Below are 461373 nucleotides of genomic sequence, written 5' to 3' on the forward strand. Positions count from 1 at the left end.
ATAACGAATTCGCCGTTAATACGACCAACTGTTGCACCCGCGATCGGACCTTCAAATGGAATGTCTGAAATCGATAACGCTAATGAAGAACCAAGCATAGCTGCCATTTCAGAAGAACAATCTTGATCAACACTCATTACGATGCTGACAACTTGTACTTCGTTACGGAATCCATCTGCGAAAAGTGGACGAATTGGACGGTCGATTAAACGACTTGCCAAAATTGCTTTTTCACTTGGACGACCTTCACGTTTAATGAAACCGCCAGGAATTTTTCCGACTGCATATAAACGCTCTTCATAGTTTACTGTAAGTGGGAAGAAATCTACATTTTTTGCTTCTTTTGATGCAGTTGCTGTAGATAGAACCGCTGTATCGCCATATCTTACTAATACTGCTCCGTTCGCTTGCTTTGCAAGCTGACCTGTTTCAACTGTTAGCTGGCGACCAGCTAAATCTATCGAGAAGACTTGCTTTTCTTGACTCATTTAAGTACCCCTCTCAATTTAAAGTATTCAATTCTTCTATGTAAATGGATAGTATATCACAATATTCTACCTCTAGTATTACCGAAAATGAAGTAAGCTATAAAGAGTAGAAGATATATTTTTACCTAACAAAAAAGCGGGAATATTCCCGCTTCTTTGACTATCGACGTAAGCCAAGCTTTGTGATTAATTCACGGTAACGTGTGATATCGCTATTACGAAGGTAAGTTAGTAAGTTACGACGTTTACCAACCATCTTTAATAGACCACGACGTGAATGATGATCTTTCTTGTGAGTACGTAAGTGCTCGTTTAGAGTGTTAATTTGCTCCGTTAGGACAGCAATTTGAACCTCTGGAGAACCAGTATCAGTCTCATGAGTTCTAAATTGTGCAATGATTTCATTTTTACGCTCTTGTGTTAAAGCCATCCTATTTCACCTCCTATTAATTAAACCCCCGATTACCTAGCAAGCGTCGGTGAGTCGCAATGCCAAGCAATGGTTGTCATAAAGTACATAACATAGAATACTACTTTTCATTTGAAAAAGCAAGTATATTATTTTCGTTCGCAAAATATTCTTGTGCTGTTTTCTTATCTTTTGCGATTTGTTCAACTAACTCATCGATGCCATTGAATTTCTTCTCTTCTCTTATACGCATATGCCACTCTACTGTAACATTTTGATCATATATGTCTTTGTTAAATTCAAATAAGTGCACTTCAATAGATAGTTGGCGCTCATCTTCTTTAAAGGTTGGTTTATATCCAATATTACATACACCATCGTACCATTCATCGTGAACTTTTAATCTCACTGCATAAACACCTACAGGTGGTAATAGATACTCATCACTTAAACCTACATTAGCTGTTGGGAAACCAATTTGACGTCCACGTTTATCACCGTGTACAACCGTTCCTCCTACTGTATATGCTCTACCTAAAATAGATGGAATTTGCTCCATTTCGCCATTTCGAATTAACTTTCGTAATGCCGTAGAACTTACTTTCTCTTCTTGAAATTCAACTTTTTCAATCACAGTCTGTGTAAACTCCCCTCTTGCATGAAATGGTAAAGTCTCCATCTTTCCTTTTCCTAAACGTCCATATGAATAATCAAACCCTGCTACTACATGCTTTACATTTAAACCAATAATATAATCATCTACAAATTGTTGTGGCAATAAGCCTGCAAATGATTCATCGAATTTAACAACATATAATATATCGATTCCTAAACTCTCGACTATTTTTTCTTTATCACACATTGGTGTAATATACTCCGCATGCGCTTCCTTTTTACCTAAAACAACAGATGGATGCGGATAAAATGTCATCACTGCACTTTTATATCCCTTTTCATCCGCTATTTGTTTCGCAGTTCGAATCACACATTGATGTCCTAAATGAATGCCATCAAAAAATCCTAATGCCATTACAGTAGGTGGTAATTCTAATTTATTTTGTTCATGTGGATGAGTTAAATGAATAAGTTTCACGCTTGAATTCACCTTTTTCTGTAATAATCCTTCCAATAATTCATTATAGCTTTAGTTCTTGATTATTCACAAGTACTTTCATCGGCTTTAGCATACCAGGGTGTTTTGGATGGTGCTCATAAATTGCAAGGCAACGATCGTTTTTATCAAACACTGTTATAAACGGCGCCGTTATTTGCAATTCATTTTTTAAGAACATACCATTTTTTATTTTTTCTGCTTGCTTTTCATCTACAACCATTTTCGGGAACTTACTTAATGCTTCATCAATTGAAATGAAGATAGACTCTACTGTTCCATTTTGCACGTTTTCTTCAATTTCTTCAAATGATATGCAATCTTCTAATACAAATTCACCTGAAGCCGTTCTTACAAGGTGAGACATATGTGATGGAAAACCAAGTTTTTCACCAATCATTACCGCTAACGTTCTTACATATGTCCCTTTACTACACGTTACACGGAAACGGAATGAAATATTTTCTCCTTCAAACACTTCACGATCATCTAGTAATACAAATTCATGAATTGTAATTGTACGAACTGGACGTTCAACCTCTTGTCCTGCTCTTGCATATTCATATAATTTTTTTCCGTTAACTTTTACAGCCGAAAACATCGGAGGCATTTGCTCAATCGTACCTGTTAATGTCGCAAGAGCCTCTTCCACTTCTTTACGAGTAATAACACGGTCTACATGTTTCGTTTCCACAACTTCACCAGAAGCATCTTCAGTTGTTGTTGAAAACCCTAATGTCACTTCACCTTCATATGTTTTCGTCTCACTCGTTAAAAATTGTGCAATCTTTGTTGCTCGCCCAACACAAATCGGCAATACTCCTGTTACATCTGGATCTAATGTTCCTGTATGACCAATTCGTTTTTCACGCAATATCTTTCTTAATTTAAATACACAATCATGTGATGTCATGCCTTTTGGCTTATGTAATAATACTACACCTTCCATATATGCTCACCTCATCGTAATTCTTTCATAATACTTATTCAAAACTTATTTTACATTGAAAAAATGGATAGACAAATGTCTATCCATTATTCTTCACGTTTACCTTCTTTATTAATTTCATGTAAAAGTGTATCAATTCGATGACCATATCCGATAGATTCATCAAATTCAAAGGAAATTTCAGGTGTTTTACGAAGACGAATACGTTGGCCAATTTCTGAACGAATGAAGCCTTTTGCCTTCGCTAAACCTTTTAGTGTACTTTCTTTCTGTTCTTCATCACCTAAAACAGAAATATACACTGTAGCAATTTGTAAATCTCCACTCACTTGTACATCTGTTACAGTAACAAATCCGACACGTGGATCTTTAATTTTACGACTGATGATGTCGCCTAATTCTTTTTTCATTTGCTCGCCTACACGGTTTGCACGTAATTTCATAACTCTTCACCTCATTCAATACCATTCCAATTGTGTTATCGTACGTTCAATTTCAGGAAATGAATCGATATACTCAAGTACACGATTCATTTCTTTTTCACAAATAACACGATTTGAGGATACGGAAACAATCGCAATTTCTGTACGTTGCCATACATCTTGATGCCCTACTTCTGAAACAGCTACGTTATAACGCTGTTTCACACGAGTTAACACCCGTTGCAAAATTGCTCGTTTCTCTTTTAAAGAATGCACATCGTAAATCATACACTCAAATGAGAGAGAAGCGATAATCATCGCTTCACTTCTTCCATAATGTACGCTTCAATGATGTCCCCTTCTTTAAGATCGTTGTATTTCTCAATTGTAATACCACACTCATAGTTTTGAGCAACTTCTTTTACGTCGTCTTTGAAACGTTTTAACGTATCAAGTTGACCTTCATAGATTACCACACCATCACGGATAATACGCACGCCGCTATCACGTGTAATTTTACCATCTGTTACGTAACAACCTGCGATTGTTCCAACTTTTGTTACTTTAAACGTTTGACGTACTTCAGCTTGACCGATTACTTTTTCTTCAAATTCTGGATCTAGCATACCTTGCATCGCTGCTTCGATCTCTTCGATTACTTTATAAATAATGCGGTGTAAACGAATATCAACGTTCTCTAATTCAGCTGTACGCTTCGCATTTACATCTGGGCGTACGTTAAATCCAATTACAATTGCATTAGATGCAGAAGCTAAAATGATATCAGATTCTGTAATCGCACCTACGCCTGTATGGATAATTTTAACTTTAACACCTTCAACATCAATTTTACGAAGTGATGCTGCCATTGCTTCTACAGAACCTTGTACGTCCGCTTTCACAATTAAGTTAATTTCTTTTACATCGCCCTCTTGGATTTGTTGGAATAAATCTTCAAGGCTTAATTTAGATTTCTCACCACGTTGAGCAAGTAACGCTTCTTGTGCACGTGATTCACCGATTTGACGAGCTTTCTTCTCATCAGCGAATGCCATGAAACGATCTCCTGCTTGTGGTACTTCATTTAAACCTGTAATTTCAACAGGAGTTGATGGACCAGCAACTTTTACACGACGACCAATATCACTTACCATTGCACGAACACGACCGAATGTAGTTCCAACAACGATTGGATCTCCTACTCGAAGCGTACCGTTTTGAACAAGTAATGTCGCAATAGTTCCTTTACCTTTATCAAGCTGGGCTTCGATTACAGTACCAGTTGCATAGCGGTTTGGATTTGCTTTATACTCTTCTACTTCACTTACAAGAAGAATCATTTCTAGTAAGTTGTCAATTCCTTCGCCTTGAATCGCAGAAATTGGTACGAAAATTGTGTCTCCGCCCCATGCTTCTGGAACTAATTCATATTCTGTTAGTTCTTGCATTACGCGATCAGGGTTCGCAGCTGGTTTATCCATTTTATTCACAGCAACAATAATTGGTACTCCTGCTGCTTTCGCATGGTTAATTGCTTCAACTGTTTGTGGCATAACACCGTCATCAGCTGCAACAACAAGGATTGTAATATCCGTTACTTGTGCACCACGAGCACGCATCGTTGTAAACGCCGCGTGACCAGGTGTATCTAAGAATGTAATTTTCTTGTCATTTACTTCAACTTGGTATGCACCAATATGCTGAGTAATTCCACCCGCTTCACCAGCAGTTACTTTAGAGTTACGGATAGAGTCAAGCAATGTTGTTTTACCATGGTCAACGTGTCCCATGATTGTAACTACAGCTGGACGCTCTTTTAAGTTCTCTTCATCATCTTGCTCATCGATGAATGTTTCAAACTCAGTTTCGCTTACAATTACTTCTTCTTCTACTTCAATACCGTAGTCGTTAGCAATTAACTCAATTGTATCTTTATCTAAATCTTGGTTAATTGTTGCCATAATTCCAAGCATGAAGAGCTTTTTAATAATTTCAGATGGCTCTTTGCTTAATTTCTTAGCAAGATCACCTACTGTAAGACTTCCAGAGAAAGTAATTTTATCTGGTGTTTCTACAGTTTGTGTTTGTTGTCTTCCAGCAAAGTTCTCTTGACGCTTATCTTCATTTCCTTTGCCTTTTTTCTTTTTCTTATTGCTGTTCTTTTTACTACGAACAACTTTTTCTTCTACTTCAAACTCATCTGCAACAGAAGGTTTTTCAGCTTGATACTCATTATCTAATTTGTTTACTACTTCATCGTCTAACATTGTCATATGATTCGAAACCTCGATATTCATTTCTTTTAGTTTTGTCATAAGATCTTTACTTGAGATATTATGTTTTTTCGCATATTCATGCACTCGAATTTTACTCATACCTTCACCCCCGGTAATTTGTATCGAGCATGCTACGCAGCTTTTTCGCAAAGCCTTCATCTAACACAGCTACAACGACTCGCTCATCTCTCCCAATCGCATGCCCTAATTGTTGTCGATTTTCGACCTTTCTCATTGGTACGTTGTAGTACGTCGTTTTATCCGTGATACGCTTTGTAGTATTTACTGACGCATCCTCAGATAGCAACACAAGTTTTGCCTTGCCACTTCGTACTTCCTTTAAAACGAGTTCTTCACCCGAAATAATTTTTCGAGCCCGGTTTGCTAGTCCTAAAAACGATTTCCAATCGGACACTTATTTCGACTCCTTCTCAACAAGCTCAAGAAGTTCTTCATAAAGAGAACTGTCGATTTTCGCTTTTAGATGATGTTCCAAAACATTTTTCTTTTGAGCTTGAAGAATGCTTTCTTTATCTTTTGATAAATAAGCACCTCGTCCTGATTTCTTTCCAGTTAAATCAATAGACACTTCTCCCTCTTTGGAACGAACAATGCGAACGAGCTCTCGTTTTGATTTCATTTCTTGCGTTGCAACACATTTTCGTAACGGAACTTTTCGATTGCTCATACTCATCACCTCTATTCGATTTCGTCTTCAACAGAATCGAATCCGAATGCGACTACGCTATCTTCTTCTGTTACAATACCAAGTTGTTTCGCATCAGACTCACTCTTAATATCAATTTTCCAACCTGTTAATTTAGCTGCAAGACGTGCATTTTGTCCACGTTTACCGATAGCTAATGACAGTTGGTGGTCTGGAACAACAACTGTTGTTGCTTTTTCTTCTTCATCTACAAGTACTTTCACAACTTGTGATGGGCTTAAAGCATTGGCAACATATTCTACTGGATCATTTGACCAGCGAACGATGTCAATCTTTTCACCTTTTAGTTCGTCTACAATGCGTTGTACACGTTGTCCTTTCGGTCCTACACAAGAACCTACTGGATCCACATCAATGTTCTCTGCATGTACAGAGATTTTAGAACGATCTCCTGCCTCACGTGCTACAGAACGAATTTCAACCGTTCCATCATAGATTTCAGGAACTTCCATTTCGAATAAACGTTTTAAAAGACCAGGATGTGTACGTGATACGTAAATTTGTGGTCCTTTTGTTGTTTTTTCTACTTTCGTAATGAATACGCGAATACGATCATGTGGTTTGTATTGTTCGTTTGGCATTTGCTCACTTACAGGTAATAAAGCTTCTACTTTTCCTAAGCTTACATAGATGAAACGAGCATCTTGACGTTGTACGATACCAACCATGATATCTTCTTCACGGTCACTAAACTCAGAGTAAATAACACCACGCTCAGCTTCACGCACTCGTTGTGTTACAACTTGTTTTGCAGTTTGTGCTGCAATACGACCGAAATCTTTTGGTGTTACTTCAATTTCTAGTACGTCACCATCTTGATAGTTTGGATTAATTTGTCTTGCTTCTTCAACAGAAATTTCAAGACGTGGATCAAACACATTATCAACAACGTCTTTACGTGCTAAAACTTGGATTGTTCCCACTTGTGGGTTAAAGCTCACACGAACGTTTTGTGCTTGGTTAAAATTGCGTTTATAAGCAGAGATTAACGCTGCTTCAATCGCATCAATAATAATATCTTTGCTAATTCCTTTTTCTGACTCTAATACGAGCAAGGCATCTAACAACTCAGTGCTCATGAAGATCCCCCTTCTAACTAAAACGTAACAGCAAGTCGCGCATTTGCAACTTTGTCCATTGGAATTTGGATTTCTTTTTTACGTGTTTTAATTGTTAATAATAGTGTAATTGTAGTACCATCGTAGGAAAGCATTTTTCCTTCAAACATCTTTTCACCATCAATCGGCTCATATGTTTTAATTGCCACTTGTTTTCCTACCGCTTGCTGGAAGTCTTTCTCTTTCTTTAATGGACGTTCTGCTCCAGGAGATGACACATCCAAAAAGTAAAGATGAGGAATTGGATCCTCTTTATCTAAAGCTTCGCTTAAACGTTCACTCACCGCACCGCATTCTTCAATGTCGACTCCCTTTTCAGAATCGATGAATACGCGTAAGAACCAGTCTTGTCCTTCTTTCACATACTCTACATCTACAAGTTCAAGATTTAACTCTTCAACAATTGGCTGCGCAAATGCTTCTACAACTTCTGTGACTTTCTTATCCATAAACAGCCTCCTTCCTGCCGCCATGTACCATTCACAAGAAAAGACCCCGTCCATAGAACGGTCTATCTTATTCTTTCTCGTTAGCTAACAAAAGCCCCTGCCGTTAAGCAGGGAATATCTGTCTTAGTATTACCAAATTTAAGAAGTAAAACTTGTAACAAAATATGTATATACGACAGAAATTTCTTACCTCTCCACATCAATAAAATGTAGATAGTAACACGAAAGAGTGGGTTTCCCCACTCTTCTTTTCACACAATATACATGACATGGTTATCTCGGTTAATAGTATACCATACCAAATGTTGATTTGCAAAGACTTTTCCTACCTATCAGAACAGCGATAACTGGTTTTGATCCGGCAAATCACCTAAACAACCTTGACTATCTAAATACTCAATAATTGTTTTCGAAACCTTACTACGCTGCTGCAAGTCTTCTTTTGATAAGAATTCTCCATTTTTGCGTGCTTCCACAATACTTAAAGCTGCGTTTGTACCAAGACCAGGCACCGCATTAAATGGAGGGATTAATGAGTCTCCATCAATAATAAAGTCTGTTGCATGTGAGCGATATAAATCCACCTTTTGGAATGAGTATCCACGCTCACACATTTCAAGTGTCATTTCTAGTACAGTCAATAAACTCTTCTCTTTCGGTGCTGCATCTAAACCTTTTTGCGCAATTTCATCAATTCTTGCACGTATAGATGCTGAACCTTTTGCCATCGCTTCTACGTCAAAGTCATCTGCACGAACCGTAAAGTATGCCGCATAGAATAAAAGCGCGAAATGTACTTTAAAGTATGCGATACGCACAGCCATAAGTACGTAAGCAGCCGCATGGGCTTTCGGGAACATGTACTTAATCTTCTTACATGAATCAATATACCAACCTGGTACATTATTACTTTTCATGTCCTCTTCCCATTCTTCTGGTACACCTTTACCTTTACGTACTGACTCCATGATTTTGAAGGCTAATGATGGGTCTAAACCTTGATAGATTAAATATACCATGATGTCATCACGACAACCGATAACTTCACTCAGCGTACATGTACCGTTATAAATTAACTCGTTTGCATTACCAAGCCATACGTCCGTACCATGTGATAATCCAGAAATTTGGACTAACTCTGAGAACGTCGTCGGTTTCGTCTCTTCTAACATCTGTCTTACGAATTTCGTACCAAACTCTGGTATACCAAGTGTACCTGTTTTACAGTTAATTTGTTCTTCCGTTACGCCTAACGATTCTGGCCCTGAGAAAATTTTCATTACTTCTGGATCGTCCGTTGGGATTGTTTTTGGATCAATACCACTTAAATCTTGTAACATACGAATAACTGTCGGATCATCGTGTCCTAGTATATCAAGCTTCAGTAAATTATCATGAATAGAGTGGAAGTCAAAGTGTGTTGTTCTCCACTCAGCACCTATTGAATCTGCTGGATACTGTATTGGTGAGAAATCAAAAATGTCCATATAATCTGGCACAACGATAATACCACCTGGATGCTGCCCTGTTGTACGTTTTACACCGGTACATCCTGCTACTAAGCGGTCAATTTCTGCATTTCGAATTGTTAAGTTATGATCATTTGCATAACCTTTTACATATCCATAAGCAGTTTTTTCCGCAACTGTACCAATCGTTCCTGCACGATATACATAATCTTCACCGAATAGTACTTTCGTATAGTTATGGGCACGTGGTTGGTATTCCCCGGAGAAATTCAAATCGATATCGGGTACCTTATCTCCTTTAAATCCAAGGAACGTTTCGAACGGAATGTCATGTCCATCTTTTACATATGGAATATTACAAGTTGGACATTCTTTATCCGGTAAGTCAAAACCAGAACCTACAGAACCATCATTAAAGAATTCTGATTGCTTACATTTCGGACATACATAGTGTGGTGGTAATGGATTTACTTCTGTAATTTCCATCATCGTTGCAACGAATGATGAACCTACCGATCCACGCGAACCTACTAGATATCCGTCTACTAACGATTTTTTCACAAGCTTATGTGAAATTAAATAAATTACGGCGAATCCATGCCCGATGATACTTTTTAATTCTTTTTCTAAACGCGCTTCTACAATTTCAGGTAACTCTTCACCATAAATGCTACGCGCCATTTTATAACTCATATCACGCGTTTCATCATCTGCACCTTCAATTTTCGGTGTATATAGATCATCTTTTACTGGATGAACATCACCAATTAATGATGCAATCTTTTGTGTATTCGTTACGACTATTTCTTTCGCTACGTCTTCACCTAAAAATGAGAAACACTCTAACATTTCATCCGTTGTACGGAAATGTACAGGTGGTAATGAATGTCGGTTTAACGGATTCGCTCCACCCTGTGAACTTACTAAAATTTTACGATACATTGCATCTTCTGGATTTAAGTAATGCACGTTTCCTGTAGCCACAACTGGTTTATCTAACGTCTCACCTAGTTTTACTAAGTTAGAAATAATTGTTTTTAATTGTCCCTCATCTCGAACGAGTTCACGCTCTACTAAATGACGTAACACTTCTGGTGGCATTACTTCAATGTAATCGTAGAACTGCGCAATTTCTTCTACCTCTTCAGGAGCTTTTTGCATCATCGCCTCAAACACTTCACCTTTATCACAAGCCGTTCCTACTAAAATACCTTCACGATACTTTTTTAATAGTGATCTTGGTACTCGTGGTACACGGTAAAAGTAATTTAAATGAGAATATGAAACAAGTTTATATAAATTTTTCAATCCAACATCCGATGTAGCAAGTAATGTCATATGACTTGGACGCCCGCGCTTATATGCATCCCCTTGTCCCATACTATCGTTTAATTGATCGTGATATTCAAAACCTTTTTCAATTACATCTTTTAACATTTTCACTAGTAAGTATCCCGTTGCTTCTGTATCATAAATCGCACGGTGATGCTGAGTTAATTCAATGTCCATCTTTTTACACAACGTATTTAAACGGTGATTTTTCATTTCTGGGAATAAGAATCGTGCAAGCTCTAACGTATCTATTACTGGATTTTTTGTTTTTTCTAAACCAGCTTTTTTAAATCCTACGTTAATAAAGCCCATATCGAAGCTTGCGTTATGAGCAACAAGTGTATGGTCGCCCATCCATTCTTCAAACTTTTTAAACACTTCGTCCACTTCTGGTGCGTCGGTTAACATATCATCTGTAATACCTGTTAATTCAATGATCGTTGCCGATAATGGTTGGTGCGGATTTGCAAAAGATTCAAAGCGGTCAATAATTTCGCCGCCTTTTACTTTTACAGCAGCTAACTCAATAACTGTATCATATACAGCTGATAAACCTGTCGTCTCAACGTCGAAAACAACATACGTTTCCTCTGCAAGTAAACGATGCGCTTCGTTATACGCTATTGGTACACCGTCATTCACTAAGTTTGCTTCCACACCATATATAACTTTAATTCCGGCTTTTTTCCCAGCTGAATATGCTTCTGGGAATGACTGTGCAACAGCATGGTCTGTAATGGCAATAGCCTCATGCCCCCATTTACCAGCTTGAGCAACAAGCTTAGAAACTGGAGTAACAGCATCCATTTGACTCATTGGCGTGTGAAGATGGAGCTCTACTCGTTTTTCGCCTTCTGGTGCTTTATCTTTACGAGACGGTCCTGTTATTTCATTAATATCATTTGCAATCATTACTAAATCTCGAACAAATGTATCATTTTGAACAGAACCACGAGCCTTCACCCACATTCCTTTTTTCAAGGATTGTAGCATTGGAATATCTTCTTTATCACGTGAGAACATTTTGATCATAATCGAATCTGTATAATCCGTTATTTTTAAAGTTAATAACGTACGTCCACTACGAAGCTCTTTCGTTTCCACATGGAAGACATATCCTTGAACTGTTTTTCTTCTTTCTTCATCTTGAATTTCTCGCATTGGTGTAATCTCTTCATCTGGCTTAATAAGATACCCGAGTGTGATCGGCCCTTCATGCACAACGCTGCTTTCTTCAGCTTGCTTCTTCGCCATTTCTTCCATAGCTTGTATAACACGCTCGCGGTCTTCTTGCTGCGTTTGCTCACGAAACTTTTGCATTTCTTCTGTATTTTGCTGTATATGTGTGTCTAACTGGAAACGCGGGAATCCAAAAGCCTCGTATTGATCCCCTACTGGTTTCGCAACGTTTTTCTTTAAAGCAGTAGATTCCAGCTCATTATTCACATTTATAAGTAACTTCACTCCATTGACCTGCGGAAGCTGCTTCTTTAAATAAGCAAACATAGGTGAAAATGTAATTCGTTCCGTACAAAGTGGCCAATACGCCCTCACTTCTTCTTCAGTAAATTGTTTGTTCTCTGTTTCTAATGCAAATGTTGTTCTTGCAATATGAGAAAATGATTGCTTAAGCTTTGTTTCTAGCAATTCATATAATTCTGTAGGCAAAATACGTGGCACTTGTAAATTAAAATGCCAACTTTTATTCGCTTTATCGATAACGAGCCTTTCAATACCACCGCCTTGTAAATATTGATTTATAAGGTCGTCTGGTATTTGCAACTGCTGGAGCAAAATTTGAAATCGCTCTTTTTGTTCATTTGTTAAAGACATAAGCACTCTCCTTCCATTTGCTATTATAAATTGAAACGTACTACAAAGAAAGATTTCTCCCTTCTTCTTTTACAAAATACGTTTACAAAGAAAGAGAAGGTACCTCATTACGAGGTACCTCTTCCTATTTTAAAATATTAGCAATATATGTTTGAAGTTCTTCTACTTTTACTTCTTCAGACTCACCTGTAGCACGTACTTTCACTTCTACAATACCTTCGTCTGCTTTTTTACCAACTGTCACGCGAACTGGAAGGCCGAATAAATCAGCATCAGCAAATTTAACACCTGCACGTTCTGCACGATCATCTAGTAATACTTCATATCCTTGCTCTTGTAATGAGTTGTAGATGTTTTCACCCATTTCACGTTGTGCATCAGACTTCATATTCACTGGAATTACATGCACATGGAACGGTGCAACAGCTTTTGGCCAAACTAAACCGTTCTCATCATTAAACTGCTCTGCAATTGCTGCCACTGTACGAGACACACCAATGCCGTAACAACCCATAATAAGTGGTTGTGTTTTTCCGTTTTCATCTAGGAATGTTGCGTTCATTGCTTCACTATAACGAGTTCCTAATTTAAATACATGACCAACTTCAATTCCGCGTGCGAAAAGAATTGTTCCGTTTCCGTCTGGAGATTGGTCTCCTTCTTGAATGAATCGTAAATCCGTATATTGATTTACTTTAAAGTCACGTTCTGGATTTACATTTACATAATGGAATCCTTCTTCGTTCGCTCCTGAACATCCGTTGACAATTGATGCTACAGCGTGATCAGCAATAATTTCGATATCACCTGTTACACCAATTGGACCTAATGAACCAACTTCACAATTTAATAATTCTTTTACTTCTTCATGAGAGGCAAGCTCAACAACGGAAGCACCGTATACATTTTTCACTTTTACATCGTTTACTTCATGATCACCACGAACAAGTACCACTACTAATTTCTCATCTACTTTAAATACCATAGACTTAATGCACTTTTCAGCTTCGATGTTTAAGAATGCAGATACTTCTTCAATTGCTTTTTGGTCTGGTGTTGCTACTTTTTCAAGCTCTTTTTCTGCTTCGTCACTCTTCGTATACGTAGCTACAACAGGAGCCATTTCGATGTTCGCTGCATAATCAGATGTATCAGAGTATGCAATTGTATCTTCACCAACATCAGATAATACCATAAATTCATGTGTATCTTTTCCACCCATTGCTCCAGAATCAGCAATAACCGCACGGAAATTCAAGCCACAACGAGCAAAGATGTTAGAGTATGCTTTGTATAAGCGATCGTACACTTCATCTAAGCTCTCTTGCGTAGCATGGAAAGAGTATGCATCTTTCATTAGAAACTCTCTTCCACGTAATAAACCGAAACGAGGTCTTTGTTCATCACGGAATTTTGTTTGAATTTGATATAATGTTAACGGTAATTTTTTATACGATTTCACTTCATCACGTACAAGATCCGTAATTACTTCTTCATGTGTCGCTCCTAATGCAAATTCACGAGCGTTACGATCTTTCATACGCATTAATTCAGATCCGTAAGAATACCAACGACCTGACTCTTGCCATAATTCTGCAGCTTGCATCGCTGGCATTAATAATTCTACAGCACCTGCGCGCTCCATTTCTTCTCGAACGATACGTTCTACTTTGTGTAGTACTTTTAATCCAAATGGTAGAAAACTATAAATACCAGAAGCATTTTGACGCATAAAACCTGCACGAAGTAATAACTGATGACTCTTAATCTCCGCATCAGCTGGAACTTCACGTAATGTAGGACTGAATACCATACTTTGTTTCATTTATTCGCACCTCTTCATTTTACTCTTACACGCAGGAAAACCCCTCACCTCGAGTTAGGTGAGGGATTTTATTCTACGAGCTCTATTTCATTATAAGTTTCACTTTATTTTACAAGAAAAACTTACGAATGTCATTCCAAGTTACAACTAACATAAGTAACATTAATAATGCAAAACCAATAAAGTGAACCATTCCTTCTTTTTGGCGATCAATTGGTTTCCCACGCAATGCCTCAATTAAGAAGAAGAACAAACGTCCACCGTCTAAAGCAGGAACTGGTAGTAAATTAAATAAACCAAGGTTAATACTTAAAACGGCTGCTAAATTTAATACACGCGTAAATCCATAATCTACCACTTGATCTGTAAGATTATAAATTCCTACTGGACCTGACAACTCATTAATAGAGAATTGACCCGTTACTAATTTCACAAGAGATTCAAAAATTAGTTTCGTCCAATAATATGTTTGTTCAAAACCTGATTTAATCGAACCCATTACTGTTTTCTCTACTGGAGTGTAAACACCAATTCTACCAATTTCTTCTTTACCTTCTTTATCAAGCGTTGGCGTTACTTTCACATTAAACTGTTCACTATCACGCTTTACTTGTAACGTAAGTTCTTTATTCGGGTTTTCACGTACAATGGTAACAACATCTTTCCATGTACTTGTGTTTTTCCCATCAATAGCTTGAATTGTATCATTTTCTTTTAATCCAGCTTGCTCTGCTGCACTATTCTCCATCACTTTTCCGACCATTGGTTTGTCAACAGGAACACCTTGTACAAATCCAAGAATCACAAAAATAACAAATGCTAAAATGAAGTTCATTGCAGGACCCGCAAAGATCGTTAAAGCACGTTGACCTAATTTCTTAGAGCCAAACTGTCTATTATACGGAGCAATTTGAATTTCTTCACCGGCAGTAATAATACGAGCCTTCTCATTCACTCGGAATGTTTGAAGCTCTTCCTCGTACTCTTCATAACCCGAAATTGTTAAATTATGCTCTAAATCAGATTGTTCGACTTCAATAACGCGAACATTTGGATACTTTTCATATCCATCAAAAACTAATTTTACAACTTCGTCTTTTTCGTTTAATACAAGGCCAACCTTTTTCCCTGGCTTTAACTCAACTGTATCTGCATCCTCGCCAGCCATTCTTACATAGCCGCCAAGGGGCAGTAATCGAATCGTATACACCGTTTCATTCTTTTCAAATGAGAATATTTTCGGACCAAAACCAATCGCAAACTCACGGCATAAAATACCTGCTCGTTTTGCGAAATATAGATGCCCTAGCTCATGGAAAAATACGAGTGCACCGAAAATTAATATAAAGGCAATCGCTGTATTCAATTCCATACCACCTTTGCTAAATTTGTTCCATCACAAACCGTCTTGTGGCTGCATCAATTTCCAGAATTTCCTCTAAGCTTGGACGTGCAATGACATTGTGATGGTTCATTGCTTTTTCAATGAGGTCTTCCACTGTTAAGAAACCAATTCTCTTTTGTAAAAAAGCTTCAACAGCTACTTCATTCGCTGCATTCATTACAGCTGGCATACTTCCACCTGTTTTTCCAGCTTCATACGCAAAGCGCAAGCAACGGAAACGTTCTTGATTCATTTTCTCAAAATGCAATGTACCCATTTCCCATAAATTTAACTGCTTTGTGTCTGAAAGAGGCAATCGATCAGGATATGTAAGTGCGTATTGAATTGGCACTCGCATATCAGGTGAGCCAAGCTGTGCCATCACACTACGATCTTCAAATTCAACCATAGAATGAATAATACTTTCTTTATGTAAAACAACATCGATTTGCTCATAAGGGATACCGAAAAGCCAATGTGCTTCAATTACTTCTAGCCCCTTATTCATCATTGTAGCAGAATCAATTGTAATTTTCGAACCCATTGACCAGTTTGGATGTCGAAGCGCATCTTCTACGGTCACATGATGCAATTCATCTCTCGTTTTATCACGGAAACTTCCACCAGAAGCCGTTATAATTAGTCGAGAAATTCTTTTTTCATTTTCACCATTCAAGCATTGAAAAATAGCTGAATGTTCACTGTCTACTGGAAGTAACGAAACATTATGTTTTCGCGCTGCTTCCATTACAAGATGCCCTGCAGTTACTAACGTTTCTTTGTTTGCAATTCCAATTGTTTTTTTCGCCTCAATTGCACGAAGTGTCGGTAACAACCCTACGCTACCTACAACAGCATTTACTACTATCTCCGCATCTGGATGTAATGCTACTTCTAAAAGTCCTTCACTACCATATACAATTTTTGTATTACCAGAGACAGCTTGTAATTTTAAAACATCTTCCTCTCTTTGCACAGAGACAATTTGCGGAGAAAATTCTTGAATGACCTTTACTGCGTAGTCAATATTTTTCCCTACAGAAAAAGCAACGAGACGGAATTGGTCTGGGTGCGAGCGTAATACATCTAAAGTTTGTGTACCAATTGATCCGCTTGCACCTAATAAACTAATGTTTTTCATGACTCCAACCCCTCGTTCATTTATTAATTGTATTGTAATAAGAAGTAGAGAATTGGTAAAACGAATAACCAACTATCTGTTCGATCTAATATACCACCATGTCCAGGTAAAATTGTACCTGAATCTTTTACGCCATAATGACGTTTAAATGCAGATTGTACTAAATCACCAATTTGTCCAAAAATAGAAATGATAATTGTCAGCACAATTAAAATTACTACATTCGATTCCACTGGGAAGAACATGTTGTAAACAAGCGCCACAATAATTCCACAAACGATGCCGCCTAATGAACCTTCAATCGTTTTATTTGGACTAATTTCTGGCCATAATTTTCTTTTTCCTAATGCTTTTCCTACGAAATATGCACCTGAATCAGTAGCCCATATAACAAATAATGCGCAAAACACATATTTAATTCCTAAAATTCTCGTTTCATTCAAATATAAGAATCCCATTGCAACATATGTTGTCGCCATTAGTAAAAATGAAGCATTATCAAAAGTAAATGTATTCTTAGAAAGGACTGTATATGATAAAAGTAATAGAACAATCACAAATGTGATTTCTAATTTACCTAATCCAATCCAAGTAAACAGTTCTGATGCACTACTTGGAATTAAAATAATCCATAATAATACTGCAGCTAAAACTGTTGGTACTGAAATAAGCGTAAGCTTATTCATACGAATTAATTCATATAAACCTATAGAAGCAAGTGCATACACTAAAACCGTAAAAGGCACGCCACCGTAAATTACGATGGGAATGAATAGCGCGGCAGCAACCACTCCAGTAATAATTCTCTGTTTCACTACCAAACCCTCTCTTTCTACACGCCTCCGAATCTGCGCCCTCTATGCTGAAAGTCTGTAATCGCATTTAGCAAATGTTCCTCGGTAAAATCTGGCCAATACACATCTGTAAACCAAAATTCCGAATATGCAATTTGCCATAACATGAAATTACTAATACGTAGCTCTCCGCTCGTACGGATTAACAATTCTGGGTCAGGTAAAGAACTCGTCATTAGGTAGGAAGAAAGCATTTCTTCGCTTACATCTTCAACACGAACTTTTCCTTCCTCACTATCTTTCATCATATGTTGCACAGCAGAAACGATTTCATCTCGACTTCCATAGTTTAACGCGAAATTCAGAATTAATCCCGTATTCTCTTTCGTCTCTTCCATGGCCTTCTCCATCGCTCTGCGTGTATGCGTAGGAAGACGATCTTGTTGCCCTATTACACGGACTTGTACGTTCTCTTCAATCAATTCTGGTAAAAATGTACCTAAAAATTCTTCTGGAAGCTTCATTAAATAATCAACTTCCTTTTTTGGTCTTTTCCAGTTCTCAGTTGAAAAAGCATAAAGAGTTAATACTTTCACATTAAGTTTGCTTGCAAATTTTGTGATTTTCTTTACAACTTGCATGCCTTCATGATGTCCCGCAATACGAGGCATCGCTCTCCTCTTTGCCCACCTTCCATTACCATCCATAATAATGGCAATATGTTCTGGGATGTATCCTTTTTTCACTTCTTCAACGAGATGATCAAACGATGTGTCCTTTTTACCTTTAAAAAAAGGAAAGTTTTTAAACATCATTCATACCCTCCAACAAGCAGACGTATGCCTAAAAGTGTAAAAAGACCCCCTTAAGAAGAGGGTCATATTTGCGAAAGTATCGCTATTACACTTCCATGATTTCTTTTTCTTTGTTTTTTGCGATTTCGTCAACTTTTGCAATATATTTATCTGTTTCTTTTTGGATATCTTCAGTATATCCTCTTAAATCGTCTTCTGTAATCTCGCCAGCTTTTTCAAGCTTCTTAAGATCATCGTTACCGTCACGACGTACGTTACGAACAGCAACTTTTGCTTCTTCAGCATATTTTTTCACAACTTTTACAAGATCACGACGACGCTCTTCTGTTAATGCAGGGAATGCAATACGAATTACAGTTCCATCATTAGAAGGGTTTAAGCCTAAATCTGCTTTTAAAATTGCTTTTTCGATATCACCGATAGAAGTTTTATCATACGGTTGAATTACAAGTAAACGTGCTTCTGGAACTGTAATGTTCGCTAATTGCACAACTGGTGTTGGTGCACCATAGTAATCAACTTGTACTTTATCTAATACAGACGCGTTTGCACGACCAGCGCGAACTGTTGCTAATTCGCGTGAATAAGCAGCAACCGCTTTTTCCATTTTTTCATTTGCAGACTTCAATACTTGTTGTCCCATATTTATTTCCCCCTTACAACTGTTCCGATATTTTCGCCTAACACGGCACGTTTAATATTCCCTTTTTCCATAACTGAGAATACAATTAATGGAATATCATTATCCATACATAGAGAAGAAGCTGTAGAATCCATTACACCTAAACCTTCTTTTAATACATCTAAGTAAGTAAGTGTTTCGTATTTCGTAGCTGTTGGGTCAATAGATGGATCTGCATTATATACGCCATCCACATTGTTTTTCGCCATTAAAATTACGTCAGCTTCAATTTCCGCTGCACGTAATGCTGCCGTTGTATCTGTAGAGAAGTATGGGTTACCAGTACCTGCTGCAAAGATAACAACACGTTTTTTCTCTAAGTGACGAACTGCTTTACGACGAATGTAAGGCTCTGCCACTTGACGCATTTCAATTGAAGTTTGTACGCGAGTTTGAATTCCGATGTTCTCCAAGCTATCTTGAAGAGCTAATGAATTCATAACTGTCGCTAACATGCCCATGTAATCCGCTCCTGCACGATCCATGCCCATCTCACTTCCAATTTTTCCACGCCAAATGTTACCGCCGCCAACAACAACAGCAACCTCTACATCTAGTTCTGCAATTTCTTTCACTTGTTCCGCAACTGACTTAATAACAGCTGGGTTGATTCCAAATCCTTGCTCGCCAGCTAAAGCTTCTCCACTCAGCTTTAAAACGACACGATTATATTTCGGTTTACTCATAATGAACCTCCAATTGCTTACATCTTTATTTTAAAAAAGGGAACACAATGTGTTCCCTAATCTGTATTAGTTACTACCTTTTACTTGGTTCATTACTTCTTCAGCAAAGTTGTCTTCGCGTTTTTCGATACCTTCACCAACAGCGTAGCGAACGAATCCTTTTAATGTTGCGCCTTTAGACTCAACGAATTGACGAACTTTCATATCAGGGTTTTTAACGAATGCTTGGTCAAGTAAGCAAATCTCTTCGAAGAATTTGCCTAGACGGCCTTCAACCATTTTTGCAACGATTTTTTCAGGCTTGCCTTCGTTTAATGCTTGTTGTGTTAATACTTGACGCTCATGCTCAACTTCTTCAGCTGTTACAGCATCACGATCGATGTATTTTGGGTTAACTGCAGCGATGTGCATTGCTACGTCTTTAGCAGCCGCTTCATCAGTAGAACCTTCAAGAACTGTTAGAACACCAATGCGTCCACCCATGTGTAGGTAAGCACCGAATGCATCTGCATCAGTTTTTGATACGATTTCGAAACGACGAAGTGTAAGCTTTTCACCAATTTTAGCGATTGCTTCGTTGATGTGCTCTTCAACTTTTTTACCGTTTTCCATTGTTTGAGCCATAGCTTCTTCAACGTTAGCAGGCTTCTTAGCTAATAGGTGAGCAGCTAATTCTTTAATTAATGTTTGGAAACCTTCGTTTTTCGCAACGAAATCAGTTTCAGAGTTTAATTCTAAGATTAAACCGTCGTTACCGTTTGTTTCGATGAAAGTTAAACCTTCAGCAGCGATGCGGTCTGCTTTTTTAGCAGCTTTCGCGATACCTTTTTCACGTAAGAAGTCAATTGCCTTCTCCATGTCGCCGTTAGTTTCTGTTAAAGCTTTTTTGCAGTCCATCATACCTGCGCCAGTTTTTTCACGTAATTCTTTTACCATTTGTGCAGTGATTGCCATACTTTTCATCCTCCTAAAATATGTATTTATACCTTTTATAAAGGTGTTTATACCTTAAAAAAGGTGATAAAAGGCCGAACCCCTTATCACCTTTCCAACTTTGTTACGCAGTAACAGTTTCTTCACCTTGTTTTGCTTCAAGGATCGCGTCTGCCATTTTAGATGTAAGAAGTTTTACAGCACGAATTGCATCATCGTTCGCTGGGATAACGTGATCGATTTCGTCTGGATCACAGTTTGTATCAACGATACCGATGATTGGAATGTGTAATTTGCGTGCTTCAGCAACTGCAATACGCTCTTTACGAGGGTCTACTACGAATAATGCACTTGGAAGACCTTTCATATCTTTAATACCGCCTAAGAATTTCTCAAGACGCTCTAACTCTTTTTTAAGTTGAACAACTTCTTTCTTAGGTAGTACTTCGAAAGTACCATCTTCTTGCATTCTTTCGATGTCTTTAAGACGCTTGATACGCTTTTGGATTGTTTGGAAGTTAGTTAAAGTTCCACCTAACCAACGTTGGTTAACGAAGTACATACCAGCACGAGTTGCTTCTTCTTTAATAGCTTCTTGTGCTTGTTTTTTAGTACCTACGAATAAGATGTCTCCGCCTTCAGCAGCGATGTCACGCATAACTTTGAAAGCTTCCTCAACTTTTTTCACAGTTTTTTGTAAGTCGATGATGTAGATACCGTTACGCTCTGTGAAAATGTAACGCTTCATTTTTGGGTTCCAACGACGAGTTTGATGTCCGAAATGAACACCAGCTTCAAGCAATTGCTTCATAGAAATTACTGACATAATATAGTTCCTCCTAAATGGTTTTTGATATCCTCCGTTTACTTCATCTCTAAGCGAAACTACAAACGTAGCACCAACACTTAAATCAGTAAACGTGTGTACTTTGTACTGACACCACTGCTTACTATATCATACTGAAATATTACAATCAAGTCGAAAATGCGAACAATGTAAAACTTTCTTTGTTCATACTCGAATTCTAGTATTACCAACCTACATTTCTTTTAAGCAAAAAAAGTGAAATGCAATTCATGGCCTTTCAAAAAAATGCGATTATGACGCTATGTACGAACAACATCAATCTGTTATACAAAAAACTCTCCTCAAAAAATGAGAAGAGTTTTATAAATTAGTTTGTTTTTAATTTAGCAAGTTCATGTAAGAATTTGTCGTTTAGTACTTTAATGTATGTTCCTTTCATACCTAAAGAACGCGACTCAATTACACCAGCACTTTCTAATTTACGAAGTGCATTTACGATTACCGAACGAGTGATTCCTACGCGGTCAGCAATTTTACTTGCAACAAGTAAACCTTCTGTTCCGTTTAATTCTTCGAAGATGTGCTCGATTGCTTCTAACTCACTGTAAGATAATGAGCTGATCGCCATTTGAACAACAGCTTTGCTACGTGCTTCTTCTTCAATTTCTTCTGCTTTTTCACGTAAAATTTCCATACCTACAACAGTTGAGCTGTACTCAGCAAGAATTAAATCATCATCTAAGAACTCTTGACCAAGACGAGCTAAAACTAATGTACCTAGACGCTCACCGCCACCAACGATCGGTACGATTGTAGTTAAGCCTTGACCAAATAATTCTTTATTTTCTACTGGGAATGCTGTGTAAGCACTGTTTACATCTAAGTTTGAAGATGTTTCTGTAATGTTGAATAAGCTTTGTGTATACTCTTCTGGGAATTGACGCTCTGCAAGCATTTGTTTCATACGCTCATTCTCGATTTGTTGGTGAATTGCATAACCTAGTAATTTACCACGACGGCTTACTACGAATACGTTCGCTTCGATTACTTCACACATTGTGTCAGACATTTCTCTAAAGTTTACAGGCTTTCCTGCTGCGCTCTGTAATAACGCATTTAATTTTCTTGTTTTTGCTAATAATTCCATTTCAAAAGTTCCTCCTACATGTTACTCACATATTTTTTCATCACTTGGAAACTAGGGCGAGTCACCTGATGACACTATTACAAAATAAACTGGCTCACATCTTTATTTTTAGCAATCGTTGCTAATTTTTCCTCAACGTATTGAGGCGTTATCGTTATTTTCTCTAACGTAATTTCAGATGCTTCAAACGATAAATCTTCAAGGAGCTTCTCCATAATCGTATGAAGTCTTCTTGCTCCAATATTATCTGTATCCTGATTAACTTGATAAGCAATCTCAGCAATCTTACGAATAGCTTCGTCTGAAAATTCAATTTCTATACCTTCAGTCGCTAATAAAGCAATATATTGTTTAATTAACGCATTATCAGGCTCGATTAATATTTTAACAAAATCATCCGTCGATAATTTTGTTAATTCTACTCGAATCGGAAATCTCCCTTGTAATTCCGGAATCAAATCTGACGGTTTAGACATATGAAACGCTCCAGCTGCAACGAATAAAATATAATCCGTTTTTACTGATCCGTATTTTGTCGCAACATTTGATCCTTCTACAATTGGTAAAATGTCACGTTGCACACCTTCACGTGATACATCTACACTATTCGACTGCTTACCAGCAATTTTGTCAATTTCATCGATAAAAATAATCCCGAGCTGTTCAGCACGATAAACAGCCTCTTGTGTAACTTCATCCATATCAATTAAGCGCTGTGCTTCCTCATTTGTCAAGACTTTTCTTGCTTCTTTTACAGAAAGTTTACGTTTTTTTGTTTTTTTCGGCATAAAACTTCCTAATGCATCTTGAAAATTCATCCCCATTTGTTCCATGCCAGTTCCTTGCAGCATATCGAACATGGAAGACTGTTGTTCAGTCACTTCAATCGATACAATTTCATCTTCAAGAAGTCCTGCAGCAAGCTTTCTTTCCACATCTTGACGTTTCTTTTCGATTTCAACATCTTCCTGTGAATCTGTTGTTTGATTCGAATTTTGAGCGCCACCAAATAGCATTTCTAATGGGTTTTTAAATCCAGATTGCTTCTCCGGACTCGGCACTAAAATTTCAACAAGACGTTGGTTCGCTTGTTCTTCTGCTTTGTCTTGTACTTTTACTACCATTTCTTCTTTCACAATGCGAACTGACGTTTCCACAAGGTCACGTACCATCGATTCTACATCTCTACCTACATATCCAACTTCTGTAAATTTCGTGGCTTCAACCTTAATAAAAGGTGCTCCAACGAGTTTCGCCATTCGTCGTGCTACCTCTGTTTTACCAACACCTGTCGGTCCAATCATTAAAATATTTTTAGGTGCAATTTCATCACGTAGATTTTCAGCTAATTTACTTCGGCGGTATCGATTTCTTAAAGCTACAGCAACCGCTTTCTTCGCATCCTTTTGACCGATAATGTATTGATCTAATTTTTCCACAATTTGACGCGGAGTAAAATGTAAATGCATATAAAATGCCTCCCTTACGATTCTACAATTCTTCCACAATTATATTGTGGTTTGTATACACACAAATATCGCCTGCAATGTCTAAACTCGCTTTCGCAATTTGCTTCGCTGTTAAATGTTCACTTGCATATTGTTTTAAAGCACGACCTGCTGAAAGCGCATAATTTCCGCCAGATCCAATTGCTAAAATACCATCATCCGGTTCAATCACTTCTCCCGTACCTGAAACAAGGAGCATCGTTGTTTTATCCATGACAATGAGCATCGCTTCTAGCTGACGTAACATTTTGTCACCGCGCCATTGCTTCGCCATCTCAACAGCAGCACGCTGCAAGTTTCCATTATACTCTTCTAATTTCCCTTCAAACATTTCAAAAAGAGTAAATGCATCAGCAACTGAACCTGCAAAACCAGCTAAAACTTTCCCTTGAAAAAGTTTACGAACCTTACGAGCTGTATGTTTCATTACAACAGCATTTCCCATTGTCACCTGGCCATCTCCAGCCATTGCACATTCTCCATTATGATGAACTGCAAATATCGTTGTAGCGTGGAAATTTCCCATAGAAAAAACTCCTTTATATGTTTTTATAGCTTTAAAAGCAATTTATGCCCGTGGGTGATGCTTCATGTAGACAGAACGCAATCTTTCTTTAGAGACATGCGTATAAATTTGTGTCGTAGACAAATTTTCATGACCGAGTAGCTCCTGTACAGTACGTAAATCTGCCCCTTCATCTAACATATGTGTAGCAAATGTATGCCTTAACATATGAGGACTTATACGCATTGTCAGTGAAGCTTTCTTAATGAGTTCATTTAATACATAGCGTACTCCTCGACTTGTCAGCGGCGTGCCTTTCGCATTTAAAAATACCATATGAGATTGTTCTTCAGTTTTCTTGGCTAACTGTTTTCTCCCGTTCTCTATATAAGTAATTAAAGCATCTTGTGCATAGCTCCCGAACGGAATATACCTTTGTTTTTTTCCTTTTCCCATTACTAAAATTGTTCCCACCGCAAAGTCAATATCGGTAAGTTGTAAATTGACACATTCACTCACACGGATCCCGGTCGCATACATCAACTCTAATAAAGCTTGATTCCTTTGACCTAACGGGGTTTCCGTATCAGAAACTTCAAATAATTCCTCTAATTCTTCAGCATATAAAAACTTTGGGATTGACAATTCTTTTTTGGGGAGTGACGCAAGTGCAAACGGATTATCCTTCCGATAACCTTCACGCATCAAAAAACGATATAAACTTCGTAAGCTTGATACTTTTCTTGCGACAGATTTACGGGCTAACTTTTCATCGTGCAACGTCGTTAAGTACAAACGAACATCCGCGTATGTAATATCTAAAAAAGAGGATATGCCTTCTCGCTCCATAAATTGCACAAAATGTTCTAAATCATTTTGATAACTTGCAATTGTATATTTTGAATAATTTCTTTCAATTTGTAAATATCCAACGAATAATTGTAACAATTTCTTCACATTCACACAATTCACCTCAATAAAGGCTACTAAATCGTATCACAACTTAGTAGCCTTTGCAAGAAATTTAACTAAATATTTACAAAATTTCGAATCGTTTCTAAAGCGCGTGCTGCATAGGCTTCATTACGTTCTGCTTTTTTCTTAATTTTCTTCTCTAACGGTGCAAACAGACCGAAGTTTGCATTCATTGGCTGGAAGTTTTTCGCGTTTGTCGCAGTAATATAATTCGCCATACTTCCCATTGCAGTTACAGGTGGCAATACAACCGGCTCTTCACCTTTTACAAGTCGAGCAGCGTTGATACCTGCTAGCAATCCTGAAGCCGCCGATTCAACATACCCCTCTACTCCAGTCATTTGACCAGCGAAGAATAAATCATCACGTTGTTTATATTGGTATGTTGGACGAAGTAAGTTAGGTGAATTAATAAACGTATTACGATGCATTACACCATAACGTACAATCTCTGCGTTTTCCAGTCCCGGAATCAACTGTAACACTTCTTTTTGCGGTCCCCATTTTAAATGCGTTTGGAAACCTACGATATTGTATAACGTCCCCGCTGCATCATCTTGACGTAACTGAACAACAGCATATGGCGTTTTCCCTGTTTTTGGATCTTCTAATCCAACAGGTTTCATCGGTCCAAATACTAGTGTTTGTCTTCCTCTACTTGCCATAACTTCTACCGGCATACAACCTTCAAAGAAAATTTCTTTTTCAAATTCTTTTAAAGGTACTGTTTCAGCAGCGATTAAAGCCTCGTAAAAACGGTCAAATTCCTCTTCCGTCATTGGACAGTTTAAATATGCCGCTTCACCTTTATCGTAACGAGATTTTAAATACACTTTATTCATATCAATGCTGTCTTTCTCAACAATCGGTGCTGCTGCATCATAGAAATAAAAGTAGTCTTCACCCGTTAATTCTTTTAATTGCGCAGAAAGATCAGGCGACGTAAGTGGACCTGTCGCAATAACAGTAGGACCTTCTGGAATTTCAGTGATTTCTTCATTCACCACAGTTACGTTCGGATGATTTTTCACATATTCCGTTACTTTTGCTGCAAATTCATGACGATCTACCGCTAAAGCCCCTCCTGCTGGTACAGAACACTCATCAGCTGCACGAATAATAACAGAATCCATTAAACGCATTTCTTCTTTAATAACACCAACAGCATTTGTTAATGTGTTTGCGCGAAGCGAGTTACTACATACTAATTCTGCAAATTTATCTGTGTGATGAGCTGGCGTTTGCCTTACCGGTCTCATTTCGTATAATCTTACTTGGACACCACGTTTTGCAATTTGGTAAGCTGCTTCACTTCCTGCAAGACCTGCGCCAATGACGTTTACTACTTGTGTTGTCATATATTTATCACCTTTCCTTTTCTTCCCGAAAAAAATGTGAGCAGTTACGCTCACATTTGTTGTTCTTCTTCATAATCACACGAAATACATTGTACTTGTACGCCTTTTTTCAACTTCTTCTCTACTAGCATACCTTCACACTTCGGACATTTACGGCCAATCGGCTTATCCCAAGATACAAAGTCACACTCTGGATACGTACCGCACCCATAGAAAAGACGTTTCTTTTTATTACTACGACGTTCAATAATTTGACCTTTATCACATTTCGGACAAGTAACACCGATTTCTTTCACAATCGGTTTTGTATTACGACAATCTGGGAAATTCGAGCAAGCCATAAATTTCCCATATTTACCCATTTTAAAGACCATTGGGTGATTACATAATTCACAATCTTCCCCAGCTGGTTCATCTTTAATTTCCACTTCACGCATTTCTTTTTCCGCTTTTTCTAAACGCGGTTCAAATCCTACGTAGAAATCATCAACAATTTTTACCCAATTCGCATTTCCTTCTTCTACTTCATCGAGGCTTTGCTCCATGTTAGCAGTAAATTCAATGTTAATAATTTCTGGGAAAAACTCTAAAATAAGTTCAATTACTATTTCACCTAGTTCAGTTGGAACGAAGCGTTTATTATCCAAACCTACATATCCACGTTTTTGAATCGTTTCAAGTGTCGGTACGTAAGTCGACGGTCTTCCAATTCCAAGCTCTTCAAGTGTTCTTACTAAACGAGCCTCTGTATAGCGCGGCGGAGGTTGTGTAAAGTGTTGCTTCGGTTCTAAATCCTTCGAAAATACGGTTTCCCCTACTTCTAAAGGTGGCAACATCTTATCCTTTTCTTCAGCCCCATCATCTTTCGACTCTACATACACTTTCATAAATCCTGGGAACTTTACAACCGATCCACTTGAACGGAACTGAACATTATTATTAATGAGTCTCGCTGTCACAGTATCCATTATAGCAGACGCCATTTGACTTGCAACAAATCGCTCCCAAATCAATTTATACAATCGAAGTTGGTCACGACTTAAGAAACTCTTTAGTTCCTCTGGCTTTCTCATTACCGAAGTAGGACGAATTGCCTCATGCGCATCTTGTGCGTTCGACTTCTTCGTTTCTTTCTTCTTTTCTGTTCCTATGTATTCCGTACCAAACGCCTCAGTAATGTACGTACGTGCCTCTGTTTGAGCTGTTTCTGAGATACGTGTTGAATCAGTTCTCATATACGTAATAAGACCTACAGTTCCTTGTTTTCCAAGATCAATTCCTTCATACAATTGCTGCGCAAGCATCATCGTTTTCTTTGCTCGCATGTTTAACTTACGCGCCGCCTCTTGTTGCAAGGAAGATGTTGTAAATGGTAATGCTGGATTACGTTTTCGCTCTTTTCTCGTTACATTTTCAACTGAGAACGCATTATCTTTCAGCCGTTCAATTATTTCATTCACTTGTGTTTCATTCGTTAATTGAACTTTTTCACCATCTACACCGTAAAAGCTTGCTTCAAATGTGTCTTTCCCTTTCACAAATTCTGTCTTAATTGTCCAGAATTCTTCAGGCTCGAAACTTTGTATTTCTCTTTCACGTTCGATAATTAAACGAACTGCTACAGATTGTACGCGTCCTGCACTTAATCCTTTTTTTACTTTCTTCCATAATAAAGGACTAATATTGTAACCAACAAGACGATCTAGTATACGTCTTGCTTGTTGTGCATCTACTAAATTCATGTTAATCGCGCGAGGATGTTTGAATGATTCTTTTATTGCATCTTTTGTAATCTCATTAAACACAACTCGGCAATCTGATTCAACGTCCACATTTAACGTATTGGCTAAATGCCAAGCAATAGCTTCCCCTTCGCGGTCTGGATCGGCCGCGAGATAGACTTTCTTTGCTTTTTTTGCTGCTGATTTTAAGTCTTTTAAGACGGGACCTTTACCACGAATGGTAATATACTTCGGGGTGAAGTTGTTCTTTACTTCTATCCCCATTTGGCTTTTAGGTAAATCGCGAACGTGTCCCATAGACGCGACAACTTTGTATTTTTTCCCTAAATATTTCTCAATGGTCTTCGCCTTAGAAGGCGACTCCACGATTACGAGGTAATCTGACATGCTAGTGCCTCCTTAAGAGGTGGATTCAAGTCTTCATTAATCTTATTGATTTCTCTTGTTTTTGTCAATCAAGAATGAATATACCATACAGTGCCTATCTACCATTTGTCAATAATTGTTTAATAAAAACATAAAAATATAAGGTTAATTTAAAATCTCTTCCAGTATATCTTCTGCATTTCTTACTAGTTTCGCTCCTTGTTGAATGAGATGATTTGTTCCTGATGCACTATCTATAAATATAGGTCCAGGCAGTGCAAATACCTCTCTATTTTGCTCTAGAGCAAGGTCTGCGGTAATAAGTGTTCCACTTCTTGATTTCGCTTCTACAACTAAAACACCTTTACTTATGCCACTAATAATTCGATTCCTTTTTGGAAAATACCATTTTTTCGGTGCATAGTGCGGAGGATACTCTGTTAATAACAATATATATTCATTCCACACTTCATATAAATATCGATTCTCTCTTGGATATATATACGATAATCCATGTCCTAGTATCGCAATTGTTGGGCAATGCCGTCTTACTGTAATTTCATGAGACATCGCATCTATCCCTCTTGCAAATCCACTGACAATAAGCCATTCTTTTTCTAATAATGGATGTAAAATAAATTTCAAACTTTCATATCCATATAAAGTCGGCTCTCTCGTTCCAACAACCGCTAATTTATTCACTTTATCGAGAAAATCTTTTTCTCCTTTTCCATATAATACAAAGGGAGGATCTTGTATTTCACGTAATAATTTTGGATAATCTTCATCCCATATTGTCATATAAAAGAATCGATTTTTCTCTAAATAAGATATATATTGTGGGAGATTTGAACTTTGAAGAAAATTTACTAATTCTGAAGATTTTTTCGAGGATATTCCAGTGTAACATTCAATTTGTTTTGCATTAAAATTGTATATTTCCTTCAATTCTGGATCGACATGTAATAGCCTCTCTATCGCCTTCCAATGGTCTGCTAACAAGTAATGAAGATGTAATAATCTTTCTCTTTTCATCCCAATTCTCCTTACCCATAATTTTTATTATGTTAACAAGAAGTTTGTAAAAAGACACCTTCAAGCAAGAAGGTGTCTTTCAACAGATTAGTAGTTTTTACAAGTCTCAAATAGACCTTTTTCTTTTAAGACAGAGATTAGCGTTTCACCCATAACTGCTGGAGTTTCCGCTACTTTAATACCACAAGCTTCCATCGTTTTAATCTTTTCTGCAGCAGTTCCTTTACCGCCAGAAATGATTGCACCAGCATGACCCATACGTTTGCCAGCAGGCGCTGTTTGGCCGCCAATGAAGCCTACAACCGGTTTTGTCATATTAGCTTTCACCCATTCAGCTGCCTCTTCTTCCGCTGTACCACCGATTTCACCAATCATAATTACAGCATGTGTTTCTTCATCTTCATTAAATGCTTTTAACGCATCAATAAAGTCTGTACCGTTAACAGGGTCTCCGCCGATACCTACAGCCGTAGATTGACCAATACCTTCTTGTGTTAACTGATGTACAGCCTCATACGTTAATGTACCAGAGCGAGATACGATACCTACATGACCTTTTTTATGAATGTACCCTGGCATAATACCAATTTTACATTCATCAGGTGTGATAACACCTGGGCAGTTCGGTCCAAGTAAACGTGTATGTTTACCAGCCATATATCTCTTTACATTTACCATATCTAATACAGGAATTCCTTCAGTAATACATACTACTAAATCAATTTCTGCATCAACTGCTTCCATAATTGCATCAGCCGCAAAAGCGGGTGGAACGTATACAACTGAAGCGTTTGCGCCTGTTGCTTTCACTGCATCTTCTACAGTATCAAATACTGGTACACCTTCAATATCAGTGCCACCTTTACCTGGCGTTACACCACCGACAATTTTCGTACCGTATTCTATCATTTGCTTTGTGTGGAATAACCCTTGAGAACCTGTAATACCTTGAACAATAACTTTTGTATCTTTATTAACTAATACGCTCATTTTTCTCCCCCGCTTTCTATTAGCCCACTAGTGAAACAATTTTTTGTGCACCGTCTGCCATAGATTCTGCTGCAACAATATTTAAGCCAGACTCATTTAAAATTTTCTTACCTAACTCTACGTTTGTACCTTCAAGACGTACAACTAAAGGCAATTCAAGACCTACTTGTTTCGTTGCTTCAATAACACCTTCTGCAATAACATCACACTTCATAATGCCACCAAAAATGTTAACGAAGATACCTTTTACATTTTTGTCAGAAAGGATAATTTTGAATGCTTCTGTAACCTTTTCAGCTGTCGCACCGCCACCAACATCTAAAAAGTTAGCTGGATCGCCATGGTAATGTTTAATGATATCCATCGTAGCCATCGCTAAACCTGCACCATTAACCATACAACCGATATTTCCATCTAAAGGAATGTAGTTTAAGTCATATTTAGAAGCTTCGATTTCTTTTGCATCTTCTTCATCAAGGTCACGAAGTTCTAAAATATCCTTATGGCGATATAAAGCATTAGAATCAAAGTTTAATTTCGCATCTAATGCCATAACTTTACCATCACCTGTTGTAACAAGTGGGTTAATCTCTGCGATAGAGCAATCTTTTTCGATAAAAGCACGGTATAAGCCCATCATAAACTTCACAGCTTGTCCTACAAGCTCTTTTGGAATATTGATGTTAAATGCAATTCGGCGTGCTTGGAAGCCTTGTAAGCCTACTGCTGGATCAATATATTCTTTAAAGATTTTTTCAGGTGTTTTTTCTGCTACTTCTTCAATTTCTGTTCCGCCTTCTTCAGAAGCCATTAAAACAACTTGAGAAGTTGCACGGTCTAAAACAAGACCTACATAATATTCTTTTTTAATATCGCAACCTTCTTCGATAAGTAAGCGTTTTACTTCCTTACCTTCAGGACCTGTTTGATGTGTCACAAGTGTAGTTCCTAAAATGCTCTCTGCATATGTACGAACTTCATCTAAATTTTTTGCAACTTTTACTCCGCCAGCTTTGCCGCGTCCACCAGCGTGAATTTGTGCTTTCACTACACATACATCCGTTCCTAATTCTTTCGCCGCTTCTACAGCTTCTTCTACTGTAAATGCAACCTTCCCGTTCGGAACGCTAACCCCATAGCTTCTAAGGACTGCCTTACCTTGGTACTCATGGATATTCATGGTCCCATCCTCCCCTGTTTTCCTGTTTTACTCGAAAAGTTTTTTAATGTTTAAAAAACATTACATTGCCATTGTATAAGATGATTGGCACGCTGTCTACAATAAAGTGTCAGAAAACTGAAATCGCTTTATTCTTTTTGGAAAATAGTAATGTTTATATGTCAAAATACAAAATAAGCTGCGTTTTCGCAGCTTATTTTTGAATCATATCTTTAATTGGCGCAAACGATTTTCGATGTTCTTCTAATATGCCATGCGCTTCAATCGCTTCTAAATGTTGTTTTGTGCCATATCCCATATGTTGTTCAAATCCATATGCAGGATACTTTTCTCCAAGCTCTTTCATCATACGATCTCTCGTTACTTTCGCAATAATGGATGCAGCTGAAATAGAAATACTTTTTGCATCACCTTTAATAATAGATGTTTGCGGAATTGGTGTAGGGAGTTTCATCGCATCAATTAATAAATATTGTGGTGTACAAGATAAATTCGCAACAGCATCTAACATCGCTTGTTTCGTCGCTTGATAAATATTTATTTCATCAATAACTTGCGGTGATACAATTCCAACTCCAATTGCAATTGCTTGCGCTTTAATTTCATCATAAAAACGCTCACGTTTCGCTTCACTCAACTTTTTCGAGTCATTTAACCCCGGAATATAAAAATCCTTAGGAAGAACGACAGCTGCCGTCACAACAGGCCCAGCTAACGGTCCACGACCTACTTCATCTATACCTGCGATATATGTGAGACCTTTTTCACGTAATGCATTTTCATATTTAGACATTTCTAGAAATTTTTCTTTTTCCTTTTGTGCTAACTCTTTTTGTTTATACCACTTCGAAATGAGCTTTTGTACCCCTTTTCGCTCATCTTTCATTAATATCTGAAAGCGGTCGTCCTCTTCACTCATAATTTCTTGTAGTAAATGTTCCGCCTCTTGAATCGTCACTTTTTGCATTCATGCCACTCCCTTTATATACAAAAAAGAAAAGACGTACAAACGCACGTCTTATACTTCTTCTACTTTTTCTGCATCTTCTGTCTGCTCTGCAAACTCTTCTGGTGTTTCAAACGTCATTTTTCCAAGTTTGCCACCACGAAGCTCACGAAGTACAAGTTCAGATGTTTTATCATAATCAATCATTCCGCCGCCCATTAAACAGCCTCTATTTTTTCCAATCGCATCAAATAACTCCACGATATCTTCTGGAATGTCATTTAAATTATAGCGCTCTTTTAATCGCTCTGGGTAATGTTTCTCCATAAAACGTAGCGCATAAACAGCTACGTCTTGTAGATTTAAAATAGAATCTTTAATTGCACCAGTCGTAGCTAGACGTAATCCAACTAATTGGTCCTCAAATTTAGGCCATAGTATACCTGGTGTATCAAGTAATTCCATTTCCTTCCCAACTTTAATCCATTGCTGAGCTGTTGTCACACCAGGACGATCTCCTGTTTTAGCAATATTTTTCTTCGCTAACTTATTAATCAACGTAGATTTACCAACATTCGGTATCCCCACAATTAATGCACGAATCGCTCTCGGTCTAATACCTTTTGCAACCATTTTATCAAATTTCTCTTTCACTAACACTTTACAAGCCGCCGCAATTTCCTTCATGCCTTGTCCAGCCTGTGCGTTAATTGAAATTGCCATATGGCCTTTTTCTTTAAAATATGCGATCCATTGCTTTGTTAAACGATCATCTGCCATATCCGCTTTATTTAAAACAACAAGCCTCGGTTTATGTGTAATAATCTCATCGATCATCGGATTTCGAGAAGATAAAGGTAATCGAGCATCTACAAGCTCAATTACAACATCAATTAACTTTAATTTTTCTGTTACTTGGCGTCTAGCCTTTGCCATATGTCCCGGGAACCATTGAATTACCATGTTGCCACCTTCTTTTTCTTTTATTTCACAATACGAGCATCTTTTAACGGCCAATATAGTATATTTGCCTTTCCAATCACTTGGTCCATTGAAATTGTACCAATCGAACGGCTATCTTTACTAAAACGACGATTATCGCCTAAAACAAATAATTGACCTTCTGGAACAGTTTTCTTCCCTGTCATTTCTTCAAGAGTGAAATCATATGTAAGCGGTCCGTCAGCAATTTGTTTTTTCTGCTTGTCTAAATACGGCTCCTCATAAGCCTTTCCGTTAACATATAGTTTATCATTACGATACTCTATTTCATCGCCTGGCAGGCCGATAATACGCTTAATATAATCTTTATCTTCCGTTGCTCGGAATACAATAATATCAAATCGTTTCGGATCTCCTATGTGATAACCAATTTTATTAACAATCATTCGATCGCGATCATGTAATGTAGACGCCATCGATACTCCATCTACGAGAATTGGCGCAAAGAAAAACTGTCTAATAACACCTGCTAATACAACAGCTATCAAAATTGCCTTGATCCATTCCCAAAGTGAACTCTTTTCTTTCTTCATGCTTTTCCCCTCCACGATTATGTAAGCTGATCGTATTATATCAAAATTTTATATAGATTGGAAAAAGGGAGCTTGTGCATTTACAAGCTCCCATACATGTCTTATCGAATTTCTTTAATACGTGCTTTTTTACCGCGAAGGTTACGTAAGTAGTATAACTTAGCACGACGTACTTTACCACGGCGAAGTACTTCGATTTTCGCGATTCTTGGCGTGTGAACTGGGAATGTACGCTCTACACCTACACCGTAAGAAATCTTACGAACTGTGAATGTTTCACTGATTCCGCCACCACGACGTTTAATTACAACACCTTCGAAAAGCTGAATTCTTTCACGAGTTCCCTCAACTACTTTTACGTGTACACGTAAAGTGTCTCCAGGACGGAATGAAGGAAGGTCAGTTTTTAATTGGCCTTTTGTAATTTCTGCGATTAATTGTTGCATATTAAATTCTCTCCTTTAAACAGATGCTCTTATAAAGTCTAAATAAATTACAGCGGAACATCGTTAATACGGCTACTGATTTCAGCAGCACAAGTGTTATAATAGCATATTGCTAAGGCTGTTGCAATAGAAAATATATCAAGCACTTATTTGCCTTCTTTAATCTGTTCTAGCCACTTCTTTTCTTGCTTAGACAATTCTCGTTCTTCTAGTAAATCCGGTCTACGCGTGTACGTACGACGCAACGATTCTTTATGTCGCCATTCATCAATATTTTTATGATTTCCCGACATTAATACATCTGGCACTTTCATACCACGAAAATCAGCTGGACGTGTATAATGAGGATGCTCTAATAAACCTGTACTAAACGAATCCTCGACTTGTGAAGCATGATTTCCTAGTACTCCTGGAAGGAGACGTACGACACTATCAGTTATAACCATAGAGGCTAACTCTCCACCCGTTAATACATAGTCACCGATAGAAATCTCATCTGTTACGAGATGTTCACGAATTCGTTCGTCATATCCTTCATAATGCCCACATACAAAGATTAAATGTTCTTCCTCTGCAAGCTCTTCCGCTTTCTTCTGAGTAAACCTTTCACCTTGCGGACACATTAAGACAACTCGCGGCTTCCGCTCTGTCTCTTTCGTTAAATCTTCTACAGCATCAAAAATAGGCTGAGGAGTTAACACCATCCCAGCGCCGCCACCATACGGATAATCATCCACACTATTATGCTTACTCGTTGTATAATCGCGGAAATTGACAACACGAAGCTCTACCGCTTCTTTTTCTTGTGCTTTCTTTAAAATTGAAGATCCAAACACACCTGTAAACATATCTGGAAACAAAGTTAAAATGTCAATTTTCATTATAGTAGCCCTTCCATTACATGAATGGTTACTAATTTATTCTCAATGTTAACTTGAAGCACAACATCATCAATATAAGGAATTAACAAATCTTGACCTTTTGGACGTTTAATTACCCAAACATCATTTGCACCAGGAGATAGAACTTCTTTTATTGTCCCTAGCGCTTCTCCTTCTTCCGTTACAACGTTGCAACCAATAATTTCATGATAGTAGTATTCACCTTCAGCTAGTTCGCCTAATTGATCTTCAGGCACTTTTAAAAGAGAACCTTTAAACTGTTCTACTTCATTTACATTCCCATATCCTTCAAATGTCAATAAATCAAATGTTTTATGTTGACGATGAGAAGTAATCTTTACTGGGAAAGGCTCTCCACCTTTTTCATTCGATATGTATAACGTATTCCCTACTTTATATCGCTCTTCTGGAAAATCCGTACGAGAAACCACACGAATTTCTCCTTTTACGCCATGAGTATTTACAATTTTTCCTACGTTAAACCATTTTGTCATAAACAGTATGTCACCCCTGGTTTCTATATAAATTAAGCATCCCCATTTCACATATGGAACATGCAACTTCTCTTTAAATGTTAAAAAAGGGAGAGGAATAACTCCTCGCCCTTTTTACGTTTATTGAATTTCCAGTGTTACTTTTTCACTATTGTGATGTCCCACTGAATACAAGAGCATTCGAATTGCTTTCGCAACTTTCCCTTGTTTTCCAATGACTTTTCCAACATCCTCAGGATGTACAGTTAATCGATACTTTATCTCTCCGTTGTAAAGTTCCTGTGTAACTTTTACATCTTCAGGATAATCGACAAGAGGCTTGACAATCGTCTCGACTAACTTCTTCATAGTCATTGCCTCAATTACTTACCTTGTTTAGATAAGTGGAATTTCTCCATGATACCTTGGTTAGAGAATAAGTTACGAACTGTATCAGATGGTTTAGCACCATTTCCTAACCATTTTAATGCTGCTTCTTCGTTGATCTTAACTTCAGCTGGTTGAGCAACCGGATTGTAAGTACCGATTTCCTCAATGAAACGTCCGTCACGAGGAGAACGAGAATCTGCAACAACTACACGATAGAAAGGAGTTTTTTTAGCTCCCATACGTTTTAAACGAATTTTAACTGCCATTTATAAAGCACCTCCGAATTTATTTCACACAGATAATTATATTAGCAAAAAGACTATTGCTTTGTAAAGTATTTTTTCTTAACAGAGCCATCTTTTTTCCTTACATGAATGGAAACTTCAATCCACCTAGTCCTTTTTTCTTACCTTTTTGCATTCCAGTCATCGTTTTCATCATTTTTTTCATATCATCAAATTGCTTGATTAAACGATTGATTTCTTGTACCGTTGTACCGCTACCTTTGGCAATGCGTTTTTTGCGACTAGCATTGATTATTTCCGGTTGTTCTCGCTCTAATTTAGTCATAGAACGAATAATTGCCTCAATATGCCCAATTTGTTTTTCATCAACTTGTGCATTTTTCAGCCCTTTAATTTTATTTGCACCAGGAAGCATTCCTAACAATTCATCAAGCGGTCCAAGTTGACGCACTTGTCCAAGTTGTTCTAGGAAATCGTCAAGTGTAAACGAAAGCGTACGCATTTTTTGCTCAAGTTCTTTTGCTTTCTCTTCATCAACTGTAGCTTGCGCTTTTTCAATTAATGTTAAGACGTCTCCCATCCCTAAAATACGGGATGCCATACGTTCTGGATGGAACGCTTCAAGTGCATCTAGTTTTTCACCCATACCAGCAAATTTAATTGGCGTATTTGTAACAGCTTTAATAGACAATGCCGCACCACCGCGCGTATCACCATCCAGCTTCGTTAATACAACCCCTGTTAAACCTAGCTGTTCATGGAAACTTTGTGCAACATTAACCGCGTCTTGTCCTGTCATCGCATCGACAACAAGGAAAATTTCATCCGGTTTCGCAACTTCTTTCACTTTCGCTAATTCATCCATTAGTTCTTCATCAATATGCAGGCGACCTGCTGTATCAATTAAAACATAATCATGATGATCTTCTTTCGCTTTTGCAATCGCTTGTTTCGCAATTTCAACAGGACTTACTTGATCTCCTAAAGAGAATACAGGCATGTCCAATTGCTTCCCTAATGTTTCAAGCTGTTTAATCGCTGCAGGACGGTAAATATCCGCCGCAACAAGCATTGGTTTACGATTATGCTTTTTACGAAGCAAATTCGCAAGCTTACCTGTCGTCGTTGTTTTACCTGCACCTTGCAGACCAACCATCATAATAACAGTCGGTGGCTTATTAGCAACAGCAATTTTGCTTTGCTCTCCGCCCATAAGTTCTGTAAGTTCTTCCTGTACAACCTTAATTACTTGTTGTCCAGGTGTCAAACTTTTCATTACATCTTGTCCGACAGCACGTTCAGATACACGCTTTACAAAATCTTTTACTACTTTAAAGTTAACGTCCGCTTCTAAAAGAGCTAGACGAACTTCTCTCATCATTTCTTTCACATCGGCTTCAGAAACTTTTCCTTTGCCGCGGATTTTTTGCATCGTCTGTTGAAGTCGGTCGGCTAATCCTTCAAATGCCATATTGCCGCCCTCCTAATCTAATTTTTCGATAGCTTCAACAACTTGTTTCATTTCTTCATTCACATGCTCTTCTTCGCTGATTAGCTGTTTTAGCTTTGCAACAAGTCGCTGTCGCTCTTGAAACTTTTGAAGTAATACTAATTTTTCTTCATATTCTTCAAGCATCGCTTCAGTCCGTTTAATGTTATCATACACGGCTTGGCGACTTACATCAAATTCTTCCGCAATTTCACCAAGAGATAAATCATCTAGATAATAAAGCGACATATAACTTCTTTGTTTTTGCGTTAACAACGATTGATAAAAATCAAATAAATAGTTCATTCTCGTTGTTTTTTCGAGCATGTTGGATCATCCTTTGTTAAGTGATTTCCCTTTACATGAATTAGTTTACATGGAGTACAAAAGAGTGTCAAGTTTTTTTCTTAACATCTCATATTTTTATAGAAAAAGAAGCGGAAAATACCGCTTCTTTCACTTATACTTCTTCTGTTTCTACTAAGTTCGCAAATAAACCATATACATATTGTTCTGGATCGAACTGTTGCAGATCATCCATTTGCTCTCCTAATCCAACGAATTTCACCGGTACATCCATTTCGTTACGAATTGCTAATACAATACCACCTTTAGCAGTTCCATCTAACTTCGTTAAAACAATACCAGTCACATTCGTTGCTTCACGGAATGTTTTCGCTTGACTTAAACCGTTTTGTCCTGTTGTTGCATCAATAACAAGTAATACTTCATGAGGAGCTCCTGGTACTTCACGCTCAATTACACGCTTTACCTTCTCTAACTCTTTCATTAAGTTTACTTTATTTTGTAAACGTCCTGCTGTATCACATAGTAATACATCTACTTTACGTGCTTTTGCAGCTTGTACAGCGTCATACATAACCGCTGCTGGATCAGACCCTGATCCTTGTTTAATCACTTCTACCCCAACGCGATCGCCCCATACTTCTAATTGTTCAATCGCTCCAGCACGGAATGTATCTCCTGCTGCTAATAAAACAGACTTACCTTCTGATTTAAACTTATGAGCCATCTTACCAATTGTTGTCGTTTTACCTACACCATTCACACCAACAAATAAAACAACTGTCAAGCCATCCTTTTGCTCATTAATTTCATTAGTAAAATCACTGTCACCTTTATAAATCTCTATTAATTTTTCCGAAATAACAGCTTGTACTTCTTTTGGATCTTGAATATTACGACGTTGCACTTCTTCTTTCAGCTGGTCGATTAATTCCATCACTGTCGAAACGCCTACATCTGCACCGATTAAAATTTCTTCTAATTCTTCGAAGAAATCTTCATCTACTTTACGGTAACGAAAGACTAAATCATTTACTTTATCTGCAAACGAATTTCTCGTTTTTTCTAATCCTTGTTTAAACTTCTCTGTTACCGTATCTGTTTGTTTTGAAATTTTTTCTTTTAGTTTTTTAAAAAAGCTCATACTGTCCCATCCTTTCTATTTGCTTGCAACTAGTTCTTCTCCATCATCTAAACGAACCGAAACAAGTTTAGATACCCCTGACTCTTGCATTGTTACACCGTACAATACGTCAGACTCTTCCATTGTACCTTTTCTATGTGTAATTACAATAAACTGTGTCTCATCACTAAATTTCTTTAAATACTGAGCAAAACGGGCAACGTTTGCCTCATCAAGAGCAGCCTCTACCTCATCTAATACACAGAATGGGACTGGGCGTACTTTTAAAATACCAAATAGCAGCGCAATTGCCGTTAAAGCACGCTCTCCACCTGAAAGTAAACCTAAGTTTTGCAGTTTCTTCCCTGGCGGTTGCGCTACGATATCAATACCCGTATTTAATAAGTCCTCTGGATTCGTCATAACTAAATCCGCTCTACCGCCTCCAAATAATTCAGAGAACACCGATTGAAACTCCATTCGAATTCCTTCAAACGTAGTAGAAAAGCGTTTTTTCATTTCTTCATCCATTTCAGTAATAAGTTGGTGCAATGTCGTTTTTGCTTCTTCTAGATCATCTTTTTGCTCTAGTAAGAATGTATGACGCTCTGCCACACGCTCATACTCATCAATTGCTCCTAAGTTTACTGTACCTAGCTCTTCGATGGAGAGTTTAATTAGTTTCACCTTTTTACGTGCATCCTCAGCAGGCATCACCATTGTATACTTCAGTTTTGCCGCTTCAAATGAAATCGTATATGTTTCACGTAAATGTTGTAATCTATTTTCTAACTCTACATCAAGTCGGTTTATTTTTACCTCTTGATCTTTCAACATCTCAAGAATGTATTTATGTTTACCTGTTGTTTCTTTCAGGTTACGCTCTAACTGTTCTACTCTCTCTTGTAACGATACACGTTGTTCACGACGAGAGCGAATTAACTCTGAAGTTTGATTACGATCATATGCTTTCTTCTCAATCATATTCGTAATTTGTTCTTCACCACTTGAATTCGATGTCATTTCTTGTTTTAAGAATGCTAAATCCTCTTTCGTTTTGACAAGCGTTGCATCGGTTTCTTCTTTTTCCTTCGTCAATCGTTCTACTTTTTCTTTTTGATTAGATAAGCGTTGTTGCTTTTCAGCTGCTAACACTTTTAACTCAGTCATTTCTTTTTGAACTTTTTCTTTCGAAGAATGTTGCTCACTTTTTTGTTTTGTTAAAGCTGTGATTTTGCTATCTAATTCCGTAATCTCTGCCTGAAGAGTCGCTAAAATCTTTTCTAACTCTTCTTTACGGCCTTGCATTTTCACTTGGTCTTGCAAGAACCCTTCAATCTCTAAATCGTAAATAGATAACCGATCATTAATACGATGTTCTTCTAATTCTAAGCGACTAATTTCTTCTCTTAATTTCTGTTCATCTACACGCTCTGCTTCTACACTTTGCCTTAGTTCGCGTATTTGCACTTCTTTTTCTTGAATCTCTTGTTTTACTGCTTTAACAAAGTTTTCTAACTTCGTTGTTTTTTCTTCCATATCAGTTAACTTACTCGTCCACTCTTCTAGTTCACGTTGACGTCCTAATAAAGATGATTTCGCCTGTTTTACCGCTCCACCCGTCATAGAACCGCCAGGGTTTACTACATCACCTTCGATTGTTACAATGCGATAACGGTATTGCAATTGTTTCGCCAACTCATTCGCTCCGCGTAAATCTTTTGCAACAATAACAGTACCTAATAAATTTGAAACTACATTTTCATATTTATTGTTATATTGCACGAGTTCTGCTGCCACACCTACAAACGATGGGTGCTGATTTACAATACGTAATTGCTCAAATGATAACGATCTACCTTTAATAACAGCTTGCGGTAAAAACGTTGCTCGTCCATGTTTATTTTGTTTTAAAAACGCAATTGCATTACGAGCATGTTCTTCTTTTTGTACAACTATATGCTGCATCGCTGCACCTAGAGCAATTTCCATTGCAATTTCATATTCTTTCGGTACCGTTAGCAGTTCTGCAACAGCACCCTCAATACCTTGCAACCTATTTTCTCTAGCTTTCAATACTTCACGTACCCCTTGATAGAAACCAGAGTAGTCCTCTTGCATCTCTTCTAGCATTTCTTTTCGAGAACGTGCCTGTTGTACAAATTGATATGCTTGATACAGTTTTGTTTCGTTTTCACTATACTGCGCCTTGCATTTCCCAAGTGCCGCTTCTGTCTTTTGTATATTCGAAAGGATTCCAGCTACTTTTTCTTTTACTTGTTCATAACTTTCCACAAGTTTTGTCTTTTTCGCTGTAATTTCCATACGCATTTCTACATATTTCGCATTTTCTTCATCAAGGCGTTCATTTTTTGAGTTTTGTTGTTTAGATTGTTCTTCAATCATAGATAACTCATTACGATGACTAGCTTGTTGATTTAAAAGTTCAATATAGTCACCTTTTAAATTCTCAATTTGCTCTTCTAAATTGTCAGCAAACGTTGCAAGTAATTGCTCATTATCATGCAATTTCGTCTCCAACTCTTTTACATGATTTACAAATTGCATCAATACTTCTGTACTCGATTCAATTTCACCATCATAACTTGTAGCTTTCTCTGTTAATTCAACAATTAACTGTTCGAGTTGTGCACAATGCGTCGTTGCATTTTGCTTTCTCTCTTTTAATAGCTCACGCTGTCCTTCTAACTTTTCTAGTTCTTTACTAGAAAGCAAAAGTACTTCTTGCAGGGAATCTACAGACTCATCTACTGCTTGTAATTGGCCTCGTAATTCCTCTAGCTCTTCTTCACCTTTTTGTAAATGCGTTGACATTTTCGCTTCTTCGTTTTTATTATGCCCAAACTGATTTCGAAGCGCTTCCCATTTCTCATGTAATTCTTCAATTTCATGTACAATAAGCGCCGCTTCTACTTTCTCTAATTCTTCTTTTTTCTCGAGATAATCCTTTGCAATAGAAGCTTGTCTTTCTAAAGGTTCTACTTGACTACTTAATTCGTGAATTATATCTTGTACACGATTTAAGTTTTCTTGTGTGTCTGCTAATTTACCTTCAGCTTTCTTTTTACGAAGTTTGTATTTCAGCACTCCCGCCGCTTCTTCAAATACACCACGACGTTCTTCTGATTTACTACTTAAAATTTCTTCAACTTTCCCCTGGCTAATAATCGAAAAAGCTTCTCTTCCCATACCAGAGTCCATAAATAAATCGATAATATCTTTCAACCTGCATGATTGTTTATTAATATAAAAATCACTATCACCAGAACGAGATACACGACGCGTTACACACACCTCATTATATTCAATCGGTAAACGTTGATCTTCATTATTTAAAGTTAATGTTACTTCAGCAACATTAACCGCTCTTCTCGTATCACTACCTGCAAAAATAATATCTTCCATCTTTGCACCACGTAATGATTTTGCCGATTGTTCACCAAGTACCCAACGAATGGCATCAGTAATATTACTTTTCCCGCTTCCATTAGGTCCTACTACAGACGTTACACCTGGGACAAAATCGACAGATACACGCTCAGCAAAAGACTTAAATCCTGCTATTTCTAATCTTTTTAAAAACACGAAAGGCCTTCCTCCTATTCTCCGTTGCTATAAATGTTGTTTATACAAAAACAAACGATTATACGGATTTCATTTCCTTACATTTATAAACGAAAGGAAAGTTTCATTCTATGCACAAGGAATCCCCCTCATTCAAAGGGGGATTCCTTATAGTTGTTCTTTTAACTTTTTCAACGCTTCTGCAGCAGCTTGTTGCTCTGCTTCTTTTTTCGACTTGCCACTACCAAGACCTAAGGCCACGTTATTTAACGTAACACGTGACACAAATTCTCGATTGTGAGCCGGTCCTTTTTCTTGCAAAATTTGATACTCAATATTGCCACTACCATCACGCTGAATCAACTCTTGTAATTGACTCTTATAATCCATCACATGAGAAAAAGCACCTTCATTAATTTTAGGGTATACAATTTCTTTTAAGAAGCCCCATACTGTTTCTAACCCTTGATCAAGATAAAGGGCACCAATAAACGCTTCAAAGACATCCGCTAATAAAGCTGGTCGTTCACGTCCGCCTGTCATTTCCTCACCTTTTCCTAATAAAACTAGGCTACCAAATGACAACTCGTTTGCAAAACGAACAAGAGATGGTTCACATACAATAGCTGCACGTAGTTTTGTTAACTCTCCTTCGCTCATTGTCGGATATTTTTGAAACAGATACTGCGATACAGTAAGTTCCAATACTGCATCTCCAAGAAATTCGAGACGCTCATTGTCTTCATGCGGTTTTTTTCGATGCTCATTCACATACGATGAATGCGTAAATGCTTGAATCAATAATTTTTCATCTGTAAACGTAATACCTATTTTTTCTTGAAATACTTTAAACGCTTCACGATATTTTGTTTCGTATTTTTTTTCTCTATATTTACGGTACGGCATAGGTCCCTCCAGATATAAGCCGAGAAGCCCCGCTAAAAAACGGGACTTCATTCAAGCATTATAGATGACTCTCTATGTAAGTCACAGCATCGCCAACAGTAGCAATCTTTTCAGCATCTTCATCAGAAATTTCCATTTCGAATTCGTCTTCTAATTGCATTACAAGTTCTACTACATCTAGGGAGTCTGCTCCTAAATCTTCCTTGAAGCTTGCAGCTGGTACTACTTCTGTTTCTTCTACTCCTAAACGATCAACGATAATTTTTGTTACACGCTCTAAAACATCTGCCATTCCATTCACCTCCCCTCAAATATTATATTAAATATTGTCCAAAAAAACTAGCTGAAATCGATTCTTTTATTACATTACCATACCGCCATCAACATTTAACGTTTGACCTGTAATATATTTGCTTTGATCAGAAGCAAAAAACGTTACAGCATTTGCGATATCTTGCGCTTCACCAAACTGAGCTGCAGGAATTAATTTTAACATTTCAGCTTTTATATTTTCATCTAATACGTCTGTCATATCTGTCGCAATAAATCCAGGAGCAATTGCATTTACAGTAATATTGCGGCTTGCTAACTCTTTTGCTGATGTTTTTGTTAATCCGATTACACCTGCTTTAGCAGCAACATAGTTTGCTTGTCCTGGGTTTCCCGTTACTCCGACAACAGAAGCGATATTTACAATACGTCCATGACGTTGACGCATCATATATCGAGATACTGCCTTTGTACATAAAAATACACCTTTTAGGTTTGTATTAATAACTGTATCCCATTCTTCTTCTTTCATACGCATTAATAAATTATCTTTTGTTACACCTGCATTATTTACAAGAATATCAACTTGTCCAAATACATCTACAGTTTGTTTCACCATATTTGTAACGTCTTCAGCATTTGCAACATCTGCTCTTACTGCAATTGCATCCGAACCTAATTTCTTTATTTCATCAACTACTTCATTTGCCTTTTGCTCGTTACCAGCATAATTTACTACAACATTTGCCCCTTGTTTTGCTAAATCAATCGCAATTGCGCGACCAATTCCACGTGAAGCACCCGTTACTAATGCTACTTTCCCTTTTAACATCAGTTTTCTCCTCTCAAATTCGAAATGGTATCTTGTAATGTCTCTTCATCGTATATCGCGTATGCTTTCACTGATGAATCAATTGACTTCATAAGTCCAGCAAGTACTTTCCCAGGTCCAATCTCAATAAATGTATCTACCCCTTGACTCACCATATATTCAATGGATGGATACCATAAGACAGGCGAATAGAGCTGCTCGATTAGCTTTTCTTGAATATGTGCACCACTTGTAATAACGTCTGCTGTTACATTTGCGATTACCGGAATATTCGTATCTTGAATTGTAATTTCATTTAAGACACTTTGGAATTTCTCCGCCGCTGGCTTCATAAGCGCAGAGTGGAACGGTCCACTTACTTTAAGCGGAATTGCTCTCTTTGCACCATGTTCTTTCGCTCTTTGAGAAGCAATCTCGACTCCTTGCTTTGTTCCAGAAATCACAATTTGCTTCGTACTATTCATATTAGCAATTTGTACTGCATACCCTTCACTTGTTACTTCTTCTGTAACTTGTTTCAGCATATGTGGATCAGCACCTAAAATAGCCGCCATTGCACCTTCTCCGCCAGGAACAGCTTCTTCCATATATTCCCCACGTTTCCTTACAGCATATACTGCATCCTCAAAAGTTAATGCACCTGCTGCTACAAGAGCGCTATACTCACCTAAACTATGCCCTGCGACAAAGTCTGGTGTAATATCATACTCTTTTAAAGCTGTCAAAATAGCAAAACTCGTTGTTAATAAAGCAGGTTGCGCATTTGTTGTTAACGTAAGCTTTTCCTGCGGCCCTTCAAAAATCACTTCTGAAAGTGAGTCTTGCAACACCTCATCTGCTTTTGCAAATACATTTGCAACCTCTTTATTATTCTCTGCTAACTGTTTACCCATTCCAACTGCCTGTGAACCTTGGCCCGGAAAAAGAAATGCTAGTTTTCCCATTTCAAATCCTCCTCTTATTGGAGTGGCTCTTTCTCCATTACGCTTGAAATAGTAGGAATAACTTCTTTCGCTACCATTTCTCTCGTTTGACGAATCGCACTAAATATTGATTGGTCATTGGAAGAACCGTGAGCCTTAATGACAGGAGCTTTCAATCCAAATAACGCGGCTCCTCCATACTCCGAATAATCCATTTTATCTTTTAATACCATAAGTTTTGGTTTTAATACCGCCGCTGCTAATTTGCTCGTAAACGAACTCATTAACTGCTCTTTTAACATAGAGAATAATGCAAGTGCTGTTCCTTCTAATGATTTCAGTGCTACATTCCCTGTAAAACCGTCACATACAACAACATCTGCTACACCTTGCAATAAATCTCTTGATTCAACGTTCCCAACAAAATTAATTGGCGCATCTTTAAGCATTGCAAAGACTTGTTTTGAAAGCTCGTTACCTTTACCATCTTCTGTTCCAACGTTTAAAAGTCCAACGCGAGGATTTTTAATTCCTCTTACTTTCTCAGCGTATACAGATCCCATTACTGCATATTGATATAAATGAATTGGTTTTGCATCAACGTTCGCTCCAACATCTAACATAACAAAACCTTCTCCATCAACAGTTGGCATTGTAGGGGATAAAGCTGGTCGCTCAATTCCTTCCATACGACCTACAACAAACAATCCAGCCGCCATTAAAGCTCCTGTACTACCAGCTGATATACAAGCATCCGCTACACCGTCTTTCACTTGCTGCGCCGCAAGTACCATTGAAGCTTGTTTTTTTCGACGAACCGCTCTTACTGGTTCATCTGTCGATTCGATTTTTTCGTCTGTATGAAGTATAGTAATTCGTTCTTCACTCGTTAAGTATTGACGAATTTCCTCTTCTTTCCCCACTAACGTAATATGTAAATCAGAATATTCCTTAATAGCTTTCATTGCTCCTAGTACGACAGCCTTTGGAGCATGATCGCCGCCCATTGCATCTATTGCGATTTTCATAAGTTGTTACCTTCCTCACTATAATTACTAGATCGATACATTTCAAAAGTGCCTGTAAAAACAAGTTCTTCTCCAACGAAGCTACGCACTTTGACAACCGTCCGCCCTTTATCATTCTCTACATCTTCCACGCGCGCTTTTGCAACAACACGCTCTCCTAATTTTACAGGACGAATGTATCGAATGGTAGACTTTGCAGTTAAAGCTAATTCTTCATCAATAACCGCAACAGCTAGTGAGTTTGCTTGTGCAAACAAATGATGCCCACGGGCAATTTGATTTCTTTTAAATACGTGTTCTACCTTCACTTCAAAAATAGAAATCGCATGTCTATCTAATTCTATATCAATAATTTCTCCGACAACCTCTTCTAACGGTAAAGATTTCACATCTTCTTCATGTTGCTTTGTAGCTACATGTTTAATTCTTTCTCTTAATTCAGGAATAGATAATTCCATACGATCAAGACGTACAGTTTGTATACTCACTTGAAATTTTTCTGCTAAATCTTCATCCGTAATAAAAGGATTCGTTTCTATCGTTTGTTGTAATAATTCTTGTCTTTCTTTTTTACTTCTTCTTTTTTTCATACCGCACCATCCATTTTTATGACTAGGTACTAACAGTAGTATATAATCATTAAAAGTAGAATGCAACAAAAACTTTTGTTGCCTCCCTTTAATCGAGCTTCTCTCCCTGGAACACACCTGTCCCGTCAAGATACGTACGCAACGACGCATATTGATCATTATGCCAAAACGCTTCTGAATCTACTAGTAACGCCGCATCTTGTCTAGCTGTTTCTAGCGCCCGATAATCATGTACCATATCAGCAACCTTGAATTCTGGTAAACCACTTTGCTTACTCCCAAAGAAATCTCCAGGACCTCGTAATTCTAAATCTTTTTCTGACAATACAAATCCATCATTCGTTTCGGTCATAATACGCATTCGTTCTTTTCCCGTTTCCGATTTTGGATCCGCGATTAATAAACAATACGATTGTTCACTACCACGCCCAACACGGCCTCTTAGCTGATGAAGCTGTGATAAACCGAAACGCTCTGCATCATAAATAACCATTACAGTCGCATTCGGTACGTTCACACCCACCTCAACAACTGTTGTCGACACAAGAATTTGCACTTTATTTTCACTAAATTGCCCCATTATCTCTTCTTTTTCTTGAGATGATAATCTTCCATGCATTAATCCGACTTGACATTTCCCCTGATAATGATGAGTCAGCATACTATGTAAGTCGATTGCATTTTGTACATCAAGTTTCTCAGATTCTTCAATTAGAGGACAAATAACATATGCTTGTCTTCCTTTTTTTATCTCTTTCTCTACAAAACCGAGAACACGATCTAACATGTCATGTTTTGCCCAGTATGTTTCAATTACCTTTCTACCAGCCGGCATCTCATCGATTATAGAAACATCCATCTCTCCAAATGCAGTAATTGCTAACGTACGTGGAATTGGTGTTGCTGTCATAAATAATACATCTGGACTTTCACCTTTCTCACGTAAAACTCGTCGCTGCGCTACACCAAATCGATGTTGTTCATCAGTAATCACGAGACCTAACCTATGAAAAATAACTTCATCTTGAATTAAAGCATGCGTTCCAACAAGGATATCTATTTCTCCTTGTTCTAATTTTGCCAAAATCTCTCGGCGTTTCACACCTTTAACTGAACTTGTTAACAATTCAACCTTCATACCAAAGTGCGAGAACGTCTCTGCGAGCGATTGATAATGTTGTTCTGCTAAAATTTCTGTTGGAACCATTAAAGCACCTTGATAATGCGCTAATTTCGCTGCATAAAGACCAATTGCAGCGACCACCGTTTTACCAGAACCTACATCACCTTGCAACAGACGATTCATTCGATAAGGAGATGTCATATCTTTCATAATTTCATCTACAACTCGGCGTTGCGCACCAGTTAATGGAAACGGAAGTGCATCGATAAACTCTTGCAATTCTTCTGAAGGAATTTCTTTTTTCGTCCCTTTCGAATTTTCCCTCTCCATTTTTCGTAACGTTTGCATTTTTAACTGAAATAAGAAAAACTCCTCATATACAAAACGGCGACGCGCTTGCTTCAAATCTTCCTGACCTGTTGGAAAATGCAACGCCCGAAGCGCTTCATAACGCGGCAATAATTTATATCGACTTAGCAATCCATCAGGTAACACTTCAACTATAGAATCTCCATACTCTTTTAACGCTTGTGCAATAAAACGGCGCATCTGTTTTACTGTAAGTTTCCCTTTCACTGAGTACACAGGCTCTACTTCTTGTTGACGTACAACCGGTCCAAAATGAAGTTCTGATACCGCAATCGTTTGACGATGCTGATCCCATTTACCAGTAATCGTTACCGTTTCATCTAAATTTAACTTCTGCTTATAGTACGGCCTATTAAAACATACAGCTGTAATTAAATAACGACCTACGAGGACACGAACCGTAAGACGCGACTTCTTCTTCCCATAATATTGCAGTAAAGGAGCACTATGAACTTTTCCCTCTACTGTTACACGTTCATCATGCTTTACTTCAGCAAGATCTTTCATCGCATAGTCTTCATAACGGTACGGAAAATGTTCTAATAGATGAGAAACTGTATAAATTCCCATCTCGTGTAGTAATTCAGATGTTTCTCCTCCGATTCCCTTTACATCCGTAACAGGAACTTGTACAACTTCATTCAAGGTTCTCACGCTCCGTCACATTATTTTTTGATTCATTATCCATTAACATGATTGACATCTGTAATCGCTCTCTTTCACCCTATATATTCTATCATAGGCATTCTAAGAGAAACTACTCAAATCCCTCATAAACAACACGAAAGAAAAGAGCCTCACTATTAGCAGCAAGGCTCTTTTTTATCTTCAATATGCTAGCCTTTTGAATAAAAACTAGTAATAAACTTCATATTACTACTTATTATCCATTAGCAAGTAAGTAATCCATTTATTTTCAAAACGAATTTTTTCTTATTCTACAGAGAAGATGAAAGAATACACCGGTTGGTTTCCAGCATGTACTTCTACTTCTGCATCTTCAAAATTCTCTTCTACAAATTCAACTAATTCAGCTACCTCTTCATCAGTTGCATCTTCACCTTGTAGAATCGTTACGATTTCAGAATCTTCATCAATTAGTGCTTCTAGTAATTGCTTCGCAGCCCCTACTTTTTCAGCATTTGTTGATACGATTTTTCCATCTGCGATACACATGAAATCATCTTTTTGAATTGCCACACCATCAATTTCCGTATCACGTACAGCATACGTAATTTGACCTGTTTTCACATGAGATAAAGCTTCTTTCATGTTTTCTTCATTTTCCTCTAGCGTTCCAACTGGATTAAATGCTAACATTGCAGCCATACCTTGAGGAACTGTTTTTGAACGAACTACAATCACTTCTTGATCCACAACTGACGCTGCTTGTTCTGCTGCCATTACGATATTCCCGTTGTTCGGTAAAATAATGATTTTTTCAGCGTTTGCTTCTTCAATCGCCTTCACGATATCCTCAGTACTTGGATTCATCGTTTGGCCACCTTCGATAACTTTCGTCGCGCCAATGCTTTCAAATAAAGTTTTAATACCAGATCCCATAGCTACAGTTACGATACCGTACGGTTGTTTCTCTTTAGGCTGGCTAGTTGGCTCAGGCATCATAGCAGGCTCATCTAATAAAGCGGTATGCTGTTCACGCATATTCTCTACTTTAATCTTGATTAAACTACCGTAACGTTGTCCGTAGTTCATAGCGTCTCCAGGATGTTCTGCATGAATATGAACTTTTACAATTTCATCATCAGATACAACTAGTAGTGAATCACCATACACACTAATATCTTCACGGAATTTTTGTTCAGAGAAATTATGTTCTTTCACTTTATCAGCTTCTAATTTCACCATGAACTCCGTACAATATCCATACTTAATATCTTCTGTACTCAATTGGCTTTGTACACTACGGTGATGTTCTGCGCGCACCATTTCATTCATAGATGGTTGGGCAGGTGCATCAGAAGAAATCGTTTCTCCTTTTAAGTCAGCTAAAAACCCTTCGTAAACTACTACAAGACCTTTACCACCGCTATCTACAACGCCAACTTGTTTTAATACAGGTAATAAATCTGGCGTACGATTTAACGATGCATTTGCTTCTTTCACAACGTCTTCCATAAACAAAACAAAGTCGCGCTGTTTTTTCGCAACTGTTACTGCATATTTACCCGTTTCTCTTGCAACCGTTAAAATCGTTCCTTCAATCGGTTTCATAACCGCTTTGTAAGCCGCCTCTACTCCAGCTTCTAAAGCTGCAGCAAAATCAACTGTTGTTAATTCTTCTTTTTGTTCAATGGATTTCGAGAAACCACGGAACAACTGAGATAAAATAACTCCAGAGTTACCACGAGCTCCCATTAATAATCCTTTGGCTAAACTTACGCCGACTTTACCAGCATGTTGTGAAGGATTTGCTTTCACTTCACGTGCGCCTGAAGTCATAGATAAGTTCATGTTTGTACCGGTATCGCCATCTGGAACTGGAAATACGTTTAATGCATCAACAAGCTGAACATTATTCGTTAAATTATTCGCTCCTTGAATGATCATTTGTGATAAACGTTTTCCATCAATTTTTTGAATTGACACAGATTTTCCTCCTTAATGCACATTACAAGTTTATTACTTTAACTCCTTGTACGTAGATGTTTACAGAATCTACTGCTAGTCCTACAGTTTGATCTAATGTATATTTCACTTTCGTCTGCACGTTATGTGCTACTTCTGAAATTTTCGTACCATAGCTCACAATAATATACATATCAATATGTACTTCATCTTCATCTTTACGAACAATAACACCTCTAGTGAAATTTTCTTTTCGTAAAATGTCTGTTAATCCATCTTTTAACTGATTTTTTGATGCCATACCTACGATACCGTAGCAATCTACCGCGGCACCTCCAGCAATTGTTGCAATTACATCTGTACTAATATCAATTTGACCGTACTTCGTTTTAATTTCAATTGACATCTCGTTTTCCCCCTTCATAAATGGTGAAAGTGAGTTAGACTACTTTAGTTACTATCATATAATCTTTTTAAAGAAAATTCCATCGTTCTTTCTTTTTCACTCTCATATTTTATGTTGAAAACTACACTTTTTTATGATGAGCAAAATAGTCCATTGTTATTATACAACATGTATCACTATAATATGTCAAGCAATTTTTCTTGATTTCAACTTTTCTTCATTGACATATAGTGTCAAGTAATTTTTCTTGATTTCTTTTTTCTACAGTGTTGCATTCTCTTTTTAGTTGTGTTAAATTATAGTAGTGTTTTTAGCATCGCATAAAAGACTAACATTGAAAAATTACGTATGGTAAGGTATCAAGGGAGGGAAATATAAATGGCTCGTGTTTGTGCTATTACTGGAAGAAAAGCTCGTTCTGGTAACTCTCGTTCTCACGCAATGAACGCTACAAAACGTAAGTGGGGCGCTAACCTTCAAAAAGTTCGCGTACGCATCGACGGAAAAGTTCAACGTGTTTACGTTTCTGCTAGAGCATTAAAATCTGGCAAAATCGAACGTGTTTAATAATAAAAAAAAGAGCCGCTAGGCTCTTTTTTTACTATACCAATGGAAAAAGCACCGGTAATAGGTGCTTTTTTTAATCTTTTTTGAAGGTATTTAACATGGCACGAACAATTCCACCAAGAAATTTAGGTAACTTAATTGTATAAAATCTCATGGTTTCCCTCCTAATCCCCATTACTCCACTTGGTCACTATATGATGTAAGGAGCAAAATTGTTTCTTTAATCAGTGCTTCTTATCACCATTAATATGCCAGAAGTAAATGAAAAAGTACCTTTTTCCTCAACGAGTTCATTACTAATACAAAGTGTGGATCCCCACTCTATTTTTTTATTCGTTAGAGGATATTTAAAACCAAGTAATGTAATCCCTTCCACTATTTCAGTAACAGGCACAAAAGATACATAAGGGAAATTTTTATTTTCTTCAATTATATGTGTACCTACTCTTTTTACACTTATTTCATTTTGATTGTCTACAATACACATCTCTATTCCTACTTCTAATCCTTTTAAAAGCATTTGTATATTCGCTAAACCGTGATCAAGTCTTCCGCCAGTAGCACCAAAAATACGAATGAGTGCCGGCTTTTGTTCTAACGCCCAGTTAATCGCAATTTCTAAATCAGTTTGATCTTTTTCACGAGGAACAATATGTAAATCATTTGTTTGTTGCCCCATCCATGCTAATTCTTCTTCCGTAACCGAGTCATAATCTCCAAACGCAACAGCAGGAGTAATACCTCTTTTTAATAAACGATATACTCCTCTATCAACTGCCGCCCACACTACTTTCTCATTTTCATATGAAGAAAAATCTGCACAATATTCCGCGGGTCCTCCCGCTAAAATATGAATAATCATGTTTCCTTCCCCTTCTATTGTAAAAAGGCAATCTGCCATTCGGTAGATTGCCTTTTTATATATTTTTTCTCTACCCTTTATAAATAGTGAAAACTTACTACACTAGAAGATTCACTGGGATAAAGACTCGTTCATTCATTATCCACGAATGACACGAATTGCTTCACCGCGGTCTTTTTGATTGTATACTGCTGACCCAGCTACAAGTACATTTGCTCCTGCTTCTACACAAAGTCTTGCTGTTTCAGCGTTTACACCACCATCAACTTCAATTTCTACTTCTAGATTGCGCTCTTTAACCATTTCTGCAACTTGTTTAATTTTCGGTAATACAGAATGGATAAATTTCTGCCCACCAAATCCAGGGTTTACTGTCATAAGTAATACCATATCAATATCTTCTAATACATGCTCAATCACTGAAACTGGCGTATGCGGATTTAATACAACTCCTGCTTTAATGCCATGAGATTTAATTAACTGAATTGTACGATGCAAATGAGGGCACGCCTCTACATGAACAGTAATAATATCCGCTCCCGCTTTTGCGAAAGTCGGGATATAGTTATCAGGATTTTCAATCATTAAATGTACATCTAACGGTAACGATGTGATCGGACGAATTGCTTCTACAATTAATGGTCCAATCGTAATATTTGGTACGAAATGTCCATCCATTACATCGACGTGAATGTAATCCGCCCCGCCTTTTTCTACATCTTTAATCTCTTCCCCTAATTTTGAAAAATCTGCTGATAAGATCGATGGTGCAATTTTAATCATAACTAATACCTCGGCTTTCTCTCTCTAATTTCTTCTACAAATTGTTTGTAATTCTTATAACGATATTCTGTAATCTTCCCCTCTTCAACCGCAGCCTTCACAGCGCATTTCGGTTCAGAAAGATGTGTACACCCTCTAAATTTACAGTATTGGCTCGCTTCTTTCAACTCTGGAAAACAATATGTAAGATCTTCTACCTCTATATCTATGAAATCGAGTGAACTAAAACCAGGTGTATCTGCAACTAGTCCGCTTCCAATCGCAATTAATTCTACGTGTCTTGTCGTATGTTTCCCGCGTCCTAAATGTGAGGAAATATCATTCGTTTTCAGTTCTAATTCTGGACGTAAGACGTTAAGCATAGAAGATTTTCCAACACCAGATTGCCCCGCAACGACGGAAACACAACCTTCTAAGAATGGTTTTAAAATGTCAATACTTTCCGATGTATTTATAGAAGTAAATAATACATCATATCCCATCTCACGATAGTCATTTGCATAAGATTCAACAGTCTCTCTCATTTTTTCATCCACTAAATCCATCTTACTAATGCAAATAATCGGCTTAATGTTATGATATTCAATCAGCACTAAAAATCGATCTAACAGTCCCGGATTAAAATCTGGTTCTACTGCAGAAAATACGAGTATCGCTTGATCAACATTAGCAATAGGAGGCCTAACAAGTTCATTTTTTCGATCAAATACTTCAAGCACGTATCCTTCACTTGGATTATCAGCCTGAAAAACAACTTGGTCTCCTACCAATGGTGTAATTTTATTTTTTCTAAACACACCACGCCCGCGACATTGTGTAATCCCTTCTTCATGCTGCACATAATAAAATCCACTTAGAGCTTTTACAATTTTTCCTTCTGGCATATAATTCTCCTTTATTCTGTATAAAGTGAAGCTGTAATTCCTATTGAATGGATTATCATTCTTTAAATAAAGATTTCAAAACCCGTCATATATACAAGTTAATACGTTTAATCTACCATTAAATTTAAAATATTATTTATAACAGTATCACTTTTATAGCTTTTTGAACCATATATTTTTGCCTGTTATACGGTCCACTATATGTAGACAGCATAACAGGCAGGAGTAATACATTCCATTCCCTCTAGAAAGAAAATGGAATTCATTATTATTGAGTTGGATATGGTACTTCTTTGTCAATAATCGTTACACCATCTCGTACAATTTTATAGTGTCCTTTTGTACCTTCTTGAATTACAAATTCTAATGAAATAGTTGCCGACTCTGAAATTGTTCTAGTTTCAATTGGTCTATCCATTTTTTGTTGCATATCTTCTTTATAAATTTCTATCGTTTGCGGTTTTTTCTCACCTATTATAGAAGACTCATACGGAATAGAAATATTATCCACTTTCACTGTTTTCGTTACTTTCGGCTTAGGACCATCTGAAATAACAATCGTCACTTTATCTCCTTCTTTTAACGGCGTTCCTGGTTTTGGAGATTGCGAAATTACAAGTCCTTTATCAACAGTATCGGAATACTCTCGTTTTATATCTGGAGTTAGTTTCCTCTCATTCAAATAACCATTGACACTATTTTCAGTCCATCCTGAAAAGTCACCTGGTCTAATTTGATAAGGACCTTTACTTACCCAAATTTTCAGGTCTTGTTCCGCCTCTACTACCATTTGATCTGGCGTCGGAATTTGCTCAACGATTTCACCTTTTGGTCTATCATTTTCAATATAATTTATTGTAACTTGTTTATATTTTTCTTCTAATTCAGACCTTATGCTCTCAAAATCTTTCCCTGTAAGATCACTCATCTTACTTTTCTTTTTTCCACCTGATTGATAGATAGTAATTTTAGAGTTTTCTTTCACGACTCTTCCTGCCACAGGGTCTGTTTTTATGACATCACCAGTTTCAACATCATCTGTATATACAATATTAGGTTCCGTAACCTCAAAACCTTTTTCAACTAATGTATTTACTGCTGTCGTATATTTCATACCAGACACATCAGGGACTTTTACATCTTTTGGAATAAAGAATCCTGGAATAACAGTAAGCGCTAACGTTATTCCGATTGCTAAAAGTAAAAATATTGTAATTAAAATTTTGAGCCATTTATTACTTCGTTTTTTCTTCTTATTTAAATCCGTTTCTTCTTTTCTTGTCTGTTCATCCACTTTACTTCCTTTTAAAACAATTGTTTCATCAGTAACGTTTTCAAATAATTGTTCTTGTTGAATAATCGGAATCGCTTTTGTCGCTTCCATATCTTCCGGTATGTAAAATGGCTGCTCATTTATCCTCTCTGGATATAGCGCCGTTTCAATATCTCGTTTCATCGCATTGGCAGATTGATATCGATGAAACGGATCTTTCGCAGTTGCCTTTAATATAATATTTTCGACACTTTGCGGAATATTTTCATTCCATCTTTTTGGAGACGGAATTTCACTTTGTAAATGTTTTAAAGCTATAGCAACAGCAGATTCACCAGAAAACGGTTGTCTTCCTGTTAACAACTCAAACATAACAATCCCTAGGGAATAAATATCTGATTGTTTATTTGCTATCCCGCCACGTGCTTGTTCTGGTGATAAGTAATGCACCGAACCGAGTACTGAATTTGTATGTGTAATTGTTGTTGCACTTGTAGCTGTCGCAATTCCAAAATCTGTTACTTTTATTACTCCATCAGCTCGAATTAAAATATTGTGCGGTTTAATATCACGATGCACAATTTCAAAATGATGGGCGTGTGCCATGGCGGATGTTAACTGCTCCATAATATCAAGAGCTTCTCCTATCGATAACATTCCTCGCTCAATTATGTATTGCTTCAATGTTTGTCCTGGTACATACTCCATTACAAGATAATATATACCATCTTCTTCTCCGACATCATACATATTCACAATATTTGGATGCGACAACGTTGTAACAGACTGCGCTTCTCGATGGAAACGTTTAATAAACTCTTCGTTATTTGAATAGTCGAGTCGTAATATTTTTACCGCTACATCCCGGCCCAGTATATCATCATGAGCTAAATATACATTGGCCATTCCACCGCCACCAATCATTTTCAGCAGCTTATAACGGTCATTTAAGCGTTTTCCAATCAGCACGTTGCACTTCACCTACTTTCGTTTGTCGAACCCGCATAATCAATCAGAACAAGGGTAATATTATCTTCCCCACCACGATCATTCGCCAATTGAATGAGACGTTGCCCCTTAGTTTCTAGCTGTTCATTTAACTGTAAAATTTGTTGCATATCAGCAATAGAAACTTTGTTAGATAATCCATCAGAGCAAAGAAGTAACTGATCATCTTCCTCTAGCACCAACGTTTTAACATCTAATCCGACTTTCTCTTCTGTTCCTAATGCCCTTAATAAAACATTCTTTTTCGGGTGATATTCTGCGTCTTCTTTTGAAATTTCACCATGTCTCACAAGTTCATTTACAAGTGAGTGATCTTCCGTTACAAGCGAGATTTCTCCCTCTGATACCATATAACAACGACTATCCCCTATATGACCTATTGTCACAAAGCTCGGCGTACAAATTGCTATTATAAGTGTTGTTCCCATGCCATTACATTCTACATGTTGCTTAGAGTACTCATATATACGCTCATTAATAATCCCAACACTAGTATGTAACCACTCTTCTACTTTTTTTGGCTCATTCATATTATGCGTTTGCTTCCAATAATCATGGAATAATTGAATGGTCATCGAGCTAGCTACATCACCAGCTCGATGACCTCCCATTCCATCTGCTACTACCGCTAAAATATTTCCATCTAAATTATGAAAAACTCCTGCACTATCTTCATTATGTTGACGAACTTTTCCTTTATCTGATAGAAACACGGCTTTCATCTCGTCACCTCGTCTCTTCTTTGCGCTCCTTCGCACGCAACTGACCGCAGGCTGCATCAATATCATGACCTTGTTCACGGCGAATCGTTACATTTACTCCACGATCTTTTAACGTTTTTTCAAACAAGAAAATTTGTTCACGTGGCGTACGTACATAATCACGTTCAGGTACGTAGTTTACCGGAATTAAGTTCACATGACATTTTACACCTTTTAAGAGCGCAGCAAGTTCTTCAGCGTGCTCAACTTGGTCATTTTCTCCTCCAAATAGTCCATATTCAAAAGTAATACGACGCCCTGTTCTATTTACATAGTATTTAATAGCTTCCATCAAATCTGGTAGCTTATAAGCACGGTTAATCGGCATTAATTTTGAACGTAATTCTGAGTTTGGAGCATGCAGTGAAATCGCAAAATTAATTTGTAAGTCTTCTTCAGCGAACTTATAAATTTTCGGGATAATTCCACTTGTCGAAACTGTCATATGTCTCGCACCAATATGAAGTCCTTTTTCATGGTTAATGATGCGTAAGAATCCCATTAAATTATCGTAGTTATCAAATGGTTCTCCAATTCCCATAACGACAAGAGAACTTACACGTTCTTCTGATTCATCAAGTGCACGTTGCACTTCTACTACTTGCGCTACAATTTCTCCAGCTTCTAAGTTTCGCTTTAAACCGCCAAGCGTTGAAGCACAGAACGTACATCCAATACGACAACCTACTTGCGTTGTTACACAAATGGAATTTCCATATTCATGTCGCATTAATACCGTTTCAATAGAATATCCATCGTATAATTGGAATAAGAATTTAATTGTTCCATCCGAAGACGTTTGTTTTACTAACGTATTTAAAGTAGTAATATCAAAGGAATTCGACAATTTTTCACGCAATCCTTTAGAAAGGTTTGACATATCCTCATAATTTTTTACACGTTTTTTATATAACCAATCAAAAATTTGTCCAGCACGGAACTTTGGTTCTCCTTGCTCCTTTAACCAATCTTGCATTTCATGAAGTTGTAAAGAGTAAATTGATGGTTTTTTCGTTTCTAAATTTTTCTTTTGTTTTCTCACAGTCGTTTCCACGATGCTACACCTTCTTCCTTAAACAAGCAATATAAAAGCCATCTGTTGCAAAATAATGCGGTAAAATTTGTACTTGACCTTCATCAATATACGGACTTAACTTTTCTGGCATACGCTCTTTTATCGTAGTATCCCACTCAAACTCAGGATGCTCTTGTAAAAATCGTTCTATTACTTGTTCATTTTCTATTTTTTCAATTGTGCACGTACTATAAACAAGGCGACCACCTTGTTTTAATAACGGTGCGATTTTTTCTAGTATTGCAAGTTGGATCGTCGATAATCTTTCACTATCGCCTTTATCTTTACCTAACTTAATATCAGGCTTACGTCTAATTACACCAAATCCAGAACATGGGGCATCTACTAATATTTTATCAAACGTTTCATTTGCAAAATGTTCTTGCACTTTTCTAGCATCTAATGCCTTTGTTTCGACATTTCCTAGACCAAGTCGCTCTGCTTGTTGTTTAATTAAACGTACTTTGTGTGCATGTAAATCAAGGGACATGACTTGACCAGTTCCTTTTAATCGCTCTGCGATATGTGTTGTTTTTCCACCTGGAGCAGCACAACTATCAAGAACTACATCTCCCTCATCTGGTTCTAAGGCACGTGCTACCAGCATAGAACTTTCATCTTGAATAGAAAGAAAACCTTTTTTAAACGCATCTGTGTGCGCTACATTCCCTTTTTCAATTTGAATTGCATCATCTGATAAATCGCCACGCTTCGCTTCTATACCTTCACTAGCTAATAATGCAATTGCTTCTTCTACTGTTATTTTATCAACATTTACACGTGCTGTTGGTACAGGCGGTAACATGTTCACTTCACACATTTTCTCAGCAGTTTCTAAACCATATTCTGAAGTCCACTCTTGGACAAGCCAAATTGGATGACTTGTTGCAATTGCCAAACGTTCTACTGGATCTTTGATTTCATCTACAGAAGGTACACCTTCTCTTTGAATCGAACGTAATACACCGTTCACCATACCAGCAATTCCTTTATGCCCGCGACGCTTTGCAATCTCAACGGCTTCATGAATAGCCGCTCTTTCAGGCACTCGGTCTAAATAAATCATTTGATATAAAGATAAGCGAAGTAATACTCTTACCCACGCTTCAACTTTCTTTTTTAAAAAAGGCTGTAAATAATAATCTAATGTATCACGACGTTGGATTGTTCCATATACAATCTCAGTTAATAAACCAATATCTTTTCTATCAATTGTACTTTTTTCAATTAGATTATTTAAAAGTAAGTTACTGTATGCACCACTTTTTTCTACTTGAATTAAACCATCAAGAGCTAATTCACGAACATTTTGTCTCATGCATTTTCTCCTAACTTTGTTCCAATTTCAGGTTTTGTTCCACGTAAAAATTGTGAACAGCTCATACGCTTTTTACCAGAAGGTTGCAATTCTGTAATTTTAACACCCGTTTCATTACCAGTTGCTACAACGAAACCATCTTCTTCGATCGCAACAATCGTACCTGCTTCAGCTGATTTCGTTACAGGGACTTTTTCTCCCCACCATACTTTAACAACTTGTCCTGCTAAAGTTGTATAAGCAACTGGCCATGGATTCAATCCGCGAATGTGATTGTATACTTCTTCACCTGTTTTTGTCCAATCAATTTTCTCTTGCTCACGTTTTATATTATATGCAAACGTTACTTCTTCCTCGTTTTGTTTAATTGGTTCTAACTTACCTTGAATTAGTAAAGGTACTGTTTTAGATAGAAGATGTGCCCCTGCTTCACTTAACTTATCAAATAACGAACCTGTCGTTTCACGCTCTTCAATTTCCACTTCTACTTGCGTTAAAATATCACCAGCATCCAATTTTTCTACCATATACATAATTGTAATACCTGTTTTTTCTTTCCCTTCCATAATTGCATAATGGATTGGTGCACCGCCACGAAGTTCAGGAAGTAAAGAAGCGTGGACGTTAATACATCCATACTTCGGCGCTTCTAAAATTTCATTTGGTACAATTTGACCGAACGCAGCTGTTACAATTAAATCTGGCTCTAATGCCAATACTTTTTCATATTCGTCTTTTTCACGAATTCTTAACGGCTGTAACACCGGAATACCATGCTTTTCTGCTTCCACTTTAACAGGTGTAGGTGTTAATACTTTTTTTCTGCCTACCGGACGATCTGGTTGCGTAACAACACCTATTACATCATAGCCATCTTCAATAAGACGACGAAGCACCGGCACTGAAAAGTCCGGTGTTCCCATAAATACTACTTTTATCATTTAAAAACCGCTCCTTTTAATACCTATTCTAATTCATTTTCCTCATAATATCTTGTCACTTTCGATGTAAATAACACACCGTGTAAATGATCGATTTCATGTTGAATTGCACGCGCTAAAAACCCTTCTGCTTCTAGTAAAAATACTTTGCCTCGACGATTTTGCGCACGCACTTTAATATAATCCGCACGTTCCACTTCACCATAAAGTCCCGGGAAGCTTAAACAGCCTTCGGGACCTACTTGTTCACCACGTTTTTCTAATATCGATGGATTGATTAACTCAATTTTCCCAGTATCATCACCGATATCAACTACCGCCACTTGCAAGCTTACCCCTACTTGAGGCGCAGCTAAACCGACTCCGTCCGCAATTAACATTGTTTCATGCATATCTTTCAACAATTTCACTAACTTTTTATCAAAGTTAATTACTCTTTCACACGGTGTTTCTAACACTTCATTTGGATGCTTTACTATTTCTAAAACTGCCATATTTCCCTCCGCTACATTAACATTGTTGGATTAAAATCAATTGAGATTTGTAGCTCTTTTTGCATTTCTGCTTGATAATGTTCATTTACCATTTTGAGCACGTTCTTTAAGTTTGGTTCCCGTTTGTATTTTATCATGCATTGATAACGATATCTATCTTTTATCCTTGGAATTGCTGAAGCAACCGGTCCTAACACCATCGTTTGCTGCGAACAGTGCGTCCGTAAATGACCGACAATTTTTTCCGTCACTTGTACTGCTTTTAATAATTCCGGATGAGATACCGTCACAAGTACAACATAGTAATAAGGTGGGTATTGTCTCGTTCGCCTCATTTGCATTTCTTGATCAAAAAACACATCATATTGTTGGTTCTTTGCTAACTCTATACTATAATGTTCTGGCGTATACGTTTGAATTATAACTTCCCCTGGCAATTCATGTCGGCCTGCTCGTCCACTTACTTGCGTCAATAACTGATAAGTCTTTTCACTCGCCCGGAAATCAGGTAAATGAAGCATCGTATCAGCAGTTAAAACACCAACAAGCGTTACTTTCGGAAAATCTAACCCTTTTGCAATCATTTGTGTTCCAAGTAATATATCTGCTTTTTCTTCCCCGAACGCCTTTAATAATTTCTCATGCATCCCTTTACGACTCGTCGTATCTACATCCATTCGAATGACTCGTGCCTCTGGAAATAGTTTTGTAATTTCTTCTTCTACCTTTTGCGTACCTGTACCAAAGAAACGAATGTATGTACTTTGACAAGCAGGACACGCAGTCGGCATATTTTCTTCGTAACTGCAATAATGACATTTTAAACGATGATTCATTTTATGATATGTCAGCGAGATATCACAATGCGGACATTGTACAACGTACCCGCAATCACGGCACATAACAAATGTAGAATGACCTCTTCTATTTAAAAAGAGCACCATTTGTTCTTTCTTTTCTAACCGATCTGCTATTTTTTCATGCAGTGCCTTTGAAAACATGGAGCGATTCCCGTCACGAAGTTCTTCACGCATATCAACAATCTCTACTGCCGGTAAAGCTTGTTCGTTCATACGTTTTTCCATCGTCAGTAATTCATACACACCTTTTTTCGCTCTTGCAAACGATTCAAGCGTCGGTGTTGCACTACCAAGAACGATAGGGCATTTATGATATTGTCCTCTCCACACAGCTACATCCCTTGCATGATACCTCGGATTATCTTCTTGCTTGTAGCTCGATTCATGTTCCTCATCAATGATAATAATCCCTAAATTTTCAAAAGGAGCAAATACAGCTGAACGTGCACCAACTACGACTTTCACTTCTTTTCTTAAAATCTTACGCCATTCATCATATTTTTCTCCAACAGACAGCGCACTATGAAGAACTGCAACTTGTGAGCCAAATCTACCTTTAAAACGATCTACCATCTGAGGCGTTAGTGCAATTTCAGGAACAAGTACAATAGCTTCTTTTCCTTTCTCGAGCACCGCTGCTATAGATTGTAAATATACTTCTGTTTTTCCGCTTCCTGTAACACCATATAGTAAAAATGGATTGTAAGTTTCATTTGTAATTGATGATAAAATCGGTGTAATAACTTGCTTTTGTTCCTCAGTAAGTGGGAATGGTTTCGTTTGTTCAAAATCGTCATCGTCATACGGATTTCGGTACACTTCCACATACTTTTCTGAGAGTAGTCCCTTTTTAACAAGTGCTTTAATTGGAGCATCTGTTATTTGTAACTCTTCTGTTATTACTTTCAACGGTACACTTTTATAATTTTCCACAAAATAATAGAGGACATCTTGTTGTTTTTTACTTTTCAGTTCAAATGCTGCTAATTCTAATTTATCTTCTGGCAACTCCGGTTGAACGACTCTTTGTTTCTTCTTTTGTACCTTATCTTTTACTTGATAAACGACTTCAATCGTGCCATGTTTAATTTCTTGTTGAATCGTGCGGTATAGCTGTGGCTGCGTCTCAATCGCTTCCCAATCTATCGCTTCTTTGTCCTGAAATAAAAACAGTAGTTCAGGTGCTACTTCTTCTTGTTTACGAAGTTGTAGACGTTTTTTATATGTTGCTTTTATCGCCGTTGGAAGCATAACTTGAAAAGCTGAAATCATATAACATAACGTTTCACTTGTAAGCCAATACCCTAGCTTTAACAACTCTTCATTTAAAACGGGTGTTACATCTAAAATTTCATGAATTGTCTTTAACTTCTTACTTTCTACTTCAACCGAATCTTTAATCCCAATAATAAAACCTTGCAATTTCCTTGGGCCAAACGGAACTACTACACGCATGCCTGTCTGGACAATATCTTCCCATTTTTCAGGAATAATATAATCAAATGGTCGATCTGTCTGACGTGCAGGTACATCAACAATTACACTTGCAAATTTCATAGACGATCATCTTCTAACATTATTTCAATTTGCTTTAATATTTCACGAGCAACCTCTTTCTTCGTTAAAAGTGGCAACTCTATAACTTCTCCATCTTTTCTATACATTGTTACAATGTTCGTATCTGTACCAAATCCAGCTCCTTGCGCCTTTACATCGTTTGCAACAATCATATTCGCATTTTTCTCACGTAATTTTTTCGTTGCATATTCCTCTACGTTTGTCGTTTCAGCCGCAAAACCGATAAGTAACTGTTTGTCTTTCATCTCACCTAACGTTTTTAAAATATCTACTGTTCTCTCAAGTTCAATTACAGCATCGCCATTTTTCTTTTTCATTTTATTATCATGAACATATTTCGGACGATAATCTGCAACCGCTGCTGTTTTAATGACAACATCTACGTCTTCATAATGTTGAATAACCGCCTCTAACATATCTTGTGCAGATTCCACTTGCACCGTAGTTACATGTAATGGTGGATGTAATGCTGTCGGTCCCGAAACGAGTATAACATCAGCGCCTAAGTTCGCTGCCACTTCCGCAATCGCGTATCCCATTTTTCCAGAAGAAAAATTAGTCATAAAACGGACTGGATCAATCTTTTCACGAGTTGGGCCAGCAGTTATTAATATTCTTTTTCCTTGTAGTGGTTTTTGCTCTGAAAAAGCCTCTTCTAACCGTGCAATAATCGCTTCAGGTTCTTCTAATCTTCCCTTCGCTACATAACCACACGCTAAAAAACCTTCTCCAGGCTCAATAAATGTATATCCTAACGTTTTTAACGTCATCATATTTTTTTGAACAATTTTATTTTCATACATATGCACATTCATAGCAGGTGCAATCCACACTGGGGCTGTAGTAGCTAACAAAGTAGTTGTAATCATATCATCTGCAATACCGTTAGCTAACTTTCCAATACAATTGGCTGTAGCAGGTGCAACAAGTACAACATCTGCCCAATCTGCTAAATCGATATGAGCAATAACAGCTGAGTCTTTCTCATCGAATGTATCCGTATATACATCATGGCGAGAAAGCGCCTGGAATGTAAGAGGTGTAACAAACTTCATTGCCGACTCACTCATCATTACTTTTACAATAGCACCAGATTGTGTCAATTTACTCGTTAACGCAGCCGCTTTAAAGACCGCAATGCCTCCTGTTACACATAAAAGTATCTTTTTCCCTTTTAGCATATGGCTCGTCCTCTTTCTTTTTCAAACTTATAATACTGAAACAAGATTATCAGCTCATCAGTATCAATATTTCTTCCCTACCGTAAAAAAATAACAACCTACTTGTAAATAGGTTGTTACCGTTACATAGAAAATTATAAAGTCTATGTTTTAAATTGTCGAAGACAAAGTCTTATTCAGTTACTTTATCTTCACTTGGTACGTAGCTTAACGCTTCCATATCGATTTCTTCTAATGCTTTACCTACACATTTATGAGAAACTGGTTTTTCTACAACACAGTTATTAGCAAGTTGCATTTCGCGCGCACGTTTTGCAGCCACTGTTACAAGTGTATATTTAGAATCGATTTTTGTTAATAATGAATCAATTGATGGATTTAACATAATTATAGACCCTCCGTCATTTCTTTATAATATTTTGCTACTCTTTCGCGGCGGCAATGTTCGCCAACCACAATTGCTTTAATTCTTTCACAAGCTAGTTCAACTTGGTCGTTTTCTACAACGTAGTCGTAAGCGTCCATCATATCAATTTCTTCTTTCGCTACCGTTAAACGATTTTCAATAACATCTTCAGTTTCTGTACCACGACCGACAATTCGGTTCTTTAGTTCAGATAAACTTGGAGGTGCTAAGAAAATAAATACACCTTCTGGGAAAGCTTTCTTAACTTGAATTGCTCCTTGCACTTCAATTTCTAAGAATACATCTTTTCCTTCTTGTAATGTTTTTTCAACATAGTCAATTGGTGTTCCGTAATAATTACCTACGAACTCAGCCCACTCAAGTAATTTTTCATTACGAATCATTTCCTCAAATTCTTCTCTCTCTTTAAAGAAATAATCCACACCATCCACTTCACCTTCACGTGGCTTACGTGTCGTTACTGAAATGGAGTACTGAAAACGTGTATCCTCATGACTAAACAGCTCTTTTCGAACCGTTCCTTTACCAACCCCAGAAGGTCCTGAAAGAACGATGAGCAATCCTCTTCTACTTCTCATAAATATGTAAAACCTACCCTTCCTCACTTAACTCTTCTTTATTATTCAAACGATGTGCAATCGTCTCTGGCTGAATTGGACTTAATACAACATGCCCATCATCCATAACAATAACCGCCCTTGTTTTTCTCCCATACGTAGCATCAAGCAAAGCATTATGTTCGCGTGCTTCCTGTACTGTTCGTTTAATAGGAGCTGACTCCGGACTTACAATAGCAATAATTCGATGAGCAGATACAATATTTCCGTATCCAATATTTAAAAACCGCATGGCCATAGTTTGCGCCTCCTAGTAAGTCTATCCGATTTCTCCACCACGTATAACTTTATATATTTTTTGAAAGCTACTCAATATTTTGTACTTGTTCACGAATTTTTTCAAGGTTATTTTTCATTTCTACAACATATTTTGAAATTGTTAAGTCATTTGCCTTAGAACCAATCGTATTAATTTCTCTATGCATCTCTTGCACGATGAAATCCATTTTCCTTCCAACAGGCTCTTCAATCTGCAGTGTTTCACGGAATTGTTCTAAATGACTTTGCAAACGAACTAACTCTTCATGAATATCACAACGCTCAGCAAAAATTGCAACTTCTGTTAGCAATCTTTGTTCATCTAGATCTTGATTATGTAATTCCTTTAAGCGATTTTCTAATCGTTCACGATATTTTTGTGTAACAATTGGTGCATGCGGAATAATAGCATTTACACAATTATGAATCTCTTGTAAGCGATACGCTATATCTTTATGTAATCGTTCTCCTTCGCCATCTCTCATCGTTTTTAACATATGAGCAGCTTGGCGAACAGCCTCATATAAACTGTTCTCAAATTGTTCATTTACGTTTTCTACCTCTTCAATCGCTGTTACTTCTGGCATTGCCATTAATTGCTCGAGTGTAATAGAATCTTGTAATTGAAATTTTCCTTTTATATCTTCCATAATCGATTGGTACTGCTCAAGAAGCGACCAATTCACACTTAATTTTCTTTCAACAAGCCCTTCACCCGCTATACTAATAGACACTTCAATACGTCCACGGCGAACTTGCTGTGCAATTATTTTACGAATTTTGTCTTCAAATACCGTCATTTGCTTCGGTAGTCGAATACTCATCTCTAGAAAACGGTGGTTCACCGATTTCATTTCTACTGTAATTTGAAAAGTATCACTCTCTACTTTCGATCTTCCAAATCCTGTCATACTACAAATCATTTTTTATCACATCCAAGCCATGAAATAACTCAATGAAAAAGGTAATAGAGACAAGGCTCTACTACCTTCTGTAAATTATATCACATTTTCATATCATTGACTATTTCAAGTTTAATCCCTTCTTATATAATATTGGCTTTTCCTTCTTCCCCTTTTTCCCTGTTAATAAAGAGCCTACTAATAAGAAGGTCGGAATTGACGATAAACCTCCAATTAACAACCAATCTCTCGCTTGTATTGGCATCGTGCTAAAAATCGGTTGTAACGGTGGATAATATATAACGACTAGCATGAGTAGTAATGAAATGATAACCGCTCCTACTAAATACACATTTCCAAACGGGTTGCGGTGGAAAACAGAATGCTCACTTCGGCAATCAAATACATGAATCAGCTGAGCAAGTACCAATGTTGCAAACGCTACAGTTTGTGCATATTTCAGTTCATTTGGATGTTGATTATACGCAATAATAAATGCTACTAGCGTCACTGCCCCAATTAGAAAGCCACGACTTATAATTTTCCAGGCAAGCCCTCTAGCAAATACCCCTTCTTTCGGATGACGCGGTGTTCTTTTCATCACGTCTCCCTCGGCCTTATCCAAACCTAACGCCATCGCCGGTAAACCGTCAGTAACTAAATTCACCCATAAAATTTGAATTGGAACCATCGGCAGCGGTAGTGCAAGTAACATGGCAAATAACATGACCAAAATTTCTCCAACGTTCGATGCTAATAAATAACGAATAAACTTACGTATGTTCTCGTATATATTTCTACCTTCTTTAATTGCTGATTTTATCGTAGCGAAATTATCGTCCAGCAATACGAGAGATGAAGCTTCTTTTGCAACATCTGTCCCTGTAATTCCCATCGCTATCCCAATATCCGCAGTTTTTATAGCTGGAGCATCGTTTACTCCATCACCTGTCATCGCCACTATATGTCCTTTATTTTGCAACGCCTTAACAATTTTTAATTTATGTTCTGGTGATACACGAGCAAATACATACGTATCTTCTACAACATTTTCTAATTCTTCTACATCCATAGTTGCGAGTTCTATCCCTTCAACAACGCGTCCACCTGGTGGTAAAATGCTTAATTGTTCTGCAATCGCCATTGCAGTCACTTTATGATCCCCTGTAATCATCACTGTTCGAATACCAGCTTCTCTGCACTCTTTTACTGCCTGCTCTACTTCTGGTCTTGGCGGATCAATCATACCTTGTATCCCAACTAACATAAAATCCTTTTCAACGTCTCTTTCATGTTCGGTAGAATCAGTTACTTTTAATGGCTTAAATGCAACTGCAATTGTTCGCAGCGCTTGACTACCTAAACTATGAATAGCCGCCTGTACTTCTTTTCTATACAACTCACTTAATGGTTGCTGCTTATCTCCCCATAAAATCGTTTGACTCATTTGCAGAAGGACATCTGGTGCTCCCTTCGTAACGACAAACTTTTTCCCCTCTCGATCTCGTACAATAACACTCATCATTTTTCGAGTTGAATCAAACGGAAATTCACGAATAATTTCAAATTTCCCTTTCAGCGCCTCACGCGTTATCCCCGCTTTCATTGCTGCAGCTACAAGCGCCCCCTCAGTTGGATCTCCATCTAATACATACGCCTTTTTCTTTTGAATAATATTTGCGTTATTACATAGCGAACCAAATGTAAGTAGTTGATAAAGTGATTTCGTCTTAGCTGGATTAATTTCTTTTTCACCTTTCATAAAAGAGCCATTAGGTTCATACCCTTGGCCTGTCACTTTCCACAATTCTCCACCTGACCACATATGTGTTACCATCATTTTGTTTTGCGTCATCGTTCCTGTTTTATCAGAGCATATGACAGAAGCACAGCCTAACGTTTCTACTGCTGGTAACTTCCTTACAATTGCTCTCTTTTTTATCATACGCTGTACACCAAGCGATAAAGCTACTGTAACGATTGCTGGTAACCCTTCTGGAATAGCAGCAACAGCTAGCGACACGCCAGCTAAAAACATATGATATACTTCATTCCCTTGATACACACCAGCTAACACGACAAGCGCTGTCAAAATAAGAGCCACAATAATTAATATTTTTCCAAGTTGCTCTAATCTTCTTTGCAATGGTGTTTCCATTTGCTCTGCATTTTGCAACATATTTGCAATTTGGCCCATCGCTGTATTCATACCCGTTGCTACAACGACTCCTGTTCCAGACCCTCGTGTAATCATCGTACCCATAAAAGCCATATTTTTTTGATCACCAATTGAAACATCTTGCCCTTGCAACGCTTCTACTTTCTTCTGCACTGGAACTGACTCTCCTGTTAAAGCTGATTCTTCAATATATAAACTCGACGCCTCAACAAGACGTACATCAGCTCCAATACGATCGCCACTAGAAAATTTAATAACATCACCTAAAACGAGTGCTTTAGACGGTGCCTTTACCCACTTTCCATTTCGCAGTACAGTTACTTGCGGGGCGGCTAGCTCTTTTAAAGCTTCCAATGACTTTTCAGCCTTTCTTTCTTGAAAAAATCCGAGAATACCATTGATAATAACAATTGCCACAATCGCAATAGAATCAATGTATTCCCCTAAAAAAGCCGAAACGATTGTTGCACCAAACAAAACAAGCACCATAAAATCTTTAAATTGCGCCAAAAATACCATTAGTGCAGAAGGCCTCTTTGCTTCATCTAGTTCATTTGTACCAAATTTTTTAATTCGCCCTTCTGCTTCTTTCTCTGTAAGTCCAACCTTCACATTCGTATTCGTTCTTTCTTCCACTTCATGTGCACGCATTCCATACCAGTTCATCCTGCTATCGACCTCCTGATTCCAGACATACTCTATTGAAAGCTTATTCAGCCTCGTCCAAAAAAATGCTATAATTAACTTTTAGTTAGAAAGGAGTGTTCATTTATGGCATTCGATGGATTATTTACAAGAGCGATTACACATGAAATTGCAAATTCTCTTTACACGGGAAGAATTTCAAAAATATATCAACCTTCAAAATACGAGATTTTATTACATATTCGAGCAAACGGAAAAAATCAAAAACTGATTCTTTCCGCTCATCCGACATATGCACGTTTACACTTAACAAATCAAAATTATGATTCACCTGCACTTCCGCCAATGTTCTGTATGCTTCTTCGTAAGCATTTAGAAGGTGGATTCATTGAAAAAATTGAACAAATTGATTTAGAGCGTATTATTCAAATTACCGTTCGTAGCAGAAATGAAATTGGTGATGAATCGCTAAAAACATTAGTAATTGAAATTATGGGACGACATAGTAACATCATTTTAGTAGACACAAAAACAAACAATATTTTAGATAGCTTAAAACACGTTTCCTTAGCAGTAAACCGACATCGAACTGTATACGCTGGAGCTGAATATATTGCACCACCAGCACAACATAAAATTAACCCACTTCAGATCGAAACAAATGATGAATTTATTAGACCGCTGGACTTTCTATCTGGAAACATGGATAAACAGCTAGTCGGAACCTTTACCGGAATATCACCGTTATTCGCAAAAGAAGTAGTGAAAAAAGCAGGTATGGTAAATGAAAAAGCATTAGCTGACGCATTTTTCTCCATACAAAAACCATTATTAACTCATACATATTCACCAACAATGACTACTTCAAATGGGAAAGAATTCTTTTATCTTTTCCCTCTTGCACACTTAGCTGGAGAAGACAAGACATTCTCATCTGTTAGTGAATTGCTAGACCGTTTCTTTTTTGGAAAAGCAGAGCGTGACCGTGTAAAACAACAAGCTCATGATTTAGAGCGCTTTATGCAAAACGAAAAAAATAAAAATGAGAAAAAACTCATTAAACTAGAAAAAACATTACAAGATGCTGGAAAAGCAGATAAATATCAACTATTTGGAGAACTACTTACAGCCAATATGTACGCTTTGAAAAAAGGCGATAAAGATATTGAAGTCGTTAACTATTATGATGAAAATGGCGGAACTGTAAAGATCGCATTAGATCCTTTAAAAACGCCATCTGAAAATGCACAACGCTATTTCCAAAAGTACCAAAAAGCGAAAAATTCCGTTGTTGTTGTAGAAGAACAAATCGAAAAAACAAAGGAAGAAATTCTTTATTTTGATAGCTTACTTCAACAAATGGAAGCTGCTTCTTCAAAAGATATTGAAGAAATTCGTGAGGAATTAGCTGAAGAAGGTTATATGCGCAATCGTAAAACGAAAAACGGAAAGAAAAAGCCTACTAAACCAGTATTAGATAAATATGTAGCAAGTGATGGCACAGAGATTTTCGTCGGTAAAAACAATAAACAAAATGATTATTTAACAACGAAATTTGCCCGTCGTGATGAAATTTGGTTACATACGAAAGATATACCTGGTTCTCACGTTGTCATTCGTTCTTTAGAACCTGCTGAAGAAACTTTACTAGAAGCTGCCAAAATTGCTGCTTATTACAGTAAAGCAAAAGAGTCTAGTTCTGTACCTGTTGATTTCACCAAAATACGCCATGTGAAAAAACCGAGTGGTGCAAAACTTGGTTTTGTTACGTACGACAATCAGCAAACTGTTTATGTAACACCCGATGCTGATACTGTAATGAAATTAAAAGCTTAAATAAAAAAATGCGTTGCTTATAAGCAGCGCATTTTTTTATTCGTTCCAACTAGTTCATATACCCATTCACTAATTCATAACATCTTTCTTTTGTCATCTTGTATTTCTCTTCTGAAGCATCTATACGTCTCATCGTCCCGTTATTTGTATCAGTACCAATTGCTTTAACCTTACTTTCCTTTTCTTTAACCCACGCAATTTGTTTCGTTTTTAATGACTGAAATGCATCAGGGGACATCGTATTTTTTAATGTACTGTAAATTTCATTTAGTTTATTATCCCACAGTTCATAATTTCCTTCTATTTCATTTACTATGTCATTTGTTGACATGACATTTGTATGTTTTTCTTGGTTTTCTAGAGCCGCTAACTCATTTAAAACTTTAGTTTTACCTACTGCTGACGAAGTTTCTTTTTTAGTCTGCTTCTCTTCTTTAGAAATAGCATGCGTACTCATGCTATTTTCCTTAATGTTTTCGTGTTCTTGACTATTATTTTCTTTCGTTTCTTTTTCCTGCTTTTGCTCATCTAAATCATATGTAATAACCGATGTTTTTGCATCTACAGCAATTAATCTAGCATTTTCTTTAAAAATATATTTTTTGTCACCACTGTTCTCCTCTTTAACAAAATCGACATTCTTAAAGCCTCGAATTTTCAGAAACTCACTAGCTTCTTCCTTCGTAAGTTTTAAATCTCTCGGTGTATGCGATGACCATTTATCCATTAACCATTTTCCATCTTTATAAACGAAAATAAATTCCCATATCTCTGCTTCATTTCCCATATCATTTGAAGGTATAATCGTTTCAATCGTTAAATTTTTATCTTTCTGTGTATACGTTAATCTCATTTCTGGTTCAATATTAATAGGGAATGGCAACATATCTGTCTCTCTAGATCTATTAAATGTTTCAAGCGAATTAGGAAGCTGGTTCTCTACAAATTTTTCTGTAACCAATCCCTTAACTCCTTTTTTCGCTGTCGCCAAATCTCCTGGATTATTTCGACTCCATCCATTTTCTTTTTCCATCTCACTAAATGCATTTGCTATTGCATCTACACTCTTTCTTACAATCTTTTTCGCTTCTTTTTCTGTCACTTCTGGGGCTTCATCAAGCTGTTCAATCGTTTCATTTGCTTGAACTTTGATTTCACTTTTTTCACACCCTGTTACAACTAGCATACTAGCAGCGAAGCAAAATGACATGACTTTACTTAATTTCTTCATATACTCACATTCCTTATTCCTATTTATTCGTTACGCACCTTTATCTACAAGAAAACATAACGACCTCTTATTATACCAATTATCACCATTTATTTATACAAAAAATATAATATTAGAATTGAAAGATTATAATATGCAAGTTTACATTACTGTATAAATTTTTGACATCCTCATTTTATATTTGTCTAGTTTTTTTGACACAAAACTACCGCTTCTCTTTTATTGTCAATAAGTATATTGGCACAAGTTTTGCTTTATTAAATATAAAAAGGAGGCATTAAAATGAATATAAGAATAACTAATATCCAAAAACAACTACATAAGTACGGAATTGACGGGTTACTTATTACAAAAAAAGAAAACCGCCAATATGCAACAGGCTTTACAGGTAGTGCTGGCGTCGTCTTAATCTCTACCGATCGAGCTGTTTTTATAACAGATTTCCGCTATGTAGATCAAGCAAAATCACAAATAAAAGATGCTGAAATTATTATGCATAAAGGAAATTTAGAGGAAGAAGTTGCAAATCAAGTATCAAAATTAAACATTCAAAAACTCGGAATTGAAGAAAACAACATGACATTGCAACAATATAAAAACTTGCAAAAGTACGTACAGGCGGAAATGATTCAAGTGTGCGAAATTATCGAAAATATTCGTATCATTAAAGACACGCCTGAAATAGAAATAATGAAAATTGCAGCTAATATTGCGGACGAAGCATTTCACCACATTCTTACGTTTCTAAAACCAGGAATAAGTGAAAATACTGTACGAGATGAATTAGAGTTTTTCATGCGAAAAAAAGGTGCTGCATCTTCATCATTTCAAATTATTGTAGCTTCTGGTGTTCGTTCTTCCCTTCCACATGGAGTTGCATCAAATAAAATAATTGAACGAGGCGACATCGTTACATTAGATTTCGGTGCACTTTACGACGGATATTGTTCCGATATAACACGTACTGTAGTAATCGGGGAACCATCAGAAGAATTCAAAAAGATATACAATATTGTACTTGAAGCATTAAAACGCGGGACTGAAGCGATTAAACCTGGAGAAACTGCAAAACGTATCGATGATATAACGAGAAACTACATTACTGAACATGGATACGGTCAATATTTTGGACATTCTACTGGTCATGGTCTTGGATTAGAAATTCACGAACCTCTCCGCCTATCCCAAGAAAGTAAGGCTACTTTAGAAGAGGGTATGGTCGTTACAGTTGAACCAGGTATTTACATACCGAACTGGGGCGGTTGTAGAATTGAAGATGATATTGTCATTACAAAAGACGGATATGAAGTTATTACAAAATCAAATAGAGAACTAATTATAATCCCTTGTTAATATTTTGAAATTTTCAACTTGATTTTTTCTCTACACATAGAATTCCCTCTCTGGAGTATTCATTTAAAAAGGGGGAATTGTAATTGAACTTTGTAATCGATAAAATAGACGGTTTACATCCTGAATTTTCCAAATTAGTTTCCATGATGAATTACGCTCGCTATACAACAATGCAAGCAGTGGAAGATTTAACAATGGAAGAACTTGATTATTTATATGATGAGGAAGCAAATTCAATCGGCATGCTATTATATCACATGGCTGCTGTTGAATTTTACTACCAGATTCATACTTTTGAAGACCGCGAACCAACGGAGGCCGAACTAGAAAGATGGTTACCTGGCCTCGAGTTAGAAGCTCTTGGACGTGAGGAAATAAAAGGAAAATCTATAGAATTTTATATTGATACATTACAAGAAGTACGTTCCAAAACAATTGAAACATTCCAATCGTTACCTGATGAATGGCTGTTTAAAACGACAGACTTTTGGTATGACAAACAAGCAAATAACTATTTTAAGTGGTTTCACGTATTTGAAGATGAAATCAATCATCGCGGACAAATTCGTTTAATTAAGAAGATGCAAAAAGCTCATTCAATAAAGTAAGGAAGTGCCACCAGATAAGGTGGCACTTTCTTCTATTCATTAACGAATAGCTTTTCATTTACTGTTTTAGTGACTACCGCTACCAACATTAAAATGCAAATTAAATATAGCAATTTCGCAATAAATAACCACCCTTGAAACATTACAATTCCATCTATTATCTCATTTCCCTTCAGTAACAAAAACGGAATCGTACTAATTATCATGACAAACTCAATACTGAATACAATTTTCTTTTTTCGGCTATATGCTTTCCACTCATCCCAGCGATACATAGGAGCAAAAATCAATACTCCTATACATAATATAACTGGTACCCATTCACTTTTTAAAAATTGCCCTGAAATAACTGATAATAGTAAACAAACGAGCACACCATAATAACCTATTTTCTCTCTCATTCGTACTCCCCCATTCTACTTCTCCTTTAATATGTAACTTGCTATGCTTATAACAATTCTTAGAAAAATAACTACTACAATTACAATATAAAGACTTTTTGCAGACGACATCCATTCTTGAAAAATAGACATTTTCTCCATTTGTTTCTGACCCTCTATTAAAATAACTCCTACGAATAATGAACAAACAACGATGATACCTATCATAATTCCAATACTTTTCTTGCTATATTGTTTCATATCATCCCAGTTATATAAAAGTATAAGTACAAACCCAAAAACAGGTATAATACTGATCCATTCATTGCTTGTAAACAAATTTAAAATGATTAATAGACTACAAGAGAGAATAAAGCCCCAAAACCCAATTATTTTGCGCATAAGCCCTCCTTTAATTCCATTTTTAGGATTAATTGTATTTTAACATCCATTTATCATTCTTACCATTACAGTACATGAAATTTCACTTTTTCTTTTTCCTATACTCACATACTTACCCTACTTTCATACAATAAACTACACGAATGCCTAAAGGATGTGAATGTTATGGTAGTTGAATTAACGCTATTACACGCTCTCTATGTTATTTGTTTACTCACCATTATTACCTTTTTTATTTTCCGAAAGGATACGACGATTATTTGTATCGTTTTCATCTTTTTATTAGCATTAACTGCTACAAGTTCTATCCCTCTTGCCGTTAGCGGCATTTTTCAAAGTTTTATTTACGCTATTACTGAGCTATTACCAACTATATTAATCATTTCCATTATCGTATCCATGAGCAATTTACTCGTTCATACTGGCATAAATGATACAATGATTTCACCATTTACAAAGATGATTCGTACCCCTACCCTCGCCTACTGGATTATCGGTCTTTTGATGATGACAATTTCTTTCTTCTTTTGGCCTTCTCCAGCTGTTGCCTTAATGGGAGCTATTTTATTACCGGTTGCTGTACGTGTCGGCCTTCCGCCAATTGGAGTGGCAATTGCTATGAACTTATTCGGTCATGGGATTGCTTTATCCGGCGACTTCGTTATACAAGGCGCACCAAAATTAACCGCAGACGCTGCTGGTCTTCCTGTTTCTAGCGTTGTTTCTGCAAGTGTTCCACTCGTTATCGTTATGGGCATTGTGACAACTTCCGTCGCTTTTTTCTTCTTACGAAAAGAATTTCATACAGGCTTATCTATACAAGAGTCTATTTCATCAACTGCGTCTTCTAAAACGCTCACTTCATTATCTACTCGGACAAAAAAATGGCTCGCTATTTGTATTCCGATCGTATATGCCATCGATATCCTTTGCATGATTCAATTTAAACTACAAGGAAGCGACGCAACTGCACTTATCGGCGGAACAACTGTTATTATGATTATCATCATTTCTCTCATCGCCTACAAAGGTAATGGACTGAATAAAACGACCGATTACTTTATAGAAGGGCTCCAATTTGGCTTTAAAATTTTCGGACCAGTTATTCCTATCGCTGCACTCTTTTATTTAGGAGATAGTGGCTTTGTGAAAATTATCGGGGACTATTTACCGAAAGGTTCACACGGAATCATTAACGACTTAGGCATCGCTTTATCTCAAACTGTTCCTTTAAATCAATATGTATCGGCAGGGACATTAACTATCGTTGGTGTCATTACCGGCTTAGATGGATCAGGTTTTTCAGGTATATCACTTGCTGGTTCCATTGCCAATCTTTTCGGAACAGCACTTGGCCATGGAACAGCTACATTAACAGCACTCGGGCAAATTTCAGCTATATGGACCGGGGGCGGGACGTTAATTCCTTGGGCACTTATTCCTGCCGCTGCGATTTGTAAAGTCGATCCATTTGAACTTGCACGTCGAAACTTTTTACCAGTTATGATTGGCTTAATTGTCACCACGATCGTTGCGATGTTTATTCTATAGCGTAAGCAAGTGTTCTCTTGCTTACGTTTTTTGCTTGTAAAATTCATCATGAATGATCAGTTTTCAAGAGGGATTCGTTATTACTTAGCGAAATTATATTAGGAGAGTAATTATTTCAAAACGTTTATAAGAAACAGACTACTGCAATTAGAAAAGGGGACATACCTATGAATGAATTGATTTTCGTCTTATTAATTTGTCCGTTATTTATCTTTATCGTATCTGTTATTGGAACACGCAAAACGAAAACGTATTACGTAATGCCGATTGTAACGTTTGCTAGTTTTTTAATAATAGGTGTTATCGCCTTTACTCCAAAATTTTTCTTTTGGGTTGGCATGTACAGCATCTTCTCATTTATTGTTTCTTATATGACGCTATTATTTGTGAAAGGATATGAGGTTGCTGAAAACGCTAAATAGTTGTTAGCAAGGAGACAGGAATATGATTTTCTTTGATATTGATGGAACTTCACATGAAGTTTTAACAATAATATAAAAAAACGACTGCGTTCCCCCGCAGTCGTCTTTTTTCGTGTTACGCTGTGATCCAAGCTTCGTTAGCTGGATTTTTACGCCACTCTTGTAATTTTTTCGTTTCAGCTTGTCCGATCATACCTTTTTCTGCTGCAACTTCAGTTAATGCACTGTAATCACTTAAAGAATATGATGCTACGTTCGCTGCTTCTAACTTTTCTTTTCCTGCTTCTAGCTCGTATGTGAAGATTGATACGATTCCTAATACTTCACAGCCAGCTTCGCGAAGTGCTTCTACACATGTAATTGCACTGCCGCCAGTTGAAATTAAGTCTTCTACTACTACAACTTTTTGACCTTTTTCAGCTTTTCCTTCGATTTGATTCCCTTTACCGTGACCTTTTGCTTTACTACGTACGTAGCACATTGGTAAATCCATACGATCACTTACCCATGCAGCGTGCGCAATACCAGCAGTTGCTGTTCCTGCAATAACTTCTACAGTTGGGAAGTGCTCTTTAATTAACTCTTCTAATCCAGCTGCAATCGCTTGACGTACTTTCGGATAAGATAAAGTTAAACGGTTATCACAATAAATTGGTGATTTCATACCTGAAGACCATGTGAATGGATCATTCGGTTGTAAAAATACTGCTCCAATTTCTAATAAATGCGATGCGATTTCTTTTTTCATACTGTTACACCTTCCCACTGTTGTTTTACTGTTTTATACGCTTCAAGCGGATTTTCTGCTTTTGTAATACTACGTCCAACTACGATATAGCTTGAGCCAAGTTCCCTCGCACGTTTCGGTGTTGCTACGCGCACCTGGTCATTTACATCATCGCTTGCAAGACGAATCCCCGGTGTTACTGTTACAAATTCATTTCCGCATACTTCACGTAATTTTGGAACTTCAAGCGTTGAACAAACAACGCCATCCAGTCCACTTTCTTTCGTTAATTTTGCATAATGAGCAACCGCTTCTTCTAACGTTTTCTCAATGCCGATCTCTTTTTTCATCATAGCTTCCGAAGTGCTTGTTAGTTGTGTAACTGCAATACAAATCGGTCTCTCTTTTCCTTCTTGCTTACCTTCCTCTAATCCCTCAATCGCAGCTTTCATCATGCTGCTTCCCCCAGCAGCATGAACATTTACCATATCAACATCTAGACTAGCTAGGCTACGCATAGCGCTTTTTACCGTATTTGGAATATCATGAAGTTTTAAATCTAGAAAGATCTTATGCCCTTTTTCTTTTAAGTACGTAATAATCGCAGGGCCTTCTTTGTAAAATAACTCCATACCAACTTTGACAAATAACTCTTCCCCTTCAAAGTGGCGCAAGAATTGTTCTACATCTTGTTTCCCCGGAAAATCTAGTGCAACGATTAACGACTGTGACATGTTTGCTTCCAGCTCCTTCCTTGACATTCCGAAATGTGATCAAATCCTAATTCATCTAGTAATGCTGGTAACTCTTCAATAATTGTCGGACATACGAACGGATCGATAAAATTCGCTGTACCAACTGCAACTGCGCTTGCGCCAGCGTAGAAGAATTCAATTACATCTTCCGCTGTTTCAATACCACCCATTCCGATAATTGGAATGTTAACCGCTTGGCTTACTTCATGTACCATACGAATTGCTACTGGCTTAATCGCAGGACCTGATAATCCGCCTGTACGGTTTGCTAAAATTGGTTTAGCTGTTTTTAAATCTAGACGCATACCAAGCAATGTATTAATCATCGTTAAACCATCTGCACCTGCATTTTCAATCGCTTTTGCAATTTCCACAATGTTTGCCACGTTCGGTGACAACTTCACATATACAGGTACTTCAGAAACCTCTTTTACTCGCTTCGTTAAATCAGCAGCAATTTCAGGATTTGTACCAAAGGCGATACCACCTGTTTTTACGTTTGGACAAGAAATATTTAATTCCAGTGCATGGACATTAGGCGCTTTAGAAATTTCCTTTGCAACCGCTACGTAATCCTCAGCTTGTGAACCTGCAACGTTTGCAATGATTGGAAGGTCAAATTGTTCTAACCATGGTAATTCAGAATTCATTACTTTTTCTAATCCTGGGTTTTGAAGTCCGATTGCATTTAACATGCCACCCGGTGTTTCAGCAACACGAGGCGTCGGATTTCCATAGCGTGGTTGTTCTGTCGTCGCTTTGATCATGATTGATCCTAGTACACTTAAATCGTAAAACTGTGCATATTCACGACCAAATCCAAAGCATCCAGATGCCGGTATAATTGGATTTTTTAATGATAATCCTGGTAATTCAACTTGCAATCTGTTCATAGTACAACCTCCCCGATTGGAAATACTGGTCCGTCGCTACACACCTTCTTGTAAGAATGTCCACTTGGATCTTCTTGTAAGTGGCATACACATGCGAAACAAGCTCCAATACCACAGCCCATACGTTCTTCTAATGAAATATAGGCTTTTTTCTCTTTGTAACGTCCTTCTAATGCACGAAGCATCGCTAACGGACCACATGAATAAAGAATATCAAAGTCAATTCCGTAATGATCAATTACATCTGTGACAAATCCTTTTGTACCGTGTGTACCGTCTACTGTCGCAACGTACGTATCACCAAGTTCTGCAAATTTTTCTTCATAGAAAACAACATCTTTCGTTTGAAAACCTAAGATGTGAATTACGCGTACACCTTTTGCAACGAGGCGCTGTGATAATTCATAAAGTGGTGGTACACCAATCCCCCCACCTACTAGTAAAGCTGTTTGACCAGCTTCTGCTTCTTCTACAGGAAAACCGTGCCCTAATGGTCCTAGTACGTCTACCATTTCACCTTGTTTTTTAGTGGCTAATGTTTTTGTTCCTTGTCCTTCCGCACGATATAGCATTGTAAATTCGTTCTTCTCTTGATCTACATTACAAATACTAATTGGGCGGCGCAGAAGGGGCGCAATGCCCTCTGCTACCTTAATGTGTACAAACTGCCCTGGTTCGTTCATTTGCTGTACTAAAGTTCCTTGAAGCACTAATTCGTAAATGTTCTTTGCGATTTCTTTTTGATTAACGACGATCATATTTTGCTTTTGCATCATGCATGTACCACCTCGTGACGCTTTGTTTGCGTAATTTCTTTCATTGAATGAGCTGAGAATGTCATAGATTCTAATACTCGTAAGATTGCTCTCGTTGTATCAAGTGATGTTAAGCAAGCTACACCATTTTCTACTGATTCACGGCGAATGCGGAAACCATCACGCGCTGGTTGTTTGCCTTTTGTTAATGTATTGATTACAAACTGTGCTTTTCCTTGGCGGATAATATCTAGTAAGTTGTAGTCTTCAGAATCAATTTTGTTTACAACTTGTACTGGGATATTTTGCTCTGTTAACGATTTTGCTGTTCCAGCTGTTGCTAATAAGTTATAGCCGATTTCATGGAAACGTTTTGCAATTTCCATCGCCTCTTCTTTATCTTTATCCGCTACAGTAATGATTACTGATCCGTGCGTTGGGATGTTAATTCCAGAAGCAACTAAACCTTTGTATAATGCTTTTTCAAGCGTTAAATCTTTACCCATTACTTCCCCTGTTGATTTCATTTCAGGTCCTAATGTTGTATCCACTGAGCGTAATTTCGCGAATGAGAATACCGGAGCTTTTACATACACTTCTTTCTCTTCTGGGTGATAGCCCGTTCCGTATCCTTGCTCTACTAGGTCTTGCCCTAGAATAACTTTCGTTGCAACGTTTGCCATTGGTACACCTGTAATTTTACTTAAGAATGGTACTGTACGGCTCGCACGTGGATTTACTTCAATTACGTACACTTGATCTTCGAATACGACAAACTGGATATTTAGTAATCCAACAATGTTTAATCCTTTTCCAAGTGCAATTGTATGTTCAATAATTTGTTCTTTTAATTTTTCAGATAAGCTTTGTGGTGGATATACTCCAATTGAGTCACCAGAGTGAACTCCAGCGCGTTCAATATGTTCCATAATACCTGGAATGAATACATTCTCACCGTCTGAAATTGCATCTACTTCAATTTCTTTACCAACCATGTAACGGTCGATTAATACTGGGTGATCTGCGTGAACTTTAACTGCATTTTTCATGTAGTGCAGTAGTTCTTCTTGACGATATACGATTTCCATCGCACGTCCACCTAGTACGTAAGATGGTCTTACTAATACTGGGTAACCAATTTCTTCTGCGATTGCTACCGCTTGCTCTACAGTCGTTGCTGTTTTACCAACTGGTTGTGGGATACCAAGTTTTGTTAAAGCAGCTTCGAATTTATCACGATCTTCTGCACGGTCTAAGTCTTCAAGTGATGTTCCTAAAATCTTCACACCATGTTCTTCTAATTTTGCCGCTAAGTTAATTGCTGTTTGTCCACCGAACTGAACGATAACACCTTCTGGTTTTTCTAAATCGATGATGTGCATTACATCTTCAATCGTTAATGGTTCAAAGTATAATTTGTCAGAAATACTGAAGTCTGTTGAAACAGTTTCTGGGTTATTGTTAATGATAATTGCTTCATATCCAGCTTCTTTAATTGCCCATACTGAGTGAACTGTTGCATAGTCAAACTCAACACCTTGACCAATGCGGATTGGACCAGATCCTAGAACTACTACACTCTTACGATCTGTTACAATTGATTCGTTCTCATCAGCGTATGTGCTGTAGTAATACGGTGTTGCAGATTCAAACTCTGCCGCACAAGTATCTACCATTTTGAATACCGGCGTCATATTATTTTCTTTACGCATATCGTAAATTTCGCGCTCCGTTTTGTTCCAAGCTGCTGCAATGTAGTGATCGCTGAAGCCCATTTCTTTTGCAGTTTGTAGTACTTCCATATTTCCTACATTCGCTTTTACTTCGCGTTCCATATTTACGATATTTTCAACTTTTTGTAAGAAGAAGAAGTCCATTTCACACCATTCGTTAATCTCTTCTTTCGTTACACCTTGACGAATTGCTTCTGCTACGATAAACAGTCGCTCATCATCTGCTTTAATAATGCGTTTTTTCATTGTTTCTTTATCAAGTTCTTTTAAGTGGTCTAATTCTAAGTGATAAATACCAAGTTCTAAAGAACGAACCGCTTTTAATAATGATTCTTCTAAGTTACGTCCGATTGACATAACCTCACCAGTTGCTTTCATTTGCGTTCCAAGTGTTCTGTTCGCTGATTCAAACTTATCAAATGGCCAGCGTGGAATTTTTGAAACAACATAGTCTAATGCTGGCTCGAAGCAAGCGTAAGTTTTTTGTGTTACCGGGTTTACGATTTCATCTAACGTTAAGCCGACTGCAATTTTCGCTGCTAATTTCGCAATTGGATATCCAGTTGCTTTAGACGCTAGTGCAGATGAACGACTTACACGTGGATTTACTTCGATTACATAGTATTGGAAGCTATATGGATCTAGTGCAAGCTGAACGTTACATCCACCTTCAATTCCTAGTGCACGAATAATTCGTAATGACGTGTTACGTAACATTTGGTATTCACGGTCGCTTAGCGTTTGGCTCGGTGCTACAACGATAGAATCACCTGTATGAACACCAACTGGATCGATGTTTTCCATGTTACATACTACAATCGCGTTATCATTTGAATCACGCATTACTTCATATTCAATTTCTTTACAGCCAGCAATACTTTTCTCTAATAAACATTGTGTTACTGGGCTATGTTTTAAACCACTTGTTACGATTTCAATTAACTCTTCTTCGTTATGACAAATTCCGCCGCCCGTTCCGCCTAATGTGAATGCTGGACGAACGATTACTGGATAACCAATTTCGTTTACAAAGCCATATGCTTCATCAAGGTTATGAATAATTTCACTTGGTGGTGTTGGTTCATTTAAATCTTGCATTAATGTACGGAATAAATCACGATCTTCCGCTTGCTCGATTGCTGATAATTTTGTTCCTAAAATTTCAACTCCGCACTCTTCAAGTACGCCTGATTTTGCAAGTTCAACAGCCATGTTTAAACCTGTTTGACCGCCTAATGTTGGTAAGATTGCATCTGGACGTTCTTTACGAATGATTCGGCTTACGAATTCTAATGTTAAAGGCTCAATGTATACTTTATCTGCAGTTGCAGTATCTGTCATAATTGTCGCTGGGTTAGAGTTAACAAGGATTACTTTGTAACCTTCCTCTTTAAGAGATTGACAAGCTTGTGTTCCAGAGTAGTCAAACTCCGCTGCTTGCCCAATTACAATTGGTCCTGATCCGATTACTAAAATTGTGTTAATGTCTAGGCGTTTTGGCATAACTCTTCCCCTTCTTTCTTGAAGTTTTCAATCATTGTTAAGAAATCTTCGAATAAATCATTTGCATCTTCTGGTCCTGCTGAAGCTTCTGGATGGTATTGAACTGTAAATGCTGGGAACTTCTTATGACGAAGACCTTCTACTGTTCCATCATTTAAAGCAACATGTGTAATTTCAAGTTCTGTATTTTCAACTGATTCTTCTTCTACTGCGTAACCATGGTTTTGAGATGTAATTGCTACTTTTCCAGTTGCAAGATTTTTTACTGGATGGTTTAAACCACGGTGACCGAATTTTAACTTACTTGTATTCGCACCAGATGCTAAAGCAAATAGTTGGTGTCCTAGGCAAATTCCGAATAAAGGAACTTTACCGATAATGTCTTTTAACATTTCAATTGCTTCTGGTACATCTTTTGGATCCCCAGGTCCGTTACTTAACATAATTCCATCTGGGCTAAGGCGTAAAATTTCTTCAGCTGTCGTGTTGTAAGGAACTACAATTACATCACAATCACGTTTATTTAATTCTCTTAAAATACCATGTTTCATACCGAAGTCTACTAATACAACACGATGTCCGCGGCCTGGGCTTGGGTATGGATCTTTCGTTGATACGCGTTTTACATGGTCTGTAAATACTGTCGCTTTTAATTGACTTACGATGTATTCTACATCTGCATCCATGTTACAAAGGCGTCCGCGTAATGTACCGTATTGACGAATTTTTCTCGTTAATTTTCTCGTATCAATTCCTGCTAATCCTGGAATGTTTCTTTCTTTTAAGTAGTCATTTAACGAAATTTCATTACGGAAGTTTGATGGGTGATCACAAATTTCGTTTACGATTAAACCATTTACAGATGGGTGAATCGATTCAAAATCGTCACGGTTGATGCCGTAGTTTCCGATTAATGGGTACGTGAATGTTACAATTTGACCGCAATATGATGGATCAGATAATGTTTCTTGATATCCAGTCATTCCTGTTGTAAATACAACCTCACCTGACTTTTCGATTTCTCCTCCGAAACCTGTTCCAATTAATACTGTTCCATCTTCTAAGATAAGTTGTCTTTTCATACTAATGCACTCTCCTTTTGCCATGCGATCTTACCACCAACGATTGTCATTACCGGCCATCCTTGGCATTTCCAACCTGCGAATGGTGTATTTTTTCCTTTTGATAAGAATGTTGTTGGATCAATCTCTTCTTCTTGTTCTAAATCAATGATTGTAATATCAGCTGTTCTACCTTCTTTCAGGCGACCTGCTTCTAAGCCGAATGTATCAGCTGGCTTTTCTGTTAAGAATTGAATTAACTGTTCTAGTGTAATAATTCCTTTTTTCACAAGGTTTGTGTATAGAAGTGGGAATGCTGTTTCAAAACCAGTAATTCCGAACGGTGCTCTTTCAATTCCTTGCGCTTTCTCTTCCGCTGTATGCGGTGCATGATCAGTTGCAATCATATCGATTGTTCCATCTAATAAACCTTCAATTAATGCTGCATGATCCTCTTTTCCACGAAGCGGTGGGTTCATTTTAAAGTTAGGGTCAGCTGATGGGATATCATCTTCACATAACACTAAGTGATGGGGTGTTACTTCTGCTGTTACTTTAATTCCAGCGCGCTTTGCATCACGGATTACACGTACAGATCCTTTCGTACTTACGTGACATACGTGATAGTGACAATCTGCCGCTTCAGCAAGCAGTATATCCCTTGCAATATGTACAGATTCACATACTGATGGGATACCGTTTAATCCGTGTTTCTCAGAAAACTTCCCTTCATGTACACAACCTTTATTAATAAGAGTATTCTCTTCACAGTGCGCAACTACTGCCATATTCAGTTTTGCTGCACGCTTCATAGCAGCTAACATCATGCTAGCATCTTGTACGCCTACACCGTCATCAGTGAAAGCAAATGCTCCAAGCTCTTTTAATGTTTCGAAATCTGTCATTTCAGAACCCGCTTGACGTACTGTAATTGCTCCATATGGTAGTACGTTAACATGTGCTTTTTCTTTAATACGATTTTGTAAGTCTTCCATATGTTCTCTGCAATCTGGTACTGGGCGTGTATTTGGCATTGCGCAAATTGTTGTGAATCCACCTTTTGCCGCTGCTAGCGTACCTGTTTCAATTGTTTCTTTATGTTCACCACCTGGTTCACGAAGGTGTACGTGTACATCTACTAATCCAGGTGCGATTAACTTTCCGTTCACATCGATTACTTCAGCATTATCTGCCGTAATATTTTCTGCTACCTTAGCGATTTTACCGTCTTGTACGAGAAGATCCGTTGCTACGATTTTTCCTTCTTCATTCATATAACGACCATTTTTAAACAAATAATTCATGTTTCATTCCTCCTAATACATTTGGTAAGGCGCGTTTTAGTACAGCCATTCTTACGTAAACTCCATTTTCCATTTGTTTAAATATGCGTGAACGCTCACACTCAACAAGTTCACTTGCAATTTCAACATCTCGGTTTACAGGAGCTGGATGCATAATAATGCTTCCTTCTTTCATACGCTTTTCTCTTTCTACTGTTAATCCGTGTTTCTCATGATACTCTTTCATAATGTCTGTTTCATAATGATCATGACGCTCATGTTGTACACGAAGTAGCATCATTACATCCACTTCCGGAACAAGTTCATCTAATGGTTTGTATGTTCCAAATGTGTTGTCTTCATCTTTCCACTCTTCTGGACTTGCAAAGTAAATTGTTGCACCTAGCTTCGTTAATGCTTCTGCATTAGAACGTGCTACTCGGCTATGACGAACATCTCCTACTATCGCAATCTTCAAACCTTCAAATCTTCCAAACTCTTGTTTAATTGTAAGAAGGTCGAGTAGGCACTGCGTTGGGTGGTTTCCACATCCATCTCCAGCGTTTAAGATCGGGATATTCACCTGATCTTTTAGTTCATCGAAGTAGCGATCTTGCTCATGGCGGATGACCACTGCTTTTGTTCCGATTGATTCTAGTGTTCTTATCGTATCGTATAAAGTTTCTCCTTTTTGTACGCTAGATGCATCCGCTGAAAAGTTTAAAACATCAAGTCCTAATCTCTTCTCAGCAACTTCAAAGCTAAATCTCGTTCTCGTACTATTCTCAAAGAACAAGTTTGCAACAAAAGTTTGCTCTGTCGTTTTGCTCTCTTTTCCATTCGCAAAATCTTCTGCGTCTTTTAGGATTTCTGAAATTTCTACTTCCGATAATTCACTCATCGTTAACAAATGGCTCATCGTCATCCCTCATCTTTCTGATTTTTATGTTACCACTTTTGTATTTTTATAACAACCTTTGCATAAAAATACCCTAGTCATGTGAGACTAGGGTGCAAGAAAGAAGCCACCCTTTCCGGTCTCACAGGACTGAATTAAAAGGTTATTATTATGAAGCAATCTGCTTAGATTGTTTTATTTGTTTCGTTTCCGGTAGTAGTAGATTTAACAGTACACCTACAATTGCTGCTAGTGCCATTCCTTCTACTTGGAATGATTCTCCTACGTGAAGTACCGCTCCACCAATACCGATTACTAGTATTACTGATGCAATCATTAAGTTTCGTTTGTCACTTAAATCTGTTTTATCGTCTACCATCATGCGTAATCCGCTTGATGCGATTACACCGAATAGTAAGATTGATACACCACCCATAACTGGTGTGGGGATCGAATGAATCAGTGCAGAAATCTTACCGATAAATCCGAACATGATTGCGAATACCGCTGAACCGATGAATAAGTATACACTGTACGCTCTTGTAATTGCTAGCACACCGATGTTTTCACCATACGTTGTATTCGGTGGTCCACCGATTAGTGATGCGATTAATGTGGCTACTCCATCACCGAAGATTGAACGGTGTAAACCTGGTTTTTTAATTAAATCTCTTTTAATAACATTTCCTAATACAATTTGATGTCCGATATGTTCTGAAATTGTTACTAGTGCAACTGGTACCATCAAGAGTACAATCTTCCATGAAAACTCTGGTGTGTATGTTACAAATGGTACTGTGAAATCTGGTACAACAAACCATTTTGCCTCAGCTACCGGCTTTAAGTCTACTAACCCTTGGAAGTAAGCGAAGATATATCCGCCGATAATGCCAAGTAACACTGGTATGATACTGAAAAATCCTCTTCCGAATATTGAGCATATAATTGTAATTGCTAATGTTACTAATGCTACTGAAAAGTGTGTAAAGCTATATTTGCCATCCGCACCATTCATCGCCATGTTAACTGCTGTATGTGCTAAAGCTAGCCCGATTACCATTACTACTGGACCAACTACGATTGGTGGTAGTAATTTCATAATCCACTCTGATCCTGATTTCTTAATTCCGAGTGAGATTAAGATGTATACAAGTCCTGCTAGCAAACCACCAAGCATTGCTGCTCCAGGTCCCCCTGCCGTTTTCGCTGTTATAATCGGTGCGATAAAGGCGAATGATGACCCAAGATAGGCAGGTACTTGACCTTTCGTTATAAGAAGAAACGCTAACGTTCCTAATCCACTTGATATTAATGCTACTGACGGATTCAATCCTGTTAAAAACGGAACAAGCACTGTTGATCCAAACATCGCGAACAAATGTTGTATACTTAAAAATAACCATTTTCCCGGTTTCGGTACTTCATTAACGTCTAACACTGGCTTTTGTTCCATTGTTACATCCTCCTTCAGTTTAAATCTTTGCAATAAAAAAACTCTTTGTGCCTGTGCACAAAGAGTCCTACACTTTCGTATGCCAAATTTGACATATGAAAGCCAAGACCCTTTGGCAGCCTCACAGGACTACATTTAAAAGGGCTTTACTTATCGTATATGCTTACTCGATCTTGTTGATCTGTCTCTTGCAAATCAACTTCGATACGCTCTTCACTTGATGTTGGAATGTTCTTTCCTACATAATCAGCGCGAATTGGTAGTTCACGATGACCTCTATCAACAAGAACCGCTAGTTGGATTTGTGATGGTCTACCTAAATCCATAAGAGCATCCATTGCTGCTCGAACAGTTCTGCCTGTATATAATACATCATCCACAAGGATAACTTTTTTCTTCGTAATATCTACAGGGATATCAGAACCTTTTACAAGTGGTTCTTTATTTTTCGATTGTAGCGTTAAATCATCACGGTATAACGTAATGTCTAGCTCTCCAACCTCTATTTCTTTTCCTTCAATTTGACCAATTCGTTCTGCCAAACGTTGTGCAATAAAAATTCCACGAGTTTTAATTCCGACAAGAACACAATTATCGACACCTTTATTTCGTTCCACGATTTCATGACTAATTCGTGTTAAAGCGCGGCGAATCATTTGGTCATCTAAAACGACAGCTTTCTCTTGCATGCTCTACACCTCCAAGCTTTTTTCTTGCGTGAGAGTAATGGTATAAAAAAAGTCCTCTCAGCGTGTGCGAGAGGACTTTTGAAAAAGGGTATAGCATACCCTATGTATTTCAAACCGTTACCTTCTCAACCTCACGGGGCTGTGTTAAAGGATCATTATTTAACTGTTGTCAGTATCTCAGTTTTCTTATGATTTGTCAATACTATTTTCGCAAAATATTTAATGCTTCTTCAAACACTTCTGGAATCGGTGCCTCAAACTGAATATATTCACCAGTACGAGGATGATCAAAGCCTAAAATACCTGCATGAAGTGCTTGTCCGTTCATATCTAATGTTTTCTTTGGTCCATACTTTGGATCTCCTGCAAGTGGATAGCCAATATATTTCATATGAACACGAATTTGATGTGTACGCCCTGTTTCTAAGCGACATTCTACAAGTGTGAAATCTTTGAATCGCTCTAACACTTGGAAATGCGTAACAGCATGCTTACCATTTTCATCAACCGTCATACTTTGGCGTTCTTTCTTATCACGAGCAATCGGAGCATCAATCGTTCCCTTATCGTGCGGAATAACACCGTGTACAATCGCTTTGTAACGTCTCGTTACTGTTTTTGCTACAAGTTGATTTACAAGTGATTCGTGTGCCATATCATTTTTAGCAACCATTAATAGACCAGACGTATCTTTATCAATACGATGTACGATACCTGGACGCATCACCCCATTAATGCCTGATAAGTCTGTACAATGGTGCATAAGACCGTTCACAAGTGTACCACTTGTATGACCTGGTGCTGGATGCACAACCATACCACGCGGCTTATTAACAACAAGTACATCTGCATCTTCATAATAAATTTCTAAATTCATATCTTCTGGCTGAATATCTAACTCTTCTGGCTCAGGAATCGTCACTGTAATTTCATCATTTTCTCTAACTTTATAATTCCCTTTTACAGCTTTTCCATTAACTGTAACAACGTCATCTTTAATCCATTGTTGTACTTGTGTACGTGACCATTCATTATTTATTCCTGCAACGAATTTATCAATTCGCTCATTTTTTTGTTCTTCTGCAACTGTTACTTGTACTACTTCACTCATTCAATTACTCCTTCGTTTTCTTGCCTTCTAATAATGTTTGAATAATAATTAATACAACACCAATACATAATGCTGAATCAGCGATATTGAATACTGGATAGTTGTACGAGAAAATATACACGTGAATGAAATCCACTACTTCTTGTCTAAATACACGATCAATAAAATTACCAATTGCTCCGCCTAAAATTAGACCTAATGAAATTCCTAGAAGCTTGTCTGTTTTTGCATATTTTTTCATATAAAATACGATAAATGCTACAAAAACGACTGTAATAATGTAGAAAAACCACATTTTATTTTCTAAAATGCCCCAAGCAGCTCCTCTATTTCGATGTGATGTTATGTATAATACATTATCGATAATCGGAATACTCGTACCCAATTCCATGTTCTTTACAATTAGCCATTTCGATATTTGATCGATGGCAATGACAAATAACGCTATTACATAATATATCATTTTCATTTCCCCCACAAAGACAGTGTACCTCAAAATTTTAGCATAGCTGCAACCTTTTCACAATGAACCTTTATAGAAGAATAAAATAAATTAAAAAAAGGTAATATAATATCGTTGTGCACATTCATACATTTACTTTTTCATAGAAAAATTCATGAATGGTACGTGCAGTCGGCATCGTTTTCATTTGTTTTACCGACATTACTCTCCCTGTGTCTTCACAAATACCATACATATCTATTTCCATTTTAAATAATGCACGTTCTACATCTTTTAAATCCTCTTTTATATCATGTAATAAAAGTTTTTTCTTTATCTCTTCCTTAATTTCATACCCAAGCTCTTCGCTAAACTCTGTATTATATTTGTACATAACCTCTTTAGCTAGCCTCTCTTGTAACTCTTTTCGCATCAATTGCAATTCTTCTTTGATTTCCATATACATTTCATTCACGTGTACATTCCTCCCAGTTGCAATGTACGATTAGTGTGTCCGAAATTTATATGCTTACCTCTCACACATTTTTCCTTCATAGGAAAGAGAGTGAAAGTTATTTCAATATACTGTTAACCAAAAAAATGACTGCACTTTACGTGCAGTCACCCCTTATTATTTTACATAATTTTCTTTAACAACCGTTGCGCAACGCTCACATAATGTTTCATGTTCAGCATCTTTACCAATTGTTTCTGAAACTACCCAACAACGTTCACATGTTTCACCAGTTGCTTGAACAACAACAACCGCTGTATGTTCATACTTCGGTGCATCTGCTGGCGCCTCTTCCATCATACCACCAAGTTTGTACTCAGAAACGATGAATAATTGCTTTAAGTCTTCGTTAATAGACTCTAACATAGCTTTCATTTCTGCAGTTGGATATAGCGTAATGCTTGCATTTAATGACTTACCGATTACCTTTTCATTACGAGCTACTTCTAACGCTTTTAATACGTCATCACGCAATGTCATAAATGCATCCCATTTTGTTTTTAATGCTTCTGCACCATCTAATTGTACAGCTTCTGGCATATCAGTTAATTGTACACTTTCTTCTGTTACACCTGGAATGTATGGCCATACTTCATCAGCTGTATGCGGTAAGATTGGTGTTACAAGTTTCGTCAATGCAACAAGAACATCATATAATACAGTTTGAATTGCACGACGATCTTCATGGTTCGCACCTTCAATGTATAAAATGTCTTTTGCAAAGTCTAAGTAGAATGAACTTAAATCAATTGTACAGAAGTTATGAATTGCATGATATACAGCAGCGAAGTCGTATGTCTCATATGCTTCTTTTACTTTTGTAATTAAGTCATTTAATTTCACTAACATGTAACGATCTACTTCACGAAGTTCAGCTATAGCTACTGTATTTTCACTTGGCTTAAAGTCGTCTAAGTTTCCTAATAAGAAACGGAATGTGTTACGGATTTTACGATACACTTCTGCTACTTGTTTTAAAATATCATCCGAAATACGTACATCAGATTGATAGTCAACAGAAGATACCCATAATCGTAAAATATCTCCGCCTAATTGATCCATAATTTTCTTCGGTACGACGATGTTTCCAATCGACTTACTCATTTTACGTCCTTCACCATCTAATACGAAACCGTGGCTTAGTACGCCTTTATATGGCGCTTTTCCTGTTACAGCAACTGCTGTCGATAATGAAGAGTTAAACCAACCACGATATTGGTCAGATCCTTCTAAATATAAATCTGCTGGACGTTGTAAGTCATCGCGCTCTTCTAATACTGCTTGGTGAGAAGAACCTGAGTCGAACCATACATCCATGATGTCTGTTTCTTTACGGAATTCACCATTTGGGCTACCTGGATGTGTAAATCCTTCTGGTAATAGATCTTTCGCTTCACGCTCAAACCATACGTTAGAACCGTGTTCACGGAATAAATCAGCTACATGGTTAATTGTTTCATCCGTAATGATTGGATCACCATTCTCAGCATAGAATACAGGTATTGGCACACCCCATGCACGTTGACGAGAAATACACCAGTCACCACGGTCACGAACCATGTTATGAAGACGAGTTTCGCCCCATGCTGGTACCCATTTTGTTTCCGCAACAGCTTCTAATAACTCTTTACGGAATGCTTCAATAGATGCAAACCACTGTGCTGTCGCACGGAAAATAATAGGTTTTTTCGTTCTCCAATCATGTGGATATGAATGCGTAATGAATGTTAGCTTCAGTAATGCGCCTACTTCTTCTAATTTTTCTGTAATTGGCTTGTTAGCTTTATCATAGAATAAGCCTTCAAATCCAGGTGCTTCCTCTGTTAATACACCTTTATCATCAACTGGACAAAGTACTTCTAAGCCATACTTTTTACCAACAATAAAGTCATCTTCCCCGTGTCCTGGTGCTGTATGAACACAACCTGTACCTGCATCTGTTGTTACGTGATCTCCTAGCATAACTAATGAATCACGATCGTAGAATGGATGCTTTGCAACTGTATACTCAAGCTCGCTACCTTTTACTGTTTTCACAACTTCAGCGTTTTCCCACTCTAACGTTTTTGCAACTGTCTCAAATAGTTCAGAAGCAATAATATATTTTTCACCATTTACTTTTACAATAGCGTATTCAAGTTCTGGGTGAACAGAAATACCTAAGTTTGCAGGCAACGTCCAAGGCGTTGTTGTCCAGATAATGTATTTCTCATCACCTTCTAATACGTTCTTTCCATCTTTTACAGGAAATGCTACGTAAATAGATGCAGATTTTTTATCTTGGTATTCAATTTCAGCTTCTGCTAAAGCTGATTCACTCGTTGGTGACCAATAAACTGGCTTTTGCCCTTTATAGATATAACCTTTTTTCGCCATATCACCAAACACTTTAATTTGTTGTGCTTCATATGCTGGCTCTAAAGTAATGTATGGGTTATCCCAATCAGCACGTACACCTAAACGCTTAAATTGCTCACGCTGACGTTCTACTTGTTCATATGCATACTCTGCACATAACTTACGGAACTCAGCAACTGTCATTTCTTTACGCTTCACACCTTTATTTGTTAAAGCTTGTTCAATTGGTAAACCGTGTGTATCCCAACCTGGGACATATGGTGCACAGAAACCAGTCATTGATTTATAACGAACGATAAAGTCTTTTAATACTTTATTTAATGCATGTCCCATATGAATGTCACCATTCGCATATGGAGGTCCATCATGCAGTACAAATAAAGGACGACCTTTCGTATGTTCTTGTACCTTTTCATAAATATTCATTTCCGCCCACTTTTCTTGCATTGCAGGCTCACGTTTTGGTAAATTCCCACGCATCGGGAACTCTGTTTTTGGCATTAGTAATGTATTTTTGTACTCCATGCTCAATTCCTCCTTACATGTATAAAAGAAAGACCTAAAAAAACGGAATAAAAAAGAGACTTTCTCATCCCAAAAAGGGACGAGAAAGTCTCCCGCGGTACCACCCTAGTAGATTCTATACGTATGTATACAATCCTCTTTATATTCTTAACGCGAATATACGCCTACGCTTACTCTATTTGTTCAGCGCGGAACTCCAGGGTGATATTCCCATTATCTCCTTATCCTGAGCTTACACCATCCTCAGTTCGCTATATAAGGTATGAAAAAGGTACTTATCCCTATCTTCGTTTTTCTTAATAAATATGTTGTTTAAAATTATATGTAATAATGAGAAAAACGTCAAGCTTACACTGTTTCTTCTTTTTTCAACAGCTCGTCTACTTCGTCTTCTAACTCAATTAGTTTATCCCAATCATCGTTGTTTAACATTTCAAGCTGTGTTTCTAATAACATACGGAAACGAGTGCGGAATACTTTCGCTTGTTTCTTTAGCTCTTCAATATCAAAAGCAACTTTTCTTGATTTTACTAAAGCTTCGTTAATAATACGGTCTGCATTCTTTTCAGCTTCACGTACAATTAATTTCGCTTCTTTTTGGGCATTACGTTTTACTTCTTCCGCTGCTTCTTGTGCAACAACGATAGATTTGTTTAACGTATCTTCAATATTAGAGAAATGATCTAACTTCCCTTCTAATTGCGCAACTTGTTCTTCTAAAGCTTTTTTCTCACGAATGACTAATTCATAATCTTTGATAATTTGATCAAGAAACTCATTTACTTGATCCTCATCATAGCCACGGAATCCGCGACCAAATTCTTTGTTATGAATATCTAATGGTGTTAACGGCACAACGCCACCTCCAAGTAGTTATCTAAATTTCCTCTTTCAATTATATCTTTTCTTCGACAAAATAGGAGGATTTCCTTCTAAAAAACCAATCATTTTAGTATACCATACAAAATTCTCCATTTGTCGCGCTTTGTTCTACCTTCTACAGAAAACAATTTACTGCGTCCATATCCTCTCACTGAAAAAACATCTCCTGGATAACATTCATAAGAGGTTTGCTCCACTATTTTCCAATTCACTTTTACTAAACCATTTTTTATGAAAGGTTGTACTTTTTGCCTAGATATATGTAACATTTCAGCTAACATAACATCTAAACGAAGTGAAGAAACCGTTCCGGATTTCTCCCCCCACGTTTCTTGTATCTGTAGAATTTTTTCCCCTTGCACTGGTGATAAGGAGACTTTCACTTTTCCTATAGATTGTAAGTTCATCTCAATATAAGATACAACTTCTTTCGCGACTACAATTTGGGCACGATCTTCTTGAAGCAAAATATCACCACATTTTTCTCTCGTTAAACCAAGAGACATAAATGTACCTAATATTTGCCTATGCTCTAGCGTATAAAACTTGGAAGGATAGTCAATTTCCAATACTTCTACTTGAAATTCCTCTTCATTTATTACTAGATAGTCCGGATAAATGAGTGCTCTTTTGCGCTCTGCTTGAGACGTTGCACCATCAAATTGTACAGCAACATCCCCTTGGCCTATTACCATAGTAACAATTTGTTGTTGCCTTGGATCAAGGAAATCTGTTAATTTCACTTGATGGTACTCCGCTGCTCGCTTCCACTCTAACACTTTATCCACAAAGACCACTTCATCAGGTCTAAAATGCTCGTAGATGCTCATACATATAACCTCTTACTATAAGAAATAGCCGAATAAACTTATTAAACCATTTGTCGCAAGTCTTAAAGCAAAGATCGCAACGAGTGGCGAAATATCAATCATACCAAGCGGCGGAATAAATCTGCGAAATGGTTCTAAATATGGTTCACAAATACGCGCAAGAAACTCTCCGAAAGTTGATTCCTTTGCACCTGGGAACCATGATAGGAGAATGTAAATAATAAGTGCCCACGAGTAAATCTCGATAGCATAAACTAAAAGTCTTAAAACGGTTTCCATGGCGTATTACCACCTCTTTATATTTGTGTCTTCTTCTTCACCGAATAACTCTGAAATTGCACCAACAATATCTACATTTTCAGGCGTACACATAAATGTTTTCGGTCCTATTTTTTGAATGTCCCCGCCTATAGCGTATACAGTACCACTTAAAAAGTCAACGATACGTACAGCTTGATCCGTAGACATTCGTTGTAAATTAATTACAACAGCTCGTCTACCTTTTAAATGGTCCGCAATTCCTTGCGCTTCCGAATATGTGCGTGGTTCTAATAAAACAACTTTTGAGGATTGCTTCGCTGTTTCAATGCTCACAACATTTTGTTTCGTTTGCGCTTTTGGAAACGTAACATCTTGTTGTTCTGGCGGATCTTGCTGCTTCTTCATGTCCGTTTGCTCCTTTTCATAACTATATTGAGCTGCTTCTTTTTCTTCAGGTGTATCAAAAAAGAAGTATTTTACTTTTGACCAACTCATAATAAGATTCTCCTTCCTTTTACGCTTTTCCTACTAAAATCGTCCCCAAACGAATGTATGTAGCACCTTCTTCAATTGCAATGGTGTAATCATTAGACATTCCCATTGATAATTCTTTACATGGTGCATGTAATAATTCTAACTCCTGCACCTCTGTTTGTAGCATACGTAATGTCTTAAAACAGCGTCTAATTTCTTCCTCTTCTTCTGTAAACGGAGCCATTGTCATTAGTCCAACCACTTCAATCTTATCCAATTCTTGCAAACTTTGAATAAAAGAAACGGTTTCTTCTATTGCCAATCCTTGCTTTGATTCTTCAGATGATGTTTTCACTTGAATAAAACATTTCACTTTCTTATCCGCACGTTTTTGAATTTCTTTTGCAAGTGAAAGACGATCTAATGAATGTAAATAATCGATTTCATTAATGATTTCTTTTACTTTTCTCGTTTGTAATGATCCAATAAAATGCCAATTCACTTTTGAACCAAAATGTTCATACTTCTGTAAGAAACCTTCATTTCTATTTTCACCTAAATCGATAATTCCTGCTTCAATTACTTCGTTTGTTTTTTCAATTCCTACCGTTTTTGTAACTGCAACGAGTTTAATATCTTGCAAAGAACGTCCCGCTCGCGCGCAAGATTGTTTAATTGCTTCGTTTACAGTTGTTAAATTTGTTTGTACTGTCACTTGCTTTCATCCTCCTTAAAACCTATGAAACTCAACATTCTCCCTGTCTTACCTTGATCACGACGGTGAGAGAAAAACAGTTGTTCTTCACAGCTTGTACAAAGAGATGACATTACAATATTCTCTTCTTTTATGCCTGCTTGTACACATAATATACGATTAATTTCTTTTAAATCAATTGCGTACTGTCCGTCAGAAACTTTTTTATAAGGAACAGAACCGTTTACTACTTGCTCTGCTGCTGTTAACACTCGATCATCAACAACGTAACAACAAGATCCAATTGCCGGTCCAATCGCAACATGAATTTCATCACTCGAAATCCCTTCTGCATTCCATTTTTGAATCATTTCTTTTGCAATCTCTTTTACAGTCCCTTTCCATCCAGCATGCGCAAGTCCTATCATACCATGTGATGGTGCATAAAAATAGAGTGGAACACAATCAGCATAACAAGATGTTAAAAGAACATCATTATTAGTCGTATAAATGCCATCTGTTTTTGAAATGCCGTCTTCATATGAATAAACGCCACTTCCTTTTTCCTGTTGTCCTACTTTTTCAACATGATGATCATGAACTTGTTCAGAGCAAATCCAGTTTTCTAATGGTTTTTGTAACTTATTTGCTAAAATGCGTCTATTTTCATGAACGTTCTCGGCAATATCATTCACATGTAATCCTAAATTCATTGCATGAAAGGAGCCCGTACTTACCCCACCATCTTTTGTCGTAAATCCAGCAGTAATGTTTCCAAGTTCTTTCCACGCTTCTAAATACAGTATACCGTCCACATATTTAAATGGTTCTCTCATAACAGCGGCTCCTTTTAATTAAAATAACATAAAAAAGCATGGTACTTCCTGTCTATTTTACCATACTTTTATTTTTTCATAATCCTAACAGAAAAAAAAGAGGAATTTGTAATATTCTTTATGAAATTGTCGGTGTTTGTATTGATTCTGTTACAGAATTAACAGGATTTACTCTAACAAGTATGACATCTTCCCCAATTTTCACAATTTCTTTCCAAGGAATTACAATTTCTACGTCTTTCCCAAAAATCCCAAACATACGTGCCTGTTTAGAAATAATAATAGAATCGATCTTCCCTGTGTTCATATCAATTTCAATATCACCAATATTACCCAGCCTTTTTCCGTCTGAAACATTTATTATATCTTTCATCTGCAATTCCGAAATTTGTATCACTTTCATCCTCTCCCTTATATATGACGAATCGAAAAAACATTGTTTCTCAAATGAACAGGAAGCAACCTCTTACCCACTTCATATTATTTTCATTATATGAACACAGCTACCCTACTATGAGCGCAAACAAACTATATGATATATAAAAAGGTTTCACCATAAATGGTGAAACCTTATCCTTGAATTGTCTTATTCATTTGTTTAATAGCTGATTTCTCTAAACGTGACACTTGTGCTTGAGAAATCCCAATTTCTTCTGCAACTTCCATTTGTGTTTTCCCTTGGAAGAAACGTTTGCGAATAATCATTTTCTCACGATCATTTAAACGCTTCATTCCTTCTTTTAGTGCTAGCTCTTCAACCCACTGCTCGTCCTTTTGTTTTTCATCACTTAACTGATCCATAACAAAGATAGGATCTCCCCCATCGTTATAAATCGGCTCAAATAATGAAACTGGATCTTGAATTGCATCTAAAGCAAAAACGATTTCTTCATGAGTCACTTCAAGCACTTTTGCAATATCCATTGCTGTTGGTTCTTTTGAATTTTCTGCAATCAACTTTTCTCTTACTTGTAACGCTTTATACGCAATATCTCGTAATGAACGAGATACGCGAATCGGATTGTTATCACGCAAATATCTGCGTATTTCCCCAATAATCATCGGCACAGCATACGTTGAAAATTTTACATTTTGACCTAAATCAAAATTATCAATGGATTTCATAAGTCCGATGCAACCAACTTGAAATAAATCGTCAACATATTCTCCTCTGTTATTAAATCTTTGGATGACGCTCAGTACAAGACGTAAGTTTCCATTCACTAATTTCTCTCTTGCGCTTATCTCTCCACTTTGCATTTCACGAAATAATTTACGCATTTCATCATTTTTTAGTACGGGAAGTTTAGCTGTATCAACACCGCAAATTTCTACTTTGTTTCTCGTCAAAGTGTTCCCTCCTATCGGGAGTTGCTGTACAGTGTAAAGTATTTCCTTTGAAGGAGATTTTATGCATGCGGTTTTCTCTTCATTTTTCATTTTCGTTGTCCTTCCTCATACAACGAAAGAGAATAAGACCAGCCTACATAACGGCTGGTCTTATTCTTTACACCATTTTATTAAATTCTTTTCGTAATCTTTTTATGATTCTTTTTTCTAAACGCGAAATGTATGACTGTGAAATCCCAAGCATATCCGCTACATCTTTTTGCGTCTTTTCCTCTCCTCCAGCAAGCCCAAACCGAAGTTCCATAATTTGTTTTTCACGATCATTTAATTGATGTAATGCTTTCATTAGAAGATGACGATCAACAGTAGCTTCTAAATCTTTTGTAATAATATCATCGTCTGTCCCTAATACATCTGATAATAAAAGTTCATTCCCGTCCCAATCGATGTTAAGCGGTTCATCAAAAGAAACTTCTGAACGATTTTTATTATTCCGGCGCAAATGCATTAAAATTTCATTTTCTATACAACGTGATGCATATGTTGCTAATTTTATTTTCTTTTCTGGATTAAATGTATTTACCGCTTTAATAAGCCCAATTGTTCCAATGCTAATTAAATCTTCAATATTTATCCCTGTATTTTCAAACTTTCTTGCTATATATACAACTAGCCGTAAATTGCGTTCAATCAGTAACGACCTTGCTGCCTGATCTCCTTTTGGCAATTTATTCAAAAGAACTTCCTCTTCTTCTTTCGTTAACGGTGGTGGTAACGCTTCACTTCCACCAATGTAATAAATTTCATCGGTCTTAATTCCTAATTTCAACAATACTTTATACCAAAGGTATACTAAATAAAATTTTAATTTCATCATATTATCCCGCCTCCCATTATTAAGCAATTACCATTTTTTGCGAAATTAACATTTTCGGATGCACAATACATTGATACTCTCCATTGGTTGACAACTGTTGTGTATTTAATCCAATCAATACTTTATTGACGACAATAGAACTACCTTCATGATAAATTTGTACACTTTCTGGCTTAATTGCCCATAAAAATTGATTCTCCACTCCTACTGCTCGGAAAGGAATTAAGCGTAATTTTGTCGCCCACCCAGAATCATTTTCTGGTATTTGAGGAATCTCTGTTTTGGAATAAATTTGTTCTGTTAACCAAGCTGGTAAACAATGTTCTAACGATGAAATATGCATAATCATAACAGGTGTTTTCGTTAACGGGTCGTAAAGTTGATTCCCACTATCAATTAAACCTGCGAGTTCTAGTTCCTCTTCAGCTAATTGAATTTTCAATTTCACAATTTGATCATAGTGTATTTTTGTAACCTCTACGCTTTCAATACGCTTTTTAGAAAAATAATAAATGACTGGAAAACCAAAAATAACGAACAACCAACTAATTGGGTCACCATAAGAAATTGATTGAGATTGAACCAACCCATTTACCATTTCATTCGTTTGCAAAAAGAAATGAGTGCCCATTAATCCTCCGCCAACCATAAAGGTTACAAAGTAAAAAGTAAAAACAGTTTGTGCATAATTTCTAAATGTTGTAAACCCAAATGCTGTATACACAATAAGTAACGAGTACAGTAGTTTCATAATCGGATGTGTCATCATAGAAGCAAAAGGAGTAAAGGCAAAAATAACAATGGTTGAACCTATCAATGCCCCTAACACAAGCCTCCATCTTTTGATCTTCTTTTTTAACACGGTAGCCGTTAATAAAAGTAAAAGAAAATCAATGCAGGCGTTTAACAACCAAACAACGTCGGCGTAAACAACCAAACAATTCACCTCTTTTTTTAAGTTGAGACTAGTATAATGCATATCCAATAGGAAAGTGTGTCAATTTGCGGAGGTGTTTTTTTGTTATTTTGTGCTTTCTAGACATAATCTGTCGGTAAAAAATAAAAGTATATGTTTCATAGAATGCTATATACTTTTTACTTACATATAAAGTGAAACTTTAATCACCACGCACCAATCATGTTATCCGGCAAATAGCGAAATAGATTAAAATATATAAAATAAAAAAAGACCTGCTTAGGCAGATCTTTTCCCCGTATAAAACAAAAAAGGAGCATAAATGCTCCTTTTCTTTTATCGTCTACGACGATTACGTAAAAATGCTGGAATATCGATATCATCTGAATCTGAATGACGCTCATGTACAACTGGCTCTTCACGCTTCATTTCACGTTTTACTTCACGTTGTTTTGGTGGTTGAGCTACTGGCTGTTGCTGTTGTTGCGTGTGATTCACATTCGGACGGATAATTGGTTTTGGTGGTTGAGTTGCAATTGTATCATCAAAACCAGTTGCAATTACAGTTACAACGATATCATCTTTTAATCCTTCATTAATAACCGAACCGAAGATCATATTTACTTCTGGATCTGAAGCTGAAGCTACAATATCTGCCGCTTCTTGTACTTCATATAAGCTTAAGTTAGCTCCACCAGTAATATTCATGATAACACCTTGAGCTCCATCAATAGATGTTTCTAATAATGGACTAGAAATCGCTTTTTTCGCAGCTTCAGCAGCACGATTTTCTCCATTACCAGAACCAATACCCATTAAAGCAGAACCTCTATTAGACATAATTGTTTTTACGTCTGCGAAGTCTAAGTTAATTAAACCTGGTGTTGCAATTAAATCAGAAATACCTTGAACACCTTGACGTAATACGTTATCCGCTTCACGGAATGCCTCTAACATTGGCGTGTTTTTATCAACAATCTCTAATAAGCGATCGTTTGGAATTACAATAAGTGTATCTACATTTTCTTTAAATGCTGCAATACCAGATGCCGCTTGTGTTGCACGCTTACGTCCTTCAAATGTAAATGGACGTGTTACAACACCAACTGTTAATGCACCTAATTCTTTTGCCACTTGAGCAACAACTGGCGCTGCACCAGTTCCAGTTCCGCCGCCCATACCAGCAGTTACGAATACCATATCAGCACCACGAAGTGCTTCTTGGATCTGTTCTTTACTTTCTTCTGCAGCTTTTTTCCCTACTTCAGGGTTTGCACCTGCACCAAGTCCACGTGTTAATTTTCCACCAATTTGCATTTTTGTTTCAGCTTTTGATAGATTTAATGCTTGTGCATCAGTATTCACAGCGATAAAGTCTACACCTTGTACACCGTGTTCAATCATACGGTTTACAGCATTGTTTCCGCCACCGCCGACACCGATAACTTTTATATTCGCTAATTGATCTTGAGTAGTATCAAACTCTAACATGTCGAAATCCCCCTAGAACCTCATTTTTCGTGTCCAATTTTAATCCCATAAATAACGGAATACACGTTTTACTTTTGACATCATACGGTCATCATTTTGATTATTATTGTTTTGATTACGAGTTTTTTGTTTCGCAGGTTGCTGTTGTACCGGCGCTGGAGCTTGTGCTGGTACTGGTTCAAAATGCTCTTGCTTTTCCTGTACATTTTTCCCACGTAATTTAGCTTTTTGATAAGAATGTTTAATTAATCCTACTCCACTTGTATATTGTGGCTCACGCACACCAATATAATCAGGAGTTGCTATACGAACATTTTCATGTAAAATATCATATGCAAGATCAAGGACACCTGGCATAGAAGCAATTCCACCAGTTAGTACATAACCAGAAGCTACTTGCTTTACTCCTAACTTACGCACTTCATCTTGAACAAACATTAAAATTTCCTCTACACGAGCCTCTATTATATCCGATAATTCCAACTGAGAATATTGTTCTGTTTGATCGCTTCCCATAATAGGAACCGTAAACATCTCTTCTTCAGATGCTGTATCATAAAAAGCATGTCCATATTTCAACTTAATTTGATCTGCATTTTCTGTTGAAGTTTTCAACCCAATTGCAATATCCTTCGTTATATGGTCTCCACCTAATGGTAATACGCTCGTCGCTTGTAACTCTCCATCTTTAAAAATAGATAAAGTTGTAGATCCTCCCCCCATATCAACAAGGGCTACTCCTCTATTTTTTTCATCTGAAGATATAGCAACTGTTGCAGCCGCTAAAGGTTGAAGACAAATATCAACAATTTCAAGACCTGCTTTTTCTACACAACGAAGTAGGTTATGTAGTAAAGTTCTCGAGCCTGTAATAAGTGTACCTTCCATTTCTAATCTTACACCGATCATCCCGCGCGGATCGTTAATCTCGTCAAGACCGTCTACAATGAACTGTCGAGGTACCACATCAATAAACTCACGTTCTGGAGCAATTGACACAACTTGTGCTGCATCTAGAACGCGTAAGACATCTTCATTCCCGATTTCACGATCTTCATTTGAAACAGCGACTACTCCGTGACAAGGAAGTAGCTGTACCTGGTTTGCATTGACACCTACTACAACTTGCTCAATGTGGATTCCCACCATGCGCTCAGCTTGTTCAATTGCTTTTTTAATTGATCGAACAGTCTCGTCTATATCAACTATCGATCCCTTCTTTAAACCATTTGATTTTACATTTCCAACACCAATAATGTTTAAGCTGTCATTAACCATTTCACCAATGATGACTTTAACATTGGATGTACCGATGTCAAGACTAACATATATTTCATTGCTGTTCATTCTTTGGCACCTCCTTCTTTATTTATACCATACAACTCAATATATGGAACAACAATCGCAACTTTACTATTTATAAGAAAAATATTCAACGTCTTTATACGTTTCCCTTTTTTAACCCTATATTTTTCTTATTTTTATTTAACATTCATTTAAGAATATTGCAGTAAACTGTGAATAACTGCTTATCTTGAAATAATTCTATTTCAAGTGTAAAGATTACCGCCAAGTATAAGTCTACACTAAGATGTACTCATAGAAAAGTGAAACTTGTACCAATCCTAGTATGAATCTAAGAATTTTTACATATTTTTCATCAAATGAACCATTCTTGTAAATTCCTATGCACCAAGCAGAACATTCGTTTCGTTTTTTTCTACAATAACGTAGTGAAAACTATCATTCTATTCTTTTTTTTCTTCTGCTCCTAATTCTTTCGTATACGCCCCTACTTCTAAATCAATTAATACCTTTTTACCTGGCTCAATTGTTTTTAAGATAAGTGGATAAGCTTCCATACGTTTTGCAAAATTTTGAATCGTAGTGCTCACTTCATACCCTTCATTCATATATAAAGTAAGGTGGTCTTCATTCGCATTTGTCGGTGAATAACGAATTTCAGAAATAGACCTTAAAATAGTTGGTGTTAATTTTTCAAGCTCAGCAATTAACTCCTTCATTTTTTCCTCTTTAAAAGGTTCAAAAATTGGCGCTGCAACAGGAAGTTTTCCGTTCGGGAGTACATCAAGTGTTTTCCCGTTCTCTAATAACGGTTGTAATTTCCCATCTTTGTTTATATAACCAATCGTTAAATATTCTTCAATATGAACGTCAATTTTATTTGGAAAACGTTTCTTTACATTTACTGCTTTAATTTCTTTTCGTTTCGTTAAGTTTTCTTCTGCTTTATGTGCTGTCACTCGGAAATAACTTGTATCATATGTCACACCTGATTCCTTCATCACTTGTTCATCTGTCATATAATGATTTCCAAACACGCTTATCTTTTTTATATTGCTAAGTGGAGACCGAAAATAAATTAAAAAGAGAACTAATAGAAATAAAATTGATATGTATAAAATCAACCGATGATTAACATTTTTCTTCTTTTTTTTCTGTTGATTTTTTAACTTTGGTACACGATCCTGTAGTTTAATTACTTTACTATTTTTCATGTACGATCCCCCTACGTAACATAAAGAACGGCATGTTCCTCATGCCGTTCTTATCTTCTTATTATAACATAAATGATAATGAGCGGAACGAATAACCGTTATCTTCCAATGATTTCTACTTCTGTATGCATTTCTACGCCAAATCCATCCTTAATTGTTTGTTTTATTAATGCAATTAAAGATAAGACATCTTGCGCGCTGGCTCCCCCAGTATTAATAATAAAATTCCCATGCATTTCAGAAATTTGAGCTCCACCTATTTGATAACCACGAAGCCCCGCCTTTTCTATTAAATCTCCTGCAAAGTATGGAGTTGGATTCCGAAACACACTTCCTGCGCACGGATGATTCCATGGCTGTGTTTCACGACGGTAATCTTTATTCTTTTGCATAACACTTACAATTCTCTCACGCTCACCTATTTGTAATTGAAACTCAGCCTCCAAAACAATACCAGGACGTTTCGTTTGCAATACAGATGTACGATAGGAAAACTCCATTTCTCCATGCGTTAACCAGTCAATTGTTCCGTCTTCAAACAAAATAAGAGCTTTTGATAATATGTTTGATATATCCGAATTATGTGCTCCTGCATTCATATACACTGCACCGCCAACACTTCCTGGAATACCACTTGCGAACTCCAGACCGGCTAACCCTTGCCGACTAAGTAAAGTTGATAATTTAATTAGGGGATACCCACCACCAACTCTTACTCTATGTTTTTCGACTTCTAAGTGGTCTAATCCTTCTCCTAAACGAATAACGACACCTTCTATACCTAGATCAGATACAAGAAGGTTCGAACCGCGACCAATTACAGTCCACTTTGTTTTATATTTCTTTACTAACTGCAACGTTTTTTCAATACCGGCAACATGCTTTGGCACAATTAAAATATCAGCTGGTCCACCTATTTTCATAGTTGTATAACGTGCTAACGGTTCATCCACTAACACACGACCAACATTTGCTTCTATAAGCTCATTTACTAATTGCTCCATAAACAATCTCCCCCATACTAAGCATCCTTATTACAGTAGTATGCAGGGCGTTCACCTAACGTTATTTTTTTACAAGCTTATTCATTACTTCATACAACTTATTTGCTGCATCTGGAATACCTAATTGCCCAGCAGCAAGCTTCATATTTTGTAATGTTTGTGCATCTAATAAAATCTCGTCAATATCACGAATAAGTGTTTCAGCTGTTAAATCTTTTTCAAGCAACATTTTTGCTGCTCCTTTATCGACAACAGAACGTGCATTTTTTTCCTGATGGTTATTTGTTACATAAGGACTCGGAATTAACACACTTGGCTTACCTAACGCTGTTAATTCTGCAAGTGTTGTTGCTCCAGCTCTTGAGACAACAAGGTCTACACCTGTAAGTACTTCTGGCATATTATGAATGAAAGGTTTAATAATAACATTATTCGGGTTCCCTTTTTGCTTCACTGCGTCCATCACTTTGTCGTAATGAACTTCACCTGTTACATACAATATTTCGTAACTTTTATTTCCAAACTGTTCAATTGCCTCTACGAAAGCATCGTTAATTGGTCTAGCCCCACGGCTGCCACCAAAAATAAGCACGGATTTTTTAGGAAGAGATAAACCTACTGAACGTTTTCCTTTCATTCCATTTTGATCCATTACTTCTGACGCTCGTGGGTTTCCTGTCATGACCACTTTTGACTGCGGAAAATGTTCTGCAGCCGCTTCAAAACAAACTGCAACTTTATCAACATAGCGGCTTAAAAATTTATTCGTTACACCAGGTACACTATTTTGTTCATGTACAATAGTTGGAATACCTAATTTTGCCGCAGCATATACAACAGGTCCACATACATATCCACCTGTTCCAATTACAATATCTGGATTAAAACGACGAATATATCGTTTACTATCTTGTACACCTTTTAGAAAACGCATCACCGTTTTCACGTTATCTAACGATATTTTACGCTTAAATCCACTTATAACAATAGATTGAAACGGTATACCTGCTTTGGGCACGATTGTGCTCTCTAATCCATTCTCCGTACCAATATATAAAAACCTTGCTTCCGGATTTAATTTTTTTATTTCTCTTATTAAAGCAAGAGCCGGATAAATATGACCTCCAGTGCCCCCACCACTTACTAATACACGCACTACTAACTCCTCCGCTTCTCTTTTTCTTATTACAGTCGTATTTATTTCTATATACATATTGTTTCTTCGTACACATACGAAAAACCCTGTCTTATAAAACAGGGTTTAGTAGCGAGAATGGCGACTTATATTTAATAATACACCTACTGCCATTAACATTAATGTCAAACTTGATCCACCATAACTTAAAAACGGCAAAGTAATACCCGTAACAGGCATCAATCCTGTTACAACACCAACATTAATCATTACTTGAATCGCAATCATCGCCACAATACCTACTGCTAAAAACGTACCATATAAATCTGGCGCTCCTAAAGCTATACGAATCCCACGCCATAATAATAGACTAAATAATAATAACACAAATGAACCACCAATAAAACCTAATTCCTCGGATAAGATTGCAAATATAAAGTCTGTTTGCGGTTCAGGTAAATAAAGAAACTTTTGTCTACTTTGTCCAAGTCCAAGCCCGAATAATCCACCTGGTCCAATTGCGAGTAACGATTGAATAATTTGAAATCCACTTCCAAGCGGATCTGACCACGGGTCTAAATATGATGTAATACGTTTCATCCGATACGGTGCTGATGCAATTAGCCCTACAAATCCTGCTACACCAAGCAAACCAAACATTGCAAAGTGAAAGACTCTTGCTCCTGAGATAAATATCATAATGATACATGTCCCAACCATTACCGTCCCTGTACCAAGGTCGGGCTGTAACATAATCATTCCGAAAGCAAGAAATACAAAACCTAAAGCTGGTAGTAAACCACGTTTAAAAGAGGTAATTAATTTTTGTCGTTCCGCTAAAAATTTCGCTAAGAAAATAATCATCGCAAACTTCATAAATTCGGACGGTTGAATGGAAAATGCCCCGATTCCAATCCAACTTCGCGCTCCTCCTCGAACAAGACCTACTCCAGGAATAAGAACGAGAATAAGAAGAATGAAGCAAACTAGCAAAATTACTTTTGAATACGTACGCCACACCCAATAATCAATTTTCATAATAAAAAACATAGCCACTACACCAAGACCTGCGAATAGCAATTGCCTTTTTGCAAAAAAGAATGAGTCCCCCATTTTATAAGAGGCCCAAACCGCACTCGCACTATAAACCATAATCATTCCGATTGTTAACAACGCAAGTGTAACGATGATGAGAATAAAATCAGGCGTTTTCTTCATTACCCATAAACACCACCTCTTTAGGCAGAAACTTTTGCCCTATGTAACAAAACATCAGTAGGTGTTAGCCTACTGATGTTTTGATTTACTTTATATAAGTTTATGCACAGCTTGTATAAAAATGTCTCCTCTTTCTTCAAATGTTTTAAATTGATCCCAGCTTGCACATGCTGGAGAAAGAAGAATTACATCGCCATCTGTAGAATGAGCATAAGCTTTCACTACAGCTTCATCTAAAGTATCGACACTTTCAATTGTATCTAATCCCGCTTTTTCTGCAGCTCTTACTAATTTTGGAGCTGTTTGTCCAAATGTTACAATCGCTTTAACATTTTTGAAATACGGAATTAAATCATCGAATTCATTTCCACGATCTAGCCCACCTGCTAATAACACAGTCGGTTGTGTAAACGCAGATAAAGCTTTCTCTGTCGCTAACATATTCGTTGCTTTTGAGTCATTATAAAACTTACGGTTGTTTATAGTTGTTACGTATTCTAAACGATGTTTTACACCTGTAAAACGTTTTAAAACTGCCGTAATCGCTTCATTAGAAACACCCAATAATTTTGAGATACTCATCGCTGCTAAAATATTTTCTAAATTATGTTGACCAGGTAAAACGATATCGCCTACTTCAACAACTTTTTCACCTTTAAAATAAAGAGCATTATCTTTTATACACGCACCATCTTCAATTTCTTTCGTTGTTGAGAACAGTACTTTTTGACCTTTACTATAAGCAGATAAAGCCATCACATCTGCATCATCTGCATTTATTACACTATAATCATTTTCTGTTTGGTTTTTAAAAATATTCGCTTTTGCTAAACCATATTCTTTCTTCGTCCCATGATAATCTAAGTGGGCCTCAAATAAATTTAAAAACGCAGCAATTTTAGGTTGGAACAATTCTACTCCCATCAATTGGAACGATGAAAGTTCTGTAACTACAACTTCATTTTCTTTCGCATCCTGTGCAACTTCACACGCTACAGTTCCAATGTTCCCTGCAATTACGGGATGCTTTTGTCCTTCTTTTAGCATTTCAAATGTAAGCATTGTCGTCGTCGTTTTACCGTTAGACCCCGTAATCCCAACAAATGGTGCTTCTGAAATACGATATGCTAATTCAACTTCCGTAACAATTGGAATTTGCTTTTCTTTCGCAGCAACTAATATTGGATTAGAATACGGGATTCCTGGATTTTTTACTACAAGAGAAATATTTCTCTCTAATAATTCTAAAGGATGACCACCGCATACAACGTCCATTCCTTTTGCTTGTAATTCTGCAGCAAGTACATTCTCTGCTAAAGGCTTTCCGTCATTTACAATAACATTTGCCCCTAACTTTTGTAACAATGTAGCTGCTGCATAACCACTTTTTGCAATGCCTAATACAAGAATATTTTTATTTTGAAATTCAGTTACAGTTTTCAATTACATCCACACCCCGATATAAATTCCTAACACAGCTAATAAAAATCCTACAGACCAAAACGTCACAACGACACGCCACTCTGACCAACCACATAATTCATAATGATGGTGTAGTGGACTCATTTTAAAGACACGTTTTCCTGTTGTTTTAAATGAAATGACCTGAATAATAACCGATAAAGTTTCCATTACGAATACTCCGCCAATGATTACAAGTAGCAATTCTTGTTTTAATAAAATTGCTACAGCTGCAATGGCTCCACCTAAAGCTAATGAACCTGTATCTCCCATAAACACTTTTGCTGGATTCGCATTGAATACTAAAAATCCAAGTACAGCTCCTACAACTGCCATACAGAATATCGCTACTCCAAATTGCTCTTGTGCCACAGCAATAATACTAAATGCTCCAAATGCAATAGCAGCAGTTCCTGATAATAAACCATCTAAACCGTCAGTTAAGTTAACTGCATTTGATCCACCAATAAGCATAAATAGTACAAGTACAAAATACGCCCAACCTAATTCAAACTTAACATCCGTTCCCGGAATCATGATGTATGTGTGGAACGCTTGCCCTTTTCCAATTAAAAAGAACGCAATAGCAATAACAAGCTGACCTACTAATTTTTGTTTTGATGTTAAACCAAGATTTCTCTTCTTAACTACCTTTATGTAGTCATCTAAAAATCCAATCAATCCGTAACCAAATGTCACTAATAGTAATAACGATACCTCTGCACCTAAATGATTAAACTTAATCGCCATAATAAGTGAAGTTACCATCATAGATACGTATATGACGATACCACCCATTGTCGGTGTCCCTGATTTTTTTTGATGTGATTTTGGTCCCTCATCACGAATACTCTGTCCGAACTTTAATTTTCTTAAAAATGGAATAAACAATGGCGAAAGGGCAACAGAAATTAAGAATGCTACCCCAGCCGTTACTAATAAACCTTGCTCAAGCACATGTAGTCCTCCTCTCACGTTGTTACTCTTCGTTGTTTAAACGCTCTGTAATTGCTTCTTTAGCGATTTCACGATCATCAAAATGATGAACATCTTTACCAATAATTTGATATGTTTCATGACCCTTACCAGCAATAATGATAATATCTTCAGCTTTTGCGTTAGCAATTGCATGGTATATCGCTTCTTTTCTATCAATAATTACTTCATAATTATTTCCATTTGCACCATGTACCATATCATCTAAAATAGCTCCTGGCTCTTCACTTCTTGGATTATCTGAAGTGTAAATGGCGTGAGTTGCATATCGTGTTGCAACACTTGCCATGATTGGTCTCTTCGTTCTATCTCTATCACCGCCACAACCGACGATGCAATATACGTCACCTTTTGCAAACTGTTTTGCTGTTTTTAATACATTTTCTAAGCTATCTGGTGTATGTGCATAATCAACAATAACTGTATAATTTTGTCCACCATCAACTACTTCAAAACGTCCTGGAACTCCAGCTAGTTCCTTTATTACATCAATGATTGTTTCTAAACTTACACCAGAAACAAGTCCTGCCGCTGTCGCAGCTAGTACGTTATACACATTAAATTTCCCAATTAATTTCATCGTAACATTTACACTCTCATACGGTGTTACAAGCGTAAATGTAGTTCCACCACTTGTCATAACGATATCTTTTGCCATAACATCACTTGTTGTATCAATTCCATACGTTACAACAGTTGCTGCAGTACTTCTCATATATTCCGCTGTTACAGCATCATCGTTATTCAATACCGCGTATTTTTCACGATTATGATTATAACTATTGCCAAGTTGCGCAAATAGCAACCCTTTTGCATGTTTATATTCTTCCATCGTTTTATGATAGTCTAAATGATCTTGTGTTAAATTTGTAAACACTGCGACATCGTAATCACATCCGTGTACACGGCCAAGATCTAAAGCATGTGACGAAACTTCCATTACTGTGCTATCCACACCGTGTTCAACCATTTTTGCAAACGTCTGTTGAAGTGTTAGTGCATCTGGTGTTGTATTTTTCACCTCAAATGTTTCATCACCGATTTTCATATTAATCGTTCCAATTAGCCCGGTTTTATGACCATGTGCGCGCATAATCTCATCCATAATATGCGATGTTGTTGTCTTTCCATTTGTACCTGTAATACCGATTAAATGTAACTTGTGTGTTGGTTGACCATAAAAATAATCAGCTAAAACCGCTAACGAACGAAAAGTATTTTTCACAAGTACAACTGGAACGTCAACATCAATTGGTCTTTCCGCAACAATAGCAGCCGCTCCTTGTGCCGCTGCTTGCTTAGCAAAATCATGGCTATCAACCGTATATCCTTTCATACATACAAATAAGCTTCCTTCTTTCACTTTACGTGAATCAGCTTCTATAGATGTGATTTCTGGATTTTCTTTTGGAACAACTGGAAAATCATGCAAACATGATACAAGTGTATGCAACTTCATTTCACTAAACCCTCTCTACATTGTGTATTTATCTCTTTTATTAATAAGCAACACGTTACCTCCTAATTATGTAAAATAGGAGGTAAGTGCTACTGTGTCTAATAAATAGACCTATTTATAACCGAGACTCTTGCGGTCTCAAATTAAGTAACTCTTCTATAAAGAACTCACTTCCACCAATTGTACCATAAAACGTACTAGGTTACCTTTAATTCCCGAAGTAAATTCTAATTTTTGAGCCTTCTTTCACTTTAGCTCCTGCTTCTGGGGACTGTTTAATGACTTTCTCTCCATCTCCGCTTATATCAAGCTTCAAATCAACGAGTTGCGTCTGTAAGTCTTTCTTTTTCATACCAATTAAATTTGGAACTTCCACAGTTGGTGTATCGCCCCATTTATATTCTCTCTCAACTTGTTCTTTTCTCGGTTTCACTCCCATAACAGGAAGTGCATCCCGCAGAATATTTCCAACAATTGGAGCTGCTACTACTCCACCAAATTGCGTTACACCTTTCGGATTATCAACAGCAACATATACAACAATTTCCGGATCATCTGCTGGAGCAAAACCGATAAAAGATACGATATAATTATTCTCTAAATATTTACCATCTTTCACTTTTTGGGCTGTACCTGTTTTTCCGCCTACACGATACCCATCAATAAAAGCACCTTTACCAGATCCCTTTGCTACAACATTCTCTAATGCATACCGAACTTTTTCTGAAGTTTCCTTGGAAATAACTTTTCTTTTTTCCACAGGTGTCTTTTTACTTACAACTTGATTGTTTTTCGGATCAATAAATTCTTTAGCTATATACGGTTGATACAATGTTCCACCATTTACAGCTGCTGCTACCGCCGCCACTTGTTGAATTGGCGTAACAGAAACACCTTGACCGAATGAAGTTGTTGCTTGCTCGACTGGACCGACTTTGTCTAAATTAAATAAAATCCCACTACCTTCACCTTGCAGGTCAATTCCGGTTTTTTGTCCAAAGCCAAAATTACGAATGTATTTAAACAATCGATCTTTACCAAGACGATCACCCAGCTCGATAAATCCTGGGTTACAAGAGTTTTGAACTACTTCTAAAAACGTTTGGCTACCATGGCCTCCTGCTTTCCAGCATTTCAATCTTGCTCCACCAACTTCAGCTGCTCCATCATCATAAAACGTATCTTTCTCTAAGTCTACTAAATTTTCATTCAAAGCTGCGGCTAACGTAATGATTTTAAATGTTGAACCAGGTTCATACGTACTCCATACTGGTAAATTTCTATTGTACACTTCTGGAGAAACACTTTGAAAATCTGCCGGATCAAAACTCGGCCGACTCGACATACCTAAAATTTCACCATTTTTCGGATTCATCGCAATCGCAATCATACCATCTGGATTATATGTCGACTCTGCGATATTCATTTCTCTTTCCATAATTCTATTAATACGTGCATCAATTGTTAAGCCTAAATTCAAACCAGCTTCTGGTTTTTTGAAATCATCGCCAACATTAGGCATCCTTTGTCCTTTTGCATCTGCAAAAAAGCGCACATGACCTTCATCACCATTCAGTTCTTTATCATAATATTTTTCTAGTCCCATAAGACCTTGGTTATCACTACCTGCAAACCCTAATACATGTGATAAAAAGTTGCCAAATGGATAGTACCGGATAGAGTCTTCTGCGATATAAACACCTTTCAAACTTAATCCTCTTACCTCTTTCGCCTTATCATGTGATATTTTCCTTCCGCCTTTATCTAACCTTACAATTGATTCTTTTTTTGTAATCCTCTTATAAATCTCATCTTTTTCCACACCTAATACTGCAGCTAACTTCTCTGCAGTCTCTGCTGGTTTTTCAATTTGCCTCGGTACAACAAAGACAGTTGGAGCACTTTTATTCGTGGCAAGTTCCACACCATTTCGGTCTAAAATTTTTCCACGTTCAGGTTCAAAAGTAATATTACGACTCCATGAATCTTTCGCACGATCCGTTAACATATTCCCAAGAAAAAATTGCACATATCCAAGACGAATATCGATGATAGTGAAAATAAGTATACCTGATATGAGTATAAAAATAAGTCGTTTTCTAACTGTTACATTTGATACACGCATATTGGAACAAGCCTCCCTTACGCCTAGCTTGTTCCAATATATGCTTGTACTTATTTAATTAGAACTTCTTCTCTTTTACCATTACGGCTTTTCTGCTTCTTGTTGTGGTTCAAGTGGCGGTACAAGTGTTACACCTAACTCTGTACCAGGTTGCAACAATGTTCCTTCTGGTACACTTTGTTCGGTTACGTATCCTGTACCAGTAGGTTTTAGATTAAGCTTTAATGTTTTTGCTAAATTCATAACATCACGAAGTGCCCAGCCTTGTATATTTGGCATTGTAGGTTTATCTCCCACTAAGAAGACTCGATCACCCTTCAATGTTTGTTCAGTCGCTTTCGGTACTTGATGCTGTACTTTCCCTTCACCTAATACGATCGGACGAAGTTTTGCTTTATCAATAGCCTTTTTCGCTTCTTCCATCGTTTTTCCCGTTACATCTGGAACAGCAGTTTGTTGCTCTTTCACATATTTCTTCGGATCTTTCACTTCATTAGGCTTAATCTTTAAATACTCTAAACTATTCTTCGTTACATATTTAAAAATATCAGCTAAAGGTTGTGCGCCGCTCTCATCATCTTTCAATTTCGGCTTTTTAACAGCTACATACACAACAAGTTGCGGATCATCCATGGGTGCCATACCTAAGAATGAGAATATATAATTCTCTCTTCCTGTCATATAGCCTCCTTTTCCATCCGGAATTTGCGCTGTTCCTGTTTTACCACCAACTGAATAGCCATCGACTTTATAAGCAGTTCCTGTTCCTTTCGGAGATGTAACAACGCGTTCTAATAACTGTCTTACTTGCGCTGCTGTCTCTTTTGTAACAGGTTTTCCCACTTCTTCTGGTTTATGTTCTAATTTTACTTCCTCTGTTATCGGATCTACAATTTTATCAATTGTATAAGGTTTCATCATTTTCCCATCGTTCGCAATAGCAGTTGCAGCTTGTACAAGCTGAATTGGTGTTACAGTAGAACCTTGTCCAAAAGCTGTTGTTACTTGCTGTATTTGCTGATCGAATACAATGGTATTTGAACCTTCACCAGGTAAATCAATATTCGTTTTTTCATCCAATCCGAAAGCATGAATATACTTTCGGAAACGGTCTGGACCAAGTTTTTGATCCCCTAAAATAGCAAACGCTACATTGGAAGAACGCTCTACCCCTTCATCAAATGTGATAGAGCCCCATCCAGCGCCGCCGTTATGATCTTTTATTTTGCGGTTCCCGACTTGATATGTACCAGACTGATAATAATCTTGTCCCTTATACACACCTTCATTAATAGCTGCTGCTAGCGTGAAAATTTTCATTGTTGATCCAGGTTCAAATGCATTTGCAATTGCGTCATTGAAAAAATATTTAATTTGACGATCATTTGGATCATAACTAGGTTTAGTAGACATCGCTAATATTTTCCCTGTTTTTGGATCCGCAACGATTCCTATTAAGCTTTCTGGTTCATAATGTTTACTCGCTTCTTTCATTGCGTCTTCTAAATAACTTTGAATACGTTGGTCAAGCGTTAAATATACATTTTCTCCATTTTTAGGTGCCTTTACATTCACTTTCCCGCCATCAAGAGATACGCCTCTACGATCGCCTGTATAAGCTACTTCTCCGTTAGAAGCACTTAAATATTTATCTAAGCTTTGTTCTAAACCAAAATAACCTACTGAGGTTCCTTTATCATTTGGTTTTGCATGTCCTATGACGTAAGATGCAAAATCACCGTTTGGATACACCCTTGCATTTTCAGTAATAAATGATATACCTGGCAATTTCAATGCTTCGATTTGTTCCTTCTGTTCTTTTGTCAAATCTTTACCTAGCGTTCCAAATTCAACTTGACTTTTATCTTTTTTATTTAATGTAGCTAAAATCTTCTCTTCATCTTTTCCGAGCACTCCCGCAATTTTCTTTGCAGTATCCTCTTTATTCTCAACCGGATTCGCACCTTTTAATTCCGCTACAAGTTTATAAGAGTTTGCATCTTGTGCTAATACATGGCCGTTTTGATCATAAATCGTCCCGCGATTTGCTTCGAGAATTCCTGTTTTACTATGTTTTTGCTGAGCGAGTTTATCCAAATCCTGATTATGCACTGTTCCTGTCGCTTGTATGTAAAAAAATCGGGCTAATAACAGCAAAAAGAGCAGGAGGAATAAAATCATAAAATACCCTGCTCCCTTATTGGTATGAAATTTAGTCATATTTCTCTTCATTTTCCCTTCACACCTATTGCCTTATTTGAGGCCTTTCACATTATTCGCATTAATTTCTAGCCCGTGTTTTTTTGCAACTTCAGCGATTCGTTCATAACGACTTAACTTCTCTACTTCAGCCTGTAACTCTTGATTTTCTTTTTGCTGCTGTACAATTTTTTGTTCTATTGTCGCAGCTTCTACATTAACTTGATAAAGGCCTGCTTTATTTCCAATAAACGCTACACAGGCATACAATAAAAAGCCAATAAACGCTACATACAACAGTTTTTCGATTCTCGTAATCTTCGCTTTAGCTTTTGGTTGAACCATCTGCTGTGGGGGCGTTTGAATCTGAACCTCTTCTTGCGCTTGTTGCTTGTACTTTACAGCTAAGTTACTCATACCTCTCTCCCCTTTTTATCGTTTTTCAGCGATTCTCAATTTCGCAGAACGCGCTCGATTATTTTCTTCTAACTCTATCTCAGAAGGTAAAATCGGTTTTCTTGTAATAAGCTTTAATTTCGGCTTAAATTCATCAGGAATAATTGGTAATCCTGGTGGCAATTGTGGCGTTGTACTATTTCGCTTAAACGTCGTTTTACAAATACGGTCTTCTAAAGAATGGAATGTTATAACGCTAACTCTTCCGCCTGGCTTAACCATCTCAATTGCAGATTCCAACGCTTCTTCAAATACTTTCAATTCATCATTTACCGCAATACGGATCGCTTGGAACACTCGCTTCGCAGGATGTCCACCCGTTCTACGAGCAGGAGCTGGAATACCCTCTTTAATTAGTTCTACTAATTCCCCTGTCGTTTCAATAGCTTTATTCTCACGATACGCTTCAATTTTTCTTGCTATTTGTTTTGAAAATTTCTCTTCGCCATACTGGAAGAAAATTCTTACAAGTTGTTCATATGACCAACTATTTACAACATCATAGGCTGTTAATGGGGCATCTTGATCCATTCGCATATCTAACGGTGCATCATGATGGTAACTAAAGCCACGCTCTGGTGTATCTAATTGCGGGGATGAAACACCTAAATCAAATAAAATACCGTCTACTTCTGTTATACCTAATTCCTGTAGTTTTTCAGATAGGTAACGGAAATTACTCCGTACTGTTATGAACTGCTCACCGTATGAAGAGAATTTTTCTTTCGCATTTTGAATTGCTATCTCATCTTGATCAAACGCGATTAATCTTCCGCCTTCAGTTAATTGGGATAATAAATAAGAACTATGTCCTCCTCCCCCCAGTGTACAATCTACATATGTACCACCTGGCTTTATATCTAAGCCATCTACTGTTTCCTTCAAAAGCACTGTTACGTGATTAAACATTGTTGCACCTACTCTTTTTCCAATTAATTATGTTGAATGTATCTCCTCCTCTAAACGCATATTTCACGACTAGAGAACGAAATACTATGAAAGAACGACTCATTTAACTTGCCTACAAAGGCAGCATACTATACAAATCGCCATTTTCTTTTATTATATACTAAATTTTATCATCTTTTGCGGGAATTTAAATAAAAAACTGTCGAAAAAGATAATAATACGTTTACATTTTGTGCTATTTTGTCATATATTTAAGTATCCTGCATAATTACGATATTAGCTTTTTTAAAATTAATAATTCAGAAAAATTTCACTTCACAGTAAATTCAACGGAATAAAAATAAAATCCTGCTCCTAAGAGCAAGATTCTATAGTTTTATAACATGATGTTTTCCATCCCAAGAAAACGGTTTTTCCATTACACGATCAACGAAATCTAAACCGAACTGATTTAAATAGTAACATACATTCCACACACGCTCTTGTGGCGCTCCCAATGGACGGATTGCAAATTGTATACGACGGAATTTATTTAGTTCCACTTCATGTTTTTTCTCAACATTTCTTTTCAACATTCTTTCCAACAGTTCAATTTGTTCATTAATTTTGAACTCGTTTTTCCCTGCAAACGAACTTAATCCAGGATCTATTTTCTTTACAAACTGTTGTAATGACTTATGAATATCAATTATTTCTTTTTTCGCCTCTTCAAATCGTTCATCTATCGGTTCCTCTATTTGATTAGATAGCCAGTTTTCACGCAACTTATCTACGTTATTTAAAAACGGGTCACTCTCTTGCAATTGTAAATCGTGTAAATCTGTCGCTATATCCCTCTCAATATAAGTAATTGTAATACGAGGAACGACAGGCGGCATTCGGAAGCCGATAGTATGGAAGACTTGTTGTAATTCACTCCAGTAAGCTAATTCCCCTGGACCTCCAATAAACGCCAACGTAGGAAATACATACTCCTGCATAAGAGGGCGCGTTACAACATTATTACTAAAGCGCTCTGGGCTTCTTTCCATCTCTTCAATCAATTCCTCATATGAAAAGGAATACGTCCCATCTTTCCCAACAAACTTCCCTTGGTTGTCTTCAAGCAACACTCGCTCATTATCAATTTCCATAAATATATGTACTGCATTAGACTTTGTTTCAATAATTGGCTTATATCCTAATTCTTTAATTACTTCCTGTTGGTTATGAAGCCCCTCTTGCACTTCTTTATACTTACTTACAATTTGTTTAAAAAACGGCACTTCTAATTTTCTTAATTCAGGATGATGCGAATCGACAAGAATTAAACCAGAATTCATGAACATTTTCATAATAAGGTGACCAAAGAAATCTACATACGTATTCGATTTCCGTAAAGAATCATCAATAAATCGCAGTACATCCTTTGTAAAATTCGTTTCAGGGTATGTTTTAAAAATTTCTTCAATCCACTTTCTACAGTCTTCCAAAGAAAGCTCAGACTCTGAAGCACTCGCCTTTTTCGGATTACGATCATGAAAAATGGTCTTTTTTATTTTTTTATTCTTCGTTACAAAAGTATGATTAATTTCATCCATATCATGGTCTTCACCAGCAATCCAGAAAACAGGAACAACTTTAACGCCTAAACTTTCTTCCTTTTCCTTCGCAAGCTGTAAAACTGAAATAATTTTATGAATCGTATAAAGTGGCCCAGTTAATAACCCAGCTTGTTGTCCAGCTATAACAACATATGTATCTTCATCTTCAAGCGCTTTTACATTTTGAATGGTAGCTTCTCCCGCTTGTAATTTTGTATTATATTCTAATAAATGCGCTACTAAATCTTGGCGGAAAAACTTCCTCTCACGCAAATCTTGTACACGCTGTTTAAAAGCATCTTCTGTTAACATATAATCAAAACACGACTGTATCTCTTTTTTACCGTTCATATAGTCCGCTACAACACCTTGTTGCGGAACAGAGATTTCTTTTATCTCCATATAATTCTTCCTTTCGTATCCTGTTCTCTCACCAATCCACATTGTAGTCAATGTTTCACGTAAAAGCAAAGAATTACACTTATACTTTTACTTCTAACCCTTTTATTGCATCGAACAAAAATTGAAGTGTCGGAACGGATCGTTGCTGTTTCTTAGCTTCTTCTAATACATATCCAACAATCGCACCAATCTCTGTTTGTCTATTCGCCCTTACATCTGCCAGCATAGATGATGTATTATGAGATGTTCTTTCACATACATGACGTACCATTTCCCATACCATTTCTTTTTCTTCTTTAACGAGAAAAACGACTTCCTGGAATACTTGCTCCATCATCTGATAAAAAAACGGGTTCGTGATCAATTCTCCGTTCTTGACCTGTAATAATGCCGTCAATGGATTGATACATACATTCACTACTAATTTTTTGTGCATAACATCCTTCCAATTATCTTCTATTCGAATTGGAAAATGCGGAAAAGGAAAGCAATTAAATATTTTTTCAAAATGTATAGACCGACCGCGCACGATTCCAAACTTCGTTACACCTATCCCTGTATGATAAACGGTATGTCTTTCTTCTTTTTTCGCACCATGCTCTACAATTCCAACTGCAATATTTTCATTCTCTATTTTCTGCATAGCATGAAGGTGTGACATTCCGTTTTGCAAAAAGACTACTGAGGATTTCCCTCGCACAAAAGGTAGTATGTCAGTTATATGATATTGCTTAACAGCAATAAATATATAATCTAGCTGCTGGTCTAGCATGCTTTCTATTGGTAATACTGGCGGGAATACCGTTTCACGTTTCCCCTCCCTAATACAAGTTACACCCGTTATATTTAATTCGTCAGCCTGCTTAGCTGTCCTTGTAAACAACGTAACATCTTGATTACTTTTTTGTAAATAAAATGTATACAATAGACCAATAGCTCCTGGTCCCACAACTCCAATTTTCATTTTCACACAAGGAACTCATTTGAACACGATACATAAGTCCCTTTTTCCCCTCCTCTTTTATTCCGCGAACCCCCGATTCATACGGAATCATAATTAACTAAAGATGATCAAATGCCACCTCTTCTTTCAATATGTATATACTACTTATTACTATACTTCTACTCTTAGTTTAGCAAATCCTCAAAAAAATAATAAAAGAAATACACTATCATCTTCATAAAAATAAAAAAATGAGTTATAATATTATTATAAATATTTTCACTTTTCTGCATTCAATGAGACAAAAAGGATGTGATGTTATGGGATTCCCAAAAGTTGAGCGCTTGCTCATCAATTATAAAACATTAGACGAGTTTAAAAAATTTAAAGGCTGCGGAGCTCAAGAACTATCCATGTTAGAAGAATTACAAGCAAACATTATTGAAAACAATAGTGAATCTCCATTTTACGGTATTTATTACGGTGGATCACTCATTGCACGTATGAGTCTATACATGAAAAGGAACGGCGGGGAACCATTCGAAATTACAGGTACTTACCTAGAACTTTATAAACTTGAAGTATTACCAACTTTCCAAAAACAAGGATTCGGAGAAATGCTTGTAAATTATGCGAAGGGACTGCAGTTCCCAATTAAAACGATCGCACGTATCCATTCAGCTGGTTTTTGGGATAAATTAAATTTCCAACCTGTGTCAGTACCTGATGGTGATTTTTACGTTTGGCACCCAGAAACAAATTTGAATGCGGTTACAAATGAAGAGTCTGCATAAGAAATAAAAAAACAGCTACATAGCAGCTGTTTTTTTATTTCTTTAACTTCTCTAATTTCCCATTCGAACGAGCGCTATTTCTTTCCGCTACCATTACACTTCTTTTTTGATCGATATAATCAAGCAATGTTCTATATTCTTCCTCATATACTGATAATCGCTCCAACAGGCTCTCTTTCTCTGTTTGTAACGATTCAATTTGCTGTTGCAACACCACTAAAGAGTTTTCATCTTTATAATTTTGCAAGAAATCAATAACATCATTCAATGTAATTGACGTAGGTTCTAATACCTTCGTCTCTTTCACTTCATAATTTTCCACTTTACGCAGTTGCTTCGCTTCTTCAATACGTTCTTTGTATTGCTTTCTAACGTAAGAATTCCATCTAAAGCCACATGCTGCTGGTGTACGAGATAAATGTCTTCCCACTTCTTTAAAGGCAGATAATTGCGTTCCACCTTCTCGAATATGCCGGAGTACTACTTCTGCCAGAAGCAAATCTTCATCATCAGTCCAAGCATCTTGTCTTGTTGTCGCCATCTCTCTAGTCCTCCCTATGCATTTTTTATTAAACATATGCAGTTACTAGAAAAGATAGAATACAACAAATGAAGAATAAGACAAAAAAAATAAACGTAGAAGATATCTTCTACGTTTATTTTCCCGCAATTACTTGCTGATTACTTCTTTACCTTTGTAAGTACCGCATGCTTTACATACACGGTGAGCTAATTTCGCTTCACCACAGCTTGGGCACTCTACCATACCAGGTACTGATAATTTGAAATGCGTACGACGCTTTCTTTTTACTGTTTTAGAAGTTCTTCTAAAAGGTACAGCCATTCTTCCCACCTCCTTAAAAGAAATAGTTATTTTCATATGAAGGCCTGAACCAGTCTTCCGATTATTTGTCAAAAAACTTTGCAAGTCCTGCCAATCTTGGATCAACAGGCTTTTCTTTGTCTTCTTCCGAAATCACTTGCCAGTCTTGACCTTGCGTCGGTGCTCCACCAGAAACATCATCACTGAAAATTTGCATTGGAATCTCCAAAAGTATATTTTCCTTGATTACGGGCAGTAAGTCAAGTACTTCTCCTTCTAAACAATGAATTTCAGCTTCAGTTTCAAATTCTTCTTGTGAAGTTTGGAACACCTCAGTTGTTTTAATGTCAAATGGTAATGTCACATCTACTAAAGAGCGAGAACATGGTAAAACCATGCTTCCAGTTATATGTAGATGGAACGTAAACTTACCGGAGCCAAAATCAACTCTTCCTGTTACGTGAACAGGATTAATTTCACGAATATCTTTCTCGACCTCTTTTAGCTCACTTACATCTACCATCTCATCCAATGTCAATCCTTTATTTCTCAATTTATTCAATTGATGGATGGACCATTTCATATCATATCACCTCAAGGCAACAAACAAAATTATAGCTAGCCATTTTATATTTGTCAATGTTTTTTCTTTACACTATAATGAAGTCATCATAGTAAATAATATATAGAGTATCACGTTTTTCAAAAAGATGCTACATCGAAAGGAGAGATTACCATAAAAGCCAGTGGTATTGTTGTTGAATATAACCCTTTTCATAACGGTCATGCTTATCATGTGCAACAAACAAAAAAGTTAACACACTCTGATATTACAATCGCTGTTATGAGTGGCCCTTTTTTACAACGTGGTGAGCCAGCACTCGTATCCAAATGGTATCGTACCAAAATGGCCTTAGCATGCGGTGTAGACCTCGTTGTAGAGCTTCCTTATGCCTTTTCAACGCAAAAGGCCGAAACCTTTGCAAATGGCGCTATTTCTATTTTAAACGCCCTACACGTTTCTGAAATTTGTTTCGGCAGTGAAGATGGACAAATCGAAAATTTTTATAACACCATCTCTGTGCAGAAAAATGAAGAAGAGACTTTTAATCGTCTTGTAAAGCAATTTATGAACGCAGGTAATAGTTACGCAAAAGCTACATCTGAAGCTTTCCTACATATTTTATCTTCTGAAAAAAATATAGACATGTCACAACCAAATAACATTTTAGGCTTCCAATACATAAAAGCAATTCTAATGCAAAATAGTTCTATGCAAGCACAAACGATAAAAAGATTCGCATCTCATTATCATGATGAAACATTTAACGACCAACATATTGCAAGCGCAACAAGTATTCGCAAACAACTTTTTAGTGAAAATAGTTCCTTTACAGAAATTGAGCCTTTCATCCCAAAAGCGACTGCTTCTCTTTTAACGAGTTATAAACAAAACTACGGGACATTACATAATTGGGAACAATACTTTTCATTTTTTAAATACAAACTTATGACGATGTCTCCAGAAGACTTACGACATATATATGAAATTGAGGAAGGTTTAGAGCATCGTATTTTATCAAAAATACAAACCAGTTCCTCCTTCCATTCATTCATGGAAGCGTTAAAAACGAAACGTTATACGTGGACTAGATTACAAAGAGCTTGTACACATATTTTAACAAATACAACAAAAGAAGAAATACATTGCGCAAATATAGAGCAACATGCACCATACATTCGTCTATTAGGCATGTCACAAAAAGGACAAACGTACCTTTCAAAAAACAAGAAAAAAATAGAGCTTCCAATCCTTACCCATACAAAAACATTTGACCATCCTACTTTACACATAGATCGAAAAGCCAATTCTGTATATTTCTCCATCATACAAGAACCATTACGAACACAACTACTAAAACAAGATGCAACACATCACCCAATTCGTTACGATGAAACAACTGCAAAATTCCTATAAAAAAATCTCTCTGAAAAAGAGAGATTTTTTTATTCATTGCCCATTTTTTCCAAATACATTAATGCATCGTCCAACGTATCAACTGGCACAACTTTCATTTTCGTTTTAATATCTTTCGCAGCCTCAAGTGCATCTTTATAATTCGATTTCTCTGCACCTTTTTCATTTGGTGCAAAGAACACTTCAGCACCAGCATCACTTGCAGCAACCACTTTTTGCTGAATACCGCCAATCGGGCCAACTTCTCCCTTTTCATTGATCGTCCCTGTTCCAGCTATTTCATGCCCTCTTGTTAAATCATCTTCCACCAGTTGGTTATATATTTCTAATGTAAACATTAGGCCTGCCGATGGTCCGCCTATTTCATGAGAGTCAATTTTCACTTTCGGATCTACCACTAATTCTCTTTCCGTAACGATAGAAACACCTATACCAACACGTCCATTTCCATTCGGAATAGTCTTTACATTTAAATTTTCTTTTAACTGTTTCCCATCCCTCTTGTACTCAATATTTACTGTATCTCCTTCTTTTTTCCCTGTCATATATTCAATAAATTGTTCTGTCTTTTCAAATGTTTTTCCGTCGACGGCAATGATAACATCTCCAAGTTTAAGCTTTCCTTCTGAAGGCATCCCTTTCGCTACACCAGCAACCAACACACCTTTATTTTCAAAAGAAACAGTACGATTTGCACGTTTATAAGCATTATAAATCGCTGCATTTTGCGAATCTTTCATCGCATAATTTTGGCGAAATTGATATTCTTCATCACTTTCACCTTTTTGCAATATTTCTTCCGCTTTTGAAATATGTGTATATTTATTAAACTGTGCCGCTATTAAATTCACTACATTTGCCGGTCCCATTGAAACCGTAACAAGCATAAAATCACCTGATTCTTTTGTTCCCCCTTCAACTTGAACGTAAGGCTCTAATTTGGCAGCCATTCCTGGTTTCGTTACATAATACGGCAGACGTACATAAACAAGTAACATTGCCAATATAACCCCTATTAAAATTGCATATATAAACCGAAAACGCTTAAACATTATGTTTCTCCTTCCACTGCTCAATTAATAAATGAATATTTGCAACATGCTTTTCCGCTTCTACCTCTCCAACTCGAATAATGTCTTCAATGTTTGTAAAAGCCCGGGAACTAAATTGTTCTACAGCTGGTCGCATCATTAAATCAGATGCAATTTGCCGATTTATCACAAGCTCATGTTGCATAATTTCAATACTCTGCATAATTACATCATAAATAGACGTAACCTCTCCATTTACTTTAATCGGGGATACATCAACAGCAATGACAATATCGGCACCTAACTCTTTCACAACCGATACTGGGATGCGATCAATTACTCCGCCATCTACCAATAATCGTCCATCTATTTTCTCTGGCACAAACACTCCAGGTACAGAAATACTTGCTCTCACCGCCTCTGCAACTGGACCACTTGTAAAAACTACTTTTTCCCCCTTTAAGATATCAGTAGCCACAACAGCCGTCGGGATATCTAATTCTTCTAAATTTTTATTATATGTAAACATTTTAATCATATCTTTGACACGTTTTCCAGAAATAAATCCCATTTTCGGAACCGTAAAATCTAAATAATATTTCCTCTTAAAAACATTTGCCAGTTTATACAGTCTTTCAACGTTTGAACTAGCCGCATAAAATGTACCTACTAAAGCCCCCATACTACTTCCTGCAATCATATGAATCGGTATATCATTTTCCCTTAAAACCTTTATAACACCAATATGAGCAAAACCTTTTGCGCCCCCAGATCCAAGAGCTAAGCCAATTTTCGGTTCTTTCACTTTTCTCACCCTTTAATTTTTTTCGTTCCTTTTTCATACTTATGGTCTAAATTCACTACGTATCCACGTATACTGAAATGAACGTTTTTTGGGACAAAGGGGGATTTACTTACATGTATGAAAAATGGAAAACGGCTTTCCTTACCATATCAACACTTTTTTTAACCTTTTCTCTTGTACTCCACCCCCAAGCTGCTTTACAAGCTTCCATTCGAGGGTTAAATATATGGTGGGAAGTTGTATTCCCTTCACTTTTACCGTTTTTCATCATTGCCGAACTTCTCATTAGTATTGGTGTTGTAAAATTTATAGGCGTTATATTAGAACCACTTATGCGACCACTTTTCCGCGTTCCAGGAATAGGCGGATTTGTTTGGGCAATGGGAATGGCTTCAGGCTTTCCCGCTGGCGCCAAATTAAGCGCTAGACTGCGCAAAAGCAATCAACTAACACAAATTGAAGCAGAACGCCTCGTATCTTTTACAAACTCATCCAATCCACTTTTTATTTTCGGGGCTGTTTCTATCGGTTTTTTCAATAATCCGAAATTAGGAATCGTATTAGCTGCTGCACATTATGTAAGTAATTTTGTCGTCGGGTTACTGATGCGTTTTTACGGCAATAACAACAGTTCCACGCATGATAAACATGCTACTAAAAAACGCCCTTTTCAAAACCCTTTTTCAATTCTACACGAGACACGTATGCAAGAAAAAAGACCAATAGGAAAATTACTTGGGGACGCTATCGTTTCTTCTATCCAAACATTACTTATGATTGGTGGATTCATTATTTTATTCTCTGTTTTAAATAAAATGATTACTGTATTTCATATTACAGCAGCCCTCTCTTTTATTATGCAACATATTTTATCATTCTTCCAACTAACTACTGAATTTAGTATCCCAATATTATCTGGCATTTTTGAAATGACACTCGGAAGCCAAATGATTAGTCAAATAACTGAAACACCCCTCCTGCAGCAAGCTATGGTAACAAGCTTTATTTTAGCATTTAGTGGCCTTTCTATTCAGGCACAAGTCGCTAGCATATTAGCTGAAACAGACATTCGATTTAAGCCCTATTTTTTCGCAAGAATTATCCAAAGTATTCTTGCTCCTATTTTTACTTTTATATTTTGGAAACCGTTTTATGAAAAAGTAAGCTCTTTTTCACCTATGCAAAAAGATCTACCTGTCTTTTTATCGAATCATTCTTCTATACTGCATGACATTTGGACATCTTTTGTACACTACGGACCAATATTTACATTATTTTGTTTATATGTATATGTCATCTTATTATTTTTTCGGAGCAACAAAGAAAAACCCCGTTCACTTTAACGGGGTTTGAAACTTTTCTTTTAAAGCACGTTCTACAACAGGAGGGACAAGATCTACTACACTTCCTCCATATCTCGCAACTTCTTTCACAATGCTCGAGCTTAAAAATGAGTATTGATTGTTTGTCATAATAAAAAAGGTTTCAATGTTTTCATCTAACTTTCGATTCATAGAAGTAATTTGCATCTCATATTCAAAATCAGAAACTGCGCGTAATCCACGTAAAATCGCGTTCGCATTACGCATTTTTGCATACTCAACTAATAGTCCACTATGTGAATCTACTTTGACATTAGGAATATCCTTTGTTGCTTCTCGAATTAAATCTAAACGCTCTTCCACTGAAAAGAACGGTTTTTTTGACGAGTTGTTTAAAACTACTACGTATACCTCGTCAAATACTTTTGCTCCCCTTTTAATAATATCCAGATGCCCAAGGGTAATTGGATCAAAACTTCCCGAAGAAATAGCTATACTTGTCATTCCGTCCCCTCACCTTCATACTTATAAATCGATATCGCTGTAATGCCATAATTTTCAGCTCGCACTTTTACAAGTCTTCCTATAGCCTCAGGTAAAACTACATCATTACCATGCTCCGCCATAATTAAACCATCGTTATGTAGCAATCCATGTTGATCCATTACACTAATTAAAGATACAATTTTTTGATCTTTATATGGAGGATCAATTAATATAAGATCAAATGATATTTCACGTTTTATAAGTGCTTTTATCGCACGTTCTGCATCATTCCGATATACTTCAGCTTGTTCCTGTATTCTACAACTTTCTAAATTTTGATGGATTACCTTTATCGCTTTATTGTCTCGATCAACAAAAATCGCTTTATCAATCCCTCTACTTATAGCTTCGATTCCAAGACCACCGCTACCACCAAATAAATCAAGAGCGACACCCCCATCAAAATAAGGGCCTATCATATTAAAAATGGATTCTTTTACTTTATCAGTCGTTGGACGTGTTGTATTACCTGGCACCGCTTTAAGTGGGTGTCCTTTACATTTTCCTGAAACTACTCTCATCTGTTGTCACTACCTTTATTTCAATCTATAGAGCAATTATAGAAAGCCCTTCTCCATTCGGTAACCGCTACCAAACTTTACGATTCCATTCATCTTCCAACGAAGACTAGAAGAACTTAGCTTAAAATAACCGCTCTGCATTTTTATGTATTCATCTCACTATTCGCTAACACGAACTATTCGTTTCACTTTATCTTTTTTATCCTATCATAAAATAAAAAAAAGAAAAATAAAAAGCCCAACATAAAATTTAATTTCATCATGTATATCTTCATTTAGATTGGACATAAATAACTATAACAACATCACCTTCGATGTTGTTGCCAACCGCGGAGAAGACTTACGTTTCCCCATAAGTTCTTCCTCCGGTTTCTCCTCTCCCTTTGCCTTCTTACTAGTACATGCTAGTATAAGAAGGGCCCTGCTTTGCAGGGTTTTTTTTCTTTGTCTACTTTTCATTTAAAAAGTGAGATGGTACAGTAAAAGAAAGAGGAGGAAAAGATATGATTCAACGCTTTATAGAACTCGGAGAGGGCTACTCTGATTTATATGAATTACTTGAAATTGCCAAAGCAAATCAAGAACGTATAACACATATGTTACAATTTGAAACAATTAAAAACGAAAAAAAAGTGTGCTCACTTGTTGTAATATTAAAACCAACTACTACTGGTGATTTCCAACCATTATACATATGTCGTGAAGGCATTCCTGTACTTGAAAATAAAAAAAGTAAACGCGTCATTTTATTTGAAGAAACGGCAGAACAACTTGGAAAAAAAGTGACTACCTTTACGGTAAAACCATCCACAACTTTCCCAGAAAAAGAACTGTTTTTCAATCATTTAATTGGTATTTTACGAATGAATAATTTTATTCCTCCAATGAAATAATGTGTTATTTCAAATAAAAAATCCCCTGTTAAAATTAGCAGGGGATTTTTTCTATTAGCTATAATCGTATTCTTTTGCCCGATCAGGACGTGAATTTTCAAATTCCGTTTTTAAATACGGGCGGTACGACTGTTCTATCTTTTTCACAAAAGGAAGTTTGTTCAACTTTTGCATCATATGCTCAATTTGTTCCATATCACAATATACTACTGCATATTTTAAACGTTTTGATATGTAATGTATGTTACCATATTTTCTTAAAATCTTGGCATGTTTCAATGAATGTAAATAAACAATCATACTTTGTCGTTGCCCGAACATAATCTTCTCCATCTTCTCCTTTTAAAAACATATATTTTATATTTTATGAAAACCAATCAGAAATTTATGACATTACAGGACAAACTCTGTATACGTTTTCTTCTACCTTCTAAAAAACGGGGTGATTTACCCCGTTTTTTTACAACCGCAACCTCCGCCGGTACCACAACCGCCACCACAGCCACCAGCATCAAAAAATGGATTTCCTGTTGGAACTTTGATGGAAGAGGACACCTCAGAACCGATTGCTACACTAACTTCATCTAACAACTTTTGTAAAGCCGTTTCTACTCGTTTAAAAGCTGCAATCTTATCATGTAAATCTACAGAACGCTTCAATTCCCTCATTTTCGTCGAAACGAAAGTATAGTCAGGATGATATTTACCGAAACGTTGCACTTCCTCATATCGTTCTTTCATCGCTGTAAATTGCTGAATTAACGTCTGAACTTCCATATCTTCATGCAAGTCTTTATAACATTTACGGTAATCTTCTGCTATATCTGAACAGATGATCGCTTTTGCAAGCTGCTCTGCCTTATCTAATATTAATACGCTTTCTAGCGTCGCTACAATCATGAGAGACACCTCCGAGTATTTATCATACCACATTTAGAATAGAACTACTAATTGAAGTGTCTCACTAAACAGAAAGATATCATTCTAACTATTTTTTAATAATTTCAGTACACATTTATACATTAATATGTTCCGCGATGTTGTATTTAACAACATCCCACTTCCCACTATTTTCATTCACATAACTAATACATGCGTTTTTTAACGGTGTTTTAAACGAAATATCTTCCGGAGCAATTGCATGTAAAATTGCTTTTATCGCATGAGAATGGGCTACAATAATAATACGTTTGCCAGAATGAGTTTCTGCAACATCTTTTACCGCAGCAAAACAACGAGCTACAATTTCTTCATCTTGCTCCATACCTTCTACTTTACCTTCTGCAATTAATTCCCTAACAGTCGCAACTGGCTTCCCAGAAGCTTCACCAAAATTACGTTCAACAAATCGCTCATCTAATAAAATTGATTGTAATCCAGTTGCCTCTGCAATTTCCTTAGCTGTTTCTTGCGCTCTAATTAATGGGCTACTTATAATTATATCCCATGCCTCCGCTTGCAAAGCAGCTGCACTTTGACTCGCTTGCTTCTTCCCCACTTCATTAAGCGGAATATCTTCACGTCCCTGAATAATCTCTTGAAAATTCCAATCAGTTTGTCCATGTCGTACTAAACAAATTTCCGTCATGCTCATGCTGCAACTCCTTTTTAAATAATCCGCTTCTATTGTATCAAAAGTTCTGCATGACGGACATAGTTTTCCCTTCCAATTATGTTGCATTTTGCTGCTTCATATACTGAAACATATCAATCATAATGGAAGCAACTGCCAATTGATTTTGAAATTTCTCAACTTTATCTGGTATCGTTTTTTTGAAATGTTGCATAGCTGCTAACTCAAATGCCTCTTTTTCTTCAGGGTTTCGCGTTAGTTTTCTATACCAGTAAGGTTGCTCCCTAATATAGCGAGATAAATCCTCATCAGCCTTTATAAACTCCATAATTTCTGCTCTCATCCGCTTTCCTCCTAATCCTTCTGAAAGAAAAATGGATTATTTTCGGAAGTACTCTCTTCTTGCTGCGTGCGTTTTCCTTGAAATTGTTGAAAAACTTGTTGCACACTCCCAATAGCACTCGTCACATTGGCTAAATGATGTTGCATTTGTTCCACGTCTAACTTTTTAAAGAAAGAAAGCATTTGTCCCATCACATCAGCAGTTTTTTCCTCTTCAGTTCGAGTATCCTTTTCTTTTCCATTTTCTTTTTTCTTTTCTTTTACCGAAGAAAAAGCAGGCGCTCCATCCGGTCTAAAAGTTGCCCATATTGGATCTTCTTCACCAAGTAAGTACCATTCCTCATAAAACTGTTGCCAAGTTTTATGACCACTTCGAACTTCATGAAGCATTTTAGGGTGATGGTTTACAAACTCTTTAAACTGTTGAACCGATGGATGTAACGGTCCTTTTGTTGTCGGCATAATCCTCACCTCTTCATGTATATCTACTATATAATAAGAAAAAAAAGGCGCATGGTTCGCCTATTTTTAGACGATTCATGCACCTTTTTATCCTACTATTTGCATAGGGGAAGATTCCCATCCACAATTTACAGTTTCATTTTATTTCCGAATAAAGTTTTGTGTATAAAACTTATCGTATACGCCAACACCTAATCCTGTAAATTGTTCATTCAATAAATTTTTTCGATGTCCCTCACTATTTAACCAACCTTGCAATGCCGCAACCCCATCACTATGTTGCGCCGCTATGTTCTCACCGGCAAGTTGAAATCCTACTTTCCCGCGCTGTAAACGATCTCCTAACGTACCTAATGTAGGTGAATCGTGTGAAAAGTAATTATTATCCTTCATATCTTTACTATGACCGATTGCCACCTCTGCCGTTTGTTGGTCCCACGCTAATAACGGTAAATTATGACGACTTCGAATAATATTTGTTAAATCAAAAATTTGTTGCATATTCCCATTCTCTATTTGTTTCATTTTATCTGGAGTTAATGGTTGTTCTGCTAATAATTCACCCGAATAAACGAGCTGATACGGTCTTTGACGCAATAACGTTTCGTCATCCATATAACGAACACCGACAAGCTCATGCGTAAAATGATCAAAATATAATTGTGCCCAACCATCTTCTACTGGTACTAATGGTTGTTCCATCACTTCGGTATCAGATAACTCAAATTGATAACTATTCTTTCCTCTTTTTAACGAAATCTCATGAGAAAGTGGATTCTTTTTATACACATCTTCATACTTTTCATTTATATAATAAGGTGGCACCTTAACTTGCTCACCAGCGACATACGCCGTTACAATTTTACGTTCAGCAACCCCAAATTGAACATACTGAGCTAAATCTTGATTGTATACCCACCATTCATATCCGTAAGCAGATGGTTCTATTCGAGAAGGTTCGCCCCATTTTGCTAATAAATTTTCAGAGTCCCCACCAATCATATTTAAAACCGTATCAGAAGAGTCTTCATTTACTTGTTTTTTCTTTTTCACAATTTTATTTTCTTGCTTTGATTGAGATGGGGTTAATATATATTGTGAAACGAGTAATTTCCCGTATAAATCAACAGCTAAAATTAAAATTGTAATCATTACGATACGCAATAATTTCTTCAATCGATATACCTCCTGCAAAAAACATAAAATTGAGATATACACAAATCCTTTTCTTTCCTTTTTTTGTGTGTACCGTACTCTTTTCACTATATCATATTTTCGCAAAAAAAGTCTGGATTATCCCTTTTCTCTCAATATGAATTGCACTTTCTTATTATTCATACTATTATAAAAATAATGGTGTAACATTAAAAAAGGAGGTATTTTATGCAATTTACAAATACGAAATTTAATGGGGCAGTCGTTGATTTAACACTATTAACAGAGATTATGGAAAAGAACCATTTTGTACTTGCTGGACAGTGGGATTATGAACGAGTTACATACGATTATAAATTCGAAATATTAAACGATGTTTATTATTTACGTGTACAAGGTTTAGCTGTTGAAGGTGACATTGGCAGCAGACATGCTGAAATAAAGCTACTCTCTCCCTTATTAGGTAAACATTATTATCCTCACGGCGTTGAATATGGTGATGGTGAAACTTTCCCAACGAATGTAATTCAAAAAAGCGAACAACTCCTACAAAATATCGAAAAAGAGTTAAAAGAATTCCAAATCATTGAGTAAATAGAACAAGCGCATCAATATGATGCGCTTGTTCTATTTATCTTACTTAAGAATGAATCGTCTTTTTGACTGGATATCCATAAATAGTTCCATCCTTTACTTTAATCTCATCTTCCCAAGGAACCTTATATTTACCTTCAGCTAAATCTTTTACAAACGTATATGGGTTTTCTTTCACCCCACCAGGAGTCGCTACATATCCCCTTGAACCTAGATTATATATATTATTTTCGAGACCCCATCCTAATCTAGCTTGATCTGCTAGCTCTGGATATACTTCAGCAGTAACAATCTCCCAAGGATTTCGGTGTCCCTGCACTAAAGTAGTCCCATCAAAATTACATACTTGTCCTTCACCAAAATAATAAAATACACCATCATAACCGGCTAAGTTCACCGACAATGTATACATTAAATTTTGCCATGCATTCGAACGATTAGTTAACATCCATTGTTCACTAACTTGTGTGCTATATCCAGAAATACGAATCAAGACATTTGCACCTTTATAAGCTGCTTCACGAGCTACTTCAGGAAACATACCATCATGACAAATACAAACAGCTAATTTACTTCCTCCTGGCCCATCACAAACAGGTAAACCTAAATCTCCAGCCTTCCAAGGTTCAACTGGCACCCAAGGATTCAGCTTACGATACTTCAAAATCATTTCACCTTGTGGATCAATAATTATTGCTGTATTATACGGTTCTCCACCATCAGGATTTCTTTCCATTATAGAAAAAACACCATATACTTCAGACTCTTTACATGCCTCAGCAAACAAGTCTGTTTCTGGCCCAGGGACCGTACATAAAAACTCTTCTGTAGTCCATTTTTTTGTATTAAGCCCTTGCGTACTATATTCTGGAAATACTATCAATTCCAATCCAGGATACCCTGCTTTAGTTGAATGAATTGTTTTTATGATCTGTTTAATTTGTTTATCAATGTCTGCACGTGACTCTACTACCGGTACTGGATATTGTATTAATGCTGCTAAAAAACCACTAATTGGCTTTACCATACTTCCACTACTACCCATTTAAATTCCCCCTTAAAATAGTCCTTGTTTTATTAAAGATAACAATATAAATTTGTAACTCTCTAAAAAACTTGTACTACACATGGAATTATTATGCATTAAAGCTAGTAGTAAATCTTATATCCACTTTTAGTACATGCCTACACTAACTTAACATAAATAATTAGAAAATTCAATCTATTAAAGTTTAGTAAAACTAAAAAAGTGTATGGAAACCCATACACTTTTTTACTTCGTTTGTAAATACGGCGGCAATTGTTGTAACTGCTCTTTATCCTTTTCACGCTCTCGACGCGCCCATCGAAAGAACACATAACCAATAATTGTACCGTACACTATTTCCTGGACAATTTTCATAATGATGCCGCCTGTTTGTTGGTCTTGTACGATCGGCATCCAGTGTAAAAATTCTGGTCCAGTTATATTTAAATCAGATAAAGTTCCCGCCGGTACACATAGTTCCATCGCCTTCATCCAAGCAACCGGATCCGTATACGTTGCAAACAACGGCGCCGTTGCAAAAATAATTAACGCACAAGCTGGCGTTAATAATATACCGTTAGCAAACATATAACCAAGTTTCTTTATATCACTTAACGTTTGATATTCTGGTAATGGATTTAGCATCGGCCACCACATCATGATTGCCGTAAAGAACAATATAGCGAGACAGATAGGATGAGCAATTTGACTTTGTTTTACTGCATCAAAAACAACTGGTAAATGATAAAAAGAAAACAGGCCATTAAATACAAACAATGCAATAAGTGGCTTAGCAAATATCTTTAATATAATTTGAACGAACTTAAAAGAAGTAATATAACGATATAACCAAACTGGTATACCAAGCAACAACAAAGGCGGAACGGCAATATACATAACTGCCATTTCAAACATATGTGCACTAAATATAATATGACCAATTAAATCAATAGGCCCTCCCTTTACAAAATACAAAAGAACAATTCCAGTCGTAAAATAAAAAACTTGCTTCTTACTTACCTTTGTCGCATGTTCAAATCGCATTCTATACGGCCCAATAATTAAAAAATATCCAATGAGGATCGAAAGCATAAATAATAAAAAGATTGGACTCCATAGCGCTTGAAAACCAAATATCCACAAGTTACTCATTTTCACACCTACCTTCTTAAGGTTATCCGTTCACATAACATGAAGAGGGAGCTGTGTCAACACAAGCTCCCTTATTCTTCACTTTTCAAATCCACACAATTGTCATAAAAGCTAAAATTGTAATTAATCCGATCAACAGACCAGAATAAAGAAAGAAACTTGCCGCTTCATGTCCTTTATGACTCATATGCATAAAATAATACAATTGAAAAATTACTTGTACCACCGCTAATAGTAAAATAAATGGTACTGAAAAAGTCGGACTAAAAGTTTTCGGATATGCTACCGCTGCAAATGCAACTAATGTTAAAAAAATCATTAATGCAAATGTAATAACTTGATGCTTCATTTCCTCCGCACTTTTTCTTTTCCGATAAACAAGATCAACTTTAGGATTATTCGTTTGCTTTATCGCCATTGTTTATCCCACCATTCCCATTAAATATACTACAGTGAAAATAAACACCCAAACTACGTCAATAAAGTGCCAATAAATCGATGCAACATAAAACTTCGGTGCATTGTATAAATTTAGACCTCTCTTCGCATTCCTAAAGATTAATGTTAAAATCCAACACAATCCAAACAATACGTGGAGTCCATGTGTACCAACAAGAGCATAAAACGCGGAACCAAATGCGCTACTTCTCATAGTATGCTTAAATTCATGCGTATAATGATAAAACTCATATATCTCAAATCCTAAAAAGCCTAAACCTAGCAGCACTGTTACTAGTAGCCAAAGTTGCATTTTCTTAAAATTAAAGTTTTTCATATGATACATCGCATATACGCTCGTTAAGCTACTCGTTAATAAAAGCATCGTCATAATGAAAACGAGTGGCATTTGAAACATCTCTTGAGATGTTGGTCCGCCATTTGTAGAATTCTTTAACGCTAAATATGTGCCAAATAAGGAAGCGAACAATACTGTTTCGCCTCCAAGAAATAACCAAAAACCGACAAACTTATTTTTCCCCTCAAGGGTTGCTTTTTCAGGCTCTGCTGGAAATGTTTCATTCGTTAATTTTTCATCTACATGCATTACGCCTTGCCCCCCTTATCCTCTAAATCTTCTTTATGAATATGATACCCATGATCATCAATTACTGAACGTAGGAACATTGCGCCAAATGTAATGATTAAACCAATAATTGCTACTAATAACCAGAACTTATCTTTTCCGCCCTGCATATACATCGCACCAAATGCCGCTATAAACAATCCGAAAGAAATGACAAATGGTGAAAACGAAGGATTTGGCATATGAATATCACCAACTGGTTCCGCTGCTGTCATCTCTTTATTACCTTCACGTTTTTCAATCCAAAACGGATCTAATCCACGAACAAATGGTAATTGTTTAAAGTTATATTCTGGTGTCGGTGCTGGCATTGTCCATTCTAATGTACGTGCATCCCACGGATCACGACCAGCTTTTTCTTTTGATACTGTCGTTTTAATTACATTGAATAGAAGAACAATCGTTCCAAGAGCCATAAACACCGCTCCGATGGAACTAATCATATTCCCCATTTCCAACCCTTGCCCTTCAAGATATGTGTAGTAACGGCGTGGCATACCAATCAAGCCAAGGAAATGCTGAATAAAGAACGTTAAATGGAAGCCGATAAAGAATAGCCAGAACGTTATCTTTCCTAATGTTTCATTTAATACTTTATTAAACATCAGTGGCCAATAATAATGAGCTCCTGCAAGTAAACCAAATACAACACCGCCAACGATTACATAATGAAAATGCGCTACTACGAAATAGTTATCATGAAATTGATAATCAGCTGGTGCAGATGCTAGCATAACCCCTGTAACTCCACCCATTACGAATGATGGAATGAAAGCTACTGCCCACATCATTGGTGTCGTAAAACGAATACTTCCGCCCCACATTGTAAAGAGCCAGTTGAATATTTTGATACCAGTTGGAACCGCAATCGCCATTGTTGCGACCGAGAAAATAGCATTAGCAACTGGACCAAGTCCAACAGTAAACATATGGTGCGCCCATACCATAAATCCTAAAAATCCAATTAATACAGTCGCAAACACCATCGATGAATAACCAAACAATCGTTTTTTCGAAAATGTCGCGAAGATTTCTGAGAATATTCCGAAAGCTGGGAGTATAAGAATGTATACTTCTGGATGACCGAAAATCCAGAATAAATGCTCCCATATAATTGTATTCCCGCCCAATGCCGGATTAAAGAAACTTGTTCCAAATAAACGATCTAACATTAAAAGTCCTAATCCTACAGTTAACGGCGGAAAAGCGAATAATATAAGCGAAGATGTTACAAATGTCGTCCATGTAAACATCGGCATACGCATGTACGTCATTCCTGGCGCCCGCATATTAATAATGGTTACAAGGAAGTTAATACCTCCAATTAATGTACCAATACCTGAGATTTGCAAGCCGAGTACATAGAAATCAACACCATGACCTTTAGAGGCTAAAGCTAAAGATGCATAAGATGTCCATCCTGCATCAGGTGCTCCACCTAAAAACCAACTTAAATTTAAAAATACTCCACCAAAGAAAAATAACCAAAATCCGAGTGAATTCAAAAACGGGAACGCTACATCACGTGCACCAATTTGAAGTGGTACAGCGGCGTTCATAAATGCAAACACGAGTGGCATAGCTGCGAGGAAAATCATTGTTGTACCGTGCATAGTTAATACTTGATTATAAGCATCCCCAACAAGAAAAGCGTTGTTAGGAATCGCTAATTGAAGGCGAATAAATAGAGCTTCTATTCCGCCTATTATAAAAAACAATCCACCTGCAATTAAATAGAGAATGGCAATCTTTTTATGGTCTACTGTCGTTAAATAATCCCATATGACAGCACCCATCCCCTGTTTTTTTGCTACAGAACTCACGTTTTCAACCTCCCCTTCGCGAATAATCCCTCTTTACTTTTCAACTTTTAACGTTTGTAAGTATGCATTTAATGCATCAATTTGATCGTCTGTTAAGTTGCCATATTTACCAGTCATTTTATTTCCTGGTTTCATATTTTCAGGATCTTTCAGCCATTTTTTTAAGTTTTCTTCATTGTTTTCAGCAATGCCGGCAACTGTATCGCGATCCGCAAAGTTTGCTAAGTTTGGTGCGATACGAGCGGAAGGTGGTCTACTATCATTAGATCCAACTGCGTGACAACCAATACAGCTTTTATTAAATATTTCTTGGCCTTCTTGCGCCTTTGTTGAAGCTACTTCTTTCTTCCCATCAATTTTCTTCATATCAGCAAGCCACTTTTTGTACTCGCTTTCATCTAAAGCTTTCACTTTAAATTGCATTAAAGAATGTGATGGGCCGCAAAATTCTGTACAAAAACCATTATAAGTGCCCGATTTATCTGCCTTTAACCACATTTTGTTCACATTGTCTGTATTTGTATCCATTTTCCCTGCTAAAGATGGAACCCAAAATGAGTGTTTAATATCGGCACCCTTCAAATTTAAATACACTTTCTTACCTGTGGGGATGACCAAATCTTGCGAAGTTACTATCTTTTCTGATTTATAAGAAAATTCCCACCAATAAAGATTCGCTGTTACATCAACAACGATAGTATCTTTATCAATATTCTTTTTCTCCATCGCACTTACATCAGCAAGTTTGAATGTATATGTAACCGTCGGAACAGCTAAGATTAGCAAAAGAATAATCGGAATAACTGTCCATATAATTTCTAGTTTGTGATTCCCTTCAACTTGCTCCGGAATATAATCTTCCTGACCTTTCTTTTGTCGGAAACGCACAATTACATATAAGAAAATAATAGTAACTACTAGTACTACTCCTACCATGATTGCACTCGCCAGTAGAAGTAGATCATATTGCATTTTTGCTACTTCTCCTTGCGGAATTAAAGTAGATTGAAAGGCTTTACCGCATCCCCCTAACAGTAAAGCCAGCAGTGAAACGAACGAAAGCAGTCGCCACTGTTTCTTCATACAAACAACCCCCACTTTCCTTGTGAATTAGATTGTACTTTATAGTTAAGTAAAGTAAATCTCAACGTAAAGAAATCCAATTATGTCGTTGTCTTAGAAGAATGTAACTACAATCATTGATACAAATAAGATTGTTAAATAATTTAGGGAATAAACAAACATTTGCACAGACCATTTGATGTCATCTTTCTTACGGAAGCCATAAAAACCTAAAACGATCCATCCGATGTTAAGCAGTGTTGCAATTACCATAAATGTTATCCCTAGTCCACTCATATAAAATGGTAGTGGTAATAAACATACTGTCCAAATCATAATTTGGCGTTTCGTAATTTCAAATCCATGAACTACAGGAAGCATTGGAATTCCTGCGTTTCGATATTCATCAACACGTTTCATTGCTAATGCAAGGAAATGTGGGATTTGCCAAATAAACATAATTAAAAATAACATCCAAGCAATTGGATGGCCTAAAGATGGATCGATTGCTGCCCATCCAATTAAAGGTGGAACTGCACCAGATATACTACCTACAACAGTATTTAGTGTATACTTTCTCTTTGTCCATAAACTATATAGAACAACATATGTGAAAGCACCAATAAATCCCATTAAGACTGCCATTGGTGTTGTTAATAATAAAAATACAAAACCAAGAAGTAATATAACTAGTCCAAATGTAAGTGCAAATCCTGGTTTATACTTTCCAGTAACCGTTGGACGGGTCTTTGTTCTTTCCATTAATGGATCGATGTCTCGATCAATGTAGTTGTTTAAACAACATACCCCTGCCATAACTAATCCAGAACCAACGATTGTAAAGAATAACTTATCCAGATTGTCCATTACACTTAATCCATTAAAGTGTAATGCCAACCAAAATCCTGTAAATACAGTAAGTGTATTTGAGTTTACAATCCCCATTTTAACGAGCGCTTTTAAATCTTGTAACCGAGTTGTTTCCGGTACGCTTGTAACAGCAGACTCATCATGCAGCTCACTTGTTGCATGGTTCATCACTTTAACCCCCTCTTAAAACTTTCGTCTTTCTTTTTGCGCCTATTTCAAATTGAAATATTTCGCTTCTATATAGCAATATTATTACAGTAGAAACATTGTTAACCCATTCTACTACTAATCTACGCCCATACTCCAATATATTAAATCATATTTCCCGAACATTTTGTGAAGAAAACATGAACTTTTTGTGTCGAACATAAAAAACTTAATTGTTACTTATCCATATCATAACATGATGTTACCTTCTATAATAAACTTTTTTGTCATATTTAACACGTATTCTTCCCATTTCTTTTCAAAATAGCCTATTTTTCACCTAAAAATTTCCTTATAAACCTTATTTCCACACCCGTTTTCTCTTCCCTGTCTTCCCCCTCCATTTCTTTGCTATTTTATTATTTTTTATATATCATAGGAACTAGCGCGTTTTATTCTATACATAATGGAATGAAAATATTTCGCAATAACTTCATAGCAGAAAGATGGTGAAAGAGATTGCAACGCTTTATTAAATGGTTAGCAGTCATTACGAGTCTTGATTTATTAATAGTTTTATTAGGAGGCGCCTTAGTTACAAAAACAGGCTCTGGCCAAGGATGCGGTAAATCATGGCCACTTTGTAACGGTGAATTTGTTCCATCTAATTTATCAATGGAAACTATTATTGAACTAAGTCATCGCCTTACATCAGGATCAGCAGGAATTCTTGTCACTCTCCTTTGTATTTTGTCCTGGAAATATTATAAACATGTGCGCGAAACAAAAACGTTAGCAATTTTATCCTTCGTATTTTTAGTTGCACAAGCATTAATGGGAGCCGCAGCGGTTGTTTGGGGGCAAATGCCAGCTGTACTTGCTATCCATTTCGGTATTTCCTTAATTTCATTTGCTTCTGTCATTTTATTAACGTGTCTTATCTTTGAAATTGACCAAAAATTCGATGCACGTTCACTTATTATGGACAAAAAAATGAAGTTTCATATTTATGGTGTAACAATTTACAGTTATATTGTCGTCTACACAGGGGCTTTAGTACGTCACGAACGAGCTAGCTTAGCCTGTCCAGACTTTCCTTTATGCAGCAAAAATAGACCTATGCCAACTCAATTACATGAATGGGTTCAAATGGGACATAGAGTTGCAGCGATGTTAATTTTCGCTTGGATACTATACGCGATGATTCTCGCTATCCGCCATTACAAACAGCAGCCTGTCGTATACTGGGGATGGATCATCTCATTTATCCTTGTTACACTTCAAGCTATCGTAGGAATTTTAGTCGTATTTACAAATGCTAGTTTATCAATGGCATTATTACATTCCCTATTCATTTCTTGCTTGTTTGCTGTACTATGCTATTTAGTTATGTTAGGTACAAGAAGTAAAGTGAATGCAAAAGAAGCTGCATCAATTTCTAAACAAACAAAATAAATGAAAATACCTTGCCCGAATTGGCAAGGTATTTTTTTCGTAATAAAAAAGAGTTGTGTTTCCACAACTCTTTTTTATTTTAGTGATCTAATTCAATGAGTAAGTCACCCGTTTGAATTGCATCTCCATCGTTAACATATACTTTTTTCACTTTACCATTAAACGGCGCTTGAACTGTCGTTTCCATTTTCATCGCTTCTGTAATTGCCATAGAATCGCCTTTTTTCACTTCATCGCCTTCTTTTACAACTACTTTAATAACCGTTCCTGGCATTGTTGCGCTAATGTGGTTTGGATTTTCACGGTTTCCTTTCACACGTTGTGCAACTGTCGCTTTCACACTTTCGTCTTTCACAACAATCTCACGTGGTTGACCATTAAACTCCAAGTAAAGCACACGATTTCCATCCGGCTGAGGCTCTCCAATTGATACTAGTTTAACCATCAATGTTTTACCTTGTTCAATTTCCACATCGATTTCTTCACCAAGTCTCATACCATAGAAGAATGTCGGTGTATCGAGCACAGATACATTTCCATAAATCTCAGCAACTTTTTCGTAATCCATAAATACTTTTGGATATAATGCATATGCAACTACATCAAACATCGTCACTTCGCGTCCAAGTTTATGGAATAGCTCTTCTTTTAACGCGTCGAAATCTACTGGTTCTAATAATTCACCTGGTCTTACTGTTAATGGTTCTTTCCCTTTTAAAATAATTTCTTGTAACTTTTTCGGGAAACCACCATATGGTTGTCCTAAATCTCCAGAGAACATTTCAACAACAGATCCTGGGAAGTCCATAGAATTTCCACGCTCTAAAACATCTTGTTCTGTTAAGTGATTTTGAACCATGAATAATGCCATATCACCAACAACTTTAGATGATGGTGTTACTTTAACAATATCACCAAACATGTCATTCACACGGCGGTACATTACTTTCACTTCATCGAAACGATCGCCTAAGCCAACCGCTTTCGCTTGTTGTTGTAAATTACTATACTGTCCGCCTGGCATTTCGTGCATATATACCTCTGTATGAGGAGCATTCATACCACTTTCAAACGGTGCGTAGTATTTACGTACATCTTCCCAGTAATGAGATAATTTTTCTAATGAATCTATATTAACATCTGGCTGTCTTTCGTTTCCACCTAACGCATAGTATAGCGTGTTCGCACTTGGTTGTGACGTTTGACCAGCCATAGAACTTACTGCTACATCGACAATGTCAACACCTGCTTCAATTGCCTTCGTATACGTTAATATACCATTTCCACTCGTATCGTGTGTGTGCAGGTGAATCGGAATCGATACCGTCTCTTTTAATGCTGAAACTAAATCATATGCTGCATTTGGTTTTAGTAAGCCCGCCATATCTTTAATACCTAAAATGTGAGCTCCTGATGCTTCTAATTCTTTTGCTAAATTTTTATAGTAATTTAAATCATATTTACTACGCAGTGGATCATGAATATCCCCTGTGTAACACATCGTTGCTTCTGCAATTTTACCAGTATCTCGTACAGCATCAATCGCAACTCTCATACCTTCTACCCAGTTTAAGCTATCAAAAATACGGAACACATCAATTCCAGCTTGGGCAGAACACTCCACAAACTTTTGAATTAAATTATCCGGATAGTTTTTGTAACCAACCGCGTTTGAAGAACGAAGTAACATTTGGAATAAAACATTTGGCATTTTTTCACGAAGATCTAGTAATCGTTCCCACGGATCTTCTTTTAAGAAACGATATGCAACATCAAACGTTGCACCGCCCCACATTTCTGCTGAGAATAAGTTCGGTAACATTCTCGCTGTCGGCTCTGCAATTTGGTGTAAATCTTTTGTGCGAATACGCGTTGCAAGTAATGACTGATGCGCATCACGGAACGTTGTATCCGTTAAAAGTACACGTTTTTGATCTTGTACCCATTTTACTAATCCGTCTGCCCCACGCTCATCCAAAATTTGTTTCGTTCCATTTTGGATTGGCTCTGAGTGTAATACATTCGGTATACGAGCATCTGGGAAAATTGGTTTCTCTTTTTTCCCTACCCCCGGGAAGCCATTTACTGTTACTGTCCCGATGTAATTTAACATTTTCGTTCCGCGGTCTTTACGTTTCGGGAACAAGAATAGTTCAGGTGACGCATCAATAAATGAAGTGTCATATTCCCCTGATAAGAAGTTTTTATGTTTTACTACATTCTCTAGGAATGGAATATTCGTTTTAATACCACGGATACGGAATTCTTTTAAGTTACGTTCCATTTTTGCAGCAGCTTGTTCAAAAGTAAGCGCCCATGTTGTAACTTTTACGAGTAAAGAATCATAGTACGGTGTAATAACAGCACCTTGGAAACTATTACCTGTATCAAGACGAACCCCAAATCCACCACCTGATCGATATGCCATAATTTTTCCTGTATCCGGCATGAAATTATTTAGTGGATCCTCAGTCGTTACACGAGATTGTATTGCAAATCCATGTACAACAACTTCCTCTTGCTTTGGAACACCTACCATTTTACTATGTAATGCATGTCCATCAGCTATTAAAATTTGTGATTGAACAATATCGACTCCTGTAATCATTTCTGTAATTGTATGTTCTACTTGAACACGCGGATTCACTTCAATGAAATAGAAATTATCATCTTTTACAAGAAATTCAACTGTTCCTGCGTTTAAATAATTTACATTTTTCGTTAACTTTACAGCAGCATCACAAATACGCTGACGCAAATCATCTGAAAGCGACACACTAGGTGCAATTTCTACTACTTTTTGATGACGACGTTGTACAGAACAGTCTCGCTCGTATAAATGAACAACATTGCCCTCTTCATCTGCTAAAATTTGAACTTCTATATGTTTAGGTTTTTCAACGAATTTTTCTACGTATACTTCATCATTACCAAAGGCTGCTTTTGCTTCTGACTTTGCTCGATTATACGATTCTCTTAATTCTTCACTAGTACGTACAATACGCATACCACGACCGCCACCGCCAAGGGAAGCTTTAATAATAATCGGGTAATCATACTTTTCAGCAAATTTTTCGACTTCTTCTAATGAATCTACTGGCCCATCACTACCAGGAATAACTGGAATTTGTGCTAGCTGCGCTTGTGTTCTTGCTTTCACTTTATCTCCAAACATATCTAAATGCTTACTTTTTGGACCGATAAAGATAATCCCTTCTTCTTCACAACGTTTTGCGAATTGAATATTTTCTGACAAGAAACCATATCCAGGGTGAATTGCATCTACATGATTACTTTTCGCAATCTCAATAATGCCCTCAATATCTAGATAAGCATCAATTGGCTTTTTTCCTTCCCCAACTAAATAGGATTCATCGGCTTTATAACGATGATAAGAACCACTATCCTCTTTAGAATAGATTGCAACTGTTTTTAATCCCAGTTCCGAACAAGCTCGAAACACACGAATTGCAATCTCTCCACGGTTAGCTACCAATACTTTTTGAATACGTTGCAGCTTTGTCATGATTTTCCCCCTCTACTTTCCTACCACTCTAGAGATAAAATATATACACACCATAAAGAGCGTGAAGTTCTTCACTTTCCACATTATATTATACTTAGAAAGCTTCACTTTATTTTTATCCATCATACCTTATTTTTTAACAAATGATAAGTTTTCTGAGCAATTTGTCTCACAAAAATAGTATAGCATACCTCTTCCTTTTCTAACAACTTAATTGTATATCACTTTTTATTAATGTGATATACAATTTACCTGAAAGATAAATTAATACATCATATTTAAAACTACTTAAAAATAAAAAACACATCATGCTCTAAAGCACAATGTGTTTTATTTTACAACTACAAGATGTGGTCCACCTTGTTCTCTTTCTTTAACTGTCTCGTTCTGTTGCTTCTCTTGTCGTTTTACATGACTAGCAATATTGAGTAATATCCCCATCGCGAGTAGATTAGCTAATAAGGAACTCCCGCCATAACTAACAAACGGTAAAGGAACTCCTGTAAGTGGTATTAATCCAGACATACCACCAACATTAACAAATGTTTGGACTCCAAACAAACTTGCAATTCCGATAGCTATTAAACTTCCAAATGGATCTTTACACTTTTGTGCAACTCTAAAGGCCCGAATAATTATAAGTAATAAACAGATTAAAATAATAGCCACACCTATAAAACCAAGTTCTTCAGATATAATTGCCATTATAAAATCCGTTTGTGGTTCTGGTAAGTAACCATACTTTTGTACACTATTTCCTAATCCTCTACCATTTAGCCCTCCCGAAGCAATTCCAATAAACGAATTTATTAATTGAAATCCATCCTTTTGCGGATCGCTAAATGGATCAAGAAAAACAGAAAACCGTGCTTTTTGGTACTGACTTAATTTATAACTCCCAAGAAAATACAACGCCGGAGCCCATACTATAGATGTTAACAAGAATCTCTTTATCCATAAATTTACATTAACTCCTGAACAAAGAAACATAATTCCTACTGTTCCCGCAATTAACATATCGGTACCTAAGTCATTTTGCTTTAAAATTAAAAACATGATTAAACCAACACCTAAAAGTACTGGTCCTGATCCTTTAAAAACAGACGTATTCGTTTCTTGCCTTTTCGCAAAGAAATGGGCCAATACGAGAATAACTGTTATCTTAACAAATTCCGCAGGCTGTATTCCAAATATCCATCCATTTGCACCATTTACCGCTTTAGCAAAGAAGGCAGCTGCTGCTAATAATGCTACACTAATTCCATAACTCCCCAATAAAAAGATTCGTTTTCTCCACACTTTATATGGGATAATAACAAGAATTATTAATACTATTGTCCCAGCAGCTAAAGTAATTAATTGTCTTTTAAAAAAGAAATTTGCTGGTTTATCAAACCTCGAAATCGCAACAATGGAACTAGAACTATATACCATTATAACTCCCAGCACACATAAGATAACAAGAGGAAGTAATAATGAATAATCCATTGATTTCCATACTCTTTTCATTTCATTTCCTCTCTCTGTTTCAATTTAATTATTGTTGTATTCCATATGTACATTGATTCTTCCTGCTTTATTATACAAATAAAAAGCTCAAACTTTTTCAGTTTGAGCCCCCTTATTTGAACCCGTTATTGTTGTTTGTTTGTAAATGCTTCATGAAGTGCAGATAACTCACGTTCAAGCTCTCCTAACATTGCTTTCCCTTGTTCTTCTGCAATAAGACCAAGGCGAACTGCAAAATCGACTTCGCGGGATAGTCCAAACATTTGTGTGTCTAACACTTCTTCATATAATGGACATTGCGGCATTGTAAGATGGTCCATTTGCACCTTAATAAGTCTTAAAATCTTCTCCGCATCCGCTTGTAGAAGGGCTAGTGCCTTTTCCTGATGATTTGATACTGTCTCAGACGCCAAATTGATTCCCTCCGTTTCCGTCCTACTCTCTCCTATCTATTAATATTAGCGATAGTTTTAATAAATTGCAATAGAAACATTTTTTGTGACAATAGTGTCTAATACTATTATACTGAAAAGTGGGAGTATAACACAAATGGGGGAACAACAATGAGCGAAATTTTATTTATTAATGGAAAAGTTCGTTTTCCAATCACTATCGATCCAACCGTTTGGATCTTTGATGATCGAAAAGTAGATTTGACAACTTACTTTGATGAAACGAGAGAAAACACTTCAGAACTAGAAGCTTATTTAAAAAACACTTCGGAACATTGGGATCGCGAAATCCGTGATGGTGCTGCTTTCCCGCCGATACAACAAAGTGTAAAGAAATTTAAAAAAGAACAGCTAATTACTGGAACGTTCGGTATACCATTTCAACCTTTTCTTGCTAATGCCGAAATTTCAGATGACGCTACGCAAGTCGAGATCGAAACAGTAGATGATACAATAACGCTTCCATTAGAAACTGTCAAACATGCTATTCTTGGTTTTTCAAAAGAAGGAAAACCATTAAAAGAAGATGGACCTGTTCATTTATATTACAATGATGGATCTAATAGACAAAATCCAATCCGTAACATCCGCAAATTTACAATTATTTAAAGAAAAGGAGTGAGCTTTTGCTCACTCCTTTTTATAGTAAATCTGCGGCTAGTTGAGCTAAATTAGATCGCTCCCCTTTAACAAACTTTACATGACCACTAATACGTTGCTCTTTAAACTTCTCTACAACGTATGTTAAACCGTTATTATATTCATCCAAATACGGATGATCAATTTGCTGAGGATCTCCCATTAATACGATTTTACTTTTTTCTCCTACCCTCGTTAGTATCGTTTTCACTTCATGCTTCGTTAAATTTTGTGCTTCGTCAATTATAATGAATTGATCTGGAATACTTCTCCCGCGTATATACGTAAGAGCTTCTACTTCTATCGAACCCATTCCAGCTAAAATAGCATCTAACTCTCCTGGTTTTTTCGTATTAAATAAATACTCTAGATTATCAAAAATCGGTTGCATCCACGGTCTTAACTTTTCTTCTTTTTCTCCCGGTAAATAACCGATATCTTTCCCAACTGGAACAATTGGCCGTGCAACGAGTAGTTTTTTATATAACCCTAAATCTTCCGTTTGCATGAGCCCCGAAGCTAAAGCTAGTAATGTCTTTCCTGTACCAGCTTTCCCTGTTAGCGTAACTAGTGGAATATCTTCACGAAGCAACAATTCTAATCCCATAATTTGCTGCACATTTCGTGGTCGTATTCCCCATACTTGTTCATTTGGAAAAATAAGTTTCTTTACCTTCTTACCTAAATGATCCACAATGCCTAGTGCTGAACTAGATCCACCTAACGCATCTTTCATTACTACAAACTGATTTGGATAAAAAGGATGATTTGCAATTTCGGATAAAGGCAATTCGCCTTTTTCATAAAAATAATCCAATTGTTCTTTTGATATATATCCTTCTAAAAATCCTGAATATATATTTTCCACTTCAATAACCCGATCACTTAAATAATCTTCCGCCTTTAAACCTATTGCATCTGCTTTTACCCTTACGAGCACGTCTTTACTTACTAAAATAACAGACTTCCCGTCCTCTTTTTCTTGTTCTTCTAAAGATAGATTTTTTGCTACAGCTAAAATTCGATTATCATTTGTTTTTTCTACAAAAATATCTTGTAGTTGGACAAACGAACGATGATTTAATTCAATACGAAATGTACCGCCGTTTTCTAGCGGAATACTTTCATGCAGTTTTCCTATTTCACGAAATTTGTCTATTAACTTAGATACATAACGAGCGTTTCGTCCTACTTCATCCATATAACGTTTTTTCGAATCAACCTCTTCTAATACAACTGCTGGAATCACTACTTCATTGGTTTCAAATGAAAAAATAGATAAAGGATCCTGCAAAAGTACATTCGTATCTAACACATAAATTTTATCCAACCTGTTACCCCCTGACTCCACTTTTAAATTTGTAGAACAAGGGTTTCATCCATAAAATATGGACGAACCATTGTTATAATTATATGTACCGTATAAACGAGGTAGAATCGAAATTTATAGCCATTAAACCTTTTATTTATTTTTTATTCATTTCTATTCAATATATTACTTTTAATTATAATTATTAACATAAAATCACAATAAGCGATTACAAAAGTTAATAACTGACTTTCTTATTTATCACATTTATAATTCTTTCATTCCTGCTAACACTTGGTTATCGAGCTTTTTAGCTGCACGAAGATCATACGTTTTTTCATATGTTGGCTCAATTGCAAGTTTTGCACCATAAAACATAACATCACGTACTTCTTGTACATTTACTTCTATTACAGTTAATTTTAGAGGAATGCCTTCCATTCTATCAGTCAAAATTTCACCTGCACCACTTATGGAAAATACGGACTCATTCGCCATTATAGTCAATACCACTCCAGTACTATGTCTTATATTTTCCACAATACGTGAACGTTGATCTACTGCAAATCGAATACTAGTTTTACTCACTGCATACACCCAAGAAATAGCACTTACGTTAGGAACTTGTTTTTCAAAATCTGTTGTTGCTACCATAACAATACACTCTTTACGTAACGTTTGTACTAAATCATCTGTTAATGTGGGCTCTACTACATTCGCCATATTTCCACCTCCAAATATACTTCATATATCCTTATCATAACCTATTTTTTGAATTGCGAAAATATTATTTTTTCCCACTATTATTCAAAAACATTACACTTCCATGATATACTTATACTGATAGAATTCGTATTGAGGTGACGAAATGAGAGTCAAATGTATGATTTGTGATAAAAAAGATATGTTAGATGATGAAAATCCTATGGCAAAAAAGCTGCGTAATCGCCCTATTCATACATATATGTGCATGGAATGTTCGGAACGAATTGCTGAACGTACGATGGAACGTCATGCAAGTGGTAATTTCCGATTATATCGTGATAAAAAAGTCGAAGACGATTGGTAAAATATAAATAAGTCCTTTATCAATATGATAAAGGACTTATTTATATTTTTCAGGTTCACGATTCATTTGATCCAAAAAACAATCAATAGCTTCTAATGGAAACCTTGCAGATTTTCTTTCTCCATTTATTTCATATGTAACTAAATACATTTCCTCGTTCTTCTTAACTTCCACATTTCTCAATTTATGTTCTTCATATATCATATTTTGAAATAACAAATACGTTTCTTTTGCAGCACTATCATCCGGACGTGCTTCGGCAACTGTTTTAATTGTTAACCAATTATATAACGCATCTTGTACGGAACGCATAAAACTCCCCCTCATCCTGCTTTTTGTTGTCTTGCTTGACGTAATCGCAACCTATAAATCCCAAGTACAATTGCTGCTACAACAAGCCCCTCTCCAACAGGTAAAAAAACTGCAAAGAAAGTTAATACTGTACACCCAATCGCTAACGATATATATATCACTATATTTTTTATTATAGATAGTTTTCTTGCAAAACCTAAATTATACACAAGTGCACTTAATATAATAATGACGCCATACAGTAACCACATCCCTAGCTCTGGATTTTCATCGACTTTACATAACTTCGCAAAAAACGACATTCTTTCTAACACCATTTATCCCCCTTCCTCATAAATCAAACCATTTTTCTTTATGTACTTAATACAAGAGTAACCTGTGAAAAAAATACTGTCCACAAAAAGAGTAAATATTCTAAAAAATAAACATAAAAAAACAGCTACCTTAATTAAAGGTAGCTGTTTTACTATTTTACGCTTCTACAGATTTCTTTTTCTTAGCAGCTCTTTCACGTTCGCTCTTATCAAGAATCTTTTTACGTAAACGAATTGATTCTGGAGTTACTTCACAGAACTCGTCATCGTTTAAGTACTCTAATGATTCTTCTAAAGTCATTAAGCGTGGTTTTTTCATTGTTGAAGTTTGATCTTTCGTCGCAGAACGAATGTTAGTTTGTTGTTTCATTTTCACAACGTTAACTGTTAAGTCATTCTCACGAGTGTGTTCTCCGACAATCATACCAGCATATACTTCTGTACCTGGTTCAACGAAGATTACACCACGATCTTCAACTTGCATAATACCGTATTGTGATGCTTTTCCTGTTTCAAGTGAAACTAGAACACCTTGACGACGTCCACCAACTTGTCCAGCGTGTACTGGTTGGTAGCAATCGAATGTATGGTTTAAAATACCGTAACCACGAGTTAATGTTAAGAATTCTGTTGTGTAACCAATTAAACCACGTGCTGGAACCATGAAAGTAAGGCGAACTTGACCGTTTCCGTTATTCACCATATCTAACATTTCACCTTTACGAGCACCCATAGATTCCATAATAGAACCAGTGTATTCTTCAGGTACATCGATTTGTACACGCTCTACAGGCTCACATCTTACGCCATCAACTTCTTTAATAATTACTTCTGGCTTAGATACTTGTAGTTCATAACCTTCACGACGCATGTTTTCAATTAAGATAGATAAATGTAGTTCCCCACGTCCAGATACGATCCATGCATCAGGAGACTCTGTATTATCTACACGTAAACTTACATCTGTTTCTAATTGTGAACGAAGACGCTCTTCAATTTTACGAGATGTAATGTATTTACCTTCACGACCTGCAAATGGACTGTTATTTACAAGGAACGTCATTTGTAGTGTTGGCTCATCAATACGTAATAATGGTAACGCATCTTGATGTTCAACTGGACATACTGTTTCACCAACGTTAATGTCTTCCATACCAGAAACAGCTACTAAGTCTCCAGCTTTTGCTTCTTCAATTTCTTGACGTTTTAATCCCATGTAACCAAATAATTTTGTTACGCGGAATTGTTTTACGCTTCCGTCTACTTTCATTAAAGCAACTTGTTGTCCAACCTTCATTGTACCGCGGAATACGCGTCCAACTCCAATACGTCCAACATAGTCGTTGTAATCAAGAAGTGCTACTTGGAATTGAAGTGGCTCTTCGCTGTTATCAATTGGTGCAGGAATATGTTCAATAATTGTATCAAATAATGATTTCATATTCTCTTCTTGATTTGCTGGGTTTGAATCTAAGCTTGCTGTTCCGTTCATTGCTGATGCAAATACAACTGGGAACTCTAATTGATCTTCGTTTGCACCAAGTTCGATGAATAAGTCGATTACTTCATCAACTACTTCATCAGGGCGAGCGAAGTCACGGTCAATTTTATTTACTACTACGATTGGAGTTAAGTTTTGCTCAAGAGCTTTCTTTAAAACAAATCGTGTTTGTGGCATACAACCTTCATATGCATCAACAACAAGTAACACACCATCAACCATTTTCATAATACGTTCTACTTCTCCACCGAAGTCAGCGTGACCTGGTGTATCTAAAATGTTAATTCTTTTATCTTCATAGTGAATCGCAGTATTTTTCGCTAAAATTGTAATACCGCGCTCTCTTTCTAGATCATTTGAATCCATTGCGCGCTCTTCAACGTGTTCGTTCGCACGGAAAGTCCCCGCTTGACGTAATAACTGGTCAACAAGTGTTGTTTTACCATGGTCAACGTGGGCAATAATTGCTATATTACGTAAATCTTGTCGTTTTTTCAACATGTCCAACTCCTAATGTCTTTTTAATCCTTCTCTATTATAAGAGCGAAGGGGATACAATAGCAATTAAAATAAAATCAAGAATGAAAATATAGTTGTATTCTTACTTTTGTGAAAGTAAAATGAGATTGGAGGGTGAAGAAATGGAACACATTCAATATCGCTTTTTATTAACTGCAATTATCGGTGTTATTTTCTTAATTGGTATCGGCATTATGATTGCTGAAAATAGTCCAATCGGTATTATTATTTGCATTATCGGCACATTTGTTACAGTTGGATACGGTTTTGTAACAAAAAGAAAAATGCGTAAATCGCAATAACGTCAAAAAGTAAGAAGCCTGTATACAGCCTCTTACTTTTTTTGTTACTTGGATATAAAGTGAAACTTTAATCAGTGGTTTTTTTCTTCATCCCCCACTGATTATCAGCCCTCACCAATCGGGATAAACGATAACACTTCTTCATACACCCCTGGCTTCGCAACTAATACGCTACTCTTCTCTACGATAGAAAGTGGCGCTCCGGAGAATGTTGTTACCTTGCCTCCAACTTCCTCTACAATTATCTGTCCCCCACCAAAGTCCCATGGTGATAATCTAGGTGTTACATATGCATCGATTCTTCCAGTTGCAACGTATACCATCTCTAATGCTGCACAGCCATATGATCTCGTGCCTCTTGCTTTCTTAACAAGTGCCATCATACTTTCCATATTAAGCAATGGATTGTCGGTAAGCCATATCGCATTTAAAGCTACAATACCTTGCTCTACAGTACCTTTTTCTAATAAAGGTATCGGTACTTCATTACAAAATGCTCCAGCCCCTTTTAACGCATGATATAATTCATCATGAACTGGATCATAAATAAGTCCAATCTTTCCGATACCGTTCTCATAAATTCCAATTGAAATTGCAAAATTTCTTTTTTGGTGAACAAAGTTCATCGTGCCGTCAATTGGATCAATTAACCAAACAACCCCGTCAGAAGAAGTTACCTCGTCTCCATAGCCCTCTTCACCTAAAATATGATGATGTGGGAATGTTTCTTTAATTTTCCCAATTAAAAACTGTTCTATTTCTCGGTCCATATTTGTTACTAAATCAGCTGCATTTGATTTTGTTTCTATAATAAGTGCTTTTTTCATTGATGCCATTAAATGCTCTCCCGCATCCCGAATCCACTGTTTGGCGTGTGCATCGATGTCTTTCCATACTTCTTGCATGTTTAAACACTCCGATCTATACTGTTCACAGAAAAAACGAACCCTTTATAAGGTTCGCACCAACTAATTTTTTATACATATACTATTATTACGCTTCTAAACGAATCATTTCAAGTCTTAACACTTCTAACTTTTGTACACACTCTTCTTTTTTCTGTTTATCATCTTCCATCATCGCATCATATAAAGTTGCTAATTCATAATCTAGCTCCAAACGTAGCACCGGTATTCTCTTTTCAGCATCTGTTCTCTTTAACGCATTAATCACCTGTCTCATATTATTTGCCTCCTCCCAATATTCGTCTGCCCTCGGACTAGAATTAATTCAATTTTCTGATTTTTTGTTTTATACTATACTATGTTGGATAAATCATCTATGCAACAAAATTATATTTTTTATTTAAATTTTTTTGTGCTGTTTTTTTTATGAATAGTACAAGCTATGCTAAAATAAAAGCAAAATAGGAGTTGGAGGAACAATCATGACACTACAAACATTCAAATCAACTGATTTTGAGGTCTTTACAGTTGATGGTCTCGAAGAACGAATGAGTGCAATTAAAACGAACATTCATCCTAAGCTAGAAGCTTTAGGGGAACAGTTTGCAGCGTATTTATCCAAACAAACTGATGAGAACTTTTTTTATCATGTAGCAAAACACGCACGTCGCAAAGTCAATCCACCAAACGATACTTGGGTTGCTTTTTCAACAAATAAACGCGGATATAAAATGCTACCACATTTCCAAATTGGATTATGGGGTACTCATGCCTTCATATACTTTGGTTTAATCTATGAGTGTCCACAAAAAGTGGAGACGGCTCACGCCTTCTTAGAACATATAAATGATTTAAAAACAAATATTCCAAATGACTTCGTTTGGTCCATTGACCATACTAAACCAAGTGTAAAATTACATAAAACACTTGAAACAAATGATTTACAAAAGATGATTGAACGTCTAGCTACTGTAAAAAAAGCAGAATTATTAGTTGGTATTCATATATCACCAGAGGAGTTTTCAGCAATGACCAACGAACAATTCCTTGCTAAGATTGAATCTACGATGCAATCACTCCTTCCTTTATATGCACTTTGTAATCGATAGTAGAAAACGGACAATTTATATTGTCCGTTTTTAGTTGTTATCACATTATATCACTTCAGTTTTTATTTTTCAAAATATTTTTTACATTTTCACAAGCTTTTCTTCTTCAATTTCTTTAGCCTTCTGAATCGCACGGTATATAGAATATCCACTTACTTCTTGAAACTCTTTATCAATTTTCTTTTCTTCTGCTTTCGATGGAACAATCTCTTTAAAACGACGATATAAACCCATTAATTCTTCTCTTACAATTCCTTTTTCATATGCTTTCTCAATCGCTTCATAAAACTTCACAATTGTAACCATTTCCTCATTTGACCAATCATAATCTAACGGATATTGATATTCCATTTCGCACCTCATTTATCATTTCTTCTTATTTCAATACGCTATCTTAAAGTGATTTTTTCTACTTCACTATAGTCACTTTGCATTATACACTATTTATTCATTTTAATGGAATTGCCTTCCACTAGAAGTTAGTAGGCAGCTACTATTTAACATACTCACCGTAAAAATATTTTTTGCTATACATCTATAATTATTGGTGATATAATGCTTTTGTTTTATAGGAAATAAAGTGAAGCTCCCATCTCAAAAAAGCTTTTGTGAATGGCAGAAAAACAAGTCTCATTCTAAAAAAGAACTTAACTTTTTTAGAACAAGATTATATAAAACAAACTCTAATAAATATAAAAAAAAGAAGGGGTGTATAGATTGTCCCAATACGAAACACCATTGTTTACCGCTTTAGTTGAGCACAGTAAGCGAAATCCAATTCAATTCCATATTCCAGGTCATAAAAAAGGGCAAGGCATGGATCCTGAATTTCGCGAATTTATTGGGCATAATGCATTAGCAATTGATTTAATTAACATTGCGCCGCTCGATGATTTACATCATCCAAAAGGTATGATTAAAGAAGCACAAGATTTAGCAGCCGCTGCATTTGGTGCGGATCATACTTTCTTTTCTATTCAAGGTACAAGTGGCGCAATAATGACAATGGTGATGAGCGTTTGCGGTCCTGGTGACAAAATACTAGTGCCACGAAACGTGCATAAATCAGTAATGTCAGCTATTATTTTCTCAGGTGCAAAACCTATTTTCATGCATCCTGAAATCGATCCAAAACTTGGTATTTCACATGGAATCACAATCCAATCTGTCAAAAAAGCACTTGAAGAGCACTCAGATGCGAAAGGCTTACTTGTTATTAATCCAACATACTTTGGCTTTGCTGCGGACTTAGAACAGATTGTACAATTAGCACATTCTTACGATATCCCTGTACTCGTTGATGAGGCTCATGGTGTTCATATTCATTTTCACGATGAACTGCCGATGTCAGCGATGCAAGCCGGTGCAGATATGGCAGCAACGAGTGTTCACAAATTAGGTGGATCTTTAACGCAAAGTTCTATTCTTAATGTAAAAGAAGGCCTTGTGAACGTAAAACATGTTCAATCTATTATTAGCATGCTTACGACTACATCAACGTCTTACATCTTGTTAGCCTCCCTAGATGTTGCTAGAAAACGTCTTGCTACAGAAGGAAAGGCGCTCATAGAACAAACAATACAATTAGCGGAACAAGTTCGTAATGCTATAAATGATATTGAACATCTTTACTGTCCAGGGAAAGAAATGCTAGGTACGGATGCTACTTTTAACTATGATCCTACAAAGATAATTGTATCTGTAAAAGATTTAGGTATTACAGGCCATCAGGCTGAAGTATGGCTTAGAGAGCAATATAACATTGAAGTAGAACTCTCAGATTTATACAACATACTATGTCTTGTCACTTTTGGGGATACAGAAAGTGAAACGAATACACTTATTGCGGCATTACAAGATTTATCAGCAACATTTAAAAATAAAGCTGATAAAGGTGTTCAAGTGCAAGTAGAAATTCCAGAAATACCTGTGTTAGCACTTTCTCCTCGAGATGCTTTTTATTCGGAAACAGAAGTCATCCCATTTGAAAATGCAGCAGGTCGTATTATAGCTGATTTCGTTATGGTTTATCCGCCAGGGATTCCAATCTTTACTCCGGGGGAAATTATTACACAAGATAACTTAGATTATATTCGTAAAAACTTAGAAGCAGGTTTACCTGTACAAGGTCCTGAAGATATGACATTACAAACATTACGCGTGATTAAAGAGTACAAGCCTATCAGTTGATAGGCTTTTCTTTCACCCTTTTGGCCTTTTCTCATACGATATTATGTAATGTAACGTATAGGTGGGGATACTATTATGATTGTAATAGGCCGTTCTATTGTACATCCTTATATCACAAATGAATATGAGCCATTTGCAAATGAGAAACAACAAATTTTATCTATAATGGCAGGAAATCAAGAAATCTATTCCTTCCGAACATCTGGTGAACTCAGCTTTGATCTAAATTTGCGTGTTAATATTATTACTTCTGCATTAGAACTTTTTCAAAGTGGTTTTCAGTTTCGTACATTTCAACAATCTTTTTGTAACCCTCAGTATTGGAAAAGAACATCTCTTGGAGGATTCGAGCTCCTTCCAAACATACCCCCTTCCATTGCCATACAAGATATTTTCAAAAACGGAAAACTATATGGAACTGAATGTGCCACCGCTATGATCATTATTTTTTACAAAGCTTTACTAGCATTATATGAGGAAGAAACTTTCAACCGTCTCTTTGCAAACCTTTTACTTTATACGTGGGACTACGATCAAGATTTAAAGCTCATAACAAAGACAGGTGGTGATCTTGTCCCAGGTGATCTCGTTTACTTTAAAAATCCACAAGTGAATCCAGCTACAATCGAGTGGCAAGGAGAAAATACTATCTATCTAGGAAATTTCTTTTTTTATGGGCATGGCGTAGGTGTAAAAACAAAAGAAGAAATTATATACGCATTAAATGAGCGACGAGTCCCTTACGCTTTCATTTCCGCTTTCTTAACCGATACTATTACCCGTATTGATAGCCGTCTCATGAGCTACCATGCTTCTCCTAGCACACCACAGACATCCATAGGATTTATTCCGATTAGAGATGATGCAATTGTTGCAACAGTTGGCAACACAACTACAGTTTATTAAAAAAAGCACCTACATATGTAGGCGCTTTTTTTATTTAAGCTTTTGAATGTTCTTTATGGTCACAGTCGCAATGAGATCCACATTTCCCGTATAGTACTGTTGATTTTTCATCTTCAAAATGTCCGATTGTTCCTTCACATACTTGGCATACGATTGTTCCCATTTTTCATTTCCCCCTGAGTTTTAATAGTAATCTATTTATTTATCATTAAGCTTTCGCATTATCTCTACTAGCACAGTCACAATTTGTTCCGCATTTTCCGTAAAGCACTGTCGTTTTTTCATCTTCAAAATGTCCGATTGTTCCTTCACATACTTGGCATACGATTGTTCCCATTTTTCATTTCCCCCTAAGTTTATGGTCCTAAAAACTTTCAGCTGTCCATTTCCTATCAATTATTGGGCTTTTGTATGCTCTGTGTGATCACATCCGCAAGATCCACATTTCCCGTAAAGTACTGTTACTTTCTCATCCTCGAAGTGTGCAATTGTACCTTCACAATCTTGACATACGATTGTTCCCATTTTTCATTTCCCCCTAAGTTTATAATCCCAAAAACTTTTTGTAACCGCTTAACTTTCTGTCTTTATTTTAATATGTTATACTTTTTACGTCAATAGGTTTTTAGTATAACACATTAAATATTTTAAATTTAAATTAGTATGCGATATTCAAATAAAAAAACAGCCATATTTATACGTACGACTGTTTTACATTATTTATTCTTCGTATTCCGCATGCAAAGATGTAGATGGAACTAGAAATGAGAAAAACTGAGATAACTCAGCTGCTTCCTCTTCTGAGCCTAATTTGAAAACTTCCTGTAAATGTTGAACATTCTCTACATCATCTCGTCCAAGTAAAGTAGACCTTCCTGTTTGCATGCAAACAATAAGTGGCTTTCCAAAGAACATATTTGTATAAATAACACCAAAATCATAACGATTATCATGTGTCATAAACCCCAAAAATCGTACCTTCACACTTTCATGCTCATCATACAATTTTTCAAACATCGGTTTCCACCTTTCTACATCACCTTTCATTAGTATATTAAACAAAAAAAGGAATACTCCTTTTAATTGTCAAAAAATTCAGTAGGATGTAGAATGAGAGTATTCTACTAAGTTAGGAGGAACTTATATGCAACATGCCTTTATTACGCTTGTACCTAAATCCAATCAACAATCTGTTTCAATAGATGATATAAAACAACTTTTTCATTATTATAAAACAGTTACTTCCAAAACCGGTGTTCAAATTAATTACGCTTATACAAATACCGCTTTTCCGTATGAAATTTTAGATACATCAGCAACAACATTCAAACTACAATCTACTCACGATCGATATGACTCCATTTATGTTGGTGTCGGTATAGAAAAGGAACAAACTTATATTCAAGTTTCTTTACCACCTAATGCAACATTTGGTGATAAAGGAAAAGCAAATGAATTTTGCCGTTTTCTAGCGAAGAAATTAGAAGGAGAGTTAAAATTATTTAATGGAAGAACAATGTATTTCTATAAACGTTAATTTAAAAAATAGAAAATATAATTAAGAAAAGTATGCAATTTGAACACGTAAGGAATAATGCCTGCTTTCTAATTTGCAATACAAAATATGCGATCACATATGCTAAATAAAGAAATACAAAAAATAGAATAACTTTATAATGCAACTTATCACCATTTGACAATGATAATACAACGGAAAAACCACTCCATAATAAAAAATGATAAAATATAACATGTAATATTCTCATGGAACCTTCTCCTTTGACATGCTCTATTTTATTAATATATGGTATTAAGTTTGAATCAATTACATATTACACGAAAGCATATATATGGCTTTTGGATTTATATATGTTTTAACAATTCAATTAAATTATTATATATTCATTCGACAAGTACGTATAAAGACCTTGCAAGCCACTTTTATTATAAAATAAAAAATAGCCCATCTCTTTAAATAAGAGATGGGCTATTTTCATTACTTAAATTATTTTACAATGTGAATTGGCATTCCAAGAGCAACTTCAGCTGCTTCCATTGTGATTTCACCTAATGTTGGGTGAGCGTGGATTGTTTGAGCGATATCTTCTGCTGTCATTCCAGCTTCGATAGCTAAACCAATCTCAGAAATAATATCAGAAGCGCCTGCACCTGCAACTTGAGCACCTACAAGAAGACCATCTTCTTTACGTGTTACAAGTTGTAAGAAACCGTCAGTGCTGTTTAATGATAATGCACGACCGTTAGCAGCGAATGGGAACTTAGATACAGTTACAGTCATTCCAGCTTCTTCAGCTTGTTTCTTAGTGTAACCAACAGATGCTAATTCTGGATCAGTGAAGCATACTGCAGGAATTCCGATGTAATCGATAGCTGACGCATGGCCACTAATTGCTTCTACAGCTACTTTACCTTCGTAAGAAGCTTTGTGAGCTAATGGTGGTCCAGGAACGATATCACCGATTGCATAGATGTTTGGTACATTTGTACGACATTGCTCATCGATTTCGATGATGCCGCGGTCAGTCATTTTAACTCCAACTTGCTCAAGACCGATTTCTTGAGTGTTTGGACGACGACCTACAGTTACTAATACGTAATCTGCTTCTACAGTTTGGATTTCACCTTTAACTTCGAAGCTAACTTTTACGCCAGTTTCTGTTTCTTCAACGCCTTTAGCCATAGCTTTTGTATGGATTGTTACGTTACCTTTTTTCTGTAGAGCACGTTTAACAACAGAGCTCATAGCTTTTTCGAAACCAGCTAAGATTTCGTCGCCAGCTTCTACTACAGTAACTTCTGTACCGAAGTTAGCATATGCAGTACCTAATTCCATACCGATGTAACCGCCGCCGATTACAACAAGTTTTTTAGGAATTTCAGGTAAGCTTAAAGCACCTGTAGAGTTGATAACACGTTTAGAGTATTTGAATCCTGGAATTTCGATTGGTGTAGAACCAGTTGCAAGAACAGCATTTTTAAACGTATAAGTTTGAGCTGCATCTTCAGTCATTACGCGTAATGTGTTAGCATCTACGAAGTAAGCTTCACCGCGAATGATTTCAACTTTGTTACCTTTAAGAAGGCCTTCAACACCGCCAGTTAATTTCTTAACTACGCCGTTTTTCCATTCTTGAACTTTTGTAAAGTCAACTTTTACGTTCTCTGCAGTGATACCCATGTCATCAGAATGCATTGCATTCTCATAACGATGACCTGCATTGATTAACGCTTTTGAAGGAATACATCCAACGTTTAAGCATACGCCACCAAGGTTAGCTTTTTCAATAATCGCTACCTTTTGTCCTAATTGTGCTGCACGAATTGCCGCAACGTATCCACCAGGACCTGCACCAACAACGACTGTATCTAATTCAATTGGGAAATCTCCTACTACCATTGTTATTACGCCTCCATTACTAATAATTGTGGGTCATTCAATAGACGTTTAATTTGGTTTAATGCTTTTTGAGCAGTTGCGCCGTCAATTAAACGATGGTCAAAGCTTAGAGATAATGCTAATACTGGAGCTGCAACGATCTCACCGTTTTTCACAACTGGTTTCTCAGCGATACGGCCGATACCAAGGATTGCTACTTCTGGGTGGTTGATAACTGGAGTGAACCATTGTCCACCTGCAGAACCAATGTTTGTAATTGTGCAAGAAGCGCCTTTCATTTCAGCAGGAGCTAAACGACCTTCACGTGCTTTACCAGCAAGATCATTGATCTCGTTAGAAATTGTGAAGATAGACTTGCGATCTGTATCTTTAACAACTGGTACTAATAGACCTTTGTCTGTATCAGCTGCGATACCGATGTTGAAGTAATGTTTATGAACTACTTCTTGAGAAGCATCATCTAAAGAAGTGTTTAACATTGGGTATTCACGTAATGCAGATGTTAAAGCTTTAACAACGTATGGAAGGTAAGTTAATTTAATACCTTTGTCAGCTGCCACAGCTTTGAACTTCTTACGATGAGCAACAAGTTCAGTTACATCTACTTCATCCATTAATGTTACGTGAGGAGCTGTATGTTTAGAGTTAACCATTGCTTTCGCAATTGCTTTACGGATACCACTCATTTTCTCACGAGTTTCTGGATATTCACCAGCTGGGATTGGTTGTGCTTTTGGTGCTTCTTCTTTCGCTGCTGCTGGAGTAGCTTCTACTGCTGCTGGAGCCTCAGTTGCTGCTACTGCTTGTCCACCATTTGCAAATGCATCGATGTCAGCTTTTACGATACGACCGTTCTTACCAGAACCAGCTACTTTATGAATGTCTACGCCGTTTTCACGAGCATATTTACGAACAGATGGCATAGCGATTACGCGCTCATTTACTACTTCTGCAGTTGCTGCTGGAGTAGCTTCAGCTTTAGGAGCTTCTTCTTTTGCTTCTTCAGCTTTAGGAGCTTCGTCATGATCGTCGCCTTTAAATTTAAGGTTTTCGTATCCAGGAGCATCAAATTTAATTAATGTATCTCCAACTACTGCAACCGTACCTTCTTCTACAAGTACTTCAAGTACTTTACCTTTAACAGGAGAAGGAATTTCTACTACTGCTTTATCATTTTGTACTTCAAGAAGTACGTCGTCTTCGTTTACTTCGTCGCCTGGTTTAATAAACCATTTTACGATTTCACCTTCGTGGATACCTTCACCGATATCTGGTAGTTTAAATTCAAATGCCACGGAATTCAGCCCCCTGATTCATTTCTTTATTATGGAATATGGCAAAAGAAATCAGCATGTGCTGATTTCTTTTGCACATGAATAAGTAAAAATTAGAAGTTCATTACTTTGTTAACAGCTTCAACAATATCTTTATGGTTTGGTAACCATACGCTCTCAGCTTGAGAGAATGGGAATACTGTATCAGCAGCTGCAACACGTACAACTGGAGCTTCTAAGTTTAAAATTGCACGGTCGTTAATTTCCGCTACAACGTTAGCTGCAATACCAGCTTGTTTTTGAGCTTCTTGAACTACAACTACGCGGCCTGTTTTTTCAACAGAAGCGATGATTGTTTCGATATCTAATGGTTGAACTGTACGTAAGTCAACAACTTCTAAAGAGATACCTTCTTTTTCAAGTTCTTCAGCAGCTTTTAATGCAGCGTGAACCATAGCACCGTAAGCGATAACAGATACATCTGTACCTTCACGTTTGATGTCAGCTTTGCCTAAATCAATTGTGTATTCACCTTCTGGTACATCTTGACGGAATGAACGGTACAATTTCATATGCTCTAAGTAGATAACTGGATCGTTGTCACGAATCGCAGAGATTAAAAGACCTTTTGCATCGTATGGAGTAGATGGAATAACAACTTTTAGACCAGGTTGTTGAGCCACTAAACCTTCTAAGCTATCAGCATGTAGTTCAGGAGTATGAACACCACCACCGAATGGAGAACGAACTGTTACTGGAGCAGTCCAACGTCCACCAGAACGGTAACGCATACGAGCTAATTGACCAGAAATTGAATCCATTACTTCATAAACGAAACCGAAGAATTGGATTTCTGGAACTGGACGGAATCCTTCAAGTGCAAGTCCAACTGCAAGTCCACCAATACCAGACTCTGCAAGTGGAGTATCCATTACACGGTCTTCACCGAATTCAGCTTGTAAACCTTCAGTAGCACGGAATACACCGCCGTTTACACCAACGTCTTCACCAAACACAAGTACGTTAGGGTCATTTTTCATTTCAACGCGTAAAGCATCAGTGATTGCTTGAATCATTGTCATTTGAGCCATGGCTTACTTCGACTCCTTTTCTTTGTAAATTTCATATTGTTCAGCTAAGTTGTAAGGCATTTTTTCGTACATGATTTCCATTAAATCAGTAACTTTTTGTTTTGGAGCTTGGTCAGCCTTAGCAATTGCTTGTTTGATATCTTCTTTTGCTTCTTCGATTACTTTCTCTTCAACTTCTTGAGACCATAGGCCTTTGTTTTCTAAGAATGCACGGAAGCGTACGATTGGATCTTTTTGTTCCCATTCGTTCTCGATATCTTTTGTACGGTAACGAGTTGGGTCATCACCAGCCATTGTATGTGGACCGTAACGGAATGTTAAAGTCTCGATTAAAGTAGGACCTTCACCATTTACTGCACGCTCACGAGCGAAAGCAGTTGCTGCGTATACAGCTAATGGATCCATACCGTCTACTTGAATTCCGTAAATACCTGCTGCTACTGCTTTTTGTGCTACAGTTTTAGCTGCAGATTGCTTTTCTACTGGAGTAGAGATTGCATAACGGTTGTTTTGTACAACGAAGATTGCTGGAGCTTTGAATGCACCCGCAAAGTTCATACCTTCGTAGAAGTCACCTTGTGAAGCACCACCGTCACCAGTGTAAGTAATTGCAACAGATTTTTTACCACGTAATTTCATACCTAACGCAACACCAGCAGTTTGGATGATTTGCGCACCGATGATAATTTGTGGAGCAAGTGCATTTACGTTCTCAGGCATTTGGTTACCCATGAAATGTCCACGAGAGAATAAGAATGCTTGGTATAATGGTAAACCGTGCCATACTAATTGTGGCACATCACGATATCCTGGTAAGATGAAATCTTCTGCTTCAAGTGCGAAATGACTTGCTAATTGAGAAGCCTCTTGTCCAGCTGTTGGTGCGTAGAAACCTAAACGTCCTTGACGGTTTAAAGAAATAGAACGTTGATCTAGTACGCGAGTATACACCATACGGCGCATTAATTCTTTTAATTGATCATCAGATAATTCAGGCATAGCTGCTTCATTCACAACTTCGCCTTTTTCATTTAAAATTTGTAATGTTTCAAATTGAGCTGCGATAGCTTTCATTTGCTCATCAACATTAAATAGGGTCTTTTTTGTTTTAGTACCCATTCCGTTCACCTCTTCCTCTCTTGAACCATATTCTGAAACGCTTTCACTATCTATTAGCTAGATGGAAACCGCAACAATGTAAACCAACAAATTTATTTGTCGGTTGAGAATAATTTTGTGTACCTAACAATCTGTACTAATGTTTTTTCAGAAACATATTAATACAATCTTGATCACGTTTTTTAGTTTACAACTATTCTAATTACGATGTCAATTACTTTGAATACGTTTTTTTATAAATAATCTGCAGGTTTCTCCTACACAAACGTGTTTTTATTTTTCACATCTGTATTAGTAAGCATTAACCTACTGTTATATTATTCCCTTTTTAACTTGTTTTTTCTCTTAGAATAATATGTAAACGATTTAATTCCCTTTAGTTTTTCTCTCTTCTTAGCAAAAATATACAAACTCTTCTTCCTTTTATAGGTAATTACCCATACATTTCTACTCTTCCCTCCATACATTATAGTAACCGCAGTATTAGCGGGAAATGATAAAGGAGGTCATCTCATGTACGGATATTCATATTGCTATCCAACTTGTTCATATCCTTCCTACGGTTATGGCGGTTCTTGTGGTGGGTCTGGACGCGGCTTCGCCTTAATCGTTGTGTTGTTTATTCTTTTAATTATCGTTGGTGCTGCTTGCATTCGCTAATGTAAAATGAAACAACTATGGAAAGAAAGAGACGGCTCTGCCGTCTCTTTCTTTTTATTCCTACATAACCGATCTATCTTCCCCTTACTTGCCGATGACTTTTTCCATCTCCTTTGGTAGACTAAAAAGGAAAGGAGAGATTACATATGCTTACAATGAAAGATGTAATTCGCGAAGGAGATCCTATTTTGCGAAACGTTGCAGAAGAGGTAGTACTACCAGCGAGCGAAGAAGATACAAATACTCTTAAGGAAATGATTGAATTTGTAATAAATAGCCAAGATCCTGAAATGGCTGAAAAATATAGTTTACGCCCTGGAATCGGATTAGCGGCTCCGCAAATCGGTATTTCAAAAAGAATGATTGCGGTTCATGTAACAGATACGGACGGTACGTTATATAGTCATGCATTATTTAATCCAAAAATCATTAGCCATTCTGTTGAACGTACATATTTACAAAGTGGTGAAGGCTGTCTATCAGTAGACCGTGAAGTACCTGGTTATGTCCCTCGTTATACAAGAATTACAGTGAAAGCAACTTCTATTAACGGCGAAGAAGTAAAGTTACGTTTAAAAGGGTTACCAGCAATTGTATTTCAACATGAAATTGACCATTTAAATGGTGTTATGTTCTATGATCACATTAATAAAGAAAATCCATTTGCCGCTCCTGACGATTCAAAACCTCTAGAGCGATAGTAAAAAAGGCGGAATATACTCTTCCGCCTTTTTACTATATGAAATAGATTCCATATTCACTTATAGCAATCCAGCCCATTTTAAACCATGATATATACCGTCTTCACTAACATCCTTTGTCACATGATTTGCAAGTTTTTTCAAGTCTTCATGACCATTCCCCATCACAATACCTGTCCCAACTGCTTCAATCATTTCTAAATCATTTAAGCCATCCCCAAATGCATACACTTGTTCACGGTTAAATCCTAGCTTTTCAATGAATTTCTCAATCCCTTTTGCCTTAGAACCACCATTTGGAATAATATCCATTGAATACGCATGCCAGCGAATAAAATGAAAGTCTGGGTACTGATTTATAAACTTTTCTTCTTCATTTACTTCACAGAAAAGAAGTGTTTGATAAATATTACGCTTCTCATAAAAATCAGGTTCATATGCCGGATGCTCAAAATGTAAACTGCCAAACCCTTCTTTCACATAATCATGATATTCCACTGATGCTCTCATTTCTTGATGATCAAGATATACAAGTGGATATCCTTCTTGTTTTGCAAACTGAGTAAACTTATGTAGAGCAGCTGGATGTAATGGGTTATTAAATACTACCTCATCTTCAAATACAACGTACTGTCCATTAAAGCTAACATAATTGTGGATATTAAGTTCCTTACGAATATCTTCGAACATAAATGGCGCACGTCCTGTCGCAATTGCTACATGCACGCCTTTTTCTTGTAACTGCCTTACTGCGTCTCGCGTAGATTGCGGAATCTTCTTATCATGATCTAATAATGTTCCATCAATATCAAAAAAGACAATTTTATCATTCATTTGTCAAAATCCTTTCTGTTACTCTATATTCCTATTTTGATTATCGCTTTTCAAATACTAAAAAAAAGTATAACATATTAAACATCTGTGAAGAAAGCGTTCACTTTCTGACCTTATTTATGAAACCTGCATATATATATTAGTAAAAAATGTGGATACTTGTTCGTATGAATTTTCTTTTCTATTCTTTCTCATACTATAGCTATAACTAACGGCTACTAATCGTTACTATAGAATAACTTTCTCTGTATGAGAAAAGACAAGATTCAACATTCACTTTTGTCCTCTTTCTTATATCAGAGACGGCGTTTTCACTAGTAATATGCATGTTTAAAATAAGGAAAGGAAGGAGTAATCATGCTGAAGAAGCTGAAGAAAAAGCTGAAGCGTTATTTAAAAGATCTAGTCCGTAAAAAGACGATCGCTTAAATTATGCCCATTTCGGGCTTTTTCTTCATTCTCATTCGAAAAAACATGAAAATCGTGACTGTTTGCTTTATAATAAGTAACAGATAATGCAAAACATAGACAAGGAGAGGTTTTCCAAATGATTTTTAAAGTATTTTATCAAGAAAAAATGACTGAGGTTCCAGTACGTGAAAATACAAAAGTTTTATATTTAGAGGCTACGTCTGAGAAGGATGTTCGTACAAAATTAAATAAGTTCGCATATAATATCGAATTCGTTCAGTCTGTGACTGGCAATCATCTTGAATATGAAAAAGAAAACGCTGATTTAACATTAGCGGAAATCGTATAGTCATATGAAATTTCTAAAGAATGATCAAGCAGCCGTTTTTGCTTTAGGTGGTCTTGGTGAAATCGGTAAAAATACATATGCTGTTCAATTTCAAGATGAAATTATTATAATTGACGCTGGAATTAAGTTTCCAGAAGACGAACTCCTCGGAATCGATTATGTAATACCAGATTACACTTATTTTGTGCGAAACGAAGATAAAATTAAAGGGCTATTCATTACACATGGTCACGAAGATCATATCGGTGGAATTCCTTACTTATTACGTCAAGTGAACATTCCGATTTATGGCGGAAAATTAGCAATTGCACTAATCAAAAACAAATTAGAAGAGCACGGATTACTTCGTAAAGCAAAGCTTTATGAAATTCAAGAAGATGATGTTATTAAATTTAAAAAGACATCTGTTTCCTTCTTCCGTACAACTCACAGTATCCCAGATTCATACGGAGTTGTTGTGAAAACACCTCAAGGACAAGTGGTTCATACTGGAGATTTCAAATTTGACTTCACACCGGTTGGTGAACCAGCGGACTTAACAAAAATGGCTGAAATCGGAAAAGACGGTGTACTTTGTCTCTTATCTGACAGTACAAACAGTGAAGTTCCAAACTTTACAATGTCTGAGCGCCGTGTTGGTGATAGTATTCAAGATATTTTCCGCAAAGTAGAAGGTCGTATTATCTTCGCAACCTTTGCATCAAATATCCATCGCTTGCAACAAGTCGTTGAAGCGGCTGTTGAAAACAATCGTAAAGTGGCTGTATTTGGCCGAAGTATGGAGGCAGCGATTGAAATCGGACAAAACCTCGGTTATATTCGCTGTCCGAAAGATACATTCATAGATGCATCTCAATTAAATCGTCTACCGGCTAATAAAGTTGTTATTTTATGTACAGGTAGTCAAGGGGAGCCAATGGCAGCACTTTCACGTATTGCTAATGGTACCCATCGTCAAATTCAAATTATTCCTGGCGACACAGTTGTGTTCTCTTCTTCACCAATCCCTGGTAATACAATTAGTGTAAGCCGTACAATTAATATGTTGTACCGTGCTGGTGCTGATGTAATCCACGGAAAACTGTCAAACATTCATACGAGTGGACACGGCGGACAAGAAGAACAAAAACTAATGCTTCGTCTAATTAAACCGAAGTATTTCATGCCAATTCATGGTGAATATCGTATGCAACGTATGCATATGAAATTAGCAAATGATTGTGGTATTCCAGAAGAAAACTGTTTCATTATGGATAATGGTGATGTTCTTGCCTTACGTTCAGATGAAGCAAGTGTAGCTGGTAAAATACCATCTGGATCTGTTTATATTGACGGAAATGGTATTGGAGATATCGGTAATATCGTATTACGCGATCGTCGTATCCTTTCTGAAGAAGGACTTGTTATTGTCGTTGTAAGCATTGATATGAAAGAATTTAAAGTTGCAGCAGGGCCTGATATTATCTCACGTGGTTTCGTTTATATGCGCGAAAGTAGTGATTTAATTAATGATGCTCAAACATTAATTACAACTCATTTAGAAAAAGTAATGGAACGTAAAACAACGCAATGGTCTGAAATTAAAAATGAAATTACAGATACATTAGCACCATTCCTATATGAGAAAACGAAACGTCGCCCAATGATTTTACCAATCATTATGGAGATATAAGAAAAAGGACAATACCTTTATGGTATTGTCCTTTTCTCTTATCTTAAAAAGTGCTTGAAACGATCTACTTCATCGTCATGACCAATTACAATTAATATATCTCCCGCTTGAATGTTTTCCGTAGCTCGAGGAGATACAATAACTTCTTTACCACGTTTAATCGCTACAATATTCAATCCAAACTTCGCACGAATATCTAATTCGATTAAAGAATGACCATCGATTTTTTTATTTGCAATAATCTCTACAATACTATGCTCATCTGAAAGCTCAAGATAGTCTAATACATTACTTGATGCAATATTATTAGCAATCCTTTTTCCCATATCACGCTCTGGGTGCACAATGTGATCTGCTCCTATTTTACTTAATACTTTTTCATGGTAATCATTTTGAGCTTTTACAGTAATATTTTTTACACCTAACTCTTTCAGAATTAACGTTGTTAAAATACTTGAATTCAAATTGTCCCCAATCGCAACGACTACATGATCAAAATTACGAATACCAAGACTTTTTAATACCATCTCATCTGTTGAATCTGCAATTACAGCATGTGAAGCTATATTTGCAAACTCATTAATTTTATCCTCATCTGAGTCAATTGCCATTACTTCCATACCTAATTGAGCAAGTTCTCGACAAATACTTCCACCAAAACGCCCAAGCCCAATGACAGCAAATTCTTTCTCTTTTTCACCCACAGGAATTCCTCCAATAACATCGAATACTATGTATTTTTATTGTAACATACTTTAGATTTGCTACAAAAACCTGTATATCATTCTTTATTTTTGTTTTTGCATATAAAAATACTGTTGTAAATAAAATGCGATACTGAAAATTAACATACCAAATACAAATATGTTTCCAAATGAACTAAACGTTTCAAAAACGAATAATAACGTTTCTTGTCCGAAGAAAGCAAATAATAGTTGTGTAAATGCGAATAGCAATGCCAATATATAATGGTGTTGATGGAATAAATAATGCGTTGCACCTAAAAAAGCGATAAACGAAAGAATGAAAATCCACCAATTTTCTAAAAACAGTTGCCAATTCGTAAATTGATACCCATTTACTAATATCGCAATAATTGATATAACCGCCATCGTTGGCACACTCCATAACAATGCACGCCCTCTAAAGAAATGCGTACCTTTTACATCTCCCTTTTCATTTGCAATGTATGTTAGCACGACAGTACTTATATACAACACAGAGAGAATTGTTAAAACAATTATGAGCCAAAAATGCAACTGATAATATTCATGTTCTATATTCGTCACGATAGCAGCTAGCATACACGGTATTAGCATTCCCGTCCAACCATCTACTTTTCTCTCATTCCAAAATACCGTATTACCAATACGAATTCCTAATAGCATAAAAATAATGATACCTAGTACAAATAATGTAGTCTTATTTCCTACTAAGCTCGTTGAAAAAGCAATTAATCCAATAAATAAAAAAAGAACAAACCCATTCATAATTTCTAGTACAGGTGATAAATACCTTTTCACCCAGTTGTATGTCTCTTCATATTCATTATTATTCGCTAAACGGTAGGCATAAAAACTTATCCCAAAATAAACCGCCGCAATAATAACATATGTATATAAAACAAAACATAAAATCGCACTGCTAATCTGCACGTAATTCCCCACCCTTTTTTCTACGTTTCACCTTGATTTTACACACTTTCCACACGAATTGTAAACATATATAAGCTAGTTAACTAATCATCTTCTCAATAAGCGATAATGAATAATGAGCAGCGGCTCAAAACCACTGCTCATTATTTTATCCATTTGTATGCCGATGTGTATTCAAAACAAATATGAAAGATGTTTTCACCTTGGAACTAACGAATACCCACCAAGTTGGCGAGCAAATTTACTTTCTAGTTCCCTTCCATTTTACATATTGATCTAAAAATACGATAGCTTTCTCAATAGCCTCTTCATCTGGCTTTAATTTTGCATGATGTAAACCATATTCTGAATTTACCCCAAGCCAAAACATAAATCCAGGAATCTCTTGAAGCATATAACCAAAATCTTCACCTGTCATTGCCTCAGTACATGTAATTACTTTCATATCAGTTTGTTCACTTACAAATTGCATAAACTCTCTCGTTAATGCTTCATGATTGTATACTTGATGATACATCGCTCCGTAGTCAATAACGGCTTCACATTGGAAGGAAGCTTCTATACCTGCAACAATTGCCTCAATCCTACTTTTAACACGGCTCATCGATTCCACTGATAACGTTCGGATCGTTCCCTCTAATCGAGACTTTTCTGCTATGATATTTTGAACTGTACCGCCTGTTATTTTTCCGATTGTAATTACTGCACTATCAAGTGGGTTTACATTACGACTAATAACAGACTGAAGCTGTGTAACAAGGTGACTAGCTGCGACAATCATATCATTTGCAGTATGAGGATAAGCTGCATGTCCACCTTTCCCCTTTAAATCAACATATAACTCTGATGTATTTGCAAATAATAGCCCCTCTTTTGTAGCAATTGTCCCTACAGGGTATTCAGGTGCAATATGAAGGCCGAGAATAATATTTGGCTTCCATTCTTTTAACTCTTCACTCTCTAACATAGGAAGAGCCCCTCCAGGCCCTTCTTCAGCTGGTTGGAATAGAAATACAAGGTCATCATCTATTCTTTCTGTTACAGCTGCTGTTAGGAGGCCTAAACCGATTGTCGTATGTAAGTCATGTCCACATGCATGCATCATTCCTTCATGAACAGAAGCGAACTCATATCCAGTTTCCTCTGTAATTGGTAAACCGTCTATATCTGCGCGATAACCTATAACTTTTTCTGGATTCCTTCCCTTTACTTTAACAATAACACCTGTTCTCCACACTTTCACTTCCACATGTTCATTCGAAAGCGTTCCTATGTAATCTAAAATATACTGTTGTGTTTTCCACTCTTTAAATCCAATTTCCGGTATTTTATGTAAGTCTCTACGAATTTGAACGAATTTGCTTACTACCATTTTTGCACCTCTATCTATAAAAAGCGTAAGAGCCTGTTTATGCTCTTACGCTTTTTTGTTTTTATTTCTCTGGGTTTAATTGACGAAGTTCTTGTTTAATTTCAGTTTTTGCTTTTGTCTTCTCATCAATCTCTTTAATTACACGTGCTGGAGTACCTGCTACAACTGTATATGGAGGTACATCTTCTGTTACAACAGCTCCTGCTGCTACAACTGCACCTTTACCTACTGTAACTCCCTCTAACACAACTACGTTAGCACCAATAACAACATCGTCTTCAACGATAACTGGTTTTGCTGAAGGTGGCTCAATAACACCTGCAAGTACTGCGCCTGCACCTACGTGACAGTTCTTACCAACAGTTGCACGTCCACCAAGTACCGCGTTCATGTCGATCATAGACCCTTCACCAATTACAGCACCGATATTAATTGTTGCATTCATCATAATAACAGCGTTGTCGCCGATTTCAACGTGGTCACGAATAATCGCACCTGGCTCAATACGAGCTTTAATACCTTTTAAATCAAGCATTGGGATTGCAGAATTACGACGGTCATTTTCAACAACGTAATCAACAATGTACTTGCTATTTTCATCTAGAATTGTCTTAATTTCAGACCATTCTCCAAATAATACACCAGACTTTTTGTTTACAAATGCTTGTACCGTTTCAGGGAATGTTACTTCTTTTAAATCCCCTTTTATGTATACCTTTACAGGAGTTTTCTTTTCACTTTTTTGAATAAACGAAATAATTTCGTTAGCGTCCATCATTTTCATTCTTGTTGCCTCCTAAATCCATTTATAATGTTACTCTACCAAACGATAGGGCGAGTAGCAAGATAATAATCCTATTTTTCCATTTGAATTTCTTCTATAATTTCTAAAAATGCTTGTACTTGCTTCAATTGTCTAGCTGATTCACTCGTCAATAACCATGTTTCTCTCGTTAATTGGACAGGTGTTTTATACATATTTTCCTGTACTTCTTTTAGAACAGTAGAAGGTAAAAGAGCATAACCTATACCATTTAAAACGAGTTGTTTGCAAGTCTCAATTTGATCAACGACAATCGTTCTCTTAGGTGGATTAGAAAATAAACCATACCACCAATTTTGTATTTGTCCATAATAAGTCGAATCACTTTTAAATTGAATAAATGGTCTATTTGTTTCTTTTAACATCGAAATATCTTTTATTTCTTTATCCACTAAATAAAGTTCATCTTCAAATAATTGTTGCTTCTGGCCTTTATATTCTTGTGTTCCTCTCAATATAGCAACATGCACGTCTCCTTCATAAAATTGCTTTTGCACCTCACTACTCCAGCCAGTAAACAGCGATATTTTTACAGAAGGATATTTATGTACAAACTTCTTCAAAACAGGAGGAAGCCAATATTGACCAATAACTGATGCGACAGCTATTTTTAACGTCCCGTGAGTTTCTGTTCTAAAAACAGCTAGTTCACTTTTAATATCCTCTTCCCTTTGTAGCATTTCTTTTGCGTAATTTGCAACTTTTTCCCCTTCAGGTGTAATTGTCAATCCTTTTTGCGAGCGAATAAAAAACTTCATTCCCCATTGTTTCTCCATAGATTGTAATCGTTGACTAAGCGCAGGTTGTGAAACAAATAAACGTTCCGCCGCTTTTCTCATATTTGATTCCTGTGCTAACACAACCATCATTTGAAAATCATCAATTTGCAACTTTCTCCCTCTTTCCTTAGCTTCCATACACCTTATCTCAATAAGCTTTTCATCCGTAATTTAACTACATACGCTTATATTTTTTATCTTTTTAAATATAATACATACACAACTGATATGCACGAAAAAAAAGTGACTTCTTCGGTTCTATGAAGTCACTTTTCTCACATTATCGATTATGTTGCCTTACTTTTTTATTCAACAATTTTAAAATCGCTCGACGTGTTAAAATCCCCTCAAAATACCCATCTTCATTGACAGCGCAAATAAATGGATGATCAATAGTCATTTCTAATGCTTTTGCAAACGAATCTTCTAACTTAAGAACCGGAATATCTTTCTTCATTACTTGCTCTACTTTCATCTCTTCAAGTCTTTCAAACTCAATGCGTTCTAGCCCTAACATACCGTCTAAAATCATAGCAGTACTAATTAACCCGTGCAATTTGTACATCGGGTCCAAAACAGGTATCGCCGAATATCCAGATTTCACAAGTACGAGTAAAGCATGCTCTAAACCATTCCCTATTTGAACGTGTGCTACTTTTTCTGATGAAATCATTAAATCTTTTACAAAAATTTGTTGAAACTCGTCTTTTGGAATACTAATCATATTACATCCCCCATTTTCCCTTTTTCCTGCTTATAATCACCGGCTCTATTCACATTTTATGACAGCGTTTTCATATTATTATTTTGTCCTTACATTCTTTCAGTAAAAAACAAAATTACACAGCTATTTTAGCATATAACACAAAAAAAAGACTACCATTCCGGTAGCGCTTAATACCCTTTATTTTTTAATCTGTAAAATAACCTTGTGATTTTTTTATATTGCATCACGTCTGTCTTTTTTAAACCATTCTCGATATCTGTAAGTTCCACAGCTAAAATTTCACTCGCATAATTTTGCTGAAATAAAATATCTAGTAACAAACTTTCCTCTTCTTCCGTTAAAACAAAATCCCTTTTCATATACCCCTCTCCTTATACTCACATCGTTACCATTATTATATAAAATTTTCAGCCTATTTAATAGATGTAATATTCAGTTTTTAGTGGAAGAAATATATAAATTGTTTTTATTTCGTATATCGATTCGCATAACTAAACGCCGCATAAGCATCTGGCTTAATTTTTGCAGTTAATCCCATCGCTTGAATTTTCGCTGTCATATCTAGAATAAATTCTTTTGTTAAACCATCATTTCCGATATCTAAGTGAATCTCCATTATAAAACCAGCCCCATCTTGAGCATATGGATGCAATAAATCCCATATTGTTTGTATATGATTTGGAGTAAATAGGCATGCGATTTCTTGACTAAACTGCGTCTCTAAATATATTTTCTCACGTAAAGTTGCTGGCTTATCTTTTACTGATTGATGGTGTAAACACCCCCAGGCTCCTTTTCCAACGCGATGAATATGAATTGCTGTAATAAACCTCGTATCCTTTTGATGTGCTTGTGAGTCTGTCCCAATGGATAAACGATATAAATTTCGCGGATCCTTTTCAATGAAGTTACAAATACGGGTAAAGACCATATCAAAATTTAAATGCCTCTCTGAAACATTATAAAATTTATGTTCACCGGCCACATAGTCACGTCCTTTCAATTAGACAGACTTTTCGTATTCTCATTGTATGGGACAAAAACAAAAATTATAACTCCCTACCCTTTATTCGTTTCAATATTCCGAATTACATAATGGCAAACTTGGCACGTATAAATTACGTTTTGATTCGATTGAGCCGTTAGTACATGAATAATCTCAGCAGAATTGTGACAATTAGGACAAATCACAACTGGTAAACGTTCCATATAACACACCTCCTCACTATTTTCATCCCGCTATTTACTATCCGTCCTCAATTGGTGATGGATAATAAGCTGTATAGGACGAAGAAACCCTACTAATTACACTTTCACTTTATTACCATTGTAGGAAAAATGAAAAATCCTTATACATATATACTAAAAGTAATAGAACTAAAAAAGGTGTTGCCCCATGGCAACACCTTTTTTATATGTATCAAGAAATGATATCGTAAATCTCAATTGCAACCATGTCGATATTATCGAATTGATACACTTGAGGTTTTTCACCTTGTTGATACACTTCTAACTCATACATTTCACTTTTATCGAAAAATTTCACGCTACATTTGCGCTCACCGTTCACTTCAAAATAGCGTTGTGCTACTTCACCGCTTTCAGCTTGTTCTTGTAGACTAACAAGTCGAGTTAAAATTCCTTGGAGTAGAGACATGAAATCTCTCCTTTCTCTGATCTTCCTACCAATAGGTTTTACAGCTATACTCATTCTATCCGTCATAACAGAAAAAATGTTCCACACTCTAGGATAAAGGTTATTGGCCAGAAACTCAACTAAAAATTTGTCGAAATACGAAGGAAAAAACAGAAAGAACATCTTTTCCCTTCTTTATTGCGATTTTTATACTGGAAGAATATAATAAAAAAACAGTAAAAAGGAGGAATTGCAATGAAAAAAATTGAGGTTTACACACAACCTGATTGTCCGCCATGTGTTATTGTGAAAGAATTTTTAAAGCATAATAACGTTGTATACGAAGAGTTTGACGTAAAAAAAGACGCCGCTGCTCGCAATCGTCTTTTATATGACTATGATTCTTATTCAACTCCGACGGTTGTAATTGATGGAGAAGTTGTTGCTGGTTTTCAAATTGAAAAATTACAACAACTTCTGAATATAGAATAGGAATAGGTAAAGACCTATTCCTATTTTTATCCCGATATATTTTGGAAGTATGCATCTGATTGTGGCAAGTTCATATTAAACGGGATATGCCCCTGATTAAAGTTTCACTTTATAATTGTTGTAACCTTTTTATTTCAGTTAAAAGTTCTTGACTTTCATGATATCCAGCCAATTTCCACTTCCCTTGATCTCTTTGCAATGTTACAATTTGATATTGTCCACTTTTCGCCCGCTCATAAACATATAAAATTTTATGCTCTTCATCATATGACATTTTCGTTTCTGAATTAAAAGAAAATGGCGCTTCTTTTGCTGGAAGTAAATATTCACCACTTTGTTTATCACTTCTACTATTTTCATCTGTAAATACTTGAAGGAAATTCTCTGTAAAATATGGTGATAACGTTTCTATCATCTTATTCATCGGCAAACGCTTCCCACGAATTGAAAATTGGCTTTCATAGCCTTTTTGTATCGTTACAAACACTTCTTTCCGATCGACTTTCACTTCCTCTTTTCCTAAAACAGTTGTAACACTATAACCAACTAGAAAGGCAACGCATACAAATAGAACTAACCATATTCCATATTTTCTCATTTTTTCACCTTCCTTTTAAGAAAACTTGTCTTTGTAGTATTCATTGTAACAATGATTATGCAAAGAAAGGGCTGGTTTCGTTCGTAAAATCTTTACAACGATAGACAGCATTTTCGGCACCATTTTCACTATTACCAATTTATGATAAAAACAAACAAAAAATGCACGAATCTCTTCGTGCATTAAAATAAAACATCTTCTTCATATAAATATTCATACGATAAATCTATAAATAAAAAGTTTTCATCATCAATCGGGAAAGAAAATGTTCGTACCATCTCACCGGTTTCAATATCAGCATATAAATCTGAAAGTCTTGCCTTATTCTCAAAACGCATTTTCATAATATTCTCTAGAAAATACGGGCGCCAACTCCAGTTCTTCATATAATACTCAGGCATCACAATCCATTCCCCATCTTTTTTCATAACGTTTCCTGATTGTTGGAAACCATCTTCGTTACAAATAAATATACGAAAACTACATTGTGATACACTTTGGCTAAATTGTAATAACCAATCATTTATATCTTCATTCTTTTTCTGTTTGGCTAAAACATCGCCAATTCGATCACGTAACATTTCTGTTAAGTTATAAATCTTTTGTAGTTTTTTCTTCTCATGTTGAATAAATTGATGACACTCATTACCAAGTCGTTCTTTCAAAACGTTCGTTTCAATAAAATCAGGTAAGCATTCTTTCAAATAATTCCCTTGATAGTACCTACCACCGTTTTTCCATGCATATTGTAATTGATAAAAAGCATCTATTTCTTCATATAACAATGTCGCACCAATTCTTCTAGCAAGTAATGATAAAGAATATAAAATATCTTGATAAGATTGTAAAAGTGCAGTTTGCCTTAAATTTGTTAAATCTACTTTTAAAATATCAGGTGCTAACACGCTAATACGTTCTAAATTACTTGTACCTGTTCCGACTTTATTAATCGAAATTTGAATACCATATGTACGATAATACATAAGCAAATGATTAAATTGCTCTATATCTTCTTTACATTCATGTTCTGTAATCTCTAAAACAATGTTTTTCAAATTTAAACCTTGTTTTTCATACATCAATAAAAGTTGAAGCAAACTTTCATCATCATCGTTCATTAATACGTTAGCATTCCGATGTATAAATAATAATAGTTTTTGATCACTTTCTAAATAACGATTTAAAGCTTTTTCTACTATAATGTTATCCGCTTCTAGTTGAAACTCACTTGGAATAGAGTCATCATGAAAGAAAGAAGCTAAACTTTGTATGCCCTCTTCTGTTTGAATACGCCCTACTACTTCATATCCAATTACAGTATGTTCATCAGCACTAAAAATTGCTTGATAATAAGGAAGGACTTTATCCAAGTTACTCATTACATCTAATGCATCTATCAACGTGCTTCCCTCCCTTTACTTTTCAAAAATTATAACATGATATTTACGGAAAAATAATAAAAAATCCCTTCAGTTTTCCTGAAGGGATTAGAGGGGTAAAATGCTAAGGGGAATTAGCAATTCTACTATGAAGAAAAAAGAGGTCTTAAATATAACGTATATATGACCTCTTGTAAACACTTTTCTTTCATATGTCACAATTCCGTCACATTTAACCGTAAAAAAATGAATGAAACATTCATTTTTTATCCCTTTTAAAATGGATATTGATGCAAATGTTGTCCTCCATCCATTGTCATGCACGTTCCATTTATGTACGCAGCTTCATCTGAACATAAATAATAAGCTAGACCTGCAATTTCTTCTGGCGTACCCAGTCTTCCAAGCGGAACACTTTGTATCGTACGCTTAGCCATTTCTTCTGAAATCCATAATTTATCAGCACCGCCCGTACGTTCAATTGGTCCTGGCGCAATAGCGTTAACTCGGATTCCATATTTACGTCCCCACTCAACAGCGAGTGTTTTCGTCATTGCTAATACTCCAGCCTTCGCTGCAGCCGAATGAATAACTCCCGGACCTGCATCCCACGCATATGTTGCTACCATGTTAATGATATTTCCTTTTATACCTTTTTCAATCCAATATTTTCCGACAGCCTGGCTACAGTAAAATGTACCGTTTAACACAATATTAATAACCGAATTCCAGCCGTTCACGGATAAATCTTCTGCTGGACAAATAAAGTTTCCAGCTGCATTATTTATTAAAATATCAATTCGTCCAAACTTCTCATCAATCTGTTCAATCATTTTCTGAATATCATCCGTATTTCTTACATCCATTTGTACCGGTAATATTTGTCCTGGAAATTGTTCAATTTCCAATTTTGTTTCCTCTAGTTTTTCCTTTGTACGTCCTGTAATAACAACTCGTGCCCCTTCTTTTGCAAAACGAGTCGCCATTCCTTTTCCCATTCCACTCGATCCACCTGTTATAATAACTACTTTTTCTTTCATATATATCCCCTCCAAAAAATGAATACACATTCATTTTATCATTTTATTTAATAGAAATCTTTATATTTTTAAACTTTTCTGATATTTTAACGTAAAGAGATTTCTTTTCATTCGTTTTTTCGTAATCAATACTACTTTTTTATTATTTAAAATATATTTCAAATAAACTGAAAAGGAGGTTTGAGTAACCTGTAAATAGAGCGAACATATATGATATAAGTCAAATAGGTATACTCATATTTTTATGAAGAAAATTACAAGAAGAGATTTTTTAAAAACTGGAATGCGAACTTGTCTATATTCATTTATAACGACTAGCATCGGATACTATTACGCTAAATATATTGAGCCTCATCTACTCTCTTTTACAGAACATACACTGAAATCACAACTCATACCAAAAAGTTTTCATGGTATGAAGATTCTTCAATTCAGCGATTTACATCTCGGATACTATTTCTCTCTCCACCATTTATCTAAAATCGTTTCTAAAATTAATGCTGTAAAACCCGACATTGTTCTTTTTACTGGCGATCTCATTGATAATTATCAAACATATACTGACACTCCTTTCGTTGCATCCATTTTAAAAAATATACAAGCTCCCTTCGGTAAATTTTCTATTTATGGTAACCATGATCATGGCGGATATGGAACGGAGTACTACGAACACATCATGCGTGAATCTGGATTTGAACTATTACTAAATAGCGAAAAGAAAATCCGTCTGCTGGATAATAGTGAGATTTCCATTTTCGGTCTTGATGATATACTATTAGGCAAACCAAAAATAAAGGAGACACTACAGCGCGCTCGGAAAAACACTTATAACATTGTTCTTGTTCACGAACCAGATATTGCACCGCAAATCGCTAACTATCCAGTTAACTTACAGCTTTCTGGTCATAGTCATGGCGGACAAGTACAAATTCCTTTTTTGGGCGCTATTATTACCCCAGCACTTGCTAAAAACTATGTAGAAGGTTTCTATACGATCCAAGATTTAGCTCTCTATGTCAACCGAGGCCTCGGAAGAACTCGTGTCCCCTTCCGATTTATGTCAAAACCTGAAATTACGATTTTCACGCTCCAACATTCGTAATCATTCGCCTATTTTCTTACATATCCTTTCTTGTACGCGCTCATCCACGTTTCATTTACCATATGATAAAAGTGAGTCCAATAAAGGAGGTTTGTTCATGTATCCATATTATCAACCAATCCCAGTCCGTTCAGCACCTATTGGTCCAGTAGGCGACTCACGCTTCTTTCCATTTTTTGGAGTTCCATTTCTAGCTGGTATTGCTGGTGGACTGCTTGGCGGGGCATTAGCTTTCGGTCCTAGACCATATTACCCACCATATCCACCACCTTTTCCACCGCCAGCACCTTACCCTTGTTATGGTGGACCTTGTCAACAGCCATACTATTATTAATGTACCGCAACAATTCTACCAATGTTATTCCCTCTCTTAACCGATTCATAATCCATTAACATGCTTACAATAAAAACTATTCTCTCTACGCATGCTTCTATTTTGAGAACATACAATAAGTAGAGAACAAAGTAAAAACCTCTTTTTAAAAAGAGGTTTTTACTTTGTTCTCATTATTCGGCATCTGTGTTTTGATACGCCATCTTAAATAACTTCACTTGGCTATCAATCTCTTCTGCCCCATTATTAATAACATAATAATAGTCACCGTCTTTATTTTGTTCACGTGTTTTCACATTATCAGCTAAAGTAAGCTGTAAAATCGCCTTAATTCGTGCCTTCATTTCAATATCTAATATCGGGAAAGATATTTCTACACGTTTCTCCATATTTCTTGTCATCCAGTCAGCTGAAGATAAATATATTTTCTCTTCTCCATTATGATGGAAATAATAAATACGGCTATGTTCTAAATATCTCCCGACAACACTAACTACCCGAATATTTTCACTTACATTTGGAATACCAGGTCGTAGGCAGCATGTTCCTCGAACGATGAGCTCTACCTTTACTCCAGCTTGTGATGCTTCATACATTTTTTTAATGAGTGGTTTATCAGTTAACGAATTCATTTTAGCAATGATATATCCATTTCCATATTGCCTATGATAACGAATTTCTTCATCTATTAAATCGATAAATTGCTCTCTTATATCAAATGGCGCAACCGATAAATGATGAAAATGCGGTTTTGTTGTATAACCACTCAAATAATTAAAGAAATTTGTTGCATCGACCCCAAAGTCTTTTCGTGATGTAATATAGCCAAAATCGGTATATAGCTTTGCGGTTGCATCATTATAATTTCCGGTCCCAAGATGTACGAACCTTTCGATTTTTCCGTTTTTTCTTCTTACAACTAGTGTAATTTTACTATGTGTTTTCAAATGACTTACACCGTAAATAACATGACATCCCGCCTGTTCTAATTCTTTAGCCCAATGCACATTATTTTCTTCATCAAATCTTGCCTTTAATTCAACTAATACTGTCACTTGCTTCCCTTTTTCAGCTGCTACCTTTAGCGCCTGAATAATCGGCGAATCCCCACTTACTCGATATAATGTTTGTTTAATTGCAAGTACATTCGGATCGTCTGCCGCATCACGAACAAAATCAACTACTGGCTGAAACGATTCAAACGGATGATGTAATAAAATATCATGCTCAATTGCTTTTTCAAATACATCTTCCGCATCCCCTAAATCTTGAGGTCGTTGTGGAATAAGAGCCGGATATACTAAATGTTCATATAAAGGCGCTAGTTTTTTATATAAAGAAAATAGACATGTTAAATCTAACGGTCCATCCATTATATACACATCTTCATCCTTTACTTCCAACACCTCATATAATAATGCTAATACTCTTTCATCAATATGCTCTTTGCCAACTTCTAAACGTACAGCAGCTCCCCACTTACGCTTTTTTAATTCTTTTTCAATTACCTTTAATAAATCTCTCGCACCTTCTTCGTGAATTGTTAAATCCGCATTGCGTGTAATACGGAAACGAGTAACAGATGATACTTTATATCCTGTAAATAATTTATGAGTAAAACTACTAATTACGTCTTCTAATAAAATAAATTTATGCTTTTGTCCTTCACTCGGTAAAAATATGAAACGTTCCAGTAGTGAAGGAACTTGTACAATTCCTAACTTCGTGCGGTTTTCTTCTTCCACTTGTTTCTCATCATATAAAAGAGTAGCTAAATTTAAACTTTTATTTAATAACATCGGAAATGGACGATATGCATCGATAGCCACAGGTGTTAAGACTGGGAAAATTTGTTCATCAAAATACTCTTCTATAAATTCTCTCTGTTCTTTCGTCAAATCATGGAATGTTAAACGCTCAATCCCCTCTAACTCCAGCGCTGGCAACACATAATTTTTAAACGTACCATACTGTACGGTCATTAATTCATGTGCTTTTATCGCAATTTTATTTAGTTGCTTTTTTGGTGTTAAGCCGGCCTTATTTTCTGGTTGGTTAAAACCAGCACTCACTTGATCCTTCAATCCTGCCACGCGTACCATAAAGAATTCATCTAAATTTGAGCTAAAAATGCTAATAAACTTTAATCTTTCTAAGAGTGGATTCGTTTCATCTTGTGCTTCTTGTAGTACACGTTCATTAAATGCTAACCAACTTAACTCTCGATTGTTGTAATAAGCTGTATCATTTAAATTTACTATATTCCCCTTCGATAATTCCATTCTCTTCACACTTCCCCTTGAAACTTTTTTACTATAATTTAGTTACTTTCATTTTAGCAAATTACAATATTATAAAGTGTAAATTTTTTGTAAAGACATCCGTACAACTCAATGCTTTAATTTAAATAATAAGGTAATATTTGTTTTCAATACTCTTTCTAGCTGTTTCTTCTGCTTTTCAGCTTGCACTTTTTCCGCTAACGCCGATTGTTCACATACAATTTCAAATGTTAATCCTTCTTTACTTTCTGTTATAGATATTGATTCAACAAGCGATCTTTGTCTTATATTTAAAGCTGCTGAAAATTGTAAAACAGCCCCTAAAAGGCGAATTTTCTTTTGTTCATTTTTATCAAACCATCCTTCAAATGGTGACAAATGTTGTTTGAATAACATTTTTGATTTATAAGACGCAATAAGCGCTAATCTTACTCGCTCTTTGTGCATCATACCATCAATTGTTTTATTCGCTAATAAATAAAACGTATGTAAGCGGCTCGCTTCTTCGTCTATATATTTGCCTATATTAAATACTTTCGCTGCTTGATGGAATACTTCCCAGTCTTTTACTGACATAGAAATCAGCCCTGTTTGTTCAAGTTGTTGACAAATCAATCTTCCATGTTTAATAAGCTGCATTACAAATTCCATATCCATTTCATATTCATGTGATAATAAATACAAACTTTCTTCGACCACGTTCGGATAATATGAAATCCCCAAATCTTTTGTCAACTCTTCATAGAAAACACCTTCTCGTAATCCTTTTCTACTTAATACAAATGATGGCGCCTCTATAACATTAACAAGCGTATGAAATACTTCGACTGCTGGAACAATTGTATCTGCTCGATCTTTTGCCAATCCTTCCAATTTTTGAAGTTCTATGAACGACAATGCTTCTAATTCTTCTTTCACATTTTTAATATCTTCTTCTTTCATCTTATATAAATGTACCCCTGCTATAGGATAACAAATTAAATTTTGATGAATTTTCACTAAGTTCCTCGCACTACCACCAATTGCAATAAGAGGCAACTTCTTATCAATTAACCATGGTAATGTTCGAAATTGATATTCTAAGTACGTTCGAATCTTTTCCAACTCTTCTTCAGTAGGTATGTCCTCTTTAATAAACTGCTTTAAAGAAAGTGCTCCAAAAGGAAAGCTATGATACTCTAAAATCTCTCTATTTCGAAAGTATGTAACTTCCGTACTTCCTCCACCAATATCTACCGTAATTCCTTCAGAGAACGAAGTTGAATTCATAACTGCTAAATAGCCGTAACGTGCTTCTTCATATTCTGATAATACTCTAAGAGTAAAGTCTGTTTGTCCTTCAACAAGTTTCTTAATTGATTCTTGATTTTCAGCCTGTCTAATTGTTGCCGTTGCAACACAAAGTACATGGTGCAACTGATGGAATCGTGTACTTTCTTGAAATTGAAATAATGTTTGTAACAATACCTCTATTCCTTCTTCAATCAACACACCATCGACTAAGTAATTCCTTAACCTTGCAACCACTTTCGTATTTTCAATCTCTTTATAAAAACCTCCGTTTTGCTTTTCATAAATAACTAAACGCATTGTATTAGATCCAATATCTATAATGGCATATTGCTGTTTTAATATTTCTTTCAAACTTCTCACTCTTTCATTATCAAATTTCTAAAACACATTCTATTACTATTATACAAAATAGTTGTTTTTTGTAACAATATTGCTTTAATATTGAAAATATATACAATCACTTTTTGCATATAATAAAAATCGCTTTTACTTATGGTATAATAATGAAAAATTGAAAGGAGATTTAATATGAAACCTTCACAACCACAATCTCAATTACAAAACCAACATTCTATTAATCGACTAGCTCAATCTATTTTCGTTGTGAATCGTCATGCTAAAGCTGCAACTAATCCGAAGTATTTATACTGGTTAAAAAAGACAGCTTTAGAACGCTTAATTACTGAAAAAAAAGCTATTAAAGAAGGATTACATTTCTCTAGAAATCCACGTTTTAGCCAACAACAATCTGATGTTCTTATACGTTTAGGTGATTACTTTTTCCATATTCCTCCTACAAAAGAAGATTTTCGAATCCTACCACATCTCGGTCATCTTGAATCCTCCTATCGAAATCCGAAAACAACCTTATCTTTAACAGTAGCAAAAAAAACACTTCAAGATTATATTGGTCCTGAAGCGCTAAAACAAGAAAAGAAATTAAGTGAACCTGTCCCATGGTATAGTCGTACCTATACAAAAAAATAAAACAGTTTGGCCAATTGTAGGCCAAACTGTTTTATTTTTTCTCTTCTTTAATTTTAATATTTGCTTGTTTATAAAAAGCAATTTTTTCTGTATTATAAGACTTCGTAAATTCATTAAACTTGTCTTTTTCTGATTCAATATCTTTATAAGACTGATTTACTACTTTTACTTTTTCACTAATATCTTTTAATTTCGTACCTTTATCTTGTAACATTGTATATAATTCTTTTTCTTGTTTTAACGATTTATTATAGCTATCATACATTTTGTTAAATGAATCATGTCGTTTCTCATATGTGCTTTTCACTTTATCCGCTTGATCTTTCAATTTCTTATCTTCAATTTTCTTCACATATTTATCTGCCGATTTCACTTCTTCTTGTGCCTTATTTAAAGATTCTTTTTCTTTTTTAAGCACTTTTTCTCGTTCATCTGTATTTTTCACTGCTTGGTTTAGTTTTTCCTTAACAGTTTGATTATTATCTTTTCCTTCTTGAACAATCTGGTTATATAATTCTTGTCCCTCTTTCTCTAAAGTTTCAAGTTTTTTTGCATCTTCAAACATTGTTTTTTCTTGCTTTGCAGCATTTTCAAATGCAACATATAATTCCTCTTCTGGTTTCGGCCCGAAACAACCCGCTAGTAAAGTCATTGATAATGCAGTTACAATTGCTAATTTACTATATTTCAACATCTTTTTCCTCCTACTTATATACGATCATCGTGTAAAAAGCTATGAAATTATATAACCTTCTATAAACTCCACACTCGCACCTTTTTCACGAAAATCATTCATATTGTTTATAATGCTTGTACAAATTGTATTACTTGAAATTACATTTTCCGTTTTTGAACTAAATAGCAGTTCCATATCCATCTTTTACTTGGCACTTTTTAAAGCCTATTGATATTATGTATTACACAAAAGTACAACGGAATTCATCACAACCATAATAATTTGAAGAACAACAGTAATCATTCACCTGATAAAAGATGTTCGTTGTTCTCACACGTCTATCATTCTATCATTCCCTTTCCCGCTTTCTATCAAATAATCTCTTCGTTCATTTTACACAGTATAAATGCTATCTTGCAACAACTTACAATTATTCTTGCCATTCCCTAAAAAGGAAAAGTGTAGAGTATACTTTCCTCTACACTTTTAAAATGAAACACATTGTGCAAAATGCATTGACACATCCATCATAATTATATGCCTATTTCATATATTTTTAAAGACTTTTATTACAAAAAAAGTTCTTTTTGTAATAAAAGTCAAAAAAATGTTACAATAAAAACTTCTTCATATCATATTTCTTCAAATCAAAATTTCACTTATTTTTTTACAAATTTCTATGCTGGTACAATTGATTTTGTGCCTTTCTTAACAATTCTTCAAACGTTTTTCCTTCTATAGGATAACTAGCAGCCCCAAATAATAGAGTCATACTTACCAAACCATTTTCTATTTCACTTTCAATATTTTTCATTAATCGGTTTGTTATTGTCGACTTTTCATGTCCGTTATCAATCGCCACAATCACATACTTATTTTCATCCCACTTCGTAACGACATCGCCTTTACGAAGTGTCTTTACAATCGTGCTCTCCAATTTTTGTACTAACACCTCCAATTTTTTTTCTTGCACTGTTTCTTTTAGTCCTTTCCATTCTTTCACAGAAAGAATGTACACTGTAATATTATGAGAATCTCGTTCTGATAAAGCAGCTACTTTCTCAAAAAAATCAACTATAAAATCATTACTTGCCATTCCTCCTACTTCCGTATCCATACGCCCACTCGCTTTTTTATCATACCAATGTCCAAAATAATAGCTGAGTATCATTTGCAATATATAAATAATAAAGACGGTATAAAATGATCGCGAATCCAGTTTTGTAATTACATCCTGAAGCGCAATCCATTCTGTAACTGCCACTGTATTCCCAAGTAATAATCCACTAATTTTCCCTTTATGTTTCATACTTCACCTCCCTTCTATACCAATATATGTTTCTATAACAATTATGTTTTTCTACAAAATAAAAAATGTACATATTGAGTGTACATTTCCGCTTAAGCTTGTCTACCATTTCTATTCTATTTCATATATATGCCATGCATCATTTTAGAAATATGGTGACCTACATGCTACAAAAGAAAAATCTATCAGATATTATACGTTTACTATCGGGGTTTCTGTAGTCGCTAAAATTACTATTTAATTCTTTCGGAGTAAACTTCATTACATACAATCAAATCGACGCTATTGTAAATATGGATCGAACAAAAAAGGGAATCAAAAAGGAACCTTTCATACAGGTTCCTTTTTATCATTGTCGTACAACAACTTCATTTGTTTGCAACGGACCATATGATACTCCGTTATATTGAAATGTATATGTAGCCTGAAATAGTGTGTTTTTGAGTTCTTTATCTTTATTTGCTTTTATTTTACAAATTAATTCTACCTTCTCATTTGGTAATAAATTATCAATTCTCCACCTTACAAGCTGGAACAGAAACTCGCTCATCCCCTTATCAACCTTTAATGAATTTGGAATATAGGCAAAATAATCTCGAATCATATGACTTACTACAACTCGTGAAATCATTTCCATTCCTTTATTTTCAACTTCAATTCGAATAATAAGTATGTCGTTTACATCATAGGTCAGTTCATATGAAAATTTTTCTTTATACATACTACGGATTTGTAATGTAACTGCTACGTTAGGACATTCATTTTCCTTTTTTGAGCCATCAATCCATAATACCGGTTGTAGCGGTATTGAACGCCTTCCTTGATCCGGAATTCGTTTCCATATTTTCATAATAATATTCACCCCATTTCAGATGCATCATATCCATACGACCTTATTCTGCCTCTCTACACAATATTAATAAAGCTCGTTACAAACGATATATAGTTATTACTCTTCCTTTTATCCTATTCGACAAAGTAAAGAAAAAACCATTTTTCATCTGTTAACAGCAGGTATTCTTACTGAAATATTTTTTTACAATTTCCTTCATTGACTTTTTACCAATACTAAGTATTACTCACTCTTTCGCTGTCCATACAACAGAATATTTTGACGGAAGAAAAAGTTTGCCTTTTAGTCAAATTTGACTATAATATTCTTTATGGCTTTGTCAGTGCACTTGTGTAAATTGATTTTTAAAAATATATTTATAATTTTTATGCGCTGCACTCAAAACTTAATATAGTTTACTTATTATTAAAGGAGGGTTATCTTTGGAATCTCAATTATCAAAAAAAGACTCCAGCAAGACAAAATTTGTTGTTGCGGGTTTACTACTTGGTATTTTAATGGCGGCAATGGATAATACAATCGTTGCAACAGCAATGGCAACAATCGTTGGAGACCTAGGAGGATTTGACAAGTTCGTTTGGGTCACGTCTGCATATATGGTAGCAACAATGGCAGGAATGCCTATCTTCGGAAAACTTTCTGATATGTACGGACGGAAACGCTTTTATATTGGTGGCCTTATTCTTTTCTTGTTCGGTTCTGCACTTTGTGGAACAGCATCTAGTATTGAGCAATTAAGTATTTATAGAGCAATTCAAGGAATTGGTGGCGGAGCTCTTATGCCTATCGCCTTCACTATTATGTACGACATATTCCCACCAGAAAAGCGCGGAAAAATGACAGGGCTATTCGGTGCTGTTTTCGGAACATCTAGTGTATTCGGCCCTTTATTAGGTGCTTATATTACAGACTATATAAGTTGGCACTGGGTCTTCTATATTAATATTCCATTAGGACTTATCTCCTTCTTCTTCATTACGAAATATTATAGTGAATCTCTAGAATTTAGAAAACAAAAAATTGATTGGGCTGGCGCTATTACACTTGTTATTAGTATCGTTTGCTTAATGTTCGCATTAGAACTTGGTGGTAAAGAATACGCATGGGATTCCACTGTAATTATCGGCTTATTTACAACAGTTGTTATTATGCTTATTATTTTCTTCTTCGTAGAACGAAAAGCAACCGAGCCTATCATTTCTTTCCATCTATTTAAAAAACCTTTATTCGCAGCTAGCCAAGGTGTTGCCTTTTTCTATGGTGCCGCTTTTATCATCTGTACAGTTTATATCCCAATCTTCGTTCAAGGTGTTCTCGGTGGTTCAGCCTCAAATGCTGGATTAATTTTAACACCTATGATGATTGGCTCTGTAATTGGAAGTCAAACGGGTGGACAGTTAGCTTCTCGAACAAGTTATCGTAACATTATGATGGCATCTGGCGTTTTCTTTGTTCTCGGTATTTATTTACTAAGTACTTTAACAATGGACACACCACGCTTACTCGTAACGCTATTTATGGTTCTCGCTGGACTTGGAGTTGGTTTCTCATTCTCAGTTTTAAGTATGTCTTCGATTCACAAATTAGAAATGAGAGACCGTGGTTCTGCTACATCAACAAACTCATTTTTCCGTTCACTCGGTATGACTCTTGGTGTAACGATTTTCGGTACAATTCAAAATCATATTTTTACAGATAAACTAAACACTCTCTTCCCACCTGAACTAGCAAAATTAGCTCCAAAGGGTGGAGACACAAGTTTCTTATTATCACCAGGTGCTACCGATAAAATACCAACTGAAATATTAACTGGTATTAAAGAAGCTCTAGCTACATCTATTGCCAGTACATTCTTCTGGGCACTGATCCCGGCTGTACTAAGTATTATTTGCATTTTACTTATGGGAAATGAGCGTCTTTTTACAGGACCAAAAACGAAACAAAAACAGAAGAAGGTAAGTTAATATATAGAAAAGAAACGGCATATCCCTTTATGAAAACGGATATGCCGTTTATAATATGTATAAAGTTTTTATATATAGGAGTTGAAACAGCATGAGTATGAAATTAGTCATTCTCGGCTTACTACTCGAAGGAGATAAACATCCATATGAAGTGCAGCACATCATGAAAGAAAGACAAATGGACTGTTACATTAAATATGCAAAAGGATCACTTTACTATGCCTTTGAGCAATTAGAAAAACAAGGGGCAATTCGTGTTACAACTATTGTTCGAGATACAAATAGACCAGATAAAACAATTTTTCATATAACAGACGAAGGTAAGCGGTTATTTCACACATTACTATTAAAACAATTCGAGGCAAAAAATCAAATATATAAACCAATTTATTCGGCACTCTCTTTCGCTCATTTTGGTGATGACCAAGAGTTAGTTCCGATTTTAGAAAAAAAGAAAAATGACACCATTCAATATTTACATAATATGCAAACTGTATATGATAGTAGCAAAGGACACATCCCACGTGCACAGCGATATATTTTGCAAAGCGTTATTGAACATATTACAGTCGAATTGCAATGGTTAAACACCCTTCTTGCAGATGCTGTTGCCGGTCGACTTTCAGAAATTGATATTGATACGGATTAAACTTTTAAAATAGAAACTGTAAAATGACAATATAGTTATTTTATTTCAAAGTCTAAAACAAGTATAACCCCATTCTAATTTAGGTTGAGGTTATGCTTGTTTAATTTTCTATATAAGATAAACCAATTATTTAATAACATAACTGGCATCTTATGTATGTATAGGTACCCATTTCTTTATAAATTTAATTGCACTTTATTTCAATTCTCCTCATGTCTCTTCACTCTAAAAAATCAGAAAAATACAAATAATTAAAATAAAAAACTTTAGAATTTTCTTATTTCAAAACAGTAGACAAAATTCCAAAAATTGTGTTAGAATTTGTTTCAATATCATATCGCTTGTTAAATTCCTTTCAAAAGGAAAATGGGTACACGAACAGTTTGTTTCGTGTTTAAAAGGGAAGCTTGGTGAAACTCCAACACGGTCCCGCCACTGTAAATGCTGAGATTTCTTTTTAATGCCACTGTGAAAACGGGAAGGTGAAAGAAATCATATGAAGCATAAGTCAGGAGACCTGCCTGTTTTAACAACACTGATAGATTCACGGATGATGATGAGGTGTTAAAACAAAAAGGAAGGCTTATTTTCTATGCCTATATGCTTTTTGTTATAGGTATTTCCTAGTAAACGGAAATGCTTACTTTCAATTAGGGAGGAATTTGAAATGGCAATTCAAACAAGTAACTTAGGTTATCCACGTATCGGACTACAACGAGAGTGGAAAAAAACATTGGAAGCTTTTTGGTCTAATAAAATTGATGAAGAACAATTTTTAACAACAATGAAAGAAATTCGTCTTCAACACGTTAAAGCACAGCAAGAAAAAGGGATTGAACTTATTCCAATTGGCGACTTTACATATTACGATCACGTTTTGGATACTGCTTATATGCTAGGATTTATCCCATCACGTTTTTCTCAGTTTACATCTTACCTTGATGTATATTTCGCAATGGCGCGTGGCTCTAAAGATCACGTAGCTTCCGAAATGACAAAATGGTTTAACACAAACTATCATTATATCGTTCCAGAATATGAAGAGGGATTACAAATCTCTTTAAAAGATAATCGTCCACTTCGCTTATACGAAGAGGCAAAACAAGAATTAGGAGTAGATGGAAAACCTGTTATTTTAGGACCATATACTTTCTTGAAATTAGCTAAAGGCTATACACAAGAGCAATTTGCTACTATTTTAAAACAGTTAGTTGCACCTTACGTACAACTGCTTTCAGAACTACATGCAGCTGGTGCACAAATCATTCAAGTTGATGAACCGATTTTCGCTTCTTTAACGAAAGAAGAAGTTCAACAAGCAAAAGAAATTTATGAAGCTATTCGTAAAGAAGTTCCAAATGCGAATCTTCTTTTACAAACATATTTTGATAGTGTAGAAGAAAACTATGAAGAAATCATTACATTCCCAGTATCAAATATTGGATTAGATTTCATTCATGGTAAAGAAGGTAATCTACATGCTATTTCAAAATATGGATTCCCAGCTGATAAAACTTTAGCTGTTGGTTGTATAGATGGCCGTAACATTTGGAGAGCCGATCTTGATGAAGTTCTTACGTTATTTACAACGTTACAAAAACAAGTCCAAACGAAAAACTTCATCGTTCAGCCTTCTTGTAGCTTATTGCATACGCCAATCGATAAAACAGAAGAAACTCACTTATCGACTGAGCTATTTGACGCGTTGGCATTTGCAAATCAAAAATTAGAAGAGTTAGTTCTTATTCATTCCGCTCTAACTCAAGGTACAGAAAGCATTCGTAATGAGCTGGAAACATATCGAAATGTACATCATACAATTCGTTCATCTGCTGCACGTAACCGAGAAGATGTCAAAGCAGCACGAACAGCACTAAAAGAAGAAGATTTTTCACGACCTCTTCCATTTGAAAAACGATATGAATTGCAACAAGTTGCTTTGAAGTTACCGTTGTTACCAACAACAACTATCGGTAGCTTCCCGCAAACAACTGAAGTTCGCCAAACGCGAAAAGAATGGCGTAACGGTGTTATTTCAAATGAACAATATGAACAATTTATTGAAAAAGAGACAGAAAAATGGATTCGTTACCAAGAAGAAATTGGTCTTGATGTTCTTGTACATGGTGAGTTTGAAAGAACTGACATGGTCGAATATTTTGGTGAACGCCTTGCTGGTTTCTCATTCACTAAAAACGGTTGGGTGCAATCATACGGTTCCCGCTGCGTAAAACCACCTGTTATTTATGGTGATGTAGCCTTTATTAACGGAATGACTATTAAGGAAACTGTTTATGCACAAAGCTTAACAGAGAAAGTTGTAAAAGGCATGTTAACTGGACCTGTTACGATTTTAAATTGGTCCTTCGTTCGAAATGACATTCCAAGAAAAGAAGTTTCATATCAAATTGCATTAGCTCTTCGTCATGAAATTGAACTACTTGAATCTTCCGGAATTCGAGTAATTCAAGTCGATGAGCCAGCACTTCGTGAAGGAATGCCACTAAAAGAAAAAGATTGGGACGCTTATATTACATGGGCAGTACAATCCTTCCTTTTAGCCACTTCATCTGTAGCAAATGAAACACAAATTCATACTCATATGTGTTACAGTAACTTCGAAGATATCGTTGATGCGATTCGCGCATTAGATGCAGATGTGATTTCTATCGAAACATCAAGAAGTCACGGTGAATTTATTGATACATTAAAACATACAACATATGAAAAAGGCATCGGTCTAGGTGTATATGATATTCATAGCCCACGTGTACCAAGTAAAGATGAAATGTATAAAATCGTAGAACAATCTTTAAAAGTATGCGATCCTAAATATTTCTGGATTAATCCTGATTGTGGTTTAAAAACGAGAAGAACAGAAGAAGTTATTCCAGCTTTAGAGCACATGGTGCAAGCGGCAAAAGACGCTCGTTCCTTGCTAAAAACAAACGCATAATAAAAATGGGGTATCCTTTTTGAGGATACCCCATTCTTTATTCTTTACTTTCAAAAAAGAATTCATATTGTATTTTATATAATTCATCATCCGTTGGTTCTTCAAGGGGTGTTGCCTGTAATACAACCGTATACTCACCATTTGGAATAGGAATTTGAAATTTATTTGAAAGAATACTTGTTACAACGATACATTCATTTTCAACTGTAAAAGGAACTGTAACCGTTCTAATTACTTCTTCTTTCTCAATATGTTTCCCTGGGGTCACTTTTACTTCACAAGTATAATCAGAAAGTGCTTCAAAAATAACAGTTCCATCCGTCTTCGCATAACCTCTCTCAAAATCTTCATCCGTCCAGTCAACGTAAGGCTGATCACCGTCATAGTTCATCAACATTAATTGCGAATACGAAATTGTTAACTCCATCGTTTCCCTCCTCCTTCATTATGAAATATACAACTACTACTTTACGTCAAATTTTACACGCGTACCATCTGGGTATTTATCTAACTTATTTCCTACCCAAGAGCCTGCTCCGCGATTATCTGCTGGACTTATATATTCGATGTGCGCTCCTTTTCCGCCTTCTTTACACATCGCCATTGGCCATTCATCACGATCATACCCTTTTTTTGATGGGTATGGAGCTAACGATAATTTTCTTCTATCCGCAGCGCCACCACGGTCGATTGTACACACTTCTGAATGCCCTTCTTTTATAGCATCCGTAATATGTTTCCCTGTCTCTGGGTATCGATCTTTCGGAAATTCTAGAACTTGATCATACGCATTTGTTTTTTTAATACTTGTTTCCTCTGGAACAAGCACTTCATACACCGCTACTACAATAGAAAGAATTGCAATAATTGAAATGATAATACCTTTTAATTGCTTCATGTATACCTCCATGATTCTACCAGTTTCTTTTCCTCAGTTATTATAACAAACTTCTCCTGTATATGTTTTCAGACATTATTTTAGCTCTTCTTCGCCATTCCGCCAAAAACTCTCATTTTTCTTCATCTTTTCACTAATGCTGTAGAAAACTAATAACCTTCCGACATTCTTTTTCAAAGGAAGTCCTCATAAAAGATTGAAATGATATATACGATACTTTTTGGGGAGGAAATATTATGGAAGCTACCTATAAAACGAAAGATGTGACGAATAAAACAGGCATCCCAAAACATATAGTCCGCAAATATAGTCAACTGTTAGAAGAACATGGTTATATAATTTCCAAAACAGCTGATGCTCGTATTTATAAACTTGATGATTTAAAACTATTGAAATCTATACATGAAAGAGCTGCTACATTGCAGGAAGATATTTCAGAAACGATACCAATTATTTTAAAAGAAAAAGAGGCCCCACCTGTACCAGTTATACAAAATACGCAAGAAATACAACCGAAAGAAAAAGAAGATGGGCGCAACTTCGAGGAATTCATGTTAAAACTTGAAATGCTCGCTCAACTAAATGAAGCCATTATTCATCAAAATTCTACCCTTATTACCCAAAATCGTTTAAAAGATGAAAAGCTAGATGAGTTGATGCAACAAGTTTATGTAAAAGAAGGATCTCAGGAAAAAATGCTACAAGAGTTAGTGGATCATGCCGCTCAAACAGATGCTCTGCAAAAAGAAAAGATGGACTTATTAATGAATCATATGTATAAACGAGAATCTAAACAAGAAGAAAAAATGAATAAACTCGTAAATCAAATTTATAATAAAGATAGCAACCGTGATGCACAACTTATGCAAGTAATTCGCGAAATTCAAGAAACAAAAAGATTAGTCGCCGCTTCAAAAGAACAAAGCTTTTTCCAATCATTTAGAAGTTTATTTAGCCGAACAAAACAAGAAAAAACAACTGAATAGCATAATATATTTTTTCTAATATAAAATAAAAAGTTACCTTCTATCGGTAACTTTTATTCCTTATTTCTTACAGCTGGCAATATAATAATCGCTTCAGTTCCTTTCCCACTTTCACTTTTATATTCCAGCGTACCATTATGCGCTTGTAAAATACTAAATGTTACCATTAGTCCTAATCCTGTCCCTTTTTCTTTTAAAGAATAATACGGTTGTCCGAGCCTTGCTAATTGTTCTTTCGTCATTCCAACACCACTATCTTTAACTCTTATTACAATCGTTTCATCTTTTTGTATAGCCGTTACTTTTAAATATCCTTTATTTCCTTGAATTGCTTCAATACCATTTTTAACAACATTCATAATAGCTTGCTTCAATTTCGTTTTATCACCGATCGTATAAAGACTTTCAGAAATCTCAACTTGCAAATATACACCTTGCATCGCTGCAAATGATGACATAAGAGTCGTCATTTCTATTAATTGAGCTGATAAGCAAATATGTTCTTTTTTCTCAATTTGTGGCCTTGCTAAATTTAAATAATCTGAAATAATTTGTTCTGCCCGGTCCAATTCAGCTAATACGAGACGCATATAATCCTTGTTCTTCACATCTTCCGTACTTTCTAGCAATTGAATAAAACCACGAACAACAGTGAGCGGATTTCGAACCTCATGTGCAACACTTGCTGCTAACTCACTTACAATATTAAGTTTCTCTGACTTTTGCATCTCTGTACGTAGTATTGCATTTTCATTTAAATATTCTGTTAAGTACACCTGAAATACCATTGTCATAACCATAATAAGCGAAGCAAATATATATCCGCTATATAAGTGCGAAACATATGGTGTAAACCCCGTTTCTAACAGAACGTTAATCATACCAATCACTAAAGAAACAAGTACGTACAATGATGAAATCATAAATGCTAAAATTAGCTTCTTATCCCTTGAAAATAGAGACCATTTCTTTGATAAAAATAATGGAACTATCAATAGAAATATTACTTCTATGACTGGAAGAAGGTTTATGCCCTTTAGCGCCCATTCATAGATAACAAAAATAACGGCCGGGATTAAACCAACAATCCCACCATATAAAAAACCACTAACAATTGGGATTGGGTGAAAGTTATACCCGCAAACGTCCCCAAAACAAATAGAATATGTCATAGAGAGAACGAGTGTAATGCTAGATAAAAACATAATAAAGTAGCGGTTCGGCTTCGGAGGCATTTCTTGATAACGATTTAAACGAATCGCTTCGTATAAAAATAGTGGCAAAATAATGATTGCAATTTGGATCATTAAATCACGGATAAGCTCCATAGCCTCTCATCCCCTATATGTATTTTGATATGATTATATCATTTTACAGGTTTGTTTGTTTTAAAATTTTGATTTTTCTTAACATATTTGTTAATTCTTTGTTAACAACACATAATAATTGTTACAGATTTTCGAAATGAATGTAAACCCTGTACCAAATTTCTGCCCGACAGTATACAATGAATACGGATTACAAAGAAAATAAAAAATACTTCATAAGACGGACAACTATAGCAAAATACAGCATATAATCCATACTATCTATGTTTACAAATAAGTGATCATTATTTTAGTAGGAGGAAGATAAATATGGCGGGTACTACGCTTGTTTTAAAAGAAGAAAATTTGGTCGTTCTAGAAAACGTTGAAAAATCAGTGTATGAAGAGTTACAGCATAAAACAGGAGAAGAAAATTGCACATGCGCTGTGAATGAATCAGTTGTTCACCTTGGCAAAGTATCCTCTGTACTTTGGAATGAAGATGAAATAGATTGGGAATACGGATATTAAAAAGTCGCTTACAGCGGCTTTTTTTCTATTATTCCTCTCTTTCTACATACCATATACGCAAGCGAAATGATAGAAAATATGTTAAAATGAACTTAATTTTCAAACGGAAGAAAGGGAGATACAATGGAACAATTCATTAACCCTAGAGTAAAGGACATCCAAATTTCTGGAATCCGTCAATTCTCTAACATGATTCAAAACTATGATAATCTTATCTCTTTAACAATTGGACAACCTGATTTTCCTACACCTTCTCTCGTAAAAGAAGCGGCAAAACGGGCTATTACAGAAAATTATACAAGCTATACACATAACGCTGGTTTACTAGAGTTACGCAAGGCAGCTTGTAACTTTGTAAAAGATAACTATGATTTACATTATTCACCTGAAAACGAAACCATCGTTACAATCGGTGCTAGTGAAGCAATTGATGTTGCATTTCGAACGATTTTAGAGCCAGGAACAGAAGTCATTTTACCTGCCCCTATTTATCCAGGGTACGAACCGATTATTCGATTATGCGGCGCAACACCTATTTTTATCGATGTTCGTGAAACTGGCTTCCGTTTAACAGCCGAAGCACTGGAAAAGGCCATTACAGAAAAAACAAGATGCGTCGTACTGCCGTATCCTTCTAATCCAACTGGTGTAACTTTATCAAAAGAAGAACTACAGGATATTGTAGATGTTTTAAAAGATAAAAATATTTTCGTTCTTTCTGATGAAATTTATAGCGAACTTGTATATGAACAGACACATACATCGATCGCTCATTTCCCAGAAATGCGTGAAAAGACTATCGTCATTAACGGTTTATCAAAATCGCATTCTATGACTGGCTGGCGTATCGGTCTATTATTCGCACCAAACTATTTAGCTGGGCATATATTAAAAGTTCATCAATACAACGTAACGTGCGCTACTTCAATCGCTCAATATGCTGCAATTGAAGCTTTAACAGCTGCTAAAGATGCACCAAAAATGATGCGTCATCAATACAAAAAACGACGTGATTACGTATATAATAGACTTATTCAAATGGGCTTAACAGTTGAAAAGCCAACAGGTGCATTTTACTTATTCCCATATGTTGGCCATTTAACATCTTCATCATTTGATTTTGCACTTGATCTTGTGAAAGAAGCTGGACTTGCCGTCGTTCCTGGAACAGCATTCTCTGAATATGGTGAAGGCTACCTTCGCTTATCCTATGCATATAGTATTGAAACTTTAAAAGAAGGCTGTGACCGTTTAGAAGCCTTTCTACAACAAAAAGCTAAGAGTTAAACTCTTAGCTTTTTTTATGCATAATGATCGCAAGTTTGACGCTTCAGTAATTTATGCGGAATAATGATACACTTTGCAGTAGACTCCGCATTCTCTACTTTATCAACTAAAGCTTTTGCTGCCTCATATCCTAGCTGATATATATTCACGTCAACTGTTGAAAGCGGAGGACTCGCAATTTCTGATAATAAAGCATTATTAAAGCTTACAATTGAAACATCCTTCGGTACAACGAATCCTTTTTTAGAAAGTGCACTTAGCACACCAAGTCCAATCAAGTCATCCGTTGCCATAATTGCTGTCGGTGGTTGCTTTAGCCCCATTAATTCCTCCACGGCTTGTTGACCACTTTCTCTTGAAAAATCAAAATGTAAAATATACTCTTTCGGCAATACAATGTCTGCTAATTTTAAAGCATCACTCATACCAGCCAAACGATCTCTCGTCACAAGTAAATCTGATCCACCGCCGATGAACGCGATTTGTTTATGACCTAATGAAATCAAATATTCTGCTACTTCTCTTGCAGCTGTATAATTGTCATTATCTACATATGTAATTTCTTCTTTACGATCATATGGTTTCCCGATTAATACGAACGGGAAATTTTGTTTATGTAAATATTGAATAATCCGATCATTCTCTCTTGAATATAAAAGAATAATGCCACCAATTTGGCGCCCCTGCACCATCTTTACAACACCATTAAAAATTTCATCTTCCGTTTCACCTGTCGACATATAAAGCGCATACCCTTCCACATGTGCAAACGAACTAATTCCTCTTATAACTTCTGGGAAAAACGGATTTTGAAAAGCTTTACTTGCAGAACTTGGCATAACAAGGCCAAGTGTTTTTGTTGTTTGGTTAGCTAGGTTTCTTGCGTTTAAATTAGGATGATACCCTAGTTCACTCATTACTTTCCGAACACGACGCTTTGTTTTTTCACTTATACTTGGATTATCAGCAATTACACGAGAAACGGTAGATGGTGCTACATTCGCCTTCTTCGCCACATCTTTAATTGTAACTGTCATAAAAATCCCCCTCCTTTCACTTCTCTGCCATTTTATATATTTTCATCTTGCACCCGTTGCAAGTAATAGGGGAAGTCATAAACTTTCATTGATTCTATCTTGTAAAACCTATCATATTCTCCCTCTCCATGTATTGTAAGGGATAGAGCTCTTTTTTCCTATACTATAATATACTATTTATTTCACTTCTTTTCATCTCCCTATAAAATGTTTTATAGGAAGATGAAAAGAAAAATGGGACATAATGTCCCATTTTTCATCCTTTCGTACCTCCAGCAGTTAAACCAGAGATAAAGTATTTTTGTAGTGATAGGAATAAAATTGAAATTGGGATTGCAATCAATACGGAACCCGCTGCGAACGTTGTAAATTCATTCCCAAATTTCTTCGCCACCATTTCATATAATCCAACTGCTAACGTATAATTTTCTGGTGTGCGCAAAATAATACTCGCTAAAATAAAATCTGTAAATGGGCCGATGAAAGTAAATAACGCTACAACCGCTACGATTGGCTTTGCAAGTGGCATAATGATTTGCCAAAAAATACGAAAATGCCCTGCTCCATCCATACGAGCTGACTCATCCAATTCTTTCGGAATCGTATCAAAATACCCTTTCATAAGCCATGTGTTCATTGGAATTGCCCCGCCTACATAAATTAAAATTAATGCAAGGTGCGTATCAATTAATCCTGTTAACTGTGCTAATACGTATAAAGCGATTAACGCTGCAAAGTTTGGAATCATTTGCAAAATTAAAAATGTTAATAAACCATTTTTTCTTCCAACAAAACGGTATCTCGAAAATGCATAAGCAGTAAAACTAATTGCTAACACTGAAAAAATCATCGTTAAAACACTTACTTTTAATGTGTTTTTATACCATAGTAAATAATTACTATTCTCTAAATCTAATAACTTACGATAATGATCTAGTGTTGCATTTTGCGGAATAATACTTGATCCAGATAAACTATCACCCGGATTAAACGATGAGCCAATAATCCATAATAATGGATAGAAAATGATGGCACACATTACGAAAATAACGAGATAACTTAATGAGAGACGTAACATCTTTTGTCTTTTAATATTCATTTACATCATATCCTCTTCTTGGAATGATTTTGTTCTCTTAAATTGCCATAACGCAACTGTAATAACGATTAACGATAAGATCATTGTAAGAGCTGCTGCTTTTCCGTACTGCGCGGAAGTCATCGTTAACTTATAAATCCATGAAATTAAAATATCTGTTCCACCTGCGTCTTGTCCAGCTACAGCAGGACCTCCGCCGTTAAATAGATAGATGATACTAAAGTTATTAAAGTTAAACGTATATTGCGTAATTAATATTGGTGCTGTTGCATATAGAACAAGTGGCAATGTAATTTTACGAAACTGTTGCCAAGCTGTAGCTCCATCTACTGTAGCCGCTTCGTATAATTCTCCTGGAATCGATTGCAGTATACCTGTTGTCATTGCAAAGACGAACGGGAATCCAAGCCACGTTTGAATCATAATTAAAGCAATCTTCGCCCAAAATGGATCTGTCATCCAAGCAATCTTTTCAATTCCGAATAAAGCTAATACTTGATTGTTAATCGCTCCAAATGTTTCATTAAACATACCAGAGAAAACAAGAATAGATACGAATGCTGGGACCGCCCACGGTAAAATGAAGATTGTTCGAATAATCGCCTTCCCTTTAATACCAGGCTGATTTACGATAATCGCTAAGAAAATACCAAGTGCAACTTGTAATGTCGTTGCAACGAATGTCCAGATGACAGTCCAAGAAAATACACTTAAAAACGTTTCTCTCCACATCGGTAATGTAAAGATATCAATAAAGTTTTTAAATCCTACCCAATCTACTAATTTAGCTGGAGGAGAATGATATAAATCATAGTTCGTAAATCCAATTAAAATTACGAAAATGATTGGAAATACAACGACAAAGATAAGTAATAAAAACCCTGGTGAAACCATTAAATACGGAAAACCTTGGTCTAGTAAATTACGGTATTGCTCTTTTACAGAGTTTAACGGTGTTCCTATATCCCGTTTCTTTCCGTTTTGGTATGCATCATATAAATTAAATGCATATATTCCGAGTCCAAACACGATGACAATGAGTGCCAAGATTCCTTCTACTAATAGAAAGACAGAATGGTCACGTGGAACTTCTGTACCAAGCGTTACAATTCCCCATAATCCCATATTTAATAAATCAGCAAAGGCTACAATAAATGAACCTGTTAATACTAGAAAAATAAGACCTTTTACAAATTGTTTATTATACATTTGGCCCACGCCTGGAATGATTGATAACATGGTTGCCATTTTCCTATGTTTTGAACCGTTTAAGCCGTTTGCTGGTTCCATAGATGTTTGCATGTTCCTTCCCCCTTTTTTCTTGGGAGAGAATTCGTGCCCCTCATATTAGAGGCACGAATTTCACCTTATTTTTTCTTACTATGATTTGCCTCAATATTACCTTTAATTTGCTTCACTGCATTATCAAGTGCTGCTTTTGGTGCCTCTTTATCCGTAACAACTAATTGAAGCGCATCTCCAGCTGGTTTCCATACTTCTTGCATTTCTGGAATGTTTGGCATTGGAATTCCATTTTCAGATTGTGTTGCAACTGCTTTTGCAGCTTCGTTATCTTTAATAATTGGATCTTCCATTACTGCTTTTACTGGAGGAATTTCTTTCGTCTTCTCAAATCGAATTTTTGCGTTTTCTTCATTCGTTACCCATTCAGTGAACTTTGTAGCTAAATCATTTTGTTTAGAGAAACTTGTTACATGCCATCCTTTAACCCCAACAAACGTTTTCATTGGTTGACCATTTGGTAATTTCGGCATTGGAGCAACGCCATAATCAATTCCGTTCTTTTCCATTGCTTGGAACGCCCAAGGGCCGTTCATGATAGATGCTGCTTTTCCTTCATTAAATAGCCCATCAGCAGCAGGTCCACCAGATTCACCGATAATACCTTTCGGGAATAACTTTTCTTTGTACCATTTTTGAAGATACTCAGCACCTTGTACTGCTCCGCTATTATTTAATCCAACATCACTTGCATTTGGCTTTCCATCTTTTTCACCAAACACATAACCACCCATACCTGCCATGAATGCATTAGCAAAGTAGAAGTTATCTCCTAATGCTAAAAATCCGTACTTGCCATCTTTCGTAAATTCTTTTGAGAAGTTAAACAGCTCGTCCATCGTTTCTGGCGCTTTTGGCATTAGTTTTTTATTGTAAATAAAGACTGGTGTCTCAATTGCTTTTGGTAAACCATATAATTTTCCGTTATATGTCTGTGCTTCTATTGATGAATCAGTAAATTTACTCTTTACAGCATCATCAGCTTTCACTTCAGAAAGTAAACCTTCTGTTACTGCATTTCCGATTTGATCATGTGGCAATGTTACAACATCTGGTCCCGTCCCCGCTGGTCCATCAAGGCGTAACTTCTTCACTTGATCTGTCATTTGCATTTCAACAACTTTTACTTTTACTTTATATTTTTCCTCAAAGCTTTTCACTGCTGGTTCTAAACCAACACCTTTTTTATCATCTTCCCAAACGAGTAGATCGTAATCTTTCTTTGCTTTACTTTCTTCTTTTTTCCCTGAATCTTTCGGTCCACATGCAGATAACATACCAATTGATAATGCTGAAACCGTTAATAATGATAATGCTTTCTTCATCCCAAAAACCTCCCTGAATTGTATATGTACCTTACTAATTGAAAACGTTTGCATTGAATAGTTTAATAGAAGCGCAAACGATATCTCAATCTATGAAAACGTTTGCGCTATTTGTCTATCATTATACATTCTTTTATTCATTTTGCAAATATTAATTTTTAAAATATTATTACTACACTCTTTATAGATTGACTTTATATGAAATGAATACTACTCTTATAAGCAATATTAAAGCTATGCAAAAAGCAATCGTTTGCAACATATGCTTTATTATTATACTTAAGGGAACAATATGCATAGAGATAGTAAAGGGGGATTTTTTATATGCTTAAAGACGCCATCTATCATAGGCCAAAAGATAATTACGCATACGCTTACGATGAAAAAACGATTCATATCCGAATACGTACGAAAAGAGACGATGTTCAAAGCACCAATCTTATTTATGGTGATCCTTATGAATGGACAGACGGGAAGTGGATTTCTTCAAGTGCACCGATGAAAAAAACTGGTTCTACTGCATTATTTGATTATTGGTCCATTTCCATCGAGCCAAAATTTAAGCGCTTACGTTATGGATTTGAATTAAAAGCAGAGACAGAAACGCTTATTTATGCAGAACGCGGATTTTTTTCTAGCATTCCAAATGATGACGTTGGTAACTTTTTCTGTTTTCCATTTATTCATGCAAATGATGTATTCAAAGCACCTTCCTGGATTAAAGATACTGTTTGGTATCAAATTTTCCCAGAACGGTTCGCTAATGGAGATCATACGTTGAATCCAGAAAACACCCTTCCTTGGGGAAGCGCTGAACCAACTCCAACTAATTTTTTCGGCGGAGATTTTGCTGGTATTATGCAAAACCTCGATTACCTTGTTAAGCTTGGAATTTCGGGAATATATTTCACACCTATTTTCAAAGCACATTCAAACCATAAATATGACACAATTGACTACATGGAAATCGATCCGCAATTTGGCACAAAAGAAACATTCAAAGAACTCGTTGAGGCATGTCATACACACGGTATAAAAGTAATGCTCGATGCCGTATTCAATCACAGTGGATACTTTTTCGATAAATTTCAAGACGTACTAGAAAATGGTGAACAGTCAGCATATAAAGAATGGTTTCATATTCATGAGTTCCCAATTAGAACTGAGCCACTTCCGAATTATGATACTTTCGCGTTTACACCGTATATGCCGAAATTAAACACTGCACACCCGGATGTAAAAGAATACTTACTTGAAGTAGGGCGTTATTGGGTAAAAGAATTCAATATAGACGGTTGGCGCCTTGATGTAGCAAATGAAGTCGACCATAAATTTTGGAGAGAGTTCCGAAGTGAGATAAAAGCATTAAATTCTGAAGTATATATTTTAGGAGAAATTTGGCACGATGCACTTCCTTGGCTACAAGGAGATCAATTTGATGCTGTAATGAGCTACCCTGTTACAAACGCTCTACTGTCTTACTTTGCTAACAATTCCATTAAGGCAAATGAATTTATGAAACAAATTATAGAATCTCTACATTCCTACTCTATGAATGTAAATGAAGCAGCATTTCATTTATTAGACAGCCATGATACACCAAGAATATTGACAACATGTAACGGAGATAAAAATAAGTTAAAGTTACTTTATGTATTCCACCTTTCTTTCATCGGCTCTCCTTGTATTTATTATGGAGACGAAATTGGTATGGATGGCGGTATGGACCCTGATTGCCGCAAATGTATGGTTTGGGATACGAAAGAACAAGATCATCTATTATTTACACATGTACAAACATTAATTTCGTTACGAAAGCAATATAAAGCATTTGGAGGACATGGTACTTTCCAATTCATTGAAGCAAATGATGAACATAATTATATTTCTTATACAAAAACATATGAAGATGAAACTATCTTTTTCGTTTTAAATCCGACTAATAGTGATATTACAGCTTCACTGCCTCTCCATGTTACTGGAAAGAAAATCATTAATATTTATACAAACGAAGAATTTTCAGCGGAAGCAAGTGTATTACAAGTTACACTTCCTCCATATGGATTCTCCATATTAAAATGGTAACCAAAAAAATCCTTATACCAAAGTGGTATAAGGATTTTTCTTATTTCAATTTGAACACGATTGCTTCATACGGACGTAATGTCATGTTATCTATCGGTCCATTCTCTACGTCGTAATTGTGTATAAATAACTCTGCTTCACTATAACTAATGTCCTCAGGCAATTCAAATACACATTCTTCCGCAGTAAAGTTTGCAATAACAAGAAGTTTTTCTTCTCCATACGTTCTTACATATGCAAAAATAGATGGATTATTCTCCAATATTAAATCATATGATCCATACACAACTATTTCGTTATTTTTGCGTAACTCAATTAATTTTTTATAATAATAAAAAATTGAATCTTTATTTTGGATCGCTTGTTTCACATTGATTTCTTTATAGTTAGGGTTTACCGTAATCCAGGGCTCACCTGTTGTGAATCCAGCATGATCTTTATCATCCCACTGCATCGGTGTTCTAGCATTATCTCTGCCTTTTATATAAATAGACTGCATCACTTTATCTATATTTTCACCGCGCTCTATCACTTTTTCCTTATACATATTTAATGTTTCAATATCTCGATATTCATCAATCGATTCAAATCGAACATTTGTCATTCCGATTTCTTCGCCTTGATAAATATAAGGTGTTCCTTTCATCATATGAAGCACCGTCGCTAACATTTTCGCAGATTCAATGCGATACATTCCATCATTACCAAAACGCGATACAACACGAGGCTGATCATGGTTATTCCAATACAGACTATTCCAGCCTGTATGTTCTAATGCTTTTTGCCACTTCGTTAAATTCTCTTTTAAAGTAAGAAGTGAACATGGTTTTACATCCCATTTTCCGCCTTCTCCTGAGTCTAAATCCATATGTTCAAATTGGAATACCATCTGCAGTTCTTTTCGTTCTTCCCCGGTATACAATTTCGCTTCTTCTGTCGTTACACCAGGCATTTCACCAACCGTCATAATATCATAATGAGACAATACTTCTTCATTCATTTCATGTAAATATTTATGAATGTTTGGACCGTTCATAAAATACTTATGACCTGAAACATACCCCTCTTCTTCTGTTTCAACAGCTGGTAATCCCTCTTCTTTAGAAATAAAATTAATAACATCCATACGGAAGCCATCAATTCCTTTTTCTAACCAAAACTTCATCATTTCATAAACATCTTGTCTTACCTTTTCATTATCCCAATTTAAATCTGGCTGTTTTTTAGAAAACAGATGTAAATAATATTCATCTGTCATTTCATCATACTGCCATGCAGATCCGCTAAACGCTGCTCCCCAGTTATTCGGCTCTTTTCCTTCTTTTCCAGGGCGCCATATATAGTAATCTCTATATTTATTATCTTTTGATTTACGTGATTCAATAAACCAATTATGTTCATCAGAAGTATGATTAACAACTAAGTCCATCATAAGTTTCATATTACGTTCATGCATTTCATGTAATAGCTCATCCCAATCTTCCATTGTTCCGAACTCATTCATAATTTTACAATAATCACTTATATCATAACCATTATCATCATTTGGAGATTCATAGACTGGTGATAACCAAATTACATCAATCCCTAATTCTTTTAAGTAATCTAACTTTGAAATAATACCGCGAAGATCCCCGATGCCATCACCGTTGCTATCCATAAAGCTACGAGGATAAATTTGATATACTACGCTTTCTTTCCACCACTGTTTTTCCATTATGCTACCCCATTTCATTCATAATTCGATTTTCTCTTTTTCAAGGCGCAAACGTTTTCATTAATGAATGATAACAGATTCTATCTTAATTTAAAATAGCGCTTACAACTTTTATTCTTATTTTTCTAAGAAAACATACGAAATTTACTAATATTATTCCAATTCATGAAAACGTTTTATTTTTTTGTTTATTTTTTGAATCTATTCGTTTATAATGAACTCAAAGAAAACGTTTGCATAATTATTTCTAGGGGGAAATACCATGGCAGAACTGAAATTAGAAAACATTTATAAAATATATGATAATAATGTAACAGCTGTAACAGACTTCAATTTACACATTCAAGATAAAGAATTTATCGTATTTGTCGGTCCTTCTGGATGCGGAAAATCTACAACATTACGAATGGTTGCTGGACTAGAAGATATTTCAAAAGGAGAGTTTTCAATTGATGGTAAGCTAATGAATGATGTCCCTCCAAAAGATCGCGATATCGCAATGGTCTTCCAAAACTATGCCCTATATCCACATATGAGTGTATATGATAATATGGCATTTGGATTAAAACTTAGAAAAATACCAAAAGATGAAATTGATCGTCGTGTAAAAGATGCAGCAAAAATTTTAGGACTGGAACAATATTTAGATAGAAAACCGAAAGCATTATCTGGTGGACAACGTCAACGTGTTGCGTTAGGGAGAGCAATCGTTCGAGACGCGAAAGTGTTCTTAATGGATGAGCCATTATCTAACTTAGACGCTAAATTACGTGTTGCAATGCGCTCAGAAATTTCTAAGTTACACCACCGCCTTGGTACGACAACAATTTATGTAACGCATGATCAAACTGAAGCGATGACAATGGCTTCTCGTCTTGTTGTTATGAAAGACGGAAAAATTCAACAAATCGGTACTCCAAAAGAAGTATATGAAACACCTGAAAACATTTTTGTTGGTGGATTTATCGGCTCTCCAGCGATGAATTTCTTCCGTGGTAAATTAACTGAAACCGATTTCGTTATAGACAATGCTGCAAAAATTAAAGTAACTGAAGGAAAAATGAAGATATTACGTGAACAAGGCTATGTAAATAAAGACATTGTTTTAGGTATTCGTCCTGAGGACATTCATGATGAACTATTATTTTTAGAAGCTTCACAATCTACTGCCTTCACAACAAAAATTGAAGTTGCTGAGTTATTAGGTGCTGAATCTATTTTATATATGAAACTTGGAAATCAAGATTTTGCAGCACGTGTTGATGCAAGACATACATTTTCACCTGGTGACCAAATTAAACTAGCATTTGATATGAATAAAGCGCATTTCTTTGATAGTCAAAACGAACAACGCATTCGTTAAAAAATAATTTTCATACAAAAAAACCGTCCACATATATTGAGGGCGGTTTTCACTATTATACGAGGGCTTCTACTGTATGAAATGATTGTCCTTTCGTGCTAATAATACCGAAAATCGGTAAGTCACTTAGCACCACTTCTTCTTGCTGTTTCATAAAAGATGACGTTAATTGTTTTATCTCTATCCATACGTCATTAATACAAAGTACATTGGAATCGTTCTCTTGTTGGCGTGAAAATATAGAATCTATTTTATATAAACCAGCATTTTGAAAAAGCATATCAATGCGACTGAATGCATTCAAAGTAATGCTGATTACGCGTTGCCAATTCCCTTGTTTTTCCATATTATAGGATACAAAAAGTGCTTCTCCGCCTAGATTCGTAATTTCCTCCACTGTTGCTTGTCCACTTTCTTGATCAATGTCCGTCACAATTACTTTTGCGCCTTGTTTAGCCAACAAAAGAGCTGTATTACGTCCAATACCGATGCCACCGCCAGTTACGATAGCAACTTTTCCTGCAAGCTTCATTTTCATTACCCCTTCTATAAGTCTTACCGTCATTCAGTATACTCCTTTATGAGATTAGTCTGCAAGCAAGAAAAGTTGCTTATTCATTTGTAAACGGTTACTTTTTTACTCCTTCTTTTTTCTTACTATTACGCTGATCGAAAACTAAACCGATGAAAATTAAAATCCCCCAAAAGATTACGCTACCTCCAGTCACTTCAATTTCCCCCTTATTATATAAACATATTATTTTAATCATTATAACATTTTCTTAATTTTCAATCTATTAAATTCGAAAATGATATAGATTAACTTTTTCCCTATTATATATCCATTAAAATATATTTGTATAACAAAAAGAGACCTTTTTACATAAAAAGGTCTCTTTTTGTTATACAAGACTTATCACTTTCGTTTTTGTAATTAAGTCCTGAAAACCACAATTATCTTTGCGGAATAACATCATATATACGTTACATAATATCGGAATTCCAAGCAGTAATATGTTCGGTAATAACAATACAAAAAATCGAATCGTTAATGTTTGTAATGTTAACTTTTCACTCTTCAATGAAATTAATTTTATTCTCGTTACCTTTTTACCAAGTGTTACACCGTTCCAAATAAAGGGTAGCAAAATAAAATATATCGCCATTAATATAAAAACTACTGCAAGATCATATCTATAATCGCCAAAACTAATATTAAAGCGATTAAAAATAGCACTATAATTTCCAGTCATAACAGCTACTACTGCACCATACATAACCGAGATTAAAAACATGTCAATTAGGGAAGCACCTATGCGGTTCATTACAAGCGCTGGACGATGCATCTTTAACTTCATTTTTATGTCGACTCCTTCATATCCTTCTTTACCCGTCTCATCGTACCACTTCTAAAAAACATTGTAAACTAGCGTTTCTCTTACTTTTCTTGTACAATGTGTTACAACAGCATTGTAAAGGAGGTTCCCATATTGAAAAAATGGATAATCCTATTCGTCGCATTCCTATTAGCCGGTTGTGCTGGAAATACAAATCATATAACATATACGATTAACGATGAATACGAACTCATACGTACTTCTGGAAATGCATTTGAACTTTTCCCCACGCAAGATGCTGTATATGCCACACAATACATTCCTGCAAAAATTACAGACATAGCCTGGGATGATAAATACATTATTGCAAAACAAACTGAGGAAAAGTCAGATCCTAATAATCCTGACGCAGCAATTGCAAATAAAAAAAGCGAGCATTATTGGATTATTGACGTAAAGCATAATAAACGTTTTGGCCCCTATAATGAAAAACAATTTCATGAACAAAAAGATGCGTTTAAAATTAAGGTACCTTTTCAAAGTGTAGATTCATACATAGAAGAACAGAAAAAACAGTCCGCATAATAGTTTGAGCGCTGACTGTTTTTTCTTGCATATATTTAAAAACAACTTACTCAGAAAGTGAGATGTTAAAAGTTTGTGGCTCTTTTACAACATCTTGCGTTTCTGTATTTGCTGCGATTACATTATCTGTTGTAAATTTAATATCCTTTACCTTTTCTTTTCCATCATCAAGTATTAGGCCGATAATACCATCTCTTGTTTCACCTGGCTTATAGTCTTCCCTTGATACATTTTTTGTACCAACGAGCGTATCTTCATCATATAAAAAGTTTTGCGTTGCTACTTTAAAATGTTGTTTATCATTAATCGCAACATCATTCATAGAGAAAAATTGTATATTTTTATTCCCGCTATTTTCCACCTTATATGTAATTTCAACGTAACGAATCGTATCACTAATCTCTGTACCACTTAGCGATGCATATAACTCCGCATCTTCTTGACTGACTTTATCTCCTAATCTACGCTTTACTTCTTCAGGAGTTAATGCCGTATATACTTTTAATGTATTTTTTGCATCTTTACTCATCTGCGATAAAGAGATTACTTTCACATCTTGTACGTGAATTTTCATTGGTGCTACTTCAAATGTTTGATTCACAGAATGAATTTGTTCTAATTTAAAAGTACCCCATCCTGTTTCTTTCACTTTTTGTCCTACTTTTTTCAGCTCACGCCCACCATATTCTTTTGTTTCAGGAATAGATTCTTTCTTCTTCGGTTCAGCTTTCTTTTCTTCTTGATGGAAGCAACCACTTAACATAAGAAGAAAACTACATAAAACAAAAATACTTTTCCATGCTTTCATCATATAATTTCTCCTAACACTATCATTCATTAATATTAATTAGTCCTTTGCTTTGTAAACTATAGAAACAATGAGAAGTCCACAAAACGAACTTGTCAGTCCAGATACTATTATACCCCCTATTTGGAAAATATGAAAATAGGGATCTACGAACGCGTGCACGATAAATATAATAGTTGCCACAACAATTACCGAAATCCAATATTTTATTTTTTCCGAAGCTAAAATAAGGTCTTTACCCATTGCATTTCTACACTTCCATAAAACGTATACTAATAACAGAAAACCAATACATGTACTTCCATGTTGCATATATTTATAAACAGAGATACCGTACCATTCTCTTTGCAATAATGGTATTTTCATAACAAAATAGCCTGTCTTATGAGTGAATGCATCCCAAACAACATGCGTTAACATACCGAATAATGCTGAATAACAAAATACAAAGAAATCTTTCCTTGTGTAAAGCCCCCACCTCTCATCTACTGCATATGTATAGTAGCCAGCAAATGGTTTAGGTAAATGTGTTATAAACGGCTTTTTTAAAATGTAGTGATATATGTATGCTAATAAAAATACGAGTGGTAAATTAAAATATAAGAATCCAAGCCACGTATGCCCAATTACACCATACGGTCTAAAGTGTAGGAAATATTCAAAGTCAGGCGCCATACTACCTAATATAAGAGCCGTTACTGAAATATGTTGAGAATACTTTTTTGCAAAAGGAAGAACTGCTGCTGGATGTGCAAATGTAAACGGCATGTTTTAACTCCTTTTTATAATTACAATAGATTACATACTATCATAACGACATGAATAATCTCCATGCAATATTTATTTTCACATTGGAATATGATAGTTTAAATGATATAATCCACATAAAATATTCAGAAAATAAGGAGGGATTCACGTGTCATTAACACTTGTCTTTTTTCTTGTTCTGTTTACCTTGTTTTTAAGTACATACATTGGCTTCTATCTATGGAAGCACTACAAAATTATAAAATATATACCTGCTCTCGTTGGTTTTATAAGCATTCTTTTTATTTTCATATGGAAGAGAATGACTTTCGGCTGGGAAGGTCTTGGCTTTGGCGCACTTCAATATACAATACTATTTGCAAGTTGTCTTACCCTTGTATTTGCTGCTTTTTTAGAATCAAAATCCGTTATGAATTGAGGTTTCTATATTGATTGACGTACCCTTTTTACAAAATGTCACATTAAAAAAAGAAAATATCCCTAGTTTCTCCGCATATCCTTACTGTTTACCCGCTATTCGAACATTACAATCACTAGCTTTCCATCCAAATGTAACATTCATTATTGGAGAAAACGGAACGGGGAAGTCAACATTACTCGAAGCGATTGCAATTGCTTTAGGATTTAATGCAGAAGGTGGAACGAAAAACTTCCGTTTTAGTACAAACGATTCACATTCATCTTTACATGAACATCTTCGAATTTCCAAAAGTTTCAATACACCAAACGATGGTTTCTTTCTTCGTGCTGAATCGTTTTATAATGTTGCTTCTTATATTGATGAAATGGATGCCGATTCAGAAGCACGTGGAAATCCAATTATTGACTCATATGGTGGTACTTCACTACACGCCCAATCACACGGTGAGTCATTTTTCTCCTTATTTATGAATCGTTTTTCAGGACAAGGCTTATACATTTTAGATGAGCCCGAGGCCGCTCTATCACCAATGAGACAACTTTCTATGCTCATTCGAATGCATGAACTAGCGGAACAAGGTTCACAATTTGTTATCGCAACGCATTCTCCTATTTTAATGGCTTATCCTGAATCCACTATATATTCTTTAACACAAGAAGGGATTCATGAATCCACATTAGAAGAAACTGAGCATTACCAAACGACGAAACTTTTCTTTGAAAATCGTGATCGATTATTTCATCATTTATTTGAATCATAAAAAAAGAAGCAGCGATTGCTGCTTCTTTTTTATAGTGCTTCTATAAATAATGCTACTCCAATACCGCCGCCGACGCATAGAGAGGCAATTCCTTTTTCTAACCCGCGTCTTTTTAATTCATGAATTAAACTTACAGTAATACGAGCTCCTGTACAACCGATTGGATGTCCAAGTCCTACACCACTACCGTTTACATTCACTTTTTCACGATCTAAACCTAATTCTTTCTCTACAGCTAAGTATTGTGCAGCGAAAGCTTCATTAATTTCCAGTAAATCTGCATCTTCTAATGACCAATCTACTTTTTCTAACCCTTTACGAATTGCTGGTGCTGGTCCAATACCCATAATTTTAGGATCTACTCCAGCTACTGAATATCCAACAATTCTAGCTAACGGTTGTAAGCCTTTTTCTTTCGCTTTTTCTTCGCTCATTAATACTAGAACCGCACTTCCGTCATTCAGGCCAGATGCATTCCCTGCCGTTACAGATCCGTCTTTACGGAAAGCTGGTTTTAATCCTGCTAATTTTTCTGCTGTAATGTCAGCACGTGGATGTTCATCCTTTGAAAATACTACTTCTTTTCTACGTTCTTTTATTGTAATAGGAACAATTTGATCGTCAAAGTATCCAGACTCGATTGCCTTCAATGCCAATGTATGACTACGAAGCGCAACTTCATCTTGTTCCTCTCTTGTAATTTCATATTGTTCAACTAAATTTTCCGCTGTTTCCCCCATCATAATATGATGAATTGGATCTTCTAATACTTCCCACACCGTATCACGAATTTCTCCGTGTTGTAGGCGTTGTCCCCAGCGGTGTTGTTTTAATGCATAAGGGCTTGAACTCATTGCTTCTACTCCACCTGCAACGACAACTTCACTTACACCTAATTGAATTTGCATTGCAGCCGACATAATTGCTTGCATACCTGAAGAACATTGGCGTTGGATTGTATAACCTGTAACTGTGTCAGGAAATCCTGCCGCTAATGCAGCCGTTCTTGCCGTATTTGCTTCATCAGTTCTTTGAATACAATGACCTAAAATCACTTCATCAACTTCGTGTGGTTCTACCCCGCCTCGTTTTACAGCTTCCTGAAGTACAGGAACAGCTAATTCTACTGGCGTTACATTTTTTAGCGCTCCCCCAAAAGTTCCAATTGGCGAACGAACTGCAGCTGTAATAACAACATTATGCATTTTGCACTTGCCCCTCTCTTATGTACCCTAGTCAGTTTTTAGGTGAAATTCCATAAGATGTATGTCTACACCTATCATACTATAAACATACTAAAAAATCAAAATATTTAATATAATAAAAATAGAAGGAATTAACCTTCTATTCTGTTAATGCATATAGAAATTTTTGTAGAATTTTCTCAGTTGTTTTATTCAAATTCGGTAACTTATCTACAGGAAAATATTGAAGCTGTAATCCTTCATGGTCAAGCCTTAATTCCCCGCTCACATGATGCCCCTGATACAGATGAATGACATTAAAAATTTCATCTCCATTTGGATATTGGAAGTACACTTCTTTTCCCGAAAGAACCCCGATAAATTGCATAATTTTCGCATTTAGTCCCGTCTCTTCAAATAGTTCTCTACGAGCAGTTTCTTCTGTCGTTTCTCCTAGCTCCATCGCTCCACCAGGTACACCCCAATCATATGTATCTGAACGATATTGAAGCAATACTTCTTGATTATCATTTAAGATAATAATTGCTGATCCTACTAGAATAAGCGGCCTTGTACCAACGACTTTGCGTAACTCTTCAATATACCCCAATATGTAAACTCTCCTTTCCTCACCCTCCCTTATCATAACAAAATTTTTCTCCTTTTGTTGATGTAATTTTAAAGAAAAAAAGGAAGCTTTCGCTCCCTTTTTTCACCTTTATTTCTTAAAACTTTCATATTTTACAGCTTCAAAAGCTTCTTCTATTTCATCATTACGATAATGGACATATGTAAAACGCCCTAATTCTACTAATCTTGCTATTTCTTGTAACGCTTTATGTTGCTCATATGTTTCCTCAAGCTTAATATGTACATAAAATTTCATTAAAGGATGTTCATATAAAGGTTCTCCCACCTCTACATATACATCTTCCACCCCTTGTACAACTCTTACATAACTTGCAAATTGATACAGTGCTTCTCTGTCTGAAACGATTTTTAATGTATACATATATTCTCCCCCTTTCCTTTACTATATCAAAAAGACAGCCAAACCATGTTATAGAACTATGAAATTTTTTCGACTTGTAATAAACAAGGCGTTTATCCATACATAGGATCTTTTCCCAACATATATTATAGAAAGAATTTTTTCAGTTGAGGTGTTCCTTATGGATCCATACGTCAATATATGTATTTGCATTACGCCAGGCGCCGATATTTCTGATGACCGTATTGCAAAAGATTTAGCAGTTGCAGAATCAATTTGGCACCCCATTACATTTCAAATTCAAGAAGTAATTGTTTTAAATGAACTTTTTCGTTTTTCTGACCGTGAAATTAGTTATAAAGATTCTATTCAAAGTCAGGAAAAATTAGCATCCTTTTTTCAAACTTGTGTAAATGAAGCTCCTGAATGCGACCTTTACATTTGTTATATTGGCAGTGATTATTTCAAAGAAACAGCAGTAATTGCCTGTGCCTACTCTTTAGCAAAACAACAGCAACTTACAGGGTATATCGTTTTAACAAACTCGGCTGCTCCTATGAAAAATATATATACGCTCGCTCATGAAATTGGTCATATTTTATTTACAAGACGTGTTCACGGAAAACTTACTCACGCAGATCCTCATTCCCCAACTGGCTCGGAGCACCATCCTTCTCCAACAAATCTTATGTATCCGATCGTCCCTCGCCCTGAAAATGTCCATATTCAGTCTCTATTAACGAACGAACAAAAAGCTCTCTCTTTACAAAGCTCTTTATTGCAAAGAAAAAAACAGTAACGATTTTGTTACTGTTTAAAACAATAGATTCCAATCAATAAACCACATTCCGGCTGCAACGGATGCAAATATACAACTAAACATAAATACAATTACTCTAAAAATCCCTATATAATATTTCTTTGGAAATATTTTTTTGCATATCCAGAGCAGCCACTTTCCTATTAAACCGAAGAACAAAACATAACCTGATGTGTCATCTAATAAAGTATCGAAATAGTCATCGTGTACCTTTTTCGAAAAGGTAGTATATAGCCCAAAAATCGTTAAACCTAAAAATGTAATAGACAATATACCTAGAAATATACTTTGCATATTTGTTCTCCTCTTAATAAAAAATTCAGTTCGTTCGCTATTAATATAAAGCTAGCTTACAGTTTTTTTCTCCTCAATTTTCAAAGACCATCTCATTAATACATATAAACTTCCGTACAGAAGTAACGGCTCTAGCATTCCCCAATATGGGTTGTTCTTCCCTAATTCTTTAAATACAAACATAATGAATAGCGGGACAATAACAGTTAATATCCCAATCCAGCCAAGTATGTATGCTTCTCCAATTAACAGTACTAACAAGATAACTCCAGCTAGTATATAACTTTGTATAGTCGTTAATTGTAATACAGGTGTCCCATACCATTTATTCATAAACATTAATAATACTAGTAATAAAATCGGTAGCAATGCTGCTACATAAATAATGCTAAATTCTTTTATTTTACTCTTAAATGATGACATTTTAAAAGCAAATATAATTCCTACAATCGTAATCATTAAAACAATTGGGTATCCAATTAATTGTACATTCGTTAATGTAAATTCATGATTTGGGCTTTCAAATAAAATATTTGTAAGTAACCAATACCCGCCAATACCAATTATCATTCCTAAAATACTCTTTATACTCCCGCCTTTATCTTTCTCCATCTCTTTCGCTAATTCTTCCGCATACTCTTTTGGCGAATCACCAAATATATCACTTACCGTTTTCCCTTCTTTCTCACCTTCAATTAAATGAAGTTCTGCATCTTCTAAAAAAGCGTCAACATCTTCTTCTTTCATTCCTTTCGTTATTAAATACACTTTCGTATCAATTAAAAATTTTTCTCCTTCTTTAGAAATCTGCATGATACTCCCTCCCTTATTTAATCGCTTCTCTTCTATTCGTCTTCATCATAATTTCAAGGAAAATTAAAATAAACAAACTTCCGTATAAACATATAATTTGAAATAACATTGGAACAAGGTCTTCTGATGTAAATGTTTTAAACACTAACATAATAGAAAGCGGGATGATTAAATATAAGTTTTTAAACCATCCATTAAAATATATATTTATTGCTACTGTAATGATGAAAATACTACCAGCTAATATATAACTTTGCATTTGGGTGAATATAAACATTTTTGTAGGATAAATCACATCTAATATCGTTACAGCCCCTATTAGAAACATTGGTGTGATTATGACTAACGACCACATAGCAAACCATGTTTTTGTAAAACTTGTTACGAAAGTCATTTTGCGAAGTAGAAAATTAGGACCTATCACAACTAAAATTAATGACAAACTATATCCAACGCACTGAATAAGTGACATCTGTAATAGTCCGTTATTTACTATTAGAACAGAAGCAATAATCCAAAACGATACGATATTCATTACTGTAAAACCAATTTGCTTCCACGTTTCCTGTCTATCTCTTTCCATCACTTTTACAAGTTCATTTGCGTATTCTTTCGGTGAGCTTCCGAAAATTTCTTCTACGCTTTTTCCATTACTCTCACCTTCTATTAAATGAAGTTCTGCGTCTTCAATAAAGCTTTCAATATCGCTTTCTTTCACACTCTTTGCAGTCAAAAACAACCTCATATCTAATAAAAACTTTCGTGCTTCATTTGATAGCATTATTTTCTTCTCCCCTTCCCTTCAAGTAGACGTTCCACACTACTTTGCATCGCTTCCCAGCGATCCATAAATTCATCCAGTGCATCTTCGCCATCTTCTGTTAACGTGTAATACTTCCGTTTTGGACCAGATGGGGATTCCTTCATTACACTTTTTATGAATCCTTCTTTTTGCATTCGTATTAATAACGGATAAATACTTCCCTCACTCGCCATTGTAAAGCCATACTTTGCTAGCTTCTCACTCATTTCATAACCGTATATTTCACCTTCAGAAATAATAGCAAGTAAGCATCCTTCTAAAATCCCTTTCAGCATTTGACTTGTCGACATAATTCAAATCCTCCTACTATCTTGTTTTACAAGATAGATAAGCGTAAGTATCTTGCTTTACAAAATAGTATAGCAGAGACTATTTTGCAAAACAAGATAGCTAACAATATTTTTCCAAATCTTTGCAGGATTTTTCTTATCCACTCTCTAAATAGAGCAATATGAGAACTTTATTACGAAGGGATGTTTTTCATCATGGTTACAAATCGAGTTGTTTTTTTAACAGGTGCTGCAAGTGGTATTGGATATGAAATGGGAAACGCTTTTGCAAAAGAAGGGGCAAAAGTTGTTATTACCGATCGTCTTGAAGAACGTGCAAAAGAAGCTGCTGAACAACTACAAAAAGAGGGCTTTCAAGCTATCGGCTTAAAATGTGATGTTACATCCGAAGAAGAAATAGAAGCATCCATTTCTCAAACTGTTACTCATTTCGGTTCATTAGACATATTAATTAATAATGCAGGCATGCAACACGTTTCACCAATTGAAGATTTTCCAACCGAAAAATTCGAGCTACTAATTAAAATTATGCAAATCGCTCCTTTTATCGCCGTTAAGCATGCCTTTCCCATTATGAAAAAGCAAAAATATGGCCGAATTATTAATGTAGCTTCCATTAATGGCCTCGTTGGATTCGCTGGAAAAGCTGCTTATAATAGCGCAAAACATGGTGTAATTGGATTAACAAAAGTTGCCGCTTTAGAAGGGGCTACTCACGGAATTACTGTTAATGCGCTTTGTCCCGGTTATGTCGATACCCCTCTCGTACGGAATCAATTACAAGACTTGGCCACTACACGAAATGTACCACTTGAAAATGTTCTAGAGGATGTCATTTATCCACTTGTCCCACAAAAACGCTTATTACAAGTACAAGAGATTGCTGATTATGCGATGTTTTTAGCGAGCGAAAAAGCTAAAGGTATAACTGGACAAGCTGTCGTTATCGATGGTGGTTATACTGCTCAATAAAAAATAAAGTTTGCTCACGAAGAGCAAACTTTATTTTTTATCGCGAGGATCATCATACTGTAGTAATTGCCGTGGCAACTTCTCTATTGCAACAATTACCCCATCTAATTTACTTTCAATTCGATGAAGTAAATATAATGTTACAACAATTGGAAACCCTACATTACCTATCATCTTGATCCACTCTTCCATCTTTTTCTCCTCCTTTCATTATATAAATAAGAAAAAAGAACACATTTAGGCATAGAAAAACAAGCTATTATGTATTAGCTTGTTTTTTCGAACAATGATGCAATTTCTCGCTTATAATCTCCACGTATAATACCTTGCTCAGTAATAATACCTGTAATTAATTCATTCGGTGTTACATCAAATGCAGGATTATAAACAGTAGTTCCAACTGGCGTTACCTGTTTCCCAAAAATTTTCGTAACTTCTGTTTCATCTCTTTCTTCAATAACAATTTCTGCACCTGTTTGTTTCGTAATATCAAATGTAGATAGTGGAGCTGCAACGTAGAACGGGATATCGAAATACTTTGCTAATATAGCTAAATTCATCGTTCCGATTTTATTTGCTGTATCCCCATTTGCGACAATTCGGTCCGCTCCTACAATAATTGCGTTGATTTCTTTCGTTTGAATAGCATGAGCTGCCGTATTATCTGTAATAAGTGTTACATCAATACCTGCCTGTTTTAATTCCCAAGTCGTTAAGCGACCGCCTTGTAAAACTGGTCTCGTTTCACATGCATATGCATGTAAATGTACACCTTTTTCTTTCCCAATATAAAACGGTGCTAATGCAGTACCATATTTAGCAGTTGCAATACTGCCAGCGTTACAAATTGTTAAAATGTTATCACCGTCTTTAAAGCATGTTAATGCATGTTCTCCAATACTCCGGCATACCGCTTCATCTTCTTGCTGAATACGAAGCGCTTCTTCTTCTAATATTTTTTGCGCTTCTTTTATTGTAGTAATTTCTTGAATAGATTCTCTCATACGATCGATTGCCCAAAATAAATTGACTGCTGTCGGGCGTGACGTCCCTAAATAATTACAATCTCTATTAAACTTCTTTTGAAATTCTTCAATATGTAAAGTAGTATATTTTTTTGATGCAAGCGCCAAGCCAAATGCAGCTACAATTCCAATTGCAGGTGCTCCTCGTACTTCTAGCATGACAATACTTTTCCATACCTCTTCAATCGTCGTTAATGTTTTGTATTCTGTGCTATGCGGCAACTTTGTTTGATTTAATACTGCAATGGCATCACCTTTCCAACTGACAGACCTCGGAATCGTAACAACTGTACTCATGCTTTTACCCCTCCAGAAACTGTCTGTTGGAATAATGCTCGGAACAGTTGAATATCAGCGTTTTTAGATTCATATTTTATTAGTTCTCTACCTAAGGATAACGCTTGTTTCTTAGCTTGAATTCTCGTTTCTTTATTTGCTATTTCATCTAAATCAGCTACATGTGCTAAGCCAATTGTTCTTCGGATAAGCTCACATCCAGCAAATCCGACCACATCCGTAAAAATATTTTGCAAAATAATCGGCAACCATTGTTTCTCTTTCGTATATGCTTCTACACCTTCTCCAATCCATAACTTCGTAAAAGTGTCTACGAAATAGCTCCATGTTTTCTCAATATGGAAAAATAGCACACTTCTCTGTTCTTCCTCTCTAGATAGAGCATTTAATAATAGATTTGCAATAAATTGCCCGATGTCAAATCCAAATGGACCGTACGTTGCAAATTCTGGGTCAATCACTTTCGTTTCAGAAGGTGATGAAAAAATACTTCCAGTATGTAAATCTCCATGAATGAGTGCCTCTTTTCTCGTTAAAAATTTATACTTATACTGTGCAACTTTTAACTTTAAAGTTTTGTCACTCCACAGTTCATCAATCGTTAATTGTAACTCCGGTTCATAATCATTCGTATCGTAATGACCAAACGGGTCTGTAAATACTAAATCTTCTGTTATTTTACAAAGATCTGGGTTTACAAATGTACCTTCTAGTACCCTTTTTTCTTCTGACTGTAAACCAAAATCTGAAGTATAAAATAAAACATTCGCTAGAAAACGACCGATATGCTGGGATAGAAGTGGATACTCTTCTCCATCTATTAATCCTTTTCTTGTAATAGTTAATCTTGATAAGTCTTCTATGACTGTTACTGCTAACTCTTCATCATGACTGTACACTACCGGCACATATTCAGGTACATACTTCGCGAAAATTTGTAATGCTTTACTTTCAATCGTTGCTCTTTTTATAGACAATGGCCAGCTCTCACCAACTACTTTCGCATATGGTAGTGCTTGTTTTATTATAATAGACTTCTCTCCATCATCTAATTTGAACACGTAATTTAAATTTCCATCTCCAATTTCATGACAAACTACATTTGCTTTCTTTTCAAAATAGCCATGTTCTTTCGCATATTGTACAGCGGTTACTTCTGTTAATGAATAATATCCCATCGTCTTCTCCCCCTTTTTTTAATTCAGAGGTTTTTCTAACACAGAAAAACCTCTTTCCACTAAGAAAGAGGTTTGAAGTTTATCTTCTCCCCTCTTATCTGCCAGAAAGTTTTACTTTCTGCTGGAATTAGCACCGTGCCTTTTGGCGTCATAAACGCCCCATTTCACAATGGTATTACGGTCGGTTGCTGGGCTTCATCGGGCCAAATCCCTCCACCTGCTCTTGATAAGAGTTGTATAATTTTTTAGAATTTTTAACTTTATGTTGAAGACTATACCAAGAATAAAAATCACTTGTCAACATTTTATTTGTATAATTCTGGACGTCGATCCGCAAAAACTGGAATTCCTTTGCGTACTTCTTTAATTTTCTCGAATGTAAGCTCTCCAAATAGAATTGATTCTTCTTCATTTGCTTCTACAACAACTTCGCCCCAAGGATCGACAATTAAAGAATGGCCAGCAAACTCATTATTTGGATCCTTCCCTGCCCTATTACATGCTACAACATAACACTGATTTTCAACTGCTCTTGCTTGTAATAGTAAACGCCAATGCGCTAAACGAACTAATGGCCATTCAGCTACAACAAATAAAACTTTTGCACCTTTAGCAGTATGAACGCGCATCCACTCCGGAAAACGAATATCATAGCAAATGGTGCCGGCGCACTCTACATCATCTAACTTAAATTCACCAGTACGATTTCCAGCGATTAAATATTTATGTTCATCCATAAGCTGAAATAAATGCACTTTACTATATTCATTGACTAGTTCTCCTTTATTCGTTACAACATACATTGTATTTGTAACACCTTGTTCCGTTTGCTTTGCTATAGAACCACCAACAATATGTACACCATATTGTTTCGACCATTCTATCAACTTTTCTTTCGTTTCCAATCCATCCCTATCTGCAATTTCAGAGAGTCTCGTTAAATCATAACCTGTTGTCCATAGTTCTGGTAAAACAATAACATCTGGTCTTTCTTTCATCGCTTCACTTATTTTATTTTTAGCATTCTCAATATTTTTTTCTACATCTCCAAAGACAATATCCATTTGAATACATGCGACTTTCATTTTTTCAGCCCCATTCTTATTTTTTTCTTTACAAAATACTGGAAAGATTATATCATTTGTCACTAGAATTGTAACAACTTTCAAAAGAGGTGGAAAGTATGAAATCATTTCAACCTTCTGAGATAGTAACATCATTGCCAACACAATTTTTCGCTTCACTTGTTGCAAAAGTTAACAAAGTTGTAGCAGCTGGTCACGATGTTATTAATCTAGGTCAAGGTAATCCAGATCAACCAACACCGCAGCATATCGTAAAAGCTTTGCAAGATGCTGCAGAAAAGACCATTCATCATAAATATCCGCCATTTCGCGGACATGAAAGCTTAAAAGAAGCCGTGGCAACATTCTATCAACGTGAATATGATGTAGTAGTAAATCCGAAAACTGAAGTTGCTATATTGTTTGGTGGAAAGGCTGGATTAGTAGAATTACCAGTTTGCTTTACAAACCCTGGTGATACAATTCTCGTTCCCGATCCAGGCTATCCAGATTATTTATCAGGAGTTGCTTTAGCGAAAGCACAATTTGAAACAATGCCGCTTATTGCAGAAAATAAGTTTTTACCAGATTATACAAAAATTGACGACTCTATTGCCGAGCGTGCAAAATTAATGTTTTTAAACTATCCAAATAATCCGACCGGTGCTACTGCATCAAAAGATTTCTTTGATGAAACCATTCATTTTGCTAATAAACATAATATATTAGTCGTTCATGATTTTGCTTACGGTGCGATTGGATTCGATGGTCAAAAACCTGTTAGTTTCTTACAAGCAGATGGTGCCAAAGATACAGGAATCGAAATTTACACGTTATCGAAAACTTTCAATATGGCTGGCTGGCGCATCGCTTTTGCGGTAGGGAATGAAAGTGTCATTGAAACAATTAACTTATTACAAGATCATATGTATGTTAGTATTTTTGGTGCCATTCAAGATGCTGCCCGCGAAGCACTATTAAGTTCACAGTCTTGCGTAATAGACCTTGTAAATAGTTACGAATCTCGAAGAAACGCTCTTATTTCAGCTTGTCACTCAATTGGTTGGAATGTAGACATTCCAACAGGGTCATTTTTTGCATGGCTTCCTGTTCCAAAAGGATATACTTCTGAGCAATTTTCTAATATTTTACTAGAAAAAGCACATGTCGCAGTTGCTCCTGGTGTTGGATTTGGTGAGCATGGTGAAGGGTACGTCCGCGTTGGTCTCTTGCATACAGAAGATAGATTACGAGAAGCCATTAATCGAATCGATAAATTAAATTTTTTCAAAAAGTAATTGACAACATGAAAAATATCTGACAAAATTCAGTTATCTTAAAAATTTAAACATTTCTAAATACTTCTTATCAAGAGCAGGTGGAGGGACGAGCCCGACGAAACCCGGCAACCGATCTACAATTGTAGACACGGTGCTAATTCTCGCAGCATTACGCTGACAGATAAGGAGCTGGTTGTAAAAAAACCTCTCCTTAGCTGAGAGGTTTTTTTATTTAACTAGGAGGTTATAACAATGAGCGGAATTATAGCGACATATTTAATCCATGATGATTCACATAACTTAGAAAAAAAAGCTGAACAAATTGCACTCGGTTTAACAATTGGCTCTTGGACTCATTTGCCGCATTTATTGCAAGAACAATTAAAACAACATAAAGGCAACGTCATTCATGTTGAGGAATTAGCTGAACATGAACATACCAATTCGTATTTACGTAAAAAAGTAACACGCGGGATTATTAAAATTGAATATCCGTTATTAAATTTCAGTCCAGATTTACCAGCTATTTTAACAACTACATTCGGAAAGCTATCCCTTGATGGCGAAGTAAAATTAATTGACTTAACTTTTTCAGACGAGTTAAAAAAACATTTTCCTGGTCCAAAATTCGGGATAGATGGTATTCGAAATCTTTTACAAGTACATGATCGTCCCCTTTTAATGAGTATTTTTAAAGGAATGATTGGACGAAATATTGGGTATTTAAAAACGCAATTACGCGATCAAGCAATTGGTGGTGTAGATATCGTAAAAGATGATGAAATATTATTTGAAAATGCATTAACACCACTTACGAAACGCATCATATCTGGAAAAGAAGTTTTACAATCCGTATATGAAACGTACGGACATAAAACGTTATATGCCGTAAATTTAACAGGACGAACTTTTGATTTAAAAGAAAATGCGAAACGTGCAGTGCAAGCTGGAGCCGATATTCTATTATTTAACGTATTCTCTTACGGACTAGATGTACTACAATCACTTGCAGAAGATGATGAAATCCCAGTTCCTATTATGGCACATCCTGCTGTAAGTGGTGCTTATTCAGCATCCAAGTTATATGGAGTTTCATCACCATTATTACTTGGAAAGCTACTCCGTTATGCTGGGGCTGACTTTTCATTATTCCCATCTCCATACGGAAGTGTTGCGCTAGAAAAAGAGGAGGCTCTTGCTATCTCAAAATATTTAACTGAAGACGATGTATTTTTCAAGAAGAGCTTTTCTGTTCCGTCTGCTGGTATTCATCCTGGTTTCGTTCCCTTTATTGTACGAGATTTCGGTAAAGATGTTGTTATTAATGCTGGCGGCGGGATACATGGACATCCAAATGGGGCGCAGGGCGGCGGTAAAGCTTTCCGTGCTGCAATTGATGCTACTTTGCAAAATAAACCACTCCATGAAGTAGATGACATAAATTTGCATAGCGCACTACAAATATGGGGAAATCCCTCTCATGAGGTGAAATTATGAGTATTCAAGTATTTTGTGATTTCGATGGCACGATTACAAATAATGATAACATTATGTCCATTATGGAAAAATTCGCACCACCAGAAGCTGAAGAAGTAAAGAATAAAATTTTATCACAAGAGCTATCTATTCAAGAAGGTGTTTCTCAATTATTTCAATTCATACCTACTAATCTGCACGATGAAATTATTCAATTTTTAATAGAGACTGCTGAAATTCGTAACGGTTTTCATGAATTTATACAATTTGTAAATGAAAACAATATTTCCTTTTATGTTATATCAGGTGGAATGGATTTCTTCGTCTATCCACTCTTACAAGGACTCATTCCAAAAGAGCAAATTTACTGTAATGAAACAGATTTTTCAAATGAATACATTACGGTGAATTGGCCTCATCCTTGTGATCGTCTTTGTCAAAATCATTGCGGATTATGTAAATCATCACTCATCCGTAAATTGAGTGATACGAATGACTTCCATATTGTAATTGGAGATTCAATTACCGATTTACAAGCTGCGAAACAAGCGGATAAAGTGTTCGCTCGTGATTTCCTTATTACAAAATGCGAAGAAAATCATATTTCTTATACAGCATTTGAAACGTTTCACGATGTTCAAACTGAATTAAAACATTTGTTGGAGGTGAAATTATGAAACAACTTTTTCGTCAATGGTATGACTTAAGCGAGATAAAAAAAGAATTAACAACACGAAATTGGTTTCCAGCAACGAGTGGTAATATTTCTATAAAGGTTAGTCATGAACCACTCACTTTTCTCATTACAGCAAGCGGTAAAGATAAAACAAAAACGACTCCAGATGACTTTCTACTAGTAGATCATCTAGGGGTTCCCGTATTAGAGACTGAATTACGCCCTTCAGCAGAAACAATCTTGCATACACATATTTATAACAATACGAATGCTGGGTGTGTCCTTCATGTTCATACAACTGATAACAATGTTATCACAAATTTATATAGTGATGCAGTCACACTTCAAAATCAAGAAATTATTAAAGCTCTCGATATTTGGGAAGAAGATGCAACAATTCACATTCCTATTATCGAAAACCATGCTCATATCCCAACGCTTGGAGAAAACTTCCGCAAGCATATACAGGGAGATTCGGGGGCAGTATTAATCCGTAACCATGGTATTACCGTATGGGGCCGAGATAGCTTTGATGCAAAGAAAAGATTAGAAGCTTATGAGTTTTTATTCCAATTTCATATAAAACTATTATCAATTCAAGGAGGCGTTTCTAATGGCGCAAATTCGTATTCATGAAATAAATACTCGCATTGAAAATGAAGTGGAAGTATCAAAATTTCTACAAGAGGAAGGCGTTTTATATGAGAAATGGAATATTTCCAAACTTCCTACTCATTTAAAAGAAAATTACTCATTAACAGATGAAAACAAAGCTGAAATATTAGCTGTGTTTTCAAAAGAAATTGCTGATGTTTCAGCACGCCGAGGTTATAAAGCACATGATGTAATTTCACTTTCAAATAGCACACCTAACCTTGACGAATTATTAATTAATTTTCAAAAAGAACACCATCATACTGATGATGAAGTTCGCTTTATTGTTAGTGGTCATGGCATCTTTGCCATTGAAGGAAAAGATGGGACATTCTTTGACGTTGAACTTGAGCCAGGCGATCTCATATCTGTTCCTGAAAATGCAAGACATTATTTTACCTTGCAAGATGATCGTCAAGTTGTAGCTATTCGTATTTTTGTTACAACTGAAGGTTGGGTTCCAATCTATTAAGGTAGTTAGTTGAATAAAAGGTCTTGGACCCCCTTTTCCAACCTTTTATTCACTCTACATATATACATCCTCCTATGGAACAGGCTTATTTCATTTTGAAATAAGCCTGATTTTTTATGGTTCTAACCGTATTATTCCTTCTTTTCAGTACAATCTCTCCCTTCAATTTTTCAAGTATATTTATTAATACTTTTTGAACATTTATTGAACTTTTTTTGAATTTTTTCTGAAAATTCTGTTTTATATATGATATACTACAATTAACTAAGAAGGAAAAAATATCGCAAACAGAGGGGGATAATCATGAGTTTACTTATCGCACTTATACTAGGGGTTACGTGTGGAGCACTTCCTATTATTCTAGGAGCTATTATGGAAGAATTAGAAGTTGGTGTTTTAGGTTTTGTTGCATCTTGTGTAAGCGCTTTATTTTTCGGGTTGTTCGGTGCTATTCCTGTTTCAATTCTGTGTGCATTTTATATAATACGCCATGCTCGTACAAAACAATTTGGTCCTAATCACATCGCGCAAGTTATTCCATTCCCAATGGAACGATGCCGCCGGGCTTCTAGCTTATAATTACAAAATTAAAAATAAAAGTCCTCAAATGAGGACTTTTATTTTTTTTCTTCTAGAAATTGAAACAATTCTTGTAGGTGCAAAGCGTCTTCACTATAGCTAACAGATACATGATATATACCATCAATCTCCGCTTCCATGTAAAGGTCAACTCCATCTCGATCATATTTCAATGCCAAATAAAATTCCATTTCTTCTAGCATCTTTTTTGAAGTTCGAATAACGTAATGCCCTTTCTCATCTCTTCCATATTCGAAATTCGGTTCAAAATCATATTTTTGTTTAAAAGCTTCTTTTTGTTTTTCATTAATTTGTATACATGTTGCTCTTTGTACAGTATCAATCATCTCATCAAATTTTTGAAGATCCATCTCATTTACCCCCTTACATATTTTTTGTATAACACTTGTGTTCCGCTATTTTCTTCCCCATCTTTTATTAGCTCTTCATACAATTCCTTCGCCAAACTTAAACCTGGTACTGGTAATTGTAATCTTTCAGCCTCATCTAACGCGATCTTCATATCTTTCATAAAATGCTTTACATAAAAACCTGGTTCAAAATCTCCCTTTAACATTCGAGGAGCTAAATTACTTAATGACCAGCTACCTGCTGCTCCCGTTGAAATACTCTCCAATACTTTATCAGGATCTAATCCAGCCTTTTTTGCATAAGCAACAGCTTCACATACTCCAATCATATTAGAAGCAATCGCAATTTGATTGCACATTTTTGTATGTTGTCCACTTCCAGCAGGCCCTTGCAACTGAATATTTGTTCCTAGTTTTTCAAATAACGGTAAACATCTATCATATATTTCTTTCTCTCCACCGACCATAATTGCGAGTCTTGCTTCTTTCGCACCAACGTCTCCTCCAGATACAGGTGCATCTAACGTATATACATTCTTACTTTTACCGGCTTCATTAATACGTTTTGCCAATGTTGGTGTAGATGTCGTGAAATCAATTGCAATCGTACCTTCATTTGCATTCTCCAAAATTCCATCTATCCCAAAGTACACTTCTTCTACATCATGTGGATACCCAACCATTGTCATTACAACATCAACTTGCTTTACTAACTCTTTCGGTGTATCACACCAATTTGCACCATCTTGTACTAAAGAGTCTGTTTTCGATTTTGTTCTATTATATACATATACTGTATGACCGTCTTGCATGAAATGACGCACCATACTTTTTCCCATTACACCAATACCAATGAAACCAATTGATACATTTTTATGTTTCATTTTCTCATCCCCTTTGTTCTAATAAATCACTTACCATCTTTCGGAAATCTTTATTGAAGTCATCATCCATACTATTTTTCACATTTGAAAATAAAATAACAAAAGTCCCTTTTTCTTTATTAAAATTATTGAAAGTGTTCCAACCAGATAGTACACCATGATTATGAAAATAATCCGGATATATGTAAAAACTAAATGCATATTTTCGTTCTGGTGAAGGTGAAAACATCGCTTGTATACTTTGTTCAGAAAGAAGTTTTCCATTTATAATTGCTTCGTCTAATTTCTTCATATCTCCAACTGTCGTATACATCTCACCACAACCATATAGCCAATCTATGCCTACCTTCTGCGCTGGTACAAGCTCTTGATTTTTTTTCACATAACCCTTTGTAAAATTTTTATCTCCAGGTACCATATTTCCCATACCAGATTCATACATATCTGCTTTTGTAAATATATTTTCTTTTATATAATCTCCTAAAGGTTTTTTCGATATATGTTCTATTATATAGGCAAGCACCATATAATTATAATCTGTATATCTCCAACCTGTTCCTGCAGGAAATTCTAAATTTTGACGTCCAATCCAATTAATTAACTGTAAACGGGAAGCAGCATTAACATTGCCTTTTGCGTGTTCAGGTAAACCAGAGGTATGCGTTAATAAATGATATAACGTAATATTTTTATTCTCCGGAAATGAAGGAATATATTTATTTACATTATCTTGAATATTTAGCTTACCTTGATCCTGCAGTTGTAAAATAGATGTAGCCACAACTGTTTTCGTAATAGAACCGATACGATATTTTGTGTGAGGCGTATTTTCTATTTTATTTTGAACATCAGCATACCCATATCCTTTATTCAATATAACATGCTCTTTATCTGTTACCAAAACTGTTCCATTGAATTGCTTTCCGACTAAATATTGATCTAATTTTTGAGATATGCTAGCGTAATCAATTTGCTTTTCTTTTTCTTCTTCTATATTCTCTTGTACTTCTGATTCAACAGCAGGATTCACCTTAGTTGTTAATTCTTTATTTTCCTTTATATTAGAATTATAGAGAAAATAGTATACTCCTCCACAAACTAAAGCACATATTGAAACTATCATCATTATTTTTTTTATCATTTTGTTCCTCCATAATTCCTTCGTTCAAAATCCCCCCTACACTCTATTATCAAGTAATAAAAAAAAATCGCAACAATTTGTTGCGAAAAATCACTTTTTTTCTTTTCTATATACACACACTTGATTTTTCCCATTTTTTTTCGCTTCATATAATGCAATATCCGCTCGTTGCATTAATTCTTCTCTTGTAATCCCTTTTTCATATAATGCAACTCCAAAGCTCGCTGTTAATTTCGAAATCCCTGAGAATTGCTTTGTTTCAATGAAAAATCGTAATGATTCCGCAACTTGAAATGCTTCTTTTTCTACTGTATTCGTTACTAAAATAATAAATTCTTCTCCTCCCCACCTAGCAAATACATGTTGCTGCTCCACTTTAGATTTCATGAGCTCTGCAAGCTCAATTAATGCTAAGTCACCAAAATCATGGCCATACGTGTCATTTACTGCTTTAAAATTATCTATATCAAATAAAATAAGTGCTATGTTTTCATTATTACGCATCGCATTATCCCATTCTGCCTCGAGTATTTGTTGGAATTTCAAACGATTATAAATCTCTGTTAACGAATCTATCATAGCAAGTCTTTCTTGTTCTTGATAGATTTCATCTAATTCGGTAATCTCTGTACACTTCACAATAAATCTTGATAAATCTTCTGGCAATGGTGTCGCACGCAATAAAAAAGTTGACACTTCCCCTTCATAGTTGGACATCTTAATTCTTCTATCATATGATAATGTATCATCTAACCATGTTATATCATGAGTTGTTGAATAGTATCCATTTTCTCTAATAAGATGTTCAGCAAATACTAAATGTTGCTCACGATAAGCAAACAAATTTTCATATCCGAAAAACTCTAAAAAATTTGTATTACAATCAACAATCTCATCGTCTTCTACTATAAATAATAGATCATTTCGAAAATCAAACATCGTTTGAAGTAGTTCTTGTTGCAAACTTACTTGCCGCACTAAAGAAAGCTGATATAAACTTTTATTTACTTCCTCTAACACCATTTGCGGAGTCACAGGGGCTATCACAATATTACGTATTCCTAACGTAAGCACCTCTGCAAACTCGCTTGTTATTTGTTGATCCCAAATGACAATAAATGTACTCTGTGGATTATACATATTCTTTATATATTTTATTTGAGAAAAATCTGTTACATACATAATTACAATATGTGGTTTAGTCCTCTGAAATAATACTTCTCCTTCTTCAAAACTATTTGCTATAAACATACATTTTGGATGGATATTTTCTATCGTTTGTTGATGTGTGCATCCATTTTCTATATAAAGGACATTTAACTGAAGATCTTGTAATACATTTTGGAAAACCGTATTCTCTAATAAAAAATGTAGTATGTTCATCACTAGTCTTCACTCACTTCATATATCTTGTTCTACAGAATTCCTCACAAACATTTTATAAAAAACTGTTCTCTAAAAACTTTAATGAGTGAGGGATACATGTTAACAAGCTAATTGAGAATGTTATCTTTGCTTTTTCACTCTATAAATTCCTTTTTTAGTGTATGATTATAGGAATTGTATCGTTTGTATGAATGCCCTAGCTTCCGCTTGAAAACTTGACAATTAAAATAAAGATATTATATTCTTAAATTCGATAACTTACAAAATGTAAGTAGAATATATTACATGTATTTTTTTCATAATTTGATATGTAATTTGGAGGATATATAATGACAAATGAAAACTTTTTTAATGTTTTATATGAACGCACATCTACACGTGCATTCAACCCAGAGAAAGAAATTTCATCTACAGAGTTACACGAGATTTTAAAGGGAGCTGCTCAAGCACCTTCCGCTTGGAATTTACAGCATTGGAAATTCCTTGTATTTCAAGGTGAAGATGTACAGAAACGATTACATCCAATTGCTTATAACCAACAACAAATTCTTGATGCTTCTGCTGTAGTCGCTATTTTAGGTGATTTAGAAGCTTATAAAAACGTTGAACCCGTTTATGGTCCAATTGTAGAACAAGGATTTATGAAAGAAGAAGCAAAAGAACGCTTAGCTAAAAATATTGAGTCTGCATATGCCCGTGAGCAATTCCCAAGAGATGCAGCCTTTTCAAATGCATCTTTAGCAGCAATGCAACTTATGCTTGCAGCTAAAGCAACTGGCTGGGATACTTGTGCGATTGGTGGTTTCAACCCACAAGCACTTACAGAAGAATTCAATGTTTCATCTCGCTATGTACCAATTATGCTTATTACAATTGGGGAATCAACTTTAAAAGGCCATCCTGCACCACGAATGAGCGTAGAACAAGTGAGTGAATGGGCAAAATAATAAAGCGAAACTTGAATCAGTGTGAGGGTCTTACTGCCCTTTCATACGAATAAAAAAGAAACGAAGGTAATTTCATTACCTTCGTTTCTTTTTTATTCTGTCACACATCCGTAATACTAAAATGTATGATTCGACATCCACACATAAAAAACAGTAAATTTCATGCTATTCACATACATATAAATGACGTTTCGTGTCGAATTTTGTTAAAGCATCGAAATATAACCGTGTGTTTTTGTTACAATTATGATACAATGATAACAAATAGATAACAAGAGAGGGATTTTCATTGAGTTCATACGGAAGCTTTATTGCACTTTTATGTTACATAGTAACTGTACTGCTTCTATATTTTATTGGCGATGCTGCAAATATTTCAGTTTTACAATTTCCAAAAGAAGAAGCATTCCAATTAGAATCAGAAAAACATACTGCACGATCCATTGTACCGCTACTGTTAGCTCTTCCTGTATATATCATCGTTTTATATAAAAGCAAAAAAGTGTAAAGGCTACCTATTTCATTCATTTCGGTGGTCTTTACACTTTTTTGTGATATCTATCCTATTTTAAACATCATTCCGTAATAAACACCCAGCTAGTCTTTTAAAATGAGAAATTCCCCTAGAAAAAATTCCACTCTCTGTCCAGTCACTCACTACCGAACTTACATAGATTATAAGTGTGAAGGGGGTGATGAGGATTATGTTTGGATCATTTGGATGCTGTGATAACTTTAGAGACTGTCATCATCATGAAAGAGAGTGCAGACATCATGAGAAAGAGAAAGAGAAAGAAGTAGTTAGACCACAACAACCAGCTGTATGTAACGTACTTGCTAGCATTTCAGTTGGAACAGAGCTTTCTCTATTAAGCGTTAAAGGTGTTGGATCTTTCAACAATGTAATTTTTGAAGGTTTCTGTAACGGTGTTGCTCTTTTCTCTGCTTTAGCTCGTAATAACAATGACAAAGATAACAAAGATAACAATAAAGACGATAAGCACAATCAAAACCGAAATACTTTTACTGGTATTTTACGTGTATGCCCAGCTGATATCGTTGCTATCGCTATCTAATTTTGTTCCTTATCTTCAAAAGTAAGAAAATAAGTTTTACTTTTCTCATAGAAAAAACCTGAGACCGATTTCAAATCGACTCAGGTTTTTTTATTGATTATATACTTTTAACTAGTTCAACAACTTCTTCAGCAGTTGACATCATTAATGCTTTTTCTGCTAATGTTTCCATTTCTGCTTTTGACAACTTGCTTAGTTGTGTTCTTGCAGGAAGAATAGATGTTGCACTCATACTGAACTCATCTAAACCTAATCCTAATAATAATGGGATCGCAAGTGAATCTCCCGCCATCTCACCACACATACCAGCCCATTTGCCTTCTTTATGAGCAGCATCGATAACCATTTTTACAAGACGTAAAATAGATGGGTTATATGGTTGGTATAAGTAAGATACTTGTTCGTTCATACGGTCTGCAGCCATTGTGTATTGAATTAAGTCGTTTGTTCCGATAGAGAAGAAATCAACTTCTTTTGCAAATTGATCTGCTAATACTGCTGAAGCTGGGATTTCAACCATCATACCCACTTCAATAGAATCAGAAACAGTTGTACCCGCTTCTACAAGTTTCGCTTTTTCTTCTAATAGGATTGCTTTCGCTTGACGGAACTCATCAAGAGTTGCAATCATTGGGAACATAATTTTTAAGTTACCGTATACGCTAGCACGAAGTAATGCACGAAGTTGTGTACGGAACACATCTTGCTCATCAAGACATAAGCGAATTGCACGGTATCCTAAGAATGGGTTCATTTCTTTTGGTAAATGTAAGTATGGAAGCTCTTTATCTCCACCGATGTCAAGTGTACGAACAACAACAGGTTGACCTTCTTTTACACCTTCAAGAACTGCTTTATACGCTTCGAACTGCTCTTCTTCTGTTGGAAGATTATCACGGCCCATGTATAAGAATTCTGTACGGTATAAACCAACGCCTTCTCCGCCATTATCGATAATACCTTGTACATCATTTGGTGTTCCGATATTTGCAACAAGCTCAACGTGATGTCCATCACTTGTTACAGTAGCTTGATCTTTTAATTTTGCCCATTCAGCTTTTTGCTCTTCAAATTTCGCTTTCTTTTCTTCAAACGAGCGAAGAGTTTCTTCTGATGGATTAACAATTACTTCTCCATCTAAACCATCGATGATTACGATATCGCCGTTTTGGATTTTCTCCATAACAACTTTCGTACCAACAACAGCTGGAATTTCCATAGAGCGAGCCATAATTGCAGAGTGAGATGTACGTCCACCGATATCAGTTGTAAAACCTTTTGCATACTTACGGTTTAACTGAGCTGTATCAGATGGTGTTAAATCTTCAGCAATAATGATTACTTCTTCAGAAATTGTACCAGGATTTGAGAAGTTAATGCCTAGTAAATGTGCAAGAACACGTTTTGTTACGTCACGAATGTCCGCAGCACGTTCTTTCATATATTCGTTATCCATGTTTTCAAACATAGAAATAAACATTGATGCAACTTCATCCATTGCAAATTCAGCATTTACTTTTTCACTATTTACTTTATCTTTTACTGGGTTTACTAGTTCTGGATCATTTAACACTAATAAATGTGCTTCAAAGATCGCAGCTTTGTCAGCACCTAGCTCAGCAAAAGCGTGGTCTTTAATAGCTTCTAATTCAGTTTTTGCTTTCTCAAGCGCAGCTTCTAAGCGTGCAATTTCTGCAGCTTCGTTTGTAATTGATTTCTTTTCGATGTTAAATTCAGGATTTTCAAGTCTGAAAGCCTTTGCAATAGCAATCCCACTTGATGCAGCGATCCCTTGAATGTTAAGAGTCATTATTCTCCTAATCCTTCGTTTTTCATAGTTTCTTCGATAGCTGCTAGTGCTTGAGCTGCATCATCACCATTTGCAGTGATTTTAATTTCCGCGCCTTGTTGAATACCTAAAGACATAACGCCCATGATTGATTTTAAGTTAACGTTCTTTCCGTTATACTCTAAGTTAATGTCAGAACCAAATTTGCTTGCAGTGTTTACAAGTAGAGTTGCTGGACGAGCATGAATTCCTGAGTCGCTAGTTACTTTAAAGATTTTTTCCATGATAATTTATCTCCTTTAAATTACAGTATTTTTTAGTTGTATAGACGTGAGTACTACATCATCTATTGTATATAATAGGCGATGTTCGGTCAACCACATCACCTATTATAATTATAAACATTTTGCGTCAAATTCCTACTGAATGTCAATAATAGCGTTTTCGCCCTTCTTAACATTTCCATCTTTTTTCAATTCGACTTGCTGCCCTTGCTGTAAATTCGTAAATACAATTGGTGTAATGATAGATGGTGCATTTTCTTTTACAAATGCAAGATCTACTTTTAATAATGGTTGTCCTTGTTTCACTTTGTCACCTTGCGCTACAAGTGCTTCAAAACCTTCACCATTTAATTTTACAGTATCAATACCGAAGTGGATTAAAATTTCTTTTCCACCTTCAGATTGAATACCAATTGCATGCTTTGTAGGGAATACGTTGACAATTTCACCATTAACTGGAGAAACTACTGTTCCTTCTGTTGGCTCAATTGCAAATCCATCTCCCATCATTTTTCCTGAGAATACTTGATCCGGCACTTCTGTAATAGGTAGGATCTTCCCTTCAATTGGTGAAACGATTGTTTCGTTTTCATCAACTTTTTGAGGAGCTTCTTCTACTTTTACAGGCTCTGCTTTTTCAACATGAGGTGTACGACCTGACATAATATCATGAATTTGTGATTTTAATGTGTCAGATTTCGGTCCAAAAATAGCTTGAATGTTATTTCCAACTTCAAGTACACCAGCTGCTCCAAGTTCTTTCAAGCGATCTTTATTTACATTCTTTTGTTCGTTAACTTGAACACGTAAACGAGTAATACAAGCGTCTAAAGAAGCAATGTTTTCTTTACCACCAAGTGCTACTAATACTTCACGAGGAAGTTCACCAGCTTCTGCTTTTCCTGCACCTTCATTCGCATTTGCAACTTCACGGCCAGGTGTTTTTAAATCCCATTTACGGATTGCAAATCGGAATCCGAAGTAGTAAATAACCGCTAGTACAAGACCAACAATAATTACCCACCACCATGCCGTACGGCCTGGTAGTACACCGAATAATAGGAAGTCGATTAAACCACCAGAGAATGTCATACCAATTTTAACACCTAAAATTTGCATTGTCATAAATGATAGACCAGCGAATACAGCGTGAATTCCGAATAATACTGGTGCTACGAATAAGAATGAAAATTCAAGTGGCTCTGTAATACCTGTTAAGAAAGATGTTAATGCAGCAGAACCTAAAATACCAGCTGCTAATTTTTTATTTTCTGGACGTGCTTCATGGTACATTGCTAAAGCTGCCGCTGGAAGACCGAACATCATGAACGGATACTTACCAGTTGTAAATGTACCTGCTGTTAATTCTACACCGTCTTTTAACTGTGCCATAAAGATTTTTTGGTCACCACGAATTAATTCGCCAGCCGCATTTGTATACTGACCGAATTCGAACCAGAACGGTGAATAGAAAATGTGATGTAATCCAAATGGAATTAGTGAACGTTCAATTAAACCGAAAATAAATGCTGCTAACGTTCTATTTGCATCAATCATTTGATGTGAGAACGTGTTTAAGCCACCTTGAATGTATGGCCAAACGAAGCACATGATAATACCTACTATTAAAGAGAATGTTGCAGTTGCGATCGGTACGAAACGCTTACCTGCAAAGAAACCTAAGTATGATGGTAATTCAATGTTGAAGTATTTATTATAGCAATATGCCGCTACTATCCCGACGATAATACCACCAAACACTCCAGTTTGTAGCGTTGGAATTCCTAATACGTTTGCATACGCTGGATCTGCAAATCCAACTTTTACTGGGTCTGCTCCAGAACTTGTTACTTTCACTAGCTTATCTACTTCTAAGAACACACTCATCGTTTTGTTCATAATTAAGTAGCCAACGAATGCTGCTAAACCAGCTACTCCGTCTCCACCAGCTAAGCCAATTGCTACCCCAACTGCGAATAGTAATGCAAGGTTAGCGAAAATAATATCACCAGATTGTTCCATAATTTTTGCTACCATTACGAACCAATCTGCTTTTAAAGCAGGAATAACATTTGTTAACTGTGGATTTTGAAATGCATTACCAAATCCAAGTAAAATACCTGCTGCCGGTAAAATCGCTACTGGAAGCATAAGCGCTTTTCCGACTTTTTGAAGAACACCAAAGATCTTCTTAAACATGGAAACCCTTCCTCTCTTATCTATATTGATACCTTCCGACAAACGCCAAAAAGGCATGAGGAAAAAAAGATAGAACGATAGCTATACAAAGGGTAGTATATCCCTTTCTCTAGCTTACATTCCTTACTTTTCTCCACTCATGCCTGATCGAATCAGTAACACGTGTCAAAAATAGGTTTACGTATAAGTTCACTATAATTAAGGCAAACGTTTTCGTTTTATACCTTAATGTGTTTGTCGAAATTTGTATAACTTTGCAATAGTTATTATACATAACTATTGTAAGCGATTCAATGATTTTTTTTAACGTTTTCATTTTCGACAAAAATATATGTCATTTTATACATGCTCTGCCTTCACTAAGCGCTGCAGGTGCATCGTTAAATATATACTCTCTGCTTCATAAACAGGAAGTTGCAATTCTTTTTGCATAACCTTAACTAGCTTCCAAGCTAAATTATAACAGACAGGATATTCCGCCTTTAATAAATCAGCAAAACTTTGCGATTCCTCTACTTTTTCTCCTTTTTTCACCCTCTCAATAGCATATTGAAGATGACGAATAAGGCGTAAATAGTGAATACTTTCTTGGTCTAATGTAATTTGTAAGTTCGTCTCAATTAAAGATACAAGCTGTGCGATGAGACGGGAGTTTTGATTAACTGAAGATAAATCTGAATTTGTAAGTGAACTGTAAATATGCAGTGCAATAAACCCGATTTCTCCTTCTGGCAATGTAATTTGCAAACGAGAATTTAAAAGGTTTACAACACCTTCAGCAATTTTATATTCCTCTGGATAGAGCATTTTCGTTTCAACTAAAAAAGGATTATCAATTGTAAACCCTTGTTTTAAACGCTTAATTGCAAAAGAAATATGATCTGTTAAAGCGATATGAATATGTTCATTCAATGGGGATTTTGCTTTTTCTTGAATATAGAACATAATATCATTCATTAATTCAATTAATTTTTCACTCACATGTGGAACTAGCAGTTTGTATTGTTCACGATCACGTTCATTTTTTAGAACAAACATTTTTTCAATTTGTTCTTGCTCCAATACATCTTTCGCTTTTTTCCCAAATCCAATTCCTTTACCAATCACTACTACTTCCTCATGTTCAGGATGGCTAGCAATGATGACATTATTATTTAAAACTTTTTTAATTTCTAGATAATTACTCATATAACACCACCCTCGTACTTAAATAGCCTGCTTTTATGTTACAGAATATTCTTCTTTGTCGTCAATGTAAAACATCTACCATTTCATAAAAATTCATTTTTTAGACATGTTTATATATGATGCGTATAATGTAAGAGCAACTGTACATAGAAAGGAGATAACAACATGATTAAAATGTTTGTAAGTGATATCGACGGTACAATGATGCAACACGGAGGTTTAATTGACGAACAGGATATTGTAGCACTTCGTAGTCTTGCTGAACAAAATGTGATTCTTTGTTTCGCTTCTGGCCGACTTGATAATGAAATTGCAGACTTAATGAAAGCTGTAAATACAAATTTCCACCGCATTAGTGTTAATGGTGTTTTTGTATATACAAATGAAAATAAGCAGCTATTATCTGCAACTTTTGATTCCAGCATTCTTCCTGAATTGTTACACATGACGAATGAAGATCCTTATTTCCGTTATGTTAGTGATGAACATAATTACTACATTGAAGAAAAAACACCGTTTATTCACGAACTTGAGCAACAAGTAACGATGACTTCTGTCGAAGAACCAAATTTATTACAGAAAATAGATGATACAATTTTCCCGAATAAAATTTCTGTCGGTGGCACAAAGGAGAGCTTACAACTCCTTCAGAAAAAAATTGATGAAAAATTTCATGGAAAAGTTAGTACGTTCATTTCAGCAGAACAATGCTTAGATGTAATGCCACCTAATATTAGTAAAGGTTCTGCTATTTCTGTTTTATTAAAAGAGTTTCAATTACAACCAGAGGAAGTTGCTTGCATAGGGGATTCTTATAATGATATTCCAATGTTTGCTCTAACTCCTCACAGTTTTGCTATGGCTCAAGCAGATGACGCAGTAAAAGAACACGCTCACTATGTAGTAAATACAGTTAAAGAAGCTGTTAACCACGTAATTGCTCATAATAAAAATACGACTCACTCCTTGTAAGGATGAGTCGTATTTTTTCTTTACATGTTAAACAATTTGACATTTACTGTACTTCACAAACTGAAATATATTATTTGTTACGTGCGATGTTTGTAATAAACTTATAACGATCTCCACGATAAATACATTTCACATACTCTAACGGTACTTCACCTTCTGAATATGACCATTGACGCATGACAAGCACTGGCGCCTTTTTAGGAATATGCAGATGTTCCGCTTCATTATCCGTTGCAATTGAAGCTTCAATTGATTGAGTAGCGCTAACAAGTTTGAAGCCCAGTTTTTTCTCTAAATGTTCATATAAAGATTGTTGCAATATTTCTTCGTTAATATCTTTTACAAGAGCTGGCGACAAATATGTCGTCTCAAAAGCAATCGGTTCATCGTCAGCTAAGCGAATACGCCTCACTTCATAAACCGACTCTCCCTCCTGTATTCTCAGCCGGTCTGCTATTTTCACAGTAGCTGGAACTAGGCGGAAACTTAATAATTGACTACTTGGGTTCATCCCACGAGAAATCATATCTTCCGTGAATCCTGTCATTCCTTGCAGTTTTTGTTCCACTTTCGGAAGTTGGACAAACGTACCGATTCCACGTTTCCGATATAAATAACCTTGTTCCACTAAATTATTAATCGCCTGTCTGATTGTCATACGACTCACTTCGAACTTATCGCAAAGTTCATTCTCAGATGGGATTTTATCTCCCGGCTTCCATTCGCCGTCCTCAATTAGCTGTTTCACCCACTCTTGAATCTGATAATAGATCGGAAATGGTGAATACTTGTCGATGTTCATCAGCAATCGCCTCACTGCATAAAGATAGAGCTTCTTGATCAGCGATTACGGTTACATTCGGATGACGTTGTAAAACTGTAGCAGGACACGCTTCACTATATGCACCTTGCAATAATTCTTTAACAGCTTCTGCCTTTTTAGAACCCATAGCAACAAGTAGAATTTGTTTCGCTTTCATAATGCTTCCAATTCCCATTGTAATTGCATGAGTTGGCACATCTTCTTCTTTTTCGAAGAAGCGAAGGTTTGCTTGGCGTGTAGATTCTGTTAATTCAACAATGTTTGTTGGAGAATTAAACGGTGTTCCTGGTTCGTTAAATCCGATGTGACCGTTTTCACCGATTCCAAGAATCTGTAGGTCAACTGGGTTAGCAGCTAGAATGCCCTCGTAACGTTTGCACTCTTCCTCTAAATCACTTGCCATCCCGTTTGGTACATAAGTTTGTTTAAATGGAAGATGATCAAACAACTGTTCTTGCATGAAATAGTGATAGCTGTTTTTATCTTCATGTGGTAAATTTACGTACTCATCTAAGTTTACAGTGGTTACACGGCTTGTATCAAGTTTATTTTTTCGCATTTCTGCATAAATACCTAATGGAGAGCTTCCTGTAGCCATTCCTAATGTTGGATTTTCTTTTGTTTTTACAACTTCTTCAATTAATTTATAACCTGCTTCTGCTAGTTCTTCTGGAGTTTTTACAACAAGAATATTCATTTCATTACTTCCCTTCCTTCATATGAATTCCTAAACGAACCGTATCATATACATGTAAATCTTCATTCATCACAACAAAGTCTGCATCTTTTCCTACCGCTAATGCACCTTTATTATTTAATCCAAACTCTTCTGCTTGGTTCACTGATGTCATTAGTACTGCATCTTCGATTGAACAACCTGTAAATTCAATTACATTTCGGAAAGCTTGATCCATTTTTAGAATACTACCAGCTAACGTTCCATCTTCTAATCGAGCACTACCATCTTTTACATGTACTGGCTGTCCGCCAAGCTCATATAATCCATCTTCAAGACCTTTTGCACGCATTGCGTCAGTAATAACACTTACTTTTTTCGGTCCTTTTAATTTATATGCTAATTTCACCATATCTGGGTGAATGTGAATACCATCTGTAATTACTTCAACCATTACATCTGGATTTAATAACACATGACCAACAACTCCTGGTTCACGGTGATGTAATCCACGCATTTGATTGTATAAATGCGTTGCATGTGTAATGTTTCTATTTTTTAGTTGCGCATCAATTGCATCTGTATGCCCCATTGTGCCGACAACACCAGTTTCAGCAAGATACTGCTCAAACTCTAACGCTCCTTCTTCTTCAGGTGCGTATGTTACTAATTTAATTAAATTTCCGCTTGCTTCCTGCCATTGTTTAAATTGTTCAATATTCGCAGGAACAATATGTTCAAGTGGTTGTGCACCTGCACGTTTTTTTGAAACATACGGTCCTTCTAAGTGAATATATTCGAAATGCGCTCCTTTTTCTTTCGCTTCCTTCGCAGCATGTAGTGCTGCTTCAATTGCTTCTGGAGCTTGTGTCATTGTTGTTGGGAAGTAAGTTGTAACTCCTTCTTTTAACATTTCTTTCCCTAGAGTTACTAACCCATCGCTATTTGCATCCATCGCATCAATATCGTATCCACCATGAATATGAACATCAATCATACCTGGAATCACAATTTTCCCTGCCGCATCTAAAACAGTTTCATTTTCTTGTGATACATATTGAGCCATCAAACCAATTTCTTTAATTGTTTCTGCGTAACGAATAAATCCGTTTTCTACTACTTCTTGACCTGTATAAATTTTGGCATTGATGACAACTTGCGTTTTCATTTTCATCGATCCTTTCCCATGAAATACCTACTTGTTATTATTACCTTATTCGCCTAATTCCATCTTAATATATGCACGAGTAGTTGTCTATACATTCTAATGAAATTTCCTCTTTGCTTAACAAAAAGGAAGCTTAGTACGTCTCTCGCAATTATAATATATGTTATTCATTTTTTCCAAAAAGAAACTATATCATCTAACGTATGAATCACTTAAGTAATGGCATTAATCCGCTAGACCCTATTGTAATATGTTCGCCGTCTGTTTCCATTTCTACCGTACGTCTATTTGTTCCATACATCATTATACCACGCCGTTTTAATCGTCTCACTACACTTTGATGCGGATGCCCATACGGATTTTTGCTACCATAAGAAAGAATCGCGAACTGTGGTTCTACCTTCTTTATAAACCTTTCACTTGTTGAAGTATATGAGCCATGATGTCCCACCTTTAGCACATCTGCATGTACATCAAATTGCTTTAATATTTCAGTTTCCGTCCGCACATCAGCATCACCCATTAGTAAAAAATCTGCCTTACCATACCGAACCTTTAATACAATTGAAGATTCATTATTTTCATCTTTGGACTTCCCATTGTTTAATACTTGTATGGAAACATGCGGATCTAGCGGTATGTATTGGCCCTCTTTTACTGAAATGAAAGGGATTCCCCTTTTCTTTATATGATTTCGATACGTATGATAAGTAAGAGAACTATATGTTTTTCCACTATCTAATATAAGTGATACCGGCATTTGCTCTACAATCGGAATGAGCCCTCCAATATGATCCATATCAGGATGAGTACTGACGATAGCATCTAAATGGTTAATTCCTTTTTCAATTAGCTTTTGGATGATAACCTCACCAGCTTCATAAGGTCCTCCATCAATTAACATCGTTTGTCCATTTGGCAATATAATAAGTGTTGCATCACCTTGCCCAACTTTTAAGAAACTCACTTTCATTTTACCAAAATGTTGCCGCTGCATATGTAAAGGAGACGCGGTATGAATAGACATCATATACCTTTTTGCCGATGCACTATTTAAAGAAAAGCATAACAAAACAGAAACTAATAATAAAATACTTCGTATACCTCTCATAACTCGTCTCCTTTTTTCAATTAGTATGGCACGGTATATAATTGATATACAAAAAAAAGCTTAGCAAAATGCTAAGCTTTTATTTCGATATCTCTTGTAAAGAACCAAAGAATAAATCCGCTTCATTCATTTGTTCGTTTTCTTCAGAAAGCGGAGGTAAATCATCTAATGTTTTTAATCCAAATGTGTCTAAAAATTCTTTCGTCGTTCCATATAAAATCGGACGCCCAGGTCCTTCTGCTCTTCCCATTTCTTTTATAAGTAAGTGTGATACTAACGTTTGTAACGCCTTATCAGTTTTTACTCCTCTAATCTCTTCCATTTCTGTTCTTGTAATGGGTTGACGATATGCAACAATTGCTAACGTTTCTAGCGCAGCCTGAGAGAGTGAAGCAGCTGTTGGGATATCTATTAGTTTTTGATAGTACGACGCATGTTCTTTCTTTGTAGCAAAACGATATACTTTTGCATACTGTACAATTTGCAAACCTCGGTGTGCACCTTCACATTCTTTTTGCATTTCTTCTAAAATATCGATTACTTCGTTTCCTTCAATTTCAAGGACTTTTGCTATTTGTTCAGGAGAAATCCCTTCATCACCAGAAACAAATAAAAGCCCTTCAATGATTGATTTCTGTTCTGTTCTATCCATCTTACGAGCTCCTTCCTCCTATTTTCTCCATAAAAATACACATCAAAAAACCGAATCACAATCAATGCGTTCGGTTCAATATTTTTTCTCTTGTTCCAAACGATACATTCAAACCTAGCATGAGATATACTATTTCTATCCCATTTTCCATACTAACTCTATGCAGATTTAGTATAGCTTGATACGAAAATTTCATCAAAATTATGTTCTTGTTCAATTACGATTTGTTGATTTTTCATAAGCTCAAGAACCGCTAAAAATGTTACAACCATTATTTCCCGTTCATCATCAACAAACAAATCATAAAAACTTTGACGACCACCTTGTATTTCTAACAGCTTTAAAATATCCGTCATACGCTGTTCAATTGGTATTTCTTGACGAGTAATACGTGTTGTCACAGGTTTCTTTGCTTTTTTACGGCGCATTAATTTTTGAAATGCCGCTAGCATATCATATAACGTAACATCAAGAGGCAAGCTTGTCTCCTCTTCTTGTTGCAACGATGTAAAATCAATTGGCGGACGTGTATATAGCTGTGCTCTTTCTTGTTCTCTTTCTTTTAGTTCAGTAGCAACTTGCTTATATTTCTTATATTCAATTAACCTCTCCATCAATTCTTGACGAGGATCATCTATAAAGTCATCACCGTTATCAAGTACATCTTCTTCATGTTTCGGCAACAACATTTTACTTTTAATTTGTAATAACGTTGCAGCCATTACTAAATACTCACTTGCAACATCTAATTGTAGTTCTTTCATCGTATGAACATAAGATAAATATTGCTCTGTAATTTCCGCTACAGGAATATTATATATATCAATTTCATAACGATGTATTAAATGTAACAATAAATCTAAAGGCCCTTCAAAAGCCTCTACTTTAAAATTATACTGCACAAAGCATCCCACCACATTTTTTCTATAACAACATAAGTATAGAGCATACTCATGTTCTATCCAACCTTTTTAAGAAATTTAATTAAAAATAGACCTATGCCTATGGCATCATGCCCACCACTTCATATGATAACAGTGTAGTAAGAACAATGTAGGAGGTCAAAAAACTATGGGTCACGTTGATTGTGGTTTTAGCGGTGGGTTCGCATTACTTGTTGTATTGTTTATTTTACTCATTATTGTAGGGGCAGCTTGCTTCTGCTAATATGAACAATAACGACTAGGGAGAAATTCCCTAGTCGTTTATTGTTCATATTTCTATGATAAACTTATACTTATAACCGTTAGATAGGGGCGAAGAAAATGTATCCTACGGAATACATACAGTTTTTAATTCATTTTCACGGAGATTATGATTATTTTGAATGCCACGAAATACTGGAAGAATATTGGAAAACAAAACCGAGAGGAAATCGGGATCATTATTTAGTCGGCCTCATTCAAATTGCAGTTTCTTTATACCATCACAGACGCTCTAACTGGAATGGCGCAGAGAAGATGATGAAAAGCGCCATAACGATTTTAGAAAAAAACAGTGCACATTTACTTCGTTTAGGAATAAATGAGGCACAACTTCTGTTCTTACTCAAAGATAAATTGCAATCTATCCAGAAAAAAGAAAGTTTTACACCGTTATTTTTACCATTGTCGGATACAACATTAGAAAAGTACTGCATAGAATTATGTCAGAAACAAAACCTTCCTTGGAAAGACGTGAATGCTACTTCTAATGAATTTATAATACATAAGCACACATTACGTGATCGAACAGAAGTCATCGCTGAACGAAACGAACAATTACAAAAAAGAAAGCAGAGATAATAAACTACTTATCTCTGCTTTCACGAATGTATATTTTGTTCAAGCCCTTTACACTTTTTGCAAAAACTTGCTGTTTGCTCATTTCCGCAAATTGTAAATTCAAGAAATTTACTCTTTAACTCTTGAACCATCTTCGTCCCAATACCCATATGACGGTGAGATGGATTCACACTCAAATGCTGAATTTCCAAAACTTGATTCTCTTTTTTTACAATCCCCATTATCCCAACAAAATCTTCGTTTTGTTTCCACAAATACAATTGCCAATCATCCTTTGCTTCATAATCTTTCATAGTCAATTGTAATGTTTTCACATCTTTTTCAGTTGGCATAAATGAAAGAAGCCCCATTGCAATCTTTTCATAACTTTTTTTAAAACGAATTAACATAACCCTTATCCCTTCTTACAAAAGTTACAAACTATTAAATCCCCTCAATCACTCTTTTCATATCACATTCATTTTACAATATTTTCAACAGAGTGAGAAGAGCTTAAAACAACTTGATAATCATACAAAGCGAAAAGAAGAAAGTCAAATATACATTTCATTACTATTTTTGTTAAGTAGATAAAAGAAGAAACACTGTTATATGAAAGTGAAAAGAAACATCCACCGCTCATTATCACTTCACTATTCATCACCTTAGAGCAGATGAATTCTAGCAAAATGAATGTAATAAACAACTTTTATTGAAATCTGTAATCTAATGTATTCTATGTAATTTGTTAATATTTTGTTCTCATAAGCGACTTATTTTCACTACAATCACATTACTACTTGTATCATGTACCGTAAACGAAATACCCATTCCTATTAAAAAAAGAGAGCAATAGCTCTCTTTTCTCATTCACTTATTCTTCCCAAACTTTAACTTCTTTCATTACATCACCTTGACGCATGTTTAATACTGTTTCAATACCGCTTGTTACTTTACCGAATACAGTATGTACACCATCTAAGTGTGGCTGTGGCTCATGAACGATAAAGAATTGGCTACCGCCTGTGTTACGGCCAGCATGAGCCATAGAAAGTGATCCTACAAGGTGTCTATGAGGATTTCCATCAGTTTCACATGGGATAGAGTAACCTGGGCCACCCGCACCTGTTCCTGTTGGGTCTCCACCTTGGCTTACGAAGCCAGGAATAACGCGGTGGAATGTCACACCATCATAAAATCCTTGCTCTGCTAGTTTTTTAAAGTTTTCTACTGTTTTTGGTGCCTCTTCTGGGAAAAATTCCAAATCGATTTTTTCACCATTTTCCATTACTATGTATCCTAAAGTTTTCATACGTATATGTCTCCTTTCAACTATCTCAGCACTATATTACCACATTCATGACTAGAAACAAAAAGAATCCGACAATCTACATACTTCTTTTTTGAAATGTGGAAAAAGCTAGGTGACAAATAAGAAATATATACTATAATAACTGTGTTGCCCGAAAATTTTAGAAAGAGAAAGGGAGCGATTTTTCGTGAAAACGAAATTACTAGCTCTGCTATTAGCTGTAGCAGTATTTATTATGCCAACAGCTTCGTTTGCAGACATCATCGAAGGAGAATCAATTGTTACACTAGGAGAAAACTTGTCTGAACAACAAAAACAAGATCTGTTAAAAGAAATGAAAGCACCAAAAGATGCTACAATTATTACTGTGTCTAATGCGGAAGAACATAAATTTCTAGAAGGGATTGTTCCAAAAGCGCAAATTGGTACGAGAGCAATTTCCTCTTCTATGATCACATACACAAAGCCAGGTTCTGGTCTCATTGTACGTTCAAAAAACATTAATTCAATAACAGATGCAATGTACACAAACGCACTTATTACAGCAGGTGTGAAAGATGCAGAAATTCAAATTACTGCACCATTTAAAGTTTCTGGAACTGCTGCTTTAACTGGTTTAATGAAAGCCTATGAGACAACATCAAACAAAGCAATTCCTGAGGAAGTAAAAAAAGTAGCCAATGAAGAAATGGTGCAAACATCCCAGCTTGGCGATAAAATTGGTGAAGAAAAAGCAGTTCAACTTGTTGCGAAAATTAAAGAAGAAATTGCGAAAGAGCAGCCAAAAACGACTGAAGATTTACGTTCATTAATTAAAAAAATTGCGGATCAACTTGGTATTACATTAACGGATGAACAGTTAGATAACTTAGTTGCTCTATTTGATAAAATGAAAAATCTTAACATTGATTGGAATCAAGTTGGCAGTCAGTTAAATAAAGCAAAAGAACACGTTTCTGCCTTTTTAGGATCTGAAGAAGGGCAAAGTTTCCTAGATAAAGTGAAAGATTTCTTCTCAAGTATCATTGATTTTGTTAAATCGTTATTCAAGTAAAAAGAAGCTCGCTAGTAGCGAGCTTCTTTTTTATACAAGTAACGGCAATTTCATAATAGCTTCTTCAACCGAACGAACAATATGATTCGCTTTCTCCTTCACATATGGATGAGCATGGTGCAGAGTAAATGAATGCGGGGTTACTTCAAACATAGAAATATCATTGAAAGAATCTCCAATGCATGCAACTTCATTTGCTTCAATTTGCAAATGTTCCATTAGTCGTCTTAAAGCACTCCCTTTACTTACTCCCCTTGGCATAATGTCAACATAGCGTTTACCAGACATAAAAACTTCCGATTCATTCTGAAATGTATCTCGTAATTCTTGATCTAATGCTTCAATTGTCTCTTCTTCCCCAAAAACAAACAATTTCGCAGGATGTACAGTTTTACCAAATTCCTCTTCTAACGCTTCAATTTCAGCGATATGCACGCCCATATACGCTTCAAAATTATGGTGATGTTCATTCTTCCTTTTTGTATATCGCTGCTCATTTGCACAAACAATATCCGCTAGTCCTTTTTTATGTATATATCGATATATTTCCTGGGCAACCGTATTTTCAAAACTCGATTCATAAAACAAATTCCCATCCGGAAGTAACATTGTCGCTCCATTTAAGCCAGTTGTGTAATATGGGAATTCAAACCTATTTACGACTTCATCAATTCGATGAGTAAAGCGGCCTGAGGCAAAACAAATATTTGTCCCTTTTTCAGCTAACCAACAAATTGCACGTTCATCTTCTTTTTGCATATGATTTACATTGTAAACGAGCGTGTCGTCTAAATCACTTACAAATAATTTAATCATGTCCTCTTCCCCTTCCATACACAATATCTACTCTAAGTGTACACAAAAAATGTTTGATTTTTGTTAAAAAACAATAAATTTTTGCTAAAAAAATAAACGGGTGTATAATCCCGTTTATTTTTGTCTTTTTACATTTTGAGGTCTTACAATACTTGGTCGTACTTTTAAACTAGACATCGTCGGACGGAGTAGAATTTTTGTTAATGCGCCCCAATCAAATGGTAAAAACGGCCATAAATAAGGGGTTTGCAAACTTTTTATAGACGTTAAAAATAAAATCAATATCGTCATACCAATTACAAAGCCCATCTCATGGAAGAGACCTGTTAAAATAATAACAAATAATTTTCCAACCTTATTCCCTAGCCCTAATTCATAGCTCGGTGTTGCATAAGCACCGATCATAGAAACTGCTACATACAAAATAACTTCTGGTACAAACAAACCTACATCGATTGCTATTTGACCAATTAATATGGCAGAAATTAATCCTGCTGCTGACGATAACGGCGTTGGAGTATGAATGGCTGCCATCCTTAAAAATTCAAGTCCTACTTCTGCCATTATCACCTGTAATAAAATTGGTAAATGTGTCATCTTAGTCGGTCCAATAAAAGCAAGATTTTCTGGTAAAAGAGTTGGATCAAATACAAACACTAACCAAAACGGTAGTAAAAACAAGGAGAATAAAACACCTAAAAAGCGTACCCAACGTAAAAATGTTCCGACAGCTGGATTTTGTCTAAACTCTTCTGCATGCTGTAAATGATGAAAATATGTTGTTGGCGTAATCATAGCACTCGGTGATGTATCAACTAGTACTAGAACATGTCCTTCTAATAAATGATTTGCTGCTACATCCGGTCTTTCTGTATATCGAATAAGCGGGAATGGATTATAGCTTTGCTTTACAACAAATTCTTCCACTGTTTTATCCGCCATCGTAATGCCATCGACATCGATGTTATTTAATTCTTGTTTTATAATCTTTACTAAATCTGGATTTGCAACATCTTGTACATATGTAATACAAATATCCGTTTGCGATCGATCCCCTACTCGAATAATTTCATTTCGAAGACGTGGATCTCGAATTCTTCTACGAATTAACGCTGTATTTACAACGATATTTTCAACAAATCCATCCCTCGCACCGCGTACTACTTTTTCAGTATCTGGCTCTGTCGGTGTTCGTCCTGGATAGCTACGAACATCTATCACGAACGCTTCTGTTTCGCCTTCCACAAATATAACAATAAGCCCTGATAACGCTTGAAGCATTACTTCATCCATCGTTTTCACTTTACTTACTTGCTGATGAATTAAACGATTCTCTAAAAGCTTTACAGTATCTTCTTCAACATCCCTTATTTCATTCGTATCCACAGCTTCTTCTAAAATAGGAATAATATAATTTGTATCACAAAGTCCATTTACGAATAACACTGCAATTTCTTTATTCAAAATTTGAAATTTACGAATACCAACATCAAATGTGACGCCTAATCCAGCCGTTTGTTTTAAATAATTTTCATTGTCACTTATGAAAGTTGAAATCGGAATATCTATTTTTTTAGGCTTCGTCATAAAATCCACTCCTTTCCAAAATTAACTGAATTGCTTTTTTCGTAATTGGTGAGCCTCTCTCCCATTCATCGTTTCCACACATCTTACCAATATCACCAACACCAACAATGACGGGAACATTCAAATCATCTAAACAATAAATTGTATCTCCGCTAATTCTGCCAATTTCACCATCTGGAAGTCCAAATTTATCAACACCATATTCCGTTAAATTCCCGTTCCGATCTACACTTACATCTACACGTGCCCATTCCCAATGGTGTGTATTAGACGCTACTGCCAAAATCCCAAGTACATCAATTTGTTTATGCGTGGCTACATATTTTAAAGCTTTTTCACCAGATCCTTCTCCAATAAATCCACTGTCATCAAACATGACAAATACAGGGTCATATGGCGTTTGCATAATAAGCTCAACAACTTTCTTCCCTGTCAATTTGGTTGGATTACTTTGTGATGCTGAAATACACCTTCCCCCAAATTCCTTCGTTAAAAGCTCAATTGTTCGCTTTGCATATTCATCTCCATCTGTGACCAAAACAACCCTTCGTCTCATTTGATTTATCCTTTCGGTTTACATATAAGTGCTACAAAAAATGAAAATAATATTGCTGCTGAAATACCTGCAGACGTTAAACTAAACATACCCATACCAATCCCTATATATCCGTGTTTCTCTGCAGCATGCATTGCCCCGTGTAATAGGGAATGTCCAAAACTTGTAATAGGAACTGTCGCCCCAGCACCAGCAAACTTTATAAGCTTATCGTACAATCCGAATCCATCTAAAACTGCTCCTATCACTACAAAGGTAGCCATTAAATGGGCTGGTGTTAACTTTGCGAAATCTAACAATACTTGCCCAACTACACAAATAGCGCCTCCTACAAGAAATGCATATATATAATCCACAATTCACTCTCCCTTCACTCTCTCAAATACGACACCATGTGCAATTGTTGGAATTGTTTCTTTTTGCTGCATCATCATCGGGCTTAATAACGCACCAGTAGCAACGACAAAAATTCGTTGTAAATTCCCTTTTTGCATCTCGCTTAATAAATGACCATATGTGACAACAGCTGAACAAGCACAACCACTACCACCAGCAAATACTTCTTCTTGACCGGAATCATAAATCATTAATCCGCAATCGTTATATATATGCCCAATATCATAACCTTCTTCCAGTAACAGTTGTTTCGCAATTGGTGTCCCAATAGCTGATAAATCACCGGTAACAATCAAATCGTAATCGGCTGCACTTCTCTTCAAATCCTCAAAATGTTGCTGAATTGTATGAGCTGCAGCAGGTGCCATCGCCGATCCCATATCTAAAGGGTTCGCAATTCCTAAATCTTGCACTTTTCCAATCGTAGCCGCCTTGATTTTAATGGCACTTTTTTCTTTACTAATTAATATGGATCCCGCACCTGTAACAGTGGAATTTGCTGTTCCTGGTTTTTGTCCCCCATACTCTGTTGGATAACGAAACTGTCTTTCAGCTGTTGCATTATGACTACTTACCGTCGCTAAAACACGATTTGCGAATCCGCCATCTATAAAGGCTGATCCGACCGCTAAAGTCTCCATCGAGGTCGCACAAGCACTAAACATGCCTAAAAAGGGAATTCCCCACTTACGCGCAACGTAATTTGCTGTTACTGTTTGATTTAATAAGTCACCCGCTAAAAAGAAATCAATTTGTGATGTTTCTACATTTGCTTTTTGCATGACTTGTTGAATAGAATCTGACATTAATCTTCGTTCCGCAAGCTCCCAGTTTTCCTCTCCGCAATGTAAATCATCATATGAAATATCAAATTCCTTTCCAAGAGGGCCTTCAGCTTCTTTTGGACCGACGGCAGTACCGGTTGCATTCACATAAATATCATTTTGAAATACCCACGTTTGTTTTCCTGTCAACCTCATACTAGCCCCTCCTTTAAGACATAAAAATTTTAAAAGTATATCTTATTAACCCAATAATGTACGCACCGACAACACCAAAAACGATTACACTTCCCGCTAGCTTAAACATGTTTGTAGCAACCCCAAGTACAATTCCTTCACTCTTATGCTCTAGCGCAGCACTTGCCATAGAATTCGCAAATCCCGTAACAGGTACGGCCGAACCTGCTCCAGCAAATTGACCGATTTTATCATATACACCACAACCTGTTAAAATCGCCGATAATAGTACAAGAGTTGCGACTGTTGGATTCCCTGCCTCTTGTTCACTAAAATGAAAATAATGTATATAAAATTTCATCAATACTTCTCCGATTGTACAAATGAATCCACCTACAAAAAATGCCTTAACACAATTTATAAAATAATTTGGCTTCGGATGGTATTCCTTCACTTTATTTACGTAATCGTCCTTTAGTTTTCGCCCTGTCATTTATATATTGCCTCCTACTTTACGAAATAAATCCAGTGAAACAACGAGCCTATTACTTTTCCAAGTACAAGAGCAACGAGTAAAACAACAATCTTCCCCTCTACCCCTACTCGTTTCGCTAAAATAGGTAGAACATTTAACACTTCCGTTAATGCGGCAGCGAGCATTCCAATGAATGTACCACAAAATATTCCTAATATAACAAGCCAATATTGCGACGTTTGAAATGTAATGTTTTTCAAACTACACCAAGCTCCTGTTAACGTACCTGCAATAACTGCCCACTCAAAATATTGAATGTGCTTTCCACTTCTCGTTAATTGAGCTAGACGAGGGATTATACCAAGTACAGCTAAAAACGCAACATATCCGCTACCTACAGCAATTCCTCCTGCTAAAGCAATTAAAATAACGAATCCAGACTCAATCATCGGTAAGTTGTTTCATATTATCCTTGTTTTCATGAACAATTACATATTGGTCAAGTGATTGCTGGTATTGGAACATCTCCACTTCTAACGGACTCGGCTCTTCATTAATACGCTTTTGAAATACATGATTAAAAAATAAAACCATGCCTAGCCCAAGACCTAATGAATAAGGAATTTGAAATAAAAGTGGTTGCGCCTTAAATTCTCCCGTAATCATGTAATATAACCGTTGGTGCACTTGTTGCATGCTTACATCTTCATGAAAATATATGATGGCAAGAGCTGCTCCAATGAAAAGTAACAACCATACAAGTCCGAAAAAAATCGGATGTACTTTCTTTTTTTCATATATAATTTCAACAAGAGTTTGTCCAGAACCGAGTAAATTAATTTGTATATGAGCGGTTTTTCGCCTAATAATCTCAATTATTTTCATAACATCAATTACAACATGCGTTTTATCACGCGCTGTAATTTTATAAATTACCTCATCCTGTAACGACTGAACTACTGCAGCATCTCCGGCAAGTTGAGCAACATCTCCCAGCTTTACTTCATACGTAGGAGAAACTTTTAATCGATTACGCATTTTAATATAAATTGTTTGTTCCAATTTCCATTCACCTCTTCACTCTTCCTCGTAGTTGTAGTATGGTTATTCAATTTTTTTCTAATACAATTTTTTCATAAAAAAACATCTGTACCATTTCGGTACAGATGTTTTTTAGTTTATGCTTTTTTCTTAAATAAATTTGCAATGCTTAATGCGAGCCCTCCCCAAATGACTACTATTCCAATAACCATCATCATAATCGCTGATCCACTCATTATGAAACACCTCGATCTTTCCATTCTTTTTCAAGCTTAGCAGAATCTGAATGTATTTGTGCATTCCATTTCTTTAAACTAATGATTAGCGCAATGATAAGGAACGCTGCTGCAATTGACCAACCATATGTTACGACAAACTCCGTTGGGTAACCTCCATAGTTCTTTTTAATATTTTGGATTGTACCATCAATTAACATGTACCCTAACATAAGCGGAGTAATAACGAGTAAACTCACTCTCCAAAACGTCCCTAACTTAATATCAGATACGAAGTTTGCGTGATTTTGATAAACTGGTAAACGACGTAAAATGAGTCCTATCGTAACTACTTCCGCTAGAGCAATTGTAATTAATCCGAAGTTATTAGCGAAGTAATCCACAACATCTAGGAACATAAGCCCGCCACGTGTCGCAAAAACGAGAGAAACGAGTACGAGAAGCGTCCCCATAATTCCAATTGTTTTTTGGCGACTTAAGCTGAACTTTTCAGATACAGCAGCAAAACATACTTCCGCAAGCGAGATGAGGGATGTAATTCCGGCAACCGTTAATGATAAGAAAAATAATACGCCAAATAAAGGTGACATCGGTAATTCATTAATAATTTGCGGGAATACTACGAACGCAAGCCCTACACCAGCACTTGCCACTTTATCAACTGGTACTCCCATATTATTTGCCATAAATCCAAGAGCCGCAAAGACCCCAATCCCTGCTAATAATTCAAATCCTGAGTTTGCAAATCCAGTAATAAAGGCATTATTTGTTGTATCTGAGTTTTTCGGTAAATAACTAGAATACGTAATCATAATTCCAAATGCTAAAGATAAGCTAAAGAAGATTTGACCGTAAGCAGCAAGCCATACTTTTCCGTCAAAAATACGACTCCAATCTGGTTTAAAGAATGCATCTAATCCTTGCATTGCACCTTCCATCGTCACTGCACGAACTACGATAATAAGGAACATAACAACTAGTAAAGGGATGAAAATACGGTTCACAACTTCGATTCCTTTTTTAACTCCTTTAAAAGCAACACCAAGCACAATAATCCAAACGAGAGCTAGTGGAATTAATACTTCCGGTACGAGCCCTCCAAACTGTCCCGGTTTATCTGCAACATGTAAATACTCTTTAAATAAAAATGATTCCGTATCTTTCCCCCATGCGCCAGTAATTGCAAAATACGTATATGAAATAGACCAAGCAATAATTACTGCATAATATGTTGAAACGATAAATGTTACACACATTTGCCACCAACCGATAAATTCAGCACGCGGATGAATACGGAAGAACGTAAGTGGTGCTGAACCACGGTGACGGTGCCCAAGAGCAAATTCAAACGCCAATAATGAAATACCAGTCGTTAATAATGCGAATAAGTACGGTAAAAAGAATGCGCCTCCCCCATTTTCATACGCCGTATAAGGAAAACGCCATATGTTTCCTAATCCAACGGCAGAGCCGACCGCTGCAAAAATGAATCCAGCCCTCGTTCCCCATTGTTGCCTCGTTTCCATATTTCCTTCCCCCTTTGTGACAAGTTCATAATTGGATTATATTTTAAATTTACTAAATTATCAATAAATTCTGTTAATTTTTAAGAAAGTTTACAATCTCCTCCTATTAAAGTCATAAAAAAAGATCGAATAGATAACTATTCATCTATTCGATCTTTCATCTGTTTTAATATTTTCTTTTCAAGTCTTGAAACTTGCACTTGCGAAATACCTATTCGCTCTGCTACTTCTGATTGAGTTTGGTCTTTATAATAGCGTAAATATACAATTAAACGCTCTCTCTCATCTAATTCTCTAATTGCTTCTTTTAAAGCAATTTTATCAAACCATTTCGTTTCAGATTGATCTGCAATTTGATCTAAAATAGTAATTGGATCTCCGTCGTTTTCATACACCGTTTCATGTATGGATGAAGGGGCACGACTTGCTTCTTGCGCCAGAACCACTTCCTCTGGCGTTAGTTCTAACGCTTCAGCTACTTCATTAATCGTTGGAGCCCTTCCGAATTCTTTCGAAAGCTCATCTCTCATCTTTCGAATTTTGTTTCCTGTTTCTTTTAAAGACCTACTTACTTTCACTGATCCATCATCACGTAAAAATCGTTGTATTTCGCCAATAATCATGGGAACTGCATATGTTGAAAATTTCACGTCGAAAGATAAATCAAATTTATCTACCGATTTTAAGAGTCCAATACATCCAATTTGAAACAAATCGTCTGGTTCGTATCCGCGATTAAGAAAACGTTGCACAACCGACCATACGAGACGCATATTACTTTGAACAATTGTATCTCTTGCTTGTTGATCTCCATCTTGACTTTTTTGAATTAACGCTTTTAGCTCGTGGTCCTTTAACTGAGGTTTCTTCTTCTCATTTTTGACCTCTATGTCCATAGGCTATTCTCCTTAATTGCATAGAGCGTTACTATTTGATAAGTATTTTGTCAAATGGATTGTTGTCCCGAAAGATTCGTTTGAAATAACTTCTACTTCATCCATAAAATTTTCCATGATAGTAAATCCCATTCCGGAACGCTCTAATTCAGGTTTAGTTGTAAAAAGGGGTTGTCTCGCTTCATCTAAATTAAAGATGCCAATCCCTTCATCTCGAATCGTGAGTTTCACCATTGCTTCTTCCAAAATTACAGAAATATAAACAACACCTTCTGCATTTCCTTCGTACCCATGAATAATTGCATTCGTAACCGCTTCTGACACAACTGTTTTAATCTCTGTAAGTTCTTCCATCGTAGGATCTAGTTGTGCAATGAAAGCAGCTACTGTAACGCGAGCGAACGATTCATTTTGACTTAACGCTGAAAATTGAAGGTTCATTTCATTTCTCATTTATGCCACCCCCAACGTCGCGAGCGCATGCGCTTCACTTTCTTCTAAGCGAACAATTTTAAATAAGCCCGACATTTCAAATAAACGTTTAACAGGCGGTGAAATTGCACAAACAACCATTTCTCCACCTAATCCCTTTACATGCTTATATCGGCCTAATATAACACCTAAACCAGAACTATCCATAAACGATAAGTTCTCTAGGCTCAAAACAATATGATGAACACCATGTGTCTCAATCATATCTGTTACTTTCGTTCGCAACTCTTCAGCAGTATGATGATCTAATTCACCCGCTAGCCTCACACATAGGACGTCACGTTTTACTTCTAATTGCATGGAAAGACTCACACGATTTCCTCCTTATGCTCAAACTTTACTCATTTACATACATAAAGATTTTCGTGATACAACATAAGAATCCTTCCTACTGACAAAAGAAGAACTATTTCGCCATAAAGTGAAACCATTCAGCAATTATTTACTTACATACGAATAGAAAAGCGGCAAAATATTTGCCGCTATTTTGATGTTGAAAACATCCCAAAACTTCTTTTAAATAACTCCCACCAGCTCGCTGCAGCAACATCTTCTTTTGCTACAATTGTTTGTTTTAATAAAACATCTTGATCTTTTTTTATAACAAGTGTACCAAGCGCATCGCCCTTTTTAATCGGCGCTTTCACTTTCTTTTCAGCAATTACTTCTTGCTTTACCTTGTCCATATTTTCGCCCTTCTTCATAAGAAGAGATACATTATCTGACGCAACTAAATCTACTTTTTCTTTTTTCCCTTTTCCTACTTGGACAGTCTTAATTTTTTCGCCTCGTGTATACAATTTCTTTGTCATATATTGACCAAATGCGTAGTCAAGAAGCTTCGTTACTTGATTGTTCCGTTCTTTCGATGTAGGTGCTCCCATAACAACTGAAATAACACGCATCCCATTCTTTTCAGCCGATGCTGTTAAACAATATTTTGCTTCTGTCGTAAAGCCCGTTTTTACACCATCTACTCCAGGATAAAAACGCACTAACTTATTCGTATTAACGAGCCAAAACTTCTTATCCGTATCTTCACGTAAATAGTCTTCGTATTTTCCTGTGTATTTGCGAATAAGTGGGTACTTCATCAATTCTTTCGCCATTATAGCCATATCATTTGCTGTGGAATAATGATCTTTAGCCGGAAGACCTGTCGGATTTTGAAAATGAGTATTTTTCAGTCCTAAATCTTTCGCTTTTTTGTTCATCATATTTACAAAACCTTCTTCTGAACCAGCGATATGCTCTGCTACTGCAACAGACGCATCATTTCCAGATGCAATTGCAATACCCTTTAGCATTTCATTTACGGTCATCTCTTCTCCAGGCTCTAAAAAGATTTGTGATCCACCCATTGAAGCTGCATGCTCACTTGCTCTCACTTTATCGGTCAGTTTTAGTTTTCCTTTTTCAACTTGTTCCATAATTAATAGCATTGTCATAATCTTCGTCATACTAGCAGGCGGTAATTTCTCATTTGGATTTTTATCAAACAAAACTTTACCTGTATCTTGTTCAATTACGATTGCTGACGACGCTTGTTCTGCTAACTTCGGCGTTGTTTCTTCTGTTTTATCCTGCTTCGTCTTCTCAGATTGTGCGAAACTAACTGAAGTACCAGAAAGCAATAACATGAAACAAACAAGTATTCCAAAAACTCGCTTCATGACTAACCCTCCATTCTATATCAAACCTATTTTTTCCAATTCACTGTTTTTTAATACCATATTTTTCTAACATTTTCAGTTGACAAACACATTCATCACCTTTATTGTATTAAGTGTATTACTCGCAATAGTACACTTAATACAAGTTAGAAAGGAGACATTGCTCTTGCATATTCAACTTGATCCAAGAAGCAACACTCCGATATGGGAACAAATTGTTCAAAATATAAAAGAACTCGTATTAAAGAACATGTTAGCTCCAAGTGACAAACTACCTTCTGTACGAGAACTCGCTTCTTTACTCGTTATCAATCCAAATACAGTGAGTAAAGCGTATCAAGAGTTAGAGCGACAAGGGATTATTGAAACATTACGAGGAAAAGGAACATTTGTATCCCAATCGATTACCCCAACATTAGACGAAAGGAAAATCGCTATGGTTGAAAAGCAATTTCATCAATTACTATTAGAAGCCTCTTATCTTGGTGTTACGAAAGATAAAATTCATGATTGGATAGATTCATACTATAAAGAGATTGGAGGAAGTTCGGATGCTGAAAGTGACAAGCCTGAAGAAAATAATTGATAATCAAACAATTTTAGACGATGTTTCTTTCACATTACATAGAGGAAGTATCATCGGATTACTCGGAAGAAACGGCGCGGGGAAAACAACTTTATTACGAACGATGGTCGGCATTTTAGACCCTGATGCAGGGACTGTTACATATGAATATACAAACATTCATCAATGTCCTGAAATAAAGCAAAAAATCGTATATGTTCCGGATTCTACTAACATATTGAACGGATATACAATAAAAGAAATTGTAAAGTTTTATAAAGCAGTTTATACCGCATTTGATGAAGCATATTTCTATGAACTGTTAGAACGTTTTAACTTACCAAACAAACGAATTCGTAGCTATTCAAAAGGCATGAAAGCACTGCTTGCAATTATTTTAGCTGTTTCTACAAAAGCAGAATATATCATTTTAGATGAACCGACAAATGGACTTGATCCTATCGTGAAAAGGCAGATTTTACAGTTTCTCGTTGGAGAAGTTGCAGAAAAAGAAATTACCATTTTCATCTCCACTCACCATTTAGATGAAGTGGAACAAATTGCAGATACAATCATTATATTAAAAGGCCATACTATAGCTTCTATTACATCACTAGACGATGCAAAATCACGATTTGCCAAAATACAAGTTGCTTACGAACGTTCATTACCTCAAAAACTAGAAAACTTAAGCAATATTAAAATATTAAATCAAACAGGAAAAGTATATACAATCTTAATCGAGGGAAATGTAGCTACAACACTGGAAAAGTTTTATAAAGAACAACCACTGCTCATTGAAGAATTGACAATGTCGCTTGAAGATGTCTTCGTTACGACACTGGAGGAGGATGGGTATGTTTCATAAGGCGTTATGGATGTGGAATTGGAAGCGCGGAAAATATGCTGTGTTACTATTCTTCTTTAGTTCGTTTTACTTGTTACCTTTTGGCTACTATAGAAGTGCTCAGCAACAACTTGATGCGTATTATGAATTACAAGAAAAGGGGAAACAGTATTATTATTTTTATATTTTTTCTTCAGGAGAAAGTAATAGTTTTTGGTTAACTATTCTTATTATCGCTTTAGCCTGCTTATTGATAGGATGGGAACGCAGCTACCAATCTAATACACTACTTATGACATTGCCATTTAAAAGAAAAGATGTTTTCTTATCAAAATGGGCTTTCGGTTCATTTTGTATTGTGGGCTCATTACTTATCAATTGGGTTCTTATGTATGTTATTTATAGAACAACGATTCATTTTGATTATCAATCTTTTAGTCCGTTTCATCGATACTTTCTTTATGCGATAGTTTCTTATGTTGCAGTCTATACAGCTTCCTTATGTATCGGTACTTTTACTGGAAGCATCGTTTCGCAGATTATTTTTTGTGTTCCATGGTTACTAGCAGGGGTTACATTTATTACATTACTATACACTTTTACAACTAACCATTTATACGCTGCAAATATTAAAAATGAAAACTTATATCGACAACTTTATGAAATCAATCAAAAAACAAATACAGCTGCACCAATTAGTCATTTTTCTATCAATTATTACTATGATCCGGAATCCCGTAAGATCGAGAACAATCCAACTGCTTTAAGAGATCCAGCATCTCATATATATTATTCAGCAAAATCAATGTTAGTTCCGATTTTTTATACATTAGTTTACTTACTACTTGGAACATATTTATATACAAGATCACCAAATGAAAACACTCAGAAGATATTTATGTTCCAAAAGAGTTTACCGATATGGATATGGGGCTCAACCATTTACTTTGCATTACTAGGCGGCTATAAAATAAACCATTTTAATTTCCTACCTAGTTACTATATCGGTTTGTTTCTAACCGGAATCATTACTTATGTTATATTATCACGCCTAACAAATTATAAAGTTTTTTAAAGGAGAGATCCTATGTTTCAAAAAGCACTGTGGCTAAGAACGTATCAACAAAGTAAATATGTTGTATGGTTATTTTGGCTCGTCAGCTTCTATACTTTGTCATATCAATACTATATGACTTCTATTCAAGAGCAACAATTTCTAAATGACAATAAAAAGTGGAACTATGTATATCATTACCATTTTGATTTAACACTTCTAGATTCTGTTCTGCTGTTAGGTAGTGTACTTATCGTTCTAGCTTGTACGTTAATTGGATGGGAAAGACAAAATAACGCTAGCGACTTGTTATGGTCTATGCCCTTTAAACGTTCGCACCTTTATATAACAAAGTGGTTATTTGGAATCTGTAATATCGTCGCAGTTGTCATTTTAAACTGGGGGCTATTTGCTATTATGAAAAAGTTAACTTTTCATAATAAATATCAAGTATTCTCTCCCTTTCATAGTTATTTTATATACATGTTAATTGTATTAATCGCTATTTATACAATTACCTTATGTGTAGGTACAATTACAGGGAATATTATATCGCAAGGATTTCTCACTACAACTATATTAATCTTTCCAGCTTTACTTCCATCACTTATCTCCGGAGTCATTGCTGTTCACTCAAACACTGAATTTCATGAAGACAACAGCCTTATACATGATGTGATGGAAAACATACGTATCTCTAGCCCAGCAGAAGATTTTCGTATTTACTTTAATTATGATCCACAGAGCGCTTATACTGATCAAAATGGAGTACGTCATAACGAACCAAACTTTACAAAGATTCCACCGGCAAAAACATTGATTGGACCTATTGCACATATTATTCTTTTATTACCACTCGGTATATATTTATATGCCCGTTCAATCAATGAGCGAAATGGTAACTATCTATTATATCCAAAGTTACAAAAGTTAGTAATGGCATGCGCTATTTTCTTTGGTGGGATTGTTGGAGGTTTAATACTAAGTCGAGCGCACTCATTGTCCAGCTTTTACATCGGATTTTTAGTAACTAGTTTCATTACGTATTTCTTCCTACCTAAAATATTAAAATGGAAAGTCTCTTGGAATTTTAAATAAAATAGCCTCCTCTCGATGAGGAGGTTATTTCACATTTTCTCTTCTTTTCCCATACTCTTTTTCTTGTTTCGTTCCAAACCCGTCACCATTTGCGACAATTTGATCTGTTGGAGCAACTATACTTTCAGCAATTCTCCATTCTCCACCTTGTTGAATAAACACTTGCATAAAATAATTCATTCCATTTAATTGATACGGATTTTCTTTTTTTACTTCATAACGCGCTGCAACATAATACACTTGCACATTCTCAGCCTCAAACTTAGAAATATATTGTGATAATCTCGGGATGTACTGTGATGCTTTCTGAAGTGGAAGTTGTTTTACTTTTACAAGAGAAGATTTCGTTACATTGCTTATCGTATCTTCATGCCGAATGTTATCACTGTGATGAAATAAAATAGCATTCTGCATAGAGCGAATCCATAGTTTTGAATATAAAACAGGTTGCTTATTTGAAATATGTTGTAATTCTTTTTGAACGACTTGAAGAGGTGTTGCGGCATCCGCGAATTGATGAAAGCAGAAAAAACTTCCAATCATAATGAAAAGCGTACAAATACGTTTCATTATTTTTCACTCCGATTCTTTTTAATTAAAGTATTGGAGTTTCAAAATGTTTTTATTCAAAAGAAAAAGGATAGGAAAGCTGTCGCTCCCTATCCTCATTTATTATAATACGCGGCCAAATAGCTCTAACACCATTTCTATTTCTTGGTCGCTCCAACCTTTAAATCTCTCTTTATAATATTCTTTTCGTACAGCTTCTAGTTTTTCAGTTACTTCTCTTCCGTGTTCTGTAATTTCTAAGTACACGATACGACGATCTGAATTAGAACGTTTTCTTTCTACTAATCCTTTTCGTACAAGACGATCTGTAACAGCTGTAATATGACTGGAGGTTACGTTTACTTCACTCGCAATTTGCGAAGCCATCTGTGGACTGTTTAAAAATAACGCGCGTAATACAGAAAATTCATTATATGGCATATGTTCTGCAAAACGTGTATTAATATCATTTTGTAATAAACGTATCATCTTTCGAAATGATCCGGATAACTCTAAAATCAGTGTTTCTCTTTTTTCGTTCACTAGCCTCGTCCCTTTTTTATCATATTTACACATATTATAATCTATAAATACCCTCGTTGTATATGCTTTCTTTCTTTAACATTCCCATTTATGTAACTTTTTCATACAAATTTCTTTTTTATTCACACATATACATATAAAAAGGATGGTGATGGAAGATGCAAGGTGGAATGAATCCTTATTTACACAATGTACGCACAGCTAATACTGGTAAAGAAGCGACTATTACTGTACAAGGTGAGGGTATTGTCAAAGCGAAACCAAATGTCGTTATACTAACACTTGGCATTCGAACTGATAGTAAAAATGTGAAACAAGCGCAAGAAGAAAATGCAGTACAATCAAAACAATTGCTGGATGCACTTAAACAGCTTGGTATCGCTGATAAAGATATAGAAACGATTTCTTATACGATCACTCCTCAATACGAGTATGTAAATGATAAAGCATTACTACAAGGATATCGGGTGGAACATTTGTATGAAATTACCGTTTTAAATGTACAAAAAGCAGGGGAAGTATATGATATAGCCGTTTCAAATGGAGCAAACGTAGCAAAAGGTTTACGGTTTCGAATATCTCACCCAAATAAATATTATGAGCAAGCTCTCATTCAAGCCCTGCAACAAGCTGTAGAAAAAGCTCGTGCTATTGCGAGTACATACAATTTAAACATTAATCCCGTTCCACTCTCATTCGTTGAAGAATCTGCTCAATTACCAAGGGAAGTCGCGTCCTATGCTACTTTACATGCACAAGCAGCTCCTCCCATTCAATCGGGAGAATTAGAGATCATTTCTACAATACGGGCGATTTTTACGTATTTATAAATAATTTCATTTATAAGTAAACGTTATCATTTTCCTTGTTGTAAAAACATGATGTTCTGATATAATAAAGGACGGTGAGCTCTTACGAAAGAGATATCACGGGTGGGAGAGGGATATGAAAAAGAAGGTTTAACATGAAAGGAATACTTGAAAGAACATTTAAATTAGGTTTACACGAAACATCACCAAAACAAGAAGTTTTAGCTGGAGTTACGTCATTTTTTACGATCGTATATATTATGATTGTAAATGCATCCATTTTATCCGATGCTGGCATTCCTCTTGAAGCTGGAATTTTAGCAACTGTTTTCAGTTCATTTGTCGGATGTCTGCTCATGGCATTTTGGGCAAATGCACCTGCTATTCTTGTCCCTGGTATGGGTGTAAATGCATTCTTCACGTACACTGCTGTCCATACGCTCGGATTAACTTGGCAGGAAGCATTAGCAGCTGTCTTCATCTCTGGTATTATTTTTGCAATTGCTGCGTTTACACCAATCGCTCGCGTGCTTTCAGTATCGATTCCAAAGTCACTAAAGGAAGCTATCACTGTCGGCATCGGATTATTTTTAGCATTTATCGGATTGCAAAAAGGTGGTTTAGTCGTTTCGAATCCAAATACTGCTGTTGCAATGGGTAAATTAAGTAGCCCTGTCGTTCTTGCGACCGTGCTTACTCTTATCGTTGCACTCGTATTATTTATTCGTAACGTACGTGGAAACTTTTTATGGACGATTGCAATAGGAACTGGTATTGCATGGCTGTTTGGCCTTGTTGATACAAGTCAAATCGGAAATAGTTCATTCTCATTCGCTAATTACGGCGATGTGTTTGGGGCTATGTCATTTGGCAAACTTTCTTCCTTACCATTTTGGATTGCAACATTCTCCTTAAGCATGGTGCTTATTTTTGAGAACATGGGACTTCTGCACGGTTTATTAGAAGATGACCGTAAATTCCCACGTGCTTACCAAGCCAATGCAATTTCAGCAATGACATGTGGTCTATTTGGCACAAGCCCTACCGTATCAACAGTAGAGAGTGCCGCAGGTATTACTGCAGGCGGAAAGACAGGTCTGACGTCTATCGTTACAGGGTTGTTATTCTTTGCATCACTGTTTGCACTTCCGTTTGTCAAACTAATTCCTGATAGTGCCATTGCACCAATCTTAATTATTATTGGCGGCCTGATGATTACAAGCATTCAACAAATTCCTCTGAACGATTTTTCAGAAGGATTTCCAGCATTCTTAATTATCGTCATGATCCCGCTCACATATAGTATCGCTGATGGCATTGCGTTCGGATTTATTGCTTATCCTATCTTAAAAGTTGCTCTTGGAAAGCGTAAAGAAGTCGCACCGTCTATGTATATCATTACATGCTTATTCTTAGCCATGTTCGTATTACATGCTATTGGTTAAGTAAAAACACCGAGGAATTTTCCCTCGGTGTTTTTTACTTAAACCATCCTTTTTTATAAAACCAAGCCATCATGCCGCCACCAATTAGTGCCATAATAAGTAAACAAATAAAATAACTATATTGTCCACCGAGCTCTGGCATATGCGTAAAGTTCATTCCATATACTCCCGCAATAAATGTTAATGGCATGAAAATAGTCGAGAATACAGTTAATGTTTTCATAATGTTATTCATATGATGCGAGTTTAATGAAAAATAGCTATCTCGAATATCTGCTGTTAACTCCCGGCTTGCTTCAATCATTTCGGTCAATTTAAGCAAATGATCATGTATATCTTTAAAATAAATTTCATGATCACTTATACCGTAAAAACGAGTCGAATTTAAAATACGATACAATAAATCACGCATCGGAATAATTGTACGTCTTAACTTCGATAAATCTGCACGTATATCAAATACTTCTTCTAGTACACTTCCTGCCGTTTCACCCGTTAAATTATCATCAATTGCATTTAAATGATCCTCAATGTAATATACAGGCGCAAAATAGTCATCTACAATTTGATCGATAATTGTATGCGCTACGTGCAGGGGACTATTTTTAATACGCTTCTTTTCTCCAAGCGTTTTCCATACTCTTTCAATTGCATTGTTATGAGAAAAGTGGAAAGAAACAATATAACGATCACTAATAAATAAATCAATCTCGTGAGGTTCTAATCCATCCTCACCAAATGCATGAAGAACTAAAAAGTTATATCCATCATAAAAATCAACTTTTGGCCTCTGTACATATTCTATGCAGTCTTCAATTGCAAGGGGATGGAACTTAAAATGATCTTGCAAAATGTATGTATACTCTTCTTTCGTTGGCTTATATAAATCTAGCCAATACCATACAATATGGTCTTTCTTTGTTTCCTCTAGCGAAACATCATATAATACTTCATCTGTTTTTGTTATTGCACAAATTCTAATCATATTTTCACCCATTATTATTATAAACAAAAAATAGTAAAAAAAGCCAAGGAGAAACACTCCCTGGCCCTTCTTTATTATTCAGTAACGATGCCGTGCACTAATGTTGGTGCATCTACCTGCTCTTTAGAGATCTTCATGTTCTCATAAATTTTTGCTTTTACGTCTTCTACATTTTCACGGTTTGCGTAAATGGTAACAAGGGATTCACCTTTTTTCACGCTGTCCCCTACTTTTTTACGAAGCATTAAGCCAACTGCTAAATCAATTTCAGATTCCTTCGTCGCACGTCCTGCTCCTAAAAGCATTGCTGCTGTTCCGATTTCATCTGCAACGATTTCTGATACATAACCGTCTTCCTTCGCTTCCACTTCAATTTTAAATTGTGCTTGTGGTAATTTAGAAGGATCATCAACAACAGATGCATCGCCGCCTTGCGCTGATAAGAACGTTTTAAATGATTCTAGCGCCTTACCGTTGTTCATTACTTCAATTAATTTCTCACGTGCATCTTCTAGAGATGAAGCTTGTCCAGCAAGGTATACCATTTGACTTCCAAGCGTTAAACATAACTCTTCTAAATCTTTCGGTCCTTTACCTTGTAATGTATCAATTGCTTCTTGTACTTCAAGTGCGTTACCAATAGCCTCACCAAGTGGTTGACTCATATCAGAAATAACAGCCATCGTATTACGACCAACGTTATTACCAATGCGCACCATTGCTTCTGCTAAACGTTTTGCATCTTCATCTGTTTTCATAAATGCACCTGCTCCAGTTTTTACATCAAGAACAATTGCATCTGCACCAGCAGCAATTTTTTTACTCATAATTGAGCTTGCAATAAGCGGAATTGAGTTTACTGTTGCCGTGACATCACGAAGTGCATACAATTTTTTATCCGCAGGTGTTAAGTTTCCACTTTGACCAATAACTGCGATTTTATTTTCATTTACAAGACGCATGAATTCATCATTTTCGATTTCAACATGGAATCCTGGAACTGCTTCTAATTTATCAATTGTACCACCAGTATGTCCTAGACCACGTCCAGACATTTTTGCAACCGGTACACCTAAAGCGGCTACTAATGGACCTAATACAAGTGTTGTTGTATCACCAACGCCACCTGTCGAGTGCTTATCTACTTTTACTCCTTCAATAGCTGATAAGTCGATTGTATCACCGCTATTTACCATTGCCATCGTTAAATCTGCACGTTCTTGATCGTTCATATCTTGGAAGAAAATTGCCATTGCAAGTGAACTTACTTGATAATCAGGAATATCACCATTTGTATATCCTTCAACAATAAAGTTAATTTCTTCTGTCGTTAATGCATGTCCGTCACGTTTTTTTGCAATTAGGTCCACCATTCTCATTGTGAGGTCACCCCTTCATTTGTTTTACGATTGCTTTTACTAATGCTAAGAAGTTAGCTTTAACACGTTCTGTCGTTTCGATTACTTCATCGTGGTGAAGTGGCTGATCTAAAATACCAGCTGCCATATTTGAAATACAAGAAATACCAAGTACTTTCATACCAGCGTGACGCGCTACAATTACTTCAGGTACTGTTGACATACCAACTGCATCTCCACCAAGTGTGCGAAGCATACGAATTTCAGCAGGTGTTTCATATACAGGACCTGTCATTCCAACGTATACCCCTTCTTGTACTTTAATATTTAAGTCTGCTGCAACTTGTTTCGCCATTTCGCGAAGCTCTACTGTATATGATGTAGACATATCAGGGAAACGTACACCCATTTCAGAATCATTTGGTCCGATTAATGGATTTGTACCCATGAAGTTAATGTGATCTGAAATTAACATAAGATCGCCTGGTTCGAATGATGTATTTACACCACCAGCTGCATTTGTTACAACAACTGTTTCTACTCCTAGTTCTTTCATAACACGAACTGGGAATGTTACTTTTTGCATATCATATCCTTCATAGAAGTGGAAACGTCCTTGCATTGCTACTACTGTTACACCTTGAAGTGTACCGAATACTAGTTGACCTGCATGGCCTTCTACAGTGGAAACTGGGAATTCAGGGATTTCACTGTAAGGTACTGTTACTGCATTCTCGATTTCATCCGCTAATACACCTAGTCCAGATCCAAGGATTAGTCCTACTTGTGGTGTCTCTTGAAATTTCTCTTTTAAATATGAAGCTGATTTTGTAATAAGTTCACGATTCATTTGTTTATCCCCCTATTTCTTTAGCTCGTTTAAGAAGCTTGTTCCGTATTCTGGCATTTTCACACCGAAGTTTTCTGCTACAGTTGCACCAATATCAGCAAATGTTTGACGAAGTGGTAACTCTTTTCCGCCTTCTTTCATGCTTGGGCTATATGCTAATAACGGTACATATTCACGTGTATGATCAGTACCATGATGCACTGGGTCATTACCGTGGTCTGCTGTAATTAATAATAGATCATCTTCTTTTAGTTTTTCGAATACTTCTGGAAGACGTGCATCATATTCTTGCAGAGCTTCTCCGTATCCTTGTGGATCACGACGGTGACCGAATAATGCATCAAAGTCAACTAAGTTTAAGAAGCTAAGACCTGTAAAGTCCATATTTAATGTATCTACAAGCTTATCCATTCCATCCATGTTAGACTTCGTACGAAGTGATTCAGTTACCCCTTCACCATCATAGATGTCAGAGATTTTACCGATAGCAATCACATCATAATCACTATCTTTTAATTCATTCATTACTGTACGGCCGAATGGTTTTAATGCATAGTCATGACGGTTCGGTGTACGTGTAAAGTTTCCAGGCTCCCCAACGAATGGACGAGCAATAACACGGCCTACCATGTACTTCTCATCTAACGTTAATTCACGTGCAATTTTACAAATTTTATATAACTCATCAAGCGGCACTACTTCTTCGTGTGCTGCGATTTGTAGTACGCTATCAGCAGAAGTGTAAACAATTAAAGAGCCTGTTTCCATTTGTTCTTGACCAAGTTCATCAAGAATTTCAGTTCCAGAAGCTGGTTTATTACCGATGATTTTACGGCCTGTTTTTTCTTCTAATTCATCAAGTAATTCTTTTGGGAATCCTTCTGGGAACACTTGGAATGGTGTATCAATGTAAAGACCCATGATTTCCCAGTGGCCTGTCATTGTATCTTTACCAGTAGATTTTTCTTGCATTTTTGTATAATATCCAAGTGGTTTTTCTACTTTAGAGATGCCTTTCATTTCACGAATGTTACCAAGACCTAATTTCACCATGTTAGGCATTTGTAACCCATTCATATGTTCAGCAATGTGACCAATTGTGTCAGATCCTAAATCACCAAATTGTTCAGCATCTGGTGCTTCACCGATTCCAACAGAGTCCATTACGACTAGGAATATACGTTTATATTTATTCATAACTGCGACCTCCTATAAGTTCAGTTCTACTTCTTGTAGTATGTTCAAAACGCTATAAAGTGAAACTGTTCTCCATAAGAATTATCTTTCGTTCTCATTATCAAACAGTACTTCTTTAAATCATTCTCTAACCTATTTCGTTTACCTTGAAACGACTCAAAAACATTTCTAGTTTTTTCTAAGTCAGATGTCAGACATCTGATACTGATATCATAACATGTTTACGCTTTCTTTTTAATACATTTTCGTAGAATTTCTCATTTTCTTCACACTTCTATTGTAATCCATTATGCACAGAAGTGCTAATCATTTTATGATTTATTTCTTCATATAAAGTGAAATTTTAATCAGTAGCGGTTTTGTTCTTTCCCACTAATCATTTTCAGAATAAAAATAAAAAAAGCAGCTCTAAAGAGCTACCTTTTTATTTTACTTCTACTGTTTCTTCTTTATGTTCATGCAATTCGCCTTTTTTAACATGAACTTTCACTTTGTAAGAACCCTTTTCTTTGAAAGTATGTTTCGTTTCATACTCCCCTTTATTTCCTTCTTTTGCTGGAATGAATTCGTGTTTTTCCACACCATCTTTCCAAATTTCAAGTTGTACTTCAGCACCAGTTAAAGCTTCTTCTTTTTGTTTTAAATGAACTTTCATTGTTGATTCAGCATTTGCTTTTATGTCACCAGCCATAAGGTGAATCATTGTATCGCTTTTATGATCACCATGTCCTGCACCATGATCACTATTTTCTTTTTTCGCATCTTCTACTTTCGCATTTCCTACAGCCACTTTTACTTCTGGCATAACATGCATTTCACGCGCATTTGTGTGAGCGATAATATGGTATACGCCATCCGTCTCGAACGTTTTCTCTACAGCATAAACACCCTTTCCTTTATGCTTACCTTCTAGCATCTCGTGCTTTTCGTCGCCAGCTTTCCAAATTTCAAACTTTACATCATCAGCATCTGTTACCTTTTCTTTTCCTTGTGTAACAAGTGCTTGTACTTCTGTTTTTTCACCAGGTTTAATTTCTTTCGGATTTGTTTGAACTGCTACTTTTACAGCTTCTAGTTTCTGTTCTTTTTTCGGTTCTTCTTTGTTTGTATTACAGCCAGCCAATGCTAGCATCGCGATAAATAAAGTCATAATAAGTTTTTTCATCATCATTTCCTCCTTCATACTTTATTTAGTATAGAGGAAATACATTGTAATATTCTAGTCTTCTGCTGAAAACAATGTACGAAATGTTTGTGAAGTTTCTGTGAAGTGCTATAGCCTTTTGAATCTATGAAAAAAGAGCATAGTACCTATGCTCTCGGATGAAACTGTTTATATACATCTTTTAATCTAGTTTTTGAAACATGCGTATAAATTTGTGTCGTTGAAATATCTGCATGTCCAAGCATTTCTTGCACAGCACGTAAGTCTGCTCCATTTTCTAATAAATGCGTAGCAAAAGAATGACGCAATGTATGAGGTGTAAGCTCTTTTTCAATATTTGCTTCTTTCGCTAATCGTTTTAAAATTTTCCAAAATCCTTGTCTTGATAATCGATTGCCATGATGGTTTAAAAAGAGTGCATCTACTACTTTTTTCCCCATCAATTCTCTTCTTCCCTTTTCAATATACTTTTGAATCGCTTCCGTCGCTAAACTTCCTAGTGGAATAATTCTTTCTTTATTCCCTTTCCCTATGCATCGAACAAATCCCATCGTTAAATGTACATCTTCTAAATTTAATGCAATTAATTCTGAAACACGAAGTCCTGTTGCATACAATAACTCTAGCATCGCTTTATCACGAACCCCAAAAGCGCTCGTCATTTTTGGTGTCTGCAGTAACGCCTCTACTTCATCAACTGACAATACTTTCGGTAATTTCCGTTCTCCTTGCGGCGTTTCAATATGTACGGATGGATCGTGCTCTACCGCTCGTTCACGAAGTAAAAATTGGTGAAACGAACGAATCGATGCAATATGACGTGCTAATGTTTTCGAAGATTTTCCGTTTTCTTTTAAGTGCTGCAGAAAGTTAACAATGTGCAAGCGTGTCACTTCGTGAAAGCTTTTCGCTTGTTCTACATTTTGCAAATACTTTACATAACTTTTTAAATCACGTTCATAAGATACTACTGTATTTTTCGCTAGTCCTTTTTCAACAACCATATAATGAATAAAATCTTTTAATTGATCTTCCAATCTACACTACTCCCCATTTTCATAGAAAAACATCATTCTATTTACGAAAGCATCCTTTGCCGGCTCTTCATTCCCTGATACTTTTTCTACAGTCTCTTCTTTTGGCTTTTCATAACGATGATAGCTTTCATATTCTTCATTTATCCATAGTATAGCGAAATAAAACAAAATCGTACAACTTGTAAATAATAAAAATACTTTTATCCCATCAAAAGTTAATTTTAAAGCTCGGCGCATTGTAAATTCCTCCAAAATATAAGTTATTACAACATATGCCAAGCTTTCACCAATTTATACCTTATTCAAATAAAAAACCTCTTCCTAGTTAAATAGGAAAAGGTTATTTTTCATCCGTTTCATTTTCTTGACAATTTTTACAAATCCCATGGAATGTTAAACGATGATCCTTCACCTTAAAGCTCCAGTCATGTTCTACTTTCCTTTCCACTTCACCAAGTAAATCTTCTTGTATTTCTTGTACAGCACCACATTGTGTACAAATCAAATGATGGTGGAAACGCTGCGCACCTTCTTGGCGTAAGTCATAGCGTGAAACACCGTCTCCGAAGTTAATCTTATCGACAACTTTTAACTCAGATAATAGTTCTAAAGTTCGATAGACGGTTGCTAATCCGATCTCTGGCGACTTTTCTTTTACAAGGAGGTAAACATCTTCTGCGCTTAAATGATCTTCTTCATTTTCTAGCAGCACACGAACTGTTGCTTCACGTTGCGGTGTTAATTTGTAGCTCGCTGCATGTAATTGCTTCTTAATTCGTTCAATTCTTTCTTCCATTCGGTACTACTCCCTCCTCGCCACTCTTACACCATTATATCAGAAGAAGGGCTTCTGTCAAAAGAAAAACAATAAAAACAAATTGATAATTATTCTCATAAAGTATTTATTGTTTATTAATAGCCTCAACGACTTCTTTCATTAAAACTGGTGATGCATAAGCCTCTACACTGGAAGCAAGAGCTAACACCGCTCCAATTACAAGAAAGAAGCATGTATAACGGATCAATAATGGTAATAGCGGCTCAGTTATTTTTCGGATAAATTGATGCCTAATCATGCGTAAGGAAAAACTTGCGGCAATTGTTGTCATAACGAGAAATACTGGGATGATAATGAGATTTTGTGGCAATACAGAAACGAATGCTAATAATAATCCATTCCATCCATGCTGACTTACTAAGAAACCTACTGTAAATCCGACAACTACTCCTTTTGCAAATAATAAAATAAAAATGAGTGGCAATCCAATAATTGAAATCCCTAAAATCCAAATAAATCCAATGTATTTTAATTGTGAAAAGTAACTTTCTCGAAACATTTCGCCTGCAATAGCAAATTCTCCTTTAGAAACTTGTCCAAAAAAACGTTGCAAATAAAATGATAAATCTTGTTTTTGATTTAATTGTAAACTATTTACAAGAATTGCTCCAAATATTACTCCCATCAATAACAAAACAGCGTTAAATATATATAATGAAGAGTTTTCCTGTATGTGAGACATTACACGGTCTTGCCAAGTTTTTCTCCACATTTTTCTTCCCTCCGTTCACACTCTTACTAAAAATGTATGAAAGAAAGAAAAAAGTATGACGAATTAACATTGAAATTCCGCTCTACTTTGCTAAACTAAAAAGTAGAGAATAGGAGGGATTTCTCTTGAAACCATTATTATTAGATTTTCCAACATTATTTCAAACTGAACGCTTACAGGTTCGTAAGCCATTTCCAGGTGATGGTGCAGAAGTGTATGAAGCAATACAAGCTTCTCTAGAAGACTTAGTACCGTGGATGCCAATTAACGCTGAAACAGAAGAAAGTGCTGAAGAAATCGTTCGTAACGCTCACGGACAGTTTTTACTTCGTGAAACACTTGATTTTCACTTATACGATAAAGTATCTGGTACATTCATCGGAGCTATAACGCTCAAGCCTGAAAACTGGGATATTCCAAAGTTTTCACTTCACTTCTGGCTACATAGCGCTTATACAAAACAAGGCTATATGACCGAAGCTGTGAAAGGTGCCATTCAATTTGCCTTTGATAAGCTAAGCGCTCGAAGAATTGAAATTCGTATTGATGCAACAAATACAAATGCATGTAACTTAGCAGAACGTTTAGAATTTATTCTAGAAGGTACAATGGAAAATGATTTCATAGCACCAGATGGTAGCTTACGTGATGCACGCGTATATGCAAAAATTAATTAAAAACACTCGCCTTTGGCGAGTGTTTATTTTTGTAGTTGTAAATATTGTACTGCAAACATCGTCTTCGCATCGTGAATACGAAGATCTTTCATAAGAGTAGTTGCTTCTTCTAATGATACTTCCATTAATTCCACAAACTCGTCTTCATCTAACGCAGCTTTATTTTCTTTTTTCGTCAAACCTGTCGCTTTATATACATATAAAATTTCATCTGCAAATCCTGGAGATGTATAGAAAGAAGTAATAAGCTCCATATTTTCACATACATAACCTGTTTCCTCTTCTAATTCACGAACTGCTGTCACCTCAGGTTTTTCACCTGGTTCTAACTTGCCAGCCGGAATTTCTATAATCGCCTTTTCAAGCGCTTTACGATACTGCTCAACAAGCACAATTTTCCCCTCATCAGTAATAGCAATAATAGCAACTGCACCAGGGTGATTTACAATTTCACGTTTACTCATTGCTCCATTTGGTAATACTACATCATCAACACGAACTTTTATAACTCTACCATCAAAAATCGGCTCAGTTTTTACTGTTCTCTCTGCAAGATTACTCATACTACTTCATCTCCCTGTTCTATTTCCTATTCTTTCCTCATACATTTTACCACATTGAAAGGAGCGTGATAGAAATGAAAGTTTATATTTTACCAAATCGCGTCACTTTAGTCGGAAAAGCATGGCAAATTCGCCATAAGCTAAAACAATATGGCAAAGAGTATACAACTGTACAAGAGTGGATTACAGCAACTAAAAAGTAAACGTTTGTCAACCTCTTTTCCCTTGCGTACAATAAGGAGAAGGAGGTTGAACTATGAAAAAACGTCAATTAGGAAACTCAGATTTATTTGTGACAGAAATGGGACTTGGCTGTATGTCCCTCGGTACATCTGAAACAGAAGCCCTGCGTATTATCGATGAAGCAATCGATTTAGGAATCAATTTTTTTGATACAGCGGATTTATATGATTATGGATTAAACGAAGAATTTGTTGGAAAAGCCTTAAAAGGAAAACGAGACCAAATTATCCTTACAACGAAGGTTGGGAATCGATGGACAGAAGAAAAAAACGGCTGGTCTTGGGATCCTTCTAAAAATTACATAAAGGCTGAAGTGAAAGAAAGTTTACGTAGACTTCAAACTGATTATATTGATCTTTATCAACTTCACGGCGGGACGATTGAAGATCCTATAGATGAAGTAATTGAAGCCTTTGAAGAATTGAAAAAAGAAGGTATCATTCGCCATTACGGTATTTCTTCTATACGTCCAAATGTCATCCGTGAATATGCACAGCGTTCAAATATCGTTAGTGTTCTAATGGAATATAGCCTTTTGAATCGTCGCCCTGAAGAATGGTTCCAGCTTCTTAATGAACATCAAATTAGCGTCATTGCTCGCGGACCACTTGCAAAAGGAATATTAACTGATAACAATACAAGAAAGATAGAAAGAGTAAAAGAAAAAGATTACCTTTCTTATTCTTACGATGAATTATATGCGACGCTTGCGAATGTAAAAGAAATAATTGGAGAAAACTCCTTAACTGGAACAGCTATTCAATATTGCTTACATAACGAAACTGTTGCAGCTGTTATACCTGGTGCAAGCTCTATTGGGCAATTACGAGAAAATGTACAAGCTAGTAAACAAACAAAGTTAACAACAGCAGAATATACACAGCTTCAGCAAATTGTGAAATGTGATACGTACGCATTACACCGATAAAAAGACGCTACCATACTGGTAGCGTCTTTTTATAACGTATCATATTTATCAGGATTCGTTCCTACATGTAAATTACGATTTAACGTATTAATTTGAGTCATCTCTTCTTCTGTTAATGAAAAGTCAAAGATAGAAAAATTCTCCTGAATGCGAGATGGTGTAACAGACTTAGGAATCGTCACAATCCCGCTTTGAATATCCCACCTTAATATAACTTGCGCAGGTGTTTTTTCATATTTAGTAGCAATGGCCTGAATAATCGGGTGCTGAAATACTTCTCCGCCCCTCATTAATGGACTCCATGCTTCCATTTGAATTTGCTCACCTTGACAGAAATTACGCAATTCAAATTGTGTTAACATCGGATGAAGTTCCACTTGGTTTACCATCGGCTTTATTTTGCAATTTGGTAATAGCAGTTCTAAATGATGTTTATGGAAGTTAGAAACACCAATCGCGCGCACTTTACCTTCTTCATACAGTTTTTCTAATGCTCGGTACGTATCAACATACTTCCCTCTTATTGGCCAATGTATTAAATATAAATCTACATAGTCCATTTGTAATTTTTTTAAGCTTTTCTCAAACGCCTCAAGTGTTTCCTCGTATCCTTGATCATCGTTCCAAACTTTTGTTGTAATAAAGATGTCTTCTCTCGGAATTCCTGATTCACGAACCGCTTCTCCGACACCGCTTTCATTTTCATATACAGTTGCTGTATCAATCGAACGGTATCCAACTTCTAGCGCTGTTTTTACTGCTTGTTTTACTTCGTCGCCTTCTTTCGCTTTATAAACGCCTAAACCAATCATCGGCATTTTTACGCCATTATGAAGTGTAGTTGTTGGAATGTGCACAGTCGTCTCCCTTTCATCATTACATTTTTTTATAAGCCACCACTTTATTTGAACAAGATTCAACCAAAAAGTCAAAACATATGTACAGTTTACATAATAAACTTATATACTTTCTAAAATAATGCGAACTCATTCATTAACATTATTTTCCATCCATTTCTTCGCTTTTTCATCAACATTACGTACAAACTCAGTTTTCCCTTCCGAATATAACGCACCATCATATGTATACTTTTCAGCTAATTCTTTCTTTAAAGTTGCATATGCCTCAGCTTCTTCACAATGAGCCATCATATAATCACGAAATGCTAAATGCCTTACTATCTCAGGGTTTCCTTTTTCAAACACGTGTAAGTGATACGAGCGTTTTTCCTCCGTTCCATGAATAAAATAACGGCGTCTTGAAATACCATTCTCCCCTTTTACGATATAGCCAAGCTCTTCAAAACGTTCATTCCACCTATCTACTCTGTCGATACTCTCTACTTCCATAATCATATCTATAATTGGTTTCGCTGCCAGTCCTGGCACCGACGTACTTCCAATATGATGGACCTTCACCTTTTCTGGCATCGCCGCTTTTAATCTTTCAGCCTCCATTTGAAATTTTTCACCCCAATGATTTTCATGCGGAACAACTACAATTTTTCTCATTCTAACTCCCCTTTTCTTACAAGCTCGTCAAAAAAATGATCAGCGTTATTCACTGATCATTTTCGTTATTATTTAAAGTCTTTCCAAGTAAGGTTACTTTCACTTAACAGTTCTTCAAATGATTTATTCTTTTCACGTTCTTTTTGTTCTTGGCGCTTTCTTTCCTGTTCAGCTGCCACTTTTTCCTCTTCTCTCACTTGCAACTCTTTCTTCTTATTCTTTAATTGCTGCATGAGTGAATCATTTAATTGATCACCTAATGTAAGCGACTCTTTCTTTTGTTGATTCACTTGCGCTTGTCTTTGCATTTGTCTTTGTTTCTTTTTCTTCATACTACTCACCTTTTACTTTTTTCTCCATTATAGTAGATACACAATGAACTCGACAATAAAAAAGGTCCTTTACTCTATTATTCACTTTTTGTAAATATGTTAATTTTTCGAAAAAACTATTTTTTTGTATAGATATAATCCTATGAATCTATTAAAATTATGTCGTATGATGTCAGATTATAAAAAAAGGAGAATTAGATTATGTGGAAAAAAATCATTCCTGCTGTTGCCGTTTTAAGCACCATTACTTTTTCAACCGTATTTGCTGCTCCCCCATCCCAGACTCCAGCTGAACAAAACCGCTACATAGACGTACAAATGCTTGGTATTAATGATTTCCATGGACAACTAGATACTGTTAAAAAAATTAATAACAAAGAAGCTGGTGGCGCTGATTACTTAGCTACTTATTTAAAAGAACGTAAAAAGCAAAACCCGAATACACTTCTCGTACACGCTGGCGATATTGTCGGAGCTAGTCCACCAGTTTCAGCATTGTTACAAGATGAACCAACGATTGAATTTTTAAATGACTTAAAATTTGATGTTGGTACAATCGGTAACCACGAATTTGATGAAGGTATTGATGAAATGAAACGTCTCATTTACGGTGGCTATCACGAAAAAACAGGGAATTTCAAAGGTGCAAATTTCCCTTATGTCGCTGCAAACTTCTATAATAAATCCACTGGCCGCTTATTTTTACCGCCATTTACTGTAAAAATGGTAAATGGTGTGCCTGTAGGATTCATTGGCGTAGTTACAACTGATACACCAAATGTCGTGATGCCTACTATGCTTAAAAATGTAGAAATCACTGACGAAGTAGAAGCAATTAATAAATCAACGCAGCAATTAAAGCGTCTTGGCGTTAAATCCATTGTCGTCCTTGCTCATGTCGGTGGAACAACAGATGAGTCTGGTGTGACAAATGGAGACCTTACTCGAATTGCAAATGAAACAGATCCGGAAGTTGATGTTATTTTTGGTGGGCATAGTCACACGTATGTAAATGGTACTGTAAATAATAAACTAATCGTCCAAGCGAACTCTTACGGAATGGCTTTCTCAGATGTAGATGTAACAATTGATCGTAAAACAAAAGATATTGTAAAGAAAAAAGCTGAAGTTGTTACAACATACCATGAAGGTGTAGAACCTGATAAACAAGTAAAGAAAAAACTAGATCAATATAAAGAAAAAATTGCACCGCTTGTAAATGAAGTTGTCGGAAAATCTACAGCACCTATCGACCGTAAACAAAATGATGCTGGTGAGTCCACTCTTGGAAATTTAGTTGCCGATGCCCAGCGCCAAACGATGCAAACTCAAATCGCACTTATGAATCCGGGCGGCATTCGTAATGACTTAGATGCTGGCGATATTACATGGGGCGAATTATACGGCATTCAGCCTTTTGGAAACCAATTAATTAAAGTAGATTTAACAGGTCAAGATATTCGCGACATTTTAAATCAACAATGGCAAAAAGGAACGACGAGAATGCTTCAAATTTCAGGTATTCAATATACGTGGGATGCAAATAAACCAAACGGTGAAAAAGTTACAAATATACGTTTAACAAACGGTGAACAATTATCTCCATCTAAAACGTATAGCGTAGTGGCAAATGCCTTTTTAGCTTCTGGCGGTGATGGATTTGTATCATTTAAAAATGGTAAAAATCCAGAGACTGGTCCAAACGACTTTGAAGCGCTAGTCGATTACGTAAAACAATTAAAAGAACCTATTCAGCCAATTATCGATGGTAGAATTCAAAAAACAAATTAAGTACACTCATAATAAACAATCTTAATTTTTCATCGTAAAAGATACACATAAACCTTTTATCCGTCATATATGTGAAACCTAAAAAGGATACTCGTTCTTACAATGAACATAGTATCCTTTTCTTTATTTATCAATATGTGATGTGTTGTTAAAATCATATTGTTGTAAAAATTGTTGTAACGCCTCTTCTACAAGTTTAGATTTTTGAATTCCTTTCGATTCTGATATAACGTCTAGTTTTGCTAATATTTCTTTATTAATAGAAAAGGTACGTTTCTTTTTTTCTGTACTTATATTCAGCATGGGCGCAATTACTTCTTCTTTCTTTCTTAATAACTCATAAATACTTTGTAATTGTTCATAAATTAATAGTTGATAATCCGTTTTCGCATATTGAAGGGCTGTCGCTTCTTGGAGTTGTAAGTGACGCGGTTCTTCTCCATCTCCTACAAAAATACGCTTTTTCTGTTCTCCATCATATTCGTATCCAATCAATCTTAATTTCTTCGATAATGTATACGGGCTTATTTCAAGACGTTTTGCTATAATAGCGATGGATTCACGCCTATTTAAACAATCGATAATTTCTCCAATCGTCACAATTTCCCTCCTCCCATATTGAAATGACACTAGTATGGTATGTTACAATGATTTTCTAACAGTATATGCAAAACGAATAGCCTGTGCGATTCATACGATTTTAGAAAAGGAGGTTTTCAATATGCTTTTTCGTAGCAATACCCCGCAGTTCTATAATGAAAATAAAAAACTCATTCCCAATAGTATCGCTACGATGGAAAGCGTTATGATTAACAACCGAAAACAAACTCTCCTTATGCGCGGGCAAAACGTAGAGCAGCCTATTTTATTATGCTGTCACGGTGGACCAGGCATGGCACAAATCGGATTTATTCGTCATTTTCAAAAAGAATTGGAGAAACACTTCATCGTAATTAATTGGGATCAGCGCGGGGCAGGTAAATCCTTTTCAATGAAAGATTTCGGAGCAAATTTTACAATCGAACAATTCATTTCCGATGCAAAAGAAGTGATTCAATATGTACTTAAAAAGTTCAATAAACAGAAACTATTTCTCGCTGGTCATTCTTGGGGAAGTATTATCGGGCTTAACATAGCACACTATTATCCACAATATATCGAGGCTTATATCGGTATTGGGCAAATTGTACATATGAAACAAAACGAGGAATTACTATATCAGCATTTAATTCGTTCTGCAAAAAAATATAATCATAAAAAAGCATTAGCGTCCCTTTTAAAATTAGGAAAACCGCCATTTTTAGATACGAGACGCCTTATTATTCAAAGAAAATGGCTTGGCACATTCGGAGGTGCAATCCAAAACGGATCTTCCTTTTCTTTCATACGAAAAGGCTTCTTTTCTCCCGAATATACACTATTAGATTGGTTCAAGTTTCTCGCAGGAAATTTAAAATCTGGCGTTTTATGGGAAGAAATGTTGACAATCGATTTCTTTTCTTCTATTACGAGTTTATCTATTCCAGTTTATTTTTGTTCTGGTCGCTATGATTATCAAACTCCTTATGCACTCGTTCAGGAATATTGTGATGTAATAGAAGCACCGATAAAAAAGATGATTTGGTTCCCAAATTCAGCACATTCTCCCGATTTAGAAGAGCCAGAATTATTCGCTCGTTCTTTACAATCCATTAAACAAGAGCTAGCTTTTCACCATTAGTAACAAAAGGCTCTTTTACATTTCATAAGAAACAATTTATAATAATATGTCGCAACTATGTATAAATCTAGCAAGGTGATTCATATTTCCTTGCCTTAACACAATAAAATTTTGGGGAGATTACATTTATTATGAATGCTGTACTCATTGCAGTAGCAGTTATGCTATTGCTTAGTTTGTTACGTGTCCAGGTCATTGTCGCCATCATTGTTGGAGCTTTAACAGGCGGACTTATCGGTGGACTCGGTATTTCAGAAACGATTAACACTTTTACAACTGGTCTTGGAAACAGTGCTCCAATCGCTTTAAGTTATGCAATGCTTGGTGGTTTCGCTATTTCTCTTTCCAAAACCGGACTTCCAGATGCTATGATTCAAACTGCATTAAAGTGGATTGGCAATGAACAAGACACGAAAAAACAAGTTTACTCTAAAATACTTATTCTATTTATCATTTTAACGATGGCTTGTTTCTCACAAAATGTGATTCCTGTTCACATCGCTTTCATCCCCATCTTAATTCCAGCACTTTTAAAAGTATTAAATGAGCTGAAAGTGGATCGCAGACTTGTTACATGTATTATTACATTCGGATTGATTACTCCTTATATGTGGATTCCAGCAGGATTCGGAAAAATTTATCATGACGTATTACAAACAAATGCTGCGCAAAGCGGTCTTACATTTGATGTCGCACTTATTCCAAAAGCAATGACCATTCCAGCAATCGGTATGATTATCGGATTATGTGTGGCAGTATTTATTACGTACCGAAAACCTCGTACGTATGAAACAGAACAAATTCATACTACTGAAAATGAAATCGTTCCCTATACAAAACGAAGCATTACTTTCGGGCTAGTATCTATCTTAGCTACATTAACTGTTCAATTAGCAACAGAATCAATGATTTTCGGCGCTCTAGCGGGGATTATCGTTTTATCAGTTAGTGGTAGTCTACCTCTTAAAGAAGCTGATGCAATTTTAACAAGCGGAATGCGTATGATGTCCTTTATCGGATTTGTTATGATTTCTGCCGCTGGGTTCGGAGCTGTTCTTCGAAAAACAGGACATGTTGAATCTCTTGTACAAACGAGTGCACATATAATTGGGAATAACAAACCACTCGCTGCATTTCTTATGCTTGTAATTGGACTGCTCGTTACGATGGGGATTGGATCATCTTTTTCAACCATCCCTATTTTAACAACAATTTTTGTACCTCTTTGTATTCAGCTTGGATTTAGTCCAATGGCCACCATTGCAATTATCGGTACAGCCGGAGCGCTAGGAGACGCAGGATCTCCAGCATCAGATAGTACACTTGGACCAACATCCGGTTTAAATGCTGATGGTCAACACCATCATATATGGGATACGTGTGTACCAACTTTTTTACATTACAATATACCGTTACTTATATTCGGCTTTATTGCCGCAATTACATTATAAAAGGTGCGTTTTATACGCACCTTTTACTTTTTTATTTTTCCCTTTAATTGTTGCAATGCTATTTTCCCATTTTCTTCGATACAACTTTCCATTTGCATAAATGACGGACCTGCCCACTCACTGTCTATACTCCCGTTCAGTCCAATAATTTTCAATTTATCCGGTATACGGATATTTAATTTTTTTGCTGCTCGAATTAACTCAAAGGTAATCTTATCACTTGAAGTTACAATTCCATCTATATACGGATAAGTTTGCAATAATGTAACAAACTGTTTATTCGTATACCCTTGTACACATTCTTCTCGATAAGAGATTCCTTCCTCCCAAACAGCGTCTAAAAATCCTGATATGTACTCTTCCATTTCTTCACTATCTTCGCCCTCACCGAAATAAGCAAGAAAGTGACAACCTTTTTCTTTTAATAAAGAGACCGCTCTTTGGCCACTTTCATAATAATTTGCATGAGATTTTTTTTCATCAATCACAACAAACGGAAGTGGGATTTCTCCTATACTTTTAAAAACGGATCTTGTCAAAATAACACCTGCAACGTTATTTTCCTTCAACATATGTATGTATCTATCTTTATTCTCTATATTACAAACAATAATTTGATATCCTTCTTTATACGCTATTTCCTCAATACAATGTAGCAAAGTGATGTTTGATGGGTCATATAGATTATCTACAAGTAATGCAATTATCGTTGAATTCTCTTTAAATAGTGGCTTTGCTGCACTATTTGGCCTATAACGTAATTCCTCAATTGCTTCCTTTACTTGTTTTACTGTGTCCTCATGAACGTATCCTTTTTCATTTATAACTCGTGAAACGGTTGCGACTGAAACACCTGCCAATTTTGCAACATCACGTATAGTTGCCACATCGTCACCCCTTAATATGGTAATAGATTACAATTTTACGGTAACCTAAATTACAATATTCGTCAAGGTTAATAATTTATATTTCTGAAAATTGTTACATCATTACACTAAACTATATTCTAATTGAATTTCATGTAAAATCGGGATATTATCATACCCAATGCGCGGAATTTCTTTCTTTATTTTTCGTGCCTCTTCCACCGCATTTACATATAAATTCGTCATCAAAAAATTACGTTTTTGGTAAAAACGTAACGCATTCATATTATCATTTGTTGTTATAAGCCAAACCTTCCTGCACCGTTCTTCTTCTGCAACTCGTAATACACAATCCACAAGTTTTGTCCCTATTCCTTTTCTTTCTTCAAAGCTATCTAACGATACAATTTCGCACATATTTCCGATCAATTCATACGTTACAATTCCGATTATTCTGTCTTCTGAGAGCGCAACAAATCCTGGCAACTCTTCTAACTGATGTCCCTTACCACGTGAAACCATCAATGAACTCCCCCAGTTCTCACACATGAACATTCGGATTGTTTCTTTCATCGCTGGCGTAATTTTTTGTATATGCACCATTTCCTATTTCTCCCCTTTTCTATCCTTGTGATACAATATAAGTGTATCACATGTAACGGTATTTGGAGGATGAGGTAAAGTATGAAACGTTTTTTTGCAGCATTGTTTACTATACTAGGTGCGATAACTGCCCTTGGGATTTTCTTTACAAATAAGGTGATGTACTTAAAGAAAAAAACAGAGGAAGAAATACTCGAAAGAGAAACGAAAAAACATTTTCGTATAGAGGATTTTGAAGCTCTTCATAAAGAAGAAATTCATATTCCTTCGCAATTCGGATATGATCTTCACGGATATTACATTCCTGCTGGTCATTCCAATAAGTTTATGATTTTCTGTCACGGCGTAACTGTAAATAAAATGAACTCTGTAAAATATGCAAGGTTATTTTTAAACAGAGGATATAATGTCGTTATTTACGATCATCGTCGTCATGGTAAAACTGGCGGAAAAACAACAAGCTATGGATACTATGAAAAGCATGATTTAAAATCTGTAGTTGACTGGCTAAAAAGTCGTTTTGGAACAAATATAACACTCGGTATTCATGGTGAATCGATGGGAGCTGCAACACTTCTTCAGTACGCAGGACTTGTAGAAGATGGTGCTGATTTCTATATTGCAGATTGTCCTTTTTCTGATTTCTACGGACAATTACAACATCGTTTAAAGGTTGAATTCCATTTACCGAAATGGCCTTTATTACCTTTAGCAAATGCTTTCTTAAAAGTGCGTGACGGTTATACGATTCGTGAAGTTTCACCAATCGATTGTATAAAAAACATTAACAATCCCGTCCTCTTTATTCATAGTAAAGATGATGATTATATTTTAGCTGATATGACGAAAGCGCTCTATGAAGCGAAGGAAAACAATAAACAACTTTATATTGCAGAACACGGCGCACACGCTTGCTCTTATAACGAAAATAAAGAAGAGTATGAAGCAGCCGTTGATCAATTTTTAAACTCATATGTAAAAGAAACAAAAAACAGGCTTGCATAAGCCTGTTTTTTTATTGCGCTAAAACGTCTGTAACTTGTTCCATATTTTCAGAAATCCACTTTATTGCATCATCTAGCGTTGGAAATTCTGTCGTTTGAAATGTTACCTCATCTTGCAGTAACCAAACATCCTTTGACTCTTGTCCTACACCAGCAATGGACCAGTGTAACAAACTATATGGATGATTATCATTCAAAAATGAAGCCCACGTGCGCTCATTTGCAATATTTCGTAATGTACGTAATTGTTTATCCATCTTTCGTCACCTTACTCTAGTCAGTTATAAAAAACATTATAACACTCTCTTCTCTTCCAAAGAAAGTGCTCTTTTCATATTGTCAAGTACTTCTCTTGATTATATGATGAAATTAAGCGTTTGGGAAGGAGGGATAGCGTTGGCTAAAGTACAAATTAAAGTAAATGATAATGGCTCTTTTCGCGTTACAGGGGACGTGGAATTAGTTGATTCACAAGGGAATGTATTCCCAGCAAAACCGGCATTTTCTTTATGCCGTTGTGGTTTATCAAAAAATATGCCTTATTGCGATGCTTCGCATAAAGGTAAATTCGAATCTGTTGTTAGAGCACCAGAGGCAGAATAATTTTACATGTGACATGCACATTTTTTTGTGCATGTTTTTTCTTTTTAGCAACTCCGTTATATCCCTTCTCCTTACAACATTTCTAATACTTTTGTCTCCATCTCATCCTACATATATTTTCACACAATTCTTCACATTCGAATACTTTTTACTAGCCTTTTATTTTTTTTGTGCTATAATTTGAGCAAACAGCATCCTTCGGGGTCGGGTGAAATTCCCAACCGGCGGTGATGAAGTGCAAACTTCTAAGTCCGTGACCCGTTTTCAACTCGAAAACGGTGGATCTAGTGAAACTCTAGGGCCGACAGTATAGTCTGGATGGGAGAAGGATATGTTTTCTAGTAATTTTATATAGCGAATACACTTTTATTTCAGTATGCATATTTTTATAGATTCAATTCAAATCTATATATATGTTTTATTTTGTATACTTATCTTTCTATGCTGAAATAAAAAGATACGACTAGCGTTTGAAAAATTTGATATTTTTGCTAGGTTTCTTCCTTATGCCAAAATATCAATCATCGTTAGGTTTCTTTCCTATACTTTCGTATTCGAACTATATTTCTAGAAATCACGTCTCCCAAACCCCAAGGATATTAAAATCCTTGGGGTTTTTTGATTTTTTTTAGGAGAGGTGAAGAAAATGACAGATCAAGAATATATGAGGATTGCTCTGCAATTAGCAGAAGGAACATCTGGGCAAACAAGTCCAAATCCTATGGTTGGTGCTGTTGTTGTAAAAGACGGAAACATCGTCGGTATGGGAGCTCATTTACGTGCTGGTGAAGAACACGCAGAAGTTCATGCTCTTCATATGGCTGGTGACAAAGCAAAAGGAGCCACCGTGTATGTAACACTTGAACCGTGTAGCCATTTTGGAAAAACACCACCTTGCTGTGAATTGCTCATCAAAAAAGAAGTCAAACGGGTTGTAATTGCTACTCTTGATTGCAATCCCCTCGTTTCTGGTAATGGAAAAAAAAGATTAGAGGAAGCTGGCATCGAAGTAACTACCGGTGTTCTGGAAGCAGAAGCAGTTTTATTAAATCGCTACTTTTTTCACTACATGAAAACGAAACGTCCATTTGTAACAATAAAAACAGCGATGAGCTTAGACGGAAAAACAGCAACCGTAACCGGTGAAAGTAAGTGGATTACAAGTGAAGATGCACGAGCTGATGTTCATCAATATCGTCATACACACGATGCAATTCTTGTTGGAGTGAATACAGTTATAGCTGATAATCCGCATTTAACAACAAGAATTCCTAACGGAGGGCAAAATCCTATACGCGTTATTTTAGATACCCATTTACGAACGCCACCATCTTCTCATGTCATAACAGATGGTTTAGCACCGACATGGATTATAGTTGGTAAGGATGTAAATCCAGAGAAAATAGCTTCTTATGAATCTGAAAATATAGCTATATTCCAAATGAAAACGAAACAGATTGAAATACAGGATGTTTTACACCTACTCGGCGAAAAACAAATTCTTTCTCTTTTCGTCGAAGGTGGTCAAACAGTTCATGCAAGTTTCTTACAAACAAAGTATTTCAATGAAATTGTAACTTATATAAGTCCAAAATTAATTGGTGGAAAAAATGCCCCTACTTTATTTGGCGGCAATGGTTTTTCAACATTACAAGATGCACTTTCCTTGGAAATTCAAGAGATGAAACAAGTTGGCGATGATATAAAAATTGTTGCGCATGCCCGAAGTGAGGTGATGGAATGTTTACAGGAATTGTAGAAGAATTAGGAACGATTGCAAACATGCAACAAAGCGGCGAAGCGATGAAGTTAACGATTCATGCCAATAAAATTTTATCAGATGTTCACTTCGGTGATAGCATCGCGGTTAACGGTATTTGCTTGACTGTAACGAGTTTCACAACAACTTCATTCACAGTAGACGCAATGCCTGAAACGATGCAATCAACATCACTTCGCATGCTTAAACCGCAATGCAAAGTAAATTTAGAACGTGCAATGGCTGCAAACGGACGATTCGGTGGACATTTCGTTTCAGGACATATCGATGGCATCGGAACGATATTAAACAAAAAACAACACTATAATGCCGTCTATTACAAAATAGCTATTTCTGATGAATTGCTACGCTATTGTTTGCATAAAGGGTCCATTGCTGTTGATGGAACGAGTTTAACAATATTTGATATAGACGAATCTTCCATTACAATTTCACTCATCCCGCACACAGTAAGTGAATCTGTTATCGGAGAAAAGAATGCCGGTGACATCGTAAACATTGAGTGTGACATGATTGGTAAATATATCGAACGCTTTATTTCTAAACCAGTAAAACGAACAGGTTCAATGACCGAAAGCTTTTTACAAGAAAACGGATTTCTATAAGGGGGAAGCATTATGTTTCATCGTATTGAAGAAGCTCTAGAAGATTTAAAACAAGGAAAAGTCGTGATCGTATGTGATGATGAAAACCGTGAAAATGAAGGCGATTTTATCGCTTTAGCAGAGTATATTACGCCAGAAACAATTAACTTTATGATTACACATGGACGTGGTCTCGTTTGTGTACCAATTACAGAAGGGTACGCAGAACGTCTACAATTAGAACCAATGGTAGCTCATAATACAGATTCGCATCATACTGCATTTACAGTGAGCATTGATCATGTTTCTACAACAACTGGGATTAGTGCTCACGAACGTGCAACTACGATACGAGAAATGTTAAATCCTGCATCAAAAGGTGCTGATTTCAATCGTCCCGGACATATCTTTCCATTAATTGCGAAAGAAGGTGGTGTCTTGCGCCGGGCTGGTCATACAGAAGCTGCTGTCGATTTAGCACAGCTCTGCGGAGCAGAACCAGCTGGCGTCATTTGTGAAATTATTAATGAGGACGGTACGATGGCACGGGTACCTGATTTACTACAGTGCGCAAAACAATTTGATATAAAAATGATTACAATAGAAGATTTAATTGCTTATCGCCGCCACCATGAAACATTAGTGAAGCGAGAAGTGGAAATTACATTACCTACAGATTTCGGTACTTTCCATGCAATTGGCTATTCTAATTCCTTAGATTCGAAAGAGCATATTGCACTCGTAAAAGGTGATATTTCAACAGGAGATCCTGTACTTGTACGCGTTCATTCAGAGTGCTTAACAGGAGATGTATTTGGCTCGTGCCGATGTGATTGCGGACCACAACTCCATGCTGCACTTGCTCAAATTGAGCGTGAAGGAAAGGGCGTTCTTCTTTATATGAGACAAGAAGGACGAGGCATTGGGCTTCTGAATAAGCTTCGCGCTTATAAGTTACAAGAAGAAGGATTCGATACTGTAGAAGCAAATGAAAAGCTTGGCTTCCCTGCTGATTTGCGGGATTACGGTATTGGCGCTCAAATATTAAAAGATTTAGGTTTACAACATTTACGATTATTAACGAATAACCCAAGAAAAATTGCTGGCTTACAAGGTTACGATTTAGAAGTAATCGAGCGTGTACCGTTACAAATGCCAGCAAAAGAAGAGAATAAAACGTATTTACAAACGAAAGTAAACAAATTAGGACATTTACTAAACTTATAATTAAAGGAGAGATTTATTATGGTATTCGAAGGTCATTTAGTTGGTACAGGATTAAAAGTTGGGGTTGTTGTTGGACGTTTTAATGAATTTATTACAAGTAAATTACTTGGCGGCGCTTTAGACGGATTAAAGCGTCACGGTGTAGAAGAAGCTGATATCGATGTTGCTTGGGTTCCTGGTGCATTTGAAATTCCTTTAATCGCTAAAAAGATGGCGAATAGCGGGAAATATGATGCTGTTATTACGTTAGGCACTGTCATTCGTGGTGCTACAACACATTACGATTACGTTTGTAATGAAGTAGCAAAAGGTGTTGCATCTTTATCACTACAAACAGACATCCCCGTTATTTTCGGTGTATTGACGACTGAAACGATCGAGCAAGCGATTGAACGCGCGGGCACGAAAGCTGGTAATAAAGGCTATGAATCCGCCGTCGCTGCAATTGAAATGGCTCACTTATCAAAACAATGGGCATAAAAAAAGAGGCTGCGGCCTCTTTTTTTATTTCTTCACTTTTCTCCGTACATCTTTTATTAATTCATCCATTGTCTTTCCTTCTGTTTGTATACGAAGCGTCTGTGCTGTTTTCCATACATTCTCTCTTTTCTTCGCTTCTTCTATAATAGTAATTTCTTTTCGTACTTCCTTTAAATCTTTCCCTTCTGTTTTCAATCCAAAATGTTCAGCTTTCGTTCGAAAATGTTGTTCAATTCGTTGTTGCATCTCTTTTTGTTCAGGATTTTCGGCGGCCTTAACTGGATCAGCGCTTATCGCTTTTAGTAAAATGAGACAAGTCATAATCGCTAATATATATTTGTGCATGTAAAATCCTCCAACCCAATGTAAATTACATATTTACTATGTACAATTGGGGCTTGGAAAATTCGTCCACCAAAATTCTTTTTTTCGCTCAAAAGCCACTAGTATCAAGCATTCACAACTATTTATTACATTTTATTTACAAAAAAAGCAAACTCTTTTATAAGTTTGCTTTTTTCAATCTTATAATGCACATTCCTCAATCTCAAATCCTAAATCTTCAATCATACCCCAGTCTGCAGTCGGTTCTTGTCCAGCTGTCGTTAAGTAGTCTCCAACAAAAATAGAGTTTGCTGCAAATAAACCGATTGGCTGTACAGAACGTAAATTGATTTCACGCCCTCCTGAAATACGAATTTCTTTCGTTGGGTTTACAAAGCGCATCATCGCCAGTACTTTTAAACATTCTACTGGTGTTAACTCTTTTTGTCCTTCAAGCGGCGTACCCTTTACAGCAACAAGGAAATTACATGGAATTGAATCGGCATCTATACGTTGCAATTCGAATGCAATTTCAGCACGCTCTTCTATTGTCTCCCCCATTCCAAAGATCGCTCCTGAACATGGTGAAATACCCGCTTGTTTCGCTTTTTGAACTGTATCAACACGATCGTCATACGTATGAGTGGAGCAAATACTTTCGTAATTATTCGCATGTGTATTTAAGTTGTGGTTATAACGGTGTACACCCGCTTCCGCTAAACGTCCTGCTTGATCTTCGTTTAAAAAACCTAAACAACAACAAATCTTTAAATCTGTCGTTTCACGAATCTCTTTAACTGCTCCAATTACGTGATTTACCTCTTTATCAGTCGGACGACGACCAGATGCCACAATACAATACGTACCCGCTTTACGGCGAATTGCTTCGTGCGCTCCCTCTACAATCTTTTCCTGCGTTAGCCATGCATATTTATCAATCGGTGCTTCTGAAATAATAGACTGTGAACAATATCCGCAATCTTCAGGGCATAATCCAGACTTCGTATTAATAATCATATTTAATTTTACTTTCTTACCAAAGTGATGGTGGCGAATGATATACGCAGCATTCATAATTTCTAAAATCTCTGTATCGTCAGCCTCTAATATCGCTATTGCATCTTCTTTCGTAATCACTTTCTCTCCTACTACGTCGTATGCAAGTTTTTTCCAATCCCTCTTTGTTTGTACTTGTTTCATTTCATCTCTTCCCCTCTTTTGTTATATGCACAAATAAAGCATGATACGTTGCCATTATCCCTTCATTTCCCGTGAAGTCTCTTTCGTATATGCGAAGCATCGCACGAAAGAGTGAGGGACTTTGACAATATGATTCTTCATTACTATTGGTCGCTCCTACTTTACGAATAGAATGTAGAAACTCCCTAACTTCTGTAAATCTCTCTATGTAACACGTTTCAGAAACATGTACATCCCCTGTTTCCATCTCACATATATGGCGCAACTGATTTTCCGAATAAAAACGTTGCCCAATCGATGTTTCATTTTGTATATTTTTTTCTTCTTTCGCCCGCTGGAACGAAGCATGCAATTCTTGAAATGTTTCCTGTCCAAATGTTGAAAAGAGTAATATCCCCTCTATAGATAAATGACGAAATAAATTTCTTATCACTTGTTTTAAATCATTTAGCCATTGAAATGTGGCATTTGAAATAATGACATCATACGTTTCTTCTAGTCGTAATCTTTCGATATCCTCACAATAAAATGTTACATTGTTTATATTTTGTCTAGTTCTCGCAACTGCAATCATACTTTCGGCAAAATCAATAGCTGTAATTTGTGCTTTCGGAAATAAGTTTGATAATTGCTCTGTAACATATCCTGTCCCGCATCCAAGTTCTAAAATACGTATCGATGAATTTGCACTATATCGCCGATTCAATGTAGAAAGTAATGAATGCGCCATCTTTTTTTGTACATTTGCATATTGATCGTAGGATACAGCTGCCACGTTAAATCGTTTTTGTAGTAACGTTTTGTTAATCATGTCGTATCCCCTCTACAAATTGAATGATTTCATTTGCGCAATATTCGAAATTCGTTACGCATAATGCATGTCCAGCCTCACTTACTACCTTGAGTGTGGCAGTTTCATTCTCAGCCATACTACATGCTGCAGACAATGGGCATATTACATCCCTCTCTCCGTGAATAAGTAGTATAGGGACGTTAATTTCTTTCAATGCTGCTCTCATATCTGTTTCTATTAAATAATCCAAACCGAATTGTAAAGACTGCATAGAATCACCTTTAAAATGTTTTACGATGTCTTCAAAACTTTTATTCTCTTTCAACTCATCTTTCGTAAACATATTTTCATAGAACCGCTTGAGCGTATCTTCTTTCCTTCTCTCCAAATTTCTTTTCAGCCGTTCTACATGCAAAGTATTCCATCCACTACTATAGTCACTTGTATTTGTAAATTTAGCAGTACCACCAATTAGCACGATACCCTTTGCCTTAATTTTTTTATAAGCTTGAATTGCCGCTAATGCTCCTAGTGACCATCCAACTAAAATTACATTTTCATCCTGTGCTACATCTATAATCCTGTTCGCAAACTCACTTTGTTCTTTCACGTTACGCCAATTAATGCATTGAACAGGATATCCTTTAAAATGGGGAAGTACTAAATCCCAAATATTTTCTTCCATTCCCCATCCAGGGATAAAAATAATCTTCAGCTCTTTCATACGAAAAGCTCCTCTTCTTTCGCAATGTGAGTAATTCGGTCAATAGCCCATTTTAAATCAGCTATTGTATGTTGCGATGTAACTGCAAAGCGAATTCGAGAACTATTAATCGGTACAGTTGGCGGACGAATTGCAATAGCTGCAATACCTACCTCTAGTAACCTTTTGCTAAACCGTAAAGCATTTTCATTTGAACCGACTACAATCGGTATAATATGAGTTGAACTATTCCCTATATCAAATCCAGCTTCTCGTAATTTGCTCCTGAAGTATTCTCCATTTGCTATAAGATTCTCTCTTCTCTTATGATCTTCTTGTACAATTTCAATTGCTTTTTGCACTGCTCCTAACGTACTTGGCGGTAAAGCTGTAGTAAAAATAAAGCTTCTCATCATATTTTGTAAATAATCTATATAAATTGCATCACCTGTCAAATACGCACCATAACACCCTAAAGCCTTGCTAAACGTCCCCATATGTATATCAATTTTTTGAGAAAGATCTTTTTCTATATGAGACAACCCTGCTCCATCAATTCCATATATTCCACTCGCATGCGCTTCATCCACTAAAATAATTGCCCCGTATTTCTCTTTCAGCTCTACTAACTCCCTCAAATACGCAGTATCACCATCCATACTAAAAACAGTATCTGTTACGATTAATTTCCGCTTTTCAGGTGACGCTGTTTTCAATAACTTCTCTAAATGATCCAAATCATTATGACGATACCTTTTATGCTCTGCCCCACTTAATATAATTCCATCAACAATGCTTGCGTGATTTAATTTGTCACTAAACACAATATCGTGACGACTCACTAATGAAGAGATCACTCCAATATTTGCGGTATATCCACTATTCACAACTAAGGCTTTTTCAGTGCCTTTCCAATCGCATATACTTCTCTCAACCTCTTCATACAGTGAATAGTTTCCTACCACGAACCTTGATGCTGTCGCCCCAGTTCCATATTTTCTTGTACATGCGATAGCAGCTTCTTTTAACCTTTCATCTCCAGCTAACCCTAAATAATTATTTGACGCTAAATTTAGCATCCTTTTCTCATCTCGAATAAGCCATGTCTCTTCTGCTTGTTCTGTTACATGCAAATTACGATACTGCTCTCGCTCATGTAATTGTTGCAATTTAGATTGAAGATGTGTGCGCCATGTTTGATTCATTTCGGATAAGCTCCTCTAATTTTGAAATCATTATATATTCTTTAGCAGATTCCAAGACTTCTTCTCTTGTAAACTCACCTGCAAAGAATGGTAATAAACCTAAAACCGGTACCCCACTTAGCTCTTCAATCATTTCTTTATTTTCTTGCACTCTTTCCATTTCGCATTCTTTGCAGCCAGATAAAATGACACCTGCTACTGTTAAACCATATGCCTTTGCGTAAGCGATCGTTAAAACTGTATGATTTACTGTTCCTAATGTAGGGCGTGCTACTACAATAAGTGGAAGTTGTAATTCTTTTGCGAAATCAATTACTAAAGCATCCTCTGTATATGGAACAGCTAATCCACCTGCTCCTTCTACAAGTAGACTATTAAAATCTTTCAATCGTTCATTATAGTGATGAATAATGTCTTTTAACGTTACTGTCCTTCCAGCTCTTTTCATGGCAAGTCTCGGGGCAAGCGGCTCTTCAATAGAGTAAGGGCAAATTTCATCTTCTTTTGTCGGTACACCTGATAATGCCTTTAGCCTTGCTGCATCTCCTTCTGGATTTGATGCAACATGCCCACTTTGTAACGGTTTATATACCCCGATGTTATATCCCAGTTCTCTAAATACACCTGCTAATGCACCGGCGACTACAGTTTTCCCCACTTCAGTATCCGTTGCTGTTATAAAAAAGCCACTCATTATTCTCCCTCCGTAACATCCGAGATTGCTTTATACAAAATACGTAACATATCATCAATCTCATCAATTGTAGAAGCAAGAGGGGGCATAAACACAATCGTATTACCGAGCGGGCGCAAAATCATACCTAGTTCTCTTGAGCGTTTACATACTTGAACACCGACTCTCTCTGTCCATTCAAACGCTTCTTTCGTTTCCTTATTCTTCACAAGTTCAATTCCAACCATTAACCCGCATTGACGAATGTCCCCTACATGTTTATATGCAAAGAGGTCTTCTAATTGCGTCGCCACATATTCTGTTTTACGTGCCACCTCTTCTATTAAATTTGTTTTCTCGTATAGTTCTAGATTTGCAATTGCTACCGCACACCCTAACGGATTCCCTGTATAACTATGTCCGTGGAAAAATGTTTTTTGTTCTTCATAGCCTCCTAAAAAGGCATTATAAATTTCATCTGTCGTTACAGTAATTGCAACTGGTAAATATCCGCCTGTTAAACCTTTTCCGGCTGTCAAAATATCCGGTGTTACATTTTCATGTTCACATGCAAACATTTTTCCAGTACGCCCAAATCCAGTCGCTACCTCGTCTGTAATAAATAGAACATTATATTTTGTACATAAATTACGTAGCCCTTTTAAGTATCCTTTTGGCATTGTAATCATACCGCCAGCACCTTGCATTAAAGGTTCTACAATAATCGCCGCAATCTCTTCATGTTTATCTTTCAGCAGCTCTTCCATTTCTTCTAAATGTTTTTTTACAATTTCCTCCTTATTATTTCCATAAGGAGAACGATATGTATATGGATAAGGCATTTTAATTGCTTCAAATAAAAGCGAACTATACACTTGGTGAAACAAGTCTATTGCTCCCACTGAAACAGCTCCAATTGTGTCACCATGATACGCTTCTTTTAATGTAACAAATCTTTGTTTCTTCGGTTTTCCTTTATGCTGCCAATATTGAAAGGCCATCTTAATTGCAATTTCAACAGCGCTAGAACCGGAGTCTGAATAAAACACTTTCTTCAAACCTTCTGGTACAACTTCAATTATTTTTTCGGCTAATAAAATAGATGGAACGTTAGCAAGCCCTAACATAGTAGAATGGGAAATTTTATTTAATTGCTCACGAATTGCCTCATCTAGTTCTGGCACTTGATGTCCATGAACATTTAACCAAATAGACGAAACACCGTCCCAATATTCATTTCCATTTACATCGTATAGCTTTCTTCCCTCTCCCCGTTCAATAATGACAGGATCTTCTTCTAAATAATCCTTCATTTGTGTAAATGGATGCCATACATAGGCTTTATTTTTCTCCGATAACTCTTCATATGTATATGATGGTTTGTCAGTCGTACTCTTACTAAAAGTCACAATTGTCACCCCTAATGTTAACTAGTTTATAAATATAGTTAACATTAAATCTAAATGACTGTCAATTATTTTTAAATCAAGTAGTTCTTAAAAAAGAACAACTTATCATAAGATAAGTTGTTCTACTTTCCATGTTGTATCTTTCCGATTTCTAAAATAATCTCTTCGTCTTTTTTTCCTTCTGTTTCAATTCCAAGTTGTTTTGCATGTTCAATCAATAGATCATGGCGCTTCTCAAATCTTGCGGTATTTACTTCTTTCGCAACCTCTTCTTTTGTTTTTCCTTCCGTAGAAACCCCTAGTTTATCAGCTGCTTTTTCCATCGACTTCTTCTCTTCAGCTTCTTTCGCTTTCTTCACTTCTAACTGCTGTATTTGCTTTCGCTTCGCCTGCTCTGATTCAGCTGCAAAAGCTGTGTAAATGCCAGCACTTCCGCCAATGACTAGTAAAGTGGTAAAAAGAATTATTTTTTTCTTCACTCTTTCCTCCCCTTTCAAATTCATTATAACGCACATTTTCATAGGATTAAAATCGTTCTCCTTTATTTCCCTAAAAAATCATTGAATATTTTTATTGACATGTGAGACGAATATATGATAAAAATTTAACTAACATCATATGAATCGGCATTGATAGGATTTAGTAGTATTTCGATTTCTGCTTTCAGAGAGCTGGTGGTCGGTGCGAACCAGTACAGAGCGAATTATGAATTACCCCCTGGAGCTTCTTTTGCGAAACGTAAGGAGTAGTGAAAGACGGTTATAGACCGTTATATCTAAAGAGTGGTGAAACGACACTGTTTCACAATTTAGGGTGGTACCGCGAACTTTTCGTCCCTGCATATGTTGCAGGGGCGTTTTTATTTTATGAGCGCATATCATACGACCCTTTATTTTGTGATACATTCATTTCACAAGCTAGGGTGGTACCGCGATTTCTTCGTCCCTGCATAATTATATGCAGGGACGTTTTTTTATCCATTCATTTCCGTATCATATTAAAGAAACAACAATTACCGGTAATTTGTCACAAAATTCTAAAATTTAGAAGGAAATAAACAATATTGGCGAATTTTATATAAAAAAGAGCTATTTTAGATTACTTAGGAGGGGAAAACAATGGTTTCAAAAATTGAATCTGTTCTTTTAACAGTATTTATCTTTTTCTGCATTGGCTTTAGTGTTATTCAATTAGAAGTTTCACCACACATCCCAATTTTATTTGGTATCGTTTTTTTATTAGCATTTGGATTTATGAAAAAAATTGATTGGTCTACGATGGAAAAAGGAATGATAAGTAGTATTTCAGCTGGTATTCCATCTATTTTTATATTCTTACTTGTAGGCGTATTAATTAGTGTTTGGATCGCTGCTGGAACAATTCCAACTTTAATGGTATACGGCTTCCAGCTTGTATCCCCAAAAATTTTCATTCCAACTGTTTTTGTTGTTTGTGCAATTGTTGGAACAAGTATCGGTAGTGCCTTTACAACTGCCGCAACTGTAGGACTTGCCTTTATGGGCATGGGTAGTGCTCTCGGATACGATCCTGCTCTAATCGCTGGTGCAATTATTTCTGGTGCATTCTTTGGAGATAAAATGTCTCCTTTATCTGATACAACAAATTTAGCGCCAGCTGTAACGGGTGTAGATTTATTTGAGCATATTCGTAACATGCTTTGGACAACAGTTCCAGCTTTCATTATTGCTTTTATCGCATTTTTCATTTTAGGAAGCGGTACTAGTGGAGACGTTGACTTCACAAACTTCATTAGCACATTAGAGAAAAATGCAACGATTTCTATCTTTACACTTATTCCAATTTTATTACTGTTCCTATTCGCATTTAAAAAAGTTCCAGCAGTTCCAACCTTACTTGCTGGAATTATAGTAGGGATCATTATCCTATTTATATTTAAACCTAGTACTTCTTTAACTGATTTAATGAAAATTATGCAAGACGGTTACGTTTCTAAAACGGGTATGAAAGATATTGATAGCTTATTATCTCGCGGTGGCCTGCAAAGTATGATGATGTCAATCGCTCTTATTTTCCTAGCTCTTTGTATGGGAGGATTATTACAAGGAATGGGTATTATTACGCAGCTAATGAATATCATCTCTAGCTTCGTAAAAACTAGCACACGTTTAATTATTTCTACTGCTTCAACTGCAATCGGTGTGAACTTCTTACTTGGTGAGCAGTACTTATCTATCGTTTTAACAGGACAAGCATTCGCTAATAAATATGATGAAGTCGGTTTAGAACGTCGTAATTTATCACGTGTATTAGAAGATGCAGGTACAGTTATTAACCCGCTCGTACCATGGGGAGTAAGTGGCGTATTCTTATCGAACGTCCTTGGCGTTCCAACTTTTGATTACGTTCCATTCGCAATCTTCTGCTTAGCTTGTCCAGTTGTAACAATTATCGTCGGCTTTACTGGATTTGGCCTTTCATGGAAGAAGGAAAAAGCTGTAACACTTTCATAATATATCAAAAAGGATTACCTGAATCGGTAATCCTTTTTATATTTCTCCACTATCTATTTGCTTTCTTTCTTCTAAATAACAGAAGGAATCCTGCTCCAACAAACGCCAAACCTGCTCCAATTGTAGAAACAACACTTGTACCTGTTTTCGGTAAATCACGTTCTTCTTTCTTTTCACTTACAGTTGTTTTTTCTTTTACGTTTTGATTATCCGTTGTAGTTTGTCCAGATCCTGTATTATTACCTTCATCTGTTGGTGGTGTCGTTGGATTTTCTCCATTATTTCCTTCACCTGTTGGTGGTGTCGTTGGATTTTCTCCATTATTTCCTTCACTTGTTGGTGGTGTCGTTGGATTTTCTCCATTATTTCCTTCACCTGTTGGCGGTGTTGTTGGATTCTCTCCACCAGTTTCCTTATCATCATCGTTCTTCTTCGTTATATCAATTGCATATTTAGCGAATTCATTTTCAGATGGTCCAACATATGATATGTTCCCATCTTTCTTTATATACTTTTGTGCATTTGGTGAAGAATCGAATGTTGTATGTAATTTATCGGCAACAATCGGTTTAAACGTCCAATTTTTATCTGCTGCTGGATCAATAACTGGCGTTTCTTGCATATACTTCACAATGATTTGACGCGTTTCATCTTGTGATTGGTATACAACCTCCCCTTTGCTTACACCCGGGAACGTTTGGCTACTTCCACGATAGTTATTTGTAGCGACGATAAACTCTTGATTGTCAGCTACTGGCTTACCTTCATATGTCATATTTATAATACGATTCGTATTAGCATTTATAACTTTTCCATCTTTATCGTATTTTGCTGGTTGTGTTACATCAATTTCGTATTTTAAGCCATCTAAAATATCAAAGTTATATGTAGGGTATCCGATATTTACTAATGGCTGTTCTTCTGTTTTCTTTGGATCAATTTGATTAAACTGACCTGCAGACATTTCAAGCCATTCTTTTACTTGTGCCCCATTTACTTTTACAGCATATAACGTATTTGGATATACATATAAATCTGCCACGTTTTTAATCGCTAACGTTCCAGCTGGAATATCCGTATAATATGTAGCACCGTTTCGGCCACCCGCTTTAAATGGTGCTCCTGCAGATAAAACTGGAATTCCTTTATATTTGCTGTACTGTCCATTTTCAGCAAATAACTTTTCTACATACCATTTTTGTGCATTTGTCACAAGTTGTACAGAAGGATCATCTTGTACTAATGAGAAATAACTATTAATTGGCGCTGTCGTTTTTCCTACAGCAGTATTCACATAATCAATTGTCGCTTGGTGATCATCTTTAATTTCATTAACTAAATTTTGATCAGATTGTACGAGTGGGTTTCCTTTACTATCAGCAATCGGACGAAGTTGCGGCTTCGATTGCTCTTTTTGTACTTCCCATTTTCCATTTACTTTTTTCAATTGCATATCTATAATACCTAAGTTACTTCCAAAGACACCAGGCATTACAACTGGAACACCATTAAATACGTCCTTCACTTCAGTATGTGAATGTCCCATTAATACCGCATCTACACCAGGAACTTCTGTTAAATAATACGATGCGTTTTCCATGCCAACGTTGTAACCACTCTTATCAACACCTGAATGCGCTAGTGCAACGATAACATCGGCACCTTCTGCTTTCATTTTTGGCACCATTTTTTTCGCTGTTTCAACTATATCTTTTGCTTTCACTTTTCCTTCTAGATTTGCTTTATCCCAGTTCATAACTTGAGGTGGAACAAATCCCATTACGCCAATTTTCACTTTTTGTTTTTGACCTGATTCATCTTCTACTTCTTTTTCAAAAACATGATATGGTTTAAAGTAATTTTGATCATTCTCTTCATTATTATCTTTATCATCTTTATAGACGTTCGAGTTAATAACCGGGAATTCTGTTTTACTAATTACTTTGTTTAAATAATCTAAACCGTAGTTAAATTCATGATTCCCAAGAGAGATGACGTCATACTTCATTAAATTCATTAAACGATATAATGGGTGCGTATAACTAGGATCCACAGGCTTCTTCGGATCATTTATTTTATTCGCTACATAATCTCCAAGCGGTGTCCCTTGTAATGCATCCCCATCATCAAACAGGACAGAGTTCTTCGCTTCTTCACGCGCTTTATTCACAAGTGTTGCAGTTTGCACGAGACCTACTTTATTATCGGTTTTCGTTTGATAATAATCGTAATTCATTAAGTTAACGTGAATATCTGATGTTTCTAGAATTCGTAAGTTAACCGTACTCTCCCCAGTTTGCTCATCCGCATGAGCTGTTGCTGGCAATACTTGCGGCGCTATAACACCAATAGCAAGAGTTGCTCCAGCTAGCATTTTTTTTGACTTTTTCACAAAAAATCCCCCTTATACAATTACCAAAGAATAATGAAATGAATTTCTAGCATTCTCTAACCACATACCTTTTTTCTTCTAGTAGATACACGATTTTCATTTCACCCTACGCTAACGAGTAGTCTCCTTAAACGATCCATTAATGGAGACTAGCAATTAACGGGAGATAAAGCTCCCACTATGTAGAATTTCACCTTATCTGACATTATCATATATAATGTACTTTCATATCGTCAATATTTTTTGACATACTTCTACAAATTTTCTGTAAAGTTATTGTAAACTTTTCATAAACATATAATATGCCCTTACATTGTTAATACTGCTGAATATGATACAATTACCAATTACAAGGAGGATGAATTATGAAAAAAGTCATCTTAACAATTGTTTGTCTCCTCCTTCTAATCATTTCTTATTCTTATTTTGAAAAGAACGATGAGACAAAACAAAATGAACCCGAAGAAAAAACAGAAAAAACATCTACTCCAAGTTGGATTGATAAGCAAACAAACGATTCCTTTTATCATCTCGTACTAGGTGATTCGCTCGCCAAAGGATATGGATCGACACAAGGTGGATTTGCTGAATTAGCCTCTAAACAAATAGAAGCACAAATTCATAAACCAATTACTGTAGAAAACCTTGGGATAAACGGTCTTACAACAGATCGTCTCGCTAAAAAGGTTGAATCAGAAGATGTAAAGCAAAAAATTAGAGCAGCCAATATTATTACAATTAACATTGGGGGAAATAATTTATTTCGCTTAAATCGTGATGTCGGTGTTATAGACGGTATTAAAATGTTAAATAAAGAAAAAGCTCATTTTGAAGCGGATGTAAAAAATATTGTAAAGACAGTCCGAGATCAAAATCCGGATGCTTTACTCATTCTTTCTGAACTCTATAACCCGTTACAACTCGATGACTCCATCGCAAGTTATGCAGATATGTTTTTAGACGGATGGAATGAATCCGTTTATTCCATTGCAAAAGCAAATCAACCATCTATCGTTTTACCAATTCGCAAATTAATATCGAATGATAAGAAAGATTTACTCTTTGACCAAGTACACCCAAATGATAAAGGCTATTCGATTATTGCCGATTCCTTTACAAAAAAAGTGTTGGCCTACAAATATTAAAATTCGCATGAAACAATTCTATTTTTATAACATGTCTTTTTTGTTACAATGAGAGTGGAAGGGGGCCTTTATATGGAATCACGCGAGTGGGAACGTATTGTTGATCATCTTCTTTCGCTAGTGCCTCTTTTTTATCGCAAATTTATGCTTCCTGGAGAATTTTCTTCTCAAAGACATATGCCGCCATCACATACACAAGTATTACTGCTTCTGCATGAAAATGGCACATTAGCAGTTTCCGAAATCGGCAAGCGGCTAGCGATTTCACGGCCTAACATGACACCTCTATTAAACAAACTGATCCAAGAAGAACTAATAGAGCGTCATTATAGCGAAAAAGATCGACGGGTCATTTTAATTTCCCTGACAGCTGAAGGGAAATTGTTAGTAAATCAGTATCAACAATTCATTTTAGACAAATTAAAAGAAAATTTCCAAACGTTATCTGAGGAAGAACGTGAAAAACTCATTCACTCTCTTCAAACCATTCAAAATTTAATTTTGAAAACAAACGTATAAAGCTGCTTCTAAATAGAAGCAGCTTTATGATTCGTAATAATTGCCATAGTATACATTTGAATATGGCCATGTCGTTAAATATGGTTTTTGATCTTGCGTAGGTTGTTGCGATGGTATTTGCGGTAGTTGTTGTTGTCGATATAATTCATATTGCCTACTCGTATCATAAACCGGATAATAATTTACATATGGATATACTTGCGGTACGTAATAATAATACATTCATTCTCTCCTCCTTTTTCTTAAACATATTCAAAGGAGAAAATGAGTGTGACACTCTTTATATTTGCATGAGTGGTTCTCTCACTCTTTTCTTTCTGTTCTTCAAACGTAACTTACGGTTCTTTTCATATAAATAATGCACAACGAAATATGAAACTACACCAAACACAACCCCTAAAATCGTCATTCCAATTAATACATACACTTCACTCTGTAATAAGCTCTTTAATATCGTAAAAATGTGACTTGAAAACAAGTCCGATATTGTAAAGGGTTCATGATGTATTTTTTGCACATGAAATGGATAAATCATTTTCCCTAGCGCATACGCAAGCGGAAATAAAACTACTGGGAGAAACGATATTTTTCCAATAATATTGCCAATCACCGCGGCAGGAAAAGATCCCTTTGCTAACCTGACGATTGGATAAAATATTAAATAGACGAGCGATGCTGTATATATAACCAACATCTCTAAACCAAAACCAATCGCAAAACCTAACGATACTTTCTTCGCTCCTTCTGGTGATCGAAGCAACTTATAATATTGAAACTTTAATATTCTCCACATCCGCTGAAAAAACGAATATGTTTTCTTAGTTGTTTTCACTCTCATCATCTCTTTAACTATATTTTTATACCTAGTATGCCCTTACACACCCCGAAAAACAAATTTCATTTCCTCTTTTATTATAGATGATATCGAAATAGTTAACTAAATATACATATGACATTTCACTGTCAACCACCCCTACTGAGATAAAACCTTTCAGTGGGGGCTTGAGTTCGAACGCTAGGTCTTTTCGTCTATCGCTAGACAGTTTGACGCTCTAGCATTCATGCTACCCTAAGGTAACACCCCAAGTATGTTTTTGGTTGGTACTGACAACGAACGATTGTTTTCCCACTTGCACCACCCTTTCGAAAAAGAGCCGTTCTCCCTTATGGAAGAAGCCACCACTGGGATGAATCCAGCGTGTGCTACAAGCCCCGACAAGTCGCGTACACATGGATGGTTGACGCACCCACTAGGCTATGCGCGAAGCAATAGCCTTACGTTTTTGCACTTCTAATAGAATCGGCGTTTTCACTTTCAGATTGTCATCCAGTTCTACAATTTTTGATTTTTTCAATGTATTCAGCGCACCATTAATATCAGCATGGATACATGTTCCTGCTTTACTTTGGTACAAACCACGCGTAATTCGTTTGCCACTAAAGCGATACTGCGTCTTATCATCCTTAGACCAAACTGGAACCGGATCCTTATCAAGAAAACTAGCTTTTGAAGTATAGCTTTCTTCTTGTTTGAAAAAGCGGATGCCTTCTTTTATGCATTTATTCTCAATTGCTGCCATCAATTTCTCAAATGGGATTTGAACAAATGTTTGATTATTCTTTTTCCCCATATGAGATTTTTGTTTCCAACCAGCGTTATACCCTACAACAATCGTATCTATATCGAATTCTTTCACTTTTTTGAACAATAGGCCTACTGTTTGTGCAATGTAACCGTTTATTTGTCTTTCTCGTTTATGCCAAAGTGCAGCAATTTTATTCGTTACAAGACGTTTAGAAAGCCCGTTTTCCATATTTTTCAGTTGTAGATTACGTATCGTTTTGTTGAAGTACTGGTTAATGGATTTTAGTTTTTTTCCATCAATTAAGAAGGCATAACCTGTATTGGTTACGCAACTTACTAATCTATCTACACCTAAATCGCAACTCAAAGCGTTACTCGTAGTCGTGGGTTGTTTCTTCACTTGAGAGACGTGCATTTCATATGTATAATGCACCTCAAAGAACCGACCTTTTTGCTTTGGTACAATCTCAATGTAGGAGATGTTTTTATTTCTTAAGTTTTTTGGCATACGTATTTTAATGGAACCGAATTTTTTTCTAAATGCAACATTCATCGGAACCATCCAATATCCGTTCTCATCCACTTTTGGCACTTGATAGATTTCAATGATTCGTTTGTCAGTGGAACGAGAATAATTCGGAAACTTCGGACGACCTGTGAACTTATCAGGATGTTTCTTCCACTGTTCCAACGCTTTAAAAAAGCTCTTCATTTCTGTAAATAAGGCTCTACGAATCGCTTGAACAGAGTTTGATTGAACGCCCGAGTAGTTCATATCAGCCTGCATGGCATTGTCCACTTCTTTTACAGTAGCCATTTTATTATCGTTCAAATAACTTTGTTTTATCGTGTACAACCCAACATTTCGCAGTGCTTTTGAACTATGCGCCATGCGCTGAAGTAAACGAAATTCTTTTGCAGTAAGGCAAGCTCGTCCGATATTCTGTTTCTGCGTGAACCGTTGCATGGTTTCTCTTTTCTTTTGTTTCCGTAATACTTTCACTACCTTCTTTCTAGCCATTGTTTTCACCACCTTTCTTAGAAAGTTCATTAAGCGTATTCATTACTTTTGGCTTAAGTAGCTGAATGATAATCATTATCTAATTTCGTTGCCTTACAATCTATTCCCTTCTTATCTACATAATATTGTAGGACAAAAAGAAACAAACATTCGCCCTCAAAAATTGTTATGAACGAAACAAAAGCGTTCAGCCTACCTACTGACGGCAATTCATCTCCACCTGAATTGTTGGGTTTCACCCGTAACACAAATCAGATGGAGTCTTCTTGCCGGAAGAGATAAAAAAGTGCACCTCAAATTGTTATTCGTGTCTAACAATTGCGGTACAGTTCAAGTTGAGCAGCTTTGTTCTTATTTATTCTCCTAATGTTTGTCCCATTTCATTTATTTTTATATCAAGACGAAAAAAGCACTTGTTGCCTTTAATCGACAATCAAGTACTTTCAGTTCATATTGTTTTTAAGTTGCACTAGATTTTATCTTAACCTTAAAACTTGTATATCTTAACAATTAATATCCATTTTCTTTTCTGTTCACTTCAAATATATTTTGCTTTTGCTTTAGCTGTATTAGTATTTATGTTTTTATAGCTGTACAGTAACAGACACTTAAAAAACATGACTGTATAAACTACCCCTTTAAAGCTAATATCTCTTCTCTATTATAGTCGATCATTGCTAAAAAGTACTCGTCAAAATTCTCAAATCTATCTATTTCTTCACCCGCAAACCAAATTATCTCTCCTGGTCTAGAAGAATTAGGTAAACATAAAACAAATAAATCCCTATCAAATTCCGAAACTGCTATTGGTAATAGCTCCGGCCTTAAAACACCGCTTTCTTCTAAAACAACATCATCTATAGCTTCTAATAGTACCTGAGCATAATCCATTATAGCTGATTCCTTTAATTGCTCCGTACCAAATAAATCCACCGTTTGATAAAAACCTGCCCATCCATTGGCATATTGAAGAAATTCTCTATACATTAAATCAAGTTTATATCCCAATTCTTGTTCAATAATGCGAATAGATTTTTCATTTGCTCCCACCTCCGGAAAATGGTTTGGCCATATTTTTTCTACATCTTGTTTCATTAGCTCCTGCTTCACTAAAATCATTGTGGCTATCTTATCTTTCCAATTATTCATCGTCTACTCCTCCTCTACAAACTTAAATTTTGTAGGTTTATAACCAATTGAACATATTTTTATATTCTACACCCACTATAATATTTTCTGCATATAAAGGCTTAATCATTTAATTCGTTATCCTCTCTTACTTAATAAGTTTAGAGTTTTTTAATAATATACCAACTATCGACTAATGGGGGGAGGTAATTCTTATGCAACACCTTGAAATACATATTTCCCAATGCATTGTCGTCATATTTGAATATTAATTTAAAATCATAAGTTTTTATGTGAAACTTTTTAGATTACTAAAAAACCTTGAAAGACATATAGCCAATCAAGGTTTCAATAGAATTTTACCCAATTCCATAGTATAGATTATTGATTCTTTTATTTTCTTAAAATATATACTTATATGCATAAAGTTTTATGCTAGTAGATATATAGCTGTACTAATCACTAAAATACCTTCTTAAAAATCTACTTTTTCTCCCGAATCAGTATAAACAAAATACTTTTTATTATTTTCATTTAGTAAAGTAATATCTGTGCCAATTGGCATATTAAAAATATTCATTACCGCTGGTTCTATTTCAATAATAGTTCCCCAATCACAAACTGACATATTTGATGCATCAGCAAGATATTCATCTGTATCTATTTCCGACAAAAATCTCCATCCATTATCGATAGCATTAACTGGTTGTTCTTTAATACACCATTTCACATTCCCTTTATTTTGTAAAATATTCTTAGATACAACGCTACCACCTAATCCACTACTCTTTTTCAAACAATCATCTCCAAAACTTTTTTCATATCATCTGTTCCACGTTCTTCAATTAAATCTCTTAATGAATATCCATATTTATTTTCATCATTAATATTCGGTCGTTTTCCCAAACATTTTACTATTAAATCATTTCCCTCCTTTGTTCTTTTTTTTAATACTTCTTGACATAAAGACCATATTGCAGAATTACCAAATTTTTTATCTTTTAAATTCAAATCTACCCCCATATCAACCAGCCTACAAGCTACTTCAACCGCACCTTGACAATTAATATTTGCTGCTAAATAGTGAAACTCATTACAGTCATCATTAGAAATTATATTAACCTTTGCACCATTATCCAATAGAAAGTTTGCTATATCAAACTTTCTACTAATTAATGATTTTTCAAGTAAACTAATACCATTTTTATCAATTGAATCTACAATCTCTTCAATACAGTTTCCCTCAATTTTTAGCTTCTCTAAAAATAATTTAAGATTCCCGAATTTTATAATAGTCCCATAATCAGCTTTATTAATATCCATTTATACTATCACCCTCTCATTCATACTTATGACTTCGGTTAGTACTTGGCAATTCCGGTCGATAGTTTTCAGGGTTTCTATACCACTTTAAGAACTCTTCTTTTGTAATAATCTCATTCATATACAATTCATGCATATCAGAATATTTCTCTCCTGGTATATGCCCCATATCCCATTGACCACTTCTTGTTTTAGATTTATCCCAAATTATTTCTACACCTGATGGATCATAAACTTTCCCATCGATAGAATCTTTCGCATTTTCCCACACTTCTTCAACCTGACCTTTTCCATAACTAGGCCTGCTTTTACTATATGGTTTTTTAGTAACGATACTATCCTCTGTAGCTTTTACAGTATCCTTAACTCCATTGACTTTCTCCACAGGTACTTTTTTAGCTTTATTCACAGCCTCAGCAGCCTTAGCAGTCATTTTAACTCCTTTACCTACTTTAGCTATCTTTCCAAAGGGTGTAAGCCCTGCTACTGCCATTCCTCCAGCAAATACTCTATCCAAAGTAGATAGTTTTTCGCCAGTAGATGGATCAATCCCATCCCAAGCACGACGAATATCATACTCACCACTTATTTCACCTACTATATCCCTAGCAAGTTTTTCACCATCAAAATCCTCTTTTTCTGACGATAGTGGTCCACACATCGCTCCTTGTTCCATTGTAACATTTTGATTATCTGTATTGCGGAATTTTTCAGCAATTCTTTTCAAATCTTCCTCTACTTTTACAAGTGAATGAATAGATGCAAAAGCTTTTGGTCTCGCATCATTGAACAGTTGAATGAACTGTTGATTAGAGGCACCAATCCACTGAAAACACAACTGATCTATTTCATTACATAAATTATTATGTATAGATTCTAATGCGATTCGGGTATTACTTGCACGATTCGCAACTTCTTCTAGCATTTCAGGTGTTACTTTAATTTGAACCATTTTTTCCCTCCCTCTCCCCATTAAAATTATGAGACAAAAAGAAAAAAATGTAAATATAGAAATTTCAGAATATCTAAAAATCTTCATGTTACATAAAACCTGCTTAACGGCAAACGAAGTGTATGTGAAGTAAAAGGCCTTCCTGGTAAACTAGGCACAAATGGTTATACAAAAAATTTAGTAGCTGTTTCTCTAATAGATATCCTCCCTCTATCCATATAATTAAGTACATTCAGTATATACTCAAAGTAATATCTTTTTACCGTATTTACTTTCTCTTCTAAAAAGAATTTAACCATAAAAAACACCCCAGTTTTTATTCGTATCTAGCAACTGGGGTATACATCCTTTAGGAAAGCTCTTCTACATTTTTAAATAAACTTACTAATAATGCTTTTTGCGCATGCAATCGATTACCAGCTTGCTCAAATACGATAGACTGTGATCCATCTATAATCTCGCCTGTTACTTCTTCTTCACGATGGGCAGGTAAACAGTGTAAGAAGCGATATGTTTGCTTCGCATGCTTAACAAGTTCGTTATTAATTTGGTATGGTTGAAACAACGTATATTTCTCTTCTTCGCCCTCTTGCCCCATGCTCATCCAAACGTCAGTATAAATGAAATCTGCTTCATTCACCGCTAGTTCAGGGTTATGCAAAATTTCAATTTCAGCTCCTGTTTCCTTGGCAATCGCTAACGCTTTTTTTACAATCTCTTCATTCGGTTCATACCCTATAGGTGTTGCAACAGTCATATGCATTCCAACTTTTGCACTCGCTAACAACAATGAATGACATACATTATTTCCGTCACCTACGTAAGCCAATTTTATTCCTTTAAATGTATTTGTTTCTTCATATATTGTCATTAGGTCTGCCAATGCTTGACAAGGATGATGGTCATCCGTTAATCCGTTAATAACAGGTATGCTCGATTCTTTTGCAAGCTCTTCTACATCCGCATGTGAGAATGTACGTATCATAATCCCGTCAATATACTGTGATAATACTTTCGCAGTATCTGAAACGGTTTCTCCTCTTCCCATTTGCATCTCTTTTCCACTTAAAAACATACCATGTCCCCCGAGCTGTACCATTCCTGCTTCAAAAGATACACGAGTACGAGTTGAATGTTTATCAAAGATAAGACCTAATATTTTGCCTTGCAGTAAAGGCTCTTGCTTATTCTTTTTTAAATATATTGCGAACTCAATTAAAGAAATAATTTCTTCTTTCGTTAATTCTTCTAGTGTTAAAAGGTCTTTCGTATTTAATTTCGGTACTTGTACAGTTGACATGAAAATTCCCCCTTATATAATTGATACGTTTTTTGTACAAACTACTTTTTTTATCATATATACTGCCTGTTTTAACTCTTCATTCGTTACAATGAGTGGCGGTAATAGTCTTATAACATTAGGTCCTGCTTGTAATACGAGAAGTCCCTGTTTTTCTAGTTGTTCTATAAAACTTGCAACTTCATGCGTACATTCAATTCCAATCATAAGCCCTTTACCACGTATATTTTGGATACATTCGACATGTCGTAATTCCTCTTGCAACTTCTGTAATACGTACTCGCCCTTTTCCTTTACTTCTTTTAAAAACGATGGTTTCTTAGTTATTTGCAATACTTCTTTCGCCGCAGCCATTGCAACATAATTTCCACCAAACGTTGAACCATGTGACCCTGCAGGAAACGATATTCCAAGTTCTTTCCGGCCAATCATTGCTCCAACAGGAATCCCGTTTCCAAGCGCCTTAGCGGTAGTAACGATATGAGGATTTATTCCCATTTGTTCGTAAGCAAATAATGTCCCTGTTCTTCCGATTCCTGTTTGGACTTCGTCTATAATAAATAAGGAACCGAACTTATTGCATAATGTTTCAATCGCTTTCAAAAAAGATAGATCAGCAGGTATGACTCCTCCTTCTCCTTGAACAACTTCTATCATTACTGCCGCAACTTCTTCATTCATTACTTCCTCTAATGCCTTTATATCGTTAAATGGTGTATGTAAAAAAGAGGGAAGGAGCGGACCAAATCCTTCTTTCACTTTATTTTGTCCCGTCGCACTCATCGTTCCGAATGTTCTACCGTGAAAAGATTGCTCGCATGTTACGACGAGAGATTTTTCAGTATGCTTACGGGCTAGCTTCAAAGCAGCTTCATTCGCCTCTGCCCCGCTATTACAGAAGAACACATAATCTAATGCTATGTTTTCTGTTAATAATGACGCGACTTCTTCTTGTAAGCTGTTTGTAAACAGGTTAGATATATGCCATATTTCATGCAGTTGCTCTTGTACAGCTTTCATAACAGTAGAATGACAATGTCCTAAATTACATACACCGATTCCTGATGTGAAATCTAAATATTGCTTACTGTTATTATCAATGACTTTCGTTCCTTTTCCCTTTACAAACTCAATCTTTCTTCTCCCATACGTTTGAAAAAGATGACTTGTCATGCAATACTCACGCCCCTCGTTACCGTCGTTCCGATACACTCACCTGTAACCTCGGTAAAATCCTTCATCCCATTTACGATACTAACCTTTTGCACTCCCATTTTTAATGATGCTAGTGCTGCCTGTACTTTCGGAATCATCCCACCGGTAATAACACCGTTTTCTATAAAATTAACAATCTCAAATTCGTCGGTTTTCTTTACTAACTTTCCTTCATGCAATACCCCATCTACATCTGTAATAAAAATGAGTTCTTTTGCAGATAACGCGGCTGCAATTCCAGCTGCGGCGGTATCTGCATTTATGTTATAAATCTCATTATCATTTATGCCGACTGGAGCAATAACAGGAATATAATTCATATTTATTAATCCTTTTAGTAAGGCCGTTTCGACATACCTTACTTCTCCCACATATCCTATCTCCTCACTAACAGGTTGAACTTGAAGTAGATTGCCGTCACATCCTGAACAACCTACCGCTCGTAAATTATGCTTTTGTAAATTCATTACGAGTTTTTTATTCGTACTTCCACATAACACCATTTGAACAACATCCATAACTTCTTTTGGTGTTACCCGTAATCCATCTCTTTTTTCTACGTTGATGTTACAATCTTTTAATTGGGCATCAATTTCTGGGCCACCACCATGAACAATCACTACTTTATACTTCTGTTGTAATTTCTTTATGCAATCAAAAAACACATCATTTAATTGATCCAACATACTACCGCCGCATTTCACTACAATATAATCGCTCATCTTCCCTCTCCTTATGTACGATAACAAGCGTTTATTTTCACATATTCATAACTTAAGTCACAGCCCCAAGCTGATCCGGTTTCTTCACCTAAATGTAAATACACATCAATGACTATTTCATCTTCTTGTAATCTCTCTTTCATTTCCTCTTCAGAAAACATTTGAGGTTCACTATTTTTCAGCACAACGATAGATTGAAGAGTAATATCAATTGTATTTGGATTAATCGCTACTTCACCTTGTCCAATGCTGCTAATAATTCGCCCCCAGTTTGGGTCTTCACCATGTATTGCTGTTTTCACAAGACTCGAACCGACTATTTGTTTTGCGATTTTCTTTGCCTCTTCATTCGTTTGAGCTCCTAGCACATTTACTTCTATTAACTTCGTAGCGCCTTCACCATCTTGTGCAATTTTTTTTGCTAAATCTTCACATACCTTCTGTAAGGCAAATATGAAAGTTTCCCAATCTGCATGTTCCATATCGATTGGTTTCGTTTCTGATAATCCACTTGCCATAGCGATGACCATATCATTCGTAGAAGTATCGCCATCCACCGTAATTTGATTAAATGTATGATTCGTTATTTGTGATAATGCGGTTTGCAATACGTCATGCTCTATATGAGCGTCTGTCGTAATAAAACTTAGCATCGTTGCCATATTTGGATGAATCATCCCTGAACCTTTCGCAACACCAGCAATCATCACTTTCTTTCCATCAATCATCATCTCATAGCAAGTTTCTTTCGTTATAAGATCCGTCGTTAAGATTGCTTCAGAAAAAGAATGAGCTTCATTTTCTTCCTTCGCCGGGATAAGAGTTGCAATTCCCTTTCGGATTATATCCATCGGCAACGGAACACCAATTACACCTGTTGAAGCTACTGCAACATAATTTTCTTTCACTCCAAAATGTTCCGCCCCTAATGCACGCATCTCGTATGCATCTTGTAATCCTTTCATCCCTGTACAAGCATTTGCATTTCCACTATTGACGATAATAGCTTGTAATTTCCCCTCAGTCGTTATACTATCCTTCGTTACTTGCAAGGGGGCTGCTTGTATTTGATTTGTTGTATAAACAGCAGCACATGATGCCGGTACATCACAAATGATTGCCCCTAAATCCTTCTTCTCCTTTTTCAAACCAATTGCAGTGCCAATTGCCGAGAAACCTTTTGGTGTTACAATCGAACCATTTTCTAATTTTGTAATAGACGCTACTTTAACCATCATGTCCCCCTTATAAATAAAGCGGCATATATTGTAAACCTGTTGTTTCTTCTAGTCCCGCTATTATATTTGCATTTTGAATCGCTTGCCCAGCCGCACCTTTCATCATATTGTCTATAACAGAAACGACTGTCACGCTTCCTGTTCTTTCATCGTAAGCTATCCCCATATCACAATAATTTGAGCCCCTCACTTCTTTCGGACTTGGAAACTCTCCTTGCATGCGAATTCGAACAAAAGCTGATTGTTCATACGTCTCTTCATATAATTTTTGAAGTTGTTCTATTTCCATTTCTCGCTTTACTTTCGCATAAAGTGTAACCATAATCCCACGTGATATCGGTATTAAATGTGTACTAAATGTGATTGGCTTCGTTTTTCTATTCCATTCCGCGAGCATTTGCTCAATCTCAGGAACGTGTTGATGCTCATTTACTTTATAAATACGCAAGTTATCGTATAACTCAGGAAAGTGAGTCATCGTTGTTGGCGTTTTTCCTGCTCCAGATACTCCTGATTTCGCATCAATGATAATGGAATCTTCTTCAATTATGCCGCTACGAACTAACGGTAATATCGCTAATAATGCAGCTGTAGCAAAACATCCTGGATTTGCAATTAAATTTGCCTTTTGAATTTCGGACCTTTTCCATTCACTTAACCCATATACAGCTTCCCTAAGGACTCCTTCTTTTGCAGCTGCCCTTTTATACCACTGTTCATATATGAAAGGATCTTTCATACGAAAGTCTCCAGATAGGTCAATTACTTTTAAGCCTACTGCTAATAATTTTGGAGTTAACTCTGCTGATACTCCTGCTGGGGTTGCTAAAAATACAATTTCTGCTTCCTTCTCTATTTCCTCCACATCAATTTCTTGTAACGTATGAACAAGAACATTTTGAAAATGCGGATATACATTTGTTATACACTCACCAACTTGTGAAAAAGAATGGAGAGATACTATCGAAAAATATGGATGTTGCTCTAATAACCGAATTAATTCAATACCTCCATACCCAGTTGCTCCAATAATCGCGACCTTCATATGCTCCTCCTCATATCGATTCTTTAAATTAAGTATGATTATAATATTGTATATTTATAGAGTCAATTAAATATTTATAAATTTTATAATCTTAAAAAACTTAATTTTACTAGAAAAATAATATGCACAACCGAATTTTTATACAAAAATAGTGCATAGTAGTTTTTTTATTTCACTTCAAGTACAATAAAACAATACATACGTACATACAGGCGGGGAAAACATGAATGAAAAATTAATTGAGAAAATGATTATAAAAAGTTTTCAGCAATATCAATGTAGTCCTATGTCAAATGAGGATCAGGAAATGCTTGTTAAACATATTCAAGCAATAATTCATTCAAATACTAAAATTGATGTATACGAGGCAGTTGAGGATATCGTTTACGATTATGTGACTGGAAAATAAAGTGAAACTTTAATCAGTGGGGGTTTTCTTCATCCCCCACTGATTATTAGTTGAACCAATCGGACTTTTATGGGCAGTTGATCCCCCACCTAACTTCTTTGCTTTCGCTGAATTTTGAGGGGGATCTTACTGCCCATTAAAGCGGGATAAAAAAATAAGAGATTTCCATATGGAAATCTCCTATTTTTTACTTAATGATTTACCTGCAACACGCTCAAATAAACCTGGGAATAATGCATAAAGTTTCGGACCAATGCCCATCCATTTCGGTAAATTTACTTCACGCTTTTTCGTTTGCATTGATTTTACAATTTGCTCTGCTACATATGTTGGTTTTAACATGTATCGTCCCATATTTTTCACATATGTACCGGATTGATCAGCTATTTCAAAAAAGTTTGTATCTATCGGACCTGGATTAATCGCTGTTACGAAAACATTCGTACTGGATAACTCCATGCGTAAACTATTGGTAAATCCTAATACTGCATGTTTCGTCGCTGCATACGCACTTGATTTCGGCGTTGCAATTTTCCCAGCAAGTGAAGCAATATTAATAATATGCCCTTCGTTTCTTTTCACCATATAAGGTAGAACTGCTTTCGTACAAGCTACTAATCCAAATACATTTACTTGGAACATATCTTTCACTTCATCCATTGACGCATCTTCAAACGTTTTAAAAATACCAAATCCCGCATTGTTTACTAATATATCAATACGTCCCACTTCTTGTAATACCTTTGAAAAAACAGATTTTATCCCCGTCTCTTCACTTACATCTAATACATAATAATAGCAAGGCGTATTATAAGTTTCTTTAATTTTGTCTGCTAGCGCTTTTAATTTCTCTTCTGTTCTAGCCATTAATACTGGAGTCGCTCCCTGCTCTGCAACTTGCATTGCAACTTGCTCTCCAATTCCACTAGAAGCACCTGTAATGACGATTACTTTATTTTGTAAACGTCCCGTCATTGCTGTCACCTACTTTGCATAATAAATCAATTGTTGCGAAGATTCATCAATCATCACTTGTTGATTATATGCTAAAAAGTCTAATTGTCCAACCGTTTCTGAAATAGTAAGTGGCAATTGTTCCTTATATAATACCGGAAATAGTTTTACACATACTTCAAATGCTGTCATTGGTTTTTCCTTTAATAACTCAAGCACTTTAAATGCACGTGTTTCTTGCTTTTGTAATCTCGTTTCAATAAGTTGTTTCACATTTAGAACATCTTCTCCATGTCCTGATAAAATGCGCGAAATATTCATTTCACTTAAACGCTTTAACGTTTGATTGTATTGTAATAATGGACGTGCCCTTTCTGTTTGTCCTTCATATGGTGGTTCTAATATTGGATTCGAAGAAATATGACTAATGAGAGCATCTCCGCCAATTAGTATTCCATCAGATTCTCTATATAATGAAATATGAGTGGAAGCATGACCCGGTGTTTCAATTACTGTAAAACCAGGCATTGAATCAATACGATCTCCCTCTCTCACAGTATGCGTTAACGATCTATTACAAGAATATTTCAGTGTCCTTGTCGTCAATAACGCCTCGTCTTTCAAAAATGCTGCTGGAACACCAAATTGTAAAGCCGTCTCTCTAAAAAAATCATGATATCGCTTTAAAAAAGCTGGATTTTGTGTGATCCACGGCTCATTCCAAGGGTGTCCAATAATGTTCGTCTTCTCAGAAAATATATTTAAAAGCCCACAATGATCCGCATGATGATGCGTAATAACTACTGTTTTAATATCTTCTATCGTATATCCTAATGTACCTAACTGACTTTCTAACGCATTTCTTGCCTCTTCTGTATTCGTCCCTGTATCAATTAATGTTAATGTCTCCCCCTCAACTAAAAACACATTCACAGTTTCAACTGCAAATGGCACAGGAATCTCCATTCGGTGAATCGCCGTCATGCTTAGCCCCCCTGTCTCTTTCCGGTTCAAAAATGAATACTTCTTCAGTTTACAACTTCCTTATATATTTGTCATTATTTTCAGATAAAAAGAGGTGTTTCCTAGAAAAAAACGAATGTATGTACATTTATAAGAATTTCTAACCAAAATTAAAGGAGGAACATCATGTCTATTCAAAACATTTCCTTTCTCGGTGCGGGCTCTATTGCTGAAGCGATTATTGGTGGCTTGTTACATGCAAATGTTGTGAAAGGCGAACAAATTACTGTAAGTAATCGTTCTAATGAGACAAGGTTACAGGAGCTACATAACAAATACGGTGTCAAAGGTACACATAATAAAAAAGAACTACTTACTAATACAAATATTCTTTTTCTAGCAATGAAGCCAAAAGATGTTGCAGAAGCGCTTACCCCTTTTAAAGAAGACATACATAATAACCTGCTTATTATTTCGTTATTAGCAGGTGTTTCTACTCATTCAATTAGAAATCTACTTCAAAAAGACGTTCCGATTATTCGTGCCATGCCAAATACATCTGCAGCTATTTTAAAATCAGCTACTGCTATCTCATCTTCAAAACATGCAACAAAGGAACATATTCAAACTGCCATAGCTTTATTTGAAACGATCGGTCTCGTCTCTGTTGTAGAGGAAGAAGAGATGCATGCTGTCACTGCATTATCCGGAAGCGGGCCTGCTTATATTTATTACGTAGTAGAAGCGATGGAAGAAGCTGCAAAAAAAATCGGTTTAAAAGAAGATGTTGCAAAGTCACTTATTCTCCAAACGATGATTGGTGCTGCTGAAATGCTAAAAGCAAGTGAAAAACACCCGTCTATTTTGCGAAAGGAAATTACCTCTCCTGGTGGAACGACCGAAGCGGGCATTGAAGTATTACAAGAACACCAATTTCAACAAGCGCTTATTTCCTGTATTACACAGGCAGCGCAACGATCACATAACCTTGGGAAAACGTTAGAACAATTAACAAAAGAAAAATAAAAAATGGAGCTCAATCTTACTTGAGCTCCATTTTTTATAAACATATATTTTTAGTTATTCGTCTTCCCAAAAATCTCTTCTTGTAGACGACGACCAGTCGGTGTTGCTGCAAGTCCACCTTCTGCTGTTTCACGAAGTGCTACTGGCATCGTTTGTCCGATTCTAAACATTGCCTCAATTACTTCATCACATGGAATGGTACTCGTTACACCAGCTAATGCTAAATCAGCTGAAATCATCGCATTTGCAGCTCCTGCTGCATTACGTTTTACGCAAGGTACTTCTACAAGTCCTGCAACAGGATCGCATACTAAACCAAGCATGTTCTTTAATGAAATTGCCATCGCTGTAGCTGCTTGGTCTTGTGTTCCACCAGCCATTTCAACTGCAGCTGCAGCTGCCATTCCACTTGCTGAACCAACTTCAGCTTGGCATCCTCCCGCTGCACCAGAAATACAAGCGTTATTCGCAACAACCATACCGAAAGCTCCCGCTGTAAATAAGAATTCAATCATTTCTTCACGTGTAGGCTGCAATTTTTCTCTTAGTGCAAATAGTACACCTGGCACTGTTCCAGCAGACCCTGCTGTTGGTGTTGCACAAATAATTCCCATCGCTGCGTTTACTTCATTTGTTGCAACAGCTTTACTCACTGCGTCCAAAATCGTATCTCCAGATAAGCCTTTTCCACTCTTCATATACGCCTGAACTTTTACAGCATCTCCACCAGTTAAACCAGTTGGTGATTTCACTCCGCGAATACCACGTTCTACCGCTTGCTCCATCACGACTAAGTTCTTTTCCATACCAGCAATTACTTCTTCACGTGAAATACTTCTTGTTTCCATTTCACATTGAATCATAATTTCTGCGATTTTTACATTTTGTTCTTTAGCTTGCGCCACTAGTTCCGCTGCGTTCCGAAACATGGTGTGTCCCCCCTGCAATTATTCCATAATAGTTACTTGACAAATATTTTGTTGCGCTTTTATTTCTTCAATCACTTCATCTGCTAATATTTCATCTGTTTCGATGACCATAAGCGCTCTTCTTCCTTTTTCCTTACGAGAAACACTCATTGTACTAATGTTAATCTCGTGTTTCGCAAGGATTGAAGCTACTGCTGCAATAGCACCGAAGCGATCGTTATTTACAATAAGTAGTGCTGGACTCGTGCCTGATAATTGAAGATCGAATCCGTTTAATTCTACAACTTCAATTTTACCGCCACCAATTGAGCAAGCAACAACTTCAATTTCTTCTTCACCTTTATACAAACGAATTCTCGCTGTATTTGGGTGAGGTGCATTGGCATCCTCTTCAATAAATTCCACTTCAATTTCGCGCTCTTTTGCTATCTCTAGCGCCTCTGGAATACGTAAGTCATCTGTTTCAAACCCTAATATCCCACCTATTAGCGCTACATCTGTACCATGCCCACGATACGTCTTTGCAAATGATCCATATAATGAAATGCTTACTCTTTCTGGTTCATGACGAAACAGCTGGCGAGCAACTTGCCCCATTCTTGCTGCGCCTGCTGTATGTGAACTTGATGGACCAATCATAACTGGACCGATAATATCAAATACTGAGCGATACTTCATCATAACTCCCCCTAAACCTCTATGAAAAAATTTTTTACTATTCTATTAAGCTACCAAATCGGTTGCTTTTCCAGTTGTACTACGAATTTGTTCCGCTATACGAATTGGATCGTTTTTGAATAACAGTGAAGCGATATATCCTGAAATAATACCAGTTATAATATGAAATAAGAAACTTAGCATTACCTTCATTTACACATAATATAAGATAATCTACAGTAAAGTCTTGTAGCAATCCAAAGTTTAACACAGAACCCCTTACAAGCATAGCATAAACAAGTGAAACGCCCATTGCTTTCATACCTTTTGATGCCTTAAAGCTAAAAAGTGAAAAAGGCTTCATACAAATAATAGTAATGTCCTTCCTATTATAATTTCCATGTTGCCCTCTCACAATTTATTCAACTTCACTTGTTATGATAAACGTCTCAAACACATGTAGCCTACAGTAAATTATAATCTGTCCTCATTATAGCTTGTTTTTAATAAAACGCTTACTTTTAATGAATTTTAAAAGTTCTGAATAACAATCCATTTTTGCTATTTGTACTACTTGTATGTCGTCCGACTTATATAACAGTTTTTCTAAACAATCGATACTATGTTGTTTCATCTTATATCTTTACATCATTAAAACTTTCTGTTTCATCCTATATAAGCATAAAATGATAACAGTTTTATTTTTATTTTTTTTTAGAAATAAAAAAATGGCAACCTTTCGTCACCATTTTTTCACAACATTATTATCTGTCCACTGGAAATGATTTTAAATCTGTAGCTATTTCTGTATTAGAAAATAGCTCTCTTGCCTCTTTCAATAATTCCTTATATGTATCCCCTTGATAACGAGAACTAATATGAGTTAATATTAATCGTTTTGCATTTGCCTGAAGTGCAATACTCGCAGCTTGCTTAGATGTGGAATGAAAATAATCATAAGCTTGTTGTTCATCTTCTGCTGCAAAAGTTGCTTCATGAACAAGTACGTCAGCGTCTTTTGCTAGCTCTCTACTCGCTTCACAATATCTCGTATCACCTAAAATGGTAATAATTCTTCCCTTTTGAGGTGGGCCGATAAAATCTTTTCCGTTTAGTATCGTACCATTTTCCAATTCAACCACTTCTCCATCTTTTAAACGTTTAAAGAGTGGACCTGGTTTCACGCCCATCTCCAGCAATTTATCGACTAAAAGGGCGCCTTGTATATCTTTCTCTATAATACGATACCCAAAACATTCAATACCGTGTGACAATCTTTTCGTTTCCACATGAAATTCATTATCTTCAAACACAGTACCTTCTTCTGTTATCTCAACAATTTCAAGCGGGTATTTTACATGTGTCGTACTTACTGATAATGCGACTTCAATAAATTGTTTAATTCCTTTTGGTCCATACACTGTTAGAGGTGTAGTCCCTCCTTGGAACGAACGGCTTCCTAATAAACCAGGCAATCCAAAAATATGATCACCATGTAAATGCGTAATAAATATTTTTTCAATGCGGCGTGGACGTACTGATGTATGTAATATTTGATGTTGCGTCGCCTCGCCACAATCAAATAACCAAGTCTGTCCTCGTTCTTCTAACAATTGCAAAGCAATTGCTGAAACGTTCCTTCCTTTCGAAGGAACACCTGCACCAGTTCCTAAAAATACAAATTCCACTTTCTTTCCTCCAGCTCTTTATATAATCTACCTTTCATCTTACGGAATGTTATTTCAAATGGCAAATCGAATTTACATAACCAATCATCTAGACAACTATATATCACGAACGTTATACTCAAAAAACTTAGCAATCGTTCGTATTTTATGTTAAAATGATTATACTACATTTTAAGGGAGCGTTTTATTATGAAAGAAGCATTTCGTTTACAAACTGATTTTTCATCTTCATTTGATCGCTGGGTAAGTTCTTTCGTGTCTGATCACCCAGCACAATTAGAATGGACGACTTTGAAAGAATTAATCCATGAATATACAACAACACATACAAATGACTCGTTACCAACATATATTTCTTCAGCTTTAACATATTATGCACAACGTGTTTCAACAACAAATCGTTCAGAAATTGTTATTTTTGAAAATGCTACAATCTCATAATCTATAAAAAAAGCACTGTAATCAGTGCTTTTTTTATGTTTATTACGGTATTTATTTTCCAAACTTATTTCCAAAAACCCCCTCTTATTTCCTACTATATAGCCAAGGTGAATCTATTTGAGTTTTCAAAAAAATATATTGACACTACAAAATTTCAGTGCTAACATTCAACGTGTAATTGAATATGGTCTCTGTTAGGTGAGGCTCCTGTATAGAGAAACGCTGCTGCCCAAAAATGTCGAGAGACGCCAATGGGTCAACAGGAAAGGTCGGAATGAAGGCCTTTTTTAACGTAGCTGGTTTCAGTACCTATGCTATACAGTGCTAAAACTCAACGAGGGAGAGGTGCGTATATTTTGTCATACACAAAACTGTTTTAATCTATATTTACTAACAGTCTTTGTCGTGGACTCTTTTAACTACGAATTCAGACCTTTACTCGTTTTGAGTAAAGGTCTTTTTACGTATATATGCACCTTACTATGAAACAAACATAGCATATTCAGAAACTACTAAATTGTACGGAGGTGAGGAACAGTTGGCAATTGATGATTCGGCCCAGATACCCATATGTTTTACGTTAATATTTCATCATGTAGGTAGGAAAGAAACTGTTCCTCCTAATTTTAAATAGTCGAGTAACAGCTTGTTTCCTCCTTCATGAAAAAGGAGGAACTACCGATGTTAAATTTACAAAAACAAGAAACGAAACATTCATACAATCAAGATTGTATGAAAACAAATCACAAATTATTAGTGGAAGTCGCAACGCAGGATGCAAACAAAGCGTTACGACTTTTAGAAACAACAGAAAATGGACTCTCTAAAGAAGAAGTGTCTCGTAGACTTTCTTTATATGGCCTTAATGAAATAGCTCATAATAAAACATCACCGTGGTACATTCAATTTCTGCTGGCTTTTAAAAATCCATTTATTTTTGTTTTATTAGCTCTCGGCGCACTTTCTTTTTTCACAGATGACATACAAGGAACGATTGTCGTATCTGTAATGGTAATGCTAAGTGCAACGATTCGCTTTTTACAAGAATTTCGTTCTCAAAAAGCTGCAGATCAGTTAAAGGCTATGGTTCGAACAACGGCGAGTGTCTTTAGAATAGATGGATTTGTACACGAAACAAAAAATGTAAAAAATTTAAAGCAAACTGATACAACGGAAATTCCAATTGAGGAACTTGTACCTGGCGATATTATTTCACTTTCAGCCGGAGACATTGTTCCAGCTGATGTGCGTATTTTATCGGCTAAAGATTTATTTGTGAACCAATCTTCTTTAACAGGAGAAGCACTTCCTGTAGAAAAATACGAAAACTGCTACCATACAGAAAATAAACATCTATTACCGAAAAGCACGAAAAAAAATTACAATCCACTTGATATGGAAAATCTTTGCTTCATGGGGACAAATATTGTAAGTGGTAGCGCAAGAGCGGTTGTCATCTCCACAAGTACCGATACGTATTTTGGCTCTTTAGCAAATAAAGTAAGCGGTAAGCGCGTAGAAACAAGCTTTGATAAAGGTGTAAACAAAGTAAGCTGGCTTTTAATTACATTCATGCTTATTATGGCACCTATCGTTCTTCTCATTAACGGATTCACAAAAGGGGATTGGCAAGAAGCTTTCTTCTTCGCTATTGCAATCGCAGTTGGTCTAACACCTGAAATGTTACCAATGATTGTGACTGCTAATTTAGCTAAAGGTGCCGTTAACATGTCTAAACAGAAAGTAATTGTAAAACAGCTGAATTCTATTCAAAACTTAGGTGCTATGAACATTCTTTGTACCGATAAAACAGGAACTTTAACAGAAGATAAAGTTGTACTTGTTCGCCACTTAGATCCTAATGGTAATACATGTAATCGTGTATTACACTTTGCCTATTTAAATAGCTTCTATCAAACAGGATTGAAAAATTTAATAGATAAAGCCGTTATAAAACATACAGAAGAAAATCAAAAATTTGATCCATCTGTTTTTCAAAAGCTAGATGAAATTCCATTTGACTTTGCTCGTCGGCGTATGTCCGTCATTGTAAAAAACAATTCAGGTGAACATACAATGGTCTGTAAAGGGGCTGTAGAAGAAATTTTATCTATTTGCAACTACACTGAAATATATGGCAAAATTGCTTCTCTTACCGATGACATGCGCTTACATGTAAAACAACTAAGTGAAACTTTGAATAGTGAAGGTATGCGCGTTATTGCTGTAGCTTATAAAAAAAATAGACCAACAAATAATAAAGAGTACGCCGTACAAGATGAAAATGATATGATTCTCGCTGGATATATTGGCTTTTTAGATCCGCCGAAACCATCTGCCGCTACTGCCATTCAAGCATTACAAAAACATGGTGTACAAGTAAAAATTTTAACTGGTGATAACGAAATCGTGACAAAAAAGGTATGTAAAGAAGTTGGATTAAATATTGGCGAGCCTATCCTTGGTTACGAAATCGATGCTTTACCTGATAAAGCATTAGCAAAGCTAGTCGAAGAAACAACTGTTTTTGCTAAACTAAATCCAATGCAAAAATCCCGCATTATACGAGTATTACAAGGAAACGGACACACTGTAGGTTATATGGGAGATGGCATTAACGACGCCGTAGCGTTACGGGAAGCTGACGTTGGCATATGTGTTGATACTGCAACTGATATTGCAAAAGAGTCTTCCGATATTATTCTACTTGAAAAAAGTTTAATGATATTAGAAGCAGGTATTTTAGAAGGACGCACTACATTCGGTAATATTTTGAAATACATTAAAATGACAGCAAGCTCTAACTTCGGAAATGTATTTAGTGTGTTAGTAGCAAGTGCCTTCATTCCTTTCTTGCCGATGCTTGCCATTCACCTTTTAATTCAAAACTTACTTTATGATATTTCACAACTGTCTATCCCATGGGACAAAATGGATAAAGAGTTTTTAGAAAAACCAAGAAAATGGGATACTGCAAATTTACGGAACTTCATTATTTGCATCGGTCCCATTAGTTCCATATTTGATATCATCACCTATGTGGTCATGTGGAACGTCTTCAGTGCAAATACAGCTAGCGAACAATCATTATTCCAATCTGGTTGGTTTGTCGTTGGATTGCTAACACAAACTTTAATTGTTCACATGATAAGAACACAGAAGATTCCATTTATTCAAAGTACCGCATCAGTACCGGTTCTTTTATTAACCGCTTGTATTATGATAATCGGAATTTATATTCCATTCTCGCCACTTGGAGCAGCCGTTGGATTACAAGCATTACCACTTAGCTATTTCCCTTGGTTAGTAGGGATACTATTAGGCTATGCTTTCTTAACACAATTCCTGAAAAATCTTTATATTAAAAAGTTTCATAGCTGGTTATAAAAATGAGAATGAGCGGGTGCTTCCCGCTCATTCTCAAAAACATAACTTGAACTTATATGTATGGAGGTGACCATGATGGTATGGTATGACATTGTACTAAGATTATTTATTGCAATTATTGTAGGTGCTTGCATCGGAATGGAACGACAATGGAGACATAGGATGGCTGGGCTACGGACAAATGCTCTCGTATCACTTGGTGCCTGTATATTTGTTTTATTATCCGTCATGATTGATCACGATGCTAGCCCTTCACGTATTGCCTCTCAAGTCGTCAGTGGGATTGGTTTTTTAGGAGGCGGCGTTATTATCCGCGATGGTTTTAGTATTAGAGGGCTTAATACTGCGGCTACCCTATGGTGCGCAGCTGCTGTTGGTACTCTTACAGGCGCTGGTTTCCTCATTGCAGCTATATTAGGTGCAGCTGGTGTTTTACTAGCAAACATACTACTTCGCCCAATCGCTCTCTTTATGAATCAGAAATCAAAAGAAGAATCACCTGAACAAACGAACTACTTACTTTCTCTCACTTGTTCAGAAGAACATGAAGCCCATATTCGTTTTTTACTTATGCATATGGTAAGTTCTGAAGGCATTGGTTTAAAAGAATTGTATAGTGAAGACGTAGATTCTAATCAAAAAGTATGTATACAAGCGACATTACACTGCAACACAAATACAGCAGTCTTAATTGAAAAAATAGTGAGCAGAATGCTATTAGAATCTGGCGTTACTGCAGCTGGTTGGAAAACTTCATTAGATTTAGAAGCAAGTTGAACATAAAAGGTGTCATGATATTTACAGCTTCATGACACCTTCTACATAAACTTATTTTCTAATTTTTGCTGAAAAGACTTTTCTTGCTTACGTAATAATTGACTACCTCGTTGTAAAAGCGGCATTCCATATTTATCATTAATTTGATCAATAACAGCAAGTAGCGGCTCTTCTTTTGCATCTTCTTCAAATGAAAATAAATCTAATTGCTTCACCGATTCAGTCTTCCACTCTATTTCAGTAGCTGTAACACCTAATAAACGAACGGAATCACCGTCCCAATGTTGCTTCCATAAACGAGAGGCTGCTTGAAAAATATCTCGTTCTTCCCAAATGGCATTTTTCAATTGCTTACTCCTCGTTACTGTCCGCCTATCATGATATTTAATCATAATTTGAATATTATAGCTGACAAGAGTTCGCTTTTGTAATCTTTTACTCACTGATTTTGATAGCCTTTCTAACATATCAAGTAATTCTTTTTCTTCATCCATATCCTTTGAAAAAGTCATCGAATTACCAACGCTTTTATGTTGTCCCATTTGACTCGGATCAACTTCTCTATCATCCACACCTTTTGCCCTTCTTTGTAAATCAACACCATGCTTTCCAATTTTAGCGCGAATGATATGTTCATTTCCTTTTGCTAACTGTTCAATTGTTTGTATATGAATATCTTTTAATTTCTCAGCTGTTTTTTCTCCAATTCCATGCATCGCTCCAACCGGAAGTGGCCAAATCATTTCTGGAATATCTCGTTTTCGGAGCACGGTAATACCGAGAGGCTTTTTCATATCAGAAGCTGTTTTTGCTAAGAAAAGGTTCGGAGCAATCCCGATGCTACACGGAAGCTGCAATTCTGTTAATAACGCCTGCTGAATCATCTTTGCTATTTCAAGAGGTGAACCGAGTGCGTAACAGTCTGTAATATCTAAATACCCCTCATCTATTGAGACTGGTTGTATTTTTTCCGTAAAACGGGAAAGAATTTGAAACATTTGAAATGAAGCTTCGCGATATAATGTAAAATTAGGGCGCCTTACAATTAATTGCGGACATAACCTTTTCGCTTCCCAAAGTGGCATCGTTGTACGTATTCCATATTCTCTCGCCTCATAACTACATGTTATGATAATTCCTTTTCTTTCTTTTTCATTTCCAGCAACCGCTAACGGCTTCCCTTGTAACGATGAGTCATGAGCAATTTCAACAGATGCGAAAAAACAGTTCATATCTACATGTAAAATAACACGACCTTTTTTTGGATACATTTCTCGCATAGTACTCACCCCCTAATCAGAACGTTCGTTCTTTTATTATAGCAAATTTTGCACAATAATTATAATTATTACTTGTTCTTTCCCATCATATTTATTGCTATAATTTAAATGAAGTGGATATTTTTGTAATTAGGGGTGATTATTATGAAATCAACTGATAAACTCAATTATACGTTTCTCATAATTATACTAATCGTCGCAATCAATTATTTACTTCTTCCTATATTTGATATAAACATAGCTGGTTTCTTTCCTCGTCTAGTCCATGTAGTAACAACTTACATACTGCCATGGATTTTCTTGTATTGGCTTATCCGCCTTGTAAAAGCAATCGAATCAAAGTAAAAAGCGTGTAAATCACAATTGATTTACACGCTTTTTTGTTATATTATTTCGCTACTTCCTCTATGATTGCAACAACTAATTCTGCTGTTTTCGCTAATTCTTCAACAGGAATCTTTTCGTTTGTTGTATGAATTTCTTCATAACCAACTGCTAAGTTAACTGTTGGAATTCCGTGTCCAGCAATTACGTTTGCATCACTTCCGCCACCACTTTGGTGAAGAGAAGGTGTACGACCAATTTTTTCAGCTGCGCGTTTTGCAACTTCTACAACATGATCGCCATCAGCAAATTTAAATCCTGGATACATAACCTTTACTTCAACATCTGCTTGGCCGCCCATTTCTTTTGCAGTTGTTTCAAATGCTTCTTTCATTTTCGCAACTTGTACTTCCATTTTTTCATTGATTAAAGAACGCGCTTCTGCAAAGATTTGTACATGATCGCAAACGATATTCGTTTGTGTACCACCTTCAAAACGTCCAATATTTGCAGTTGTTTCAGAATCAATACGACCAAGTGGCATTTTCGCAATTGCTTTCGCTGCGATAGTAATTGCAGATACACCTTTTTCTGGTGCTACACCAGCATGAGCTGTTTTCCCGCGAATAATCGCGTTCACTTTCGCTTGTGTTGGAGCTGCAACAACGATTTCGCCAACCTTCCCATCGCTATCTAACGCGTAACCATATTTCGCTGTAATGCGCTCACGATCTAATGCTTTTGCACCAACAAGACCAGATTCTTCTCCAACTGTAATAATAAATTCAATTGTACCATGAGGGATATTTTTTTCTTTTAAAACACGGATTGCTTCGAACATGGATGCTAATCCCGCTTTATCATCCGCCCCTAAAATCGTAGTACCATCTGATACGATATATCCATCTTTAATAGAAGGCTTAATTCCATTACCAGGAACTACTGTATCCATATGAGAAGTAAAGTAAATTGTATCAACACCATCTTTTGTTGCTGGTAATGTACAAATTAAGTTACCTGCACCATGCCCAGTAACAGCCATTGTATCATCTTCAAATACTTCTACACCTAAATCTGTAAATTTCTTTGTTAATACTTTGCAAATTTCTGCTTCAAATTTCGTTTCAGAATCTACTTGTACTAACTCCATAAATTCATTTACTAAACGTTCTTGATTAATCATAAGACTGCGCCTCCTGCACTACCATTATGTATGTAACACTATTAATTATAACAGAATTTCGCAAAAGTTTCGAAATACAAGACAAAAAACAGACGGTTTATATGTCTAGATAACCATCTGCTTTCTATTACTCATTTAACAATACCCAGCGCATATGATCTTCCCACACTCCATTAACCATTAACATCTTCCTAGACACGCCCTCATACTGAAAACCTATCTTCGTTACGACTTGTATAGATGCTAAATTTCGTGGCATAATCGGTGCTTCTATACGATGTAATTGAAATTCCTCAAAAGCAACTTGAATCGCTTTTCTAAGCGCTTCTGTCGTATAACCTTTGTTTAACTCTTCCTTATCTAATTTATAGCCGAGTACACAAGATTGGTAAATTCCACGAACAATTAAATTAAATGAAATACATCCAATTATTTTCGTATCATCACCTTTTTTAAAAATCCAAAGTCTGATGATTTTACCTTCTGCGATCTCTTTTCTATCCTTTTGTAACTTTTTCTTTTGATAATCTAACGAAAAAAAATCATCTGGTCTATACTCTTCCCAGGCTTTTAAAAATTCACGATTTCTGTCGTAATATTGAAGAACTTTTTCAGCATACGACTCATCAATTTCCCTTAAATGTAAACGATTTGTTTCATATATTTTCATCATCGTATCTCCATTCTTCAGCTTGCATAACAAAAAACTTATACCCTATCATTCTTATATATTCTCTACGTACATACAAATTTCCTGTTATACTTTACACACACTTCTCGAATTTTGTCATTTCTCTCCCCCTTGTCCACAATATCATTTCTCGTTACAATGATATTGTACTGATTTGCAAGGAGGTTTAACGATGCATAAAAAAGCTCAAAAAGTTATGATTTATGTAATGCTAATTTCTATGCTTGTAACAACATTACTTGCTGGCGCAAGTATGTTTTGGTAAAAAGGACGATCTGTTCGTCCTTTTTTTACTTTTTACACATAATAAAATAAACCATCTCGAAATCGAGATGGTTTATTTTATGTAAAGCACAATCGCTACAATACTAAAGAAAAATGACATTACAAGTGCTATCACAAAACTTGTATATTGTTTCTGCTGAAATGCCCCAATAACAAAAGTAAGATTAAGTAATGCCATACATACAATCGCTACAAGATAAGAACATATATTAAAAGTTGCCAATATGAATGTAATAATAAATAGAAATCCCATAAAAAACTGCATATACGAAAGTTTTGGATTCAAGTACATATGAGCAACCCCTTTATCTCATTTTATCTTTCTATACTCTCATTAACGCATGGTTATGTACACATGTCAAGACAACTTATTACAATAGAAAAAGCCAACTTTTCCGTTGACTTTTTCATATGCAATGGCTCCTTTTTCTTTTGCCAATTGCTGAAATGACTTTTTCGATTTTACAATCCATACTTTCGTTCCAATTGGAATGCGATCAAATAAATATTCCACATCATTTTTCTTCATTCTTATACATCCTTGTGAAATATACTTTCCAATTGAACTCGGTTGGTTTGTTCCATGTATTCCATATTTACTCCCATCAGTTCCTCTTGCATTAAATCCCATCCACCTAGATCCAAGTGGATTTTTCGGTGATCCCCCAGGAATATTCTTCGCAATATAATATGGGTCCTTTGCTTTCATTACAATATCAAAAGTTCCCTCTGGGGTTAATTCATTTGTTTTTCCTGTCGCGACTGGAAAAACCTTTTGAATCTTTCCATCGTCAATATAAGCTAGTTTATTCGTCGCTTTATTTACAATAATGAAAGGATCACCGGCACGCGGATTATCACCAAGAGGCCAAATAGGCGATAAAGAAAGACATAATAGGAAAGAGATAAGATACGGCATAGATAATTCCTACCTTCTATATAAGTTCTTTTATATTATCCTTTCCTTTAAAGCGACTTTTAATGAGTAAATATTGTTCCATTTCGTATACAAGTTGAACAAGTTTCGCACGTATCTCAAATTCTTCACGTGTAGCCGGCAATGGCATATCTCTAAATAATTCTCGCATTTCTTGAAGCTGCCTTAAAGAAATAACCCCGGTACTCTGAGGGCTAATAGCATTTCCAATGTTTTCAACCACATCCGCAATCATGTCCGCTTGTTCATATGTCCATGATAAAGAAGCTGCTAACGGAATCATTCGCTCTAAAATTTCGAATTGTTGCATACGCATATTGAAATAGCGATAGTAATAGTCATCTTCTCGCATAAATGCATTCTCAAGTTTCTTAAACGATAAATCTCTAGCTTCATTTAGCATCTGTTCAGTTTCAATAAGTTCTGCCCCGCTCCAACTACTTTCTCGGTTTCGTAAATATACAACCATTTCAAACAAAATCGTTTTAAAATTATTTTCTATTTTACCTTGATACTCTTTTAGCTTATTTTCACTACTTGGCATATACATATTTACTAATAGAGCCACGCTAATCCCTATCGTTAATATCGCAATTTCATTCCCAACAATAAGCCATGTAATTTGTTTCAATGAATATAGATGCATCACAATAACTGAACTCGTAACAATACCTTCTTGAATTTTAAACATGACTGCAGTCGGAATAAATGTAAGTAATAGTACGCTAATTGCTAGTGGTGTATATCCAATTGTTTCAAAAATACAAAATGCGAACACCATTGATAATACACAGGCTAAAAAACGGTGTAACGACACTTGAAGTGATTTACGTTTCGTATTTTGTACGCATAATATAACTAAAATACCCGCTGAACTATAAAATTCCAACCCTAATAACTGTGCAATAAAAACGGCTGCGCCTGTCCCTATTGCTGTTTTTACTGTACGGTATCCAATTTTGAACATAGCATTGCTCCTATATGTATAAACGTATTTACAGTTAGTATAAAAAAAGGATGACACAATGTCATCCTTTTCTACTTATTATTCACGTAACCTTTACATATTACAATATCTTTTGTAAAAATTGTTGCGCACGCTCACTTTTCGGTGCTGCAAAAAATTCTGCTGGCGCACTATCTTCTACAAGCTTTCCACCATCTAAAAAGAGAACACGATCTGCTACTTCTTTTGCAAATCCCATTTCATGTGTAACAATCGCCATTGTCATTCCTGTCGTAACTAATGATTTCATAACTTCTAACACTTCTTTTACCATCTCTGGATCTAGTGCTGATGTCGGTTCATCAAATAACATTACTTCTGGTTCCATTGCTAACGCTCTTGCAATTGCTACACGTTGCTTTTGTCCTCCCGAAAGACGATTTGGATACGTATCTTTTTTATCTAATAAGCCGACCTTTTCTAACAGTTTTTCGGCTTTCTTTTCAGCTTCTTGTTTCGTTACTCCTTTTACATTGATAGGAGCATACGTAATATTTTCTAATACAGTCATATGAGGAAATAGGTGAAAATGCTGAAATACCATTCCGACATTTTCACGAACGTGCATAATATTCGTTTTTGGATTCGTTACTTCTTCCGTTCCAATCCAAATGTGACCATTTGTCGGTGCTTCTAACACATTCATACAACGTAAAAATGTTGATTTCCCTGATCCAGACGGTCCAATAATTGCTACTACTTCCCCTTTTTCAATCGTTGTTGTAATTCCTTTTAATACTTCGTTTTTTCCAAATGATTTATGAAGGTTTTCAATTTTAATCACTTTTCTTCATTCTCCCTTCAATTGCCTTCCCGACTAATGTAAGAATAATGACTAGCATATAATAAATGAGTCCAACAAAAAGTAATGGTTCAAGGTATTTAAAAGTCTCCCCGCCTACGATATAAGCACGACGCATTAAATCCGTTGCTCCTATTACTGTTACTACAGCCGATTCTTTCGTAAGTGTCGCAAACTCGTTTACAAGTGCCGGTAATATATTTTTTAAAGCTTGAGGAAAAATGATATTTCGCATCATTTTTCCGTATGGAATTCCTAAAGCCATCGCTGCTTCTGTTTGTCCTTTATCAACCGCTTGAATGCCGGCACGGATTACTTCTGACATATATGCACCTGAATTTAAGCTAAATGCAAGTACAGCTGCTAAGAATGCCGGTATTTCATAACCAATTATTTGCGGGACACCGAAATAAATTATCATTAATTGCAATACAAGTGGTGTACCACGGAAAATTGATGTATAAAGATCTGCTGCTATATTTAATGCTCGTATTCTAGCAATTTTGCAAAGTGCTAATAACGTCCCTAAAAGAAACCCAGCTAAAGCTGATACTGCTACAATTTTCAAAGTAACTTCTAGACCTTTTAATATATACGGTATCGAAGGCGTAATCGCCGAAAAATCTAAGTTCATTCTTTTCATTCCCCTCACAGAAAAGTGAAAGGCAGCTTATTTTTCGCTGCCAAACCATTTCTTCACTAATTTATCCATTTCTCCATTTTCTTGCATTTTTTTAATTACTTTATTAAATTCAGCTGTTTTATCACTGTTTTTCGGAAGGGCAATTGCTGCTCCAACTTCTTCTGGAGCTTCTTTAATTTCAATTCCTTGTAACTCTTTCATTTTCTCTAAATAATTTTTAGCAACTGTGTCTTCTATAATTGCAGCATCAAAACGACCAGCTTTAATTTCTTGTACGATTTCTGGTATACGGTCACGTCCCTCAACTTTGAAATCTACTTGTTTTTTTAATTCTGCTGCTTTCTCTTCTTGAATAGATCCTGTTTGTACCCCTACTTTTTTCCCTTTTAAATCCTCTACAGATTGAATGTTAGAGTCCTTTTTAGAAACGACCATGTTTTTCGCAACAAAGTAAATATCTGTGAAATCAACATTATTTTTACGCTCTGCAGTTGGCGTCATACCTGCCATTACGAAATCAACTTTTCCTGAGCTAAGAGATGCTAATAGACCACCAAAATCCATATCTTTCACTTTCACTTCATAACCAAGTTCTTTTCCGATATATTTAGCAACATCAACATCAAAGCCGATAATTTCATCACTCTTTGAAGCTTCTACGTATTCATATGGTTTATAATCTGCTGAAGTCCCCATAACGAGTACTTTTTTATTTTTTCCAGTAGCCTTTTCTTCCCCATTACTACAAGCACTGAACATACTTACAATTAAAATAAGTGCAAACGATATTGATAATAACTTCTTCATCTTTCTTCCCCCTAATAATGTATATTTAAAAGTTTAATAGAATATTTATTCGATGTTTGTATTGTATCAGCACTTTTATTTTTATGCAATATATAAAATAAAAATAAATATAAAACGAGTTAAAATACAGTTATCCGTGTATAAAAAGATGCATAAAATAACAAAACTATGCATATCCCAAAAATTTTAATACGAAATAAAAAAAGGCGGTACATCCACTTGAGTGTGGACGTACCGCCTTTTCATTTATTTTTATAAGGACTTATAATCAGTTGGGATGAACCACCTCCACTGATTATAGTTCTTCGCAATTCTCTTCGAAATACGATTGTAGTTTTGCAATAACTTGCATCGGTTCATGACCTTCAATTTCATGACGCTCTACCATCGTTACAATTTTTCCATCTTTTAATAAAGCAAATGATGGAGAAGATGGTGGATACCCTTCGAAATATTCACGAGCTCTTGCTGTCGCTTCTTTATCTTGACCTGCAAACACCGTTACAAGGTGGTTAGGACGTTTATCATAATGTACAGAATGCGCAGCAGCAGGACGAGCAATACCGCCTGCACAACCACATACAGAGTTTACCATTACAAGTGTTGTTCCATTTCTTTTAAACGCTTCGTCTACTGCTTCTGGCGTCGTCAATTCTGTATATCCAGCAGAGACAATCTCTTCACGCGCTTGGCGGACAACATCATTCATAAAAAAGTTAAAATTAATCAATCTTTTCCCTCCTCTAAAACTACCTATTTGTATCTTACCAGTTAATGTTTATGAAATACAAGTAAGTTTACTTGTATTTGGATATAGAAAAGGTGTTAGAACCCTGTTCTAACACCTTTTTGTCACTTTTCCATAATCTTCATATATTCAGCAATCATTTTTTTATGCGACCCAACAATATAGTCAGGTAGTTCTGTTAGTGGGAAGAATTTAAGCTGAACCGCTTCTTCTTTGTTCATAACAAAATCTCCATCGTATTCGTCCGTATAATAAGCGGTCGTTACAGATTGAAATTCATCACCGTTTGCTAATTTTGTAAAATAGTTCGCTCCAGAAAACACATTGATTAATCGTAGGTTCTTCACCTTTATTCCTGTTTCTTCGTATACTTCACGAAAAGCAGTTTCTTCTGGTGATTCACTAAGCTCCATTAATCCGCCAGGCAGCCCCCATTTTCCGTAAGGCTCTGTTCTTTGTTGTAATAATACATATCTATTTTCATTTATAACGAGTACAACAGCACCAACTAAAATTAAAGGGCGATGACCAACTATTTTCCGTAATTCTTCTACATATCCCATCGTATCCCTCCTTTTTCGTTGTCCACACTATTGTATCATATGTATGAAACGACAAAATGCGTATATTTTTCATTTTTTTAACAAAATATTTATTTTATGTGTTTCATCTACTGTAGCTAACAAAATGGATTCAACTTCTGCGTTTTTCTCTAGAAATTCTCTCGCCCATTCTTCTGTTTTCCCTAATAAAGCAAGAACATCTTGCTGAATGCTCCCATCCTTTACTAATACAAAAGAAACTGGAGATTTTTTTCCCGCCACTTTTAGATCAAGTCGGGAAACTGCCTCATATTCTGGATACCGAAATATAGAAACGACACCGTTCGCTTCCCATAATGCTAATTTGATTGTTTGAATATCGCTCACATTTCGCATACGAAGTTCTGAAAATAAATATTCCACGGTAATTCTCGCTTTTTTCAAATTGCTAAAATCAATGGAGCCGTTGTGTATAAGAATGATAGGTGCTGGCTCTAAAAAGCGTCTCCATCTATCCCATTTCAACATTAAAACTGAACTTATAATATGAAGTACAACGAGTATAAACGTTGTAATCATCGAGCCCATTAATCCTACTTTTTCATCAGACAATGCGTTAGAAATATTCCCGCCAAGCAATAACACCAATACAACATCTAAAAAGCGAAGTTGTGCGATGGACCTTTGCCCCATCGCTTTCGCAACTAATATTAAAAATATGTATGCTATAATAGCCCGAATAACCCATTCACTATTAGAAAGATGCCGTGCTCCCTCAAAAATATGCATATGCATCACTTTGCACTCCTTACATCCTAAACTGCTAGTCTGTTTTAGTTTGCAACGTTTATGAGTATATATGTAAAAAAGCTGGTTCGTTTAAAAACGAACCAGCTTTTTTTACTTAACGGAAAACATATACTTTTTATACGTTTTTCGTACCGATAATATGAGACCCATCATAATCATATTCGAGAACAAGGAACTTCCCCCATACGATAAGAAAGGTAATGCAATCCCTTTTACAGGCATTAATCCAACAATCATACCGATATTTTGGAATATTTGAACCGTTAATATCCCAATTGACCCAGCACATAATAATGTACCGAATAAATTATCAGCAGAATAACCGATAATAATTGTTCTATATAGTAGTAATAAGAACAAGAATACAACTAACGCTGCTACGATAAATCCACCTTCTTCGGCAATTGTAGCGAAAATAAAGTCTGTATGCTTCTCAGGGATATAAACATTCCCTTCGCCAAACCCTTTCCCTTCCATACCGCCACTACCTACAGCTAAAATTGATTGCTGTGTTTGATAACCTTGATCTGTATGTTCAAATGGATCTAACCAACCTAAAATACGTGATTGTTGGTGCGGTTTTAGTAGCGTAACTAACTTATTAAAGAAGAAATCCTCATACCTTACGTAAATAAATATTAACGTGGATAGTATGGTGACTGGAATAACTGTACATAACGCTATCAATTTCTTCTGAATACCTGACATAAATAAAATACATGCAATGGCAGCAGCGTATAAGAACACCATCCCCGTATCCGGTTGGCTATATACAACAGCCATAGGCGGGAGGGATACTAGCATAATTTTACCTACTAATTTTAAGTCCGTTTGAAATGTCCTTGCCATATACTGCGCATTATGTTTCACTGCTATACTTGCTACTACGAGAAGCAATGAAATTTTGAAAAACTCAGATGGCTGAATTTGTCCAACTAACGGAAATACAAACCATCTTTTTGCACCTAATTTTTCAGGTGTGAAATTGGAAACCGGTAGTATTTTCAAAAGAATAAGTGAAGCAAATCCAACGATATAAAGTGGCCAAGACAATTTTTGTAATTGATCTAAGTCGATGCTTGCAACAAGCAATAACAATACAACCCCAATTATGTAGTTCAAACCTTGTTTCATCGCAAAGTTTGCCTCTCCATATTGGCCAGTTTGCTGACTGCTATATATAGCAGCTATACTTGTAACACATAATGCTAACAAAATTAAAATTAATTTTACATCTAAACTTTTTAGAAACTCGGTACTTCTTTTCATGACATCCTCCTGAAACATTGTTACAGCAAAATAAAAAACCAGGAGTCAACATTCTTCATGTTTTGACGACTGATTACACATTATCTATAAACACTTATATAGAATAACTCTCTTTTTCATACAATACAATATATTATACTACAGTTTCGTCAGTAAGATTTGCCAAAAAAATTATTCTTTTCTTATTTTATATCCATATACCATATATCAGCAATGTATTTTCATAAATTCCTAATACATAATGGTTCATTGTAAGATTACTGGGAAAGGTATTATACATATAGTAGGATGTAGATGAAGAAATAAGATGATAAAAAGCTCGCATAAGCGAGCTTTTTATTTAATATACAGATGTATTATTTTCTGACGTATTTTCTAAAATTTCTTTTACACGTCCTAAGAACTTACCACAAATTAAACCATCTAGTACACGGTGATCAAGTGATAAACATAAGTTAACCATGTCGCGAGCACCGAACATACCATTTTCCATAATTACTGGACGTTTTACAATTGATTCAACTTGTAAAATAGCCGCTTGTGGGTAATTAATAATACCCATAGATTGAACAGAACCGAATGATCCTGTGTTATTAATTGTAAATGTTCCGCCTTGCATTTCGTCCGCTTTTAACGATTTCGTACGTACTTTTCCTGCAAGTTCTGTAATTTCACGAGCGATACCTTTAATTGTCTTCTCGTCCGCGTGTTTAATTACTGGTACAAATAGTTCGTCCTCTGTCGCAACAGCGATAGAAAGGTTAATATCTTTCTTCTGAACGATTTTATCGCCAGCCCACATTGAATTAATTTGAGGATACTCTTTTAACGCTTGTGCTACTGCTTTTACGAAGAAAGCAAAGAACGTTAAGTTAAAGCCTTCGCGTTTTTTGAAATCACCTTTAATTGAATTACGGTATGACACAAGGTTTGTCACATCTACTTCAATCATCATCCAAGCGTGTGGCGCTTCGTGTTTACTACGTAACATGTTCGCTGCGATTGCTTTACGTACACCTGTTACTGGAATTTCGATATCGCCAGGCATTGTTGGTACAGAAACTGGTTTCGCAGCTTCTACTTTTTGTGCTACTGGCGCTGCTTTTGGTGCTTCCGGACGCGCTTCTACTACTGCCGCTACCGCTTCCTCTTTCTTCGCCGCACCTGCTTGCGGAATATTTCCTGATTCCACTAGCTTTAAAATATCTTTACGAGTGATACGGCCGTTTGCTCCCGTACCTTCTACTAGATCTAAATCAACGTTATGTTCACCTGCAAGTTTTAACACAGCTGGTGAAAAACGAGGTTTTCCATCAGTTGGTTGTTTTGCTTTCGGTGCTTTTTCAGGCGTAGCTACTTCTGCCTTTGGTTCTTCTTTTGTTTTTTCCTCAACAGCTGTTGCTGCTACTTCATCTGCGCCTTCTACTTGAATCACACAAACTACTTCACCTACAGCTAACGTATCACCTTCACCAGCGATCAACTCTTTCACAATACCAGTGAAAGAAGATGGTACTTCAGCATTTACTTTATCAGTCATTACTTCTGCAAGCGGATCATATTTGTTTACGTGATCGCCAACATTAACGAGCCATTTACTAATTGTACCCTCTGTAACGCTCTCCCCGAGCTGAGGCATTGTAATATTTTCTACAGCCATGTATAGTCCCCCCGATTAAAATTCCGCAAGTTCACGCATTGCTTTTTCAACTTTATCTGGATTTACCATAAAGAATTTTTCCATTGTTGGTGCATATGGCATTGCTGGAACGTCTGGACCTGCAAGACGCGCAATTGGTGCATCTAAATCAAATAGACAGTTTTCAGCGATAATTGCTGCCACTTCACTCATAATACTTCCTTCTTTATTGTCTTCTGTTACAAGAAGAACTTTACCTGTTTTAGAAGCTGCTTCAATGATTGCTTCTTTATCTAATGGATATACAGTACGTAAATCAAGAATATGTGCAGAGATGCCATCTTGCGCTAACTTTTCAGCTGCTTGAAGAGCAAAATGAACACATAATCCGTATGTGATAACAGTAATATCATCACCTTCACGTTTTACATCTGCTTTTCCGATTGGTAATACATAATCATCTTCTGGCACTTCACCTTTAATTAAGCGATATGCACGTTTATGCTCAAAGAATAATACTGGATCTTCATCACGAATTGCAGCTTTTAGTAAGCCTTTTGCATCATATGGTGTAGAAGGGATAACGATTTTTAAACCAGGTTGGTTTGCAAACATCGCTTCTACAGATTGCGAATGATACAATGCACCGTGAACACCGCCGCCAAATGGCGCACGAACTGTGATTGGACAAGTCCAATCATTATTAGAACGGTAACGAATTTTTGCTGCCTCAGAAACAATTTGGTTTACTGCTGGCATGATGAAATCCGCAAACTGCATTTCAGCGATTGGACGCATTCCATACATTGCTGCACCAATTGCAACCCCAGCGATTGCAGATTCTGCAAGTGGTGTATCTAGCGCACGATCTTCACCAAATTGATCATATAATCCGTGTGTCGCTTTAAATACGCCACCTTTTTTACCAACATCTTCACCTAAAACGAATACTTTCTCATCGCGTTCCATTTCCTCGCGCATTGCTAATGTAATAGCATCAATATAAGACATTACAGCCATGAAACGTTCCCCCCTATTCTGCGTATACGTGCTTCAATGCATCTTCAGGTGCTGCATACGGAGCATTTTCTGCATATTCTGTTGCTTCGTTTACGATATGCATAATTTCGTCTAACATTTGTTTTTCTGATTCCTCAGTTAACACGCCAACCTCTTTTAAATAAGCAGCAAATGTTACAATTGAATCATTTTTCTTCGCTTCTTCTACTTCTTCTTTATCACGATAAACGCGATCATCATCGTCACTTGAATGTGCTGTTAAACGATATGATACTGTTTCAATTAAAGTTGGACCTTCACCACGGCGGCCACGGTCTGCTGCTTCTTTTACAGCTTTATATACTGCAAGCGGATCGTTTCCGTCTACTGTATATCCAGGCATACCGTATCCAATTGCACGGTCTGATACATTTTTACATGCTAATTGTTTTTCAACTGGAATAGAGATTGCGTATTTATTATTTTCACACATAAAAATAACAGGTAACTTGTGTACGCCAGCAAAGTTTGCACCTTCATGGAAATCACCTTGGTTGGAAGAACCTTCACCGAATGTAACAAACGTTACTAAATCTTTCTTTTCCATTTTTCCAGCTAATGCAATACCAACTGCATGTGGTACTTGCGTTGTTACTGGAGATGAACCTGTCACAATACGATTTTTCTTTTGACCGAAGTGACCAGGCATTTGACGACCACCAGAGTTTGGATCTCCAGCTTTCGCGAAACCAGATAGCATCAGTTCTTTCGCTGTCATACCAAACGCTAGTACAACACCCATATCACGGTAGTATGGTAATGCATAATCTTTCTCTCTATCAAGAGCAAATGCTGCTCCAACTTGTGCTGCCTCTTGTCCTTGACAAGAAATTACGAATGGAATTTTACCAGCACGGTTTAATAACCACATACGTTCGTCGATTTTACGTGCAAGTAACATCGTACGGAACATTTCTAATACTTGCTCATCACTTAAGCCAAGCTCTTCATGGCGCTTTTCTTTTACTTCTGCCATTTTTCATAACCTCCTAAATCCACATTTTTATGCGTGTAACGCTTTTCCATCTACAGCTAATGCTGCTTCACCAATCGCCTCAGATAATGATGGATGCGGATGAATTGTATGTGCTACTTCCCAAGGTGTTGCATCAAGTACTCTTGCAAGACCCGCTTCAGAAATCATATCTGTTACATGCGGTCCAATCATATGAACACCGAGAATATCATTTGTTTCTTCATCAACTACAAGTTTTACGAAACCATCTGATTCGCCGTATACAAGCGCTTTTCCGATTGCACGGAATGAGAACTTACCTACTTTTAGCTTATAGCCTTTTTCTTTCGCTTCTTGTTCTGTTAAACCGACAGAAGCAACTTCCGGACTGCTATATACGCATTTTGATACCATAGAATAATCAATTGGTGTAACTTCTTTACCAGCAATATGTTCTACTGCAACAATTCCTTCATGAGAAGCAACGTGAGCAAGCTGTAAGCCACCAATTACATCACCGATTGCGTAAATATGAGATTCTTTCGTTTGATAAAACTCATTTGTTTGAATGTATCCTTTTTCCACAACGATATCCGTATTCTCTAAACCAATATTTTGCGTATTGGCTTGTCGTCCTACAGATACAAGCATTTTTTCTGCTTTAAATTCTTTATTCTCACCGTTATGTTCAGCTTGAATTGTTACTCCATTATCTTTTACCAATGTTTCTGGTAATACTTTTGCACCAGTTACCACTTTAATACCTTTTTTCTTGAATAGACGTTGCATTTCTTTTGAAACGTCTTGGTCTTCTAGTGGTAGTATCGTTTTCGCATACTCTAATACTGTAACTTCTACACCGAAGTCAGCAAGCATAGATGCCCACTCAATACCAATTACACCGCCACCAACGATAATAATCGAGCTAGGAAGCGTTTCCATTTTTAGGGCATGATCGGAAGACATTACATACTCTCCGTCTAATTCTAAACCTGGTAATGAATTCGGACGAGAACCTGTTGCAATAAGTACATTTTTTGGAATTAACATTTCATTCTCTTCTCCACTTGCAAGTTCAACTGAAATTGTCCCTGGCATCGGAGAGAAAATAGATGGGCCAAGAATACGGCCAATACCTTCAAACACATCAATTTTACCTTGTTTCATTAAGTGCTGAACACCTTTATGAAGTTGCGTTACAATCTTCTCTTTACGCTCTTGTACTTTCGCAAAGTTTAGTTCTACATTACTTGCAATAACTCCGAACTCTTCGCTTTTTTTAGCAGTTGCGTATACTTCCGCACTACGTAAAAGGGCTTTACTAGGAATACATCCTTTGTGTAAACAAGTACCACCAAGATTTTCTTTTTCAACAAGTGCAGTTTTTAACCCTAGTTGTGATGCACGAATTGCAGCAACATATCCACCAGTACCGCCGCCAACGATGACTAAATCATATTCTTTTGCCATTATCTCAACCCCTAGCTACCGTTTCTTTTTCACGTACAATATATTCTTTTGGAGCTTCTTCTTCACGTAGTACACGAAGTGCCCCTTCTGCTAATGCTTGTAATTCATCTTCTCCTGGATGTACGATAACATCTGCAATCCAGTCTACTCGTTCTTTTATTTCATCAACAAGGATTTTACTGTAAGCAAGTCCACCAGTTAATACGATTGCATCGATTTTCCCGTGAAGTACAGCGCTAGCTCCGCCAATCTCTTTTGCAACTTGATATGCCATAGCTTTATAAATAAGAGTTGCTTCAGGATCACCTTTTTCAACCATTTGTTCTACTTTAATCGCATCATTTGTACCGATAAGACTTACAAGTCCACCTTGTCCGACAAGTTTTTTTATCATTTCATCTCGGTAATACTCACCAGAGAAACACATTTCTACTAGTTGCCCTACTGGTACTGTACCAGCGCGCTCTGGACTAAATGGGCCTTCTCCGTTTAAACCGTTATTTACATCGATTACTCTTCCTTTTTTATGAGCACCAACTGTAATACCTCCGCCCATATGTGTAACTAATAAATTTAAATCCTCATATTTGTGATTTAACTGTTCAGCTACTTTACGAGCAACTGCTTTTTGATTTAATGCATGGAAAATACTTTTGCGTTCCATACCAGCAATACCACTTATACGAGCAATAGGCTCCATTTCATCTACAACGACAGGGTCTACAATGAATGCCGGAATATTTAATCCAGAAGCTATTTCATATGCTAAAATGCCCCCAAGGTTTGAAGCGTGATGACCGCTAAAACCATTTTTTAAATCTTCTAACATCGCATCGTTTACTGTGTATGTTCCACCTTCGATTGGACGAAGTAATCCCCCACGGCCACAAACTGCGTTTAATTTTGAAATGTTAATACCGTGAGAATGTAGAACTTCTAAGATCGTTTCTTTACGAAACTCATATTGGTCGATAATTCGCTTATATTTTCCAATCTGTTCTTCGTCATGACGAATAGTTTCTTCTAAAACGGGTCTTTCATTATCAAAAACACCAATTTTTGTGGATGTACTACCCGGATTAATAACAAGAATTCGATTTACAGACACTGTTGCTACCTCCACTAATAAATTCAAAAGGAAGTGGAAACCTCATAAGAGGTAACCACACCTTTTGTAAAAGTAATATATGAATGATTAGCGACGGCTAATAATGTCGTGACCGTTGCGTAAGTATGTGCTACGAGAGTTTTTCAAGCTTGCAATGCGCTCTTCAGCTAGACGATCAGCTGCTACATAAGTTGCAATGCCATCGCGTTTTGAAATTTCGATTACTTTTGCAATTGTGTCATAAATTGATTCTACGCGTTTTAATGCGCGTTCTCTATTGTATCCATATAACTCGTCTGCTACGTTAATTACGCCACCTGCATTAATTACATAGTCTGGTGCGTATACAATACCCATTTCATGAATGATGTCGCCGTGACGATCTTCTTTTAATTGGTTATTTGCAGAACCTGCAATTACTTTTGCTTTAAGTTGTGGAATAGTTTCGTCATTAACTGTTGCGCCTAATGCACATGGTGCGTAAATATCACATTCAACACCGTAAATTTCATTTGGCTCAACTGCTGTTGCACCGAATTCTTCTACTGCACGTTGTACAGCTTCTTTATTAATATCTGTAACGATTAGTTTTGCGCCTTCAGCGTGTAAATGTTTGCATAGGTGATATGCTACGTTACCAACACCTTGAACAGCAATTACTTTTCCTTCTAAATTATCAGTACCGAAAGCCTCTTTCGCAGCAGCTTTCATACCACGATAAACACCGTATGCAGTTACTGGAGATGGGTTACCAGAAGAACCGAATGATGGTGAAATACCTGTTACAAAGTCAGTTTCTTCGTGGATAATATCCATATCATCTACTGTTGTACCAACATCTTCAGCTGTAATGTAACGTCCGTTTAGTCCTTGAATATAACGACCTAATGCACGGAACATTGCTTCGCTCTTATCTTTACGTGGATCACCGATAATTACTGTTTTCGCACCACCTAAGTTTAAACCAGCTGCTGCGTTTTTGTATGTCATCCCTTTTGCAAGACGCAATGCATCTTCAATCGCCGCTTCTTCAGAATCATATGTCCACATTCTTGTTCCACCAAGAGCAGGTCCAAGTGTTGTATCATGAATTGCAATGATTGCTTTTAAACCTGATTCTTTATCTTGACAAAATACTACTTGCTCATAATCATATTTTTCTAAGTATTCGAAGATTTCTAATGCCATTGTCGTTTCCCCCTAATGTTTTACCCTATTTGGTTTATTTTGAAGCAGTGGCAACTGCCAATGCTAATGAATATACTTTTGTTTCTGCTGAATCAGCACGAGATGTTAAAACAATCGGTGCTTTTGCGCCAGCAATCATTGCTCCTACTTTTGCATCCGCAAAGTATACGAGTGATTTATATAGTACATTTCCAGCTTCAATTGTTGGGACGAGTAAAATGTCTGCCTTACCTGCTACATCACTTACTATGCCTTTATGTTCTGCTGCAATTTGTGATACTGCATTATCTAAAGCAAGTGGTCCATCAACGACACAATTTTTAATTTGTCCGCGGCGATTCATTTGAGTTAACATCGCTGCATCAATTGTCGCTTGCATCGCAGGATTCACAACCTCTACCGCTGCAATTGGTGCTACCTTCGGCAAATCAATTCCTATTGCCCGGGCAACTTCTACAGTATTTTGTATAATAGCAGCTTTTTGTGTTACATCAGGTGCAATGTTCATCGCTGCATCTGTAACAAAAATGAGACGATTGTAGTTTGGAACTTCAAATGCTGCAACGTGTGAAAGTACGCTACCTTTACGAAGTCCCCACTCTTTATTTAATACAGCCTTCAAAATATTTGCTGTTGGGATGTTCCCCTTCATAAGCACATCTGCTTCGCCATTTCTTACAGCTTTAACAGAAAGTTCTGCAGCCTCAGCACTTGACTGTGTTGCAATCACTTCAATATGTTCTGAAGTTTGTAAACTATGTTCTTGTAGCATCCCCATTATTTTTTCTTGATTTCCATATAGACGAAATTGAGCTAGCTGTAATGTAATTGCTTTCGCTACAGCTTCAATTACTTCATGATCTTCAGCTACTGCTACAGCCACAGTTTTTTTAGGCTGGCCTGCCGCTTGATCAATTAAGTGTTCTAACTTCATATTTTGTAATCAACCCTTTCCGTCGTCCCTCGTCTTTTTATTAAGCAAATACCGTGCCAACTTTCAAAAGTGGTCTTACCAATAATGAAAACGCATTCAAAACACAGTAAAATCAATACTTTGGAAAATAACAAAAGATTCTGTCTTATTTTGTCGCTTTTTGTATACCATGCAATAAATTGCACGGTACGCAATTTATTGCATGCTATTTTTTGCACACTCATACTTTTCTAGCTTGTAATATAAATTTCGAACCGAAATTCCTAACGCTCTTGCTGTTTGTGTTTTATTTCCACCAAATCTCTCTAAATATTCATGAATGATATTCCCTTCAAACTCCGTCACTAAATGCTCAAGTGGCTTTTCTTCTAACTCAGGCAATAAATGAGCTTGTTTTGACTCCACTTGCTCTTCGTTATGTAATGGCGGTAAATGTTGTACATCAATATAGGTCTCGTTATAATTCATAAAGATAATAGCTCTCCCCAAAATATTTTCAAGTTCCCTCACATTCCCTGGCCATTCATATGATTGTAAATATGAAATAGCAGAATTAGTGAGCCCCTCTATATTTCGGCCATAATCTTGGTTGATTTTTTGAATTAATCTGTCTGCGATTGCCGGTATATCCTCTTTACGCTGACGAAGAGATGGGATTTGAATTGGAATTTTATTTAATCGATAATATAAATCCTCCCTAAACTTCCCTTCTAGAATGGCTTTTTCTAAATTCACGTGCGTCGCTGCAATTACTCTGACATTGATAGGGATCGCTTTCGTTCCACCAACTTTTACAATTTCTTTCTCTTGCAAAACGCGAAGGAGTTTCGCTTGCGTATTTGCAGATAGTTCCCCTATTTCATCTAAAAAGATGCTGCCGTTATTCGCTTCCTCAAAGAATCCACGTTTTCCCCCTCTTTTCGCGCCAGAAAACGCCCCTTCCTCATAACCAAACAATTCACTTTCTAACAACGTCTCCGAAATAGCTGCACAATTTACACGAACAAACTTATTATATTTCCGATTACTTCCATTATGGATAGCATGCGCAAACAATTCTTTACCTGTCCCTGACTCCCCGCGTAACAACACTGTTGCTGGTGTATTCGCCCCCAGTTTCGCCTGTTCAATAGCAGCCGTTGTTTCATCTGAATTTCCGACAATGTCATCAAATGAATATTTCGCTTCTAACGTTCGAATAATTTGCCTTGCTCTATTCAGTTCATTTGTTAATTTTTGAATTTCTGATACGTCGCGAATTACACCGACGCTCCCTTTCAATATTCCATCCACAATAACTGGTGCTACGTTTACAATTACATCTCGCTTTTTTTGTCCGATTTTCATATGTATGCCTCGTACCGCCCTACGCGTTCGAAGTACTTTCATATGCATACTTTCACCTTCTACAATATCAGTTGTAGCCGGCTTTCCAATAATGTCCTCTTCTGTTAAACCTGTTAATTTCGTATATGCAGGGTTAATTACTAACCCTCGACCTTTTTCATCCACGACCGAAATGGCTTCCTCAGACGAGTTAATAATCGCCTCAAGTAACGTTTGAATCTCCTTTAAATCTGTAACTTCTTCCGCAAGATCTACAACCTCTGTTATATCTTTAAAAATCGCAAATGCCCCTTGCACTTCTCCTCCCTCTTTTAATATTGGAATACGGGTTGTAATAATTTTCTTTCCATTCTCAAGCGTCAGTTCATAATTTACTTCTATTTGTTTCGTACGTATAATACGAAGCAACTTACTAGTCGGAATAACTTCTAAAATATATTTCCCTACCGCATCTTCTTTTTTATATCCGATAATACGTTCTGCACTTTTATTGAATAGGCGAACTTGTCCTTCTTGATCAATCACTATCATACCGTCATGCGTAGAGTTTAAAATTAAATCACCTTGCTGCGTTTGCTCTTCTAACTTTCCAATTAAATTTTCCTTCTCATGTGCTAATCTCGTAACAATTTTTGCAATATCACCTGGTATAAGAAGAGTATCTTTATGCTTTTTCTTTAATAAATCTTTATGTAAATCATCGTCACCTGTCATATCAAACATTACATCAATGTGCATAGAAAGAAACGGAGTCACACTCTCTCCAATTGCAATCCCGTATTCCTTTGCCATCTGTAACCCTTTTGCTATCGGATTTATATCAATAATCCCTATAATTTGAAATATATTCGAACTCTGTAACAGACGCAGCAGTGTACTACCACCTTCACCTGCACCAACAATTAAAACTTTTTGTTTCATATATTACACTTCCTCTCGGAGTATCTCTGCAAAATTTTTCACACCCTTATCTTACTCGTTCAGCCCCCTCTTGACAAACCCCCTTTTCATATAACATCATTAAAATAAACAAAATAATCTGAAAAGGAGCGTTTATATGCAGCGTTACCTTGCTCTATTATTAGCACTCATCCCTATTTCATTAGCTGTGTTTGGCATTAAGTTAATGAGAGATACCGTATTCGGGATTTTATTTCCTCCACTCTCTATACTATGGTTACAATTTTTAATCGGGGCTCTCTGCTTCGCGCTCGGATTTTATATCTTTGGTGGTTTCGTCTTACACCGAGATCGTAAACGAAATAAAGTACAAGCTCGCTTTCGAAGATAGGAAAGCCCTACTATTTACAAATAAAAAAATGAGACCGTTACAAGCGGTCTCATTTTTTTATTGGCAATAATGTTCTTGCCGTTTCAGGATAATCCGTAATAATCGCCGAAATATTCATATCAAAATATTTACGCATAAGTGTTTCTTCATTAATTGTATAGGGCCGAACCTCTACATCACTTTCCATCGTTAGTTCGGCAACAGCATCTTGAAGATAACGATAATTAGGATGCACTGCTGTAGCCCCCATTTTTTTTGCATATGCCCACGGACTATGCAAACCTTCGCGATATAAAATCGCTGTTTGAATATCTGGAGCCATCATATGACACCTTTTCATACTGTAATGATTAAATGAAGAAAATATAACACGATTTTCTAGATTAAATTTCCGTACAAGCGTTATAACTTCTTCTTCTAAACCTCTGTATGGAATTTTATTATTTTTAAGTTCAATATTAAGTAACAACTCTGTTTTTTCAATCCATTTTAACACCTCTTCTAAAAGAGGTATTTTACAAAATCCTACTTTATCACCAAATTTATAACTCGCATCTAATTTACATAAATCCTCATATACATAATTTCGAACCGCACCTTTTCCATTCGTTGTCCGATTCACTGTTTCATCATGAATGACGACAACCTTTCCGTCTTTCGTTAATTGAACATCCAGCTCAATTCCATCTGTCTTAAAAGATTCAGCTGCTTCAAATGAAATCATCGTATTTTCTGGGTACGTTCCCGCTGCACCACGATGCGCAAATATAAGAGTCATCCTCACTCCCCCAATCTTATGCTATACTATACGAAAAAGGAGGTACTTCTATGAGACCATTACAAATTTCTCCAGACACTGCAGTCCGCCTATCAAAAGCACTAGGTGTTCCACTTGAACAACTTATGCATATGCCGCAGCACATTTTAATTCAAAAGTTAGTTGAATTGGAAAAACAAAATAAAGACGAAGAATAATACAGTCCTGTTTCGCAGGACTTTTTATTATTTTCTATTATATCATGGATGGCTTCCTTGCTAAAATCCCTCATTGGATATACCATGATTCAATTTAACCTTCACTTCGAACATGTACAATAAAATGACCAACGAATTCTAACATTCATTGGTCATTAATTAAAAAGTTCATTGGTTTTAAATTTACTATCGAGTATACATTTCAAGAATTATTAAGCTTTATTAAAACTTAAATCCCTTACTTCTTCTATTCTCAGCTAGCCTTATGTTCAAGTCTCAACTTATCCGCAACCATTGCGATGAACTCAGAGTTCGTAGGTTTTGCTTTTGACATAGATACTGTATAACCGAATAAGGACGAAATAGAATCGATATTCCCACGACTCCATGCTACTTCAATTGCGTGACGGATTGCACGCTCGACACGGCTTGCTGTTGTATTATATTTCTTCGCGATATCTGGATACAATACTTTCGTAATAGATCCCAGTAATTCGATGTCATTGTACACCATAGAAATTGCTTCCCTTAAGTACATGTACCCTTTAATATGAGCAGGCACACCAATTTCATGAATGATACTCGTAATGCTTGCATCTAAGTTTTTCGGTTTTCCATCTACTGTTGTTGCTGATCGGAAAGATGGCAGTGGACGTTTAATAGTAGCGTTCGCTTTACCGCTCACTTGACGAATATGACTCGTTAAATTCTCCATATCAAATGGTTTTAATATGAAATATGACGCACCTAAGTCAACTGCTTTTTTCGTCACATCTTCTTGTCCAAACGCTGTCAACATAATTACGCTAGGCTGTCTTAACCTTTCAATATGGCGCATTTTCTCTAGTACAGCTAACCCATCTAAATGTGGCATAATAATATCTAATACAAGTACATCCGGCTGCTTATCTTTTAATAAATTTAAACACTCTTGACCATTATAAGCAGTACCAATTACTTCCATATCCTCTTGAGCAGCTACATAACTCTCTAGCATTGATACTAATTCTTTATTATCATCCACAAGACATACTTTAATTTTCTCCACAGCTTTTCCTCCCTTACCGAATCGATTCTCCGACATGTGTATCCTTCTAGGCTACATGAATTGTTCGACAATTGTGTGAAAATTCCCTTTTAAAGTTTGTTACTTTCCGATAAAATCACAAAAAAATATGTTTATCGTTTAATTATTCCTTTTCGCAACACATTCCATCATAGAAAAACAACGAAACGTTCAACCCTTTCCTTTTATTTTACAACAAAAAACACCTCTTGCGGAGCTTTTACAAAATTTCAACGAATTTTTCAATAGAAAAACGAGCTAATTATTAATTAGCTCGCTTTTCTTTCTTGATCATAAATGTTAATTCCAGCCTCATGTAACATCCATTCAATATGAACACCATATCCTGATGTTGGATCATTTACAAATACATGTGTAACAGCGCCAATTACCTTTCCATTTTGTACAATTGGACTTCCGCTCATCCCCTGTACGATACCACCTGTTTTCGCTAATAAACGTTTATCTGTTACTTTTATTACCATGCCTTTTGTTGCCGGAAACTTTTGCGGTACTGTACTCACAACTTCAATATCAAACGCTTCCACTTTATCTTGATCAATAACCGTTAATATTTTTGCTGGTCCTTCTTTTACTTGATGAGATAGTGCAATAGGCATTGCTTTATCCATTACGCCATTTGTCATATTTGTATTCAATTTGCCAAAAATACCAAATGGACTATTTATTGTAATATTGCCAATCACTTCACGATCAGGTGAGAACCTCGCTAATTTCTCCCCTGGATTCCCATGACTACCTCTTTCAATTGATGTAACTGTCGAACGCATAATTTGTCCATCTTCGACTTGAATCGGCTTTTTCGTATCATTATCAGAAATAACATGACCAAGTGCCCCATATTTCATAGAATCAGGATGAACAAATGTCATTGTTCCGATTCCAGCTGCCGAATCACGAATATATAAACCAATGCGATAAGACGATTCTCCACTGTCTTTTTGTGGTGTTAATTTAGTGCGGATATGCTTTCCATCCCTTAGCAAAACGAGATTAAGCGGTTCGCCTGTTTCCCCACTATTATGAATAAATGGTGCTACATCACTCATTCTTTCAATTGTTTTACCATTAATTTCAGTAATCATATCTCCAATTTGCACACCAGCTGTTTCACCAGGAGATACTTTCCCTTTTTCAGTTTGAATTAAATGATGGCCTACAACAAGTACCCCTTTTGTGTTTAACTTTACACCAATTGATTGTCCACCTGGAATAACTTTGAAATCTTTTAATACTCTCACATTTACTTTTTTCACTGGAAAACCAGCAAGCTGAAACACCATATCTGCTTCACCATTTTGATGAGAATTTACCATAAGTCCTTGTTTTTGTTCATTTGAACTTACTGTAAACACATGACGATCTGTAGATGAAGCTTTAAATACTGGTAATGAAGCTATTTCTGATTGTTGTCCTTCAAAAACAACAAGTTGCTTCGGAGATGAAATAAACGTCCGAAGCGGTTTAAAACACCCAATAAAAACTAAAGAAACAAGGAGAAAAATACCTATTATTTTGCGAAATCTTTCTAATTTCAATTTGTTCACTCTCCTCGCTCCTACCCCACATTCAGCCTTTTGGCTTCACTTTTTAATCTCTCCTTGCAATGCTTTATTTATAACCGGAAGAATTAAGAAATCATCATTTGAGAAAAAAAGCTATCCATTACTGGATAGCCTCTGCTGTCTGTTTAAAATGATGCGCTTGCGTAAGTAATTCTTTCGCATGTTCTGTCGTTAAATCTGTAATTTCCACACCAGAAATCATTCGAGCTATTTCTGTTACTTTATCCTCCATAGTTAAAACGGTAACTGATGTAATTGTTCGATCATTTGCTACTTGTTTTCGAATAAATAAATGCGAATCCGCCATTGAAGCTACTTGAGGTAAGTGCGTAATACAAAGTACTTGTGAGTTTACTGATACTCGATAAATCTTTTCCGCAATAGCCTGTGCGACCCGGCCACTTACACCAGTATCCACTTCATCAAAAATAACAGATGCAACACCTTGATGCTTAGAAAAAATGCTTTTTAAAGCTAAAATAATACGGGATAACTCTCCGCCAGAAGCAACCTTTGAAAGTGGTTTTAGCGGCTCACCCGGATTTGTTGAAATATAAAATTCCACATGATCGTAACCATCCGCTGTAAGTCTTACCGGTGCTCCCTCCACGAGAGGCTCTTCTGCATTTCCTTCTCGCTTCATAATTCTCACTTCAAATTTTGTTTTTTCCATATATAATTCTTTTAATTCCTGATGAATGGCATTTGTAAGATGTTCTGCAAGTTCATGACGCATATTACTTAACAACGTTGCTTCTTTCAGAATAACACTTTCTAATTCCTTCAACTGTTTCTTCGTCGTTTCAATATGAACGTCTTTATTTTCAATCGTAAAAATTTCTTGTTCAATTTTATCAGCATACGCTAAAATCTCTTCTACAGTATTTCCATATTTTCTCTTTAGCATACGAATTTCATTTAAACGCGTTTCAATTTCATCTAAGCGATTCGGATCATATTCCATCATATCGAGCTTTTCTCTTAGTTGATAGGCAACTTCTTCTAATAAATAATAACTATTGGCAATGGAATCATGATTTTCTTGATACACTTCATCTAAATGTGTAATACTCTCCATTTGTCCCATTGCGCTTCGTACATTATCTAACCCTTGTCCGTCAGCACTTAACGAGCGATACGCATCCCCTAATGCTTTGTAAATTTTTTCGAAATTAGAAATTTGCAATCGTTCTTCAGTTAAGTCATTTTCTTCATCTATCTTTAAATCCGCTTTACGGATTTCTTCATGCTGAAATTGAATTAAATCTAAACGATGTGCCATTTGTTGTTCATTTTCACTTAACGATTTCAACTGTTTTTTTAATTTCTCATAGTCAGCATATACGTTTTGGTATATATCTAATTGTTTAACGATACGCTCTCCATCAAAATGATCGAGCATAAATAGATGACGTTCTTCATTCATTAAGTCTTGCGTTTCGTGTTGTCCATGAATATCAACAAGTGTTTTTCCAATTTCTTTTAATACACTAAGGGTAACTAGTTTTCCATTTACACGACATACACTTTTTCCGTTTGCAGCGATATCACGCTTCAAAATAATCATGCCGTCTTCTATTTCTATATCCAACTCTTCTGCTTTTTCAATACATGGATGCTTATCATCTTCCACATAAAATAGCCCCTCTATCTCAGCTTTTTCTGTTCCGTATCGAACAAATTCTGCTGAACCACGGCCACCTACAAGTAAACTAATCGCATCAATAATAATCGATTTTCCGGCCCCTGTTTCACCACTTAAAACCGTTAATCCTTTTTGAAAAGAAATATTTAATGCCTCAATAATAGCAAAGTTTCTAATCGATAATTCCGATAACAATGCCCCATTCACCTCGTTATAAACTAATCCCCTATGAAGGGCTTTTCTCAGTTCTTTATTCAAATAGTCATACTATATGTTTGTATGTATAAATTACTTTTCTAACCGCTCCATTGTACCAAACATTTGTTTTACGGGTCAATCCACCTATTTCCTAATTTTATTCAAAGAAAATATTATATTACAATTAAGAATTCACGTTTTTAACCAATAAAAATATCCTGTTCGCTTTCCACTTTACAGAGGAAAGCAAACAAGATTTTTTGTTACAGCATATTTAAGAAACGATCAGAGACAACACCTGTATCTTCAGGTGTACGGCAAATAATTAAGCAAGTATCATCACCACAAATGGTTCCGATAATCTCATCCCACTCTAAATGATCAATAAGTGCCCCAAGTGAATGAGCGTTACCAGGCAATGTTTTTAGCACAAGCATATGTCCTGCCGTGTCTAATTTTACAAATGAATCCACTAGATTGCGTTTTAATTTTTGTAACGGGTTAAATCGTTGATCTGCTGGCAAGCTATATTTATAGCGACCATCATGTAATGGCACTTTCACTAAGTGCAATTCTTTAATATCGCGCGATACTGTCGCTTGCGTTACATTAAATCCCTCATTACGTAGAATATCAACTAATTCATCTTGTGTTTCAATTTCTTTGTTCGCAATAATTTCCCTGATTTTAATATGGCGCTGACCTTTATTCATACATTTGCACCTCACACTATCTCTTACCATAGTTTAAACATTGGTATACTTCACTTATTTATGTTAACTTATAATTCGTTACTTGTACACAATTGTTTTACAATCATTATACAATTACAACAAAAAGAGGAACAACATATGTTATTCCCCTTTCCCTTTTTGTTTTAGGACATCATGTGCCTCTGTAACTACTTGCTCAACAGAAACTGGAGAATGATTTTCGCCATTCTCACGTTCACCATGCCATTTCAGATGAATTAAAAATTCAATATTACCATCCCCGCCCGTAATTGGTGAGAATGTTAAGCCTTCTACGTCGTATCCTTCTTTTATAGCAAAGTCGACAATCATTTCTACGACAGCCTCATGTACTTTTCGATCGCGAACGATACCCTTTTTACCAACTTGCTCTCTTCCAGCTTCAAACTGCGGTTTAATTAACGCTGCTACATCCCCATTCGGCATAAGCATTGTTTTTAAAACTGGCAATATAAGTTTTAATGATATAAACGAAACATCGATACTAGCAAATTGCGGTAAACCACGTTCTAAGTCTGCTGGTGTTACGTAACGGAAGTTCGTTCGTTCCATTACGACAACACGCTCATCTTGACGCAATTTCCAAGCAAGTTGATTGTACCCTACATCTAATGCATAAGATAATTTCGCTCCATTTTGAAGCGCGCAATCGGTAAAGCCACCAGTTGATGAACCAATATCTATCATAACTTTATCTTGTAAATCAAGATGAAATGTCTCTAATGCCTTTTCAAGTTTATAACCACCACGGCTTACATACGGCATAACTTGCCCCTTCACCGTAATCTCTGTATCTTGTGGGATTTTCTCCCCTGGCTTATCCAATCTCATCTCATTCGCATATACAAGGCCGGCCATAATGGCGCGTTTTGCTTTCTCACGTGTTTCTATAAGCCCTCGCTCTACTAATAGTACATCTACTCTTTCTTTTTTCGCACTCATTTGTTACGCCCTTTTTTGTTTTGATGGAATCATTGTATGAATACGGTCTACAACAGCATCTGTCGTTAAACCGATTTCTTCTAATAATTTTGTTACACTACCGTGTTCTATGAAACGATCTGGAATACCCATTCGTTCAACTAACGCACTATGGTACCCGTTCTCAGACGCAAATTCAACTACTCCTGTTCCAAAACCACCAATTAAGCAAGCTTCTTCAATCGTTAAAATTGGTATATTTTTTCCTAAGAGATCATGTAAATATGCTTCATCCATTGGTTTAATGAAGCGAGCGTTCACTACTTTCACTGAAATACCAGCCTTTTCAAGACGCTCAGCCGCTTCCATTGCCATTGGTATTGTCGTACCAAATGTTAAAATAGCTGCTTGTGTACCTTCTTTTAACGTTTCCCATGAACCGATTGGAATCGCCTTTAATTCTTCATCCATATGAACGCCAAGTCCATTACCTCGCGCATAACGTAATGCGATTGGTCCATCTTCATATTGCATCGCCGTGTATACTAAATGTTGCCCTTCATTTTCATCTTTTGGCATCATAAGTACCATATTCGGCAAGTGGCGTAAGAATGAGATATCAAATACACCTTGATGCGTTTCACCATCTGCTCCTACTAAACCAGAGCGATCAATTCCGATGAAAACATTTAAATTTTGGCGGCATATATCATGAACAACTTGGTCATAAGCTCTTTGTAAAAATGTTGAATAAATCGCTAAGAATGGTTTCATACCTTGCGTTGCCATACCCGCTGCCATTGTTGTAGCATGCTGTTCTGCAATACCTACATCAATCATACGATCTGGGAATTCTTTTTGGAATTTCTCAAGTTTCGATCCAACAGGCATTGCAGGTGTAATTGCAACGATACGCTCATCCGTTCTCGCTAACTTAAGTACTGTTTCACTAACAACAGCACTCCATGCTGGTGCAACTTCTTTCGGTTTAACGAAGTCACCTGATTCAATTTTATAAGGTCCTGTTCCATGCCAAGTGCCAATAACATCACTCTCAGCTGGTTTGTAACCTTTTCCTTTTTTCGTAATAACATGAACAAGCACTGGGCCTTTGGTTTTCTTTGCATATTGCAACGTTTCGAATAACTTTTCATAATCATGTCCATCGACTGGACCTAAATATGTAAAGCCTAACTCTTCGAAAAAGACACCAGATACTAGTAAATATTTAAGACTATCTTTTATTTTCTCTGCTGTCGCAGCAACTTTCCCACCGACAGCTGGGATTTTCTTCAAAATATACTCTAGCTCATCTTTTACCCAATGGTATTTTCCTGCGGTACGTAGACGTCCAAGCACATTATGAAGCGCACCAACGTTTGGCGCAATTGACATTTCATTATCATTCAAAATAACAATCATGTCTGTTTTTTCATGTCCAATATGGTTCAATGCCTCTAAAGCCATTCCGCCCGTTAAAGCGCCATCACCAATGATTGGTATAACATATTCTTTCGTTTTCTTTAAATCACGTGCTAGAGCCATTCCCATTGCAGCAGATAATGATGTCGAGCTATGGCCAGTTTCCCATACATCGTGCTCACTCTCACAACGTTTTGGGAAACCACATAGACCTTGATATTGCCTTAATGTGCCGAATTCTTTTGCACGTCCAGTTAAAATTTTATGTACATAGGATTGATGTCCTACATCCCATAAAAATTTATCTTTCGGACTATCAAATAATTTATGCAGAGCAATTGTGAGTTCTACTACACCTAAATTAGGCGCAATATGTCCACCTGTTTGAGAGAGCTCTTCAATTAAAAACTTACGAATATCCTCACTCAATCCCTCTAGTTCACTGATAGACATCTCTTTCAAAAAACTAGGGTTTTGAATTTGCGTTAGATCCACATGGATCACTCACTTTCATTTCATAATCTGTCAACATGTCAAATATTATAAAAAACATTTACACAAAACAAGAAATTCTCTTTTTTTATTTTTCACCTTGTCCTGCTATTAACCAGTCTATTGCGCCCTAATCTTATTATAAACCATATTTCTTTAGGCGATGAAAAAAATAGCCGCTAACACGAAGTGATAACGGCAATGTAATCTACATATATTTTTGCCAATAACAAGAAAAGAAAAACCTTTTCCTACATTTATATCATAAAATGATGAATGACTCAACAAATGAAAACGCTGTTATATTAGTTATTACGTTTTGCAATCAAATCGCAAATAGATAGTAAATATTCATCTTGTAATTGCAAGGAACTAATAGCATCTTTTGCTTTTGCAATCGTTTCTTCTAAAATATTCTTTGCTCTATCTACAGTAAATAACGTCGTATATGTGCTCTTTTCGTTAGAAACATCACTACCAATCGGTTTTCCAATCTCTTCTTCGGTTCCTTCCACATCTAAAATATCATCTCGGATTTGGAAAGCTAGGCCGATATATTTCGCAAACTCAAGTAATTTTTCTTCCTGTTCTTCTGTCGCATCAGACAGTATCGACCCTGCAAGTACAGCGAATTCAAGTAGTTTTCCAGTCTTATGCTTATGAATATACTCTAGCTCATCGATTGTAAGCTGTTTCCCTTCCGCTTCCATATCTGCCACTTGTCCGCCAACCATTCCTTCTGGCCCTGCCGCTTTTGCAAGCTCAAGTACAAGTCTTACTTTTTTCTCAGCAGAGATTTCCTTTTGTTCATATGCCATAATAACTTGAAAAGCATATGTCAACAAACCATCTCCTGCTAAAACTGCCATCGCTTCACCAAATACTTTATGATTTGTGGGCTTCCCTCTTCTTAAATCATCATCATCCATACAAGGTAAATCATCATGAACTAACGAGTATGTATGTATCATTTCAAGAGCACAAGCTGCACCTACACCAAGATTTTTTTCTTTACCAAACGCTTGTAATGTTGCAAATAAAAGTAACGGGCGGAGACGCTTTCCACCCGCTTCCAAAGAATATGCCATCGCTTCACGAAGTACATTTGGACATTGTAATTCATTTGCATAGCTTACAAGCTTCTCTTCTACGAAAGTTTTACTTTCTTTCAAAAAAGTATCAAAAGCAATTGTCACTATGCTTCATCTCCTAAAGCAGTAAACGGTTCAAGCTCTCCATCTTCCCCAAGAATAACTGCCATTTGTTCTTGTACGTTCTTCAACTTCTCATCACAAAGCTTAGATAATTCCATACCCTCTTTAAAATAAGAAATTGCTTCTTCTAAAGGTACGTCACCTTGCTCTAATTTAGAAACGAGGTGCTCAAGTTGCGAAATTGCCTCTTCAAAGCTTAATTTATTTTCCATTATTCAATTCACGCTCCTCTATTCCTGATACGCTACAATCTAATATTCCATCTTGTAATTGAACTGAAACAGCATCTCCAAGGCTAACATCTTTCACACTTTTTAACACTTGCTTCTCTTCATCATATACAAGCCCGTACCCTCTCATCATTACTTTAAGCGGACTTAGCGCTTCAAGTTTTTGAGCAGCTCTTACAAAGGCAAATTCTTTCGTTTGGAGTAACGTTTGCATTTCACGTTGCAATTGCTTTTGCAATGTTTCAACTGCTACCTTTGTTTGCATAATTTTTTGAGATGGGTGGTGCTTCTCTAAATAAAATGAAAGCTGTTTTAACTGATTTACCTTTTTATCAATATAGCGCTCTTTCGCTAACACAAGCTGTTCTAACGCTCTATCCAATTGCTCTTCTTTTTGCTCATATACTTGTCTTGGATAACGGAACGCATAAGATTTTTGCAATACTTGTAGTTTTTCTTCTTTTTTATGTACTAACTCTCTCATTGCTCTTTGCAACCTTAGAGTTCTTTGTAATACCTTTTCTTGTAACTCGATAATATTAGGCGCTGCCAGCTCAGCCGCTGCAGTTGGTGTTGGTGCTCTTAAATCGGCAACAAAATCCGCAATTGTAAAGTCTGTTTCATGGCCTACTGCTGAAATAATAGGAATCTCACTCTTGAAAATAGCTCTTGCAACCATTTCTTCGTTAAACGCCCACAATTCCTCAATAGAACCTCCACCGCGCCCAACGATTAGGACATCTATCCCTTCCATTTCATTCGCTGTACGGATCGCTTGTACAATTGAGGGAGCTGCTGACTCCCCCTGTACAAGTACTGGAAACACAATAACATTTCCAATTGGATAACGACGTTTAATCGTTGTTATAATATCACGAATCGCTGCTCCTGTTGGTGACGTAATCACACCTATTGTTTTCGCATAAGGAGGGATTGTTTTTTTATAAACTTGAGAAAACAATCCTTCTTCCTCTAAACGAACCTTTAATTGTTCGTAAGCTAAATGCAGGTTTCCGACTCCGTCAGGCTGCATGTCTTGAATATAAATTTGATAAGAACCACTCGCCTCGTAAACAGAGATTTTCCCTTTCACGAGTACCTTCATCCCATTTTCAGGTCTGAATTTAATATTACGATTATGACCCGCAAACATAACCGCTGCGATTCTTGCATTTTCATCTTTCAATGTAAAATACATGTGGCCACGGCTATGATTTTTAAAGTTGGAAATTTCACCTTTTAACCAAACAGACTGTAAATGCGGATCATATTCTATTTTTGTTTTTATATAGCGTGTTAACGCTGTAACGGTTAAATATTGTTTCTCCATTTCTCTCTCCTCATAGCCGACTCAAATTATTTACAAACGACACCTGCACGCTTAGCCGATTCAACAGTATTATGAAGAAGCATTGTGATCGTCATTGGACCAACACCCTTTGGCACAGGTGTAATGTAACCTGCAACATCTAGCACGTTGTCAAAGTCAACATCACCACAAAGTTTCCCTGTTTCTAAACGGTTTACACCAACGTCGATTACAACTGCTCCTTCTTTTATATAATCAGCTGTTACCATTTTAGGTCGTCCTACTGCTACGATTAAAATATCAGCTAATTTCGTTAACTCTTTCATATTTTGCGTCTTAGAATGACAGTATGTGACAGTTGCATTTTCATTTAAGAACAATTGTCCCACTGGCTTGCCGACAATATTACTTCTTCCAATTACTACAACATGTTTTCCTGAGATATCAAGATTTGTTTCTTTTACTAACTCTACAATACCATGCGGTGTACATGGAAGGAATGTATCTTGTCCCGTCATCATACGTCCTACGCTGATTGGGTGAAATCCATCTACATCTTTTTCTGGTGAAATTCTTTCAATGATAGCTTTTTCTTCAATATGTTTTGGTAAAGGTAATTGCACTAATATGCCATTAATGCGGTCATCGCCATTTAAGCGATCGATTTCAGCAAGCAAACGCTCCTCCGTAATTGTTTCAGGAAATTCAATTAGCTCTGAATAGATTCCTACTTGTTCACAGCCCTTTTCTTTTCCTTTTACATAAGAACGAGATGCTGGATCTTCTCCAACTAAAATAACTGCTAATCCTGGTACAATCCCTTGCTCTTTCAACTTCACAACTTCTTCTGTTAATTGTGCTCGTTTTTTCTCCGCAACTTCATTTCCTTTGATGATTACTGCTACCATTTTAAGATTCCCCCTTAAAGAAATTACAGTGTATCTTTTATATTAGATAAAACGCCGTTAATAAAACGACGAGATTCCTCATCCCCAAATGTTTTAGCAATTTCAATTGCCTCGTTAATTGTTACGTTGTGTGGAATTTCTTCCATGTATTTCATTTCATACACAGCTACACGTAAAATACTGCGATCAACAATACTAATACGCTCAAGCTTCCACTTTTTTAAATTTTGACGAATCGCTTCATCAATTACTTCTTTATTTTCTACAAAACCTACAACAAGTGATTCTAGAAACTCATTTGTTTCTTCACCTTCATCTAGCGTGTTTTCCACTGCTACTTTCGGTTCTAATTCACCTGTAATATCCATTTGATATAATGCTTGCATAGCTCTTTCTCTAGCCGTCCTACGTTTCATTGTAACTCTCCTTTATGCTTCAAGTCTTTCCTTATGCTTTGTTATATTATTATAATTTATAAGCCGTCAATTCACTTACTCTTACAGTTTTCATTGATTTTCCAACCTTATAATACAATGATAATAACACAATTTATCGTTTCACACACGGGTTACAAGGCTGAAAAATAATAAAAAGATTAACTTCAAGTTCCATATCTTATCACAATGTACGTTTTTTGGTAAAACGAAACATTTTCTTTTTTATTTCTCATTTTTTGAAATAGTATAATAATTAGAGGGTTGTAATTTGTGAAGAAATGAAACGATAAAAAAGATGCCTATGTTACTAGGCACCTTTTTCATTCTTACACTGGTTCGATTTCTGTTTTTTGTGTTTCGAATGTTACGCCAACGATGTGAACATTCACTTCTTTTGGCTCAAGCCCTGTCATTGTAAAGAGTGCTTGGCGAATGTTGTCTTGAATCTTTTGTGCAACAACTGGAATTGCTACGCCAAAATACATTACAACATAAAGGTCAACGATAATATCTTCGTTTGCTAATTCAACCTTTACACCTTTACCATGATTTTTCTTACCTAACTTCTCAACAACATCTGTAGCAAAATTACCACGCATTGCCGCTACGCCTTCTACCTCAGCAGCTGCAATACCTGCGATTACTTCAATTACTTCTGGTGCAATTTCTACTTTACCAAGAGTTGTATCTTGACCCATATCTAACATATGTTCAGCCATGAAAAAAACCTCCTTTAATGTATCACTGCGTCACAAGTTCATGCTCTTCCAAAAATTTCGTATTAAACTCACCTTTTACAAAATCAGGATGATCTAACAATTGCAAATGGAACGGGATTGTTGTATGTACGCCTTCAACGACAAACTCACTGAGTGCACGCTTCATTTTTGCAATTGCCTCTTCACGTGTTTTTCCGTGAACAATTAATTTAGCAACCATCGAATCATAGAAAGGTGGGATTGAATATCCCGGATATACAGCTGAATCGACGCGAATACCAAATCCGCCTGGTGGCAAGTACATTTCTACTTTACCTGGAGATGGCATAAATTTTTTGGCAGGGTTTTCCGCATTAATTCGGCATTCAATTGCCCAACCATTAAATTGTACTTCTTCTTGCTGTAACGATAACTTTTCTCCAGAAGCAACAAGAATTTGTTCTTTAATTAAGTCTACCCCTGTTACCATTTCAGTAACTGGATGCTCAACTTGGATTCTCGTATTCATCTCCATGAAATAAAAGCTTTTCGTTTTATATTCATAAATAAACTCAACCGTACCAGCACCTGTATAATCAACCGCTACCGCCGCTTTAACTGCCGCCTCACCCATCTGCTTACGCACATTTTCATCAAGTGCTGGTGATGGACTTTCTTCTAGTAGTTTTTGCAAGCGGCGCTGAATCGTACAATCACGCTCTCCTAAATGAATGGCATTTCCGTGTGTATCTGCCATTATTTGAATCTCAACATGGCGGAAATCTTCAACGTACTTTTCTAAGTATACACCAGGGTTCCCAAAAGCGGTACTAGCTTCTTGCTGTGTAATTTGAATTCCTTTTACAAGCTCCTCTTCATGACGCGCAACACGAATACCTTTTCCGCCGCCACCTGCAGTCGCTTTAATAATAACAGGATATCCAATTTGATTCGCAAGTTCGATCGCTTCTTCGGTATTTTTAATAATTCCTTGTGAACCTGGTACAATCGGAACCCCTGCTTCTTTCATTGTATCACGAGCAACGTCTTTTGTGCCCATCTTTGAAATAGCTTCTGGACTTGGACCGATAAAAATTAAGTTACACTCACGGCATAACTCTGCAAAATCTGCATTCTCTGCTAAAAATCCGTATCCCGGATGAATTGCATCGCAGCCTGTTAACTTCGCAACACTAATAATGTTCGTCAAATTTAAATAGCTTTCTTTCGAAATCGTTGGTCCTACACAATACGCCTCATCAGCAATTTGTACGTGAAGTGACTCTTTATCTGCTTCTGAATAAATTGCGACTGTTTCAATATCCATTTCTTTACAAGCACGAATAATTCGTACAGCAATTTCCCCACGATTGGCTATTAATACTTTTTTTATCATCACAAAGACTCCCTTATTACGCTTTTACAAGAAATAGCGGTTGTCCATACTCAACAAGCTGTCCGTTATTAACAAGAATCTCAACAATTTCTCCATCTATATCTGCATCGATTTCGTTAAATAACTTCATAGCCTCGACAATACATACGATAGAATCTTTCGATACTCTATCCCCAACACTTACATATGGAGGCGTATCAGGAGAAGAAGAAGAATAGAATGTACCTACCATTGGTGATGTAATTTTATGTAGGTTTTCATTCTGAACAGCTTTTTTCTCTTCTTGTTTTGGCACTTCCACTTGTGCTGCCGCTACTGTCGTTTCAACTTCAACAGGTGCTACTGGTTGCACGGCTTGTTTTGCTACAGGCGCTTGCACCGCAACAACTTCATTGCCACGCTTTTTCATTTTGATTGTCGTACCATCTTTTTTGTATTCAAATTCATCAATATTAGAGCTATCAATTAATTTAATTAATTCACGAACTTCTTGAATTTTAAACATGTAAAATCCACTCCCATACTCTTGTTTGTCCCGTTTTTACAGATTTCTCTTCACTAAAACTAGATTGACTGTAAAAATACGATGTACTCTATTAGAAAATGTATTTCATTTACTAATAGAAATAGTTACTATTTCCATCTTACGATAAATTTTTTAAACATTCCAATTTATATTTCTTTATAATAAATCGAAACTCCTGTAAAAATATTATTCCAATAAAAATTTATTACCTAGTAATAATACCAAGTTTCACACAAAATTGGCAAGACCACTTCCGAAAAAACATTCCTTACTTTTCAAAATACTATAAAGTAAACCTACCATTACCGCTTTACTCGTCACCTCATCTATAGTCAATAACGTATTTTTACCAAATATTATTTTTTTGTTTACACGTCGTTCATTATTCCTTCATATAAGAATAGTATGTTCAAAGTGTAGAAAATATATCGTATCGAGGTGTGGACATATGATATGGCTCATTCTCTTCTTACCTGCCGTAATGGTCTGGGCATTCGTTCTCTTCATCCACGTCAAATCCGGAAAAAGTAATCATCACTACCATGAACCGCTAATCTTTTACTCACAACGTATTTCTCCGTTCCGAGTTGAACATAGTAAAAACAAAGACGAAACAGAAAAAAGCTATCGAAAATGATAGCTTTTTTCTATTATTATTTTTATCTAACTATTTTCAAACAATCCGATTACTAAAAACGAATAATCCGCGGAGGAATTCCCCGCGGATTATTCGTTTTATTTTGTTGGTGGATCAAATTTTACACCTACATCTTTTGATCCGCCTTCACTTCTTACAAGTTGTATAATTTTATTCGCTTCTTTTTGTGAATGTTTTGCTGCTTTTACAGTTACTTTAATGTCAGTTCCATCAGCTCTTACAAGGGCATCTTTATATCCACCTTGAGATTTAATTACTGTCTCAAGTAATTCTTGCTTCGTTTCCATTGTAGTAATTGCATCAAAATTTTCTTTCGCTTTATTCTTTTCTGTTGCTGAAGCTTTTGTTGAACTCATCACTTCTTGTAATTTTGCTTTTTGTTCACTTCGCTGATCTTCCATTTGCATACGTAATGCTGTGAAATTTTCATCACTTGATTGAACTGTTACGTTAGCTTCTTTTTTGCTTGTTTCTTTTGTAGCACTCTCTTTTTTATCTGTTTCTTTGTTTGTTTCTTTATTTGATGTTTCCTTGTTTGTATTTTCTTTTTTAGGCGTTTCTTTAGGTGCTTCGTTTGTTACTGCTTTATCAGTACCTTGTTTTTCTTGTCCAATCTTTTCACCTGTTGCCGGCGATGCTGTATTCATTTTGTCTGGAGTTGTTACGTAATACACAGATAGTACAACAACTAAACTTAACATCGTTAATAGCCAAACCGTTTGTTTTTTTAACACTTTATTTCCTCCCTATCAATTTTTCGGTGAAACTGAAACGCGATGGGCTGGTACATCTAGTAGCCGTATGACAGCTTCTTTTACCATCGCTTTAACTTGTATATTATCCACTCCCTTTGCTACGACAAGAACACCTCGCACTTTCGGTTTCTCTGTTCGTAAAACAACGGGAGTTTCTTTATCCCCTTCACGTATAATGACTGTCTTTTCATCAAGAGACTCATCTTCTACTTCCCTCTTGCCGCCTGTTTTATCTGTTTCACCTGTTGTTTGTGAACGTTTCACTGTATTTTTTTCTAATATTTTTTCCTCTGATGAGTCTAAATTTACATTAATCGTTACATCTTTTACTCCTGCTATTTCTTCTAAGGCTGCTTTTAATTCTTGTTCATACGCTTTTTCATATTTTTCTACATTTGACATATTATCATTATTTTTTTGTCCAAAAGTTGGTACGTCTTTTTCTTGGTTTTGAGTTTTTTGTTCTTTAAATACAGGTACTTCTTCTTTTTTACTTGAAAAGAAACTACTAGAAAACATAAGCAACATTCCAAGTATGAGTAGGACAAGTAAGAACTTAGGTGTTACCTTTTTTCCCTTCTCATTACTTTCTTTTTCATCTCCATTCAATAAGTTTCGAAAAAATGAGAACTTCGAATTTTTATCTTTATTGTCCATTTACTCTACCTGTCCTCCCTTCCATTTGAACTTGGATTTGTTTATTCTCTAGTTGCCACCTGCTTGAAAAGAAGTCTTTCATTTCTCCATTCGTTTCCTCTACTTTTTTCGGTGGTTCTTTCGTATTAATTTCAACTGGTTTTACTGTTTCGATTGCATCATTTTTACTACGTTCTTTTTCTTTCAACGTCACAACAACAGATTGAATATCTTTCGCTGACTTTACTTCCGCTGTGCTTTCCGCTGCGACTATTTGTATTTCAGAGACTGACATACCATACTGTTTCTCAAACTCTTTTCCTACTTCTTTTTTCATTTTGGTAGCCATCTCTTCTAAACTATATGCACGTGTTAGAGCTTGTATTTCTTTTTTCTTCGAATCTATTGAATTTTTTACAGATCCTTCTGCTACGTACTTCTCTTCATTAAAATTTGCGATTACTTCATTTACATCTGTTTGCAATAGTTTAAAAAGGGGCGTTAAAATTAAAACAACTAATAATAGACTTACAACGAATTTAACGTACTTTTGCAAATTGGAATTTGGAAGAATAAGATGAAGCATTGTCGCTAAGAGTAAAAAAACGATAATATTTCTAATCCACTCTGTAACAAATTGCATACCCTTCACCTCCTACCGCATCATAAGTGTAATGTTCCCCGCAGCAATAATAATTGTGATACTTAAAAAGAACATAAACGATACGATAGCTAAGCAAGCAAATACATAAATGATGCTCCGTCCAATGATATCTAAACATTGAATGATTGCTCCGCCGCCAACTGGTTGCAATACTGCCGCTGCGAACTTATAAATAAATGCGATGCAAAAAATTTGAATCGCTGGAAAAGCGACAATTAAACATAGAATGACGAGTCCGATAATTCCGACTGTGTTTTTTAATAATCCCGACGCACTAATAACTGTATCCGCCGCCTCTGTAAACATTCTTCCTACTACGGGAATAAAGTTTCCTGTTACAAATTTAGCTGTTTTCACAGCGATTCCATCCGCAACAGCTGTCGCTGTTCCTTGTACAGATAATACGCCTAAAAAAATCGTTAAAAAGATACCGATAATCCCGACGCTAACGTTTTGCAGAAGCTTGGACAATTTCGTAACTTTATATTGATCACTCATCGTACTTACAATACTTAATATCGTTGCAAGTAATAAAAGTGGTAGAACGATATAATTCATCAAAAGCCCACTCGTATTCATTAAGAAGATGATAATCGGATGAAAAAACGATACGGATACAACGCCACCACCTGTCGCTATGAGTGCAAGCAAGATAGGTAATAACGCTAATATGAAATCTACCATTGTTTGTATCGTTTCTCTTGCATATGTCATAACGACATAAAAGCTATTTAAAGCGAAAATAATTAGCACCATATATACAACTGCATCGGCTATTTTACTTACGCTACTCTTTGAAAATGCAGATTGCAGTGATTGCAACAATGCACTAAAAATTGTGAGCATAATGAGCGTTCCGAGTAGTTTCCCATTTGCAACAAGTTCGTGAAATAAGTACTTTAATAAACCTAGCATCCACTCTTTTATAGAGATTTCTTTTTCTCCCTTTACAAACTCCATAAAGCTACCTTTTTGACTCTCTGGTAAGTAACCTCCATATTTTGTAACAAGCCCGTCCCAAAATTGCTTCACATCTTCAATTCCGAGCTTATCCAATTGTTGATCAACGACGTTTGTCTCTACAGGAGAAGCTTGTACAACAACCGGTAAAGAAAAGAAAAGGAAGCAAGCAAATAGCAGCTTAGCTCCAAACCCCCTCAACATTCACTCCCCCTTATCCCGTCGGTAAAAATCCGAGAATAGTTTCAATTACAACCGTCAAAATAGGGATCGCCATAACGAGAATTAAAATCTTTCCAGCTAATTCAATTTTCGAAGCGATTGCCCCCTGTCCTGCATCCTTTGTAATTTGCGCTCCAAACTCAGCGATATAAGCAATCCCAATAATTTTTAGCAACGTTTCTACATATACGTTGCTAACTTTCGCTTCACTCGCTACTCTCTCAATCATTTGTAAAATAGCGTGAATTTGATCGATTAAAAGAAGGAACATTACGCTACCTACGAACACAATAAATAATGACGTAATGCTAGATTTATGCTGATTCAATACAGCCGCTAAAAACGTAGCAACGAGGCCTAATCCGACAATTTGTATAATTTCGATTCGAACCGCCCCCTTTACTGGAAGAGAAAGACACTTTTAATCTTGTCGAATAGTGTATTAATTAAAAATGCGACATGAAATAAAATAACGACAAAACCGACGAGGATAACCCAATTTGCAATATCCTCACGCTTTAATTCTTTTAGTACAGTATGAATGAAAGCTAAAACAATGCCGATTCCGGCGATTTGAAATATTAATCCAACATCAATGGACATCGCCTTTCTCCCCCCTATAGCAGTAAAATTACAATAAGTAGCCCCGCTAGTACTCCTAAGCTCTTAATCATCTTTTCATATTGCAGCTGTAATACTTTCGCTTCTTCTTCTTCTCTCTCTAAATGTGTAATACATAACCGAATATGTTTTTGTTGTGATTCACGATCATGTTGTCCGAGCGTTTCACCAAATTGCTGCAAAATCTCATACTCAGTTTGTTGAAATGCTGTTAGCTTCCAATTTTCTTTCAAACTATCTATCCAAGCTTCTCTAACTGTTTGTTCTCCACTTTCTAGCCTGCTAGCGAAACTTTGAAATATCCAATTTAACGGCTTCGGCATTTGTTTCACTAATCGCTCAGCAGCTTCAGACAACGGTGTATGCCCATACATAATTTCTGCCTCTAATGATTGCAGTGCCGCTTTTAATAATCTAAGTTGCCTCGGTCTCTCACTATATCTTTTGGCGTATGAAAACCCGAAAAAGGTGCTGACCGCAACGATTAACACTGCACCAAATATTTTCACCATACGCCCTCAGCCTTTCTATGAGGTAATACCGATTTTCCATTCTTATCTTTCACTTGCATAACTGTTCCTGGCCCTCTTGCTTTTGACAATTCCACAAACCTATCAAAAATGCCGAGCTCTAGCACTGCCTTTAATGATGGGCGTTTCACAACATCATCATAGGAAAATCCATGTGCACTTATAAAAAGCTGAACCCCTGCATGTACAGCCTCCATAATTGCTTCACTATCTTCTTTACGACCAATTTCATCCACAATTAATATATCTGGGCTCATAGAACGGATCATCATCATCATTCCTTCAGCTTTTGGACATGCATCTAACACATCTACTCGTGTGCCAAAGTCATATTGCGGGATACCTTTCACACAGCCAGCAATTTCTGACCGTTCATCAACAATCCCGACTTTACAAGAAGGAATTTTCGAAGTACTTACACCTTGACTCATGCAACGCGCTACATCTCTTAAAAGTGTTGTTTTTCCCGTTTGTGGCGGGCCAATTACCATCGTGTTTAACCATCGTGATTCATACAAATACGGTAAAAGTGGTTCAGCAATGCCTATTTTTTGACGAGCAATACGAATATTAAAAGAAGAGACATCTCGAATCATTTTCACTGTGCTTTTTTCTGTAATAACTTTTCCTGCTAAGCCTATTCTATGCCCACCTCGGAGTGTCACATACCCACGCTTTAATTCTTCTTCCATTGTATAAATTGAGAAGTGGCTTAACTTATTCAATAAGTAAATAGCATCCTCTGCTGTAACGATATAGTCATAAAAAAACACTTCACCTTGAGCAATACACTCTAGCGGTCTTCCAATTCGAACACGGATTTCCTCTAGAGCATCGTACTGCTTACAATTTTCCACTAACTGCTTCATCGTTTTTGGTAAAACTTCTAATACTTCTTTCATCAGCTTCGCCCCACTATACTCGACTTACTTATTTCAACAACGCGATAAAAATGCAGCCAATTCCAAGCGCTAGAAAAAAGAGTTTCAAGAAAGAGATCTCACTTGCCACACTCGCTATGCCTATTGTCATTGTTAAAATTAATACGGTCGGTCCAACAAACGCCAACATACCATTTATAAACAATGCTTTCTTCGCATCATTCACATAAAGCATAAGCAAAGCGGCGAATATTTCCGCGCTACCTGAAAACAACCGAAGTAGCCCCATTACAAGCACAGATGTTTCCATTGCCGCTAGCCACTGTTTCATTCTCCCACCTTCTCCCATAACGGTTACTAGTGCATGTGCTAAAAAAGAATATATTTGTACAACCATATGCAGAGGTTGTCTATTTCAGAATTAAAAACATAATTTTTATCTACCGCCTATAATAATTTGAATATTCTTAATAATAATGGTATTTTATGGTATATTTATTGAAAAGGAGGGAAAATGATGCAACGAGTTACTTTACTACCACTCGATTTCCGTTATGCAAATGCGATTTTCAAGCTATCAAGTGATCCACATGTAAAAAACGCATTAGGAATAAAAGTAGAAACAATCGAAGACACGAAAGCATTCCTTCTTTTCGCCATAGAAGAAGAACACCAAAAGAAGTCTTTATCGAGAGTGATTGTAAATGCAGAGAATGAAATAATTGGTCTCACCACACTTAAACATATTAATTATGAGAAGAAACAATCTCACATTGGCAGCTGGCTCGGCTATCCATACTGGGGAAAAGGATATAATGAGGCTGCAAAAAAAGAAATTTTTAAGATTGCTTTTTTAGACTTACAACTTTCCTATGTATTTGCTGGTGCTAAAACGAATAATATTCGCTCTTTAAAAGCACAAGAAAAACTACCTTATATTTCATTGCATGTGGAAAACAAATTTCCAGACGAACACGCTGCACTAGAGAAAGAAGTAAGGTCACCTTGCTCTCTGCACGTCGTGTCACGTGAAAAATTTTTAAACTGGTTGGAATTACAGAATGAGGAGGAAAAATATGAAGAGATTAAAAATTAGTTTAACAATCGTAGTAGAAGTAACTCTTATTTATCTTTTTTCATCATTGGTCGGCTGGTCATTCATGGAAGCCTTTTTCCTTGGTAGTTTAGCGATATTCGGGGCAATTTGGCTCGTTGCTTTAAATATAAGCCAAAATAACAACATTGATCACACTATATATAAAACAGGTACAGTAAAACCTTTTCAAATGACATGGGGTCCTTACACAACAGGTGCTGCTAGTCTTACAGCTTTCAGTTTTATAATAACTACTATTTATTATTTGCCCTATTTTCTATAAAAAAAGCACTCGTGATAATCACGAGTGCTTTTCTACTATGCACGAGAAACGTATTTACCTTCACCAGTGTTGATGATAAGTGTTTCGCCTTCGTTAATGAAGATTGGTACTTGTACAACAAGGCCAGTTTCTAATGTAGCTGGTTTTGTTACGTTAGAAGCAGTATCACCTTTAATACCTGGCTCTGTTTCTGTAACTTGTAATTCAACTGTGTTTGGAAGTTCAACACCAAGTACTTCGCCTTGGTAAGTCATAATAGATACTTCCATGTTTTCTTTTAGGAATTTAAGCTCGCGCTCGATTTGTTTTTCACCAAGTTCGATTTGCTCATAAGTTCCGTTATCCATAAATACGTGAGACTCACCGCTTGCGTATAAGTATTGCATACGACGGTTTTCGATGTGTGCTTTTTCTACTTTCTCACCAGCACGGAATGTTTTCTCTTGAACAGAACCTGTGCGAAGGTTACGTAGTTTAGAACGAACGAATGCAGCACCTTTACCTGGCTTTACGTGTTGGAAATCAAGTACTTGCCAAAGGCCATTATCCACTGCAATTGTTAAACCTGTACGAAAATCGTTTACTGAAATCATGTAAAAAAATCCTCCTGTGTATTACAAAATAATAAGTTCTTTTGGTGATTTCGTAATTACTTCATTACCTTCACTTGTCACAATGATATCATCTTCAATACGTACGCCGCCAATACCTGGAATATAAATACCTGGCTCTACTGTTACAGCCATACCTGGTTCAAGTACTGTATCAGAACGGAATGCTAAACCTGGTGCTTCATGGATTTCAAGACCGATTCCATGACCAGTAGAATGTCCGAAGTATTCACCGTATCCTTTTTCCGTTATGTAATCACGCGTTAACGCATCCGCTTCACGGCCAGTTAAACCAGCTTTAATACCGTTCACACCACGTAATTGTGCTTCTAAAACGATATTATAAATTTCTTTCAATTTATCAGATGGTTCACCAACTGCAATCGTACGAGTAATATCAGAGCAATATCCTTTGTAATAAGCGCCGAAGTCTAATGTAACGAAATCTCCTGTTTCTATCACTTTTTCAGATGCCACGCCGTGCGGTAATGCCGAACGAAGACCTGAAGCAACGATAATATCAAACGAAGAAGATGTTGCTCCTTGTTTTCTCATGAAAAATTCAAGTTCATTTGACACTTCAATTTCAGATACTCCCGGGCGAATGAATGATAGAATATGTTCAAAGGCAGCATCTGCAATCTGTGCAGCTTCCTTTAATATCTTAATCTCTGAATCAGTCTTTATCAAGCGTAACTTTTCTACAAGCCCAGAAGTTGGGATAAATTCAGCATCGATCGCTTCTTTATGAGCTGAATAAGAACTATATGTAAGAGTATCTTGCTCAAAGCCAAGCTTTTGAATTCCTAATTCTTTCACTTGCTTTGCAACTTCATCGATAATTAATCCCGCATGCTGTACAATCTCGTATCCAACCGCTTGTTTAGTAGCTTGCTCTACGTAACGGAAATCTGTAATAAATTGAGCGCGGTTTTTCGAAATGAGTACAACACCAGCTGTTCCTGTGAAGTTAGCCATATATCTACGACTATGTTCATTTGTTAATAAAATACCGTCAATACCAACCTCATCAAATGCACTTCTTAATCTTTCGATTTTCTCCATTACTTTATGCCTCCCTCAATTTCTCCATTAATGCAAATAACGCTAACTTATAGCCATAAAAACCAAATCCAACAATTTGTCCCGCACAAACAGCTGCCGTCACAGATTCGTGACGGAACGACTCACGCTGATGAATGTTAGAAATATGTACTTCAATAACAGGAATCGAAATGCTTGCAATTGCATCTCGAATCGCATAGCTATAATGCGTAAATGCTCCAGGATTTAAAATGATCCCTTCATATATATCTTCTGCCTCATGAATACGATCGATAATCGCACCTTCATGATTCGATTGGAAACATTCTAACTCCACTCCCATTGTTTCTGCTTCTTGCTTCATATCTGCTTCAAGTGTCGCTAGCGTGCCCTTTCCATATACATTTACCTCTCTGACACCGAGGCGATTTAGGTTAGGACCGTTTACGAGGAGTACCTTTTTCATATGCTTAAAACCCCTTAATATTAAATGTCTATATAACATTTTAACATAGGAGTTACTTGTTTGAATAGTTTGTCTTCTCTTCCCCTTCTCGCTCGGCCTTATTGGTATTTACTGCGTAAGAAACAGAGTATGCTATAAATACACCATACAATATAAAAATGCATATCGTCGTCACAATTGTTTCTTTCGGTAAATGGAGTGCACTTTTAATAGCAGGCGCTATTAACCCCACTCCGAAAAATAGTAACGCCCACCAAAATAGACCATAAATAATCCCTGGCAGAATTCCTTCAAACTTTGCCAAAAACGCTTTATACAAAAAAGCAATTAAAATCGAAAGTAGTCCCATACAAACAATTCCTGACACATTTCCCCATACCCCTTCTTTCCAACTTCCAAAGGCAAATGGTAGAAGTAAATAGTTCGGTCCCGCTTCTGTAAATGAAAATATATGAAGGAAATACCATATTCCTCCCCAAAAGAGTCCACCAAATAAACCAATTTGCACAAAATTTCTTGTTCCTATATGTTCTTGACTCACATCAACACCTCCGCTCAATAGTATGCCCGAAACTATTTTGAACCATGTTTAAATACTGCGAAATTTGTCTATAAAAAGAATAAGAAATGTCCGACTCTCGTAACATTTTTCCTTGTCATCTACTTGTATTTGTCGATAAAATAAAGGAAACTCGGTGATTGTCTTATTTCAAAACGACAGAACCCAGTATGACAATTGCCTCTTTTTCTACATAAGAGAGAAACAAATACAGGTTGGTGTTAACATGGCAGAAGAGTCAAAACAAATATATGGCGGGCAAGCAGTCATAGAAGGAGTTATGTTTGGCGGTAGAGAATATACTGTTACAGCGGTTCGTCGTAAAGATAAATCGATTGAATTTTATCGATTACCACGCGTTCGTAATAAAGCATTATCTATCCTGAAAAAAATCCCATTTTTACGAGGGATTGCCGCTATTGTGGATGCAAGCGCGAACGGGGCAAAACATTTAAACTTTGCTTCAGAACGATTTGATGTTCACCCAGAAGAAGATGAACAAATTGCAAATAAAAAAGAAGAACAATCGAAGTTAACGATGGTATTAGGAGTTGCAGCAGTTGGCGTTTTATCTTTCATATTCGGTAAAGTCATTTTCACAGCAGTTCCTGCATTACTAGCTGAATTAACGAGACCGATTTTCCCATCTCATACAGGGCAAATCATTGTCGAAAGTGTCATTAAGCTCATGTTATTATTGAGCTATATATACTTTATTTCTTTAACGCCACTCATTAAGCGGGTATTTCAGTACCATGGTGCGGAGCATAAAGTAATTAATGCCTATGAGAATAATCTTTCATTGACTGTAGAAAATGTTCAAAAACAAACTCGCCTTCATTATCGTTGTGGCAGTAGCTTCATTATATTTACAGTCATTATTGGAATGTTTGTTTATTTCCTTGTCCCTACAGATCCACTTTGGGCCAGAGTGTTAAACCGAATTTTATTAATTCCAGTCGTTCTCGGTATTTCTTTTGAAGTGTTACAATTTACGAATCGATTACGCGATATTCCAGTATTACGCATACTTGGATATCCCGGATTATGGCTACAACTATTAACAACGAAAGAACCAACAGATGATCAAGTGGAAGTAGCCATTGCATCGTTTGAAGAATTATTACGTTTAGAAAACAAACAATAATTATTTAAAAATGGTGTTCAACTCCTTTCCTCATCGTTAATATACTAATTTTAATATATGTTTTTAGGAGGTGTTCCTTATGAACGGTCGTTCGTTTACTTTCGCTATATTTGTGCTTATTATCGGATTAGCAATATTCGGCCTTGTTTCATCTGTCATTACAGATCCAATGGGAGTGTTAAGAAATATTGGTATCATGTTGGCTGTCGTTGGTATCTTTTATTTACTCTACAAAATGTTTACAAACTCTAGCGGTTCAGCAAATTCGCAAAGCTCATATAAGCGCGCTGCAAAACAATCGAGCCGCAAGCATGGGAAACAAAATGTAGCACCCCTAAGCAATTCTTTCTTTAAATCAAACGCTTCTAATGACAAAGGGAAAAAAGGGAATCTTTCTTCTTTAAAGCGAAAAAGAAAACAATCTCATTTAACTGTCATTGAAGGTAAAAAAAACAAAAAGAAAGACCGTGCTTCCTTTTAGGAAATACGGTCTTTCTTTATATTTTGCAGTACTTCTTTCAAGCTTTTATCTTTCATACTTTCAATTCGAAGATGATGATTTTCAAAGGGTAAATTCCGTGTTACATCATTCGGTACAACAACGCACGTTAACCCTGCCGCAATTGCTGCTTTCAATCCGTTTAACGAGTCTTCAAATACAACGGCTTCAGACGAATCTATCCCTAAACCTTCTATTGCCACTCGGTAAAGTGCTGGATCTGGTTTTACCTTCTCAACATCTTCTCTCGTTTTAATGACTTCAAAATAATCTCGAATTTGTAGCTCTTCCAAAAAAGGAATAACCCATTCTCTAGATGAACTGGAAGCTAATGCGATTTTTAATCCCATTTCTTTCGCTTCTTGTAAGTATTCTTTTACCCCGTCACGAGCTTCTGTTATTTTCATTTTCTCTTTATGTAAAGTTTTCACTTTTTCTTTTAATGCATGCTTGTTAAACTTCTCTTTTAATTGATCATTTAAATATGCATACAGTACATCATCTGTCGTTCCAATACACTTTGCAAATTCCTCTAAAGGTAAATCTCCACCATACTCACGAACGGCGTCTCTGAAAGAGTGAAACCATATTGTTTCTGTGTCCACAATTAATCCATCAAAATCAAAAATAATTGCTTTCATAATTCTCCCATCCTTTTCGATTGAAATAAAAAAGGAAACGACATACGTTCCCCTTAATTACTTTTCTCTTCATTTGCTTTTTGAACGCCACGAAGTGTTTCCACTCGAACCTCATCTTGTTCAAAGTATTGCACTAAATCACCAATGCGATCAATTGCTTCCCAGCTTAAATGATGTTCAATTCCTTCTACATCATTGTAAATCTTACTTTCATCCACACCGATAATACGCATAAATTGCTCTAGCAAGTCATGACGGTATACGAGACGTTCTCCAATTTTTTTACCTTTTGATGTTAATACAAGCCCTCTATATTTTTCATAAATTAGATATTCATCTTTGTCTAATTTTTGCACCATTTTTGTTACAGAGGATGGATGTACACTAAGCGCTTCAGCAATATCAGATACGCGGGCATAACCCTTTTCATCAATCAACAAATAAATTTGTTCAATATAATCTTCCATACTAGGGGTAGGCATCGGTTTCCTCCATCCAATTTCATTTTGCTCATTCCGTACGAAGCAATCAATAAAATGATACACCAGAAAGAATAACGTGACAAGTTGAAAACAAGCCTAAATATATAAAACAAAAAAGAATCTGTATTTGTATACAGACTCCTCTTAAGTAAAGTATTGTATTTCTGCATCAGGAAAAAACTCATATATATAGCCTCTTATTGTTTCTTCCAATACTTCCGCATCATCTTTTTTATATACGTATTTCCCGATGCCGTACCGTCCCCATTTATATTTACGCTTCTCTTCATCCATTTCAAGCTTCGTACTCGGATAACGCTCCTGAATGACCTTTTTTGCTGGTTTTGTAAAGCGATGTTGAATTAATTCAAATGTTAAATTCGGTATGGACAAATCTTTTAGTGCATTGTACAGTCTTTCAAATAATTCACGGTATCCTTCTTCCCATCCTTCATGCATATAAAGTGGCGCAACTATAAAACCAAGTGGATAATCAGCGCCTGCTACTTTACGTGCTGCTTCAATACGCTCTTCAAAGGGTGACGTCCCCGGCTCAAAATTTTTAATTACATACCGTGAATTAATACTAAACCTAAAACGAGTTTTCCCATTATGTTTTGCATCTAACAAATGATCAACGTGCGAATATTTCGTAACGAAACGTAAACGCCCATGCTCACTTTCTCCAATGAATTCAATCGCCCGCTTTAATGCATGTGTTAAATGATCGATCCCAACGATATCTGATGTACAAGCAGCTTCAAACCTTGTTATTTCAGGTGCTCTTTCATCCATATATTGCTGTGCCTTCTCAAATATTTCATCAAGATTCACATACACGCGAACGTAAGGCTTACTCCCAAGTGTCGTTTGCAAGTAACAATAATGACAATGTCCCATACATCCTGTTGCAAGCGGAATTGCATATTCAGCTGACGGTTTTGACGTATCAAACTTTAATGTCTTCCTCACCCCAACGACAAGCGTCGCTTTTGCATTACGATACTTTTGCAAATCATTTTCACCCGGCAAATTTCGAATTTGATTATGGGATGTCGTTTCACGAATCTCTAATCCCATCTTCGTAAACTTCTCATACAGCTCTTTTCCAAGTGGATATTCAAGTGCCTTCGGTTCAAAGTAAACGAGTTTTGGCATAAACGGTTTCATATACTTCCCTCCTCTCGTTAGTATGGGGAACGCGGAAAAATTAAAACGCATTAAAGTTTTCCACCTCGGTAACTTGCGTTGCAAGTTACCGAATGTTACAATTTGGATAACAGCTACCTTGCACAGCAAGTTACCTGAGTAAAAGGTGGTGAAATCATGCACAGCCAAATGTTAAAAGGTGTACTCGAAGGTTGCATCCTATACATCATTTCACAAGAAGAAGTGTACGGATATGAACTGAGTACAAAATTAAATAAACACGGATTTACATTCGTAAGTGAAGGAAGCATATATCCGTTATTGTTACGTATGCAAAAAGAAAAATTGATTGAAGGAACATTAAAAGCCTCCTCACTTGGGCCAAAGAGAAAATATTATCACGTAACGGATAAAGGATTAGAACAGCTTGAAGAATTTAAACAAAGCTGGGGAATGGTTTCAACAACGGTGAACAATTTATTACAGGGGGAGTGATGGGGATGGAAGCGAAAGATTTAATCGAACTAAATAACGAAAAGCGTAAATTATTAACTACAGAAAATGAAAACGCCTATAGCGACATGTTAATATACATCCGCTTAGCTAAAGTGCCAGAATACCATGCGGAAGAATTGCTAATTGAAATTCTAGATCACCTTATTGAAGGGCAGCAAGAAGAAAAAAATGCTTATGATATGTTCGGCGATGACTTACAGGCATACTGCGATGAACTAATTGCTGCCCTACCTAAGCCAAGTTTATGGGAACAATTATCGATTCCTTTATTTATAACTAGTTATTTATTAGCAATATTTTTTGCTGTTTCTTCCGTAATTGCATTGGTATTTCCCTTATTTTCAAATGAAGCACGTTTTAAATTTGTACACATCGATTTCATTTATCTGCTTGCATTTATATTGTCCGTACATCTTATGATACGTTTTGTTTTCGATTTTATAAATACTGATTTATTTAAAAATAAAACAACTATTTGGAGGCATATTGGAGGATTTTTCATACGCCATAGCCTATGGATACTATTAATCGGTATTTCCTTTTTATTTATTAAACAGCCCTATACTACATTACAAATCTCACCTTGGATTGGCGCTTTACTGGCTATCTCTTGCTATGCACTATACAAAATCTTCTTCAAAAGAGAATATTTAGACTTTAAAAAGGAGTAACGATACGATGACCGAAAAAGAAATGGTTCAGTTAAACAATGAAAAAAGAAAGTTATTAACAGCTGAAAACGAAGCTGCTTATGGTGATATGCTTATTTATTTACGCCTTATTAGCGTTCCACAAAAACAAATGGAAGAATTACTTTTAGAAATATTGGATCATCTTTTAGAAGCGCAAGAAGACGGTAAAACTGCACATGACATTTTCGGAGAAGATTTAAAAGCGTACTGCGATGAATTAATTAAGTCTTCGGAACATCAAAATTCTTTCCAACAAGCTGCCGTTATTGGGTTTGCAGTTAGTTTATTATTATCTGTTCAAATTGGATACGATACATTCACTACTCTTATGCAAAAATTATTTTCAAATACAAACACTTCAGGAATCCCATTTAGTATTCCTGGAACAATATTATCTGCTATTGTTTTAGCAATTGGCGCTTTCATAACTTTTTCTTTATTTAGACGTTTTTCTTTTACAATAATGGTTTCCTGGAAACAAAAAGTACTCCTCTTATTATCAGTATTTATACCTTTTATCTTATCAGTTTTTTCAAACGTATTTTTCAAAACACGTCCATACTTATTTTATAATTTGTCTATTTTGCAAGGTGCCCTTGTTACACTTTCTTTTTATATTTTATACAAATTTTTATATAAAACATCTAAATTTTAACAGCCCTTCAAAAGGCTGTTTTTCTTCTGTCTAATTTTACAAATTGAAAAATTTCATAAAGAAAATAAGAAAAATGCAAAATAATTAAAGTTAATTGTTGACGTGATGCTTTTATTATCGGTATCATAAATCTTCGTGAGCAATTATTTTTCGTTATACGATTTTTTTATTATTACTGAATTTTTGAGAGGAGAAATTAGATGTCAGTTAAGAAGAAAACGCAAGTACGCACCGGCAAAATGGTACGTGAACTAATGTTAGCAGACGAAGATGTAAATGCTTCGCTAATTATGGTATATAGTGAAAACGGTGTAAACGCAGAAATTAAAATCGAGGGCTTAACGCCGAAATGTAACGAAGAATTATTTTTGAGCGGAAACGTGGATTGGAACAAGAGTGTTATTTATAAAATTGTTGATTTCACTGGAAACGCTGAAGTTGGTAAAGTTACATTAACAGCGATGAACAAAAATAATGTTTCTCTAGAAATAGAACGCGTTATGTGGAGTAAAGAAAATAAAGAGGCTGCTGAACAAGAAGAAACAGTTGTAGAAGCTACTCCGAAAAAAGAAGTAGTTGTAGAAGCTCCAAAAGCAGTTACACCTGCTCCAAAGCCTGTTACACGTGTAGAAACACCTGCTACAGCACCAACACCGAAGCCTACTCCGGCATCGAAGCCAGTAAGTGTAGAAGCAGCTGTGGAATTATCTACTCCAGCACCTGTGAAACGAGAAGTACCAACTCCGGTTACAAAGCAAGAGACAGCACCGGTCGCGCCTGCAAAACCGAAGCAACCTGCTTTGACTGAAACAAATTCAAAACTACAAGAAAATTATGTGAAACTCGTGAAAAAGACAATTGAAGTTTGTCAAGATTACGAGCTTGGCATCGACATAGATGATTCTATTGAAGGCTTAAAAGAAGAACTACAAAGCCAAGGTATTAGCGTTACATTTGACAAAGAAATTATGGACGTTGTCAATCGCCTTCGTTCTTTACAAGATAAAGGAATCAAAGTAGAAAAAGTACTTAATTTACTATAAAAAATAAGAGGCGGCAATTGCCACCTCTTATTTTTTATAATTCCATTCTTTACTTTCATACTTTTCTTTTGCTAACGTTTGCACTTCATGTAATTGTTCTTCTGTTAATTCATACGGAACAAGCTCTACATCTAATCCTTTTTCAAACCCAACCTCAAACGCTTTAATTAACTGCTCGATTGTAAACGTACGGTCTGTTAATTCATTAATTGCTACCGCTTTAGATGAGAACATACTCTTCATACGTTCTTTCACACGTTCATTCGGGAATAAAAACAGATCATATAACTCATCTAAATCTATTTCTAATGGAATCGACCCGTGCTGTAAAATAACGCCTTTTTGACGTGTTTGCGCACTACCTGCGATTTTTCTTCCTTCTACTACAATTTCATACCAAGACGGCGCATCAAAACATACGCCTGAACGTGGATTTTTTAAATTTTCACGATCTGCTTCTGTTTTTGGAACTGCATAATACGCTTCTAACCCTAATGCTTTAAAACCATCTAATAAACCTTGCGAAATAACACGATACGCTTCTGTAACTGTTTTTGGCATATTTGGATGATCTTCAGACACAATAACACTGTACGTTAATTCTTTATCATGTAGTACACCCCTGCCGCCTGTTTGACGACGAACGAATCCATATTTCTTTTCGTTAACTACATCCATATTAATATCTTTTTCAACACGCTGGAAATATCCGACTGTTAATGTTGGTACTTCCCATTCATAAAAGCGAATAGTTGGTGGCATTTTCTTTTCACTTTGCCAATTTAATAAACATTCATCTAACGCCATATTAAATGCCGGTGAACATTGACCAGAGTTAATATAACACCATTTTTCTTTTCCCATCCTGCACCTCATATAACCAATTATTTTTCACATTCTCTAGTCTACCAAATTCGACAAAATTTGTGAAAGAATACGAAATTTCTTCTTATATACAAATGAATCTGTTGCATAAATACATACGGGCATTATAATATTGAAAGTAGGATAAGAAAAAAGGGAGCGATAGAATCGTGTCAACAACTTGGATTATTTTATTAGCCGTAATCGTAGCGTTCATCGGTTACACTGTATGGATGTATTTCTATCAGAAGAAATTAATTACAACACTTTCAGAAGAAGAGTTTCGCGCTGGCTACCGTAAAGCACAGCTTATCGATATTCGCGAAGCAGACGAATATACTGCAGGGCATATTTTAGGCGCACGTAACATTCCGTTATCACAAATTCGCCTTCGTCATAAAGAACTTCGTAAAGATCAACCAGTTTACTTATACTGTCAAAGTGGATTCCGTACCGGTCGTGCGGCTCAATACTTAAAGAAACAAGGCTACAAAGATTTCTACCAATTACAAGGTGGATTTAAAACGTGGACTGGAAAAATTAAAAAGAAATAATAACATACAAAAACTAGCTGAATAATTCAGCTAGTTTTTTCATTTGAAAACTTTCCACGTTATTCTCACACATTTTGACAAAAATTCTTTTATAGACGCAAGAAAGACCCCTATCATTCTCACGCCCAAATAAAAAGGTTACGCGAATAACAGAAGTCATATTTATAACATAGTTTGTGAAAAGCTTTTCAGGTCAAGATTTTTTTCATTCTTATTATTTTCCCTTTATAATAAGAGGAAGAGGTGATACATATGGCCAATATAAAACAAATTGCAAAAACCGCTGGTGTATCCATATCAACTGTTTCTCGCGTCCTGAATAATCACCCTTACGTAAAAGAAGAAAAACGTAAGCGTGTTCTAGATGCTGTTGAAGAATTGAACTATGCCAAAAATATAAATGCTATTCATTTAATAAAAGGAAAAACATATACGATCGGTGTTATGCTCCCTTTCATTAACCTTCCATACTTCAGTACCATTATTGAAGGAATCGGTAACGAAGCGTTAGCAGCTGGATATCACATTAATTTATGTCAAACGAATTACGATAGTATCGAAGAAATTCGTGTTCTGGAAATGATGAAAATGAAACAATTCGACGGGATGATTATTTGCTCTCGAACGAGTTCATGGGAACAAATTGAAACTTTCGCAAAATTCGCTCCTATTATTTCATGCGAAAAAATGCACCACCCCCTCATTTCATCTGTCTACGTAGATCATTATGAAGGCTTCCGTCTCGGCACCGCCTATTTACTCAATAAAGGTCATGAAAAAATCGGGATTTGTTTAGCAAGAAAAACAAGTGTAAATTCTATGGAACGTGAAAAAGCGTTTGCTGATACACTTCGTAACGAAGGCAAAACGTTACATCCCGAATGGATTTTTCACCAATGCTATACAATGCAAGACGGTGCACAAATACTCCATCGTATTGTAAACATGAAAAATCGTCCAACCGCTATTTTTACAGCGAACGATCAAGTTGCAGCTGGTCTATTAACAGAGGCTCGAAAGCAAGGTCTTCGAGTACCCGAAGATCTTGCTATCCTCGGATTTGATAATCATGAAATTTCAAAGGCGTTAGAAATTTCAACAATTGAACATCCCGGTCTCGAAATGGGCTCACATGCGTTTTCTTTATTCCATAAACAAATCCAAAGCGAGCAAATTATCGGGAACGCAAAAGAGCTTTCATTCCATTTAATCGAACGAGATACTGTCTAATAAGAGCGTTATCTATAGCGCTCTTTTTCAGCTCTTCACCTATTGACTTTATATTTTTACTCGCATACAATAAACCTAACGAACGGTAGGTAGGGGATGAAAATGACAGCAAACCGCATTAAAGCTGTAGCACTTTCTCATTTCGCACGCTACGGCTACGAAGGAACTTCATTAGCAAATATTGCTCAAGAAGTCGGGATTAAAAAACCATCAATTTACGCACACTTTAAAGGAAAAGAAGAGCTATATTTTACATGCTTAGAATCCGCTCTTCAAAAAGATTTACAGAGCTTCACAGGCGATATCGAAAAGTTTTCCAATTCGTCTACTGAAGAATTGCTCTTACAGCTACTAAAGGGCTATGCAAAACGATTTGGTGAAAGTGAAGAATCAATGTTTTGGTTACGAACTTCTTATTTTCCGCCTGATGCATTTCGCGAACAAATTATTAATAAAGCAAATGTACACATTGAAAACGTCGGAAAACTTTTATTCCCTGTATTTAAAAGAGCAAGCGAACGAGATGAGTTGCATAACATTGAAGTAAAAGACGCCTTAGAGGCTTTTCTATGCTTACTTGACGGTCTTATGGTTGAACTACTATACGCAGGTTTAAATCGTTTTGAGACACGTTTAGACGCTTCTTGGAAAGTATTTTGGCGTGGACTTTCAAACTGACGGATTGCTCCTTTGCAATGCGTCGTTTTTAAGCCCTTTACCTAACGACTGGTAGGAAGGAGAAATGACATATGGCATGGATTTATGTAATCTTAGCTGGTATTATTGAAATCTTTTGGGTAATTGGATTAAAACACGCGGAGGCTCCACTTGAATGGGCTGGTGTTGCGTTATTAATTACAATTAGTTTCGTCTTATTATTTAGAGCTTATAAAGATTTACCTGTTGGTACTGTATACGCAGTCTTCACTGGAATTGGAGCTGGTGGAATCGTTCTTACAGAAATTTTCGTTTTCGGAGAGCCATTCTCTATCGTAAAAGTATTATTAATTGGTTTAATCTTCTTTGGCGTAATTGGTTTAAAGCGAGTAACAGAAGAAAAAGAAGCGAAGGAGGCCGCATAAAATGGCTTGGGTATTTTTAATTCTAGCTGGTATTTGTGAAATTATTGGTGTACTCTTTATGAAAGTAGCCACTGAAAAGAAAGGCTGGGCACCAAAAGTTATTTTAATCGCTAACTTCGGCGTAAGCTTCTTCTTCTTATCCCTTGCGATGAACACATTACCGATGGGAACTGCTTACGCGATTTGGACTGGAATCGGAACTGCCGGAAGTGCACTTCTAGGCATCCTTATTTTCCGCGAATCAGCGGATTGGCGTCGTCTTGCTTTCTTAAGCTGCATTCTATGCGGCGCTGTTGGCTTAAAACTATTAAGCTAACGTGAGGTGAATGTCATGTGGAAAGAAAAAGGGAAGCAACTGTTAGCATGGATCACACTTGGTATCGTCATTCTATTACAAATAAGTTTTCACATAATAGAATGGTTGTTTCATAAAGTAGTATCCATTCTCACATTCCTTCCTAACATGACACTTGAAATGATATCAATCGTTTGGTCCATTATTGCCTCCATTGCAATCGTCATTATATGGAGTATCGCCAAGCTATGGAATAAGTTATTTAAAAAGGACAGTTCTTCTGAAAAAGAGTAACTGTCCTTTTTTATATTCATTCAGACTTTCTGTAGAAGTTTGATGTGATAAGACAAAACAGACCGACTATGGTAATACTTATACCAACCCCTTTATGCAAACTTGGAAATAGCGGTGGTATATCTGAATAAGCATTTGCTAATATGAGACCAATTGAAAATAAAAATAACCCTATTCTATATAACCATTTTCTTTTGCTCATCATTCTCCCCTCCTAAAATTCTTCATACACTCCTTTCTTTTGGACATACTACCTAAAAAAGGAGTGGATAATATGCAAAATTCTATACATAAGCAAATCCTATTTTTATTTTTCCTCTTTCTTATTCTCGTTATCGTTTTCAGCTTTATATTACATACTCCAAAAGATGTTGTACCGAGTAACCTCTCTGTTTATAAAGTGAAACTTTAATCAGTGGGGGTTTTGTTCATCCCCACTGATTATTAGTTGAACCAATCGGACTTTTACGGACAGTTGATCCCCCACCTAACTTCTTTGCTTCCACTGAATTTTGAGGTGGGGGTCTTACTGCCCGTTAAAGCGGGATAAACTTTTACTTTCCTATTGTCGCTATTGAAGAAGGTGCCTTACATAAGGCACCTTTTAAAATTCTCTCTTCTCATACAATTTCACTGAAACGAAGACAGATGTTATGAACATACATATTGAACCAATGAATAACAAGCTGTTATATAATTGAATTTGTTCTAGGTTGATTCCAAAGAAAATAGAAGAAACGGCCATAGGTGCTATTAGTATAAAAATCGCAATAAAAATAGTTTTTTTATAGGCCAACCAAAACGATATCGGTAAAACAAAGCTTAAATACACTAAAATAAAGCTAATACTAGCAACCATTGTCGTTTCAATAAATTCAAATAGGTTAACCCCATTCTTCATTCCCATCGTAAAACAACCGACCATTACACTTATAAAAAGAATAATAATTGCTACTATATATTTCGCATACACGATTTGTTTTTTTAATATTGGTAAACTATTTACTATAACTTCACTCTCATTTTTACTATCTGCTTCAAATGTTTTTACTGTTGCTCCAATTGTAATAATTACGGACATAATTATGAACAGATTTTCCGTATCTGTTAAGGCCATATAAAAGAAAACAGGATACAGTATGTACCAAATTAAAAACTTCCATTGAATGATGAAATCTTTTAAAATTAGTTGCTTCACAATCGCTCCCTCCTTATAAATCACGCTCATTGTACAAATGAATTGAGAAAAACATAGACATAACATATAAAAGAAGCAATCCTGCTATAAAACAAATATTTACGACTAGACTCGTGTTCCAAGCATTTTCTACATCTAACCAAACGTTACTTACAATCAATCCACTCAAATATCCCAATGCAAGTCTGGCGAACGGAGCAATTTGTTTGGCACTGCTATACCCTACTGAGAATTCAATCGGAAGTACAATTATGCTACAAACAAACCCACCTGTTATACCTCCGAGAATTTCTCCCCACAGCATAAATCCAGTCATATGCTCATTTTGCAACTGTATGAAACCAATCACTAGTGAGAAACATCCACCTAGAGCAACTAAAGTACTTACAAATATGTATTTCCCTATGACAAGATCTTTACGGTCAAACGGTAAACTATTTACTATCAGTTCACTTTTATTTTTCCCCTCATAACTCATTGACAGTATCATGCCAAGAGCAGGTACAAACATACTAAATGTCATCAAAAAACTATCACTACTAAAATCAACAATGAGCAGAAACAAAAAACATATAAGATAAACAAACCCTAACTTTCTTTGCATCATCATATCTTTTAAAACTAACTGCTTGATCATGTATTGCACCTCCTAATATGAAAATGTCCCTTCTATAACTCTGCCTGCTGAAACATTTTCATTGAGAGGAACATTGATATGAATATACTCACTAATACTCCAATACCAAGAACACTCATTGCTTGTGTAGCCTCTTGAGAGTGAAGTACTTTTAACATAATTGTTTTATCACCAAAAATATTGCACATAAGACCAATCATACCCATTAAAGGAAACAGCATAATCAAATTCAAGACTGTAATAACTTTATATCCCCCAATGTAATTAGTCGGTATCGTTACTACACAATAAATCAAAGTTGCTACTATTGCTGAAAACACTGCATATCCAGGCATGACTATATCCCTGCCCAATAAAATATTTCCTAATATTACGACTATAAAAGTTACACTCAAACCAACCATAATAAATAATGTGCTTGAAATATATTTAGCTATAACTATTTCTTTTCTCGTTATAGGCAAACTCACTAATACTTTTTCTGCTTTACTTTTCTCTTCATAATAAAAAGAAATATATATAATCGTACTACATGTTATAAATAATCCTATTGCAATCCCCATTGGTTCGACGGAATCCTTAAAAATAGATAAAATGGGTATTAAAAAATAGAAAGGAAACATCTTCTTCTGTAAGAAAAACTCCTTCAAAATCAACTGTTGCATATGAATTCTCCTCTCTATAAATCACGTGTTTCATAAATTTTAATTGTAAGGAACATAGAAACGATATAAATACTAACTAATGTAATAAATCCAGCTATAAATACAACAACATGCATAGGATTCATAATCCATTCAACGAATGAAAGCGCTGTTTCATTTAGCCTATCACTAATAAATATCCAAAGTATCCCTCCCACTCCTATTGAGGCTGCTGATACTATACTTCTTACTACCTTCGATTTTGTACCATAATAACTAGGAAAGAATGTTACAACAAAAAATATGGCGTAAACAGCTCCATTTATTACTTCATACCACGGAATTTCAATGTATAAATTAGGATGATATACACCGATATCACCAATAACCGCGATGCCCCTTATAAGAAAAACAACTAACATCGTAGAGAGCATGCCACCAATAATAAATATTGCACAGGAAATATATCTAGCAATTATGATATCCTTTCGACTTACCGGCAAACTATTTATAATAATGTCACTTTTATTCCTTTCATCCATAAAGGTTAACGTCATAACGGAAGAAAGGGTTATAAATAGACAACTCATCGAAAATAACAATTCAACACTTGGGTCTAACATAAATAATACAAACGGCATAATTAAATACACTAACCACATCACCCGAAAAAAGAACAAATCTTTATAAATGAGCTGACGCATAGGCACCCCTCCCTTTCGCAGTGTAAACGATAATATCATCTAATGTAGGCTTTTCTAGTACAACCTCATTTCCAAACCAGTCAATAATTGCTTGTTTATCCTTCGCTAAACCTTCAAAACCAAATTTATTTTTTCGTAATCCAACAAATAGTTCTTTTCCTTCTCGATCTAATAAATCATTACTTCCTTTTACGATTACGTAGTTCTCCATCAAGTCTTCTTTTTCACCAGTAAATATAATTTCTCCATCGTTGATAAACGTAATATAATCTGCAATGCGCTCTAAATCTGTTGTAATGTGCGTTGAGAATAATACCGATACTTCATCTTCCATTACAATTTCTTGCAACATATCAAGTAATTCACTTCGAACAACTGGATCTAATCCTGCTGTTGGTTCATCCATGATGATAAATTCTGCGTGGTGCGAGAGCGCGATGGCAATCGCAAATTTCATTTTCATTCCTTTTGATAATTTTTTAATTTTTTTATACTTCGGAACTTGCAATCTATGCATATACGATTGATACTGCTCTTCATCCCACTTTTTATATAACGGTGCAATAATACGCTTCATTTGCTCACACGTTAAATCTTCGTAATAATGATTTTCATCATATACAAAGCCGATATTTTGCTTTATTTCCTTTTCGGCTTTCTTGTTGTCCTTGCCAAAAATTTTTATATCGCCGCTATCTTTTCTAATTAAATTCATAATCATTTTGATCGTCGTACTTTTCCCGGCCCCGTTCGGTCCGACAAATCCCATAATATATCCGCGTGGTAATGTAAAACTTATATTTTTTACTGCAAAATCTTCATAGCTTTTACATACGTTTTTTAACTCTAACATCTCTTATTCCCCCTCATATAAACACGCAATCATCTGCTGTAATTCTTCAAGTGAAAGCTGTAACGCTTTACTTTCATTTACAATCTCTTCCGCTTTACTTTCCAATAGACGAAGCCTTTGTTCTTTTAATAGTTCATTATTTTTACGTGAAACATAAGTCCCCTTCCCAGCAACAGTTTCTATATATCCTTCTTTCTCAAGCTCCTCGTACGCACGCTTCGTAGTAATTACACTAATTTGTAATTCCTTTGCTAAGCTACGAATAGACGGTAATTGGTCTCCACCCTTTAAACCACCATTTAAAATAAGCTGGCTTAATTGTTTTCTTATCTGTACATAAATAGGGTCTTGGGAAGAATTCGAAATAATAATATTCATGTTTTCCTCCAGTGTGTATATACTGTATATACCTTATATATACAGTATATACACACCATCCTATTTTTGGCAAGAAAAAAAGACCAACATTTTCCTGTTGGTCTTTCGTATATGTATCACTTTTCAAAGCGATCTAACATCTCATCTCTCATTCCGAAACTCACTACCGCAATTCCTACATACATAAACAGAAGGAACGCCGGATGAACTGTGTTGTACCAAGTGCTATCAACAATTAAATAAATCGTTAATGCCACAACAAGAACAAACGCTAAGATAAACATATAAAAGTGTCTTGTACTACCCATGATAAACTCCTCTCTTCTCACTTCACCATTCAACAGTATATTTTATCGAATAATTCGATATGACTCAAGGTTAACTTTCTGTTATGTAATCAAGTTCCACCTTTACAATGTCCTCACATGCTATTGAAATGATCGTTCCTTGCTTATCAATTGCCGTCACTTCTCTATTATCCATTACACGATGCGCTACTCTTTCTAGTACTTTTCCTTGATCTCGGTAACAAAATTCTTTTACATCTTTAATTGTTTCTCCATTTTCTAAATGGTATACCATCCTATAACATCGATATCCCACACTTTCACCCCCGTCTTGCTCGTTTTTTCACATATACATAAAAATGAGTAATTTTTGCCTCATCACATCTTCTTAATTTCAATAAAATTCTAACAAAAATAAATACTTTTATCAAACTGACTTTTTCAACAAAATCACCTATAAAACTGCCTCTTTACACCATTATGAAACAAAAAATATAAATTTTTAACATTTTCTTCACCACTTCTGCATAAAGTGAAACTTTAATCAGTGGGTGTTTTTGTTCCTCTCTACTGATTACCAGGCCACAAATTGCGGAACAAATTCTCCATACAAAAAAGAACTCGCATATAGCGAGTTCTTCCTTTGTTATTCTAATCAAACTTGTACAGGAGCTGGCTTTTCATAACGTAAAACTGGTTTACGTGCAGCCATCGTTTCATCTAAACGTTTAATGACTGTTGTATGCGGTGCTTCTTGTACAACTTCTGGATTTTCTTCTACTTCTTTAGCAATTTGAATCATCTTATCAATGAAACCGTCTAAAGTTTCTTTTGATTCTGTTTCCGTCGGCTCAATCATAATACATTCTTCCACATTTAACGGGAAGTAAATTGTTGGTGGATGGTAACCGAAATCAAGCAGGCGTTTTGCGATATCTAATGTACGTACACCAAGTTTCTTTTGACGACGACCTGATAATACAAACTCATGCTTACAATGTCTATCGAATGGAAGATCATAGAATGGTGCTAATCTTCTCATCATATAGTTCGCATTTAATACCGCATACTCCGTTACTGCACGCAAGCCATCTGGACCCATAGAACGAATGTATGTGTATGCACGAACGTTAATTCCGAAGTTACCGTAGAATGGTTTTACGCGCCCAATTGCTTCTGGACGATCATAGTTAAAGTGATAGCCATTTTCCGTTTTCTCTAAAATTGGTTTTGGTAAGTACGGAATTAAATCAGCTTTCACACCTACTGGACCAGAACCTGGGCCACCGCCGCCGTGAGGACCTGTAAATGTTTTATGAAGGTTTAAATGCACAACGTCAAATCCCATATCTCCTGGGCGCGCTTGGCTTAATACTGCATTTAAGTTTGCACCATCATAGTATAATTTACCGCCTGCATTATGGACGATTTCTGCCATTTCTAAAATATTTTCTTCAAATAAACCTAATGTATTAGGATTTGTTAACATAAGTGCTGCTGTTTCTTCATTTACAACACGTTTTAAATCTTCTAAGTCAACAAGACCATGTTCATTTGATTTTACTGTAATTGTTTCAAAACCAGCTACAGTTGCAGATGCTGGATTCGTTCCGTGAGCAGAGTCAGGAACAATTACTTTCGTACGGTTAAAGTCACCATTTGCTTCATGGTATGCACGAATTAACATTAAGCCTGTCCATTCTCCGTGTGCACCAGCTGCTGGTTGTAATGTAACAGTATCCATACCTGTAATTTCAATTAAATGCTCTTGTAAATCGTACATTAATTCCATTGCACCTTGTACTGTCTTTTCATCTTGCAACGGATGAATATTTGCAAATCCTGCGAAACGAGCTACACTCTCATTAATTTTCGGATTATATTTCATCGTACAAGATCCAAGTGGATAGAAACCAGAATCAACACCGTGGTTACGGTTTGAAAGTGCTGTATAGTGGCGCATAATATCAAGTTCAGATACTTCTGGTAGCTCTGCATCTTCTACTCGAATATAATCGCTCTCAAATACATCTTCTAGTTTCACTTCTTCTACATCTAATTTTGGTAAGCTATATCCTATGCGTCCTTCTTTACTCACTTCAAAGATAAGTGCTTGGTCTTGATTCTTCATTGGATAGCCCCCATTTCGTTTACAAGTGTGTCAATTTCATCTTTTGTACGAAGCTCAGTTACTGCTACAAGCATATGGTTCTCATGCTCTTTATAATCACGGCCTAGGTCGTAACCGCCGATAATATTCTTTTGTAATAATGCATCGTTTACTTCTTTCACTGGGCGCTTGCAATCTACAACGAACTCATTGAAGAATGGTCCAGCAAATGTAACTGTGAAGCCTTTCGCTTCAAATTGACGTTTTGCATATTGTGCTTTAGAAATGTTTTGACGTGCCATTTCTTTCACACCTTGTTTACCAAGTGCTGTCATTGCAACTGATGCTGCTAATGCATTTAACGCTTGGTTTGAACAAATGTTAGACGTCGCTTTGTCACGGCGAATATGCTGTTCACGTGCTTGTAACGTTAATACAAATCCACGTTTACCATCTGAATCTACAGTTTGTCCGACAAGACGCCCTGGAATTTTACGCATGAATGCTTTTGTTGTTGCAAAGTAACCACAGTGTGGTCCACCAAACTGCGTTGGGATACCAAATGGTTGTGCATCACCGATGACAATATCAGCACCAAATTTTCCTGGTGGTGTTAATGCGCCTAATGATAATGGATTTGAAGAAACGATAAATAATGATTTTTGTTGATGAACGATTTTTTCAATATCAGCTAATTTTTCAACTTGTCCGAAGAAGTTTGGATATTGAACGATTACACAAGCAACTGTATCATCTACTTCACTTTGTAATACGTCTAAATCTGTTACACCATCTTTATGATTAATTTCAACAACTTCAAGATGTTGACCTTTTGCATATGTTTCAAGTACAGCTCTTGATTCTGGATGAACTGCGCTAGATACAAGAATTTTCTTTTTACGAGTATGGCCAGCTGCTAGCATTGCCGCTTCAGCTAAAGCTGTACCTCCGTCGTACATAGAAGAGTTTGCTACATCCATTCCTGTTAACTCACAAATCATTGTTTGGAATTCAAAAATTGCTTGTAATTCCCCTTGTGAAATTTCCGGTTGGTATGGCGTGTAAGCTGTATAAAATTCTGAGCGAGAGATAACATGATCTACAATTACTGGAGCATAATGATCGTATATGCCTGCTCCTAGGAAAGAAGCGTATTCTTTTAAGTTCGCATTTTTACTAGCCATTTGAGATAACTCTTTTAAAAGCTCTGGCTCTGATTTTGCTTCTTTAATTTTTAAATCCCCTTTAAAACGAACACTCTCTGGAATATCAGAGAATAACTCATCGATCGTTTGAACGCCGATCGTTTGTAACATTTCTTTTTTGTCTTCTTCTGTCATTGGAAGATAACGATGCAACATGAAATCTACCCCTCTCCCCGTTACTTTGAACGTTTATAAAATGGTGTTGGAACAACTACTGCTTTGACGCGTTTATTACGAATTTCAATTTCTACTTCTGTATCAACTGCTGCGTATTTTACATCAATTAGTGCTAAACCAATGCTTTTCTTTAACGTTGGAGATTGTGTACCACTCGTTACTTCCCCAATTTTTTCTTCTCCAATAAATACAGGGTAATGCGTACGAGGAATTCCACGTTCAATTACTTCGATGCCGACTAACTTACGAGGTGCACCGTTTTCTTTTTGCTCTTTTAACGTTGCTTTTCCAAAGAAGTCTGCTTCTTTATTTGGTTTTACCGCAAAGCCAATTCCAGCTTCAATCGGTGTAATATCTTTTGATAATTCTTGACCGTAAAGTGGTAATGTTGCTTCGAAGCGAAGTGTATCACGAGCACCTAAGCCACATGGTTTTAAGCCTTCTTCTGCTCCAACTTCAAGAAGTTTCTCCCAAAGTTTTGCAGCATCCTCACTCTTACAGTAAATTTCAAATCCATCTTCACCTGTATAACCTGTACGAGATACAAGTGCTGGAATTCCATCTACAAGAATATCGTTTTTAAATTTAAAGAACTTAATTTCTTTCAAATCTTCTGACACAACTTTTTGTAAAATGCCTTCTGCTTTTGGTCCTTGAATTGCAAGCTGTGCAACTTCACTAGAAACATTGACTACTGTCGCATCGCCAATTACGTGGCTAGCTAACCATTCGTAATCTTTCTCGATATTTGATGCGTTGATAACTAATAAATAGTCTTCTTCACCACGTTTGTAGATTAATAAATCATCTACTGTACCACCATTTTCGTAGCACATTGCTGTATATTGTGCGCCCCCTACCTTTAAGGTAGATACGTCATTTGTAACAACACGTTGTAAAAATGCTAAACTATCTACACCTTTTACCTCAACTTCTCCCATGTGAGACACATCGAACAAACCTGCCGCTGTACGTACAGCTTCATGTTCTTCTTTAATGCTTGAAAATTGAACTGGTAACTCCCAACCACCGAAGTCGATTGTTTTCCCACCATACTTCGCGTATACATCAAATAACGGTGTACGTTGTAATGTAATCATGATCTCTCCCCCTTATGCTCTGACAAATCAATAAAAGTTGTTACTCATTTCTAAACATTTTCATTCTAAAAAGATAGGATATACGGAATCTCATTATATTTTTTTATGAAAGCGTAAATAAAAAATCACTTTCTTGGATAAAATACGAAAGATTCCACACATTTCACACCATTATCCTAACATTATTCGCTATATTTCATCAATATTCTAGCATAAAAAATAATTTAGAATTTTTTACGCTTAATCTTATTACATACAGTTTTTAAGATTTAGTCCTTTATCTTTACTTATTGTTTACCTTTCAGTAAGTGTAATAGCGCCTTATTACAAGGCTTATATATTAAAGATTTTTTCATAATTACTTTAGTTTATAAAAGGTGGGAGAGTCGTAATGAATGTCGATATTTCCATAGATCGAACGTGGCAAAACAATTTTTTAAATAGAATTGATGAAGATGGTCCTTGGACAAACTGGGATTTATATCATTTAGCTTATGAAACAGAAAAATCATTACTTGTTCCTACTTTTGATGGATTACAAGCACCGAAACATTTATCCCATTTCACACCACTTCCTCATCAATTAGAAGTCGCTCAAAATGTTATTGAACAAATGAATGGTAAAGCGATTCTAGCAGATGAAGTAGGACTTGGAAAAACGATTGAAGCTGGACTTATTTTAAAAGAATATATGGTCCGCGGCCTTGTGAAAAAAGTACTTATACTCGTTCCAGCCTCTCTCGTATCACAATGGGCATACGAATTAAATACAAAGTTTTTCATTCCAGCTGTAGCTCAAAAGAAAAGCTACTCGTGGGAACAAGCCGATGTGATTGTATCATCAATTGATACTGCAAAACGTTCCCCACATCGTGATATCGTTTTGAACTTAGAATATGACCTTATTATTATCGATGAAGCACATAAACTTAAAAATAATAAAACAAAAAACTATGAATTTGCACAGCGATTAAAAAAGAAATTTTGTTTATTATTAACCGCTACTCCTGTTCAAAATAAGATTGATGAAATCTTCAACCTTGTTTCTTTATTAAAACCAGGACACTTAGGCAATCAATCCAATTTTGAAGAATATTACGCTTCAAAAAATCGTTCAGCCGAATCTGATGAAGATTTAAAAGCTCTTATTAACAAAGTGATGGTCCGAAATCGGCGCCATAATACTGGGATTGATTGGCCAAAGAGACATGTACGTACAATTTTTGTTGAGTTTAATAAAGAAGAGCAAGATTTATATAACAATATTGAAAATTGGCGAGGACAAGATGCATTCACATCAGCTTTCTCATCGTTAACTTTAAAACGGGAAGCGTGTAGTAGTCGCGAGGCCGTTTACTATTCATTAAAAAAACATGTAGAAAAACGACAGAAGGAAAATGAACATTACGTAAAAGATCCGCATATTGATGTGCTAATGGACAAAATTAACCGTATTCCTTTTAACTCAAAAGCAAATAAAGCGCTAGAGCTTATAAAAGAAATTGACGATAAAGTCGTCATTTTCACAGAATACCGAGCGTCACAAATGTACTTACAATGGTTTTTACAACAGCACGGTATTTCTTCTGTCCCATTCCGCGGCGGATTTAAACGGGGAAAGAAAGATTGGATGAAGGAACTTTTCCAAAATCATGCGCAAGTGCTAATCGCAACGGAAGCTGGTGGTGAAGGAATTAACTTACAATTTTGTAACCATATGATCAATTACGATTTACCATGGAACCCAATGCGCCTTGAACAAAGAATCGGACGTATTCACCGCCTTGGTCAAAAGAATGATGTTCATATTTATAACTTAGCTACAAAACACACTGTGGAAGAACATATTTTGAAACTGTTATATGAAAAAATTAATTTATTTGAGCGTGTGATCGGTGAACTTGATGAAATTTTAACGAGAATTAATATGAAAAACATCGACGCACACATTCAAGAAATATTTGCGCAATCAAAAAGCGAAGGAGAAATCCGAATTAAGATGGAAAACTTAACATCTATTATCGACTTTGCGAAGCGAAATGAAGCTGAGGTGCAAGGCTATGCAGCAACATGAAATTCATAATTACTTATACAATTTTTTTGAGGCGAATAACTGTGAAATTTTAGAACGTTCTCCTCATCTATTGGATGTGCAATTAACAATTGAGATGGATAAATTATTAATGAACCGTCCTTTTTATTGGCACTATCTTGAGAAGACAGGAGGCGTACCGAATCCGATGCGCCTTACTCTTATTACAAATCCAGAAAATGAAGAAAACGATGGTGAACTTATTCACTACGGTTCACCACGTCTTCATCAAATTTTTCAAACGACAAAAGAATTAGGCTCTTACATACGCTTATATGAGGAAGTACGGCATAGCGGAGCAACGCATACACCGCTCCATCCGTGGCTCGGTGTAAATATAAAAGTTTCCTATCAATGTGATCGAAAAAAAGATATCCTCCACTCGATTGGCATTCATCTTATTTCTGGCACAATGATTGCAAACTTTCATGAAACATTAACTAAAATTAAACTTACACCGAAAATACCTGACTTTTGTTTTACGCTCTCGCCTATTATTAAACCGCAAAGCGGTTTACAACGTATAGAGGATGCTTTAAAAAATATTATTGCAGAAGATGACCATACGTGGGCGAAAGAAGCAAGAGTGCGCTGGAATCACGATTTGGACCTTTTAAATCGTTTTTATGAAGAAAGTGATGAACTTCCTGAAAGCTATGAAATTGAAAAACAAGCACTGCAAGAACAATATGAACCCCGCATTACAGTACAAATTATTAACGGTGGACTCTTTTATGTTACCGCGAATCATTTTCTAACTTAAAAAGCCCCTTCATTTTTGAAGTGGCCCCCGAAAACGGAACATATATCAAAATACCTAAACCATCTATTCCCTAAATTCTTTAGAGGATAGGTGGTGTAATTTTTCTTTAATTCGCACACAATTGTAGTAATAAATTTATTCTAGCACACTCTTTCGCACAGTTATATTGGATACTTTTATTATCTCTTGCGAGTAGAAACTTCACTTTTCAAATGACCAAAGAAGCTTTACATGACGGCATTATCATGACAATTTCCTCTCCGGGACATGCTGGTGATAATGTCGTTTTCTTTGGTATACGCTTGAAATTTTTTCGCTGTATAAATAGGACATCTTTTACTTTTCGGCCTCTCATTGCTTATTTTAATGTCTTTATCACTAATATCAGTGTTTATGATTCGCTGATGACATAACTAATGATTTCATGATTAAAGGCATCCATGATTGTTCATAAATACAAGGTACGCTCTCCGAGTTAAGAAATTTAAAGAAATAACTAAAAATAAAATAACAATATATATTTCTCATAGGATGGCTTCAACAAAAATTGCAGACCGAATTATAGTTTTTAAACAAGCAGAGATCATTGAAACAGGTACCCGTGATGAACTCATGATCTTAGAAAAGGAATATTATCGATTATATACAATGCAGTCTGATTAGTATAATTCAAAGAAAAATGAAAAATCATTGGTGTAGAAACATTCCTACATCAATGATTTTTCGATTTAACCAGATGAGTTTCTTTTTAATTCTTTATATTTAAAATGTATATCATCCTTAACAAAGTCATCTACATGTCCTTTTATCCCTTTGTATGTACGTGTATTAAGCTTTCCAGTTTTCCATTGTTGGTGTAATTGCTTTAATACTTCCTTTTTCAAAAAAACAATCAATTCTTTTTCATGAATCCCTTGTTCTACGGCAATTTCACCTAATGACTTGCCATTCTGTATAGACTTACTATATTCTTCTTTAGGGATATTTAGGAACTTGTATAATTTTTTATAATTATGTTTATATCGAAAAGTACTATTATCCTCATGTAAAGTCATGTTACTTTTAGCCTCTACAAATACTACGGAAGAAAAGTTCAAACCTAAAAATGCCAAAATTATAATAAAACTTCTTAACATTATATTACCCCTTCCTATTTTTTAGTTCCGCTTATTATTTAACAAATTTTAACAATTTATATCTTTCAAAATACACCCTTATTTTCAGCTATAGACACCATCCTTATACAAAAAAAATAAGAGTAGCCAATGGCTACTCTTACTCACTCACATATTTTTGAAACATATCATGGATGCCTTTATTTACTAGGTTCGAGATCTGCTCGTCAGATTTATTCGGATAACGATCACGCAATCTGATAGATGCCTTCACCATTAAATTTTCTAATACAGAACGGCCGCCTTCTCCATAAATAATTTCAGCATATTCAACAAGCCTTCCATCCTCTACTGTCGCTGGATTATGATTGAAGAAAAATTTACTCATTGCCTCCACCTCTCTCTTTTGATAACGTTTACATTTATATAAATTATTTATGTTATTTATTTCACAATATTGTATGCATGTATATTTAATTAGTTTCATTATAAAGCAACATATCGATAGTAAATATGTGATTTTCCGTCTATTTTGTGAACAAACTAAAAATGAAAGCGTTTCCTTTATTGTATACTAAAAAAACTTACTACGCTAGGGGTATTTTTTTCAATCTACTAAACATATACTTTTTCTTTTTCTTTTTCCACTAAACCTTATACAATTTTCAGAAATTATATTATAAAATATATGTATGACTTAAGGAGGCTGTATATGAATCAAAATAAAAAAGCTATATTAGATCTTGTCTTTTATCTCGTAATCCCATTCCTCATTTGGAAATTTGCAAAACCTTATATCGATCCTTATTACGCAATGTTACTTTCCTCTGTTCCGGGGATTATTTATACACTGTATACCTTTAAAAAAGAAAAACAGTTTAACGTAACAGGGTTCTTTATTTTAATTACACTCATTTCTAATACAACGGTAGATCTATTATCTGGATCAGCTGAACGAATGTTGTGGAACGATGCGTATTATCACATCGTACTCGGTATTATCGTTATATGCACAATTTTTATAAAAAAACCACTTATGTTATATTTCGCAGCAGATATTGCTGCACTGCAAGGCCATGACCGTGATAAAAGTCGTGAACTGTATCGTGATAGTCGTATCTATCCAGCATTGCAATATTTAACGCTCTTTTTCGGTCTACAATTCATATTAAAAAGCTTCTTAAAAATTTATTTCATCTCTGTTTTCGGTGTAGATGGCTACGGTGAAATGAGAGCAATTATGACCGCTGTTGGATGGGGCATTTCCATTTGTATCGGAATTGGATTTGTCTGGGTGAACAATAAAATACATGCCGTTACAGAAGAAAAAGAGTCTATGCAGTAAATGAAAATCCCCTAGTAGTACGATGCTACTAGGGGATTTTCATTTTGCTACACATATTACGAAATCTTTAACTTGATTTTTTTCTTTTATTTTTTACGTTTTGATAAAACAAAGCAGCACTTAGCGGCATAACACCAAACCACTTATTCATAAATGGCTCTTTTTCAGCACGACGTTGTTCTTTCTTTTGTTTACGATCTTCTTTTGGAGCATCCATATACGACACAAACTGCTGTGTCACAAAGCGAACATAATCATTAGTAGACATATTATCATCACCTCTACTTGATTAGTATGTCCACTTTTTTATTCATTAATCTTTTCTTTTAATTCATCCATAATTTGCTTTACAGACTTATTCGTCGTATCGATATGAATATGAGCCTCTTCATAATAAGCTCGGCGCGATTCGAATTTCGTTACAAATGCATCTATATCTTTCTTCTGAAATAGTGGCCGTGTCGTATCTTCACGAAGCCTTTCTGCAATTACATGTGGATCACAATATAAATACACGACAGTTCCATTTTCCTTCATCCACTTGCGGTTTTCCTCTCGCTCAATGATTCCGCCGCCAGTTGTAATGATTACATTTTCAACAGGTAGTGAACGTAACATCTCACTTTCATATTCCCGAAAAGCCATTTCACCTTCTTCGGCAAAAATATCACGAATCTCCTTCTCTTGCTTCTCTTCAATTTTTTGATCTGTATCTATAACATCCATATGAAGTTCTTTACTTAATGCTTTTCCAATTGTTGTTTTCCCAGCTCCCATATAGCCGGTTATGTATATAGATTTCATTTTCGTTCCTCTCAATCGTCATGTATTACTTGTTATTATAACGAAAGATGCTACTTTATTTAATAAAAAAACGTTTTGTTCTTCTTATACACTGAAGAACAAAACGTAACATACTCGCTTTATCTATAAGTACCTCTTCTCACCCACTGTGTTGCAATCCATTTCTCACCTTTCGTTACAGGTGCCCCTCCGTGTAACGTAAGCTCATTTAGTGATTGATCTTGATAGAAATACTCAAAGTATACTGCCATTCCCTTTCTAGGGTGCACAGAAAGATTTAATTTCGGAAAGAAAGTTTCTCCGCCTTCTTCTACATCATTTAAGTACATGACAAGCGTACTAATACGATTATTAGCAGCGGATCTACTATGTTCGGCAAAATAATCATAGTGTGCTTTATATTGTTGATCCACTTCATAATTTAAAATGTGTAATCCTTCTCCATGCGAAACAGGAACATTCATGATAGATGAAATTCGTTTTTCAATCTTCGCAGTAAGTTTATTATCATCTAAAAATGCACCACTACTCGTTCGAATATCATTTACATCACGTGATGAACCAACTTTAGAACGTGCTAATTTATTTTTAGACAATTCAATTAATTCATCACACTCTTCATCACTTAATACATTTCCTAACACGACAATAAGAGGTTCTTCGAATTTTGAAATAATTTGTATTTCCCTATCTTCTGTCATAATTGCATTTCCTTTATGATCAAAAATAGTTTGTTCCTTATTTTCACCTATTTGATTGTTGTTTGTCATTTCCCTATTCTCCCTAAAAATAATGATTGGATAGCATGAATATATCATATTCTTTCTACCTTTCTCTTTTTTGAGAAAATTTAAACTTTTAATTGTTTTATTTATCCATTTCCTTTTAAAAAACAGCCTATTTTCAAATGATAAATCATGGTTTTTTATCCATATATTTCACATACTATCCTTCTATCCAATCGAATATTTTCTCATCTTTTTTTCTATACCGAAAGCTTACTTTATAGAAAACTTCCTGTTTTATTTTGCACTGCAATGAAACGAGAATAACGTCGTTTTCAAATACGTAATTTCCACTCGCTTCGCCCTTTTCATATGAAAAGAAAAAAGTATCTTCCTTTTCTTTTTGCCGTAAGTCTTTTTTTATATTTGTAATAGATTGATTTAGTATTTCCTCCAGTACAAACTTTTGCTCTATTTCAATATAAAATTTTTTATCTATAAGCAACATATTCGTTTCGTATATAAAGAACGAAGTGAATAATATAAGAAAAATGATTGTTCCTGGCATCGTAAATCCATCTTGTTTTATCATACATGTATTCCCATTTCGCTATACCTTATAGCTACACCTTCATATTTTTTCCCGCTCCTATCTTTCACATTGATAAAGAGCAAATGAGGTGTTACTTCATACGAAACCATTTCAACATTTTGTAATATAACTTCTCTTCCGCGCATGTTCACTTTTCTTATAAGGTGATTATTCAATTTTTCATACGTCACTTCATCTCCAGTGCGAAGACGGAAGCGCAACATACTCTCTCTATTTTCAGGAACTATTTTTTCCACAAATGATACTTCACGAAACTCTAACTGTACTTGTCCTACAAACACATCCCATTCCCAATTATTTAACCCTTTTGATTGCTTGTTTTCTATTCCAATAAAGCTTAAACGTGGTAAGAGTAAAAAGAAAAGTGATAACAGAAAAAAACATACGATCATTTCAATTAATGTAAATCCAACTTCTAATTCATTTTTTCTCCCGCATAAAAGCATTGTTCCATCATTTTTCCTTTCACATCTTTCCACATCGCACAAACTTCATTTCCTCCCCAATATGTGTAATATACATTTCCATTTATAACTTTTTCTTTCTGTTGTTTTGCCTCATTCTCATACATATATAAAGCTGCTTCTTTTTTTAATAATACAAATGCCTTATAACGAATTTGTATGTTTTTTCGTTCTTGCATAATCAATACTGTTTGCGGAAGTAGTAAAGATACCATCATCATTACTATACTTAATGCTACAAGCATTTCAGCCATCACTGACCCTTTTTGACATTTCACGATACGTAAATCTCCCTCTTCCAAGCTGGAATACAATCTCATATTTATAACTTCGATACGAAAGTAAAATCGTGCCACCTCTATTAATATTCCCACTCGGATTATATGTCATCGGATTTGGAAAAGTATTCAAATCCAATTGTATATCGCTATCATATTCTCTTTTAATGATAGAATGATCCGTACTCGATTCCCCTATATAATACATATGTCTATCTTTATGCCATCGTAATGTATAGTGTTTTTGACGATTTATGGCTAATTGTTGCATATACAAAATATCATTTGAAAACTGTCTTAAAAATTGTTCAATTTTTTGTTTTTCATATAATGAATGTACATGAAAATACGTGACCACACTTAGTACAGAAATGGCAAATAAAACGAGTAGCATTTCTAAAAGTGTAAAACCTTTTTGCTTCACTGTTTCCCACTTGTTACTGTGCCATCATTGGAAATATGAATCGCTTCACCATTCGGACACTTATCAGCTGTAATATATTTATCATCACTTAACTCTTTTAGTGTAGGAATTTTATTATGTTGTAGTTGGTATACTTGTACTTGTGCTTCTATAGATTTCACATAGGCTTTACATCCTTTTCCTTCAACGGATGAACGCTGCGTAACTACATTAGGAATAATTAATAGTAATAATACAGTTATGACGACCATAACTAATAACATTTCTAAAAGGGTAAACCCTTCCTCATTCTGCATGTAAATGCCTCCTATATAGAATTCATCATTTGAAACATTGGCATAATCATCGCTAAATACATAAGAACGACTATTCCTCCAATACACGTAAATAAAATCGGTTGAATAATCACTAACATACGGTTAATTTTTTGCTCCATCTTTTCCATAATCAGATCACTATAATCACCTAATTCAATCGCCAAATTACCGTTTGCTTGGCCATGTGTAATAATATAAGAAAGTTCTTCCTCATAATATCCACTTTTAGCAATAATAGATTGCAACGATTCTCCTGCAATTAATTGGCGTTCAATTCGACCCGCTTCATATCGAAAAAACGGATGGTATTTTTGTTCCATCATTATTGTTAGAGCCTCAAGTACTGATAGCCCACCGTGTAATAAACCGCTCAATTGAGTAGCGAAATAATGTGAATGCTTTAAAATAAGAAATGTTTTTACGAGGGGGATACGAAGCATAATTTTTACCTGCTTCATATGTGGGAGTTTCCGAAAGTAAAATATATATAAACTACAGCCAATTGTAACGATAAAAATAGTGCTAAAAATAAGATAAGGTAGTAGCTTAATTGCACTTAAAATTTGCTCTGTAAATAACGGTGCTGTAGAACCAAATGAACTATATACCATGTCAACTTGTGGTAATAAAATGCGGTTAAAAATCAAAATCATGATTATTAAAAAGAACGCCAAAAACATAGGATACTGCATTATTTTCATCATATCTTTCCTATACTTATCCTTTTTATAAAGAAGTGCACTCCCTTGTTGCAACGCAAAAGAAATATCACCATGTTGCTCGGCATAAAATAAATAGCTTAACATCTCCTGATGAAACTTTAATTGATGAAAAGAATCGTGTAGACTTTTTCCATTTTTTAATCCATCAATCATGCGCTGCAATTGTACTTTCTTTTCTAAAGGTAATTGAAACCGTAAAAATTCTAATGCCTGCAAAAGAGAGTATCCTTTTTCTAATAGTTCTCCTAATCGTTTCAGTAATATTACTTGATCACTTAAACTCCATATTTTCTTAAACATAAACATCCTCTTCTAAAAATCCTAAAGCGTATCCTTTTCGCAACGAAGACTCTAATGTCTCATGCTTGTACGTGACACATTCCCCGTTTGCTTCTTTAATCGCTTGTTTTAACTCATATCCATATAACAACTCATAAATACTCGCTTGCCTTACTTGCCTCATTGATTTACATACAGTTGAGCACTTTCTTTTACAAAACGGACACTTCAATTCAACAAGTCGCTGTGCAGCTATAGCCAATAAAGATTGTTCAATCTCTTGCCTTGTTATGCCAAAGTCCATAAACCGAAGTATTGCTCCTTTCGCATCATTCGTATGCAGTGTCGTCATTACTAAATGGCCAGTCAAACTTGCTCTTATAGCGATTTTTGCTGTTTCTTCATCACGAATTTCACCCACTAAAATAACATCTGGATCATGACGCAAAATAGCCTTTAGTCCCGCCTCATATGTGATACCTGCTTTTTCATTTATTTGAATTTGTAATACATCGTCATTTCTTTTTTCAACTGGATCTTCCAGTGTAACGATGCGGCGTGTTTTCTTTTTTCTAATTACCTCTAATAATGCATACATTGTTGTTGTCTTCCCCGATCCAGTCGGTCCAGTAAATACGAGTAACCCATGGGAATAATGTAAAAAAGAAAGTAGTTTCTTCGCTGTACTTGGAAATAACGAAAGATGAGATAACGGCTGAATAGATGCTTGTAAATGAAGACGAATAACGAGACTTTCTTGATATACAGTTGGAAGCGTGGAAAGACGTAAATACACTTCCTGTCCATCCATTTGTAAATACAGTGAACCATTTTGTGGCTTCCGCCTCTCCCCTATATCCATGGATGCTAAAAATTTAAAGTGTGAAACAAGTTTTTCTCCAAATTCCTTTTCAATGTATTGTTTCGTCATTAAATCTTTCCCTATGCGCAGTTGAATCACTACATCCTTCTTCCGGGGCACAATATGTAAATCCGAAGCTTGTACCCTACACGCCTCTTTCAAAATCGTATTCGCAAAGCTTTCAATTCCATTCATCATTTTTCCCTCCCCACTATGTATATAGCATGAAGAAATCCATCTGAAAAATCGGTATTTTTGCATTTTCACTAGATAAAAAAGGAAAAATATGTTTGTGAAATTATGAACAATTTCCGAATTATTGTCTAAAATTACCTATACCCATGTTTATCTGTATTATAATGTTATTATCTTGGATAAAGTGATAAAGGTGGAGATCCTCATGGAACAAGCTTTAAAAATTACAGGTGTTTTAGCTGACCCAACTCGTTATTACATTTATAAATATATTTCTCAAAAACATAGTTACGTAACTGTACAAGAAATTGCTGATGAGTTTGACATTCATCCAAACGTAGCGCGTTTACATTTATCTAAATTAGAAGATGTTCATATGCTGAAATCTGAAACGAAGAAAACTGGAAAAGGCGGACGACCAAGCAGATTATATGTATTATCTGAAGATGTTATCCAATTACAATTCCCATTCCGTGATTATCAATTATTAGCAAAAATAGCGTTTAATTCTTTACTTAGCCTTGGAGCTGCTGGTGAAAAAGCGCTATACGAAACAGGGAAACAATTCGGAGCCGAATTAATGCAACAACATATGCAGCGCTTAAATGTGAGCGAAGATGCTTTAACAGTGGAGCAAAAAGTTCAAATTGCAAAGGAAGCCTTTTCAACAGCTGGCTTATCACCTGCATTTGAATTAAGTGCAGATGGAACAAAAATTTTCTATGATGTACACAATTGTCCATTTAAAGAAGTTGCTGTCCATCACCCAACTGAAATTTGTAATATGCACGGAGATATGATGAAAGGGATTTTTGAAATCCTATTCCCTAACACGGAATTAACACGAAATGATAGTTTACTAGATGGATGTAAATCTTGTAATTATAAACTAACAATTTGATTTCTCATATAAAAAGAAGCCAATTATAATTGGCTTCTTTTTATATGAACGAATATTTACAATAGTAAGAAAAATAAACTATAATGAAGTGAGGTTTACTTTTTTTAGAAAAGGAGGGAGATGGCATGGAGCGCATGTTTCGCGTTCTCGGCTTTTGGACTGGAATTTTCTCGGTTATGTTTTACGTAGGGGATATGCATTCGACTGCACTACTATTTTTAGGACAAACAGGATTCTTCGTACTTTTAAGCTATTTAAATTTAACAGAGCGTATGTATATATACGTATTCGGGGCATATTTAACTGTTTTCTTCATAGGATTTACATACTACACGACATTTTTACTTGTCCCTGGGGCTGGACATTAAAAGATGGCATTTTGCCATCTTTTTTTTAATTCCGGAATTCCCTAGTTGACTTATAGGTTTTATTGATTTATATTCTATATAACAGATTGGAATTAGGGGGAATCATCATGAATACACTGCTTGTCGGAATTAACGTTGCAGTCATGCTCATTTTAGTTGGCGTATTATATTATATGCAACGTAAGCATGTATCTTTTAATAAACGTGTATTTACCGCTTTAGGAGTCGGAATTATCTTCGGTCTTATATTACAATTTATTTATGAGCCAACTTCTAAAGTAATTATTGAATCAAATACTTGGTTTGGCTTAATCGGTAACGGTTATGTGAAGTTACTTCAAATGATCGTTATGCCACTTATTTTAGTATCTATTATTTCAGCATTTACAAAATTACAGTTAACGAAAAACCTTGGTAAAATTAGTGGTCTTATTATCGGAATTTTAATTCTGACTACAGGAATTGCTGCAGCTGTCGGTATCGCTGCAAGTGCAGGATTTGATGTTTCTGCAACTGGTCTGCAACAAGGTGATGCAGAATCTGCTCGTCTGAAGCTAGTTGAAGAAAGATTTACTTCTATTGAAAAAACAACAATTCCAGATAAATTATTAGAGCTGTTACCTACAAATCCATTTCTTGATTTAACAGGTGCTCGTCCAACTTCAACAATTTCTGTTGTAATATTTGCAGCATTTATCGGTATCGCCTTTATAGGTGTAAAACGAAAATATCCAGAACAAGCAGAGCTATTTAAGAAAATGCTTGATGCTGTATATGCAATTGTAATGCGTATGGTAACCTTAATTTTACGTCTTACTCCATACGGCGTATTAGCTCTTATGGCAAAAACAGTTGCTGGTAGCGACATAAATGCTATTTTAAAACTTGGTAACTTCGTGTTAGCGTCTTACGTGGCACTTATCGTAATGTTCGTTATCCACTTATTATTAATTGCTCTATCTGGTTTAAATCCAATTCAATATTTGAAAAAGGTGTTCCCTGTATTAACATTTGCATTCACATCTCGCTCTAGTGCTGGTGCAATGCCATTAAATATTGAAGCTCAAAAAGAAAAACTTGGTATTTCTGAAGGGATTGCAAACTTCGCAGCCTCATTTGGAGTATCTATCGGACAAAACGGTTGCGCAGGTATTTATCCAGCAATGCTTGCAATGATGGTCGCTCCAACTGTAGGAATTGATCCATTACAACCACAATTTATTTTAACTTTAATCGCTGTCGTTGCGATTAGCTCATTCGGTGTTGCCGGCGTTGGTGGCGGTGCAACATTCGCAGCGTTAATCGTACTATCTACAATGAACTTACCAATCGGTATTGTCGCTCTTGTTATCTCAGTTGAACCATTAATCGATATGGGGCGTACAGCTCTTAACGTAAGTGGTTCTATGACAGCAGGTCTTATTTCTAGTAAATGGCTTGGTGAATTAGATCAAGATACGTACAATCAAGATGATACAAAAACTGGTGAAATTGCTTCATAATGAAAAGGACGCTAACAAAACGGTTAGCGTCCTTTTTTAGTTCTTTTCATCTTCCTCTTTATCTTTTATACATAAGGCATAACATATTGTTTCAAACACTATGTACAGATATAAAGAAATTACACCGTTTTTCATTTTTTTAATAACTATTAATTATAAACTACAGATTAACTATTATTCCTCACCCGCAAACTGTAAAAATTCTTCCAACCGCTCCTTTAACTCCTCCTCTATCTCACAATAAGATTCATCAACAAGTTCACCACTTAACTTACTTCCCCAAAACCTTATTGGAAGCGGTACTCCTAAAAAATAACTACAACATTCCCAGATAGGAACTGTATAAAATTCAACCATCTTTCCTTCTTCATCTAATACAGCTATCGAAATTGATGAAGAATATCCTGTTTCAAAAGGATTTTCTTTATCTCTGATGAGTTCTATAAATAATTCCATGTTTTTTTCTATGTACAAATGTGAATAATCTTTAAAAAGTTTAAATGCTATTCTCTCTATTTCCTTCTCCATGCATTGAATGTTCTCTTTTAACTCCAATGTAAAATCTCGTTCTGTATACTTCATCTCCGTCTCCTTACACATAGAAAAAGAGAATACAATAACATATTCTCTTTCCTCACATATACTTCATTATCTCACAGCCCGTCCTTTTCACAAATAACCATTTTGTTCGCACCATTTATGAAATTGTCCTACGTCTACTCCAACTAACACGATATCCTTTAGCTCTACCTCAATGATTTGTTCTCCAATTACAATAGCAAACTGCGATTCTAATTTTGTCTCGTTTTTCTTTACAATTCCAATTCGGTTCCGATGCGGTCCATCTTTTATATATGCTTTTTGTCCTACAATATCAAAGTTCAAGATCTTCACCTCTTTTACTGCGCTCAAATTGGAAATACGATCTCCACCTCGGAAAATTTCCTTTCATTGCACTATTTCTCTATATATATGACGAAACAATAAAAGAGTCCTTCCTTCTTTACAATTATTTTTTCTTTGTTTCATTTTTGTGATTGAAACGTAAAGTTTATAATAAAATACACTTGGAAGCGCTTTCTATGTAATTTTTTATGTTATAATGTATAAGTAGAACTTCGTAAAGAGGGTTAAAAAAAATGAATACAAAAATGATAAAAAAAGTAATTGAAGCATTAAAAGTATATGGCTTTCAGAATGTATCATTCTGTGACAAAACGAAGCAATTTTTATTTCATAACGAAACAGATATTATGAGCGGCTATGCAGAAATAACATATAGTAGTCAATTTGAAAAATTCAACGTACAAATTCATCCTATTGAAACGCATCACCAAGCAGAGTTACAAGAGGTTGAAAGACATATACAAGCCTGTATAAGAAAAGTGGAATATTTAAACGCACTTCTTAGCGGACAAACGAAACTAGATGATAAAATTATTATAATGTAAAAAAAGAACGTGATAGTCTCACGTTCTTTTTTTACATTATACATTCATCTTTTCTTTCAGTTGTAATCCTGTAATAGACTCTAATACATCCATTGCTTCTCCAAATGTCATGTCAAAAATTGTTTTATCTTCTATGTATGGAAATTGTCTGAAACGCTTTTCTAACATTTTCACAGCATCCGACGTAAAGTGTGCACTATCGATGCCAAATTCTGTTTCAAGAAGAACGATCCAATCTAACACATGAAAACCTAATCCATTTACGAATGAAATAAGTTTTTCTTCTGACTGTGAAGATAAGAATACGTGTCGTTCCATCTCACTAAAAAGTTCTTCTCCTAAAATATGAGCTAATTCATCATCATGTTCGCGGTCAATGATTTCTTCATAACCATAATCATCTACAAGCTCCTCAACTTCTTCACTATCTGCAAAAAGTAATTGGCTAAGAAGTGCCTCTTTCTTAAATTCGCTATTTTGTACGACTTCTAAAAAGCTCGTTTCCCATCCATTTTCTAATTTCATATTATGTACTCCTTTATATATGTTTCTTATCATCACTGTACCCAAAAGATCACTTTTATAACCTTTTAGATAGTTACTATTATTTCACATGATTCATAACATAAGATGCAAATTCTGCTGCATCTCCTTCAAAAAAAATCCCCATCTTTAAAACTTATTTGCGTTTAAATGATGGGATGCCTCATGGTCTTCTTTTATTTTTTGTTTTTTATAACTTTCATCAGCTAACATTTCTAGTTCTGCTGTTATTTCTGATTTTTCAAGCTCTCTTTCTTGCGAAAACTTCCTTGAAATATAAACAATAACACTACCAACGTACAACACAAAGCATATAATAAGTGCAGTATTTTCATAGAGACTTAGCTCCAACACAGTCACTCCTAATCCATTCGTATTTTCACGCTTCATTAATTGGAATTTCCCTACTAATCCATTTGCTACCCCGCATTAACGGGCAGTAAGACCCCCACCTCAAAATTCAGCGAACACAAAGAAGTTAGGTGGGGGATTAACTGCCCGTAAAAGCCCGATTGGTTCAACTAATAATCAGTGGGGGTGAACCTCCCACTGATTAAAGTTTCACTTTATTGTAACATAAAAACACCGTTTCTTGGAATCTTTCATCCTACTAAAAGAGGCATGATTGTTTCATCATGCCTCTGAAATATGTTGAATGATTGTTTGAATTGCTTCTTTTCCATTATATTTTTTTAGAGCTGTTTTATACATTTCATTATTTTGATTTAATTCTTCGACATGCCCTATAAGAGATTTCACAGTCACATCTTCTTCATACAATACGGAAGCATATCCTTGTCTCTCAAAAGACTCTGCATTTAGTATTTGATCTCCACGACTTGCAAATTTCGATAGTGGAATTAAAACCATCGGCTTTTGCAATGTTAAAAACTCAAAAATGGCATTAGAGCCCGCACGTGAAATAACAAAATCTGTTATGGCTAATATATCTGGCAGTTCTCCGTGTACATACTCAAATTGTCTATATCCTTCTTTATTTTGTAACCTATCATCAAGATTACCTTTTCCACAAAGGTGAACAATTTGATATTTTTTCAGAAGTTCTGGTAACGCTTCTCGAACCGTTTCATTAATTTTTTTTGCGCCCAAACTTCCTCCCATGATTGTAATAACTGGCTTTTTACGTGAAAAACCTAAAAATGCTAAACCTTTTTCACGATTTCCCTTTAGTACTTCTTCACGTACAGGAGATCCTGTATAAATTACTTTTTCTTTCGGTAAATGTTTCGCAGCTTCTTCAAATGTAACAAATATTTTTGAAGCGAAACGGAGCGCAATTTTGTTTGCTAGTCCTGGCGTCATATCAGATTCATGTAACAAAACTGGTACCCTGTTTAACCATCCTCCAATTACGACTGGTACAGATACGAAACCACCTTTTGAAAAAATTACATCTGGTTTTAGTTTTCGAATCCTTACATACGCTTCCATAACACCCTTCATCACAAGAAAAGGATCTTTTATATTTTTTAAATCAAAATAACGGCGTAGCTTTCCGCTCGCAATACTATAGTACGGAATGCCTTCCTTTTCTATAATCGTTTTCTCAATTCCTTGATGAGAACCAATATAAGAAATATCCCAATTTTGTTCTTGTAAATGTGGAATGATGGCTAAATTAGGTGTTACATGCCCTGCCGAACCGCCACCTGTAAAGACTATTTTTTTCATACGTCTCCCCCTTCTAGACTATAATACACTAAAATATCTTGCCTCGGGGTGAGAAAATACCATAGCCGTTACAGACGCTTCTGGCTCCATCATAAATCCTTCCGTTAATGAAATACCTATTTCCTCTGGATGAATTAAGCGAAATAACTTTTCTTGATCTGCGAGTTCTGGACATGCTGGATAACCGAAGGACACTCGTATCCCTCTATATTTCGTACGGAAGCGTTCTTCCATCGTCAATTCTGGCGAATCTGGAATCCCCCAGCGATCGCGAATGAGCATATGTGTTTTTTCAGCAAGTCCTTCTGCTAGTTCAAGCGCTAACGATTGAATAGCATGACTGCGTAAATAATCACCTTTCGCCTTCCACTCTTCAGCAATGTCACGAACACCTTCTCCAACCGTAACAGATAGGAAAGCAACATAGTCCATCTCATCTCCAACTGGGCGTAAATAGTCACCTAAAGTACGATATGGTGCTTTTCCTTGTCTTGGGAATGTGAAACGCTCTATAACACGCGTATGATCTTCTGGATCATATATTACAATATTCTGTCCGTCGCTTTGCGCTGGGAAAAATTGATACACTGCTTTCGGTTTTAACCAAGATTGTCCTTCCTGCAATAATTCATCTATTAAATCATTTAATTCATGCGCTCTTTTATCTCCCTCTCGCAAAAGTTTCTTCACACTTCCCTTTAGGCCAAGGTGATGTCCAAGCAGCATTTGTCTATTTAGAAATGGCGCGAGATGTGAAACAGGAACATCTCTTAATACAATTCGTTTTGTTGAATCCGGTACGATAACCTCAGCCTTCGGTAATGGCTCAATTACTGCTGGAATTTCTACTTTCTTCTCTTCTTTTGTTACGATATGAAGATGACGTTCTTTTTTATCCTGCTTCATCTTCTCACGCTCTTCTTCTTTTTGAAGCTTATTAATAATATCCAGCCCCGTCATCGCATCACTCGCATAACATACGAGCCCTTTATAAGATGGCGAAATGCGATTATCTGTAAACTTTCTCGTTAACGCTGCCCCGCCTACAACAATTGGAATATCAATATCCGCCGCTTTTAAATCTTCAGCAGTCGTTACCATTTGTTGAGCCGATTTTACTAATAAACCAGAAAGACCTATAATATCAGGCTTCTTTTCTTGTACTTCTTGCACAATTCGATCCGAGCGAACATTGATTCCTAAATTAATAATCTCATATCCGTTATTTGCTAAAATAATTTCAACGAGATTTTTCCCAATATCATGCACATCACCTTTTACAGTTGCTAATAATACTTTCCCTTTTTTCGCACTATCGCTAGATTCCATATGTGGCTCTAAATAACTTACAGCAGCTTTCATACTTTCAGCACTTTGCAATACTTCAGCAACGATAAGCTCATTATTATTAAATAATCTTCCTACCTCATCCATTCCTGTCATAAGTGGGCCATTAATAATATCCAAAGGTTTTCTTCCTTCTGTAAGTGCGAGACTTAAATCTTCGTGTAAACCTTGTTTCGTACCTTCTACAATGTAATTTGCGAGCCTTTCATCAAGTGTTAATGTTTCTTGGACAACAACATCTTTCTTTTTTGCCACGCGATAGAAGTTTGTAAATTTCTCCAACGTCTCTTGCGTCGTTTCAAAAAGCAATGCATCTGCAAGGCGTTTTTCTTCATCAGGAATTGACGCATAGCGCTCTAATTTTTCCGTATTTACAATCGCGTAATCTAACCCTGCTTTCGTTGCATGATATAAAAAGACGGAATTTAACACTTCGCGACCAGCTGGTGGTAAACCAAATGATATGTTACTTACACCTAAAATCGTTAAACACTCTGGTAATGCTTCTTTAATAAGGCGAATCCCTTCTATCGTCGCAGCCGCCGAGCCAATATACTCTTCATCACCTGTCCCTACAGGAAATACAAGTGCATCAAAAATAATATCTGATGGGCGTATACCATATTTCGTCGTCAATAACTCATAACTTCTTTTCGCAATTTCTAGTTTTCTTTCCGCACTTACTGCCATTCCATCTTCATCGATTGTTCCAACTACAATTGCAGCACCATATTTACGAAGAAGCGGTGTCACTTTTTTAAATCGCTCTTCTCCATCTTCTAAATTAATTGAATTAATAACAGCTTTCCCTTGAATATAAGTAAGAGCTCGCTCCATCACATGTTCATCTGTTGAGTCAATCATAATCGGTACTTTTAACACTTTCGTAACTTCTGCCAAGAAGTTTTCCATATCTTCTATTTCATCGCGGTCCGGGTCTGCCATACAAATATCAATAATATGAGCATTTTTCTTCACTTGCGCTCTAGCGATTTCAGCAGCCTCTTCAAATTTCCCTTCTGCTACTAATCTTTTAAATTTACGTGATCCAATAACATTTGTTCTTTCACCAACAAATAACGGTCTCATAGAGTCATCATATTGCAGTGCCTCTAATCCACTAACCCCATGTCCCGCTCTCTCTTGCTGTTCACGAGGTTTAAGAGACGTTAATGCGGATTTCATTGCTTTTATATGTTCTGGTGTTGTACCACAACAACCACCGATAATATTAACCCATCCTTCTTCTGCAAATCGCTTCACTTTCTCGGCAAGCGAGGATGGAGATTCATGATAATGTCCATCTTCATCAGGAAGACCTGCATTTGGATAACAAGAAATGTAACACTCCGATAAATCAGATAGAGAACGAATATGGTCTCTCATAAACTCCGGACCAGTCGCACAGTTTAATCCAACAGATAATGGCTTCATATGTTCTACCGATAAGTAAAAAGCCTCAATTGTTTGCCCAGCTAGAGTCGTTCCCATCGGTTCAATCGTTCCCGAAATCATGATAGGTACAACTGTATTTAGTTCATCAAAAGCCGCTTGAATTCCAATATAAGCAGCCTTCACGTTACGCATATCTTGACTCGTCTCAACGAGTAATACATCCACTTCTCCTTTCAACAATCCTCTTGCCTGCCGCGTATAAGCTTCAATTAATTCTTCAAACGTTACACCACCAGTAACACTAATCGCTTTCGTTGTCGGTCCCATTGCTCCCGCAACATATACTTCCTTCCCGCTTTCTTCGACTGCTTGCTTCGCTAAACGCGCTGCCTTCTCATTTAGCTCCTCGTCTAAATGAGATAACTCATAATCACTTAGTACAATATTGGTTGCCCCAAATGTATTTGTTTCAATAATATCCGCTCCAGCTTCAATATAGGCTTTATGAATCTTTAAAATAACATCTGGTCTTGTTTCTACTAAATACTCATTACACCCTTCGTACTCCTCTCCTCCGAAATCTTCCGCAGTTAAATCCTCTTGCTGGATCATCGTTCCCATTGCACCATCTAATAGTAAGATGTTATTTTGTAATTTTTCTTCTATACATTTCATCAATTAATACCTTCTTTCACTTCTTGCTTTTCTCTCACATATTTAACAAGATGTTCTGTAATTTCATATTTTAAAAATGGTGTAATAAGATAAATGCCGTTAAAGTATTTCATCGCCGCATCGATTAATTCTTGAGAAATACGAATCCCTTCCTCAATTGCTGCCTCTTTCGTTTCATGTCCATCCATTCTCTCTCTTACTGCTTCAGGTAAAGTAATACCGGGCACCTCAAAATGAAGAAAATCTGCATTCCGTTTACTTATTAATGGCATAATTCCAATAAAAATAGGTTGTTCTAAATGCTTTGTCGCTTCATACACTTCTTCAATTAACGCGATATCATAGATTGGCTGCGTTAAGAAATATTCTGCTCCAGCATCTATTTTCCGTTCCATTCGCTTAACCGCTGCTTTTAAATGTCTTACATGCGGGTTAAATGCACCGCCCACAGAAAACCTTGTTGCCGGTCCAATGGATTTCCCTAAAACGGAACGCCCATCGTTCATTTCTTTAATCATTTTAATGAGCTCGATAGAGGACAAATCATATACAGAAGTGGCACCTGGAAAATCACCAACGCGCGCTGGATCTCCAGTTAAAGCTAACACTTCTTCCATGCCTAACGCTGATAATCCTAGTAAATGAGATTGTAGTCCGATGACGTTATGGTCTCTACATGTTAAGTGCGTCAATACCGGAATATCATGCTTCGTTAATAATGCTCCCATTGCCATATTCGAGATACGGGGCGATGCTAATGAATTATCTGCTAGAGTAATAGCATCTGCTCCAGCTCTTTTCAATGCTCTTGCGCCTTCAAAAAACCGCTGCGTATCTAACGTTTTTGGTGGATCTAATTCCACTACTACGGTCGTTTGTTTTTTTGCTTTCTCTGCTAAAGTGACATGAGCTTTTGAACGTTTCTCATGTGTATGAACTACTTTCGGTCTTTGAACCGTATCCTTTTCTATTACAGGCGTAACATTTAGAGTAGCACGTTTCATACTTTCAATATGTTCTGGAGTCGTGCCACAACAACCGCCCAATAACCGAATACCTTGCTCAATAAATTTCGGTGTCATCGCTTCAAAATAAGCTGGACTTCCCTCATATACGTATCGTCCCTCTACATAATTTGGGAGACCTGCATTTGGATATGCTGACAAGTAACCATTTTTCGGAATCGATATCATTTTAAAAGCTTCCGTCATATGAAGTGGCCCTAGTTGGCAGTTCAATCCAACAACATTTGCACCGTAATCTAAAAGTTGTTTTAATATTTCATTTACATCATTTCCATTTTGAGTCGTACCCGCCTCATGTAACGCCAATTGCGCTACAATTGGAATATTTGTTTCTTTTCGTAACACCTGGACAGCATGAAGTAATTCAAACTCATCATAAAAAGTCTCTAATAGCAGTCCATCAACCTGTTCTTCTAATAATGCACTTGCCTGTTCCAGTAACATAAATTCTCGCTCCATATCAGTTGTCGTAACCGCCCCGATATGTTTCATACCACCAATTGTGCCTAAAATTGCATTTCTGTCTGTAACAGATGCTTTCGCCAGTTTTACTGCCGCTCTATTAATTTCAGTAACTTGATTTTCTAATCCATACATACGTAATTTCGCTTCATTTGCTCCATACGTATTTGTTTGAATCACATCTGCCCCAGCCGCTACATATTGCTTATGAATCGATATAATTAAATCTGGATCAGATATATTCAATTCTTCAAAACTACTTTGCAAACCATGTGAATGTAATAACGTCCCAACCGCACCATCACCTATTACAATTCCTTTTGATAATAAATCTAGTAATTTCACAAATCTCCCTCATTTCTATCAATATAAAAACCCCCTCTTCACTTTGAAGAGGGGGACATAATCGATCCTCCTCTTATTATGCAAAACATTCGTTTTGCAGGTATTAGCACCGTTTCAAACATTTCGTTTGAAGGTTGCCGGGTTTCACAGGGCCTTTCCCTCCACCGCTCTCAATAAGAGTTTGTCTTTATTATTTTATTTATGTAGCTAAAAGGAAATGCGTTCCCCTTTTAACAATGTTTGTTAATTTTTTTATAAATTTAGCACGCACAAATACAAAAGTCAATGACACTTGCGGAAAAATAAAAATTATTTAAAATAAAGTTGCAATTCAATTATCTTTTGTTGTAAAGTTAAAAACATAATAAAATTTCATACGAACATTCTTATCTAGAGAGGTAGAGGGACTGGCCCTATGACGCCTCAGCAACCATTAACATTTGTTAATAAGGTGCTAATTCCAGCAAATTGTGAAAGATTTGACAGATGAGAAGAAGACTCTATTCAAACCGAAAGCCTTCTTCTTAGAAGGCTTTTTTATTTTATATTCAACTAATGGTTCAATTTAAAAAGGAGGAATTTTCACATGTCAACTATCGAAACAAAATTAGCGCAAATCGGAAACCGGAGTGAAACTACAACAGGAACTGTTAATCCACCTGTTTATTTTTCAACTGCTTATCGTCACGAAGGAATTGGTAAATCTACTGGATTTGATTATTCACGAACTGGAAATCCAACGCGCGGCCTATTAGAACAGGCAATCGCAGACTTAGAATGCGGTGAACAAGGTTATGCCTGTAGTTCAGGGATGGCAGCCGTTCTTCTTGTCCTTTCCCTATTCCGCTCTGGAGACGAACTTATTGTTTCTGAAGATTTATACGGTGGCACTTATCGATTATTTTCTGAGCACGAAAAAAAGTGGAACGTTCGATGTAGATACGTAAATACACAATCTATTAAACAAATTGAGCAAGCCATCACAACGAAAACGAAGGCTATTTTCATAGAAACTCCAACTAATCCATTAATGCAAGTTACCGATATTGCCGCTGTTGCAACTGTAGCGAAAAGACACGGACTACTTCTTATTGTAGACAACACATTCTACACACCTTATATACAGCAGCCATTAACAGAAGGTGCCGATATTGTACTTCATAGCGCAACGAAATATTTAGGTGGTCATAACGATGTACTAAGCGGACTTGTCGTTGCAAAAGGAAAGGAACTTTGTGAGGAAATCGCTCATTATCATAACGCCTCTGGTGCGGTCTTAAGTCCATTTGACTCATGGCTATTAATCCGTGGTATGAAAACGTTAGCGCTTCGCATGAGACAACATGAAGAAAATGCAAAAGCAGTTGTTGCTTATTTAAATGATGAGGATGGGGTGACAGATGTATTTTATCCTGGAAGAGGCGGCATGATCTCGTTTCGTCTGAAAGATGAAACATGGATTAATCCATTCTTACAATCTTTATCCTTAATTACATTTGCCGAAAGTCTCGGTGGTGTTGAAAGTTTAATGACATATCCAGCAACACAAACACACGCTGATATTCCTGAAGAAATTAGAACAGCAAACGGTGTATGTAATCGTCTTCTTCGATTTTCCGTTGGTATTGAAAATAGTAACGATTTAATTCAAGACTTAAAGCAAGCCATTAAACTTGTAAAAGAAGGTGTAAGAATATGAGTTATTCTATAGATACACTCTTACTGCACAACCAATATAAACATGACTCGCAAACAGGAGCTGTTAACGTTCCTATCTATAACACATCAACATTTCACCAATTTGATGTAGATACGTTCGGGAAATATGACTATAGCAGGTCAGGCAATCCAACTCGTGAAGCTCTTGAAGACATCATTGCTTTATTAGAAGGCGGAACAAAAGGATTTGCCTTCGCATCAGGAATTGCAGCGATTTCTACTGCATTCCTCCTCCTTTCACAAGGTGATCACGTACTCATTTCAGAAGACGTATACGGAGGAACTTATCGAATGATAACTGAAGTTCTCTCCCGTTACGGTGTTTCACATACATTTGTTGATATGACCAATTTAGAAGAAATAAAGCAAAACATTAAGCCAAATACAAAACTCTTTTATGTAGAAACACCTTCCAATCCACTTTTAAAAGTGACAGATATTCGTGCTGTTTCTAAACTTGCAAAATCTATTGGCGCCCTTACTTTTGTTGATAATACATTTTTGACACCACTATTCCAGAAACCACTTGACCTTGGCGCTGATGTCGTTCTTCATAGTGCCACAAAATTCATTGCCGGTCATAGTGATGTTACTGCCGGATTAGCAGTTGTAAAAGATACCGATCTCGCTCAAAAACTTGGCTTTTTACAAAATTCATTCGGCGCTATTCTAGGCCCGCAAGATTGTTCTCTCGTACTTCGTGGTCTAAAAACATTGCATGTACGTCTTGAGCATTCAGCTGCTAATGCCAATAAAATTGCACACTATTTACAAGAGCACGCTAAAGTTCAAAATGTCTACTATCCAGGATTACAAACACATCTTGGATTTAACATTCAACAATCTCAAGCTACATCAGCAGGAGCTGTCCTATCTTTCACTTTACAATCAGAAGACGCACTTCGCCAATTTTTATCAAAAGTAAAATTACCTGTCTTTGCGGTTAGTTTAGGGGCTGTCGAATCGATCCTTTCCTACCCAGCTAAAATGTCACATGCAGCACTATCGCAAGAAGCTCGTGATGAAAGAGGGATTTCAAATTCATTACTTCGGCTATCCGTCGGTCTTGAAAATGTTGACGATTTAATATCCGATTTTGAAAATGCCCTTTCTTATGTAGAAGAGCCTGTAAATGCATAGAGCGAAAAGAAGATATGAAATTAAATTTTCATATCTTCTTTTTATGTTTTCGATTATACTTTTTACTTTTCGTATAGTTCATAAAAAAAGAAAGAGTACACCCATTTCCAAGTAATGAATTAATTGATATATTAAGAAGTAAAAAAGGGGCAAAAATAATGGATACTTGTGCAGATATTTTAATCGTTATCGATCTACAAAATGGAGTATGTTATAGCGAAGAACATTTATTTGACTTACAAAATTTACTTACAAAAGTAAATAAAAGAATTTCTTCATACAGAAAATCAAATAAACCAATTCTTTTCGTTCAACATTGTGATGATGATTTAGTACCTGAAAAAGAACTTTGGGCTATTCATTCAGATTTAGATGTTCAAAAACAAGATTTTTTTGTAAGAAAAACACATGCCAATTCTTTTTATAACACAAACTTGAAAGAGATTTTAGATCAATTATCTGTACATCGTATTGAATTTTGTGGTGCCCAAACAGAGTACTGTATGGATACCACGATTAAATTTGCCCATGGACTAGGGTACGAAAACTTCATGTTCCAGAAAGCAACCTCTACGTTAAATAATCCATTTATGTCCGCAAAAGAGACAATTGATTTTTATGAAAATATATGGAACCACAGATTTTTAAAATTGATGAAAGATGAAATCTAGAATACATAACTAACATCTTGGTAATTCTAAGATTTATCAGCTATATTCAAACATTTCATTTTCACCATAAAGAAGCTGACTACATTCGGCTTCTTTTCTTTTAACCTGTTTTATATTCTATATATAACATTATAATTCCTTTGTCATATTATTTTAAAAATTTCGTATATTCATTTGAAAGAATAAGAAAATCATGATAAAATTGTGTTACAAATATATCTATATCTTTCAATTTTTAAAACGCATCGAAATTTTCACCCAAAAATGTCATTTTACAAAACCGTGCTAAATTATCTACTTTATTTACATCAGGGTCTCTTTTCTTACAATTTCTTTACTTTAGGAATGTTTTTCTGCAACAACTGTTTTCTTTTCTTTAATTTTTTGGTATGTATAGTATGGTATAACAGCTCACACGGAGGTGGAAAAGAACATGTTAGAAACCTTTCAAAAAGAAATAGAACTATATGAAAGCAATGCAGAATTATTGAAAGTACTTGCTCATCCTGTTCGCTTATGTATTGTAAAAGGATTAATTGAACGCGGTCCAAGCAACGTTTCTACAATGTACACTGGCTTAAACATGCCACAATCTACAATTTCACAGCATTTAGCAAAGTTAAAAAGTGCTAAAATCGTTTCAAGTGAAAGAAAAGGATTGGAAATTTATTACAAAGTAGAAAACGAGACAATTATTCAACTCGTTCGCGTATTATTGGGTTAGGGACTCATAGACAGAAAAAAAGGATGTATTTTATATTTTTCATCTCATATCTTTAATATAAATATATATCATGAGAGGAAATATATGATGCTACATAAGTCGTATTAAAAAACAAGACACAGAACTATGCTGTGTCTTGTTTTTTATATTTTCAAATACCGATCCAAGTGTAACTGTTGCATATGTTTCGTATGTATAACAACATCACATGCACTCCCCAATCCTCCGCTCAAAATCATAGAATGAACTGCACGATTTTGTTTTTGAATTTCAGAAAAAGGATCCCGATCTTGATGATTCGTAAGCAGCTCTAGTATTCCTGCTGCTAACAAAAACTCAGATTGTTTCTTATGCCATACCATATTCATACCTTGCAGGCTAAACATTTCTTTCAGTTCGTCCCAATGAATATGAGTAGTAAGATCCATTTCACCTGGATACGCTAAAGGATTACGAATTAATTTATGCTCGTAATATCCTCGTAAACTACCTTCTTGATGTGCAGGATGCATCCATTCTTCTTTTGTATATCCATAATCAACTGTAATACATACACCTCGTTGAAACCATTTCGCAATTTCTTTTATATATTCTTCCATCGCAATTGGCACTTCAAAACGCTGGCCTTCAGCGAGATGAATATTATATTTCAATAAGTATCGACCAATTCTTTTATGTAACGGCCTACATACTTCTGCAAGTTTCCCTTCCTCTGTGTACGTAACACGTACTTCATACAATATTCCATTTCTCTTCTCAATTACTTCAACAGGAAATGCATCAAATAACTCATTCGAAAAAAGAATCCCCTCGAACGATTCTCCCATTTCACTATGCGACGTATAATATGACACATTAGAAAACGAACAAAGAGTCTTTTGCTGCAATTTTCTATGAAAAGGGCTCATTTCAATTATCGAATAGTTTAAATCAATAAAGGTTTCCGGTGATAATTGCTTCCATTCTTGTAAAACATCATAGGCAAACCTTCCTGTCCCCCCACCAATCTCACAAATATGTGGAGCAACTTCACCATTTTCAACAAGACGAATAAAAAACTTAGCAAAAGTTTTTGCAAACACAGAGGATACGTTGCTACTTGTAAAAAAATCCCCTTGTCTTCCTATTTTTTCACGTTCTTTCATATAATATCCATGTTCCTCTGCATATAATGCGAGGTTCATATATGTACTGTATGAAATTGAATAATCCTTTTCTTTTTCCATCCATTCTTTTAAAATGAGCTCCATCCCCATACTAGCTCCTTACTGTAAAAATGGATTATTTTCTTTTTCAAAACCAATGCTTGTTTCTGGACCATGTCCACATAACACCGCTGTTTCATCAGGTAATACAAATAATTTCTCTTCAATACTTCCAATCAACTCTGCAAAACTTCCACCAGGTAAATCTGTTCTTCCAATACTCATTTGGAATAATACATCTCCAGAAAATACAGCATTCGCCTCTTTACAGTAATAAGAAATACTGCCTGGAGAATGTCCTGGTGTCTCAAAAATTTCAAAGTTAAATGAACCAATTGCTAATGCACCTTCTGCATCAATAATATGATCTGCTGGTTTTGCTGTAATGCTGCGATTCATCATAAAGATTTGAGAACCATTTACAGTTGCATCGCCTAACCAATCTGCTTCTTCTTTATGTACGTACACAGGAATATGAAAAGCGTCTCTTACCGCATCAACAGCACCAATATGATCAAAGTGAGCATGTGTTAATAAAACAGCCAGTGGCTTTAATTGTTCTTCTTGTAAATATGTAACGAGCTTCTCTCCTTCGTGACCAGGATCAAAGATAATACACTCATTTTGCTCATTCGTTAAAATATAAGCATTTGTTTGTAATGGGCCTAACGGCATTTGTATCCATTTCATATGAAAATCTCCTCCAATTATTAAACTTACTTTCAATGATACAACATTTTTTTCTCTTAGGAAAAGAAAGGATGCTATCTCGACAATCATTTTTAAAACATGTACAATATAAAAGAGTAAATATTCCAAAAACTCATATTAAGGAATGGGTAGACAGAGGAGGATATTGTATGGGCCTTGTTATTATTTTTACGCTTGTCACTCTGTTAGCTGTATTTGCTACGCTTAGAACACTTCGCGAAAAGAATTTTCTCGCGGGCGGCTTTGCAATTGCAACCGTACTCGTTTTCGGATGGTTTACAATCATGACTGTTCTATATAACGGGTACCCACCAGCAGCTTAATTCATTTACATGCTCGTCTTCATCAAGATTTCGCACAAAAAGAGGAAGGGTTTCCCCTTCCTCTTTTCATACTTCACAACTTATACCATCTTCGCTTCGTATTTGTGCTTTTTTACAAGCCAAGCTCCTCCGATAACACCTGCATCATTACCAAGTGTTGCAATAGCTAACTTCGTGCTCTTTACAGCACGTGAGAAAGCATATTGCTCAAAATAGCGTTGAATTGGTTCTAAAAGTGCATCTCCAGCTTTAGAAACGCCTCCGCCAATAACGATTTTCTCTGGGTTCAACGTGCTAGAAAGGTTCGCTACAGCTAATCCTAAATAAGAAGCTACCTTTTCTACTACTTCGCCTGCTAGTTCATCACCTTGTCCATGTGCTTCAAATACGTCTTTTGATGTGATACGTCCTTCTTCTGCTAACATAGAACGTAGAATACTTTCTTTATCAGTCTCTTGTATTTTTTGCATAGCAACACGCACAATACCTGTTGCAGATGCTACAGTTTCTAGGCAACCAGACTTCCCGCAATTACATGGGAAAGCATTCTCTGTAACGACTGTAATGTGTCCGATTTCACCAGCAGCACCGCTTACGCCGTGTACAATCTCTCCATTGGCAATTACACCGCCGCCAACACCAGTGCCAAGCGTCATACAAATTAAATCTTTTGCTCCTTCACCAGCACCTTTCCACATTTCACCAAGCGCTGCTAAGTTCGCATCATTATCAATCACAACAGGTAATCCTGTTTCTACTTCTAATAAATCTTTTAACGGATAGTTCTTCCATCCTAAGTTAACCGCTTCATAAATCATTCCAGACGCCACGTGTACAGGGCCAGGAGCTCCCATACCAATACCGATTAACTTACTTTTTAATTCGCCTAACTCCTCTAACTTTTTATCAATAGCTTTCGCTACATCAAGTGTAATATGTTTTCCTTGCTCATTTGTATTCGTAGGGATTTCCCACTTATGTAAAATTTCACCGTATACATTAATAAATGCTAATTTAATCGTTGTACCACCAAGGTCAACACCAACTAACCATTTCTCTTCCATGTTACTTACCTACCTTTATCTAATTCTTATTTAGCTCTTTTTGAATTTCTTGCTTCAATAAAAATAAAGCTGTTTGATAGTCTTGTGAATCGATTAGCTGTGATTGATTTAATTCACGCAATTCATCTTGCATTAATTGTAAATCTGCAATTCGATCTCCCGTATAAATAATCGTACCAAATTTCTTTAGCAATTGCTGAATATCATATATAGATAACATTTCATCACCCTCTATGCTCACTTACTATAAAAAATTATAATAAGAAAACGTTCACATATTTTATTATAATCAAGAAGAAAAAGTCTCGTCAATTTTTATTTGTCTATACAAGCCCATTTTTAACCATTGTTCCTTTTTCTGTAATAATTTTTTCTACATTTTTATCAAACGGCTCTATTGGAATATGGTCTACCATTTGAAAACTATAAGCTAATGATAGCGTTTTCCCTTTATAATGCATGAGATAACGATCATAATAGCCACCACCATATCCAATCCGTTCTCCTCGCTCTGTATAAGCTACACCTGGTACAATTTGAAGGTCAATTTCATCTGCATTCACTTCTTCCGTAAGCGCTGGAATTGGCTCACGTAAATTCATATACACTGTTTCCAATTGATCAAAATTACTAATTTGCCTAAAGGACATTGTTCTTGTTTCTTTATTACACTTCGGAACAACAACTTTCTTTCCTTCTTCCCAAGCTTTTTCGATAATAGGATATGTATTCACTTCATTTTCCATTGAAAGAGTGATTCCAATTGTTTTAGCTTCAGTCCACTCTTTTTGTGCATACAACGAAAATGCAATTTGCTCTGATAAAGTTGTATACCGTTCTTTTGATAAAGAATTCATGTGCTCTATTATTTGTTTACGTAAACGTAGTTTCTCTTCTCTCACACATTTTCCCCCTCACAGTGATACTTTGCTCTACGATGATAGTGTATCACTTTTAAGAGAGGAATCGAATAAAAAAAGAAACAGTAGGAAAATATTCCTACTGCTTACTTTGTTTCACGGTGTAACGTAGACTTCTTGTCACGCTTGCAATACTTTTTAAGCTCGATACGCTCAGCGTTGTTACGTTTGTTTTTCTTTGAGATATAGTTACGATCTCCGCATTCTGTACATGCTAGAGTAATATTCACACGCATTCTTATTTCCCTCCAGTACTAATAACTTAAATCAGACTATACTATAATACCACTTTTAAAATAAAAATTCTACACCTTTTGATATTGTCTAATTTTTTCTATAAGATTTTTCATGTTTTCCCTTGCTATTACTGGGTTTCTAGCATGTGAATACACTAAAAATTTCGGTTGTTTTGTGTCAGAAACGATATAAGACCACTCTTTTTCGGTATATTTGAACTGTACTCCTTCAAATATGCCTTCTTCCTTCCTTTCGATATCAGCCAATAATTTCCTCATCACCTTCCCTTTTTCATTCCACGAACATACAACTTCATCACAAAGTAAATAAAGCGGTGGGGATTGCTCTACTATGCTGAGAAAGGTTTTTCCCTGCAATGCTATTAACTCGAATAATTTTCCAATTCGATATAAAATATCTCGCTTCCATCTCGCTTGAAACGATTTTTTTTCATCCTGCGTATAAAATAGAAGATAACATTCTCCTAATTTCAAAGACATTGGGTAAATATTTCCTGCCGATTCCAGTAATAAATCTGGAATATCAATCTCTTCAAAATCCGTCCCTTGGTAAATATTACTATGATTATCATATAACTCGAAATAATTTCCTTGCTCTGAAAACATAAGCGCCATATTTGCTTTACTTGATTTCATTAAAGCTTTCACATGATCCTTTTGTTCACCAGCATAAATCCACGTAACTGTGCATCCGAGTCTTTGCAAAAAGAGCATAAGCAAATGTTGTAACATATCATTTCTCTTATTAATAAGAAGATGGAACTTCTGTTTTTTTATTTTCTCAATATCAATACGCTCTAATACAGCCTCTATATAATTATGTAAAGAAACGTGTACTAGCTTATTCCGCCCCATTTCCTTCTCACATACGTAATAAAACGACTCAGACATATACACTTGTTCTATCGCTTTTTGCTGCTTATACGTTAACTGTGCCCCATCCTTACCATACAACTTTATAACAATCTCTTTTTCTTTTTCCGCTTGAATGAAAACCCCGCCCGCACATTGCAAATCTTGAATGCTGTACTGAAAAAGTGATTCGTTCATTTCTTTGCATTCCATCGTATGAATCCCAATACCATGAATTGCATGAAGAAAAAGATTTTTATAAGAAGTCGTTTCTATATGTTCTTGACTCCCGATTAATATACTTTCCCCTTTTGTAAAAAGAGATCCGTACGCCATCGCAACCTTTACAATAAATTGAGGCGTAATCTCCACATTACCTCTTCCTACAATGCGGCTTTTTTGCAACCATCCTGCACTCTTCTCACTTTCTTGAACACCAGCCGATCCTACTACCGAATGACTATCAATCGCCTTATATGGCCATAGTTTTCCCTTTTGCTTAATTACCGTACTTTTCCCTATATGACAATGGTCCGCTACAATGCTTTTTTGAAACAATGTAACATCATCTTCCACCATTGTATGTTCTCCTATTGTCGTTTCTAGTAACTCACAATATTTCCCAATGTGCACATTTGCAAAAACAATACTCTTTTGAAGATGAGAATAACTTGAAACAACACTATTTTTCCCGATAATAGAGTATGGCTCAATTACAGATCCAGCACCAATTCTTACTCCTTCACCAATAAAAGAAGGACCGTGAATTTTCGTTCCTTTTCCAATCGTTACCCCTTCTCCCATCCATACCATCGGTAATACTTCCGTATACGGGATAGGTACTTGCAATTTTTTCGTTAACAAATCAAATTGTGCTTGTCGATATTGATCAAATGTACCGATATCTAACCAGTAACCTTCTGACAAATATGCAAATAATGCGTTCTTATTTGCCAATAACGGAAACACATCTTGACTAAAATCAAAAAATTCTCGGGGCGGTATGTAAGAAAAAATTTCTGGCTCCATAATATATATACCTGTATTCACAATATTAGAGACTACTTCATTCCAACTCGGTTTTTCTATGTATCGTGTAACCTCTTGTTCTTTGTTCATTACAACTAAACCAAATGAGAGTGGATTTTCTACTTCCTTTACAAACATAGTTACCATTCTTTTCTTTTGTTTATGAAACGTAATTCCTTCTGATAATTGAAAATCAGTTAACGCATCCCCACTTATGACAACAAACGGTTCATCCAAAAATTTTTCCGCTTGTTTAATACTCCCTGCAGTTCCAAGCGGTGGAGAGTCTTCAAAGTAGTACAAGTTAACGCCCCATTTGCTACCGTCACCAAAATATTGCTTAATAGCTGTACTCATATACTGAACAGTAATTGCAATCTCACGTATACCATGCTGACGCAATAATTCAATGTTGTATTCTAAAACTGGCTTTTCTAATAATGGCAACATCGGCTTTGGAGTATTACATGTTAATGGTCTAAGGCGTCGTCCTTTTCCTCCAGCTAAAATAACCCCCTTCATATACTTCAGCCTCCACTTATATAATGTTCAGTAACTTCATATACGATATGTATATTATCTACCCAGCATTAACTAGCAGTATAAAATAAAGTGAAACTTTAATCAGTGGAGATTTTCTTCATCCCCTACTGATTATTAGCCTTGACCAATCGGGCCGACAGGCAGTAAAGTTCCCCTTATATACATTCACCTTTCAACAACTGAAGAAAGCGCTTACTATTAACTTTTAAAATATTACTTAATAAGCGAATAACATATACGCCCTATTTTTTCCATTATATTATGATACATCTTATCATCATAAACTAAAGGAAACAACGAGCTTTTTTTGTCATGTTTTGACTAAAAAAAGCAGGTGATGCTTCACCTGCTTTTTTCTTTATTCATTTAATAAGTAATGCTTTCCCTTTACTAAATAAAAAACATTTTCAGCAATATTTGTAATATGGTCTGCTACACGTTCGATATATCTCGCTACAAAGGATAATTGTGTAATTTGTGTAATTGCTTCTGGTTGTTCTGGAACTGAAGATATAAATTCACGAATCGCTTTCCCATATATTTCATCAACAGAATCATCCATTTCGGCAATTTGCTTCGCAAAAGTTAAATTTTCTTGCTCATATGCATCTAGCGCTAACTGTAACATCTTATTTGCAATCGCAAACATCTCATCAAGATTGTGCAAACTAACAGACACGTCTTTTTCCCCGAGACGAATGGTTGATTTCGCAATATTAACAGCATGATCTGCAATCCGTTCTAAATCTGTCGCTGTTTTAATTGAAATGAAAATCCTTCTTAAATCACTTGCTACAGGTTGCTGCTTCGTAATGAGCATAAGCGCAAGATCATTTATTTCCTCTTCTAAATTATCCATACGATAATCACCATCTATTACCTCTAACGCTTTCTCTACATCCTTTTTATGGAGCCCTTCCATAGCAAGCAATAAAGCTTCTCTCGCTAGTTCACCAAGCTCAATCACCTTTTGCTGTAACGTTTTTAAATCACATTGAAATTGTTCTCGTACCATTGTTTCTTCCCCCTTAATATTATGTGCCACTATATATAACTCTCCTACCTAGCCTACTTATAATAAACCTTAAGATAGGAGAAGTATTACTTCTCCTATCTTAAATAAGGTAAAAATAAGAAATACCCTCTGTTAAGAGGGTATTTGCTCTTAGCCTTGCTAGCGACATCAACCGAATCGGCCTGTAATATAATCTTCTGTACGCTTATCTGAAGGTGTCGTAAATAATTTATTTGTATCTGTATACTCCACAACTTCTCCACTTAAGAAGAAAGCAGTTTTATCTGAAATACGCGCAGCTTGTTGCATGTTATGCGTTACGATAACGATACTAAAATCTTTCTTTAACTCTTGAATTAATTCTTCTACTTTTAATGTTGAAATTGGATCTAGTGCTGATGTTGGCTCATCCATTAAAATAACGTCTGGTTCAATCGCTAAACAACGTGCAATACATAGACGCTGTTGCTGTCCACCAGATAAACCGTATGCATTATCATGCAAACGATCTTTTAACTCATCCCAAATCGCTGCTCCACGTAAACTTTTTTCAACAATTTCATCTAACGTTTTCTTGTCGCTAATCCCATGAATTTTCGGGCCATATGCTACATTTTCATAAATAGATTTTGGAAATGGATTTGGTTTTTGGAACACCATTCCTACATGTGTTCGTAATTCTTCAACTGGATATGATTTATCAAATATATTGCGCTCTCTATATTCAATTACGCCTGTAGTTCGCACGATTGGTACTAACTCTACCATACGATTTAATGTTTTTAAGTACGTTGATTTACCACAACCACTTGGCCCGATAATTGCTGTAACTTCATTCTCATGAATACTTAAGTTAATATCTTTTAAAGCATGGTCTTCTCCATACCATAAATTTAAATTTTTCGTATCAAATACTACTTTCTTTGGCGCAGTCTCGATTTTCTCCTCGTTTTTCACCTGTACATTTACTACTGTTGCTACCATTTGAATTCCCCTTTCATCCATTTCCAACTTATTTTCGATTTCGTAACCATAGGACAACTATATTGATCAAGAGCAACAAACCTAACAAAACAATCATCCCAGCAGCTGCTACATACTGAAATTCTTCCTGTGGTCTACTCATCCAATTAAAAATTTGAATTGGTAAAACTGTAAATCTATCAAACATACTAAACGGAACATAATTTGCAAATGCAAGTGCCCCGATAACTAATAACGGTGCCGCTTCTCCAATCGCTCTTGATATCGCTAACGTACAACCTGTTATAATTCCTGGGAACGCATATGGCAATACAACTTGATACATCGTTTGCCACTTCGTAGCACCTAACCCGTAAGAAGCTTCTAATAATGACCTCGGTACAGATCGTATCGCTTCTTGACTCGCTACAACAACTGTCGGTAAGACGAGTAAGCTCATCGTCAGTGCCGCTGCAATAATACTCTCACCTAAGTGAAGAGCGTATACAAAAATGGTTAAGCCGAGTAATCCAAATACGACGGAAGGTACTCCCGCTAACGTTTGATTATTAATTTCTATTACCTTTTTAAATATAGATTCCTTCGCATATTGCTCTAAATAAAGAGCAGTTCCGACCCCAAATATAAAGGAGAGTGGTATAACAATACTCATAAATAATATTGTTCCTGACAAAGCTGCAGCAATCCCAGCTTCTTTCGGATTACGCGAAGCGAAGTTTGTAAAGAAATCTAACGAAAGGTAACTGACACCTTTTTCAAAAATTTGAAAAAGCAAAATAAGCAGGATTACTATTGAAAACAAAATTGCCATATAAAATAACAATTTGTAAATTCGATCTTTAAAAAAACGTGATGCCATATTTTCTTGTATTTTTTTATGATTCAACATGCGCATATTATGTCACCCTCCTAAAGCGGCGCATAATAAACTGCGAAATGATGTTCATTATAAAAGTAAACAAGAATAACGTTGCGCCTACAGCGTACATGCTGTAATAAGTAATTGTTCCATGCGGAGCATCACCTAAACTCACTTGCACAATATAAGCTGTTAACGTTTGAATAGAGTGTGTCGGATCGAGAGATACGTTCGGTGTGGACCCTGCTGCAATTACAACGATCATCGTTTCACCGATTGCTCTTGAAGCAGCTAATATAATCGCTGCCATAATCCCTGCGAAAGCTGAAGGAAACACGACTTGTTTTACCATCTCAAACCGAGTTGCTCCAAGTGCCAACGAAGCTTCTTTCGTTCCTTTTGCTACAGCTCTCATTGCATCTTCAGACAGAGATGCAATTGTAGGTATCATCATAAAGCCAATAACAATACCTGGACTAATCGCATTAAAAAACTGTAAATCAGGTATAATCCGTTGTAAAAGCGGTGTAACAACTGTTAATGCAAAAAAGCCATATACAATTGTCGGGATACCTGCTAATAGTTCTAACATCGGTTTTAATACTTTTCTTACACTGTTTGAAGCATATTCACTTAAAAATACGGCACACGCTAAACCGATAGGAACTGCTACGCACATAGCGATTGCTGTTACAAGTACCGTTCCACATATAAGTGGTAATATACCGAATTTAGGATTTTCAAAAAAAGGTAACCATTCTTTCTCTGTCAAAAAGGAGAGCAATGATATTTTTTTAAAAAACATTATTGTTTCATTAGAAAGCGTAAAAATAATTCCAAGTGTCGTCGCAATAGACACACTAGCAATTATTTTTAGTAATAATGGAACGATTCGATTGATTCGCTGCGTTTTTTTTCTATGTTTTGTATTTCTTTCAATCAAATGTTGTACAGAAAATGTAATTTGACTTTTGTCATTATAAGCCAAAGATGAAAACCCCTTTCCACCCTGACATTACCTTTTTATTTCTGTTAACATCCGCAGCTGTTCATTGTATTTTTCTTTTGGTAATTTTACATATCCAACCTCTTCAGCAAGATTACCAACATGCTGAATCATAAACTCAATATAATTTGCTACATTCATTTTATTTCGGATAGATGCATGATTCACATAAGCAAATAGCGACCTAGATAACGGCTTATACTCACCTGATTGGATGGTATCTTTCGTCGGAAGTACACCATTCACTTTTATTGCTCTCACCTTATCTCGATTGGCCATATAATAAGCATATCCTACAAAACCAATGGCATTTTTATCATTCATTACCCCTTGCATAATAACTTGATCATCTTCAGACAAAGAGACTTTTTTTACAATGCGACTTTTTTGTAAGATGACATTTTGAAAATAATCATACGTACCAGAGTCTACACCTGGCGCATAAAACTTTACCTGTTCACGTGGCCATGATGAATGAATTTGTGACCATCGCTTTTCACTTTCATCTTCACTCCATAATAGACGTAACTCGTCTACCGTCATATTATCTACCCAAGTATTTTGACGGTTCACAACGATCGTAAGGCCGTCATAAGCGACTTCAAACGGTGTAAACTGAATGGAGTTTTTCTTCATTTCATTTTCTTCCACTTGTTTCATTACTCTCGAAGCATTATTTATATCTACTTCTCCTTTACTGAAACGATTAAATCCTCCTCCTGTCCCAGAAACACTGATGGAAATTTTCACGTTTGGATGCACCTTTGTATATTCCTCCGCTACTGCTTCTATAATAGGAAAAACCGTTGAGGATCCATCAACTCTCACTTCTCCCATTTCATTCACAGCAAATGCAGTAGACGTGCCAACATAAAAGAAACATGTCGACAGTATGAAAACTTTAATTGATGCACTTATCCATTTCACGTGTTCTTCCTCCTAGAAGTAACCGGAAATAACAGGATTACAGATATAAGAATACTGCTAAACTATTAATTCGGTTTTAATTGTTTGTAAAAGTTTTGTAAAGTTCCACAAGAATCAACATTAGGTAAATTATTAATCCGTAGCCACTGTTCATCTTCACTGAGGATTGGTCCATAACTTCCATAGTGAATGCATACGTATTATTTGCGAGGTCCCTTAAAATTCCGATATGATCTGCTTGTCCACTTTATTAAAACGTATGCATGAATCAAAAAAAAAAGCACACTATCTTTTCAGATAGTGTGCTTTTTTTACAACTTTTTTATTCATCATCTTGCTTTTTATTTTTCTTATCTATTTCCTCTTGTGTAGCTTCGCCATTTTCTACCTTTTTCAAATCAAAGTACGCGTCCATAATGTCACGACTAATATATCCGTTAATACCTGATTTATCATCTACCCAAGGTACAACAACAGAAAATGCTACTTCAGGGTCTTCAAGTGGCGCATAACCTACTAATGTTAAGTTATATGTTTCTTTACGCTCACCGTTTGCTTTTCTACCAATCTCTTTATCTCCGCCATACACAGTTTGAGCTGTACCTGTTTTACCAGCAGCTTTATATGATGCGCCTGTAAAGTATTTCGCAGCTGTACCACCAGACTCATTAAATACTTGTCTAAATCCTTCCTGAACACGTTTAATTTGTGATTCAGGCATATCAATACGGTTTAGTACTTTTGGTTCCATTGAGTGAACGACTTTTCCAACTTCGCCTTGTTTCGCTTCCGGTTGACGAATTTCTTTTACAACTTGCGGCTGCATACGGTAACCACCATTTGCAATTGTTGAAACATACTGTGCTAATTGAAGTGGTGTATATGTGTCATACTGTCCAATTGATAAATCTAATAAGAAACCAGGCTGATTTCCTCTACCTATTTGACCCGCAGATTCGTTTGGTAAATCGATACCTGTTTTTACACCAAGTCCAAACTGTCCGAAATAATAGCGCATCGTATCAAATGCTTTTTTTGGTACATCTAACGTACCACCTCTCACATATTGAACACCTGCGATATTCATCGCTGTTTTAAACATATATACGTTAGAAGACATTTTTAATGCTGTCAGATCATTAATAGACCCCATCGTCTTCCAAGAAGATTTTTTCGGCGTTCCTTTCAATACGATTGGTTCATCCAGTTGGTAGGAACCCGGTTGAATCGCTTTTGTTTGATATCCTGTAAGTACTGTCGCACCTTTTACAGTTGATCCCATCGGATAAGAACTTGTCATCGTTCCTAATGCGAAATCTTGCACTTTCGTTTCGCCATTTTCTTCCACTAACTGTTTCCCTGCCATAGATAAAACTTCACCATTTTTTGGATTCATCATTACAACGAATGCGCGATCTAAAAGAGGTTGTCCCCCTTTATATCTCAATAAATTTTTCGTGATAATTTCTTCTACACGCTTTTGTAATTCCATATCAATTGTTAAATTCAGATTGTTACCACTTTGCCCTTTTGATACATTAATCGTTTCTAAAATATTACCGTTTTTATCCGTAATATTTCTCACTTCCGCTTTATTACCGTGCAAACTATCTTCATATTGCTGCTCAAGATAACTTTTCCCTACGCGGTCATTTCGATTATAATCACGAACAAGATAGTAATCTAGTCTTTCTCTAGGTAAACCTTCATCAGACGTTGACACGCCGCCAAGTACACTTCGGAATAAATCATCATAAATATACTTTCGATCCCAATCAACATTCGTATCTACACCTGGTAATGTTGCTAGATTTTCACTAATAATCGCATATTCTTGTTCTGTAGCATCCTTTTTAATGACTTGTGGCGTCATCGCATATCCGCCGTCCATTTTGCTTTTAATCGCTAGCACTTCTAAATCTTTTGCGGATAATTGATTCACTTCTTCTTCTGTCACGCGATTTCGTTGACGCTCATCTAATTCTTTATCGTCAATTTTTTTATCTTTAAACTCTTGACGATCTTTTTTCGTAATTTTTTCTTGCGCTTCTTCTTTATGAATAGCAAGCCAATAATCTTTTTTATCGCGATCTGTTAATTTATCTGTCGGTACTTCAATCAAATCTGCTAATCTTTTCGCTGTTTCTAAGCGAGCCTCTGCAGTTGATCCTTTCATTTTTGTAAATGTAATCGTACGTACAGCTGCATTATCTACTACAGCTCGCCCATAACGGTCAAATATTTTCCCACGTGGTACAGGATTACTTATCGTCGAGTTTTCTTTCCTCTCCACTTCATTCTTATATTCCTCACCGCGAACAATTTGTACATAACCAAGCCTTACAATAACCGCGGAGAACATTAAAAACACGCAGAAAAACAGCACGTTTAACCGAAAAGGAACGTGAGTCTTTTTCTTTTGTTGTTTCTGCTTCTTGCCCATACAAACCCCCTCTACCAACAGCTATGTAATTTGAAAGGGACACCTTCATACAGGTGTCCTCACTGCTGTCTTACATCTTTTTCTATTCTAGCATAAAACAAACGATAAGTTAACCTTCTGGTTCTGTTTGATTCTGCGTGGTTCCTTGCGCTACGACACTTGTGTTCCCTGCATTTCCTTCATCATATTTGACATTTTTAACTGCAAAATAAATAAGAAAATGTCCAGCACCTAAAATACATAGTAAGACAGGTAAACTCTTTTCAGGCGGAAAGAATAATACAGCACATAAAAAACTTAAAACTGAACAAATTCTCCCGGCATTTAACCATAATTCTCGGACAACAACATACTCTACACGCCACTCTCTCGCATTTTTCGCTCTACCAATTACATCATATGTCATCGATCCATATGGAACGAGTAAAATAGGGTATGCAATCGCAATGCATGCTGCATAAATAAGTAATTTTGTGTATGTAACATTGAATATAACTAAAAATACAACAGCATATAAAATAATGCCTCCAAGTAAAATTGCTTTTTTTCGCCACTCTTTCTTTAACATACGGGCGACTAAATAGTAACATACAAATGATACAGCAGAATTTACTAAGCTATATTTCCCTAATGCAAGCTCACTATCGGTTGCTAAGTACACATATACTGAAATAACAAAAATGAATGTCCCCTCTCTCAATCCTTGGAAAAAATGAGCGCGTGTAATTCTCCCCCAATTTTTATCAATCCGTCGCTCTTTCAAAACTTGTGTAACCTCATAACGACCTTCACATTCTCTCTTAGATACAAAAAAGCTTAAAACGACAGCAATTGCAAATAACAATAACGAGAGAAAGAATATGACCGTATAACCACTCCACTTCTCCATACGTGAAATTGTGTATCCAGCTGCTATCGGTCCAATCATGCCAGAGAAGGATGTAAGAAGCCCAAGAAACCCATTAAAGAAATCTCTTGTTTCTGGTTCTGTAATCTCAAATGTTAATAAGTTAAACGCGAGCCAGTAAAAACCATATCCGACTCCTAAAAGAGCCCCCATTAATAAAATATAGTGAGAAGCGCTTTTCCCCGCTACTAAAACAACGATAAAAAAAATCGCTAACGTGCCTACGCCTATTCGTAACAAGATCGAGCGATCAATACGCTTCGCTAATTTCCCACCTATAAGAAATGTGAGGGGCTGCAATACAACGCTGGCCAAATTATACAAGCCGAGATTCACATAATTTTGTGTTTGTTTCCATAAATAAATGTTAACAAACGTATTCGATAAAGAAATTGCGAGCGTGTATAAACCTCCAATGAGGAGTAATAACACTAAATCCCGATTCACTTCAACGTCACCAATTATATGTTTCCACTTCATACACAACTCTCCTTTACTTCATGTTCTAGTCTTCCAAAGACAAGCTCAATTATGTAAAAGGAAAGCATAGAAAAAAGCTAGGAGCATTCTCCTAGCTTTTTCTATCGTTATTACAATTATTTTGCTTCTTGGTAACGTTTTTCAGCAGCGTTCCAATCTACAACGTTCCAGAATGCACCGATGTAGTCTGGACGACGGTTTTGATAATTTAAGTAGTAAGCATGTTCCCAAACATCTAAACCGATAACTGGAGTTTTACCTTCAGTTAGAGGAGAATCTTGGTTTGGCGTGCTTGTTACTTCTAACTCACCATTATTTACTACTAACCAAGCCCAACCAGAACCGAAGCGAGTTGCGCCAGCTTTTGCGAATTCTTCTTTGAATGCATCGAAGCTACCGAATTTCGCTTCAATTGCAGTTGCAAGTTCGCCTACTGGTTGTCCGCCGCCGTTTGGAGATAAGATTGTCCAGAAGAATGTGTGGTTAGCATGTCCGCCACCATTGTTACGTACTGCTGTACGGATTGCTTCTGGTACTTCGTTTAAGTTTGCAACTAATTCTTCTACGCTTTTGTCAGCTAATTCTGCATGACCTTCTAAAGCAGCGTTTAAGTTTGTGATGTACGTGTTATGGTGCTTTGTATGATGGATGTTCATTGTTTCTTTGTCAAAGTGAGGCTCTAAAGCATCATACGCATAAGGTAAATTTGGTAATTCGTGTTTTGCCATTGTTATATTCCTCCCAGTTTATGTATTGCCACTTAAGTGACATACAACTACATTCTACCCTAATTGCCATAGGGTGCAAACAAATAAATCACATTGTCTTGCTATCATTAAAGTAGCAAAATTCCCACTTCTTTTCAATTAAAATGCTCATATATTTCATAAAAAAAGCTCCCTTCTACAAGGAAGCTTCCTACTGACATAATAAACATGTGAAATGGATATGGACCCTGTAGGACTCGAACCTACGACCGGACGGTTATGAGCCGTCTGCTCTAACCAGCTGAGCTAAGGGTCCACAATTATGTATGTAATAATACATCAAATAAAGGAATTCCTATCGGATATACCCTTTAAGAAATGTAAGATAAATTTACCATATAGAAAAGAAAACTGTCAATTGTATTTTTTTCATTTAAAAGAAGAAAATTAATAAAAAGAAATTTAGTTATCGCTACTATATGTAAATATAATATATCTTGAGATTCCCTAGATTCCTACGTTACAATGATTTTATACATACATAAAGGAAGTGAATCTATGTCCATATTTACCCAATTAGTCAAAAGCGTATATTCGCCTAAAGATATGGCGCTATTCCGTTTTCAAAAAATCGGAAAAACCATTTTGTATATTATGCTACTTTGTCTAATCACTACTATTCCAAGAACATTCTTTTACGGTAGCTTTATCCAAGATAGTGTTACTATGGTAAATCAAGCAATTGAAAAAGATTTACCTGATTTTAAAATCGAAAATGGTGAACTAAAAGCTGATATTGAACAACCTATTCAAAAAGAAGAGGGAGATGCTCTTTTCGTATTTGATCCAAATACAACAGATATCGAAAAGTATCAAAATAAAACTGGTTTATTTATTTTAAAAGATAAAGTAGTTTCTATAGGAAATGGCCAGACGCAAACATACTCCTACAATGATTTATTAGGGACATCTCTTGAGAAAAAAGATTTGCAAGATTTCATTTCTGTATTTGATAGTATTTATCCAATTTTATTAGCTGTTATCGGAGTGTTAGTATATCTATTCCAATTGTTCATTACTTTCTTAGGAATTACTTTACTTGCGTTTATCGGTTCTGCTATGAGTGGTCAACGTAAATTATCTTATAAGCAAGTATGGACGTTAACTGCCTACAGCTACACAATTCCAACCATCTTCTTTATGATTATGGATTTATTCAAAATCGTTGTACCTGGCTCAACATTCATTTATATCGCAGTTGTTTTAATTGTCCTATACTTAACAATTAAAGAAGTTCCAAAACCGAACGAAAAAAATGCCTAAATAGGCATTTTTTTTTTGGACAAGCATATATTCCTAGCAAAGGAGTGAAGAATATGAAGAGATTAGGTATATTCTTATTCGTGCTTGTTCTTGGTTATATATTTTATTACGATATAAAAATCGGCACTTTACCGATGTTAAGTTCATATAAAAAGACAAATGCGGCCGAAACGATAAAACAAGAAAGTACAAATACAAAACAAAAGAAAGAAAACAAAGCGGAAAAAGAAACAGATGTCACTTATAAAACAATTGAAGTCAAAACAGGTGATACGGTTCTTTCCATTACAGAAGCGATTAATAAGAAGAAAATTCCTTCTATCGAAAAAGTAATTGATGATTTTAAACAATTAAATAAAAATACACCTGCTACAAAAATACAACTTGGAAAGTCTTATAAATTCCCGTTATATCAATAAGCAATCACTTAATCCTTGTCAATTACATAAAGGCGCTGATACAATAGTAAAAGTGAAACCGAGCACTTCGGTTTCTATAGCCCTGTATCACGTATACTATCATTGATATAAGGGACTAAATAAGAAACTTCTTTTATAAGGAGAGCGATCTATTCGTGAATGAAATGACTCATCGTACAAAAACACGTCCAGTTAAAGTCGGTAATTTAACAATTGGCGGTAATAATGAATTAATTATACAAAGTATGACAACAACAAAAACACATGATGTTGAAGCAACAGTTGCTGAAATTAAACGTTTAGAAGAAGCTGGCTGCCAAGTCGTGCGTGTTGCTGTTCCAGACGAACGCGCAGCAAATGCTATTGCTGATATTAAAAAACAAATCAACATTCCACTTGTTGCTGATATTCATTTTGATTATCGTCTTGCTTTAAAAGCAATTGAAGGCGGCATTGATAAAGTACGTATCAATCCAGGTAACATTGGTCGTCGCCATAAAGTAGAAGCTGTTGTAAATGCAGCAAAAGAGCGTGGTATTCCAATCCGTATCGGTGTAAACGCAGGTTCATTAGAGCGTCACATTTTAGAAAAGTACGGATACCCAACTGCAGATGGTATGGTTGAGAGCGCCCTGCATCACATTAAAATTTTAGAGGACTTAGATTTCCATGATATTATCGTATCTATGAAAGCCTCTGATGTTAACTTGGCAATTGAAGCATACGAAAAAGCTGCACGTGCTTTTGATTATCCACTACATTTAGGTATCACAGAATCTGGAACGTTATTTGCCGGAACTGTAAAAAGTGCCGCTGGTCTTGGAGCAATCTTAAGTAAAGGCATCGGAAATACACTACGTATTTCATTAAGTGCTGACCCAGTTGAAGAAGTAAAAGTTGCGCGTGAACTATTAAAGTCATTCGGCCTTGCATCTAATGCAGCAACACTTATTTCTTGTCCAACTTGCGGTCGTATTGAAATTGATTTAATTAGCATCGCTAACGAAGTGGAAGAGTACATTTCTACACTACAAGTACCAATTAAGGTTGCAGTACTTGGCTGCGCCGTAAATGGTCCTGGGGAAGCTCGTGAAGCTGATATCGGTATTGCCGGCGCGCGCGGAGAAGGACTATTATTCCGCAAAGGGCAAGTCGTTCGTAAAGTACCAGAAGAAATAATGGTAGAAGAACTGAAAAAAGAAATCGACGTAATTGCTGCTGAAATGGCTGCTGAACGAGAAAAAGAAAAAGAAACACAAGAACAATAAAAAGAAGGTTGCCCACAACATTTGTGAGCAACCTTCTTTTCTACGTAAAAAAGCTCGTCAGTTATAGAACTAACGAGCTTTTACTTTGCACATTTTGGACAACGTCCGTATATTTCAAACTTATGACCTGTTACTTCATAACCATTAAAATCTTTATTCATAAAATCCATCGGGCAAGAAGTAATCTCTTTCGTCCCTCCGCAATCTAAACAAATAAAATGATGATGATGTTCCATAATAGAACATGTAAAACGAAAATGTTTTTCACCGTTTAATTCCGTTTGTTCTAAAACACCGATTTCAGCAAACACCGTTAAGTTACGATAAATCGTGTCAAAGCTAAGACCTGGATAATCATCCTTCATATGCTCTAAAACGTCCTTCGCTGTTAAATAACGATTGTGAGCTGCAAATAACCTGAGCATTTCTTCCCTTTTCCCAGTATGTTTGTATCCTTTATCTTTCATTAGGCGTAAAGCTTCTGTTAGATTCATATCTATCCCTACTTTATGCAGTTTTTTTCTTTTTCCATAAAATCGCACCAATTAAAATAAGAACCGCTATCATAACAATTGTACCACCTGGTGCTAAATCAAGTTGATACGAAGCAAACATTCCACCAATTACTGCAATTTCACCAAATAAAATGGAGAAGAAAATTGTTTGTTTAAATCCATTCGCAATACGAATACTTGCTGCAACTGGTAACGTCATTAATGATGATACGAGAAGAACCCCCACTACACGCATTGATACCGCAATGACAAGCGCAACCAATATAATGAAAATAAAGTGAATCCACTTTGCACTCAAACCGGTTGATACAGCGTATTCTTCATCAAACGATAGTAAAAATAACTCTTTGTATAATAAAGTAATCGTTACAATAACAACAATTGCTACAATGCCGATAATTATTAAATCCGTACTTGTTACAGCACTTACACTACCAAATAAATAACTAAATAAATCTGTGTTAAACCCATTTGCAAGTGAAATAAAAATAACGCCAATCCCCATTCCTGCTGAAAGAATAATTGGAATTGCTAATTCTTGATAATGTTTATATACAGTACGTAGTTTTTCAATAAGTAACGCCCCACCAATAGAAAAAATCATCCCCATATATAACGGATTTAAAAATCCCCCTGTGAAAATTGTTTTTTCTAGTAGTAAACTTGCAGCAATACCCGATAATGTCACGTGGCTTAATGCATCCGCAATAAGCGACATGCGGCGAATGACAACAAATACACCGATAAGCGGCGCAACAAGTCCTATTAAAATTCCTGCATATAAAGAGTTACGTAAAAAGTCATATTGTAAAAAATCTTGTATCATTATATCCTCCCGTGATGCTCATGCTCGTGTTCTAAACGATGAACATGGTGTCCATATAAGACGGACATTTCTGCATCTTCTAACTCTCGGAACTTTTCTACATTTCCATGGAAATGTAAATGTTTGTTTAAGCATGCAACATGTGTTACTTTCTCGGTAACAGCTCCCATATCATGCGTAACGAGAATTAATGTGATTCCTAGCCTTTTGTTTAAATCCTCTAATATCTCATAAAAACTTTCTACATTCTTCACATCAATTCCAACAGTGGGCTCGTCCAAAATAAGTAATTCAGGATCACTAACGAGCGCACGAGCAATAAATACGCGCTGTTGTTGTCCACCAGAAAGTTCTCCAATATTACGCCCTTGAAACTCACTCATTCCTACATCAGCAATCGCTTTTTCTACCTTTTTCTTATCGTTTTTCGTAAAAAAGCGAAACAGCCCTTTTTTCGAAACGAGTCCCATTGACACAACTTCAAACACAGTTGCCGGAAAACCAGAATTAAAGCTATTTGCCTTTTGCGACACATAACCAACTTTGTTCCATTCTTTAAACTTCTTACTATCAACACCAAACAAACGAATGCTTCCCTGTTTTGGCTTTAAAACGCCTAATAAACATTTTAGCAAAGTGGATTTCCCTGAACCATTTGGCCCAACTAAACCTAAAAAAGCTCCCTTCGGAACTTGCAAATTTATATCTTCTAACACATTTCGATCTTCATATCGAAATGACAATCCTTCTATTTCTAATATATTGTTCATAGCATCTCACCTATTTTAATTCAGAATGATTCCGATTTATATCTATTTGAATTATAGTACAGCTTATTATAGTTGTAAACCAATCTGCCTAAAATATATCTACTTTTTCAAGAAACCTTACTATTATAACAAAAAGCAGAGAAAAATTCTCTGCTTTCAAAAGATATTATAATTAATTTTTTAGTGAATAGCCGATTTAAACTTACCACCATTTGTCTCTTGTGTACTCATAATCGTAACAAACGCATTCGCATCAATTTCATACACAATTGATTTTAACTTTGTCACTTCTAGACGTGTTACCACTGCATAAATAACTTCTTTTTCTTTATCCGTGTAACCGCCTTTCGCTACAAGCTTTGTAGTCCCACGACCAAGACGATGCAAAATCGCATTTGATACTTCCTCATATTGATCTGATACAATTAAAACAGCTTTCGTTTCATCTAAACCTTGAATGACTGTATCAATTGTTTTGAATGCAATGTAGTACGTCATAACAGAATACATCGCTTGTTCCACACCAAATACAAATGCTGCCCATGCAAAAATGAATAAGTTCACAAACATTACAAATTCGCCTACGGAGAAAGGTAATTTTTTCGTTAATAAAATACCCATAATTTCTGTTCCGTCCATTGATCCACCATGACGAATAACAAGCCCTACACCAAGCCCTAAAATAAGACCACCAAACACTGTCGCTAAAATTGGCTCTGTTGTAAATGGCGGAACAGCATGTAACGTTGATTCAATAAACGCTAAAGCTACAATACCGAACGCCGAAGATAACATGAACGTTTTTCCAATTTGCTTATAACCCGAATACATAAATGGGATATTGAGAATAACGACTAAAGTAGAGAAACTTAACCACCAAATATTAGGAGTAAGATAATCTAATATAAGAGAAATACCAATAATTCCACCATCAATAATTTTATTTGGCATTAAAAATAATTCAATCGCTACCGCTGCGCATGCTGCTCCAAAAATAATCATAACTAAACGATACATAAGATGGATAACACTTTCTTTTCGATGTTGCTTCTGCTCCATAAGTCCTCCCTTATACTCTTTTTCTATAGTTTTGTCCTTATATTATAACATACGCTTCTTTTTCTCATGAAAAAAGAAGCTCTATATGAATATGTACAAGCTACGTACTCATATATTTCGATAGAAGAACGTGTGAAGGAGGATAACTCGATGAACCTCATTAAACAACTTGTAAATAAAAAATTAAATCATATTTCTACAAAGGAATTATTGAAATATAGTAAAGAATATGATGTTCCAATTACGACTGCACAAGCTGATCAAATTGTTGGACTTATGAAAGGAAAGAATATTAACATTTACGATAATGACGAACGACTAGCGCTCTTAAAACAAATAGCTCAAGTAACCTCGCCCGCTACTGCCCAACAAGTAAATACTTTATTTCAACAACTACTAAAATAAGGAGGGGATATTCCCCTCCTTATTGCTTATTGCGCTTTAATTTTCTCAAGAAGCCCTTCATCAAAAGTACCATTTTTCAGCATTTCGATTTCCAATTTATATGGCGGCTTCTTGTCCTTTTTATCTTCACCTACATATGGTGTTTCCAGAATTTTTGGTACGTGCATTAATTGCGGATGATGCACAATATGATGCAATGCTTTATAACCGATATGACCGAAACCGATATTTTCATGACGGTCCTTTCCTGCGCCGCGTACATTTTTACTATCATTAATATGAAGTACTTGTAAACGATCGATACCAACAATCTTATCAAATTCGTTTAATACACCGTCAAAGTCATTTACAATGTCATATCCTGCATCGTGCGTATGACACGTGTCAAAGCATACCGATAGTTTTTCATTATATGTTACACCATCAATAATTTTTGCAATTTCTTCAAAGCTACGGCCGCATTCTGTTCCTTTTCCTGCCATCGTTTCTAACGCAATGTTCACCGTCTGATCTGGCGTTAATACTTCATTCAGTCCTTTAATAATTTGTTGAATGCCAGCGTCTGCCCCTGCACCAACGTGCGCACCTGGGTGAAGAACGATTTGTTTTGCCACACCTAATGCTGATGTTCTTTCAATTTCCATACGAAGGAAATCTACACCTAATTGGAATGTTTCTGGCTTCGTCGTATTTCCAACATTAATAATATATGGCGCATGTACGATAATCTCTTCGATACCGTTTTGTTCCATATGTTTTCTTCCTGCTTCTATATTCAATTCTTCAATTGGTTTTCTTCTCGTATTTTGCGGTGCACCTGTATAAATCATAAACGTCGTTGCACCGTATGAAACAGCCTCTTCACTTGCTGCTAATAACATTTTCTTACCACTCATAGAAACATGAGATCCAATCTTTAACATACAATCACCTCTTCAATATACAATAGATATAATGATAGCATAATTTGTAGAAATATGTAGTGAATTGTTTGTTCACAAAAAACGCACTACATAAATTTATACGACTATTTAAACAGACTATACTCTTCATTTACATTATCTAGATGAAGCGAAACTTTAATCAATATTTTCTATCCATATTGATTACGGCTCTCACAAATAGCTGGATAAAAAAAGATAAGGGAAATCCCTTATCTTTTTTTATTGCTATATTTTCTTTTCACTTTGTCACGTTCTGTTGCAAGTTTACGTTTATAGTTTGGTTTTACTTTTTTCGGTTTTTTAACAACTTTCGTTGCCATAACATCAAGTTCATCATTCGGTTTTTTACGGCTCTTACGACGACGACGTTCACCTAAATCTGCCCACTCATCTCCGCGTAAATCTACATGTTTAAACTCGATATGACGTTGTTTTTCTAAACTATCTAACGCTTCTTCGTTTGCTGGATCATAAATCGTCACTGCAATACCTGAATAGCCTGCACGTGCTGTTCTTCCCACTCGGTGAACGAAGAAATCTAAATCTGATGGAAGTTCGTAGTTAATAACATGACTAATTCCTTCAATATCAATACCACGAGCTGCTAAATCAGTTGCAACAATATATTGGAATTCAAGGTCACGAATTTGTTTCATCATTTTTTTACGATCACGAGGTGATAAATCTCCGTGAATTCGTCCAACTTTTAAGCCGCGTTCCGTTAATCCGTCAGCAACTTGATCTGCCATTTTCTTCGTATTCGTGAAAACAACTGCTAAATACGGCTTAAATTGTAGCAACATTCTTTTCACTAAATCAATTTTGTTACGATGTTTAGAAGGCACTAAATAATGCTCGATATTTCCAGCCGCAACTTGTTTTGGATTGATATGAATATGCTCTGGATTCTCCATGTATTTCTTCAGAAACGGTTTTAGTTTTTGAGGAATTGTTGCAGAGAAAACTAACATTTGCAAGTTTTTAGGCATGCGTGCTGCAATCTTATCTACATCATGAATGAATCCCATATCAAGCATTAAGTCTGCTTCATCGACAATAATTGTATTTGCTTTATGAACAAACAGTGCTTGTTCTTCTACTAAGTCTTTAATACGTCCTGGTGTTCCAACTACAATATGAGGTTGTTTTTTCAACTTTTCAATTGATCGTTGTTTATCAGTTCCACCAATTAAACAACGTGCTGTAATCATTTGATCTTCCGCACAGAACTTTGTTAATTTCACGATTTCTTCGTAAATTTGTTGTGCTAACTCACGAGTAGGCGCTGTAATAACAAGTTGTACTTCTTCACGACCTGGGTTAATTCTGTTCAATGTAGGAAGTAAGTATGCATGTGTTTTCCCAGAACCTGTTTGGGATTGTCCAATTACACTTACACCTTTTTTCACGACCGGGAAAATTTTCTGTTGAATTCCTGTCGGCTCTGTAAAGCGTAGTTCACGAACTGCATCTATTAAAAATGGTTTAAAATCATACTGTGTAAAAGTTTGTTGTGTCATAAGTTCCACCTTCTTTCTAAATTTCTACTGCGCGCACAAATCAGTCAAGTCTACATTATATCGAAATCTACAAGTAAAATCCATCTTTAGTTTAGGTTTTTACTTCAAAAACTAACCTTCTTCCCTCTTATTGCATATTGTATGTGTATATACCTAACTGAAGAAAGGAGGATTTCTCACATGTTTCCAAAATCCCCCATGAGGCAAATGTATCCGAATCCAGGGCAGCAACCTTATACACCATATCCAATTCCACAACTACCACCGATGGCACAAAAAAAGAAAGGATTTCTTGCTAAACTCTTTAAAAAACACGATCCAACCGAAGCTTTCATGCAAATGGTTCCGCCTTATCGACAAATGGAAGGACCGCCAATGATGCACCAGCAACCGCCACCTCAATATCGACAGCAATATCAGCAACAATACCAACACCAATACCCGCAACAATATCAACAGCAATATCAACCATACATGCAGCAGCATCCCGAGCAAATGATCCCTCCTCAAATGTATGAATCAAACGACACGCGCGGCGGTGCAGCAACTACAGACACATCAAGTAGCGGCATCGGTAGTTTTTTTTCGAATTTAATTTCGAATCCAACTAATATGATAAATAATATCGAAAAAGTATCACAAGTCGTTCAATCTGTAAGCCCTGTCGTCGAACAGTACGGTCCCATTATGCGTAACCTACCAAGCATTGTTAAAATTCTAACCTCTGGAAAAAGTACGGAAGAAAATCCAACCGAAGATCAAACTGAAGACGTAACAGAAAAGGTTGAGGTAGTAACTCCACATCCTCCATCCAAAAAAAGAAAAAGAAAAAAAATGGTGATTGAGCCAGTCATAGAAAAAGAAGTACGAGAGGAGCCTGTTCAAAAAATAGCAACAAAACCAAAACTATATGTGTAACAATCCTTTGTTTTCTATCCACTCCTCCTTTATAATGTAAAAGACTATGCACAAAAGTATCCCTTGTTTAGAAGGAGAGGATTACTCGTATGAAAATTGTTAAAATTTCCCCTCGTGGTTATTGCTACGGTGTTGTGGACGCGATGGTTATTGCACGTAACGCCGCATTAGATACATCATTACCAAGACCTATTTATATTTTAGGTATGATTGTTCACAACAAACATGTAACAGATGCGTTCGAAGAAGATGGCATCATCACACTAGATGGTCCAAGTCGATTAGACATTTTAGATAAAATCGATTCTGGTACTGTTATTTTCACTGCACACGGTGTTTCTCCAGAAGTTAAACAACGTGCAAAAGAAAAAGGTTTAACAACAATCGATGCCACTTGCCCAGATGTTACAAAAACACATGACCTTATTGAAGCAAAGAAAGCTGAAGGTTACCATGTCATTTATATTGGCAAAAAAAATCATCCAGAACCAGAAGGCGCAGTTGGTATCGCACCTGACATCGTTCATCTTATCGAAAGAGCCGATGATTTAAAAACATTAGAAATTCCAACGGATAAAATTTTAGTTACAAATCAAACAACGATGAGTCAATGGGATGTTCAACATTTAATGGAGGACATTCAGAAGAAATTCCCAACAGCAGAGTTCCATAAGGAAATTTGTTTAGCAACTCAAGTTCGCCAAGAAGCGGTTGCCAAACAAGCTGATGTTGCAGACTTAACAATTGTTGTTGGTGACCCGAAAAGTAATAACTCAAACCGTTTAGCACAAGTATCGCAAGAAATCGCTGGTACGAAAGCATACCGCGTTGCGGACGTAAGTGAAATCAAATTAGAATGGCTACAAGGTGTCGAGAACGTAGCTGTTACAGCAGGCGCTTCTACTCCAACACCAATTACAAAAGAGGTTATCGCTTTCTTAGAGCAATATGACCCAATGAATCCTGCTACATGGGAAAGAGTTCGAAAAGTACCGTTACAAAAAATATTACCTCGTGTAAAAGTGAAAAAAGAACAATAATAAAAACCGTTGCCTATATGAGCAACGGTTTTTTATTTTTCTTATACAAATGTAAATGGATCTGTATGTAACTGCGAAGCATGAATATGTACATTCAGTTTCTTTGCATCTGCTTTTTCTTGTAATTGCTTTTGTACACCTTGCTTCATTACCTTTTCAACGTTATGTCCTGGGTCGACGATATTTAAACCGAGCATCATCGCATCATGGGCAACATGATAATACATGTCACCTGTTACATATACATCCGCACCTTTAAATTTAGCTTGATTGATGTATTTGTTACCATCGCCACCAAGTACAGCTACTTTGCGCACTTTATCCTCTAATTTCCCAACAACTCGCGCACCCTTTACATCTAACGATTGCTTTACATGTTCCGCAAACTGTCCAAGTGTCATTTCTTCTTGTAAATACCCTATTTTTCCAAGCCCTAACGTTTCACCTTTGTTATCAAGTGGATACACATCATAGGCTACTTCTTCATATGGATGTGCTGTTACCATTGCTTTAATCACTTTTCGTTGTAGTGAAGCTGGAATAATCGTTTCGATCCGCACTTCTTCTACGCGCTCTAACTGTCCAGTTTCCCCGATATAAGGATTTGTCCCCTCTTGAGGTACAAACGTACCTGTACCCTCGCTATTAAACGTACAGTGACTATAATTGCCGATATGACCAGCACCTGCGTCTCCTAATGCTTTTCGTACTTCTTCTGCATGAGTTTCAGGCACAAACACAACAATTTTTTTCATTTCTTCTGCATATGTCGGTGCCAAAACTTCTGTATTTTGCAATCCTAACGCCTCAGCAAGTAAATCATTTACCCCGCCCTTAGCAACATCCACATTTGTATGTGCGGCATAGATTGCAATATCATTTTTAATACACTTTTCAATAATTTTCCCATATGCCTTATCTGTATGAATCGCTTTTAGCGGGTTAAAAATTAAAGGATGATGCGCAATAATGACATTCGCTCCTAATTGAATTGCTTCATCCACAACTTCTTCCGTTACATCTAACGCAATTAATACGTGCTGCACGGGTCTATTAAGCGCTCCAATCTGCAAGCCAATCTTATCTCCTTCCATCGCCAAATGCTTCGGATACATACTTTCAAATAACGAAATAATTTCATGGCCATTTGGAATTTTACTCATGATAAAACCTCCCCTATCATTTTCATTTTCGCTTCTACTTCCGCACGCTTCGCTTTTGTTTCTTCAGAATCAGCCGCACGTTCTAACTGCTTTAAAATATTTTGGAAGTTTTTTAATTCTCCTTCCCACTTTTCAACGAAAGCTTCACTTTTTTCTTTCATTAAAAATGGTCCCATAAATAATTCAGCCTGTTTATTTTCAGAGTAAGGAACCGTGATATTTCCTCGCTCCCCTACTAAAATCTCGTAAATTTTCCCATCTTCTTTTACGATTTTTTCATGGATAAGCTCCCATCCATTCGCAATAAACCATTCACGAATGTGATGCGCTGCAATATTCGGCTGTAAGATTAAACGTGTTACACCTTCTAATTTTTCTTTACCACTTTCTAAAATATCACGAATTAACGCTCCGCCCATTCCGGCAACCGTAATTACATCTACTTCTCCTGGCGCGATAACAGCTAATCCATTCCCTTTACGCACATCTACTTTATCTTGTAAGCCACTTTCAGCTACAGTTGCCTGCGCAGAGCGAAATGGTCCATCTACAACCTCTCCAGCAACTGCTTTAGTAGCAATATTATTTATAATTGTATAACACGGTAAATACGCATGATCCGATCCAATATCGGCAACTGTAGATCCTACTGGTATTTCACGCACAACTTCTTCTAATCGTTTTGAAAGCTTTACTTCATTCATGTATTTCCATTACTCCTTCTCTTGTCAGTCTGTCTCCATGATAATGAATTTATAGTAGTTGTTGCAAGCCTATAACAACAATTCACTTCTCTATCATTCATCGTATTTTAGAAAATATAGAAAAACAAGCCTTTTGCTTAAGCAAAAGGCTTGTCATACGGAACTTTATTTTTTCTTCGATAACCAATCAGCTACTTTAGCGGCTTGATCAGCTGGAACTATATTCGGTGGCATATTTCCTTTTCCTTTCGAAAGAATTTCTTTAATTTCATCCTTTGAAAGTTTCCCACCAATTTTTTGTAAATTAGGTCCTACCGCCCCTTGTAACTGATCACCGTGGCAGCTCGTACAGCTTTGCTTCACAATATCCTCTGGCTTGGATGCTGTTTGTGCTGGCTTCCCGCCATTTTTTGCATCAGCTAACTCTTTAGATTTATTTAGCCCCTGAAATGAAAATACAAACATAACGATAATACCCAATGCTGCAATAAGAGCGAACGGAATCAGCGGATTACGTTTCATATCTCTTCTCCCCCCTCTATACCCCTAAATAGTTAGATGATTCAGTCATTTCCATTGTACTTGAAAACGCTCTATCAGAAAAGAGTAAACTACTAATCGTTAAAAATATTCCATAAATTCAGTTTATTGTTTTTTATTATTATATCGCTTATTATTTCGATAATTATTAACGTTTCTCATCATATTTTTCACTTTTCTACATATATTTTTGTATAGAATAAACAAAATTAATCGAAAAATCGAAAAATGAGCATTTGCAAATCAAAAGACAATTCTGTAAAATAAATTACAAGAAATTGTAATCGTTGCTGACAGCTAAAGTTTAACAAAAATTAACAAAATAAAAAAGTTTACTTCACAAAAGTGAAGTAAACTTAAAGGTAGCCTATTCTAAGAAATCCTTAAGACGCTTACTACGGCTTGGATGTCTCAATTTACGAAGTGCTTTTGCTTCAATTTGACGGATACGTTCTCTCGTTACGCCAAATACTTTCCCAACTTCTTCAAGCGTACGAGTTCGTCCATCATCTAAACCAAAACGAAGACGTAGAACATTTTCTTCACGATCTGTTAGTGTATCTAACACATCTTCTAATTGTTCTTTTAGCAATTCATACGCTGCATGGTCCGCAGGCGATGTTGCTTCTTGGTCTTCAATGAAATCACCTAAATGGGAGTCATCTTCTTCACCAATCGGTGTTTCAAGAGAAACTGGCTCCTGTGCAATTTTCAAGATTTCACGTACTTTTTCTGGAGCAAGATCCATTTCTTCACCAATCTCTTCAGGAGATGGTTCACGTCCTAAATCTTGTAATAATTGACGTTGTACACGAATTAACTTATTAATCGTTTCAACCATATGAACTGGGATACGAATTGTTCTTGCTTGGTCTGCAATCGCACGTGTAATTGCTTGGCGAATCCACCAAGTTGCATACGTACTAAATTTGAAACCTTTACGATAATCGAACTTTTCAACCGCTTTAATTAGACCCATATTCCCTTCTTGGATTAAGTCTAAGAAAAGCATACCACGGCCCACGTAGCGCTTTGCAATACTTACTACAAGACGTAAGTTTGCTTCTGCAAGACGACGTTTCGCTTCTTCATCGCCTTCTTCAATACGCGTTGCAAGTCGAATTTCTTCTTCTGCAGATAGTAAATCTACACGACCAATTTCTTTTAAATACATACGAACAGGATCGTTGATTTTAACCCCTGGTGGTACACTTAAATCATTGAGGTCGAATTCTTCTTCCGATTTTGCTATTTGGCGATTATTAGGGCCTTCGTCGTTGTCATTGTCGCCAACTAAGTCAATCCCTTGTTCACCTAAATATTCATAGTATTCATCCATTTGATCGGATTCAATTTCAAATCCATTCATGCGTTCTGCAATCTCTTCATATGTAAGAACGCCACGTTTTTTTCCGAGCTCAGTGAGTTGTTCTTTCACTTGCTCAAGGGTCATTTCAGTTTCAATTTGTTTAGAACGAGCTGGTTTGTCAGCCATCTGTTCCCCTCCTTACGCGAGATACAAACATTCATTATACTAAAAATTTATCAAAAAAGCTATTTTCTCGCTTTTTGATTTTGTAAATATGCTACATAATATTTAGCAGCCTCTACAGGATCTGTTTTTTCCATTTGTTTTATCTTGAAGATGATTTCCATCTTTTCAAGTTTTTCTTGATGACGTCTAAGCGTCTCCAAATGGCCTTGTAACACTTCTTCTGTGTATTCTGGATTAATAAATTCATCCGTCGAAATATCAGTAATAATATTTTTCAACTTTTCATCAGAGAGCCAACTTAAAAATGTTCCGACTGAAGGTTCATTTCCCTTTTCATAATATGCGTATAGTTCATATAAAATCCCTTTATGTTCTTCTGTATGAAAATCTTCTATGTGGGATTCCATACGAACGGCCACTTCTGGACTTTGCAACATATGGTAAATAATTTCTCTTTCTGCCCTTTCAAAACCTGTTAACTTCGGTTTTGTTTGAACAATTTGAGACGGCTTAGAAACCTGCTTTACTTGTTTTTGCTGTACCTTTTGTTCTTTGCGATATTGGTGCAATTGATTCAAAAGTGTTTCCATTGAATACGAAAATTCTTGCGATAATGACTTCAAATATGATTCTGCCTGCATCGCATCCTGTAACAACGATAACTCTTTTAAAACACTTTTCACATACTCTTCTTTGCCCGACTCATCTTGCAAATTTTTCCCTAAACGCAAATAATTTATTTTAAAACCAACAAAACTTATACTTGATTTCACAAGATTTTCAAAAGCAGTTGTCCCATATTGTTGCACATATTCATCAGGATCAAGCTTATCTGGCAAGGATGTAACTTTCACTTGGCAACCAACTTGCAACAATAATTGCCCTGCTTTCATCGTCGCTTCTCGCCCTGCTTTATCACCATCATAGCAAAGAACAACAGTTTCAACGTTACGTCGCAGAAGTTTTGCTTGTTCTTCAGTTAAAGCTGTTCCCATTGTCGCAACAGCTTCTTCCACACCACTTTTTACCGCAGCTAGTACGTCAGCATACCCTTCAAAAAGGACCACTTGCCCACGTTTTCTAATAAACGGCCTCGCTTGGTGGAAGTTATACAACAATTTACTTTTGTGAAAAATTGGTGTTTCTGGGCTATTTAAATATTTCGGAGTGTCATCTCCTAATGCCCTTCCACTAAACGCTATCACTTTACCTTGTAACGTATAGATTGGAAACATAACTCTTCCACGGAAGCGATCATAATGACTACCATCCTTCTCGCTTCTTATGAGAAGACCAGCTTGTTCCATACTTGATAGCGATAAACCTCTTTTTTGTAAGATTTTCGTTGCTGCATCCCAAGCAGGTGACGCATAACCAATTTCAAACTTCTCAATCATCTCTTTTGTAATACCACGTTTTAACAAATACGAAAGTGCTTCATTTCCTTCTTCTGTATTTACTAATAAATGATGATAATACTTTTTCAAAAGTTCATGAGCCTGTTGCATGATGACAGTGTCATCAGATATGTCTTCTTGTTGTCCTTGCCCTGATGTATACTCTGCAACCGCAATTCCATTTCTTTCACCTAGCTTTTGAACAGCTTCGGTAAAAGCCAGTCCTTCCATTTTCATTAGAAAGGAAAATACATTTCCACCTTCTCCACATCCGAAGCAATGAAAAATTTGCTTGTCAGATGAAACAGAGAATGAAGGAGAATTCTCACCATGAAACGGACAAAGGCCGAAATAGTTACGTCCCTGTTTTCTAAGTTGAACGTATTCACCAATCACTTCGACAATATCGGATGATGTCCGAATTTGTTCAACAACTTCTTCAGGAATTCTGTTCCCCATAACTCCATCTCCGTGTCGTATTTTGTATTCGATATAAATTAAAAAATTCCTTTATAATTCGACAATATTTTTTCTAAACTTATTAGAAAATGTTGTCGATCACGTTATCAAGCGATTTTGCAGACCCTTTTCTGCGTAACTTCGCAGATACGTACCTACTATATAAAATTGTATCCATTTGCTCATCTATTACAAATGTACCTCATGGAGACAATACATATGCACTTTTTCATAAGAAGACTAGCAAGCATCATATCCTATGTGATCACGAGATCTGTTTTTTGCATGTTGATACATATAAAGAAATCAACTTTTGCTTATTCAGCATCTACATAGATCCAAATTCCCTCGCTGCTTCCTTAAACGATGAGCATACGATGTGACAAACAAAATTTTGACATGAAATTTCGTTCCAGCTCGCACAATTGTCAGCCTTCACAGTATATGCATCTGCATCAACTCATACCATATTGATGTTTTGCATATTTCTGTATTCTACATCCCTTCTGCGAATCCTTCCATAATGTGCGTTTTCTTGTATAGATTTTGTCGATTTAACGTAATTACATGTCATTTCTTAAATCCTATCCCTAGTTTATTCTGAAAAATTAAAGTCTAAACGTAAAATATAGGTTTTTATCACAATTTTTTATTATAATATATTTTCTTCAACTACGCTACATATCCCTTTATTTTTTCATCTTCTATTTCAGGATAGCGAAACCCTACCTTTAGCATAATAAAAAGACCGAAAAATATAAGCATAACCACTTCGCTATCATCTATTACGAAATCAGCAGGCACTGTGTTTCTCACGAGCGAAAAAAGCACATTCACCTTTGGTAAATGTGCTAAAACATTTTTTGGTTTTGCACTGCATTCACAATAATGTTAGCTGTTTCTTCAATCGCTTTGTTCGATACATCAATTACTTGACAATTTATTTTACTAACTACATTCTCAAAGTGATCAATCTCTTCTTTAATACGATTAATATTGGCATATGTTGCTCCATCACTTAGTCCAAGTGATTTCAATCGCTCTTTTCGAATATGATTTAACTTCTCTGGCGTAATTTTCAAACCGAAGCATTTTTCTTTAGCCACTTGATATAATTCTTCAGGCGGATCTACTTCTGGTACTAGTGGTACGTTGGCAACTTTCAAACGTTTGTTATGAGCTAAATATTGAGAAAGTGGTGTTTTTGATGTGCGCGAAATCCCAATTAACACGATATCTGCTTTTAAAATACCACGTGCATCTCTACCATCATCATACTTCACAGCAAACTCAATCGCTTCAATCTTTTTAAAGTATTCTTCATCTAACCTACGAACAACACCAGGCTCATATCTAGGCACTTGCCCAGTAATTTCTTCAATTTGATCGATTAGAGGACCAATAATATCATATGCCTCTACACCTTCTTTTGCAGCCTCTGTCACTAAATATTGGCGCATGTCAGGCTTTACTAACGTAAAACAAATAAGTGCTTGATTGCTCTTAGCAATCGAAATCACTTCTTTTAATGTCCCTGTATCTTCTACATACGGCACACGTCTAATATCAGGAGCAAATGGGAATTGCCCCATTGCTGCTCGAACAACCAAATCAGCCGTTTCTCCTACAGAGTCAGATACGACATATACGATTTTATTATCCATTACATTACCTCACTTTAAACAAATTACACTTATTCGTTATTTACTAAGTTTACAAACGCACGTGTAATATTTGTTTTTGTAATTCGTCCAACCACTTCTAAACCTTGTTTCGTATCTTTTACAACTGGCATCGCATCAATCTGTCTTTCTATTAATTCCATCGCAATATCATATAAAGAATCTTCTCTACGACACATCGCAATGTTTGGCATCCTTGTCATGATAATATTAACCGGAAGTGAGGTTAAATCCTGCTTCCCTAAGCTAGCTCGTAATAAATCTTTACGAGATACAACGCCTACTAATAGAGTCGATTGATCTACAACGAATAATGTACCTACATCCTCTAAAAACATAGTACAAATCGCATCGTATACCGATACATTTTTATCAATTACAACCGGTCTAGATTGATAATCTTGTACTTTAATTTTCTTAACAGCTTCAGATAATAACTGCCCCCCAGTTTTACCCGTATAAAAATAACCTACGCGTGGACGTGCTTCTAAATAACCAGCCATCGTTAAAATTGCTAAGTCTGGTCTTAGCGTTGCACGTGTTAATCCCAATTGCGCAGCAATTGACTCCCCTGTAATAGGACCGTGATCTTTTACAATCTGAATGATATGTTCTTGCCGTTTATTCAGCTCTATGATAATCACCACCTTTAATGCACAACGAAAAAAGTTATACTATCTCTTAAATATTATATACTAAATATGCTATTCGAAAAAGAAAGGATGTAAAAAGG

501 protein-coding genes, 1 tRNA gene, 2 pseudogenes, 7 riboswitches and 2 other annotated features (1 of these 513 running past the window's edge) are annotated in these 461373 nt (G+C 36.0%); of the genes and pseudogenes, 118 read left to right on the forward strand and 386 right to left on the reverse strand.

Features of this window, described 5'->3' with window-relative positions; all coding sequences use genetic code 11:
- From pnp to PDQ40_RS10095, 51 genes are all read right to left on the reverse strand, one after another.
- On the reverse strand, positions 1-488 hold the start of the coding sequence (pnp, locus tag PDQ40_RS09845; RefSeq protein ID WP_000076746.1) for a polyribonucleotide nucleotidyltransferase. Its footprint begins 1651 nt before the window's first position; only the first 488 of its 2139 coding nucleotides appear in the window; it begins with the start codon at positions 486-488; its stop codon lies beyond the left edge, outside the window.
- A 160-nt stretch (positions 489-648) separates the two neighbouring features.
- Positions 649-918, reverse strand: a complete 270-nt coding sequence (gene rpsO, locus PDQ40_RS09850; protein WP_001229392.1) for a 30S ribosomal protein S15 — start codon at positions 916-918, stop codon at positions 649-651.
- Between the two features lie 100 nt (positions 919-1018).
- Positions 1019-1990, reverse strand: a complete 972-nt coding sequence (ribF, locus tag PDQ40_RS09855; protein ID WP_000766710.1) for a bifunctional riboflavin kinase/FAD synthetase — start codon at positions 1988-1990, stop codon at positions 1019-1021.
- Between the two features lie 43 nt (positions 1991-2033).
- Positions 2034-2957, reverse strand: a complete 924-nt coding sequence (gene truB, locus PDQ40_RS09860) for a tRNA pseudouridine(55) synthase TruB (protein ID WP_000399338.1) — start codon at positions 2955-2957, stop codon at positions 2034-2036.
- 86 nt (positions 2958-3043) lie between these two features.
- Positions 3044-3400 carry a 30S ribosome-binding factor RbfA gene (gene rbfA, locus PDQ40_RS09865; RefSeq protein WP_000776443.1) on the reverse strand — a complete coding sequence of 119 codons (357 nt, stop codon included), beginning with the start codon at positions 3398-3400 and terminating at the stop codon, positions 3044-3046.
- Between the two features lie 15 nt (positions 3401-3415).
- Complete coding sequence (locus PDQ40_RS09870) at positions 3416-3697, reverse strand: DUF503 domain-containing protein (RefSeq protein WP_000582364.1); 282 nt, start codon at positions 3695-3697, stop codon at positions 3416-3418.
- Complete coding sequence (infB, locus tag PDQ40_RS09875; RefSeq protein WP_000036342.1) at positions 3694-5754, reverse strand: translation initiation factor IF-2; 2061 nt, start codon at positions 5752-5754, stop codon at positions 3694-3696. Before infB ends, PDQ40_RS09870 begins: the two co-directional genes overlap by 4 nt.
- Positions 5755-5758: 4 nt before the next feature.
- Entirely contained in the window at positions 5759-6070 is a 312-nt protein-coding gene (locus PDQ40_RS09880; protein WP_001286523.1) for a YlxQ family RNA-binding protein, read from the reverse strand.
- Positions 6071-6343 (reverse strand): RNase P modulator RnpM, encoded by a 273-nt coding sequence (rnpM, locus tag PDQ40_RS09885; RefSeq protein ID WP_000071128.1) that lies wholly within the window; start codon positions 6341-6343, stop codon positions 6071-6073.
- Positions 6344-6354: 11 nt separating this feature from the next.
- Complete coding sequence (nusA, locus tag PDQ40_RS09890; RefSeq protein ID WP_000102609.1) at positions 6355-7461, reverse strand: transcription termination factor NusA; 1107 nt, start codon at positions 7459-7461, stop codon at positions 6355-6357.
- Between the two features lie 17 nt (positions 7462-7478).
- Complete coding sequence (gene rimP / locus PDQ40_RS09895; RefSeq protein WP_000359097.1) at positions 7479-7949, reverse strand: ribosome maturation factor RimP; 471 nt, start codon at positions 7947-7949, stop codon at positions 7479-7481.
- 332 nt (positions 7950-8281) lie between these two features.
- Positions 8282-12583, reverse strand: coding sequence for a PolC-type DNA polymerase III (locus PDQ40_RS09900; RefSeq protein WP_000059980.1), 4302 nt, complete (start codon positions 12581-12583; stop codon positions 8282-8284).
- A gap of 124 nt (positions 12584-12707) precedes the next feature.
- Positions 12708-14408, reverse strand: a complete 1701-nt coding sequence (locus PDQ40_RS09905) for a proline--tRNA ligase (RefSeq protein WP_257810552.1) — start codon at positions 14406-14408, stop codon at positions 12708-12710.
- A gap of 109 nt (positions 14409-14517) precedes the next feature.
- Positions 14518-15774: an RIP metalloprotease RseP gene (gene rseP, locus PDQ40_RS09910; protein ID WP_001090249.1), complete on the reverse strand. Its 1257-nt coding sequence runs from the start codon at positions 15772-15774 to the stop codon at positions 14518-14520.
- Positions 15775-15790: 16 nt separating this feature from the next.
- The gene (gene dxr, locus PDQ40_RS09915; protein WP_000790362.1) at positions 15791-16933 is read right to left on the reverse strand and encodes a 1-deoxy-D-xylulose-5-phosphate reductoisomerase; all 1143 of its coding nucleotides are present in this window, start codon (positions 16931-16933) and stop codon (positions 15791-15793) included.
- A gap of 23 nt (positions 16934-16956) precedes the next feature.
- Positions 16957-17748 (reverse strand): phosphatidate cytidylyltransferase, encoded by a 792-nt coding sequence (gene cdsA, locus PDQ40_RS09920; protein WP_000813584.1) that lies wholly within the window; start codon positions 17746-17748, stop codon positions 16957-16959.
- A gap of 17 nt (positions 17749-17765) precedes the next feature.
- Positions 17766-18542, reverse strand: coding sequence for an isoprenyl transferase (uppS, locus tag PDQ40_RS09925; protein WP_000971301.1), 777 nt, complete (start codon positions 18540-18542; stop codon positions 17766-17768).
- Between the two features lie 85 nt (positions 18543-18627).
- Entirely contained in the window at positions 18628-19185 is a 558-nt protein-coding gene (gene frr, locus PDQ40_RS09930) for a ribosome recycling factor (RefSeq protein WP_000531500.1), read from the reverse strand.
- Positions 19186-19187: 2 nt separating this feature from the next.
- The gene (gene pyrH, locus PDQ40_RS09935; protein ID WP_000042663.1) at positions 19188-19910 is read right to left on the reverse strand and encodes a UMP kinase; all 723 of its coding nucleotides are present in this window, start codon (positions 19908-19910) and stop codon (positions 19188-19190) included.
- A gap of 66 nt (positions 19911-19976) precedes the next feature.
- Positions 19977-20864: a translation elongation factor Ts gene (tsf, locus tag PDQ40_RS09940; protein ID WP_001018580.1), complete on the reverse strand. Its 888-nt coding sequence runs from the start codon at positions 20862-20864 to the stop codon at positions 19977-19979.
- 103 nt (positions 20865-20967) lie between these two features.
- On the reverse strand, positions 20968-21669 hold the full coding sequence (gene rpsB / locus PDQ40_RS09945; protein WP_000111483.1) for a 30S ribosomal protein S2: 702 nt from the start codon (positions 21667-21669) through the stop codon (positions 20968-20970).
- 349 nt (positions 21670-22018) lie between these two features.
- Positions 22019-22798, reverse strand: a complete 780-nt coding sequence (gene codY, locus PDQ40_RS09950; RefSeq protein ID WP_000421288.1) for a GTP-sensing pleiotropic transcriptional regulator CodY — start codon at positions 22796-22798, stop codon at positions 22019-22021.
- A gap of 77 nt (positions 22799-22875) precedes the next feature.
- Positions 22876-24267: an ATP-dependent protease ATPase subunit HslU gene (gene hslU, locus PDQ40_RS09955; RefSeq protein ID WP_000550081.1), complete on the reverse strand. Its 1392-nt coding sequence runs from the start codon at positions 24265-24267 to the stop codon at positions 22876-22878.
- 22 nt (positions 24268-24289) lie between these two features.
- Positions 24290-24832: an ATP-dependent protease proteolytic subunit HslV gene (gene hslV, locus PDQ40_RS09960; RefSeq protein ID WP_000526271.1), complete on the reverse strand. Its 543-nt coding sequence runs from the start codon at positions 24830-24832 to the stop codon at positions 24290-24292.
- A 42-nt stretch (positions 24833-24874) separates the two neighbouring features.
- Positions 24875-25774 (reverse strand): tyrosine recombinase XerC, encoded by a 900-nt coding sequence (gene xerC, locus PDQ40_RS09965; protein WP_001101228.1) that lies wholly within the window; start codon positions 25772-25774, stop codon positions 24875-24877.
- A gap of 65 nt (positions 25775-25839) precedes the next feature.
- A complete protein-coding gene (gene trmFO / locus PDQ40_RS09970; RefSeq protein WP_001998091.1) occupies positions 25840-27144 on the reverse strand; it encodes an FADH(2)-oxidizing methylenetetrahydrofolate--tRNA-(uracil(54)-C(5))-methyltransferase TrmFO in 1305 nt (434 codons plus the stop codon).
- A gap of 50 nt (positions 27145-27194) precedes the next feature.
- On the reverse strand, positions 27195-29273 hold the full coding sequence (gene topA, locus PDQ40_RS09975; protein ID WP_001286973.1) for a type I DNA topoisomerase: 2079 nt from the start codon (positions 29271-29273) through the stop codon (positions 27195-27197).
- A gap of 144 nt (positions 29274-29417) precedes the next feature.
- On the reverse strand, positions 29418-30287 hold the full coding sequence (dprA, locus tag PDQ40_RS09980) for a DNA-processing protein DprA (RefSeq protein WP_000818026.1): 870 nt from the start codon (positions 30285-30287) through the stop codon (positions 29418-29420).
- 87 nt (positions 30288-30374) lie between these two features.
- Positions 30375-31277 (reverse strand): succinate--CoA ligase subunit alpha, encoded by a 903-nt coding sequence (sucD, locus tag PDQ40_RS09985; protein ID WP_000115178.1) that lies wholly within the window; start codon positions 31275-31277, stop codon positions 30375-30377.
- A 19-nt stretch (positions 31278-31296) separates the two neighbouring features.
- Positions 31297-32457 (reverse strand): ADP-forming succinate--CoA ligase subunit beta, encoded by a 1161-nt coding sequence (gene sucC, locus PDQ40_RS09990; RefSeq protein ID WP_001020785.1) that lies wholly within the window; start codon positions 32455-32457, stop codon positions 31297-31299.
- Positions 32458-32650: 193 nt separating this feature from the next.
- Positions 32651-33424 (reverse strand): ribonuclease HII, encoded by a 774-nt coding sequence (rnhB, locus tag PDQ40_RS09995; RefSeq protein ID WP_001174725.1) that lies wholly within the window; start codon positions 33422-33424, stop codon positions 32651-32653.
- A gap of 51 nt (positions 33425-33475) precedes the next feature.
- A complete protein-coding gene (gene ylqF, locus PDQ40_RS10000) occupies positions 33476-34366 on the reverse strand; it encodes a ribosome biogenesis GTPase YlqF (protein ID WP_000236700.1) in 891 nt (296 codons plus the stop codon).
- Positions 34367-34386: 20 nt separating this feature from the next.
- Complete coding sequence (lepB, locus tag PDQ40_RS10005; RefSeq protein WP_000711857.1) at positions 34387-34938, reverse strand: signal peptidase I; 552 nt, start codon at positions 34936-34938, stop codon at positions 34387-34389.
- Positions 34939-35039: 101 nt separating this feature from the next.
- On the reverse strand, positions 35040-35384 hold the full coding sequence (gene rplS, locus PDQ40_RS10010; protein ID WP_001186516.1) for a 50S ribosomal protein L19: 345 nt from the start codon (positions 35382-35384) through the stop codon (positions 35040-35042).
- 146 nt (positions 35385-35530) lie between these two features.
- Positions 35531-36265 (reverse strand): tRNA (guanosine(37)-N1)-methyltransferase TrmD, encoded by a 735-nt coding sequence (trmD, locus tag PDQ40_RS10015; RefSeq protein WP_000686892.1) that lies wholly within the window; start codon positions 36263-36265, stop codon positions 35531-35533.
- Positions 36265-36780: a ribosome maturation factor RimM gene (gene rimM, locus PDQ40_RS10020; RefSeq protein WP_000170268.1), complete on the reverse strand. Its 516-nt coding sequence runs from the start codon at positions 36778-36780 to the stop codon at positions 36265-36267. The genes trmD and rimM overlap by 1 nt, the downstream gene beginning before the upstream one ends.
- A 120-nt stretch (positions 36781-36900) precedes the next feature.
- On the reverse strand, positions 36901-37128 hold the full coding sequence (locus PDQ40_RS10025) for a KH domain-containing protein (protein ID WP_000737403.1): 228 nt from the start codon (positions 37126-37128) through the stop codon (positions 36901-36903).
- A 14-nt stretch (positions 37129-37142) separates the two neighbouring features.
- Positions 37143-37415 (reverse strand): 30S ribosomal protein S16, encoded by a 273-nt coding sequence (rpsP, locus tag PDQ40_RS10030; protein WP_000268750.1) that lies wholly within the window; start codon positions 37413-37415, stop codon positions 37143-37145.
- Positions 37416-37515: 100 nt separating this feature from the next.
- Positions 37516-38865, reverse strand: a complete 1350-nt coding sequence (ffh, locus tag PDQ40_RS10035) for a signal recognition particle protein (RefSeq protein WP_000863461.1) — start codon at positions 38863-38865, stop codon at positions 37516-37518.
- Between the two features lie 12 nt (positions 38866-38877).
- Positions 38878-39210: a putative DNA-binding protein gene (locus PDQ40_RS10040; protein WP_000891062.1), complete on the reverse strand. Its 333-nt coding sequence runs from the start codon at positions 39208-39210 to the stop codon at positions 38878-38880.
- Between the two features lie 133 nt (positions 39211-39343).
- Complete coding sequence (gene ftsY, locus PDQ40_RS10045; protein ID WP_000007646.1) at positions 39344-40333, reverse strand: signal recognition particle-docking protein FtsY; 990 nt, start codon at positions 40331-40333, stop codon at positions 39344-39346.
- A 15-nt stretch (positions 40334-40348) separates the two neighbouring features.
- The gene (smc, locus tag PDQ40_RS10050) at positions 40349-43918 is read right to left on the reverse strand and encodes a chromosome segregation protein SMC (protein WP_000479000.1); all 3570 of its coding nucleotides are present in this window, start codon (positions 43916-43918) and stop codon (positions 40349-40351) included.
- A 147-nt stretch (positions 43919-44065) separates the two neighbouring features.
- A complete protein-coding gene (gene rncS / locus PDQ40_RS10055) occupies positions 44066-44803 on the reverse strand; it encodes a ribonuclease III (RefSeq protein WP_001146876.1) in 738 nt (245 codons plus the stop codon).
- A gap of 58 nt (positions 44804-44861) precedes the next feature.
- A complete protein-coding gene (acpP, locus tag PDQ40_RS10060; RefSeq protein WP_000786062.1) occupies positions 44862-45095 on the reverse strand; it encodes an acyl carrier protein in 234 nt (77 codons plus the stop codon).
- Between the two features lie 69 nt (positions 45096-45164).
- Entirely contained in the window at positions 45165-45905 is a 741-nt protein-coding gene (fabG, locus tag PDQ40_RS10065; protein ID WP_000911784.1) for a 3-oxoacyl-[acyl-carrier-protein] reductase, read from the reverse strand.
- Positions 45905-46849, reverse strand: a complete 945-nt coding sequence (gene fabD / locus PDQ40_RS10070; protein ID WP_000516951.1) for an ACP S-malonyltransferase — start codon at positions 46847-46849, stop codon at positions 45905-45907. The genes fabG and fabD overlap by 1 nt, the downstream gene beginning before the upstream one ends.
- Positions 46850-46863: 14 nt before the next feature.
- On the reverse strand, positions 46864-47856 hold the full coding sequence (gene plsX, locus PDQ40_RS10075) for a phosphate acyltransferase PlsX (protein ID WP_000684108.1): 993 nt from the start codon (positions 47854-47856) through the stop codon (positions 46864-46866).
- On the reverse strand, positions 47853-48446 hold the full coding sequence (gene fapR, locus PDQ40_RS10080) for a transcription factor FapR (protein ID WP_000747352.1): 594 nt from the start codon (positions 48444-48446) through the stop codon (positions 47853-47855). Before fapR ends, plsX begins: the two co-directional genes overlap by 4 nt.
- Before the next feature lie 88 nt (positions 48447-48534).
- Positions 48535-50583: an ATP-dependent DNA helicase RecG gene (gene recG / locus PDQ40_RS10085; RefSeq protein WP_001006882.1), complete on the reverse strand. Its 2049-nt coding sequence runs from the start codon at positions 50581-50583 to the stop codon at positions 48535-48537.
- A 288-nt stretch (positions 50584-50871) separates the two neighbouring features.
- A complete protein-coding gene (locus PDQ40_RS10090) occupies positions 50872-52548 on the reverse strand; it encodes a DAK2 domain-containing protein (protein ID WP_000027110.1) in 1677 nt (558 codons plus the stop codon).
- A gap of 22 nt (positions 52549-52570) precedes the next feature.
- Positions 52571-52933 carry an Asp23/Gls24 family envelope stress response protein gene (locus tag PDQ40_RS10095; protein WP_000021109.1) on the reverse strand — a complete coding sequence of 121 codons (363 nt, stop codon included), beginning with the start codon at positions 52931-52933 and terminating at the stop codon, positions 52571-52573.
- Between the two features lie 378 nt (positions 52934-53311).
- Here PDQ40_RS10095 and rpmB point away from each other — a divergent pair, with 378 nt between their 5' ends.
- The gene (gene rpmB, locus PDQ40_RS10100) at positions 53312-53500 is read left to right on the forward strand and encodes a 50S ribosomal protein L28 (RefSeq protein WP_000124776.1); all 189 of its coding nucleotides are present in this window, start codon (positions 53312-53314) and stop codon (positions 53498-53500) included.
- A gap of 73 nt (positions 53501-53573) precedes the next feature.
- On the opposite strand, the gene spoVM is transcribed toward rpmB, so the two are convergent.
- The 17 genes from spoVM to PDQ40_RS10185 form a co-directional block, all read right to left on the reverse strand.
- Entirely contained in the window at positions 53574-53654 is an 81-nt protein-coding gene (gene spoVM / locus PDQ40_RS10105) for a stage V sporulation protein SpoVM (protein WP_001213599.1), read from the reverse strand.
- Positions 53655-53720: 66 nt separating this feature from the next.
- Positions 53721-54401 carry a thiamine diphosphokinase gene (locus PDQ40_RS10110; RefSeq protein WP_001998094.1) on the reverse strand — a complete coding sequence of 227 codons (681 nt, stop codon included), beginning with the start codon at positions 54399-54401 and terminating at the stop codon, positions 53721-53723.
- Between the two features lie 99 nt (positions 54402-54500).
- On the reverse strand, positions 54501-55145 hold the full coding sequence (gene rpe / locus PDQ40_RS10115; RefSeq protein WP_000589966.1) for a ribulose-phosphate 3-epimerase: 645 nt from the start codon (positions 55143-55145) through the stop codon (positions 54501-54503).
- A gap of 2 nt (positions 55146-55147) precedes the next feature.
- Positions 55148-56029: a ribosome small subunit-dependent GTPase A gene (gene rsgA / locus PDQ40_RS10120; protein WP_001113936.1), complete on the reverse strand. Its 882-nt coding sequence runs from the start codon at positions 56027-56029 to the stop codon at positions 55148-55150.
- Between the two features lie 268 nt (positions 56030-56297).
- Positions 56298-58271 (reverse strand): serine/threonine protein kinase PrkC, encoded by a 1974-nt coding sequence (prkC, locus tag PDQ40_RS10125; protein ID WP_000904769.1) that lies wholly within the window; start codon positions 58269-58271, stop codon positions 56298-56300.
- An 8-nt stretch (positions 58272-58279) separates the two neighbouring features.
- Positions 58280-59032: a Stp1/IreP family PP2C-type Ser/Thr phosphatase gene (locus PDQ40_RS10130; RefSeq protein WP_000648697.1), complete on the reverse strand. Its 753-nt coding sequence runs from the start codon at positions 59030-59032 to the stop codon at positions 58280-58282.
- Between the two features lie 4 nt (positions 59033-59036).
- Positions 59037-60125: a 23S rRNA (adenine(2503)-C(2))-methyltransferase RlmN gene (gene rlmN, locus PDQ40_RS10135; RefSeq protein WP_000450543.1), complete on the reverse strand. Its 1089-nt coding sequence runs from the start codon at positions 60123-60125 to the stop codon at positions 59037-59039.
- Positions 60126-60129: 4 nt separating this feature from the next.
- The gene (gene rsmB / locus PDQ40_RS10140; RefSeq protein WP_001249672.1) at positions 60130-61464 is read right to left on the reverse strand and encodes a 16S rRNA (cytosine(967)-C(5))-methyltransferase RsmB; all 1335 of its coding nucleotides are present in this window, start codon (positions 61462-61464) and stop codon (positions 60130-60132) included.
- A complete protein-coding gene (gene fmt, locus PDQ40_RS10145) occupies positions 61461-62405 on the reverse strand; it encodes a methionyl-tRNA formyltransferase (protein ID WP_000598790.1) in 945 nt (314 codons plus the stop codon). The genes rsmB and fmt overlap by 4 nt, the downstream gene beginning before the upstream one ends.
- A gap of 23 nt (positions 62406-62428) precedes the next feature.
- On the reverse strand, positions 62429-62899 hold the full coding sequence (gene def / locus PDQ40_RS10150) for a peptide deformylase (protein WP_000279468.1): 471 nt from the start codon (positions 62897-62899) through the stop codon (positions 62429-62431).
- An 11-nt stretch (positions 62900-62910) separates the two neighbouring features.
- The gene (priA, locus tag PDQ40_RS10155) at positions 62911-65316 is read right to left on the reverse strand and encodes a primosomal protein N' (RefSeq protein WP_000666699.1); all 2406 of its coding nucleotides are present in this window, start codon (positions 65314-65316) and stop codon (positions 62911-62913) included.
- Positions 65313-66518: a bifunctional phosphopantothenoylcysteine decarboxylase/phosphopantothenate--cysteine ligase CoaBC gene (gene coaBC / locus PDQ40_RS10160; RefSeq protein WP_000911757.1), complete on the reverse strand. Its 1206-nt coding sequence runs from the start codon at positions 66516-66518 to the stop codon at positions 65313-65315. The genes priA and coaBC overlap by 4 nt, the downstream gene beginning before the upstream one ends.
- 172 nt (positions 66519-66690) lie before the next feature.
- Complete coding sequence (rpoZ, locus tag PDQ40_RS10165) at positions 66691-66903, reverse strand: DNA-directed RNA polymerase subunit omega (RefSeq protein WP_000933970.1); 213 nt, start codon at positions 66901-66903, stop codon at positions 66691-66693.
- Positions 66904-66905: 2 nt separating this feature from the next.
- Entirely contained in the window at positions 66906-67523 is a 618-nt protein-coding gene (gmk, locus tag PDQ40_RS10170; RefSeq protein WP_001257738.1) for a guanylate kinase, read from the reverse strand.
- A 13-nt stretch (positions 67524-67536) separates the two neighbouring features.
- The gene (gene remA / locus PDQ40_RS10175; protein ID WP_001251458.1) at positions 67537-67800 is read right to left on the reverse strand and encodes an extracellular matrix/biofilm regulator RemA; all 264 of its coding nucleotides are present in this window, start codon (positions 67798-67800) and stop codon (positions 67537-67539) included.
- 67 nt (positions 67801-67867) lie between these two features.
- Entirely contained in the window at positions 67868-68743 is an 876-nt protein-coding gene (locus PDQ40_RS10180; protein ID WP_000564125.1) for a YicC/YloC family endoribonuclease, read from the reverse strand.
- A 100-nt stretch (positions 68744-68843) separates the two neighbouring features.
- Positions 68844-71567, reverse strand: coding sequence for a calcium-translocating P-type ATPase, SERCA-type (locus PDQ40_RS10185; RefSeq protein ID WP_001104747.1), 2724 nt, complete (start codon positions 71565-71567; stop codon positions 68844-68846).
- A gap of 105 nt (positions 71568-71672) precedes the next feature.
- On the opposite strand from PDQ40_RS10185, the gene PDQ40_RS10190 reads away from it, so the two are divergent.
- Positions 71673-73382, forward strand: coding sequence for an Rqc2 family fibronectin-binding protein (locus PDQ40_RS10190; protein ID WP_000863254.1), 1710 nt, complete (start codon positions 71673-71675; stop codon positions 73380-73382).
- 49 nt (positions 73383-73431) lie between these two features.
- Here PDQ40_RS10190 and PDQ40_RS10195 read toward each other — a convergent pair whose 3' ends face one another.
- The gene (locus tag PDQ40_RS10195) at positions 73432-74613 is read right to left on the reverse strand and encodes a lysozyme inhibitor LprI family protein (RefSeq protein ID WP_000736514.1); all 1182 of its coding nucleotides are present in this window, start codon (positions 74611-74613) and stop codon (positions 73432-73434) included.
- A 282-nt stretch (positions 74614-74895) separates the two neighbouring features.
- On the opposite strand from PDQ40_RS10195, the gene PDQ40_RS10200 reads away from it, so the two are divergent.
- Positions 74896-75966 (forward strand): M24 family metallopeptidase, encoded by a 1071-nt coding sequence (locus PDQ40_RS10200; protein WP_001026204.1) that lies wholly within the window; start codon positions 74896-74898, stop codon positions 75964-75966.
- A gap of 83 nt (positions 75967-76049) precedes the next feature.
- Positions 76050-76574 carry a DinB family protein gene (locus tag PDQ40_RS10205; protein WP_001012017.1) on the forward strand — a complete coding sequence of 175 codons (525 nt, stop codon included), beginning with the start codon at positions 76050-76052 and terminating at the stop codon, positions 76572-76574.
- Between the two features lie 32 nt (positions 76575-76606).
- Here the strand turns inward: PDQ40_RS10205 and PDQ40_RS10210 are convergent, their stop codons facing one another.
- Entirely contained in the window at positions 76607-76975 is a 369-nt protein-coding gene (locus PDQ40_RS10210; RefSeq protein WP_001208264.1) for a YoqO family protein, read from the reverse strand.
- Positions 76976-76990: 15 nt separating this feature from the next.
- Entirely contained in the window at positions 76991-77356 is a 366-nt protein-coding gene (locus PDQ40_RS10215; RefSeq protein WP_001226107.1) for a YoqO family protein, read from the reverse strand.
- A 165-nt stretch (positions 77357-77521) separates the two neighbouring features.
- On the opposite strand from PDQ40_RS10215, the gene PDQ40_RS10220 reads away from it, so the two are divergent.
- Positions 77522-78907: a hypothetical protein gene (locus PDQ40_RS10220; protein ID WP_000259857.1), complete on the forward strand. Its 1386-nt coding sequence runs from the start codon at positions 77522-77524 to the stop codon at positions 78905-78907.
- Positions 78908-79074: 167 nt separating this feature from the next.
- The gene (locus PDQ40_RS10225; RefSeq protein ID WP_001003915.1) at positions 79075-79329 is read left to right on the forward strand and encodes a YbeF family protein; all 255 of its coding nucleotides are present in this window, start codon (positions 79075-79077) and stop codon (positions 79327-79329) included.
- A 115-nt stretch (positions 79330-79444) separates the two neighbouring features.
- Here the strand turns inward: PDQ40_RS10225 and pyrE are convergent, their stop codons facing one another.
- The 39 genes from pyrE to panE form a co-directional block, all read right to left on the reverse strand.
- Positions 79445-80077: an orotate phosphoribosyltransferase gene (gene pyrE, locus PDQ40_RS10230; RefSeq protein ID WP_000711449.1), complete on the reverse strand. Its 633-nt coding sequence runs from the start codon at positions 80075-80077 to the stop codon at positions 79445-79447.
- Positions 80074-80790 carry an orotidine-5'-phosphate decarboxylase gene (pyrF, locus tag PDQ40_RS10235; RefSeq protein ID WP_000083496.1) on the reverse strand — a complete coding sequence of 239 codons (717 nt, stop codon included), beginning with the start codon at positions 80788-80790 and terminating at the stop codon, positions 80074-80076. The genes pyrE and pyrF overlap by 4 nt, the downstream gene beginning before the upstream one ends.
- Positions 80775-81704 (reverse strand): dihydroorotate oxidase B catalytic subunit, encoded by a 930-nt coding sequence (pyrD, locus tag PDQ40_RS10240; RefSeq protein WP_001081057.1) that lies wholly within the window; start codon positions 81702-81704, stop codon positions 80775-80777. The genes pyrF and pyrD overlap by 16 nt, the downstream gene beginning before the upstream one ends.
- On the reverse strand, positions 81701-82480 hold the full coding sequence (gene pyrK, locus PDQ40_RS10245) for a dihydroorotate oxidase B electron transfer subunit (RefSeq protein WP_000983352.1): 780 nt from the start codon (positions 82478-82480) through the stop codon (positions 81701-81703). The genes pyrD and pyrK overlap by 4 nt, the downstream gene beginning before the upstream one ends.
- Complete coding sequence (carB, locus tag PDQ40_RS10250) at positions 82477-85695, reverse strand: carbamoyl-phosphate synthase large subunit (RefSeq protein ID WP_001126106.1); 3219 nt, start codon at positions 85693-85695, stop codon at positions 82477-82479. The genes pyrK and carB overlap by 4 nt, the downstream gene beginning before the upstream one ends.
- The gene (locus PDQ40_RS10255) at positions 85680-86777 is read right to left on the reverse strand and encodes a carbamoyl phosphate synthase small subunit (protein WP_000828682.1); all 1098 of its coding nucleotides are present in this window, start codon (positions 86775-86777) and stop codon (positions 85680-85682) included. Before PDQ40_RS10255 ends, carB begins: the two co-directional genes overlap by 16 nt.
- The gene (gene pyrC, locus PDQ40_RS10260; protein ID WP_001108374.1) at positions 86774-88060 is read right to left on the reverse strand and encodes a dihydroorotase; all 1287 of its coding nucleotides are present in this window, start codon (positions 88058-88060) and stop codon (positions 86774-86776) included. The genes PDQ40_RS10255 and pyrC overlap by 4 nt, the downstream gene beginning before the upstream one ends.
- Positions 88044-88958 (reverse strand): aspartate carbamoyltransferase, encoded by a 915-nt coding sequence (gene pyrB / locus PDQ40_RS10265; RefSeq protein WP_000018849.1) that lies wholly within the window; start codon positions 88956-88958, stop codon positions 88044-88046. Before pyrB ends, pyrC begins: the two co-directional genes overlap by 17 nt.
- A 148-nt stretch (positions 88959-89106) precedes the next feature.
- Entirely contained in the window at positions 89107-90390 is a 1284-nt protein-coding gene (gene uraA / locus PDQ40_RS10270; RefSeq protein WP_000435929.1) for a uracil permease, read from the reverse strand.
- A 146-nt stretch (positions 90391-90536) separates the two neighbouring features.
- The gene (gene pyrR, locus PDQ40_RS10275) at positions 90537-91079 is read right to left on the reverse strand and encodes a bifunctional pyrimidine operon transcriptional regulator/uracil phosphoribosyltransferase (RefSeq protein ID WP_001156487.1); all 543 of its coding nucleotides are present in this window, start codon (positions 91077-91079) and stop codon (positions 90537-90539) included.
- A 202-nt stretch (positions 91080-91281) separates the two neighbouring features.
- Positions 91282-92190, reverse strand: coding sequence for an RluA family pseudouridine synthase (locus tag PDQ40_RS10280; RefSeq protein WP_000005839.1), 909 nt, complete (start codon positions 92188-92190; stop codon positions 91282-91284).
- Between the two features lie 4 nt (positions 92191-92194).
- The gene (lspA, locus tag PDQ40_RS10285; RefSeq protein WP_000642177.1) at positions 92195-92653 is read right to left on the reverse strand and encodes a lipoprotein signal peptidase LspA; all 459 of its coding nucleotides are present in this window, start codon (positions 92651-92653) and stop codon (positions 92195-92197) included.
- A gap of 124 nt (positions 92654-92777) precedes the next feature.
- On the reverse strand, positions 92778-93107 hold the full coding sequence (locus PDQ40_RS10290; protein WP_001004664.1) for a molecular chaperone DnaK: 330 nt from the start codon (positions 93105-93107) through the stop codon (positions 92778-92780).
- A gap of 156 nt (positions 93108-93263) precedes the next feature.
- Positions 93264-96029: an isoleucine--tRNA ligase gene (gene ileS2 / locus PDQ40_RS10295; RefSeq protein WP_000455934.1), complete on the reverse strand. Its 2766-nt coding sequence runs from the start codon at positions 96027-96029 to the stop codon at positions 93264-93266.
- Between the two features lie 72 nt (positions 96030-96101).
- Positions 96102-96326, reverse strand: a binding site (T-box leader).
- Positions 96327-96377: 51 nt separating this feature from the next.
- Positions 96378-96884 (reverse strand): septum site-determining protein DivIVA, encoded by a 507-nt coding sequence (gene divIVA, locus PDQ40_RS10300; protein WP_001131612.1) that lies wholly within the window; start codon positions 96882-96884, stop codon positions 96378-96380.
- Between the two features lie 89 nt (positions 96885-96973).
- Positions 96974-97741, reverse strand: coding sequence for a YlmH family RNA-binding protein (locus PDQ40_RS10305; protein ID WP_000029724.1), 768 nt, complete (start codon positions 97739-97741; stop codon positions 96974-96976).
- Between the two features lie 15 nt (positions 97742-97756).
- Entirely contained in the window at positions 97757-98020 is a 264-nt protein-coding gene (locus tag PDQ40_RS10310; RefSeq protein ID WP_000450920.1) for a YggT family protein, read from the reverse strand.
- A 6-nt stretch (positions 98021-98026) separates the two neighbouring features.
- Positions 98027-98497: a cell division protein SepF gene (locus PDQ40_RS10315; RefSeq protein WP_000119138.1), complete on the reverse strand. Its 471-nt coding sequence runs from the start codon at positions 98495-98497 to the stop codon at positions 98027-98029.
- 19 nt (positions 98498-98516) lie between these two features.
- A complete protein-coding gene (locus PDQ40_RS10320; RefSeq protein WP_000218169.1) occupies positions 98517-99191 on the reverse strand; it encodes a YggS family pyridoxal phosphate-dependent enzyme in 675 nt (224 codons plus the stop codon).
- The gene (pgeF, locus tag PDQ40_RS10325) at positions 99188-100006 is read right to left on the reverse strand and encodes a peptidoglycan editing factor PgeF (RefSeq protein ID WP_001209002.1); all 819 of its coding nucleotides are present in this window, start codon (positions 100004-100006) and stop codon (positions 99188-99190) included. The genes PDQ40_RS10320 and pgeF overlap by 4 nt, the downstream gene beginning before the upstream one ends.
- A gap of 118 nt (positions 100007-100124) precedes the next feature.
- Positions 100125-100409: a YlmC/YmxH family sporulation protein gene (locus PDQ40_RS10330; protein WP_001998116.1), complete on the reverse strand. Its 285-nt coding sequence runs from the start codon at positions 100407-100409 to the stop codon at positions 100125-100127.
- 167 nt (positions 100410-100576) lie between these two features.
- A complete protein-coding gene (sigG, locus tag PDQ40_RS10335) occupies positions 100577-101356 on the reverse strand; it encodes an RNA polymerase sporulation sigma factor SigG (protein ID WP_000197753.1) in 780 nt (259 codons plus the stop codon).
- A gap of 157 nt (positions 101357-101513) precedes the next feature.
- Entirely contained in the window at positions 101514-102233 is a 720-nt protein-coding gene (gene sigE, locus PDQ40_RS10340) for an RNA polymerase sporulation sigma factor SigE (RefSeq protein ID WP_000976948.1), read from the reverse strand.
- A 19-nt stretch (positions 102234-102252) separates the two neighbouring features.
- Complete coding sequence (gene spoIIGA / locus PDQ40_RS10345; RefSeq protein WP_000261993.1) at positions 102253-103170, reverse strand: sigma-E processing peptidase SpoIIGA; 918 nt, start codon at positions 103168-103170, stop codon at positions 102253-102255.
- Positions 103171-103485: 315 nt separating this feature from the next.
- Positions 103486-104640: a cell division protein FtsZ gene (gene ftsZ / locus PDQ40_RS10350; protein ID WP_000888991.1), complete on the reverse strand. Its 1155-nt coding sequence runs from the start codon at positions 104638-104640 to the stop codon at positions 103486-103488.
- A gap of 39 nt (positions 104641-104679) precedes the next feature.
- Positions 104680-105987 (reverse strand): cell division protein FtsA, encoded by a 1308-nt coding sequence (ftsA, locus tag PDQ40_RS10355; RefSeq protein ID WP_001087555.1) that lies wholly within the window; start codon positions 105985-105987, stop codon positions 104680-104682.
- A gap of 401 nt (positions 105988-106388) precedes the next feature.
- Positions 106389-107159 (reverse strand): cell division protein DivIB, encoded by a 771-nt coding sequence (gene divIB / locus PDQ40_RS10360; protein ID WP_000798222.1) that lies wholly within the window; start codon positions 107157-107159, stop codon positions 106389-106391.
- A gap of 98 nt (positions 107160-107257) precedes the next feature.
- Positions 107258-108163, reverse strand: a complete 906-nt coding sequence (gene murB, locus PDQ40_RS10365) for a UDP-N-acetylmuramate dehydrogenase (protein WP_000437042.1) — start codon at positions 108161-108163, stop codon at positions 107258-107260.
- 61 nt (positions 108164-108224) lie between these two features.
- Entirely contained in the window at positions 108225-109319 is a 1095-nt protein-coding gene (gene murG / locus PDQ40_RS10370; RefSeq protein WP_001265415.1) for an undecaprenyldiphospho-muramoylpentapeptide beta-N-acetylglucosaminyltransferase, read from the reverse strand.
- Positions 109320-109424: 105 nt separating this feature from the next.
- Positions 109425-110516, reverse strand: coding sequence for a stage V sporulation protein E (spoVE, locus tag PDQ40_RS10375; protein WP_000753510.1), 1092 nt, complete (start codon positions 110514-110516; stop codon positions 109425-109427).
- A gap of 90 nt (positions 110517-110606) precedes the next feature.
- On the reverse strand, positions 110607-111959 hold the full coding sequence (murD, locus tag PDQ40_RS10380) for a UDP-N-acetylmuramoyl-L-alanine--D-glutamate ligase (protein ID WP_000860124.1): 1353 nt from the start codon (positions 111957-111959) through the stop codon (positions 110607-110609).
- Positions 111960-112934 carry a phospho-N-acetylmuramoyl-pentapeptide-transferase gene (gene mraY, locus PDQ40_RS10385; protein ID WP_000893058.1) on the reverse strand — a complete coding sequence of 325 codons (975 nt, stop codon included), beginning with the start codon at positions 112932-112934 and terminating at the stop codon, positions 111960-111962. It lies immediately after the preceding gene.
- 22 nt (positions 112935-112956) lie between these two features.
- Positions 112957-114432 (reverse strand): UDP-N-acetylmuramoyl-L-alanyl-D-glutamate--2,6-diaminopimelate ligase, encoded by a 1476-nt coding sequence (gene murE, locus PDQ40_RS10390; RefSeq protein WP_000766300.1) that lies wholly within the window; start codon positions 114430-114432, stop codon positions 112957-112959.
- 208 nt (positions 114433-114640) lie between these two features.
- Positions 114641-116557 carry a stage V sporulation protein D gene (locus PDQ40_RS10395; protein ID WP_001266227.1) on the reverse strand — a complete coding sequence of 639 codons (1917 nt, stop codon included), beginning with the start codon at positions 116555-116557 and terminating at the stop codon, positions 114641-114643.
- A gap of 81 nt (positions 116558-116638) precedes the next feature.
- Complete coding sequence (locus PDQ40_RS10400; RefSeq protein ID WP_082187544.1) at positions 116639-118789, reverse strand: penicillin-binding protein; 2151 nt, start codon at positions 118787-118789, stop codon at positions 116639-116641.
- Between the two features lie 21 nt (positions 118790-118810).
- On the reverse strand, positions 118811-119173 hold the full coding sequence (gene ftsL, locus PDQ40_RS10405; RefSeq protein WP_000067081.1) for a cell division protein FtsL: 363 nt from the start codon (positions 119171-119173) through the stop codon (positions 118811-118813).
- A 15-nt stretch (positions 119174-119188) separates the two neighbouring features.
- Positions 119189-120121, reverse strand: a complete 933-nt coding sequence (gene rsmH, locus PDQ40_RS10410; RefSeq protein ID WP_000481791.1) for a 16S rRNA (cytosine(1402)-N(4))-methyltransferase RsmH — start codon at positions 120119-120121, stop codon at positions 119189-119191.
- A gap of 368 nt (positions 120122-120489) precedes the next feature.
- Positions 120490-122106 (reverse strand): bacillithiol biosynthesis cysteine-adding enzyme BshC, encoded by a 1617-nt coding sequence (gene bshC, locus PDQ40_RS10415; RefSeq protein ID WP_000403068.1) that lies wholly within the window; start codon positions 122104-122106, stop codon positions 120490-120492.
- 79 nt (positions 122107-122185) lie between these two features.
- Positions 122186-123076, reverse strand: coding sequence for a 2-dehydropantoate 2-reductase (gene panE / locus PDQ40_RS10420; RefSeq protein WP_000782393.1), 891 nt, complete (start codon positions 123074-123076; stop codon positions 122186-122188).
- Between the two features lie 293 nt (positions 123077-123369).
- Here panE and PDQ40_RS10425 point away from each other — a divergent pair, with 293 nt between their 5' ends.
- Entirely contained in the window at positions 123370-123843 is a 474-nt protein-coding gene (locus PDQ40_RS10425) for an N-acetyltransferase (protein WP_000506707.1), read from the forward strand.
- Positions 123844-123877: 34 nt separating this feature from the next.
- On the opposite strand, the gene PDQ40_RS10430 is transcribed toward PDQ40_RS10425, so the two are convergent.
- The 3 genes from PDQ40_RS10430 to PDQ40_RS10440 form a co-directional block, all read right to left on the reverse strand.
- Positions 123878-124384 (reverse strand): RsfA family transcriptional regulator, encoded by a 507-nt coding sequence (locus PDQ40_RS10430; RefSeq protein WP_000246478.1) that lies wholly within the window; start codon positions 124382-124384, stop codon positions 123878-123880.
- Between the two features lie 129 nt (positions 124385-124513).
- On the reverse strand, positions 124514-124687 hold the full coding sequence (gene rpmF / locus PDQ40_RS10435) for a 50S ribosomal protein L32 (protein ID WP_001984764.1): 174 nt from the start codon (positions 124685-124687) through the stop codon (positions 124514-124516).
- Positions 124688-124748: 61 nt separating this feature from the next.
- Positions 124749-125249: a YceD family protein gene (locus tag PDQ40_RS10440; protein ID WP_000872145.1), complete on the reverse strand. Its 501-nt coding sequence runs from the start codon at positions 125247-125249 to the stop codon at positions 124749-124751.
- 213 nt (positions 125250-125462) lie between these two features.
- Between PDQ40_RS10440 and PDQ40_RS10445 the strand changes: the two genes are divergently transcribed.
- Positions 125463-126644, forward strand: a complete 1182-nt coding sequence (locus PDQ40_RS10445) for a nucleotidyltransferase (RefSeq protein ID WP_372715275.1) — start codon at positions 125463-125465, stop codon at positions 126642-126644.
- Between the two features lie 29 nt (positions 126645-126673).
- On the opposite strand, the gene PDQ40_RS10450 is transcribed toward PDQ40_RS10445, so the two are convergent.
- Positions 126674-127696 (reverse strand): SepM family pheromone-processing serine protease, encoded by a 1023-nt coding sequence (locus PDQ40_RS10450; protein WP_270691410.1) that lies wholly within the window; start codon positions 127694-127696, stop codon positions 126674-126676.
- Complete coding sequence (locus tag PDQ40_RS10455) at positions 127689-128480, reverse strand: patatin-like phospholipase family protein (RefSeq protein WP_000662598.1); 792 nt, start codon at positions 128478-128480, stop codon at positions 127689-127691. The genes PDQ40_RS10450 and PDQ40_RS10455 overlap by 8 nt, the downstream gene beginning before the upstream one ends.
- A 113-nt stretch (positions 128481-128593) precedes the next feature.
- Between PDQ40_RS10455 and ylbJ the strand changes: the two genes are divergently transcribed.
- Positions 128594-129823: a sporulation integral membrane protein YlbJ gene (gene ylbJ, locus PDQ40_RS10460; protein ID WP_214328285.1), complete on the forward strand. Its 1230-nt coding sequence runs from the start codon at positions 128594-128596 to the stop codon at positions 129821-129823.
- Here the strand turns inward: ylbJ and coaD are convergent.
- A complete protein-coding gene (gene coaD, locus PDQ40_RS10465; protein WP_000200598.1) occupies positions 129815-130306 on the reverse strand; it encodes a pantetheine-phosphate adenylyltransferase in 492 nt (163 codons plus the stop codon). The two genes, ylbJ and coaD, sit on opposite strands and share 9 nt — an antisense overlap.
- Positions 130303-130869 (reverse strand): 16S rRNA (guanine(966)-N(2))-methyltransferase RsmD, encoded by a 567-nt coding sequence (rsmD, locus tag PDQ40_RS10470; protein WP_001266987.1) that lies wholly within the window; start codon positions 130867-130869, stop codon positions 130303-130305. Before rsmD ends, coaD begins: the two co-directional genes overlap by 4 nt.
- A gap of 503 nt (positions 130870-131372) precedes the next feature.
- Between rsmD and PDQ40_RS10475 the strand changes: the two genes are divergently transcribed.
- Positions 131373-131762 (forward strand): DUF7147 family protein, encoded by a 390-nt coding sequence (locus tag PDQ40_RS10475; RefSeq protein ID WP_000616011.1) that lies wholly within the window; start codon positions 131373-131375, stop codon positions 131760-131762.
- Positions 131763-131816: 54 nt separating this feature from the next.
- On the opposite strand, the gene PDQ40_RS10480 is transcribed toward PDQ40_RS10475, so the two are convergent.
- From PDQ40_RS10480 to PDQ40_RS10505, 6 genes are all read right to left on the reverse strand, one after another.
- A complete protein-coding gene (locus PDQ40_RS10480; protein ID WP_002080814.1) occupies positions 131817-132083 on the reverse strand; it encodes a YlbG family protein in 267 nt (88 codons plus the stop codon).
- 126 nt (positions 132084-132209) lie between these two features.
- Positions 132210-132662: a YlbF family regulator gene (locus PDQ40_RS10485; RefSeq protein WP_000634351.1), complete on the reverse strand. Its 453-nt coding sequence runs from the start codon at positions 132660-132662 to the stop codon at positions 132210-132212.
- 115 nt (positions 132663-132777) lie between these two features.
- Entirely contained in the window at positions 132778-133350 is a 573-nt protein-coding gene (locus PDQ40_RS10490; protein ID WP_001998138.1) for a histidine phosphatase family protein, read from the reverse strand.
- 82 nt (positions 133351-133432) lie between these two features.
- Entirely contained in the window at positions 133433-133678 is a 246-nt protein-coding gene (locus PDQ40_RS10495) for a YlbE-like family protein (protein ID WP_001200990.1), read from the reverse strand.
- 11 nt (positions 133679-133689) lie between these two features.
- Entirely contained in the window at positions 133690-134139 is a 450-nt protein-coding gene (locus PDQ40_RS10500; protein ID WP_001143326.1) for a YlbD family protein, read from the reverse strand.
- A gap of 141 nt (positions 134140-134280) precedes the next feature.
- Complete coding sequence (locus PDQ40_RS10505; protein WP_000735391.1) at positions 134281-135315, reverse strand: CAP domain-containing protein; 1035 nt, start codon at positions 135313-135315, stop codon at positions 134281-134283.
- Between the two features lie 207 nt (positions 135316-135522).
- On the opposite strand from PDQ40_RS10505, the gene PDQ40_RS10510 reads away from it, so the two are divergent.
- The gene (locus PDQ40_RS10510; protein ID WP_001160941.1) at positions 135523-135888 is read left to right on the forward strand and encodes a YugN family protein; all 366 of its coding nucleotides are present in this window, start codon (positions 135523-135525) and stop codon (positions 135886-135888) included.
- A gap of 46 nt (positions 135889-135934) precedes the next feature.
- Here the strand turns inward: PDQ40_RS10510 and PDQ40_RS10515 are convergent, their stop codons facing one another.
- The 7 genes from PDQ40_RS10515 to ctaB form a co-directional block, all read right to left on the reverse strand.
- Positions 135935-136933, reverse strand: a complete 999-nt coding sequence (locus tag PDQ40_RS10515; RefSeq protein WP_000535781.1) for a formamidase — start codon at positions 136931-136933, stop codon at positions 135935-135937.
- Between the two features lie 228 nt (positions 136934-137161).
- On the reverse strand, positions 137162-138067 hold the full coding sequence (gene ctaG / locus PDQ40_RS10520; RefSeq protein ID WP_000069013.1) for a cytochrome c oxidase assembly factor CtaG: 906 nt from the start codon (positions 138065-138067) through the stop codon (positions 137162-137164).
- An 85-nt stretch (positions 138068-138152) separates the two neighbouring features.
- Complete coding sequence (gene ctaF / locus PDQ40_RS10525; protein ID WP_000985699.1) at positions 138153-138485, reverse strand: cytochrome c oxidase subunit IVB; 333 nt, start codon at positions 138483-138485, stop codon at positions 138153-138155.
- A gap of 3 nt (positions 138486-138488) precedes the next feature.
- On the reverse strand, positions 138489-139112 hold the full coding sequence (gene ctaE / locus PDQ40_RS10530) for a cytochrome c oxidase subunit III (protein WP_000557861.1): 624 nt from the start codon (positions 139110-139112) through the stop codon (positions 138489-138491).
- Complete coding sequence (gene ctaD, locus PDQ40_RS10535; protein ID WP_169509326.1) at positions 139112-140947, reverse strand: cytochrome c oxidase subunit I; 1836 nt, start codon at positions 140945-140947, stop codon at positions 139112-139114. The genes ctaE and ctaD overlap by 1 nt, the downstream gene beginning before the upstream one ends.
- A 60-nt stretch (positions 140948-141007) precedes the next feature.
- On the reverse strand, positions 141008-142057 hold the full coding sequence (gene coxB / locus PDQ40_RS10540; protein WP_000745271.1) for a cytochrome c oxidase subunit II: 1050 nt from the start codon (positions 142055-142057) through the stop codon (positions 141008-141010).
- A gap of 93 nt (positions 142058-142150) precedes the next feature.
- A complete protein-coding gene (gene ctaB / locus PDQ40_RS10545; RefSeq protein WP_001015058.1) occupies positions 142151-143074 on the reverse strand; it encodes a protoheme IX farnesyltransferase in 924 nt (307 codons plus the stop codon).
- A 498-nt stretch (positions 143075-143572) separates the two neighbouring features.
- On the opposite strand from ctaB, the gene ctaA reads away from it, so the two are divergent.
- A complete protein-coding gene (gene ctaA, locus PDQ40_RS10550; protein ID WP_001188736.1) occupies positions 143573-144508 on the forward strand; it encodes a heme A synthase in 936 nt (311 codons plus the stop codon).
- Positions 144509-144587: 79 nt separating this feature from the next.
- Here the strand turns inward: ctaA and pyc are convergent, their stop codons facing one another.
- From pyc to PDQ40_RS10565, 3 genes are all read right to left on the reverse strand, one after another.
- Complete coding sequence (pyc, locus tag PDQ40_RS10555; protein ID WP_000164062.1) at positions 144588-148034, reverse strand: pyruvate carboxylase; 3447 nt, start codon at positions 148032-148034, stop codon at positions 144588-144590.
- A gap of 330 nt (positions 148035-148364) precedes the next feature.
- Positions 148365-149543 (reverse strand): FtsW/RodA/SpoVE family cell cycle protein, encoded by a 1179-nt coding sequence (locus PDQ40_RS10560; RefSeq protein WP_000832767.1) that lies wholly within the window; start codon positions 149541-149543, stop codon positions 148365-148367.
- Positions 149544-149668: 125 nt separating this feature from the next.
- Positions 149669-149956 (reverse strand): YlaN family protein, encoded by a 288-nt coding sequence (locus PDQ40_RS10565; protein ID WP_000135695.1) that lies wholly within the window; start codon positions 149954-149956, stop codon positions 149669-149671.
- Between the two features lie 150 nt (positions 149957-150106).
- Here PDQ40_RS10565 and PDQ40_RS10570 point away from each other — a divergent pair, with 150 nt between their 5' ends.
- Complete coding sequence (locus PDQ40_RS10570; protein ID WP_001289788.1) at positions 150107-150604, forward strand: hypothetical protein; 498 nt, start codon at positions 150107-150109, stop codon at positions 150602-150604.
- Between the two features lie 31 nt (positions 150605-150635).
- Here PDQ40_RS10570 and PDQ40_RS10575 read toward each other — a convergent pair whose 3' ends face one another.
- The gene (locus PDQ40_RS10575; protein ID WP_000358084.1) at positions 150636-151964 is read right to left on the reverse strand and encodes a PhoH family protein; all 1329 of its coding nucleotides are present in this window, start codon (positions 151962-151964) and stop codon (positions 150636-150638) included.
- A 246-nt stretch (positions 151965-152210) separates the two neighbouring features.
- A complete protein-coding gene (locus tag PDQ40_RS10580; protein WP_000024588.1) occupies positions 152211-152666 on the reverse strand; it encodes a pyridoxamine 5'-phosphate oxidase family protein in 456 nt (151 codons plus the stop codon).
- Positions 152667-152811: 145 nt separating this feature from the next.
- Between PDQ40_RS10580 and PDQ40_RS10585 the strand changes: the two genes are divergently transcribed.
- Entirely contained in the window at positions 152812-153012 is a 201-nt protein-coding gene (locus tag PDQ40_RS10585; protein ID WP_001995040.1) for a YlaI family protein, read from the forward strand.
- A gap of 36 nt (positions 153013-153048) precedes the next feature.
- On the opposite strand, the gene PDQ40_RS10590 is transcribed toward PDQ40_RS10585, so the two are convergent.
- The 3 genes from PDQ40_RS10590 to typA form a co-directional block, all read right to left on the reverse strand.
- A complete protein-coding gene (locus tag PDQ40_RS10590) occupies positions 153049-153324 on the reverse strand; it encodes a hypothetical protein (protein ID WP_001258148.1) in 276 nt (91 codons plus the stop codon).
- 11 nt (positions 153325-153335) lie between these two features.
- Positions 153336-153638, reverse strand: a complete 303-nt coding sequence (locus PDQ40_RS10595; RefSeq protein WP_000893666.1) for a YlaH-like family protein — start codon at positions 153636-153638, stop codon at positions 153336-153338.
- A 157-nt stretch (positions 153639-153795) separates the two neighbouring features.
- Entirely contained in the window at positions 153796-155640 is a 1845-nt protein-coding gene (gene typA / locus PDQ40_RS10600; protein ID WP_000914763.1) for a translational GTPase TypA, read from the reverse strand.
- 140 nt (positions 155641-155780) lie between these two features.
- Here typA and PDQ40_RS10605 point away from each other — a divergent pair, with 140 nt between their 5' ends.
- Entirely contained in the window at positions 155781-155960 is a 180-nt protein-coding gene (locus PDQ40_RS10605; protein ID WP_000400127.1) for a DUF5325 family protein, read from the forward strand.
- 104 nt (positions 155961-156064) lie between these two features.
- Here the strand turns inward: PDQ40_RS10605 and PDQ40_RS10610 are convergent, their stop codons facing one another.
- Both PDQ40_RS10610 and PDQ40_RS10615 read right to left on the reverse strand, forming a co-directional pair.
- A complete protein-coding gene (locus tag PDQ40_RS10610; RefSeq protein WP_001158692.1) occupies positions 156065-156865 on the reverse strand; it encodes an inositol monophosphatase family protein in 801 nt (266 codons plus the stop codon).
- Positions 156866-156953: 88 nt separating this feature from the next.
- Positions 156954-157142, reverse strand: a complete 189-nt coding sequence (locus PDQ40_RS10615; RefSeq protein WP_001250164.1) for a hypothetical protein — start codon at positions 157140-157142, stop codon at positions 156954-156956.
- Between the two features lie 205 nt (positions 157143-157347).
- On the opposite strand from PDQ40_RS10615, the gene PDQ40_RS10620 reads away from it, so the two are divergent.
- Positions 157348-157974: a YktB family protein gene (locus PDQ40_RS10620; RefSeq protein WP_000175082.1), complete on the forward strand. Its 627-nt coding sequence runs from the start codon at positions 157348-157350 to the stop codon at positions 157972-157974.
- 81 nt (positions 157975-158055) lie between these two features.
- Here the strand turns inward: PDQ40_RS10620 and PDQ40_RS10625 are convergent, their stop codons facing one another.
- On the reverse strand, positions 158056-158325 hold the full coding sequence (locus PDQ40_RS10625; protein WP_000456556.1) for a UPF0223 family protein: 270 nt from the start codon (positions 158323-158325) through the stop codon (positions 158056-158058).
- A gap of 366 nt (positions 158326-158691) precedes the next feature.
- Between PDQ40_RS10625 and speA the strand changes: the two genes are divergently transcribed.
- Positions 158692-160164 carry an arginine decarboxylase gene (gene speA, locus PDQ40_RS10630; protein ID WP_000084881.1) on the forward strand — a complete coding sequence of 491 codons (1473 nt, stop codon included), beginning with the start codon at positions 158692-158694 and terminating at the stop codon, positions 160162-160164.
- Between the two features lie 75 nt (positions 160165-160239).
- Positions 160240-161070: a protein-glutamine gamma-glutamyltransferase gene (locus tag PDQ40_RS10635; RefSeq protein ID WP_000635351.1), complete on the forward strand. Its 831-nt coding sequence runs from the start codon at positions 160240-160242 to the stop codon at positions 161068-161070.
- A gap of 34 nt (positions 161071-161104) precedes the next feature.
- On the opposite strand, the gene PDQ40_RS10640 is transcribed toward PDQ40_RS10635, so the two are convergent.
- The 4 genes from PDQ40_RS10640 to PDQ40_RS10655 form a co-directional block, all read right to left on the reverse strand.
- Positions 161105-161233, reverse strand: a complete 129-nt coding sequence (locus PDQ40_RS10640; RefSeq protein WP_000536793.1) for a GapA-binding peptide SR1P — start codon at positions 161231-161233, stop codon at positions 161105-161107.
- 45 nt (positions 161234-161278) lie between these two features.
- Complete coding sequence (locus tag PDQ40_RS10645; RefSeq protein WP_000536805.1) at positions 161279-161407, reverse strand: GapA-binding peptide SR1P; 129 nt, start codon at positions 161405-161407, stop codon at positions 161279-161281.
- Positions 161408-161466: 59 nt separating this feature from the next.
- Positions 161467-161595: a GapA-binding peptide SR1P gene (locus PDQ40_RS10650; protein ID WP_000536778.1), complete on the reverse strand. Its 129-nt coding sequence runs from the start codon at positions 161593-161595 to the stop codon at positions 161467-161469.
- Between the two features lie 195 nt (positions 161596-161790).
- The gene (locus PDQ40_RS10655; protein WP_001993838.1) at positions 161791-162087 is read right to left on the reverse strand and encodes a DUF3055 domain-containing protein; all 297 of its coding nucleotides are present in this window, start codon (positions 162085-162087) and stop codon (positions 161791-161793) included.
- Between the two features lie 127 nt (positions 162088-162214).
- Here PDQ40_RS10655 and PDQ40_RS10660 point away from each other — a divergent pair, with 127 nt between their 5' ends.
- Positions 162215-162607 (forward strand): DUF1885 family protein, encoded by a 393-nt coding sequence (locus PDQ40_RS10660; protein ID WP_001163309.1) that lies wholly within the window; start codon positions 162215-162217, stop codon positions 162605-162607.
- A 1-nt stretch (position 162608) separates the two neighbouring features.
- Here PDQ40_RS10660 and PDQ40_RS10665 read toward each other — a convergent pair whose 3' ends face one another.
- The 5 genes from PDQ40_RS10665 to pdhA all read right to left on the reverse strand — a co-directional run bounded on the left by PDQ40_RS10665 (position 162609) and on the right by pdhA (position 167972).
- Positions 162609-162836 (reverse strand): hypothetical protein, encoded by a 228-nt coding sequence (locus tag PDQ40_RS10665; RefSeq protein WP_001221351.1) that lies wholly within the window; start codon positions 162834-162836, stop codon positions 162609-162611.
- Between the two features lie 239 nt (positions 162837-163075).
- A complete protein-coding gene (lpdA, locus tag PDQ40_RS10670; protein WP_000260111.1) occupies positions 163076-164488 on the reverse strand; it encodes a dihydrolipoyl dehydrogenase in 1413 nt (470 codons plus the stop codon).
- 5 nt (positions 164489-164493) lie between these two features.
- On the reverse strand, positions 164494-165783 hold the full coding sequence (pdhC, locus tag PDQ40_RS10675) for a pyruvate dehydrogenase complex dihydrolipoyllysine-residue acetyltransferase (protein WP_000863427.1): 1290 nt from the start codon (positions 165781-165783) through the stop codon (positions 164494-164496).
- A gap of 92 nt (positions 165784-165875) precedes the next feature.
- Positions 165876-166853: a pyruvate dehydrogenase complex E1 component subunit beta gene (gene pdhB / locus PDQ40_RS10680; protein ID WP_000068166.1), complete on the reverse strand. Its 978-nt coding sequence runs from the start codon at positions 166851-166853 to the stop codon at positions 165876-165878.
- A 3-nt stretch (positions 166854-166856) separates the two neighbouring features.
- Positions 166857-167972 (reverse strand): pyruvate dehydrogenase E1 component subunit alpha, encoded by a 1116-nt coding sequence (gene pdhA, locus PDQ40_RS10685; protein ID WP_000536893.1) that lies wholly within the window; start codon positions 167970-167972, stop codon positions 166857-166859.
- 513 nt (positions 167973-168485) lie between these two features.
- Here pdhA and PDQ40_RS10690 point away from each other — a divergent pair.
- Both PDQ40_RS10690 and def (PDQ40_RS10695) read left to right on the forward strand, forming a co-directional pair.
- Entirely contained in the window at positions 168486-168632 is a 147-nt protein-coding gene (locus PDQ40_RS10690; protein WP_000274562.1) for a YjcZ family sporulation protein, read from the forward strand.
- A 146-nt stretch (positions 168633-168778) separates the two neighbouring features.
- Positions 168779-169333 (forward strand): peptide deformylase, encoded by a 555-nt coding sequence (gene def / locus PDQ40_RS10695; RefSeq protein ID WP_000957059.1) that lies wholly within the window; start codon positions 168779-168781, stop codon positions 169331-169333.
- A gap of 60 nt (positions 169334-169393) precedes the next feature.
- Here def (PDQ40_RS10695) and PDQ40_RS10700 read toward each other — a convergent pair whose 3' ends face one another.
- Positions 169394-170167: a Cof-type HAD-IIB family hydrolase gene (locus PDQ40_RS10700; RefSeq protein WP_000998288.1), complete on the reverse strand. Its 774-nt coding sequence runs from the start codon at positions 170165-170167 to the stop codon at positions 169394-169396.
- Positions 170168-170714: 547 nt separating this feature from the next.
- Between PDQ40_RS10700 and PDQ40_RS10705 the strand changes: the two genes are divergently transcribed.
- Both PDQ40_RS10705 and rnjA read left to right on the forward strand, forming a co-directional pair.
- Positions 170715-170927 carry a DNA-dependent RNA polymerase subunit epsilon gene (locus PDQ40_RS10705; protein WP_000576444.1) on the forward strand — a complete coding sequence of 71 codons (213 nt, stop codon included), beginning with the start codon at positions 170715-170717 and terminating at the stop codon, positions 170925-170927.
- 4 nt (positions 170928-170931) lie between these two features.
- Entirely contained in the window at positions 170932-172599 is a 1668-nt protein-coding gene (gene rnjA, locus PDQ40_RS10710) for a ribonuclease J1 (RefSeq protein ID WP_000670368.1), read from the forward strand.
- Positions 172600-172637: 38 nt separating this feature from the next.
- Here rnjA and PDQ40_RS10715 read toward each other — a convergent pair whose 3' ends face one another.
- The 10 genes from PDQ40_RS10715 to PDQ40_RS10760 form a co-directional block, all read right to left on the reverse strand.
- Entirely contained in the window at positions 172638-173303 is a 666-nt protein-coding gene (locus tag PDQ40_RS10715) for a potassium channel family protein (protein WP_000504032.1), read from the reverse strand.
- Between the two features lie 84 nt (positions 173304-173387).
- Positions 173388-174254: a cytochrome C oxidase assembly protein gene (locus PDQ40_RS10720; RefSeq protein ID WP_101218883.1), complete on the reverse strand. Its 867-nt coding sequence runs from the start codon at positions 174252-174254 to the stop codon at positions 173388-173390.
- Positions 174255-174495: 241 nt separating this feature from the next.
- Entirely contained in the window at positions 174496-175626 is a 1131-nt protein-coding gene (locus PDQ40_RS10725; protein WP_000261645.1) for an N-acetyldiaminopimelate deacetylase, read from the reverse strand.
- 61 nt (positions 175627-175687) lie between these two features.
- On the reverse strand, positions 175688-176410 hold the full coding sequence (gene dapD, locus PDQ40_RS10730; RefSeq protein WP_000783248.1) for a 2,3,4,5-tetrahydropyridine-2,6-dicarboxylate N-acetyltransferase: 723 nt from the start codon (positions 176408-176410) through the stop codon (positions 175688-175690).
- A gap of 71 nt (positions 176411-176481) precedes the next feature.
- Positions 176482-177366: a LysR family transcriptional regulator gene (locus PDQ40_RS10735; protein ID WP_001984809.1), complete on the reverse strand. Its 885-nt coding sequence runs from the start codon at positions 177364-177366 to the stop codon at positions 176482-176484.
- Positions 177367-177508: 142 nt separating this feature from the next.
- Complete coding sequence (gene cbpB, locus PDQ40_RS10740; RefSeq protein WP_000623568.1) at positions 177509-177952, reverse strand: cyclic-di-AMP-binding protein CbpB; 444 nt, start codon at positions 177950-177952, stop codon at positions 177509-177511.
- 170 nt (positions 177953-178122) lie between these two features.
- Positions 178123-178314, reverse strand: a complete 192-nt coding sequence (abbA, locus tag PDQ40_RS10745) for an antirepressor AbbA (RefSeq protein ID WP_000817428.1) — start codon at positions 178312-178314, stop codon at positions 178123-178125.
- Between the two features lie 107 nt (positions 178315-178421).
- A complete protein-coding gene (locus PDQ40_RS10750; protein ID WP_000896650.1) occupies positions 178422-178940 on the reverse strand; it encodes a ribonuclease H-like YkuK family protein in 519 nt (172 codons plus the stop codon).
- A 74-nt stretch (positions 178941-179014) separates the two neighbouring features.
- The gene (locus PDQ40_RS10755; RefSeq protein WP_000440537.1) at positions 179015-179164 is read right to left on the reverse strand and encodes a hypothetical protein; all 150 of its coding nucleotides are present in this window, start codon (positions 179162-179164) and stop codon (positions 179015-179017) included.
- A 211-nt stretch (positions 179165-179375) separates the two neighbouring features.
- Complete coding sequence (locus PDQ40_RS10760) at positions 179376-179612, reverse strand: YkuJ family protein (protein ID WP_000055151.1); 237 nt, start codon at positions 179610-179612, stop codon at positions 179376-179378.
- A gap of 234 nt (positions 179613-179846) precedes the next feature.
- Between PDQ40_RS10760 and PDQ40_RS10765 the strand changes: the two genes are divergently transcribed.
- Positions 179847-180083, forward strand: a complete 237-nt coding sequence (locus PDQ40_RS10765) for a glutaredoxin family protein (protein ID WP_000717880.1) — start codon at positions 179847-179849, stop codon at positions 180081-180083.
- Between the two features lie 109 nt (positions 180084-180192).
- Here PDQ40_RS10765 and PDQ40_RS10770 read toward each other — a convergent pair whose 3' ends face one another.
- The 4 genes from PDQ40_RS10770 to fadH all read right to left on the reverse strand — a co-directional run bounded on the left by PDQ40_RS10770 (position 180193) and on the right by fadH (position 183100).
- A complete protein-coding gene (locus PDQ40_RS10770) occupies positions 180193-180681 on the reverse strand; it encodes a DUF3993 domain-containing protein (protein ID WP_001233820.1) in 489 nt (162 codons plus the stop codon).
- Positions 180682-180696: 15 nt separating this feature from the next.
- Entirely contained in the window at positions 180697-180864 is a 168-nt protein-coding gene (locus PDQ40_RS10775; RefSeq protein ID WP_001998150.1) for a hypothetical protein, read from the reverse strand.
- Complete coding sequence (locus PDQ40_RS10780) at positions 180864-182081, reverse strand: EAL domain-containing protein (RefSeq protein WP_000564304.1); 1218 nt, start codon at positions 182079-182081, stop codon at positions 180864-180866. The genes PDQ40_RS10775 and PDQ40_RS10780 overlap by 1 nt, the downstream gene beginning before the upstream one ends.
- Before the next feature lie 254 nt (positions 182082-182335).
- Positions 182336-183100 carry a 2,4-dienoyl-CoA reductase gene (gene fadH, locus PDQ40_RS10785; RefSeq protein ID WP_000660909.1) on the reverse strand — a complete coding sequence of 255 codons (765 nt, stop codon included), beginning with the start codon at positions 183098-183100 and terminating at the stop codon, positions 182336-182338.
- A gap of 244 nt (positions 183101-183344) precedes the next feature.
- Between fadH and PDQ40_RS10790 the strand changes: the two genes are divergently transcribed.
- Both PDQ40_RS10790 and PDQ40_RS10795 read left to right on the forward strand, forming a co-directional pair.
- Positions 183345-184202 carry a metallophosphoesterase gene (locus tag PDQ40_RS10790; RefSeq protein WP_000724508.1) on the forward strand — a complete coding sequence of 286 codons (858 nt, stop codon included), beginning with the start codon at positions 183345-183347 and terminating at the stop codon, positions 184200-184202.
- Positions 184203-184299: 97 nt separating this feature from the next.
- Positions 184300-184536, forward strand: a complete 237-nt coding sequence (locus PDQ40_RS10795) for a hypothetical protein (protein WP_000283743.1) — start codon at positions 184300-184302, stop codon at positions 184534-184536.
- A 173-nt stretch (positions 184537-184709) separates the two neighbouring features.
- On the opposite strand, the gene PDQ40_RS10800 is transcribed toward PDQ40_RS10795, so the two are convergent.
- Positions 184710-186818: a polyphosphate kinase gene (locus PDQ40_RS10800; protein ID WP_000423563.1), complete on the reverse strand. Its 2109-nt coding sequence runs from the start codon at positions 186816-186818 to the stop codon at positions 184710-184712.
- Positions 186819-186926: 108 nt separating this feature from the next.
- Positions 186927-188462: a Ppx/GppA family phosphatase gene (locus tag PDQ40_RS10805; protein WP_000658861.1), complete on the reverse strand. Its 1536-nt coding sequence runs from the start codon at positions 188460-188462 to the stop codon at positions 186927-186929.
- 177 nt (positions 188463-188639) lie between these two features.
- Between PDQ40_RS10805 and PDQ40_RS10810 the strand changes: the two genes are divergently transcribed.
- On the forward strand, positions 188640-189098 hold the full coding sequence (locus PDQ40_RS10810) for a YkyB family protein (protein WP_000804868.1): 459 nt from the start codon (positions 188640-188642) through the stop codon (positions 189096-189098).
- A gap of 31 nt (positions 189099-189129) precedes the next feature.
- Here the strand turns inward: PDQ40_RS10810 and PDQ40_RS10815 are convergent, their stop codons facing one another.
- Together PDQ40_RS10815 and PDQ40_RS10820 are read right to left on the reverse strand one after the other, a co-directional pair.
- Positions 189130-189792, reverse strand: a complete 663-nt coding sequence (locus PDQ40_RS10815) for a YkyA family protein (protein ID WP_000922491.1) — start codon at positions 189790-189792, stop codon at positions 189130-189132.
- A 649-nt stretch (positions 189793-190441) separates the two neighbouring features.
- Complete coding sequence (locus PDQ40_RS10820; protein WP_000680833.1) at positions 190442-191083, reverse strand: diguanylate cyclase domain-containing protein; 642 nt, start codon at positions 191081-191083, stop codon at positions 190442-190444.
- Positions 191084-191247: 164 nt separating this feature from the next.
- Here PDQ40_RS10820 and PDQ40_RS10825 point away from each other — a divergent pair.
- Positions 191248-191493, forward strand: a pseudogene (locus PDQ40_RS10825) (hypothetical protein).
- On the opposite strand, the gene PDQ40_RS10830 reads toward PDQ40_RS10825, so the two are convergent.
- Entirely contained in the window at positions 191433-191933 is a 501-nt protein-coding gene (locus PDQ40_RS10830) for a hypothetical protein (RefSeq protein ID WP_000708168.1), read from the reverse strand. The pseudogene PDQ40_RS10825 and the gene PDQ40_RS10830 overlap by 61 nt on opposite strands.
- Before the next feature lie 425 nt (positions 191934-192358).
- Between PDQ40_RS10830 and PDQ40_RS10835 the strand changes: the two genes are divergently transcribed.
- The 3 genes from PDQ40_RS10835 to metE all read left to right on the forward strand — a co-directional run bounded on the left by PDQ40_RS10835 (position 192359) and on the right by metE (position 197505).
- Entirely contained in the window at positions 192359-193900 is a 1542-nt protein-coding gene (locus PDQ40_RS10835) for an MDR family MFS transporter (RefSeq protein ID WP_000445751.1), read from the forward strand.
- Between the two features lie 91 nt (positions 193901-193991).
- Entirely contained in the window at positions 193992-194549 is a 558-nt protein-coding gene (locus PDQ40_RS10840) for a PadR family transcriptional regulator (protein ID WP_000062075.1), read from the forward strand.
- Positions 194550-194900: 351 nt separating this feature from the next.
- Positions 194901-195088: riboswitch (cobalamin riboswitch) on the forward strand.
- Between the two features lie 128 nt (positions 195089-195216).
- The gene (gene metE, locus PDQ40_RS10845; RefSeq protein WP_001007596.1) at positions 195217-197505 is read left to right on the forward strand and encodes a 5-methyltetrahydropteroyltriglutamate--homocysteine S-methyltransferase; all 2289 of its coding nucleotides are present in this window, start codon (positions 195217-195219) and stop codon (positions 197503-197505) included.
- A gap of 37 nt (positions 197506-197542) precedes the next feature.
- Here metE and comJ read toward each other — a convergent pair whose 3' ends face one another.
- Together comJ and nucA are read right to left on the reverse strand one after the other, a co-directional pair.
- Positions 197543-197932, reverse strand: a complete 390-nt coding sequence (comJ, locus tag PDQ40_RS10850; RefSeq protein ID WP_000424017.1) for a competence protein ComJ — start codon at positions 197930-197932, stop codon at positions 197543-197545.
- A gap of 36 nt (positions 197933-197968) precedes the next feature.
- A complete protein-coding gene (gene nucA / locus PDQ40_RS10855; protein ID WP_000811499.1) occupies positions 197969-198403 on the reverse strand; it encodes a DNA-entry nuclease in 435 nt (144 codons plus the stop codon).
- Between the two features lie 236 nt (positions 198404-198639).
- Here nucA and PDQ40_RS10860 point away from each other — a divergent pair, with 236 nt between their 5' ends.
- Positions 198640-199389, forward strand: coding sequence for a DUF3967 domain-containing protein (locus tag PDQ40_RS10860; protein WP_000388462.1), 750 nt, complete (start codon positions 198640-198642; stop codon positions 199387-199389).
- Between the two features lie 53 nt (positions 199390-199442).
- On the opposite strand, the gene kinB is transcribed toward PDQ40_RS10860, so the two are convergent.
- Positions 199443-200717, reverse strand: coding sequence for a sporulation sensor histidine kinase KinB (gene kinB / locus PDQ40_RS10865; protein WP_000420384.1), 1275 nt, complete (start codon positions 200715-200717; stop codon positions 199443-199445).
- A 309-nt stretch (positions 200718-201026) separates the two neighbouring features.
- Between kinB and PDQ40_RS10870 the strand changes: the two genes are divergently transcribed.
- Entirely contained in the window at positions 201027-201227 is a 201-nt protein-coding gene (locus tag PDQ40_RS10870) for a hypothetical protein (RefSeq protein WP_000929285.1), read from the forward strand.
- A 123-nt stretch (positions 201228-201350) separates the two neighbouring features.
- Entirely contained in the window at positions 201351-202514 is a 1164-nt protein-coding gene (locus tag PDQ40_RS10875) for an aminotransferase A (RefSeq protein ID WP_000434564.1), read from the forward strand.
- Between the two features lie 14 nt (positions 202515-202528).
- Here the strand turns inward: PDQ40_RS10875 and malR are convergent, their stop codons facing one another.
- From malR to PDQ40_RS10895, 4 genes are all read right to left on the reverse strand, one after another.
- On the reverse strand, positions 202529-203551 hold the full coding sequence (malR, locus tag PDQ40_RS10880) for a maltose operon transcriptional repressor MalR (protein ID WP_000219043.1): 1023 nt from the start codon (positions 203549-203551) through the stop codon (positions 202529-202531).
- A gap of 256 nt (positions 203552-203807) precedes the next feature.
- Positions 203808-204650, reverse strand: coding sequence for a maltosaccharide ABC transporter permease MalD (malD, locus tag PDQ40_RS10885; RefSeq protein ID WP_001022608.1), 843 nt, complete (start codon positions 204648-204650; stop codon positions 203808-203810).
- A complete protein-coding gene (malC, locus tag PDQ40_RS10890) occupies positions 204651-205952 on the reverse strand; it encodes a maltosaccharide ABC transporter permease MalC (protein ID WP_001194989.1) in 1302 nt (433 codons plus the stop codon).
- 65 nt (positions 205953-206017) lie between these two features.
- Entirely contained in the window at positions 206018-207277 is a 1260-nt protein-coding gene (locus tag PDQ40_RS10895) for an extracellular solute-binding protein (RefSeq protein ID WP_000709918.1), read from the reverse strand.
- A 324-nt stretch (positions 207278-207601) separates the two neighbouring features.
- On the opposite strand from PDQ40_RS10895, the gene PDQ40_RS10900 reads away from it, so the two are divergent.
- Positions 207602-209362, forward strand: a complete 1761-nt coding sequence (locus PDQ40_RS10900; protein ID WP_000910090.1) for an alpha-glycosidase — start codon at positions 207602-207604, stop codon at positions 209360-209362.
- 40 nt (positions 209363-209402) lie between these two features.
- On the opposite strand, the gene malL is transcribed toward PDQ40_RS10900, so the two are convergent.
- Positions 209403-211079, reverse strand: a complete 1677-nt coding sequence (malL, locus tag PDQ40_RS10905; RefSeq protein ID WP_000415194.1) for an oligo-1,6-glucosidase — start codon at positions 211077-211079, stop codon at positions 209403-209405.
- Between the two features lie 262 nt (positions 211080-211341).
- On the opposite strand from malL, the gene PDQ40_RS10910 reads away from it, so the two are divergent.
- Positions 211342-212442 carry an ABC transporter ATP-binding protein gene (locus PDQ40_RS10910; RefSeq protein WP_000818923.1) on the forward strand — a complete coding sequence of 367 codons (1101 nt, stop codon included), beginning with the start codon at positions 211342-211344 and terminating at the stop codon, positions 212440-212442.
- Positions 212443-212497: 55 nt separating this feature from the next.
- Here the strand turns inward: PDQ40_RS10910 and PDQ40_RS10915 are convergent, their stop codons facing one another.
- The 3 genes from PDQ40_RS10915 to PDQ40_RS10925 form a co-directional block, all read right to left on the reverse strand.
- Positions 212498-213007, reverse strand: coding sequence for an SDR family NAD(P)-dependent oxidoreductase (locus PDQ40_RS10915; RefSeq protein WP_270691411.1), 510 nt, complete (start codon positions 213005-213007; stop codon positions 212498-212500).
- A 64-nt stretch (positions 213008-213071) separates the two neighbouring features.
- Positions 213072-213170, reverse strand: coding sequence for a hypothetical protein (locus PDQ40_RS10920; protein WP_000145657.1), 99 nt, complete (start codon positions 213168-213170; stop codon positions 213072-213074).
- A gap of 174 nt (positions 213171-213344) precedes the next feature.
- Positions 213345-213800, reverse strand: a complete 456-nt coding sequence (locus PDQ40_RS10925) for an RDD family protein (RefSeq protein ID WP_000769088.1) — start codon at positions 213798-213800, stop codon at positions 213345-213347.
- 132 nt (positions 213801-213932) lie between these two features.
- Here PDQ40_RS10925 and PDQ40_RS10930 point away from each other — a divergent pair, with 132 nt between their 5' ends.
- Positions 213933-214364 (forward strand): DUF3997 domain-containing protein, encoded by a 432-nt coding sequence (locus PDQ40_RS10930; RefSeq protein ID WP_000758783.1) that lies wholly within the window; start codon positions 213933-213935, stop codon positions 214362-214364.
- Positions 214365-214410: 46 nt separating this feature from the next.
- On the opposite strand, the gene PDQ40_RS10935 is transcribed toward PDQ40_RS10930, so the two are convergent.
- Positions 214411-215175 (reverse strand): hypothetical protein, encoded by a 765-nt coding sequence (locus PDQ40_RS10935; RefSeq protein ID WP_000973892.1) that lies wholly within the window; start codon positions 215173-215175, stop codon positions 214411-214413.
- 36 nt (positions 215176-215211) lie between these two features.
- The gene (locus tag PDQ40_RS10940; protein ID WP_001116876.1) at positions 215212-215940 is read right to left on the reverse strand and encodes a DUF4184 family protein; all 729 of its coding nucleotides are present in this window, start codon (positions 215938-215940) and stop codon (positions 215212-215214) included.
- Positions 215941-216088: 148 nt separating this feature from the next.
- Between PDQ40_RS10940 and PDQ40_RS10945 the strand changes: the two genes are divergently transcribed.
- Together PDQ40_RS10945 and PDQ40_RS10950 are read left to right on the forward strand one after the other, a co-directional pair.
- Entirely contained in the window at positions 216089-216358 is a 270-nt protein-coding gene (locus PDQ40_RS10945; protein WP_000059970.1) for a hypothetical protein, read from the forward strand.
- A gap of 10 nt (positions 216359-216368) precedes the next feature.
- Complete coding sequence (locus PDQ40_RS10950) at positions 216369-217121, forward strand: AAA family ATPase (protein WP_000567994.1); 753 nt, start codon at positions 216369-216371, stop codon at positions 217119-217121.
- A 29-nt stretch (positions 217122-217150) separates the two neighbouring features.
- Here PDQ40_RS10950 and PDQ40_RS10955 read toward each other — a convergent pair whose 3' ends face one another.
- The 3 genes from PDQ40_RS10955 to PDQ40_RS10965 form a co-directional block, all read right to left on the reverse strand.
- Positions 217151-218326: an acetyl-CoA C-acetyltransferase gene (locus PDQ40_RS10955; protein WP_000552083.1), complete on the reverse strand. Its 1176-nt coding sequence runs from the start codon at positions 218324-218326 to the stop codon at positions 217151-217153.
- 139 nt (positions 218327-218465) lie between these two features.
- Positions 218466-218915 (reverse strand): NUDIX hydrolase, encoded by a 450-nt coding sequence (locus PDQ40_RS10960; protein WP_000540524.1) that lies wholly within the window; start codon positions 218913-218915, stop codon positions 218466-218468.
- A 108-nt stretch (positions 218916-219023) separates the two neighbouring features.
- Positions 219024-219317, reverse strand: coding sequence for a DUF3928 family protein (locus tag PDQ40_RS10965; RefSeq protein WP_000288327.1), 294 nt, complete (start codon positions 219315-219317; stop codon positions 219024-219026).
- Positions 219318-219477: 160 nt separating this feature from the next.
- Here PDQ40_RS10965 and PDQ40_RS10970 point away from each other — a divergent pair, with 160 nt between their 5' ends.
- Positions 219478-220095, forward strand: coding sequence for an ImmA/IrrE family metallo-endopeptidase (locus PDQ40_RS10970; RefSeq protein ID WP_000371612.1), 618 nt, complete (start codon positions 219478-219480; stop codon positions 220093-220095).
- A gap of 15 nt (positions 220096-220110) precedes the next feature.
- Here the strand turns inward: PDQ40_RS10970 and PDQ40_RS10975 are convergent, their stop codons facing one another.
- The 4 genes from PDQ40_RS10975 to PDQ40_RS10990 are packed head-to-tail and all read right to left on the reverse strand — an operon-like array spanning position 220111 to position 222336.
- Positions 220111-220410: a hypothetical protein gene (locus PDQ40_RS10975; protein ID WP_001190635.1), complete on the reverse strand. Its 300-nt coding sequence runs from the start codon at positions 220408-220410 to the stop codon at positions 220111-220113.
- 51 nt (positions 220411-220461) lie between these two features.
- Entirely contained in the window at positions 220462-221223 is a 762-nt protein-coding gene (locus tag PDQ40_RS10980) for a DUF1129 domain-containing protein (RefSeq protein WP_001167271.1), read from the reverse strand.
- A gap of 13 nt (positions 221224-221236) precedes the next feature.
- A complete protein-coding gene (locus tag PDQ40_RS10985; protein WP_270691412.1) occupies positions 221237-222004 on the reverse strand; it encodes a DUF1129 domain-containing protein in 768 nt (255 codons plus the stop codon).
- Positions 222004-222336 (reverse strand): PadR family transcriptional regulator, encoded by a 333-nt coding sequence (locus PDQ40_RS10990; protein ID WP_000107963.1) that lies wholly within the window; start codon positions 222334-222336, stop codon positions 222004-222006. Before PDQ40_RS10990 ends, PDQ40_RS10985 begins: the two co-directional genes overlap by 1 nt.
- Positions 222337-222531: 195 nt before the next feature.
- Here PDQ40_RS10990 and PDQ40_RS10995 point away from each other — a divergent pair, with 195 nt between their 5' ends.
- Entirely contained in the window at positions 222532-223308 is a 777-nt protein-coding gene (locus PDQ40_RS10995; protein WP_000258438.1) for a 3-hydroxybutyrate dehydrogenase, read from the forward strand.
- A 30-nt stretch (positions 223309-223338) separates the two neighbouring features.
- On the opposite strand, the gene PDQ40_RS11000 is transcribed toward PDQ40_RS10995, so the two are convergent.
- The 4 genes from PDQ40_RS11000 to PDQ40_RS11015 all read right to left on the reverse strand — a co-directional run bounded on the left by PDQ40_RS11000 (position 223339) and on the right by PDQ40_RS11015 (position 226977).
- On the reverse strand, positions 223339-223500 hold the full coding sequence (locus tag PDQ40_RS11000; protein ID WP_000393331.1) for a YvrJ family protein: 162 nt from the start codon (positions 223498-223500) through the stop codon (positions 223339-223341).
- Between the two features lie 74 nt (positions 223501-223574).
- Positions 223575-224630, reverse strand: a complete 1056-nt coding sequence (mtnA, locus tag PDQ40_RS11005; protein WP_000109054.1) for an S-methyl-5-thioribose-1-phosphate isomerase — start codon at positions 224628-224630, stop codon at positions 223575-223577.
- Positions 224627-225808: an S-methyl-5-thioribose kinase gene (gene mtnK, locus PDQ40_RS11010; RefSeq protein ID WP_214328295.1), complete on the reverse strand. Its 1182-nt coding sequence runs from the start codon at positions 225806-225808 to the stop codon at positions 224627-224629. Before mtnK ends, mtnA begins: the two co-directional genes overlap by 4 nt.
- A 91-nt stretch (positions 225809-225899) precedes the next feature.
- Positions 225900-226041: riboswitch (SAM riboswitch) on the reverse strand.
- 72 nt (positions 226042-226113) lie between these two features.
- Positions 226114-226977, reverse strand: a complete 864-nt coding sequence (locus PDQ40_RS11015) for a carbon-nitrogen family hydrolase (RefSeq protein WP_025991622.1) — start codon at positions 226975-226977, stop codon at positions 226114-226116.
- A 14-nt stretch (positions 226978-226991) separates the two neighbouring features.
- Between PDQ40_RS11015 and PDQ40_RS11020 the strand changes: the two genes are divergently transcribed.
- The 6 genes from PDQ40_RS11020 (at position 226992) to PDQ40_RS11045 (ending at position 232009) form a co-directional block, all read left to right on the forward strand.
- Complete coding sequence (locus PDQ40_RS11020) at positions 226992-228170, forward strand: pyridoxal phosphate-dependent aminotransferase (RefSeq protein ID WP_000834736.1); 1179 nt, start codon at positions 226992-226994, stop codon at positions 228168-228170.
- Positions 228171-228234: 64 nt separating this feature from the next.
- Positions 228235-228340, forward strand: a riboswitch (SAM riboswitch).
- A gap of 64 nt (positions 228341-228404) precedes the next feature.
- Positions 228405-229649, forward strand: coding sequence for a 2,3-diketo-5-methylthiopentyl-1-phosphate enolase (mtnW, locus tag PDQ40_RS11025; RefSeq protein ID WP_000014190.1), 1245 nt, complete (start codon positions 228405-228407; stop codon positions 229647-229649).
- Entirely contained in the window at positions 229646-230305 is a 660-nt protein-coding gene (gene mtnX / locus PDQ40_RS11030; RefSeq protein ID WP_000027458.1) for a 2-hydroxy-3-keto-5-methylthiopentenyl-1-phosphate phosphatase, read from the forward strand. The genes mtnW and mtnX overlap by 4 nt, the downstream gene beginning before the upstream one ends.
- A complete protein-coding gene (locus tag PDQ40_RS11035) occupies positions 230302-230940 on the forward strand; it encodes a methylthioribulose 1-phosphate dehydratase (RefSeq protein ID WP_000811326.1) in 639 nt (212 codons plus the stop codon). Before mtnX ends, PDQ40_RS11035 begins: the two co-directional genes overlap by 4 nt.
- On the forward strand, positions 230918-231430 hold the full coding sequence (locus PDQ40_RS11040) for a 1,2-dihydroxy-3-keto-5-methylthiopentene dioxygenase (protein ID WP_000057306.1): 513 nt from the start codon (positions 230918-230920) through the stop codon (positions 231428-231430). The genes PDQ40_RS11035 and PDQ40_RS11040 overlap by 23 nt, the downstream gene beginning before the upstream one ends.
- A 303-nt stretch (positions 231431-231733) precedes the next feature.
- On the forward strand, positions 231734-232009 hold the full coding sequence (locus tag PDQ40_RS11045) for a hypothetical protein (protein ID WP_000054669.1): 276 nt from the start codon (positions 231734-231736) through the stop codon (positions 232007-232009).
- A 38-nt stretch (positions 232010-232047) separates the two neighbouring features.
- Here the strand turns inward: PDQ40_RS11045 and PDQ40_RS11050 are convergent, their stop codons facing one another.
- The 4 genes from PDQ40_RS11050 to PDQ40_RS11065 all read right to left on the reverse strand — a co-directional run bounded on the left by PDQ40_RS11050 (position 232048) and on the right by PDQ40_RS11065 (position 235788).
- Entirely contained in the window at positions 232048-232380 is a 333-nt protein-coding gene (locus tag PDQ40_RS11050) for a DUF3909 family protein (RefSeq protein ID WP_000365613.1), read from the reverse strand.
- 5 nt (positions 232381-232385) lie between these two features.
- Entirely contained in the window at positions 232386-233264 is an 879-nt protein-coding gene (locus PDQ40_RS11055; protein WP_000681095.1) for an NAD(P)-dependent oxidoreductase, read from the reverse strand.
- A gap of 4 nt (positions 233265-233268) precedes the next feature.
- Complete coding sequence (locus PDQ40_RS11060) at positions 233269-234405, reverse strand: serine hydrolase domain-containing protein (RefSeq protein ID WP_000591950.1); 1137 nt, start codon at positions 234403-234405, stop codon at positions 233269-233271.
- A gap of 90 nt (positions 234406-234495) precedes the next feature.
- Positions 234496-235788 (reverse strand): GGDEF domain-containing protein, encoded by a 1293-nt coding sequence (locus tag PDQ40_RS11065; RefSeq protein WP_001023204.1) that lies wholly within the window; start codon positions 235786-235788, stop codon positions 234496-234498.
- A gap of 332 nt (positions 235789-236120) precedes the next feature.
- Between PDQ40_RS11065 and PDQ40_RS11070 the strand changes: the two genes are divergently transcribed.
- The 3 genes from PDQ40_RS11070 (at position 236121) to PDQ40_RS11080 (ending at position 237814) form a co-directional block, all read left to right on the forward strand.
- Positions 236121-236738 carry a nitroreductase family protein gene (locus tag PDQ40_RS11070; protein ID WP_000180604.1) on the forward strand — a complete coding sequence of 206 codons (618 nt, stop codon included), beginning with the start codon at positions 236121-236123 and terminating at the stop codon, positions 236736-236738.
- A gap of 289 nt (positions 236739-237027) precedes the next feature.
- Positions 237028-237246: a hypothetical protein gene (locus tag PDQ40_RS11075; RefSeq protein WP_000100487.1), complete on the forward strand. Its 219-nt coding sequence runs from the start codon at positions 237028-237030 to the stop codon at positions 237244-237246.
- 196 nt (positions 237247-237442) lie between these two features.
- The gene (locus PDQ40_RS11080; protein WP_000468014.1) at positions 237443-237814 is read left to right on the forward strand and encodes a DUF3915 family protein; all 372 of its coding nucleotides are present in this window, start codon (positions 237443-237445) and stop codon (positions 237812-237814) included.
- Positions 237815-237911: 97 nt separating this feature from the next.
- On the opposite strand, the gene ptsP is transcribed toward PDQ40_RS11080, so the two are convergent.
- From ptsP to glcT, 4 genes are all read right to left on the reverse strand, one after another.
- A complete protein-coding gene (gene ptsP / locus PDQ40_RS11085; protein ID WP_000174221.1) occupies positions 237912-239624 on the reverse strand; it encodes a phosphoenolpyruvate--protein phosphotransferase in 1713 nt (570 codons plus the stop codon).
- Positions 239624-239887: a phosphocarrier protein HPr gene (ptsH, locus tag PDQ40_RS11090; protein WP_000411079.1), complete on the reverse strand. Its 264-nt coding sequence runs from the start codon at positions 239885-239887 to the stop codon at positions 239624-239626. The genes ptsP and ptsH overlap by 1 nt, the downstream gene beginning before the upstream one ends.
- A gap of 135 nt (positions 239888-240022) precedes the next feature.
- Positions 240023-242086, reverse strand: coding sequence for a PTS glucose transporter subunit IIABC (gene ptsG, locus PDQ40_RS11095; protein WP_000473205.1), 2064 nt, complete (start codon positions 242084-242086; stop codon positions 240023-240025).
- A 339-nt stretch (positions 242087-242425) separates the two neighbouring features.
- Complete coding sequence (gene glcT, locus PDQ40_RS11100; RefSeq protein WP_000073863.1) at positions 242426-243274, reverse strand: glucose PTS transporter transcription antiterminator GlcT; 849 nt, start codon at positions 243272-243274, stop codon at positions 242426-242428.
- A gap of 165 nt (positions 243275-243439) precedes the next feature.
- On the opposite strand from glcT, the gene PDQ40_RS11105 reads away from it, so the two are divergent.
- Positions 243440-244246, forward strand: a complete 807-nt coding sequence (locus tag PDQ40_RS11105; protein WP_000594236.1) for a Cof-type HAD-IIB family hydrolase — start codon at positions 243440-243442, stop codon at positions 244244-244246.
- 70 nt (positions 244247-244316) lie between these two features.
- Here PDQ40_RS11105 and PDQ40_RS11110 read toward each other — a convergent pair whose 3' ends face one another.
- From PDQ40_RS11110 to scpA, 6 genes are all read right to left on the reverse strand, one after another.
- Positions 244317-245048 (reverse strand): GntR family transcriptional regulator, encoded by a 732-nt coding sequence (locus PDQ40_RS11110; RefSeq protein WP_012644586.1) that lies wholly within the window; start codon positions 245046-245048, stop codon positions 244317-244319.
- Entirely contained in the window at positions 244978-245766 is a 789-nt protein-coding gene (gene nagB / locus PDQ40_RS11115) for a glucosamine-6-phosphate deaminase (protein WP_001024206.1), read from the reverse strand. Before nagB ends, PDQ40_RS11110 begins: the two co-directional genes overlap by 71 nt.
- A gap of 4 nt (positions 245767-245770) precedes the next feature.
- Positions 245771-246913, reverse strand: a complete 1143-nt coding sequence (gene nagA / locus PDQ40_RS11120; protein ID WP_001983978.1) for an N-acetylglucosamine-6-phosphate deacetylase — start codon at positions 246911-246913, stop codon at positions 245771-245773.
- Between the two features lie 208 nt (positions 246914-247121).
- Entirely contained in the window at positions 247122-248024 is a 903-nt protein-coding gene (locus PDQ40_RS11125) for a ComEC/Rec2 family competence protein (protein WP_001214090.1), read from the reverse strand.
- Between the two features lie 79 nt (positions 248025-248103).
- Positions 248104-248676, reverse strand: coding sequence for a segregation/condensation protein ScpB (gene scpB / locus PDQ40_RS11130; RefSeq protein WP_000376222.1), 573 nt, complete (start codon positions 248674-248676; stop codon positions 248104-248106).
- 158 nt (positions 248677-248834) lie between these two features.
- The gene (gene scpA / locus PDQ40_RS11135) at positions 248835-249578 is read right to left on the reverse strand and encodes a segregation/condensation protein A (protein ID WP_001199760.1); all 744 of its coding nucleotides are present in this window, start codon (positions 249576-249578) and stop codon (positions 248835-248837) included.
- Between the two features lie 169 nt (positions 249579-249747).
- On the opposite strand from scpA, the gene PDQ40_RS11140 reads away from it, so the two are divergent.
- Both PDQ40_RS11140 and PDQ40_RS11145 read left to right on the forward strand, forming a co-directional pair.
- Positions 249748-249843 carry a YjcZ family sporulation protein gene (locus PDQ40_RS11140; protein WP_000510194.1) on the forward strand — a complete coding sequence of 32 codons (96 nt, stop codon included), beginning with the start codon at positions 249748-249750 and terminating at the stop codon, positions 249841-249843.
- Positions 249844-249941: 98 nt separating this feature from the next.
- Positions 249942-250460, forward strand: coding sequence for a DUF309 domain-containing protein (locus PDQ40_RS11145; RefSeq protein ID WP_000283586.1), 519 nt, complete (start codon positions 249942-249944; stop codon positions 250458-250460).
- Between the two features lie 20 nt (positions 250461-250480).
- Here PDQ40_RS11145 and ribT read toward each other — a convergent pair whose 3' ends face one another.
- The 3 genes from ribT to PDQ40_RS11160 all read right to left on the reverse strand — a co-directional run bounded on the left by ribT (position 250481) and on the right by PDQ40_RS11160 (position 251751).
- On the reverse strand, positions 250481-250849 hold the full coding sequence (gene ribT, locus PDQ40_RS11150) for a GNAT family N-acetyltransferase RibT (RefSeq protein ID WP_000908397.1): 369 nt from the start codon (positions 250847-250849) through the stop codon (positions 250481-250483).
- A 68-nt stretch (positions 250850-250917) separates the two neighbouring features.
- Positions 250918-251100: a hypothetical protein gene (locus PDQ40_RS11155; protein ID WP_002028396.1), complete on the reverse strand. Its 183-nt coding sequence runs from the start codon at positions 251098-251100 to the stop codon at positions 250918-250920.
- Between the two features lie 213 nt (positions 251101-251313).
- The gene (locus tag PDQ40_RS11160; protein WP_000853792.1) at positions 251314-251751 is read right to left on the reverse strand and encodes a peptidylprolyl isomerase; all 438 of its coding nucleotides are present in this window, start codon (positions 251749-251751) and stop codon (positions 251314-251316) included.
- A 187-nt stretch (positions 251752-251938) separates the two neighbouring features.
- On the opposite strand from PDQ40_RS11160, the gene PDQ40_RS11165 reads away from it, so the two are divergent.
- Complete coding sequence (locus tag PDQ40_RS11165; RefSeq protein ID WP_000850502.1) at positions 251939-252805, forward strand: DUF1002 domain-containing protein; 867 nt, start codon at positions 251939-251941, stop codon at positions 252803-252805.
- A 30-nt stretch (positions 252806-252835) separates the two neighbouring features.
- On the opposite strand, the gene PDQ40_RS11170 is transcribed toward PDQ40_RS11165, so the two are convergent.
- From PDQ40_RS11170 to dacF, 14 genes are all read right to left on the reverse strand, one after another.
- A complete protein-coding gene (locus PDQ40_RS11170; protein ID WP_270691413.1) occupies positions 252836-253639 on the reverse strand; it encodes a Cof-type HAD-IIB family hydrolase in 804 nt (267 codons plus the stop codon).
- A gap of 96 nt (positions 253640-253735) precedes the next feature.
- Positions 253736-255208: a spore germination protein SpoVAF gene (spoVAF, locus tag PDQ40_RS11175; RefSeq protein WP_000165582.1), complete on the reverse strand. Its 1473-nt coding sequence runs from the start codon at positions 255206-255208 to the stop codon at positions 253736-253738.
- Entirely contained in the window at positions 255195-255764 is a 570-nt protein-coding gene (locus PDQ40_RS11180) for a stage V sporulation protein AE (RefSeq protein ID WP_001254415.1), read from the reverse strand. The genes spoVAF and PDQ40_RS11180 overlap by 14 nt, the downstream gene beginning before the upstream one ends.
- A gap of 5 nt (positions 255765-255769) precedes the next feature.
- On the reverse strand, positions 255770-256120 hold the full coding sequence (spoVAE, locus tag PDQ40_RS11185) for a stage V sporulation protein AE (RefSeq protein ID WP_000384637.1): 351 nt from the start codon (positions 256118-256120) through the stop codon (positions 255770-255772).
- A 3-nt stretch (positions 256121-256123) separates the two neighbouring features.
- Complete coding sequence (spoVAD, locus tag PDQ40_RS11190; protein ID WP_001241149.1) at positions 256124-257140, reverse strand: stage V sporulation protein AD; 1017 nt, start codon at positions 257138-257140, stop codon at positions 256124-256126.
- Between the two features lie 13 nt (positions 257141-257153).
- The gene (gene spoVAC, locus PDQ40_RS11195; RefSeq protein ID WP_000147735.1) at positions 257154-257612 is read right to left on the reverse strand and encodes a stage V sporulation protein AC; all 459 of its coding nucleotides are present in this window, start codon (positions 257610-257612) and stop codon (positions 257154-257156) included.
- A gap of 14 nt (positions 257613-257626) precedes the next feature.
- The gene (gene spoVAB / locus PDQ40_RS11200) at positions 257627-258043 is read right to left on the reverse strand and encodes a stage V sporulation protein SpoVAB (RefSeq protein WP_000572932.1); all 417 of its coding nucleotides are present in this window, start codon (positions 258041-258043) and stop codon (positions 257627-257629) included.
- Positions 258036-258656 carry a stage V sporulation protein SpoVAA gene (gene spoVAA, locus PDQ40_RS11205; protein WP_000438355.1) on the reverse strand — a complete coding sequence of 207 codons (621 nt, stop codon included), beginning with the start codon at positions 258654-258656 and terminating at the stop codon, positions 258036-258038. The genes spoVAB and spoVAA overlap by 8 nt, the downstream gene beginning before the upstream one ends.
- 116 nt (positions 258657-258772) lie before the next feature.
- Positions 258773-258871 carry a methionine/alanine import family NSS transporter small subunit gene (locus tag PDQ40_RS11210; protein ID WP_000016826.1) on the reverse strand — a complete coding sequence of 33 codons (99 nt, stop codon included), beginning with the start codon at positions 258869-258871 and terminating at the stop codon, positions 258773-258775.
- Positions 258871-260397, reverse strand: coding sequence for a sodium-dependent transporter (locus tag PDQ40_RS11215; RefSeq protein ID WP_000450064.1), 1527 nt, complete (start codon positions 260395-260397; stop codon positions 258871-258873). The genes PDQ40_RS11210 and PDQ40_RS11215 overlap by 1 nt, the downstream gene beginning before the upstream one ends.
- 137 nt (positions 260398-260534) lie before the next feature.
- Entirely contained in the window at positions 260535-261293 is a 759-nt protein-coding gene (gene sigF, locus PDQ40_RS11220) for an RNA polymerase sporulation sigma factor SigF (RefSeq protein ID WP_000350729.1), read from the reverse strand.
- Between the two features lie 12 nt (positions 261294-261305).
- Entirely contained in the window at positions 261306-261746 is a 441-nt protein-coding gene (gene spoIIAB / locus PDQ40_RS11225; RefSeq protein ID WP_001243400.1) for an anti-sigma F factor, read from the reverse strand.
- The gene (spoIIAA, locus tag PDQ40_RS11230) at positions 261747-262097 is read right to left on the reverse strand and encodes an anti-sigma F factor antagonist (RefSeq protein ID WP_000059133.1); all 351 of its coding nucleotides are present in this window, start codon (positions 262095-262097) and stop codon (positions 261747-261749) included. It abuts the gene before it with no gap.
- Positions 262098-262267: 170 nt separating this feature from the next.
- The gene (dacF, locus tag PDQ40_RS11235) at positions 262268-263458 is read right to left on the reverse strand and encodes a serine-type D-Ala-D-Ala carboxypeptidase DacF (protein WP_000831986.1); all 1191 of its coding nucleotides are present in this window, start codon (positions 263456-263458) and stop codon (positions 262268-262270) included.
- Between the two features lie 166 nt (positions 263459-263624).
- On the opposite strand from dacF, the gene PDQ40_RS11240 reads away from it, so the two are divergent.
- The 4 genes from PDQ40_RS11240 to PDQ40_RS11255 are packed head-to-tail and all read left to right on the forward strand — an operon-like array spanning position 263625 to position 267022.
- A complete protein-coding gene (locus tag PDQ40_RS11240; RefSeq protein ID WP_000548041.1) occupies positions 263625-264044 on the forward strand; it encodes a GntR family transcriptional regulator in 420 nt (139 codons plus the stop codon).
- Positions 264010-264891, forward strand: coding sequence for an ABC transporter ATP-binding protein (locus tag PDQ40_RS11245; RefSeq protein WP_270691415.1), 882 nt, complete (start codon positions 264010-264012; stop codon positions 264889-264891). The genes PDQ40_RS11240 and PDQ40_RS11245 overlap by 35 nt, the downstream gene beginning before the upstream one ends.
- The gene (locus PDQ40_RS11250; protein WP_074539910.1) at positions 264881-265945 is read left to right on the forward strand and encodes an ABC transporter permease subunit; all 1065 of its coding nucleotides are present in this window, start codon (positions 264881-264883) and stop codon (positions 265943-265945) included. Before PDQ40_RS11245 ends, PDQ40_RS11250 begins: the two co-directional genes overlap by 11 nt.
- A 12-nt stretch (positions 265946-265957) precedes the next feature.
- Positions 265958-267022, forward strand: coding sequence for an ABC transporter permease subunit (locus tag PDQ40_RS11255; protein ID WP_000486552.1), 1065 nt, complete (start codon positions 265958-265960; stop codon positions 267020-267022).
- 24 nt (positions 267023-267046) lie between these two features.
- On the opposite strand, the gene PDQ40_RS11260 is transcribed toward PDQ40_RS11255, so the two are convergent.
- Together PDQ40_RS11260 and PDQ40_RS11265 are read right to left on the reverse strand one after the other, a co-directional pair.
- Entirely contained in the window at positions 267047-267592 is a 546-nt protein-coding gene (locus PDQ40_RS11260; protein ID WP_000820919.1) for a hypothetical protein, read from the reverse strand.
- 102 nt (positions 267593-267694) lie between these two features.
- Positions 267695-268114 carry a MarR family winged helix-turn-helix transcriptional regulator gene (locus PDQ40_RS11265; RefSeq protein WP_001003315.1) on the reverse strand — a complete coding sequence of 140 codons (420 nt, stop codon included), beginning with the start codon at positions 268112-268114 and terminating at the stop codon, positions 267695-267697.
- A 158-nt stretch (positions 268115-268272) separates the two neighbouring features.
- Here PDQ40_RS11265 and PDQ40_RS11270 point away from each other — a divergent pair, with 158 nt between their 5' ends.
- A complete protein-coding gene (locus tag PDQ40_RS11270) occupies positions 268273-268944 on the forward strand; it encodes an SIMPL domain-containing protein (RefSeq protein ID WP_001161441.1) in 672 nt (223 codons plus the stop codon).
- Positions 268945-269078: 134 nt separating this feature from the next.
- On the forward strand, positions 269079-270368 hold the full coding sequence (locus PDQ40_RS11275) for an NCS2 family permease (protein WP_000676253.1): 1290 nt from the start codon (positions 269079-269081) through the stop codon (positions 270366-270368).
- Between the two features lie 34 nt (positions 270369-270402).
- Here the strand turns inward: PDQ40_RS11275 and corA are convergent, their stop codons facing one another.
- The 9 genes from corA to spoIIM all read right to left on the reverse strand — a co-directional run bounded on the left by corA (position 270403) and on the right by spoIIM (position 278480).
- The gene (corA, locus tag PDQ40_RS11280) at positions 270403-271365 is read right to left on the reverse strand and encodes a magnesium/cobalt transporter CorA (RefSeq protein ID WP_001998197.1); all 963 of its coding nucleotides are present in this window, start codon (positions 271363-271365) and stop codon (positions 270403-270405) included.
- 62 nt (positions 271366-271427) lie between these two features.
- A complete protein-coding gene (locus PDQ40_RS11285; protein ID WP_270691416.1) occupies positions 271428-272732 on the reverse strand; it encodes a pyrimidine-nucleoside phosphorylase in 1305 nt (434 codons plus the stop codon).
- 7 nt (positions 272733-272739) lie between these two features.
- Positions 272740-273561, reverse strand: a complete 822-nt coding sequence (locus PDQ40_RS11290; protein ID WP_001078446.1) for a purine-nucleoside phosphorylase — start codon at positions 273559-273561, stop codon at positions 272740-272742.
- Between the two features lie 12 nt (positions 273562-273573).
- Positions 273574-274758, reverse strand: a complete 1185-nt coding sequence (deoB, locus tag PDQ40_RS11295; protein ID WP_001046082.1) for a phosphopentomutase — start codon at positions 274756-274758, stop codon at positions 273574-273576.
- Positions 274759-275182: 424 nt separating this feature from the next.
- Positions 275183-275926 carry a FixH family protein gene (locus tag PDQ40_RS11300; RefSeq protein ID WP_001993299.1) on the reverse strand — a complete coding sequence of 248 codons (744 nt, stop codon included), beginning with the start codon at positions 275924-275926 and terminating at the stop codon, positions 275183-275185.
- Positions 275927-276069: 143 nt separating this feature from the next.
- On the reverse strand, positions 276070-276960 hold the full coding sequence (gene xerD, locus PDQ40_RS11305) for a site-specific tyrosine recombinase XerD (RefSeq protein ID WP_000390084.1): 891 nt from the start codon (positions 276958-276960) through the stop codon (positions 276070-276072).
- Positions 276961-276966: 6 nt separating this feature from the next.
- Entirely contained in the window at positions 276967-277197 is a 231-nt protein-coding gene (locus tag PDQ40_RS11310) for a YqzK family protein (RefSeq protein ID WP_001250432.1), read from the reverse strand.
- Between the two features lie 103 nt (positions 277198-277300).
- Positions 277301-277756, reverse strand: a complete 456-nt coding sequence (fur, locus tag PDQ40_RS11315; RefSeq protein ID WP_000392655.1) for a ferric iron uptake transcriptional regulator — start codon at positions 277754-277756, stop codon at positions 277301-277303.
- 106 nt (positions 277757-277862) lie between these two features.
- Positions 277863-278480, reverse strand: coding sequence for a stage II sporulation protein M (spoIIM, locus tag PDQ40_RS11320; protein WP_223290733.1), 618 nt, complete (start codon positions 278478-278480; stop codon positions 277863-277865).
- 155 nt (positions 278481-278635) lie between these two features.
- Here spoIIM and PDQ40_RS11325 point away from each other — a divergent pair, with 155 nt between their 5' ends.
- On the forward strand, positions 278636-279187 hold the full coding sequence (locus PDQ40_RS11325) for a GNAT family N-acetyltransferase (protein ID WP_000803491.1): 552 nt from the start codon (positions 278636-278638) through the stop codon (positions 279185-279187).
- A gap of 23 nt (positions 279188-279210) precedes the next feature.
- Here the strand turns inward: PDQ40_RS11325 and PDQ40_RS11330 are convergent, their stop codons facing one another.
- Complete coding sequence (locus tag PDQ40_RS11330) at positions 279211-279750, reverse strand: NUDIX hydrolase (RefSeq protein ID WP_000067038.1); 540 nt, start codon at positions 279748-279750, stop codon at positions 279211-279213.
- 74 nt (positions 279751-279824) lie between these two features.
- Between PDQ40_RS11330 and mciZ the strand changes: the two genes are divergently transcribed.
- Entirely contained in the window at positions 279825-279953 is a 129-nt protein-coding gene (mciZ, locus tag PDQ40_RS11335) for a Z-ring formation inhibitor MciZ (RefSeq protein ID WP_000870299.1), read from the forward strand.
- Between the two features lie 53 nt (positions 279954-280006).
- Positions 280007-280921, forward strand: a complete 915-nt coding sequence (gene lolS / locus PDQ40_RS11340) for an aldo/keto reductase (RefSeq protein WP_000747198.1) — start codon at positions 280007-280009, stop codon at positions 280919-280921.
- Between the two features lie 29 nt (positions 280922-280950).
- Here the strand turns inward: lolS and PDQ40_RS11345 are convergent, their stop codons facing one another.
- The 3 genes from PDQ40_RS11345 to PDQ40_RS11355 form a co-directional block, all read right to left on the reverse strand.
- On the reverse strand, positions 280951-281778 hold the full coding sequence (locus PDQ40_RS11345; RefSeq protein WP_000547999.1) for an aldo/keto reductase: 828 nt from the start codon (positions 281776-281778) through the stop codon (positions 280951-280953).
- A gap of 129 nt (positions 281779-281907) precedes the next feature.
- On the reverse strand, positions 281908-282432 hold the full coding sequence (locus PDQ40_RS11350; protein ID WP_001227171.1) for a GrpB family protein: 525 nt from the start codon (positions 282430-282432) through the stop codon (positions 281908-281910).
- A gap of 68 nt (positions 282433-282500) precedes the next feature.
- On the reverse strand, positions 282501-282764 hold the full coding sequence (locus PDQ40_RS11355; RefSeq protein WP_000727549.1) for a YqkE family protein: 264 nt from the start codon (positions 282762-282764) through the stop codon (positions 282501-282503).
- Between the two features lie 201 nt (positions 282765-282965).
- On the opposite strand from PDQ40_RS11355, the gene PDQ40_RS11360 reads away from it, so the two are divergent.
- Positions 282966-284555, forward strand: a complete 1590-nt coding sequence (locus PDQ40_RS11360) for a bifunctional metallophosphatase/5'-nucleotidase (RefSeq protein ID WP_270691417.1) — start codon at positions 282966-282968, stop codon at positions 284553-284555.
- A 123-nt stretch (positions 284556-284678) separates the two neighbouring features.
- Here the strand turns inward: PDQ40_RS11360 and PDQ40_RS11365 are convergent, their stop codons facing one another.
- Positions 284679-285155 (reverse strand): ribbon-helix-helix domain-containing protein, encoded by a 477-nt coding sequence (locus PDQ40_RS11365; RefSeq protein WP_000151909.1) that lies wholly within the window; start codon positions 285153-285155, stop codon positions 284679-284681.
- Between the two features lie 121 nt (positions 285156-285276).
- Here PDQ40_RS11365 and PDQ40_RS11370 point away from each other — a divergent pair, with 121 nt between their 5' ends.
- Both PDQ40_RS11370 and PDQ40_RS11375 read left to right on the forward strand, forming a co-directional pair.
- On the forward strand, positions 285277-286275 hold the full coding sequence (locus PDQ40_RS11370) for an alpha/beta fold hydrolase (protein WP_000898953.1): 999 nt from the start codon (positions 285277-285279) through the stop codon (positions 286273-286275).
- Positions 286276-286406: 131 nt separating this feature from the next.
- Positions 286407-287726, forward strand: coding sequence for a Na+/H+ antiporter family protein (locus PDQ40_RS11375; protein WP_000994774.1), 1320 nt, complete (start codon positions 286407-286409; stop codon positions 287724-287726).
- 23 nt (positions 287727-287749) lie between these two features.
- Here PDQ40_RS11375 and PDQ40_RS11380 read toward each other — a convergent pair whose 3' ends face one another.
- Both PDQ40_RS11380 and PDQ40_RS11385 read right to left on the reverse strand, forming a co-directional pair.
- Complete coding sequence (locus PDQ40_RS11380; protein ID WP_000201356.1) at positions 287750-288613, reverse strand: LacI family DNA-binding transcriptional regulator; 864 nt, start codon at positions 288611-288613, stop codon at positions 287750-287752.
- Positions 288614-288715: 102 nt separating this feature from the next.
- The gene (locus tag PDQ40_RS11385) at positions 288716-289195 is read right to left on the reverse strand and encodes a GNAT family N-acetyltransferase (protein WP_000233414.1); all 480 of its coding nucleotides are present in this window, start codon (positions 289193-289195) and stop codon (positions 288716-288718) included.
- 81 nt (positions 289196-289276) lie between these two features.
- On the opposite strand from PDQ40_RS11385, the gene PDQ40_RS11390 reads away from it, so the two are divergent.
- Entirely contained in the window at positions 289277-290200 is a 924-nt protein-coding gene (locus PDQ40_RS11390; RefSeq protein ID WP_000819219.1) for an alpha/beta hydrolase, read from the forward strand.
- Between the two features lie 10 nt (positions 290201-290210).
- On the opposite strand, the gene PDQ40_RS11395 is transcribed toward PDQ40_RS11390, so the two are convergent.
- Entirely contained in the window at positions 290211-290456 is a 246-nt protein-coding gene (locus PDQ40_RS11395) for a YqkC family protein (protein WP_000360809.1), read from the reverse strand.
- Positions 290457-290595: 139 nt separating this feature from the next.
- On the opposite strand from PDQ40_RS11395, the gene PDQ40_RS11400 reads away from it, so the two are divergent.
- The 5 genes from PDQ40_RS11400 to ribH all read left to right on the forward strand — a co-directional run bounded on the left by PDQ40_RS11400 (position 290596) and on the right by ribH (position 294873).
- Positions 290596-290802, forward strand: a complete 207-nt coding sequence (locus PDQ40_RS11400) for a CDGSH iron-sulfur domain-containing protein (RefSeq protein WP_001151582.1) — start codon at positions 290596-290598, stop codon at positions 290800-290802.
- A 190-nt stretch (positions 290803-290992) separates the two neighbouring features.
- A riboswitch (FMN riboswitch) is annotated at positions 290993-291136 on the forward strand.
- 312 nt (positions 291137-291448) lie between these two features.
- Positions 291449-292561 (forward strand): bifunctional diaminohydroxyphosphoribosylaminopyrimidine deaminase/5-amino-6-(5-phosphoribosylamino)uracil reductase RibD, encoded by a 1113-nt coding sequence (gene ribD, locus PDQ40_RS11405; protein WP_000131972.1) that lies wholly within the window; start codon positions 291449-291451, stop codon positions 292559-292561.
- Positions 292543-293187: a riboflavin synthase subunit alpha gene (gene ribE, locus PDQ40_RS11410; RefSeq protein ID WP_270691418.1), complete on the forward strand. Its 645-nt coding sequence runs from the start codon at positions 292543-292545 to the stop codon at positions 293185-293187. Before ribD ends, ribE begins: the two co-directional genes overlap by 19 nt.
- 12 nt (positions 293188-293199) lie before the next feature.
- The gene (ribBA, locus tag PDQ40_RS11415; RefSeq protein ID WP_000468996.1) at positions 293200-294393 is read left to right on the forward strand and encodes a bifunctional 3,4-dihydroxy-2-butanone 4-phosphate synthase/GTP cyclohydrolase II; all 1194 of its coding nucleotides are present in this window, start codon (positions 293200-293202) and stop codon (positions 294391-294393) included.
- Positions 294394-294411: 18 nt separating this feature from the next.
- Complete coding sequence (gene ribH, locus PDQ40_RS11420; protein ID WP_000230889.1) at positions 294412-294873, forward strand: 6,7-dimethyl-8-ribityllumazine synthase; 462 nt, start codon at positions 294412-294414, stop codon at positions 294871-294873.
- 24 nt (positions 294874-294897) lie between these two features.
- On the opposite strand, the gene PDQ40_RS11425 is transcribed toward ribH, so the two are convergent.
- The 8 genes from PDQ40_RS11425 to PDQ40_RS11460 form a co-directional block, all read right to left on the reverse strand.
- Positions 294898-295218 carry a hypothetical protein gene (locus tag PDQ40_RS11425; RefSeq protein WP_000549777.1) on the reverse strand — a complete coding sequence of 107 codons (321 nt, stop codon included), beginning with the start codon at positions 295216-295218 and terminating at the stop codon, positions 294898-294900.
- A gap of 180 nt (positions 295219-295398) precedes the next feature.
- A complete protein-coding gene (gene bioB / locus PDQ40_RS11430) occupies positions 295399-296397 on the reverse strand; it encodes a biotin synthase (protein ID WP_000815868.1) in 999 nt (332 codons plus the stop codon).
- A gap of 1 nt (position 296398) precedes the next feature.
- Positions 296399-297208, reverse strand: coding sequence for a malonyl-ACP O-methyltransferase BioC (gene bioC, locus PDQ40_RS11435; RefSeq protein ID WP_000608931.1), 810 nt, complete (start codon positions 297206-297208; stop codon positions 296399-296401).
- Positions 297201-297914 carry an alpha/beta fold hydrolase gene (locus PDQ40_RS11440; protein ID WP_000661275.1) on the reverse strand — a complete coding sequence of 238 codons (714 nt, stop codon included), beginning with the start codon at positions 297912-297914 and terminating at the stop codon, positions 297201-297203. Before PDQ40_RS11440 ends, bioC begins: the two co-directional genes overlap by 8 nt.
- Positions 297911-299098 carry an 8-amino-7-oxononanoate synthase gene (gene bioF, locus PDQ40_RS11445; RefSeq protein WP_001077305.1) on the reverse strand — a complete coding sequence of 396 codons (1188 nt, stop codon included), beginning with the start codon at positions 299096-299098 and terminating at the stop codon, positions 297911-297913. The genes PDQ40_RS11440 and bioF overlap by 4 nt, the downstream gene beginning before the upstream one ends.
- Positions 299064-299792, reverse strand: a complete 729-nt coding sequence (gene bioD / locus PDQ40_RS11450; RefSeq protein WP_000012487.1) for an ATP-dependent dethiobiotin synthetase BioD — start codon at positions 299790-299792, stop codon at positions 299064-299066. The genes bioF and bioD overlap by 35 nt, the downstream gene beginning before the upstream one ends.
- On the reverse strand, positions 299792-301180 hold the full coding sequence (bioA, locus tag PDQ40_RS11455; protein ID WP_000144318.1) for an adenosylmethionine--8-amino-7-oxononanoate transaminase: 1389 nt from the start codon (positions 301178-301180) through the stop codon (positions 299792-299794). Before bioA ends, bioD begins: the two co-directional genes overlap by 1 nt.
- A gap of 122 nt (positions 301181-301302) precedes the next feature.
- Positions 301303-301659, reverse strand: a complete 357-nt coding sequence (locus PDQ40_RS11460; RefSeq protein WP_000726897.1) for a hypothetical protein — start codon at positions 301657-301659, stop codon at positions 301303-301305.
- A 141-nt stretch (positions 301660-301800) separates the two neighbouring features.
- Positions 301801-302021: a binding site (T-box leader), on the forward strand.
- 277 nt (positions 302022-302298) lie between these two features.
- On the opposite strand from PDQ40_RS11460, the gene nhaC reads away from it, so the two are divergent.
- Positions 302299-303672 (forward strand): Na+/H+ antiporter NhaC, encoded by a 1374-nt coding sequence (gene nhaC, locus PDQ40_RS11465; RefSeq protein WP_000253748.1) that lies wholly within the window; start codon positions 302299-302301, stop codon positions 303670-303672.
- 49 nt (positions 303673-303721) lie between these two features.
- On the opposite strand, the gene cpdB is transcribed toward nhaC, so the two are convergent.
- Entirely contained in the window at positions 303722-306064 is a 2343-nt protein-coding gene (gene cpdB, locus PDQ40_RS11470; protein WP_270691419.1) for a bifunctional 2',3'-cyclic-nucleotide 2'-phosphodiesterase/3'-nucleotidase, read from the reverse strand.
- Between the two features lie 365 nt (positions 306065-306429).
- On the opposite strand from cpdB, the gene PDQ40_RS11475 reads away from it, so the two are divergent.
- Both PDQ40_RS11475 and PDQ40_RS11480 read left to right on the forward strand, forming a co-directional pair.
- The gene (locus PDQ40_RS11475) at positions 306430-307209 is read left to right on the forward strand and encodes a GDSL-type esterase/lipase family protein (RefSeq protein ID WP_000755836.1); all 780 of its coding nucleotides are present in this window, start codon (positions 306430-306432) and stop codon (positions 307207-307209) included.
- A gap of 72 nt (positions 307210-307281) precedes the next feature.
- A complete protein-coding gene (locus PDQ40_RS11480; RefSeq protein ID WP_000445819.1) occupies positions 307282-307728 on the forward strand; it encodes a MarR family winged helix-turn-helix transcriptional regulator in 447 nt (148 codons plus the stop codon).
- Positions 307729-307752: 24 nt separating this feature from the next.
- Here the strand turns inward: PDQ40_RS11480 and PDQ40_RS11485 are convergent, their stop codons facing one another.
- The 12 genes from PDQ40_RS11485 to argC form a co-directional block, all read right to left on the reverse strand.
- Positions 307753-307950: a hypothetical protein gene (locus PDQ40_RS11485; protein WP_000291952.1), complete on the reverse strand. Its 198-nt coding sequence runs from the start codon at positions 307948-307950 to the stop codon at positions 307753-307755.
- Between the two features lie 58 nt (positions 307951-308008).
- The gene (locus tag PDQ40_RS11490; protein ID WP_002028428.1) at positions 308009-308569 is read right to left on the reverse strand and encodes a DUF2062 domain-containing protein; all 561 of its coding nucleotides are present in this window, start codon (positions 308567-308569) and stop codon (positions 308009-308011) included.
- 409 nt (positions 308570-308978) lie between these two features.
- Positions 308979-310334 carry an RNA-guided endonuclease TnpB family protein gene (locus PDQ40_RS11495; RefSeq protein WP_000101508.1) on the reverse strand — a complete coding sequence of 452 codons (1356 nt, stop codon included), beginning with the start codon at positions 310332-310334 and terminating at the stop codon, positions 308979-308981.
- A 630-nt stretch (positions 310335-310964) separates the two neighbouring features.
- A complete protein-coding gene (locus PDQ40_RS11500; protein ID WP_001067166.1) occupies positions 310965-311483 on the reverse strand; it encodes an SMI1/KNR4 family protein in 519 nt (172 codons plus the stop codon).
- 454 nt (positions 311484-311937) lie between these two features.
- Entirely contained in the window at positions 311938-312258 is a 321-nt protein-coding gene (locus PDQ40_RS11505) for an immunity protein Imm33 domain-containing protein (RefSeq protein WP_000749724.1), read from the reverse strand.
- Complete coding sequence (locus PDQ40_RS11510) at positions 312255-312785, reverse strand: ankyrin repeat domain-containing protein (protein WP_000353923.1); 531 nt, start codon at positions 312783-312785, stop codon at positions 312255-312257. Before PDQ40_RS11510 ends, PDQ40_RS11505 begins: the two co-directional genes overlap by 4 nt.
- Positions 312786-312801: 16 nt before the next feature.
- Positions 312802-313737, reverse strand: coding sequence for a WXG100 family type VII secretion target (locus PDQ40_RS11515; RefSeq protein ID WP_000249940.1), 936 nt, complete (start codon positions 313735-313737; stop codon positions 312802-312804).
- Between the two features lie 349 nt (positions 313738-314086).
- Positions 314087-315037 carry an ornithine carbamoyltransferase gene (gene argF / locus PDQ40_RS11520; RefSeq protein ID WP_000108859.1) on the reverse strand — a complete coding sequence of 317 codons (951 nt, stop codon included), beginning with the start codon at positions 315035-315037 and terminating at the stop codon, positions 314087-314089.
- Positions 315038-315049: 12 nt separating this feature from the next.
- Complete coding sequence (locus tag PDQ40_RS11525; RefSeq protein ID WP_000200516.1) at positions 315050-316210, reverse strand: acetylornithine transaminase; 1161 nt, start codon at positions 316208-316210, stop codon at positions 315050-315052.
- Positions 316207-316974: an acetylglutamate kinase gene (argB, locus tag PDQ40_RS11530; protein WP_001286785.1), complete on the reverse strand. Its 768-nt coding sequence runs from the start codon at positions 316972-316974 to the stop codon at positions 316207-316209. The genes PDQ40_RS11525 and argB overlap by 4 nt, the downstream gene beginning before the upstream one ends.
- A gap of 11 nt (positions 316975-316985) precedes the next feature.
- Positions 316986-318209 (reverse strand): bifunctional glutamate N-acetyltransferase/amino-acid acetyltransferase ArgJ, encoded by a 1224-nt coding sequence (gene argJ / locus PDQ40_RS11535; protein ID WP_270691420.1) that lies wholly within the window; start codon positions 318207-318209, stop codon positions 316986-316988.
- Positions 318210-318219: 10 nt separating this feature from the next.
- Positions 318220-319257 (reverse strand): N-acetyl-gamma-glutamyl-phosphate reductase, encoded by a 1038-nt coding sequence (argC, locus tag PDQ40_RS11540; RefSeq protein WP_000861264.1) that lies wholly within the window; start codon positions 319255-319257, stop codon positions 318220-318222.
- A 223-nt stretch (positions 319258-319480) separates the two neighbouring features.
- On the opposite strand from argC, the gene PDQ40_RS11545 reads away from it, so the two are divergent.
- Positions 319481-319666, forward strand: a complete 186-nt coding sequence (locus PDQ40_RS11545; protein ID WP_001003229.1) for a YqzH family protein — start codon at positions 319481-319483, stop codon at positions 319664-319666.
- A gap of 180 nt (positions 319667-319846) precedes the next feature.
- Here PDQ40_RS11545 and PDQ40_RS11550 read toward each other — a convergent pair whose 3' ends face one another.
- Together PDQ40_RS11550 and PDQ40_RS11555 are read right to left on the reverse strand one after the other, a co-directional pair.
- Entirely contained in the window at positions 319847-320641 is a 795-nt protein-coding gene (locus PDQ40_RS11550; protein WP_000147807.1) for an SDR family NAD(P)-dependent oxidoreductase, read from the reverse strand.
- A gap of 9 nt (positions 320642-320650) precedes the next feature.
- Positions 320651-321604, reverse strand: coding sequence for an MBL fold metallo-hydrolase (locus PDQ40_RS11555; protein WP_000125136.1), 954 nt, complete (start codon positions 321602-321604; stop codon positions 320651-320653).
- A 165-nt stretch (positions 321605-321769) separates the two neighbouring features.
- Between PDQ40_RS11555 and proI the strand changes: the two genes are divergently transcribed.
- Positions 321770-322609, forward strand: a complete 840-nt coding sequence (proI, locus tag PDQ40_RS11560) for a pyrroline-5-carboxylate reductase ProI (RefSeq protein WP_000027267.1) — start codon at positions 321770-321772, stop codon at positions 322607-322609.
- A 50-nt stretch (positions 322610-322659) separates the two neighbouring features.
- On the opposite strand, the gene sdaAA is transcribed toward proI, so the two are convergent.
- From sdaAA to rnz, 4 genes are all read right to left on the reverse strand, one after another.
- Positions 322660-323538 carry an L-serine ammonia-lyase, iron-sulfur-dependent, subunit alpha gene (sdaAA, locus tag PDQ40_RS11565; protein WP_000489462.1) on the reverse strand — a complete coding sequence of 293 codons (879 nt, stop codon included), beginning with the start codon at positions 323536-323538 and terminating at the stop codon, positions 322660-322662.
- Between the two features lie 18 nt (positions 323539-323556).
- Positions 323557-324216, reverse strand: a complete 660-nt coding sequence (gene sdaAB / locus PDQ40_RS11570; protein ID WP_000877446.1) for an L-serine ammonia-lyase, iron-sulfur-dependent subunit beta — start codon at positions 324214-324216, stop codon at positions 323557-323559.
- A gap of 45 nt (positions 324217-324261) precedes the next feature.
- Positions 324262-324408 carry a hypothetical protein gene (locus tag PDQ40_RS11575; RefSeq protein ID WP_001998205.1) on the reverse strand — a complete coding sequence of 49 codons (147 nt, stop codon included), beginning with the start codon at positions 324406-324408 and terminating at the stop codon, positions 324262-324264.
- Between the two features lie 551 nt (positions 324409-324959).
- Entirely contained in the window at positions 324960-325883 is a 924-nt protein-coding gene (gene rnz / locus PDQ40_RS11580) for a ribonuclease Z (RefSeq protein ID WP_000397442.1), read from the reverse strand.
- 189 nt (positions 325884-326072) lie between these two features.
- Here rnz and PDQ40_RS11585 point away from each other — a divergent pair, with 189 nt between their 5' ends.
- From PDQ40_RS11585 to PDQ40_RS11595, 3 genes are all read left to right on the forward strand, one after another.
- The gene (locus PDQ40_RS11585) at positions 326073-326324 is read left to right on the forward strand and encodes a DUF3932 family protein (RefSeq protein ID WP_000656493.1); all 252 of its coding nucleotides are present in this window, start codon (positions 326073-326075) and stop codon (positions 326322-326324) included.
- 183 nt (positions 326325-326507) lie between these two features.
- Positions 326508-326675, forward strand: a riboswitch (M-box (ykoK) riboswitch).
- A 330-nt stretch (positions 326676-327005) separates the two neighbouring features.
- The gene (gene mgtA, locus PDQ40_RS11590; RefSeq protein WP_270691421.1) at positions 327006-329711 is read left to right on the forward strand and encodes a magnesium-translocating P-type ATPase; all 2706 of its coding nucleotides are present in this window, start codon (positions 327006-327008) and stop codon (positions 329709-329711) included.
- A gap of 75 nt (positions 329712-329786) precedes the next feature.
- Complete coding sequence (locus tag PDQ40_RS11595) at positions 329787-330488, forward strand: MgtC/SapB family protein (protein ID WP_000262357.1); 702 nt, start codon at positions 329787-329789, stop codon at positions 330486-330488.
- 41 nt (positions 330489-330529) lie between these two features.
- Here PDQ40_RS11595 and PDQ40_RS11600 read toward each other — a convergent pair whose 3' ends face one another.
- Positions 330530-331768, reverse strand: a complete 1239-nt coding sequence (locus PDQ40_RS11600) for a DNA polymerase IV (protein WP_001208839.1) — start codon at positions 331766-331768, stop codon at positions 330530-330532.
- A 144-nt stretch (positions 331769-331912) separates the two neighbouring features.
- Here PDQ40_RS11600 and PDQ40_RS11605 point away from each other — a divergent pair, with 144 nt between their 5' ends.
- Complete coding sequence (locus PDQ40_RS11605) at positions 331913-332113, forward strand: hypothetical protein (RefSeq protein WP_000842869.1); 201 nt, start codon at positions 331913-331915, stop codon at positions 332111-332113.
- Positions 332114-332156: 43 nt separating this feature from the next.
- Here the strand turns inward: PDQ40_RS11605 and PDQ40_RS11610 are convergent, their stop codons facing one another.
- Entirely contained in the window at positions 332157-333275 is a 1119-nt protein-coding gene (locus tag PDQ40_RS11610) for a tripeptidase T (RefSeq protein WP_000609811.1), read from the reverse strand.
- Positions 333276-333402: 127 nt separating this feature from the next.
- A complete protein-coding gene (locus PDQ40_RS11615; RefSeq protein WP_033673919.1) occupies positions 333403-333948 on the reverse strand; it encodes a GNAT family N-acetyltransferase in 546 nt (181 codons plus the stop codon).
- Positions 333949-334138: 190 nt separating this feature from the next.
- Here PDQ40_RS11615 and prli42 point away from each other — a divergent pair, with 190 nt between their 5' ends.
- Positions 334139-334231, forward strand: coding sequence for a stressosome-associated protein Prli42 (gene prli42, locus PDQ40_RS11620; RefSeq protein ID WP_000549038.1), 93 nt, complete (start codon positions 334139-334141; stop codon positions 334229-334231).
- A 72-nt stretch (positions 334232-334303) separates the two neighbouring features.
- On the opposite strand, the gene PDQ40_RS11625 is transcribed toward prli42, so the two are convergent.
- The 18 genes from PDQ40_RS11625 to PDQ40_RS11710 form a co-directional block, all read right to left on the reverse strand.
- Positions 334304-334543 carry a DUF3894 domain-containing protein gene (locus PDQ40_RS11625; protein ID WP_000281163.1) on the reverse strand — a complete coding sequence of 80 codons (240 nt, stop codon included), beginning with the start codon at positions 334541-334543 and terminating at the stop codon, positions 334304-334306.
- 66 nt (positions 334544-334609) lie between these two features.
- Positions 334610-335170, reverse strand: a complete 561-nt coding sequence (locus tag PDQ40_RS11630) for a L,D-transpeptidase (RefSeq protein WP_270691422.1) — start codon at positions 335168-335170, stop codon at positions 334610-334612.
- 16 nt (positions 335171-335186) lie between these two features.
- The gene (locus PDQ40_RS11635) at positions 335187-336155 is read right to left on the reverse strand and encodes an aromatic acid exporter family protein (RefSeq protein ID WP_000472680.1); all 969 of its coding nucleotides are present in this window, start codon (positions 336153-336155) and stop codon (positions 335187-335189) included.
- A 100-nt stretch (positions 336156-336255) separates the two neighbouring features.
- Positions 336256-336978, reverse strand: a complete 723-nt coding sequence (locus PDQ40_RS11640; RefSeq protein ID WP_000590218.1) for an amino acid ABC transporter ATP-binding protein — start codon at positions 336976-336978, stop codon at positions 336256-336258.
- Entirely contained in the window at positions 336971-337630 is a 660-nt protein-coding gene (locus PDQ40_RS11645) for an amino acid ABC transporter permease (protein WP_001046921.1), read from the reverse strand. Before PDQ40_RS11645 ends, PDQ40_RS11640 begins: the two co-directional genes overlap by 8 nt.
- A gap of 36 nt (positions 337631-337666) precedes the next feature.
- Positions 337667-338446 (reverse strand): transporter substrate-binding domain-containing protein, encoded by a 780-nt coding sequence (locus PDQ40_RS11650; protein ID WP_270691423.1) that lies wholly within the window; start codon positions 338444-338446, stop codon positions 337667-337669.
- Positions 338447-338741: 295 nt separating this feature from the next.
- Positions 338742-339155: a BrxA/BrxB family bacilliredoxin gene (locus PDQ40_RS11655; protein WP_001998211.1), complete on the reverse strand. Its 414-nt coding sequence runs from the start codon at positions 339153-339155 to the stop codon at positions 338742-338744.
- Positions 339156-339298: 143 nt separating this feature from the next.
- A complete protein-coding gene (locus tag PDQ40_RS11660) occupies positions 339299-339757 on the reverse strand; it encodes an NUDIX hydrolase (protein WP_000542556.1) in 459 nt (152 codons plus the stop codon).
- A 69-nt stretch (positions 339758-339826) separates the two neighbouring features.
- Entirely contained in the window at positions 339827-340531 is a 705-nt protein-coding gene (locus tag PDQ40_RS11665) for a DUF421 domain-containing protein (RefSeq protein ID WP_000550968.1), read from the reverse strand.
- 105 nt (positions 340532-340636) lie between these two features.
- The gene (locus PDQ40_RS11670; RefSeq protein ID WP_000831200.1) at positions 340637-341815 is read right to left on the reverse strand and encodes an FtsW/RodA/SpoVE family cell cycle protein; all 1179 of its coding nucleotides are present in this window, start codon (positions 341813-341815) and stop codon (positions 340637-340639) included.
- Between the two features lie 340 nt (positions 341816-342155).
- Positions 342156-343475 carry a dihydrolipoamide acetyltransferase family protein gene (locus tag PDQ40_RS11675; protein ID WP_000257652.1) on the reverse strand — a complete coding sequence of 440 codons (1320 nt, stop codon included), beginning with the start codon at positions 343473-343475 and terminating at the stop codon, positions 342156-342158.
- 15 nt (positions 343476-343490) lie between these two features.
- Positions 343491-344474, reverse strand: a complete 984-nt coding sequence (bfmBAB, locus tag PDQ40_RS11680; RefSeq protein WP_000290076.1) for a 3-methyl-2-oxobutanoate dehydrogenase subunit beta — start codon at positions 344472-344474, stop codon at positions 343491-343493.
- Between the two features lie 13 nt (positions 344475-344487).
- Complete coding sequence (bfmBAA, locus tag PDQ40_RS11685) at positions 344488-345489, reverse strand: 3-methyl-2-oxobutanoate dehydrogenase subunit alpha (protein WP_000852555.1); 1002 nt, start codon at positions 345487-345489, stop codon at positions 344488-344490.
- A gap of 27 nt (positions 345490-345516) precedes the next feature.
- Positions 345517-346938: a dihydrolipoyl dehydrogenase gene (gene lpdA / locus PDQ40_RS11690; RefSeq protein WP_001051291.1), complete on the reverse strand. Its 1422-nt coding sequence runs from the start codon at positions 346936-346938 to the stop codon at positions 345517-345519.
- 4 nt (positions 346939-346942) lie between these two features.
- Entirely contained in the window at positions 346943-348046 is a 1104-nt protein-coding gene (gene buk, locus PDQ40_RS11695) for a butyrate kinase (RefSeq protein WP_000115774.1), read from the reverse strand.
- Between the two features lie 87 nt (positions 348047-348133).
- Complete coding sequence (locus PDQ40_RS11700) at positions 348134-349234, reverse strand: leucine dehydrogenase (RefSeq protein ID WP_001162675.1); 1101 nt, start codon at positions 349232-349234, stop codon at positions 348134-348136.
- A gap of 34 nt (positions 349235-349268) precedes the next feature.
- The gene (gene yqiS, locus PDQ40_RS11705) at positions 349269-350168 is read right to left on the reverse strand and encodes a phosphate butyryltransferase (RefSeq protein ID WP_000763079.1); all 900 of its coding nucleotides are present in this window, start codon (positions 350166-350168) and stop codon (positions 349269-349271) included.
- A 195-nt stretch (positions 350169-350363) separates the two neighbouring features.
- Positions 350364-352436 carry a sigma-54 interaction domain-containing protein gene (locus PDQ40_RS11710; RefSeq protein ID WP_270691424.1) on the reverse strand — a complete coding sequence of 691 codons (2073 nt, stop codon included), beginning with the start codon at positions 352434-352436 and terminating at the stop codon, positions 350364-350366.
- 136 nt (positions 352437-352572) lie between these two features.
- On the opposite strand from PDQ40_RS11710, the gene PDQ40_RS11715 reads away from it, so the two are divergent.
- Positions 352573-352806, forward strand: a complete 234-nt coding sequence (locus PDQ40_RS11715; protein WP_001190187.1) for a DUF2627 domain-containing protein — start codon at positions 352573-352575, stop codon at positions 352804-352806.
- Between the two features lie 49 nt (positions 352807-352855).
- On the opposite strand, the gene PDQ40_RS11720 is transcribed toward PDQ40_RS11715, so the two are convergent.
- Positions 352856-353584, reverse strand: a complete 729-nt coding sequence (locus PDQ40_RS11720) for a glycerophosphodiester phosphodiesterase (RefSeq protein WP_000172566.1) — start codon at positions 353582-353584, stop codon at positions 352856-352858.
- Positions 353585-353634: 50 nt separating this feature from the next.
- Between PDQ40_RS11720 and PDQ40_RS11725 the strand changes: the two genes are divergently transcribed.
- Positions 353635-353781, forward strand: a complete 147-nt coding sequence (locus PDQ40_RS11725) for a YycC family protein (RefSeq protein WP_001247671.1) — start codon at positions 353635-353637, stop codon at positions 353779-353781.
- Positions 353782-354034: 253 nt separating this feature from the next.
- Here PDQ40_RS11725 and spo0A read toward each other — a convergent pair whose 3' ends face one another.
- From spo0A to accB, 14 genes are all read right to left on the reverse strand, one after another.
- Positions 354035-354829, reverse strand: a complete 795-nt coding sequence (spo0A, locus tag PDQ40_RS11730; protein ID WP_014297988.1) for a sporulation transcription factor Spo0A — start codon at positions 354827-354829, stop codon at positions 354035-354037.
- A 287-nt stretch (positions 354830-355116) separates the two neighbouring features.
- Entirely contained in the window at positions 355117-356415 is a 1299-nt protein-coding gene (gene spoIVB / locus PDQ40_RS11735) for a SpoIVB peptidase (RefSeq protein WP_002028467.1), read from the reverse strand.
- A gap of 118 nt (positions 356416-356533) precedes the next feature.
- The gene (gene recN, locus PDQ40_RS11740; protein WP_000947749.1) at positions 356534-358273 is read right to left on the reverse strand and encodes a DNA repair protein RecN; all 1740 of its coding nucleotides are present in this window, start codon (positions 358271-358273) and stop codon (positions 356534-356536) included.
- A 266-nt stretch (positions 358274-358539) separates the two neighbouring features.
- The gene (gene argR, locus PDQ40_RS11745; protein WP_001032581.1) at positions 358540-358989 is read right to left on the reverse strand and encodes an arginine repressor ArgR; all 450 of its coding nucleotides are present in this window, start codon (positions 358987-358989) and stop codon (positions 358540-358542) included.
- Between the two features lie 141 nt (positions 358990-359130).
- Positions 359131-359970, reverse strand: a complete 840-nt coding sequence (locus PDQ40_RS11750; RefSeq protein WP_001274742.1) for a TlyA family rRNA (cytidine-2'-O)-methyltransferase — start codon at positions 359968-359970, stop codon at positions 359131-359133.
- A 3-nt stretch (positions 359971-359973) separates the two neighbouring features.
- The gene (dxs, locus tag PDQ40_RS11755; protein ID WP_000366458.1) at positions 359974-361866 is read right to left on the reverse strand and encodes a 1-deoxy-D-xylulose-5-phosphate synthase; all 1893 of its coding nucleotides are present in this window, start codon (positions 361864-361866) and stop codon (positions 359974-359976) included.
- 302 nt (positions 361867-362168) lie between these two features.
- The gene (gene ispA, locus PDQ40_RS11760; RefSeq protein WP_000150361.1) at positions 362169-363059 is read right to left on the reverse strand and encodes a (2E,6E)-farnesyl diphosphate synthase; all 891 of its coding nucleotides are present in this window, start codon (positions 363057-363059) and stop codon (positions 362169-362171) included.
- Positions 363059-363289 (reverse strand): exodeoxyribonuclease VII small subunit, encoded by a 231-nt coding sequence (gene xseB, locus PDQ40_RS11765; RefSeq protein WP_000428423.1) that lies wholly within the window; start codon positions 363287-363289, stop codon positions 363059-363061. Before xseB ends, ispA begins: the two co-directional genes overlap by 1 nt.
- Positions 363279-364637: an exodeoxyribonuclease VII large subunit gene (gene xseA, locus PDQ40_RS11770; protein ID WP_000415266.1), complete on the reverse strand. Its 1359-nt coding sequence runs from the start codon at positions 364635-364637 to the stop codon at positions 363279-363281. Before xseA ends, xseB begins: the two co-directional genes overlap by 11 nt.
- A 26-nt stretch (positions 364638-364663) precedes the next feature.
- Entirely contained in the window at positions 364664-365524 is an 861-nt protein-coding gene (gene folD / locus PDQ40_RS11775) for a bifunctional methylenetetrahydrofolate dehydrogenase/methenyltetrahydrofolate cyclohydrolase FolD (protein WP_000226726.1), read from the reverse strand.
- Between the two features lie 23 nt (positions 365525-365547).
- On the reverse strand, positions 365548-365940 hold the full coding sequence (nusB, locus tag PDQ40_RS11780; RefSeq protein WP_000830249.1) for a N utilization substance protein NusB: 393 nt from the start codon (positions 365938-365940) through the stop codon (positions 365548-365550).
- Between the two features lie 347 nt (positions 365941-366287).
- Entirely contained in the window at positions 366288-366680 is a 393-nt protein-coding gene (locus PDQ40_RS11785) for an Asp23/Gls24 family envelope stress response protein (RefSeq protein ID WP_000807630.1), read from the reverse strand.
- A gap of 22 nt (positions 366681-366702) precedes the next feature.
- A complete protein-coding gene (accC, locus tag PDQ40_RS11790; RefSeq protein WP_000592876.1) occupies positions 366703-368055 on the reverse strand; it encodes an acetyl-CoA carboxylase biotin carboxylase subunit in 1353 nt (450 codons plus the stop codon).
- 16 nt (positions 368056-368071) lie between these two features.
- A complete protein-coding gene (accB, locus tag PDQ40_RS11795) occupies positions 368072-368560 on the reverse strand; it encodes an acetyl-CoA carboxylase biotin carboxyl carrier protein (RefSeq protein WP_061132213.1) in 489 nt (162 codons plus the stop codon).
- A gap of 469 nt (positions 368561-369029) precedes the next feature.
- Here accB and PDQ40_RS11800 point away from each other — a divergent pair, with 469 nt between their 5' ends.
- A complete protein-coding gene (locus PDQ40_RS11800) occupies positions 369030-369218 on the forward strand; it encodes a hypothetical protein (RefSeq protein ID WP_002081027.1) in 189 nt (62 codons plus the stop codon).
- 98 nt (positions 369219-369316) lie between these two features.
- Here PDQ40_RS11800 and PDQ40_RS11805 read toward each other — a convergent pair whose 3' ends face one another.
- Genes PDQ40_RS11805 through PDQ40_RS11845 form a run of 9 tightly spaced genes read right to left on the reverse strand, consistent with a single transcriptional unit; the run spans position 369317 to position 374839 of the window.
- Positions 369317-369973: a SpoIIIAH-like family protein gene (locus PDQ40_RS11805; protein WP_000914701.1), complete on the reverse strand. Its 657-nt coding sequence runs from the start codon at positions 369971-369973 to the stop codon at positions 369317-369319.
- Between the two features lie 15 nt (positions 369974-369988).
- Complete coding sequence (spoIIIAG, locus tag PDQ40_RS11810; protein ID WP_000368876.1) at positions 369989-370651, reverse strand: stage III sporulation protein AG; 663 nt, start codon at positions 370649-370651, stop codon at positions 369989-369991.
- Positions 370641-371273: a stage III sporulation protein AF gene (spoIIIAF, locus tag PDQ40_RS11815; protein ID WP_001161050.1), complete on the reverse strand. Its 633-nt coding sequence runs from the start codon at positions 371271-371273 to the stop codon at positions 370641-370643. The genes spoIIIAG and spoIIIAF overlap by 11 nt, the downstream gene beginning before the upstream one ends.
- 12 nt (positions 371274-371285) lie before the next feature.
- The gene (gene spoIIIAE, locus PDQ40_RS11820; RefSeq protein WP_000943695.1) at positions 371286-372458 is read right to left on the reverse strand and encodes a stage III sporulation protein AE; all 1173 of its coding nucleotides are present in this window, start codon (positions 372456-372458) and stop codon (positions 371286-371288) included.
- Positions 372459-372468: 10 nt separating this feature from the next.
- Complete coding sequence (spoIIIAD, locus tag PDQ40_RS11825; protein WP_077317075.1) at positions 372469-372852, reverse strand: stage III sporulation protein AD; 384 nt, start codon at positions 372850-372852, stop codon at positions 372469-372471.
- Between the two features lie 23 nt (positions 372853-372875).
- Positions 372876-373079, reverse strand: a complete 204-nt coding sequence (gene spoIIIAC / locus PDQ40_RS11830; protein ID WP_000020914.1) for a stage III sporulation protein AC — start codon at positions 373077-373079, stop codon at positions 372876-372878.
- Between the two features lie 14 nt (positions 373080-373093).
- Positions 373094-373609: a stage III sporulation protein SpoIIIAB gene (gene spoIIIAB / locus PDQ40_RS11835; RefSeq protein WP_240813977.1), complete on the reverse strand. Its 516-nt coding sequence runs from the start codon at positions 373607-373609 to the stop codon at positions 373094-373096.
- Positions 373603-374529, reverse strand: a complete 927-nt coding sequence (gene spoIIIAA / locus PDQ40_RS11840; RefSeq protein ID WP_095843135.1) for a stage III sporulation protein AA — start codon at positions 374527-374529, stop codon at positions 373603-373605. The genes spoIIIAB and spoIIIAA overlap by 7 nt, the downstream gene beginning before the upstream one ends.
- Positions 374530-374557: 28 nt before the next feature.
- Positions 374558-374839: a YqhV family protein gene (locus PDQ40_RS11845; RefSeq protein ID WP_000816054.1), complete on the reverse strand. Its 282-nt coding sequence runs from the start codon at positions 374837-374839 to the stop codon at positions 374558-374560.
- A gap of 186 nt (positions 374840-375025) precedes the next feature.
- Here PDQ40_RS11845 and PDQ40_RS11850 point away from each other — a divergent pair, with 186 nt between their 5' ends.
- Positions 375026-375604, forward strand: a complete 579-nt coding sequence (locus PDQ40_RS11850) for a GNAT family N-acetyltransferase (RefSeq protein WP_001190070.1) — start codon at positions 375026-375028, stop codon at positions 375602-375604.
- Complete coding sequence (locus tag PDQ40_RS11855; RefSeq protein WP_000825746.1) at positions 375585-375887, forward strand: hypothetical protein; 303 nt, start codon at positions 375585-375587, stop codon at positions 375885-375887. The genes PDQ40_RS11850 and PDQ40_RS11855 overlap by 20 nt, the downstream gene beginning before the upstream one ends.
- Positions 375888-375922: 35 nt before the next feature.
- On the opposite strand, the gene efp is transcribed toward PDQ40_RS11855, so the two are convergent.
- Genes efp through PDQ40_RS11875 form a run of 4 tightly spaced genes read right to left on the reverse strand, consistent with a single transcriptional unit; the run spans position 375923 to position 378549 of the window.
- Entirely contained in the window at positions 375923-376480 is a 558-nt protein-coding gene (efp, locus tag PDQ40_RS11860) for an elongation factor P (protein WP_000626512.1), read from the reverse strand.
- 21 nt (positions 376481-376501) lie between these two features.
- Positions 376502-377563, reverse strand: coding sequence for a Xaa-Pro dipeptidase (gene pepQ, locus PDQ40_RS11865; RefSeq protein ID WP_270691425.1), 1062 nt, complete (start codon positions 377561-377563; stop codon positions 376502-376504).
- Positions 377564-377567: 4 nt separating this feature from the next.
- Positions 377568-378008 (reverse strand): type II 3-dehydroquinate dehydratase, encoded by a 441-nt coding sequence (aroQ, locus tag PDQ40_RS11870; protein WP_000757087.1) that lies wholly within the window; start codon positions 378006-378008, stop codon positions 377568-377570.
- A 52-nt stretch (positions 378009-378060) separates the two neighbouring features.
- The gene (locus tag PDQ40_RS11875; RefSeq protein WP_000076575.1) at positions 378061-378549 is read right to left on the reverse strand and encodes a YqhR family membrane protein; all 489 of its coding nucleotides are present in this window, start codon (positions 378547-378549) and stop codon (positions 378061-378063) included.
- Between the two features lie 244 nt (positions 378550-378793).
- Between PDQ40_RS11875 and PDQ40_RS11880 the strand changes: the two genes are divergently transcribed.
- Entirely contained in the window at positions 378794-379714 is a 921-nt protein-coding gene (locus PDQ40_RS11880) for a DUF1385 domain-containing protein (protein ID WP_000797109.1), read from the forward strand.
- Positions 379715-379793: 79 nt separating this feature from the next.
- Positions 379794-380195, forward strand: coding sequence for an SA1362 family protein (locus PDQ40_RS11885; RefSeq protein ID WP_001014446.1), 402 nt, complete (start codon positions 379794-379796; stop codon positions 380193-380195).
- On the opposite strand, the gene PDQ40_RS11890 is transcribed toward PDQ40_RS11885, so the two are convergent.
- The 3 genes from PDQ40_RS11890 to splB all read right to left on the reverse strand — a co-directional run bounded on the left by PDQ40_RS11890 (position 380192) and on the right by splB (position 382506).
- Positions 380192-380854, reverse strand: coding sequence for an HAD family hydrolase (locus tag PDQ40_RS11890; RefSeq protein WP_000643907.1), 663 nt, complete (start codon positions 380852-380854; stop codon positions 380192-380194). The genes PDQ40_RS11885 and PDQ40_RS11890 overlap by 4 nt on opposite strands.
- Before the next feature lie 53 nt (positions 380855-380907).
- Positions 380908-381336, reverse strand: coding sequence for a transcriptional regulator MntR (mntR, locus tag PDQ40_RS11895; protein WP_001143073.1), 429 nt, complete (start codon positions 381334-381336; stop codon positions 380908-380910).
- Positions 381337-381480: 144 nt separating this feature from the next.
- Positions 381481-382506 (reverse strand): spore photoproduct lyase, encoded by a 1026-nt coding sequence (splB, locus tag PDQ40_RS11900; RefSeq protein WP_000802117.1) that lies wholly within the window; start codon positions 382504-382506, stop codon positions 381481-381483.
- 156 nt (positions 382507-382662) lie between these two features.
- On the opposite strand from splB, the gene PDQ40_RS11905 reads away from it, so the two are divergent.
- The 4 genes from PDQ40_RS11905 to PDQ40_RS11920 all read left to right on the forward strand — a co-directional run bounded on the left by PDQ40_RS11905 (position 382663) and on the right by PDQ40_RS11920 (position 385391).
- Positions 382663-382980, forward strand: a complete 318-nt coding sequence (locus tag PDQ40_RS11905) for a PadR family transcriptional regulator (RefSeq protein WP_000556083.1) — start codon at positions 382663-382665, stop codon at positions 382978-382980.
- Between the two features lie 5 nt (positions 382981-382985).
- Entirely contained in the window at positions 382986-383672 is a 687-nt protein-coding gene (locus tag PDQ40_RS11910) for a DUF1129 family protein (RefSeq protein ID WP_270691426.1), read from the forward strand.
- Between the two features lie 7 nt (positions 383673-383679).
- Positions 383680-384348: a DUF1048 domain-containing protein gene (locus PDQ40_RS11915; protein ID WP_270691427.1), complete on the forward strand. Its 669-nt coding sequence runs from the start codon at positions 383680-383682 to the stop codon at positions 384346-384348.
- A gap of 200 nt (positions 384349-384548) precedes the next feature.
- Entirely contained in the window at positions 384549-385391 is an 843-nt protein-coding gene (locus PDQ40_RS11920; RefSeq protein ID WP_076874713.1) for a hypothetical protein, read from the forward strand.
- Between the two features lie 27 nt (positions 385392-385418).
- On the opposite strand, the gene PDQ40_RS11925 is transcribed toward PDQ40_RS11920, so the two are convergent.
- Positions 385419-386255: a lipoate--protein ligase family protein gene (locus tag PDQ40_RS11925; protein WP_000514079.1), complete on the reverse strand. Its 837-nt coding sequence runs from the start codon at positions 386253-386255 to the stop codon at positions 385419-385421.
- Positions 386256-386425: 170 nt separating this feature from the next.
- On the opposite strand from PDQ40_RS11925, the gene PDQ40_RS11930 reads away from it, so the two are divergent.
- The 6 genes from PDQ40_RS11930 to PDQ40_RS11955 all read left to right on the forward strand — a co-directional run bounded on the left by PDQ40_RS11930 (position 386426) and on the right by PDQ40_RS11955 (position 389710).
- Complete coding sequence (locus PDQ40_RS11930) at positions 386426-386809, forward strand: rhodanese-like domain-containing protein (RefSeq protein WP_000108655.1); 384 nt, start codon at positions 386426-386428, stop codon at positions 386807-386809.
- Positions 386810-387061: 252 nt separating this feature from the next.
- Positions 387062-388039: a LacI family DNA-binding transcriptional regulator gene (locus PDQ40_RS11935; RefSeq protein WP_061132210.1), complete on the forward strand. Its 978-nt coding sequence runs from the start codon at positions 387062-387064 to the stop codon at positions 388037-388039.
- A gap of 96 nt (positions 388040-388135) precedes the next feature.
- On the forward strand, positions 388136-388717 hold the full coding sequence (locus tag PDQ40_RS11940) for a TetR/AcrR family transcriptional regulator (RefSeq protein ID WP_002170167.1): 582 nt from the start codon (positions 388136-388138) through the stop codon (positions 388715-388717).
- A 71-nt stretch (positions 388718-388788) separates the two neighbouring features.
- Positions 388789-389121 (forward strand): DMT family transporter, encoded by a 333-nt coding sequence (locus PDQ40_RS11945; RefSeq protein ID WP_000312349.1) that lies wholly within the window; start codon positions 388789-388791, stop codon positions 389119-389121.
- A gap of 1 nt (position 389122) precedes the next feature.
- Positions 389123-389437, forward strand: a complete 315-nt coding sequence (locus PDQ40_RS11950) for a DMT family transporter (RefSeq protein WP_000312623.1) — start codon at positions 389123-389125, stop codon at positions 389435-389437.
- Positions 389438-389452: 15 nt separating this feature from the next.
- Entirely contained in the window at positions 389453-389710 is a 258-nt protein-coding gene (locus tag PDQ40_RS11955) for a DUF3975 family protein (RefSeq protein ID WP_000265380.1), read from the forward strand.
- Between the two features lie 16 nt (positions 389711-389726).
- Here the strand turns inward: PDQ40_RS11955 and PDQ40_RS11960 are convergent, their stop codons facing one another.
- The 12 genes from PDQ40_RS11960 to gcvT all read right to left on the reverse strand — a co-directional run bounded on the left by PDQ40_RS11960 (position 389727) and on the right by gcvT (position 399003).
- Positions 389727-389915 (reverse strand): hypothetical protein, encoded by a 189-nt coding sequence (locus tag PDQ40_RS11960; RefSeq protein WP_002170166.1) that lies wholly within the window; start codon positions 389913-389915, stop codon positions 389727-389729.
- Between the two features lie 399 nt (positions 389916-390314).
- Complete coding sequence (locus PDQ40_RS11965) at positions 390315-390911, reverse strand: ABC-2 transporter permease (RefSeq protein ID WP_270691465.1); 597 nt, start codon at positions 390909-390911, stop codon at positions 390315-390317.
- A 10-nt stretch (positions 390912-390921) separates the two neighbouring features.
- Positions 390922-391545: an ABC-2 transporter permease gene (locus PDQ40_RS11970; RefSeq protein WP_270691428.1), complete on the reverse strand. Its 624-nt coding sequence runs from the start codon at positions 391543-391545 to the stop codon at positions 390922-390924.
- Between the two features lie 32 nt (positions 391546-391577).
- Positions 391578-392210 carry an ABC-2 transporter permease gene (locus PDQ40_RS11975; RefSeq protein WP_270691429.1) on the reverse strand — a complete coding sequence of 211 codons (633 nt, stop codon included), beginning with the start codon at positions 392208-392210 and terminating at the stop codon, positions 391578-391580.
- 14 nt (positions 392211-392224) lie between these two features.
- On the reverse strand, positions 392225-392893 hold the full coding sequence (locus PDQ40_RS11980; RefSeq protein WP_270691430.1) for an ABC-2 transporter permease: 669 nt from the start codon (positions 392891-392893) through the stop codon (positions 392225-392227).
- Positions 392874-393746, reverse strand: coding sequence for an ABC transporter ATP-binding protein (locus tag PDQ40_RS11985; protein WP_270691431.1), 873 nt, complete (start codon positions 393744-393746; stop codon positions 392874-392876). The genes PDQ40_RS11980 and PDQ40_RS11985 overlap by 20 nt, the downstream gene beginning before the upstream one ends.
- A 3-nt stretch (positions 393747-393749) precedes the next feature.
- Positions 393750-394124 (reverse strand): GntR family transcriptional regulator, encoded by a 375-nt coding sequence (locus tag PDQ40_RS11990; RefSeq protein WP_001021352.1) that lies wholly within the window; start codon positions 394122-394124, stop codon positions 393750-393752.
- A 116-nt stretch (positions 394125-394240) separates the two neighbouring features.
- The gene (locus PDQ40_RS11995; protein ID WP_000535935.1) at positions 394241-394432 is read right to left on the reverse strand and encodes a hypothetical protein; all 192 of its coding nucleotides are present in this window, start codon (positions 394430-394432) and stop codon (positions 394241-394243) included.
- Positions 394433-394502: 70 nt separating this feature from the next.
- Entirely contained in the window at positions 394503-394706 is a 204-nt protein-coding gene (locus PDQ40_RS12000) for a DUF3929 family protein (RefSeq protein WP_000262495.1), read from the reverse strand.
- A gap of 360 nt (positions 394707-395066) precedes the next feature.
- Positions 395067-396542 carry an aminomethyl-transferring glycine dehydrogenase subunit 2 gene (gene gcvPB / locus PDQ40_RS12005; protein ID WP_000795699.1) on the reverse strand — a complete coding sequence of 492 codons (1476 nt, stop codon included), beginning with the start codon at positions 396540-396542 and terminating at the stop codon, positions 395067-395069.
- Entirely contained in the window at positions 396539-397882 is a 1344-nt protein-coding gene (gcvPA, locus tag PDQ40_RS12010) for an aminomethyl-transferring glycine dehydrogenase subunit 1 (RefSeq protein ID WP_270691432.1), read from the reverse strand. The genes gcvPB and gcvPA overlap by 4 nt, the downstream gene beginning before the upstream one ends.
- A 20-nt stretch (positions 397883-397902) precedes the next feature.
- Positions 397903-399003: a glycine cleavage system aminomethyltransferase GcvT gene (gene gcvT, locus PDQ40_RS12015; RefSeq protein ID WP_000631771.1), complete on the reverse strand. Its 1101-nt coding sequence runs from the start codon at positions 399001-399003 to the stop codon at positions 397903-397905.
- Between the two features lie 391 nt (positions 399004-399394).
- Here gcvT and PDQ40_RS12020 point away from each other — a divergent pair, with 391 nt between their 5' ends.
- Both PDQ40_RS12020 and PDQ40_RS12025 read left to right on the forward strand, forming a co-directional pair.
- Entirely contained in the window at positions 399395-401077 is a 1683-nt protein-coding gene (locus PDQ40_RS12020; RefSeq protein ID WP_270691433.1) for a DEAD/DEAH box helicase, read from the forward strand.
- Positions 401064-401858 carry a YqhG family protein gene (locus tag PDQ40_RS12025; RefSeq protein ID WP_001183969.1) on the forward strand — a complete coding sequence of 265 codons (795 nt, stop codon included), beginning with the start codon at positions 401064-401066 and terminating at the stop codon, positions 401856-401858. Before PDQ40_RS12020 ends, PDQ40_RS12025 begins: the two co-directional genes overlap by 14 nt.
- Before the next feature lie 63 nt (positions 401859-401921).
- Here PDQ40_RS12025 and PDQ40_RS28205 read toward each other — a convergent pair.
- The 3 genes and pseudogenes from PDQ40_RS28205 to PDQ40_RS12040 all read right to left on the reverse strand — a co-directional run.
- Positions 401922-402136: pseudogene (locus PDQ40_RS28205) on the reverse strand (IS3 family transposase); the annotation flags it as partial.
- Positions 402137-402586: 450 nt separating this feature from the next.
- Positions 402587-402994: a hypothetical protein gene (locus tag PDQ40_RS12035; RefSeq protein WP_270691434.1), complete on the reverse strand. Its 408-nt coding sequence runs from the start codon at positions 402992-402994 to the stop codon at positions 402587-402589.
- Between the two features lie 139 nt (positions 402995-403133).
- The gene (locus PDQ40_RS12040; protein ID WP_000032699.1) at positions 403134-403361 is read right to left on the reverse strand and encodes a hypothetical protein; all 228 of its coding nucleotides are present in this window, start codon (positions 403359-403361) and stop codon (positions 403134-403136) included.
- Between the two features lie 73 nt (positions 403362-403434).
- Here PDQ40_RS12040 and PDQ40_RS12045 point away from each other — a divergent pair, with 73 nt between their 5' ends.
- A complete protein-coding gene (locus PDQ40_RS12045; RefSeq protein WP_071727059.1) occupies positions 403435-403551 on the forward strand; it encodes a GTP pyrophosphokinase in 117 nt (38 codons plus the stop codon).
- A 134-nt stretch (positions 403552-403685) separates the two neighbouring features.
- A complete protein-coding gene (locus PDQ40_RS12050; protein WP_001073109.1) occupies positions 403686-404318 on the forward strand; it encodes a VC0807 family protein in 633 nt (210 codons plus the stop codon).
- A 67-nt stretch (positions 404319-404385) separates the two neighbouring features.
- Here the strand turns inward: PDQ40_RS12050 and PDQ40_RS12055 are convergent, their stop codons facing one another.
- From PDQ40_RS12055 to comGA, 10 genes are all read right to left on the reverse strand, one after another.
- Entirely contained in the window at positions 404386-404586 is a 201-nt protein-coding gene (locus tag PDQ40_RS12055; protein WP_000106079.1) for a YqzE family protein, read from the reverse strand.
- A 38-nt stretch (positions 404587-404624) separates the two neighbouring features.
- Positions 404625-405122, reverse strand: coding sequence for a shikimate kinase AroK (gene aroK / locus PDQ40_RS12060; protein WP_000836626.1), 498 nt, complete (start codon positions 405120-405122; stop codon positions 404625-404627).
- A 119-nt stretch (positions 405123-405241) separates the two neighbouring features.
- Positions 405242-405892 carry a 2OG-Fe(II) oxygenase gene (locus PDQ40_RS12065; protein WP_270691435.1) on the reverse strand — a complete coding sequence of 217 codons (651 nt, stop codon included), beginning with the start codon at positions 405890-405892 and terminating at the stop codon, positions 405242-405244.
- A gap of 175 nt (positions 405893-406067) precedes the next feature.
- On the reverse strand, positions 406068-406439 hold the full coding sequence (gene comGG / locus PDQ40_RS12070; protein ID WP_061132205.1) for a competence type IV pilus minor pilin ComGG: 372 nt from the start codon (positions 406437-406439) through the stop codon (positions 406068-406070).
- Positions 406436-406906: a competence type IV pilus minor pilin ComGF gene (gene comGF / locus PDQ40_RS12075; RefSeq protein ID WP_000923058.1), complete on the reverse strand. Its 471-nt coding sequence runs from the start codon at positions 406904-406906 to the stop codon at positions 406436-406438. The genes comGG and comGF overlap by 4 nt, the downstream gene beginning before the upstream one ends.
- On the reverse strand, positions 406876-407178 hold the full coding sequence (gene comGE, locus PDQ40_RS12080; RefSeq protein ID WP_000829518.1) for a competence type IV pilus minor pilin ComGE: 303 nt from the start codon (positions 407176-407178) through the stop codon (positions 406876-406878). Before comGE ends, comGF begins: the two co-directional genes overlap by 31 nt.
- Positions 407171-407626, reverse strand: a complete 456-nt coding sequence (comGD, locus tag PDQ40_RS12085) for a comG operon protein ComGD (protein WP_000810398.1) — start codon at positions 407624-407626, stop codon at positions 407171-407173. The genes comGE and comGD overlap by 8 nt, the downstream gene beginning before the upstream one ends.
- Positions 407623-407922: a comG operon protein ComGC gene (comGC, locus tag PDQ40_RS12090; RefSeq protein ID WP_001178695.1), complete on the reverse strand. Its 300-nt coding sequence runs from the start codon at positions 407920-407922 to the stop codon at positions 407623-407625. The genes comGD and comGC overlap by 4 nt, the downstream gene beginning before the upstream one ends.
- 11 nt (positions 407923-407933) lie before the next feature.
- Positions 407934-408965 (reverse strand): comG operon protein ComGB, encoded by a 1032-nt coding sequence (gene comGB, locus PDQ40_RS12095; RefSeq protein ID WP_046197830.1) that lies wholly within the window; start codon positions 408963-408965, stop codon positions 407934-407936.
- Positions 408958-410001, reverse strand: a complete 1044-nt coding sequence (gene comGA, locus PDQ40_RS12100) for a competence protein ComGA (protein WP_001013206.1) — start codon at positions 409999-410001, stop codon at positions 408958-408960. Before comGA ends, comGB begins: the two co-directional genes overlap by 8 nt.
- 205 nt (positions 410002-410206) lie before the next feature.
- On the opposite strand from comGA, the gene PDQ40_RS12105 reads away from it, so the two are divergent.
- From PDQ40_RS12105 to PDQ40_RS12115, 3 genes are all read left to right on the forward strand, one after another.
- Positions 410207-410902: a helix-turn-helix transcriptional regulator gene (locus PDQ40_RS12105; RefSeq protein WP_000434103.1), complete on the forward strand. Its 696-nt coding sequence runs from the start codon at positions 410207-410209 to the stop codon at positions 410900-410902.
- 125 nt (positions 410903-411027) lie between these two features.
- Positions 411028-411270 (forward strand): DUF2626 domain-containing protein, encoded by a 243-nt coding sequence (locus PDQ40_RS12110; protein ID WP_000440714.1) that lies wholly within the window; start codon positions 411028-411030, stop codon positions 411268-411270.
- Between the two features lie 107 nt (positions 411271-411377).
- Positions 411378-412772, forward strand: a complete 1395-nt coding sequence (locus tag PDQ40_RS12115) for an L-cystine transporter (RefSeq protein WP_001094339.1) — start codon at positions 411378-411380, stop codon at positions 412770-412772.
- Positions 412773-412946: 174 nt separating this feature from the next.
- Here PDQ40_RS12115 and PDQ40_RS12120 read toward each other — a convergent pair whose 3' ends face one another.
- Together PDQ40_RS12120 and PDQ40_RS12125 are read right to left on the reverse strand one after the other, a co-directional pair.
- Positions 412947-413354 carry a hypothetical protein gene (locus tag PDQ40_RS12120; RefSeq protein WP_000877912.1) on the reverse strand — a complete coding sequence of 136 codons (408 nt, stop codon included), beginning with the start codon at positions 413352-413354 and terminating at the stop codon, positions 412947-412949.
- A gap of 87 nt (positions 413355-413441) precedes the next feature.
- Positions 413442-413657, reverse strand: coding sequence for a DUF3912 family protein (locus tag PDQ40_RS12125; protein WP_001008331.1), 216 nt, complete (start codon positions 413655-413657; stop codon positions 413442-413444).
- Positions 413658-413911: 254 nt separating this feature from the next.
- Between PDQ40_RS12125 and PDQ40_RS12130 the strand changes: the two genes are divergently transcribed.
- Positions 413912-414223: a hypothetical protein gene (locus PDQ40_RS12130; protein ID WP_001093243.1), complete on the forward strand. Its 312-nt coding sequence runs from the start codon at positions 413912-413914 to the stop codon at positions 414221-414223.
- Between the two features lie 36 nt (positions 414224-414259).
- On the opposite strand, the gene PDQ40_RS12135 is transcribed toward PDQ40_RS12130, so the two are convergent.
- The 5 genes from PDQ40_RS12135 to PDQ40_RS12155 form a co-directional block, all read right to left on the reverse strand.
- Positions 414260-414748: a hypothetical protein gene (locus PDQ40_RS12135; RefSeq protein WP_000764274.1), complete on the reverse strand. Its 489-nt coding sequence runs from the start codon at positions 414746-414748 to the stop codon at positions 414260-414262.
- A 147-nt stretch (positions 414749-414895) separates the two neighbouring features.
- Positions 414896-415156 (reverse strand): DUF3966 domain-containing protein, encoded by a 261-nt coding sequence (locus PDQ40_RS12140; protein ID WP_000817964.1) that lies wholly within the window; start codon positions 415154-415156, stop codon positions 414896-414898.
- A gap of 243 nt (positions 415157-415399) precedes the next feature.
- Entirely contained in the window at positions 415400-416458 is a 1059-nt protein-coding gene (gene murG / locus PDQ40_RS12145; RefSeq protein WP_270691437.1) for an undecaprenyldiphospho-muramoylpentapeptide beta-N-acetylglucosaminyltransferase, read from the reverse strand.
- Positions 416459-416476: 18 nt separating this feature from the next.
- Positions 416477-419875 (reverse strand): methionine synthase, encoded by a 3399-nt coding sequence (gene metH, locus PDQ40_RS12150; protein ID WP_000649710.1) that lies wholly within the window; start codon positions 419873-419875, stop codon positions 416477-416479.
- Positions 419875-421707 (reverse strand): bifunctional homocysteine S-methyltransferase/methylenetetrahydrofolate reductase, encoded by a 1833-nt coding sequence (locus tag PDQ40_RS12155; protein ID WP_000770334.1) that lies wholly within the window; start codon positions 421705-421707, stop codon positions 419875-419877. Before PDQ40_RS12155 ends, metH begins: the two co-directional genes overlap by 1 nt.
- Positions 421708-421777: 70 nt before the next feature.
- Positions 421778-421887, reverse strand: a riboswitch (SAM riboswitch).
- Positions 421888-422090: 203 nt separating this feature from the next.
- A riboswitch (SAM riboswitch) is annotated at positions 422091-422200 on the forward strand.
- A 93-nt stretch (positions 422201-422293) separates the two neighbouring features.
- Here PDQ40_RS12155 and metI point away from each other — a divergent pair.
- From metI to PDQ40_RS12175, 4 genes are all read left to right on the forward strand, one after another.
- Positions 422294-423406 carry a cystathionine gamma-synthase/O-acetylhomoserine thiolyase gene (metI, locus tag PDQ40_RS12160; protein WP_000103875.1) on the forward strand — a complete coding sequence of 371 codons (1113 nt, stop codon included), beginning with the start codon at positions 422294-422296 and terminating at the stop codon, positions 423404-423406.
- On the forward strand, positions 423403-424566 hold the full coding sequence (gene metC, locus PDQ40_RS12165) for a cystathionine beta-lyase (protein ID WP_000122291.1): 1164 nt from the start codon (positions 423403-423405) through the stop codon (positions 424564-424566). The genes metI and metC overlap by 4 nt, the downstream gene beginning before the upstream one ends.
- Before the next feature lie 158 nt (positions 424567-424724).
- Complete coding sequence (locus PDQ40_RS12170) at positions 424725-425237, forward strand: cysteine hydrolase family protein (protein ID WP_000379161.1); 513 nt, start codon at positions 424725-424727, stop codon at positions 425235-425237.
- Positions 425238-425670: 433 nt separating this feature from the next.
- Positions 425671-425961 (forward strand): ArsR/SmtB family transcription factor, encoded by a 291-nt coding sequence (locus PDQ40_RS12175; RefSeq protein WP_000894375.1) that lies wholly within the window; start codon positions 425671-425673, stop codon positions 425959-425961.
- A gap of 143 nt (positions 425962-426104) precedes the next feature.
- On the opposite strand, the gene PDQ40_RS12180 is transcribed toward PDQ40_RS12175, so the two are convergent.
- Together PDQ40_RS12180 and PDQ40_RS12185 are read right to left on the reverse strand one after the other, a co-directional pair.
- The gene (locus PDQ40_RS12180; RefSeq protein ID WP_000525121.1) at positions 426105-427217 is read right to left on the reverse strand and encodes a class I SAM-dependent methyltransferase; all 1113 of its coding nucleotides are present in this window, start codon (positions 427215-427217) and stop codon (positions 426105-426107) included.
- A gap of 9 nt (positions 427218-427226) precedes the next feature.
- Positions 427227-427856, reverse strand: a complete 630-nt coding sequence (locus PDQ40_RS12185) for an MBL fold metallo-hydrolase (protein ID WP_000871248.1) — start codon at positions 427854-427856, stop codon at positions 427227-427229.
- 170 nt (positions 427857-428026) lie between these two features.
- On the opposite strand from PDQ40_RS12185, the gene PDQ40_RS12190 reads away from it, so the two are divergent.
- On the forward strand, positions 428027-428200 hold the full coding sequence (locus tag PDQ40_RS12190; RefSeq protein ID WP_000524853.1) for a DUF2759 domain-containing protein: 174 nt from the start codon (positions 428027-428029) through the stop codon (positions 428198-428200).
- A gap of 80 nt (positions 428201-428280) precedes the next feature.
- Here the strand turns inward: PDQ40_RS12190 and glcK are convergent, their stop codons facing one another.
- The 14 genes from glcK to PDQ40_RS12260 form a co-directional block, all read right to left on the reverse strand.
- Positions 428281-429264 carry a glucokinase gene (gene glcK / locus PDQ40_RS12195; protein ID WP_270691438.1) on the reverse strand — a complete coding sequence of 328 codons (984 nt, stop codon included), beginning with the start codon at positions 429262-429264 and terminating at the stop codon, positions 428281-428283.
- Between the two features lie 19 nt (positions 429265-429283).
- The gene (locus PDQ40_RS12200; protein WP_000949156.1) at positions 429284-429484 is read right to left on the reverse strand and encodes a YqgQ family protein; all 201 of its coding nucleotides are present in this window, start codon (positions 429482-429484) and stop codon (positions 429284-429286) included.
- Positions 429485-429587: 103 nt separating this feature from the next.
- Positions 429588-430166 (reverse strand): 5-formyltetrahydrofolate cyclo-ligase, encoded by a 579-nt coding sequence (locus PDQ40_RS12205; RefSeq protein WP_001206419.1) that lies wholly within the window; start codon positions 430164-430166, stop codon positions 429588-429590.
- A gap of 104 nt (positions 430167-430270) precedes the next feature.
- Positions 430271-430420, reverse strand: coding sequence for a 50S ribosomal protein L33 (gene rpmG / locus PDQ40_RS12210; RefSeq protein WP_001265616.1), 150 nt, complete (start codon positions 430418-430420; stop codon positions 430271-430273).
- Between the two features lie 69 nt (positions 430421-430489).
- Entirely contained in the window at positions 430490-432844 is a 2355-nt protein-coding gene (locus PDQ40_RS12215; RefSeq protein WP_270691439.1) for a sugar phosphate nucleotidyltransferase, read from the reverse strand.
- Between the two features lie 379 nt (positions 432845-433223).
- The gene (gene phoU / locus PDQ40_RS12220) at positions 433224-433880 is read right to left on the reverse strand and encodes a phosphate signaling complex protein PhoU (RefSeq protein ID WP_000251231.1); all 657 of its coding nucleotides are present in this window, start codon (positions 433878-433880) and stop codon (positions 433224-433226) included.
- Positions 433881-434048: 168 nt separating this feature from the next.
- Positions 434049-434864: a phosphate ABC transporter ATP-binding protein gene (pstB, locus tag PDQ40_RS12225; RefSeq protein ID WP_000226683.1), complete on the reverse strand. Its 816-nt coding sequence runs from the start codon at positions 434862-434864 to the stop codon at positions 434049-434051.
- A gap of 28 nt (positions 434865-434892) precedes the next feature.
- Complete coding sequence (gene pstA, locus PDQ40_RS12230; protein WP_001242539.1) at positions 434893-435759, reverse strand: phosphate ABC transporter permease PstA; 867 nt, start codon at positions 435757-435759, stop codon at positions 434893-434895.
- Position 435760: 1 nt separating this feature from the next.
- The gene (pstC, locus tag PDQ40_RS12235; RefSeq protein WP_000323875.1) at positions 435761-436711 is read right to left on the reverse strand and encodes a phosphate ABC transporter permease subunit PstC; all 951 of its coding nucleotides are present in this window, start codon (positions 436709-436711) and stop codon (positions 435761-435763) included.
- Positions 436712-436738: 27 nt separating this feature from the next.
- On the reverse strand, positions 436739-437656 hold the full coding sequence (phoX, locus tag PDQ40_RS12240; RefSeq protein WP_000871259.1) for a phosphate ABC transporter substrate-binding protein PhoX: 918 nt from the start codon (positions 437654-437656) through the stop codon (positions 436739-436741).
- 322 nt (positions 437657-437978) lie between these two features.
- A complete protein-coding gene (locus PDQ40_RS12245) occupies positions 437979-440099 on the reverse strand; it encodes a peptidoglycan D,D-transpeptidase FtsI family protein (RefSeq protein ID WP_000516826.1) in 2121 nt (706 codons plus the stop codon).
- A 109-nt stretch (positions 440100-440208) separates the two neighbouring features.
- Positions 440209-441486, reverse strand: coding sequence for an MFS transporter (locus tag PDQ40_RS12250; protein ID WP_000871368.1), 1278 nt, complete (start codon positions 441484-441486; stop codon positions 440209-440211).
- Between the two features lie 116 nt (positions 441487-441602).
- Entirely contained in the window at positions 441603-442214 is a 612-nt protein-coding gene (gene sodA / locus PDQ40_RS12255) for a superoxide dismutase [Mn] (RefSeq protein ID WP_001052031.1), read from the reverse strand.
- A gap of 221 nt (positions 442215-442435) precedes the next feature.
- Positions 442436-442509 (reverse strand) — tRNA-Ile (locus PDQ40_RS12260).
- 242 nt (positions 442510-442751) lie between these two features.
- On the opposite strand from PDQ40_RS12260, the gene PDQ40_RS12265 reads away from it, so the two are divergent.
- From PDQ40_RS12265 to ispG, 3 genes are all read left to right on the forward strand, one after another.
- On the forward strand, positions 442752-443516 hold the full coding sequence (locus tag PDQ40_RS12265) for a DUF1189 domain-containing protein (protein ID WP_000021910.1): 765 nt from the start codon (positions 442752-442754) through the stop codon (positions 443514-443516).
- A 53-nt stretch (positions 443517-443569) separates the two neighbouring features.
- Entirely contained in the window at positions 443570-443935 is a 366-nt protein-coding gene (locus PDQ40_RS12270; protein WP_000825406.1) for a hypothetical protein, read from the forward strand.
- A gap of 164 nt (positions 443936-444099) precedes the next feature.
- The gene (gene ispG, locus PDQ40_RS12275) at positions 444100-445203 is read left to right on the forward strand and encodes a flavodoxin-dependent (E)-4-hydroxy-3-methylbut-2-enyl-diphosphate synthase (RefSeq protein WP_011040674.1); all 1104 of its coding nucleotides are present in this window, start codon (positions 444100-444102) and stop codon (positions 445201-445203) included.
- An 80-nt stretch (positions 445204-445283) separates the two neighbouring features.
- Here the strand turns inward: ispG and PDQ40_RS12280 are convergent, their stop codons facing one another.
- The 4 genes from PDQ40_RS12280 to PDQ40_RS12295 all read right to left on the reverse strand — a co-directional run bounded on the left by PDQ40_RS12280 (position 445284) and on the right by PDQ40_RS12295 (position 448373).
- Entirely contained in the window at positions 445284-445697 is a 414-nt protein-coding gene (locus PDQ40_RS12280) for a Fur family transcriptional regulator (protein WP_001054512.1), read from the reverse strand.
- 13 nt (positions 445698-445710) lie between these two features.
- Positions 445711-446544 carry a metal ABC transporter permease gene (locus tag PDQ40_RS12285; RefSeq protein ID WP_000613823.1) on the reverse strand — a complete coding sequence of 278 codons (834 nt, stop codon included), beginning with the start codon at positions 446542-446544 and terminating at the stop codon, positions 445711-445713.
- Positions 446544-447314 carry a metal ABC transporter ATP-binding protein gene (locus tag PDQ40_RS12290; protein WP_001059652.1) on the reverse strand — a complete coding sequence of 257 codons (771 nt, stop codon included), beginning with the start codon at positions 447312-447314 and terminating at the stop codon, positions 446544-446546. Before PDQ40_RS12290 ends, PDQ40_RS12285 begins: the two co-directional genes overlap by 1 nt.
- Positions 447315-447494: 180 nt before the next feature.
- Positions 447495-448373, reverse strand: a complete 879-nt coding sequence (locus PDQ40_RS12295; protein ID WP_000435966.1) for a YitT family protein — start codon at positions 448371-448373, stop codon at positions 447495-447497.
- 150 nt (positions 448374-448523) lie between these two features.
- Here PDQ40_RS12295 and PDQ40_RS12300 point away from each other — a divergent pair, with 150 nt between their 5' ends.
- On the forward strand, positions 448524-448778 hold the full coding sequence (locus tag PDQ40_RS12300) for a DUF2624 domain-containing protein (protein WP_001048963.1): 255 nt from the start codon (positions 448524-448526) through the stop codon (positions 448776-448778).
- A 26-nt stretch (positions 448779-448804) separates the two neighbouring features.
- Here PDQ40_RS12300 and PDQ40_RS12305 read toward each other — a convergent pair whose 3' ends face one another.
- The gene (locus PDQ40_RS12305; RefSeq protein WP_000912469.1) at positions 448805-449701 is read right to left on the reverse strand and encodes a deoxyribonuclease IV; all 897 of its coding nucleotides are present in this window, start codon (positions 449699-449701) and stop codon (positions 448805-448807) included.
- 230 nt (positions 449702-449931) lie between these two features.
- Entirely contained in the window at positions 449932-451242 is a 1311-nt protein-coding gene (locus PDQ40_RS12310) for a DEAD/DEAH box helicase (protein ID WP_000194027.1), read from the reverse strand.
- Between the two features lie 180 nt (positions 451243-451422).
- Between PDQ40_RS12310 and vrrA the strand changes: the two genes are divergently transcribed.
- Positions 451423-452160: a VrrA/YqfQ family protein gene (gene vrrA / locus PDQ40_RS12315; RefSeq protein ID WP_000484142.1), complete on the forward strand. Its 738-nt coding sequence runs from the start codon at positions 451423-451425 to the stop codon at positions 452158-452160.
- A gap of 89 nt (positions 452161-452249) precedes the next feature.
- Positions 452250-453200, forward strand: coding sequence for a 4-hydroxy-3-methylbut-2-enyl diphosphate reductase (locus tag PDQ40_RS12320; RefSeq protein WP_000706669.1), 951 nt, complete (start codon positions 452250-452252; stop codon positions 453198-453200).
- A 41-nt stretch (positions 453201-453241) separates the two neighbouring features.
- Here PDQ40_RS12320 and PDQ40_RS12325 read toward each other — a convergent pair whose 3' ends face one another.
- From PDQ40_RS12325 to PDQ40_RS12360, 8 genes are all read right to left on the reverse strand, one after another.
- A complete protein-coding gene (locus PDQ40_RS12325) occupies positions 453242-454363 on the reverse strand; it encodes a Nif3-like dinuclear metal center hexameric protein (protein ID WP_000036254.1) in 1122 nt (373 codons plus the stop codon).
- Positions 454360-455067 carry a tRNA (adenine(22)-N(1))-methyltransferase gene (locus PDQ40_RS12330; protein WP_001006536.1) on the reverse strand — a complete coding sequence of 236 codons (708 nt, stop codon included), beginning with the start codon at positions 455065-455067 and terminating at the stop codon, positions 454360-454362. The genes PDQ40_RS12325 and PDQ40_RS12330 overlap by 4 nt, the downstream gene beginning before the upstream one ends.
- A 165-nt stretch (positions 455068-455232) precedes the next feature.
- Complete coding sequence (gene cccA / locus PDQ40_RS12335) at positions 455233-455589, reverse strand: cytochrome c550 (RefSeq protein ID WP_000828145.1); 357 nt, start codon at positions 455587-455589, stop codon at positions 455233-455235.
- A 385-nt stretch (positions 455590-455974) separates the two neighbouring features.
- The gene (gene rpoD, locus PDQ40_RS12340; protein WP_000764060.1) at positions 455975-457102 is read right to left on the reverse strand and encodes an RNA polymerase sigma factor RpoD; all 1128 of its coding nucleotides are present in this window, start codon (positions 457100-457102) and stop codon (positions 455975-455977) included.
- 59 nt (positions 457103-457161) lie between these two features.
- On the reverse strand, positions 457162-458958 hold the full coding sequence (gene dnaG, locus PDQ40_RS12345; protein WP_000528216.1) for a DNA primase: 1797 nt from the start codon (positions 458956-458958) through the stop codon (positions 457162-457164).
- A 672-nt stretch (positions 458959-459630) separates the two neighbouring features.
- On the reverse strand, positions 459631-459774 hold the full coding sequence (locus PDQ40_RS12350; RefSeq protein WP_154644226.1) for a hypothetical protein: 144 nt from the start codon (positions 459772-459774) through the stop codon (positions 459631-459633).
- 35 nt (positions 459775-459809) lie between these two features.
- Complete coding sequence (locus tag PDQ40_RS12355) at positions 459810-460622, reverse strand: pyruvate, water dikinase regulatory protein (RefSeq protein ID WP_000368943.1); 813 nt, start codon at positions 460620-460622, stop codon at positions 459810-459812.
- Between the two features lie 29 nt (positions 460623-460651).
- On the reverse strand, positions 460652-461284 hold the full coding sequence (locus tag PDQ40_RS12360; RefSeq protein ID WP_000583759.1) for a helix-turn-helix transcriptional regulator: 633 nt from the start codon (positions 461282-461284) through the stop codon (positions 460652-460654).
- Between the last annotated feature and the right edge of the window lie 89 nt (positions 461285-461373).

Origin of the sequence: Bacillus cereus group sp. Bc061 (assembly GCF_027715825.1) — a bacterium.
Classification (GTDB): Bacteria; Bacillota; Bacilli; order Bacillales; family Bacillaceae_G; genus Bacillus_A; species Bacillus_A paranthracis.

Coding starts and splice junctions, on each gene's coding strand:
- rpsO (WP_001229392.1), bottom strand. CDS start 918: ATGGCTTTAACACAAGAGCGTAAAAATGAAATCATTGCACAATTTAGA.
- truB (WP_000399338.1), bottom strand. CDS start 2,957: ATGGAAGGTGTAGTATTATTACATAAGCCAAAAGGCATGACATCACAT.
- rbfA (WP_000776443.1), bottom strand. CDS start 3,400: ATGAAATTACGTGCAAACCGTGTAGGCGAGCAAATGAAAAAAGAATTA.
- PDQ40_RS09870 (WP_000582364.1), bottom strand. CDS start 3,697: ATGATTATCGCTTCTCTCTCATTTGAGTGTATGATTTACGATGTGCAT.
- infB (WP_000036342.1), bottom strand. CDS start 5,754: ATGAGTAAAATTCGAGTGCATGAATATGCGAAAAAACATAATATCTCA.
- rnpM (WP_000071128.1), bottom strand. CDS start 6,343: ATGAGCAATCGAAAAGTTCCGTTACGAAAATGTGTTGCAACGCAAGAA.
- nusA (WP_000102609.1), bottom strand. CDS start 7,461: ATGAGCACTGAGTTGTTAGATGCCTTGCTCGTATTAGAGTCAGAAAAA.
- rimP (WP_000359097.1), bottom strand. CDS start 7,949: ATGGATAAGAAAGTCACAGAAGTTGTAGAAGCATTTGCGCAGCCAATT.
- PDQ40_RS09900 (WP_000059980.1), bottom strand. CDS start 12,583: ATGTCTTTAACAAATGAACAAAAAGAGCGATTTCAAATTTTGCTCCAG.
- PDQ40_RS09905 (WP_257810552.1), bottom strand. CDS start 14,408: ATGAAACAAAGTATGGTATTCAGTCCTACATTACGTGAAGTTCCAGCT.
- dxr (WP_000790362.1), bottom strand. CDS start 16,933: ATGAAAAACATTAGTTTATTAGGTGCAAGCGGATCAATTGGTACACAA.
- uppS (WP_000971301.1), bottom strand. CDS start 18,542: ATGATGTTTAAAAACTTTCCTTTTTTTAAAGGTAAAAAGGACACATCG.
- frr (WP_000531500.1), bottom strand. CDS start 19,185: ATGGGACAACAAGTATTGAAGTCTGCAAATGAAAAAATGGAAAAAGCG.
- pyrH (WP_000042663.1), bottom strand. CDS start 19,910: ATGAGTAAACCGAAATATAATCGTGTCGTTTTAAAGCTGAGTGGAGAA.
- tsf (WP_001018580.1), bottom strand. CDS start 20,864: ATGGCAATCACTGCACAAATGGTAAAAGAATTACGTGAAAAAACTGGC.
- rpsB (WP_000111483.1), bottom strand. CDS start 21,669: ATGTCAGTAATTTCTATGAAGCAATTGCTTGAAGCTGGTGTTCATTTC.
- codY (WP_000421288.1), bottom strand. CDS start 22,798: ATGGAATTATTAGCAAAAACAAGAAAATTAAATGCGTTATTACAGAGC.
- hslU (WP_000550081.1), bottom strand. CDS start 24,267: ATGCATTTACATTTTACTCCGCGTCAAATTGTGGAAAAATTAGATCAA.
- hslV (WP_000526271.1), bottom strand. CDS start 24,832: ATGGGAAATTTCCACGCTACAACGATATTTGCAGTTCATCATAATGGA.
- trmFO (WP_001998091.1), bottom strand. CDS start 27,144: ATGACAACACAAGTAGTAAACGTCATTGGCGCAGGTCTTGCAGGAAGT.
- topA (WP_001286973.1), bottom strand. CDS start 29,273: ATGTCAGATTACCTCGTAATCGTGGAGTCGCCTTCTAAGGCGAAGACC.
- dprA (WP_000818026.1), bottom strand. CDS start 30,287: ATGAAAAGAGAAAGATTATTACATCTTCATTACTTGTTAGCAGACCAT.
- sucD (WP_000115178.1), bottom strand. CDS start 31,277: ATGAGCGTATTAGTTAATAAAGATACAAAAGTTATTGTTCAAGGTATT.
- sucC (WP_001020785.1), bottom strand. CDS start 32,457: ATGAATATCCATGAGTACCAAGGTAAGGCAGTCCTTAGAAGCTATGGG.
- rnhB (WP_001174725.1), bottom strand. CDS start 33,424: ATGCAAAAAGTGACGATTCAAGAGGCGGAACATTTACTACAAGAAATT.
- ylqF (WP_000236700.1), bottom strand. CDS start 34,366: ATGGTAATTCAATGGTTCCCGGGACATATGGCAAAGGCTAGACGCCAA.
- lepB (WP_000711857.1), bottom strand. CDS start 34,938: ATGAAGAAAGAAAAGAGTTCACTTTGGGAATGGATCAAGGCAATTTTG.
- rplS (WP_001186516.1), bottom strand. CDS start 35,384: ATGCAACAATTAATCGCAGAAATTACAAAAGGCCAATTAAAAACTGAC.
- trmD (WP_000686892.1), bottom strand. CDS start 36,265: ATGAAAATTGACATTTTAACTTTGTTTCCAGATATGTTTACAGGTGTG.
- rimM (WP_000170268.1), bottom strand. CDS start 36,780: ATGACAAAATGGTTTAACGTAGGAAAAATTGTAAATACTCATGGCGTA.
- PDQ40_RS10025 (WP_000737403.1), bottom strand. CDS start 37,128: ATGAAGAAGTTAGTCGAGACGATTGTCAAGCCTCTTGTCGATTATCCT.
- rpsP (WP_000268750.1), bottom strand. CDS start 37,415: ATGGCAGTTAAAATTCGTTTAAAACGTATGGGAGCTAAAAAAACTCCT.
- ffh (WP_000863461.1), bottom strand. CDS start 38,865: ATGGCATTTGAAGGATTAGCCGACCGACTTCAACAGACGATGCAAAAA.
- PDQ40_RS10040 (WP_000891062.1), bottom strand. CDS start 39,210: ATGCTCGAAAAAACAACGAGAATGAACTATTTATTTGATTTTTATCAA.
- ftsY (WP_000007646.1), bottom strand. CDS start 40,333: ATGAGCTTTTTTAAAAAACTAAAAGAAAAAATTTCAAAACAAACAGAT.
- rncS (WP_001146876.1), bottom strand. CDS start 44,803: ATGCCGTACCGTAAATATAGAGAAAAAAAATACGAAACAAAATATCGT.
- acpP (WP_000786062.1), bottom strand. CDS start 45,095: ATGGCAGATGTTTTAGAGCGTGTAACAAAAATTATCGTTGATCGTTTA.
- fabG (WP_000911784.1), bottom strand. CDS start 45,905: ATGTTAAAAGGGAAAGTAGCATTAGTAACGGGTGCTTCACGTGGAATT.
- fabD (WP_000516951.1), bottom strand. CDS start 46,849: ATGGGAAAACTAGCATTTCTTTTTCCGGGCCAAGGTTCACAGGCAGTT.
- plsX (WP_000684108.1), bottom strand. CDS start 47,856: ATGAAAATCGCAATAGATGCAATGGGCGGCGATCATGCTCCAAAGGCT.
- fapR (WP_000747352.1), bottom strand. CDS start 48,446: ATGAAAAAAAGAAGAAGTAAAAAAGAAAGACAAGAATTATTACAACAA.
- PDQ40_RS10095 (WP_000021109.1), bottom strand. CDS start 52,933: ATGTCAATTGAAATTAAAACGAAGTACGGTCAAATTGATATTAGTACA.
- rpmB (WP_000124776.1), top strand. CDS start 53,312: ATGGCTCGTGTTTGTGCTATTACTGGAAGAAAAGCTCGTTCTGGTAAC.
- spoVM (WP_001213599.1), bottom strand. CDS start 53,654: ATGAGATTTTATACAATTAAGTTACCTAAATTTCTTGGTGGAATTGTT.
- PDQ40_RS10110 (WP_001998094.1), bottom strand. CDS start 54,401: ATGGCAGATTGCCTTTTTACAATAGAAGGGGAAGGAAACATGATTATT.
- rpe (WP_000589966.1), bottom strand. CDS start 55,145: ATGATTAAAATTGCACCATCGATCTTATCAGCAGATTTTTCAAAATTA.
- rsgA (WP_001113936.1), bottom strand. CDS start 56,029: ATGCCAGAAGGAAAAATTGTAAAAGCTCTAAGTGGATTTTATTATGTG.
- PDQ40_RS10130 (WP_000648697.1), bottom strand. CDS start 59,032: ATGAAAGCCGTGTTTCTATCAGATAAAGGAAAAGTTCGTCAACATAAT.
- rsmB (WP_001249672.1), bottom strand. CDS start 61,464: ATGAGACAAAATGTTCGTGAATTAGCTCTTGATGGTTTAATTCAAGTA.
- fmt (WP_000598790.1), bottom strand. CDS start 62,405: ATGATAAAAGTAGTATTTATGGGAACACCGGACTTTTCAGTGCCGGTG.
- def (WP_000279468.1), bottom strand. CDS start 62,899: ATGGCAGTTTTAGAAATAGTAAAGCATCCAAATGAAGTGTTAGAAACA.
- priA (WP_000666699.1), bottom strand. CDS start 65,316: ATGAAATTTGCAAGTGTAATTGTTGATGTACCTGCACGTCAGACAGAT.
- coaBC (WP_000911757.1), bottom strand. CDS start 66,518: ATGCTAAAAGGGAAAAAGATACTTTTATGTGTAACAGGAGGCATTGCG.
- rpoZ (WP_000933970.1), bottom strand. CDS start 66,903: ATGTTAAATCCATCAATTGATTCATTATTAACAAAAATCGATTCTAAA.
- gmk (WP_001257738.1), bottom strand. CDS start 67,523: ATGAGAAGTAGAAGAGGATTGCTCATCGTTCTTTCAGGACCTTCTGGG.
- remA (WP_001251458.1), bottom strand. CDS start 67,800: ATGGCCATGCGGTTTTTAAATATTGGATACGGAAATATTGTATCTGCT.
- PDQ40_RS10180 (WP_000564125.1), bottom strand. CDS start 68,743: ATGATTTGTAGTATGACAGGATTTGGAAGATCGAAAGTAGAGAGTGAT.
- PDQ40_RS10185 (WP_001104747.1), bottom strand. CDS start 71,567: ATGAACTGGTATGGAATGCGTGCACATGAAGTGGAAGAAAGAACGAAT.
- PDQ40_RS10190 (WP_000863254.1), top strand. CDS start 71,673: ATGGCATTCGATGGATTATTTACAAGAGCGATTACACATGAAATTGCA.
- PDQ40_RS10195 (WP_000736514.1), bottom strand. CDS start 74,613: ATGAAGAAATTAAGTAAAGTCATGTCATTTTGCTTCGCTGCTAGTATG.
- PDQ40_RS10200 (WP_001026204.1), top strand. CDS start 74,896: ATGAATATAAGAATAACTAATATCCAAAAACAACTACATAAGTACGGA.
- PDQ40_RS10210 (WP_001208264.1), bottom strand. CDS start 76,975: ATGAGAGAGAAAATAGGTTATTATGGTGTGCTCGTTTGTTTACTATTA.
- PDQ40_RS10215 (WP_001226107.1), bottom strand. CDS start 77,356: ATGCGCAAAATAATTGGGTTTTGGGGCTTTATTCTCTCTTGTAGTCTA.
- PDQ40_RS10220 (WP_000259857.1), top strand. CDS start 77,522: ATGGTAGTTGAATTAACGCTATTACACGCTCTCTATGTTATTTGTTTA.
- PDQ40_RS10225 (WP_001003915.1), top strand. CDS start 79,075: ATGAATGAATTGATTTTCGTCTTATTAATTTGTCCGTTATTTATCTTT.
- pyrE (WP_000711449.1), bottom strand. CDS start 80,077: ATGAAAAAAGAAATCGCATCGCATTTATTAGAAATTGGAGCAGTATTT.
- pyrF (WP_000083496.1), bottom strand. CDS start 80,790: ATGTCACAGTCGTTAATCGTTGCACTAGATTTTCCGGGGAAACAAGAT.
- pyrD (WP_001081057.1), bottom strand. CDS start 81,704: ATGAACAGATTGCAAGTTGAATTACCAGGATTATCATTAAAAAATCCA.
- pyrK (WP_000983352.1), bottom strand. CDS start 82,480: ATGATGCAAAAGCAAAATATGATCGTCGTTAATCAAAAAGAAATCGCA.
- carB (WP_001126106.1), bottom strand. CDS start 85,695: ATGCCAAAACGCCTAGACATTAACACAATTTTAGTAATCGGATCAGGA.
- PDQ40_RS10255 (WP_000828682.1), bottom strand. CDS start 86,777: ATGAAAAGACAACTTATCTTAGAAGATGGAACAGTATTAATTGGAACA.
- pyrC (WP_001108374.1), bottom strand. CDS start 88,060: ATGAATTATTTGTTTAAAAATGGTCGTTATATGAATGAAGAAGGAAAA.
- pyrB (WP_000018849.1), bottom strand. CDS start 88,958: ATGAGCCATTTGTTAACGATGAGTGAATTATCGGAAGTAGAAATTTCA.
- uraA (WP_000435929.1), bottom strand. CDS start 90,390: ATGGAACAAAAGCCAGTGTTAGACGTTAATGAAGTACCGAAACCGGGA.
- pyrR (WP_001156487.1), bottom strand. CDS start 91,079: ATGCAAGAGAAAGCTGTCGTTTTAGATGACCAAATGATTCGCCGCGCT.
- PDQ40_RS10280 (WP_000005839.1), bottom strand. CDS start 92,190: ATGAGTGAAGTAGTACAAGTAACAGTTGCAGAAGAACAAAAAAATGAG.
- lspA (WP_000642177.1), bottom strand. CDS start 92,653: ATGATATATTATGTAATAGCGTTATTTGTCATTGCCATCGATCAAATA.
- ileS2 (WP_000455934.1), bottom strand. CDS start 96,029: ATGGAGTACAAAAATACATTACTAATGCCAAAAACAGAGTTCCCGATG.
- PDQ40_RS10305 (WP_000029724.1), bottom strand. CDS start 97,741: ATGAGCATCTACGAGCATTTTAGACCTGATGAAGTGGTCTTTGTGGAT.
- PDQ40_RS10310 (WP_000450920.1), bottom strand. CDS start 98,020: ATGGAAACCGTTTTAAGACTTTTAGTTTATGCTATCGAGATTTACTCG.
- PDQ40_RS10315 (WP_000119138.1), bottom strand. CDS start 98,497: ATGAGTTGGTCAAAAGTAAAATACTTCTTTTTTGATACACCTGAAGAA.
- pgeF (WP_001209002.1), bottom strand. CDS start 100,006: ATGAGAGAACCATTTAAATATGTGGACGGTATACTGTATTTAGAAGCG.
- PDQ40_RS10330 (WP_001998116.1), bottom strand. CDS start 100,409: ATGAAAGTGATACAAATTTCGGAATTGCAGATGAAAGATATAATAAAT.
- sigE (WP_000976948.1), bottom strand. CDS start 102,233: ATGATGAAATTAAAATTTTATTTAGTATACCTTTGGTATAAAGTATTG.
- ftsZ (WP_000888991.1), bottom strand. CDS start 104,640: ATGTTAGAGTTTGATACTACTCAAGATCAATTAGCGAATATAAAAGTT.
- ftsA (WP_001087555.1), bottom strand. CDS start 105,987: ATGAACAGCAATGAAATATATGTTAGTCTTGACATCGGTACATCCAAT.
- divIB (WP_000798222.1), bottom strand. CDS start 107,159: ATGAAAAATAGTAAAGTAATTAAACTACAGGATCGTGTACCAAAGTTA.
- murB (WP_000437042.1), bottom strand. CDS start 108,163: ATGGAGCAATTAGTAAATGAGCTTATAGAAGCAAATGTTGGTCGTGTG.
- spoVE (WP_000753510.1), bottom strand. CDS start 110,516: ATGAAGAAAACGCCTGATTTTATTCTCATCATCGTTACACTTGCGTTG.
- murE (WP_000766300.1), bottom strand. CDS start 114,432: ATGAAGTTGCATACACTTGTATCATGTTTGCATGATTTTCCAGTTGTT.
- PDQ40_RS10395 (WP_001266227.1), bottom strand. CDS start 116,557: ATGCGTGTATCAAATGTAACAGTTAGAAAACGACTTATTTTTATACTC.
- PDQ40_RS10400 (WP_082187544.1), bottom strand. CDS start 118,789: ATGAAGAGAAATATGACTAAATTTCATACCAATAAGGGAGCAGGGTAT.
- ftsL (WP_000067081.1), bottom strand. CDS start 119,173: ATGAGTAACTTAGCTGTAAAGTACAAGCAACAAGCGCAAGAAGAGGTT.
- rsmH (WP_000481791.1), bottom strand. CDS start 120,121: ATGTTTAATCACGTAACAGTGCTTTTGAAGGAAACAGTAGATGGCTTA.
- bshC (WP_000403068.1), bottom strand. CDS start 122,106: ATGGAGATAAAAGAAATCTCTGTTCCGCAACAAGGTGTTGTAGCGGAC.
- PDQ40_RS10425 (WP_000506707.1), top strand. CDS start 123,370: ATGGGATTCCCAAAAGTTGAGCGCTTGCTCATCAATTATAAAACATTA.
- PDQ40_RS10430 (WP_000246478.1), bottom strand. CDS start 124,384: ATGGCGACAACAAGACAAGATGCTTGGACTGATGATGAAGATTTGCTT.
- rpmF (WP_001984764.1), bottom strand. CDS start 124,687: ATGGCTGTACCTTTTAGAAGAACTTCTAAAACAGTAAAAAGAAAGCGT.
- PDQ40_RS10440 (WP_000872145.1), bottom strand. CDS start 125,249: ATGAAATGGTCCATCCATCAATTGAATAAATTGAGAAATAAAGGATTG.
- PDQ40_RS10450 (WP_270691410.1), bottom strand. CDS start 127,696: ATGTTTAAGCGTTTTCGGTTTATATATGCAATTTTAATAGGGGTTATA.
- ylbJ (WP_214328285.1), top strand. CDS start 128,594: ATGTATGAAAAATGGAAAACGGCTTTCCTTACCATATCAACACTTTTT.
- coaD (WP_000200598.1), bottom strand. CDS start 130,306: ATGACAAGTATAGCTATTTCTTCGGGAAGTTTTGATCCAATTACCCTT.
- rsmD (WP_001266987.1), bottom strand. CDS start 130,869: ATGAGAGTAGTTTCAGGAAAATGTAAAGGACACCCACTTAAAGCGGTG.
- PDQ40_RS10475 (WP_000616011.1), top strand. CDS start 131,373: ATGATTCAACGCTTTATAGAACTCGGAGAGGGCTACTCTGATTTATAT.
- PDQ40_RS10480 (WP_002080814.1), bottom strand. CDS start 132,083: ATGTTCGGGCAACGACAAAGTATGATTGTTTATTTACATTCATTGAAA.
- PDQ40_RS10485 (WP_000634351.1), bottom strand. CDS start 132,662: ATGATTGTAGCGACGCTAGAAAGCGTATTAATATTAGATAAGGCAGAG.
- PDQ40_RS10490 (WP_001998138.1), bottom strand. CDS start 133,350: ATGACGGAAATTTGTTTAGTACGACATGGACAAACTGATTGGAATTTT.
- PDQ40_RS10495 (WP_001200990.1), bottom strand. CDS start 133,678: ATGAGAGCAGAAATTATGGAGTTTATAAAGGCTGATGAGGATTTATCT.
- PDQ40_RS10500 (WP_001143326.1), bottom strand. CDS start 134,139: ATGCCGACAACAAAAGGACCGTTACATCCATCGGTTCAACAGTTTAAA.
- PDQ40_RS10510 (WP_001160941.1), top strand. CDS start 135,523: ATGCAATTTACAAATACGAAATTTAATGGGGCAGTCGTTGATTTAACA.
- PDQ40_RS10515 (WP_000535781.1), bottom strand. CDS start 136,933: ATGGGTAGTAGTGGAAGTATGGTAAAGCCAATTAGTGGTTTTTTAGCA.
- ctaG (WP_000069013.1), bottom strand. CDS start 138,067: ATGAGTAACTTGTGGATATTTGGTTTTCAAGCGCTATGGAGTCCAATC.
- ctaF (WP_000985699.1), bottom strand. CDS start 138,485: ATGGCGATAAAGCAAACGAATAATCCTAAAGTTGATCTTGTTTATCGG.
- ctaE (WP_000557861.1), bottom strand. CDS start 139,112: ATGCATGTAGATGAAAAATTAACGAATGAAACATTTCCAGCAGAGCCT.
- ctaD (WP_169509326.1), bottom strand. CDS start 140,947: ATGGGTGCTGTCATATGGGATTATTTAACGACAGTAGACCATAAAAAG.
- coxB (WP_000745271.1), bottom strand. CDS start 142,057: ATGAAGAAACAGTGGCGACTGCTTTCGTTCGTTTCACTGCTGGCTTTA.
- ctaB (WP_001015058.1), bottom strand. CDS start 143,074: ATGAACCATGCAACAAGTGAGCTGCATGATGAGTCTGCTGTTACAAGC.
- pyc (WP_000164062.1), bottom strand. CDS start 148,034: ATGACAAAGCTGCAACGTATTCAAAAAGTATTGGTAGCTAACCGTGGA.
- PDQ40_RS10560 (WP_000832767.1), bottom strand. CDS start 149,543: ATGAAAAGAGTATGGAAATCAATGGATTATTCATTATTACTTCCTCTT.
- PDQ40_RS10570 (WP_001289788.1), top strand. CDS start 150,107: ATGAGCGAAATTTTATTTATTAATGGAAAAGTTCGTTTTCCAATCACT.
- PDQ40_RS10580 (WP_000024588.1), bottom strand. CDS start 152,666: ATGGCGAATGTAGTAGAGCCCACATTAACAGATGATTTAGTACAAACG.
- PDQ40_RS10585 (WP_001995040.1), top strand. CDS start 152,812: ATGAGAGTCAAATGTATGATTTGTGATAAAAAAGATATGTTAGATGAT.
- PDQ40_RS10590 (WP_001258148.1), bottom strand. CDS start 153,324: ATGCGTTCCGTACAAGATGCGTTATATAATTGGTTAACAATTAAAACA.
- typA (WP_000914763.1), bottom strand. CDS start 155,640: ATGTTGAAAAAACGACAAGATTTACGTAATATAGCAATTATTGCCCAC.
- PDQ40_RS10605 (WP_000400127.1), top strand. CDS start 155,781: ATGGAACACATTCAATATCGCTTTTTATTAACTGCAATTATCGGTGTT.
- PDQ40_RS10610 (WP_001158692.1), bottom strand. CDS start 156,865: ATGCAAGAAGTATGGAAAGACATCGATGCACACGCCAAACAGTGGATT.
- PDQ40_RS10615 (WP_001250164.1), bottom strand. CDS start 157,142: ATGAGACAGGTGATTAATGCGTTAAAGAGAACAGATGCTGAAAAGAGA.
- PDQ40_RS10620 (WP_000175082.1), top strand. CDS start 157,348: ATGACACTACAAACATTCAAATCAACTGATTTTGAGGTCTTTACAGTT.
- PDQ40_RS10625 (WP_000456556.1), bottom strand. CDS start 158,325: ATGGAATATCAATATCCGTTAGATTATGATTGGTCAAATGAGGAAATG.
- PDQ40_RS10635 (WP_000635351.1), top strand. CDS start 160,240: ATGATTGTAATAGGCCGTTCTATTGTACATCCTTATATCACAAATGAA.
- PDQ40_RS10640 (WP_000536793.1), bottom strand. CDS start 161,233: ATGGGAACAATCGTATGCCAAGTATGTGAAGGAACAATCGGACATTTT.
- PDQ40_RS10645 (WP_000536805.1), bottom strand. CDS start 161,407: ATGGGAACAATCGTATGCCAAGTATGTGAAGGAACAATCGGACATTTT.
- PDQ40_RS10650 (WP_000536778.1), bottom strand. CDS start 161,595: ATGGGAACAATCGTATGTCAAGATTGTGAAGGTACAATTGCACACTTC.
- PDQ40_RS10655 (WP_001993838.1), bottom strand. CDS start 162,087: ATGTTTGAAAAATTGTATGATGAGCATGAAAGTGTGAAGGTACGATTT.
- PDQ40_RS10660 (WP_001163309.1), top strand. CDS start 162,215: ATGCAACATGCCTTTATTACGCTTGTACCTAAATCCAATCAACAATCT.
- PDQ40_RS10665 (WP_001221351.1), bottom strand. CDS start 162,836: ATGAGAATATTACATGTTATATTTTATCATTTTTTATTATGGAGTGGT.
- lpdA (WP_000260111.1), bottom strand. CDS start 164,488: ATGGTAGTAGGAGATTTCCCAATTGAATTAGATACAGTCGTTGTTGGT.
- pdhB (WP_000068166.1), bottom strand. CDS start 166,853: ATGGCTCAAATGACAATGATTCAAGCAATCACTGATGCTTTACGCGTT.
- pdhA (WP_000536893.1), bottom strand. CDS start 167,972: ATGGGTACTAAAACAAAAAAGACCCTATTTAATGTTGATGAGCAAATG.
- PDQ40_RS10690 (WP_000274562.1), top strand. CDS start 168,486: ATGTACGGATATTCATATTGCTATCCAACTTGTTCATATCCTTCCTAC.
- def (WP_000957059.1), top strand. CDS start 168,779: ATGCTTACAATGAAAGATGTAATTCGCGAAGGAGATCCTATTTTGCGA.
- PDQ40_RS10700 (WP_000998288.1), bottom strand. CDS start 170,167: ATGAATGATAAAATTGTCTTTTTTGATATTGATGGAACATTATTAGAT.
- PDQ40_RS10705 (WP_000576444.1), top strand. CDS start 170,715: ATGATTTTTAAAGTATTTTATCAAGAAAAAATGACTGAGGTTCCAGTA.
- rnjA (WP_000670368.1), top strand. CDS start 170,932: ATGAAATTTCTAAAGAATGATCAAGCAGCCGTTTTTGCTTTAGGTGGT.
- PDQ40_RS10725 (WP_000261645.1), bottom strand. CDS start 175,626: ATGGTAGTAAGCAAATTCGTTCAAATTCGTAGAGACTTACATAAAATA.
- dapD (WP_000783248.1), bottom strand. CDS start 176,410: ATGAAAATGATGGACGCTAACGAAATTATTTCGTTTATTCAAAAAAGT.
- PDQ40_RS10735 (WP_001984809.1), bottom strand. CDS start 177,366: ATGGAAGCTAAGGAAAGAGGGAGAAAGTTGCAAATTGATGATTTTCAA.
- cbpB (WP_000623568.1), bottom strand. CDS start 177,952: ATGATTAGTATTCCAAAAGACGAGTTTCAACAAATTTTTGTAAAAGAT.
- abbA (WP_000817428.1), bottom strand. CDS start 178,314: ATGAAAAGGGATTTTGTTTTAACGGAAGAAGAGGAAAGTTTGTTACTA.
- PDQ40_RS10755 (WP_000440537.1), bottom strand. CDS start 179,164: ATGGAACGTTTACCAGTTGTGATTTGTCCTAATTGTCACAATTCTGCT.
- PDQ40_RS10760 (WP_000055151.1), bottom strand. CDS start 179,612: ATGTCTCTACTCCAAGGAATTTTAACTCGACTTGTTAGTCTACAAGAA.
- PDQ40_RS10765 (WP_000717880.1), top strand. CDS start 179,847: ATGAAAAAAATTGAGGTTTACACACAACCTGATTGTCCGCCATGTGTT.
- PDQ40_RS10770 (WP_001233820.1), bottom strand. CDS start 180,681: ATGAGAAAATATGGAATATGGTTAGTTCTATTTGTATGCGTTGCCTTT.
- PDQ40_RS10775 (WP_001998150.1), bottom strand. CDS start 180,864: ATGCACGAAGAGATTCGTGCATTTTTTGTTTGTTTTTATCATAAATTG.
- fadH (WP_000660909.1), bottom strand. CDS start 183,100: ATGAAAGAAAAAGTAGTTATTATAACAGGTGGATCGAGTGGAATGGGA.
- PDQ40_RS10790 (WP_000724508.1), top strand. CDS start 183,345: ATGAAGAAAATTACAAGAAGAGATTTTTTAAAAACTGGAATGCGAACT.
- PDQ40_RS10795 (WP_000283743.1), top strand. CDS start 184,300: ATGTATCCATATTATCAACCAATCCCAGTCCGTTCAGCACCTATTGGT.
- PDQ40_RS10800 (WP_000423563.1), bottom strand. CDS start 186,818: ATGGAATTATCGAAGGGGAATATAGTAAATTTAAATGATACAGCTTAT.
- PDQ40_RS10810 (WP_000804868.1), top strand. CDS start 188,640: ATGAAACCTTCACAACCACAATCTCAATTACAAAACCAACATTCTATT.
- PDQ40_RS10815 (WP_000922491.1), bottom strand. CDS start 189,792: ATGTTGAAATATAGTAAATTAGCAATTGTAACTGCATTATCAATGACT.
- PDQ40_RS10820 (WP_000680833.1), bottom strand. CDS start 191,083: ATGAAACATAAAGGGAAAATTAGTGGATTATTACTTGGGAATACAGTG.
- PDQ40_RS10830 (WP_000708168.1), bottom strand. CDS start 191,933: ATGAAAATATGGAAACGAATTCCGGATCAAGGAAGGCGTTCAATACCG.
- PDQ40_RS10840 (WP_000062075.1), top strand. CDS start 193,992: ATGAGTATGAAATTAGTCATTCTCGGCTTACTACTCGAAGGAGATAAA.
- metE (WP_001007596.1), top strand. CDS start 195,217: ATGGCAATTCAAACAAGTAACTTAGGTTATCCACGTATCGGACTACAA.
- comJ (WP_000424017.1), bottom strand. CDS start 197,932: ATGGAGTTAACAATTTCGTATTCGCAATTAATGTTGATGAACTATGAC.
- nucA (WP_000811499.1), bottom strand. CDS start 198,403: ATGAAGCAATTAAAAGGTATTATCATTTCAATTATTGCAATTCTTTCT.
- PDQ40_RS10860 (WP_000388462.1), top strand. CDS start 198,640: ATGGAAGCTACCTATAAAACGAAAGATGTGACGAATAAAACAGGCATC.
- kinB (WP_000420384.1), bottom strand. CDS start 200,717: ATGGAGCTTATCCGTGATTTAATGATCCAAATTGCAATCATTATTTTG.
- PDQ40_RS10870 (WP_000929285.1), top strand. CDS start 201,027: ATGGCGGGTACTACGCTTGTTTTAAAAGAAGAAAATTTGGTCGTTCTA.
- PDQ40_RS10875 (WP_000434564.1), top strand. CDS start 201,351: ATGGAACAATTCATTAACCCTAGAGTAAAGGACATCCAAATTTCTGGA.
- malR (WP_000219043.1), bottom strand. CDS start 203,551: ATGACAGTTACAATTAAAGATGTGGCGAAGAAGGCGAATGTAGCACCA.
- malD (WP_001022608.1), bottom strand. CDS start 204,650: ATGAATATTAAAAGACAAAAGATGTTACGTCTCTCATTAAGTTATCTC.
- malC (WP_001194989.1), bottom strand. CDS start 205,952: ATGCAAACATCTATGGAACCAGCAAACGGCTTAAACGGTTCAAAACAT.
- PDQ40_RS10895 (WP_000709918.1), bottom strand. CDS start 207,277: ATGAAGAAAGCATTATCATTATTAACGGTTTCAGCATTATCAATTGGT.
- PDQ40_RS10900 (WP_000910090.1), top strand. CDS start 207,602: ATGCTTAAAGACGCCATCTATCATAGGCCAAAAGATAATTACGCATAC.
- malL (WP_000415194.1), bottom strand. CDS start 211,079: ATGGAAAAACAGTGGTGGAAAGAAAGCGTAGTATATCAAATTTATCCT.
- PDQ40_RS10910 (WP_000818923.1), top strand. CDS start 211,342: ATGGCAGAACTGAAATTAGAAAACATTTATAAAATATATGATAATAAT.
- PDQ40_RS10915 (WP_270691411.1), bottom strand. CDS start 213,007: ATGACGGTAAGACTTATAGAAGGGGTAATGAAAATGAAGCTTGCAGGA.
- PDQ40_RS10925 (WP_000769088.1), bottom strand. CDS start 213,800: ATGAAGTTAAAGATGCATCGTCCAGCGCTTGTAATGAACCGCATAGGT.
- PDQ40_RS10935 (WP_000973892.1), bottom strand. CDS start 215,175: ATGATGAAAGCATGGAAAAGTATTTTTGTTTTATGTAGTTTTCTTCTT.
- PDQ40_RS10940 (WP_001116876.1), bottom strand. CDS start 215,940: ATGCCGTTTACATTTGCACATCCAGCAGCAGTTCTTCCTTTTGCAAAA.
- PDQ40_RS10955 (WP_000552083.1), bottom strand. CDS start 218,326: ATGCATAATGTTGTTATTACAGCTGCAGTTCGTTCGCCAATTGGAACT.
- PDQ40_RS10965 (WP_000288327.1), bottom strand. CDS start 219,317: ATGTATACATTAAAAATCGTTTCAGACAGAGAAGCACTGTATCAATTT.
- PDQ40_RS10970 (WP_000371612.1), top strand. CDS start 219,478: ATGGATCCATACGTCAATATATGTATTTGCATTACGCCAGGCGCCGAT.
- PDQ40_RS10975 (WP_001190635.1), bottom strand. CDS start 220,410: ATGCAAAGTATATTTCTAGGTATATTGTCTATTACATTTTTAGGTTTA.
- PDQ40_RS10980 (WP_001167271.1), bottom strand. CDS start 221,223: ATGCAGATTTCTAAAGAAGGAGAAAAATTTTTAATTGATACGAAAGTG.
- PDQ40_RS10985 (WP_270691412.1), bottom strand. CDS start 222,004: ATGCTATCAAATGAAGCACGAAAGTTTTTATTAGATATGAGGTTGTTT.
- PDQ40_RS10990 (WP_000107963.1), bottom strand. CDS start 222,336: ATGTCGACAAGTCAAATGCTGAAAGGGATTTTAGAAGGATGCTTACTT.
- PDQ40_RS10995 (WP_000258438.1), top strand. CDS start 222,532: ATGGTTACAAATCGAGTTGTTTTTTTAACAGGTGCTGCAAGTGGTATT.
- PDQ40_RS11000 (WP_000393331.1), bottom strand. CDS start 223,500: ATGGAAGAGTGGATCAAGATGATAGGTAATGTAGGGTTTCCAATTGTT.
- mtnA (WP_000109054.1), bottom strand. CDS start 224,630: ATGAGTACAGTTGTTACGATTCCGAGGTCTGTCAGTTGGAAAGGTGAT.
- mtnK (WP_214328295.1), bottom strand. CDS start 225,808: ATGGGATATTATTCATTAACAGAAGTAACCGCTGTACAATATGCGAAA.
- PDQ40_RS11020 (WP_000834736.1), top strand. CDS start 226,992: ATGAAATCATTTCAACCTTCTGAGATAGTAACATCATTGCCAACACAA.
- mtnW (WP_000014190.1), top strand. CDS start 228,405: ATGAGCGGAATTATAGCGACATATTTAATCCATGATGATTCACATAAC.
- mtnX (WP_000027458.1), top strand. CDS start 229,646: ATGAGTATTCAAGTATTTTGTGATTTCGATGGCACGATTACAAATAAT.
- PDQ40_RS11035 (WP_000811326.1), top strand. CDS start 230,302: ATGAAACAACTTTTTCGTCAATGGTATGACTTAAGCGAGATAAAAAAA.
- PDQ40_RS11040 (WP_000057306.1), top strand. CDS start 230,918: ATGGCGCAAATTCGTATTCATGAAATAAATACTCGCATTGAAAATGAA.
- PDQ40_RS11045 (WP_000054669.1), top strand. CDS start 231,734: ATGAGTTTACTTATCGCACTTATACTAGGGGTTACGTGTGGAGCACTT.
- PDQ40_RS11050 (WP_000365613.1), bottom strand. CDS start 232,380: ATGGATCTTCAAAAATTTGATGAGATGATTGATACTGTACAAAGAGCA.
- PDQ40_RS11055 (WP_000681095.1), bottom strand. CDS start 233,264: ATGAAACATAAAAATGTATCAATTGGTTTCATTGGTATTGGTGTAATG.
- PDQ40_RS11060 (WP_000591950.1), bottom strand. CDS start 234,405: ATGATAAAAAAAATAATGATGATAGTTTCAATATGTGCTTTAGTTTGT.
- PDQ40_RS11065 (WP_001023204.1), bottom strand. CDS start 235,788: ATGAACATACTACATTTTTTATTAGAGAATACGGTTTTCCAAAATGTA.
- PDQ40_RS11070 (WP_000180604.1), top strand. CDS start 236,121: ATGACAAATGAAAACTTTTTTAATGTTTTATATGAACGCACATCTACA.
- PDQ40_RS11080 (WP_000468014.1), top strand. CDS start 237,443: ATGTTTGGATCATTTGGATGCTGTGATAACTTTAGAGACTGTCATCAT.
- ptsP (WP_000174221.1), bottom strand. CDS start 239,624: ATGACTCTTAACATTCAAGGGATCGCTGCATCAAGTGGGATTGCTATT.
- ptsH (WP_000411079.1), bottom strand. CDS start 239,887: ATGGAAAAAATCTTTAAAGTAACTAGCGACTCAGGAATTCATGCTCGT.
- ptsG (WP_000473205.1), bottom strand. CDS start 242,086: ATGTTTAAGAAGATCTTTGGTGTTCTTCAAAAAGTCGGAAAAGCGCTT.
- glcT (WP_000073863.1), bottom strand. CDS start 243,274: ATGAGTAATTATCTAGAAATTAAAAAAGTTTTAAATAATAATGTCATC.
- PDQ40_RS11105 (WP_000594236.1), top strand. CDS start 243,440: ATGATTAAAATGTTTGTAAGTGATATCGACGGTACAATGATGCAACAC.
- PDQ40_RS11110 (WP_012644586.1), bottom strand. CDS start 245,048: ATGAACATCGACAAGTATTCACCATTTCCGATCTATTATCAGATTCAA.
- nagB (WP_001024206.1), bottom strand. CDS start 245,766: ATGAATATTCTTGTTGTAAAAACTCCAGAAGAACTAGCAGAAGCAGGT.
- nagA (WP_001983978.1), bottom strand. CDS start 246,913: ATGAAAACGCAAGTTGTCATCAATGCCAAAATTTATACAGGTCAAGAA.
- PDQ40_RS11125 (WP_001214090.1), bottom strand. CDS start 248,024: ATGAGAGGTATACGAAGTATTTTATTATTAGTTTCTGTTTTGTTATGC.
- scpB (WP_000376222.1), bottom strand. CDS start 248,676: ATGGATAGAACAGAACAGAAATCAATCATTGAAGGGCTTTTATTTGTT.
- PDQ40_RS11140 (WP_000510194.1), top strand. CDS start 249,748: ATGGGTCACGTTGATTGTGGTTTTAGCGGTGGGTTCGCATTACTTGTT.
- PDQ40_RS11145 (WP_000283586.1), top strand. CDS start 249,942: ATGTATCCTACGGAATACATACAGTTTTTAATTCATTTTCACGGAGAT.
- ribT (WP_000908397.1), bottom strand. CDS start 250,849: ATGTTAATTCGTTTTAAAAAAAGTTATGAAAAGATTGCAATGGGGCTT.
- PDQ40_RS11155 (WP_002028396.1), bottom strand. CDS start 251,100: ATGAATAGTGAAGTGATAATGAGCGGTGGATGTTTCTTTTCACTTTCA.
- PDQ40_RS11160 (WP_000853792.1), bottom strand. CDS start 251,751: ATGAAAACTTTAGGATACATAGTAATGGAAAATGGTGAAAAAATCGAT.
- PDQ40_RS11170 (WP_270691413.1), bottom strand. CDS start 253,639: ATGGAAGGGGAAGAGGACATGATTAAATTATTTGTAAGTGATTTAGAC.
- spoVAF (WP_000165582.1), bottom strand. CDS start 255,208: ATGACGAAGCCTAAAAAAATAGATATTCCGATTTCAACTTTCATAAGT.
- PDQ40_RS11180 (WP_001254415.1), bottom strand. CDS start 255,764: ATGAGACGAAGGGTTGTTTTGGTCACAGATGGAGATGAATATGCAAAG.
- spoVAD (WP_001241149.1), bottom strand. CDS start 257,140: ATGAGGTTGACAGGAAAACAAACGTGGGTATTTCAAAATGATATTTAT.
- spoVAC (WP_000147735.1), bottom strand. CDS start 257,612: ATGACAGGGCGAAAACTAAAGGACGATTACGTAAATAAAGTGAAGGAA.
- spoVAB (WP_000572932.1), bottom strand. CDS start 258,043: ATGATTGAGTCTGGATTCGTTATTTTAATTGCTTTAGCAGGAGGAATT.
- PDQ40_RS11210 (WP_000016826.1), bottom strand. CDS start 258,871: ATGAGTGGATCAGCGATTATGATGATGGTTATTGGAATAGTAGTCATT.
- PDQ40_RS11215 (WP_000450064.1), bottom strand. CDS start 260,397: ATGGAAACGAGGCAACAATGGGGAACGAGGGCTGGATTCATTTTTGCA.
- sigF (WP_000350729.1), bottom strand. CDS start 261,293: ATGGACATAGAGGTCAAAAATGAGAAGAAGAAACCTCAGTTAAAGGAC.
- spoIIAB (WP_001243400.1), bottom strand. CDS start 261,746: ATGAGAAATGAAATGAACCTTCAATTTTCAGCGTTAAGTCAAAATGAA.
- dacF (WP_000831986.1), bottom strand. CDS start 263,458: ATGAAGCGAGTTTTTGGAATACTTGTTTGTTTCATGTTATTGCTTTCT.
- PDQ40_RS11245 (WP_270691415.1), top strand. CDS start 264,010: ATGCTGAAAGTGACAAGCCTGAAGAAAATAATTGATAATCAAACAATT.
- PDQ40_RS11250 (WP_074539910.1), top strand. CDS start 264,881: ATGTTTCATAAGGCGTTATGGATGTGGAATTGGAAGCGCGGAAAATAT.
- PDQ40_RS11255 (WP_000486552.1), top strand. CDS start 265,958: ATGTTTCAAAAAGCACTGTGGCTAAGAACGTATCAACAAAGTAAATAT.
- PDQ40_RS11260 (WP_000820919.1), bottom strand. CDS start 267,592: ATGAAACGTATTTGTACGCTTTTCATTATGATTGGAAGTTTTTTCTGC.
- PDQ40_RS11270 (WP_001161441.1), top strand. CDS start 268,273: ATGCAAGGTGGAATGAATCCTTATTTACACAATGTACGCACAGCTAAT.
- PDQ40_RS11275 (WP_000676253.1), top strand. CDS start 269,079: ATGAAAGGAATACTTGAAAGAACATTTAAATTAGGTTTACACGAAACA.
- corA (WP_001998197.1), bottom strand. CDS start 271,365: ATGGGTGAAAATATGATTAGAATTTGTGCAATAACAAAAACAGATGAA.
- PDQ40_RS11285 (WP_270691416.1), bottom strand. CDS start 272,732: ATGAGAATGGTGGACCTAATTGCAAAAAAACGTGACGGACATGCATTA.
- PDQ40_RS11290 (WP_001078446.1), bottom strand. CDS start 273,561: ATGAATCGTGAACTTATTACAAAATCAGCTTCATATTTAAAAGAGAAA.
- deoB (WP_001046082.1), bottom strand. CDS start 274,758: ATGAATAAATATAAACGTATATTCCTAGTCGTAATGGACTCTGTTGGA.
- PDQ40_RS11300 (WP_001993299.1), bottom strand. CDS start 275,926: ATGATGAAAAAACTTATTATGACTTTATTTATCGCGATGCTAGCATTG.
- PDQ40_RS11310 (WP_001250432.1), bottom strand. CDS start 277,197: ATGCGCCGAGCTTTAAAATTAACTTTTGATGGGATAAAAGTATTTTTA.
- fur (WP_000392655.1), bottom strand. CDS start 277,756: ATGGAAGAAAGAATTGAACGAATTAAGAAGCAATTACATGCAGCGAGC.
- spoIIM (WP_223290733.1), bottom strand. CDS start 278,480: ATGTCTCACATACAGGAAAACTCTTCATTATATATATTTAACGCTGTT.
- PDQ40_RS11330 (WP_000067038.1), bottom strand. CDS start 279,750: ATGAGTAATCTTGCAGAGAGAACAGTAAAAACTGAGCCGATTTTTGAT.
- mciZ (WP_000870299.1), top strand. CDS start 279,825: ATGAAAGTTTATATTTTACCAAATCGCGTCACTTTAGTCGGAAAAGCA.
- lolS (WP_000747198.1), top strand. CDS start 280,007: ATGAAAAAACGTCAATTAGGAAACTCAGATTTATTTGTGACAGAAATG.
- PDQ40_RS11350 (WP_001227171.1), bottom strand. CDS start 282,432: ATGAGAAAAATTGTAGTTGTTCCGCATGAAAATCATTGGGGTGAAAAA.
- PDQ40_RS11355 (WP_000727549.1), bottom strand. CDS start 282,764: ATGAAGAAAAAGAAACAAAGACAAATGCAAAGACAAGCGCAAGTGAAT.
- PDQ40_RS11360 (WP_270691417.1), top strand. CDS start 282,966: ATGTGGAAAAAAATCATTCCTGCTGTTGCCGTTTTAAGCACCATTACT.
- PDQ40_RS11370 (WP_000898953.1), top strand. CDS start 285,277: ATGCTTTTTCGTAGCAATACCCCGCAGTTCTATAATGAAAATAAAAAA.
- PDQ40_RS11375 (WP_000994774.1), top strand. CDS start 286,407: ATGAATGCTGTACTCATTGCAGTAGCAGTTATGCTATTGCTTAGTTTG.
- PDQ40_RS11385 (WP_000233414.1), bottom strand. CDS start 289,195: ATGGTGCATATACAAAAAATTACGCCAGCGATGAAAGAAACAATCCGA.
- PDQ40_RS11390 (WP_000819219.1), top strand. CDS start 289,277: ATGAAACGTTTTTTTGCAGCATTGTTTACTATACTAGGTGCGATAACT.
- PDQ40_RS11395 (WP_000360809.1), bottom strand. CDS start 290,456: ATGGATAAACAATTACGTACATTACGAAATATTGCAAATGAGCGCACG.
- ribD (WP_000131972.1), top strand. CDS start 291,449: ATGACAGATCAAGAATATATGAGGATTGCTCTGCAATTAGCAGAAGGA.
- ribE (WP_270691418.1), top strand. CDS start 292,543: ATGTTTACAGGAATTGTAGAAGAATTAGGAACGATTGCAAACATGCAA.
- ribBA (WP_000468996.1), top strand. CDS start 293,200: ATGTTTCATCGTATTGAAGAAGCTCTAGAAGATTTAAAACAAGGAAAA.
- ribH (WP_000230889.1), top strand. CDS start 294,412: ATGGTATTCGAAGGTCATTTAGTTGGTACAGGATTAAAAGTTGGGGTT.
- PDQ40_RS11425 (WP_000549777.1), bottom strand. CDS start 295,218: ATGCACAAATATATATTAGCGATTATGACTTGTCTCATTTTACTAAAA.
- bioB (WP_000815868.1), bottom strand. CDS start 296,397: ATGAAACAAGTACAAACAAAGAGGGATTGGAAAAAACTTGCATACGAC.
- bioC (WP_000608931.1), bottom strand. CDS start 297,208: ATGATTAACAAAACGTTACTACAAAAACGATTTAACGTGGCAGCTGTA.
- PDQ40_RS11440 (WP_000661275.1), bottom strand. CDS start 297,914: ATGAAAGAGCTGAAGATTATTTTTATCCCTGGATGGGGAATGGAAGAA.
- bioF (WP_001077305.1), bottom strand. CDS start 299,098: ATGAATCAAACATGGCGCACACATCTTCAATCTAAATTGCAACAATTA.
- bioD (WP_000012487.1), bottom strand. CDS start 299,792: ATGAGTGGCTTTTTTATAACAGCAACGGATACTGAAGTGGGGAAAACT.
- nhaC (WP_000253748.1), top strand. CDS start 302,299: ATGGTTTCAAAAATTGAATCTGTTCTTTTAACAGTATTTATCTTTTTC.
- PDQ40_RS11475 (WP_000755836.1), top strand. CDS start 306,430: ATGAAAAAAGTCATCTTAACAATTGTTTGTCTCCTCCTTCTAATCATT.
- PDQ40_RS11480 (WP_000445819.1), top strand. CDS start 307,282: ATGGAATCACGCGAGTGGGAACGTATTGTTGATCATCTTCTTTCGCTA.
- PDQ40_RS11485 (WP_000291952.1), bottom strand. CDS start 307,950: ATGTATTATTATTACGTACCGCAAGTATATCCATATGTAAATTATTAT.
- PDQ40_RS11490 (WP_002028428.1), bottom strand. CDS start 308,569: ATGATGAGAGTGAAAACAACTAAGAAAACATATTCGTTTTTTCAGCGG.
- PDQ40_RS11495 (WP_000101508.1), bottom strand. CDS start 310,334: ATGGCTAGAAAGAAGGTAGTGAAAGTATTACGGAAACAAAAGAAAAGA.
- PDQ40_RS11500 (WP_001067166.1), bottom strand. CDS start 311,483: ATGAATAATTGGAAAGATAAGATAGCCACAATGATTTTAGTGAAGCAG.
- PDQ40_RS11510 (WP_000353923.1), bottom strand. CDS start 312,785: ATGGATATTAATAAAGCTGATTATGGGACTATTATAAAATTCGGGAAT.
- PDQ40_RS11515 (WP_000249940.1), bottom strand. CDS start 313,737: ATGGTTCAAATTAAAGTAACACCTGAAATGCTAGAAGAAGTTGCGAAT.
- argF (WP_000108859.1), bottom strand. CDS start 315,037: ATGTCAACTGTACAAGTACCGAAATTAAATACGAAAGACCTTTTAACA.
- PDQ40_RS11525 (WP_000200516.1), bottom strand. CDS start 316,210: ATGACAAGTCATCTTTTTCAAACGTATGGGAGAAGAAAGATTGAGTTT.
- argB (WP_001286785.1), bottom strand. CDS start 316,974: ATGAGCGATTATATTGTAGTGAAATGCGGCGGTAGTATGTTGGATCAA.
- argJ (WP_270691420.1), bottom strand. CDS start 318,209: ATGGTTAAAGTAGCGTCTATTACAAAATTAGAAAATGGTTCGATTGTA.
- argC (WP_000861264.1), bottom strand. CDS start 319,257: ATGAAGGTCGCGATTATTGGAGCAACTGGGTATGGAGGTATTGAATTA.
- PDQ40_RS11545 (WP_001003229.1), top strand. CDS start 319,481: ATGAATGAAAAATTAATTGAGAAAATGATTATAAAAAGTTTTCAGCAA.
- PDQ40_RS11550 (WP_000147807.1), bottom strand. CDS start 320,641: ATGACGGGACGTTTACAAAATAAAGTAATCGTCATTACAGGTGCTTCT.
- PDQ40_RS11555 (WP_000125136.1), bottom strand. CDS start 321,604: ATGACGGCGATTCACCGAATGGAGATTCCTGTGCCATTTGCAGTTGAA.
- proI (WP_000027267.1), top strand. CDS start 321,770: ATGTCTATTCAAAACATTTCCTTTCTCGGTGCGGGCTCTATTGCTGAA.
- sdaAA (WP_000489462.1), bottom strand. CDS start 323,538: ATGTTTCGGAACGCAGCGGAACTAGTGGCGCAAGCTAAAGAACAAAAT.
- sdaAB (WP_000877446.1), bottom strand. CDS start 324,216: ATGAAGTATCGCTCAGTATTTGATATTATCGGTCCAGTTATGATTGGT.
- PDQ40_RS11575 (WP_001998205.1), bottom strand. CDS start 324,408: ATGAAGGTAATGCTAAGTTTCTTATTTCATATTATAACTGGTATTATT.
- PDQ40_RS11585 (WP_000656493.1), top strand. CDS start 326,073: ATGAAAGAAGCATTTCGTTTACAAACTGATTTTTCATCTTCATTTGAT.
- mgtA (WP_270691421.1), top strand. CDS start 327,006: ATGTTAAATTTACAAAAACAAGAAACGAAACATTCATACAATCAAGAT.
- PDQ40_RS11595 (WP_000262357.1), top strand. CDS start 329,787: ATGGTATGGTATGACATTGTACTAAGATTATTTATTGCAATTATTGTA.
- PDQ40_RS11600 (WP_001208839.1), bottom strand. CDS start 331,768: ATGCGAGAAATGTATCCAAAAAAAGGTCGTGTTATTTTACATGTAGAT.
- PDQ40_RS11605 (WP_000842869.1), top strand. CDS start 331,913: ATGAAATCAACTGATAAACTCAATTATACGTTTCTCATAATTATACTA.
- PDQ40_RS11610 (WP_000609811.1), bottom strand. CDS start 333,275: ATGATTAATCAAGAACGTTTAGTAAATGAATTTATGGAGTTAGTACAA.
- PDQ40_RS11615 (WP_033673919.1), bottom strand. CDS start 333,948: ATGATGAAAATATATGAAACAAATCGTTTACATTTAAGGGAAATTGAT.
- prli42 (WP_000549038.1), top strand. CDS start 334,139: ATGCATAAAAAAGCTCAAAAAGTTATGATTTATGTAATGCTAATTTCT.
- PDQ40_RS11625 (WP_000281163.1), bottom strand. CDS start 334,543: ATGTACTTGAATCCAAAACTTTCGTATATGCAGTTTTTTATGGGATTT.
- PDQ40_RS11630 (WP_270691422.1), bottom strand. CDS start 335,170: ATGCCGTATCTTATCTCTTTCCTATTATGTCTTTCTTTATCGCCTATT.
- PDQ40_RS11635 (WP_000472680.1), bottom strand. CDS start 336,155: ATGTTCAAAATTGGATACCGTACAGTAAAAACAGCAATAGGGACAGGC.
- PDQ40_RS11645 (WP_001046921.1), bottom strand. CDS start 337,630: ATGAACTTAGATTTTTCGGCGATTACGCCTTCGATACCGTATATATTA.
- PDQ40_RS11650 (WP_270691423.1), bottom strand. CDS start 338,446: ATGAAGAAGTTATTATCAATATCGTTTGCACTTATTTTAATTGTAAGT.
- PDQ40_RS11655 (WP_001998211.1), bottom strand. CDS start 339,155: ATGAATGATGTTGTCCGCCAAGCGCGTGAAGAGATTGTCTCTGCTGGA.
- PDQ40_RS11660 (WP_000542556.1), bottom strand. CDS start 339,757: ATGGGATATGTAGAAGAATTACGGAAAATAGTTGGTCATCGCCCTTTA.
- PDQ40_RS11665 (WP_000550968.1), bottom strand. CDS start 340,531: ATGCATATGCATATTTTTGAGGGAGCACGGCATCTTTCTAATAGTGAA.
- PDQ40_RS11670 (WP_000831200.1), bottom strand. CDS start 341,815: ATGAAAAGAAGTACCGAGTTTCTAAAAAGTTTAGATGTAAAATTAATT.
- PDQ40_RS11675 (WP_000257652.1), bottom strand. CDS start 343,475: ATGGCTGTAGAAAATATTACAATGCCTCAGCTCGGGGAGAGCGTTACA.
- bfmBAB (WP_000290076.1), bottom strand. CDS start 344,474: ATGGCTGTAATGTCTTATATTGATGCTATTACATTAGCAATGCGCGAG.
- bfmBAA (WP_000852555.1), bottom strand. CDS start 345,489: ATGGCAGAAGTAAAAGAAAAGCGCCATGAAGAGCTTGGCTTAAGTGAT.
- lpdA (WP_001051291.1), bottom strand. CDS start 346,938: ATGGCAAAAGAATATGATTTAGTCATCGTTGGCGGCGGTACTGGTGGA.
- PDQ40_RS11700 (WP_001162675.1), bottom strand. CDS start 349,234: ATGGCATTAGAAATCTTCGAATACTTAGAAAAATATGATTATGAGCAA.
- yqiS (WP_000763079.1), bottom strand. CDS start 350,168: ATGAAGTTAGAACACTTAATTGATCAAGCGGCAGGCCAGCCTAAAAAA.
- PDQ40_RS11710 (WP_270691424.1), bottom strand. CDS start 352,436: ATGAAACAAAAAGTTTTAATTGTTGGTGCAGGTGAAGGTGGTAGTACA.
- PDQ40_RS11715 (WP_001190187.1), top strand. CDS start 352,573: ATGCAGCGTTACCTTGCTCTATTATTAGCACTCATCCCTATTTCATTA.
- PDQ40_RS11720 (WP_000172566.1), bottom strand. CDS start 353,584: ATGACTCTTATATTTGCGCATCGTGGTGCAGCGGGAACGTACCCAGAA.
- PDQ40_RS11725 (WP_001247671.1), top strand. CDS start 353,635: ATGAGACCATTACAAATTTCTCCAGACACTGCAGTCCGCCTATCAAAA.
- argR (WP_001032581.1), bottom strand. CDS start 358,989: ATGAATAAAGGTCAGCGCCATATTAAAATCAGGGAAATTATTGCGAAC.
- PDQ40_RS11750 (WP_001274742.1), bottom strand. CDS start 359,970: ATGAGTGCGAAAAAAGAAAGAGTAGATGTACTATTAGTAGAGCGAGGG.
- xseB (WP_000428423.1), bottom strand. CDS start 363,289: ATGGAAAATAAATTAAGCTTTGAAGAGGCAATTTCGCAACTTGAGCAC.
- xseA (WP_000415266.1), bottom strand. CDS start 364,637: ATGGAGAAACAATATTTAACCGTTACAGCGTTAACACGCTATATAAAA.
- folD (WP_000226726.1), bottom strand. CDS start 365,524: ATGGTAGCAGTAATCATCAAAGGAAATGAAGTTGCGGAGAAAAAACGA.
- nusB (WP_000830249.1), bottom strand. CDS start 365,940: ATGAAACGTAGGACGGCTAGAGAAAGAGCTATGCAAGCATTATATCAA.
- PDQ40_RS11785 (WP_000807630.1), bottom strand. CDS start 366,680: ATGGCTGAACATATGTTAGATATGGGTCAAGATACAACTCTTGGTAAA.
- accC (WP_000592876.1), bottom strand. CDS start 368,055: ATGATAAAAAAAGTATTAATAGCCAATCGTGGGGAAATTGCTGTACGA.
- accB (WP_061132213.1), bottom strand. CDS start 368,560: ATGTTTAAAATTCAAGAAGTTCGTGAATTAATTAAATTAATTGATAGC.
- PDQ40_RS11800 (WP_002081027.1), top strand. CDS start 369,030: ATGATATGGCTCATTCTCTTCTTACCTGCCGTAATGGTCTGGGCATTC.
- spoIIIAG (WP_000368876.1), bottom strand. CDS start 370,651: ATGGACAATAAAGATAAAAATTCGAAGTTCTCATTTTTTCGAAACTTA.
- spoIIIAF (WP_001161050.1), bottom strand. CDS start 371,273: ATGCAATTTGTTACAGAGTGGATTAGAAATATTATCGTTTTTTTACTC.
- spoIIIAE (WP_000943695.1), bottom strand. CDS start 372,458: ATGTTGAGGGGGTTTGGAGCTAAGCTGCTATTTGCTTGCTTCCTTTTC.
- spoIIIAC (WP_000020914.1), bottom strand. CDS start 373,079: ATGTCCATTGATGTTGGATTAATATTTCAAATCGCCGGAATCGGCATT.
- spoIIIAB (WP_240813977.1), bottom strand. CDS start 373,609: ATGGTGAAAATATTTGGTGCAGTGTTAATCGTTGCGGTCAGCACCTTT.
- spoIIIAA (WP_095843135.1), bottom strand. CDS start 374,529: ATGAAAGAAGTATTAGAAGTTTTACCAAAAACGATGAAGCAGTTAGTG.
- PDQ40_RS11845 (WP_000816054.1), bottom strand. CDS start 374,839: ATGAAACAGTGGCTAGCGGCAATGGAAACATCTGTGCTTGTAATGGGG.
- PDQ40_RS11850 (WP_001190070.1), top strand. CDS start 375,026: ATGCAACGAGTTACTTTACTACCACTCGATTTCCGTTATGCAAATGCG.
- PDQ40_RS11855 (WP_000825746.1), top strand. CDS start 375,585: ATGAAGAGATTAAAAATTAGTTTAACAATCGTAGTAGAAGTAACTCTT.
- efp (WP_000626512.1), bottom strand. CDS start 376,480: ATGATTTCAGTAAACGATTTTCGTACAGGTTTAACAATTGCAGTGGAT.
- pepQ (WP_270691425.1), bottom strand. CDS start 377,563: ATGGAGAAAATCGAAAGATTAAGAAGTGCATTTGATGAGGTTGGTATT.
- aroQ (WP_000757087.1), bottom strand. CDS start 378,008: ATGAAAAAGGTACTCCTCGTAAACGGTCCTAACCTAAATCGCCTCGGT.
- PDQ40_RS11880 (WP_000797109.1), top strand. CDS start 378,794: ATGGCAGAAGAGTCAAAACAAATATATGGCGGGCAAGCAGTCATAGAA.
- PDQ40_RS11885 (WP_001014446.1), top strand. CDS start 379,794: ATGAACGGTCGTTCGTTTACTTTCGCTATATTTGTGCTTATTATCGGA.
- PDQ40_RS11890 (WP_000643907.1), bottom strand. CDS start 380,854: ATGAAAGCAATTATTTTTGATTTTGATGGATTAATTGTGGACACAGAA.
- mntR (WP_001143073.1), bottom strand. CDS start 381,336: ATGCCTACCCCTAGTATGGAAGATTATATTGAACAAATTTATTTGTTG.
- splB (WP_000802117.1), bottom strand. CDS start 382,506: ATGAAACCGTTTATGCCAAAACTCGTTTACTTTGAACCGAAGGCACTT.
- PDQ40_RS11905 (WP_000556083.1), top strand. CDS start 382,663: ATGCACAGCCAAATGTTAAAAGGTGTACTCGAAGGTTGCATCCTATAC.
- PDQ40_RS11910 (WP_270691426.1), top strand. CDS start 382,986: ATGGAAGCGAAAGATTTAATCGAACTAAATAACGAAAAGCGTAAATTA.
- PDQ40_RS11915 (WP_270691427.1), top strand. CDS start 383,680: ATGACCGAAAAAGAAATGGTTCAGTTAAACAATGAAAAAAGAAAGTTA.
- PDQ40_RS11920 (WP_076874713.1), top strand. CDS start 384,549: ATGTCAGTTAAGAAGAAAACGCAAGTACGCACCGGCAAAATGGTACGT.
- PDQ40_RS11925 (WP_000514079.1), bottom strand. CDS start 386,255: ATGGGAAAAGAAAAATGGTGTTATATTAACTCTGGTCAATGTTCACCG.
- PDQ40_RS11935 (WP_061132210.1), top strand. CDS start 387,062: ATGGCCAATATAAAACAAATTGCAAAAACCGCTGGTGTATCCATATCA.
- PDQ40_RS11940 (WP_002170167.1), top strand. CDS start 388,136: ATGAAAATGACAGCAAACCGCATTAAAGCTGTAGCACTTTCTCATTTC.
- PDQ40_RS11945 (WP_000312349.1), top strand. CDS start 388,789: ATGGCATGGATTTATGTAATCTTAGCTGGTATTATTGAAATCTTTTGG.
- PDQ40_RS11950 (WP_000312623.1), top strand. CDS start 389,123: ATGGCTTGGGTATTTTTAATTCTAGCTGGTATTTGTGAAATTATTGGT.
- PDQ40_RS11955 (WP_000265380.1), top strand. CDS start 389,453: ATGTGGAAAGAAAAAGGGAAGCAACTGTTAGCATGGATCACACTTGGT.
- PDQ40_RS11960 (WP_002170166.1), bottom strand. CDS start 389,915: ATGATGAGCAAAAGAAAATGGTTATATAGAATAGGGTTATTTTTATTT.
- PDQ40_RS11970 (WP_270691428.1), bottom strand. CDS start 391,545: ATGATCAAGCAGTTAGTTTTAAAAGATATGATGATGCAAAGAAAGTTA.
- PDQ40_RS11975 (WP_270691429.1), bottom strand. CDS start 392,210: ATGCAACAGTTGATTTTGAAGGAGTTTTTCTTACAGAAGAAGATGTTT.
- PDQ40_RS11980 (WP_270691430.1), bottom strand. CDS start 392,893: ATGCGTCAGCTCATTTATAAAGATTTGTTCTTTTTTCGGGTGATGTGG.
- PDQ40_RS11985 (WP_270691431.1), bottom strand. CDS start 393,746: ATGTTAGAGTTAAAAAACGTATGTAAAAGCTATGAAGATTTTGCAGTA.
- PDQ40_RS11990 (WP_001021352.1), bottom strand. CDS start 394,124: ATGAATATTATTATTTCGAATTCTTCCCAAGACCCTATTTATGTACAG.
- PDQ40_RS11995 (WP_000535935.1), bottom strand. CDS start 394,432: ATGGGTAGTACAAGACACTTTTATATGTTTATCTTAGCGTTTGTTCTT.
- PDQ40_RS12000 (WP_000262495.1), bottom strand. CDS start 394,706: ATGGTATACCATTTAGAAAATGGAGAAACAATTAAAGATGTAAAAGAA.
- gcvPB (WP_000795699.1), bottom strand. CDS start 396,542: ATGAAGAATCAAGACCAAGCACTTATCTTTGAAGTGAGTAAAGAAGGA.
- gcvPA (WP_270691432.1), bottom strand. CDS start 397,882: ATGTTGCATCGTTATCTTCCAATGACAGAAGAAGACAAAAAAGAAATG.
- gcvT (WP_000631771.1), bottom strand. CDS start 399,003: ATGATTACATTACAACGTACACCGTTATTTGATGTATACGCGAAGTAT.
- PDQ40_RS12020 (WP_270691433.1), top strand. CDS start 399,395: ATGAATGTCGATATTTCCATAGATCGAACGTGGCAAAACAATTTTTTA.
- PDQ40_RS12025 (WP_001183969.1), top strand. CDS start 401,064: ATGCAGCAACATGAAATTCATAATTACTTATACAATTTTTTTGAGGCG.
- PDQ40_RS12035 (WP_270691434.1), bottom strand. CDS start 402,994: ATGTTAAGAAGTTTTATTATAATTTTGGCATTTTTAGGTTTGAACTTT.
- PDQ40_RS12040 (WP_000032699.1), bottom strand. CDS start 403,361: ATGAGTAAATTTTTCTTCAATCATAATCCAGCGACAGTAGAGGATGGA.
- PDQ40_RS12045 (WP_071727059.1), top strand. CDS start 403,435: ATGCATGTATATTTAATTAGTTTCATTATAAAGCAACATATCGATAGT.
- PDQ40_RS12050 (WP_001073109.1), top strand. CDS start 403,686: ATGAATCAAAATAAAAAAGCTATATTAGATCTTGTCTTTTATCTCGTA.
- PDQ40_RS12055 (WP_000106079.1), bottom strand. CDS start 404,586: ATGTCTACTAATGATTATGTTCGCTTTGTGACACAGCAGTTTGTGTCG.
- aroK (WP_000836626.1), bottom strand. CDS start 405,122: ATGAAATCTATATACATAACCGGCTATATGGGAGCTGGGAAAACAACA.
- PDQ40_RS12065 (WP_270691435.1), bottom strand. CDS start 405,892: ATGACAAACAACAATCAAATAGGTGAAAATAAGGAACAAACTATTTTT.
- comGG (WP_061132205.1), bottom strand. CDS start 406,439: ATGATAAAACAAGATGGATTTACGATGCCAGGAACAATCATTTTTCTT.
- comGF (WP_000923058.1), bottom strand. CDS start 406,906: ATGCTTTTATGCGGGAGAAAAAATGAATTAGAAGTTGGATTTACATTA.
- comGE (WP_000829518.1), bottom strand. CDS start 407,178: ATGGCTGAAATGCTTGTAGCATTAAGTATAGTAATGATGATGGTATCT.
- comGC (WP_001178695.1), bottom strand. CDS start 407,922: ATGCAGAATGAGGAAGGGTTTACCCTTTTAGAAATGTTATTAGTTATG.
- comGB (WP_046197830.1), bottom strand. CDS start 408,965: ATGTTTAAGAAAATATGGAGTTTAAGTGATCAAGTAATATTACTGAAA.
- comGA (WP_001013206.1), bottom strand. CDS start 410,001: ATGAATGGAATTGAAAGCTTTGCGAATACGATTTTGAAAGAGGCGTGT.
- PDQ40_RS12105 (WP_000434103.1), top strand. CDS start 410,207: ATGGAACAAGCTTTAAAAATTACAGGTGTTTTAGCTGACCCAACTCGT.
- PDQ40_RS12110 (WP_000440714.1), top strand. CDS start 411,028: ATGGAGCGCATGTTTCGCGTTCTCGGCTTTTGGACTGGAATTTTCTCG.
- PDQ40_RS12115 (WP_001094339.1), top strand. CDS start 411,378: ATGAATACACTGCTTGTCGGAATTAACGTTGCAGTCATGCTCATTTTA.
- PDQ40_RS12120 (WP_000877912.1), bottom strand. CDS start 413,354: ATGAAGTATACAGAACGAGATTTTACATTGGAGTTAAAAGAGAACATT.
- PDQ40_RS12130 (WP_001093243.1), top strand. CDS start 413,912: ATGAATACAAAAATGATAAAAAAAGTAATTGAAGCATTAAAAGTATAT.
- PDQ40_RS12135 (WP_000764274.1), bottom strand. CDS start 414,748: ATGAAATTAGAAAATGGATGGGAAACGAGCTTTTTAGAAGTCGTACAA.
- PDQ40_RS12140 (WP_000817964.1), bottom strand. CDS start 415,156: ATGAAGCGTGAAAATACGAATGGATTAGGAGTGACTGTGTTGGAGCTA.
- murG (WP_270691437.1), bottom strand. CDS start 416,458: ATGAAAAAAATAGTCTTTACAGGTGGCGGTTCGGCAGGGCATGTAACA.
- metH (WP_000649710.1), bottom strand. CDS start 419,875: ATGAAATGTATAGAAGAAAAATTACAAAATAACATCTTACTATTAGAT.
- metI (WP_000103875.1), top strand. CDS start 422,294: ATGTCAACTATCGAAACAAAATTAGCGCAAATCGGAAACCGGAGTGAA.
- metC (WP_000122291.1), top strand. CDS start 423,403: ATGAGTTATTCTATAGATACACTCTTACTGCACAACCAATATAAACAT.
- PDQ40_RS12170 (WP_000379161.1), top strand. CDS start 424,725: ATGGATACTTGTGCAGATATTTTAATCGTTATCGATCTACAAAATGGA.
- PDQ40_RS12175 (WP_000894375.1), top strand. CDS start 425,671: ATGTTAGAAACCTTTCAAAAAGAAATAGAACTATATGAAAGCAATGCA.
- PDQ40_RS12180 (WP_000525121.1), bottom strand. CDS start 427,217: ATGGGGATGGAGCTCATTTTAAAAGAATGGATGGAAAAAGAAAAGGAT.
- PDQ40_RS12185 (WP_000871248.1), bottom strand. CDS start 427,856: ATGAAATGGATACAAATGCCGTTAGGCCCATTACAAACAAATGCTTAT.
- PDQ40_RS12190 (WP_000524853.1), top strand. CDS start 428,027: ATGGGCCTTGTTATTATTTTTACGCTTGTCACTCTGTTAGCTGTATTT.
- glcK (WP_270691438.1), bottom strand. CDS start 429,264: ATGGAAGAGAAATGGTTAGTTGGTGTTGACCTTGGTGGTACAACGATT.
- PDQ40_RS12200 (WP_000949156.1), bottom strand. CDS start 429,484: ATGTTATCTATATATGATATTCAGCAATTGCTAAAGAAATTTGGTACG.
- rpmG (WP_001265616.1), bottom strand. CDS start 430,420: ATGCGTGTGAATATTACTCTAGCATGTACAGAATGCGGAGATCGTAAC.
- PDQ40_RS12215 (WP_270691439.1), bottom strand. CDS start 432,844: ATGAAGGGGGTTATTTTAGCTGGAGGAAAAGGACGACGCCTTAGACCA.
- phoU (WP_000251231.1), bottom strand. CDS start 433,880: ATGGTACGAGAACAATTTCAATGTGATTTAAAAACGTTACAGCAAAAG.
- pstB (WP_000226683.1), bottom strand. CDS start 434,864: ATGGTAGCAACAGTAGTAAATGTACAGGTGAAAAACGAGGAGAAAATC.
- pstA (WP_001242539.1), bottom strand. CDS start 435,759: ATGCGCATGTTGAATCATAAAAAAATACAAGAAAATATGGCATCACGT.
- PDQ40_RS12245 (WP_000516826.1), bottom strand. CDS start 440,099: ATGGGCAAGAAGCAGAAACAACAAAAGAAAAAGACTCACGTTCCTTTT.
- PDQ40_RS12250 (WP_000871368.1), bottom strand. CDS start 441,486: ATGAAGTGGAAACATATAATTGGTGACGTTGAAGTGAATCGGGATTTA.
- sodA (WP_001052031.1), bottom strand. CDS start 442,214: ATGGCAAAACACGAATTACCAAATTTACCTTATGCGTATGATGCTTTA.
- PDQ40_RS12265 (WP_000021910.1), top strand. CDS start 442,752: ATGTCCATATTTACCCAATTAGTCAAAAGCGTATATTCGCCTAAAGAT.
- PDQ40_RS12270 (WP_000825406.1), top strand. CDS start 443,570: ATGAAGAGATTAGGTATATTCTTATTCGTGCTTGTTCTTGGTTATATA.
- ispG (WP_011040674.1), top strand. CDS start 444,100: ATGACTCATCGTACAAAAACACGTCCAGTTAAAGTCGGTAATTTAACA.
- PDQ40_RS12280 (WP_001054512.1), bottom strand. CDS start 445,697: ATGAATCTAACAGAAGCTTTACGCCTAATGAAAGATAAAGGATACAAA.
- PDQ40_RS12285 (WP_000613823.1), bottom strand. CDS start 446,544: ATGATACAAGATTTTTTACAATATGACTTTTTACGTAACTCTTTATAT.
- PDQ40_RS12290 (WP_001059652.1), bottom strand. CDS start 447,314: ATGAACAATATATTAGAAATAGAAGGATTGTCATTTCGATATGAAGAT.
- PDQ40_RS12295 (WP_000435966.1), bottom strand. CDS start 448,373: ATGGAGCAGAAGCAACATCGAAAAGAAAGTGTTATCCATCTTATGTAT.
- PDQ40_RS12300 (WP_001048963.1), top strand. CDS start 448,524: ATGAACCTCATTAAACAACTTGTAAATAAAAAATTAAATCATATTTCT.
- PDQ40_RS12305 (WP_000912469.1), bottom strand. CDS start 449,701: ATGTTAAAGATTGGATCTCATGTTTCTATGAGTGGTAAGAAAATGTTA.
- PDQ40_RS12310 (WP_000194027.1), bottom strand. CDS start 451,242: ATGACACAACAAACTTTTACACAGTATGATTTTAAACCATTTTTAATA.
- vrrA (WP_000484142.1), top strand. CDS start 451,423: ATGTTTCCAAAATCCCCCATGAGGCAAATGTATCCGAATCCAGGGCAG.
- PDQ40_RS12320 (WP_000706669.1), top strand. CDS start 452,250: ATGAAAATTGTTAAAATTTCCCCTCGTGGTTATTGCTACGGTGTTGTG.
- PDQ40_RS12325 (WP_000036254.1), bottom strand. CDS start 454,363: ATGAGTAAAATTCCAAATGGCCATGAAATTATTTCGTTATTTGAAAGT.
- PDQ40_RS12330 (WP_001006536.1), bottom strand. CDS start 455,067: ATGAATGAAGTAAAGCTTTCAAAACGATTAGAAGAAGTTGTGCGTGAA.
- cccA (WP_000828145.1), bottom strand. CDS start 455,589: ATGAAACGTAATCCGCTGATTCCGTTCGCTCTTATTGCAGCATTGGGT.
- rpoD (WP_000764060.1), bottom strand. CDS start 457,102: ATGGCTGACAAACCAGCTCGTTCTAAACAAATTGAAACTGAAATGACC.
- dnaG (WP_000528216.1), bottom strand. CDS start 458,958: ATGGGGAACAGAATTCCTGAAGAAGTTGTTGAACAAATTCGGACATCA.
- PDQ40_RS12355 (WP_000368943.1), bottom strand. CDS start 460,622: ATGGATAATAAAATCGTATATGTCGTATCTGACTCTGTAGGAGAAACG.